The sequence below is a fragment of the Actinomadura spongiicola genome (assembly GCF_003432485.1).
GTDB lineage: Bacteria > Actinomycetota > Actinomycetes > Streptosporangiales > Streptosporangiaceae > Spirillospora > Spirillospora spongiicola.
Genome location: NZ_QVNQ01000004.1, coordinates 114,198 through 573,254, shown reverse-complemented (window position 1 = coordinate 573,254; position 459,057 = coordinate 114,198). Strand labels below are relative to the sequence as shown.

Here is a 459,057-nt window from a genome sequence, read left to right as displayed (position 1 = left end):
GTCGTCAGGCCCGCACATTTCATGGCCAGGGTGTCACGGTGATATTGGAGGAACCCGGCCAGCGTCGCGCGTTCGTCGCCGGTCTGGGGCGGGTCGATTCGTCCTTGATCATCCATCGAACAATCCTGCCACGGCCGCGCGGGGTCGGCGCCGGTCTTCATTCTGACCTGGGGTTATGTCACGATGAGAGGGAGATGCGAAAGCGGTCGGGGCCGCGATGTCGCTTTCCTCGCGGGCCGACCGGCCGAGAAGGGGGAGACGCCATGCGGAAGGTGGCCGACTGTCGGGAGCAGCCCAGCGAGATGAACTGCACGCTCACGATCAGCGGCGAGGAGGACGAGGTCGTCCGCGCCGCCGCCGAGCACGCGGCCTCCGTGCACGGGCACGACGACACCCCGGAGTTCCGGGAAGAGATCCGCGGCATGTTGAAGGACGAAGAACCGGCCATGCACTGACCGGCGATGAGTTCCGGCCAGGTTCGGGGTCTGCAACTCCGAACCATGGCCGTTCTCATGCCGGGAGGATCGATGACAACTGTTTCGTCCACGCTGCGGGTCCCCGACGGACATCTGCACTATGAGGTCCGCGGGCGGGGGCCGCTGGTGGCGCTCGTCGGCTCCCCCATGGGCGCCGCTGCGTTCGAGCCGCTGGCCGACCTGCTCGCCGACGGCTTCACCGTCCTGACGACGGACCCGCGGGGCATCAACCGGAGCCCCCTGGACGATCCCGCGCAGGACTCGACGCCGGAGCTGCGCGCCGACGATCTCGCGCGGCTCATCGAGCACGTGGACGCGGGACCGGCCGTGGCGTTCGGGTCCAGCGGCGGGGCGTGCACCGTCCTGGCGCTGGCGCAGGCCCACGGGGAGCACGTCCGGGCGGTCGTCGCGCACGAGCCGCCGCTGGTGGCGTTGCTGGACGACCGCGACGAGCAGTACAAGAAGACGGACGAGACGATCGCCACGTATCTCGGCGGCGACGTGCTCGGGGCGTGGGGGATGTTCATGGAGCAGGCGAACTTCCAGCTGCCGCCGGGGGCGCTGGAGCACATGTTCGGCGGCGAACGCGATCTCCAGCAGATCGCCGACGAGCGGCGCTGGTTCGAGCACGAATTCCGGGAGACCACGCGGTGGCGGCCCGATCTCGACGCGCTGGGCAAGGCCCGGGTCATCGTCGGCATCGGGGAGGACTCGGCCGGGGAGCTGTGCGACCGGACGTCCAGGCTGCTCGCCGGTGCGCTCGGCACCGACCCCGTGATGTTCCCCGGCGGCCACACCGGCTTCGAGGAGGACCCCGACGCGTTCGCCGTCCGGTTCCGCCCGGTTCTGGACGCGATCGGATAGGGCTCCGGGCCAGCCGGAAGCGGGCGTCTTCGTCGTGGCGCGCGGCTCGGCGGGCGTCCCAGACCCTAGTCTGGGACGCCCGTTTTGGGACCGTTCCTCTGGAGGTGGCCGCACATGGCGTTCCGCACGTTCCTCAGCTCCCTCGGCATCAACGCGCCCGAGGTGACGACGGTCCTCAACTCCCACGAGGTCCGGCCGGGCGGCACCCTGACCGCCGAGGTGACCGTCAGGGGCGGTGCCGCCGACGTTCGGGTCGAGCGGATCGCCGTGCAGCTCGTCACGCGCGTGGAGGCGGCCGAGCCGACCGAGAAGAGCTGGGACAACCCTGGGGTCGTCGCCCTCCAGGCCGTTCCGGCCTTCGACCTCGCCGCCGGTGAGGAGCGCGGGGCTCGGCTCGCGATCGAGGTCCCGTGGGAGATGCCCATCACGCACGCGCTGGGACGGGACCTGCGCGGCACACGGGCCGCCGTCCGGACGATCCTGGAGATCGACAACGCGGTCGACCGGGGCGACTTCGACGAGATCGCCGTCCACGCGCTGCCCGCCCAGGATCTGTTCGTCGACGCCTACCGGACGCTCGGTTTCCGCTTCGACGAGGCGGAGGTCAAGACGGGCAGGGTGAACGGCGGGCACAACCAGCTCTCCAAGTTCTGGCAGGAGTTGGAGTTCTACTTCCCGGCGGATTATGGGCGTGGCCCCAACGCGCAGTTGGAGACGGTGTTCATCGCCCGGCACGACTCACTGGATCTGATCACCGGGCCGCACGGCCCCTATCCGTTCGACTACGCGGGCCTCACCCTCGACCAGTGCGTCGCCTGGCTGGACCGGCACTGCCGATCCCTCTGGGGGTGACGCGGGGGCGGCCGGGTCGCTCACGTACGAAAGGCCATGGCCGCCCTGCGAGCGCAGGGCGGCCATGGGAGCGGGGTGCAAACCTTTAGTAGCAGTTAAGGCTGGACGCCTGGTCGTTGATGTTCCTGGTCAGCCCCATGCTTTCGGTGAAGCTGAACATCTGGAAGAGCCGGGCGCCACCGAGCCCGATGGCCGCCCACACGTCGACGTCGAAGTCGGTGTTGTTGGCCCAGGACGAGGTCACGTCGTTGAAATTGAACGCGGTCAGGTTGACCACGCGGTTGTCGCACAGCCTGTCACGGAAGGAAACGGACCTCCCACCGAAGTTGGCGGCCTCGTACAGGCAGAACCGGCCATCCGGGCAGGGCGCCGGGGCCGCCGTGGCGTTCTTGCCCGTGGGCAGGGTCATGACAACGTCGCCGTTCTGCCAGGCGATGGTGTTCTTGCTGGTCTGAGTACCACCGGGAGCCTGGGCCAGAATCCTGTCGATCTTCTGTTGGGTCGGGTCCGGCGCGGCGGCGGCCACCGTGGCGCCACCGGTGGCCAGCAACGCGACCGCCGCCGCGAACGCGGCGAGAATCGCGGCCAGTCTGTGTTTCATTTCCTGTGCCTCCAGGAATGTGGAAGGTATGACGCCTCCATTAACACCTTGCCGATTCGGCACAGGCAAGCGAACGCGAGGGATTTGCGTTTCTCGATAAAAGCACTTTCGTAGATCAAGAAAGATTCGCTGAAACTGATGAACCACGTCCGTCTGGCCGGACCCGGACAACGGGCGTCCACGGCCACCCTCCGCGCGAATGACGAGAAGCGACGGTTCTCACCGGGGGTGCATGTGGGTGACCTTTTCGGTGTACTGGCGAAGCGGGTGGCGGCCAATGCGCGCAGGGCGGTCGAGGTCTACTCCCGTGAGCTGCCCGAATGGCGCGCGATGGGTGAGCGCGACGTCGCGGCGCCACTGGAGTTCGCGGTGCTGCTGCGGCGCCGCTCGGTGGAGTTGGCCTCGCACGACCAGCCGTTCACCGGCGACGACCTGGCCGTCATCGCCTCCGTCGGGCGGGCGCGTGGTCGGGCGGGCGTGTCGCTCGGCTCCTGTAGGCGCGTCCTGGGCCTGCACACGACCCTCATGATGCAGGAAATGCACGAGGCGGCCGCGGACGCGGAACTGGACGACCTGCTGAGGATGCTCAACTGGCTCGGCGAGCAGGGCTTCGCGGCCCAGGACTCCTACATCCGCGGGTTTCTGGACGGTCAGCGCCACCTTCTCCCGGACGCCGAACGCGTGCAGCGGCTCGCCGCCGCCCTGCTCACCGGCGACCCCGCCGCCGCCGAACTCGCGTCGTCGCTCGACATGCCGGCCGCCTCCCAGTACACGGTCACGGTCGTACGGATCGCCGACCCCGACTTCCGGCCCGCCCCGGCCACCCGCGCCAAGATCCTCGACGCGCTGCTCGCCATGGACCGGGTGCCCATGAGGTGGACCGACCGGCTGGAGTTCGCCGTGCTGCTGCCCGCCACGGACCGGGATCGTGAACGCGCCCTGGCGTTGGCCGCCGCGTTCGCCGAGTCCGTGGGACGTCCCTGCGCCGTCGGCGCCGACACCGCGAGCGTGTCCGACCTGCGCGGCGCGGTCGCCCTCGCGCGGCAGATCAGCCGGACCGCTCCCGGCGAGCGCGTTCCACGCCGGATCAGGACCGTCGCCGACATGTTCGTCGAACTCGGCGCGGCCCGGCTGCCCGAGATCGACCTGTGGCTGCGCGAGGTGGCCCATCGGCTCTCACGAGGGCCGGACCTGGTGGCCACGCTGGACGCCTACTACCGTCACGACAAGAACCGCGGGGCCGCCGCGAGCGATTTGTACGTCCACCCGCGCACCCTCGACTACCGCCTGCGCCGGGCGCGAGAGCTGACCGGCATCGACCCGACCACCACGCACGGCGTGCGCACGCTGTCCGCCACGGTCACCCGCATACTCGCCGACGGCTGACCGCCCGGAGCGGGCGTGGTGCACGGCTCAGGTGACGTCCACGGGGAGGGCGGCCCAGGGCTCTTTGCGGGGGGCCGCCGCCTGGCCTTCGGGGCAGTGGCGGGCGAAGTCGCACCAGGAGCACAGGGTGCCCGTCCGGGGCGGGAACGTGTCGTCGTGAGGGGCGTGGTCGACCTCGGCGTCGGCCGAGGGGCGGGGCCGCGGGACGCGGGCGCGGTACGTCTCGTCGGCCGCGGCGGCCTCGGCGGCGATCTGCTCGGCGCGGCGCAGGTGCCGGGCCAGCGACTCCTCGGTGTGCTCCCACGCCGCGACCTCGCCGGACGGCAGATGGTGCAGCTCGACGCGGCGGCACGGGCGGCGCAGCACCCGGGACGCCGCCACCGCGTAGATCGCGAGGGCGAGGGAGCCGCGGGCGTCGTCGGAGGTCGGGACGTGGCGGCCCGTCTTGTAGTCGACGACGGCGAGTTCGGACCCGCGGGCGTCCAGCCGGTCGATACGGCCCGACACCGCGATGCTGTCGGTGCGGGTCGCTACGGTACGTTCCACGCCAAGCGGCTCGTCGTCCGGGTCGAGGCCCGCGACATAGCGTTCGGTCATCTCGCGGGCCCTGTCACGCCACTGCGCCGACTGGGCCTCGTCGCGGAAACCGTCCGTCAGCCAGCCGCGGGCCAGCAGGCGTCCCGCGGCCTCGGGGGTGCGGTCGGAGAGGGGCAGCCGCCACCAGCCCGCCAGCGCGTTGTGGACGCTGGAGCCGACGCTGTTGTGCGCCCACCGCGGACCCCGCTGCGGCATCGGACGATCCAGATACGTCATCCGGTACCGGCGCGGGCAGTCCAGCCACGTGTTGAGTCGCGACGGCGTGCACGGATACAGCCGCCGGGGCATGCCCTCTAAGCCGAGCTGCTCCACCCTCAGTCGTCTTCTTGCGCCAGCTGGCCCCACGACTCCCAGCGGGAGTCCTCGTCGCCGACCGTGGTCTCCTCGCCCTGCGCGGGCAGGACCTGAAGGTCCTTCGGCAGCGGGGTCAGCAGCGCGCCGATCGAGTTGAGCTGCTTGCGCAGGTCCTCGTAGACGCCGCCGACCGAGCCGGGACGGCCGCGGTGCAGGGTGTCGCCGGAGAACAGCGTGCCGAGCTGCTCACTGATCACGCAGACGCTGCCGGGGGTGTGGCCGGGCGTGTGCACGATCTCCAGCTGGGCGTCGGCGATCTCGAAGACGCCGCCGTCCTCCAGCCAGATGTCGGGTTCGAGGGCCCGCAGCGCCTTGGCGTCGTCCTCGTCCTCCTCCTCTTTGGCGAGGCGGCCGAAGTAGTCGCGCCACAGCAGCCGGTCGGCGCGGTGCAGCGCGATGGGAGCCCAGTTCTCCTCGTCCTCCTCCCCTCCGGCGGCGACCTCGAGCACCACGCTCAGGCGGTGTTCGTTGCCGTCGGTGAGCAGGACGGCCATGACCTCGCGGTCACCGACCTCCTTGAGAACGGCCTCGGCGTCGTTCGCCGGATCGATCACGATGACCTCGTCGTCGTCGCCGACGATGTAGGTGTTGTTCTCGACGTCGTACTCGGTGTCGTCCAGGGTCAGCGTCCCCGACGTCACCACCTGTTCGATGCGCGCGTCCACGCCACGCACCCTACCGTGATTCGCGCCACTCGACGGCATCGGATGATCATCTGGTGGACGCGGCGGCGGTGAGCCGCTCGAACGCGTCCGGCGCGGTGGTCTCGACGCCGAGCCGGTCGCCGGTCAGCGCGCCGTGGTCGTCGCTGGACCCCGTCGCGGCCAGGCCCAGCGCGGCGGCGAGATCACGCAGGTGGGCGCGATCCTCCGCGACGTGGCCCGGATGGTCGACCTCGATCCCGGCGAGCCCGGCGGCGGCGAGGGCCTCGATCACCTCGTCGTCGAACACGTACCCGCGGCCGCGTGCCCGGGGATGGGCGAGGACGCACACTCCCCCGGCCGCGCGGACGAGCCCGACCGCCCGGACCGGGTCCAGCGCGTACCGTTCGACGTAGGCTCGGCCGCCCTGCGCGATCCACTGCGCGGTGAACGCCTCGTCGGGGTCCGTGATCGCGCCCGCGTCGACCATGGCGCGGGCGATGTGGGGGCGTCCCACCGCCTCCCCCTTGGCGAGGGCGCGGACCATGCCCCACGACACGTCGACGCCGAGTTCACGGAGCCGGTCGACCATGCCCCGCGCCCTGATCACCCGGTCGTCGCAGATCCGGGCCAGTTCGGCGGCGAGCGTGGGCTCGTCCGGGTCGAACAGGTAGCCGAGGAGGTGGAGGCTGCGTCCGCCCTGCGCGCAGGACAGTTCGATGCCGGGGACGAGCGTCAGGCCGTCGGGCAGCGCGGCGGCGGCCTCGTCCCATCCGGCGACGGTGTCGTGGTCGGTGAGCGCGAGGACGTCCAGGCCCCGCTCCCGCGCCCGCCGGACGACCTCCGCGGGCGGGCGGGTTCCATCGGACGCGTCGCTGTGGCTGTGCAGGTCGATGCGCATCAGTCGTCGAGCCTAGGGCTGTGCGCGCCGTACGGCAGGTCGATCTCCATTCCCGGTTCGCGCAGGTCGAGAAGGTGCTGGTTCTCCAGCATGAGGACGCCCGCGTCGGCGGGCCACAGCACGGCCCACAGCCACTCCCCCATCGCCTCCCCGACATGGACGGCCCGGTCGGGTTCGGCGCCGACCGCCCACATCGGCACCGACCGGCCGCAGGTCGCCGCCGGGCCGCTGAGGTCGAGTTTCACATGCGGCGGGCTGCTGTCGAACACCTCGGGCCCGGGGTCGGGACCGTCCAGGCCCGCGTAGTGGGCGCCGAGGCCGATACCGGGCTCCTCGGCGATCAGCAGCAGGTCGGCGGGGCCGCTGACCAGCCCCGGCCCGGACAGCGCGACCGCCGACGCCCGACCGCCCGAGCGCTCGTCCCCGACCGTGGTGAAACCCGTGACGAGCCAGCCCAGCGGAAGGGGCCAGGGCGTCCAGACGGGGACCCTCGTGTCGCGCAGCACGGCGGCAAGACCCTCCGGGCCGGGCCGCTTCGACGGCTGCCTCGGCAGAACGGCGCCGTGCACGTCGCACGTCCAGTCACTCGACCAGAGGCTCGGCGTGTGCAGCGGACCCGCGCAGCGCGGGCAACTGGGCTCCGCCCTCATGACTATCCACCCTGCGCGGCGACGTCCCGGCTCGTCAAGCCGGGCGGGTCCCGACCCGGGCAACGCGCGGGAAAGTTGGCGACAATGGGGAGTCATGCGGGTGCGTTGTGTCGGCGGCATCGTCCGGGACGAGGGCGGACGGCTGCTCATGGTGCGGCGGGGACGTCCGCCGAGCGTGGGCCTGTGGTCCGTTCCGGGCGGACGGGTCGAGCCGGGCGAGGACGACGTGTCGGCGGTCGCGCGGGAGCTGCGGGAGGAGACCGGGCTTGAGGTCTCCGTCGCGGACGTCGAGGTGGGAATGGTGGAGCGTCCCGGGCCCGGAGGGGTCATCTACGAGATCCACGACTACGCGGCGACGGTGACGGGCGGGACGCCGCGCGCCGGTGACGACGCGGCGGAGGTCCGCTGGGTGTCCGCGGCGGAGCTGCGGGAACTGCCCGTGACGCCGGGCCTGCTCGACGTGCTCGCCGGGTGGGGGCTGCTATGACACGGGCGCCGGATACGCGGGCGACGCGACCGGCACGCCGCCCTCGTCGTCCGGCCCGGCCGTGACGGTCTCGACGCGCATCCGCCGCGCCAGCCACACCACGGCCGCCGCGTACAGCGCCATCGGGACGATGTCGGCCACGACGACCTGCCACGGCACGCCGCCCTGCTCGATGTCCAGCTCACCGATCGCCGCCGGGATCAGGAACGCCATCAGGTTGTTGAACACGTGCAGCGCGATGCTCGCCTCCAGGCCGCCGGTGCGGACCGCCAGCCACGCCGCGATCGCGCCGAACGCGAAGATGTCGAGGATGCCCCAGCCGGTGTAGCCGTGCCCGGACGTGAACAGGGCCGAGCCGACGACGATGCCGGGCCAGGGCGTGCGGAACACGACGCTGAGGGCCCGTCCGACGCGGCGCCTGGCGTTCTCCAGCGTGCAGGAGGCCACGGCCTGGAGCATCCAGCCGCGGAACACGTACTCCTCCGCCGTCGCCTGGAACGGCACCAGCACGACGATCAGGACGGCGGGGAGCAGGAAGTCCCCCCAGCCGACCCACTGGACGTCCTCGCTGGTCTTGTCGTCCAGGGTGACGCCCGCCACGATCGACGTCGCGTACGACACGACGCAGAACAGGATCGCCAGGCCGGAGCACGCCAGCATCCACCGCCAGCGCAGGCGTCCCGCGACCGACGAGAGGGTGCCGGGCCGGCGCCGCGTGACGCCCCACGCCACGAGCAGCGCCACCGGCAGGAACACCGCGAGCGCCGCGAGGTTGAACGCCAGGTCGGCCGTGTCGTCGCCGAGGAGCGTGTCGGAGTCGGGCCCGGACGACTCGGGCAGGTCGCCCGTCACCACCAGCCGGGCGATCATGCCGATGAGCAGGAGCAGCATGGCGAGGACCATGCCGCCCGCCCCGATCGCCAGCGTTCCGACGAGCGGCCGCCACCAGCGGTGCGCCTCGGTGCGCGCCATCCGGTGGAACGGGGTGCCCTTCGGTGGCGGCGTCGTCCAGGGCGGCTTCACCCGCGGCGGCCCGTAGCCGCCGTACGCGGCCCCGTACGGGCCCTGCGGCCAGGCGTAGCCGGGGGGCCGGCCGTCACCGGGCGGCTGCGGCCAACCGTAGGGCTGCGGCTGCGCGGGCGGGTGCGGGTGCGGCCCGGGACGAGGCGCCGCGTCGTCGGGGAGGCTCGGGTCGAGCGGGGCCCAGCCGTCGGCGTCCCCTCGTTCTGACACGTGCGCCCCTCCCGATTTCCCCCCGCGAGCCTTTCGCGTAGGTGGGACGAATCGTATTAGGCGTCAGTTCCCGGCGGGTCGACACGCGTGGTGCGCTCCAGCCCCGCCGCGCGGCCCTTCACGGCGACCGCCAGCGCCATCTTCCTGGACGCCTCGTCGATCATCTCGTCGCCGAACCGGACGGCGCCGCGCCCCTCGACCCCGGTGGCGTGCTCGTAGGCCTCCAGGATCGACTCCGCGTGGTCGTAGTCGTCCTGGGACGGGGCGAACACCGCGTTCCCCGCCTCGACCTGCGACGGGTGCAGCACCCACTTGCCGTCGAACCCGAGCGCCGCCGAGCGCCGCGCGACCCGGGTGAAGCCGTCCACGTCCTTGATGTTGAAGTACGGGCCGTCGATGGCCTGGAGGCCGTTGGCGCGGGCCGCCATCAGGATGTGCATGAGGATGTAGTGGTAGGCGTCCCCCTCGGTGTAGCCGGGCGGCTGCTCGCCGACGACGAGGGTCTTCATGTTGAGCGACGCCATGAGGTCGCCGGGGCCGAGGACGAGGGACTCCAGCCGCGGCGAGGACGCCGCGATCGCCTCGATGTTGATCATGCTGCGGGCGTCCTCGATCTGCGCCTCGATGCCGATGCGGCCCACCGGAAGGCCCACGGCCCGCTCGATCTGGGTGAGGAGCCGGTCGAGCCACTGGACGTGGGTGGCGTCCTGCGCCTTGGGCAGCATGATCGCGTCGAGGTGGGCGCCCGCGCCCTCCACGACCTCGATCACGTCCCGGTAGGCGAAATGGGTCTCCAGGTCGTTGATGCGGACCACCCGGACCTTGCCGGACCAGTCGCCCTCGTTCAGCGCGGCGACGACGGCCTTGCGGGCGTCCTCCTTCGCGGAGGGCGCGACGGCGTCCTCCAGGTCCAGGAGGACCTCGTCCACAGGGAGACCCTGCGCCTTCTCGATGAATCGGGGGTTGCTGCCGGGCACGGAGAGGGTGGTACGTCGAGCGCGCATGGCCCGGATGCTATCCCGGCGGTGTGAGACCCTCGGAAGATGGGTGAGCTGAACGCGGCGCTGGTGGAGGAGGCGGCCAAGAAGTCCGGGCTGCTGTGGCTGGATCTTCCGGGCCTTCCGCAGCCGAGGGCCGCCTGGCATGTGTGGCACGAGGGCTCGGCGTACGTCCTGACGGGCGGGGAGGGCGAACAGCCGCTGCCAGGGTTGCCGGACGCCGACCGGGTGACGGTGATCCTGCGCAGCAAGGACAAGGGCGGGCGGCTCCTCACGTTCACCGCCGCCGTCGAGATCGTCGAACCGGGCACCGAGCTGTGGGACGCCGTGGCGCCGCTGCTCGCCAAGGACCGCCTGAACGCCGCGTCCCACGAGGGGCAGGTGGAACGGTGGACCACCGAGTCGTGGATCGTCCGGCTCACCCCGGCCGACGAGGTCGTCGAGGCGGCGGACGAGTACGCGACCGTCCGGCCCGTCCCGACGCCCGCGACGACCGCGGGCCCGCCGCCGCGCCTGTTCGGCGGCAAACGCCGCGCCGTCGACCGCTAGTTTTTGCAGTCCCGGCCCACTCCGCTCGCCTAGGCCGTGTCGCGAAGTCTGGTGTGTGACGGTGTGTCGTGAGCGGCTGGGGGTCAGCCCGCTCGGGTCCGGTCTGCCGATGCCGCCGCCGGCGGTGTCCGTGATCGCGGCGTCGGTGCCGGTCCCGCGCTGCTCGAACGGTGGGGCACGCAAGCCCGCGTCCTGCCCGGTGTCGGCTGCACCGCGCTCGCCATGATCACCATCGCGGTGGTCGCGCGGCCGGTCCGGGCGGGCGCGCCCCATGGCCCCGGGTTGACCTGAAGTTCGGTTGATGTTCGAGGGTAGGTGGCATGGCGGAGAACGAGCACGCGCGGAGCCGCGTGGCAGTGGTCGGGACGGGAGCGATCGGGACCGCGGTGGCGCGGCGGTTGCTCGGCGGTGGGCACGAGGTGGCGGTGTGGAACCGGACGGCGAGCCGGACGTCCGGCGCGGTGGACGCGGGCGCGTCGGCGGCCGGGTCGGTCGCGGAGGCGGCGTCGTCCAGCGACCTGATCCTGCTCACCCTCACCGATCACGCGGCGGTGCGGGACTGCCTCGACCGGCTGGACGCGGACGTGTCCGGACGGACGATCGTCGCGCTGGCCACCGGGACCGCCGACGACGCCCGGGAGGCCGCCCGGCGGGTCACCGCGCTCGGCGCGCACTACCTGGACGCGGGCCTGCAGACCTCGCCCGAGATGATCGGCACCGACGCGGCGACGATCCTGTACAGCGGCTCGCGTACCGCGTTCGAGGAGCACCGCGCGACGCTCGGGCTGCTGAGCGAGCCCCGGTTCGTCGGGGACGCGCCGGACGCCGCCGCGATCTGGGACCTCGCCCTCTTCGGCGTCTGGTACGACGCCCAGCTCGGCCTGCTGCGGGCGCTCGACACCGTCCAGGCCGCGGGCGTCGACGTCGCCGGGTTCTCGTCCACGGCGGCGGCCCAGCTCGGTCATGTGGTCTCGGCGGTTCCGGACACGGTGTCGGAGGTGGAGCGGGCCGACTATCCGAGGGGCCCGGCGAACCTCGCCGAGCACCTGGTGGTGCTGCGCCACCTCATCGAACTGCGGGCCGGGAGGCCGCTCGGCGACGGCGGGCTGGGGCCGGTGGCGGACAGGATCCAGCGGCTCATCGCGGACGGGCGAGAGGCCGAGGGCCTGACCGCGACGATCGGCTAGCGCCTGGTTCGCCGGCAAGACGTACTCGTCTCGGGCGGTCCGCGAGCATCTGCGCCGCCGCGGGATCGCCTGCACCATCCCACCCCGGCCGGCCAGGCCGCACACGGCAGCGGCGAGGCGGCGACGGGGCCGTCCACGCGCCTTCGGCCCGGTCGACCACCGCGCCCGCCACGCCGTCGAGTGCGGCACCGACTGCCTCAAGCACCACCGCGCGGTGGCCACCCGGTTCGACAAGCCAGCCGTCCATCACCAATCCACACTGGAGATCACCGCCATCAACGAATGGCTCCACCTACTTCGAGACACGCCCTAGTCGGCCGCCGGTCTCGCCCGGTCACATCGAGAGTGTGCGGCCCTCCGCGACCGCGGTGAGTTTGTCGGGGTTGGCGACGAGGTGCACGGCCCGGACGAGGTTGTCCTCGTCCACGTCCACGGTGATCGTGCCGAGCGGGCCGTCCGGACCCTCCACGAGGAGGGCGGGCTCGCCGTTGACGTCGACGCGGCGGATGCGCATGTCCTCGGGCTCGACGCCCCGGTAGGGCTGGCCGACGACCTTGGACAGCCAGCGGGCGACCTTGGTGACGCCCTCGATGACCCGGCGGGCGGCGCGGACCTTGCCGCCGCCGTCCGTCCACAGCGTCACGTCGGGGGCGAGGACCTCCATGAGGCGGTTGATGTCGCCGCCCACCACGACGTCCAGGAACCGTTCGGTCGCGGCGCGCCGCTCTGTGCCGCCCGCCTCGAACCGCGGTCGCCGCGCCTCCACGTGCTTGCGGGCGCGGGTGCCGAGCTGCCGGACGGACGCCTCCGACCGGTCCAGCGCCGCCGCGATCTCCGCGTACGGGTAGCCGAAGACGTCCTTGAGGACGAACACGGCACGTTCCAGCGGGCTCAACGTCTCCAGGACGACGAGCATCGCCATCGACACCGACTCCGACAGTTCGGCGTTCTCGGCGACGTCCGGGGAGGTCAGCATCGGCTCCGGCAGCCACGGCCCGACGTAGGTCTCCCGCCGGGCCCGCACCGACCGCAGCCGGTCGAGCGCGACGTTCGTGGTGATCCGGACGAGGTAGGCCTTGGGGTCGGCGACTGCGGACCGGTCGGCCGCGGACCAGCGCAGCCACGCGTCCTGGACGACGTCCTCCGCGTCGGCGGCGGTGCCCAGCATCCGGTACGCGACGGCGAACAGCAGACTTCGGTATTCCTCGAACGGCTCGGTCTTGACGTCGCTCACCACGTCAGCCTCTCATGGGGGTGCCCGTGCCCGGTTACCGGCCCTTGCGCCGGATCAGGACGTCGATCATGGGTAGTGTCCGGTTCATGAGCGGAGCGCCGACACGCGTGTTCATCGCCCGGCTCGCGGGCATCGCGGTGTTCGACCCCGCCGGGGACCAGGTCGGCAGGGTCCGGGACGTCGTGGTCGCGATGCGGCTCGCGCCGCGGCCGCCGCGGGTGCTCGGGCTGGTGGTGGAGGTCGCGTCCCGCCGCACCGTGTTCCTGCCGATCACCCGGGTGACGGTGATCGAGGCGGACGCCGTCGTCTTCGACGGGCGCCTGAACATGCGGCGGTTCCAGAAACGCGAGTCGGAGACGCTGGTGATCGCGGAGCTGCTGGACCGGACGGTCCGGTTCGGCGAGGCCGGGGAGCCGGTGTCCGTCGTCGACGTGGCGATGGAACCGACCCGGACCCGCGACTGGCTGGTCAACAAGGTCGCCGTCCGCCGCCGGACCGGGCGTGGATTCCGCAAGCGCGGGGAGAGCCTCGTCGTGGACTGGGACGACGTGGAGGGGTTCTCCGCCGTCGAGCACGGGCAGGGCGCGGCGGGGCTCATCGCCGCGTTCGAACGGATGAAGGCCGCCGACCTGGCGAACATCGTCCACGAGCTGCCGGAGAAGCGGCGCGCGGAGGTCGCGGTCGCGCTCGACGACGAGCGGCTCGCCGACATCCTGGAGGAGCTGCCCGAGGACGACCAGATCGAGATCCTCGGCAAGCTCGGCGTGGACCGGGCCGCCGACGTCCTGGAGGCCATGGGCCCCGACGACGCGGCCGACCTGCTCGGCGACCTGCCCACCGAGCAGCGCGAACAGTTGCTGATGCTGATGGAGCCGCGCGACGCCGCGCCGGTGCGGCGGCTGCTGACCTACCCCGACCAGTCCGCGGGCGGGCTGATGACGACCGCGCCGGTGATCGTCGCGCCGGACGCGACGGTCGCGGAGGCGCTCGCGCTGATCCGCCGCCCCGACCTGAACCCGGCGCTCGCCGCGCAGGTGTACGTGTGCCGGCCGCCGACCGCGACGCCGACCGGCCGGTACCTGGGCACCGTGCACTTCCAGAAGCTGCTGCGCGAGCCGCCGCCGACGCTGGTCAGCGGCATCGTCGACGCCGAACTCGACCCGCTGCGGCCCACCATGTCGCTGGAGGCCGTCGCGATGTTCCTGGCGACGTACAACCTCGTCGCGGGCGCCGTCGTGGACGAGAACGGGCATCTGCTCGGCGCGGTGACCATCGACGACGTCCTCGACCATCTGCTTCCCGAGGACTGGCGGGAGGCCGTCATGGACGCCGGCGCCGCCGAGATCACCGAACGCGATCCCGAGGAAGAGGCTCTCCGGGGGGACATGTGACGACGACACGCCAGATGACCGCACGCCTCGACCAGCCGAGGGAGATCCGGCGGACGTTCGTGCCGCGCGTCCACTACGACCCGGATTCGTTCGGGCGGCTGTCGGAGCGGATCGCGCGGTTCCTCGGGACCGCCCGGTTCCTCGTCTACATGACGGCGTTCGTCACCGTGTGGATCGGGTGGAACATGCTGGCGCCGCCGTTCCTGAAGTTCGACCCGTACCCGTTCATCTTCCTGACGTTGATGCTGTCGCTCCAGGCGTCCTACGCCGCGCCGCTGATCCTGCTCGCCCAGAACCGGCAGGACGACCGTGACCGCGTCCAGTACGAGCAGGACCGGTCGAGGAACGAACGCAACATCGCCGACACCGAGTACCTGACGCGGGAGATCGCCGGGCTGCGGGTGGCGCTGAGCGAGGTCGTCACCCGCGACTTCCTCCGCTCCGAACTCCAGCAGATCATGAAGGAGCTGGACGGCAAGGACGGCCCCCGCTAGGCGGGGACGCGTTCGTCGGCGAGCCTGCCCAGCAGGACGCCGAGGGCGCGCAGGTCCGGTTCGTCCAGCGCGCCGAGCATCGAGTCGCGGACGCCCTCCCGGTAGGTCGGGGTGGCCTCGACGAGACGTTCCCGGCCCGCGGCGGTGAGGACGGCGTACAGGCCCCGCGCGTCGCTCGCGCACGTCTGCCGGTCGACGAGCCCCTCCCGCTGAAGCCGGTCGACCAGCCTGGTCAGGCCGCTGCGCGACAGCAGGACACGGTCGGCGAGGTCGTTCATGCGCAGCCGCCCGCCCGGGGCCTCGCCTAGGTTCATCAGGACGTCGTAGGCGCCGAGCGCCAGGTCGTGGCGGTCCAGCAGGTCGGCCTGGAGCCGCCGGGAGATCCGCGCCTCGGCGCGGAGCAGGGTGCGCCAGACGGTCAGCTCGGTGGCCGAAGGGATGCTGCGAGTCACGAACCGACATCGTACGGCCCCGCCGCCGCCCGTGCGATGAACCCGGGACACCCTGGTTGGCGAGCACCGCCGCGCGGTCCATACCATGGGGACATGGCCTCCCAGTTGACGACCGAGCAGGTGACCGCGGCGCTGGCCACGGTGATCGACCCGGAGATCCGCAAGCCCATCACCGAGCTCGACATGGTCAAGGACATCGACATCGCCGCGGACGGCGCCGTCCGCGTCGGCGTGTACCTGACCGTCGCGGGATGTCCGATGAAGGACACGATCACCCGCAGCGTCAAGGACGCCGTGTCGAGACTGGACGGCGTCACCGGCGTCCAGGTCGAGCTGGACGTGATGAGCGAACAGCAGCGCAAGGACCTCCAGACCAAGCTGCGCGGCGGTGAACCGGCCAAGGAGATCCCGTTCGCCAAGCCGAACTCGCTGACCCGCGTGTACGCGGTCGCCAGCGGCAAGGGCGGTGTCGGCAAGTCGTCGGTGACCGTGAACCTGGCCGCCGCGCTCGCCGCGCAGGGCCGCAAGGTCGGCGTGGTGGACGCCGACATCTACGGCCACTCCGTGCCGCGGATGCTGGGCGTGGACAGCCCGCCCACCAAGGTCCAGGACATGATCATGCCGCCGTCCGCGCATGACGTGAAGGTGATCTCCGTCGGGATGTTCACCGCCGGTAACCAGCCTGTCGTTTGGCGCGGTCCCATGCTGCACCGGGCGCTGCAACAGTTCCTCGCCGACGTCTACTGGGGCGACCTCGACATCCTCCTCATGGACCTGCCGCCCGGCACCGGCGACATCGCGATCTCGGTGGCGCAGTTGCTGCCGTCCGCGGAGATCCTCGTGGTCACCACCCCGCAGCAGGCGGCCGCGGAGGTCGCCGAACGCGCCGGAGCGATCTCCGCGCAGACCCATCAGCAGGTCGTCGGCGTGATCGAGAACATGTCGTATCTGACGTGCCCGCACTGCGGGGAGCGGCAGCACATCTTCGGCGAGGGCGGCGGCACGCGCGTCGCGGACGCCTTGACGAAGACGCTCGGCACCCGCGTCCCGCTGCTCGGCCAGGTGCAGATCGACCCGCGGCTGCGCGAGGGCGGCGACAACGGCGTCCCGCTGGTGCTGTCCGACCCCGACGCGGGCGCCGCCAAGGAGCTGCGCACCATCGCCGACGACCTCGCGAGCCGCAGCCGCGGCCTCGCCGGAATGTCCCTGGGCATAGCCCCCAAGCGCCACTGAAACTATTGAATCGCGGTCGCCGCATCGCTTCGCGATCTGGTCGAGGAGGCTCGCCTTCGGCTTCGCCTCCTCGACCAGGTAACGCGCTCGCGTGGTGGCCGAATCCCGCTACAACGTCTGCACCCAAGCCCCAGGCCGGGGGTGTCAGGTGGCTTCGGGGTCGAAGGGCGGGCGTTCGCCGTTGGCGAGTTGGGGCTTGGCGTTGGACGTCGTCGTGGCGAAGGACGGCTCGTCGTCGAAGAGGCCGCCCTTGCCGTTCAGGATGTCGTCGTCCTCGAACAGGTGCTTGCGGACGAACGTCTTCGGGTTGAGGTCGGCGATGTCGAAGTCCTTGAACTCCGGGCCGAGCCCCTCCTGAAGGTCCGCCTTGGCCGAGTTGGCCATTTCGCGGAACTGCCGCAGCATCCGGCCCGCCTGCCCGGCGACCTGGGGCAACTTGTCCCCGAAGATGACCAGGGCGAGGACGACGAGGATCGCCATCTCACCGAGTCCGACGTCGAACACTCGTCCTCCACAAGCCGCCGCAGGGGACCGGCCCCGCGATCGGGCCGGTCCCCCCAGCGTATCCCCAGCCCGGATTACCCGGACATGAACATCTCTGCCTGATCAGTCGGAGCCCAGCGTCACCTCGACGGTGCTCTCTTGGGAGCCGCGACGGAACGTCACCTTGACCCGGTCGCCGGGGGCCCGGCTGCGGATCTGCGCGATCAGATCGGTGGCGTCCTCGATCGGCCGGTTGTCGATCGCCGTGATCACGTCGCCGGGCTTCAGTCCCGCCTTGTCGGCCGGGCCGCCCTTGGTCACCGGGTCCTGCCCGTTGATGCCTCTCGGCCTGATGCGGGCGCCGCCGTCCTGGAAGTCCGGATCGGGCAGCACACCGAGCTTGGCCTGCCGCACGGTGCCCGTCCTGATGATCTCCTCGGCGACCCGCTTGCCCTGGTTGATCGGGATCGCGAAGCCGAGGCCGATGCTACCGCTCTGCGGCTGGCCGCCGAGCGTGGCGATGGCGGTATTGATGCCGATCACGCGGCCCCTGGCGTCCACCAGCGGCCCGCCCGAGTTGCCGGGGTTGATCGCCGCGTCGGTCTGGATCGCGTTCAGGTAGGACAGGTCGGAGCCGGCCTCGCCGCCCGTGGGCACGGCGCGGTTCAGGGAGCTGACGATGCCGGTGGTGACCGAACCCTGGAGGCCGAGCGGGGAACCGATCGCGATGACCGGGTCGCCGACGGCGATCTTGCTGGAGTCGCCGAGGGCGAGGGCGGGCAGCGAGTGCTGGCCCTCGGGCTTCAGCACGGCGACGTCCGAGCTCTTGTCGACGCCCTTGACCGACGCGGGCAGCGCCTTCTTGTCGTTGAACACGACCTGGATCTGGCCGCCGCCGGCGCCCTCGACGACGTGGTTGTTGGTGATGACGTAGCCGCCGTTGACGATGAAGCCGGTGCCGCCGACCTCGGACTGCGCGGACCGCACCCGGATCGACACGACGCTCGGCAGCACGCGCTGCGCCACGCCCGCGACCGAGTCCGGCGGGCGGGACTGCACCTCGCCGCCGTTTCCGCCGCCACCGCCGAGGCTCACCGAGCCGCCGTCGTCGCCACCGTCGTCGGTCGCGATGACGCCGACCCCGGCGCCGACCGCGCCCGCCACCAGCGCGACGATCAGCGCGATCACCGCGAACAGCCCCAGGCCGGGGCCGCCGCGCGACGACGACGGGAGCGCGGGGACGGGCGCCCAGTTCGGACCGCCGCCGGGCGGCATCCCGAAACCGCCCATCGGGCGGGGGCCGCCGGGCGGCGGCGGGCCCATCGGCGCGGGCGGCGGGCCCATCGGCGGGCCGCCCGGCGCGGGCGGCGGGCCCTGGTGGGACCGGTGGGGCTCGCGCGCCCAGCCGCCGCCGTACGGCTGCGGGTGCGCGGCCCTCGGGTCCTGGTCGTACGGGACGAATCCGGGCCGATGCCGGTCGCCGGGCGCGTCGGCGATGGGCTTGTCGAGCGGCACGGGCGGCGGCTGCGGCATGTCGCGGGGCGACGCGTCCTGCAACGGCACCTCCCGCGGGCCCATGTCGGCGGCGACGTCGCGGCGGAGCACGTCCTCGCTGGTGTCCGGCGGGTCCCCGAAGGAGTCCGGCGGCGCGAACCCGCCCGCGACCAGCCGGTCGCCGTTCTCGGGCGCCGGGTCGCCGGTGTCGGGCGCGGGGTCGTCCTCCGGGTCGGGCTCGGGGGCGTCCGCCGCCTCGTCCAGGGGGATCTCCTGGTCGGTCACCGTCTCGGGAGGAGCCGCCTCCTGCCGCTCGGGGTCGGAGATGAGATCATCGTCCTCCGTACGAGCCCCGACCGGACCGCGGTTGTCTTCCGTCATCCCATCTCTCCTACCGAGCAGGTCCTCGTCATCGTTGCTCATCGTGCCGGGCACGGCATGTGGCGAGCATAAGACCTCCGCACACCGTGATCACTCGTGGATCAGTCGAAGGGGTTCACCGTGGACAGCAGGCGGCGGGCGCCGCGGGACACGCGCGTGCCGAACGAGGTGGTCTCGTGGGGCAGGCTCGCGGCCACCGTGTCGGCCGTGCCCTGCGGCGCGTCCGTCAGGACCGTGTACACGTAGCCGTCGCCCGCCGACACCGCCCAGCGCCGCAGCGACTCGCGGCGGAACACCGTGCGCCCGTGCCGGACGACCCGCTGCCAGCCGGACATGACGCGCTGGTCGAGGGTGCCGCGCTGCACGAAGACGGAGACGGCGGCGAGGCCGTCGGAGTAGCTGAGGTGGACGGTGTCGCCGACGCTGTCGCGGCGCGCGTCGTGGAGGCTGAGGCGGCCCGGCAGGTCCCGCGGAACGGGCCAGCCCTCGTCGCGGAGCCCGGCGAGTTCGGCACGGTCCAGCCGGTCGTCCCACACGGTCGCGGTTCCGGTGGCGCTCGTCGTCTCGGCGAGGCCGGGCAGTCGCGCGGTGCCGCCGGGCGGGACGCCGCGCGGGGCGCCGAGGCCGTAGGACCCGGGTTCCTTCGCCGGGACGGTATAGCTGATCTCACTGAATCCGGCGGCGACCACGCGGCGGCCGGTGGCGTCGATCAGTTCGCGGCGCAGCATCAGCCCGGTCTCGGCGTCGACCCAGAACCGTCCGGCCGGGCTGCCGTCCTCGCGGCGCGCCTCGACGACGCGGGCGCGCCGGCCGCAGACCGCCGTGTCGGCCGCGCGGATCACCGAGTAGTTGCGGGTCAGGAGGTCGAGGGTCGCCCGGGTGACGGCGGCGGTGTCCTGGACGGTGTGGGCGGGCCAGATGCCGCCGCCCGTTCCGGAGCCGTAGCGGACGCCGTCGCCGGGCGTGTGGGACACCGCGGCGCTGAACGTGCTCGACCGGCTGCGGTTCCACGTCGTGAAGAACCGTCTGCCCTCGTACGGGACGCGGCGGGCGGCGTCGGCGGCGGCGCGGAGCAGGCCCACGGCGCCGGGGTCGCTGCGGGCACGGCGGGTCGCCGCCGGGTCGCCGGACAGCGCCGCGGCGAGGGCGAGCAGCCCCGCAAGCCCGCACACCAGGACGGATCTGCGCCGTCCCGGACGGGTCACGGTCCGCGCGATCACGGTCCCGGGGAGACCTGGACCTGGTTCACCGGGTCGGTGAGCGGGTCGGTCACGGGCGCGTCGCCGGAGGTCAGCGCGTGCTCCACGGCGTGCTTGTCGAACGCCGGGCTGATGGTCGGGGCCTCGTCGCCACCGCCGACGGCGTACGAGGCGGCCCCGAGCCCGAGGAACAGGGTCGCGGCTCCCATGACCAGGTAGCGGCGCCGGGGCTGGACCTGCAACGCGACGGCGCGTCCGGCGGGACGGGTGTCGCGCGGGCGGGCGACGGGCGATGTTCTGAGCGGGCGGGCCGGACGGGCGTGCCGGACGGGCGAGCGCGGCGGCCACGGGGAGTCGGGCGTCGGAGCGGTCCCGAGGGGGCCGCCGGTCGGTTCGGTCGCGACGTCGCCGGACCCGGCGTCGCCGGACGCGGCGGAGGCGGCCGCCGGCATGGAGAGCAGTCTGGAGAGGAAGTCGCTGGACGGGAGGTCGCCGGCGCCCTCGTCGCGGGCCGGCTGCTCCGCCAGCTCCCGCAGCCGCCCCTTGAGCATGCGCAGCGAGGCGACCTCGGACCTGCACCGGTCGCAGCGCGCGAGATGGGCGAGTGCGCGGTCGCGCTCCTCGTGGCCCAGCTCACCGTCGACCAGAGCGGTCAGACGCTCCCCCAGACAACTCACGCGGCCTCCGTCTTTCCGTCCTGTTCGTCCGCGCGGTCCCGTACCGCGCGGTGAGCACAGCCTTACACGCCCTCCGGCCGCGGCATGGCGCCGCCCGCCGCGGCGGTCTCCGCGATCTGGAAATCGTTGCGCGTGCCGGGGCGGCGCCGTGTCGGCGCGCGGTGCTCCAGCGCGGCGCGCAGCTGGGCCCGCCCCCGGTGGATGCGGCTGCGCACGGTGCCGAGCTTGACGCCGAGCGTCGCGGAGATCTCCTCGTAGGACAGGCCCTCGATGTCGCACAGCACCACGGCCGCACGGTACTCGGGGGCCAGCGCGTCGAGCGCGGCCTGGACGTCGGCGTCGAAGTTGCTGTCGTCGAACGCCTGCGCCGGGGTCGGTTCACGTCCCTGGAGGCGTTCGGCCGCGTCGTCGGCGAGCCCCTCGAAGCGGATGCGCTGGCGGCGCCGCGCCATGTCGAGGAACAGGTTCGTGGTGATCCGGTGCAGCCAGCCCTCGAACGTCCCCGGCGTGTAGCTCGACAGGGAACGGAAGACGCGGACGAACACCTCCTGGGTGAGGTCCTCGGCGTCGTGCTGGTTGCCGGTCAGGCGGTACGCGAGCCGGTAGACGCGCCCGGAGTGCTCCCGGACGACCTCGTCCCACGACGGCGGAGCCCATTCGGCCTCGGGGGCGTTCTCGCGGGTGCGCGCGGCGCTTCCCAACCCCTGTCTGGGGCCGACCCCCACAGCGCTTCTGAAACTGAGTGCTGCGACTCCCATGGTGCCGGGCTGTTCCTCTCTCCTGGGCCAAGGACTCACCTTGGAACGGCACGGTCTCGCCTGGGCTGGGGCGGTTCTGGACCGACTCGGTTCTCGTTGGTTCAACCCGCGCATGGCGGGTTCCTTCACCGGTTACAACGCGCTGAAACGCCGGTCGGTTCCCCGTCAGCGATATGGTCTTTCCAGCATGAGCCAGGCGGGGGTCCCGCGAGGAGGCAGCCATCGACGCCGATCAGGCCACTCTGGCCTATGTGGAGGAGTTCCTCCCCGAAGACGAGCCGCTCCTGAACGCCAGGCGCCGTGGCGCCGAGGTCGGCGCGACGCCGATCTCACCGGCGGGCGGCGCGGCGCTGCGTTTTCTCGTGACGCTGATCGGCGCGCGGACGGTCGTGGAGGTCGGCTCCGGCTGCGGCGTCTCCGGGATCTGGCTGATGCGCGGCATGCCGAAGGACGCGGTGCTGACGAGCGTGGACATCGAGCCCGAGCACCAGCGGCTGGCGAAGCAGGCCTACCAGGAGGCGGGTCTCGGGTCCTTCCGCACCCGGATGATCGCCGGGCCCGCGCTGGAGGTGCTGCCGCGGCTCACCGACGGCGCGTACGACATGGTGTTCTGCGACGCGCAGAAACGCGAGTACCCCGAATACCTGGCGGACGCGCTGCGGCTGCTGCGGCCGGGCGGCGTCGTCGCGTTCGACAACGCGCTGTGGGGCGGCCAGGTCGCCAAGGCCGACCGGCGCGACCCGGAGACCGAGGCGATCCGGGAGGTGCACCGGATGGTCCGCGACGACGACAGGCTCGTCCCGCTGCTGGTCCCGGTCGGCGACGGGCTGCTGTGCGCGGTGAAGCGCGACGGCTGAGCCCGCCGGCTGAGCCCGCCGCCCACGGTCGTCAGGCGGTCAGCCAGGACAGCAGGAGGCGGGCGCCGAAGCCGGTCGCGCCGCGGGTGAGCTCGGCGTCGTCGGAGGTGGCGCGGCCGGGCCCGGCGATGTCGAGGTGCGCCCAGGGGCGGTCGCCGACGAACTCGCGCAGGAACAGCGCGGCGGTGATGGCGCCGCCGCCGTAGCCGCCGCGCCCGATGTTGTTGATGTCGGCGACGTCGGAGTCGATCGCCTTCCGGTAGTCCTCGACGAGCGGCAGCCGCCACACCGGCTCGCCCGCCGCGGTACCCGCCTCGGTGAGCGCGCCGGCGACCGCGTCGTCGTTGGCGAACAGCGCCGCGTGCCGCAGGCCCAGCGCGACCTTCGCGGCGCCGGTCAGCGTCGCCACGTCCACGACCACGTCGGGGTCGAGTTCGGCGTCGGCGTAGGCGAGCGCGTCGGCGAGGACGAGCCGTCCCTCGGCGTCGGTGTTCAGCACCTCCGAGGTCTTCCCGCCGTGGTGGACGATGACGTCGCCGGGGCGCATGGACGACCCCGACGGCATGTTCTCCGCCGCGGCGACGAGCCCGGTGACGCGGGCGCGGACGCCGAGGTCGCGCAGCGCGCCCATCACGGCGAGCACGACCGCGCCGCCCGCCATGTCGGTCTTCATCGTCTTCATTCCGTCGTTCGGCTTGAGCGACAGTCCGCCGCTGTCGAACGTGATGCCCTTCCCGACGAGGACGACGTGCCGGTCGGCGGGCCCGTCCGGCCGGTAGGACAGCTCGATCAGCCGGGGCGGGCGGGACGAGCCGCCGCCGACCGCGACGATGCCCCCGAAGCCCCCCTCGACCAACTCCTTCTCGCCCCGCACGCGGACGGTGAGGCCGGAGTCGGCGGCGACGCGCTCGGCCTGGGCGGCGAGCCAGGCCGGGTCCTTCTCCCGGGACGGGGTGTTGGCGAGGTCGCGGGCCAGGGCGGCGGCGCGGGCCCGCGCGGTGCCGAGCTCGATGGCGGGCGCGTCCGCGTCCGGACCGGCCTCGGTGAGGACGGCGAGCGTGCCGAGCGCCTTCCTCGCGGGCGGCGCGCCGATCTTGAACTCGTAGGCGGCGAGCAGGGCGCCCTCGACGAACGCCGCGAGGTCGCCGGCGGGCACGCCCGCGACCAGGGCCGTGCGGCCCCGGCCGCGGCGGGCCAGCGCGGCGCCGGCCTTGCGCAGGTCGGCCGGGGCCGCGTCGCCCACCCCGTACAGCAGCAGCTCCCGCATCCGGTCGCCGACCCGGACCTGGGTGGCGGTGATCTCGCCCGGTTCGCCCTTGGCCCGGTGCAGCTCCAGCAGCTCGTCCAGCGTGAACGGCAGCGAGGCGGCCACCTCGGCCGCGGGCGCGACCGGTCCGGACGACACGGGCACGGCGACGACCTCGGCGCCGAGGTCCGCCGCGGTCTGCGACACGGTGCCGCCCGCGCCGTGAACGCGGGTCTCGATGGGCATGGCGGCGGATCCCCCTGTCGGTCGGCCGGGTCGGCCCGGTCGTTCGGTACGGAAATGGCGGCGGGACGGAATTGGGCGGCGAGAATGGCAAGGGCCCCGGCGAAGTCGCCGGGACCGTCACCAACAAGCGGGAGCGGCGGAGCCGGTCAGCCCACGACGCCCTTGAGGGCCTCGCCGAGTTCCTTGGCCTCGTCGGCGGAGAGCTCGACCACGAGACGGCCACCGCCTTCGAGGGGGACCCGCATGACGATTCCGCGTCCCTCCTTGGTCACTTCGAGCGGACCGTCTCCCGTCCGCGGCTTCATCGCCGCCATGCGTTATCCCCTTCCTGCGTTAGGGCCGCGGCCGCCGCACACCGTTGGCCGCGTGGCCGCGTGTCGCATCCGCGTCATCAGTAGTGGTCCATTATCTCGTCTTCCGGGCGCGAAGTGGTAACGATCAGCCTCCAGAACGGAACCCGGGGGCATGAACGGCAGATGGGAAGATCTCCCAGGAGCCGGAGCGGAAGGAACACGATGACCGAGACCGTGCTGTACGACGTGACCGACGGCGTGGGGACGATCACACTCAACCGCCCGGACGGAATGAACGCGCTGACGGTGCGGATGAAGGAGCTGCTGCGCGCGACGGTGGTGCGGGCGGCGGCCGACCCGGCGGCCCGCGCGGTGATCCTCACGGGCGCGGGCCGGGCGTTCTGCGCCGGTCAGGATCTGCGCGAGCACGCCGACAACCTCGCCGCGGGCAAGGGCCTGGACGGCACCGTCCGCGACCACTACAACCCGATCGTGCTGGCGCTCGCGGGGATGCGCAAGCCGGTGGTGGCGGCGGTGAACGGCGTGGCGGCGGGCGCGGGCGCGTCGCTGGCGTTCGCGTGCGACCTGATCGTCGCGTCCGACCGGGCCCGGTTCGCGACGGCGTTCACCGGGATCGGCCTCGCGCCCGACAGCGGCATGTCGTGGACGTTGCAGCGGCTCGTCGGCCGCGCCAGGGCCGCCGAACTGCTGTTGCTGGGCGAGCCGCTCCCGGCGGAGCGGGCGTTGGAGCTGGGCCTGGTGAACCGGGTGGTGGCGGCGGACGAACTGGCCCCGGCGTCGGTGGAGCTGGCCCGCCGGCTCGCCACCGGGCCGACGTTCGCCTACGGCGCGGTCAAGGCGGCGCTCGACTTCGCGGCGACCCACGACCTGGCCGCCGCCCTCGAACGCGAGGCGGAACTCCAGGACGAGTGCGAGCGAACGGCCGACCACCGAGCCGCCACCGAGGCGTTCCTGAACAAACGACAGCCCACCTTCGAGGGCCGCTAGCGCCCGCGCGTCCGCTCTGCTTCGGGGTTCCACCGTGGCTCGGGTGGGGCCTGCCCCACCCCCGACCGGGGAGTGTGCGCCAGTGTGGTCGGAGGGTCACCGGCGGTTTGCTTGAGAGCATGACGTACTCAACCGCCGTGCCCCCTGCCGCGCTCGCCCACGACCATGTGGCCGTGGCCCGGGACGTCGTGAAGTCGTACGGGTCGGGCGACAACGCGGTGACCGCGCTGCGCGGTGTCTCGGCGACGTTCCCCCGTGGGCGGTTCACGGCGATCATGGGGCCGTCCGGTTCAGGGAAGTCGACGTTCCTGCACTGCATGGCGGGTCTGGACGCGGTGTCGTCCGGGTCGATCCTGATCGGCGACGTGGACATCACCAAGCTGTCCCGGACGGCGTTGACGAAGCTGCGCCGCGACCGGCTCGGGTTCGTGTTCCAGTCGTTCAACCTGCTGCCGATGCTGACCGCCGAGGAGAACATCCGGCTCACCGGCCGGCTCGGGAACCGGCGGGCCGACCGGCGGTGGTTCGACACGATCGTGGACGCGCTGGGCCTGCGGGACCGGCTGGGGCACCGGCCGAGCGAGATGTCGGGCGGGCAGCAGCAGCGGGTCGCGGTGGCGCGGGCGCTGCTGACCCGGCCGGAGGTGCTGTTCGCCGACGAGCCGACCGGGAACCTGGACTCGCGGTCTGGCGCCGAGGTGCTCGGGTTCCTGCGCACCGCCGTGGACGCCTACCGGCAGACGGTGATCATGGTGACGCACGACCCGGCGGCCGCCGCGCACGCCGACCGGGTGCTGTTCCTCGCCGACGGGATGATCGTCCAGGAGCTGCACTCCCCCACCATCGACCAGGTCCACGCCGCCATGCGGCGGATGGGGGGCTAGCCGCCATGTGGCTCATCGCGCGCCGCTCGTTCACCGGCGGCTGGAAGCAGCTCACCGCCACGCTGCTGGCGGCGATGTTCGCGATCGGGTTGATCGCCGGGGCATTGCAGTTCACGTTCCGGGCGCAGAACGCGGTGTCGGGCACCGACGCCAGCGAGTACGCCCGCGCGGACGTTCTGGTGCTGGGCGGCACGACCGACCCCGGCGACGTCTACGACGTCCCGAACGGGCGGGTGCCGATGGACCGGGTCGCGGGACGGCCGGGCGTCGCGGCGGTGGCCGGGGACGCGTCGGTCCCGGTGACCGCCACCGGCGCCGACGGCAAGATCATCCTGCCGCCGGCGGGGGCCGGCACCACGCTGCGGCCCTGGACCCCCGAGCCCCGGCTCAACCCGTACCGCCTGGAGGACGGGCGCGCGCCCGCCGCCGACGGCGAGATCGCCGTCACCCGGCACGTCGCCCGCGCCGGGAAACTCGGCGTCGGCGACCGGCTGCGGACGACGCTGCCGCGACAGACCCGCGACCTGAAGATCGTCGGGATCGTCACCGTGCAGGGGCGTAGCGCCGTCGCGAGCGGCGACCTGCTGCTGGCGCCGCCGGAGACGGTCCGCCAGGCGGCGGCGCTGCCGCCCGGCACGTGGCAGGGCGTGTGGGTCAAGGCCGCCCCGGGCGTCACGGTGACGCGACTCCGCGACGGGTTGCAGCGCGACCTGCGCGGCGAGGACGTCACCGTCCGGTCGGCCGCGACGGTGCGGAACGCGCAGTCGGCCACCCTGGACTCCGCGAGCGTCTCGGTCGGCGGCGCGCTGGGCATGGTGTCGTCCATCTCGGTGTTCGTGGGCCTGTTCGTCGTCGCCAACACGTTCGGCACCCTGGTGCGGCAGCGGACCCGGCGGCTCGCGCTGCTCAGCGCGATCGGCGCGACACCGCGCCAGATCAGGCGGCTGATCCGGCTGGAGGCCCTGGCGCTCGGCGTCGTCGCGTCCCTCGGCGGCGTCCTGGTCGGCTACCCGGTGGCGGCCGTGCTCACCGATCTGTTCGCCAAGGACGGCTTCGACATCTCCGGCGCCGACGCCGACTTCGGCTGGCTCGCGCTGTCGCTGCCCGCCGCCGCCGGGATCCTCGTCACCCAGCTCGCCGCGTGGCGCGCGGCCCGCAGGGCGTCCCGAATCGCGCCGTTGCAGGCCCTGCGGGCCGCGAGCAACGAGTCGGCGGGCCGCCGCTGGCCCCGTTTGCTCGGCGCGCTCTCCGTGTTCGCGCTCGCGGGCATGCTCTACGGCACCGTGTTCGCGATCAGGTACGAGGAGCCGCCGGGCATGGAACGCACCATCGGCGTCAGCGTGGTGATCCTCATGGGGTCCATGACGGCGGTGGCGGGCCTCGCCGTCCTCGCCCCGTTCTTCGTCGGCCCGCTCGGCGGCCTGGTCGGACGGATCGGCACGGCCGTGAGCGGTGAGGCGGGACGGCTCGCCCGCGCCACCATCACCCGCAGCCCGCGTCGCGTGTCGTCGGCCGCGTCCTCCCTCATGCTCGGCGTCGCGCTCGCCTCCGCGACGGCGATGCTCGTCCTGTCGGTGAACGCCCGCTTCGACACGACGGGCAAGCAGGTGATGCTGGCCGAGCACGCGATCGCCGCGACGGACAGGACGGCGGCCGGCCAGGCGCCGCTGCCCCGCGACACCGTCGCCAAGGCCGCCGCCGCGCCCGGCGTGACCCGCGCGATGGCGCTGACCGGCACGTCGGCCCGGCTGGTGTCCCCGCCACCGAAGCCGCCGGAGCCCGGGGAGCCGGCCGAGCCGGTGTTCCTCGACGTGGCGGGCGCCGATCCTGCGGCGTTGCCGTCCGTCCTCGACCTCGGCGGGAACCTGCGGCCGCTGCGTCCCGGGGAGGTCGGCGTCACCTCCACGGTGATGGAGGCGAACGAGTTGAAGAAGGGGCAGCGGGTCGTGGTCCGCGGCGGTCGCGGCAAGGTCACGCTGACCGTCGCCGGGGCCTACCACGACCCGTCCCACCTGTTCGCCGACCAGGCACTGGTGTCCGCGGCCACCATGGAGACCCTGGACCCGGGCGCGGGCACGAGGGCCGTCCTCGTCCGCGGCGGGACGAAGGACGCGCTGGCCCGCGCGGTCGCGGACGTGCCGGGCGCGAAGGTGCTCGACGAGTCCGCCTACATCAGGACGGCGGCGAACGCGATGACCAGCGGCGTCCGGGTGATCTACGGGTTCACCGGGATGGCGCTCGTGCTGGCGCTGTTCGGCATGGCGACGACGGTGTCGATGAGCGTCGCGGAACGGACCCGCGAGTTCGGCCTGCTCGGCGCCGTCGGCGCCACCGCCGCGCAGATCCGCTCGATCGTCCGCTGGGAGGCCGCGACCGTCGTGCTGCTCGGGACGCTCCTCGGGCTCGGCACCGCGCTCGGCACCGGTGTCCTGATGCATGTCGCCACCGGCAGCTCGTTCCTGGCGCCGAACCCGCCCTGGTGGCTGTTCCCCGTGGTCATCGCGGGGGCCGCGGTCGTCACGCTCGGAACGTCCGCGTTCCCGGCCCGGCGCGCCGCCGGCGTGCCCGTCCTGGAGGCCGCGAAGGCCGAGTGAGCCCCCGCCGTGTCCGTCGCGGCGCCTACCGGTAGGCGCCGCGGCGGAAGCAGCCCTTGAGGTGGTCGTCGACGAGGCCGCACGCCTGCATCAGGGCGTAGGCGGTGGTGGGGCCGACGAAGCGGAAACCGTGCTTCTTCAGCTCCTTGGCCAGGGCGGTCGAGCCGTCGGTGTAGGCGGGCATCTCGGCCATGGAGGCGTGGACCGGCGCGTCGGGGTCGGCGTAGCGCCAGGCGGTCTCGGCGAGGCCGCCCGGAAGGTCGAGCGCGGCGCGGGCGTTGGCGATCGTCGCCTCGATCTTGGCGCGGTTGCGGACGATCGAGGCGTCGCCCATCAGCCGCTCGACGTCGCCGGGGCCGAACGCGGCGACCTTCTCCGGGTCGAATCCGGCGAACGCGGCGCGGAACGCCTCGCGTTTGCGGAGGATCGTCAGCCACGACAGCCCGGACTGGAACGCCTCCAGGCAGAGCTTCTCGTACAGGCCCAGGTCGTCGCGGACGGGACGTCCCCACTCGTCGTCGTGGTAGGCGACGTAGTCGGGCGCCGACAGGCCCCAGGGACAGCGGGTCAGGCCGTCCTCACCCGGAATCGCGGTGCTCACCCGCCCGTTCTACCTCACGCCTCCGACAGGGCGGCGAGGCGGCGCAGCCCGAGGCGCATGAACGCCTTCACGACCGGGCCGGCGACGAGCCATCCGGCGCGGCCGAGCGGCCCGAACGGAAGGTCGACGCGCTCGGCCCACACGACGCGGCTGCCGGCCCCCTCGGGGACGACCTTGAACCACGCCTCGCCGCGCACCACACGGCCCGTGTGCCGGACGGCGACCCGGCTCCCCGGCCGCCAGTCGGTGATCAGCATGGTGTCGAGGAACCCGACGGGCCCGACGCCCGTCCACGCCCGCAGTTCCTCGCCGACGTCGCGGCCGCCCTCCGCGCTGGTGAACGGCATCCACTCCGCGTGCCTCGGCCAGTCGGTCAGGACGTCGAAGAGCCGGTCGGGCGGCGCGGCGGACACCGCCTCCGCGTGGACGGCGACGCGGCTCACGACCGGTCCTCCTCGTCCTTGCGGAGCGAGGGCCCGGTGCCGTTCCCGGCCGGGTCGTCCAGGCCGTGGAGGGCGCCGACCGAGCCCGCGCCGTGCCGCAGGTCGTAGAGCTGCTGTTCGAGGACGGCCACGCGGGCGTCGCGCTCGGACAGCGCGTCGGCGACGCGGCGCAGGGCCTCGTCCATGGTCTGCGGCTGGTAGCCCCAGAGCGTGCGCGGAAACCGCATGCGCAGGACGTCCGGCGCCGTGATGGGACGTTCGCCGGTCCCGAGCGGGAGGCGCGGGAAGTCGGGATGGGTGTCGAGCAGTTCCCCACCCCTGCCCATGGCGAGGACGACCACGGCGCCCAGCACGGCCACGCCGGCCAGGACGAGCACCACGACGACCACGATCACGCTCCGATCTGCCTTCGTCCGTCCCCTGTGAAGGACGATTCCCGAACCCAGATCGTGCCACGCTTTGCGGTATGGGGTTGCAACAGCGTGGGGTGCTTTCTCTGGACGCGCCCGTGCCGGACGGTGTCGTCGACGCGGGCACGGCGCCGCCGGTGAGCCGGGTGGAGGCGCTCACGACGGAAGGCAGGGCGGTGCTCGTCACGCTGGAGACGGACGCGCGGGAGCCCGATCCGGGGCTGCTCGCCGCCGCGTCCGTCTACGCGTGGCTGGGTGTGACGCTGTTCCGCGTGCCGGAGGCGCAGGCGGACGGGGTGCGCCAGGTGCTGGACATGGTGGCGTCCATCCAGGGTGTCCGTCCGCCGGCGCTGGCCCGCCGCGGCCTCGCCTGACCGCGATCTCGCCTGACCGCGGTCGGGTTCGAACGGCGACTAGCCGCGCAGGCGGTCCCAGGGGCCGGTGATCGCGAACGTCGCGCCCGGGTCGGACTGCCGGTTGGCGAACAGGATCCTGCCGTCCGGTGAGAACGTGACGCCGGTGAACTCGCTGCCGTTGAGGGCGTTGCGGGCCATCGCGAACGGCTTGTTGTCGCGGGTGGTGCCGACGAGGTACTGCTCGCCGTCGCCGTCCTCGGCGAGGATCACGCCGCCGCCGTACGGGGACACGGTGATGTTGTCCGGGCCGTCGAACCGGCCGCCCGGCTTGAAGATCAGCTGGAGTTCGATCTCGTTGCGGCGCGGGTCGTACGTCCAGACCTGTCCGGCGTGGTCCCCGGCGGAGCCGGCCCCCTTCTCGGCGAAGCTGGCCACGAAGTACGCCTTGCCGTGGCCCCACCAGGCGCCTTCGAGCTTCTGACTCCGGGTGATCTTGTCGAACTGCTTGCGGATGGACGTCTGCTTCGCCGTCGGGTCGGGAACGGCCACCCAGCGGGCGTGCAGCCGGGTCCCGGGCTCGGTGACGAGCGACAGGTCGGGGACGTCCCGCACGTTCAGCGCCTCCAGCCGCCCGCCCGCCAGGTACGAGTGGTAGCCGCCGCGGTGCTCGCGGGGACGGAACCGGTAGAACAGGCCGAACGGCTTGGACGCGTCCTCGGTCAGGTAGGCGATGTTGGTGTGCGGGTCGACGGCGACGGCCTCGTGCGAGAACCGGCCGAGGCCGGTCAGCGGAACGGGCTTGGTGTCCCTGCCGTACGGGTCGACCTCGAAGACCCAGCCGTGGCTCTTGGTCTCCCCGCCGATGCCCTCGGTCTCCTCGCAGGTCAGCCAGGTCCCCCACGGGGTGCGGCCGCCCGCGCAGTTCACGGCCGTCCCGGCGAGGCTGACGTACTGCGAGACCAGGTTCCCGTGGCGGTCGACCTCCAGGGTGGTGGTGCCGCCGTAGGCCGCCGGGTCGTAGGTCAGCTCGGGCGGCGCGACGGCGCGCGTGCCGCCGTTGCCCTGCTCGTGGTTGCGCACCAGCAGGGTGTTGCCGCGCCGACCACTGGCCTTGCCGTTGTCCTTTCCGGGACGGTTCGCGGGGAACGTCGCGGTGCCGTCGTGGGCGCCGGGGACGACGACGCCGTCGGTGATGGGGTCGCCCTCCACCGACAGCGTCTTGTACGAGAAGCCCTTGGGCAGGTCCAGGACGCCCTTGGGGTCGGGGATCAGCGGGCCGTAGCCGTACGCCTCACCGGTGTCGGCGCCCGCGGAGGTCTGGAAGATTCCGTCCAGGCTTCCGGCGAGGGCGATGGACAGCGCGCCGGCCGCGCCGCCCTTGACGACTCCGCGACGGGTCACGGTCATGGGCACTCCTTCACGTGAGGGGATCACGCGGGAGCCTGGTCGCCGCCCCTGAACCGGCGGTGAACCGGCACGGGCGGGGTGGCGAACCCCCAGGACAATCTTGTTTCGGACATGTCAGAGATGGTGACGCTGTGTGGTCTTGTCCGCTTCATAGCGGGCACGGGCACGCCAAGTGTCGTCGCGCGCCGACGTCTCGGCGACGGGGACGTCCCACCACGCTTCGCTGTCCGGCGCAGGGGCGTGCGGGTCGGTCTCGACGTGCACGACCGTCGTCCGGGAAGAGGCGATCGCCGTGCGGAGCGCGTCGCGGAAGCCGTCGGCGTCGCCCGCGCGGAGCACGTCGGTGCCGAGGCTGGCGGCGTTCGCGGCGAGGTCGACCGGGAGCGTGTCGCCGTCGAGCCCGGTGGCGGTGCGGGCCCGGTACCGGGTGCCGAACCGGGCCGCGCCGACCGATTCCGACAGGTTCCCGATCGAGGCGAACCCGTGGTTCTGGACGAGGACGACGACCAGCTTGATCCCTTCGGCGACGGCCGTGACCAACTCCTGCGCCATCATCAGGTACGAACCGTCCCCGACCAGGACGAACACCTCGCGGTCGGGCGCGGCCATCTTCACGCCGAGCCCGCCCGCGATCTCGTAGCCCATGCACGAGTAGCCGTACTCGACGTGGTAGCCCTTCGGATCGCGGGTTCGCCACAGTTTGTGCAGGTCGCCGGGCATGGAACCGGCGGCGCAGACCACCACGTCCCGGGCCCCGGACAGCTCGTTGACGATCCCGATGATCTCCGCCTGGGTCGGCGGCCCGCCGCGGAGTCGGCACGCGTCGTCGACGACGGTGTTCCATTCGGTCGTCAGCGCCCTGGTCTCGTCCCGGTAGGCGGGGGCGACGGCGTGGCCGCCGAGGGCCTTGTCGAGCCCGCCGAGGGCCTCCCTGGCGTCGGCGACGACGGCCGTCCCGCCGAGCTTCACCGCGTCGGGACGGGCGACGTTGATGTTCACGAACCGGACGTCCGGGTCGGCGAACAGGCTGCGGGACGCGGTCGTGAAGTCGCTGTACCGGGTCCCGACGCCGACGACGACGTCGGCGCGGCGGGCCAGCGCGTTGGCGGCGGTCGTGCCGGTGGCGCCGACCGCGCCGACCGCGCACTCGTGGTCCCAGGGCAGGGCGCCCTTCCCGGCCTGCGTCTCCGCGACGGGGATGCCGGTGCGCTCGGCGAACGCCCTCAACGCGTCGGTGGCACCGGAGTAGATGACGCCGCCGCCCGCCACGATCAGCGGGCGTCGCGCCGCCAGCAGGACGGCGGACGCCTCCTCCAGCGCGGCGGGTTCCGGCACCGGACGCGGGATCCGCCACACCCGGCGGGCGAACAGCTCCTCCGGCCAGTCGTACGCCTCGGCCTGCACGTCCTGCGGGAGGGCGAGGGTGACCGCGCCGGTCTCGGCCGGGTCGGTCAGCACCCGCATCGCGGCGAGCAGCGCGTCCGGCAGCTGCTCGGGCCGGTTGATGCGGTCCCAGTACTTCGAGACGGGCTTGAAGCAGTCGTTGACCGAAACGTCGTAGGAACGGGCGTCCTCCAACTCCTGCAACACCGGATTGGCGACGCGGGTCGCGAAGATGTCGCCCGGCAGGAGCAGCACGGGCAGCCGGTTGATCGTGGCCAGCGCCGCGCCGGTCACCATGTTGGTCGCGCCCGGCCCGATGGACGAGGTGCAGGCGAACGTGGCGGTCCGGTCGTTCATCCGCGCGTATCCGGCGGCGGTGTGCACCATCGCCTGCTCGTTACGCGCCATGTAGTACGGGACGTCGTCGTCCTCCAGCAGCGCTTGCCCGATTCCGGCGACGTTGCCGTGCCCGAAGATGCCGAAGCAGCCCGCGAAGAAGCGGCGTTCGTGGCCGTCCCGCTCGCTGTGCTGCGCCGCGAGGAAACGGACGACGGCCTGCCCGACCGTGAGCCTCATGTTCGTCCCTCCGACGAGGTCAGCGGCAGCCGCGGATCGACCGCCCGCCCCTCCCAGGTACCGCGGATCCAGGCGTGCGCCGGGTCGTCACAGATCCGCCAGGCCCGCTCCGCGCCCGGTCCCGCCATCACGTTCAGGTAGTACAGGTCATGTCCGGGCACCGCCATCGACGGGCCGTGCCAGCCGCTCGGAACCAACACCACGTCGCCCGTGCGGACCTCCGCCAGCACGTCGGGCCCGCCGTAGACCCGCTGGTAGCCCATCCCGGTCTCGCCCGCCACCTCGAAGTAGTAGATCTCCTCCAGCACCGACTCGCCGGGCCGGTCCTCGTCGTGCTTGTGCGGCGGGAACGACGACCAGCAGCCGCCCGGCGTCAGCACCTCGCACGCGATCAGCTTCTCGGCGAAGGGGAACGCCTCGGGCGTGCCGAAGTTGTTGACCTGGCGGCTCGCCGACCCGGCGCCGCGCAGCTCCACGGGAACGTCCCCGGCCGGGCCGTGGCGCGGTTCCAGGCGCGTCTCGCAGCGGGCCCCGGCCAGCGCGAACCGGCCCGTGCCCCGGACGGTGACCCGCGCGTCACGCGGGACGTACGCGAAGTCGCTGACCCGGCTGAAGACGCCGTCCCGGCCTTCGAGCTCGAAGGTCGTCCCGTCGCATTCGACCGCACACGACCCGGACAGGGGCAGCACGATCGTCTCGAACCCGCCCGTGTCGAACTCGTGCGCGCCGCCGTCCGGCAACTCCAGGACGCGGAGCGCCGCGTACCCCCATCCGGCCGACTCGGGCGTCACGACCAGCTCGTACGGGCCCTCGGCGGCGGTCCCCGCGGGCAGATGCAGTTCCTTGTTCACAGGACCTCCACTGGTCAGGGAGCGGTCTCGCCCATCAGCGCCTCGACCTCGTCGCCGTCCGGCATGGCCGCCGCGCACGCGAGACGGGACGCGACGATCGCGCCCGCCGCGTTCGCGAACCCCATGACACGCGGCAGGTCCCAGCCGGACAGCAGGCCGTGGCACAGGGCCCCGCCGAACGCGTCGCCCGCGCCGAGCCCGTTGACGACCTTCACCGGGACGGGCGGCGACTCCACCGTCTCGCCGCCGGAGTCGACGGCGAGGACCCCGTCCGGGCCGCGTTTGACGACGGCGAGCCGGACGCCCCGGTCGAGGAGCGCCCGCGCGGCCCGCAGCGGGTCGCTCTCACCGACCGCGACCTCGCATTCGGTGGTGTTCCCGACCGCGACCGTGGCGTGTTCGAGCGCCTCGCCCGCCGCGCGCCGCGCCTCCGCCGCCGACTCCCAGAACATGGGCCGGTGGTCGAGGTCGACGACGGTGACGTCGGCGCGGTGCCGCCAGGACAGCGCGGCGAGCGTCGCGCTCCTGGACGGCTCGGCGCACAGCCCGGTCATCGTCGTCCACAGCACGCGGGCCGTCTCGATCGCGGGCCGGTCCAGCTCCTCCGCCCTGATCTCCAGGTCGGGGGCCTTGGGGTGGCGGTAGAAGTACAGCGGGAAGTCGTCCGGCGGGAACAGCTCGCAGAACGTCACCGGGGTCGGGAGGTCGGGGACGTCGGCGACGAACCGGGCGTCCACCTCGTACTCGGCGAGCGCGCGGCGGACGAACCGGCCGAACGGGTCGGCGCCGGTGCGGGTGATCACGGCGGCGCGGCGGCCGTGCCGGGCGGCGGCGACCGCGACGTTGGTGGGGCTGCCGCCGAGGAACTTGCCGAACGTCTCCACCTCGTCCAGCCGGACGCCGGACTGGAGCGGATACAGGTCGACGCCGACACGGCCCATGGTGATGACGTCGAAGGGCTCCGCGCCGCCGGTCATGAGGCGATCCCGGCGAGGTAGTCGACGCAGGAGCGCACGTCCGTCAGCGGGCCTGCTCCAGGGGCGGGTTCGTGGTCGATGACGGTGTCCTGCTCCAGGACGTACCAACCGTCGTAACCGGCGTCCTCCAGGGAGCCGATGATGCCGGGAATGTCGATGTCGCCCGCGCCGAGCGGCCGGTAGACACCGGTGCGGACGGCGTCGGTGTAGGTCGTCCGGCCCGTGTGGACGTCGTCGGCGAGCGCGGCGTCCACGTCCTTGAGGTGGACGTGCGCGATCCGCGCGGAGGCGCGCACGGCCAGCTCGACGGGGTCGACGCCGCCGATGAGCAGGTGGCCGGTGTCCAGGCACAGCGGGATCGCGGAGCCGTCGAGGACGCGCTCCACCTCGGCCGACGTCTCCACCATCGTGCCGACGTGGGGGTGCAGCACCGCCCGGACGCCGGACTCGGCGGCGAGCGCGGCGATCCGGTCGAGGTTGGTGAGCAGCGCCGTCCAGCCCCCGGCGTCGAGGGGTGGGCGCCCGTCGTAGCCGTCGCGGCCGTGCACGGCGGCCAACACCAGCGTCAACGGGCTATTGCCACGTTCCATGGCAAATCCGGACAGAACTCTCCGCGCCTCGGGAAGCGGGTCGCACCCCGGATCGTGCAGCACGAGCGGCGCGAACCCGCCGACCGGACGGAGCCCGTACTCGTCCAGCACGGCTGCGCGCCCGGCGGCGTGCCGGGGCAGGAAGCCGTCCGGGCCGAACTCCGTGGCGGCCAGCCCGAGGTCGCGCATCTCCGCGAGCACCCGCCCGGGGGCCAGCTGATGCCCCCAGCCGGGCACCTCGCACACCCCCCACGAGATCGGCGCGCCCGCCATCCGGTCCTTGATCACCGACTCGCCTCCTCCCTCATCGAAGGGTGGTCGCCCCCGCCTCGTCGCCGCGAAGGTCCGCGACCTCGATCATGACCGAACCGGCCAGGTCGAACCCACCGACGGACGCCAGATAGCCGGGGGCGTCCCAGTCGTCGCCGCCTGGCCGTCCGCCGAGGGGCAGGTACGTTCCGCCCGCCTGCCGGACCAGCAGCAGCGCGGCCGCGACGTCCCAGGCGTTGATGGACGCGTCGTAGGCGACGTCCGTCCAGCCCGCCGCGACGTGCGCGAGGGTGAGCGCGGCGCTGCCCGGCTTGCGGACGTGGGCGAACGCGTCGGTCATCAGGCCGTACCGCCGCAGCACCTCGTCCCGGTCGCCGACGCGCAGGTCACGGGCGCTGGGGTAGGACGTGGCGACCACGGCCGTCGCGTCCCGGGTCGCGCCCCGGCTGTTGAGCGGCTCGCCGTTGCAGGTGGCGCCGTCCAGCGACGCGAGGAACATGTCCTCGCGGACCGGGTCGTACACGGCGCCCGCGACCAGTTCGCCGCCCGCGACGGCGGCGACCGACACGCAGAAGAACGGCAGGCCGACCGCGAAGTTCGCGGTTCCGTCGATGGGGTCCACGTACCAGCGGATCCCGTCGTCGGAGTCGGCCGGGCCGCCGCGCGTCCCGCCCTCCTCACCGACGACGACGCTGCCCGGGGAGTGCTCGGCGAGCACGCTCCGGATCGTCTCCTCCGCCGCGCGGTCGTGCTCGGTGACCGGGTCGTGGCGGTCCTTCTTCTCATCGACCTTGGGGCGGGAGCGGAACGCCGCGCGCAACCGCCCGCCGGGGGCGCGGGCCGCGAGTTCGGCGATCTCGGCGAGCTTCCGGGAGGCGGGCACGTCGACGTTCATTCGTCTCCTTCGAGTGGTGGCGAATCGGGCGCGCTCGTCTCGACGGTATCCGAGCGCCCGCGTTACACGTCTCCCGGCACGGGCAGGGGACGACCTACGACCGAGGAGGCAGCGATGGCACCACAAGTGGCCGACTACGTCCTTCGGCGGCTGACCGAGTGGGGCGTGGAGCGGGTCTTCGGCTATCCCGGGGACGGCATCAACGGGATGCTCGGCGCGTTCGACCGGGCGGAGGGGAAGCCGGAGTTCATCCAGACACGGCACGAGGAGATGGCCGCGTTCATGGCCGTCGGGCACGCCAAGTTCACCGGCGAGGTGGGCTGCTGCGTGGCGACGTCCGGGCCGGGCGCGATCCATCTGCTGAACGGCCTGTACGACGCGAAGCTCGACCACCAGCCCGTGGTCGCGATCATCGGGCAGCAGAAGCGGCTCGCGCAGGGCGCCCACTACCAGCAGGAGGTCGCGCTGGAGAACCTGTTCTCCGACGTGTCCGAGTACTGCCAGATCTGCTTGCACCCCGGTCAGGTCCGGCATGTCATCGACCGGGCGTTCAAGACGGCGCTGACCGCCCGCGGCGTCGCGACCATCATCATTCCGGAGGACGTCCAGGAGGCGGCCGCGGAGCCGTCGCCGCCGAAGGAGCACGGCGCGGTGTACTCCAGCGTGGGCTGGAGCCGCCCGCGCGTCCTGCCGAACCCGGAGGAGCTGCGCAAGGCCGCCGACATCCTCAACGAGGGGCAGCGGGTCGCGATGCTCGTCGGGCAGGGCGCGGCGAACGCGCGGACCGAACTGGTCGAGGCGGCGGACCTGCTCGGCGCGGGCATCGCCAAGGCCCTGCTCGGACGGGAGGTCGTGCCCGACACGCTGCCGTTCGTGACCGGCCCGATCGGGCTGCTCGGTTCGAAGGCCAGCGATGAGATGATCATGAACTGCGACACCCTGTTCATGATCGGCACCAGCTTCCCGTACGCCGAGTGGCTTCCGGACGAGGGCAGCTGCCGCGGCGTCGAGATCGACATCGACGGACGCATGATCGGCATCCGGTATCCGATGGACGCCCATGTCGTCGGCGACGCCAAGGAGACCCTCAGGGAACTGCTCCCGATGTTGCGGCGCAAGGAGGACCGGTCCTGGCGGGAGGAGATCGAGGAGAACGTCCGCGCCTGGAACAGCGTGCTGGAGAAGCGCGCCGGGCAGAGCTTCGACGGAAAGATCAACCCGCAGGCCGTGGCGCACGAGCTGTCGCCGCTGCTTCCGGACGGCGCCATCCTCACCGCCGACTCCGGGTCGGCCACCAACTGGTGGGCCCGCCACCTCAGGCTCCGCGACGGTATGCGGGCGTCGCTGTCCGGGACGCTCGCCACCATGGGACCCGGCGTCCCGTACGCGATCGCCGCGCGGTTCGCCTACCCGGACCGTCCGGTGATCTGCTTCGTCGGCGACGGCGCGTTCCAGATGAACGGCATGAACGAGATGCTCACCGTGAAGCGGTACGCCGAACGCATGGCGGGCGGCCCGCCGCTGATCTTCTGCGTGTTCAACAACCAGGACCTCAACCAGGTCACCTGGGAGCAGCGCGCGATGGGCGGCGACCCGAAGTACGAGGGCTCGCAGTCGATCCCCGACTTCCCGTACGCCGAGTTCGCTGAGATGTGCGGGCTGAGGGGCGTCTACTGCGACGAGCCGGAGCGGGTCACCGCGGCCTGGCAGGAGGCCCTGTCCAGCGACCGTCCGGTCGTGCTGGAGTTCGTGGTGGACAGTGAGATCGCCCCGATCCCGCCGCACATCATGTCGGACCAGGCCAAGAAGTCCCTCAAGGCGACCCTCAGGGACCCGCAGAAGCTCGGCATCGCCGCCCGCGGCTTCCGGCAGAAGCTCACCGAGATGTACGAGAACATGCCCGGCCGCAAGCACTGAACGGGCCGCTCACAGCTCCGCCTCGGCGTAGTCCTCCGGGGAGAAGCCGATGCGGGGCTGGGAGCGTTCCAGCAGGTCGAACGCCTCCGGGACGGACGCCGACCAGCCGATGGCGTCCCAGATCCCCGCCCGGGCGAAGCCCTGGTCGGTGAGGCCCCGCATGAGCTCCCGCAGCGGTTCGTAGACGCCGGTCGGATCGAGGATCACGATGGGTTTGCGGTGCATCGCGAGGACCCGGGCCGTCCACACCTCGAACAGCTCCTCCAGGGTGCCGATGCCGCCGGGCAGGATGAGGAACGCGTCGCTGCGGCGGTCCATCTCGCCCTTGCGTTCCCGCATGTCACCGGTGACGACCAGCTCGTCGCTGTCCTCGTCGGCGATCTCCACGCTGACGAGGGCCTCGGGGATGACGCCGACGGTGCGGGCGCCGCCCGCCCGCGCGGCGCGGGCGACGGCGCCCATGCACGACACCTTGGCGCCGCCGCTGACCAGGCTGTGCCCGCGCCGGGCGAGTTCGGCTCCGGCCTCGGCCGCGAGGTCGACGTACCGGCGGTCGATCGTCCCGCTGGAGGAGCAGAAGACGCAGACGGCCAAGGGCTTGGCGGTGTTCACCGGCCCATCCTACGGACCGGTCAGTGCGCGGACAGGTCTCTGCGCCGGAAGCCCACCATGCCGACGGCCGCGAGCGCGGCGGCGATGGCGGCGAGCCACAGCAGCGGCAGGACGGCGAAGTCCTGCCCGATCTTCGGGACGTGGGTGAACGGCGAGACGTCCAGCGCCCAGGGGGCCAGGTCGAGGCTCGGCCCGAACATCGTGATCAGCGCGAACAGGCCGACCGCCGCCCACGCGCCGCCCGCGGTGAACCGGGGCGTCAGCCCGAACAGCGCGAGCGCGATCGCCCCGACCAGCCACACCGCGGGCAGTTGCGCCATCGCCGCGCCGAACACGCGGGGCAGCTCTCCGCCGACGTCGCCGGTGTTCAGGCCGTGCGTCAGCCCGGCGGCGGCGCCGGTGACGGCCAGCGCGGCCGCGGATCCGAGCGCGGCGAACACCCCGTGGCTGGACGCCCACCGCAGCCGTCCGGTCGCCGTGGCGAGCAGCGGCTCGGCGCGCTGACCGGCCTCCTCGGTGCGCAGCCGTAGCGCCGCCGACACCGCGTAGGCCGCGACGATCAGGCCGACCGTGCTCATCACCGACGCGAAGTAGGCGTCGATGATCGCCGACTGGCCACCGTCCTCCAGCCCCCGCCCACCACCTTCAATCGACGAGCTACGCTCGGCACCCATCTTCGTGAAGATCTCCTTGAGCTCGGGGTTGTCGGCCACCATGTCCTCGACGCCGCCCGCGAGGGCGCCGTAGACGACGCCGAGCGCGGCGAACCCGGCGAGCCACCCGTACAGGGGACGGCTCTGCAACCGCCAGCCGAGGCCGAACGTCCCCGACAGCCATCCCGGGGCCGCGGGCGCCCCGAGCCGTGGCGGCAGGATTCCGGCGCCGACGTCCCGGCGGGCCGACAGGGCCCCGGCGGCGGTCACCAGGACGGCGACGAGCGCCACCACCAGCGCCAACGTCCACCAGCGCTCGTCGCCGAAGGCGCGCACCCGGTTGGTCCAGCCGAACGGCGACAGCCAGCCGAGCCACGACAGCGCGTTGCCCGCCCCGCCGACATCGGCGGCCATCCTGACCGCGAACGCGACGCCGACGGCGGCGATGGCGATCCCCCGGGCGGCGCCCGGGCCCTCGCCGAGCTGGGCGGTGACGCCCGCGACCGCCGCGAAGAGGCATCCGGCGGCGGCCAGTTGCAGGCCGAGGGCCAGCGACCCGGCGAGCGGGAGGCCCTGCGCGGTCAGCCCGGCGGCGAGCAGCGCGGCGAGCACGAGATTCGCGGTCATCGTCACCAGAAGCGCGGCGGCCAGGCCGGCGCCGCGGCCCGTCACCGTGGCGCCGAGCAGCTCGCGGCGGCCCGCCTCCTCCTCGGTCCGGGTGTGCCGGACGACCGTCAGCGCGCTGATGATCGCGACCACGACGGGGATGAAGCCGGAGCGCTGCGCGATGATGGCGCCGAGGCTCGTGTCGTACAGGGGCCCGTACAGTGCGAGGAACGTCGGGTTCGTCCCGGTCGTCCGCGCGTATTCCAGCCGGTCGGCCGCCTCCGGGTAGAGGCCGTCGGTGGCGCCGACGAACCCCATCGGGACGACGGCGAACAGGATCACCCAGAGGGGCAGCAGGTACCGGTCGCGGCGCAGGATCAGCCGGGCCAGCCCCCCGGTCCCGACCAGGCCCCTCATCGGGAGACCTCCTGAAGTTCGTCCTGGTAGTGCCGCAGGAACAGTTCCTCCAGCGTCGGCGGACGGCTCGTCAGGCTTCGCACGCCGACCTCGGTGAGCTGCTTGAGGACCTCGTCGAGCCGGGGGGTGTCCACCTCGAACCTGATGGTGGTGCCGTCGATGTGGACGTCGTGGGCGCCGGGCAGCGGGAGGCCGTCCGGCGGGGCCGCGAGTTCGGCGTGGATGGAGGTCCGGGTCAGGTGTCGCAGCTCGTCCAGGGTGCCGGACTCCACCGCGACGCCGTTCCGGATGATCGTCACCCGGTCGCACAGCGCCTCGACCTCGGACAGGATGTGGCTGGACAGCAGGACCGTCCGCCCGTTCTGCCGTTCCTCGCGGACGCAGTCCTGGAACACCTCCTCCATGAGCGGGTCCAGGCCGGAGGTCGGCTCGTCCAGCAGCAGCAGTTCGGCGTCGGACGCCAGCGCCGCGATGAGCCCGACCTTCTGCCGGTTGCCCTTGGAGTAGGCGCGGCCCTTCTTGCGCGGGTCCAGCTCGAACAGGTCGAGCAGCTCGGCCCTGCGGCGCGGGTTCGTCCCGCCGCGCATCCGGCCGAGCAGGTCGATGACCTCGCCGCCGGTCAGGTTCGGCCACAGCGTGACGTCGCCGGGGACGTAGGCGAGGCGGCGGTGCAGGTCCGTCGCGTCCCGCCAGGGGTCGCCGCCGAGAAGCCGGGCCGTGCCCGCGTCCGCGCGCAGCAGGCCGAGCAGGATTCTGATGGTGGTCGACTTTCCCGCGCCGTTCGGGCCCAGGAAGCCGTGCACCTCTCCACGCCGGACGGTCAGGTCGAGGCCGTCCAGCGCGCGGGTCCGGCCGAAGGTCTTGACCAGGCCGGAGATCTCGATGGGGGGCGTGTTCTCGGTCACCGCTTCTCCTCGTTCGGGGGTTGCCCGCCCGCGGCGAGCATCTGTTTCAGACCGGCCCGCGCCTGGGCGACCAGCTCCGGCGCCATCAGCCGGTCGTCGTAGACGTCGATCATCGCCAGCGCCATCCGGGCGTAGCCCTCGCTGGTCAGGACGTCGACGCCCAGTGCCCTGGACATGTGGTGGTGCAGGACGTACAGGCCGAGACTCATCCCGGTCATGACGGTCGCGTAGGCGTGCACGTCGTCGGTGGTGGGGCGGGACACCCCGGGCCTGCCGGTCTCCAGGACCTCCTCGCTGTAGACGACCATCTCGTCGAACAGCACGGCCGCGGCGTCCGAACCGTCGGTCATCGCGCGGGTGAGGTAGCGCTGGATGGGCAGGGCCGTCCGCACGGCGATCGCCATGAAGCCGGGGCTGGCCATTCCGCCGCGCAGCGCGTCGTCCTTGACCCGGCGGATGGACTCGATGGTGTACCGGTCGCACGCCTCGCGGAGCGCCTCCTTGGTGCCGTAGTGGTGCTGCACCAGCGCGGGAGAGACACCGGCGGCCTTCGCGATGCCCCGGATCGTCGCGCCCTTCACCCCGTGTTCGGCGAACTCCAGAAGCGCGGCGTCCCTGATCCGGGCCTTCGCGGTCAGATCCTCGGCCCGTTCCCCGCCCGACATGCCGTTCACCGCCTGTACATCAGTTCAGCGAGCTGTACAGATGTACACTGTACCCCTGTACAGGCGACCGCGTACAGGTGGGTCAGGGGCCTCCGGGAAGTTCGCTGAGCGTGACCTGGACCCGGCGTTTCGTCCCGTCCGGCTTCTGGATCTCGACCTGCACCGTGTTGCCGGGTCTGAGGGTCGCGAGCACAGACGACAGCGCCGACTGATCAGGCGTGGGCGTTCCGTTCACCGACAGGATCAGGTCGCCCTCCTCGATGCCCGCCTTCGCCGCGCCGCCGCCCCGCTGGACCTCCACGACCGCGACCGCGGACCGCTGACCGCCCTGCGAGTCGACGATCGTGCGGACCACCACGCCCAGCGCCGCCCGCCCCGAGTCCGACACCCGCCCCGACGCGATGAGCTGCGGCACGATCCGCTTGACCGTGTTGCTCGGCGTCGCGAAGCCGATGCCCGCCGCCGGGCCGCCGATCGACGGGTCCGAGGCGGTCGCGGTGGGCACGCCGATGACCTGGCCGTTCAGCGTGACCAGGGCGCCGCCGCTGTTGCCCGGGTTGATCGCCGCGCTCGTCTGGATGGCGTCGGCGATCGTCGACCCCTGGAACTCGCCCTCACCCTGCGACGACACCGTCCGGTGCAGCGCGGAGACGATCCCGTTCGTCACGCTCCCGGCGAGGCCCAGCGGATTGCCCATCGCCAGGACGATCTGCCCCACCTCGGCCTTGCCGGAGTCACCCCACGACGCGGGCTTCAGGGAGGCGCCGTCCACCTTGACCACGGCCAGGTCGTCCGCCGCGAACGCGCCCACCAGGTCGGCGTTCCACGGCGAGCCGCCGCTGGAGGACGCCACCTGGATCCGGTTCGCACCGGCGACCACGTGCGCGTTGGTGACGACATGGCCCTGGGCGTCGTAGACGACCCCCGACCCCTCCCCCTGGTCGGTCTGGATCTTCACGACCGACGGCAACACGACGTCCACGACCCTCTCGTACTGCCGCTGAAGATCCGCCGCCGAACCGCTCACCGGAGCGGACGTCCGCGCCTGCGTCGAACCCCCGGCGTTCTCGTCGCCGCCGCTGCATCCCGCGAGGACCAGCGCCCCCGCCGCGACCACCGCGCACGTACTGAGTTTCCTGTTCACGCTCCCACCTCCCAGGCGGATTCCTTCCCGCCTCCCGGAGATCAGGCCTGGAAATCAGGGCTGGAAGCGGTACCCCATGCCGGGCTCGGTGAGGAGGTGCCGTGGGTGCGCGGGATCGGATTCGAGCTTGCGGCGGAGCTGCGCCATGTACTGCCGCAGATAGTGCGTCTCGCGCCGGTAGGAAGGCCCCCAGACGGTCGTGAGGAGGTGCTGCTGGCTGATGAGCTTGCCGGGGTTGCGGAGCAGCTCCTCCAGCAGGCGCCATTCGGTGGGGGTCAGGTGCACGCCGCCGCCTACCCTCTTGTCGACCAGGTCGACGGTGTGCTCCCCGACGTCCACCCGCCGGACCTCGTCCACCACGGACACGCGGCGGGTCACCGCGCGGATGCGGGCGACGAGTTCCTCGATGTCGAACGGTTTGGTGACGTAGTCGTCGGCGCCCGCCTCCAGCGCCTCCACCTTGTCCTGGCTGCCCGCCCGCCCGGACAGGACGATGATGGGGACCCGTGTCCAGCCGCGCAGGCCGTGGATGACGTCCACGCCGGGGATGTCGGGCAGCCCCAGGTCCAGAACGACCAGGTCGGGCGGTGCGGCCCCGGCCCGGCGCAGCGCCGTGGTCCCGTCGGCGGCGACCTCCACGTCGTAGTCGCGGGCGCGCAGGTTGATGCGCAGGGCGCGCAGAAGCTGCGGTTCGTCGTCGACGACCAGGACCCTCGTCATGGCGCCATCGCCTCCCTTCCGTGGACGGGCAGCGCGACGATCATCGTGAGGCCGCCGCCGGGGGTGTCCTCCGGCACGAGCTCGCCGCCCATCGCCTCGGTGAGCCCGCGGGCGAGCGCCAGGCCGAGCCCGACGCCGCTGTGGTTGTCGCCGTCGCCGAGCCGCTGGAACGGCAAGAAGATCCGCTGCCGGTCGCCGGGCCGGACGCCGGGGCCGCGGTCGGCGATCCGCAGCTCGAGCCGGTCCTGGATGGCGCCCGCGGTGACGAGCACCGGCGTGCCGGGCGGGCTGTGCCGCAGCGCGTTCGCGATCAGGTTGACCAGGACGCGTTCCAACAGGGCCGGGTCGGCCGTCACCTCCGGCAGCGCCGGATCGAGCCGGACGGTCACCTCGCCGCCGGCCGCTCCGGCGTCGTCGAGGGCGCGCGGCATGATCTCGTCCAGGGCGAGCGGCTGCGCGGCGATGCCGAGGACGCCCGCCTGAAGGCGGCTCATGTCGAGCAGGTTGGCGACGAGCCGGTCGAGCCGGTCGAGGGACTGGCGGGCGGTGTCGAGCAGTTCGGCACGCTCGTCCGGCGTCCACGCGACCGACGTGGTGGCAAGGCTGTCCACGGCGGCCTTCGCCGAGGCCAGCGGCGTGCGCAGGTCGTGGCTGACGGCGTTGAGGAGGGCGGTGCGCATCCGGTCGGCCGCCTCCAACGGCCGGGCCCGTTCCGCCTCCGCCTCCAGCCGCTGCTGCCGGAGGGCGCCCGCGGCCTGGACGGCGAACGCCTCAAGCACGCGCCGGTCGCCGGCCCGGAGCGGACGGCCGCGGATCGCGAGGGTCAGGCCGTCCCCGGCCGGGATCTCGCCGTCGCCCTCGCTCGGCGCGGTGCAGGGACGACCGCCGACGGCCGCGACGATCCGCCAGTCGGCGGGCGCTCCGCTCTCCGAACCGGCCCGCTCCAGCAGGGTGACGGACGTCAGGCCGAATGTTTCCCGCATCCGTTCGAGCAGGGTGTCCAGGGCCCGCTCACCGCGTAGGACGTTCCCGGCGAGCGTGGACAGCAGACCGGCCTCGCCGCCGAGCCTGGCGGCCTCCCGCGACCGCCGCGCCGCACCGTCGACGACCGCGCTGACGCCGACGGCGACCAGCACGAACACCGCGAGCGCGATGAGGTTCTCCTGCCCGGCGACGGCGAAGCGGTGCAGCGGCGGCGTGAAGTACCAGTTGAGCAGCAGGAACCCGGCCACCGCCGTGAACAGCGCGGGCCACATCCCGCCGATCAGCGCGACCCCGACGACCGCCGCGAGGTAGAACAGGATGTCGGACGGCAGCGACAGCGTCGGCCGCGCCTGCGTCAGCCCGAACGTCAGCAGCGGCAGCCCGCCCGCGGCGACCGCGAAACCGGCGACACGCCGCCCCGCGGACAGGCCCCGATCGCGCCCCGGCCCGCCGATGCGACCCCGAGCCTGGTCGTGCGTGACCATGTGGACGTCGATCGTCCCCGACAGCGCGGTCGTGGTCACGCCGATCCCGGGCCGCAGGAGCTGCGCGAGCCTGCCCCGCCGGGACACGCCGAGGACGAGCTGGGTCGCGTTGACGCCGCGGGCGAAGTCGAGGAGGGCGCGGGGGATGTCGTCGCCGACGACCTGGTGGAAGGTGCCGCCGAGCCCCTCCACAATCTCCCGCTGCCGGGCCAGGTCGCGGGCCTGTGTCCCGCCGCCGGTGCCGCGCAGCGCGTCGCCACGTGTCACGTGCACGGCGAGCAGGTCGGCGCCTCTGGACCGGGCGGCGATCCGGGTGGCACGACGCAGCAGCGTCTCGCCCTCGGGCCCGCCGGTGAGCGCGACGACGATCCGTTCCCGCGCCTCCCACGTGCCGCCGATGCCATGGTCGGCGCGGTACCGGTCGAGCTGCTCGTCGACCTTGCCCGCGAGCCACAGCAGTGCCAGCTCCCGCAGCGCCGTGAGGTTCCCGACGCGGAAGTAGTTGGAGAGCGCGGCGTCGACCCGCTCGGGCGGGTAGACGTTGCCGTGCGCCATGCGACGGCGCAGCGCTTCCGGCGCCATGTCGACCAGCTCGACCTGCCCGGCGCCGCGGACGACCTCGTCCGGGACGGTCTCGCGCTGCGGCACGCCTGTGATCTTCTCTACGACATCGTTGACGGACTCCAGATGCTGGACGTTCACGGTCGAGATGACGTCGATGCCCGCGTCGAGGATGTCCGCGACGTCCCGCCAGCGCTTGCCGTGCCTGCTGCCGGGGGCGTTGGTGTGCGCGAGCTCGTCCACCAGCACCACGTCGGGGGCGCGGCGCAGCACGGCGGGCACGTCGAGTTCGGTGAACTCGGCGCCGCGGTGCGTCAGCGTCGCGCGGGGCAGGACCTCCATGCCGTCGAGGAGGGCGGCGGTGCGGGGCCTGCCGTGCGTCTCGACGAGACCGACGACCACGTCGGTGCCGCGTTCCGACCGGCGCCGCCCCTCCGCCAGCATGGCGTAGGTCTTCCCCACGCCCGGGGCGGCGCCCAGGTAGATGCGGAGTCGCCCCCTGGCCATGGCGTCCATTCTCTCAGCCCCGCCGGGGAGCGGCCCTGTCCAGGGCGATGTTCAGCCGCAGCACGTTCACCACGGGCTCCCCCATGAAGCCGAGGGCGCGGCCGGTGGTCTCCTCGTCGATGAGCGCCCGGACGGCGCCGACCGGGACGCCGCGCGCCGCCGCGACGCGCCGGGCCTGGAGTTCGGCGTAGGCGACGGAGATGTGCGGGTCGAGGCCGGAGCCGCTCGCGGTGACCGCGTCGGCCGGAACGGCCGGGTCGGCGGGCGCGGCGCCCCGGACCGGCACGATCCGCCCGGCGCGCGGGTCCTGGCCCGGCGTGGCGCACTCAACCTTCACGCCCCTGTACTCGGCGACGAACGGGGCGGCCGGGCAGGGCTCGTTGACGCTGGTCACCCTGTCCGGGCGGACGGACAGGACGGCGCCGACCCCGCTACCGGTGCAGTACGGGCGGGACCCGTCGACGCCCTCCAGTTCCCCGACGGCCCTGCTGCGGGCGCAGACCGTGCTGAGCAGGCTCGGCTCGCCGTCCCGGTCGACGATGTCCTCGGGCCCGAGGTTGCTCGCCGACGTCGCGGTCGGGTCGTAGCCGTCACCGGCGGCGGACGGGCGGCTCTGGAAGTACCTCCGGAGCGGCCTGCCGTCCGCGTCGCTGAACGACTGGCCGATCAGTTCGCTGCCGACCCCTCGGCCGTTGACGCTGACAGGGGAACCGTTCGCGTGGTCTTTCAGGCCGGGCACCTGCGCGACGGCGGTCACGGCCAGCGGGTAGAGGACGCCGCAGACGGCGGTGAGGACGAGCACCGCGCGCAGCGCCGCGAGCAAGGGTTTCATCACTGCATCCCCGGAACGAGCTGGACGACAAGGTCGATGATCTTGATTCCGGCGAACGGGGCGACGACGCCGCCGACCCCGTACACCAGCAGGTTGCGGTTGAGCAGCCGGGACGCCGAGCTCGGCCGGTACCGGACCCCGCGCAGCGCCAGCGGGATCAGCGCCACGATGATCAGCGCGTTGAACACGACGGCCGACAGGATCGCCGACTGCGGGCTGGACAGCCGCATCACGTTCAGCGCGTCCAGGCCCGGGAACAGCGCCACGAACAGGGCCGGGATGATCGCGAAGTACTTGGCGACGTCGTTGGCGATCGAGAACGTCGTCAGCGCGCCGCGGGTGATGAGCAACTGCTTGCCGATCTCCACGATCTCGATGAGCTTGGTCGGGTCGGAGTCCAGGTCGACCATGTTCCCGGCCTCCTTGGCGGCGGACGTGCCGGTGTTCATGGCGACGCCGACGTCGGCCTGCGCGAGGGCGGGCGCGTCGTTGGCGCCGTCCCCCGTCATCGCGACGAGACGGCCGCCGGCCTGCTCGGCCCGGACGAGCGACAGCTTGTCCTCAGGCCTGGCCTCGGCGAGGAAGTCGTCCACCCCGGCCTCGTCCGCGATGGCCTTCGCGGTGAGCCGGTTGTCGCCCGTCACCATGACCGTCCGGATGCCCATGGCGCGCATCCGGTCGAACCGCTCCCGCATGCCCGCCTTGACGGCGTCCTTCAGGTGGACGACGCCCAGCACGCGGACGTCGCCGTTCTCGGCCGCCGCGACGACGAGCGGGGTGCCGCCGGACGCCGAGACGCGGTCGACGACGTCCGCGAGCGCGGACGGCACCTCGCCGCCCTGGCCGCGGACCCAGTCGGTGACCGCGCCCGACGCGCCCTTGCGGAGCCTGCGGCCGTCCACGTCCACGCCCGACATGCGGGTCTGCGCCGTGAACGGCACCCATGCGGCGTGGGTCAACGCTCCCGCGTGCCGTTCCCGCAGCCCGTACGCCTCCTTGGCGTGGACGACGATGGAGCGGCCCTCGGGAGTCTCGTCGGCCAGCGAGGACAACTGTGCCGCGTCCGCCAGCTCCGCGCCGGTCGTCCCGCCGACCGGGATGAACTCCGACGCGCGCCGGTCGCCGAGCGTGATCGTGCCGGTCTTGTCGAGCAGGAGCGTGTCGACGTCCCCAGCGGCCTCGACGGCGCGTCCGGACATCGCGAGCACGTTGCGTTGGACGAGCCGGTCCATGCCCGCGATGCCGATGGCCGACAGCAGCGCCCCGATCGTCGTCGGGATGAGGCATACCACCAGGGAGACCAGCACGAGCCCGGTGACGCCGTGGGACCCGAGCGCGAACCCGCCCTCCACACCCGGGCTGTTCGCCACGGAGTAGATCGCGAGCGGCTGCATGCTCGCGATCGCCACCAGGAAGATGATCGTCAGTGCGGCGAGCAGGATGGTCAGCGCGATCTCGTTCGGGGTCTTCCGCCGGGACGCGCCCTCCACCAACGCGATCATCCGGTCCATGAACGACTCACCGGGACGTTGGGTGATCCTGACGACGATCCGGTCGGACAGCACGCGGGTCCCGCCGGTCACCGCGCTGCGGTCGCCGCCGGACTCGCGGATGACCGGCGCCGACTCGCCGGTGATCGCGGACTCGTCCACGCTGGCGATGCCCTCGATCACGTCCCCGTCGCCGGGGATGACCTGCCCGGCCTCGACGACGACGAGGTCGCCGCGCCGCAGTTCGGCCGCCGCGACGGTCTCCTCTCCCGCGTCCGTCAACCGTCGGGCGGTCGTGGCCTTCCTCGTCCTGCGAAGGGTGTCGGCCTGCGCCTTGCCCCGCCCCTCCGCCACGGCCTCCGCCAGGTTGGCGAAGATCACCGTGAGCCAGAGCCAGGTTGTGATCAGCACCGCGAACGCCGAGGGGTCGAGCACGGCCATGACGGTCGTCCACGCGGCGCCGATCTCGACGACGAACATCACCGGGTTGCGCCACATGAAGCGCGGGTCGAGCTTGCGCAGCGCCGCGGGAGCCGACGCCGGCAGGGTGCTCGTGAGCATCAGTGGATCCCCTCTGCGAGCGGCCCGAGGGCCAGCGCGGGAAAGAACGTCAGGGCGACGAGGATGAGGGTCACGCCCGCGACCATGCCGACGAACTGCGGACGATGCGTCGGCAGCGTGCCCGCCGACGCCGGGACCGGCGTCTGCCGCGCCAGTGACCCGGCGAGCGCCAGCGCCAGCACGATCGGCAGGAACCGGCCGAACGCCATGGCCAGGCCGAGCGCGACGTCGTAGAACGTGGTGGCGACGGTGAGGCCCGCGAACGCGGAGCCGTTGTTGTTGGCCGCCGAGGTGAACGCGTACAGCACCTCCGACAGGCCGTGCGGCCCGGTGTTCAGCATGCTCCCGCGAGGCCCCTCGAACGCCATCGCGATCCCGGTGCCCACCAGGACGATCATGGGGGTGACCAGGAAGTACAGCGACGCCAGCTTGATCTCGCGGGGCCCGATCCGCTTGCCGAGGTACGCGGGCGTCCGGCCGACCATCAGCCCGGCGACGAACACCGTGACGATCGCCAGGATCAACATCCCGTACAGGCCGGATCCGACGCCGCCGGGCGCGACCTCCCCGACCATCATGTTCAGCAGCGTCACCGCGCCGCCGAGGCTGGTGTAGGAGTCGTGGAACGAGTTCACCGCCCCGGTGGACGTCAGCGTGGTCGCCGCCGCGAACGTCGCCGAGTTCGAGACCCCGAACCGCGACTCGGTGCCCTCCGTCGCGGCCGTCACGGACTCGGGGACCGTCCCGTGGTGCGCGAGCTGGGCAGTGTTCAGCAGAGTGACGCTGAGCAGCGCCAGCGTGGCCATCACCGCGACGATCGCGACGCCCTGGCGCCGGTCGCCGACCATCCGCCCGAACGTGCGGGGCAACGAGAACGGGATCAGCAGAATGAGGAGGATCTCGATCCAGTTCGTCCAGCTCGTCGGGTTCTCGAACGGGTGCGCGGAGTTGGCGTTGTAGAAGCCGCCGCCGTTGGTGCCGAGTTCCTTGATGGCCTCCTGCGACGCCACCGGCCCGCCGGTGATCGTCTGCTCGGCTCCGGTCAGCGTGGTGACGGTGTGCGGGTCGGCGAGGTTCTGGATCGCTCCACCGGCTACCAGCGCGACCGCGCCGATCGCCGCGATCGGCAGCAGGACGCGCAGCACGGCACGGGTGAGATCCACCCAGAAGTTGCCGAGCTCGCCGGTCCGGCGCCGGGCGAGGCCCCGGACGAACGCCATCGCGACGGCGATGCCGACGGCGGCGGACACGAAGTTCTGCACCGCGAGCCCGGACATCTGCACCAGGTGGCCCATGGTGCTCTCCCCGGAGTACGCCTGCCAATTCGTGTTCGTGACGAAGCTGATCGCGGTGTTCCACGCGACGTCGGGGTCGACGCCGCCGTATCCGAGGCTGAGCAGCAGACGGCCCTGGAGCCGCTGGAGCCCGTAGAGGGCCAGCACGGACACGACGGAGAACGCCAGCACGCTGCGGGCGTAGCCGCTCCAGACCTGCTCGGCGTCCGGGTCGACGCCGACGATCCGGTAGATCAGCCGCTCCGCCGTCCAGTGGTGGCGGGACGTGAACGTCCGGTGCATGTGGTCGCCCAGCGGAACATGGACGGCGACGAGCACGAGGATGAGGGACCCGACGAAGAGGATCCCGGCCGTCGTCGCCCCCATCAGAACCTCTCCGGGCGGATCAGCACGACGACGAGGAGGACGACCAGTCCGGCCGCGAGCACCAGCCCGACCGCGTTCTCGGCGTTCACAGCCGTCCCGCCCCCTTCACGACGAGGCCGAGCAGCGCGAAGACCGCGAGCGTCAGCACGATGAGCACAAGATCTGCCATGCCCGCAGCGAACACCCGATTTGAACGGATAAGGCCGGTCTTGACGCGTTTCCTACGCTGTTGCCCGCGTTCTTCACGCGTTCCCTACGCATGAGGCTCGGCGCAGGAGTCGAGGTAGGGGGCGAGTTCTCGGGCGACGGTGCGGAGAGGGCGGACGCTCTGTTCCGCCCGCGCCATCAGGATCGCGCCCTCCAGCGAGCTGATCATCAGGGTGGCGAGCGCGTCGGCCTTCCGGGACGGGACGCCCATCGCGGCCAGCTCCCGCGCGACCGGACGGCGCCACGCGGCGAACGCGGCGGCGGACGCGGCGCGCGTCGACTCGACGGTGTCGGCGCAGTCGACCGTCGCCGCCGCGACCGGGCACCCCGTCACGAACCCCTTCGCCTGGAACTCGTCGGTCCACTGGCGCACCATCGCCGCGAACAGCCTGCCCGGCGTCGGCCGGGACATCGCGGACACGAACCGGGCGACGCGTTTGCTCGCGTACCGCCCGGCCCACTCCACAGCCTCGTTGACGAGCTGTTCCTTGCCGCCCGGGAAGTAGTGCTGGAGGGAACCGCGCGGTGCCCCCGCGTGCTCGGCGACGTCCCGCAGCCCGGTCGCGGTGACCCCGTCGCGGCGGATGAGCTGCGCCGCGCTGAACACCATCCGCTCACGCGGCCCCCGCTCGGCCGCCGCCATTACCAAGCTCCGGCTATTGCATCTCTCACCTGGTTCATTATCATGACCGTTGTCATAACTCGCAAGATCGGGCGACGAGTCTGCCGGAGGCGACGATGGGCGCGGACCTCGGATTTCTCGGCCTCGGCGTCATGGGCGGGCCCATGGCGCTCAACCTGGCCCGCGCCGGGGCGGAACTCGTGGTCTGGAACCGCACCGCCGCCAAGAGCGAGGCGCTGCGGGCCGCCGGGGCGGCGGTCGCGGCGAGTCCCGCCGACGTGTGCCGCCGGGCGCGCGTCGTGTTCCTCATGCTGGCCGACGGGCCCGCGATCGACGCGGTGCTGGAGCGCGGCTCACCCCGCTTCGCCGCGAACGTCGCCGGGCGCGTGATCGTCCACATGGGCACGACCTCGCCGGACTACTCCCTGGGCCTCGAAGCCGACGTGCGCGCCGCCGGTGGCCGGTACGTCGAGGCCCCGGTCTCCGGGTCCCGCGGGCCCGCCGAGGAGGGCCGCCTGGTGGGGCTGCTCGCGGGCGACGCGGCGGCCGTGGACGTCGTCCGGCCCCTGCTGGGCCCGATGTGCGCCGAGTCGTTCGAGTGCGGGCCCGTCCCGAACGCGCTGCTGATGAAGCTGGCGGTCAACCTGTACCTGATCACGACGGTGACCGGCCTGGCGGAGGCGTTCCACTTCGCCGCCGGGCACGGCCTCGACGAGCGGCGGCTCCGGGACGTCCTCGACGCGGGCCCGATGGCGAGCACCGTGTCCCGCGCCAAGGGCGCCAAGCTCGTCGCCCGCGACTTCGCCGTCCAGGCGTCGATCACGAACGTTCTCGACAACAACCGCCTGGTCGCCGAGGCCGCCCGTGACCGCGGCGTCGCGTCCCCGCTCCTGGACGTCTGCCACGCCCTCTACCGCGAGACGCTGGCGCTCGGCCACGGCGAGGCGGACATGGCGGCGGTGGTCCACGCGATCGAAGCGCGCACCGCCGCCCCGGCGGTCACTCCCCGGCGGCCTCCCCCGCCTCGGCCGACGCGCGGGCCTCGATGATCTCCTGCTCGGCGCGGGTGTGACCGTCGATGATGATCTGGACGACCTCGTCCGGGTCGTCGGTGAGATGGATCAGGTCGAGGTCGTGCGGCGAGATCTTGGCGCTGGTCAGCATGACCTTCTCGACCCAGTCGAGCAGACCGCCCCAGAACTCGGTGCCGACGAGCACGATCGGAAACCGGGTGATCTTCCTGGTCTGGACGAGGGTGATCGCCTCGAACAGCTCGTCCAGCGTTCCGAACCCGCCGGGCAGCACCACGAACGCCTGGGAGTACTTGACGAACATGGTCTTTCTGACGAAGAAGTAACGGAACTCAAGCCCGATGTCGAGGTAGTCGTTGAGCTTCTGCTCGAACGGCAGCTCGATACCGAGCCCGACGGACAGCCCGCCGTTCTCGTCGCAGCCCTTGTTGGCGGCCTCCATGATCCCGGGACCGCCGCCGGTGATGACGGCGTAACCGGCGTCGTGCAGCCGGGCGCCGATGTCCACGGCGAGTTCGTACTCGTCGGTGCCCGGCTTCGTCCGGGCGCTGCCGAAGACGCTGACGGCCTTCGGCAGCTCGGCCAGCAGGCCGAAGCCCTCGACGAACTCCGCCTGGATGCGCAGCACCCGCCACGGGTCGGCGTGCACCCAGTCGGCGGGGCCGCGGCTGTCGAGAAGCCGCTGGTCGGTGGTGGTCGGCGGGACGGCCCGCCCCCGCAGCACGGCCGGTCCCTGCCGGCGCGAGCGGGAGTTCACTTCCGATGTCATGGGGCCACGGTAGTCGGAGCCTCCAGCCACGCGCGCAGGCGTTGCTCACACTCGGCGATGAGAGGGATCTCGACGTGTTCGTCCTTCGTGTGCGCGAGGGTGGGCTCGCCGGGACCGTAGTTGACGGCGGGGACGCCGATCTCCGCGAAGCGGGCCACGTCCGTCCAGCCGAGTTTCGCGCGGACGTCGGCGCCGCTCGCCGCGACGAACGCGGCCGCCGCCGGGTGCGTCAGCCCGGGTCGGGCCGCGGCGGCGCTGTCGGTGATCGTCACCTGGAAGCCGTCGAAGATTCCCCGAACGTACGCCTCGGCCTCCTCAACGGACTTGTCGGGAGCAAACCGGTAGTTCACGGTCACGACGCATTCGTCGGGGATGACGTTCCCCGCGACGCCGCCGCCGATGAACACGGCGTTCAGGCCCTCGTGGTACTCCAGGCCGTCCACGACCGGACGGGTCGGCTCGTACGCGCGGAGCACGTCCAGGATCCGCCCGGCGGTGTGGATCGCGTTGGAGCCCATCCACGCCCGCGCGCTGTGCGCCCGCTCCCCCGTCGCCGTGACCTCGGCGCGCAGCGTGCCCTGGCAGCCGCCCTCGATCAGCCCGCCGGTCGGCTCCATCAGCACCGCGAAGTCGCCCGCGATCAGCTCGGGACGGTCCGCCGCGAGCCGCCGCAGCCCGTTCCGCTCGGCCTCGATCTCCTCGCAGTCGTAGAACACGTACGTGAGGTCGCGGGTCGGCTCGGGGACGGTCGCGGCGAGGCGCAGCGCGACCGCGACGCCGCTCTTCATGTCCGTCGTCCCGCATCCGTAGAGCCGGTCGCCGACCACCCGCGACGGAAGGTTCCCGTTCAGCGGAACCGTGTCGAGATGCCCGGCGAGCACGACCCGTTCGGGGCGTCCGAGGTCGGTGCGGGCGACGACGCTGTTCCCGGCGCGCTCCACCATGAGGTGCGGCAACGCGCGCAGCGCCTCCTCCACGGCGTCGGCGAGGGCCTCCTCCGCGCCGCTCACCGACTCCATGTCGACGATGGCCGCCGTGAGGTCCACCACGTCCGAGATCAGATCCAGGCCCATGCTCAAGTCCTATCATCGCGAGCGTGGACCTGCCTGTGCTGGAGTGCGCCGTCCACTGGGCGCGCCCCACCGACACCCCCGACATGCGCGCCCTGCTGACCGACGAGGAGCGCGACCGCTACGACCGTTTCCTCCGCCCCGCCGACAAGGCCCGTTTCGTCACCGGACGGTTCCTGGCCCGCACCGCCCTCGCCGAGGCCACCGGACTCGACGCGGCGACCATCCGGTTCACCACCGACTGCCCGCACTGCGGCGGAACGCACGGCAAGCCCCGCGTGCTCGGCTCCGGCGTGGACTTCTCGCTCTCCCACTCCGGCGACCGCGTCGTCGTCGTCCTCGCCGAGGGCGTCGAGGTCGGGGTGGACGTGGAGCAGGAGAACGACCGTGACGTCGACCGGCTCGCCGAGGCGGTCCTCGCCGTCCCGGAACGCGCGGCGCTCGCCGCCATGGACGACCGCCGCCGCGGCTTCCACCGCTACTGGACCCGCAAGGAGGCCCTGCTGAAGGCGACGGGCCACGGCCTGGCCGCGCCCATGACCGCGATCCACGTGTCGGCGCCCGGCGAGCCCGCCGAGGTCGTCGCGTGGGACGGCGAGGCGGCGGTCTCGCCCGTCCGCCTCGCCGACCTGGACCCGGGGCCCGGCTACGCCGCCGCGGTCGCCGCGCTCACCGACCGTCCCCTCAAGATCACCGAACTCAGGTGTTGACGCCGTGGTCCCGCAGGATCTCGTTGAGGGACGCCTTGTCGTGCCGCCGTCCCTCGTCCAGCCGCTTGAGGATCAGCACCGCCGGTAGCCCGAACGTGCCGCCCGCGAACTCCTTCTGCCGGGTGCCGCCGACGGCGACGCACCAGTCGGGAATGCGGCCGCGGCTGATCTCCTCACCCGTCTCCACATCGATGACCGGCATGGACGCCGACAGGTTCGTGCCGGACCCGACCACGGCGCCGCGCCCCACCCGGGCGCCCTCCACGATCATCGACCGGCTGCCGATCATCGCCTCGTCCTCGATGATCACCGGCTTGGCGTTGGGCGGCTCCAGCACGCCGCCGATCCCGACACCCCCGGACAAGTGCACGTTCTTGCCGATCTGCGCGCACGACCCCACGGTCGCCCACGTGTCGACCATCGTCCCCGAGTCGACATGGGCGCCGATGTTGGTGAACGACGGCATCAACACCACGCCCGGCGCGAGATGAGCGCCCCACCGGGCGATCGCGCCGGGGACGACGCGCACGCCGTCCAGCCGCGTCTTCAACGGGATGCGGTCGTGGTACTGGAAGTCGCCGACCTGTGAGCGCACCATGCCGAGCACCTTGAAGCTCAGGAGGATCGCCCGCTTGGCCCGCTCGTCGACGACGACCTCGTCGGTGCCGGGGTCGACATGGGCGACCCGGGCCTCCCCGGAGTCGAGCTGGTCGACGGCGGCGACGATGGCGGTTTTGGCGTCGCCGTCGTCCGGGGTGAGCTCGGCGCGCCGCTCCCACAGCTCGTCGATGACACCGGAGATCGGGCTGGTGAACGTATCGGTCATGGCCACTGAGCTTACTGGTGGCCCGTTCCCGGTACCGTCTTCGCGTGGCTGTTTGGGCGAGGATGAAGACGCCGCCGCACGAGGGGCCGGACGGTGGCGGGCACCGGGGGCGGCGCTGGATCGCGGTCGTGGTCATCGTGGTGGCGCTGATCGGTGTGGGCGTCTACACGCTGTTCCAGAAGGCCCGTCCCTATCTGCACGGCACCGGCTGCGAGGTGACGACCCGCGCCGGCAAGATGCCGCTCGACCTTGAACAGGCCGCCAACGCCGCCACGATCGCCGCGGTCGCGCTCCGCAAACGGCTTCCCGAGCGGGCCGCGGTGATCGCCTACGCGACCGCGATCCAGGAGTCCCACATCCGCAACCTGCCGGGCGGCGACCGCGACTCGGTCGGCATGTTCCAGCAGCGCCCCTCCCAGGGCTGGGGCGAACCGCATGTGCTCCGCGACCCCGTCGCGTCCACCACGAAGTTCTTCAACGCGCTGGTCAAGGTGAAGGGCTACCTCGACCGTGACCTGCACGACGCGGCGCAGCGCGTGCAGCGCAGCGCCGACGGCCGCGCCTACGCCCGCCACGAGGACGACGGCACCGTCCTCGCCGCCGCGTTCACCGGACGCGAGGCCGCCGCCGCGCGCTGCTGGTACCCGCCCGGCAAGCGGACCGAGTCCCGGCGCCCGGAGGCGCTGCGGGAGATGCGCCGCACCTTCGGCGACGACCTCCGAATCGGCGGCCCCGCCCCCTTCAAGGCCGGCGCCGCCCCCCGCCCCGAATCCTGGAACGCGGTGAAGGTCGCCAACCCCCGAGAGGGCTGGACGGTCGCCGCGTGGGCGGTGACGCACGCCCAGGCCTACGGCCTCACCGAGGTCCGCCACGCGGGCCGCCACTGGCACGCCGACGCCGGCCACGACGGCTGGACCGACGACCCCGCCGCCCCCACCCACACCGTCATCATCCAGTGAGAAGCGGCACTTGACGATCAACCGCACGGATCAGCCGATTACTCACGACCAAAAGCAAATTCGTCTTGTCTGTTAAGTTTCGCCATGATTCGTGGGCTCGGTGGACTTCGTCGCCTCAAAAGGTGATCATGTTGGGGACCGTACCGGCGAAAAGGCGGCTCCCATGACGCGGATGTTGAGATTTCTTGTGCTCGTCGCCTCCGTGGCCGCCGCGTCGGCCGCGCTCCCCGTCGCCGGCGCCTCGGCCTCGGCCTCCGGAAACCCGCCGGGCTGCACGCCCCGTTGGCAGTGCGGCTGGAGCGGGCCGAACTTCACCGGTGAGGTGGTGAGGTTCAGCCCGCTCGATATCGATGGATGCTTGAACGCTCCGTTCCCGTTCCTTTCGGTGGGCAACGCCTGGGGTACTGAGGGCCGCGCCGGGATCCCGATCGTCATGTACGTGTACTCGGAGCGGGACTGCCGGGGTGAGACGGTCGCCAAGGTTTCGGCGCGACGGTTCCTGCCTTCGCTTCCGGCCCCTGGCCTCAGTGCTTCCATCGTCGTCTGACGGTCAGGTGGCGGACACCTGCTCGGGGCGGGGCTCCAGCTGGACGTCGGTGGCCTCGCCGTGGGTGTTGGCGGAGCGGAGCGCGACGACGGCGGCGGCCGCGAGGAAGATGCTGCACACCAGCAGGGCCCGCGCGAATCCCGAGGTCATGGCCTCGGCCATGGGCTTGCCGTCGGCGAGCAGCGACTCGGTGTGGGACGTGGCCACCGCCGAGAAGATCGCCAGGCCGAGCGCGCCGCCGATCTGCTGGGACGCGTTGAGCAGCGCGGCGGCGAGACCGGCCTTGTCCGCGGGGACGTTCGCGTTGGCCGCGGTGGTGATGGAGACGAACGCCATCCCGAGGCCGAACGAGGTGACCATGAGGCCCGGCAGCAGGTCGGTCAGGTACGCGCCGTCCACGGGGATGCGGGACAGCCAGTAGATCCCCGCGCCCGTCACCAGCAGGCTCACGACGATCAGCGGGCGGGTGCCGGCGCGGGCGACGAGTCGCGGGGTGATCCCGGCGGCGACGCCGACGCCGACGCACAGCGGCAGGTAGGCCACGCCGGTCTTCATCGGGGAGTAGCCGAGGATGTTCACCATGTAGAGGCTGAGGAAGAAGAACATCGAGATGAGCCCGGCGACCGCGACGAGGCAGGCGACGTTGGTGATGCCGAGCCCACGCACCCGGAAGATCGACAGCGGGAGCAGCGGGTCGCGGTGGCGTTGCTCGTTGACGGTGAACGCGGTCAGCAGCACGACGGTCCCGGCGAGGCCGCCGATGGTGCGGGCCGCGTCCCAACCGACCTCCGGGGCCTTCACCAGGGTGAAGACGAGCAGCAGCATGCCGGAGGTGACGAGGATCGTCCCGCCGATGTCGAAGCGGGACAGGTCCGCGGACCGGCGGTCGTCGTCCACCAGCAGGAACAGCCCGATGATCACTATGACGCAGACGGGCGCGTTGACGAGCATCACCCAGCGCCAGTCGAGCGTTTCGGTGAGCACGCCGCCGAGGAGGACGCCGGCGGCGCTGGCGGCGCCCGCGACACCTCCCCACACGCCGAGGGCCTTGGCGCGGTCGCCGCCCTCCTTGAACGTGGTCGTCAGGATCGACAGCGTTCCGGGCAGCATCAGCGCCGCACCGGCGCCCTGCGCGAGCCGCGCCCCGACCAGCATCCCCGAGTTGACGGCCAGCCCGCCGACCAGGGACGACAGCGAGAACAGGATCGTCCCGGCCAGGACGACGCGGCGGCGGCCGAGCAGGTCGGCGAGGCGTCCGCCGAGGAGCATGAACCCGCCGTAGGTGAGCAGGTACCCGCTCGGGACCCACTGGAGGTCCTGGACGGAGAAGTCCAGGTCCCGCCGGATCGCGGGCAGCGCCACGTTCACGATCGAGGCGTCGATGAAGTCGAGGAACGCGATGGCGCACAGCAGCGTCAGCGTCAGCTTGCCGCGCCCGGTCGCGAGGAAGGACGGGCGAGTGTCCGTCATGGGTACCTCCGTGTTCGTGCTTGTCGCCCTCCTTGAGCGGATTCGGCACCGCGAATGTGACACGACCGGCGGATGATGAGCTTCACATCACATTTCGGCTGGGGATGTCACATTCCGGGTGGCGGGCGGCTCTCGGGGGTGAGCGCACTGGAGGTCAGCCATGCCGGACCGCATCACCGAGGACGTCGCCACACGCGCGTACGCCGATCATCGGGAGCTGCTGTTCTCGGTCGTGTACAACCTGCTCGGCAGCGTCGCCGACACCGAGGACGTCCTGCAGGACACGTGGCTGTCGTGGACGGCCAGGCACGCCGCGGACGGCGCGGACGGCATCGAGAACCCCCGCGCCTACCTGGTGCGGATCGCGGTGAACACCGCCCTCGCCCGGCAGGCCGACATCAGCCGCCGCCGCGAGACGTACCTCGGGCCGTGGCTGCCCGAACCGCTGGTGAGCCAGCCGGACGCGGGCGTGTCCGCCGAGCGGACCGAGGCGGTCTCGATGGCGCTGCTGGTGGTGCTGGAGACGTTGACGCCGCTGGAACGGGCCGTGTTCGTGCTGCGGGAGGTCTTCGGCTACGCGCACACCGAGATCGCGACGATCCTCGACCGGAGCCCGTCCGCGGTGCGGCAGCTCGCGCACCGGGCGCGCGAGCACGTCCACGCGCGGCGCCCCCGCTGCCAGGCGGATCCGAAGGTGCAGCGGCAGGTCACGGAGCGGTTCCTCAAGGCGGCCCTGGGCGGCGACCTCGCCGGGCTGCTGGAGCTGATGGCGCCGGACGTGACGCTGTGGCGGGACGCCGGCGGCGCGCGGGGCCCGCTGCGTCCCGTGCACGGTCGCGACAGGGTGGCGCGCGTCATCAGCGCCACCGCGCGGCGGGAGGACGCCGAGCGGCTCGACGTCCGATACCGCACGGTCAACGGCGACCCGTCCGCGGTGCTGTTCGACGCGGACGCGCCGTTCGCGGTCATGGTCCTGGACCTCGCGCCGGACGATGAGCGCGTCCGCGGCATCTATGCGGTGGCGAACCCCGCCAAGCTCTCCCACATCGAAGAGAAATAAGCTACTTTGTTGGTAGGGATAGTTCCCCGGGTGAGGCGACCGGGTCCGGTGTGGGTGGCATCGGACCCGGTGCCACCCCCGTACGCAGGGGATTTCGTGCATGACGGCCCGCTGCGGGGGAAGACGGGACCCCATGGACATACCCCGGACTCTCGTGATGACCGGGCACTTTCCCCCGGAGCCCGGCGGTGTGCAGACGTTCACGTGGGAGTTGGTGCGGCGGCTGCCCGCCGACCGGCTGCTGGTGGTGGCGCCCGCCTGGCCCGGGGCGGCGCGGTTCGACGCCGGGCTGGAGTTCCCGGTCGTCCGGCGGCACTGCTACCTGCTGTTCCGGGGTCTGCGGCGACTCGCGGCACGGCACGGCGCCGAGGCGTGCTGGATTCCCGCCGTCGCGCCGTTCGCGATGTACGCGCCGCTGGTGCGGGCCGCGGGCGTGCGGCGGCTGATCGGCTCCACCCACGGCCAGGAGATCGGCTGGTTCCGGGCCTGGCCGACCCGGGCCGCGCTGCGCGCCGTCGCCCCGGCCTTCGACGCGCTCACCTTCCTCACCGCCCGCACGCGCGGCGAGATGGCGGCGGTCCTCGGCGACCGGACGCGGCTGGTGCAACTCGCCGGGGCCGTCGACCCGCTGCGGTTCCGTCCTGGCCTGGACGGCGGGGCGGTGCGGCGGCGGCACGGTCTCGGCCCTGGTCCGGTGGTCCTCAGCGTCTCCCGGCTCGTCCGCCGCAAGGGCCATGACCGGCTGCTGGACGCCTGGCCCGACGTCGTCCGGCGCCATCCCGAAGCCCGGCTGATGATCGTCGGGGACGGGCCCACACGCGCCCATCTCACCGACCGTGCGGCGCGGGAGGCGCCCGGCACGGTCACGATCACCGGCGCCGTCTCCGCCGCCGACCTGCCGCGCTACTACGCCGCCGCGGACGTGTTCGTCCTGCCGTGCCGGGACGAGCGGCGCGGCCTCCAGGTCGAGGGCCTCGGCCTGTCGGTGCTGGAGGCGTCGTCGGCGGGGCTGCCGGTCGTGGTCGGACGGTCCGGCGGCAGCCCCGAGTCCGTCCTCGACGGGCGCACCGGCCACCTCGTCGACGCGACACGCGCGGACGGGCTGGCGCGCGTCCTGAACGACCTGCTGGCAGACTCGGCTCGTGCCCGCCGCATGGGGGACGAGGGCCGCCGCTGGGTGCGCGAGACATGGTGCTGGGACCGGGCGGCCGCCCGGCTCGCCGCGCTGCTGCGCGGCGCTCCCGTCGACCCCCCGGACCGGCGGGACACGCGGTCTCAGGACGCGGTACGGGGGGTCGAACCCGCATGGGACTCAAGGAGCAACTGAACCGCCGCGACTTCCGGCGGCTCATGGTGGGCCAGACGGTCTCCTCTTTAGGAGACTGGATGGGGACGCTCGCCCTCATGTACTTCGTGCTGGAGCTGAGCGGATCCACGACGGCGGTGGGCGGCGTGCTGGTGCTGCGCCTGCTCCCGTCGGCGCTCGGCGCGCCGGTCGCCGCGCGGGTCGTCACCCGGTGGCGGCGCCGCACCGTCCTGCTGAACTCCGACCTGATCCGGGTCGGGATGGCGGTGGCCCTGCCCGTCCTGCCGTGGCTGTGGTGGGTGTACTTCTGGGCCTTCGCCATCGAGGTCGTCGGCCTGTGCTTCCTGCCCGCCCGGGACGCCGCCATCCCGTTCCTCATCGAGGACCGGGACGAGCGCAAGCACGGCGAGGAGCACGACACCGGCACGCTGGAGGTCGCCAACGGCATCACGATGGCGACGTCCTACGGCATGATCCCGGTGGGCGCGGGCGCGTTCGGGCTGCTGCTGTGGGCGTCGAACAACGCCGGGTGGGAGGGCCACTGGCGCTATGTCCTGGTGTTCTGGCTGAACGCGCTCACCTATCTCGTGTCGTACTTCGCGATCCGCTCCATTCCCGACCTCGGCCCGGCGCCGGGCGAGCGCTGGACGGCCGACAGCGACACGAAGCGACAGGGCGGATTCCTGGACGCGCTGCGGCTCCGCGTCGTCCGTGGCGTCCTGCCCGGGGTCGCGGTCGTCTCGCTCGGGCTGGGGGCGCTGTTCTCGCTCGGGGTGGTGTTCGTCCGGAACGTCCTGGACGCGAGCCCGGTCGGGTTCGGGGTGCTGGTGGCGCTGTTCGGCGTGGGCGCGCTGACCGGCCTGATCATCGTCCGGCGGGGCCGGTGGCGCCTGATGACGCAGATCAGGACGGCCACCGCGCTCCAGGGCGCGACGATCACCATGATGGGCGCGGTCGCCTCGATCACCTGGTCGTTCGTCGGCGCGGTCGTGTTCGGCGGGGCCGCCACCGCCGCGCTCGTCGGCGGGATCACGTACCTGCAGGAGAGCCTGGAGGGGTATCCCCGCAACCTGGCGCTGACGGCGTTCCACGCCGTCCTGCGGTTCGGTCTGGCGCTCGCCGCGCTGCTGTCGGGCGCCGCGGCCGACCTGCTCGAACGGTGGGACGTGAGCCCGCTCGGGATGGTCCCGGCCCGCCTGGTGCTGGCCCTGTCCGGTCTGGTGGTGATCGCCGGGACGTTCCTGATCCGCGCCCCCGCCCCGGACTCTGATCGCGGTCAGAAGTCGGCCTGACCTGGGAAGAAGTGCAATGTCCGCCCCGTGGGATAGAAGGATCCCATGGACTTCAAACTGGAACTGGTGACCATCCCCGTCTCCGACGTGGACCGCTCGATCGCCTTCTACACCGAGAAGATCGGTTTCAACCTCGACCACGACCACCGGGTCAACGAGAATCTCCGATTCGTCCAGCTGACGCCGCCCGGGTCGGCGTGTTCCGTCGCCTTCGGGACGGGGCTGGAGGACGCCATGGTCCCCGGCTCCCACCAGGGGCTGCAACTCGTCGTCGAGGACGCCGACGCCGCCCGCGCCGAACTCGTCGCCCGCGGCGCCGAGGTCAGCGAGGTGCAGGACTTCCCGTGGGGACGCTTCGTCTTCTTCAAGGACCCGGACGGCAACGGCTGGAACGTCCAGGAACTTTCACACCGCTCCTGAACGACGCGCGCACGCGCCCGCGTCTCACCTGCCGTCAGACCGCGGAACTGAACCTCATGCGGACCGGCGACTCGGCCGCCGTGGCCGGGTCGCCCACGAGCAGATGCACGTGTAGGTGCCGGATCGTGCCGCCGGTGCGTTCGCAGCGGCCGTTGCGGACGCCGATCCCGTAACTGTCGAGGCCGTACTTCTCGCGTGCGAAGAGCAGCGCGTCGAAGAAGCCCGTCCGAGCCTCGTCGGAGAGGTCGGCCATGTCCGTGACGTGCTCGGTGGGGATGAGGAGCAGGTGCAGGCTCGTGCCCTGGTACGGGAAGTCGTTGGGCGCGATCGTCCATGACCCGCCGCGCCAGACGGGCTCCAGCCCGGAATGCTCGTCGAGCCCGTCCGGGCAGAACAGGCAGACTCCTCGCCGCTCCAGGTCCTGCATGCGGAGCAGTTGCTCCTCGGTGCGGTGGTTCTCCAGGCAGTAGAGGCTCACGAGCCGATCCTGCGATAGGTGATGATCGAGAACGGGACCTCGCTCGTCTCGCCGCTCTCGTCGTCGCGTTCGACCTCCGTGAACCCGTCGAGCCAGCCCGCGGGCATGCTGACGTCCCCCTCATAGTCCCGACGCACCCGGGTCAGCACGATGCGCTCCGTGTGGGGAAGCACCGCCTCGAACACGGCCCGGCCGCCGATGGCGAACACCTCCCCGCCCCCGAGCCGCCGCGCCACGTCGAGCGCCTCCTCCATGGACGACGCCCAGTGCGGATTCCCCTCCGGGCCCGCGCCGCTCGCCGCACCGCCCACCGACCGGCTCACGACCACCGACGTCCGCCCCGGAAGCGGCCCGCCCAACCGCCGCACGATCGAGTCGTGGGTGCGCCGCCCCATGAGAACGGTGTGACCCATCGTCAGCCGTTTGAAATGCCGCAGGTCCGCGGGGATGTGCCAGGGAAGTTCTCCCCGCACCCCGATGACGTCGTTCTCCGCCGCCGCGACGACGATCGTGACCGTCATGTCGCCACCGGAATCCGGGAAATCGCCGGATGCGGATCGTAGTCGGCCACCTCGAAATGTTCCGCCCGGAAGTCGTGGATGTCGCCGACTTTCTTCCCCTCGGCGTTCAACGTCACGGTCGGAAGCCGCCGCGGCTCCCGCTCCCTGAGCAGTTCCACGCTCTCCCACTGGTCCTCGTAGATGTGGGCGTCGGAAATCGTGTGGTAGTAGTGCGACGCCTCGACCCCGGTGAGGTGCCCCAGCATCAGCGTCAGCGCCGCGTACTGCACCATGTTCGACGGGACGCCGACAGGGACGTCCCCCGACCGCTGGAACATGTGCAGATGCAGCCCGCCGCCGAGCACGCGCACATGAACCCACCCGTGGCAGGGCGCGATCGTCGAGCCGCTGACCTTCCCTCTCCCCCGCGTCTGATACTGCGGAATCCACGGCGAGACGAAATGCGTCCGAAGGTCCGGCAGATCGCTGATCTGCTCGACCAGATGCTCGAACTGGTCGAACCCGCCCCCCTCCCCCGTCGGGAAGTCATGAAAGGCCCCGCCATAGGACCCCGGCCCGAGATCGCCGGGCGGAAGACCCCGCGAGGACGTCTTCTTCTCGGTCGCCCAGGGCCCCCACCAGTCGCAGCCGAACTCGGCGAGCTCGTCCAGCGTGCGCGCGCCGTTGATGAAAGCACACAGCTCACCGATCGGCTTCCGCCAGAAACTCCCCATATTCCTATCCGGAATGAGCGGGAACCCGTTGGACAGATCATAGGAAAGCGTCTGCTGCATCAACGTGAACGCCTTGGGCCCCTGCCGGGTGGGAACCGGAATACCCTCATTCGAGATACGCCTCAGCAGATCCCGATACTGCGAATCGGGCGTCCGTTGCTCCACGGGCTTGTACGACATGGGGTTCACTTTCGCGCGACTACCAGGGCTCCGGCGAGCCGGACTGCCGAGGCTACCACCGGCGCGACCACCGCCCGGGCGGCACCCACCGGGCCGCGCCGCAGGCCGGACGGCCGCCCCCGCGCACGCCAAGCGCTACGATGACACCGGTAGGCGCGCTACCAAGGTAAGGGACGACATTGTTCTACGAGGGACTGTTCGACGACGCGTCCAGCTTCGATCAGCGCTTCGTCACCGACGAGACGCGGCTGCGCGAGATCGTCTCGGCACTTCGCACCCTCGGGCAGAAGATCGTTCTTACCAGCGGCTCGTTCGACATTCTCCACGAAGGCCATTCCCGCTATCTCGAAGCGGCACGCGGATTCGGCAATTTCCTCATCGTCGGCGTCGACAGCGACGCCAAGGTCCAGGCCAGAAAGGGACGCCACCGTCCGGCCGTGCCGGAGATGGAACGCCTGCGCATGGTCACCCACCAGCGCGGAGTCGGCCTCGTCACCCTGAAAAGGGAGACCGACCCCAAATGGCACCTCATCAAACTCGTCCGCCCCGACATCCTCGTCGCGACCGCCGAGACCTACACCACCGAGGAGATCGCCGAACTGGAGGCGAAGTACTGCGGCCGGGTCGAGGTCCTGGAACGCATGTCGACGGTGAGCACGTCCGCCCGCCTGCGCCGCATCCAGCTGGGCGCCATCGACTCCCCCGCCGCGCGCCCCCACGCCCCCGACAACCGCGACAAGCAGATCCTCCTCTACCTCCCCGTCCTGACGTCGGCCTTCGAGTCTTTCCTCGACCGCCACAACGACGCCTCCGAAATCCTGATCCTGGGCCGCGGTTTCGCGGACGATTTCCCCGTCATCCGCAAGGACATCCGCGCCCTCGACCCGGACCGCGCCGCCGACTATCTCCGCCATTCCCGCCCCTCGACCGTCGTCACCGTCGTCGAGCCCGCGGACCTGCCGAACGCCGTCCACGCCGACGAGCTCACCGTCCCCGACGACGCACTCATGCGCGACGTGGTCGAGGCCCACGACCTCGCGGCCCGCACCAAGGTCACCTTCGACCCGGTGTTCCTCTTCTGGGACCGCGAATGGAGCCGCGCCGCACGCCCCGCCGGCTACGACGGCGCCGTCACCGCCGACGAACTCGCCCGCGAATACACGGCACTGGCCCAGGCCCTGTCGTCCCGCAGCTCCGACTGGTGGCGCCGGGTCGGCGCCGTCATCGTCGGCGAGAACGGCGTGATCGACGAGGCGTGGAACCACCACCTCCCCACCGAGTACGCCCCCTACATCGACGGCGACCCGCGCAACAACTTCCAGCGCGGCGACCGCGCCGACCTCTCCACGGCCATCCACGCCGAGGCGTCCCTCATCGGCCGCGCCGCCCGCAGGGGCGTCTCCCTCGAAGGCACGGACCTCTACGTCACCACGTTCCCGTGCCCGTCCTGCGCCCGCCTCATCGCCGAGTCCGGCATCCGCCGCTGCTTCTTCACCGGCCCCTACTCCGTCCTGGAGGGCGACCAGGTCCTCCGCTCCGCCGGAGTGGAACTCATCTGGGTCGACACCACCACCCCACCCACCCCCTGACCCGCTTTCCTAGGACGCGGGATCACCGAGCAGCCGAACCAACCGGGCAAGGTAGGCGTCCAGTTCAGCGAGCATGGTCTCGGCGTCGTCCGGCCGGTACCGGCGGATGGCCTCTCGCATGCCTGCCGCGGCGTCCATCACCAGGTCCCGCCGCCTGCCCGCCGCGTGGAGGCGCATGAGCGCCGCGAGAGCATCGAGGTGACGCTCGACGGCCTGCTCATCGGATGGGTCGAAGGTCGCCGCCGCCACGTCACGGAACGCCTCGACGGCACCACTGACATCCCCACTCTTGTCCCGACATTGCGCCAGGTAGTAATGGGCAAGGTGCACGTCGGGATCGTCCGGGCCGTACTGTTCGACCAGGTGGGCGCTCACTTCGCCGAACAAGGCGGCGGCCTCGGTGTGCTGTCCGGCGACGAACTTGGCGGTGGCGAGCTTGAACGACAACTCGTTCCGGAGCGCGGGCTCCGCCACGCGCTCTCGCGCCTCCTCCAGGACGTCGAAGGCCTCCACGAAGAGGTTCCGGTGGAGCAACGCCTCCGCCCGTTCGCCGATCTCGTCGATCGCCCGCTCGGACAGATCCTGTGCCGGGGCCGGTGCCGACGGCGGAGCCGGGGTGGCGGCGCGTGGACGGCGTACGCGGCTTCCCAGCGGACGGACGAACGGTAAGCACGGGTCCAGGTCGGCGATGTCGGCGGGCATGCCCGGCCCGACGGGACGCGACGCGAACGGCAACAGCCGTTCGTACACCTCGGCGGCATCGGGCCGGGCGTCGGGTTCCTTGGCCAACATCCCGCGCAGAAGAGATTCGATCTCCTCGGGCACGTCAGGCCGCGCGTCCCGGACGCGGGGCGGCGCGGAGTGCACGTGGTGCCACTGATGCGACCGTGACGCCGACTCGGCGAACGGAGGCCGCCCGGTGAGCACCTCGTACAGGACGCACGCGAGCGCGTACACATCCGACGTCGGCCCGATCGTGTTGCCCAGTGCCTGCTCCGGCGACATGTAGGGCGGTGTGCCGACGGTCGTCCCGACCTGGGTGAGACGTGGGTTGTCACCGGACCCGAGCAGGGACGCGACGCCGAAGTCCAGCACCTTCACGATTCCGCCGGGTGTCAGCATGAGGTTGGACGGCTTGACGTCCCGGTGGACGACGTCGTGCCGGTGCACCTCGTCCAGCACGGACGCGATCTGCGCGCCGATCGCCGCCGCCCTCGCGACGGGCAGCGGGGCGGCCTCGTGGTCCGTCTCGTCGATGAGGGTCTGGAGTTCGCGGCCGTGCAGGAACTGCATGGCGACGAACAGCCGCCCCTCCGGCCGGTCGACTCCCGCGTCGTACACGGCGGGGATCCCGAGATGTTCGATCGCCGCGGTCGTCCGGACCTCGCGCAGGAAGCGTTTCCGGCGGACCTCCAGCGTCTCGGCCCGTGGCCACAGCTGCGACGGACGCTCGTCGAGCATCATCTTGATGACGACGCGGCGCCCGCCGAGACGCTCGTCGTAGGCCTCCCAGACTTCGCCCATGCCACCCGCGCCCAGCGGGCCGCGCAGCCGGTACCGGCCGGCGACGACCCGTCCGACCGGCTCGTCGGCGTCTCCCATGAGAGGCAACGCTACTCGGGACGGGACGGACGAGTCCGGCGAATCTCGGCGGCGCGTTGGACGGCGGCACGCCGCTCCGCCTCCCGCCGTACCGGTCTGCGGATCATGGCGTACGCCTGCTCCTTGGCGACCTGCTTGAACAACCGGTTGACGTTCTCGTCGTCGAAGTAGCGGACGAGCAGCTCATCGTTGGACGCCGCCTGGTCGATCATGATGCGGTCGGCGTCCTTGTCGACCTCCCGCTCGAACACCTCGCGGGAGTTGTTCAGCGCGATGGCGGCGAGCTGCGGGTCCTCCGCGATCGCGAGCGCGAACTGCCCAACAATGATCTTGTCGGCGGAGGAGAGGCTCGCGCCGTACTCGTCGTTGATCCGGTCGATCAGCTCGGCGAGAGACAGCTCGTCCGGGTCGGCGGGCGGCCCCGTCGCGCCGCCGAGGAGCCCGGACACCTCCTGGTCGCCGTCCGTCCTGAGCCGCAGCGCGGCCTGGTCCCTCTTTTCGATCCGTAGGTGGCTCGGTTCGACCTCGCCGACGTCCACGGCCGCCTCCTGCCCGCGCGGCGGCAGCTTGTTCAGCAGGAACCGGCCGTACTGGTACAGAAGTTCGAGGTCGTCGTCGTTGTAGCCGATCACCTGGGACAGCCATGCGTAGGACCGGACGAAGCCAAGCAGCGCGCCCCGGAACGCCTCGGCCTTGTCGGGTTCCTCCGCGGTGAGCGCGACGAAGCGGTCCACGGCCGGTTCCAGCCACCGGTACAGCTTCCCGTGCGCCTTGATCAGCTCACGTTCGTCGACGGCCTTGGCGCGTTCGGCGGTCAGCGCCTCGAAGAACCGTCGCATCTCCGATTCGGCGATCAGCCGGTAGGCGTGCACCTCCCGCTCCATGGTGTACAGCAGGTCGGGGTCGGTCGGCTCGCTGATCGTCGTCTCGTAGAACGGCTGGAACGCCTCCAGGATGTCCTCGGCCCGGTTCGCGAAGTCCATTACGAAGAGGTCTTCCTGGGCCTTGCCGGGGTGCGTGCGGTTGAGCCTCGACAGTGTCTGGACGGCCGCGACGTCCGCGAGCGGCTTCGCGACGTACATCGTCGTGAGGAGCGGCTGGTCGAAGCCCGTCTGGTACTTCTCGGCGGCAACGAGGATGCGGTACTCCTGTTTGGGGACCACACCGGCGCGTTTGTCGTCGGCCTTCGTGTAGGCGAATCGCGCTGGAAGTTCCCTGTCGGGGAACCCGTTCAGTTTTGCCTCCGTGTATTCGGGGCCGTCGTCCTCCAGCCGCAGTGCTCCCGAGAACGCGATGAGGGTGCCGCAGTCGGTGAACCCTCGCTCGTCCACGTACGTCCGGATCGCCTGGTAGAGCTGGAGCGCGTCGGCGCGCAGCGGCGTCACCACCATCGCCTTGGCGCGCCCGCCGATGCGCGGGGCGGTGTGCTCGCGGAAATGATCCACGATGATCTTCGCGCGGAGCGCGCTGCTCGCCTCCGACCAGATCGCCCGCCGGACGACCTGCGCCTTCGCCTTGCGCGGGTCGACCATCCGCTCGGCCTCGTCGGCGGCGGCCTCCGACAGCTTGAAGAACGTGTCGTAGGTGACGTAGTTGGCCAGGACGTCCAGGATGAAGCCCTCGTCGATCGCCTGCCGCATCGAGTAGACGTGAACCGGCTCGTTCTTGCCCTTCTCGGAGTTGTAGCGGCCGAACAGGTCGAGGGTCTTCTTCTTCGGCGTCGCGGTGAACGCGAACACCGACAGGTTCGGCTGACGGCCGCGCGCCAGCGCCGCCGAGGTCAGCGGGTCGCCGTACTCGTCCACCGTCCGTGACCCGAGCGCCCGCTTCAGTGCCGCGTTGTCCTCCCCGCCCTGCGAGGAGTGCGCCTCGTCCACGATGATCGCGTACTTGCGCTTGGCCAGGTCGCGCACCTTGTCCAGCACGAACGGGAACTTCTGCTGGGTGGTGATCACGATGCGGGCACGCGCGCCGGTGAGCGCCTCGGCGAGCTGGGCGGAGTCCTTCTCGATCCGCTCGACCACGCCTTGGACCTGTTCGAACTGGTAGATGGTGTCCTGAAGTTGCTTGTCCAGGACGAGCCGGTCGGTGAGCACGATGACCTTGTCGAAGACCGGTTCGTTCCGGAGGTCGTGCAACGTGGACAGCCGGTGCGCCAGCCACGCGATGGTATTGGACTTCCCCGACCCGGCCGAATGCTCGATCAGGTAGTTCTCCCCGGCGCCTTTCTCCCTGGCGTCGGCGATGAGTTCCTTGACCGCGTGCCATTGGTGGAACCGGGGGAAGATGAGCGGTTGGGTGTGCGCCGCGAACGGTTTGAAGGACGGCGCCTTCCCCGCCTTGGCGTCCGCGTCCTCCACGTGGAGGTACTGCTGGAGAAGTTCCAGGAAGGCGTCACGCTGGAGCACCTGCTCCCACAGGTACGACGTCCGGTAGCCCGTCTCGCCGCCACTCGGGTTGCCCGCCGACCCCGACTTCCCCGGCCCGTTGGACCCCTGGTTGAAGGGAAGGAACCGTGTTCCGCTCCCCGCGAGACGCGTTGTGAGGAACACGAGGTCGGTGTCCACCGCGAAATGGACGAGGGTCCTGCGGGCGAAGAACAGGGCCTTCGGGTCGCGGTCACGGTACTGCTTCTTCGCGTCGGCGACCGTCTGTCCTGTCGCCGGGTTCTTCAGTTCGGCGGACGCCACCGGGATCCCGTTGACGAAGAAGGCCAGGTCCACGGAATTGGCCGGTTCCTCCGCCGAGTAATGCAGCTGCCGCGTCACCGTCAGCCGGTTCGCGTTGTAGTCGTCGAGCGCCCCAGCGGCCAGGGTGTGCGCGGGCCTGAAGGAGGCGAGCCGGAACCGGATGCCCTTGTCCTTCACGCCCGTCCGCAGCACGTCCAGAGCACCCCGGGCGTCGATCTCCTTGGCCACGAGCCGCGCGAACGACCGTGCCGGGTCCTCCCCGTGGGCGTCGCGCAGTCGCTCCCATTCCCGCGCCTGGGTCCGCCCGAGGAACACCGCGAGCTCGGCGGTGTCGAGCGCCAGTTCCCGGTTGTAGTTCGGTGGTTCGCCCGGCGCCCATCCGTGCGCGATCAACGCACTCTCGACGGCGTCCTCGAACGTCCTCTCTCCGTACACCTTCGCGCCCACGACCCCACCTCATCGCCACCGCCCAGGGAACCCGATCCGCCCATGGCACAGCGAGTGTGAGCTCCCCGCCCAGAGCTTTCATATTGTTAGCAACGTAAACACATCCTCTTTGATGCATCGGCCAAGCTGGCCTCAACCGGCCTGATCGGTTCCGCTTCCGGGTAGGTGGGGTGACACGTAGGGTGAAGGGGCCGCAAGCGGAGGGGTGATCGCATGCCTCAAGGCCAGCTCGGTGACGCCGGCGACGGGACGCGTTCCACCATGTCGGGACGTGCCGGGGATGTCGTCCAGGCCCGCGACATCAGTGGCGACATCCACTTCCACTACGGCCGCGGCACGCACGCGCCGCCGTGGCAGTTGCCGCGCGGCGTGCGGGTCTTCGTCAACCGGCTCGCCGACCAGGAACGGCTGGACGAGCTGATCACCGCCCGACGAGACGGCCGGGACACCGGCACCGTCGCCTACCTGATCGCCGGAACGGCCGGGGTGGGGAAGACCTCACTCGCCCTGCACTGGGCGCACCGGATCCGCGACGAGTTCCCGGACGGGCAGCTCTACGTCGACCTCAGGGGATACGACCCGGGCGTTCCGGTGACACCGGGCCAGGCGCTGGAACGGTTCCTCATCGCGCTCGGCGTTCCCGCCTCGGCCGTCCCGAACGACGTGGAGGCCAAGTCCAGCCTGTACCGCTCGATCCTCGCCGACCGGAGAACGCTCGTCATCTTGGACAACGCGGGGACGGCGGCGCAGGTGAGGCCGCTCATCCCCGGCACAGGGCCCAGCCTGGCGATCGTGACGAGCCGGGGCAGGTTGTCGGGGCTGCTCGTCCGTGACGGCGCGCAGCGGACAATTCTCGGCACGCTCACCGAGGACGAGTCCGTGGAACTGCTCACCAAGACGACGGCGGGTTACAGGTCCGGCGACGACCCCGCTGACCTCGCCGAGTTGGCACGGTTGTGCGCCCACCTTCCGCTCGCACTGCGCATCGCCGCGGAACGGGCGGCGGCCCGGCCCGGCATGCCGCTCAGCGAGCTGATCGCTGACTTGCGCGACGAGTCGTCCCTCTGGGACGCGCTGTCCACGGGCGACGAGGACGACGCGGACGCGGTCCGGACGGTCTTTGCCTGGTCGTACCGCGCGTTACCGGACAACGCCGCCCGGCTCTTCTGCCTCCTCGGGCTGCATCCCGGCGGCGAGTTCGGCGAGACGGCCGCGAGGGCGCTGGCGGGCCCCGAGGACGATCGGGTGCGCACCTCCCTCGACGTCCTCGTCGGCGCCTACCTGCTGGAGAACGGGGGATCCGGCCGCTACCGCTTCCATGACCTGCTGCGCGCCTACGCGGTCGACCGAGCCCGGTCCGAGATCACGCAGGAAGAGCAACTGGCGGCCGTGGAACGGGTGTGCTCCTGGTACCTGCACTGCGCCTACCAATGCGTGCTCTCACTCGCCCATGACACGACGCTCCTGTTCACCGTCGAGCCGTCTCCGGACGTTCCCGGGCCGCCATTCGCGGGCCGGGAGCAGGCCGCCCGCTGGTACGAGGAGGAACGGACGAACCTGGCCGGGGCGGTGCGCGCCGCGACCGAGACCGGACGGCTGGAGCTGGCCTGGAAGCTCGCGGTGGTCCTGGAACGGCTCTACGCGACCTACAACCACTGCCAGGACTGGTGGGACACGTCGCTGGTGGGTCTGGACGCCGCGCGGGCGCTCGACCACCGGGAGGCGGAGGCCGCCCTGTGCGATGGGCTCGGGCGGCTCTGCCGCATGACGTTGCAGCTCGACGAGGCGGCCCACTACCACCGCAGGGCGATTGCGATCCACCGCGAGCGGGGCGACCGGCTCAGCACAGTGAAGGTGCTCAACGGCCTCGGCTGGGTCGACCTGTTCGCGCACCGTCCGGATCAGGCGCGCGCTGAACTGGAGGAGGCCCTGTCGATCGTCGAGGGCCTGGACCATCCGCGCTGGTCCGCGATCGTCCGCTACAGCCTCGGCTACGCCTTTCTCCAGTTGGACCGTCCGGACGACGCGCATGACCTTCTGACGAAGTCCCTGGCCACCTTCCGTGAGCTGAACGACCGGTTGTACGAGTCGATGGTCCTCACCGGGCTCAGCCTGTTGCGGCGCCGGCGCGGCGAGCCGTCGGAGGCCCTGTCCGCGGCGGCGGAGGCGGTGACGATCGCCCGGGAGATGGACAATCCGCTGTGGGAGGGAACGGCGCTGCTCTACCTGGGCAAGGCGCAGTCGGCGGCCGGGCTGCCGTCGGAGGCGCTCGTCTCCACCCAACGCGCCGCCGTGATCTTCCGCCGGGACGGGGATCCGAGCCGGGAGGCGATGGCACTGGACGGGACGGGACGGGCCTACCGGGCGCTCGGCAGACCGTCGGAGGCCGCCGACTTCCACCGACGCGCCGCCGCGGTCCACCGGCAGGTCGGCGACCGGTGGAAGCGGGCCAAGAGCCTCGCCCACCTCGCCGACGCGCTGACGGCGGCGCAGCGGGCGGGCGGAGACGGCGGCGACGAGGCGGCACCGCTCCGGCGGGAGGCGCTGGAGCTGCTCGACGGCTTCGACGACGTCAGGTCCGCCGCGCTGAAGGCCGAGATCATCGCCGCCGGGGGGACGGATCAGGGGCCGCGTTCGTCACGCAGCAGCGAGTAGATCACCTGGTCGTGCCTGCGACCTTCCCGCCACTGGGCCGCGCGCAGCACACCCTCCTCGGTGAAACCCACCCGGGTGAGCATCCGCCGGGAGGGGGTGTTGGCGACGTCGGCGATCGCCTGCACCCGCCAGGCGAGGGTGTGGTCGAACAGGTACCGGGTGAGCAGGATCATGCTCCTCGTACCGACGCCGCGCCGCCGTTCCTCCGCCAGGATGTGCAGCGCCACCTCCCAGCACCAGGACGTGTCGGGCGGCCCCCATTCGCGACGGAACCAGAAGACGCTTCCGACGACCCTGCCGTCGGCGGTGACGGTCAGGCGACCGCCGCGCGGTCCAAGCGCCCCCATCTCCGCGAGGCTCCGCCCGGGCGGGCTGAAACCGAACCACTGGTGCTCCCCGGAGGCGTCCGGGGAGCCGTAGGCGTGGTCGAACACGGGCAGGTCGGCCGCTTCGAGTGGACGCAGCGCGACGTTCACCACTGGAATTCGCCGAGCAGTTCGCGGGTCTCGGCGTCACCGGTCCGCGCGAGTTCCGCCGTCAGCGACCGTTCGGCGGGCACCCCGCGCCCGGTGTCGGCCCGCAGCCAGGACGGGACGTAGCCGAGCAGCAGCAGCCGCCGGTATCCGGCGTCCGCGCTGGACGGCACCGTCCGATGCCACAGGCCCGCGTGGATGAGGACGGCGTCACCCGGCTCGAAGAACAGTTCCACCTGGCCCGGCCGGTCGCTCTGGTCGCCGAGCGGAAGCCGCACGTCGCCGCCGCGATGCGAGCCGGGCAGCAGGCACAGGGCGCCCTCCCGCTCGGTGACGTGGTCCAGATAGATCAGGCAGTGGATCTGGTGTGGATGGCTGAACAGGGCGGGCATCGGGTCGGGGATCACCGGCAGATGGGCGTGCCAGGGCACCGCCACATCGGAGCGCCCGGCGAAGTTCAGCCGCGCCTCCAGGTCGATCCAGACCTGTGGCCCGAGGAGCGTCCTCGCGATGGACAGCGCCGGTTCGAGGCGGATCAGGGGGTGGAACACCGCGTCCTTGTCCAGCAACGACCGGATGTAGATGGACTTGCCCGGAAGGCTTTCCGCCTCGGGTCGTTCGGCCTCCGCCTCCGCGAGCTTGAGCACGGCGTCCGCGAGGGTGTCACTCGTCGCCCGGTCCAGGAGGTTCCGGCGGACGAGGTAACCCGTTCGCACGAGAGCGTCCAGTTCGTCGGGCGTGGCCGTGGTCGTGACAGTTCGTCGGGGATAGCCCGCCCCCTGGTCGCTGAGCACGAACTCGGTGCTCACGACATCGTCGTCGACCTTCCGCGCGCCCGCCGCTCCTGTGGCCGCGGACCCGCCGGACGCCGGTAACCGGCGGGGCACCGCGAGTTCCTCGCTACGGATCATGGACAGCAGGTCGGCGAGCGGGAAGGACCGGGCGTGGAACTCGTGCCATGCGGTCCTGGCCTCCCGCAGCCGTTCCGGGTCGTCGTTGCGGTTGAGGTACAGCAGCCGACCTTCCTTGTCGTAGGAGAGGTCGATGACGATCTCGTCGTCGAAAAGCCAGGTATCGGTGTACGTGACGTCGGGAACGTCCTCGCGGAAAATGAACCGGACGTCCTCACCGGCCGCGCCGTTGATCGCGTAATACCAGTCGATCTCGAACTGAAGGTATGGCGTCAGCGTATGGTCGATGATGTGGACCCGGCCCATGTACCCGCCGGCGGCGACGCGTTCCCGGATGTTCCGCGCCCATTCCGCATTGCGATCAGGCGGAAGCGGCTTTCCGGTCAGATAGTCCTCGAAGTGTTCGCGCTCCTCGTCCACGGTGTAGACGTCGAGGGTCTCGATTCGGGTCGCCGACGACGTGAATTCCGTGAAGAGTCGGCCGAACTGCTCTGAGTTGAGAATAATGAGGGCACTCCTGAAATTTCGCCGGGGACGCCCGTTTCCGGACGTCCACCTCGTCGATCACTCCGAGGCGAGGGCCCGTTCCAGGATGTAGCGCGGGATTTCCACGGCGTTCTCACCGGGCGGCAGCGTGAGCTGCGCCTTCTCTCCGTCGACGGCGAAACCCTGAACGACGATCGTTCCGTTCTCGGTTTCGTACACCGCGGGACACGGCCCGTTACCGCAGCCAGACCCACCGATCAACCTGAGTTCCATGACGTGGACCCTTACCTCGTCGATGCCATCGATCTCCGTTCTATATCGACCCCTGTGGAGCGTCAACCGATTGGCGGGGATGGGTCTCTCCGACCCTCTCAAGATTCACACGCTCCAAAGGAGGCAAACAGGAGCTCAGGCAACGAAACCAGGCCACCAAGATGATCATTGCACATGAGGAGCATATGGGCCACAACTCAACTTAATGGCCTCAGGTCCCCCAACTGCCCCCCATCCCGCCTTCCGTACGCGCTCCGGCACGGTTCCGGCAGGCATCGACGGGACTTCACATTTACGCCACCGGTCACTGACGGTCGGTGACGAAGACATCGCCGAGAGACCATGGCCGGAAACGTCGGGAGCCAAGGCATACGATCGAACGCCATGGCGATAACCAATGGATAATTCGGCTTCGCCGCCATCGAGCCGTGTCCCGCCGACGGAACGTCCCGCCCCGGCCTGCGTCGCCCCGCCCGTCACGACTCCGGCGGCCCGCACCGGTCGTGACCGACATCGGCCCAAGTCATGACCGATTTCCGTCCGGCTTCGGTCCGGGAGCGTGGACGGTTGAGAACTCATACGGAATGCTCAACCTTGCGATGCCGCCGTCGTCCTGGAGGCAAGCAGCGTGGGTGGTAAGAGCGACCCCCCAGACTGCGAGCACTGCAACGGAACGGGCAAGTCCACCTATGAGCGACCGCATAAGGAGAAGGACGGTTCGCTCACCTGGCGCAGGAGCGTCGAGAACTGCCACGTGTGCGGCGGAACAGGGAAGTGCCGATGAGGGACAAGCGTGAACGCTGCGGCAACCAGCCCTGCCGTTGGTGCGACCGAGACGATTGGGTATGCCGCTTCTGCCACGGCTCGGGCTGGTGGCGCCCCGAGAAGCCGCACCGGGACGGATCGGGCGAGATGACCTGGGTGCGGGTGGAGGAGCCGTGCCGCATGTGCGGCAACACCGGCAAGGAACACGACCCCCTGTCGGATCCGCTGCCCAATTCCCCCTCGCCCGCTGCGTAGCCGGGACGCGAACGGCCCCACGCCCGCACGGACGGGCATGAGGCCGCTGAAGCAACCGGACGACGCGCCTACCGGTCGAACCGCCCGGCCCGGATACCGTTCACAAGTTCCTCGAAGGCCGCACGCCCGACCGCCAGCACCGGCCCCTCCGGATCCTTCGAATCCCGAAAGGCCACCACCGACACCGCCCGACCAACCTCGACGCAGTTACCGCCCTCTTGGTCGCTGCACGAACTCTTACGCCAGTGGACAGACGACGGCTTGAACGTGCTCATGTGACCTCCCAGGTTGTGGCTACCGGTCGTACCGTCCTGCACGGATGTCCCGCGCCAACGCAGCGAAGGCCGCCCGCCCGAACGCCAGCTTGGGCCCTTCTGGATCCTTCGAGTCCCGGACGGCCACTTCCGAGTTCAACTCTGCCACTTCGATGCAGGTGCCACCGTCAGAACCACTCTTGGTGCTCTTGCGCCAGCGCAGGGGCGCCGAATCAAGCGTGCTCACGTATCCTCCATGATCGTCCGGATCAGGTCTTCGGACGCTTTCACCGGTAGTGCTGTCGACCCGATCAGATCGAAGACTACGGCAAGCCTCTGGACATCGCGCACTTCCGTCAGAATTTGCCCGAAACCACTCGCGCCATCAACGTAAGCGACGTCATGGGCTTGAGCAAAGGAGAGAAGCTGGAATCCACTCTCCTGAAATACCGGCGCGTCCGTTGGCACGATTTGGAGCGTGACGTTCGTGTAGCTCATCACCTCTAGCAATCGCTTGCATTGCCTCAGGCGAAATTCAGCTTGTATATCTCGAATAACCGCCTCGCGCATCATCACAAAGAGCCAAGGCGGGTCAGGCTTGCACAGGATAGCCTGGCGTTCCATCCGGATCGCCACCAACTCCTCCGCCCTATCCGCCTGAAACCCCGAACTGAACACGTAGCGCGCAAAATCCTCCGTTTGCACCAGACCTGTCACGAGCAACGGCTCGTAAACGCTAATCCGGCTAGCTTCTTTCTCTGCCTCGACGAGCGGCCGGACAGCACTAGGTATGAGACCGCTTTTTCGAGCCTCATCGTGCTTCTCCCAAAGACGATGGAATACGCCACCCAACTGGTAGTGGGCGTCAAGATCATTGGCGAGGCCCTCCGACGGAGGCTTCTCGAAGGTCTCGACCTTTGCGAGCCACTGAGGCGTGCAGCCCAGCGTTGCGGCGAGCTTGTTCCGGGAAAGGCCGTCCGCCTGACGCCTCGCGCGGAGTTCGTTGACGAAGGCTTCCTGGAAGGCGGAGGGGTTGGTGTCACGCGAGGGTGTCATCGGGTGTCTCCTGGGTGTCAGCCCGCAGGTTCGGGGGTGTCGCCTCACTTGGTCAGGGTGCTTATTGGGGAGTGATTGGTTCGTAGCTAAGAGTAACTCTTCCCTGCAAGGCTTGCCCGCCGTAAGTCAAACCGATTCGCAGGGGAACCTGACCCGTGAACGATCAAGAACGCATCCGACTTCAGGAGCAGTATCCGGCCTGGCACATTCGCCGACCGCCGTTGATGGACTGCTTCATGGCCACCCGCCTCGGCCGTCCACTGACCGACACAGAGCTGCGTTACGGCCTGTGCGCCACGCTCGTCGAGGACTCGTACGAGCTGCTCAGCGAGGCCCTCGCCGACCAGCGCAAGATGGAGGAGAACCTGTGATCCTCTCCTTGGCGATCGTCGGTCTGGGCATGCTCACCGGCTTCGCGGCCTGGATGCTGATCCTCTTCGTCGGCATGGCCGTCAGCAACGCCGGTTACGTGGGTAGGCACCGCTGATCTCCCGGAGCGGCTGCTGTACTCGGTGCCCATGCCTTTCCCCCTGGCAGCGGTACCGAAGTCCCCCAAAGGTCAGCAGCCGCTCCGGGTTCACAGAAAGCCCGGGAACGATCAATTCTCTTCGTTCCGAGTGAAGATCTCAAGGGCAAGGTCCCAGAGCGATCTTCCATCCAGCCACCATCGCTTCGGTCCCTGCACCGAGACGGGGGCGCGTTCGTAATCCGCCAGCTCCCAGATACGCATGACCAAGCCGGTCGGCGTATAAAGCTCCCCGTCATAGGCCCACAGCAGGCACTTACGGCGATCGTTCACCCACCTGGCCCTCTCCCTGCGTGGATCTGCTTCCAGCCAGGGTCTGACCGCCTGCATTTCGCCGTCGCCCTCCGGCAGGTACACCAGTGGCGTGCCGTCGTCCAACCGTCCGGCGCTGACGAGGGTGGGCACCGTGTTCGGACGGCGCTGCGCACGCACCCGCCGTTGAGGTGGTCGATAGTCGTCCCGAAGGCTCGGAACGGTTCCACCGCGCCGCACGTCTTCGAGGATCAGCTTCGCGAGGTGCTTGCATCTGGTCTCGTCCGTGAACGTCGTGGAGAGGAACGAGTTCTCCCCGTACTGGGCGTCCACATGGTGGATGAGCCACGAGAGCACCTCGTCAGTCATGTCGGGGATGCTCGCCGACATGGCCTCTTCGTCGAAGTCGTGTTCGTCGATCTCCTCCAGGTCGAGGAGCTGGAAGACGAGATGCGTGATGAGAAGGTCGCCGCGGCGCGCCATGTCAGCGGCCCGCCCACGCAATTCCTTGTGCTTGACACCCAGCGACACCCCGACGGCACCCCGGGCCTGAACGAGACGCCAGATCCGGTAGGCCGTCGGCGTCTCACCGAACAGCCGCGGGTACGCCCCGCTGGAACCGCGTTCCCAGAGAGTCCCTGTTCCGTGGCTGGCCCTGACCGCCAACTCAGGGGACCGGTGAGCACAGGCGAGGGCGATCGCCGCGTGCTCGACCGAGCATCCGGCATTGGGCGACGGGTCCGGCTCGCCGCGCTTGAAGACGTAGGTCTTCCCCAGCGACAGCAAGAAGTCCTCGCGAATCACCGCCTGCGTGGCGTCCAGGGCGATGAAGTCACGTTGCGAGACGTCGTTCTGAGTGTTCGTCGTCTCCGTGATCCGCTTCGCATAGTCCGCGCGGTCCTCTCCCAAGGAGAACGCCCGGACCGTGACATCAGCCTCGTCCACCCTTTCGGCGTCCTGCTGCATCGCCTCGTGGATGGCGGAGACGGTCTGCGCCCCGTTGACCACGCTGACGCCCTTCAGCTTCAGCTCGACGGGCTCGTCCGGCCGACGCCGACCAGGCCAATGGGGCTCGATGCTGTCACACAGAATCGTGATGCCGTTGTTGAAATACCAGAAGTTCTCGGGCTCGTTGAGCAAGGTCTCCTTGATACCGCTATTGATGCGGGTCAACCCGAGGGACTTGCGAACGTTCTGCTCGTACAGCCCATCCCCGTGTTCGCTGAACCAGCGCGCCACATCCCGAACCGCGACAGTCCCCTGCCACGCCTCGAAGGGCGTGTCACGCCTGATCCATCCTGACATCGCAACTTCGACATCGATGGGAGAGGGAACCAAGTCCTGCCGCACTTGCTGATGGAATTCGGCCTCCCCGATCACCCGATAGTCGAGGATCGTCCCGCCGTTATTGAACTCTGCCCGAGTACGGTCGAGAACGGCCCTTACCGCGTCCGAGAGAACATCCGGGCCCATGACCGCGATGACGAGAACAATCCGCAACCGCGCGTCCCCCATCGCCGCATCAAGCAGCCCCTTGAAGGGGTCTAACCTGGCGTTGAAGGTGTCCTCGAACTCCCGCCGCTCGATCAGCCGCAGGCCCTCGATGAACTTCAGGGTCTCCCCCAGGTCGATCTTCCCCTTGCCCGCGTCACTCCATTTGGCCTGGACGAGCCAGACCTCACGGGAACTCTCGTCCACCGCAACGGCGTCGATGCCCTGATCGTTCTCCCCGTCGATCACGGCCCGCCCGGCCGCCTCATGGTCACACTTGGTCACCCGGCGAACCGCCGAGGCCGCCAACGCCCGAGACAAAAATCGCTGCTCCCAACCGCTCCCCTGATACCCCTTCAGATCCTCCTCATAAATCAGTCCCGCATAGTCCCGCAGCAAGGCCTTCCGCACATGCTGCACCTGCATCGGAATCCGAAACCCACCCTGCCCCGACCCCATCCCAGCCCCTCCCGGCCCGCATTCACCGCTAGACCCAATTACCAATGTTACGCAGACCCAAAACTTCGCGCCGTGGTCACATCCAACTCCCCCGTGACGGCCGCCGTAACAACCGCCCGCCGCCTCTCCTCCAGCAGCGCCACACGCCGATCAACCTTTTGCCGGAGATCCCAGATCTCTGCCGACCGCCTTCGCAATTCCTCCATACACGCCCTCTGCATGGCCTGCTCAACCAGCGGAACTGGCCACTCCTTGATATCTTCCCCTCGCAATTTCACCATGGATTGAGAAGAACCCCTGGCCGAAGCTTCGATGAGCGAGCGCACTCGATTACTTCGCAGAACCTGGGAAACAAACTCAGACTCAACACCTGACTTCAGGCGGACCCGGTAGATGAGATCTGGGAGGAGCAACTTTTCTGCGGAACCGGTTACGACTGCCACGTCGCCAACCAACTCCGGGGTGTTAGCACGAGTCACCAGAAGATCACCCGCCTTGACTTCATAACGAACTTCAGGAGCGACCTCTACCGGGAGTCGTTTGTTTTCATCAGAAAGAAAGTGTCCTCGCTTTACTGCACTCAATTTTAGTACAGCCCATTCATCTCTTCCCTGTCGGGCAGAGCCTTCACATTGCGGACTCGCCCCTTGTTCGATCTTTTGCACGAGACGACGAAGAGGTATCTCACCAAACTCGCCAGCCATGCCGTCGATCATAAAATCGCGATAGGATTTCTCTCGCTCCTCCAGCCGCGCCTTCAGGGAATAATCAAGCTGAATTAGCTCATCAATACGGGCGGTCTCGATGTCAAGAAAGTCCGCGATGCGCCGCTGCTCCTTCAGCGGAGGCAGCGGTACCGGAAAGCCAAGGATCTTGATCCTGTTTGTTGACGCGAGATTGGTCGTCTTGACACCGGTGCTCTCGAAGTAATGACGAGCATAGGCAGACTGCGTAGCTAGCGCGAGATACCTGGGGTCAAGTTTTCCCGGAAACGGCCGAAGAGCGAAGACATGGTTCTGATGGAGACACCCGTCCAGTTCATTCTGCCACAGCGTACCTCGCCCGAGCTTGTCAAGATCGCCCCCTTCCGTCATCAGTACGTCACCACGTTGAAGCGTGCTACGGGCGGCAACGGCTCGCGGTACCGTTATTTCGTTCACAGATGTCAGATCGATATATCCGGCTTGCACATTCGCGACGCGCAAATACGGTCTGGTGACCACGTCGCCAGTGAGGTCCCGGGAAGAATCGACGGTCAAACCTGACTGGAGGCTACACAAATACCCCAATCGAACCAATGGCCAGCGGTTGGTCACGAGGTCACCTGGTTGAGGAGGGTTTGGATTTGGGTTTCGATGGATTTGAGTTCGGCATCTATCTCTTCTAGGGGGCGGGGTGGGGTGTAGGTGTAGAAGTGGCGGGTGAAGGGGATTTCGTAGCCGATCCTTGCGCGGATCGTTTGCTTGGTCTTGGGGTCCTTGGTTTCGGTGATCCAGGCGTCGGGGACGTGTGGGAGGACCTCGCGGGCGAAGTACTCGTCGATGTCCTCGGTGAGGGGGACGTTCTCGAAGTCGCGGAGGTCGGGGTCGTGGACGACCTTCCCCTTGACCTTCTGCACGTCGCCGTCCGGGTCGGTGATGGCGAACGCGGACATGACGGCCTTCGCGACCTTGTCCGGTGGGACGGTGACGGAGTTCTCGATGTAGGCGGCGAACAGCTTGTTGCGGAACTGCGCGGGGTCCGTCGTCGAGGTGCCGATGAGGGTTTTGAGGCCGTCGAGGAGCTCGTCCCGCAGGTCGTACTTCTGGACGGCCGTCGACTCGGCGAGGGCGGTGAGGGTCTCCTCGCTGACCTCGAAACGTTGGCGTAGGGGGCGGTCGATGGTGATGCGCTGGTAGCCGAAGTCCTCGTTGCGGAACACCTTGACCTTGGCGTGGTCAGGGTGGTCCGGGTCCGCGGCGATGTCGAAGGCGTCCCGGTAGAGAGCGCAGATGTGGTGGCGCTGCCGCGTGCTGATCTCTTTGCGCTTCTCACCGAGGGACTTGCGGATCTTGGACCATTGGTCGCGGGCATCGAGGAGGACGACCTTGCCCTTGTTCCGTGGCGCCTTGTTGTTGGTGACGATCCAAAAGTACGTGGAGATTCCGGTGTTGTAGAAGAGCTGGTCGGGCAGCGCGACGATGGCCTCAAGGTAGTCGTTCTCGATGATCCAGCGGCGGATCTCCGACTCGCCGGAGCCCGCGCCGCCGGTGAAGAGCGGGGAGCCGTTGAAGACGATGGCGATGCGGGACCCCTTCAGCTTGCCCTCGACGTCGGCCGTGACGGGCCACATCTTCGACATCATGTGCTGGAGGAACAGGAACGATCCGTCGTTGATGCGCGGGAGCCCGGCTCCGAAGCGCCCGGCGTGGCCGAGGTCCCTGTGCTCGTCCTTGACGAACTTCTCGACCTTCTTCCATTCCACGCCGAACGGCGGGTTGGCCAGCATGTAGCGGAACCTCTGGCCGTCGTGGCCGTCGTTGCTGAAGGAGTTGCCGAAGGCGATCGAGGAGTTCTTCTCGTCGTAGCCCTTCATCAGCATGTCGGAGCGGCAGATCGCGTACGACTCGGCGTTAAGTTCCTGTCCCGCCAGGTTGATGCGCGCGACCGGGTTCAATCTCCTGATGTGCTCTTCGGCGGCGGCGAGCATCCCGCCCGTCCCGCAGGCGGGGTCGAGGATGTCGATGACCGTGCCCTCGCCGCCTTTCAATGCTTCGTCGTCCGGGGCGAGGAGCAGTTCGACCATCAGCTCGATGACTTCGCGCGGGGTGAAATGCTCACCGGCCGTCTCGTTGGACAGCTCCGAGAACTTCCGGATCAGTTCCTCGAACAGGTAACCCATGTCGTGGTTGCTGACCCGGGACATGCTCAGGTCGAGTTTCGGGTCGGCGAACTTCTGCACCACCTGGTAGAGGAGCCCGGCGTTGTCCAGCCGTTCGACCTGCGTGTGGAACGCGTACCGGTCGATGATCTCGATGACTTCCGCGCTGAACCCGTTGATGTAGTCGCCGAGGTTCTTGCGGACGTTCGCCGGGTCGGCGCCGATCGTCCGAAAGTCCTGCTTGGAGGTGTTGTAGATCGGCAACCCGGCCGCCGCCTTCAGGAGCGCGGGCGCCGTGTCGCCCGGGTAGGCGGCGTCGCGGTCCCAAACGGCCTGCCGGGTCGGCGCCATGACGCAGTCGAAGCGCCGCAGGACGGTGAAGGGCAGGATCACCTTCCCGTATTCCGACTGTTTGTAGTCTCCGCGGAGGAGGTCCGCCACCGACCAGATGAACGCGGACAGGTTCTGGTCAACGCTCACTCGTCGCCCTCGTCTTTCGTTCCGGGTGGTTCAAGTGTCCCGCTCGTCAGACCGTCGTGGGCCAGCCGCACGGCATGGCGTCCCATTTTGGCCGTGTCTTCGAGGTGGCGCACGAAGGTTTCCAGTTCTCTGAACGCGGCTCCGTACGCTCGTTGCCGGTCCGGGTCCATCTGCGGGACGCGGGCTCCGCGTGGGTCGGTGCGGTGGGTGCCGGAGCCGGAGGTGTTGCGGCGCGTGTTGACCGCGCTCGCGAGGAAGCCGAGCAGGAAATGGGTGTCAAGCTGGTCGGTGGTGGAGACCGGGCGGCCGTCCTCGACGCGGACGAGGCCGCCGCGGATCAGCTCGGAGACGTTGACCGTGGCCGCCAGTTCGTGGGCCGCTTCGGGCAGGTGTGGCAGCGCGCCGCGCAACGCGTCGAGCGACTCCTCGAAGCGGGCACGGGCGTTCTCGTACGCGGCGGCGCCGGGCTGTCCGGCGGGGACATGGCGGCCGGGTGTGAGGTCCGCGTCCTCGTGCAACAGCGAGATGATCGGAACGTCGGCGACCCGGTCGGGGTCGGGCTTGATCGGGCCGGTCGGGTCGGCGTCGGCCAGGTCGGTGTCCGTCAGGTCGATCATGCGGACGCGGACGTCCGGACCGGGCGGGGCCGTCGGCCGCCGCAGCACCCACAGGTGTACGGGCGAGGAATGGGCGACGACCAGGCCACCGGGCAGCGCGACCAGGGTCTCCAGCATGCCGCCGCGGACGATCTCGGTGCGGATCCGGCGGCCCGAACGGCGGTAGGCGGCGGACGCCGGCAGGACGATGAGGGCGCGTCCACCGGGCGCGGTGTGGAAGTAGCAGTGTTGAAGCCAGGCCAGGTCGCCCTCCGCCTTCGGCGGCAGCGCGATCTCCCAGCGGGGGTCGAGGAGCAGGTCGTCGCGTCCCCAGTCGGTCTGGCCGGACGGCGGGTCGCACACGACGAGATCGGCCTTGAGCCGGGGGAACCGGTCGTCGCGGAGCGCGTCGCCGTGGGCGACCTCGATCGTTCCGGGTCTGCCCTCCAGGGCGGCGCGCATCCGGGCGAACTCGGGCGGCCCGTCCGCGGCGTCCTGACCGACGCGTCCCTGCACGGCGTTGCCGCCGACCGACAGCAGAAGGTCGCCGATGCCGCAGGCCGGGTCGTACACGACTCCCCTCGTCCGCCCCGCGAAGTGGCGAACGGCTCGTACGAGCGCGGGGGTTGAGACGTGCTCGCCGCCGCCGTGGCCTGCGGACGCCACGAACCGCCGCGCCAGGTCCGCGACGAGCTCGCCGGGACCGCGGTCGCGGACCAGCTCGGCGACCAGTTCGGCGGTGGGCCCCGTGAGCGGCCGTGCCGTGCGCTCGCCACGTAGTTCGGCCGCGACCGCGACCAGGGCGCCGACCATGTCCGCGCCGCGCTCGGCTCGGAGCGCCTGCCAAAGCCTGACCTCGTCGGCGACGTCCCGGCCCTTGCCCTGCCGCGCCAGCCACCGCCGGACGTCCGCCAGCGCGAACAGCGGCGCGTTCGCGGTGCCTCCCGCGGCCTCCGGGAAATCCGGGTGGCGACGGCGCCAGTTCGACACGGCCGCCCTGGTCACCCCCGCCATCCGGGCGATCTCCGCGGGCGGGACCAGCACCGCCTCATCGTCCGTCATGACCCAAACGTACACACTCGCGAGCACGCGGACAATGATAAAGCATGTTGACAGTGCTAACAGATTGACTGATTCTGTTTACATTATGGGCAGGGCGCGGTGATCTTCCGCGAGAGGGCCGCGCCTTCCCATCCGATCCCCCGGCCGCCGGGAGACGTCTTCCTCCGGAGGTCTGCCATGTCCGTTCCGACCCGTTCGATGACCATCTACCGCATCTCCGACGCCATGACGGATGTGGACGCCTGCCTCGAAACGGTGCAAGGCACCTATCTGGACGACGCCGCGTCCACCAGCATGGACCTCCCGGAGTATCCGGACGCCGACGCCGTCGCCTTCCACTGGCGCCATAGTCCCGTTCCCGCGCCCTGGGTGGACGCCGCGTCGCACCTCATCGGACCGCTGCCCGACGACTACCAGTCCATCGACTGCGGAGCCCTGCTGCTGCTCGGGGTGGACGGGGAAAGGTACGCGATCGGTTTCGGCGGCGGCTGGCGGGCCATCCCCGAGCAGTTCAAGGACCACGGTTTCGGGCTGCGGTTCACCATCCGCGCCGTCGACGCCGACCAGGTGCGCTCCGTCGTCCGGCGTTCGATGACCGGTCTGGGACGCCAGGACGCCACGCATGTGTCGTCCGGTATCCCGATCGGGCACATCGGCCTCAGCGAGTACGCCGAGATCGTCGGGCGGCTCGCGGGCATGGTCGACCCCGGGGATCTCGGTCTGGAGAGCACCCGCCCGGTCCGGGTCGAGGGGTCGGCCGGGCTGCGGCTGCGCGTGCCCGTTTCCCGGGAACGGCTCGTCGCGCTGCTCCGCCGGATCTCCGAGATCTGCGCGCGGACGGTACCGGACGACTTCGCCTTCGTGGAGGCCGTCACTCCCGTCCGGGACGAATGGCGGCTCGCCGACCTCGACCGGCGACTGGACGAACGCCTTCGCGCCGAACCCGGTGACGACGCCCCGGTAAGGCTCGCCGCCGCCATCCCGCTGGACCTCGCCGACCGAGCAGGCGACGCCCACAGCCATGTCATCAAGATCGGCTCGGTCGAAGTCCTCCGCCGCGGCGACCTCGACCTCGACGCCATCCTCAGTCGCTCAAGGCTCCAGTGCCGGACCCCGGCCGTGCGGGCGCTCCGGCGCGGCGAGGTGCGGATGTGCGAGGACGACCACGGACAGCGGGTCATCGCCAAGGCGTCGGCGGACAAGTGGCTCGCCGCCGCCGTCCGCGTGAACGAACGCGACTACTTCCTCGTCGAGGGCGCCTGGTACGAGGGCGGTGCCGAGTATTTCGCGTCCGTGCAGCGCAGAATCGGCGGCCTGTTCAAGCCCGTTCCGAGTCTCGGTCTTCCGGCCTGGCCGGACCGTCCGGAACCTCCCGGCTCCGACAAGCGCGGCGAACGGGCCTACAACGAGTGGGTCCAGGACTCGCTCGGCCTCGACCAGTACCTCAACCTCGACCGGACGGGCGCCCGCACCGAGTTCCACGGCTCGCACGGATTCGAGCCGTGCGACCTGCTCGGGCCGGGGAACGAGCTCGTCCATGTGAAGGGCGGTAGCCGCACACAGCCGTTCAGCCACATGTTCAGCCAGGCGCTCGTCTCCGCCGAGTCACTGTGCCTGCGCGAGGACGCCCGCGCGTCCTTCCGCGAACTCGTCAGGAAGACCAGCTGTGGTCGGAGGGAACTGCCGGACGGCTGGCGACCGGCGAAGGTCGTGCTCGCGATGAAGGTCGACCGGCTCACCCCGCTGACACCGGCCACCCTCTTCCCCAACGCGCAGATCGCCCTCGCTCACCTGGCGCAGACCCTCGGCCGCTACGGCATCCAGGTCGAAGTGGTTCCCATCTCGCGCGGGGACGCGCCATCGGCCGCGGCCTGAACGGACGGCCGCCGGTCGCCGTGCGGCCGGCGGCTCCCGTCGGCGGGTCAGATGCCGAGGGAGCGGCCGATGATCTCCTTCATGATTTCGGTGGTGCCGCCGAAGATGGTGTGGGCTCGGACGTCGCGGTAGGTCCTGGCGATGGGGTATTCGGTCATGTAGCCGTAGCCGCCGTGGAGTTGGACGCAGCGGTCCACGGTGGTTTTGAGGAGTTCCGTGGTCCAGTACTTGAGCATGGCGGCCTCTTCGGCCGACAGGTCGCCCTTTCCGTCCTTGACGAGGCACTGGTCGGTGAAGGCGCGGGCGACGGTGAGTTCGGTCTTCATCTCGGCGAGGGTGAAGCGGTTGTGCTGGAACTTGCCGACGGGGCGGCCGAACGCCTCGCGGGTCTTGGCGTAGTCGAGGGTCCGGTCGAAGGCGGCCTCGGCGGCGGCCAGGGCGGAGACGCCGATGGAGAGGCGTTCGCGGGCGAGGTTCTGCATCAGGTAGACGAAGCCCATGCCCTCTTCGCCGAGGAGGTTCGCGGTGGGGACGCGGACGTCGTCGAAGAACAGTTCGGCGGTGTCCTGGGCGTGCATGCCGATCTTGTCGAGGTTGCGGCCGCGGGAGAAGCCGTCCATGCCGCGTTCGACGGCCAGGAGGCTGACACCCTTGGCCCCGGCGGACGGGTCGGTCTTGGCGACGACGATGACCAGGTCGGCGAGGACGCCGTTGGAGATGAACGTCTTCGAGCCGTTGAGGACGTAGTGGTCGTTCTGTTTGACGGCGGTCGTCGTGATGCCCTGGAGGTCGGAGCCCGCGGAGGGTTCGGTCATGGCGATGGCGGTGATGATCTCGCCGGAGCAGTAGCCGGGGAGCCAGCGGGCCTTCTGCTCGGGGGTGCACAGGCGGCGCAGATAGGCGCCGATCATGTCATTGTGGACGGAGAAGCCGGGGCCGTGGATTCCCGCGCGGGCCATTTCCTCGTTGAGGACCGCGGAGAAGCGGTAGTCGGGTTCGCCGCCGCCTCCGTACTCCTCGGGCATGTCGATGCCGAGGAGGCCCGCGCGTCCGGCGGCGAGCCACACCTCGCGGGAGACGACGCCGTCCTTCTCCCATTGCTCGTGGAAGGGCGCGGCCTCCTTGGCGATGAAGGCGCGCACCATTTCGCGGAAGGCCTCGTGTTCCTCGGTGAAGATGTCGCGTCCCATCCGGCGGTCCCCTCGGTGAAAGTTCGGCCCGGTACAGGATCAATGTACGTTCAGGCGTTCTTCCATTCGTCGCGTGCGTACTCGACGAGACGCGGATGGACGAGCGTGTTGATCTCCACGGCGCGGATGCGGCGGTCCTTGGGGAACACCGTCGCCGCTTGGAGGAGCGGGGAGTCCAGGAAGCGGAGGGCGGGGGCGTTGGGGGCGAGGGCCGGTGTCGGTTTGCTGCTCGGCGAGGCCAGCACGTAGCCCCAGTCGCCGAAGCTCGGCACGTCCACGTGGTAGGGGGTCGTCGTGAAACCGGCGGCGGCGATGGTCTTCTCGATGCTCCAGAACGACTTCGGCGCGAAGAACGGCGAGCCCGACTGGACGACCATCCGCCCGCCCGGCGCCAGCGCCCGTTTCACCATCCCGTAGAACTCGACGGAGTACAGCTTCGCGGTGGACACGTCGTCGGGGTCGGGCATGTCCACGATGATCGCGTCGAACTGTTGATTCAGGCCGCGCAGCCACGAGAACGCGTCCGCGGCGACGACGTTGACGCGGGGATCGTCGAACGCGTGACGGTTGAGGGACGCGATCGGCCCATAGGTGCGGGCGAGGCGCAGCATTTCCGGGTCGAGTTCGACGAGCGTCACCGAGTCGACGTCGTTGTAGCGGACGACCTCGCGTAGGGCCAGGCCGTCGCCGCCGCCGAGGATCAGGACCCTGCCGTGCGGGCCCGGCATCACCGGGTGGACGAGCGACTCGTGGTACCGGTACTCGTCCACGGACGAGAACTGGAGGTCGCCGTTCAGGAAGAGGCGGAGGTCGGGACGGCCCGAGAGGGAGACCGCCCGGGTAATGACGATCTCCTGGTAGCGGGTGCGTTTCGTCAGGGCGATCGGGTCTTGGTACAGCGCCTGCCGGGCCGAGACCTCGAAACCGTCCGCGAGCGTGTACGTCCCGCCGAGGACGGCGAGGACCGCGACCATGCCGAGGGCGAGAGCGACCCGCGCCAGGCGGCCGATCTGGTGGCGGAACAGCCAGAGGACGACCGCGATCCCGGCGACGGCGTTGACGACGCCGACGAGCAGCGCGCCCTTGATGTGCCCGAACGCCGGGAGCAGCAGGAACGGGAACGCCAGCCCGCCGATGAGCGCCCCGACGTAGTCGGCGGCGAACAGGTCGGCGACGGCGCTGCCCGCGTCCTGCCTGCGGATCCGCTGGAGCAGCGTCATCAGCAGCGGGATCTCGGCGCCGATCAGCGCGCCGACCGCGAACGCCACCACGACCAGCGCCGGGACGTACAGGTTGAGCCACGCGAACGCCGCGTACAGCGCCAGGACGGACAGGCCCCCGACGAGGGCGAGGGCGCCCTCCACGACGGCGAACGCCACGACCGGACGGCCCTGCAACGGTTTCGCGGCCAGCGACCCGATGCCCATCGCGAAGACCATGACCGACAGCACGATCGACGCCTGGGTGACGGAGTTCCCGACGAGGTAGCTGCCGAGCGCGACGAGCGCCAGCTCGTACACCAGCCCGCAGGCCGCGCAGGTGAACACGGCCGCGAGGACCAGCGCCCGCGCGGCCCGCGCCGGAACGCGCGGCCCCCCGGGCCGGTCGCGTTCAGACGGTGACGGCTCCGCCACCGGCGGAGCCGTCTCGTCCAGGTCGCGGGACGTCAGGAGACCGCCCCGGCGACGATCGCGGCGACGCCCAGGTCGGCGGCGGCGACCACCCACCCGGCGGGGTGGATGCCGGACCCGGCCCGTTCCGTGTCGACGAGCGTGGCGCCGAGCTTGCCCGGCGTGGTCACGTCGAGGAGCACGAACGCGATGATCATGAGAATGATCCCGATGCCGCCGAACACCGCCGTGTCGACCAGGCCGTCGCCCAGGTCGTTGTCACTGGTGATGATCGCGGTGGTGACGATCGCGCCGATGCCGAGGAGTTTCGCCGACAGCAGCAGCGCGGCGCCCCGGTTGCCGTCGGTCCAGATCTGCTTGCCGAGCCGGCCGGGGGTCGTCACCTCCACCACCAGGTAGCCGATCGCCATCAGGGCGATGCCGATCGCGCCGTAGGCGAAGGTGGCGCCGATCTCGTCCAAGAGGTCGTCCATCTGTTGCTCCTTATTTGCCCGACCCGGGGCCGCCGCCGCGGAAGTTCGCGGCGCCGCCGCTGGTCCAGCCGTTGCTGCCGGGCCTGGCCCAGTACCCGCTGACGTGGGAGTAGTAGCGGTCGTAGCCGCGTCTCGGCGTGGAGAGGGTGATCTGGCTGCCCGGACCGTTGGGCAGGACGCCGACGACCAGCTTCGGGTAGCGCAGGAAGATGCCGCCCGCCGCGCCCCTGGTCGCCAGGCTGTCCACCCGGTCGATCGCCCTGAACTTCTTGTTGATCTCCGTGGCGACGGTCTGCGGCGCCTTCGGGGACCGGTAGGTGTCCGTCCCCGCCTTCTTGTACTTGTCGCCGATCCAGGACTCCTGGGAGGTGCCTCCGCAGCCTCCGAGCGCCAGGACCGTCAGGGCGGCGGCGCATCCGGCGCCGATCATCCGGTGTCTGCTGTTCACGTTGGTCTCACCAGTCGGCTCCGCGTCATCACGATCTCCCGGGTCTGTGGATAGGCGTGCCACGTCCGCCAGCCGATCCCGGTCTCCTCCGGTGCGGGGGTCCGTGCTTCGATCTTCCGTCCGGCGGCACGTTCCAGGACGGTCTGTTCCAGCGCCAGGGCGGTCACGGCGTGCGGGGAGCCGGGGAAGTCCCCGGTGAGGGCGTCGCCGCGGTCGGCGAGCCGCTCGCACAGGGCCTCGACGGCGCGGCCGAACGCCGTGTCGTCGCTGAGCGCCGCCGTGGTCGCGGCGAACTCGTACGTCCAGCCGGGCAGATCGGTGCTCGCGTGGCCGGGCAGCGGCTCGGCGTCGCCGGGCAGGCACGCCACCGTCTCGCTGAGCGGACCGGCGATGACCTGGTGGGACGCGCCGAGCAGCCGCAGCTCGACGGTCAGCCCACCGCGTTCGACCGGCAGGACGGCGAGCGCGTCCAGCGGCGGCAGGCCGAGCGCGAACGACAGCGCGTCGGCGCGTGCGTCAGCGTAGGGGGTGTCGAGGGGGGCGTGCACCGTTCAGCCACCGCTGCCCGGATAGATCGTCATCGAACCGGTCGGGACGCGCTCACCGAGACCCGCCTCCCAGCGGCCGCCGCCGTACTGCTCGAACGACAGGTACTTGCCGCGCGGGCCCTCGTAGTCGACGTACTCGACGCGTCCCTGGACGCCGACGCCGGTCGTGCCCTCGCTGGTGTAGTCGGCGGTGCCGTGCTCGTCCCGGCGGTACTCGACGCCGTCGACGACGATGGTCCGCTCGGTGGGGGTCACTTCGCCCGGGTCGTGTTCGGTCCACCAGACCACCTCGAGGTCGGGGTCCTCCTCGACGGAGATCCACACCTTGGTGCCCTCGATGGTGTCGGCGTCCAGGAGGTGCTCGCTCCAGGTGTAGCCGCCCTCCTTCAGCCGCAGCGAGCCGCGCACGAAGTAGCGGGTGCCGAGGTACTCGACCATGTCGCCGGCCTTCAGCGTCCGCGGATCGCCGGCCACCTGGTCCTCGGCGGCGAACGGGTCGCGCGGCGCGGCGGGCGCGGGCGCCGGGGCGGACGGTCCCGTCCCCGAGCGGCGCCGCAACAGGACGACGATCAGCACGATCAAGGCGACCAGGATCAGCGCCAGCAGGATCACTATCACTGGTCCGCTCACGTACACCTCCATCGTTTCGTCTACCGCACGGCCTCAGACCAGCGGGATACTACCGACTGTGGCCTTCCAGGCCCATACCGCGTTCAGACGTATCAAACGAACCAGCGGTTGCACGCGAATACGCCCGAACCGAAACAAAACCGCTTGAAGCGGAGTGACGGGGTCAGAGGCGGCCGACGGCGGCGGCGACGCGGTCGTCGGTGGCGGTGAAGGCGATCCTGATGTGCCGGGCGCCGCCCGGACCGTAGAACTCGCCGGGGCCGACGAGGACGCCGAGGGACGCCAGGTGCGCGACGGTGTCCCAGCACGGCTCGTCCCGGGTGGCCCACAGGTAGAGGGACGCCTCGGAGTGGTCGACGCGGAAGCCGTGTTTCTCGAACGCGGCCCGCAGGTCGGCGCGGCGGCGCGCGTACCGCGCCCGCTGCTCGTCGACGTGGGCGTCGTCGTCGAACGCCACCGTCATCGCCGCCTGCACCGGGGCCGGGACGATCATGCCCGCGTGCTTGCGGACCTCCAGCAGCCGTTTCACGAGCCCGAGGTCACCGGTGATGAACCCGGCGCGGTAGCCCGCCATGTTGGAGCGCTTGGACAGCGAGTTGATCGCGAGGAGCCCCTCGTGGGACCCGTCGCACACGTCCGGATGCAGGATCGAGACCGGCGGGCGCTCCTCGTCCCAGCCGAACTCCAGGTAGCACTCGTCGCTGACGACGATCGCCCCGCGCCCGCGCGCCCACGCCACGACCTTGCGCAGATGCTCGGCGGGCAGCACCTTCCCGGTCGGGTTGGACGGCGAGTTCACCCACACGATCCTGGGCGTGACCGGGCCGAGGGACAGCAGCCCGTCCGTGCGGACGGGCACGGCCCCGGCCAGCCGCGTCCCGACGTCATAGGTCGGGTAGGCCAGCTCGGGAAAGACGATCTTGTCGCCGGGCCCGGCGCCGAGCAGCGTCGGGAGCAGCGCGACCAGCTCCTTCGTGCCGATCACCGGGAGCACCGCGTCGGGATCGGCGCCGGACACGCCGGCGCGGCGGCGCAGCCATCCCGCGACGGACTCGCGCAGCCGCGGCGTCCCGTACGTCGCCGGATATCCGGGCGCGTCGGCCGCTCCGGCGAGGGCGGCCCGGACGGGCTCGGGCGTGGGGTCCACGGGCGTCCCGACCGACAGGTCGACGATGCCGTCCGGGTGGCTCAACGCCCGTTCCTTGTAGGGCGCCAGCCGATCCCATGGGAAGTCCGGCAGCGTGAACACGTCCCCACCCCTCATCCGAAACCGTGGAGCCGTGGCCCCCGCACGGGGAGGCCACGGCCCGGAAACAACGCAGGCGGCCCTTCGGACGCGCCCCGGGGGCCGCGTCCGGATGGCCTCCCGGCTCAGTCCTCCTGGCTCTGCGGAGGCAGCGCGGCGACGATCGGGTGGTCCTTGTCGATCTTCCCGACCTTGGAGGCGCCACCGGGCGAGCCGAGGTCGTCGAAGAACTCCACGTTGGCCTTGTAGAAGTCCTTCCACTGCTCGGGCGTGTCGTCCTCGTAGTAGATCGCTTCCACCGGGCAGACCGGTTCGCACGCACCGCAGTCGACGCACTCGTCCGGGTGGATGTACAGCATGCGCTTGCCCTCGTAGATGCAGTCGACCGGGCACTCCTCGATGCATGCCTTGTCGAGCAGGTCAACGCAGGGCTGCGCAATGACGTAGGTCACGTCAGTGACTCCTCTCGGATTTCCGGCCCCGCCGCACGTCACGGCTCACCGCAAGCTCGCTGTGAATAGTATGGCCACCACGGCGCCGTCGATTCGACACTGGGGGTGCACACGTGTCCGGCCGATTCGCCGCACGGCTGGTGGTGACCATCAGCGACGCCGACGTGGGCCGGCGAATCTCCCTGCGCCGCCGTCTGCCAACGGGAGAGTACAGCGACGTCGTCGGCGTCCTCGAATCCTGGACGGACAAGATCTTGTCAGTGCGCCGTCGGAACGGGGAACTGGTCGAGGTGCCGGAGGACACGATGGTCGCGGCGAAGGTCGTCCCGCCGACCCCACCGCCCCGCCGGCGCCCCCGCGACGCCCGCTGAGGCGGCCCTCGGGCGCGTTCCGGGCGGCCTCGCTCAGCGGAACTCGGTGCGTCCCAGGACGGTGCGAGCGAGCCTCTCGGCGTCGGCGACGGCCTGTTCCTTCGGCCGCCGAGCGGTGTACTCGATGTCGAGCAGCACGTTCCGGTGCCGGACCACCAGCCGGACGTCGGTCACCTCCTCGCCCCGCCGGGCGGCGACGCTCCGCCACGCCTGGTCGCCGAGGCCGGACACGTCACCCGTGGTGACCGACCAGCCCGTGCCGTCCCCGGCCCACCGCCGCGCCTGGGTGATGGCGGAGCGCCGGGAGTCCGCGTAGCCGTCGCGGGCGCCTTCGGTGGCGCCGGTGAACCCGTTCCGGCGCTCCAGCGCCACCCTGATCTTCAGATCACCGTCCTTCCGGTCCGAGTACATGCAGTCGGACGAGGGGGCCAGGCGACCGTCGTTGTGGTTGACACTCGGACCCTTATGGCCGGGGACCAGTCGCGAGGCCAGGGCGGGGTCGGCGACCGCGCAGGCGCGCGGCAGGGACACCGCCTCCTCACGGCCGGGCCACCAGGCGTCGAGCCACGGGCTCCAGACGAGCGTCGCCCCTGTTCCAAGGATCAGGAGCAGCGCCGCGTAGGCGATGCGGAGGGGCGGTGCCGGGGACCTCCTCACGCTCATCCGCTGGGGCGCCAGCGCCGCCAGGGCGTCCACCGTGGCGTCGAAGCGGGGGTCGCGGGCGAGGAGGCCGACGCGCGGAGCGGTCAGTTGGACCGGCTTGGTCTTCCGCCTGTGGACGATCACGATCCGGCCGAACAGGGTCGGCGTCACGGCCACGCCGGTGACGTCCCGCCACGCGATCTCGGTGGTGCCCCGGATGAGGCGGTTCCGGATGCCGTCGGTGTCGACCTCGGTCCATCCGCGCAGCAGCTTGAGGCTCAGCGTGATCAACCACACAGTGATCATGACGAGAACGCTGAAGATCACCGCCATGTGGAAGGGGCCGATGGCGCGCGCCGCGACGCCCGCGGTCACGGCCGCCAGTGGCACCGTCCACAGCAGCGGACGCCGTGACGGGCGGAGCGAGAGTGGCCGCGCGGGCGGGCTCGGCGCGGCCCCGTCGATGTCACCGGCGGTGTCCTCGATCGTCGATGCGACCGGGTCCGTCCTGTCGGGACTCGGCTGTCCGGGTGGCAGGGTCATGCGCGTCTCCGAGAGTCGATCCTTGCTGATCGCGCAAAGTACCGGAACGAGCCGCCACGTGGAAGAAACGCCGCCTGGCGGTGATTGTCCGATAAATTGTGACAGTGAATTGGGCCGTGACGACGTACGACTCCGCCTTCGGGTACGTCTCCGCGCACGGCGCGCCCCTGGTCGACCTGCTCGATCCGCAACCCGGTGAACGGATCATCGACCTCGGGTGCGGTGCCGGGGCGTTCAGCGCGGAGATCGCAGAGCGAGGCGCCGAGGTGCTCGGCATCGACGGGAATCCGGACATGGTCGCGCAGGCGACCGCCACGTACCCGGGGCTGTCCTTCGTCATCGGCGACGCCCACGACTTCACCGTCGGGGAGTCGTTCGACGCGGTCGCCTCGAACGCGGCCCTGCACTGGATGACCCGCGACCCCGACGCCGTGATCGGACGCGTCCACGCCGCGCTGCGTCCGGGCGGCCGGTTCGTCGGCGAGCTCGGCGGCGCGGGGAACTGCGCCGAGCTGATCGTCGCCATGCAGACCGCCTGGCGGGTGTTCGGCCTCGGCGAGCCGGAACTGCCCTGGTACTTCCCGAGCCCCGCCGAGTACGCGACGAAGCTGGAGGAGGCGGGCTTCACGCTGCGGCTACTGGAGCACGCCGACCGTCCGACCCGGATGACGGAGGGCCCGAACGGCGCCGCCGACTGGGTCCGCGCCTACGCGAGCCGCGCGCTCGCCGACGTCCCGCCCGAGCTGGTCGATCCGCTGCTCGACCGGGTGAACGACCTGGCCGCGCCCGCCCTGCGCCGCGAGTCCGGATGGGTCGCCGACTATGTGCGGCTGCGGTTCGCGGCCGTCCGCAAACCGGACGGCGCCGCGCCGCTGCCGGGCGCGATGCCGTTCGGCCCGACACCGTCCGGCCCGCTGATCTGACCCGACGCCCCTTTCCGGGGGCGGCCCGCCCTAGGGTGGGGGCATGCTGCGGGTGTTCGACCATCGCACCGGGCGGCCGGAGCCGCTGCCCGCCGGGCCGGGGCTGCGCGTCCAGGTCGTGGACGCGGCGGGCCGCCGTGTCCCGGTGGTCGCCGACCTGTTGCGCCGCGTCGCGCAACGGGCCGGGCGCCGCGTGCGGGTCGCGTGCGTTCCGCCCTGCGCCGACGAAGGCCGGGCCGAGTACAACGTGGCGCCGTTCGAGGTCCTCGCCGCGCCGATGCCGGACGCCGACCTGTACGTGTCCGAGACGCGCTCGGACGGGTGGTGCCTGACCGTGCCGCGCGAGACGGGCGACTGGACGTCCGTGGACCCGCTCACGGCGCGGCTGGCGATGCTGGAGGTCCCCTACCGGGAGCCGCTGGAGGCGTCCGAGAACCGGCTGTCACGGGCCGCGCGCCGCCTGGACGGGTGGCGCGGCCAGGTCGCGGAATGGGCGACGGCGCCGGGACGCCCCATGAGCCGCGCCCACGCGACGGAGGCGGAGGCCGCCCTGGCGGACGACCTGGACGCACCGGCGGCGCTCGCCGTCCTCGACCGTCTCGCGGGCGACCCGGACGTGCCGCCGGGCGCGAAGCTGGAGACGTTCATCCACCTCGACCTGCTGCTGGCGATCGGTCTCGTCTCGGCGATCGGCAGCGCCTGAGATCACGTGCCTGGTCAGCGCGCCACCTCCACGAGGGTGCCGTCGGCGAGAAGGTCGGCGATCGACCGGCCGAACACGTACGCCCTGCCGCCGCCCGGCTGACCGAACCACGGCACGGCCGTGCCCGCCAGCGCCTCCACCGGCCGCCGCACCCGGTAGACGTGGTACGGACGGTCCTGCCACTCGCGCGGCAACGACCGGTACGGGTACGGGGTGCGGGCCGTGTACACCATGTTGCCGTCGGAGCCGCCGTACCGGTCGACCTCCGTTCCGGCGGCCAGCTCCGTCACGTGCCGGTCGCGCAGGAGGGTGAGCGGCGGTTCGCCCCTGAGCGGCTCGAACCGGTTCTCCCGGACGATGTGTCCCGGGTCGAGGAGGAGTCGTCCGAGCAGCTGAGCGGCGGCCTGGTCGGCGTCGTCGAACGTGGCCTTCTTGTGCCGCTCGCCGTTCCGCATCTGGAACACCGACCAGGTTTCTCCGTCTTGCACAAGGCACCAGACGCCTTCTGCGGTGTCATCGATGCGGTACGCCGTCCGGTCGACGCGAAGTTGGTCGAGACGTTGTCGGAGCGCGTTCTTCCATTCCGGTCGCGGATCGGCCGGGACGACACGTTCGGGGGGCTCGCGACCCGTCACGACCGCGTTCGCCGCGCTCATGGTTTCGTCGTCCACCGTGGGGACCTGGAAACCGCCGGCGCGTATGTGCGCGACCAGGTCTGCCTCTGGGGGGACACCATGTTCGCTCAAGTAGTAGGGCACCGCCCCTGACCAGACCCACGTCCCGTCGGTGTGGAACGTCAGCGGGACGACCGCGCCACGTGACGGGTCGAGCCGGTCGGGGGCGTGCGACCGGGCCGCCATGACGATCGGACACTTCCGCAGGTATTCCGTGACGCGTTCCACCTCGTCCGGTGGGACGGGCGGGCGGGACACGGCGGGACGGGCACCGTCCGGCCCGGCATGGTCGAAGATCCTCGCGCGGCGCAACCCACCGGGCGGCGGGGGCGGCGCGGCGGGCGGCCTCGGCGGCGGGGGCGGGGTGCCGAGGCGCCGCGTCATCCACTCCGGGACGTCGTCGCGGGGAAACCGCTCAAGTTCCCGCCGCACGTCGTCGGTGGACGGCTCCGACTCCCACCGGGGCTCCTCGTCGTAGGTGAAGTTCGCGCGGCAGCGCACGTGCCCGTCCTCGTACACGACCTCGACGTCGATCCGGGACCAGGTGGAGCCTTGGAACGCGTGCGTCCCGGCGCGGAGCCTCTCGAAGAGGGCCACGACCGCGCCGGGCGCCTTCCACGGCGTCACGGCACCGTCCGCCCGGTGGCACGTCATCGCCGGGAACTCCACATGCCCGCCGACCGCCTGGAAGTGCCCGGAGATCGTCCGCCACAGCGGCGGCGCATGGTCGGCGATCACGAGCGTGACCTGGTTCGACAGCAACTCCATCTGCTCGGCCGGGTTCAGCGGGACAAGCTCGGTGGGCGCGGCGCCGGGTTCGCGGTCCCGCATCCGGTCGCTCAGCCAGCTCGGGACGTGCTCGCGGTCACGCGGCATGACGACCTGGTCGCGCCGCCAGTGCTCCGGCGGGATCGGCGGATCCCACAGCGGATCGAAGTCGTGGTTGTACAGCGGTCGCGCCGACTCGGGTTCGATGATGGCGACCATCGAGAACCACGTGCCCTGATCCACCACGTACTGTGTGCGGCGCAGTTCCATCAGCAGACCGGTCAGCTCCTCCGGGACGGTCTGCGCCGTCACCGTCTCACCCTCGCCGGTCAGTACGGACAAGGCGACGTCGTTGACGGCGACGGTCGCTCGGCAGTGCAGGTCGATCCGCCGCCAGCCCGGGGGCGCCGTCCGCCGCGCGCACTCGACGACCCGTGCCTCGGCCTCCGCGACGCGGTCGTTCCGCCCCGTCACGCCCCGCCTCCCTCCCTGTGCCCGATCGATGACACCTTTCCGGCAGGTTAACCGCACTGATCACTGATTGCGGAGTGGCGTGTCCTCCGTGACGCTTGAGGGGGGTTAACTTCTTATGCCGTGTCGACCGCCACACCAGAGTCGCCCACCCCTGCCGCCACCGAGCCCCCGAGCCGGCGTCGGCGGCGGGTCCGCGCCCGTCCGCTGATGGCGGCCGCCGTCGCGATCGTCGTGCTGCTGTGCGCGGTCGTCGGCGGGATCGGCTGGTACTTCGCGGGCGTCGCGATCCAGGTCGACCACTCGTCGGAGTATCCGCACACCATCGTCGCCATCGGGAACGGCACGGTCACGCTGCCGCGTGACGCGGCGACGGAACGGTCCGGAACGTGGGCGCTCGCGTGGGAGAACGGCCGGGCGCTACTGGGCCCCGTCGTCGGCGGAAACGACGAGCAGGTCGTACGCGGGGTCGAGTCGGTCGTCGAGGGCGCGCTGGTGAAGGGCACTCCCGCGACCATCGACCACTGGGTGTACGACGGCGACCCGAAACGGGCCTTGGGGCTCGACTTCCAGAACGTGCGGTATCCGTCCGAGGCCGGGCTGATGCCCGCGTGGCTGATTCCGGGGACGACACCGAAGAGCACCTGGGTCATCGGCGTCCACGGCCGGAACGCGGACAAGGCCGAGACGTTCCGTGCCATGCGCGCCGTCCACGGCACCGGCTTGCCGATGCTGGCCATCGCGTACCGGAACGACGCGGGCGCGCCACCGTCCAGCGACGGGAAGAACCACCTCGGCGACACCGAATGGCACGACGTCGTCTCCGCCGTGGGCTACGCACGCGCGCACGGCGCGACGGGCGTCGTCCTGTACGGCTGGTCCATGGGCGGCGCGATGGCCATGACGACCCTCCGCAAAGACCCGTCGTTCATCCGCGGCGTCGTCCTCGACTCCCCCGCCATGGACTGGAACGCCACCCTCGACAAGCAGGGCGACGCCCGCCACCTGCCGGGCTTCCTCGTCGGAGCCGCCAAGCGCATCCTGGAATGGCGCATCGACATCGACCTGTCCGACTTCGACCAGCGCCCGTACGCGCCGAAACTGCGCACACCGGTGCTCCTTTTCACCGCCGACGACGACGCCACCGTCGCCAACGGCCCCGCCTACACGTTCGCCCGGACGGCCCCACCCGGAATGGTCACCCACATCCGCACGCCGGGCGACCACACCGAGTCGTGGAACGTCGACCCGGCCGCCTACGAGAACGCCCTGGCCGCCTTCCTCAAGAAGGTCGCCTGACCTCCAGCAGCGTCTTCCCGACCGTGGACCGCGACTCGATGGCCCGGTGCGCGTCGGCGGCCCCGTCCAACGGGAACCGCTGCCCGATCACCGACCGCAGCCGTCCCGCCGCCGCCTCACCGAGGGCGCTCCTCGTGAACTCCCGCAGTTCCTCCGGCGCCGCCGAGGGCCGGACGAGCGCCACACCCCGGGCGATCGCCTCCTCCTCGGAGACCGCCGCCCACTCCCCGCTCGCCATGCCGAACCCGACCATCCGACCACCCCGCCGAAGCAACGTGAACGCCTCACGGGCCACGTCACCGCCGACACCGTCGAACACCACGTCGACCTCGCCGACGTCCTTCGCCCACCCGGGCTCGCGGTAGTCGACGGCCTCGTCGGCGCCGAGCCGCGACGGCACCTCCGCCTTCCGCTCTCCCCCGGCCGCCGCGACGACCGTGGCGCCCGCCGCCTTCGCCAACTGGACGAGCAACGTCCCGACCCCACCGGCCGCGGCCTCCACCAGCACCCGCTCCCCCGGACGGACCCGCGCCGCCCGCAGCATCATCGTCGCCGTCCGCCCGTCCGCGAGCAGCGCCACCGCGTCGTCGAGCGCCAGCCCGTCCGGCACCTCGAACAGCCCCGCCGCGTCCACCGCGGCCAACTCCGCGTACCCGCCCGTACCACCGGTGCCGCTTACCACCCGCCGCCCTACCAGCCGCCCGTCGACACCGGGCCCGACCGCCGACACCACACCACCGACCCCGTTGCCCGGGATCACCGGCGGCTCCCACCGCACCGGAAACGGCCCGCCACCCGCCCGCGTCTGCGTCTCCACGAACGTGATGTTCGCGAACTCGACCGCGACCAGCGCCCGCCCCTCACCCGGCACCGGATCCGGCGCCTCCCCCGGCACCAGCACCTCCGGCCCACCGAACCCCGTCAACCACACGGCACGCATGACAACCCCTCCGATCTCGCCTGTCACCCGCAGCGTGCAACCTCAAGCCCGATCGAGGTCAAGCCGTTCCCAACGAATCCCTTTTCTCACCCCACGCACCTCTGTAAGCTTTCGCGCGTATCACGCCCCGCAGCCGCTCAGGGATGACGATGCGCGCCCGGTTGGTCTGTCCCCCCGCACTGGGAGCCGTGCTGACCCTGTGCCTGGTCACCGGCTGCGGTTCGTCCGGCTCTCCTTCCAGCGGCGAACTCGCCCCCAGCGGCACCCTCAACGACGCCCCCGCGGCCGCACCCGCCACCGCCCCGCCGTCCGGAGTCCCGCCGAAGCAGCTCTACCAAACGGTCCTCAAGCGCTACCGCGCCTACCAGGACGCGTACCGCAAGGCGTACGAGCACAACGACCCGACCGAACTCGCCGCCGTCGCCGTGGATCCGCTCCTCGCTGAGATCACCAGGGACATCGAGGCGACCAAGGCCAAGGGTCACGTCTGGCGCTTCACCAACACCTTCAACCCACGCGTCTACGCCCGGTCGACGGACAGCACGAAGGTCTACGTCATCGACTGTGTGCGCACCCTCGCGGGCTACCGCTTCTCCACCACGACCGGCGAGCGCATCGACGGCGGGCCGGGTGGAGCCTTCGTCCACCGGACCACGCTCCAATACGGAGACGGCACATGGAAGGCCGCCGCCACCGTTCGGGACAAGCCATGCTGACGGCCGATCGGGAAGGACATCGGATGTCTCCCACCATCCTCATCAGGCGCCGCGCGGCATCGGGCGCGATCACGGCGTCCGCCCTTGTGACGGGCGCTCTCGTCGTCCCCGTCCTCACCGCGGCACCCGCGTTCGGTTGTCAGAAGCCGGCCGGGAAGATGTTCTGCAACGCAGAATCCACCAAGACCGGCTCGTCCGGCGGAGGCGGTGGCACCGGCGGTGGATCAGGAAGCAGCGGGCCTCTCGCACCGCCCCCGCCTGAGGGACTGACGGACAACCAGGCGATCGGCGCCGTCGCCGTTCCGGGCGGTGCCGCGCCGCCGGTGGCCGCCGCACCCAACACGTTCGAGCTCGTCCAGAGCGCCATGACGGGGAAGAAGTTCCCCGTTCCTACGGTCCACACCGCCCCGGACGGAAAGACCTACGTGCACATGCGGACGTCGCTGTGGGTCGAGGGCTTCGACACCGTGCGGACGGAGCCGATCCGCGCCGGAGACCAGACGGTCCAGGCGACGGCGCAGCCCACGTCCGTCACGTTCGATCTCGGCGAGAAGAAGCTCGTCTGCAGGAACGCCACAAGCAGGGACGGCACGGCCTGCCATTACACCTACAAGCGTTCCTCCGCCGGTCAGCCCGGTGGAAGGTACGAGATCACCGCGACGGTCTCCTGGAACGTCACGTGGACCTGTCAGGGCACCGACTGCGATTCGAGCGGCGGCGACCTCGGTGAGCAGACGATGACGTCACAGCCCACACCGCTCATCGTCGGGGAGATCCAGACCAACAGCCAGTGACGCCACACCGACATCGGTTACCCGGATTCACTCCGGCCCGCGCGAAACCCGGGACGGAGGTTCGCCTCGTCGAGCGGTTCCGGGCGCGGACTCCCGCGGGCGTCTACCACCCACCGGGCGGCGGACGCCGGTGCCTCGGCGAACAGGGGGACCCGGCCAAGACCAACGAGTACAAGTGGGCCATCGATCACGACCTGTTGCCACCCGGCAAGTACCTCGTGACCCCGCGCGTACCCATGAAGATCACGACTGCGTCGCGGGAAGGGACTCCGATCCCGCCGGAGTCGGCGGGTGCCGCCATCGACGAGATCCTGCCCGTGATCGAGGTGCTGGACGGCTGACGACCCACCTTCAAGCGGTTGGTCCTCTCGACCGCTACTCGATGTCGAGTAGGACCTTGCCGACGTGGCCGTCGCGGACGGCGTTGTGCGCCGCCTCCGTCTCGTGGAGGGAGAAACGGGTCGTCGGCAGTGAGGTGAGCGCGCCTTCGGCGAGGGCGGAGCTCACGCCGGTGACGGCTGCGCGTTTGGCGGCGTCGCTGATGGTGTAGACGAGGACGAAGTCGATGCGGGCGTTGGCGGCCATGAGCTCCCACGGCGGCTGGACGGGGCGTTCGGTCCGCGCGTAGACGCCGATGGCGGCTCCCGGGGCGATCACGGCGGTGTCCATGTCGAGGTTGCCCGCCAGGTCCACCTCGACGATCCGGCTGACTCCCTCGGGGGCCCAGTCGCGTACGGCTGTGACCACGTCGTCGGTTCGGTAGTTGAGGACGAGGTCCGCGCCCGCCGATGCCGCCAGTTCCGCTTTGCCGGGTGTGCTGACCGTGGTGGCGACGTGCGCGCCCGCGTGGCGGGCGAGTTGGATCGCGGCGTGGCCGACCGCGCCCGCTCCGCCGTGGACGAGGACGTGCTCGCCGGGACGAAGCGGGCCGGAGGCGAACAGGCAGTGATACGCGTCATCGCCGGGATGCCGAGTCCGGCGCCGAGATCGAAGGTCGCCGTTTCGGGCAGGGCGACGGCCTGCGCGTCCGGGACGGTGACGTACTGCGCCGCCGTCCCGCCGGCTCGGCGCCAGGCCGCCTGCCACACCCAGACCCGCTCGCCGACGCGCCCCGGGTCGGCTCCGGGGCCCACGGCGACGATCCGTCCGGCACCGTCCTGGTTGGGCGTCACCCGGGCGTGCCCGGTGTCCGCCGGGTCGAGCCGCGCCTTCCAGTCCGTCGGGTTAATCCCGGACACCGCGACCGCGACGAGGACCTCACCGGGGCCTGGGTCGGGTCGCGGTATCCGGTCGATGCCGATGGAGCCCGCGTCGGGTCCCGAGGTCGGGTAGCGGGCGGCGAGCATGGTGGTGGGCAGCACTCGTTACCGTCCCGTGGCGTGACCGGCGATCGATCCCTTGGCCGGTTCGCCGCCCGGGATCGCCTCGCAGACGCGGATGTCGGGGCCTTCGACGAAGTACTTGCCGACGTCGGCGAGGGCCTTCTGGATGTGGGGGCTGCGCAGGTGGATGTCCAGGAGTTCGCGGGACGACCACCGCTCGACGAACCAGATCTTCGTCGGGTCCTCGACCTCCCGGTGAAGGGAGTAGAGCAGGCACCCTTCTTCAGCGTGGGTCGGAGCGAGCAGGTCGATGAGGAACTCCTCCGCCTCCTTCTGGGTTTCGGGCTTGGCCACCAGCGACACGACCAGGATCAGTTCGGACATCCTCTTCCTCATTTCCAGCGAGTTTACGTGCCAGGCACGGGCGGCCTCGTACGAAGCAGCGCTCCCGATGCGCCGATCCGGTGTCGAGGAGGCCGCTCACCTCAGCGCCTTTCCTCGGAGGCGGCCGCGGCGAGTTCGAGCAGTTGCCAGATCACGCCACCCGATGTGGGTTCCGGGACGGCGAGTGCGATGTGGTCGAGAGCCGCCGGACGGTCACCGATCCGCGCGGCGGTCAGGGCGGGGTCGGCGAACTCGACGAGTTCGATGAGCGCGGGCCCGCAGTCGAAGAAGGCCATCCGGAGGCCGAGGTCCGCCATGTCGAGACGCCTGGTCGTGGGGAGCCGGAGCGCTTCGTACAGGAACGCCTCGGTGGTCTCCAGGTCGCGGACGGCGATGCCCACGTGGTGCAGGGAGCCGATCGGCGGCGTCCCATGGTCGACGGACAACTGGCACCCCTTCTCGAAGAGCCTCTCATGGCAGGTGAGCTGCACGGACAGTCATTCTGTGCAGCAAGGAGCCATGCCGTCCAATATCTGTATGGCCAGAATCGATAGCCTGGGGCTATAGCTGTGCACGTCGGACGAGCCGGCGGCGTCAACGCGAGGTCAGGGCACGATGTAGGCGTTGGCGGGTCGGCGTGCCGTGCGCGCGTCCCAGAGGTTCTCCAGGAACGCCGACGCCGGCGGGGACCATTCGACGCGCGTGTAGGCGGCGAGCTCGCGGGCCGGGGGGCGGCGCAGACGACGGGTGAGATGGCGCAGGTCTCCCGGCACGACGTTGGCCGGGAGCAGGGTGGGGCCGAGCCCGCAGGCGGCGAACCGCGCGAGCGCCTCGACCTGGGAGCTGTGGACGGCGGGCCGGGGGACGAAGCCCGCGTCGCGACACGCGCCGCTGATGAGGGTCGCCATACCGGCGGTCGGGACCGGCAGGACCCAGCGCCGGTCCGCGAGGGCGGACAGGTCGACGCGTCCGGTCGTCCGCAGCAGGGGATCGTTCTCCGGGAGCAGCAGGATGAACTCCTCCCAGCCAAGGGACGTCATCGGCCCCTCCCACGCGCGAGGTTTCGGGCCGATCGCGATGTCGGAGACGCCGCCGCGCACGCCGTCCTCCAGCTCCTCCCTGTGCACGTACTCGCGGAGGGAGACCAGGATCCCCGGATGCTCGGTGCGCAGGGCGCGGATCGAGTCGGGCAGCAGGCCGATCGCGATGGAGTGGACGGTCGCGATCTCCAGCTCGCCCGCCGTGAGGTCGTGCGTCATCCGCGCGGAGCGCCGCGCCCGTTCCGCGGACAGGATCGTCGCCCGCGCGTCCGGCAGGAACGCGCGACCGGCGGGTGTCAGGCGGACACCGCGCGGCAGCCGCTCCAGCAGCGGCCCGCCGAGCTCGGACTCCAGCGCGGCGATCTGTTTGGACAGCGACGGCTGCGCGACGTAGAGCCGCTGGGCGGCGGCGGTGAAGCTCCCCTCGTCGACGACCGCCACGAAGTACTGGAGCTGGCGCAGGTTCATGGCCTGAGCCTAGCCATAGCTGTCGGCTATCGGTTTCGGCGATACGGATATTGGACGGAATAGTTCGGCGGTGCAGAAGATGGGTGTTCGTGCGGCTCGCCGTCACGTGGGCTCGTAGAGAAGGGGTGGCAGTTGTACATCAACCATGTGGCATTGCCGGTCGACGAGGTCGACCGGGCCAGCGACTTCTACGTCGACTGGTTCGGCGCGCGGGTGATTCCGTCGCCGAGGTTCCCGGTTCCCGTGGCGTGGCTCCTGCTGGGCAAGGTCCAGGTGCATCTCGTGCGGCATCCGGGTCCGACGTCACCGGCCTACCACTTCGCCGTGGCGGTCGAGGACACGGCCGCGTTCGAGGCGCTCTACCGGCGGGCGGACCGGGAGGGCCGGCTCGATCGCGAAACCTTTCCCCATCACATCTACGAGTTGCCCCGCGGCGACGTCCAGATGTGGATGCGCGACTCCGACGACAACATCATCGAGGTCGACCATCCGTCCGCCGCCGTCCTCTCGGCGGGGATCGCCAGCGTGTTGAAGCGGTGGGCGGACGACAAAGAGCAGGGGCCGTGGAACCGGCGCGCGTCGCTGTTCATGCCCGAGCAGGCGGGCCTCGCGCTCGAAGCGTGACGGTGTGGGGAGGCCGCGGACCGCGACGCCCCTTTCCCGGGGGCGCTGGTAAGATCTCGGCCGATGTGTGGGCGGAGGGACGTGTCGAGCCCGAGGTTCCCGCCCCCGGCGTGACGCGGCCGATCCCCGGTCGGCGCAGGATGGAGTCCGCCCGCCCGTCCCACAGTTAGGGTCCCGGTGTTGCTCTCCCCTCTGAAAGACCGCCGTCGCACGGTTGACGCCGTCGTGGGCGCGGTCAAGGGAAACCGGGCGTTCGCGGTGGTGGTCCTCGTGGGCGCGGTGCTCCGGGTGCTCACCATGCTGGGATTCCAGAGCGCGCTGTGGTTCAACGACAGCTACGACTTCCTGCGGGTCGCCAACGATCCGTTCCCGCATCCGCTCCGGCCGTCCGGTTACGGGGTGTTCCTCTGGGGGTTGAAGCCGTTCCACAGCCTGGTCCTGGTGACGGCGTTGCAGCACGTGGCGATCGTCGGGCTGGCGGTGGTCGGGTACCGGATGCTGGTCCGCGACTTCGACGTGCGGCGGGCGTGGGCGACGGTGGCCGTGGCGCCGGTGCTGCTGGACTCCTACCAGATCGAACTGGAACATCTGCTCCTGTCGGACACGCTGTTCACCGTCCTGGCGTTCGGGGCGATGCTGCTGCTCGCGAAGCCGGGGGCGACGGGGTGGCGGCGGGCCGCGCTGGTCGGCGCGATGCTCGGCGTGGCGTCCGTCACGCGGACGGTGGGGATGCCCCTGTTCCTCATCGTGGTGCTGTACCTGCTGGTCCGGCGGACGCGGTGGCCGGTCTACGTGGCGCTGGCGGTGACGTTCGTCGCGCCCGTGGGCGCGTACGCGACGTGGTACCAGCAGGAGCACGGCCGGTTCGCGATGACCGGGGTGGACGGCGTCTTCCTGTGGGGCCGGACGGCCGCGTTCGCCGACTGCGCCGAGTTCACCCCGCCGCCGGACCTCGCCCGGCTGTGCCCGCACGGGCCGAAGGACGACCGGCCCGCCTCGTCCCACCAGATCTGGGCGGAGAACTCGCCGACCGGGTACTCCAACGGGGAGGCGTTCGGCGAGAAGACCAACGCGGACGCGCAGCGGTTCGCGTTCTGGGCGATCGGCAACCAGCCGCTCGACTACGCGCGGGTCGTGGCGTACGACTTCTTCGTCCGGACGTTCTCGTGGCAGCGCAGCCGGTACCCGACGATCGGCACCGAGGCCAGGTACCACTTCCCCACGCGGCCCACCGCGCAGAAACCGGACCTGCCCGTGTACGGGGGCGGTGACCGGCGGACGGTGGTGCGCGAGTACGCGCACGGCACGGGACGCACCCACATCGTGGAGCCGTACGCGGGCGTGATGCGCGGCTACCAGGAGCGTGTGCGCGTGCCCGGCACGGTGCTGGGGCTCGTGCTGCTCGCCGGCGCGGCCGGGATCGTGTGGCGGCGTGCGCGGGCACGGACGGCGCTGTTCTGGGCGTCGAGCGTGACGCTGCTGGCGGTCCCGCCCATCACGGTCGACTTCGACTACCGCTACCTGCTGCCCGCGTTGCCGTTCGCGTGCTTCGCGGCGGCCATGGCGTGGGGACGTCCCCTCCCGTCGGGCGGCGAACCGGCCGGGAAGACACCGGACGCGAAGAAGCCCGCCTCGGCGACGCCCGCCTGAGTACGGCGCGCTCCGCGAACTGAGTACGAACGCGGATACCGCCGCGAGACCGGCGTCTCGATCATGTGCGTATGCGCGGAATCGTGATCCTCTTGGTGGGGCTGCTGGCGACGGGGTGCGGTTCGGCGGTCGCGGGCTCGGGTGAGGCGCGGGCCGTCGAGGACGCGCGGGACAACGCCCGTGACGTCGCCCGGCGGTTCTACATCTACAACGCCCGCGTTTATCCGGCGGAGTTCGTCGCGCACAATGTCGCCGACCTGAACGGTGTGGAGGTCATGCGTTTCACCGGCCGGACGACCGCCGGGGACGGGGTGCGGGTCGTGGTGCGCGTGTCCGGGGTGGCGCTGGAGGGCGGGTGGGTCCCGGGCGAGCAGGTCACGGTGATGCGCTGCTTCGAGCTGCGGTTCGCGACGAGCGCCGATTCGGATGACGACGAACCGCGTGACGTGACGTGCCCTCCTGGGAGCCCGCGGACGTTCAAGCCGTGGCCCAAGACACCGGACATTCCGGTCGAGCGGCTTGAGAAGGCGCTGCCACGCGTACCTGTCGGGGGCCGCGTGGACGAGGCGAAGGTGCGGAAGGCCGTCGCGTCAGTGCGTCTCGACCCGGCCATCCATCGGGAGTTCAAGACCGAGGGCGATGTGGTGGGCGGTCTGCTGTGGATCAAGCCGGAGTACGCGGACGCGCTCGACTGCGTCCTGCTCCGTGTCTCGCCCGGTAGGACGTCCGTGTGGGTGCCGCCGAGGACGCAACGCATGATCGGCGAGGGCGGTTGCGACGTCGACAACGCCATCGACCCGATGCCGCCCCCGCACTAGGAGCCGAGGCGGGCGGCGGCGACCCTCTTCGGGACGACCATGCGCCACGCGTCCATGACCAGTTCGCGCATTTCGGGTTCGTCGAGCGCGGCCGTCCAGGCGTGCACCCAGTTGAAGCGCAGATGAGATTCACGCGGCAGGTGGAATTTCGCGGGTGCCGATTCGATGAGGGCCGCGCGTTCCTCCTTCGGGAAGGCGAAGCCCATCACGGTCTCGTCCTGGGAGAAGGCGACGTAGACGATCGGGCCGACCCGGAACTTCACCCTGTCCCCGATGAGGTGCTCGGATGTGCGCGGCAGCGTCGACGTGAGCGCCCGCACCTGCTCGACGGTGATCATTGTGTCCTCCTGTGGCCGCGTTCGGCACGGCCCCGTCCCTCCAGCAAACCATCACAGAACGCATGATCTTGATAGATTTCCGTGGCGAGGGGGCGGTCGATGAAGGAACTGGTGCGCTGGCAGACCGAGAACGGAACCGTCATCGTCGAGACCGACGACACGGAACCGGGCTTCCGGTCGGTGTCGCGCGGGCCCGGGATCGTCCATGACGCGGCCCGCAGGTTCGAGGACGCGTTCCAGGACGTCAGGGACGCGGCGGAGTCGGCGCTCGCGGCGCTGCGCGGCGGCGACCTGAACCCGGACGCGGTCGAGCTGGAGTTCGGCGTCAAGCTCAACGCGGCGGCCGGGGCAGTGATCGCCAAGACGTCCGTCGAGGGGCACCTCAAGGTCAAGTTGATCTGGGGACGTCCGGGAACCGGAGCGCCCCCGGAGGAGGCGTAGCCGGGGTGGACCGCTGGCAGTGGCGCGCATGGGTCGGCCTCCCGGAGGGCGGCAAGCTCGGCGCGGCGTTCCTGGTCACCGAAACCCGGCTTCTCACCTGCGCGCACACCGTGCAGGGGCTGGACGAGGCGCGCGTCGGGTTCCCCGGGCTCCGCGAGGGCCTGCCCGCCCGGGTGGTGCGGTGCGGCGGCTGGGAACGGGAAGGCGACCCCGGCGATGTCGCCGTCCTGGAGTTGTGCGAGCCGGTGCCGTACGCGCCCGCCCGTCTCGCCGCGCCCGACGACCTGCGGGAACGTTCAACGGACGGCCGGGCGCTCGGCGTGTGCGGCTTCCCCCGGCGGCTCGACCAGAACGAGCGGCACGCGGCGGTGACGACCTCGCCGTACCGCGCCATGCGGCAGGAGTGGTGGGAGCTCAGGACCGCGCCGGGCGAGTGGCTGGAAGAGGGCTACAGCGGCTCCGCCGTGTACGACACGTCGACGGGCGAGGTCGTCGGCATGGTGACGAACGCCGAACTCCGAGATGACGGCCGCGCCGACCGCGCAGGCGCGCCGCGAGCTACGCGGCCTGCTCGACGGCGTCCGTTTCACCGACCCGCTCGGCTCCGACCTGGAGCGGGCGGTCGGCCGTCCGGTGTCGGAGGAATTCCGGTCCGCGTGGGCGTCGGTGCGGTACGTCGCCGAGGGGTGGCCGCGGGAGCGGCTCGTCCGATACCTGGCGGCGCTCGGGCGGCGCCTGCCCGAGGCGGGACGGTCGCGGCTCGCGGGCTGGTCGGCGCGGCACCTGCCGGGCGCCGTGCCCGCCGACCCGGCGCGCGCCACGCCCGCGTCGGCGATCGTCCGGTTGGAGCGGGCGGTGTTCGACAAGGCCGTCGACGTCACCGTCCACACGTGGATCGACGGCGCCGAGGGCCCGTCGCGGCCGACCGTGCGGGTCCCGGAGGGACGGGTGCAGCGGGTGGTCGAGGAGGGCGTCGCCGCGATGGTGCCCACGCTGTACGGGCATGACTGGATGATCGAGTTCGCGGTGCCGGAGAGCTGGCTCGGCAAGCCGTTCGAGCAGTGGTATCTCGACGCCCGCAACAGGATCCGGATGCGGCAGCGCCCGGTGGTCGTGCGGGACGTGGACCGGCTGCGCCCCGACTCGATCCGCCGCGACCAGGCCCACCACCGTTGGAGGCTGCTGAACGCGCGGGGCCGCAGCGACCCGCACCCGATCCGCTGCGACGAACCCCGCCGGGGCCCCGACTTCCAGGACTGGCTGGAGGCCAACGTCGACTTCTGCGTGCTCGTGTACGGGTCGCGTCCGGTGAGGAGCCGGTTGACGGCGGCGCTCAACAACGGCATCCCGGTCATGCTGTGGACGCGGACGCCGTGCGACGCGACGACCCACGGCGACTGCCGCGGGCACCGCGTCCTCGACGCGCTCACCGCCGCCGTGGGCGACAAGCACCCCGGCGACCTGCCCCGGGTCGCGCTCGCTCTTCGCAAGGACGCGCTGATCGCGCCCCGGGACACCCCGCACTGCGGACGCGACCTGACCCTGCTCTGGGACGACCCGTCCCGACTCCCCGACCCGCCGCTCGCCATGGAGGTCTAGATGCCCGACTGGCTGCTCTACACAGGGAGCCGTCACCCGCATGACGGCATCACGCGGCTTCCCCCGCCGCCGCCCTGGCGCGCGTTCCACGGCGGGCCGCTCCTGCCGTCCCCCTCCGGCGGCTCGGGCAACGCGCACCAGGCGACGACGTACCGGCCCTCGGACGACGCCGTCCAGCAGGTCAACGCCGCGTTATACCTGCGGCGTCCCCTACTGGTGACCGGGCCGCCCGGCACCGGGAAATCGACGCTCGCGTACGCGGTGGCCCACGAACTCCGGCTTGGGCCCGTCCTGCACTGGCCCATCACCAGCCGCACGACCCTGCGCGACGGCCTGTACCAGTACGACCCGTTGACCCGCCTGTACGCGGCGGGACGCGACCAGGCACCCGCCGACGAGGACGTCGGCCGCTACATCCGGCTAGGCCCCCTGGGCACCGCGCTGCTCCCCTACGGGCGGCCGCGCGTCCTGCTCGTCGACGAGATCGACAAGAGCGACATCGACCTGCCCAACGACCTGCTCACCATCTTCGAGAAGGGCGAGTACGAGATACCGGAACTGGCCCGGCGCGCCGACCCGACCGCCGACGTGATGACCGCCGACGGTCCCGGCGCCGCCCGCGTCACGGTCACCGCGGGGACGGTCCGTTGCCACGCGTTCCCGCTGGTGGTGATGACCAGCAACGGCGAACGCGAGTTCCCGCCCGCGTTCCTGCGGCGCTGCGTCACCGTGGAGTTGCGGCAGCCGTCGGACGAGGAGGAGCTCGCGGCGATCGTCCGGGAGCATCTGGGGCCGTTCGCCGACCAGAGCGACGATCTCGTCCGCCGGTTCTTCGAGCGCGCCTCGTCCGGCACACTCGCGACCGACCAGCTCCTCAACGCCGTCTACCTGTGCCGCCACGCCGACACCGAGGACCGCCGGGCCCTGGCCGACCGCATCATGCCGTACCTGTCGGAGCCCATCGATGACGATTGACCGCCTCCGGAAGGCCCTGTCGGCCATCGGCCCGCCCCCGGACGCCCGCGAACTCAGCGAAATGCTGTGGCTCGCCTGTCACATCTCCCCGCCGGAGGAGAAAGCGCCTTCCTCCCCACCGGTCGTGCCGGACGTCTCCAAGGAGCCCGTCGAGCCCGCCGCCCCCGGCGCTCCCGCCACGCCGGGTCTCGCGCCCCCGCCCACGCCGCTCGCCCCGCTTCATCCGCGTCCCGCGGCCGGCGCCGAACCCGCCGGTGAGGCCACCGAGGTGCTCGTGCCGACCGCGCCGATGCTGGCGAACCCGCTCGGCGTGCAACGGGCGCTGCGTCCGCTCAAGCGGCGCGTCCCGTCCAGGCACCGTTTCGAGCTGGACGAGGACGCGACCGCCGCCCGCGTCGCCGACACCCGCCTGTGGACGCCCGTCCTCGTCCCGTCGCCCGAACGCTGGCTGACCTTGAGTCTCGTCGTCGACACCGGCCCGACGATGCGGCTCTGGCGTCCCCTCGCCCGCGAACTGACCGAGGTCCTGCTCCGCCAGGGCGCCTTCCAGGACGTTCACCTCAGCCACCTCGACACCACGGGCCGCATCACCTCGGCCCCCGGCTCCCCGCCCCGGGACCCCGCGACGCTCCTCGGCGGCTCCGGGCGCCACGCCGTCCTCGTCCTGTCCGACTGCTCGGGCCCGCACTGGTGGGACGGACGCGCCGCCCGCGCCGTCCGCCGCTGGGCGCGGACCGGGCCGACCGCGATCCTCCAGCCCCTCGCCGAACGTCTCTGGCGACGCACCGCCGCGCCCGCCGTCCCCGGCCTCGCCACGCTCCCGCGCCCGGCCGCGCCGAACACCGACCTTCGCTTCGCCCCGTACGACGGCCCGTCCGGGACCGGCGTCCCCGTGCCCGTCCTGGAGGTCGCGCCCCGCTGGTTCGGCGCGTGGGCCCGGCTCATCTCCGGCTCCGGCCCGCAGCCCGCCGCCGTCGCGTCGTTCCCGTCCCGTCCGTCCGGGGCCGCTCCGCTGCGCCGCGAACGCGAACTGCCGATCGCCGAACGCGTCCGCCGTTTCCTCACCACGGCCTCCCCGGAGGCCGCCGAACTCGCGGCCCACGTCGCCGTCTCCGTCCCGTCCCTGCCGGTGATGCGTCTCATCCAGCATCGCGTCCTCGGCGGCTCGGGCCCCGGCCAGCTCGCCGAGGTCCTCCTGAGCGGACTTCTGCGCCCCGTCGGCGGCGTCCGGTACGAGTTCGTCCCGGGCGCCCGCGAAGCCCTCCTGGACACCCTCCCGCGCCCCGAGGCCCTGCACACCCGCCGAGTCCTCGAAGCCGTGTCCGCCGAGGTCGAACGCCGCGCGGGAACGTCCACCGACCTGTTCCGCGCCCTCATTTCCACCGACGGCGGCCCTGTCACCCTCACCGCCGACACCGACCATTTCGCCCTCGTCACCCCCGAAACCCGCGCCCATCTCACCCGTGCTCCTCGTTCCGCCTCGCCGGAGCAGCCGCCGGCTGCGAACGTGGACGTGCTCGGGATGAACGGCGTCGATCCCCGCCGGAGCTTCGAGGCGACGTGGGCGCTGGAGCCTTTCACGCCCCGTAACCCCGCAATCGGCCAGGACCCGGACGGGATCGGCGTCTCCCTTTACCCGCTCAACCTGTCGTCGGGCATTCCCCATGGCCTGATCGCGGGCGAGACCGAGGCTCGGCAACGTGTCGTGCGGGCCATCGTCCTCGCGCTCGCCGCGGGCCATTCCCCGGCGGGCCTCACCTTCGCCTTCGCGGGCCTGGGAGAACATCCGCTCGGCGAACCCCTCGATCTGCCGCACGTCCGGTACTCCGAAGATGAGCTGCTCGGACATCCAGCCAAACTCCGGCACTTCATGGACTACCTCTCAAGAGTGGGCGACACCACCCGCTTGAGTTCGGAGACACGGCCACGCCTCCTTCTGGTGGCCGACCTTTCGCTCACCTTCCCCTCCAGCCGACGAGAGGTCGGTGAAGCGCTCCTCACACTCGCCCAGCGAGGAAGGCCACTCGGCGTCCAGCTCCTCCTCAGCTCGACGACCGTCGAGGACACCACGATGTGGAACCGCTTCCTGCCGCTGCTCGGCTGGCGCATCGCGGCGAGCCGCATCCCTCCCGCCGAACTGCGACGCGTCCTCGGACAGGCGGCCCTGCCGTTCCCCGACGAGCGAACGGCCTACCTGCTGGCAGGCGGCGGCGCCCCACGCCGCTTCCATGTCGCGCCCGAGCCGCCAAGAATGATCGTCGACGACTTCGTCGCCCGGACTCGGACGGTCGGCTTTCGCGGACAGCCTCCGTCGCTTCTCGGCGTGCATGTCGACGAACTGCCCGCCGTCAGGGGCGGACGCATACCGATCGGAGTGGACGTCGACACACTGGAGCCGGTGTTCGTGGATTTCGACGCGGATCCGCATCTTCTGGTCGCGGGGCCGAACAGATCTGGTCGCGCGAACCTGCTGCGGCTTCTGATCGACGCGATCGCAGCGAGATCCGACCGTGCGGTCTACGTCCTCGACTCTTTCGAGATCCTTCTGAATCTCGCCGAAGAGTTCGGTCTCACCGAGCCGGTAGGGCCCCAGGTCTTCTATACGGAGTCGCCTTCGGAGTTCATCGAGGTGCTTGGGAGCACGCCGTCCGCAAACGACCCGCCCCCCACCGATATGTATTTGTTCGTAATCGACCGCGACGTCGAGTTGGAGACGCTGTCGTTCTTCCTGCAGGCCGTGGCCCGCAACCTGACGGGCACGCGGGTGCACCTGGTTTTGGCGGGGCTTCTCAGCTTCCCCGATCAGCGCATGGATCCGCTGGTCACCGTACTGCACGAGGGCGGAGCTCCGGCGGTGCTGCTGGGATCCAGCGTGGGCGAGGAGACACGGCTGTACCAGACTGCGCCTGCTCCTTCGCCCGCGCGAATCGGCCGGGGCGTTCTGGTCCGGGGAGGGCGGCGGCGGGTCATTCAGGTCGCGCACACGGCGCCGAGGGCGTGAACATCGTATTGGATCGTACTGTCCATAACGTGTACGGTGGGCGCATGGCGCGGCCGAGGAAGTTCGAGGAGGGGCGGGCGGTGGAGGCCGCCATGCGCGCGTTCTGGGCGGACGGCTACGAGGCGACCTCGACACAGACCTTGTGCGAGGTGACGGGGCTCGGGCGCAGCAGCATCTACAACACGTTCCGGAGCAAGCACGACCTGTTCGAGAAGGCACTGACCCGCTACATGGACAGCAGGACGGCCAACATCATCGAGGTCCTGGAAGACGGCACCCGGCCGGTGCGGGAGAGGCTGCGGACGATCCTGGAGTGGGCCGTCCGTCCCGACGCCGACGATCCGGCCGGATGCCTGGTCGTCAACACGATGGTGGAGATGGCGCCGCGTGACGAGGCGACGGCCGAGCGGCTGGAGCGGGATCTGCGGCGGCGGCTGGCCGCGCTGACGGCCGCCATCGAGGAAGGGATGCGGGCCGGGGAGATCGACGCGGGCAAGGACGCGCGGACGCTCGCGCACTTCGTCGTCACGACGGTCAGCGGGATGCGGGTCGCGGCGCGCGGCGGCGCCGACGAGCGGACCCTGGCCGCGATCGCCGACACCGCCATGGACGCCATCTGAGACACATCACGGGCCTGCCCTTCCTTCCCCATGACCTGTTTTTGTACTGATCGATCTAAAAGAGAGGCGACATCGATGCCACGTGCCGTCTATGTGCTCGGGTTGGCGATCTTCGCGCAGGGGACATCAGAGCTGATGCTGGCGGGGCTGCTGCCCGGCATGGCGGACGACCTGGGCGTGTCCGTCCCGGACGTGGGCCTGTTGATCTCGGCGTTCGCGATCGGGATGCTCGTGGGGGCGCCGGTGCTCGCCGTCCTCACGCTGCGCTGGGCGCACCGGCGGGCCCTCCTGGCGTTCCTCGCCGTGTTCACCGCGACCCATGTGATCGGCGCGGTGACCCCTGACTACTGGGTGCTGTTCGGGACGCGGGTCGTGGGCGCGTTCGTCTACGCGGGTTTCTGGGCGGTGGCCGCGGCGACGGCGGTGAGCCTGGTCCCGCCCACGGCGCGCGGGAAGGCGATGGGGACCCTCGTCGGCGGGCTCACGGTCGCCGCGATCGTGGGACTCCCGGCCGGGACGGTCGTCGGGCAGCATCTCGGCTGGCGGGCGGCGTTCTGGGCGGTCGCGGCGATGTCGGTGGTCGCCATGGTGGGAGTGGCCGCGACCGTCCCCGCCGGGCGCCGGTCGTCCGAGGACGTTCCCCGGACGCGGGACGAGTTGCGCGCGGTGGCGCTCCCCCGGCTGTGGCTGCTGTACGGGACGACGGCGCTGTCCACGAGCGGCCTACTGGTGATCTTCAGCTACCTGGGCGCGCTGCTGACGGAGACGACCGGCGTCGCGGAGTCATGGGTGCCCGCCGTGCTCGTCCTCTACGGGGTGGGGGCGCTCCTCGGCATCGTCGTCGGCGGGCGGACGGCCGACGCGCACGCCGTCCCGACCCTGTACGTCGGGTTCGCGGGGCTCGTCGTGGTGTCGGCGGCGCTGGCGCTGACCGCCGCGTGGGCCGCGCCCACGGTGGCGCTGGTGTTCCTCCTGGGTCTCGTCGGGTTCGGGACGAACCCGACGCTCAACTCGCGGGCGTTCGGAATGGTGGACGGTTCGGCGACGCTCGTCGCGGCGGGGAACGTCGTCGCGTTCAACATCGGGATCACCGTGGGCCCGTGGCTCGGCGGTCTCGCCATCGACGCGGGGGCGGGTCTCGCGTCCACGGCCTGGATCGGAGCGGTCCTCGGCGTGCTGGCCCTGGGCGCGGTTGCCCTCGGTCAGGGTCGTCCGCGAACGACCGCCCGCGAGCGTCCCCGGACGAAGGTGAACGCGTGACGTCAGGCGCAGGAGTCGTCGTGGAAGGACCATATGGCGCGTTTGCGGGCGTATTCGGCGGCCGTCCAGATGAGGTGTTGGCCGCGTTGGCAGGACAGGTCCTCGGGGCCGTGGGAGATGGTGCGGTGGGTGACGCGGCCCCAGTCGCGCCGGTCGCGGATGGTGCTGAGGAGCCTGCCGCGCTTGGTGCCGTGGCCCTGGGTGAACCACCAATGGCCGCGCGTCCTGAGACCGCCCTGAACTCTGTCGCCGGGGAGGGTGTCGGACCAGTCGGCGTGGACGACACCGGGCCCCGACAGCGCCCCGAGCGGCCAGGTGACGACGCGTCCGCGCGCATCCTTCGGAAGGCACCACTCACCCGCGATGAGCGTGTGACGCAGAACGGTGCGGTCGACGCCGAGCCAGGACATGCGCAGCGGGCCGGAGCCCTCGCATCTGGGGCCCGGCCAGCCGCGGGTGAAGTTCCAGCCGCCCGTCTGCGGCATGACGAAGCGGTGGCCGTGGCCGTAGTACTTGTCGCCGTGGAGACCGACCCGGTCGGGATGGCCGGTCGAACCCGCCTTGCTTCTGTCCAGGTCGTAGATCTGCCGCATGTCGAACTCGCGGATGCCGTCGTGGGTGTCGGCCACGTACAGCTTGTCGCCGTACCAGGCGATGCCCCCGGCGTGGATGTCGATGTCGGAGTAGGTCGGCCGTCCGCGCCTCATCGTCGGGTGGACGAGCAGGACATGCCGGTACGTGCCCCGGTCGGGGTCGACGAACGTCACCTTGATGCGGCCGCTGTCGTGCCAGGACACCAGGAGGGGTCGGCCGCCACCGGTCAGCCGTTCGCCCGCAGTCGCGTCCGAGACGCTCGTGACGCCCTGCGGCAGCCAGGTCCTGGTCTCGGAGTCGGCCTTGTCGAAGCAGAGCACGCGTGCGCCCGGGGGCACGGCGGCCGCTTCGCCGCAGCCGCGACCGAGCCTCCGTTGCCCGGACGAGCCGAGCAGCGCGTCGACGCCGATCCGGAGGAGCCTGCCGTCGAGGGCGCGCAGCGGCACGCTCCGATCGGGGCCGCGGTGCAGGTCGAAGTGGCGGAGGGTCGGTGCCGGCGGGGGCGCGGGCGTCGCGTGGGCGACGCCCGGAGTGAGCACTGCCAGCTGGACGGCGACCGCGAGCGCCGCGACGTCCCTGCGGCGAGCCCCCGTCGCCGTACGCTGCGAGATGATCACATTCGGCAACGTAACCCGGCCGGCCGTCGCCGTCGGCAACGACATGACCTCGGAAAAGGCAACTTAGTTTTCGGTGATCATGAGGTCGCGACGGGGAACCGCCGTTCCGGTGCGCGGGTCATGGGCGGGGCGGCCCTGGGATGCCCGCCCCGCCCATGAGTCTCTGGATCAGCGCAACTCGCACGAACCGGTGTCGGACTTCGACCGGTCGCTCTCCGAGGTGCCCGTCAGTTGGAGGGTCGCGAGGCGGTTGGCGCCCGGCTCGGGCTTCACCCACACCTCGACCTTGGTTCCGGCCCCCGCCTGGGCGGTGGCCAGTTCGTTCGGCAGCCAGGTCTTCCAGCCGCCGCCCGGCACGGTGGCCTTGAGCCGGAACACGTCGGAGCCGTAGTGGCCGGTGCCGCCCTTGCCCGTGTTCTGGAGCGTCAGCGTGCACTTCTTCCAACCCGCGGGGGTCGGCTCGGCCTTGCCGTCGTCGAGCCGCACGCCGCGCTGCTGCGACCCGGCGCCGTCCAGCGACCGGACGCCGACCGTGTAGGACAGGATGCCCTTCGCGTCACGCTGGACGTCGAGGACGTAGAAGTGCAGCCGGTTGGCCTGGTCGACGTACTCGTACTCGCTGCCCGAGCCGGTTCCCGCGTGGTAGAGGGAGTCCGACAGTTGGCGGTAGTCGCCGATCGTCATCTTCACCGGGGTGCCGTCCGGCAGGACGAAGTCGACCTTGTCGATGTCCTGCGGGTTGGCGTCCTTGACCCAGATGAACGGGGCGTCGTCCTGGTCCTTGGTCTTGGCGAGCAGGACGCCGGAGTCCGGGGTGAAGGAGTCGGTGCCCATCCGGTCGACGACTTCGAGGGTGTAGTTGTTGTAGCCGCCACCGTCGCACAGCGGGTCGGTGCGGGCGTCGCACCTGGGGCTCTTGTCGCCGCCGGAGCCGAGCTTGAGGTTGATGCCCGCGAGGCCGCCCTGTCCGGGCTGGACGGCGCGGGCCGTCACCTTCGCGACCGCCATACCGGACGAGGCGAGCCCGTCGCGGGTGAGCTGGAGCACGTGGTTCGGGTCGACGATGTTCAGCTTCAGCTTGTTGCGCAGCATGTGCTGGGCGCCCATGGACGCGCCGCCGGTCGCCGGGATCGTCCAGCGGCTGTGCGGGCCGCCGGGCCCGTTGAAGGTGCCGCGGCTCAGCATCTCCCACGGCCCGCTGAAGGCGCGGCGCGGCGGGTCGCCGTACGGGTTGTTGTAGTTGTCGCCGATGCCGAGGATGTGGCTGAACTCATGGGCGAACACCGACATGCCGGAACTCTCGGCCTGGGTGGACGACTCGCCGGGGACGGCGTTCGGCCAGATCGTGGAACCGGCCTGCCAGGACGTCCAGGGGACGTACCGGGTCCGCACCCAGTTGGTCAGCCCGGAGTCGCCGGGCCCCCACTCCCTCGGCACCTTCTCCTTCGTGCCGAACTTCATCTCGCCGAACTCCTGCCAGGTGGACGACTCGTCCTGCCCGGCGCTGAGGTAGAAGACGAAGTCGAACTTGTTCGCCGTCTCCGAGCCGACGTCGGCGATCCACGCCGCCCGGGCGTCCTTGCGCAGGTCACGGTTGCACGTGTCGCCCGCGGGACAGCCCGTCCCGCCCTGCATGCCGTCCACGCCGTACTCGTGGTCCTTGGCGGGCATCTTGTACGCGCCGAACGCGGTGAGGTTCACGCCGTACCGGCCGCCCGAGTCCTCCATCCAGTACTCGTGGAGGGTGTGGCCGTGGTTGAGGGCCTGCGGCTTGTTGAGGAAGTCCTGGTAGAACTTCGCGACCTGGGCGCGTGGCACGTCCCCGACCTGCACGGGGTTGCCGAAGATCGTGGAGTTCTTCGGCTGGGTCACGGCGAACGGCTGGTTGGAGTAGTCGACGAGCACGACCGCGCCGTTGAAGTTCCGCACCGACCCCTTCCGGGCCGGGTCCGCCCAGGTCGTGCCCGGGATCTGCTTGTAGTCGTCCCACGTCATCGTGTCGGGGAGCTCGTAGTTCTGCGGGTCGATGGGCTTCGGCTCACCCGGCGCGAAGCGGCGGGGGGACGCCTGGGCCTCCTGCCACGGCTGCGTCTGCGGCCAGTGCCGCATCTGCCACGGGTTGGCGGTCGGTTTCGGGATCGGGGGCGTCGGCTGCGCGACGGCCGGGAGGGCCGCGAGTCCCACGACCAGCGCCATCGCCGCCGCGGGCACCAACAGCATCTTCTTGGCGGGCATGTCTCCCCTACCTCTGGTGGGTTGCGGGAGAAAAGTAGAGAAAGGGGGATACGCCCCGCTACGGCCGACTTAGCCGATCTATCACCGTTTGCCCTGGCATGTCGGACACTGAACCCAGGTCAGGCCGGTCGGCGGACGGGGCGTCGAGCGGCCGACCGATCAGACGGGACAGCACGATCGCCGTCTTCGTCGCCGTGATGTTGTCCTCGCGGCGCAACCGTTCGAGGGTCTGCTCCAGATGCTGGATGTCGCGGGCCCGCACGTGCACCAGGGCGCTGGCGTCCCCGCTGATCGTGTACGCCGCGACGACCTCCGGATGGCCCCGGACGCTTGAGTGGATCTCCTCGGGGGACGTCGCACCCGTGCAGAAGATCTCGATGAAGGCCTCGGTCGTCCAGCCGAGCGCGGCCGGGTCGACGACGGCCGCGAAGCCGGTGATCACGCCGTCCGCGCGGAGCCGGTCGACGCGCCGTTTCACCGCCGGGGCCGACAACCCGACCGCGTCCCCGATCTGCGCATACGAGGCGCGACCGTCTTCCAGGAGGCATGCAACGATTCGACGGTCCAGCTCATCAAGACGCAACGAACAGCACCCCCTAAGTCGGTTTTCGTCATTGGTCGACGATCGCTCCCGAACATACGCTGGATATGGACCGGCGGCCACCTGCCCCGCCCCGGCCCCTTCCCTCCGACACCGGATCACCGTCCGGTGTCCCCGCCATGCCCGGACCCGTCCGTCCGGGCCGAGCCGTGAAGGAGCGTCGTGACGCCGACCCAGGAACTCCGTGCGCTGTCCGACGCGCACAGCGCGCACAACTACCACCCGCTCCCGATCGTCGTCGCCGAGGCGGAGGGCGTGTGGATCACCGACGTCGAGGGACACCGCTACCTCGACATGCTCGCCGCCTACTCGGCCGTCAACTTCGGGCACCGCAACCCGCGCCTCACCGCCGCCGCCAAACGCCAGATGGACCGCGTCACGCTGGTGAGCCGCGCGTTCGACCACGACAACTTCGGGCCGTTCGTCACCGAGCTGGCCGAGCTGTGCGGCAAGGACATGGTGCTGCCGATGAACAGCGGCGCCGAGGGCGTCGAGACCGCCCTCAAGACGGCGCGCAAATGGGGATACGAGGTCAAGGGCGTCCCGCCGGGGCAGGCGAACATCGTCACCTTCGAGGGCAACTTCCACGGCCGCACGACCACGATCGTCAGCTTCTCCACCGACGCCGACGCCAAGGACGACTACGGCCCCTACACGCCGGGGTTCCGCACCGTCCCGTACGGGGACGTCGAGGCGCTGAAGAGTGCGATGGACGGCTCGACGGTCGGCGTGCTGATCGAACCGATCCAGGGCGAGGCCGGGGTGAACGTTCCGCCGCGCGGGTTCCTGCGCGCGGTGCGGGACCTGTGCGCCGCCAACGGCACCCTGATGATCGCCGACGAGATCCAGTCGGGCCTCGGCCGCACCGGCGCCACCTTCGCCTGCGAGCACGAGGACGTCGTCCCCGACGTCTACATCCTCGGCAAGGCGCTCGGCGGCGGGATCGTCCCGGTGTCCGCCGTCGTCGCGGACGTGGACGTCCTCGGCGTCTTCCGGCCGGGCCAGCACGGCTCCACGTTCGGCGGCAACCCGCTCGCCTGCGCCATCGGCCGCGAGGTCGTGGCCATGCTGAAGACCGGGGAGTATCAGGAACGCTCCAGGACGCTCGGCGCGCACATGCACGAACGGCTCGCCCGGCTCCCCGCCGGCACGGCGCGCGAGATCCGCGGCCGTGGCCTGTGGGCGGGTGTCGAACTCCACGGGAAGGCGCGTCCGGTCAGCGAACGCCTGATGGACCTCGGCGTCCTCGTCAAGGAGACCCACGAGACCACCCTCCGGCTCGCGCCGCCCCTGGTCATCGAGCGCGACGACCTCGACTGGGCCCTCGACCAGCTCGAAACGGCCCTCAAGGGCTGAACCCTCGCCACGGCGTTCTGGTCAGGGGCGATTTGGTCAGGGCAAACCCGAGGCTCGCCCAAGGAGTGGTCTGCGGCCCGCGCGGCGCGGCCCACGGGTCCCGCGGCGGCGGCACGGTGGGCGCATGCTGCGGATCAGGAATAAGCGCCGGGTGTTCGTCGGGTGCGGAGCGCTGGCGCTGGGCGTCCTGCTGCTGGTCGGGGGCGGCCTGTACCTGTTGCAGCGCGCGTACGACGGGGACGTGAAGCGCCTCGCGGGAGCGCTGCCGACCGGGGCCGGACGGCCCTCGTCCAGCGGACGCGGCGAGAACTGGCTGCTGATCGGGTCGGACCGGCGGAAGGACCAGCCGTCGATGGGCGCCCGCGCCGACGCGATCATGCTGGTGCACCTGTCCGGACGCGGCGACCGCGTCTCGGTCATCGGCATCCCCCGCGACGGCTGGGTGCCCGTTCCCGGCCACGGCACCACGAAGATCAACGCCGCGTTCGCCTACGGCGGGCCGCCGCTGCTGATCCGGACGGTGGAGCAGCTCACGCGGGTCCGCGTCGACCACTACGCCGCGCTCGACTTCAACGGGTTCGTGGAGATGACGGACGCGCTCGGCGGGGTGGACGTCACGATCCTCGAGAAGACCCACGACCCGAAGCACGACCGCACCTGGCAGCCGGGACGCCAGCATCTGGACGGCGTCGAGGCGCTGGACTTCGTCCGGCAGCGCTGGAACCTCCCGAACGGCGACCTCGACCGGATCAAGCGGCAGCAGGCGTTCCTGCACGCCCTCGCCGACAAGGCGCTCGACACCCGCAACCCCATCAAGATCGACCGGTTCGTGCGGGCGGCGTCGCGTTCGGTGACCGTGGACGAGACGGTGTCGTCCGGCACGCTGCGCGGGCTGGCGCACCGGCTGCTGCGGACGTCGCTGATGGAGTACCTCACCGCCCCCGTCGCGGGCATGGCCAAGCGGGGTGACCAGAGCGTCGTGCTGCTGGACGACAGCGGTGTGAGAGAGCTGTTCACGGCCGTGCGCGACGACCGGGTCGGCGAGTACATGACGCGGCGGGGCAAGGCCAACACGGTCGACGCCGTCCACTGACCCGGAATATCCAGGGCGAACTGGGTGACATGTCCAACAACGAAATGAAGTGACGGATCCGTCCGGACGGATTAGTCTAAGTGGACTAATCGCTCCCGAGCCGGAAGCCGCCCCGATGTCCCGACCGCTCACCCCGCTCGCGCTGACCGTGCTGCGCATGCTGTGCGACGGGCCCATGCATCCGTACGAGATGCGCCAGCGCATCCGCGACCACGCCTACGACCACGCCGTGAAGATCACGCACGGCGCGCTCTACCACTCGGTGGAGCGGCTCGCCGCGACGGGTCTGATCGAGACGCTGGAGACCAGCCGCGAGGGACGGCGGCCCGAGCGCACCGTCTACACGATCACCGCCGCCGGACGGGACGCCGCGAACTTCCGGCTCGGTGAGCTGCTGGCCCGTCCCACCGCGGAGTTCCCGCTGTTCGGCACGGCCCTGGCGTTCATCAACCTGTTGCCGGAGAAGGAGGTGGCGCGGCAGCTCCGGCACCGCGCCGTCCTCCTGGAGGCGAAGCTCGCCGGGCATCAGACGGCACACGAGTCGCTGCTGAAGTCCGGCTTGGAACGCTACAAGCTACTCGACCACGAATGGTCGATCGCCCGGGTGCGCGCCGAACTCGACTTCGCCCGCGCGCTGGCCGACGACCTGGAGTCCGGACACGTGACCTGGAACGACGACGGGGAATCGGCCCGGCGTCCCGCCATGCCCGCCCCTCACCGCACCGGCCCCGACACCACCGAAGACGACACCACCGAGACGGCCCGGGAGGCCACATGAGCAGATGGCGCGGCAACCCCTGGGCGATCCTGCTGACGCTGTCGCTCGGCTTCTTCATGACGCTGCTCGACCTGACGATCGTGAACATCGCCATCCCGAGCATGATCGACAAGTTGGACGCGTCGCTGGACCAGGCGCTGTGGGTCGTCAACTCCTATGTCCTGGTCCTGGCCGTCCTGCTGATCACCTCGGGCCGGCTCGGTGACCTGTGGGGCAAGAAGAACCTGTTCATCGCCGGTGTCGTGGTGTTCACTCTGTCCAGCCTGGCGTGCGGCCTCGCCCAGGACCCGACCCAGCTGATCGCCGCCCGCGCCGTGCAGGGGTTCGGCGCCGCGCTGCTGATGCCGCAGACCATGTCGATCATCATCGGGGTGTTCCCGCCGGAGCGGCGCGGCACCGCCCTCGGCGTCTGGGGCGCGGTCGCCGGGGTGTCCACCATCACCGGGCCCACGCTCGGCGGGCTGCTGGTCACCCATCTCGACTGGCGGTGGATCTTCTTCGTGAACCTGCCGATCGGCCTGCTCGTGCTGGTCATGGCGGTGCCGATCCTGCCGGGCGACAGGCCGGGCGTCCGGCACCGGTTCGACCTGCTCGGCGTGCTGCTGGCCTCCGCCGCCCTGTTCTGTCTGACGTTCGCGCTCACCGAGGGCCAGAAACACCAGTGGAACGCGACGATCTGGGGGCTGATCGCCGCGGGCGTCGTCCTGCTCCTGGTGTTCGTCGCGTACCAGCGCACCCGGCAGGACGCGGAGCCGCTCGTGCCGTTCTCGCTGTTCCGGGACCGCAACTTCACGATCCTCAGCCTCGTCGGCGCGGCCGTGTCGGTCGGCATGATCGGCATGATCCTGCCGCTGACCATCTACCTTCAGTCGGTGTTGGGGTTCAGCGCGCTCAAGGCGGGACTCGTCCTCGCGCCGTCCTCGATCATGTCGATGTTCCTCGCGCCCGTCGCCGGACGGCTGTCCGACCGCTTCGGCGGCAAGTACATCCTGATGACGGGCCTCACCCTCTACGCCGCCGGAATGCTGTGGGTCGCGACCGTCGCCGAGGTCGGCACCGACTGGACCGCGTTCGTCGCCCCGCTCGCCATCGCGGGCGTCGGCATCGGATGCGTGTTCGCCCCGATGGCGACCGAGGCCACCCGGCACGTCCCGCCCCGGCTCGCGGGCGCCGCGTCCGGCGTCAACAACACCGTCCGGCAGGTCGGCTCCGTGCTCGGCGCCGCCGCGGTCGGCGCCGTCCTCCAGAACCGGCTCGCGTCGTCGCTGCGGGACGAGGCGACCACCCGCTCCTCGGCCCTTCCGGAGGACGTGCGCACCGGCTTCGTCCAGGGCTTCGCGGACGCGGCCAAGGGCGGTCTGGAGGTCGGCGCCGGGCAGACCGGCGCGAAGGAACAGCTCCCTCCCGGCATCCCGCCGGACGTGGCGCAACGCGTCCACGAGCTGGCCGCCCAGGTGTTCTCGCACGGCTTCGTGCACGCCATGAAGCCGACGATGCTCCTCCCGATCGGCGTCATGTTCCTCAGCGCCCTGGCCTGCCTGACCCTGAGAGGCCGCCGGTCGGGGGCGCCCGCGGGCGTCGACGCGGAACCGGAGCACATCACGACCTGAGACCGGACGCGCCGCCGTTCGCGCGGGCCGTTACCGTTCGGTGCGGCCCGCGCGGCCGAGGAGCCACTGCCCCGAAGGCCCGGACGGGCGGACGCACAGCACTCCGAGCACGGCCGCGGACAGGCCGCCGATGATGTAGACGTACCCGGCGTAGTTGGTCCTGTCGCTGAGTTCCGCGGGCATGGCCAGGTCGCCGCCGGGCCCACCGCTCGACAGGACGAAGACGACGATCACCCACGCGACCGTGATGATGACGGGTCCCGTGCGGCCGCCCATCCCCCAGCCGGCCAGCCACACGGCCGCGAACAGCAGCAGGACGAGCACGATCGACGCGACCGGGACCCGGTCGACGCTCCACATCTGGACGAACGAGCCGACCACGCCGAACAGGGCGCCGAACACCCCGAGGACGGCGTAGGCGGCCCCGGTCACCATCGCGTCCGACGCGACGGAACTCCCCGAACCGCCCGGCGGTCCGCCCGGCGAGGGCTCGCCGTCCACGGAAAGCCTCTGTTTGGCGAGGCTCACCCGGGTTTCGTCGTTGTCGTCCACAAACCTCAGGCTACCGGGCTCCGTCCCCGGTACCGGCCGGTCGGCCGAGCGCCACCGGCAGGCCCGCGAACAGGTCCGGTTCACGGCGACCGGGCCCGACCGGCCCGCGCTCGCCCGCCTGGAGGATGTAGTACTCGGTGCCGAACGCCTGCTGGCCCAGATTGTTCGACAGCGCGAAGAACGGCCCGACCTGCTCGGGCGCCACGACGATCTGGGTGCGGTGGGCGCGCAGCGCGGCGAGCTTGGCGGGCAGGTGGGCGCGGGCGTCCACGACCGTGGTGACCTGACCGTCCGGAACACCGGAGCCGAGCTCGTCGAGCCCGGCGACGCGTGCGAACGGCAGCTTCGCCTCCCGCATCACCGCGATGGCGCGGGCGAGGACGGTCCGGGGCGTGGCGTAGGCGTAGAACTTGGCGACCCGCCACGGTTCGGCGCCGTCCTCGTGGGACGGGTCGGCCGCCAGCTCGAACGCCCGCCGGGTCACGCGGTGCGCCTGGATGTGGTCGGGGTGACCGTAGTTGCCACGCTCGTCGTAGGTGACGATCACCTGCGGCCGGACCTCCCGGATGACGGCGGCGAGGTCCGGCGCCGCCGCGCCGACGTCCGCGCGCCAGAAGCAGCGCGGGTCGTCGTTCGTGGGCGCGCCCATCATCCCCGAGTCGCGCCAGCGTCCGGGGCCGCCGAGGAAGCGGTGGTCGCTGACGCCGAGCGCGTCGCACGCCGCGGCGAGTTCGCCGATGCGGTGCTCGCCGAGGCGGTCCTCCTTGTCCGAGGCCAGGTGGCGCAGGTCCTCGGGGATGACCTCGCCCTCCTCGCCCAGCGTGCAGGTGACAAGACAGACGTGGGCTCCCTCGGCGGCGTACTTGGCCATGGTCGCCCCGGTCCCGATTGACTCGTCGTCCGGATGGGCGTGGACGAACAGGATCCGCGGCTCCTTCATAGGAAACGAGCCTACTCAGGGCGCGGGGCGGCGTGGATGACCGCCCTGCCCGGCGGGGAACTCCCCGGTCAGGGAACGCCGCCGGGAGGCGGGTCATCGCCGCCGCCCCCGTCGCCGCCGCCACCGCCGTCGCCTCCGCCACCGCCGTCACCGCCGCCTCCACCGCCGTCGGGCGGCGACGAGGTCGGCGGGGTCGGCGTGTCGGTGTCCGGCGGCGGTGTCTCGGTCCGGGTCGGCGGGGTCGGGGTGTCGGTGTCCGGCGGCGGTGTGTTCTGCCGCGTCCGGGTGCGGGTCGGCGTCGGCTCCTCTTCCTCCTCGGTCGTCGGCGACTCGGAGACCGTTCCAGAGTCGGTGACCGACGGCGAGACGGGCGAGGTCGGCGAGTTGTCGCCCTGCTTGGCCATGAACACCCCCACGACCACCGCCAGGACGGCGATGGCCGCGACGGCCACGATGATCGGCAGCTTGGACTTGCGCTCGGGCTCCCAGTCGTCGTAGGGGGCGCGCCCCGCGCCGTACGGGGGCCCCGCGGGAGGCACCTGTCCGGTGTACTCGGCGGGCGACACGCGGCGGGTCGCGCCTCCGGGCGGCGACGCGGCCGCCATCATCCCGGCGGCGGCGACACCGCCCGCCGCGATCGTGGAACCCTCGGCGAGCATCGTGGTGGCCTGCGCGGGGTCGTCCATGCGGGTCTGCCCGGCGCCGCCGGGACCGCTCCCGATCAGCGCCATCATGATCTGCTGCGCGGTCGGCCGCCGCTCCGGCTCCTTGGCCAGGCACGCCGCGATCAGCCGGTGCAGATCGCCCGGAACGCCGTCCAGCATCGGCGGCTCGTGCATCACCCTGTTGATCACCGCGACGACGGTGTCGTCACCGAAGGGCGGGCGTCCGGTGGCGGCGAACACCATCGTGGTGGCCCACGCCCACACGTCCACGGCCTCGGTGAGCGTGGCGCCGGCCACCTGCTCGGGCGCCATGTAGGACGGCGTGCCGATCGCCTTGGTCGCGTTGGTCTGGCCCGCGTCGAAGGCCCGCGCGATGCCGAAGTCGATGACCCGCGGGCCGTCCGGCGCCATGATCACGTTGTGCGGTTTGAAGTCGCGGTGCACGATGCCGGCCTGGTGGATCGCCACCAGCGCCGTCGCGGTGCCGATCGCGAGCCGCTCCAGCGCCGCGCCCGAGATCGGCCCGCCGTCGGTGACCTGCTTGAACAGCGAGGGCCCGGGCACGTACTCGCTGGCGATGTAGGGCTGGTCGCCCGCGACGTCGGCCTCCAGGACCTGCGCGGTGCAGAACCGCGCCACCTGCTTGGCGGCCTGCGCCTCCCGGACGAACCGGTTGCGCGCCATCGCGTCGGCGGCCAGGTCGGCGCGCAGCAGCTTGATGGCGGCCTTGTTCCCGGAGGCGTCGATTCCGGCGTAGACGACGCCCTGGCCGCCCTCGCCGAGCCGTTCGACGATCTCGTACGAGCCAAGCCGCCGGGGATCTCCCGGCTGCAGCTCCGGCATTGACCACTCCTCAGCCCGCGATGACAGATGTGCTTGGGGAAGCTTTGAGCTTACGCGAGCCCGGACTCGGGCACGTGACATTCCCGGCCCGCCCGGGCGACGACCCGTGATCATAGAGGGCCCTTGATCATAGAGGGGAGGTGGCGTCCGTGCGTCGCGGCCGCGCACCGTCCTGCCGCCGGGGGAACCGCTGCTGGCAGACTCGGATGCCATGAGCATCAGCTATCCGCGGCGGAGCGCCCGCACGCGAAGGTTCAGCCTCGGTGTCCCGCGCGCCTTCCAGATCGCGCCGGACGAGTCCCGTGTCGCGTTCCTGCGCACCAGGGCGGGCGACGACCCGGTCACCTGCCTGTGGACGCTGGACACCGCCACCGGGGAGGAGCGGTGCGTCGCCGACCCGGCGGCGCTGGACGTCCCCGGCGAGGAGAACCTGCCCGCGGAGGAGCGGGCCCGCCGCGAACGGGCCCGGGAGCAGGCGGGCGGCATCGTCGGCTACGCCACCGACCGGGCCATGCGGCAGGCGGCGTTCACCCTCGGCGGGCGCCTCTACGTCGCCGACCTCGACACCGGGCTGGTCCGCGAGCTGCCCGCGCGGGCGCCCGTGTTCGACGCGCGCCCCGACCCGGCGGGCCGCCGTATCGCCTACGTGTCGGGCCGGACGCTGCGGCTCATCGAGATGGACGGCACCGGCGACCGGGCCCTCGTCCAGCCGGAGTCCGAGCAGGTCTCCTACGGTCTCGCCGAGTTCGTCGCGGCGGAGGAGATGAACCGCATGCGCGGCTACTGGTGGTCGCCGGACGGGGGCACGCTGCTGGCCGCCCGCGTCGACGAGACGCCCGTGCAGCGCTGGCACGTCGCCGACCCCGCGAACCCGCAGGCGCCGCCCAGCGAGATCGCCTACCCGGCGGCGGGCACCCCGAACGCGCTGGTGTCCCTGGTGCTGTTCAAGGTCGACGACGAGCGGCCGGACGCCCGCAAGGCCGTGGCGTGGGACCGCGGCGAGTTCCCCTACGTCGTCACGGCGGGCTGGGACCGGCACGGGCTGCTGATCGTCGTCCAGCCGCGCGACCAGCGGTCCCAGCGGGTGCTGAGCGTCGATCCGGCGGGCGGCGAGACGACCCTCCTGTACACCGACCACGACCCGGTGTGGACCGACATCGTGCCCGGACTGCCCGCCAGGACGAACGCCGGCGACCTCGTCTGGGTCACCGAGGACCGGGAGACCGGTACGCGGCGGCTCACCGTCGCCGGGGCGCCCGTCACGCCCGGCGGCCTCCAGGTCAGGTCGGTCCTCGGCGTGAACGGCGCGTCGATCCTGTTCACCGCGTCCGAGGAGCCCACCGAGATCCACCTCTACTCCTGGGCCGGCGGGGAGGTCGCCCGGCACACCGAGGGGCAGGGCGTCTTCGGCGGCACCGCCTGCGGCGAGACCACCGTGGTGACGGGCGCGCGGCTGGACCGTCCCGGCACGGAGGTCGAGGTGCGGACGCCGTCCGGCACCCATCCGATCGTGTCGCTCGCCGAGACGCCGGCGATCACCCCCCGGGTGGAGCTGCTGCGGTGCGGCGACCGGGAGATCCGCACGGCGGTGCTGCTGCCCACGGGGTGGCGGAGCGGCGACGGGCGCCTGCCCGTCCTCATGGACCCCTACGGCGGGCCGCACGCGCAGCGGGTCCTCGCCGTGCGGCGCGCCTACTACGAGGCGCAGTGGCTCGCCGACCAGGGCTTCGCCGTCGTGATCGCCGACGGTCGCGGCACCCCCGGGCGCGGCCCGGACTGGGACCGCGCCGTCCGCGGCGACTTCGTCGAACCGGTCCTGGAGGACCAGATCACCGCGCTGATCGAGGCGGCGCGGCGGCATCCCGACGCGTTCGACCTCGACCGTGTCGGCATCCGCGGCTGGTCGTTCGGCGGCTGGCTCGCGGCCCTCGCGGTGCTGCGCCGCCCGGACGTGTTCCACGCGGGCGTCGCCGGCGCCCCGGTCACGGACTGGCGCCTGTACGACACCCACTACACCGAGCGGTATCTGGGGCATCCGGACGAGGAGCCGGAGAACTACGCGGCCAACTCCCTCATCGAGATGGCGGGCGAGCTGAAACGCCCGCTGATGCTCATTCACGGGCTGGCCGACGACAACGTGGTGGCGGCGCACACCCTCCGCCTGTCGTCGGCGCTGCTGGCGGCGGGACGTCCCCACACCGTTCTGCCCCTGTCGGGCGTCACCCACATGACGCCGCAGGAGATCGTCGCCGAGAACCTGATGCACCTCCAGGTCGACTTCCTCAAGACGTCCCTGGCCCGCTGAGCGGAGACGGGCCGCCGCCGCGGCGGCCCGTCAGTTCTCCCGTCCCGGCGTCTCCGGGGCGACGGCCGCGAGGAAGGCGTCGGCGAACATGTCGACGGTCGCGTCGACGGAGGGCATCTCCGACCCGAACAGGGGCTCCAGCGTCGGGCGGAGCAGCAGGTGCGTCATGAGCGGTCCGACGAGCAGTTGCGCGAGGATCGGCACGGGAAGCGGCTTGAACCGCCCGGTCCGGGCCTGCTCGGAGAGCCAGACGCCGACGCTGCCGAGCACTCTCGGCAGTACCGCGCGGCTCCACACGTGACGTCCGGGCCCGGAGGGGCGGGCCAGGACGTCCGCCATCACGGCGGGGAACACGCTCCGCTCCCGGACGAACCCGCCCGCGAAGGTACGCAGGAGCGCCCGTACCGTTTCCTCGGCGGTGGCCGGAGGGTCGGCCATCAAGGCCTCCACCTCGTTCAGCGGCAGGTACCGCTCGAACACCGCGGTCAGCAGGCCGTCCCTGCCCTGGAAGACGGCGTGCAGGCTGGGCAGCGAGCACCCGGCCTCGGCGGCGACCGCCTCCAGCGTCACGGCGGCCAGCCCGTGCTCGCCGATGATCGACGCGGCGGCGGCGACGGCGCGGTCGCGGACCGGCAGACCGCCGGGATCCACCCCCGCGGCGCGGACCGCCTCGTCCAGGGTGCGCCTGGTGCCCCCGAGCCGCCGGACGAGGGTGCTCCGTGACACGCCCGCGGCCTCGGCGAGCACGGACAGCGGCACGTCGGCGACGTCCACGCCACGCTCCCCCGCCACCCGGATCGCGGTCTCCACCAGGTCCTCCGAAACGTCCCTGTCCTTCTGCATGTCCCTCTGCATGTCCCCCTCCACCAGCGCTGCTGTACTCCACTATAGGTTTGGTTTATCGTGATTCCATCACGTGGCCAATTCTCGGGGAACGCCTCCGGCCGGCTCCCTTCGAGCCGCCCGGGCGCGCCACCGCGGAACGGAGGCTCACCCATGTGGGCGATGATCGTCAAGGAGTTCCTGGAACTGCGCAGGGACCGGCGCACGATGGCAATGATCATCGTGTTGCCGCTGGTACTGCTGGTGGTGTTCGGATACGCGGCCAGCTTCAACGTGAACGACATATCCACCCGGGTCGTCGGGCCGCGGGCCGACCAGGTCGCAGCGGAGCTGCGCGGGCCCTTCGACGTCGAGGGGGTGGACCCCGCGGCGGACGAGGCCGCGGCCCGCGACATGCTCAGAGACGGCGACGCCGACGTCGTCGTGGTGACCGGGACGGGGCCCAGCACCGCCCTGGTGGACGGATCCCAACTGTTCTCCGCCCAGACCGCGGTGGCCGCCGCGGCGAAGAGCGACGGGCGGCTCCGACCGGACGTCCTCTACAACCCCGACCTGAAGACGTCCTGGGTGATGGTCCCGGCCCTGATCGGCATGATCCTCACCTTCATCGGCACGATCATCACCAGCATCGGGCTGGTGCGCGAGCGGCAGGCCGGGACGCTGGAGCAGCTCGCGGTCATGCCGTTCCGCCCGTCCGACGTGATCGTCGGGAAGATCGCGCCGTACTTCGTGCTGGCGGCCGTGGACATGGTCATCGTCGCCGTGGTCGGCTCCCTGCTGTTCGACGTGCCCTTCATCGGGTCGCCGCTCATCTTCGTCGTGGGCGGCGCGCTGTTCCTGTTCACCGTCCTCGGCATCGGGGTGCTGATCTCCACGGTGTCGCAGAACCAGGGGCAGGCCACCCAGCTCGCCCTGATGACGATGCTCCCGCAGATCCTCCTCTCCGGAATGATCTTCCCGTTGGAGTCGATGGCCGCGGGCGTGCGCTGGATCGGCTACCTGCTCCCGCTGACCTACTTCATCCAGATCGCCAACGGCACCATGCTGCGCGCCGCGCCGATCTCCGCGCAGTGGATACCGCTGGTCGTGCTGGCGGGCATGGCGACGCTCGTGTTCACCGCCGCCGTCCTGCGCTTCCGCCGCGACCTGGCGCCACGGCGGCGGGCGACGCCGCCGTCCGGGCCGGAGCGCACCGCGCCGCTGGCGGGTGCGCGATGAGCCGCGGCGAGGAGTGGGGAGCGTGGGGCGTGACCGTCGCCCACGGCCGCCACCTCGCGCTGGACGAGGTGACCCTGGAGGTCCCGGCGGGGCAGGTCGCCGCCGTCGTCGGCGGTGACGGCGCGGGCAAGACCACGCTGCTGCGCTGCCTCACCGGCGCGGCCCGGCCGCGGTCGGGCCGGGTCGCCGCGCCGTCCCGGCGCGAGATCGGGTACATGCCGGCCGCGACCGGCGTGTGGCGCGACCTGACCGTCGCGGAGAACATGGAGTTCGTGGGCTCCGCCCACGGCATCCGCGGCAAGGAGTTCCAGCGGCGCCGCGACGCGCTCCTGGAGCCCGCCGGGCTCGCGCACGTCCTGGGCAGGCGCGCGGGGAACCTGTCCGGCGGGATGCTGCACAAGCTGGCGTTCTCGGCGGCGATGCTGCACCGGCCGCGGCTGCTCCTGCTGGACGAGCCGAGCACCGGGATCGACCCGGTCAGCCGCATCGACCTGTGGCGGCTGATCAGCCAGACCGCCGTCGACGGCACCGCGGTCGCGCTCGCCACCACCTACCTGGACGAGGCCGAGCGCTGCGCCACCGTGCTGGTGCTGGACGCCGGGCGCACCCTGCGGTCCGGCACGCCCGACGAGGTCATCGCCGGCGTCCCCGGCACGATCACCGCCGTCCGCACGCCGCCCGACCCGGATCTGGCCTGGCGGCGCGGACGGATCTTCCACGCCTGGCATCCCGGACCGCCACGACCGGACGAACAGCCGATCTCCCCGGACATGGAGGACGCCGTGGTCGCCGCCGCGATCCACGCCCGACACACGGCCGATGGCAACGAGAGGGGGTCCCGGTGAGCGAACCGCTGGCCCACGCCGACGGGGTCACCCGCCGCTTCGGCGACTTCACCGCCGTCGACGACGTGACGATGACCGTCGAGGCCGGGGAGATCGTCGGGCTGCTGGGCGCCAACGGCGCCGGCAAGACCACCCTGATCAGGATGCTGCTGGGTCTCGTGCTCCCATCCGAGGGGACGATCCGGCTGTTCGGGCGCCCGCCGTCCCGGGAGACCCGCGTCCGGCTCGGCTACGTCCCGCAGGGCCTCGGCCTGTACACCGACCTGACCGCCGTGGAGAACCTCGACTTCGTCGCGCACGCCTTCGCGCACAACGGCCTGCCGGAGACGTCGAAGGTGGCGCCGGAGGCGGGCGGACGGCTCGTCGGCGACATCGGGCTCGGTCTCCAGCGCCGGTTGGCGTTCGAGGCGGCCCTCGGTCACGAGCCCGGCCTGCTCATCCTCGACGAGCCGACGTCCGGTGTGGACCCGCTGTCGCGGACCCGGCTGTGGGACACCATCCACGTCCAGGCCGAGCGGGGCGTCGGCGTGCTCGTCACCACGCACTACATGCAGGAGGCGCAGCAGTGCGACCGGCTGGTGCTGATGTCGCGCGGGCGGCGGGTCGCGGCCGGAAGCGACGCCGACATCATCGGCTCCACCACCGCCGCCGAGGTCGACCCGGCCGCCGACTGGTCGCGCGCCTTCGCCGTGCTCGACGCGGCGGGGCTGCCCGTCACCCTCGCCGGTCGGCGCGTCCGCGTCGCGGACACACCGCCGGAGCGGGTACGCGACGTGCTGGCCGCCGGGGGCGTCGAGGCCGGAGTCCGCTCGGTGCCCGCCACCCTGGAGGAGAAGATGATCATCATCGAGCGGGCGGCCACGTCCGGGCCGTCCGCGCCCGTCGCCTCCACGCGCACCGCCTCCACGTGACGCGGTGACGCGCCCCTGACCGGAACCGCGTGGCACGGCGGACGTGTTCAGCCGCCGTGCCACGACCTCCAGAGCGCCGCGTACGAGCCGTTCGCGGCGATGAGCTCGTCGTGGGTGCCGAGTTCGGTGACGCGGCCGTCCTCCACCACGGCGACGCGGTCGGCGTCGTGCGCGGTGTGGAGGCGGTGGGCGATCGCGACGACGGTCCGGCCGTCGAGGACGGCGGCGAGCGACCGTTCCAGACGCCGGGCCGCACGCGGGTCGAGCAGCGACGTCGCCTCGTCCAGGACCAGCGTGTGCGGGTCGGCGAGGACGAGCCGGGCCAGCGCGAGCTGCTGCGCCTGCGCGGGCGACAGCGTCTCGCCGCCGGAGCCGACGACCGTGGACAGCCCCGGGCCGTCCCAGCCGACCGCCGCGAGGACCCGCTCGATGTCGGCGTCGGACGCTCCCGGCCGCGCCATCACGAGGTTCTCGCGGAGCGTGCCGCGGAACACGTGATGTTCCTGCGTGACCAGGGCGACATGGCCGCGCAGCTCGTCCAGCGGCAGTTCGACCAGCGGCACCCCGCCGTCGTCACCCAGATTCACGGTTCCGGAGCGCGGGCCGTCCACGCCCGCGAGCAGGCGGCCGAGCGTCGACTTGCCCGCGCCGCTCGGCCCCACCATCGCGAGCCGTTCACCCGGGCGCAGGTCGAGGTCGACACCGTGCAGGACGTCCCGGCCGGGACGGTACGCGTAGCGGACGTCCCGCGCCGCCAGCCGCTCCCCCTCCGGCCGCCGCCCGTTCGGCGTACGGTCGGGCGGAACGTTGCCGACCCCGAGGAGACGGGCGAGGGACGCGCCGCCGAGCTGGAGTTCGTCCAGCCAGGACAGCAGCGTGTCCATCGGCCCGACGAGCAGCTGCGCGTACAGGGTCGCGGCGGTCACCTGCGCGAGCGACGCCATCCCGTTGATGTAGAGGAGGCCGCCGACCACCAGGGTCGCCACGACCGGCAGCACGAACCCCAGTTCGGCGATGGGGAACAGCACCGTGCGCAGCCGCAGCGTGTACCGCTCCGCCCTGTAGGAGTTCGCGATGTCGGCGTCGCCGCGGGCGTGGCGCCGTTCGGCGAGGCCGAGCGCCTCGACGGTCCTGGCGCCCTGGACGGTCTCGGTCAGCCCGTCCGCGATCTGCGACCACGACTCGTTCTCCCGCAGATAGCCGCCGTGCGCGCGGGGCAGGTACCAGCGCGTCACCGCCCACAGGATCGGGACCGAGATCAGCGCGGGCAGCGCGACGAGCGGGCCGGTCAGCAGCAGCGCGCCGATGGTGCACCCGGCGACGACGATCGCGACGAGCGTCTCCGGCATGGCGTACCGGACGGACGTGCCGAGCGTGTCCACGTCCCGGGACGCGCGGGTCACCAGGTCACCGGTGCCCGCCCGCTCGACCCTCGACAGCGGCAGCGCCAGGACGCGGTCGACGAACTCCTCCCGCAACTCCGCGAGGACCTTCTCGCCCAGCCGCGCCGAAGCGAAATAGGCGTACCTGGTCAGCACCCCCTGAACGATAACGAACGCGGCGATGGCGAGGCCGGTGGTGTCGACGTCGGCGCGGCCGTCACGGACGTCCTCGACGAGCGCGCCGAGCAGCCGCGGCGTCACCAGGCCCGTCACGGCGGCCAGGGCGTGCAGGGCCAGCACCCCGGCGAGGTCGCGCGGATGCCGGACGACGAGGCGCCGCGCGTACGCGCGCACCTGCGCGGTCGTCGCGACCGGAAGTGCCTCGGCGCTCACGTTTCCGTCCTCTCCGCGGCTTCCGCCGCCTCTCCCCGGGTCACGGTGGCCGCGTAGCGCGGCTCGGTCTTCACCAGGTCGCGGTGCGCGCCCTCCGCCACGACCCGGCCGTCCTGGACGAAGGCGACGTGGTCGGCGCGGTCCAGCATCAGCGGGCTCGTCGTGCACACCACGGTGGCGCGTCCCGCGCGAGCCGGGCCGAGCCGGTCGGCGATGCGCGCCTCGGTGTGCGCGTCCACGGCGCTGGTCGGCTCCACGAGGACGAGGACGTCCGGGTCGGCGGCGAGGGCGCGGGCGAGGCGGAGCCGCTGTTGCTGCCCGCCGGAGAACTCCCGCCCGGCCTCCGCGACATGCGCGTCCAGCCCGGAGGACGCGACGACGTCCTCGGCGCACGCGGCGTGGATCGCCGACTCCAGCACGGCCCGGTCCGCCTCCGGGTCACCGTCCGGCGCCAGGCACGCGGCCAGGGTTCCGGAGAACAGCCGGTCCTCGTTCACGGCCACGAGAATCCGCTTCCGGACGTCCGCGACGTCGTGCAGCGCGGCGCCGCCGAAGTCGACCTCGCCGGGCGTCCACCGGCCGAGCCGGTCGGCGAGCGCCTGCGCGTCGCGCGGCTCGGCCGCCGCGACCGCCGTGAACCGTCCGGGCCGCACGACCAGCCCGGACTCCAGGTCGATCAGGTCGGCGTCGGCGTCCGGACGGGCCGTCCCGGTGTCCGGCAGTTCGGGGTCGAGGTTCAGCAGCGTGGTGACCCGGCCCGCCGCCACCAACCCCTTGGTGATCTTGCCCGCGGCCTCGCCGAGGGTCTTCAGCGGGACGATCAGGAACACCGCGTAGCCGTAGAAGGCGACCAGCTCGCCCACGCCGATCGTGCCGTTCACGGCGAACCGGGCGCCGCCCCAGGTCACCAGGGCGATGAGCAGCCCGGGGAGCAGCACCTCGGCGCCGCTCAGCCGCGTCTCGGCCCGCGCCGCCGCCACGCCCGCCGCGCGCACCCGTTGCGACTCGGCGCGGTACCGGCCGGAGAACAGCGCCTCGCCGCCGATGCCGCGCAGCACCCGCAGGCCCGCGACCACGTCGGTGGCGTGCGTGCTCAGCTCGCCGACGAGCTCGCGGTGTTCGAGTTCCCGGTCCCGGTAGGGGCGCAGCAGCGGCGCCGCGAGGGCGAGGATCAGCGGAACGCCCACCAGCACGATCAGGCCGAGCGGCGGTGAGGTCGACAGCAGGATGCCCGCGACGACGACGATCGCGACGATGGCGCCCGACCCCCGGGCGACGATGTCGAGGGTGTCGCCGATGTGGGAGACGTCCGACAGGCCGACGCTGACCACCTCACCCGCGCTCAGCCGTTTCGGCAGCGTCCCGCCGAGCCGGGTGGCCTGCCGGGTGACGAGCTGGAGCGTCCGGTACGCGGCCGCCAGCCAGTTGTACACGGCGGACCGGTGCCGGAGGACGCCCGTCACGGCCTGCACGACGCCGAGGGCGAGCAGCACACCGCCCCAGGCCAGCAGGGCGCGCTCGTCCTTCGCCACGATGCCGTCGCCGATGGCGCGGCCGATCGCGGCGGGCATCAACGCCTGACTGAGCATCCAGATCACGCCGAGCAGCGCGCCCGCGGCGCTGCTGCGCCACTGGACGCGCAGCAGCCACAGCAGGTAGCGCGCTGGGGATCGATGGTCGGCGCCGTCAGGATCTTTCACCGGCAACGACTTCACGGGCGAAGGTTATGCGGCTGATCGTCCGGACTTCGACTGGTTTTTCGGTGCGAAGTCTCGGTTACGGACAGTCCGCAACCACTACTCTGGATGCGCGCTGGGGGTGCGCGGTGCGGTGGGGACACGCTAAGGTCGGATCGACGGAGCGCCGCTCCACCGCTCCATGAGCCGGGACCTCGGCGGCTAGGCCGAACGCCGCTTCCCCGGCGCGGCCCACCGCTCCCTGCGGCCGCAGGAACACGGCGGAACATCCAGGCCGTTGCCAAAGTGAATGTTCTCGGTTGCGGGAGGTAAAAACGCCCAGGTCCTGGAACGGGTTGGTCGAACCGGACGAGAGCCTTCAGCCGTCGCAAGCCCGACTTCGGAAGCCGTTGTGAGCACCATCAGTCATCAGACGCACCCGTACACGCCCGGGGCCGAGGACAGGATCGACCTGCTCCTCATCGACGACGACCCCTCCGACGTCCTCAAGGTCGAGAAGATGCTCGCCGAGAGCGGCATGGACGTCGGTATCACGGTCGCCGGTGACCTCGCCGCCGCCAGGCGCGCGGCGACGCGACGCACCCAGTGCATCCTCGTCGACCTGTCCACCCCCGGCATCGACCGCCTCGACGGGCTGCGGCAGGTGCTGGCCCTGTCCGGGTCGGCCGCGGTCGTCGTCCTCACCGGGCTGGACGACGCGCATCTCGGCGTCCGGGCCGTCGCCGCGGGCGCCGAGGACTACCTGGTGAAACAGGAGGTCGACGCGCCGCTTCTGGCACGCGCCATCCGCTACGCGATCGAGCGCAAACGTTCGGAGGAGACCGAGCGGCGGCTCGTCGAGGCCCGCATCCTCGGCCGCGAGAACGCCCGGCTGGAACGCGGCCTGCTGCCCGTCCCGCTGATCGACGACCCGTCGCTGCGCCACCACACCCGCTACCGGCCGGGACGCCGCCGGGCGCTGCTCGGCGGCGACTTCTACGACACGGTGCAGACCGAGGGCGGCGCCGTCCACCTGATGATCGGGGACGTCGCCGGGCACGGCCCGGACGAGGCGGCGCTCGGCGTCCAGCTCCGGATGGCGTGGCGGACGCTCGTGCTGGCCGGACACACCGGCGAGCAACTCCTCGGCACCCTCGACACCGTCCTCGGTCACGAGCGGCGCAGCGAGGAGATCTTCACCACACTCTGCATGATCACCATCGCGCCGTCGCGGCGGACCGCGCGGATGCACCTGGCGGGCCATCCCGCGCCGCTGCTCTTCCGCGAGACGCCGGGCGACGGCCTGTCGGCGAGGGACGCGTTCGAGGTGACGGCGCTGCCCGAGTACGCGCACGGCCCCGCGCTCGGCCTGGTGCCCGGCGCGGAATGGCCGACCACCGAGATCGACCTCGGCGAGTCATGGAGCCTGATGCTCTACACCGACGGCCTGATCGAAGGGCGGGTCGGCGAGGGCGCGGACCGGCTCGGCACCGACGGCCTCGTCGAACTGGCCCGCGCCGCACGCGGCAAGGGCACCACCGGCCGGTCCCTCATCGACGAGCTCGTCGGCGACGTCGAACGCCTCAACGGCGACGCGCTGACCGACGACCTGGCGATCCTGCTGCTGTCCCGGACGGCGGGCGCGCGCCCCAGCCCGCCCCCGCCCGGACGCCCCTGACCTGGCACGACCTCGGTCCGTCCGGGATGGTTCCGCGCCGTCAACGTCGTTCGGATCACTCTCCGGGTGAGTTCCCGGACGTTCTGTGACGTCACTCACCTACCCGTTCGTCCGGGAACGCCCACAACGCCCGTTCTCCTTGCTTCATAGCCTGCGGCTATCGAATCGAGTTCTCTGATGACTTGGAACTCTTTCCCCAGGCAGACGTAGCGTTCGCGATGTGGCTGTAGCGATACCCGCGATCTACCGATCGACCGTCGGCAAGAAGGCCGTCATGGCCGTGACCGGCGGCATCCTCGTGCTGTACCTGATCGCGCACATGGTCGGGAATCTGAAGATCTTCCTCGGGGCGGAGGACTTCAACCACTACGCGCACTGGCTGCGCACGATCGGCGAGCCCGCGGTGCCGCGCCGCACCGTCCTCACGCTCATCGAGGTCGTGCTCGGGGTCTCGGTCGTCCTGCACATGTGGTCGGCGGTGTCGCTCGCCCGGCGCGCGTCCGCCGCGCGGCCCGTCAAGTACCAGTCGAAGAAGAAGTCGCACGCGCAGGGCTACGCGGTCCGCACCATGCGGTACGGCGGCGTCATCATCGCCGTGTACGTCGTCTGGCATCTGCTGGACCTGACGTTCTTCGTCGTGAACCCCAAGGGCTCCGACGCCACCCCGTACGAGCGGATGGTCGCCGACTTCGACCCGTCCCGCTGGTACATCACCGTCTGGTACGTCCTCGCGGTCGCGCTCGTCGGCCTGCACCTCCACCACGGCATCTGGAGCGCGTTCCAGACCCTCGGCCTGCGCAACCCCCGTCGCGACCGGGCCCTGCGGGGCCTCGCCGCCACCGTCGCCGCGCTCGTGACGCTCGGCTTCGTCTCCGTCCCCCTGTCCATCACATTCGGGTGGGTGAGCTGACCATGGACGACTTCTACACGACCGGCGAACCGATCGCCGACACCAAGGCGCCGGCCGGCCCCATCGAGGACCGCTGGACGACCCGCAAGTTCGAGGCCAAGCAGGTCAACCCGGCCAACAAGCGCAAGAAGAAGATCATCATCATCGGCACGGGTCTGGCCGGCGGGTCCGCCGGCGCGACGCTCGCCGAGGCCGGCTACCAGGTCGTCCAGTTCTGCTTCCAGGACTCCCCGCGCCGCGCCCACTCGATCGCCGCGCAGGGCGGCATCAACGCCGCCAAGAACTACCGCAACGACGGCGACAGCGTGTACCGGCTGTTCTACGAGACGGTCAAGGGCGGCGACTTCCGGTCCCGCGAGTCGAACGTGTACCGGCTCGCCGACATCTCCCGGAACATCATCGACCAGTGCGTCGCGCAGGGCGTCCCGTTCGCCCGCGAGTACGGCGGCCTGCTCGACAACCGCTCGTTCGGCGGGACGCAGGTCTCCCGCACCTTCTACGCCCGCGGGCAGACCGGCCAGCAGCTCCTCCTCGGCGCCTACCAGGCCCTGATGCGGCAGGTCGAGGCCGGGAACGTGGAGCTGTACCCGCGGCACGAGATGCTCGACCTCATCATGGAGGACGGGCGGGCCCGCGGCGTCGTCGTCCGGAACCTCATCACCGGGGAGATCAGGCACCACACCGCCGACGCGGTGGTGCTGGCGTCCGGCGGCTACGGCAACGTGTACTTCCTGTCCACGAACGCGATGGGCTCGAACGTCACCGCGTCCTGGCGCGCCCACCGGCACGGCGCCCTGTTCGCCAACCCGTGCTACACGCAGATCCACCCGACGTGCATCCCGGTCAGCGGCGACCACCAGTCCAAGCTGACCCTCATGTCGGAGTCGCTGCGCAACGACGGCCGCGTGTGGGTGCCGAAGGAGCGCGGCGACACCCGCGCTCCCGGCGACATCCCCGAGGGCGATCGCGACTACTACCTGGAGCGCATCTACCCGTCGTTCGGCAACCTCGTCCCGCGTGACATCGCGTCCCGCGCGGCGAAGAACGTGTGCGACGAGGGACGCGGCGTCGGCCCCGGCGGTCTCGGCGTCTACCTCGACTTCGCCGACGCGATCGAACGGCTCGGCCGCGACAAGGTCGAGGCCAAGTACGGCAACCTCTTCGAGATGTACGAGCGCATCACCGGCGAGAACCCGTACGAGACGCCGATGCGCATCTACCCGGCCGTCCACTACACGATGGGCGGGCTGTGGGTGGACTACGACCTGGAGTCCACCATCCCGGGGCTGTTCGTCATCGGCGAGGCGAACTTCTCCGACCACGGCGCGAACCGGCTCGGCGCGTCCGCGCTGATGCAGGGCCTCGCGGACGGCTACTTCGTCCTGCCGAACACCATCAACGACTACATCGCCCGCAACAACCTCGGCCCGGTCGCCGACACGGCCGTCACCGAGGCGGAGGAGAGGGTGCGGACGCGCATCGACAAGCTCCTGGCGGTGGACGGCGACCGTTCCGTCGACTCGTTCCACCGCGAACTCGGCCACATCATGTGGGAGTACTGCGGCATGGAGCGCACCGAGGAGGGGCTGCGCAAGGCGCTCGACCTTATCCCGGCCCTGCGCGCCGAGTTCTGGGAACGCGTCAAGGTCACCGGCAAGGGCGAGGAGCTCAACCAGCAACTGGAGAAGGCCGGCCGCGTCGCCGACTTCTTCGAGCTGGCCGAGCTGATGGTCGTCGACGCGCTGCACCGCACCGAGTCCTGCGGCGGCCACTTCCGCGCCGAGAGCCAGGACGAGGACGGCGAGGCCAAGCGCGACGACGACGCCTTCTCCTACGTCGCCGCCTGGGAGTGGGCCGGGGAAGGCGCGCCGCCCGTCCTCCACAGGGAGGCCCTCAACTTCGAATACGTCAAGCCGACTCAGAGGTCGTACAAGTGAAGCTCACCCTGCGCGTCTGGCGTCAGAGCAACCCTGAGGACAAGGGCCGGATGGTCGAGTACGAACTCGACGACGTCTCCCCCGACGCCTCGTTCCTGGAGATGCTGGACGTCCTCAACGAGAAGCTCATCGCGTCCGGCGAGGAGCCGGTGGCGTTCGACCACGACTGCCGCGAGGGCATCTGCGGCATGTGCTCCCTCGTCATCAACGGCACCCCGCACGGCCCCGAACGCAACACCACCACGTGCCAGCTCCACATGCGCAAGTTCAAGGACGGCGAGGTCATCGACGTCGAACCGTGGCGCGCTTCGGCTTTCCCGGTGGTGAAGGACCTCGTCGTCGACCGTTCGGCGTTCGACCGGATCATCCAGTCGGGCGGCTTCATCACCGCACCGACCGGCACGGCGCCCGAGGCGCACGCGACGCCCGTCCCGAAGCCGGACGCCGACCAGGCGTTCGAGGCCGCCGAGTGCATCGGCTGCGGCGCCTGCGTCGCGGCCTGCCCGAACGGCTCCGCCGCCCTGTTCCTCGGCGCCAAGATCACCCACCTCGGGCTGATGCCGCAGGGTCAGCCGGAACGCTGGGACCGCGTCGTGTCCATGCTGGACACCCACGACGAGGAGGGCTTCGGCGGCTGCACCAACACCGGCGAGTGCACCGTCGCCTGCCCGAAGGGCATCCCCCTCGACGTCATCGGGCGCCTCAACCACGACTATTTGAAGGCCACCGCGGGCGGCCGCAACCGCTGAACGCGATCTTCTACTGTGGTCGTATGACGATCACGTTGGTTCCCTACCACCAGGACGAGAGGCTGCCCGGCTCGTCCTTCCCCCTGCCCGGCGACGACATCGTCACGATCACCCGGGACCTGCCGGACGGCGACGTGTGGACGCGTCTCGCCGCGCTGTACGAGCCGGTCGCCACCGAAATCGCCGACCAGATAGGCGGCGGGACCACGCCGTCGGTCGTGTCCGGGGACTGCCTCATCGCCGAGGCGGTCCTCGCGGGGACGCAGCGGGCCGGGCTCGACCCGTCCGTCGTCTGGTTCGACGCCCACGGCGACGTCCACTCCATGGCGAGCTCCACGTCCGGCTACATCGGCGGGATGTCGCTCCGGCAGGTCCTCGGCACCGACACCGAACTGCTCGCGGACCGCCTGGGACTCCGCCCGGTTCCCGAGGAGCGCGCCGTCCTCGTCGACGCCCGCGACCTCGACCCCGGCGAGGCCGAGTACCTCGCGACGGCGAAGGTCAGGCGCTGCGGCGTGGACGACGTCGTCCTGCCCGAAGGGCCGCTCCTCCTGCACATCGACCTGGACATCATCGACAAGGACGACCTGCCCGGCCTGAGGTTCCCCGTCGGCGACGGACCCTCCGCGGGGTCGGTGCTCGCGTCCGCGCGCCGCATCATGGACACCGGACGCGTCGCGGCGCTGCACCTCGCCTGTCCCTGGCACCTGCCGGAAGGCGGCGACGACGCCGTCCGGGGCCGCATCCTCAAGGATCTTCTACCCGCCTGACCAGCGGGCCGCGCCCGCTAGCCGTGGACGAGGGTCTCGACGCCGGCGGGGAGGCCGCCCGCCAGACCGGCCTCCACGAGGAACGTCTGCAGGGTGTCCTGGAAGGCGCGGGCCGCGTGGGTGAGCTCGACGTCCTTGCGGTGGGCGAGCGCGACCGTCCGGAGCAGCCCCGGGCCGTGGCGGCCGCGCCGCGCCTCCTCGTCCGGCAGGGCGAGCGGCGTGCCGCGCAGCCCGGGCCGGCCGGCGAGGACCATGCTCGGCACGACCGCGACACCGAGCCCGACCTCGACGAACCGCAGCACGGCGTCCATCTCGCCGCCCTCCACCGCGAACCTGGGTTCGAACCCGGCCGCCCGGCACGCGCCGATCGTCGCCTCACGCAGGTCGTATCCGGGACGGAACATCACCAGCGGACGGTTCCGCAGGTCCTCGATGCGCAGGTACGCGCGTCGCGGAAGCTGCGCGGCCTTCGCGGCCGGGAGGGACCGCTCCGGCGCGCCCTGCTCCGGGCCCGCCGGGGAGGCCACCACCAGGTTCTCGCGGAGTATCGGGATCGTGTCCAGGGGCGGGTCGCCGTGCAGCGGAAGGATGACCAGCGCCATGTCGAGCGATCCGCGCGTCAGCTCACGGACGAGGTCGCGTGAGCCGCCCTCCTCGACGATGAGCTGGATCCCCGGGTAGGCGTCGTGGAAGCGGCGCAACACGTCCGCCAGGAGGCCCGCGCACAGGGACGGCGTGGCGCCGAGCCGCACCCGCCCCCGCTTCAACCCGGCCAGCTCCTGCACCTCCAGGCGCGCGGTGTCGACATCGGCCAGGATGCGTTTCGCCAGCGGCAGCAGCGCCTCACCGGCGGGCGTCAGCGTGATGTTGCCGCGGGCGCGGCTGAACAGCGAGACGTTCAGCTCGGACTCCAGCGCGCGGATCTGCTTGGACAGCGACGGCTGCGCCACCCGCAGGAGCTCGGCGGCCTGGGTGAAGTGACGCACCTCCGCGACCGCGACGAAGTAGGCGAGCTGCTGCAACTGCATCCTGCACAGGTTACGGGGCGTCCACGCCGGGCCTAGCACGCGCCTTACCGTTTGAGCAGGGCTGTTCGTGAAGGGCCGTTCAGCGGGCGTGGCGGCGGAGGGCCTGGAGGTCGTGGACGATCAGCCGCCGCCGTCCCGTCTCGATCCAGCCGTGCGCCCGCAGCGTGCGCAGCGCCTTGCTGACCGCCTCCCGGGACGCCCCGACCCAGCCCGCCAGCTCGTCCTGCGACAGGTTCAACGTGATGCGGACGCTCTGGCCGCCCGCCCCCGGGCCCGACCGCCGCTCGTACGGAACGCCGAACCGTTCCGCCAACTCGACGAGGCGCTGCGCGACGCGTCCGGTCGCGTCGAACATGCCGAACTCGGCGCGTTTGCGGTCGGCGTCGCGCCAGCGCTGGCACAGCATCCGCATGATGACGATGGAGACGCGGCCATGCGTCTGGAGGAACGCCATGAACTCGTCGGCGGTCACGGCGAGTGCCCGCACCGGTTCCAGCGCGGCCACCGACGCCGACCGCGGCAACCCGTCTATCGCGGCGACCTCCCCGAGCAGCGCGCCCGGTCCGCGAACCGCGAGCAGCGCCTCCCCGCCCTGCTCACGATAGGAGAACGCCTTCACCCTGCCCTTCAGCAGGACGGCGACCCAGCCCGGGTCCTCCCCCTCGACGAAGAGCGTGGCGCCCCGGTCGAAGGCGCGGACGCGGCCGCGTGACTCCAGGTCCTCGCGTTCCGCCCGCGTGAGATCGGCGAGGAACGAGCCCGGTTCGAGGGCGCTCATGCCCACCACGCTAAAGGGACCTGCCCGTCCCGTGGTCCCGGAAAACAATCACGGTTGAGTCACGCGTTGTGTGCACTAATCCCTAGTCGGGCGGGCGGGGGTGCGCGAGAGTAACTCTCGGCGTGCACGGCCGGGAGGCCACCCGGCGTCCCGTCCGGCGTCAAGGCGTTCCTGCGGCGTTCATGGGGAACGGCGGATCGGTGGGCGGCGGCCCGGGGGCGCGCCGCCCGCCGACATACGGGAACGTCGCAAGCCAGAGCGTTCGTTCCCGGGCGGAAACGCGGTCGTCCCCCGCCGTGCGGGGCGGTGGGGGACGTTCGCGAAAAGCACCGGCCGGGAACGAGCACCGGTCCGACCCCGGTCACGCGGACGGGGTGTCCTGGCCCTTCTTGACGATGCCGAGCTTGCTGCCGAGCCACACCACCGGGTCGTACTTGCGGCCGACGACCCGCTCCTTCATCGGAATCAGCGCATTGTCGGTGATCTTGATGTGCTCGGGGCAGACCTCGGTGCAGCACTTGGTGATGTTGCAGAACCCGAGCCCGTGGTCCTTCGCGGCGATCTCGCGCCGGTCCGCCACGTCCGCCGGGTGCATCTCCAGCTCACCGATCCGCATCAGAAAACGCGGGCCCGAGAACTCCGGCTTGTTCTCCTCGTGGTCGCGGATGACATGGCAGACGTTCTGGCACAGGAAGCACTCGATGCACTTGCGGAACTCCTGCGAGCGCTCCACGTCCACCTGCTGCATGCGCAGCTCGCCGGGCTTGGCGTCACCCGGATCGAACGACGGGATCTGCCGCGCCTTCTCGTAGTTGTACGACACGTCCGTGACGAGGTCGCGGATGACCGGGAACGTGCGGACCGGCGTGACCGTGACCGTCTCGTCCGGCGCGAACGTCGACATCCGGGTCATGCACAGCAGCCGCGGCATGCCGTTGATCTCCGCGGAACACGAGCCGCACTTGCCCGCCTTACAGTTCCACCGCACGGCGAGGTCGGGCGCCTGCGTCGCCTGGAGCCGGTGGATGATGTCGAGGACGACCTCGCCCTCGTTCACCTCGACGGTGTAGTCGGTGAGCTCGCCGTCGCCGTCGTCGCCGCGCCAGACCTTGAACTTGGCCTCGTAGCTCATCGGCCGTCCTCCTCGCTCTCGTCGGCGGCGTCCCCGGCCTTGCCATCGTCGGCCTCGCCGTCTTCGGCCTTGACCTCCTCGGCGAGCCCGGCGGGCAGTTCCTCGGCGGTCAGGTACTTCTTCAGCTCGTCGTTGTCGAACAGTTCGAGCAGGTCGTCCCGCATCGGCGTCATCGGCTGCCGCTTCAGCTCGACGTGCGGGGACGACGGATCGCCCGCCAGCGAGCACACCAGGTTGACCTTCCGCCACTCCGCGGACATCTGCGGGTAGTCGTCGCGGGTGTGGCCGCCGCGGCTCTCCTGGCGCTCCAGCGCCGCCTTCGCGACCGCCTCCGACACCAGCAGCATGTTGCGCAGGTCGAGCGCGAGGTGCCAGCCCGGGTGGTAGCCGCGGCCGTCGCCGACCGCGACCGGCTCGACGCTCACCTTCGCGACCCGTTCGCGGAGCCTGCCGAGCGCCACCAGCGCCCGCTCCAGCTCCTCTTCCTTGCGGATGATGCCGACCAGGTCGTTCATCGTCTGCTGGAGTTCGGCGTGGACGGTGTAGGGGTTCTCGCCGTCCTTGCGCTCGAACGGCGCCATCGCCTCGGCCGTCGCCGCCTCGATCTCCGCGTCCGGGACGGTGGGGCGCGCGGTCAGGCCTTCCACGTACTGCGACGCGCCGAGCCCGGCCCGCCGTCCGAACACCAGCAGGTCCGACAGCGAGTTGCCGCCGAGCCGGTTCGACCCGTGCATGCCGCCGGACACCTCACCCGCCGCGAACAGGCCGGGCACGCGGGCCGCGGCGGTGTCGGGGTCGACCTCCACGCCGCCCATGACGTAGTGGCAGGTCGGGCCGACCTCCATCGCCTCCTTGGTGATGTCGACGTCCGCCAGCTCCTTGAACTGGTGGTACATCGACGGCAGCCGCCGGACGATCTCGGCGGCGCCGCCCGGCATCCGGTCGACGACGGTGAGGAACACCCCGCCGTGCGGCGATCCGCGTCCCGCCTTCACCTCGGAGTTGATCGCCCGCGCCACCTCGTCGCGGGGCAGCAGTTCGGGGGGACGCCTGTTGTTGTCGGGGTCGTCGTACCAGCGGTCGCCCTCCGCCTCGGAGGTCGCGTACTGGTCCTTGAAGACCTCCGGGATGTAGTCGAACATGAACCGCTTGCCCTCGGAGTTCCGCAGGACGCCGCGGTCACCGCGCACCGACTCGGTCACGAGGATGCCCTTGACGGACGGCGGCCAGACCATGCCCGTCGGGTGGAACTGCACGAACTCCATGTTCAGCAGCGTCCCGCCCGCCAGCAGCGCCAGCGCGTGCCCGTCCCCGGTGTACTCCCAGGAGTTGGACGTGACCTTGAACGCCTTGCCGATGCCGCCGGTGGCGAGCACGACGGCGGGCGCCTCGAACACGACGAACTTCCCGGTCTCCCGGACGTAGCCGAACGCGCCGCAGATCTTTCCGTCGGCGTCCTTCAGCAGCCGCGTCACCGTCGTCTCGGCCCACACCTTCAGCCGGGCCTCGTAGTCGCCGTGCTTCGCGTGGTCCTCCTGCTGGAGCGCCACGACCTTCTGCTGCGCGGTGCGGATCAGCTCCAGGCCCGTGCGGTCGCCGACGTGGGCGAGCCGCGGGTACTCGTGCCCGCCGAAGTTGCGCTGGCTGATCTTGCCGTCCTTGGTGCGGTCGAACAGCGCGCCCCAGTGCTCCAGCTCCCAGATCCGCTCCGGGGACTCCTTGGCGTGCAGCTCCGCCATGCGCCAGCTGTTCATGAACTTGCCGCCGCGCATGGTGTCGCGGAAGTGCACTTTCCAGTTGTCGTTGGCGTTGACGTTGCCCATCGCGGCGGCGGCGCCGCCCTCGGCCATCACCGTGTGGGCCTTGCCGAACAGCGACTTGGAGATGATCGCGGTCTTCTTGCCCTGGAGGCGAGCCTCGATCGCCGCGCGCAGCCCGGCGCCACCGGCGCCGATCACCACGACGTCGTACGAGTGCCTCTCGATCTCAGTCATGATTCCTTGGCCTCAGTTGAAGATACGCAGGTCGGAGATGGTCTCGCTGGCGACGAGCGCGACGTACAGGTCGGCGACCACCAGCGAGCCGAGGGTGATCAGGGCATAGGTGCCGTGCCGCTCGTTGATTTTGGAGACCCAGCCCCACATCCGGTACCGCAGCGGGTGCTTGGAGAAGTTCTTCAACCGTCCGCCGACGATGTGCCGGCACGAGTGGCACGACAGGGTGTACAGCCAGAGCAGCACCACGTTCGCGACCAGGATGAGCGTGCCGAGCCCGATGCCGAACCCGCCGTCCTTCCCGTGGAAGGCGAGGATCGCGTCGTAGGTGTTGACGAGGGAGATCAGAACCGCCGCCAGCCAGAAGTAGCGGTGCAGGTTCTGCGCGATCAGCGGGAAGCGCCGCTCGCCGGTGTACTTGCCGTGCGGCTCCCGGACGGCGCACGCGGACGGCGACGCCCAGAACGACCTGTAGTACGCCTTCCGGTAGTAGTAGCAGGTCAGCCGGAACAGCAGCAGGAACGGCAGCGAGAGCGCCGCGAAGGGGATCCACCCCCGGGTGCTCTCCGGCAGGAACGTCCCGAACTCGGCGGCGTCACCGGTGTGCCCGTTGACCGTCACGTCGTTACAGATCTCGTTCAGACACGGCGAGTAGAACGGCGTCAGGTAGTGGAACTCCGGGACGTAGAAGGCCGAGCCCCAGAAGGCCCGGACGGTCGCGTACACCACCCATGCCGTGAAGATCACGAAGGTCGTGATCGGATACAGGCGCCAGTTGTCCTTCCGGAGCGTGCGTTCCTTGATCTGGGCGCGCGACCTGGCCGGCGCCTCCACAGTGCTCATCGATCGCTCTCCTGAGCTCGGGTCGTCGTGTCCCCGTACCACGGTGTGCGCACCTGCGACGCCGTGTCCCCCCGCGCGCCTGAGCCGTTGCCCCCGGGCCCCCGGCCGGGTTCGCACACGGCGGCCGGAGACCGTGCCGCATGCGGGCGGTGACGCCTCGTGTGCGCTTCTAGCGAAGCGACCTTACGCCACCCGAAGGCGGCTGTGACATACATAACAGCGAGACCCGCATGTGAGTCTGACCACAGACTTTAGCCGCCGAACAGGCCGTCGGCACCGACCGCCATCCATAACCAGTTGTTATTGCCCAGCGGAATGGAGACGAGCGCGCAACGGCATGGCCGCCCCTCCCGACCGGCCCCGGACGGGAACGCTCCTGCCGAGGTGGACGCCGGTCGCGGCCCGCCCCGCTCTCCACTCCCCGCCGGGGGTGGCACCCGATCGCGCATCACCGTCAACAAAACGGGCGGCTCGCGCATCCAACAACTGAGCTTCTTTCCTTCCACCGTCCGCGGCACGAGGCCGTGCGACCGCTCCAGGACGGAAGGCGTTCGGGTGAGGTACCGCTCCCCCGGAAATCCCGCCGCCTCCCTAGACTCACGACACGCAGAACCACGCGCCCTGATCAGGGCCCGCGCCGAGACGGGACCGATGAGCGACAAAGACGCCGGCCGCGACGATCTCGCGGCGGACGACGACCTCGCGGCTGACAAGGCCGCCCCGAGCACCCCTTCCACCCCTCCGGGACACGCCGCGGAACACACCTCCGCACCCCGGCAGGACATCCCTGATTCCTCACCGGGAACTTCCAACCATCCCGACGAGGAAGGGGCCGAAAGGAAGACGGACCCGCACCCCACGAAATCGCAGCCGTCCGACGCCGAAAACGGTGACGACGCTGCCGCTGCCGTCCAGGAAGACGATGCGGACGCCCCACCGGAAGACCGGGCGGAACGTTCCGAGAGCGATGAGGCCGAGAGCGGTGAGGCCACGAGCGATGAGGCCGCGAGCGGTGAGGCGGCGAGCGGCCACGACGCGCCCCGGCCAGAAGGCGAGGCGCCCCGAGACGGGACCGGCGGCCGGAACAAGCGACGGCGGAAGGTGTTGCGGCGCGTCGGGTTCGGCATGGTCGTGGTGATGCTGCTCGGGGGCGCCGGAGCGGCGTGGCTGTACCACGACCTGGTCGGCGGCATCGAGCAGAAGCACGTCTCGGACCAGCTCGGCGCCGACCGGCCGAGGAAGCTGAACAAATCGCTGAACATCCTGCTGATCGGGTCCGACACCCGTGCGGGCGCCAACGCGAAGTACGGCGGGACCGAGATCTCGGGGGCACGGTCGGACACCGCGATCCTGCTGCACCTGTCGCCCAACAGGGACCAGGCGGTCGGCATCAGTTTCCCGCGCGACTCGATGGTGAGGATTCCCGCGTGCAAGAAGGAGAAGGGCGGGACCGTTCCAGCGCAGTTCGGGATGCTGAACGCGGCGTTCGCCTACGCGGGCCCGACCTGCACGTGGAAGACACTGGAGTCGCTCACCGGCATCCACATCGACCATTTCGTGCAGGTGGACTTCTCGGGATTCAAGCGGATGGTGGACGCCCTCGGCGGGGTCGAGATCTGCGTCGACAAACCCGTGAACGACCCGCGGGCGGAGCTGTATCTGAAGGCCGGAAAGCAGACCGTCAAGGGCGACCAGGCCCTCGGTTACGTACGGGCCCGCTATTCGCTCGGAAACGGGTCCGACCTGGAGCGGATCGAGCGCCAGCAGAAGTTCATGGCCGCCGTCGTCGACAAGGCGACCAGCGGGAGGGTCCTCACCGACCCGGCGAAGACGTACAAGTTCCTCAAGGCCGCGACCAAGTCGGTGACGACCGACGACGACCTCGACCTGTCGGCGATGCGGAGGCTGGCCGAGGGGCTCAAGGGCATGAGCGCGGGCCAGGTGCGGTTCGTGACGGTCCCCGTCGAGCGGTACGCGCCGGACCCGAACCGCGTCCAGTGGAACCAGGAGGCGGCCAGGCCGCTGTTCGACGCGATCCGCAACGATGACGAGCTGCCCGCGGAACCCGTCGCCCCCGTCCAGGCCAAGCAGGCGCCGCCGCCTCCCGCCGAGGTGAACGTCACCGTCGTCGCGGCGGGCGGACGGGACGCGCTGGTGAAACGCGTCGTCCGGCAGCTCCGCCGGCGCGGTTACGAGGTCGCGAAGAAGGTCGAGACGAGCGCCGCGGTGCCCGAGAGCCGCATCGTCTTCGCGCCGTCCACGGAGGCGCAGGCGTCGGCGCTCGCCCGGGACGTCCCCGACGCGCTGCTGACCGCAAGGCCCGACGCCCCGGCGGGCGGGGTGCGGCTCGTCATCGGCCGCAACGGCCTCCGGCTCGCCCCACCGGCCATCAACAGGATCAACGGGGGTGTGAAGGCCGGCCGGAACCCCTGCGAGGACTGAGGTCAGCCGGCGGCGAAGGCGAGGACTCCGATGAGCGTCCCCGCGAGCATGCAGGGGCCGAAGGGGAACTCGGCCTTCCTGTCCCGCCGGACGATCAGGACGGCGACCGCCGCCAGGCCGCCCAGGAGGTAGGTGGCGAGCAGTCCCAGCACCCAGGCGTCCCGTCCGAACCAGCCGAGGTAGAGGCCGAGCACTCCGGACAGCTTCACGTCGCCCATGCCGATCCCGGACGGCATGAGCAACGCCTGCGCGAAGTACAGGACGAGCAGCGCCACCATGCCGAGGAGCGCGTGCTGGAGCCGGTCGAAACCGCCGTCCTCGAACGGCGCCGCGGCGGCCAGCGACCCCGCCGCGACGCCGTAGGACGGCAGCGTGAACCGGTCGGGCAGCCGCTTGACCTCGACGTCGATGAACCCGAGGAGGGTGCCGACGGCGGCGAGATAGAGGAGCGCGGGCAGCACGGGCTCGGGCCCGACCCGCCACCCGAGCACCATGCAGACACCGGCGGTGACCAGCCCCATCGCGACACGGCGCTGCCGCGGAACCTCGTCCACGAACGGCCCCGCCAGAGGCGCCGACAGCAGACCGACGACGAAGCCCACGGGCACCAGCAGCAGCGCGACCATCGACCCCGACGATAACCGGACGGACGCCTCCTCCGCCTGAGGAATCCCGGGCGTTCGGTGACCACCGTGATACCGCGCGACCGAGCGGCCTCTCCTTCCGGCGCGGGGCCGGGCGCAGGCCTTAGAGTCTCTCTGTAGGCGGCCCCACACTGGAGACGGACGGCGATGACGCATCCATCGGACCCCGGTCACCCACCGCGCCCGCAGGCTCCTGCTCAGCCGGAGGCCGGTCGGCCGGAGCCCGGCAGGACGGGCTCCTACGGGCCACCACCGCCACCACAGCAACCGTCACATCAGCCGCCCCAGCAGCCGCCCCAGCAGCCGCCTCAGCAGCCGCCTCAGCAGCAGGGCCCGGTTCCGGGGCCTCGCCCGCCGGACCCGGCGTACGGCCCGCCGGAGCAACAGCGGGGTTGGGCGCCTCCGCCACCTCGCCCGGCGACGAAGGGCCTGCTCGGCACGCTCTTCGACATGAACTTCGACTACATGATCACCGCCAAGCTGGTGAAGATCGTTTACCTGCTGGCGCTGGTTCCAATCACGCTGGTCGCCCTGGTCATGGCGTGGTACGGGCTGGCCTATCTCGAAGAGGGCTCGTCGGTCGGCCTCATCACTCTGCTCGCCACCCCCTTCGTGTGGCTCCTCCAGGTGCTCTTCACGCGGCTGGTCCTGGAATTCGTGATCAACCAGTTCAAGATCAGCGAGTATCTGCGGGTCATCAAGGACAAGGACTAGGCGGGCATCCGGTGGGTGAGCTCGACGGGACCGGCGGCGGGGTCCCGCCGCGGGACACGCGACGGGACGCGCGACAGGACGCGCGACAGGACGGGGGCATGACCCGGCGCGACACGCGGGTGCCCGAGCAGCTTTCGGCGGCGCGGACGCGGCGGGACGGGCCGCCGTCCGGCGATCCGCTGGTACGGCTGCCGGGAGTGCTCGCCGAGCGGTACCGGGCCGTCGCGGAGCTGCCGGTGCAGGGCGCCGAGTCCGATCTGCTGCTCGTCCGGGACGAGCACGGCGACGAGTACGTCGCGAAGATCTTCCGCCGCGGGTACAGCGCGGACCGGGACGTCTGGGCGAAGCTGCCCGCGCTGGACTCGCCGCATGTGCTGCGGATCCTGGAGACCGGCCACGCGGACGGGCGCGACTACGAGATCGCCGCGTACGCGCCCGACGGCAACCTGCGGGCGCTGCTGCGGGAGGGGCCGCTGCCCGCGGAGACCGCCGGTGAGATCGCGGCGCAGCTCGCGGACGGGCTGATCGCCCTGCACGGCGCGGGCATCGTCCACCGCGACCTCAAACCGGAGAACGTCCTGGTGGTGGGCACCGACCCGGTACGGCTGGTGATCGCCGACTTCGGGTTGAGCCGGGTGCTCGACCAGAGCGTCGTGTTCGCGTCGTCGTCGCGGACGCTGGCGTACGCGGCGCCGGAGTCGCTGTCGGGCCAGGTGTCGCCCGCCCGTGACTGGTGGTCGCTCGGCATGATCGTCCGGGAGATGGCGACGGGCCGCGCCCCGTTCCAGGGGCTGAGCGAGACGGTGGTGGTCGACCATCTGGCGACGCGTCCGGTGAGCGCGGACGACGTCCCCGATCCGCGGCTGCGGCTGCTGTGCCAGGGGCTGCTGACCCGTGACCCGCGCAGGAGGTGGACGGGCCGGGAGGTCCGGGAGTGGCTGGACGGCGGTTCGCCGCCGGTGGCCCAGGAGTCCGCCGCGCCGGAGACGGGCACCGGGCTCCTGTTCCAGGGACGACGGTTCACCCGCCGCGACGAACTGGCGCGCGCCCTCGTGGACGACTGGGATCACGCCGCCCAGTACTTCTTCGAGCGCGGCGAGTCGGGGCAGGCCTGGCGGAGCCTGCGCGACTGGCTCGCGGAGGTGCCGGGCGAGGGCCGCGACGACCTGGTGGACGGCAGGCTCGCCACCCGCCTCCCGCCGGATGTGAAGCTGCTGCATCTGGTGCGGTGGCTCGACCCGGAGCTTCCCCCGCACTATCTGGGCCGCCGGATGACGGCCGATGACCTGCCGAACCTCGCCGTCCTCGCCGGGGACCGCCGCCATCCCGACCACCCTCTCGCCTGCCGGATCGGCCGCGACCTCTGGGAACGCGACCTGCTGCGCGTGCTGGCCGGGTTCGACGGCGGCCGTGAGCTCGCCCGCGTCGACGACCAGTGGCGGGCCTACGCGGCGGCGTGGAACGACCTGGCCCGCTGGCTGCGGGCGCAGGAGGCGACGCCGCCCGCGCTGGACGCGCGGCTGTCCGACGCCGAGACCGGTGATCCGCCCGTCGTCCTGCTGACGCTGCTGGCGCTCGCGGCGCGTCCCGCGGAAACCGGACGGCTGGTAGCCGAAGGCGCGGCGCGGGCACGAGAGTCGGTCGCCGAGCCCGCGCCGTGGTTCACCTGGATGGCGGACGGCGCGGGCGACGATCCGCTGCGGCTGCTCGCGGTGTCGCTGGCGGCGCCCGAGGCCGTCCTGGAGGCGGAGGCGCGGGCGCGGGACCGGTTGACCGCCGAGCGGCAGAGCGAGGCGCTGCGCGCCCGGTGGGCCGACCGCGAACGGCAACGCCTCGCGGGACGGAGCGCCGCCACGACCCGCGCCGTGCTGTGGACGCTGCCACTGCTCGGGTTCTGGCTGCTCGGCAGTTGGATCGTGGACGGCCTGTTCGGTGTCGACGACACGGGCGCCAGCTCGGTCGGCGGGTTCCAACGATCGTCCGGCGCGTCCCTCGGGTTGTTGGTCGCGGCGTCGGTGTTCGCGTGGGCCGTGCAGATCGGCAGCGAGGTCATGCTGGCGCGCACGCAGGGCGGCGACTACCTGCCGGGCGGGCCCTGGTCGTTGTTCTCGAAGGCGCTCGCGACGGGCGGCCGGGTGCTGTCCGGGGCGTCGGGGGCGATGACGGGCGCCGCGCGGCGCACCGGACGCGGCGGATGCGGGCTGCTGTTCCTCGCCGGAACGCTTCCGCTGCTGATCGTCCTGTTCTTGCTCGGCGCGGTGATGCCGCTCGGGACGCTGCTGTGGATGCTGGTGATGGCCGTGTGCGCGTTCGCGCACGCCGTCATGGCGGGCATGCGGCTGCACCGGTGGCGGGAGTCTCGAAGCGGCGGAGGAAAAGCGTGAGCAGTGGTGTCGAGGCCGAGATCGTCCTGGACATGGCGGTGGTCCTCACCCTGGGCATGAACCGCGTCCTCGGACACGGCGCAGGGGTGGCGGGCCGGGGCGCGGAGGCGCTGGCCGCGCTCGCCGAGGGACGCGCCGAGGCGCGGGCGGCGGCGCTCGCGGAGGTGGAGACGCAGGAGCGGGCGCTGCGCGAGGTGGTGCGCCGCAACGCCCGCATCGCGGCGCTCGCCGAGACCCGGGACGGGCTCGGAGCCGACGTGGCCCTCCCCGCGGCGCTGGAGCCGGACGAACGTCCCGCCGCGGAGTTGACCGCGTGGTGCGAGACGACGGACCGGCTTCTGGACGAGGCGGAACAGCGGCTCTCGGAACATCTCGCCGCCCAGGTCACCGCGCAGGTCTTCGCCCTCCCCGCCGAGGCGCTCCAGACCGACACGGCGCAGACCCCGCCGACCCCCGAGAACGACGAGAACGACGAGAGCGCCGCGGAGGACGCCCGGCGCACCCTGGCCCGCATCATGGCGCGGCTGCTGCCGGACGCGTCCGACGAGGAACGGCGCGCGGTCGTGGACGCGGCACGGCTGCTCGCGGGCGTCGGCACGGCGGAGGAGGCCGAGGGCGTCCTGCAGGAGGTGCGGTTGCGGATCGGGGACGCGAACCGCCGCACCGCCGAGCGCCGGGAGGAGGAGCGGCGCCGGGCGGCGGAACGGGACGCCGCCGAGCAGGCCGAGGCCGAGCGCCGCTACGTCCTCGACTCGATCACCGCCGCGTTCGAGGACCTGGGCTACGAGGTCCAGACGGGTTTCGAGACGCTGACGGCCGGCGACGGGACCGTGACGTTGACGAAGGGCGCCTGGCCCGACCACAGCGTGCGGATGCGGGTGGACGACGCGGCCCACGTGCGGGCGTCGATGGTGCGGGAGCGGCCCGCGGAGAGCGAGGACGACCGGCGCGTCGACGTCGAACGGGAACGCGAGTGGTGCGAGGCGTTCGAGGCCGCGCGGACCCGGCTGGAGCGCGCCGGGATCCGCTCGGACGTCTCGTGGCGGCTGGACCCGGGAGTCCGTGAGCTGCCGGTCTCCACCGAGTCACGGCAGACTAGGGCACGTGCGGGGCAACGCGAGCGCCGCCGTGAGCGTCACAAGTGACGTGCCTGGTGGACGGGCGACCGATCGGACGGATGGAGCGGAGTGGAGCCGGCGGATGAACGGGAACGAACCGGGGAGTGCGGGGAACCGTCCCCGCGCCGCCGGTCGCCTTCCCACCCTCGGCCCCTCCGCGAGGAGCAGGTATGAGCATTGAATCGCCGACTCTCGGCGGACGGCTGCCGGGCTGGCCTCCGTTCATCCGTGAGCTGGACGCCACCCTCTCGGTGCACTCCCAGTACGTCCTGTCGGGCAACCTGTACGACAGTTTCCTCGCGCCCGCGTCCGACGCGACCGGCCCCGCGCGGCTGCTGCCGCTGCGCGAGCTGCTGTGGGAGACGCTGCGGTCCAGCGGCGCCTCCTTCATGATCGTGTACGACCCGGTGGACGGCCTCCAGGTGTACCCGGAGGCCGGGGGCGAGTCCGGAGACGAGTCCGGGGACGAGGCGGCCCGGTCGGCGGAGCGGCTGCTCGGCAAGATCAAGGCGGACGAGAAGCCGTCGCTGGAGGCGCTGGCCCGGCATCTGTCGGCGGTGGCGCGCCCGGAGGAGAACATCCGCGCCGCGTTCGTGATCGACTCGGCGTCGCGGATCGCCCGCACCCCCACCGACCTGGAGCCCGCCGAACGCGACTTCTTCCGGTTCTGCGCGAAGCTGTCGCGCAGCGCCCGTCCCGTCCGGGTGACCGGTCCGCGGCCGAAGCCGCTGTACAACCCGGTGGTGTGGCTGGTGGAACGGCCGGGTGACCTGCCGCCGTGGCTGACGGCCGACAACGAGAACGTCCGGGAGATCACGATCCCGCGCCCGCATCTCGGCGACCGGCAGGAGACGGCGCGGCTGCTGGCCCGCGCGTTCGGCGTCACCGACGTGGGATCGGACGAGGCCGCCGCGGCGGCGTGCGACGCGTTCGCCGAGCAGGCCGACGGGCTGACCCTCCAGTCGATGATCGAGGTGACGCGGCTGGCGAAGGAGCGCAGCGTCGACCTGGCGGACCTGCCGGACGCGGTCCGCACCTACAAGCTCGGCGTGCTCGACAACCCGTGGAGCCGCGGCCATCTGCGGCGGCGGGTGCTGGAGGGCGAGAAACGCGTCCCGGAACGGGTGATCGGGCAGCCGCAGGCCGTGACGAAGACGCTCGACATCCTCAAGCGGGCGGTGCTCGGACTGTCGGGGGCGCAGGCGACCCGGTCGGGGAGCCGGCCGCGCGGCGTGCTGTTCTTCGCCGGGCCGACCGGCACCGGCAAGACGGAGCTGGCGAAGGCGATCACCGAGCTGGTGTTCGGCGACGAGTCGGCCTACCTGCGGTTCGACATGAGCGAGTTCTCCGGGGAGGGCTCCGGCGACCGGCTGATCGGGTCGCCGCCCGGGTACGTGGGGCACGAGGCGGGCGGGGAGCTGACCAACGCCGTCCGGGAGGACCCGTTCCGGGTGATGCTGTTCGACGAGATCGAGAAGGCGCACCCGCGGATTTTGGACAAGTTCCTCCAGATCCTGGAGGACGGGCGCCTCACCGACGGGCGCGGCAACACGGTCCACTTCTCCGAGTCGATCCTGATCTTCACCTCGAATCTCGGGATGTACGTCCCGGGCCGCGACCTCACGACCCGGGAGGCGCACGTGGGCGGGTCGCCGTTCGCGTCGCCGGACCGTGTGCAGAACATCACACCCGGGATGCCGTACGACGAGGTGGAGCAGCGCATCAAGAGCGCCGTCGCCGACCACTTCACGGAGGTCCTGAACCGGCCCGAGCTGCTCAACCGGTTCGGCGACAACATCGTCGTGTTCGACTTCATCTCCGCCGACGCCGCCCAGAAGATCTTCGACCTGCAGCTCGCGAACATCTGCCGGCGCGTCACCGAGGAGCACCGGCTCGTCCTCGCCGTGAAGAGCGAGGCGCTGGCGACGCTGCGCGGATGGTGCACGGAGGAGCTGGACAAGGGCGGACGCGGCATCGGCATGGCGCTGGAGTCCTACTTCGTGAACCCGCTGGCGCGTGCGCTGTTCGACCGTGATCTCGTGCCCAACGAGAAGATCACTGTCTCGGGTCTGAGACGCGAGGGCAGCATCGTCCATCTGGACCTTCAGTGACGTCCGCGACACTGCTGCTCGCCAAGGCGCACTATCCGGTGACCACACTCGGCCCCGGAACCCGCGCGGGAATCTGGACGCAGGGCTGCACGCTGCACTGCCCCGGCTGCCTGTCCCGGGACACCTGGGAGGCCGATCCGGGCAAGGCCGTCCCGGTCGAAACGGTCCTCGGCTGGCTGGCGTCCCTGCCTGGGCCGGTCGACGGCGTCACGATCTCCGGCGGCGAACCGTTCCAGCAGCCGGCCGCGCTGGCGGCGCTGCTGCGCGGGATCCGCGCGTGGCAGGACGACCGCGCCCGTGAGACGATTACATTGGACATATTGGTCTACAGCGGATATGTCTACTCTCGGCTCGTCCGCACCGGTGAGGCACGCGAGATCCTGGACATGTGCGACGCCGTGATAGCGGGCCCGTACGTTGATCGGCTCAACCCGGAGGGGCGACACTCCACGAGTGGATCTCTACTCTGGAGGGGGTCGGCCAACCAGCGTGTCGTGCCGCTGTCCCCGCTCGGGGCCGAGCGGTACGGGGCACTGGCCGATATCGGGGAGACTGGAGAAGGAACAGGGCCCCGAGTACAGGTGTCCGTGGACGAAGGGCCGGAGGGAAGGCGGGTGTACTACATCGGGATCCCGCGAAGGGGTGACATGGAGCACCTGACGTCGAGGCTCGACCGCGCCGGGGTGCGCTCGGGGGATGTGTCATGGCGACCTTGAACTGTCCTGTCTGTGACGAACCGTTCCAGCAGGGCGACCTGCTCTGCATGAGCTGCGGGGCGAACCTGGCCCGCGCGGGCGGCGCCCAGCGGCCGGGCCCGGGCGGGTACGACGACCAGCACCGGGGCTTTCCGCCGCCGGGCCAGCCGCAGGGCGGCCAGCCGCAGTACGGAGCCCCGCCGGGGCAGCCGGGCGGCCAGCCGTACCAGCAGGCGCCCGACCCGTACCAGCAGCAGGGTCCGCAGCACCAGGGTCCGCCTCAGCCGCAGGGCCCGCCTGGTCAGGCGCCCGACCCGTGGGGCCAGCCGCCGCAGCAACAGCAGCAGGACGGCTGGGGCTCCCCCATGCCCCAGCAGCAGGCCCCCGACCAGTACGGCCAGGGCCAGCCCCAGCATGGGCAAGGCCAGCACGGCCAAGGTCAGCACGGACAGGGGCAGCACGGGCAGCCGTACGGTCAGCCGCAGCAGCAAGGCGGCCAGGGGCCGATGCAGCAGCCGGATCCCTGGGGCATGCCGCAGCAGCAGGACCAGTGGGGCGCGCCGCAGCAGCAACAGCAGTACTCGCCGCCCGACCAGCAGTTCCCCCCACAGGACCAGCAGTTCCCGCAGCAGGACCAGTACTCCCCGCAGCAGGACCAGCAGTACTCGCCGCAGCAGGATCAGTGGGGCGCGCCACAGCCGCAGCCGCAGGACCAGTGGGGTTCACCGCAGCAGGGCCCGCCCGGCGGTGACCAGTTCGGCCAGCCGCCGCAGCACGGCGGCCCGCCCCAGCCGCTCGGTGGTCAGCAACTCGGTGGTCAGCAGCTCGGTGGTCAGCAGCTCGGTGGTCCACAGCACGGGGGTCAACCGCCCGTGCCGCCGCACGGCCGGGAGGCGACGCTGCTGCCGCCCGACCACAACCAGGGCCGTCAGCCCGACAGCACGGCGTTCATGTGCCCGTACTGCGAGGCGGTGCTGTCCAACCCGGGCGCCGCGCAGTGCGACTCGTGCCTGCGTCCGCTGCCGCAGAAGGGCACGCCCGTCCTGCGCGTGATGTTCCCCACGGGCGAGCTGAAGGTCTCCGTCGGGCAGCATCTGGTGATCGGACGGGACGCGGGCCAGTCCCCGGTCGCGTCGACGTTCACGCAGTACGACAACGTGTCGCGACGCCACTCGACGGTGTGGCTCGACCCGTCCGGGACGGCGTGGGTGCGTGACGAGGGTTCCACGAATGGAACGTTCGTCAACGGCGAGCGCCTCCCCCGCGGGGTCGAGGCACCGCTCCGTGACGGCGACCAGCTCCGTCTGGCCGCCGACGTGACGGGCACGGTCCAACTGACCTGACATCCGAGTCGACGTGACGGCGGCCCCGAGGGATCTCCCCTCGGGGCCGCCGTCGTTTCGTGCTCCGGACAAGCGGACGGGGGCCGCCTGGTACCCGGCGGCCCCCGTCCCTACAGCGCTCGGTCGGCCGGAAGGTTCGGTCCGCCGCGGTCGGCCGTAACGTCGGTCCGCCGTAACGCCTGGTCTTGGTAGGTCAGCCCGCTCGCTTGGAGCGGGCGCGCATGCGTTCGCGTTCCTTGGCGTCCAGGACGACCTTGCGGATGCGGACGGCGCTCGGCGTGACCTCGACGCACTCGTCCTCACGGCAGAACTCCAACGCCTCCTCCAGCGACAGCTGTCTGGGCGGGGTGAGCCGCTCCAGCTCATCACCGGTGGACGAACGCATGTTCGTAAGCTTCTTCTCCTTGGTGATGTTGACGTCCATGTCGTCGGAACGGGAGTTCTCCCCGACGATCATGCCCTCGTACACCTCGGTGGTCGGCCCGACGAAGAACGTGCCACGCTCCTGCAGGTTCATGATCGCGTACGCGGTGGCGGCGCCCTGCCGGTCGGCCACCAGCGACCCGGTCGGACGTGTCCGCAGGTCACCGAACCAGGGCTCGTAACCCTCGAATACGTGGTGCGCCATGCCGGTGCCGCGGGTCTCCGTCATGAACTCGGTGCGGAACCCGATGAGGCCGCGCGCCGGGACCAGGAACTCCATCCGGACCCAGCCCGTCCCATGGTTGATCATCTGCTCCATCCGGCCCTTGCGGACCGCCATCAGCTGCGTGACGGCACCGAGATGCTCCTCGGGGATGTCGACGGTGAGCCGCTCGACCGGCTCGTGCTTCTTCCCGTCGACGGTCCTGACGACGACCTGCGGCTTCCCGACGGTCAGCTCGTAACCCTCGCGGCGCATGTTCTCCACCAGGATCGCCAGGGCCAGCTCGCCGCGGCCCTGCACCTCCCACGCGTCCGGCCGCTCCGTCGGCAGCACCTTGATCGACACGTTGCCGACCAGTTCCCGGTCGAGTCGGTCCTTCACCATCCGGGCCGTGACCTTCGTGCCCTTCTCGCGCCCCGCCATCGGCCCGGTGTTGGTGCCGACCGTCATCGAGATCGCGGGCTCGTCCACGGTGATCAACGGCAGCGGGCGCGGATCCTCCGGATCGGCGATCGTGTCGCCGATCATGATGTCGGGGATGCCGGCGATCGCGATGATGTCGCCCGGCCCCGCCGCCTCCGCCGGCCTGCGGGTCAGCGCCTCCGTCATCAGCAGCTCGGTGATCTTCACCCGTTCGACGCTGCCGTCATGACGGCACCAGGCGACCTGCTGCCCCTTCTTGATCGTTCCGGCGTGGACGCGGCACAGCGCGATCCGGCCGAGATAGCTGGAGGCGTCCAGGTTCGTCACATGCGCCTGCAACGGCGCGTCCGGATCGTAGGACGGCGCCGGAATCGTCTCGGTGATCACCGTGAACAGCGGCTCCAGATCGGGGCTGCCCGGCATCTCGCCGTCCGCGGGCTTGTCGAGCGAGGCACGCCCCGCCCGGCCCGACGCGTAGACGATCGGGAAGTCGATCTGGTCCTCGTCGGCGTCCAGGTCCATGAACAGCTCGTACGTCTCGTCCACGACCTCGTCGATACGGGCGTCGGGACGGTCGGTCTTGTTCACCACCAGGATGACCGGCAACCGCGCGGCGAGCGCCTTACGCAGCACGAACCGGGTCTGCGGAAGCGGGCCCTCGCTCGCGTCGACCAGCAACACGACGCCGTCCACCATGGACAGCCCGCGCTCGACCTCACCGCCGAAGTCCGCGTGCCCCGGCGTGTCGATGATGTTGATCGTCATCCCGCCGTGCCGGACCGCGGTGTTCTTCGCGAGAATGGTGATCCCCTTCTCGCGTTCCAGATCGTTGGAGTCGAGCACCCGGTCGTCGACGTCCTGGTTCTCGCGGAAGGCCCCGGACTGCCAGAGCATGGCGTCGACCAACGTCGTCTTCCCGTGATCGACGTGAGCGACGATCGCGACGTTCCGGAGGTCGTCGCGCGTGGAGATGGGCATGCGGGTTCGCCTTGCGTGAGAGTTCAGGAATCTAGCTCAGTTTATTTGTATTTCTCTCCTCCTTCGGCCCTGGCCGGCCTCCATCGTCGAGAAACACGTGCGATCGCTGCTGTGTTCATGGCAGTGCACTCCTCCTTCGGGCCTGGCGGCCCTCCATCGTCGTGCACCGCGTGCGATCGCTGGCATCGCTTCGTCTCGCCTGGTGGCTCGCTGCGCGATCAGGTTCTCGCAGGCTCGAACCTGCCTTCGGACGCGATCGCGAACCTTGGGTTGTCGTGGGGTGGCGGTGGCGGGCTGAGGTGGTCTCGTCGATGGTGGCGGAGTTTCGAGGCTTGTGAGAGGTTCGTCACTCTGTAAGAAGATTTTGGGTGGTGATGGCGTCGATCACGGGGCGGTCGCCGGGGAGCCAGTCGACGTCGTAGAGGTTTTCCCTGGTCAGCCAGCGGAGGGCCAGGTGTTCCAGGGCCTGGGGTTCGCCTTCGATGATGTGGGCCGTCCATACCCGGAGGAGGGCCCGTTCACTGAGTTGCCAGTCGCCGCCGATCCTGGGGCCCAGGCCTATCTTGATGGCGAGTTCCTCGTGGCATTCGCGTACCAGGGCGTCCTCGTCGGACTCGCCCGGGTCGACCTTGCCGCCTGGTAGTTCCCAGCCGCCGGCCATGTGCGGGGGCTCGGCGCGTTGGGCGCTCAGCAGTCGTCCGTCCGAGAAGATCGCTGCGGCGACGACTGTGATCAAGGGTTTCAGCTCCTGGCGTTGCCGTGGGCTCGGGCTTCCTGGACGATCCGTTCCAGGTGGTCGCTGTGGGCGCCACGCCAGTAAATCCTTCCACAGTCCGCGCAGCGGCCGTAGACGTCGTAGCTGCGGCGTGTTCCCGCTTCGAGGTCGCGTTCGATGTCCTCTTTGTCGACCGGGGCGAGTTCGCCGTTGCAGGCGGTGCAGCGCGTCCACGGGCTCAGGGCGGGCGCGAAACGGTCGAGGACGTCGCGGAGCTGGTCGTCCGGGCGGGAACCGCGAACATAGGCGCCGAACCACAGCGCGCGGCGGCGGAGCAGGCCGCGGTCCTGGGTGAGCAGGACGCGGCGTTCCCGGTTGGCCTGGACGACCAGCTCCGGATCGTCCATGTCGTTGTGGTAGGCGGTGTCGAGGCCGAGGAGGCGCATCCGGCGGGCGAGGGTGCCGAGGTGCACGTCGAGGAGGAACCGGGGCGCGACCTGGTCCGGCTCCAGCGGGACCCGCTGCGGGCGGAGCACCGCCGACACGTCCACCTCGTCGCCCGCGTCCGGCCGGGTCGACGGGCCGACCGGCGTCCCGTGGACCGTCATCGCCCCCACCTCGGGCAGCGGGACGCCCAGCGACTCCACCAGATGCCCGAGCGTCGAGGTGCCGTCCCAGGGAACGCTGCTCACCGGCTCCCGCCGCGACGCGGGCAGGAACATCATCAGCTCGTCGGCGACCCGGATGGCTATCTCATGCTCCACGCGATCAGCATGCCATGCCGTCGCCCCGGTTCTCCCGAGGTTTTCGGTCGTCACCCGGCGGCCAGCTCACCGGCCTTCTTGCGCAGGTCGGGACGCGCGAGCGGACGCGTCACCCCCACCCAGTCGGACCGCTTGTACGGCTTCACGCCGATCGCGGGAACGCAGGACGAGCAGCTCGCCACGATCATCTTTCCGTCGGAGATCACCATCCCGACATGCCCGGGATTGTTCGCCGAGGTTCCCGGGCCCGAGTCGAAGAACACCAGGTCACCAGGTTGTTCCTCACCCTTTTTGATCTTCTTGCCGAACGGCCACTGCTGGAAGGTCGTGCGCGGGATGTTCAGGCCGACCGTCCGGTACGCGGCCTGGATGAGGCTGGAGCAGTCCCACGCGTCCGGGCCGTTGGCGCCGAACACGTACGGCTTGCCGCGCTGCGCCATCGCGAACGCGATGATCCGCTTGACGAGGTCGGAGGCGTTCACCGGCAGGTCGTTGTCCTCGCACTCGACCCCGTTCGTCTGGACGACCTCGAAGTCACCGCCGACATAGCGCTTCGCCCAGTCCAGGACGAGGTTCACGTAGTCCCACGAGTGGTTGTACTGGAAGATCGCGGTGCGCATGCGGCGGGGTGCGCCGTTGTGCTTGAGGTACGCGGCGGCGGACGGGATCGCGTCCGCCGGGTCGTAGCGGTTCTTGCGGCCGTCCTTGTTCCCGTCGACCGCGAACGCCTTCCACGTCGCGGCCAGGAACTGCATCGGGCCGCCCGCGCCCGCGTAGTTCTCCCCGCTCCTGACGCCGGGCAGGGTCGACGTGCCGTGGTTCGTCTCCACCTTGCCGATCCCTGCCAGGACGTTCCACGGGATGCCGAACTTCTCGCCCGCGTCCTTGTACAGCTCCAGGTAGTTCGCGGGAATGGCCCTCGCGCCCGTCGCCGCCGCGGGCTGAGCGCCCGCCTGGGCGACGTTCACGCAGTTGCCGCCCGCGACACCGCCACCGAACATGAACCGGCTCGCCCCGAACATGACCGGGACGATCAGCAGCCCGGCGAACAGCACCGCGCCGGCGCCGAGCGCCCCGAAGAGCAGCACACGACGGCTCATCCCGTGTCACCCACCTGACCCGCGTCCGCCGGTTGGAACGAGTAGATCCGCAGGGAACCGCCCTCCCTCACCACGGTCACCGCGTACCGCTGCCGGTCGCTGCTGTCGGTGTCACCCGACGAGACCTGCTGGATCCCGGTCACCAGGAAGATGATCGAGTTGTTCTCGATGGTGCGGACCTGGTCGAGCGTCGCCGAGCCCCGCGCGACGACCTGGCCCCGGCGCCGCTCCTCCAGCAGGCCCGGGGTGGTCGCGGCCCGCGCCAGCTCCGTCCGCAGTTCGTCGGTGACGAGGCCCGACAGGCGCTGCGCGTACACCTCCGGCGGCTCGTCGAAACGGTACGTCCCGTACGCGGCGACGAACCGCTGCGCCAGATCGGCCGCGGTGGCGAACTCCGCCCGCGTGAACGGCAACAGCCGGTAGATGTCGAAGCCGTTCGGGTTCACCGGGGTCTGGATTCCCGGCGGCGGGGACGCGGGGCCGGTCGGGCCCGGCGCGGCCGTCCTGCTCGGACGGGCCGCCGGACGTTCCGGTTCGTCGCCGCCGGGCGAGGCCAGCGTTAGGTACAGGCCCGCGGCGGCGAGGAGCACCACGAGGCCCGCGAACAGGAGCCTGCGCTGCCGGTCGTTCAGGTTCATCGCCGGCTCAGTCGTCTCGTCCCGGCTCACCCGACGGGCGGTCACGCTCGACGGGACGCAGCCAGAACGGAAGCGGCGGGCTCTCCTGCGAACCGGACCTGCCCCACAGCGGCGGTGGCTTCTGCCCGCTTCCCGGCTGGGACCGCGACGGCCCCCCGCCCGAGGTGTTGCGCGGCCTGGGCACGTCCGACCTGGGTTCGCTGGACCGGCCGCCGCCCGAGACCCCGCCCGAACGCCCACCGGACCCGCCGGAACCACCGGAACCGCCGCCGGGCCTGCCGCCGTTTCCGCCTCCCGAGCCGGCGCCGCGACCACGGCCGCGATCCGCCGAGCCCGGCGGACGACCGCCGCCGAACCAGCCGCCGCCACCGCGGACGTTCCCGCCGGACACGCCACCGTTGCCGCCGCCCGAGCCTCCGCCCGAGCCACCCGAGGCGCCGTTTCCGCCGCCGCCCGCCCGGCCGCCGCCCCCGGAGCCGCCGTTGCCTCCTCCACCGACGCCGCCGCGTCCCGTCCAGGACGGCGGGCGGGTGCTTCCCTTGCCCGCACCGGCGCCGGAGGACTTGCCCCCGGCGACCACGACGCCGCCGACGGGTTCGGCGGGTTCGCCGTCGGGGCGGCGGTCGCCGAGCGCGCCCGCGCGGGACGGCAGGTTCAGCGGTGGAGCGCTACGCCGGGAACGCGACTGCTGCGCGGCGCCGGCCGCGCGGGGCCTCGCCGCCAGCACCGGGGCGTCCTCCGGCGACGGGCCCTCGCCCACCCCGGCGCCACGACGGTCGCCCGCCGCGGCGGCGGCCGAGGTGTCGCGCTGCGCGCCCGTGGCGACGGCCTCGGACGTCGCCTCCCGCTTGGCCAGGCGCGCGAGCCCCGCGCCCGCCCCGAACGGCGCGACGGCCGCGATCGTGCTCCGGCGCGCCTCCGAAACGGACCGGTTGAGCTGCGCCTCGCTCTTCTCCTTCGCCCCGACCACGCCGTAGCCGACCGCGGAGAACAGGTGTTGGAACGGCCTGCGGTACACGAACGCCGCGCCCGTCACCAGCGCGATGAGCAGGATCTGCAGGCCCCACGGCAGCGTCTCGCCGAGGATCAGCCCGTACGCCCACAGCAGCAGCGACAGCACACCGATCAGCGCGGCCTGTTTGAGCAGCATGGACAGCAGCAGTTCCAGCCAGCGGATGGCGATCACCCGTCCGATGCCCGGATGGATGCCGATGCCCAGGAAGATCGGCCCCGCCACCAGCAGCAACAGGAACGCGATCTTCACCACGATCAGCGCGATCGCGATCACCATGATCAGCACGCCCGCGACGACCGCCGCGAGCAGGCCGCCGAACGCGACCCCGAGGCGATTCTCCCAGTTCTTGCCCTGGAAGAGCGGATACGTCCCGGGATGCTGGTCCTGGATGTTCTTGGCGACGTCCTTGTAGGCGTCGGCCTTCTTCCCGAGATCGGCCCTGTTGTCGTCACCGTACGTCTCGGGCAGGTCGACCGCCTGCGCCCAGAGCAGCTTGTCGGCGTTGTCCTTGACGATCTTGGCGTTGGGGTCGGTGGTGCCGAACACCCCCTGCAACCACGGTTTGCAGACCAGCGCCACCCACAGCCGGTTCGCGTTACGGGTCGTCTCGTCCAGGTTCCGCGCCGACGCCGGATCGGCCCTGCCGCCGGGCGCCGGAATGCACACCCCGCCCCTGGTGTCGCTCTGCGGCAACGCCGCGTTGAACGCCGCGCTCGTCGCCTCCGACGTCTTCGTCCCGAGCGCCGTGAAGTCGGAGGGCCGCGCGATCAGCCAGACCAGCGCGACCATCGCGACGACCATCCACAGCACGCCCTCGGTGACCTTGCTGGCCCGTTTGCGGACGAGCCCCCACCAGGCCAGCCACATCGCGCCGAGAATGACCACCCACGACCAGTAGCGCGCGTTGAACGTCTTGCCGATGTCGGTGATGACGCCGTCGACGGTGTCCTTCAACCAGCCGAGCAGCGACTCCGACGCGGCCGCCTGGTAGACGCTGATCGTGGTGCGGTCGATGGCCCGGACGAACGTGAACACCGTGTTGGCGAGCCCGTTGCCCATCAGCGCCATCGCGTCCGAGCAGCCCATGTCGACCGCGTACCAGTACTGCCCGGCCGTGCCGAACCGGTCGTAGTAGGTCAGGTTCTCGACCGGCGTGTCCTTCAGCTTCTCACTGGGATAGTCCGGCGGCTTGATCATGCCGTCCGTCCCGGACCCGTACTGCTCCGGCGCCGGATTCTCCGCCGGGGAGCACGCGTCGTTCGGGGTCGGCGGCTTCGGAATCGCCGCGGACGCGGGCGCCAGCGGGCCGACCATGAACAGGGCCAGGACGACCAGGAGCAGCACCGAGCGGCGGGCGCGCGGATGCCTGCGGCGCCGGCCGCGGCGCGGTCGCCGGAGCGCGGCGCGGTCGATGCCTTCGCCGGGTGCGCGCTGCAGGCGCGCCATCGGGTCGCGGGGACCCCTCATCGATGGACCTCCTCGACCTCGGCCCCCGCGACGGTGAGTTCGGATGCGCCCGGACGGGACCGGGTCGGGTTGGTGTCCAGCCAACGCTGCAGTTCCTCGGAGATCAGGTCGACGCCGATGCGTCCAGCACGGCCGTCGAGGTCACGGAAGATGCATTCGCCGTTGCCGAGGTTGCGGAGCACGGCCTTGTGCTCCTCGGACGCCTCCACCCCGAGAAGCGCCATGACGTTGACGACCTCGTTCCGTTCGGTGGAACGGAACGAGAACACCGACGACAGGCAGTTGGTGACCTGCTCGTTCAGCAGGTCACCGGCGTTCTGCGACACCAGGATCAACGCGGTGTTGCGCGAACGGCCCATCCTTGACACCTCCGGCACGAGCTTCGCGCCCTCGGGCGTCGACGTGATGGCCCACGCCTCGTCCAGGAAGATGGCCTTCGGCAACCGCCGGTCGAGGCCGTGCATCAGCCGCCGCGCGAACTGCGACACCAGATACATCAGCGCCACCGACAGCCGCTGCTCGTAGGAGTAGTCGTCCCGCGGGATCGCGACGTCCGGCAGGGTGAGGCCGCCGAGCGTGAACACCGTCGTCCAGCCCGCGGTGTCGATGCGGTCGCCGCCGGACGGGTCGAAGCACAGCCGCGCGAGCCGCATCTCCGACATCGACCGCAGCACCGCGCCGAGGTTCTTGGACGCCGGGTCCTCCGCGGCCTCGAGGTAGTCGACGACCCGGCCGAGCGAGGGCCGTTCCGCGTTGGCGACCGCGCCGACCGCCTGGATCATCGCGGACTCGCGTTCCTCCGACATCCTCGGCAGCAGCAGCCGCAGCGTCTCCGTCGCCATCGTCTTCATCGTGGCGAGGTCGTCGCCGAACGAGAACGGGTCGAGCAGCCCCGGCGCCGCCGACCCGAGCGGCAGGATCCGCGCCTTCCTGCCCCGCGCCTTCAGCAGCTCCACCAGCGACTCGGCGTCGCCCTTCGGGTCGATCGCGGCGACGGTGACGCCGCGCAACGCCATCTGGTAGATCAGCAGCAGCGCCAGGGTCGTCTTCCCGCCGCCGGGCTCACCGGTGATCGCCACGGCGGTCGGACGGTTCCGCGCCGCCGCGACCAGCGGGTCGAAGTGCACGATCGACCGGGCCCGGCCCAGGGTCTCCCCGATGTAGGGGCCGATCCAGCCCTCGTCGTGCTCGTCGGTCCGGTCGCCGAGGTCGACGGTCGCGACCGGCATACCGCCCGCGATGGTCCGCAGCGGCTGGCGCTGCGCGTACGCGTTCAACCTGATCTGGTCGCCGGGCAGCGACTCCAGGAACAGCGAGAACTGGTCGCCGGTCGAGTTGACGACGTCGATGCCGATGTCGCGGTAGTGCTCGACGACCGCGTCCACCCGCTGCGCGAGCAGCTCCTCCGTCGTCGCGGACACGATCAGCCGGTGCCACCCGTACACGAACGGGAGCCGCTCCTTGGTGATGCCGTGCTCCAGCATCCGCGCCGCGTCGATCTGCTCCGCGAGCGCGATCGGCGCCTCCGCCCCCGCCTCCCGGATGTGCTGGTCCATGTCACGGGCGTGCGCGAGTTTGCGGGAGACGTCCTTGGACGCCTTCGCGGGCGGGATCAGCTTCATCCGCGCGCTGATCTCCACCGGGAACGGGAGCGCGTCGGCGTAGTGGAACCACGGTTCGCCGTCCGGGAACGGCATCAGGTCGGGGAACCGCGCGAACGACAGGTAAGCGACATAGGACTCGGCCGTCGCGCCGCCGCCCGCGCCCGTGAAGTTCGGCTGCTCGACGCGCAGATACGACCGGCCGTTGTGGATGGCGCCCTCGACGAGCGACTCGATCTCGCCCTTGCCCCACGTCCTGCGGGACACCGCGGACGGCGGCGGGTCGGCCAGCGCCCCCGACACCGCGTGCTGGAACAGCCACGCGACCTCCGTCGACGTGGCGTGCCTGGCGTACAGGGCCGAGCCGCCGAGGGCGCGGCCGATGCGTTCGGCCTGCTCCGTCCAGCGCGCGATCTCCTTCTTGTCGATCGCGTCGTCATGCACACCGAGAACTTTCTCGCTGCGCTTGTACAACCCCAGGAGCTGCGACAACACACCGCCGGACAGGTGCGCGCCCATCCCGCGCGGGCCGAGCCGGACGCCGAGGTAGACCTCTTTCGTCCAGAAGTCCTTGGCCCACACGTGCGCGTAGGTCTCCTCCAGGTACTGCCGCCACCCGGCCCCGTCGTCGGACGTGCGGTCGAGCGCCAGCGCCCACTCCGCCGCCGGATACGTCCGGTGCGCGATCCGCAGATGCACCTCGGCGTCCTGCATGCGGATGCCCGCGAGCGCGATGGTGATGTTGGTGGCGAGCGCCTCGCGCTCCTCGTCGGTCGTGAACTCGTACGAGACCGTGGGCAGCCGGAAGTACGCCCATGCGGCGCCGTCGGTGAGGAGCACGCGGTCGTCGAAGTACCGCACGGCCAGCCGGCTCGACTTGGTCATGCGCGCCTCCCTGCCCCGGTCCATTGTCCCGGTGCGGCGGCGTCCGCCAAGCGCCGTGCGGGCAAGTGTTCTCCGTCCGGACGGTCATCAACGTCAGGCGTTCCCGCAAGGCTGATGACGGTGTCCGCTCGATGCCCGCGAGGGGCGCTCATCGGGTGGCCTCCTGCTCGTGCTGGAACTCCTGGTAACGCTCGGGCATGACGGTGAAGCCGCCGGCGACCACACCGGCGAGGGCAAGATAGGCACGCCGCGTCGGCGTGCGCAACGACTTCAGCTCGTTGCGCGGCGCGCGGTCCATGCTCAGGTGATCATCCCACGGAATGCGCACCAGGGCCCGGCAACGCCCCCGCGCCACGGCCTCGGCCTGTTCGACGTCGTCCATGCTGCGGCGACTCACCCCGTTGATGACCGTGACGGCACGGGACCGCAGCTCCTCGTACCCGTGGCCGTCGAGCCACTCGAACGTCATCGCCACCGCACGCGGCGCGTCGGCACTCGCCGGCGCGACGAGCACGAGCTGGTCGGCGTACGGCAGCACCCGCGCCACGACCGCCGCCGCGGCGTCCAGCAGCGTCACCGAGTAGAACCGGTCGATGGTGCGGATCGCCAGCGCGTAGTCACGGTCGTCCAACGCCTGCAACGGGTTCTTCCCCGCCGCGATCACGTCGAGCCCGGACTTGGCCTGCGAGGTGTACCGGCGCATCGCGGTGAGGCTGTTCACCTGGTCGGCCCGCGTGATGAGCCCGGTCAACGTCTCGTTGGTGTCACTACGCGTCCGCCGCGCCAGCGCCCCCGGCCCCGGGTTCACGTCGACGGCGACGACCGGCTCCCCGTTGTGCTGCGCGAACGTGTGCCCCAGCATCAACGCGGTCACCGTCTGCCCAGCCCCACCGGTGCACCCGAGCACCACCACATGACGCGTCCCGTGGAACGGCTGCTGGAGCCGCATCTCGTACTCGGCGTCGACATCGCCGTGCCCACCCCCCACGGCATGGAACAGGCGCCGCAACCCGCCACCGGTGACCTCGTGCTCGGGATCGGGCGGCGTGATCGCGGGCCCGGAAGGCGGCGGCGCCGGGGGCGGCGGCAACGGCCGCGGCCGCACGGGCGACGTCGGCTGCGACCGAACCTCACGCGGCGGAGCCTGCTGCTCCACCGGCGCCGTCGGCTGAGGCGGAGCCGCCGTCTCCGACACGGGCGGCGCCGCCGGACGCGGCGGCTGCGACAGCCCCTCCGTCCAGGGCCGCGGCGGCTCCATCCGCGGCGGCACGTCCGCCTCGGCCCCTTCCGCCCGCACCCCGAACGCCCCAGGCACAACCGGCCGCGCCCCCTGCCCACCCGCAGAACGAGCCTCAGCGGACGCACCCTGCGCATCCGCAGAATCAGGTGAAGCGCCCTGCGCACCCGCAGGAGGAGCATCAGCGGGCCGACCCCCCGCGTTCATGGAACGGGCCCACGCGGCTGAACCTTGCGCATCTGCGGGTCGGGCCCCCGCAGTGGGGCCCTGCGCGCCCGCAGCACGAGCCTCGGCGGAGGAACTTCGCGTATCCGTGGAACGAGCCTGCGCGGGCAGACCCTTCACAGGGGACGTCTGCGCGTCCGAACCCTGCGCGTCCGCAGAATCAGCCCGCGGAGAAGCGCCCTGCGCATCCGCAGGGCCAGTCTCACCGGACGGACCTTGCGAGCCCATGGAACGAGCCCACGCGGACGCACCCCGTTCCTCCGCAGAACGAGCCTCGACGGTACGCCCCTCCTCGACCGTGGAACGAGCCTGCGGGCCAACTCCCTGCACATCCGCAGAGCGCGCCTCAACGGACCGACCCTGCCCGTCCGCAGCACGGGCCTCGGCGGAGGGACCTTGCGCGTTCGTGGAACGAGACTGCTCGGATGCGCCCTGGGCACCTGCGGGAGCAGCCGGCGCGGGCAGATCCCGCCCAGCAGCGCGAGCCCGCGTCGCCGGGCTCTGCCCGGCTGCGGGGTGGGACTCGGGGGGCTGGGGGGGCGCAGGGCGAGTCTCGGGGGGCCGAGGCTGTGCGCCCGTGGAACGAGTCGCCGCGGAGGGGGCTTGTGGGTCCGTGGCGCGCGCCCGCGCGGTGGGGGGGTGGGGTCGGATGGGGGTGGGCGGAGGGGTTCGTTGTCCGGCGACCTTCTTGTCGCCGGCCTCTCCGTTGAAGTGGTGCGGCCCTCGGCGTTCCTCCTGCGGGGAGGGTGGGGTGCCCCGTGCGGGGAGGGCGTGCCGGGTCTCCGGCGCGGCGGGGGGTTCCTGGCGAATGTCGCGGCGGGTCTGGCCGGGCGACCAGAGCTGCTCGTCCCGGTCGGTGGCGGGCGGGGCGCCGTTGTGGACGGTGGGTTGAGGTCGGGCTGTGGGGGGTTGCTGGGGGATGTCGGGACGGGTGGTCGGGGCGGCCTCCCAGACCTCGGGCTGGGAACCGGGGCGGCGGACGCCGGACGCGAGGGCGCGCTTGCCGGAGGGCGGGGCGGGCGCGGGGGCGTCCAGGTGGGGGGTCGCCGGGGGTGGTCCGAGCCCGGCGGCGGGCTGGACGTCGTCCTCGTGGGAGATGTCGCGGTGGGTGCGGCGCCATGGTTTGCGGGGGGCCGCGGGGGCCTCGTGCTGGGCGGCGTACTCGGGGAGGGGCGGTGGGGCGGTGGCCGCCGCCGGGCGGGGCAGCGGGACGGCGGGGACCTGCGGTTCCTGCTGGGCGGGGGCCTGACCGCGCCTGCGGCGGGACTTGATCGCGGCGCGTTCGGGTGCCGCGACGGGGGCCGGTGCCCCGGCGCGGCGCCAGACGCGGGCCACGATGACGACCTCGCGGGGTTCGCGGATCGGGGTGAGGCGGCACCACGTGCGGGGCTCGGCCAGGTAGCGGCTCTGCGAGATCAGCAGTTCGGTGAGGCGTTTGCCCTCGATGACCGGACGGGTCGCCAGCCAGGTCAGGACGCCGGGCGGGACGATGTACAGCACGTGCCACGGCGACTCGAAGGGGACGCCGACGAACTGGAGCATGACGATCCAGGGCACGAACACGCCGAGGAACACACCGATCTGCACCAGCGGCAGCGGCATGGGCAGCCGCAGGTCGTACAGCTTGTACAGCCGTTTCTCGATGCGCCAGATATTCGTGTACGTGGGTAGATCCACGCCCCTACTCCCCTAACTGCGCGAGCACGGGTCCGCCTGCCGATCCTCCGTCCGGGTCAGGAGACGTCCACGCCGAGGGCTTTGGCTATCGCCTTGGCCGTGGTCTCGATGATGTTGGGCACGTAGAAGACCACCCCGATTCCGATCGCCAGCACGATGAACTGGACGAATCGCGTGATCTCGCGGGTGAACAGGAAGAAGATCGCCACAATGGAGACGATGACGAGGAAGAGCGGTCCGAAAATCTGCCGCAACCAGTCGGCGAGCTGGTCGGTCTTGAGTTCGTCATCGGGCGCCGCCAGGAGTTCGTGCGGAATCGACGCCATGATGTGGTGCAGCATCGACTGACTACCTTCCTTGGTCGGCTGATCGGCTGGGGACTGGTTTCGTCAAATCGCGGCCTCTCATGATGCGCCCGGTCTCGTGGTGCCGCGGATGTCGCGCACCAGCCATGTCGCGCCCTTCTTGACCATGGCGAGCTGGTAGGTCTGCTCCAGTTCGGCGGCGCCGCCCTGCGGAACCTGCCACACGACGGTGGCGGTGACGGTGCGTTCGCCGGGAGATCCCTTCGGTGCGACGACCTCCTTGACCTGGACGAAGGTCACGGTGTTGGCGAGGCCGGTGATGGTCGTCCCGCTGGAGAACCGGGACAGGGCCGCCTGGTTTCCGGTGGCGTACTCCTGGAAGAAGGTGCCGAGGAACGGGTGCAGTTCGCTTTCGAGCCCGCCGTCGCGGGCCTCCAGGCCGCCCTGGGGAAGCTGGGCCTTGGTCGGCGGGGGAAGCAGGGCCGGCCTGGCGGACACGACCAGTGAGCCGTTCCTGTCGGCGTAGACGGGGACGGCGAGGCGGAGCCAACGGTCGGTGGTGCGGGCGAGCAGTGTCACGGTCGCGTTGTTGGCGTCGCGGGCGTCCACTCCGGCGACCTGGACGGACTGCACCTGCATCTGTCCCGCACCGTTCCAGCCGAACTGGGCGTCGGCGCCGTCGGGCAGGAAGGTCCGCAACTGGGTCTCGCGGGCCGGGGCGTTCTTCTGGTCGTAGTTGAGGTAGACGTTGGCGAACTGGAGCGCGAAGGCGCCCGCGGCGCTGCTGGGGAAGCCGGTGCTCCTCGCGGGCTTGGCGCCGGTGCCCGGGGCGGCCGGGTCGTCCTCGGCGGTGAAGCGTTCGAACGGGGCCCGGACGCCGTTGACGAGGATGACGAGGATCAGCGCCCAGAGCACGGCGCGGCCGGCCCAGACCCACCAGCGCCCGCCGGAGCCGCCCCAGCGGCCGCCGCGCGGGCCGTCGCCGCCGCCCGCGCGTCCGCCGCCGCGCCGCCCCCGCGCGCCGCCCGCGGGCAGCCCCCACGGATCGGCGGCCGGCGCGAACGCCCGGCCGGGCTGTGTCGTCTCCTCGACGACGGCGGTGTCACGGCCGCGTCCCACGGCCGACCTGCGAGCCATCCTGCCTCCGCTCGCGCCTCGCCCCCGGTCGGCGCGGTCCTGTGTGCCTGGTCCTGTGTGGCTGGTCTTGTGGGCTGGTCCTGTGTGGCTGGTCGTGTTGCCCGAGTGGCCCTTTCTGAACCCATCCCGGGCCCAGGGTAACCACGGGCGTCAATTGTTCCAGCGCATCCCGGCGAAGCACAGCCCCGGCACGCGGTTGTGGATAATGCAATCCACCTCAGCAGGAACAGGGAAGATTGCCAAACGGTGACGTTCCCCTATCTAAGGCTCCGAACAGTGCGCGGGGCCCGGTTCCGGACAAGCGCCGCGACCCGGGAGGTGCTTGGTGACGAAGTGACGTCACCGGCCGCAATCTGTTCCCGAAAGAATCCGGCAAACTATCGGATTTGGGACATCCATCGACAGAACTCCCAGCTCAGCGGCACCGTGAGCCCCGACGACCCCGCTGTTGCCAATCTCACACGGGTCACGTCCCTGTTCACAAGCGGCCCGTCCGGGCGACCGCCGGGGACGGTCACACGTTGAAGCGGAACTCCACGACGTCGCCGTCCTGCATGACGTAGTCCTTGCCCTCCATGCGGACCTTGCCCGCGGTGCGCGCGGCGGCCATGGAACCGGCGGCGGTGAGGTCGTCGAACGAGACGGTCTCGGCCTTGATGAAGCCGCGCTGGAAGTCGGTGTGGATGACCCCGGCGGCTTCGGGCGCGGTGGCGCCCTTGCGGATCGTCCAGGCCCGCGCCTCCTTGGGGCCCGCCGTCAGGTACGTCTGGAGGCCGAGGGTCGCGAACCCGACCCGGACGAGCTGCGACAGGCCGGACTCCTCCTGTCCCATGCCCTGCAACAGTTCGAGCGCCTCGTCGTCCGGCAGCTCGATCAGCTCCGCCTCGATCTTGGCGTCCAGGAAGATCGCCTCCGCGGGGGCCACCAGGTCGCGCAGCCGCGCCCGCAGGTCCTCGTCGGTCAGCTCGCTCTCGTCCAGGTTGAAGACGTAGAGGAACGGCTTGGCGGTGAGCAGGTGCAGCTCGCGCAGCAGGGTCAGGTCGATCCCGGCGGCGGACGCGCCCGCGAACAGCGTGACGCCGTCGTCCAGGAGCTTCTGCGCGGCGTTGACCGCGTCGACGACCGCGAGCTTGTCCTTGTCCTTCTTGGTCCGCGCCTCCTTGTCGAGCCGCGGCAGCGCCTTCTCGATCGTCTGGAGGTCGGCCAGGATCAGCTCGGTGTTGATCGTCTCGATGTCACGGGACGGCACGACGTCACCGTCCACATGGGTGACGTCCGGGTCATCGAACACGCGGATGACCTGGCAGATCGCGTTGGTCTCCCGGATGTTGGCGAGGAACTTGTTGCCGAGGCCCTGCCCCTCGGACGCGCCCTTGACGATGCCCGCGATGTCCACGAACTCCATCGTCGCCGGGATGATCTTCTGCGAGCCGAAGAGCTCCGCGAGCACGCCCAGGCGCGGATCGGGCACGCCGACCACGCCGACGTTGGGCTCGATGGTCGCGAACGGGTAGTTGGCGGCCAGCGCCTCGTTCTTGGTCAGCGCGTTGAACAGGGTGGACTTGCCGACGTTGGGCAGCCCGACGATTCCGATGGAGAGGCTCACGGCCGTCAAGTTTATGGGCGGAGCCGGACCCGTTGGGCTGTCCGGATCTCCCGGTGAGTCATGGGTGGACGCCGAATGTCCGGGGACGCGGGGCCTCCCGGCGCGTCGCGGTCGTCGTTCGCGGCGGCGCTGTCACGATGAGGGAATGGACCTCGCGCTGTTCACCGGCCTCGTCGTCGGCGCCGTGTTCGGCGTCGTCGCCGGGTACGCGCTCGCGACCGGTCGGCAGGGCGGCCTGATCGCGCGGGCCAGGGCGGCCGAGGAGAAGCTCGCCTACGCCGAGGAGCGGATGGCCGGGCATTTCGAGAACCTGTCGGCGAAGGCGCTGGACGCCAGCAACCAGCGGTTCCTGGAACTGGCGGACGCGCGGCTCAAGGCCGCGGGCGTCGAGGCGGCCGGTGAGCTGCGGCGGCGGGAGCAGGCCGTCGAGCATCTCGTAGCGCCGTTGAAGGAGACCCTCGCCAAGGTGGAGGAGCAGCTCCGCGAGGTCGAGACGGGGCGCCGCGAATCGCACGCGATGCTGGCCAAGCAGGTCGACTTCGTCCGGCAGAGCTCCGACCAGCTGCGCCGCGAGACGCGGTCGCTCGTCCGGGCGCTGCAACGGCCGGAGGCACGCGGACGGTGGGGCGAGCTACAACTGCGCCGCGTCGTGGAACTCGCCGGGATGACGCACCACTGCGACTTCGACGAGCAGGCCGATGCCGTCACCGTCGACGGGAGGGTGCGCCCCGACATGGTGGTCCGGCTGGTGGGTGGCAAGAGCATCGTCGTCGACTCCAAGGTGTCGCTGGCCGCGTACCTTCAGGCCGCCGAGAGCGGCGATCCGGTGCGGCTGGACGCCCACGCCCGGCATCTGCGCGACCATGTCGACCGGCTGGCGGCGAAGTCGTACTGGCAGGCGTTCAGCCCCGCACCGGAGTTCGTCGTCCTGTTCATTCCGGGTGAGGCGTTCCTCGCGCCCGCGCTCGACCGCGACCCGGGCCTGCTGGAGTACGCGATGCGCCGCCGCGTGCACATCGCCACACCCACGACCCTCATCTCGATGCTGCGGACGGCGTCCTACGCCTGGCAACAGGCCGCCCTGTCACGGAACGCACGCGCGGTGTTCGATCTCGGCAAGGAACTGTACGAGCGCCTGGGAACGATGGGCCGGCATGTGGACGACCTGGGCCGCGCGCTGACCGGCGCCATCAAGTCCTACAACCGGACGGTCGGCACTCTCGAAACCCGCGTGCTGGTCAGCGCGCGCAGGCTCAACGAACTGGGCGTGGTCGACGAGGGCCTGGACGGGCCGGATCCCGTGGAGGAGAGCCCCCGCGCGCTCTCCGCCGCCGAACTGACCGCCCACGACGAACCGTTCTCCGCCCCTCCGGACGACCGACTCCACGACGACATCTCCAGCGACGACTCCGACGACATCACCGGCGGCGAGGATCATCCCCGGCCGCGCTCGGGAGCCGAGGCGATAGGTTTCGGCGGACGGCCCATCCCTGAGCAGAACGACCGGCGGAAGGGGTGGCGATGAGTTCCACGACGAGTTCTTCGAAGAGTCCTTCGACGGTACGCGACACGCCGGGCGGCGCGTCGTCGGCGCCAGGGGGTCAGGTGGCACGTGAACGCGGCGCCTCCGCGCGGACGCGGGCGGCGGCCTCCACGAGCGGCGCGACCAGTCTCACCGGACGCGGCGGCATCGTCGTCATGTTCGGCACCGGGGTGGTGTGCGGGCTGCTGTCGCGCTGGTTCGGGGTGCCGCTGCTCGCCGGCGCGGGCTTCGCGATCGGCTGCGCGCTCGCCGCGTTCGCGACCCGTCCCGCCGACCTGCTCACGCTCGTCGTCAGCCCGCCGGTGGTGTTCTTCGGCGCCACGTTCACGGTCGTCCTCGTCACCACGCTCGGCCACGGGTCGCTGCTGCGCGGCCTCACCGTGGGCGTGTTCACCGCGCTGGCGTCCACCGCGCCGTGGCTGTTCTTCGGTACGGCGCTGGTCGTGGTCATCTGCCTGGCCCGCGGGGTGAGGACGAACGTCAGGGAACTACGGGACAAGCTCGCCGGGGTTCGCCTCTTCGAGAAGGAGGAGAACGAGAACCCCGTCCGGTGGGACGAGTCGCCCGCCAAGTCGACCACCCGTTCCCACGCCCGGGAACGGCGCCGCCTCCACCAGAACGACTGACAGATCAGACCGGCGTGATGCGCAGGTCCTTGCGGAGTTCCTTCGGGAGCGAGAAGCGCATGTGCTCCGAAACGGACTCGATCTCCTCCGCCTCGCCGAACCCGCGCTCGTAAAGCCACGCCAGCACTTCCTGAACCAGCTCGTCCGGGACGGACGCGCCGCTGGTGACGCCGACGGTGGTGACACCCTCCAGCCAGGCGGGATCGATGTGCTCGGCGTAGTCGACCAGTCGAGCGTCGTCCGCGCCGTGCTCCTTGGCGACCTCGACGAGCCGCACGGAGTTGGACGAGTTCGTCGAGCCGACCACGATGACGAGGTCGGACCGGGCCGCCATCTCCTTCACCGCGACCTGCCGGTTCTGCGTGGCGTAGCAGATGTCGTCGGACGGCGGATCCGTCAGCTTGGGGAACCGTTCGCGCAGCTTCTCGACGGTGGCGACGGTCTCGTCGACCGACAGCGTGGTCTGCGACAGCCACGCGACCTTCTCCGGGTCGCGGACGGTGACGTTGACGACGTCGTCCGGGCCGTCCACCAGATGGATGTGGTCGGGCGCCTCGCCGGTGGTGCCGATGACCTCCTCGTGGCCCTCGTGCCCGATCAGCAGGATGTCGTAGCCCTGCGCGGCGAACCGCACGGCCTCCTTGTGGACCTTGGTGACCAGCGGGCACGTCGCGTCGATCGTGCGCAGGCCGAGGTTCTGGGCCTCCTCGTGCACGACGGGCGCGACACCGTGGGCGGAGAACACCACGATGGCGCCCTCGGGGACCTCCTCGGTCTCGTCCACGAAGATCGCGCCGCGTTCCTCCAGCGTCTTGACGACGTGGACGTTGTGGACGATCTGTTTCCGGACATAGATCGGCGCCCCGTACTTCTCCAGGGCGATCTCGACCGTCTGCACCGCACGGTCGACCCCCGCGCAGTAACCACGCGGCTTGGCGAGCAGGACACGGCGCTCGGTGTTGGCGGTCATGCGTCTATCGTACGAGTTGGCGGCGCGGGGGCCGCACGGCGGCGGTAGGGGCCCGCCGGACGGGGTGAGAGCCCGTCCCCGGTGGGGACGATCCCCTGGTGGGACGCGGTGTGATCCTTCGCACGCCGATTTTGGACAGATTTCCATTAACTCGGGGTGACCGTGATCGCACCCGTGGGGCAGAGTGACCAACGACGAGCGATGCCGCGTGACCGATCCGGTGTTCGATGCGGCAAGGAAGAGGAAAGACGATGACGAAATCGCCGCGCCGCCTCAAACAGCAGGTTCAGGACACGGTGGGCGAACAGGTCCGCGAGCTTCCGTTGCACGCCGTCCGGCTGGCCATGTTCGGTGTCGGCCGGGCGCTGCTGCTCGGCGACCGGGTGACCCGCGACTTCAAGGAGATCACCGAGGGCGGCGGTGTGAAGCCGGTGCTCGGACGGCTGCGCGACGACGTCCAGGGCACGGCCGAGAAGGTCGTGGGACGGGTGCTGGAACGCGTCCACGGCGAGGAGCCGGAGCCCGACACCGAGCCGAAGCCCGCGCCCGAGCCGGGGCCCGCGCGGCCGAAGCACGCGGGACCGTCGGCCGGTGAGGAGATCTCCATCGGCAAACCGGGCGGCGGGACACGGCACACGCCGAAGCACGCCCGTCCAGGGCCGCCGCCGAAGCCCGCGAAGCCCGGCGCTCTCGGTAGGCGCCACGCCGAGTCAAAGGGCAAGACCGAGGACCAGCCGAAGGACGAAGCCGCCCGGTCGAACGGCAAGGCGGAGTTCGAGCCGAGGCCGGAGAGCAAGCCCGCCGCGCCCGCCGAGGCGGAGCGCCTCGCGGAGAGCCTTCCGGTGCCCGACTACGACAACGCCACGCTGCCGCAGCTGCGCGCCCGCCTGCGCGGCCTGTCCGTCGACCAGGTGAAGCTGCTGCGCGAGTACGAGCGCAAGCACGCCGCCCGCGAGGACGTCATCCGCATGTACGAGCGCCGCATCGCAAAACTAAACGGCACGAGCTAATCACTCCGACCCGAACGGGAGCGAACCGGACGGGACGCAGCCGAGGGCCTGTTACGACGTGGCCTCAGCCCGCGCGAACGCGTGACCCGCTCGGTGCAGCGACGCCGAAGGCGAGCGAAGTGGGCCGAGCCTGCGATAATTAAGCTTCCTGTATGGCGATGGAGACCTCGGCGGAGTCACCCGTTCCGGTTCGGACGGTTCTGCAGGCGGTGAGCGGTTGGATCGGTCGGCTCGGGCGTATCTGGGTTGAGGGGCAGATCACCGACCTGAACGCCCGGGGCGGGACGGTCTACATGACGCTCCGCGATCCGGTGGCGAACATGTCGGTTCGGGTCGTCGGGCCCCGCGCCGTGTTCGAGGCGGCCGGACCGGCGGTGACGGACGGCGCCCGCGTCGTCGTCCACGCCAAGCCCGACTTCTGGATCAACCGCGGGACGTTCTCGCTCAGCGTCCTGGAGGTCCGGCCGGTCGGCGTCGGGGAGCTGCTGGCCCGGTTGGAGCGGCTCAAGCGGGTGCTGGCCGCCGAGGGGCTGTTCCGGCCCGAGCGCAAGCGGCCGCTTCCGTTCCTGCCCGGCAGGATCGGGCTGATCTGCGGCCGCGACTCCGACGCCGAGCACGACGTCCTGCAGAACGCGCGGCGGCGATGGCCCGCGGTGGCGTTCCGGGTCGAGAACACCGCGGTGCAGGGCCCGTACGCGGTCGGTGAGGTGATGGAGGCGCTCCGCGCGCTGGACGCCGACCCGGACATCGACGTGATCGTCATCGCGCGGGGCGGGGGCGCGATGGAGGATCTGCTGCCGTTCTCGGACGAGGCGCTCGTCCGCGCGGTGTCCGCGGCCCGCACCCCCGTCGTCAGCGCCATCGGGCACGAGCAGGACTCCCCCATCCTGGACCTGGTCGCGGACGTGCGGGCCTCCACCCCGACCGACGCGGCGAAGAAGACGGTCCCGGACGTGCGGGAGCAGCTCCAGCTCGTCCGGCAGCTGCGCGACCGGGGACGGCGCTGCCTGGCGGGCGGTCTGGAGCGGGAGGAGGCGTGGCTGCGCTCGATCCGGTCACGGCCGGCGCTGGCGGACCCGGTGCGGGAGATCGAACGGCAGTCCGAGCAGGTCATGGCGCTGCGCGACCGGTCGAGGCGCTGCCTGTCCGGCGCGCTGGACCGGGCCGGGGACCAGCTGGCCCACACCCGCGCCCGGCTGTTGACCCTCTCCCCCGCCGCGACGCTCGAACGCGGGTACGCGATCGTCCAGCGGGAGGACGCGTCGGTCGTGCGGGAGTCGTCGGCGGTGCGGGACGGCGAGCGGCTCCAGGTGCGGCTGGCGTCGGGCCGTCTCGGCGTGACGGTCGCGGAACGCGCGGACTCGTGACGGGAGAACCGTAGGGTGGGGCAGGTGGCGGACGAGAAGGGGACGGCGGACAAGCCGTCGTACGAGCAGGCACGCGACGAACTGGCGGACGTCGTCAAGCGGCTGGAGGCGGGCGGGCTGACGCTGGAGGAGTCGCTCGGCCTGTGGGAGCGGGGCGAGAGGCTCGCCGCGATCTGCGAGGAGTGGCTGGAGGGCGCGCGGGCCCGGCTGGCCGCCGCGCTCGAACGGCCGGGGAACGGCGACACGGCCGCGCCCTTCTGATCACACCGTTCTTCGGTCGGGTCGCGCGCCCGCCGCTCAGGACCCCGGGGCGGGGGTCGCCGTGGGCGTCAGCCCGGCGCCGTTCTTGCTCTGCGGCTTCAGGGACGCGGCCAGGATCGCCAGCTCCTCGTAGGACGCCGTGCCGGTCACCACGATGCTCACGCCGTCCGGCAAGGTCCGGGCGAGGGAGTTCGCCTTCTTGTCCTTGCGGTGGTACTTCGCCCAGGCGACGCCGTTGACCTGGTGCGTTCCGGTCGGCTTGCTGCTGTTGGCCATGCGCGGGATGTACTCGGACGCCTTCTCGTCGCTCTGCTCCAGGGCCGCGTACTCGTCGTTCGGCGTCACGAAGCCCAGATGCCAGGCGATGGGCTTCTTCTTGTCCGCGTCGTCCAGGCCGTGGACGCGGGAGCTGGTGGGGCGCCACCGGGCGGGGAGCCCCTCGGGCGCGTGCACGGTGAAGGGCGCGTCGTTGCGCATCACCCACAGCTGCGAGCCGTAGTCGACGGTCGGCAGGACCTCCTCGTCACTGCGCGGCGTGATGGCGTAGATCACCAGCACGAGCAGCAGGCAGGCGCCCATCGCCATGGCGAAGCCGCCGAGCCCGGTGGTCAGCCGCTTGTGCGTGCCCGGACTCACCTGGATCACGGGCCGCCCGCCGGGAGCACCCTCGGGGACGTCCCCGGGGGCGTCCTCACGAGCGGCCTCGGTGGCGTCCTCGGGGGCGTCCGCGTGCTGTGCCTCCGTCTCCGGGACGGAGGACTGCCTCTTGTCGGTCACCTCTCCAGGATCCCGTACGGTCAGCCGTGCCCCGTACGGGGGTTCCTGATCGTGCCGAGAATGGCCACGATCTCGTCGGCGAGCCTGCGGGCGGCGTCCTCGTCGTCCATCAGCGAGACCTCCGACACCGCCCCCGCCATCGCGCCGGTCAGCACCATGACCAGGGCCTCGTCGACGCCGCCGTCGGCGGTGTTGAACAGCGCGGCGTTGCGGCGCGCCCAGGTGCCGAGCCGCTGCCGCATCACGCGGTCGAAGCCGGGCGGGCCGTCGCCGGAGATGAACAGCCGGGCGACGTCGCGCTCCTTGATGCAGCCGTCGAAGTAGGCGGTGGCACCGGCGAGGAACTGCTGCATCGGGTCGGTCACGCCCGCCTCCCGCACGGCGTTGATCGCCTGGCGGGTCCGCACCTGCTGACCGTTCTGGAAGTTCTCGTACAGCGTCAGGTACAGGTCGGCCTTACCGCTGAAGTGGTGGTACAGGCTGCCGACGCTCGCGCCCGCCTTCGCGACGATGTCGGTCACCGCCGCCTGGGCGAAACCCGACTCGCAGAAGACGTCCCTCGCCGCGGCGAGCAGGGCGCCGCGGGTGGCCGCCCCGCGGTCGGAACTGCGCGCGGGAACGTCGGCGGGCCCCGCGCCGTCGGAGCGGGTCACCCCACCGGGCGGGACGTCGATATGGCTGCTCATGGTGCCTGAGATTACGCCCTCTCCCAGGGGGAAACATCCCTTCCCCGTGCGGCCGTCACTTCCGGCTTCACCGTCGCGGCTACCTGAACGCTCCATCCGTGCCGGTACGACCAGTGACCCGCTGGTCTGGTCCAATTTGTTGCAGGGCGTCCGGTCCACGGAGAATCCGAGTTCACAACAGAACGTGTTCACCACCCACAAGGGGGCCGCGCCGTCATGACCGATGAGAGCACCGTTACCTCCCCGCTCACCACCGAGCCCGCGGCCCCGGACCGCAACCTGGCGATGGAGCTGGTACGGGTGACCGAGGCCGCCGCCATGGCCGCGGCCCGCTGGGTCGGCCGCGGGGACAAGAACGGCGCCGACGGTGCCGCGGTCAACGCGATGCGCCAGCTGATCAACACCGTGTCCATGCGGGGCGTCGTCGTGATCGGCGAGGGCGAGAAGGACAACGCGCCGATGCTCTACAACGGCGAGGAGGTCGGGGACGGCTCCGGCGCCGAGTGCGACGTCGCCGTCGACCCGGTGGACGGGACGCGGCTGACCGCGCTCGGCATGAACAACGCGATCGCGGTGCTGTCGGTGGCGCCGCGCGGGTCGATGTTCGACCCGTCCGCCGTGTTCTACATGGAGAAGCTCGTGACGGGCCCGGAGGCCGCCGACGCCGTCGACATCGAACGTCCGATCGCCGACAACATCCGCGCGATCGCCCGCGCCAAGGGCTCCTCGCCCCACGACGTGACCGTCTGCATCCTGGACCGTCCCCGGCACGAGGGCATCGTCAAGGAGGTCCGCGAGGCGGGCGCGCGGATCAAGTTCATCATGGACGGCGACGTGGCCGGAGCGATCATGGCGTGCCGTCCGCACACGGGCGTCGACCTGCTGCTCGGCATAGGCGGCACGCCCGAGGGCATCATCGCGGCGTGCGCGATCAAGGCGCTGGGCGGGGTGGTCCAGGGCCGGCTGTGGCCACGGGACGAGGAGGAGCGGCGCAAGGCGATCGACGCGGGTCACGATCTCGGCCGGGTGCTGACCACCGACGACCTGGTGACCTCGGACGACGTGTTCTTCGCCGCGACCGGCATCACCGACGGCGAGCTGGTCGACGGCGTCCGCTACCGCAAGGGCACGGCCGTCACGAACTCGCTCGTCATGCGCTCCCGCAGCGGGACCATCCGGATGATCTCCAGCGAGCACCAGCTCGGCAAGCTGCGCGCCTACAGCTCCATCAACTTCGACACCGCGGTGTAGCGGACGGCCGCGGACGCACCCCGTCCGCGGCCCCACCTCTGTCGGTCCTATCTCTTCCGGCCCAGGCGGCCACGGACGCGGGCGCGCAGCGTGCGCCGCGGCGCCTGGGCCCGGATCGAGCCGAAGATCATGGTGCCGCCGACCTCGATGGTCGGGCCGTCGGTGACGGGCCGGTCACGCAGATCGCGGGCGGTGAGGATGGTGCGCCCGGTGACGTCGACGCGGACGCCCTCGGGCACGAGCAGCCGGATCCGGCCGCCGAGGACCATCGACTCGACCACGATGTGGCGGCGCTGGAGGACGGCCTCGCGCAGGTCCAGTTCGACCGTCCCGAACAGGGCGAGCAGGGGAAGCCTCACGGGGACGACCCAGCGCCCGTCCCGCCGGGTGCGGCCGAAGAGGACCGACACGGGACGGTCGTCCACGAGGATCGGCTGGGACTCCTCCGGGCCGAGATCGCCGGTGAGGCCGGTGAGCTCGCCCAGGGTGCGGGCGGCGTAGGCGCGGGAGACCCGGTCGGCGTGCTCGTCGGGGGTGAGCCGCCCGTCCGCGACCGCCTCGCCGAGGACGGCGACGACGCGCTCCCGGTCGGCGTCGGACGCGCGCAGGTCGCGCACGCTCGTCACCTTCCCGGGCTTACGGGCGGCCGGGCGCGGTTCGCGATCTCGCGGGGGGACGTCCACAGCACGAGGTTAACCGGCCCGGCCCGGCACACCGCGAGAAAACGAGTGGGGCTTCGCCGACCAGACTCCCTAATGTGAGGGGATGACCGTGCAACGTGCACAAACCACGGCTGATCAGGAGGATTCCTCCGGGTCGCCCGAGGAGATGGCCATCAGGCTGCGCGGCGTGGTGAAGCGCTTCGGGGACTTCACCGCTGTGAACGGGCTGAATCTGGACGTCCCCCCGGGGATCTGCCTGGGGCTGCTCGGGCCGAACGGCGCCGGTAAGTCGACCACGATGAAGATGCTGACCGCACAGGCGATCGCCACCGCGGGCAGCATCCACGTGCTCGGCTTCCGCGTCCCGGAGGAGTCCAAGCGCGCACGGGCCGCGATGGGGGTCGTCCCGCAGCAGGACAACCTGGACGAGGAGCTGACCGCCCGCGAGAACCTGGAGGTGTTCGCGCACCTGTACCGGGTGCCGCGCCGGGCCCGGCGGCAGGCCGTGGACGACGCGCTGGCCCTCGCGCACCTGACCGAGCGGCAGCTGACCAAGGTGGACGACCTGTCCGGCGGCATGCGGCGGCGGCTGCTGATCGCCCGCGGCCTGGTGCACCGTCCCGCGCTGGTGCTGCTGGACGAGCCGACCGTCGGCCTCGACCCGCAGGTCCGCGCCGAGCTGTGGGGGCTGATCGACGGGCTGCGCGCGGGCGGCACGACCGTGCTGATGTCCACGCACTACATCGAGGAGGCCGAACGGCTCGCGGACGAGTGCGCGCTGATGTCGCACGGCCGCGTCATCGCCCGCGGCTCACCGTCGAGCCTGGTGGCCGAGTACGCGGGCGACCAGGTCGTCGAGCACTACGGACCGCCCGACCGGCTGACGGAGGTGGAGCGGCTCGCTCAGGCGGCGGGGCTGCCCACGCGCCGCACCGGCCCGTCGGTGTCGGTGCTGAGGGCCGAGACCATTCCGCCTTCGCTGGCGGACGACCTGGGCCCGGACGGCGTCCGCCGCGCCGCCAGCCTGGAGGACGTGTTCGTGGTACTCACCGGGGAGCTTGTGGAATGAGCACGACTGGAGAGTCGGCGGTACGGCCCGAGCGGGCGCCTCGGCTTCGGCGGTTCGAGTTCGCGCCCGTGCGGGGCATCTGGCGGCACGAGCTGGCCCTCTACAAGCGCTACTACAGGTCGCAGTCGTTCGCCTCGATGGTGGAGCCGACGTTCTTCCTGCTGGCGTTCGGCTACGGGTTCGGCTCGATGGTCGCGGTGGTCGGCGACTACCGGTACCTCGACTTCGTCGCGACGGGCGTCGTCGGCACGGCCGCGCTGTTCACGTCCGTGTTCCCGGGGATGTTCAACGGCTACATCCGGCGGGTGTTCCAGCACACCTACGACGCGATGCTCGCGGCACCCGTGGACGTCCACGAACTGGTGACGGCCGAGGCCCTGTGGATCGCGGCGAAGTCGGCGGTGTACTCGTGCACACCGATCGTGGTGGGGATGTTCTTCGGTCTCGATCCGGCGTTCGGGATGCTGCTGGTGCCGTTCGTGACGTTCTTCACCGCGCTCGGCTTCGGCCTGTTCGGGATGTGGACGTCCTCGGTGGTGCCGTCGATCAACTCGTTCGACTATGTGATCACCGGGGTGGTGACGCCGCTGTTCCTCATCGCCGGGACGTTCTTCCCCATCGACTCGCTGCCCGGGTGGGCACAGAACGTCGCCTACCTCAACCCGCTGTACCACTGCGTGGAACTGGTCCGCGACGCGGTCTTCGGCCTGGATCCGCTGGCGGATCTCGGGCACCTGGCCGGACTCGTGGTGTTCGCGGCGCTGATGTGGCTCATCGCCGTCCGGGGAATGCGTAAGCGTCTCATCGGCTGAGGGTACGGGCTCATGGGGCGCGCCGGCCGGTTCAGCTGATCTCCAGCGCCCGGACGGCGCGGTCGCCCTCCGCCAGGGCCTGTTCGGGCGTCAGGTCCCGCAGGGCGCGGCTCAGCGCCACCTCGGCGGCGTCGGCGGCGGCCCGGAGGGTCACGGCGTGTTCCTGTGCCCTTTCGAGGTCGCCCAGGCCGACGCAGTCGAAGGCGACCTGCGCGTCGTGGCCCGCCATTCTCAGTTGCCTCGCGGCCTCTTCCAAACTCATGGATCACTCCTACCTCGGGGATGTCGTTCTACCCCTCAGCACCGGGAGTAACCGCCTGACCGAGCAGTCGCGCGGCGTTGACCAGCCGCTGCTCGGACAGACTCGCGTAGCCGAGGACGAGTGCGGGCGGGGCGGCGGCGGCGCGTCCGAGCGACCACATGGGACGGGCGGCGGCGACGGACACCCCGGCGCGGGCGGCGCGGTCCACCACCTCGTCCTCGTCGCAGCCCTCGGGAAGCTCCACGTACAGGTGGATGCCCGCTGAGACGCCGTGAACCACCGCGCCGGGCAGGTGGACGCGCAGCGCCTCGGCCAGCGCGTCCCGCCGGGCCCGGTACCGCCGCCGCATCGTGCGCAGATGCCGGTCGTACCCGCCGCTCCGGAGGAACTCGGCGAGCGCGTACTGCTCCAGGACGGGCGCGCCGAGGTCGGTGGTGCCGCGATGCTCGCGCAGCCGTTCGGCGACGGCCGGGGGCGCGACCGCCCAGCCGAGGCGGAGGGCGGGCGCGAGGGACTTGCTCACCGAGCCGAGCAGGACGACGCGGGCCGGGTCGACGCCCTGGAGGCAGCCGACGGGCTCGCGGTCGTAGCGGAACTCGGCGTCGTAGTCGTCCTCCAGGATCAGGCCGTCGACGTCCCGGGCCCAGGCGATCAGCTGGGCGCGGCGGCGCGCGGACAGCACGACACCGGTCGGGTACTGGTGCGCGGGGGTGACGAGGACGGCCCGCGCCCCGGTGCGGGCGAGGGCGGCGACGTCCAGGCCGTCCGCGTCGACGGGCACGCGGACGACGCGCAGGCCGGAGGCGTCCAGCATCGGCAGCTGCCGGTCGCTGGTCGGGTCCTCGACGGCGAGGACGGGATGGCCGTCGGCGCGCAGCGTGCGCAGCAGCGCGGACAGCGCGTGCGCCACCCCGTTCATGATCACGACGCGGTCGGCGTCGGCGTGGGCGGCGCGGACCCGGCCGAGGTAGCCGGCGAGTTCGGCGCGCAGGGCGGGGATGCCGGCGGGGTCGGGGTAGGTCAGCGCGTCGTGCGGGAGCGTGCGCAGCGCGGCGCGGGCGGCGGCGATCCAGCGTTCGCGCGGGAAGGCCGACAGGTCCGGTCTGCTCGGCCACAGGTCGTACGGGAGCGAGGCGTCCGGCCGGGGGTCGCGGGCCGGGCGCGACCCGCCGCCCGCCGTACCGCCCGCCGCACCGCGCGGGGTGTCGGGGGGCGCGCCGGCGGGACGGCGGTCGGGGCGGGCCAGCGGGGCTATGCGGGTGCCGTCGCCGCGCCGCGCGACCAGGAATCCCTCGGCGGTCAGCTGCTCGTAGGCGGCGACGACGACGCCGCGGGAGACGTCCAGATCGCGGGCGAGGTCGCGGCTCGACGGCAGTCGCGTGCCGGCGGTCAGCCGTCCGGCGCGCACGGCCGCGCGGAAGCCCGCCGCGATCTGCGCCGCGAGGCGACCGGCGGACCGGTCGAGCGGGAGATGAAGGTCGGTCACATGACTCTCAGCGTCAAGAGGGAGTGCGAACGTCACGCAGCGTCCATTGGCCCATTCTCATTGGCCTTGATTGGCACTGTCAGGTGGGCCAAGCGGACTTCTAGCGTTCCGTTCATGAACTCCTCCCCTCAGCGCGGCATGATCGGTGCCGGGTCCGCGATGTTCCTGGTCGGGTCGCTGACCGCCGTGTCGGCGACCATCGCCGACTATCCGGTCTTCGGCGGCCAGGCGGCGCGGTACACGGTCGCGGCCCTGGTGCTGCTGGCCGTGGTCCGGTTCACCGGTCGCCCGGCCGGTCGCTCGGCGCGACGTGCGGGCACGTCCCACCCGGCCCCGACGCGTCCCTCCCTTCGGGACTGGCTGCTGCTCGCGGCCCTGGCGAGCACGGGCCTGGTCGCGTTCAACGTCTGCATCGTCGCCGCCACGCGGGACACGAGCCCGGCCACGATCGGCACGGTGATCGCGACGGTCCCGATCGTGCTGGCGTTGATCGGCCCGCTGATGGACGGACGGCGCCCCGCCCCGATGCTCGTGCTGGCGGCGTGCGTGGTGGCGTCCGGGGCCGCGCTCGCCAACGGGCTCGGCAGCGGCAGCGTCCGCGGCCTGCTGCTCTCGCTGGGCGCGCTGGCCGGGGAGGTGTGCTTCTCGCTGCTGGCGGTGCCGCTGCTGCCGCGCCTCGGCCCGCTGCGCGTCTCGGCCTACTCGACCGCCCTCGCCGCGCCGATGCTGCTGCTCGTGGGCCTCGCCGTGGACGGGACGGGCGTCCTGCGCACCCCCACGGCCGGTGAGCTGGCTGGCTTCACGTACCTGTCGGTGTTCGTCACCACCATCGCGTTCCTGCTCTGGTACGGCTCGATCGGACGCCTCGGCGCCGACCGCGCCGGACTGTTCGCCGGCCTGATCCCGGTCAGCGCGGTGATCACGACGGTGGTGCTCGGCATCGACCGGCCGAGCCTCGCCGACCTGACCGGCGCCGCGCTGGTCGCGGCGGGCGTCGTCGTCGGTCTGCGCGCCCGGACCGCCCCCCGCGATCCCGCCCCCACCGAACCCGGTTCTGTTGGCCCCGCCCCTGCCGAACCCGTCCCGGCCGAACCCGTAACCTGTGAGACGACCCCCATCGGAATCGCGCGAGGATCTTCCTGAGATGCCTGAGTTCTCCTACACCGACCTGCTGCCGCTCGGCCCGGACGACACCGACTACCGGCTGCTCACCGCGGACGGCGTCTCCACCTTCGAGGCGAACGGGCGGACGTTCCTCCAGGTCGACCCGGAGGCTCTGCGGTTGCTGACCGAGACCGCGATGCGCGACATCTCGCACCTGCTGCGTCCGGCGCACCTGGCGCAGCTCCGCCGGATCCTGGACGACCCGGAGGCGTCCCCCAACGACCGGTTCGTGGCGCTGGACCTGCTGAAGAACGCGGGGATCTCCTCCGGCGGCGTCCTGCCGATGTGCCAGGACACCGGCACCGCGATCGTGATGGGGAAGCGCGGCCAGCATGTCCTGACCGACGGGAACGACGAGGAGCACATCTCCCGCGGCGTGTACGACGCGTACACGAAGCTGAACCTGCGCTACTCGCAGATGGCGCCGGTGACGATGTGGGACGAGAAGAACACCGGCACGAACCTGCCCGCGCAGATCGAGCTGTACGCGGCGCCCGGGGAGGCGTACAAGTTCCTGTTCATGGCCAAGGGCGGCGGCAGCGCGAACAAGTCGTTCCTGTACCAGGAGACCAAGGCCGTCCTGAACCCGAAGCGGATGATGTCCTTCCTGGAGGAGAAGATCCGTTCGCTCGGCACGGCCGCGTGCCCGCCCTACCACCTGGCGATCGTCGTCGGCGGCACGTCCGCCGAGTACGCGCTGAAGACCGCCAAGTACGCCTCCGCCCACTACCTGGACGCGCTGCCGAGCGAGGGCTCGCCGCTCGGGCACGGCTTCCGCGACCTGGAACTGGAGCTCCAGGTGTTCGAGCTGACGCGCAGGCTCGGCATCGGCGCGCAGTTCGGCGGCAAGTACTTCTGCCACGACGTCCGGGTGATCCGGCTGCCCCGGCACGGCGCGTCCTGCCCGGTGGCGATCGCGGTGTCGTGCAGCGCCGACCGGCAGGCCCTCGCCAAGATCACCGCGGAGGGCGTGTTCCTGGAGCGGCTGGAGACCGACCCGGCGCAGTACCTCCCCGACACGACCGACGAGCACCTGGACGACGAGGTCGTCCGGATCGACCTGAACCGTCCGATGGACGAGATCCGCGCCGAGCTGACCCGGTACCCGGTGAAGACGCGGCTGTCGCTGACCGGGCCGCTCGTCGTGGCCCGCGACATCGCGCACGCCAAGATCAAGGAACGGCTGGACGCGGGCGAGCCGATGCCGCAGTACCTGCGCGACCACGCCGTCTACTACGCGGGTCCGGCCAAGACCCCGGAGGGTTACGCGTCCGGGTCGTTCGGCCCGACCACGGCCGGTCGGATGGACTCCTACGTCGAGCAGTTCCAGGCCGCCGGGGGCTCGCTGGTCATGCTGGCCAAGGGCAACCGGTCCAAGCAGGTCACCGACGCGTGCAAGGAGCACGGCGGCTTCTACCTCGGCTCGATCGGCGGGCCCGCCGCCCGGCTCGCCCAGGACTGCATCAAGAAGGTGGAGGTCCTGGAGTACCCGGAGCTCGGCATGGAGGCGGTCTGGAAGATCGAGGTCGAGGACTTCCCCGCGTTCATCGTGGTGGACGACAAGGGCGAGGACTTCTTCGCCGACACCACCGGACCCGTGCTCACCATCGGCCGCCGCTGATGCCCGTTCCGGAGGTTTCTTGCCGGAAGGCCACATTACTGGCCCGAAATCCACATTGGTCATGCGTTCTCCCGGATGTCCACCGGGCCACTCCGGTATCTTTTCCGCCATGTCACAGTCAGAGCGCCTCGTTCTAGCGACGCGCTACCGGCTGGTCTCGGAAATAGGCAAGGGTGCCAACGGCATCGTGTGGAGAGGGCACGACGAGCTTCTGGATCGCTCCGTCGCGATCAAGGAGCTGCGGGTCCCCGAGAACCTCTCCGAGGACGACCGGGTGGTCTTCTACCGCCGCACCCTCCGGGAGGCGCGTGCGCCGGCGCAGTTGCGCACGCACTCCATCGTCGAGGTGTACGACGTCGTCATCGAGCAGGGCCGTCCCTGGATCGTGATGGAGATGATCGAGGCGCCGAGCCTCGAACAGCTCATCGAGCGATCAGGGCCGATGTCGCCCGAACGCGTCGCGCACATCGGCCGCGCGCTGCTGGACGCGCTCAGCACCGCGCACAAGGCCGGGATCGTGCACCGCGACCTCAAACCGAGCAACGTGATCCTGGACGGCGACCGCGTCGTCCTCACCGACTTCGGCCTGGCCTACTCCTCCGGCTCGGCCAGCCTGACGAAGACGGGTCACTTCATGGGCTCGCCCGCGTACGTGGCGCCCGAGGTGGCCGCCGGTGAGCGGGCGACGCCGCGGTCCGACCTGTGGTCGCTCGGCGCGACGCTGTTCGCCGCGCTGGAGGGCCATCCGCCGTTCGAACGCGAGAACGTCATGGCGACGCTCAGCGCGCTCGCCAACGAGTCGCCTCCCGCCCCGCAGAACGCGGGCGAGCTCACCCCCGTGATCGTCGGGTTGCTGGAGAAGAACCCGACCCGCCGGCTCAGCCACGCCCGCGCGGTCGACCGGCTCGACCGGGTGCTCACCGGTCCCCGGTCCGCGCGCCGCGCGCAGACGCCCCGGTACCGGGTGATGGTCGTGATCGGGCTGCTCGGCGCGACCGTCGCGTCCTGCGGGATCGGCGCCGCCGCCCTCATCATGGGCATGACGCGGCAGAGTTCGGGACCGACCCCGACCGAGGCGTCGTCCAGCCCGGCGGGCGACGCGCAGGAGATTCCGCCGGGGGTCGCGGACAGCACGCTGACCATCCGCGCCCGCAACTCCGTCTGCAAGGTCTTCGTGTCGGTCCCGGACGGCGCCGTGCTCAGCGACGAGACCCTGCGGGAGGGCGAGGCCCGCCGGTACGACCAGCCGCGCCTCAACGCGGTCATCTACGACGCGTCCGCCTGCGACATCTGGGTCAACGGGCGCCGCAAACCCCTCGGCACCCCCGGCGAACGCAAGAACTACACGCTCACGAAGGAGTGACGCACCCCACCTCGGGGAATGCGGGAGCCACCCACCTGGCTGCCATGTATGGCGGTCGAGGACGCGAAGGGGAGGCTTGCATGGACGAGCGGGAGTTCCGCGTCGAGCACGACTCGATGGGCGAGGTCCGGGTTCCGGCGGCCGCGAAATGGCGGGCGCAGACGCAACGCGCGGTGGAGAACTTCCCGATCTCGGGACGGACGCTGGAGCCCGCGCACATCGCCGCGCTCGGCCACATCAAGGCCGCCGCGGCGACGGTGAACGCGGAACTGGGGGTTCTGGACGCCGACCTCGCCGCCGCCATCGCCGAGGCCGCCCGCGAGGTCGCGGACGGCGGATGGAACGACCAGTTCCCGATCGACGTGTTCCAGACCGGGTCCGGGACGTCGTCCAACATGAACGCGAACGAGGTGGTCGCGACGCTGGCGGAGGAACGGCTGGGACGTCCCGTCCACCCGAACGACCACGTGAACGCCTCTCAGTCGTCGAACGACGTGTTCCCTTCGTCCATCCACATCGCGGCCACCGGCGCCGTCCTCGGCGATCTGATCCCCGCGCTGCGGCATCTGAGGGACGCGCTGGACCGCAAGGCCGCAGAGTTCGCGACGGTCGTGAAGGCGGGCCGCACCCACCTGATGGACGCGACGCCCGTGACGCTCGGCCAGGAGTTCGGCGGATACGCGGCGCAGGTCGGGCACGGCGTGGAACGGCTGGAGGCCGTCCTGCCGCGGCTGGCGGAGCTGCCGCTCGGCGGCACCGCGGTCGGCACCGGCATCAACACCCCGGACGGCTTCGGCGGCCTGGTCATCGCGGAGATCGCGCGGGCCACCGGGCTGCCGCTGACCGAGGCCCGCGACCACTTCGAGGCGCAGGGCGCCCGGGACGGCCTGGTGGAGGCGAGCGGCGCGCTCCGCACCATCGCGGTGAGCCTCACCAAGATCGTCAATGATCTGCGCTGGATGGGCTCCGGCCCGCGCGCCGGGCTCGCCGAGATCCGGCTGCCGGACCTGCAACCCGGCTCGTCCATCATGCCGGGCAAGGTGAACCCGGTGATCCCGGAGGCGGTCGCGCAGGTCGCCGCGCAGGTCATCGGGAACGACGCGGCGGTCGCGTTCGGCGGCGCGTCCGGCGCCTTCGAGCTGAACGTGACGCTGCCGATGCTGGCCCGCAACGTCCTGGAGTCGATCACCCTGCTGGCGAACGCGTCGCGGCTGCTCGCCGACCGCTGCGTCGACGGCATCGAGGCGGACGTGGACCGGCTCCGCGAGTACGCCGAGTCGTCACCGTCCATCGTGACGCCGCTGAACCGCTACATCGGGTACGAGGAGGCCGCGAAGGTCGCCAAGCAGGCGTTGAGCGAGCGCAGGACCATCCGCGAGGTGGTGTTGGAGCGCGGCTACGTCGACGAGGGGAAGCTGACCGTCGAGCAGCTCGACGCGGCGCTCGACGTACTGAAGATGACGGGCACGTCCCAGAAGCCCCGGTGAGCGCCCGGAGACGTGGGTCGGATCAGTACCAGCCGACCGCCTTGGAGTGCGACCACGCGCCGCAGGGGGTCTTGTAGCGGCCCTTGATGTAGCCGAGGCCCCACTTGATCTGCGTGGTGGCGTTGTTCTGCCAGTCGGGCCCGGCGCTGGCCATCTTGGAACCTGGGTTGGCCTGCGGAATGCCGTACGCCTCCGACGACGGGTTGTCGGCGTGGACGTTCCAGTGGCTCTCCTTGTTCCACAACTGCACCAGGCAACCGAACTGGCCGGAACCGGAGAACCCGTACCTCGGCATCAGCTTCTTGGCGATCTCCTGTGCCTCGCCCGCCGGAACCGGGTCACCGGTCGGGCCGCCGCCGCCGTTGCCACCGCCGCCGCCGTTTCCGGGCTTCTTGGTGGGGAGCGGCCTGCCCTTCGGGAGCAGGGACGGGCCCTTGCCCTCGTCCTCGCGCGCCTCGCGGGAGGCTCGGTCGAGCGCCAGCTTGCGCCGCTGCTCTTCCAGCACCTTCGGGTCGACCGTCGGCGGAGGAGCGGCGACGTTCCGCCTGTCGGGCTTGAGGGTCGCGCTGTCGCCGCCGGAGTCGCCGGTCAGCGCGAACGCGGCGACGGCGCCGCCGCCGAGCACCACCACGGCGCCCGCCGCGATGGCCACGACCCGCATGCCGCGTCTGCCGGAACCGTGCCCGCCGGAACCGTGCCCGCCGGAACCGTGCCCGCCGGAGCCGTCACGGCCCGAACGGCCGGAGGAGCGTGGACGGTCGGGGCCGCCGGGTGCGAGCTCGTCACGCGGCTCCCCGCCGGGGGCGCCGCCGCGGAACGGGTCGGCGGAGAACGCCTGGAAACCGAGGGTGTCGCCCGCGGGCACGCCGGCCTGACGCGGCACGCTGCCCGCGACCTTCACATCGTCCTCATGGGGCGAGGACGGCGAGGTGGGCGCGGACGGCGGTGCCTGCGGCATCGGGGGCGCCGCGAAGGGGTCGGCGGTCTGTACGGGCGTCCGCGAAGCCTGGGGGTCGAAGTCCTGTCGATCGTCTCGCCTAGGGGAGCCGGGATGCTCTCCGTACAAGGCGGTCCTTCCGGCGGTCGCACGCGCATGGACACGCGCACGAACTGGTTCCACCCCCTGCCCGTGGCGCGCGTTGATGGGGGGACGCGCTCCGACCCGGCACCGCTGGGGGGTGCTTACGGGGAGACACAATGCCCGAGGCCGAGGGTTGCTCCGCAACCGAATCGAGACGAAAGCTGCGGCTGTGACCGTTGTCAACTCGCCGGACGAACCGCCGAAACCACAACGAGAGCAGGGGTTCCGCGCCCCGGCCGCGGCACTTGTGACCTTCATCACAGATCACGCTAAGAGATCGGATGATCACATCGCGTGGCGCGATCGACGGGCGTTTCGAGATCACGAACCCCGGCGGTCGGCGCACGCCGGACCGCCGGGACCCGTCCCGTCTCCCTCCCCCGTCAGCCGATGACGTCGCCGAGCATGTCGGTGACCAGGGCGGCGATCGGCGACCGCTCCGACCGCGTCAGCGTCACATGCGCGAACAGCGGATGCCCCTTGAGCTTCTCCACCACCGCGGCGACGCCGTCGTGCCGCCCGACGCGCAGGTTGTCGCGCTGCGCCACGTCATGGGTCAGGACGACCCGGGAGCCCGCGCCGATCCGCGACAGCACGGTCAGCAGCACGCCGCGTTCCAGCGACTGCGCCTCGTCCACGATGACGAACGCGTCGTGCAGCGAGCGGCCCCGGATGTGGGTGAGCGGCAGGACCTCCAACATGTCACGGTCCACGACCTCGTCGATGACCTCCGGGGTCGTCACCGCCGAGAGGGTGTCGAAGACGGCCTGCGCCCACGGCGACATCTTCTCGTTCTCCGTGCCGGGCAGGTAGCCGAGCTCCTGGCCGCCGACCGCGTACAGGGGGCGGAACACCACCACCTTCCGGTGCCGCCCGCGCTCCATCACGGCCTCCAGGCCCGCGCACAACGCGAGGGCGGACTTGCCGGTGCCGGCCCGCCCGCCGAGCGAGACGATGCCGACGTCCTCGTCCATCAGCAGGTCGAGGGCGATCCGCTGCTCCGCGGACCGGCCGCGCAGCCCGAACACCTCCCGGTCGCCGCGCACCAGCTTCACGGACTTGTCCGGCTGCGTCCGGCCGAGCGCCGAACCGCGCTCCGACAGCAGCCGCAGGCCCGTGTGGCAGGGCAGGTCCCGCGCCTCCTCCAGGTCGGCGGTTCCCGACTCGTACAGCTCCTCGATGGTCGCGCCCGACACCTCCAGTTCCCGCATGCCGGTCCAGCCGGACTCGACGACGGCGAGTTCCGCGCGGTACTCCTCGGCGGTGAGGCCGACCGCGGACGCCTTCACCCGCATCGGCAGGTCCTTGGACACCAGGACGACGTCGCGTCCTTCCTGGGCGAGCCACGCGGCGACCGAGAGGATGCGGGTGTCGTTGTCGCCGAGCCGGAACCCGTCCGGAAGGACGGACGGGTCGGAGTGGTTCAGCTCGACCCGGAGCGTTCCGCCCTGGTCGCCGAGCGGCTCCCCGCCCGACACCGGCGTGACCGAGACCGGCTCGTCCAGCCGCCCGTGGCGCAGGCGCAGGTCGTCCAGCATGCGCAGGGCCTGCCGGGCGAAGTATCCGAGCTCGGGGTGGTGGCGCTTGGCCTCCAGCTCGGAGATGACGACGATGGGGAGTACGACCTCGTGTTCGGCGAACCGGGTCGGCGCCCCCGGGTCGGCGAGCAGGACGCTGGTGTCGAGGACGTACGTGCGCCGACCCGGGACGGTCGTTCCCGTCCCGCCGGACGGGTTCCCGGAGGTACCGGGACGGCGCGCGGAGGTAGTGGCCACTCGATCTCCCTGATCATGGGGGACGTTCGCGCGCCGGTCCGCCGCACGGGCGGTGGGGCCGGGAAAGGGCCGTCAGGAACCGTAGCGCCGGTGCCGCGCGGCGTAGGAGCGCATGGCCCGGAGGAAGTCGACCTTGCGGAAGTCCGGCCAGTGGACCTCGCAGAAGTGGAACTCCGAGTGGGCGCTCTGCCAGAGCATGAAGCCGGAGAGACGCTGCTCCCCCGACGTTCGGATGACCAGGTCCGGATCCGGCTGGCCGCGCGTGTAGAGATGCTCCGCGATGTGCTCCACGTCGAGGACCTCGGCGAGTTCCTCGATGCTGGTGCCCCGGCTCGCCTGCTCGATGAGCAGTGAGCGCACCGCATCAGCGATCTCACGCCTACCTCCATACCCAACCGCGACGTTCACAATCAGGCCGGGTGCGTCGGATGTGGCCTCACCCGCGTCTTTCAGGACACGTGCGGTCTTGTCGGGCAGCAGGTCGAGGGCGCCGACGGGCTTGACGTGCCAGCCGTCGGCGGCGAGCTTGCGGACGGTGTTCTCGATGATCTCCAGCAGCGGGTCGAGTTCCACGGCCGGACGGTTCAGGTTGTCGGTGGACAGCAGCCACAGCGTGACGTGCTCCACCCCGGCCTCCGCGCTCCACTGGAGCAGCTCGGAGATCTTCTGGGCGCCGCGCTGGTGGCCGGAGCTCACGTCGGTGAGGCCCATCGACCTGGCCCAGCGCCGGTTCCCGTCCAGGATCACGCCGACGTGCCGGGGGGTGACGTCCCTGGGCAGCGACGCCTCGACCCGGTGCTCGTACATCCGGTAGACGACGTCGCGGACGGCGGCGTACGGGCCGCTGCGGCGCAGGGAGGAGGCGAGCCGCCCGCCTGCCTGCCGCATGCCGCGGCCCATTCCGTCCCGTACGCCGGCGCGCGGCTTCCCCGCGCGCCGATCCGTGCGCCGAACCCCCATGTGGGCTTCCCTTCGAGCGGCCGTCCCTGGCGGGAGGACGCTCAATTATGGCCCGACGGCGCGACAAGTCTCACCGGCTTCTCCCCGTCATTTCCGTCAAATCAGGCTAACGGGTGGAGCGTTCCGATCCGGAGCGATGGCCTGCTCCGGCCCGGTCCCCGGCGAGCGCTGGTCGAGACCGGAACGGGAGCCGGGTCTCAGGCCTGGGGGCCCGCGGCGCGGGCGCGCTCCACGTGCTGCAACGCGCTGCGCAGCTCGGCCAGCCACGCGTCGGTGTTCTTGCCGACGAGCCGCACGCACCAGGCGAGCGCGTCGCTGCGGCTGCGGGCGACGCCGGCCTCGACGAGCGTGTCGAGGACGCGGCGCTCGGGCTGCCGGAGCCGGGTCATGACCGGCACCGACAGGGTGGTGAACATCTCCCGCTCCCCGCCGCACTCGACGCCCCAGGACACCTTGTGCCCGAAGCGGCTCTCGGCCTCGCGGGCGATGCCGATGCGCCGCTCGCGGGTCTCCTCGCGGAAGCGCTGGACATGCCCGGCGATCACGCCGGCGCGTTCGGCCTCGGACGCCTCGGCGGCGGCGGTCGGTTCGGGGAGGCGGCCGACGACGCTGACCTCCTCGCGGTCGAGGACGACCTCGGGCGGGCCCTCGAACCAGTCGTCCGGAAGCCGTCCGGAGAACCACCCGCGCAGCCGTTCCGCCGATTCGCTAGTAGCCATGTAATCAAAATTACAGCGCATGGTCCCGTCGGCGCCAGTGCGACGACCAGCGGTTCGTCGACTGTCGGTCCGTGACTGTGGGCCGCGTGGACCTCGACGCGAAGGGCTCTGTGCCGCAGGGGTCAGCGCAGGAGGCCGTTGGCCCGCTTCGGGCTCACCCGGACGGCGCCGCGCATGTTGCGGGTGTAGACGTTCTGCACCTGCACCACGGTGCCCCGGCGCGGGGCCGCGATCATCTTGCCGTTGCCCAGGTACAGCGCGATGTGGGAGATGTAGCCGGGCGCGGTCGGGTCGTTGGCCCAGATGAGCATGTCGCCCGGCTTCGCCTTCGCGTAGGGGATGACCCATCCGACGCGCGCCTGGTCGGCGGCGACGCGCGGGAGCCGGATACCGGCCTTCGCGAACGCGAACTGCATGAGGCCCGAACAGTCGTAGCCGCCCTCCGCCTCGGACTCCCCGCCCCAGACGTACGGCCAGCCGAGCCGCGTGTACGCGGCCTTGATCACCGTGCGCACCTGCTCGGCGGTCATCACGTCACCGCTCGGGACCTCACCGCCCGGGACCTCACCGCCCGCCGGATGGTCGATCCGCGGGTTGACCGCGACGGCCTTGGCCTGCTCCGGCAGCAACTTGCGGATCTTCTTGATGAACGTCTTCGGCTCGGTCTTCGGCACACTGACCAGCATCGCGTTGCCGCTCGGCATGCCGAGGTTCCGCGCGGTGGTCCGCGACACCACCGCGTCGATGTCGCCGATGCCCATCGTCGCGTACGCGCCGACCCGCAGCGGGGTCTGGCTCCACCGGCCGCCGACGGGCACCTGGCTGCCGAGCTCGACACCGCCGTCGCTGCCCATCGTGAAGGAGATCGCGACGTCGCCGGACGCCACGTTCCGCCACAGCGCGTCCGACTGGGCGGTGGGCTTCGGCGTGTAGTTGCGGAACGTGGACGGGTCGACGCCCAGCAGCCCGACCCGCTTGCCCGCGACCATGCCCTGCACCGCGTCCACGACCTCGACGCCCTGCACGCCCTTGATCCCGCGGATCTTCGCGACGACGTCGGCGGGAAGGGCGGACGGCGCGGCCACCAGCACGTGCGGCGTCAGCCGCCGGCCCAGCGGAGCGACCGCACCCGGCGAGAGCCCGGTGCTGTCGGACGCGGCCACGAACCGGGCGCGCCCGGTTCCGGACGTGGTGGCGTCACCGTCCCGCGCCGCCAGGACCACGACATCGGCGCCGAGAGTCGTCAGCACGGAGACACCGATGATCGTCGGTAGGACCCGCCGGGTCGACTTCCCCACTGCCACTCCCTGAAGTGCGCTCGGTACCCGTCTCCTTGACCCTGATCACCGACCCGCTCCGGACACGACTATGACGGAGTGGCGGGTCACCGTCCAGATACCCGGCGGGCGCACCGGCCACCCTCGTCCACGGATCCACGTCGGGTCAGCGTCACCCCAGCTACCTCGTAGCAACCGTAGGCGTAAACGAGATCAAGTTCACGCTGCCATAAAATGGAGGATCAATCCAATTGCCGACGTAGTTCCCGGTTCAGCTCCGCCGGGGACGTGACGGGCCGGCGGCAGACGAACCCGCGGCACACGTACGCGGCCGGGACCTGGTCCACCAGCCCGCGCCCCTCCAGCAGCGGGACGCCCACCGCGTCCGGCGGGCCCACGCTGACCACCGCGCCCGGCGCCACCGCCATCAGCGCGGTCCGGTGCAGCGCCTCGGTGCGCGCGTCGTCCGGGTCGCCGACCACCGCTATCTCCACCGGTCCCGCGGCGCGTGCCTCCGCGACTGCCAGCCCCCAGCCCGCGAACCGCGCGTGCTTGCCGGCGAGCGTTCCGGCCGGGGAGAGCGCCGCCTCCGCGGCCTGCCGGTGCCGGTCAGACGCGGTGAGCGCGGCGAACGACAGCAGCGCGCCCGCGGCGGCGAACTGCCCGGACGGTACCGCGTTGTCCGTCGGGTCCTGCGGACGGCGGAACAGCCGCTCGGCGTCGTCGGCGGTGTCGTAGAACCCGCCGGACCCGTCCCCGAACCGTTCGAGGACGGTGTTCAGCAGCTCCCCCGCCAACCGCACATGGCGCGGCTCGCCCGTGACCGCGTGCAGGGCGAGCAGGCCCTCGGCCACGTCCGCGTAGTCCTCCAGCACACCGGCGTTCGCGCCCGGCGTCCCGCCCAGCGACGTCCGCGTCAGGCGCCCCTCACGCAGGTGCACCTCGACCAGCAGCCGCGCCGCCTCCTCGGCCGCGCGGACGAGGTCGGGCCGGTCGAACAGGGCACCGCACTCGGCCAGCGCCGCGATCGCCAGCCCGTTCCATGCCGCCACGACCTTGTCGTCCCGCGCGGGAGGAACCCTGTGTGCGCGCGCCGCCAGTAGGGCCGTCCGGACGCGTTCGTAGCGTTCGACGTCTTCGGGGTCGTGCAGGAGCTGGAGAACCGACGTTCCGTGCTCGAACGTCCCCGTCACCTCGAACAGGCTCTCCGCGAAGGCCCCGTCCTCGTCCCCGAGCACCTCACGCAGTTGCGCGGGCGTCCACACGTAGTACTTGCCCTCGACGCCCTCGCTGTCGGCGTCCAGCGCCGAGGCGAGACCACCCTCGTCGGTCCGCAGGTCCCGGAGCATCCAGTCGCACGTCTCCAGCGCGATCCGCCGCGCGAACGGGGTTCCGGTCAGCCGCCACCAGTGCGCGTACACCCGCGCCAGCAACGCGTTGTCGTACAGCATCTTCTCGAAGTGCGGGACGACCCAGCCGGCGTCCACCGAGTACCGGGCGAAGCCACCGCCGAGCTGGTCGTACAGGCCGCCCCGGGCCATCGCCTCCAGCGTGTGCCCGGCCATGGTGAGCGCCTCGTCGTCACCGGTCCGCGCGTGGTGGCGCAGCAGGAACTCCAGCGCCATCGACGGCGGGAACTTCGGAGCGCCGCCGAACCCGCCGCGCGCCGCGTCGTACGACGCGGCCAGCGCCGTCACCGCGGTCGCGAGCATCTCCTCGCCGGGCGCCTCCGCCCCGCCGAGCCCGCCTTCCCGCGCGCCGAGCGCCTCGACGACCTGCTGCCCCTGTTCGGCGACCGCGTCCCGCTTCTCCGTCCACGCCTTGTGGACGGCCTGCAACAGCGCCCGGAACTGCGCCCGCGGAAAGTACGTGCCGCAGTAGAACGGATGCCCCTCCGGGGTCGCGAACACCGTCATCGGCCACCCGCCCTGGCCCGTCATGGCCTGGGTCGCCTCCATGTACACGGCGTCGATGTCCGGCCGTTCCTCCCGGTCGACCTTGACGTTCACGAACAGCTCGTTCATGAGCCGCGCGGTCTCGACGTCCTCGAACGACTCGTGAGCCATCACGTGGCACCAGTGGCAGGCCGCGTATCCGACGGAGAGCAGGACCGGAACGTCACGCCGGCGCGCGTCGGCGAACGCCGCGTCGCCCCACTCCCACCAGTCGACCGGGTTGTCCGCGTGTTGCAGCAGGTACGGGCTGGTCGCGTCCTTGAGCCGGTTCATGCCATCGATCCTGCCCGATCCGGACGCCGCTGCACGCCCGGACCGGACGGTCCCTATCCGCCGTTTCCGGATCCGCCGGTTCCGGCGAGGTCGGCGAGGGCGGCCTCGATGGCGCGGTGGAAGGTGGGATAGGCGTAGATCATCTCGCGGAGGGCGGCGGTCGGGGTCTCGGTGTGGACGGCGACGGACAGGAACCCGAGGATCTCGCCCCCGGACGGGCCGACCGCGGTGGCGCCGACCAGGGTGCCCCACTCGGTGTTCTCCACGAGCTTGATGAAGCCGTCGTTGCCGACCTTGTGGATGAAGCCCCGCGACGACTCGGGGAGCCGGGCCGTGCCGACGCGGACGGGCAGGTTCTGGTCGCGGGCCTGTGCCTCGGTGAGGCCGACGGAGGCGATCTCGGGGTCGGTGAAGGTGACGCGGGGCACCGCGCGGTAGGAGGCGGGCGCGCCCTCCTCGCCGAGGATGTCGCGGACGGCGATGGCCGCCTGGTACATCGACACGTGCGTGAACTGGCCCATGCCGGTGATGTCCCCGATCGCCCAGACTCCTTCGGCCGCGCGCATATGGCCGTCCACGGAGATCTGGCGGGCGTTCTCGTCCAGGCCGACGTGCGCCAGACCGAGGCCCCGGAGGTTGGGGCGGCGGCCCGTCGCGACGAGGAGCCGGTCGGCGCTGAGGTCCTGGTCCGCGTCGCCGTTCAGGCGCAGGGTGAACTCGCCGTTCTCGTACGTCACGGCGGTGACGTTCACGCCGGTGCGGACGCCGATGCCCTCGCGTTCGAAGACCTCGCGCAGGAGGGCGCCGGACTCCGGTTCCTCGTTGAGCAGCAGCCGGTCGGCGGCCTCGACGACGGTGACCCGGCCGTCGAAGCGGGAGAACACCTGCGCCATCTCGGCGCCGACCACGCCGCCGCCGAGCACGATCAGCGACTCGGGGGTCTCGGTGGCCTGGACGGCCTCACGGTTCGTCCAGTAGGGGGTGTCCGCCAGGCCGTCGATGGGCGGGGCCGTGGGGGAGGTCCCGGTGTTGAGGACGATGCCGCGGTGGGCGCGGAGCACCTGGCCGTTCACGGTGACCTCGGACGGTCCGGTGATACGGCCCTCTCCCCGGAGCAGCCGCACGCCCTTGCCGGTGAGGCGGTCGGCGGCGACCTTGTCGTCCCACGAGTCGGTCGCCTCGTCCCGGATCCGGGTCGCGACCGGCGCCCAGTCGGGACGGACGGTCGCGTCCCCGGCCATCCCCGGCACGCGGCCGCCCTCCGTCAGGAGCCCGGCGGCACGAACCATGATCTTGGTGGGCACGCAGGCGTAGTACGGGCACTCGCCGCCGACCAGGCGAGACTCCACGGCGGCGACGGACAGGCCCGCCTCCGCCAGCCTCCCCGCCGCGTCCTCGCCACCGGGTCCGAGTCCGATCACCACGACATCGACTTCGTCAGCCATGACCAAGATCCTGCCCAGCTTCCGGCCCGGTTAGGCGGCGCGGCGGCATCGCGATCCGGTCGAGATCGTGGACGAGGGTGATCTCACCGCCGAACACGGCGGCGGCCTCGTCCGCGAAACGCGGCTCGTCCTCGACGCGGTACCGCTCCGAGAAATGCGTGAGGACCAGGTGCCGGACGCCCGCCTCCGCGGCGGTCTTCGCGGCCTGCGCCGCGGTGAGGTGCCCGTACTCGACGGCGAGATCGGCGTCCTCGTCCAGGTAGGTGGACTCGATGACCAGCATGTCCACGCCGTCGGCCAGTTCACGCACGCCGTCGCAGAGCCGGGTGTCCATGACGAACGCGACCTTCTGCCCGGGTCGGCGGACGCTGCACTCCTCCAGCGTGACGGTCCTTCCGTCCGGCGCGGTGACACGGCCGTCCTCCTGGAGCCGCCGCACGAGCGGGCCCCGGACGCCCCGTGCGGCGAGCTCGGCGGGCAGCATCGTCACGCCGTCCGGTTCCTCCAACCGGTACCCGTACGCCTCGACCGGGTGGGACAGGCGCCGCGCGACCAGGCTGAACGGGGCGTCCCCGGTGTCGAGCGGCATCCGCTCCCCCGCGACGGGCCGTTCGCGGATCACGCCGGTGTCCCGGAAGGCGGTCGCGTGCCGCAGCCGCGCCCAGAAGTCGGCGCCGCTCGCGGGGAACGCCGCGTCCACCGGGTGCGCGACGCCGTCGCGGGCGATGCGCTGGACGACGCCGGGCACGCCGAGGCAGTGGTCGCCGTGGAAGTGGGTCACGCAGATCCAGGTGACGTCGCTCGCCGAGACCCCGGCGTGGGTCATCTGACGCTGGGTGCCCTCACCCGGGTCGAACAGGAGTCCGTGGCCGTCCCAGCGCAGCAGGTAGCCGTTGTGGTTACGGGCCTTGGTCGGCACCGCGCTTGCGGAGCCGAGAACGATCAATTCGCGAACCGACATTCCCCTATGGTGCCGACATCCGGGTCGAGGTGGGTGGCGCGGTCCAGGGCGGCGCCCTCCGCCGCGGAGTCGCCGCGCAGGCGGGCGGCGTCGGCGAGGTGGACGAACAGGCGGGCCTGCTCCTCGACGGCGCCCCGCCTCCGCATGATCTCCAGGGCCTGGCCGAAGAAGTTGATGGCGGCCATGGGACGGCGGGCGCGCAGATACGCCTCGCCCAGCGCGGTCAGGGCGCGGGCGCGGCCGTCGTCGTCGGGTTCGGGAAGGGCGGCGAACCCGTCCGGCAGCGGTCCGAGCAGGGCGATGGCGCGGTCGAGATCACCGGTCATGATCAGCGCGCGGGCGAGATCGCCGCGCGCCGACAGGATCGCGTGCGGGTCGCCGTCGTGTTCGGCGCGGCGCAGGGCGTCCTCCAGGGCGTCCCGCGCCTCCGCCCAGCGTTCCCGGTCCAGCAGCGCCAGGCCCTCGGCGTCCGGTTCACCGTCGCCGCCGGCCGTGGCGGCGAGATGGCGGTCGAGGTCGCGGCGGAGCGCGGCGTCCCGGTCGGCCTCGGACTCCTCATGGTTCGCGGGCACGTCCAAGGTCCTCCCCGGCCGTGCTCGGGAATACTCGCCGGAGCACTCGCCTCGCTCAGGAATCCTCGCCGTCCGCGGACGCCGCGCCGGACTTTTCGCTCCCGGCGGCCTTCGAAGCCTGGGCGCGTTCCCATTCCTGCTGCTTGAGGTCCGCCTCCCGGGGCGCCTGGATCTTCTTCATCTGGTTGGTCATCGACCGGACGAGGAAGACCGTCGCCGCCACCAGGGCGAGGAATACGACGAAGCCCAGGATTCCCGGGCTGACCGTGTCGTCGTTCAGCGGAATGGCGGTGAGGGCAGGCACTACGTACACACCTTTTCCCGGACTCCGGCGAACAGGTCGTTCTCCGGCAGTTCGGTGTCGACGAGGGATCTGGCCAAATGGTAGTCCTCGGTCGGCCATGCCTCGCGCTGGACGTCCATCGGGACGACGAACCAGAACCCGTTGGGGTCGATCTGGGTGGCGTGGGCGAGCAGGGCGCGGTCCCTGGTCTCGAAGTGCTCGGCGCAGGGGACGCGTGTCGTCACGTCCCAGTTCGCGCGGTGCTCCTGCTTCTCCTCGAACTCGTCGAGCCACTCCCCGTACGGCGACTCCATCCCGGCGTCCAGCATGCCGTGGTGCAGGGCGAGGATCCGCTCCCGGTTGAAGGTCATGTGGTAGTAGAGCTTCAGCGGCTGCCACGGTTCGCCGGTGCCGGGGTAGCGCTCCGGGTCGCCCGCCGCCTCGAACGCCTCCACCGACACCTCGTGGCACTTCACGTGGTCGGGATGCGGGTAGCCGCCCTTCTCGTCGTAGGTGAGCATCACGTGCGGGCGGAACTCGCGGACGGCGCGCACCAGCGGCTCGGACGCGGTCTCCAGCGGCTCCAACGCGAAGCAGCCGTCCGGCAGCGGCGGCAGCGGGTCGCCCTCGGGGAAACCGGAGTCGACGAAGCCGAGCCAGCGCTGCTGGACGCCGAGGATCTCCCTGGCCCGCGCCATCTCCTCCTCGCGGACCTTGCCGATGTCGGCCTTGATCTCGGGACGGTCCATCGCCGGGTTCAAGATGTCGCCGCGTTCGCCGCCGGTGCAGGTGACGACGAGGACCTCCACGCCGTCGGCGACGTACTTCGCCATCGTGGCCGCGCCCTTGCTGGACTCGTCGTCGGGGTGCGCGTGCACCGCCATGAGGCGCAGCGGCTCGTCCGCCCCGCCCAAGACGCTCTTTCCGGCCGTGCTGTCGGCCGTGTTCTCGACCGAGTTGTCGTCGATGACCTCGGACACTGAGGGATCTCCTGTTCGGACCGTGTTAGCGGACCCCGGTTCGAGGCACACGCCATGACAGACGAGAATTGTCCCTGACAACGTCGGCCCACCGCACGGAGATTCCCCGCCATGACGACAAGCGCGCCGGAGACACCGGCGTCCCCCCAGTCCCGGCGCGGGCGTCTCGGGCTGGTGGTCATCGGCGTCGTGACGGCGCTCGCCGCGGGCGGATTCGGGATCATCGCGGCGTACGCGGGGCAGACGCCCGGCATCGTCGCGCAGACGGTCACCTACGACATCGAGGACGCGTCGGTCGTGGTCAACTACTCGGTGGCCAAGGGGAAGGGCGACGAGGTGCGGTGCACCGTCGACGCCTTCGACAAGAACTTCGCCGTGCTGGACGCGCGGGAGGTGGCCGCGCCGGCGGGCAGGTCGAGCGTGGACGGGACGGTGACGCTCCGGACGACCCGACGGGCCACCGGGGCGAGAATTCACGCCTGCCGCACCGTCTGACGCACCCGCCGGACACCGAAGGGAAACCGGGGAAGAACACCGGAACGAACCCGGTTTCGACACCGATACGCCCAGTGAGGGCCGAGACACGATTGGCGGGTTGCAGACGCCGAGTTCAGGGAATCTTTACCCGCACACACCGGATAGGCTAGAGGTTTCACCTGGCCGCACTTCATGTCGATGTGACACCCGTTCCACACGGGCGGGCGAGATCGCAACATGTGGATGAGGAGTACCCGTGACCGAGACCCGCGCTGACAACGTCACCTGGCTCACCCAGGAGGCGTACGACCGGCTCAAGGCGGAGCTTGAGCACCTGTCGGGCCCGGGCCGCATCGAGATCGCTCAGAAGATCGAGGCGGCGCGGGAGGAAGGCGACCTGCGCGAGAACGGCGGCTACCACGCGGCCAAGGAGGAACAGGGCAAGATCGAGGGCCGCATCCTCCAGCTCCAGGGCATCCTGGAGAACGCCCGCGTCGGCGAGGCCCCCCGGACCGAGGGCGTCGTCGGCCCCGGTATGACGGTCACGATCTCCTTCGAGGGCGACGACGAGGAGGTCACCTTCCTGCTCGCGTCCCGTGAGGAGGTCGGCGCCCCCATCGACGTGTACTCCCCCAAGTCGCCGCTCGGCGCCGCGATCAACGGCAAGAAGGTGGGCGACAAGGCCACCTACTCCCTTCCCAACGGCCGCAGCATGACCGTCGAGATCCTCGACGCCACCCCCTACGGAGCCGACTAGCCTCCGCCCGGTCCGCGGGAGTCCCTTGGACCGCTCCGGATGTCGCCGCGCCGGTGCCGGCGGCCGAGGCTCGCCCGAGCCCGCCGCCGGTCAGGACCGGTTCGACGCCGCACGGACCAGCGGAAGCGTGCGGTAGGGAATCTGGGTGGCCAGGGAGATCACCGAGGACGCGCGCTCCACGCCCGCCACGTCCACGATCACGTCGATGACGCGTTGCAGGTCGGTGTTGCTGCGCGCCACGATCCGGCACAGCATGTCGCCCGGCCCGGTGATCGTGTGCGCCTCGATCACCTCGGGCACCTGCGCGAGCCGCGCCGCCACCGGGTCGTGCCCGCCCGCCTGGCGCAGTTGCAGGGTCACGAACGCCGTGACCGCGTAGCCGAGCGCCGCCGCGTCGATCTCCGGGCCGAAGCCCGCGATGACACCGTCCCGGGCCAGCCGGTCCAGCCGCGCCTGGACGGTCCCGCGCGCCACCTTGAGCCGCCTGGACGCCTCCAGGACGCCGATGCGCGGCTCGGCGGTGAAGAGCTCGATCAGCCGCCCGTCCAGTTCGTCGATCATCGCGCCGTCCCTCTCCGCCCTGGTCATGATGTACAGAGCGACCGGTCGACACCATGGCCCACTGTACAAATTGTCCAGCTTTTCAACTCACTCTTGCACACCTTGTAGGCGCATGCCGAGATTGGGTGACATGGATGAGTTTCCGGTCAAGGGCATGGACGCCGTCGTCTTCGCCGTGGGCAACGCAAAGCAGGCGGCGCACTACTACTCGACCGCGTTCGGGATGCGCAGGGTCGCCTACCGCGGCCCCGAGAACGGCAGCCCGGACGAGGCGGTGCATGTACTGGAGTCCGGCGGAGCCCGGTTCGTGTTCCGCGGCCCGGTGAAGGCGGGCACCGATCTCGGACGGCACATCGCCGCGCACGGCGACGGCGTCGTCGACCTCGCGATCGAGGTTCCCGACGTCGACGCCGCCTACCGTCACGCCCTGGCGCGGGGCGCCACCGGGCTGGAGGAGCCGCACGTCCTGGAGGACGAGCACGGCAAGGTGACGATCGCGGCGATCGCCACCTACGGGGAGACCCGCCACTCGCTGGTCGACCGGTCCAACTACACCGGTCCGTACCTGCCGGGGTTCGAACCCGCCGACCCCGTCGTGGCGCCGCCGGAGAAGCGGTTCTTCCAGGCGATCGACCACTGTGTCGGCAACGTCGAGCGCATGAACGAGTGGGCCGACTTCTACCACCGGGTCATGGGGTTCACCGACATGGCCGAGTTCGTCGGCGACGACATCGCGACCGAGTACTCGGCGCTGATGTCCAAGGTCGTTGCGGACGGCACCCGCAAGGTGAAGTTCCCGCTGAACGAACCGGCGGAGAGCAAGCGCAAGTCGCAGATCGACGAGTACCTGGAGTTCTACGGCGGGCCCGGCGTCCAGCACATCGCGCTCGCCACGAACGACATCCTCTCGACCGTCGACCGGATGCGGGCGGCGGGCGTGGACTTCCTGGAAAGCCCCGACTCCTACTACGAGGACCCTGAGCTGCGTGCGCGCATCGGCGAGGTGCGGGCGCCGATCGAGGAACTTCAGAAGCGCCGGATCCTCGTCGACCGGGACGAGGACGGCTACCTGTTGCAGATCTTCACCAAGCCCGTCCAGGACCGGCCGACGGTCTTCTTCGAGCTGATCGAACGGCACGGTTCGCTGGGCTTCGGCAAGGGCAACTTCAAGGCGCTGTTCGAGGCGATCGAACGGGAACAGGAGCGCCGCGGCAACCTCTGAGACCCTCCGCCGAGCCCCTTCACCGAGACCTTCCACCGCTCGGGGGAAGACCGGCCCCGGACGTCCTCCGTCCGGGGCCGGTGTTCGTCGGCCCGCACCGTTCGCCCCGTTTACCGGCACACTTGGGGCCCATGAACGAACCGCCTGAGAACCCCCGGCCCGCGGGCGGCGATCCGGAGACCCCGGACCCGCAGGCCCCGGGCACCCCCACCACGGACGGCGCGTCGGACCGTCCACCGCCGTACCAGGGCACGTACGGCGACCAGCCCGGCCAAGCGCGACCGGGAGTCGCGCCCGGTCAGCAGGTACCACCGGGTCAACCGCTGCCCGCCGCGCCACCGCTGCCCGGATACGGCGGCCCCCACCCCGGCCACGGCGGCCCGCAGGACCATCTGGCGGGACGCGGCGCGCGGCTCGGCGCCGGAATCCTGGACGGTCTGCTCCTCAGCCTCGTGGCGGTGCCCGCCGTCCTGTTCTCCATCCGCTGGGACAAGCTGAAGGAGTCCGTGGACTCCGGTGAGCCGATCAGCGACCCGATGGATCTCTACAACATCCCGAGGCTGCTGATCGGGTACGCGGTCGCGTTCCTGCTGGGCTTCGCGTACTACACCGTGCTGCACGCGAAGTGGGGTCAGACGCTCGGCAAGAAGGCCGCCGGCATCCGGCTGGTGAAGGCGTCCGACTACTCCGCGGTGACCTGGGGACAGGCGCTCGGCAGGCAGGCGTTCGTGTACGTCATCACGATCGTGTCCTCGGTGCTCAACCTCCTGGTGCCCGCCGCGGCGATCCTCGGGCTGGTCGGCCTGCTCGACCTCGCCTGGATCCTGTGGGACAAGCGGCGGCAGGCCCTGCACGACAAGGTGGCCGGGACGGTGCTCGTCAAGGCGGCGCCCTGGATGCCGAACCCCTACGCACCGGTTTCGGATTCCCACGCACAGAACCCTCACGCGCAGGACGCCGGACGTCCTCCCGCTTGATCACCCTTTCGCAACATTTCTCCTGCTCCGGACGCGGCGAGGTTTGGACGGCGGTGGCGTGGCCACGCTGACGACATGACGCAACCGCCGAACGACCCCGCGTCCGGGGGAGGGCCGGAGGATCGGCCGTACGGCCGGCAGCGGCCCGAGCGACCAGGACCCCAGGGCGGGCCGCCCTACGGGTCCGAGCAGGGACCTTACGGGGGCCAACAGCCCTACGGGAGCCAGCAACCGTACGGTGAGCAGCAGCCTTACGGAGGCCAGCAGCCCTACGGGAGCCAGCAGCCGTACGGAGAGCAGCCTGGGCACGGGCAGCCGGGTTACGGTCCCCTGCCCGCATACGGCGGCGGCGTGGGCGACTATGTCGATCCGGCCCAGGGGATGGCGTCCCGCTGGGCCCGGCTGGGCGCGGGCCTCGTCGACCTCGTCCTACTCGGGATCGTGTCCGTTCTGATCTCGATCCCGTTCGTCGACTGGAACCGGGTGTTCGACCCGGAACCCGGCGAGTCGATGTACAACGGCGCCCAGGTGGGGACGAACGCGATCAGCGTGGTCCTGGCGTTCCTCTACTTCTGGCTGATGCACGCGAAGCGGGGGCAGACGCTCGGCAAGATGCTGCTGCGGATCCGCGTCGTCCGGGCGGAGGACCGGGGGGCCATCACCACCGGACAGGCCGCGGGACGGTCCGCGTTCTACGGCGTGCTCGGCGGCGTCTGCGGTTGCATCGGCCTGATCGACGTCCTGTGGATCCTCTGGGATCCGCGCAGGCAGGCCCTGCACGACAAGGTGGCGAGCACCGTCGTCGTCAAGGCCGAATCGCACGATCCCGACCCCTACGCCGGCCGCTGAGGTCGTGCCGCGCGGTGCCCGCCGCGTGCCCGCCGAGTCGCCCGCCGAGTTGCCGGTGTGGGCTCGGCACGGGCAGGCTTGCCCCGTGCATATGGCCGGAAACTCCCCCAGTCCACGCCGTCACGGCTCGCGAGTCGCGTTCCGCGGTGCCGCGGGCGTGGCCGCTCTCGCCGTCGCGGGTTCATTGAGCACGGCCTGCCAGATCGTGTCGTTCGACGACGGTGGGGGGACGTCCGACCCGTCCTCGGGGCCGGCCGTGACCGGTCCGGCGGGCCCGGCGACGGCGGGCGACGCCTACGTGCCGGGCAACGGCAACGGCGGCTACGACGTCCAGCACTACGCGCTGAAACTGACGATCACCCCGGACGGCGCCAAGCAACTGGACGGCACGGCGACGATCACGGCGGTCGCGACCGAGCGCCTCGCCCGGTTCAACCTGGACCTGACCGGCCTGGACGTGTCGTCGATCACGGTGGACGGCGCCCCGGCGCGGCAGCAGCGCGGCGGCGACGAACTGGAGGTCACGCCCGCGAAGCCGCTGGAGAAGGGCGCGAAGTTCACGACCGTCGTCGCGTACTCGGGGACGCCGGAGCCGGCGTCGGACCCGGTGCTCGGCAGGTACGGCTGGATCCGCACCCCGGACGGCGTGTTCGTGGCGTGCCAGCCGAGCGGGGCGCACACCTGGTTCCCCAGCAACGACCACCCGAGCGACAAGGCGACGTTCGACTTCGAGCTCACGGTGCCGTCCGGCCTGACGGCGATCGCGAACGGCACCCCGGAGACGCCGCCGGCCAGTTCCGGCGGGACGCCCGACCTCCCCGGAGCCCCGCCGAGCCTGCCCACCGGTCCCCCGCTCCCGCCGGACACGCCGCCCACCGGAATTCCGACCCGGCCCGGCCCGGAGATCAGCCCCATCGCGCACCACGCCGGCGGGACGGGGCACACGACGGCGAACACCGGGGTCAACACCAGGGCGACCACCACGTCCAAGTGGCGTGTCGAGGCGCCGATGGCGACCTACCTCGCGACGATCGACGTCGGACGGTTCGGCGTGCGGACGGGACGCACGGCCGGCGGCATCCCCGTCATCACCGCAGTCGACCCGACCGTCAGCGCTAACCTCGACACCTTCCACCGGCTGAACTCCGAGATCACCGACGAGTGGGTGAAGGTGTTCGGCCCCTACCCCTTCTCCTCCACGGGCGGTCTGATCGACAACGCGGACGTCGGTTTCGCGCTGGAGACGCAGACGCGCCCGGTGTACGGGTCGTTCGGCCTGCAACCGACGATCGTCGCGCACGAGCTGGCGCACCAGTGGTTCGGTGACAGCGTCAGCGTCACCAAGTGGCAGGACATCTGGCTGAACGAGGGCTTCGCGACCTACGCCGAATGGCTGTGGGAGGAGCGGAGCGGCGGGCAGACCGTCCAAGAGCAGTTCGACCTGCGCTACGGGAGTCCGCGGGCGGGCGAGCTGTGGGACGTGCCGCCCGGCAATCCGGGCCGCAAGCAGATGTTCGGCCGGTCGGTGTACGACCGTGGCGGGATGACGCTGGTCGCGCTGCGCGGCAGGGTCGGCGAGGACGTCTTCTACAAGATCCTCCAGGCGTGGACGAAGGAGCGCAGGCACTCCAGCGGGACGACGGCCCAGTTCATCGCGACGGCGAAGCGGATCTCGGGGAAGAACCTCGACGCGTTCTTCGACGACTGGCTCTACCAGGAGGGCCGCCCCGCCAAGTGACGGGGTGAACGTCCGGAGCGGCGTCCCGTTTGTCCCTGAAAGGGCACAAACCGATGATCCGATGCCGGAACCGGCCACGGAAACCGCCCTCCCACGGGGGTTTTGGGACCGGTTCACGCTTGCCTCAGCCGTGTCGCACAAGAAAGTCTTGATCACGGTATGGCGCCTGACGGGGGCCGCCAGCCATGGACACGGAGGAAGGTTCGATGAACACCACCCCCAGAGTCCTGGCGACCGTGGCGCTGGGCGCCGCCACGGTCCTCGCCGTGTCGGCGGTGCCCGCGGTCGCCGCCGCGGATCGGGAACGCGCCCGGTTCTCCCCGGGGGCGCCCGGCGCGGGCGACCCCTACTTTCCCGACATGGGCAACGGCGGCTACGACGTCGCCCACTATGACATCGGTCTGAAGTACGACCCGGCGACGAAGGGCATCCAGGCCGTCACCCACCTCAAGGCGCGGGCGACGGCGAACCTGTCCCGGTTCAACCTGGACTTCCTCGGACCGCTCACGATCTCGTCGCTGCGGGTGGACGGCCGGACGGCGACCTACCAGCGGACCGGCGCGCAGGAACTGGTGATCACGCCGCGGAAGGGGCTGCGGAAGAACCGCCACTTCACGGTGACCGTCGCCTACTCCGGCGTACCGCAGACGATCAAGGACCCGACGCTCGGCACGTCCGGCTGGATTCCGACGTCCGACGGCGCGGTGATGCTGAACCAGCCGTTCGGCGCGGCGACGGTGTTCCCGGTGAACGACCACCCGACCGACAAGGCGACGTACACGTTCGTCCTGTCCACGCCCAAGGACCTCACGGCGCTGGCCAACGGCGACCTTCGCGGGAAGTGGACGCGGAACGGCTGGACGACCACGCGGTGGGTCATGGGCCGTCCCATGGCCAGCGAGCTGTCGATGCTGGCCATCGGCAAGTACGACGTCCTCGCCGGAAAGACGGACACCGGCGTGCCGAACCTCACGGCCGTCGACCACTCCCTGAGCGTCAAGCCGGACGACGCCGAGAAGTTCCACGACCAGACGGCCACGGTCACCGACTATCTGGCGTCCCTCTACGGCCGCTACCCGTTCACCTCGACGGGCGGGATCGCGGTGAAGGCCGGGGTCGGCTACGCGCTGGAGACGCAGGGTCGTCCCGTGTACGACCTGGGCCGGACGCCGGGCGGCATTCCACGGGGCACGCTCCTCGCCCACGAGATCGGCCACCAGTGGTTCGGGGACGCGGTGTCCCCGGTGCGGTGGGCGGACATCTGGCTGAACGAGGGGTTCGCCAGGTACTCCGAGTGGCTGTACTCCGAGAAGTTCGAGGGCACACCCGTGCAGGAGAGCTTCGACGCCGTCTACGAGACGCCTTCGGATGACCGCCTGTGGAGGGGCAGGGTCGCCGACCCGGGCCGCGACAACATCTTCGGCAGCCTCGTCTACGACCGCGGTGCGATGGCGCTGCACGTCCTGCGGACGACTGTCGGTGACAGGACGTTCTTCCGGCTGCTCAAGGCGTGGCCCGCAGAGTACATGCACGGCAACGCCTCGACGGCGGACTTCGTCCGCTTCGCCGAGCGGCTGTCGCGCAAGGACCTGGACGGCTGGGCGCGGACCTGGCTCTACTCCGAGGGCAAGCCGACCCTGTAGCGAAAGCCCGGGTGGCCGCACCCATGTGGGAGCGCCCCGGGAACGGGGTCAGCTCAGCGTGAGGGTGTAGCCCTTCTCGCGGAGCCGGGCGATGACGTCCTCGGAATGGTCGGCGCCACGCGTCTCCAGGTGCATGAGGACCTCCGCCTCCTCGACGTGCAGCCGGGCCGCGACCCGCTCGTGCATCACGTCCAGGACGTTCACGCCCAGCTCCGCGAGCTCGCCCAGCAACGTCACGAGCGCGCCGGGACGGTCCTTCAACCGGCAGCGGACGACCAGGTAGCGGCCCGCCCCGGCGAGGCCGTGCCGCAGCACCTTCGACAGCAGCAGCGGGTCGATGTTGCCGCCCGACAGCAGCACCACCACGGGCGGCTCCACCGCGTACGCGTGTTCCAGCAGCGCCGCGACACCGGCGGCGCCCGCCGGCTCGACGACCTGCTTGGCGCGTTCGAGGGAGAGCAGCAGCGCCTGCGAGATCGACTCCTCGGTGACGGTGACGACCGCGTCGACGAGTTCGGTGAACATGGCGAAGGTGAGGTCGCCGGGCCGGCCGACCGCGATGCCGTCCGCCATCGTCGGCTCGACCTCGACCTGCGTGGGCCGGCCGGCGGCGAGCGACGGCGGGAACGCGGCGGCCCGCTTCGCCTGCGCTCCGATGATCTTGATGTCGCGGCCGCCGGTCTCCTTCACCGCGCCCTTGGCGGCGGCCGCGATCCCGGCCAGCAGCCCGCCGCCGCCCACCGGGGCCACGATCGTCCGGGCGTCCGGGTACTGCTCCAGCATCTCCAGGCCGATGGTGGCCTGCCCGGCGACGACGTCGGGATGGTCGAACGGGTGGATGAACACGGCGCCGCACTCGTCGGCGTACCTGCGCGCGGCGATGAGACAGTCGTCCACGGACGGGCCGGGGAACACGATCTCGGCGCCGTAGCCGCGGGTCGCGGCGATCTTGGGGAGCGGGGCTCCGACGGGCATGAAGACGGTGGCCTTGCAGCCGAGCATGGACGCGGCGAGCGCGACGCCCTGCGCGTGGTTGCCCGCGCTGGCCGCGACGACGCCGCGGGCGCGTTCGCGCTCGCCGAGCCCGGCGATCCGCACATACGCGCCGCGGATCTTGAAGGAGCCGGTGCGTTGCAGGTTCTCGCACTTCAGCAGGACGGGCCCGCCGAGCTGCTCCGACAGCACCCGGGACGGGATCAGCGGGGTGGGGACGGCCACCGCGCGGAGCAGCTCCTGGGCGGCGCGCACATCGTCGACGGTGACCGTGCTCATAGGTGTCTCCTGTGGAGGGCGGGCCCCCGCGTCCCCGGGTTCGCTTCGCTCATGACCTGATCTTCGCACCGGCCCCGCTCAACCCGCACTCCAGTAATGATCTTGCGCGAGGACGAGGGCCGCGGCGCCGACGAGTCCGGCGGTCTGGCCGAGCTCCGCCGCGACGATGTCGACGCCACGCGCGAACTCCAGCCCGGCGTGCGCCCGGAACGCCTCCGCGAGCGGGTCGAACAGCAGCGGCCCCGTCTGGGACAGGCCCCCGCCGACCGCCACCACGTCCAGGTCGCACAGGTGCGTCGCGGACGCGATCGCGACGCCGAGGGCGCGGCCCGCGCGCCGCATCGCCGCGACCGCCACCGGCTGCGCCGCCCGCGCGTCGGCGGCCAGGTCGACCCCGGTGGCGTGCGGGTTCTCGCGGCGCCAGCCCCGCTCCCGCGCCCAGGCGACGAGCGCGGGTCCGCGGGCGACGGCCTCCAGGCAGCCGCGGCCCCCGCACGCGCAGGGCGGTCCGTCCGGGTCGACGACGACGTGGCCGATGTGTCCGGCGTTGCCGCTGGCGCCGTTGACGAGTCGTCCGCCGAGGACGAGTCCGCCGCCGACGCCCGTGGACACCACCATGCCGAGGACGTTGTCGCGTCCGCGTCCCGCGCCGCGCCAGTGCTCGCCGATCGCGACGCAGACGGCGTCGTTGTGGATGCGGACGGGCAGGCCCGGGTACAGCGCGCGGAGCCTCTCCCGCAGCGGAAAGGCCCGCCAGGCGGGGATGTTGAGCGGTGATACGTTCGCGGCGGGCCAGGTCATCGGCCCGCCGCAGCCGACGCCGACGCCCGCGAGCGGCGGGTCGCCGGCGTCGGCGACGAGCTTGCCGAGCAGCGCCCGCACCGTCCGCCACAGCCGCTCGGCGTCGCGGCCCCCGGCGTCCGGGACGGCCGGGTTCGGTGTCGCGACCCGGTCGTAGTGGACGATGCGTCCGCCGGGGTCGACGAGCGCGGCGGCCAGCTTGGTCCCGCCGACGTCCACCGCCAGGACGAACCTCTCCGGCGGGGCGGCGTCGCTCAAGCGGGATCTCCGGCCCGGCCGAACGCGAGGATCGACGCGGTGAACCCGTGGACGTGGTTGCGTCCCGCGACGGGGCCGATCTCACCGGCGGCGAAGAAGCCGCCGACCCCGGCGGGCCCGAACGCGCGGTCGAGCACCTTCGCGTCATGGTCGGAGTCGGGGAACATGGCCTGTCCGCGCCCGTTGCAGGAGAACAGCAGCGCGCCCTCGACCGGGGCCATGTCGAACCGTTCGAGCAGCTCGGCCAGGTCCTTCTCGGCGGCGCCGGCGTCACGGACCTGGAACCGGACGGTGCGCCCGACGTCCACCACGTCGCCGATCGCGATGGCGCCGCTGTCGGTGTCGGCGCCGACGACGCCGCGAACGAGGAAGTCGCCGTGCTCGTGCTCGTCGGCGTACTCGTCCATGGCGACGCCGATCAGCAGGCCGCGGCCGGCGAGTTCCTGCTCGTCCTCCGGCAGCCCGAGGACGATCTGCTCCAGCTTCTCCAGCGCAGGCACCCCGGCCAGCTCGTACAGGACGTTCTCCTCCGCCCTGGTCACCACCATGTCGGGGCCGATCGGGCGGGCGCCCTGGCTGACCACGGTCGCGGCGGCGACGTTCCCGCCGATCACGACGCCGACGGCGCCGTCGGAGTACGCCTCGCCGCCGACGAACAGCCGCACGTCGCCCCGCTCCCTGCCCTCGGCGAGCCCGCCGACCAGGGGCAGGCCGGGCAACGCGTCGTCCGAGCGCTCCACGAACGCGTCCACGGGGAAGCTGTAGGGGTCGGTCAGCAGCACGCCGACCACGTCGTCGTCCTGCCCTTCGGGCATGCCGACGACGACGAGGCGGTCGTCGGCCTTGAGCGTCTCCAGCCGGAACGGGTCGAGCCGCGCGCCGGGCAGCACCGCCGCCCACGCGCTCACCGCGCCCGCCTCCTCCACGCCGCGTCCCGCGCCGATCACGCCGGACGCGCTGCACCCGAGCAGCACCGTGGGCCCGGCCGCCCGCGCCGCCGCGGCGGCCGCCTCCTCGATCTCGCCGGGGTCCTCTCCCCTGATGAAGACGCAGACCAGGTCGGGCGCCGCGCTGAGCGGCGCGAGCGCCTGTTCCACCGCGGACGCGGCGGCCTTGGACAGGTCGGGTCCGAGGGCCAGGCCATCACCGAATCGCGCCATCGGCGCCGCCTCCCTCACTCGATTTCGCCGGCATCGTTCACCCTTCCAGTCTCCCCCGCCGGGGCGTTTCCACCCAAACACCCGATCCGACCGAACACGCTGGGTAAAGACCGGCAAAGCGGACGAAACCCTAATCGGAGGGTGCGACGGCGCGCACCCGCGACGTAGTGTCGATCGCGTGCGTTCATCCACACCCCGCGAATCCCCGTCCAGCGCGGCAACTCTGGGCGAGTTGCGCACCACCGGCCACGTCCGGCTCTCGGTCAAGGCCGAGATCCGCCGGAACCTGCTCACCCGGCTGAGATCCGGCGAGCCGCGCTTCCCCGGCATCCTCGGGTTCGACGACACCGTCCTGCCGCACCTGGAACGGGCCCTGCTCGCCGGGCACGACCTGGTGCTGCTGGGCGAGCGCGGGCAGGGCAAGACACGACTGATCCGCACCCTGGCCGGGCTCCTGGACGAGTGGACCCCGGTCGTCGCCGGGTGCGAGATCAACGACCACCCGTACGCGCCGGTGTGCGTGCGCTGCCGCCGGCTCGCCGCCGAGGCGGGTGACGACCTCCCCGTCGAGTGGCGCCACCGCGACGACCGGTACGGGGAGAAGCTCGCCACCCCCGACACCAGCGTCGGCGACCTCATCGGCGACGTCGACCCGATCAAGGTGGCGGAGGGCCGGACGCTCGGCGACCCGGAGACCGTCCACTTCGGGCTCGTGCCGCGCACCAACCGCGGCGTCTTCTCCATCAACGAGCTTCCCGACCTGGCCGAGCGGATCCAGGTGGCGCTGCTGAACGTCCTGGAGGAACGCGACGTGCAGGTCCGCGGTTACGCGCTGCGGCTGCCGCTGGACGTGCTGCTCGTCGCGTCCGCCAACCCCGAGGACTACACCAACCGCGGCCGCATCATCACCCCGCTGAAGGACCGCTTCGGCGCCGAGATCCGCACCCACTACCCCCTCGAACTGGACGCCGAACTCGCGCTGATCCGGCAGGAGTCCGACTTCGCCGACCTGGCGGGCCTGCCCGCCGAGGTGCCGGACCACCTCATCGAGGTCATCGGCCGGTTCACCCGGCTCGTCCGCGAGTCCACGGCGGTGGACTCCCGCTCCGGCGTGTCGGCGCGGTTCGCGCTCGCGGGCGCGGAGACCGTCGCGGCGGGCGCGGTGCGGCGCGCGGCCCTCACCGGCGAGGACCACCCCGTCGCCCGCGTCTGCGACCTGCTCGCCGTCGTCCCGTCCCTGATGGGCAAGGTGGAGTTCGAGGTCAGCGAGGAGGGCCGCGAGCAGGAGGTGCTGGAGCACCTGCTGCGCCGGGCCGTCGCCGAGACCTACCGGCGGACGCTCGGCCCCGCCGACCTGAACGGGCTGCTCGACAAGTTCGACGCCGGGGAGTCCGTCGAGTCGGGCGAGCTGGTCCCGGCGACGGAGTTGCTGCGCCGTATCGGCCACGTCCCCGGCCTGGCCAAGATCGTGGATCGGCTGGGCATGAGCGGGGAGTCCCCCGGGCAGGCCGCGGCCGCGCTGGAGTTCGCGCTGGAGGGGCTGTTCCTCACCCGGCGCCTGTCCAAGGACGTCACCGCGGGTCGAGGCGACGGGACCGCCGTCTACCGCACCTGAAAGAAGTCGCACCCGAGTCGCGCGTGCAGAGGTCTCCACGCGGAAGGAGCTTCGATGAGCCGCTACCGCTACGGAGCGTACGAGGACGGGCCCGACCCGCTCGCCCCGCCCTACGACGTCCGCGACGCCCTCGACGCGATGGGCGACTCGGTGCTGGACGGCACGCGCCCCGACGACGCGCTGCGTGACCTGCTGCGCCGCGGCCTGCCCGGCGCGCGGGGCCGCCGGGGCCTCGACGACATGCTCCGCCAGGTGCGGGAACGGCGCCGCGCCCTGCGCGACCGGGGCCGCCTCGACGGCACGCTGGAGCAGGCCCGCGCCCTCCTCGACACCGCGATCGGGCAGGAACGCGCCGAGCTGTTCCCCGACCCGAGCGACGAGGCGCGGCTGCGGGAGGCGGAGCTGGACACGCTGCCGTCCGACACGTCCCAGGCGATCCGGCGGCTGTCGGGGTACGAGTGGCGCTCGGACGCCGCCCGGCGGACGTTCGAGCAGCTGAAGGACCTGCTGCGCCGCGAGGTCCTGGACGCGCAGTTCCAGGGCATGAAGCAGGCCCTGGAGAACCAGGACCCGGCCGCCATGGAACGCGTCAAGGACATGATGGCCGCGCTGAACGCCATGCTGGAACGCGACGCCCGCGGCGAGCACACCCAGGACGACTTCGACCGCTTCATGAGCGAGTACGGGGACATGTTCCCCGACGACCCGCGGACCCTCGACGAGCTCGTCGACTCCCTCGCCCGCCGCGCCGCCGCCATGGACCGGCTGCTCGCCTCGCTCAACCCGGAGCAGCGCGCGGAGCTGGCCGGGCTGATGGACCAGGCCATGCGGGACGCCGGCCTCGCCATGGAGATGGCGCGTCTCGGCGACGCGCTGCGGGCCCGCCGCCCCGACCTCGGCTGGGGCCGTCCGGAGGAGATGACCGGCGACGACCCGCTCGGCATGGGCGACGCCACGACCGCGCTCGCGGAACTGGCCGACCTCAGCGAGCTGGAGGCCGCCCTCGGACAGGACTACCCCGGCGCGCGGCTCGACGACATCGACGAGGACGCCGTCCGGCGCGCCCTCGGCAGGCAGGCCGTCGACGACCTCGCCGAGCTGCGCCGCATCGAGGCGGAGCTGGAACGGCAGGGCTATCTGCGGCGCACGCGCGGCAAGCTGGAGCTGACGCCGAAGGCGGTGCGGCGTCTCGGGGAGACGGCGCTGCGCCGCGTGTTCTCCCGGCTGACGTCCGGGCGGCAGGGCGACCACGAGCAGCGGGACGCGGGCCAGGCGGGCGAGCTGACCGGCGCCAGCCGCGAGTGGAGGTTCGGCGACGAGCAGCCGCTCGACGTGGTCCGGACGGTGAGCAACGCCATCCGCCGCAGCGCCATGGACGCCGGTGCCGGGCTGGTGACCCGTCCGTCCGCGAACCTCCGGAAACCCGGCGTCCCGGAGCCCGTTCTGCACGAACCCGGGCGCGCCGAGATCGCGAAGGTGAGGGGCAACGGGTCGAGACGTCCGGGCGGGGTGCGGCTGAGCGTGGACGACTTCGAGGTTCAGGAGACCGAGCGGCGCACGGGCGCGGCCGTGTGCCTGCTGGTCGACCTGTCGTACTCGATGGTGCTGCGCGGCGCCTGGGCCGTCGCCAAACAGACCACCCTCGCACTGCACACCCTCGTGACCAGCAAGTTCCCGCAGGACGCCATCCAGATCATCGGGTTCTCCAACTACGCGCGGGTGCTGCATCCGACGGAGATGGCGGGCCTCGACTGGGACATGGTGCAGGGCACCAACCTGCACCACGCGTTGATGATCGCGGGGCGGCATCTGGACCGGCATCCCGACTTCGAACCGATCGTCCTCGTCGTCACCGACGGCGAGCCGACCGCGCATCTGCGCCCGGACGGCCGTTCGCTGTTCGACTACCCGCCGTCCACGGACACGCTCGTCCTGACCCTCGCCGAGGTCGACAGGATGACGCGGCGCGGCGCCTGTATGAACTTCTTCATGCTCGCCGAGGACCGGCGGCTCGTGTCGTTCGTGGAGGAGGTCGCGCGGCGCAACGGCGGCCGCGTGTTCGCCCCCGACGCCGAACGCCTCGGCGAGTACGTCGTCAGCGACTACCTCCGGGTGCGCCGCAGCCGCCGCTAGAACAGCGGCGGCCGGCCGACGCCGACCCAGCGCGTCGGAACAACCGACCCGCCGTCTATTCGGCGGGCGCGTCCAAGTGCTTCCTGAGCCAGCTCACGATCGTCGGGAAGGTCTGCTGGTCGTCCAGCATCTGCGTGGCGTGCAGGTCGCCCTCGACGGACTTCACGGTCGCCTGGACGCCCGCCTCGCGCAGCGCCCGCGCCAGCTCGGTGCTCTGCGCGACCGGGACGAAGTCGCCGGTGCCGTGCATCAGCAGCATCGGCGCGTCCCCCGCGGACACGTGCGTGGTGGTGCCGGCGTCGTCCAGGCGCGTCCAGCAGTCGTCGCGCTCGCCGCTGTTGTCCCCTTCGATGTCGGGCACGCAGCCGAGGAGGTCCGTCACGGCCTGCCGCAGCTTCACCTGCCGGGCCGTGGCGCCCGGCTTCACGCCGTCCCGGAAGGCCATCAGCGGGTTGTTCGGCGGCGACAGCGCGACCACGGCGCGGACCTGCCCGGTGCCCGTCCCGAACGTGCCGAGCTGCGTGGCGAGGTGCCCTCCGGCCGACGAGCCGACCACGGCGACGCGCGTCGGGTCGGCGTTCCACAGCCGCGCGTGCGTCTTGACGAAGTCGAGCGCGGACAGCGAGTCGTCCCGCTGCGCGGGCCACTGCGCCTTCGGCGCGAGCCGGTAGTTCGCCGACAGGACGACGAAACCCTGTTCGGTCAGCCGCCGCGCGAAGTACTTCCAGCCGCCGCCCTTGTCCCCGGACTGCCAGTAGCCGCCGTGCAGGATCAGCACGGTCGGGCGCGGCTTCGCCCGGGGCCCCTCGTCGCGCCAGTACGCGTCGACGCGTTGCGCCGCGGACTTGCCGTACGAGTAGGTGCGGAACTTCGGCAGCTCGGGCGTGACCATGACCGCGTGCGCGGTGACGGTGCCGTCGGGCTCCCCGTCCGGCACGGGCTCCCCACCCGGCGTTCCACCCGGCGTCCCGCCCGGTGTTCCGCCCTGAGGATCGCCCTCGGGCCCGCCCGGAGGCAGCGTCGTGGACGACGTCGACGGCGACTCCGTGCCGGACCCGCCGAGATCTCCCGGCGGTGTCGCCGACGGTACGGGCGGGGTCGGCGCCGGCGTGGTGGCATGGGCCCCCACGGGAACGGCCACGGCGGACACACACGCCGCGGCGAACACCGCCCCACAGACCAATGTTTTGCGCACCCGTGGACCTTTCCGTACGAACCTGGCGCGCCGAGTATAGAACCTTGATCAAGTATAAGGGGCGGGTACCGGGCGAAAACCGTCAGGCCCGCGCCTTGTTCAGGGCCCTGTCCAGGTCCCGGAGAAGGTCGTCGGCGTCCTCGATGCCGACCGACAGCCGGACCAGGTCGGCGGGCACTTCCAGCGGAGATCCGGCCGCCGACGCGTGCGTCATCCGCGCCGGATGCTCGATCAGCGACTCGACGCCGCCGAGGGACTCGCCGAGCGTGAAAAGCTTCGTCCGCTCGCACACGCGGACGGCGGCCTCCTCCGTTTCCATCCGGAACGAGACCATGCCGCCGAACGCCTTCATCTGCTTGGCCGCGACATCATGCCCCGGGTGGTCGGGCAGGCCCGGATACAGCACCTGCCGGATGTTCGGGTGCCGGACGAGCATCTCCACGATCTTTTCGGCGTTCGCGCAGTGCCGATCCATCCGCACGCCCAGCGTCTTGATCCCGCGGAGGGTGAGCCAGGCGTCGAACGGCCCCGCGACGGCGCCCATCGCGTTCTGGTGGAACGCGAGCCGCTCCCCCAGCGCCGGGTCCGACACGATCAACGCGCCGCCGACGACGTCGGAGTGCCCGCCGATGTACTTGGTGGTCGAGTGGACGACCACGTCCGCCCCCAGGTCCAACGGTCGTTGCAGGTACGGCGAGGCGAACGTGTTGTCGACGACCAGCAGCGCCCCCGCGTCGTGCGCGACCGCCGCGAGCGCCGCGATGTCGGCGATGCCGAGTAGCGGGTTCGTCGGCGTCTCCACCCACACGACTTTCGTTTCGTCCCGCACCGCGGCCCGGACGGCGCCGACGTCCCCCAGCGGCACCGCGTCGAACGTGACGCCCCACGGCTCGGCGACCTTCGCGAACAGCCGGTAGGTGCCGCCGTAGGCGTCGTTGGGGATGACGACGTGATCACCGGGCCGGCAGACCGCGCGCAGCAGCGCGTCCTCGGCGGCGAGGCCCGACGCGAACGCCAGCCCACGCGTGCCGCCCTCGGTTTCGGCCAGGCAGGTTTCGAGTGCGGTTCGTGTCGGGTTGGCCGACCGAGAGTACTCGTAGCCGCCGCGCAGCCCGCCGACGCCGTCCTGCTTGTACGTCGAGACCTGGTAGATCGGCGGGACGACCGCCCCCGTGCTCGGGTCCGGCTCCTGCCCGGCGTGGACGGCCAGTGTGTCGAACCCCTGCTGAACGTCGTTGTCCATGGGTACGAGGCTATCCGCCGCACTCCCCTCCTAGAGGATGAGGAGATCCCCCGCAGGTATCAGCCCTTATTTCGGCACGCGGGTTGACCACAGCGCCCCTGACGTTCTCTACCGTTTTACGGGTATCCCCGCTCGAAACCCCGAGCTTGCAGACCGAGCTAAGGAAACCTCATGTTCGCTGGACTAGCGCGCTTCGTCGTGAGACATCCATGGTGGACGATCGCGGCGTGGCTGGCGGCCGCGGTCCTCATCATCGCCTTGTCACCGAAGCTCGCCACCGAATCCGACCAGGGCGAGTTCCTGCCGTCCAAGTACGAGTCCGTCAAGGCCGCCGAGGTGGCCGAGGACGCGTTCCCGGACCAGGCCGAGATGTCCGCGCTGATCGTGGTGCAACGTTCCGACGGCGGGAAGATCACCCCCGCGGACAGCACCAAGATCGCGGCGGCGGCCAAGAACCTGTCGGCCAAGAAGTACCCGACGGTGAACGGTTTCCAGACCGGCCCCGAGGCGGTCGCCCCCAACAAGTCCATCCAGTTGATCAGCGTGCCGATGGAGATGGCGTCGGGGGACGCCGCCAAGGACCAGAGTCAGGCGATCAAGGACATCCGCACACAGTTGCCCAAGGAGCTGGGCAGCGGGCTTGAGGCCAAGGTCGGTGGTGAACCCGCCGCGTGGGTGGACAACGAGGACTCCTTCACCCAGTCCTTCATGCTCATCACCATCGCCACCTTCGCGTTGATCATCGGACTGATCCTGCTGATCTTCCGGGCGCCGCTGGCGGCGATCCTGCCGATCATCGTGATCATCGCCACCGAACAGGTCTCGATGGGCCTGATCGGGGCCGCGTCCAAGGTGCTGGACTTCAGCGGTGACGACAGCCTCCAGATCATCCTGACCATCGTCCTGTTCGGCGTCGGCGCCGACTACTACCTGTTCCTGCTGTTCCGCTACCGGGAACGGCTCCGCGCGGGCGAGGACCGCAAGACCGCGCTGGTCTCGGCGGTGGAGCGGGTCGGCGAGGTCATCACCTCCGCGGCGGCGGCGATCGCGGCCACGTTCATGGTGCTGATGCTGGCGTCCTTCGGGATCTTCGCGGCCTGGGGCCCGTCGCTCGCCATCGGCGTCATCGTGATGGGCATCACGTCGCTGACGCTGTTCCCCGCGATCCTGTCGCTGGTCGGCACCGCGGTGTTCTGGCCGTCCAAGTCCTGGAAGCGGCAGCCGAAGGCCGCCACCGCCGCCCGGCTCGGCCGGATGGTCGGCAAGCGTCCGGCCATGGTCGCGCTGGTCGCCGGCGGCCTGCTGATCGCGCTCGCGACCGGGGCGGTCGGGTTCAAGTCCGACTACGACTTCCAGTCCAGCTTCCCGCAGGACACCGAGTCCGCGCAGGCCAACAAGGACCTGCAGAAGGGCTTCCCCGCCGGCCAGAACACGCCGGTCGAGGTCATGGTCCGCTCCACCGACGGCCAGCCGCTGACGAAGGCCGAACTGGACGCCTTCGGCCAGAAGGCGAAGTCCCTGCCCGGTGTCGGCGGCGTCCAGCCCGCCGTGCTCGGCCAGAACCCGAAGATCGGCCAGGTCAACCTGGTCCTCAACGGCAACCCCGTCGACAACAAGGCGATCACCCTGGTCAAGGAGGACCTCGGTCCGGCCGTCCATGACATCGCACCCGAGGGCACCGAGGTGTTCGTCGGTGGTGAGACCGCCATCTACAGCGACATCAACAAGGTGGTCAACCGCGACCTGTCGGTCATCCTGCCGGTGGCCGGTGTGCTCATCGCACTGATCCTCCTGTTGCTGCTCCGCTCGGTGGTCGCCCCGCTGTACCTGGTCCCGGCGGTCCTCCTGGGCTTCGCCGCGACCCTGGGCTCCGCGGTGTACGTCTTCCAGGGCCTGCTGGGCGAACCCGGGGAGATCTTCCACCTGCCGATCATGCTGTACCTGTTCGTGCTGGCCATCGGAACCGACTACAACATCCTGATGACCGCACGGCTCCGCGAGGAGGCCAAGGAGGGCCACGAGCCGCGCAAGGCCGCCGCCCTGGCGGTCGAGCACGGCGGCCCGACGGTCGCCGCGGCCGGTCTGATCCTCGCCGGAACCTTCTCGGTGATGCTGCTGGCCAAGGTGTCGATGCTCCAGCAGATGGGCTTCTCCATCGCCCTGGGCATCGCCCTCTCGGCCTTCGTGATGGCGCTGTTCCTGGTCCCCGGCCTCACGGCCATGCTGGGCCACCGCGCCTGGTGGCCGGGCCACGGCGATGCACCAAAGAAGCAGCTCAGGCCATCCGACACCCGAGAGGACTACATCCCGACCGGGCGCCGCTGACACGGCACCCCACAGACGTCGGGTTGCGTGGGCCGGCCCGCAACGCCGCCCACCGGCCGGCCCACGCAACCCGACACCCTAGAAGCGCCGAAGGTCGAAGACCTTCGGCGCTTCTCCTTACCCGGACCCAAGCGCTACGAAGAAATAAAGAGCGAGCCCTCCGGCGCACGCACGACAGGCAGCCTGACCGCCAGGTTGAGAGTCAGCCTCTCCATCTCCCCCACACTCACCCGACGTAGCCCCCGCAGACCACCAAAGCAAACGAACACGCCCCAAGCCGCGCCGATCATTCATCATCGACGTCCAACCGCTCCGCCGCATCAAGCAACCATCGCGGCAGCTTACATCTGGCCGCCAATACTTCGATGCCAATGAGGCGACCGGCCTCATCGAAGTCGAGATTGATCATCCCATCAACCTTGACCGGGTCACAGGGATACACATGCGCGACCTTAATTGGTGCCGTCTGCCATCAGCACGGCGGTGCCGGGAACGAAGCTGCTGCGGCGGCATGACTTGAAGGGTTTGGACAGCAAGCGCATGGCGCGGGGCGATTTGGCGGCCAGGGCGCCTGGGATGGGGAGACCGACGATGTAGCCGATCTCATGGCCGACCCGGTAGGCCACGCTCTCGCGGTTGACTGGGATGCCGGAGATCTTCACGTCCGGCGGTTTGAGGTCCTTCGGCCGGTCGCCTTCGGGGTTATCGCCAGGTCAGAAGTGATGAGCGTGATGCGGTGAGGGGGGGTCGTGGTTGGCTCTGCGCCGGCGCGCAGGTATTAGTGGTTCGAAGAGGCGAGGAAAGCCAGAAGGTCTTGGCGGGTCACCAGGCCCTTGGGTTTGCCGTCTACGAGGACCACGGCGGCGCCCGCCTTTTCCAGGACGTCGACGGCCTTGCTGACCGGTTCACCGGAACCGATGGTCGGAAGGGGCGCCGACATGTGCCGTTCGACCGGCTCGGAAAGCCTGGCGTGCTCCTTGACGAGGATATCGAGCAGGTCGCTTTCCACCACGGACCCGACGACCTCGGCGGCCATGACCGGCGGTTCTTCCTTCATGACGGGGAGCTGGGACACCTCGTACTCCCGCATGATGGAGATGGCGGTCTGCACGCTTTCGTGCGGATGGACGTGGACGAACTCCGGCAACGTCCGCCCTTTCCGGGTGAGGACCTCGCCGACCCTGGCCTCCTCCGTGGTGGGAATGAGGAAGCCGTAGTCCGCCATCCATTCGTCGTTGAAGATTTTCGAAAGGTAGCCGCGGCCGCCGTCCGGGAGAAGGACCACGATCACGGCGTCCGGGCCGGCCTCGGCGGCGACGCGCAGCGCGGCCACGACCGCCATCCCGCAGGAGCCGCCGACCAGGAGCGCCTCCTCGCGGGCCAGCCGCCGGGTCATGTTGAAGGAGTCCTTGTCGGACACCGCGACGACGTCGTCGCAGATGTCCCGGTCGTAGGTCTCCGGCCAGATGTCCTCGCCCACGCCCTCGGTGAGGTAGGGACGTCCGCTGCCGCCGGAGTAGACCGACCCCTCCGGATCCGCGCCGATGATCTTCACTCGGCCGTCGGAGATCTCCTTGAGGTAGCGGCCCGCGCCGCTGATCGTCCCGCCGGTGCCGATGCCCGCGACGAAGTGGGTGACGCGCCCCTCCGTCTGCTCCCAGATCTCCGGGCCCGTCGTCTCGTAGTGCGACACCGGATTCTGGGGGTTCGTGTACTGGTTCGGCTTCCACGCGCCGGGGATCTCGGCGGCCAGCCGGTCCGACACCGAGTAGTAGGAGTCGGGATGCTCGGGCGACACCGCCGTCGGGCACACCACGACCTCCGCGCCGTACGCGCGCAGCACGTCGATCTTGTCCTTGGCGACCTTGTCGGGGCAGACGAAGACGCACCGGTAGCCCCGGTCCTGCGCCACGATGGCGAGGCCGACCCCGGTGTTGCCGGACGTCGGCTCGACGATCGTCCCGCCCGGCCGCAGTTCGCCGGACCGCTCCGCCGCCTCGATCATGCGGAGCGCGATCCGGTCCTTCACCGAGCCGCCCGGGTTGAGGTACTCGACCTTGGCGAGCACCTGCGCCCCCTGGCGTCCGCCGGTGACCTTGCGCAGCCGGACGAGCGGGGTGTTGCCCATCAGCTCGACGAGCGAATCATGTACCTGCACCGCGACATCCTTGTCGTTCCATTGTGCTGCTCCGGGCGTTGCGGCCCTGCTCAGCGGGTCCGGAAGGATTCCCTGCTCTCGACGGTAGCCGAGAGGGCCGTCCGCGAGCATCGGTGGGCCGAAGTGAACAGACTCTCGCTCATTGCGGGAACTTCGGGTTCGTCCGGTGGGTGTCACATGCGGGGCTTCGGCGGTGCTCTACAGGTATGGACGTCGTGGGGCAGGGTGGGAGCGCACCGGCCGCCGCGCTGCCCGTGGCCCCGTCCGGTGACGGGCACGGCGCGGTGGTCGGACGGTCCGAGCGGAAGGACGGCGGGACGGTGACGAGGCGTCCGGGGCGCGCGGCGAGGGTCGTCCGGCCCGACCTCGAAGAGGTCTTCCGCGCCGCGTATCCGCGGGTCGTCGCCGTCGCCGCGCGGGTGCTCGGCTCCCGTGACGAGGCCGAGGACGTGGCGCAGGAGGTGTTCCTGGCGTTCGCGCGTTCCTCGGTTCCGGCCGGTGAGGCGGCCGGATGGCTGTCGGTCGCCGCGGCGCACACCGCGCTGAACCATCTGCGCACCGGCCGCCGCCGCGCCTCCCGCGAGGAGGCCGCGGAGGGCGCCGCGGAAGTCTGCCCGGACATCGCCGACACCGTGGTGGCCCGGGACGAGCGGCGCCGCGTGCGGGCGGCGTTGGCGCGGCTCTCACGCCGGCAGGCGGTCGCCCTCGTGCTGCGGCACAGCGGCCTCAGCTACGCGGAGGTCGCCGCCGCCCTCGATCTTTCCCCCGGCAGCGTGGGCACCGTCGTGCGGCGCGCCGAGTCCGCTCTTCGCAAGGAGTTGAACCGTCATGCGTCATCCGAGTGACGGGACGTTGCGCCGGCTCGTCGACGAGCCGTCCGGTGTCGCCGGCGCCGACCGCGAGCACGTCGCCGGATGCGCGGTGTGCCTGTCCGGGCTGGCGGCCGCCCAGGACGACGCGACGGCCGCCGGCGCGGCGCTGGCCGCGCTGGAGACCGGGCCCCCGGTGGACGTGGACGCGGGCTGGGACCGGCTGGCCGCCGCGGTCGCCGCCGAAGGGCCGCGGCGCCCGGCCAGGACCGGTGGGAGCGGTTGGCGGACGAAGCTGCGCAACCCCGTGGTGGCGATCTTCGGGGTGGCCGCGATCATGAGCGGGGCCGGCGTGGCGGCGGCCGCGGACTGGCTGCGGGTCTTCCGCACCGAGCGGGTCGCGCCGATCATCGCGCCGCGGGCCGACCTGGTCCGGATGCCCGAGCTGTCGGCCTTCGGCGACCTGAGGGTGACCGCGGAGGCCGACCTGCGCCCGGCGACGGACGCGTCCGCCGCGCGGCGGGCCACGGGACTCCCCGTCCCGCGGGTGGACAGGTTGCCCCGCGGCGTGACGGGAGAGCCGTCCCACCGGATCGGCGGGCAGGTGAGCGCGATCTTCACGTTCTCGGTCGAGAAGACCGCGCGGACCGTCAGGGCCGCGGGCGGGACACCGCCGCCACCGCCTCCCGGCCTGGACGGCAGCAGGTTCCAACTGCGCGCCGGTCCGGGGGTCGTCGCGGTCTGGTCGCGGGGCCGCGCCATGCCGGCGCTGATCGTGGCCCGCGCGGTGGCGCCCTCCGTGTACTCCTCGGGCGTCCCGTTCGCGACGGCCCGCGACTACCTGCTGTCACTGCCCACGCTCCCGGAGAACGTCAGGTCACAGCTACGCGGTTTCGCCGGGGCCGGGACGACGCTGCCGCTGTTCGTGTCGACGGAGAAGACGAAGACGTCCACCGCCCAGGTCGGCGGGCTGCCCGCCACGGTGCTCAGAACGCGGGACGGCACGGCGGCGGGCGTGGTCTGGGTGGACGACGGCGTCGTCACCGCCGTGGCGGGCTCGCTGAGCGCGGACGAGGTGCTGTCGGTGGCGAGGGGGCTGCGATGACCCGCGACACCGGGGCGGCGGAGCGGCTGCTCGCCGACCTGCCCCCGGCACCGGCGGTGTGGTGCTCGGGGCTCCGCAAGCGGTACCGGCGGCAGGTCGCGGTCGACGACGTGTCCTTCACCGTCGGCCGCGGTGAGATCGTCGGCCTGCTCGGGCCGAACGGCGCCGGAAAGACCACCGTCATCAAGATCCTGCTCGGCCTGATCCACCCGAACGCGGGGGACGTGCTGCTGCTCGGCCGGCCCGCACGGGATCCGCGCGCCCGAGCCCGCGTCGGCTACCTGCCGGAACTGTTCCGGTACCAGCCGTGGCTCACCGCGGCCGAGGTGCTGGCCCTGCACGTCCGGCTCGCGGGCGTCACGGTGCCGGTCGCGGAGCGGCGCGAGTGCCTGGACATGGTCGGGCTCGCCGACCGCGCCGACGACCGGGTGGGCGGCTTCTCCAAGGGGATGCAGCAGCGGCTCGGGCTGGCCGTCGCGCTCGTGGCGCGCCCGGAGCTCGTCGTCCTGGACGAGCCCACCAGCGCCCTGGACCCGATCGGCCGGGCCGACGTGCGGGACCTGCTGCTGTCCCTCCGGTCCCGGCGGGTCGCCGTCCTGCTCAACTCGCATCTGATCGGCGAGGTGGAGCGGGTCTGCGACCGGGTCGTCATCCTGGACAGGGGCCGGGTCGCCGCGTCCGGCACCCTCGCCGAGCTCCTCGGCCAGCGCGAGCTGCGGCTCCGGCTGGACGGCGTGGGCGCGGACGCGGAGGCACGGCTCGCCGCCACCGGTCGCCTCACCCGCGCCGGGGACGAGTTCATCGTCGAACTGCCCGCCGACCAGGACGCCGCGCCGGGTGACGGGGCCGTCCCGAAGCTGGTGGCGGACCTGGTCGCCCTGGGTGTGCGGGTGCACGCCGTCGAGCCCGGACGGATCAGCCTCGAACGGCGGCTCCTGAACATCCTGCGCGCCGACTCCGGGGAGGACCGCCGATGACCGCCCGCACCGCGCCCACCGCGCCCACCGCGCTCACCGCGCTCACCGCGCTCACCGCGCTCACCGTTGCCGCCCTCACCCTCCGGGAGGCCGGTCGCCGGCGGGTGCTGCGCGCGCTCGCGGTGATGACGCTCATTCTGCTCGCGCTCAGCGCCTGGGGCTTCTCCCGGCTGGACGCGAACTTCGGCACGCTCACCAGCGGGGAGGCCAGGCTCGCGGCGTCCCAGGTGCTCAACCTGGTGATGTTCGGGCTGAGCCTGATCGCCGCCCTCGGCACCGCCTTCCTCGCCGGGCCCACCCTGGCCGGGGAGATCGAGTCGGGAACGGCGCTGACGATGCTGGCGCGGCCCGTCCACCGGTCGGCGGTGCTGCTCGGCAAGTGGCTGGGACTGGTGGCGTTCGGCGGCGGCTACATCACGATGACCGGGCTCACCCAGCTCCTCATCGTGTGGGTCACCACGGGCTACTGGCCGCCGCAGCCGGTGAACGGCCTGGCGCTTCTCGCCGCGCAGGCGGCCGTCCTGCTCACCCTCGCGCTGATGCTGTCCACCGTCGTCTCGCCGATGGCGTCGGGAATCGTGGCGGTCGGCCTGTTCGGCGCCACCTGGATCGCGGGCGTCGTCGGCGGGGTCGGGCACGCCCTCGGCAACGAGGGCATGGAGCGGGTCGGGACGGTGTCGCGGGTCCTGCTGCCGACGGACGGCCTCTGGCGCGGGGCCATGCGCGGGTTCCAGGATCCGGCCGTGCTGGCGCAGTTCCCGGCGTTCGACGACTTCCCGTTCCTGAGCCGGACCCCGCTCACCGCCGCCTACGTCGGCTGGACCTGCGTCTGGATCGTCCTCGTCCTCGGGCTCGCGGGGATCTCCTTCCGCCGCCGCGATCTGTGACGGGGCCGGGGGACGAAGCCGCCCGGAAAGGAGTCCGGGAAAGGCTCGGCAAAGGACCCGGAAACGGACAAGGCCGGGGCTCGTCCGGTCACCTGTGACGAGCCCCGGCCAGTCATCCGACTGACTCCCCGTACGGCCGCCGCCCGCGCTTGCGGCGGCCGTACGGTTCCGCCGTGCATCAGCGTCCGGGGTCCGCCGTCCCGGCCGCATGGGGCGAATGTCATCACCGGCTCGGGAACTCGCGGAACCGCCGCTATCAAACGTTACGTGTAATAAAACTGAAACCCGCGATATACGGGTATGTGAGGTAGCGGCTAGATTGCTGGGTGAACCACCGAGTAACATTCGAGGAGACTCGCATGCCCGAGGCAGTCATCGTCGCCACCGCGCGCTCACCGATCGGCCGCGCCTTCAAGGGATCGCTCAAGGACGTCCGGCCCGACGACCTCACCGCCCAGATCGTCACCGCCGCGATGGCCAAGGTGCCGGAGCTGGAGCCGGGCCAGATCGACGACCTGCTGCTCGGCTGCGGGCTGCCCGGCGGCGAGCAGGGCTACAACATGGCACGGGTCGTGTCCGTGCTGCTCGGTTGGGACGACGTGCCCGGCGCCACGGTCACCCGGTACTGCTCCTCCTCGTTGCAGACCACCCGGATGGCGCTGCACGCGATCAAGGCCGGTGAGGCGGACGTCATCGTCTCGGCGGGCGTCGAGACCGTCAGCCGGTTCTCCAAGGGCAGCAGCGACGGCCTGCCCGACACGCAGAACCCGCTGTTCGCCGACGCGCAGGCGCGCACGGCCAGGGCGGGCGAAGGCGGATCGCCCGTGTGGCACGATCCACGCGAGGACGGCGCCCTCCCCGACATCTACATCGCGATGGGTCAGACCGCGGAGAACGTGGCGGGCGCACGCGGCGTCTCCCGGCAGGCGCAGGACGAGTTCGGCGTGCGGTCGCAGAACCTCGCGGAGAAGGCGCTCGCCAACGGGTTCTGGGAGACGGACATCACGCCGGTGACGCTGCCGGACGGCACCGTCCTCGCCAAGGACGACGGGCCGCGTCCCGGGACGACCTACGAGAAGGTCGCGCAGCTCCAGCCGGTCTTCCGCCCGGACGGGACGGTCACCGCGGGCAACTGTTGCCCGCTGAACGACGGCGCCGCCGCGGTCATCGTCATGAGCGACACGAAGGCCGCCGAACTCGGCATCACCCCGCTGGCCCGGATCGTGTCGACGGGCGTCACCGGCCTGTCCCCCGAGATCATGGGGCTCGGCCCGGTCGAGGCGTCCCGCCGGGCGCTCGCGAAGGCCGGCATGACGATCGACGACATCGATCTCGTCGAGATCAATGAGGCGTTCGCGGCGCAGGTGCTGCCGTCCGCCGAGGACCTCGGTGTCGACATCGACAGGCTGAACGTGAACGGCGGCGCGATCGCGGTCGGCCACCCGTTCGGCATGACCGGCGCCCGCATCACCTCCACGCTCCTCAACGGCCTGAAGTTCCACGACAAGCAGTTCGGGCTGGAGACGATGTGCGTCGGCGGCGGCCAGGGCATGGCGATGGTGGTGGAGCGCCTCTCCTAGACGGTGCGCCGGCATCGGGGGGCGTCGGAAGACGCGGGAGACGGCGGGAGGCGTTGGGAAGGCCTCTGTGGCGGGCCGTCCACTTGACAGGGCGGCGACCTGCGCGTTTCCGGAGGACATCCCCGTTATAAATGATCTACGTTGCGTAAAAGATAGGTCCCCGTTAGGGGGTTGTCACATCCGGACTCGTGTTGCAGAGTCAGCAGGAAGAGCCCCGCGACCTGGAGGTGCCAATTGTCACTGAACCACTCGCCGGAGACGCACAGCAAGCTGATCGCCCGCATTCCGCAAGTCACAGGACGTGACATCCCCGAGTGGTTCACCGCCATCGAGAACGGCCCGTCGTTCACCCGCTGCGAGGAGCGCAGCTCCTGGCTGGCCGAAGAGCACAACCTCTCCCACGGATACGCGGCGGCGCTGGTACGCGAGCACGAGCGCACCCGCCGCGCGAGGCACTACTGAGCTTTCGCTCCACGCGTCCCGCCTGACGGCGGGACCATCATGGCCTTCATAGCGAACTTCACATGGACCCGGTGGGATCCCGCCAACGGATGCCCCCGCCGTCGTGCCGCCACGCCGCGCCACGACTCTGGCGCAGAGATCCCACAGTGATCAGCCCCACGCCACCGGCGCGGGGCTGATCATTGACGTCGGGGTCATCGACGTCGGGGTCGTCGCTGTAGGGATCATCGCGGTCGGGGACACGCCGCCCTCACCGGGCCGGGCACACCACGGAACGCGACTCGTTCATTCCGTCGCTCCTGTAACACGAGCCCGAACTCAACAACATTTCACCACAATGCCGGTTTTTTTGTGACTTCCCGGTTTCGTCTTCCCGAGCATCCGGCACGGGAGCGAGAAATCGGTGTTCCGGCGCCCCTGACAGAAGCGCCGGCCGACCGTTGGGTGCCCCTGGTCGGACTCGAACCGACACGTTGGCTCTTTTAGGGAGCCCGCCTCTGCCATTGGGCTACAGGGGCGGCGCAATCATATCGAGTGAACTGCCCGCCCCGGTGGGCCCTTACGTGGTGATCGTGGGGGTGTGGGCGTGGCGGTTCCGGCGAATGGCGGGCGTCCCACGTCCGTCGATCTGTACGATTTCGCAGGCCAGAGCCGTTGCGGCGACGGAGAACGGCCGGACGCGCACCCGGCCGGGTCCGGCCAGCTCCGGGCATTCGACGCCCAAGTATGCGGGGTGCCTTCGTCATATGTTCGCGCGGTGACTCCGTGCCGCATTCGCGGTGTGCGCGCCGTCGGGCAGGGGTGGTCGGACGGGCCGGACGGCGCCCACCTCCGCCCCGCGGGGGCGTCCCCTCGGCGCATCCACGGAAAGCAGGTCGGCGATGCGGTTCGGCTCAGTCCCCTACGGCTCGGGCGCCTTCATCTCACGCCGGCGTCTCCATCGCGCGGTACGGGGGCCTGCGGTCACGTGTCGTGCTGGCGTCCGGCCGCGAGTTCGAACTCCTGGCGCGGCCATTCCAGCTCACCCAGGGAGACGATCTCGCGCCGGAAGAACATCGCCAGCGTCCAGTCCATGGTGATCCGGAACTTCCGATTTATCGTCGGCATCCGCGACAAATGGTAGGTCCGGTGCATGAACCAGGCGGGAAGGCCGCGCAACTTCACCCCGTAGACGTTCGCCACGCCTTTGTGCAGGCCGAGGCCTGCCACCGAGCCGACATAACCATGCACATACGGTTTTCGCGGCTTTCCGCGCAGATCCGCCACGATGTTGTCGCCCAAACGTTTGGCCTGCCGGACCGCGTGTTGCGCGTTGGGCGCGGTGAAGTCACCGGTATCGGTGAGATCGGGAACGGCGGCGTTGTCGCCCGCCGTGTAGACGCCGTCCAGCCCCTCGACGGTCAATTCCGCGGTCGCTTTGACGCGTCCCCTCTCGTCCAGGGGAAGGTCGCTGTCCTTGACGACGGGGTGCGGTTTCACCCCGGCGGTCCACACGAGCGTCCCGGCGTCGAACTCCTCCCCGTCGCTCAGCACGATGCGCCGGTTCTCGGCGGACTTCAGCAACGTCTCCAGCTTGACCTCGATGCCCCGGCGGCGCAGCGCCTCGGCGGTCCAGCGCCCCATCTCCGGCCCCACCTCGGGCAGGATCCGGTCGGTCGCCTCGACCATCAGCCAGCGCATCTCCCGTTCGTCGAGCGTCGGGTACGCCTTGAGGGCGTCCCGCGCCATGTCCTCGAGCTCCGCCATCGCCTCGACGCCCGCGAACCCGGCGCCGACGAACACGAACGTCAGCGCACGCCTCCTGACCTGCTCGTCGTCCAGGTTGGACGCCGCGATGTCGAGCTGATGCAGGACGTGGTTGCGCAGGAAGATCGCTTCCTCGATGGTCTTGAAGCCGATCCCGCAGTCGGCGAGGCCCGGGATCGGCAGCGTCCGCGAGACGGACCCGAGGGCGACGACGAGCATGTCGTAGCCGACCATCCGTTCGGGGACGCCCGCGGTCTGCGAGCCCGCGGGTCGGACCGTGAGGCTCCTGGACGCGTGGTCGATGCGCGTCACGAAGCCGTTCAGGATCCGGCACCGGCCGAGCACCTGCCGCAACGGCGCCACGACATGGCGCGGCTCAAGGTTCCCCGCCGCGGCCTCGGGGAGGAACGGCTGGTAGGTCATGTACGACTGGGGGTCGATGACGGTGATGACGACCTCACCACCGCGCAACTCGCGGCGCAGCCTCTTCTGCAGGCGCAACGCCGTGTACATGCCGACGTACCCGCCGCCGACGATCACGATGTGCTTCGCGGATCCGCGCTCAGAGGCCATGTGCGAAGCGGTACCCGCCTAGGACATACTCACGCACTTGCCCCATACCGCGAACTTCTTCGTCCAGCACTGCATCTCACCCGACGAAGCACCAGAAAGACGCGGGACAGGGCCGAACGGGGGCGCCAAGCGGCCGTGGACGGCGAGCCGGGCGGGGTCGGCCCGACCGCCCCGGCCGCTTGGCCAAGGCCCTGCCCCACGCCCGCCCATGCTGGAGAGCATTCCCGACATTCCGGGTCGGCCCGGCACAGCGGGCCTGATTGCCGGCTAGCGGTGGTCGCGGGCGCGGGTGAGGACGGCGTCCAGCATGTCCTCGGTGACACGACCGGTGAAGGTGTTCTGCTGGCTCGGGTGGTAGCAGCCCAGCATCAGCACGGGCCCCGACGCGCCGTCCCGCGCGGACGGCGGTGGCGCCAGCTCGACCTCGGCGCCGTGGCCGAACTTCGGCCGGGGACGCGGCAGCCCGTACCCGGCGTGTTTCAGCGCGGGCCACACGCCCTGCCAGGCGAACCCGCCGAGACACACGACGCAGCGCACGCTCGCCGCGACCAGTTCGACCTCGCGGGCCAGCCACGGCAGGCACGTCGTGCGTTCGAGCGGCGTCGGCTTGTTGTCGGGGGGCGCGCACCGGACGGTCGCCGCCATCCGCGCGCCGATCAGCCGTTGCCCGTCGCCCGCGTGGACGCTGGTCGGCAGCGCGGCGAGCCCCACCCGGTGCAGGGACGCGAACAGCCAGTCGCCGGACCGGTCCCCGGTGAAGATCCGCCCGGTGCGGTTGCCGCCGTGCGCGGCGGGCGCGAGCCCGACGATCAGGATCCGCGGCTCCGGGTCGCCCCATCCGGCGACGGGCCGGCCCCAGTAGTCCTCGTCGGCGAACGCCCTGCGCCGCTGGACGGCGACCTTCTCCCGCCATTCGACGAGCCGGTCGCACGCCCGGCACACCGACTGCCGGGCGCACAGCCCGTCGAGATCGGGAGCCTTGGCGGCCAGCTCGACGACGTCGCCGGTGCCGTGCGCGACGGGCGTTCCGGGGGTCGCGGGGTCTTCCGGCCATCCGGATCCGGGCGGTACGAACGGGGCGTTGCCGGGCGTCATACCATCGATCGTCGCACGCCACAGGCGGTGGCCGGGTTCCGCCCATCTCTCTGCACAGCCGCTCCCGGTCGGTACGATGCGTTCGCCGGTCGGGCAGACGGGGTGCCCGGCGCAGGGTGAAGCGGAGGCAGGAAGTGTCGCAACCGGGCTGGTATCCAGACCCCTACGGCACGGGGAGCCTGCGCTGGTGGGACGGAGAGAACTGGACGGAACGCCTCAACCCTGAGCCGTCCCGTCCACCGCGGCTGCGCCTTCCCGCGCGGGAGCAGCGACCGCGGGAGGAGTACGAGGAGCCCCGGCGCGAAACGCAGCGGGACACCCGGTACGGGACGCCCTACGCGGCGCCGCACCCCCGGCAGACGTGGGAGGCCGGTCCGGCCGTCCAACCGTTGGACGTGAACGTCCGCGACCTGCACCTGTACGCCGACGAGCGGTTCGTGGCGTACGGGAACGCGTCGCTCGCGTGGCCGCATGTGGAGTGGGTGGCGTACTGGGCGGCGGAGCGACCGGCCGGTTCCGGCCGCGCCCCGGCCCACCAATGGATCTTCCAGGCGGGACGGTTCCCGTTCCGGGGCGGTCCGCGCGTCGAGGTGGTCATCGAACGGGACGGGCTCGGCGCGAAGGACGAGCCGGAGCAGGTGTGGGGGCGCCTGATCCAACTGTGCCAGGAGTTCGCGGAGCGGCGGCTGGTGGAGGAACTGGCGAGACGGGTCCGCGCCGGTGAGTCGGTGGACGTCGCGCAGGGCCTGACCGTGCACCCGGGCGGCGTCCGCGGCAACCGCGTGTCGCTGAGCTGGTCGGCCATCTCCGGCGCGACGGTCGACGGCGGACGCGTCTGGATCCAGCAGACCAACAGCGCCGCGCCGGTGCTCTACGTCCCGCAGCAGAACCCGAACGCGGTGCTGATCCCCGCCCTGGTGTCCCAGCTCAGACGGTGAGGAACGAGCCCCGGTTCAGACGAGGGACCAGGCGAGACCGTCCAGGATGTCGTGCTCGCTGACCACGACCGCGCCGAACCCGTACTCCCGCATGATCCGGTCCAGGATCAGCGCGCCCGCGCCGATCACGTCGACCCGTCCCGGGTGCATGACGCCGATCTCGGCGCGCTCGGCGCGGGTCGCGTGCAGCAGCCGCCGCGTCACCTCGTGGACCTGGGCGGCGGTGATGCGGGACAGGTGGATGCGGGACGAGTCGTACTCCGGCAGGTCCAGCGCGATGCCTGCGACCGTGGTGACGGACCCGGCGAGCCCGACGAGCGTGCGCGCCTCGTGGACCGGCACGGTCTCGCGGACGGTGGCGAGGGCCGCGTCGATGTCGGCGGCGGCGCCGGAGATCTGGGACGGCGACGGCGGGTCACCGTCCTTCAGGTGCCGTTCGGTCATCCGCACGCAGCCGATGTCGATGGAGCGGGCGGCGTCGGCGGTGGAACTGCCGACGACGAACTCGGTGGAACCGCCGCCGATGTCGACGACCAGGTAGGGGCGGGCGGGCCGCAGCGCCGCCAGTTCCCGGGTCGCGCCGAGGAACGACAGCTCGGCCTCCTCGTCCCCGCTGATCACCTCGGGCACGACACCGAAGATGTCGACGACGCCGCTGACGAAGTCGGCCCGGTTCTCGGCGTCGCGGGTGGCGCTGGTCGCCACGACCCGGGTCTTGATCGGGCCGTGGCCGGTCCCGTGCCGGTCGATCAGCCCGGCGTAGCCGCGCATGGCGGTGAACGTCCGTTCCAGCGCGGCGGGCGACAGCCGTCCGGTCTCGTCGACGCCCTCCCCCAGCCGGACAATCTCCATCCGGCGTTCGACGTCGGTCAGCGTCCCGCCGCCCTCACCCGGCGCGATGTCGGCGATCAGCAGCCGGACGGAGTTCGTCCCGCAGTCGACGGCGGCGACACGCGTCACCGTTCCTCCCCTGGTTCCGCCTCGCTGGTTTCTCGATCACTTGTTTCCGGGTCGACGTGGACGCAGGGCCCGGAACGCCACCATTCGGGCAAGGCGTCCAGCCCCTCCCGGCCGAACGGGTTGGCGCCGGGCACGGCGAGTTCGTGGGCGATGAGGGCGTGCAGGCATTTGACGCGCTCCGGCATGCCGCCCGCGCTCTGCATGCCCTCGGGCAGCGGCTCGATCCCCTCGTCGCGGGCCGCCTCGTCGCGCCGCCGCAGGTAGTCCTCGTGGGCGGCGGTGTAGCGGGCCGCCAGCGCCGGGTCGTCCGCGAGCCTGGCCTGCATCTCCCGCATGATCCCGCTGCCTTCGACCGTTCCGATGGCGGACGCGGCCTTCGGGCACGTCAGGTAGAACAGCGTGGGGAACGGCGTCCCGTCCGGCAGCCGCGGCGCCGTCTCGACGACGGCGGGCAGCCCGCACGGGCAGCGGCTCGCCACCCGGCGCAGGCCGCGCGGTGGCCGCCCGAGCTGGGCCGCGACCGCGGCCGTGTCATGTGCTCCGATCATGACGTCCCCACCCGGACACTCCCGAAAATCCGCCCTCGAACGACGCGTTCCCGCACCGCCCCTCCGACATCCCCTCCGGCGGACGCGTCAGCGCGGTCGGTCGGCCGCCTCCACCGACCGCCACAGCGTCTCGTACCAGGGCGGCCTGCTGGTCGGTCCGCCCCTGCGGGCCTGGCGCCCGTCGTCCGGACCGTCGTCCATGACGATGTAGCACTTGACGTCAGGACGGCAGTAATGGAGCCTTCGCGTCGCCTCACGCTCAATGTACGACTTTTCACCGAGTTGTTGCTTGCGTTGGGCAAGGATCTCGACCTGCCGCCGGGCGGCGGCCTCCTGCCGGCGAAGGTCGGCGATCTCCTTGCGCTGGGCGATGTACTCCCGGACGGGGTAGGCGAGGCTCAGCGCGATGGCGCACACCACCACGGCGAGGATGGCGGCACGGCTGGTCAGCGCCGGATTGCCCCGCTGCGCGCCCTCCCCGCGACCGGACCCGCCCCCGGCCCTGTCCCCGGTTCTGGCCGCGGCCCTGCCCTCGGAGCCGTCCTTGGCGCCCTTCTTTGCCCTGTCCTCAGCCATGTGTCCCCTGCCTGGTCGAACGGAGTCGCGGGAGCCCGGGTCGCGGACGAGGTCGTCCGTCCGCGACCCGACGACCCGAGGCCCGGCTCACGGATCCGGTCGGTCAGCCCTGGGCGTTGAAGCGCGGGAACGCCGCGGCGCCGGCGTAGCGTGCGGCGTCGTCGAGCAGTTCCTCGATGCGCAGGAGCTGGTTGTACTTGGCGACGCGGTCGCTGCGGGCGGGCGCGCCGGTCTTGATCTGGCCGCAGTTGGTGGCGACGGCCAGGTCGGCGATCGTGGTGTCCTCCGTCTCGCCGGACCGGTGGCTCATCATGCAGCGGTACCCGCTGGTCTGCGCGAGCGAGACGGCGTCGAGGGTCTCGCTGAGCGTGCCGATCTGGTTGACCTTGACCAGCAGCGCGTTCGCGGCGCGGGCCCCGATGCCGCGGGCCAGCCGCTCGGGGTTGGTGACGAACAGGTCGTCGCCGACGATCTGCACGCGGTCGCCTACGGCGGCGGTGAGGCCCTCCCAGCCCGGCCAGTCCTCCTCGTCGAGGGGGTCCTCGATGGAGACCAGCGGGTACTCGGTGATCAGCGCGCCGTAGTAGGCGGCCATGTCGTCGCTGGAGCGCTTGACGCCCTCGAAGGTGTACTGGCCGTCGGAGTGGAACTCGGTGGCGGCGACGTCGAGGGCGAGCGCGATGTCGCGTCCGGGGACGAAGCCCGCCTTGCCGATCGCCTCCATGATCAGGTCGAGGGCCTCGCGGTTGCTCGGCAGGTCCGGCGCGAAGCCGCCCTCGTCGCCGAGCCCGGTGGCCAGGCCCTTGGACTTCAGCACCGACTTCAGGGCGTGGTAGGTCTCGGCGCCCCAGCGCAGCGCCTCCGCGAAGGTGGCCGCGCCGATCGGCGCGATCATGAACTCCTGGACGTCGACGTTGGTGTCGGCGTGCGCGCCGCCGTTCAGTATGTTCATCATCGGGACGGGCAGCAGATGCGCGTTGGGGCCGCCGACATAGCGGAACAGCGGCAGGCCCGCGGAGTCGGCGGCGGCCTTGGCGACGGCCAGGCTGACGCCGAGGATCGCGTTGGCGCCGAGCGCCGACTTGGCCGGGGTGCCGTCCAGGTCGATCAGGAGCTGGTCGATCAGCCGCTGGTCGGACGCCGGGTAGCCGACGAGCTTCTCGTCGATGGTCTCGTTGACGGCCTTGACGGCGTTCCGGACGCCCTTGCCGCCGTAGCGCTCTCCGCCGTCCCGCAGTTCGACGGCCTCGAACTGGCCGGTGGAGGCCCCGCTCGGCACGGCGGCGTGCGCCTCGGTCCCATCGGCGAGCAGGACCTCGACCTCGACGGTCGGATTGCCGCGAGAGTCCAGGATCTCCCTGGCGAGTACGGCCTCGATCGACGACACGGGGAACCCCCTGAAGAGCGATATGACCGGATGCGGATCTGTCACATCCGTGCGGTTCTGTGCAGCCACCGAGCCTATCGGCGCGGCCCCCGCGCCGCCCAACTGGCTCGCCGCTCCCGGCCCGCGGGCCCGCCGGCCGACGCGTCGCGGGCCACGCGACCGGACCCGGGTGAACGATCTTTTACCTGTCCAGCACGGTCGTGTTTGCCCTGTTCCGGCAAGAAAAACCGGGTACTGCCAGGAACAGTTCCGGGAGGTCGCCATACGTGTCCGACCCACCCAGTCCAGTGGTCGCGATGACGGTTCTCGTGGGCCGAGCCCCCGCCTGACCCGATGGCTCTGGCGGACCGCGCTGCGCCACCCGGAACTGCGTGTACGGGTCACGCTCGTGGCCGTGCTGGTCGCCCTCGTCCTGTTCACGGCGATGTCACTGCTGGTACTGGCGGGCGGCCGGGAGCAGGCCAACACCGAGGCCGTCCAGGACATCTCCCAGGAAGGCCGCCGGGTGGCGGTCGCGATCAACAACGGCACCCTGGGACCCGAGATCGGCGGCTCGGGCGGCGAGTTGCTCCAGGTCGTGGACGAGCAGGGACGGGTGGTCGCGGCCTCTCCCCGGATGCGCGGGCGCGCGCCGGTGCGGTTCCCGCCGCCCGTGCCGACGGACGATCGCCGGGAGGGCAGCAGCTGCGACGTCGACGCGCCCGGCGGGTCCTGCTTCCTGATCGTCGAGTACCGCGTGGACACCGGGACGTCCACCCGGTACGTCTTCGCTCTGACACCCGAACCGGGGCTGCTGCCGCAGCCGAAGCTCGCCCTGCTGCTGTTGTTGGGCACCCTGGCGGGCACCCTGCTCGTCGGCTACGGAACCTGGCGGTCGGTGGGCCGCACGCTGCGTCCGGTCGACGAGATCCGCCGCGAACTGGACGAGATCACCGCGACGGACCTGGAGCGCCGGGTGCCCGAGCCGTCCCGGCTCGACGAGGTGGGAAGGCTCGCGCGGAGCATCAACGCGACGCTCGACCGGCTGGAACGCGCGGTCGCCCGGCAGCGCGCCTTCGTGGTCGACGTGTCCCACGAGCTGCGCAGCCCGCTCGCCGCGCTGCGGATGGAGCTGGAGCTGGCGCTGTCGGACCCCGACGACACCGACCTGCCGGAGGCGCTCCGGGCCATCCTCGCCAACACCGACCGGCTGACGGCGGTGGTGGACGACATGCGGGCGCTGACCCGCCTCACCGCCGACCGGAACTTCCCGCGCGAGGAGGTGGACCTGACCGAGCTCGCCGACGAGGAGGTGCTGCGCCGCCCGCTCCGCACCCAGGTGACGGTCCTGGCCGAGGGGGCGGTGACGGTGAACGGCGGCCGCCGCGAACTGGCCCGGCTGCTGACGAACCTGATCGACAACGCCGACCGGCACGCGGCCTCGGAGGTGACGGTGATCCTGGGCACGGAGGAGAACCCGCCGACCGCCGTGGTGGAGGTGATCGACGACGGGACCGGTGTCGCGCCCGAGGACCGGGAGCGGGTGTTCGAACGGTTCGCGCGGCTCGCGGAGGGCCGTCACCGCGACGCCGGAGGCACCGGGCTCGGTCTCGCCATCTCCCGGGACATCGCCGAGGCGCACGACGGCTCGCTCGTCCTCACCGACCGTCTCGACGGCTCTCCCGGCGCCCGTTTCGTCCTACGCCTGCCCCGCTGACCCGCAGGTCAACGGGGCCCGCCGGTGACGGGGCCCGTGATGGTGGACGGACCGCTCAGTCCTCCCCGAGTTCGACGCGAAGGCGTTCGCGCTCGTACTCCAGCAGTTCGATCTGGCCCTCCAGCTCCTCCCGGGCGGCGAGGTACTGGCCGGAGTCGACGTTGTCACCGGCGTCGCCGGACGGCGGGGTGAGGTCGGCGCGCAACCGGTCGAGGGACTCGTCGATGTCACGGAGCCGGGTGCGGCGGTCGTCCTCGTCCCGCCCGCCCATACTGCTCTGATTCATGTGAATTCCTCCCGTGGGGCTGCATGCCCGTAACGGGACGAAATAGTGCTCGCCGGACGCGGATCGAAACCGATATCAGAGGCGGATCACGGTCCTGCCGCGTGCGCCGCCCACCCGGTTGACGGCGAGGGCGTCCGGCGTGTCCTCCAGCGGGACCTCGCGTTCGACGCGGACGCGCAGGTCGCCCGCGTCGATGAGATCGGACAGCCGCTCCAGCGCGGCGGCGGAGGGCCGGTCGTCCAGGTTGACGGCGCGCAGCCCCTTGGCCTCCATGGAGTCGGGGTGCACGGCCCAGACCGCGCTGAGGTACGTCCCGCCGGGCCGCAGAAGCCGCGCGAGGTTCTCGGTGGTGGAGGTGTCGCCGACCAGGTCGAGGACGGCGTCGATCCCGTCGTCGTGGACGGCCAGCACCTTGGCGTTGAGTTCGCTCAGGGAGCGGTCGCCGTGCGAGTACTCGACGGTCTCGTCCGCGCCGAGGCGCCGCATCGTGCCGGCCATGTCGGCGCGGGCGGTGGCGATGACCTTGACGCCCGCGAGGGACGCGAGCCGCACCAGGCACTGCCCGACGCCGCCGGTCGCGCCCACGACGAGCACGGTCTGCCCGGCGTCGACCCGCGCCTGCTCCAGCATCGCGAGCGCCGCCGAACCCGCGGTCGGCACCGCGGCGGCCTCGGTGTAGATCATCCCGTCGGGGATTCTGGCGACCGGGCCGTCCTCCCGGACGATCGCGTACTCGGCGAACGCGCCGAGGCCCCGCTCCGGCGCGGCGAGGATCCCGTAGACCTGTTCGCCGTGCCGCAGCCGGGTCACGCCCTCGCCGACCTCGTCCACGACGCCCGCGCCGTCCTGGCCGAGGATCAGCGGGAACGACGCGTCGACGGAGTCCTTCAGCATGCCGTCGGCGAGTTTCCAGTCGAGCGGGCTGAGCCCCGCCGCGATGACCTTCACCAGGATCTCTCCGGGCCCCGGCACCGGACGCGGTAGGTACATCGGCGCCGGTGTGGCACCGTACTCGGACACGGCGATGGCTCGCATGACGATCGTCCCCCCGATCGGATTTCCGCAAGATCTGCGCAGGTCAACACCCGATCGTTGATCTACCCGCCGTCCGGATGATCACACGGCGAGGTTCCGTGGCGCGGGTCGCACGGGCGGGAGAAGGCGGGCTGAACCGGGTCAGCCCGGGGCCTGTTGCCCGCCCTCGCCGGGCAGGGCCGGGAAGGTCGGCGGCGGGGTGATCGGCGGGATCGGCGGGATCGGCGGCAGCGGATCGCCGTCGCGCGGGCCCGGCCCCGTGCTGACGCGCAGCGTCACGGTCTCGCCCGGTTCCACGGAGCCGGGGCCGGGTGTCATCTCCGCGACGCTGCCCCTGGCGAACTCGCGGGACTTGACGGGCCTGCCCACGCGGACCTTGAACTCGGCGGCGCGGAGCCGCTTGACGGCCTCGTCCAGCTTCAGGCCGCGCACGTCGAGCAGCTTGACCTTCTCCTCGCCCGACCCCTCGCTGAAGAAGTGGGACGGCGGACGGCGGAACGAGGACGCGGGCGTGTCCGACAGCGCGCCGAGCATGCTCTGCCTCCAGATCGGCGCGGGGATCGTCGCGCCGAACACGGCGCCGTAGCAGCGGCCGTCCATGCACAGGCTGTCCATCGGGTACTTGTAGCCGCCGCGGGGGTCGCCGACCCACACGGCCGCGGCGAGCTCCGGCGTGTACCCGGCGAACCAGGCGGCGGAGTAGTCGTCGACCGTGCCGGTCTTGCCCGCGGCGTCACGGCCGAGGCCCATGCCGCGCGCCGTGCCCTTGGTGAGGACGCCGGTCAGCACGTGGTTGACGGCGTCGGCGACGCCCTTGTCCATGGCCTGCCGGCACTCGCGCGGCGGGACCTCCAACTCCTCGCCGGCCGCGTTGGTGATCTTCTTGATGGCGATCGGCGCGCAGTACTTGCCGCGGGCGCCGAACGCCGCGTACGCCGCCGCGAGCCGCAGCGGGGAGACGGGGTTGGACCCGAGCGTGAACGACGGGACCTCCTCCAGCGGCTTGCCGCTGGCCTGCCGCATCCCGAGCTTCTCCGCCATCTTGACCGAGTCGCAGAGGCCGACCTCCTTCTCCAGGGCGAGGAAAAAGGTGTTGACGGAGTGTTGGGTGCCGGTGACGAGGCTGAACTTCTTGCCGCCCTCACCGTCGGCGGCGTTGCCCAGCGCCTTGGACGGGTCGCCGACGCGCTCGCCGTCGCAGTTGCGGTAACCGACGGGCGTGTACTTGCGCGGCGCGAACAGGCGGGTGCCGAACGGCATGCCCTCGTCCAGGGCGGCGGCCAGCGTGAACGCCTTGAACGTGGACCCGGCCTGCATGCCGATGCTGGAGCCGTGGCTGGCGTCGGCGGCGAAGTTGATCCAGGTCTTGCCACGCTCCTTGTCGGGGCCGAGCCTACGGTCGACGACCATCGCCTTGATCTCGCCCGTGCCCGGCTCCACCATCACCTCCGCCGCGGCCTTGCCCGCGGAGTTCTTGGGTGGGACGTGCGCGTCCACCGCGCGCTGCGCGGCCTTCTGCGCGCGCCGGTCCATGGTGGTGCGGATGGTGAGCCCGCCGCGTTTGAGCAGCTTCTCCCGGACGTCCGGCGTCTGGCCGAACACCGGGTTCGTCAGGATCTCCCGCTGCACGTAGTCGCAGAAGAACGGCGCCTCGCTCGACACGCAGCCGCTCTTGACGTCGTCGACCTTCAGCCTGATCGGCAGGTTCGCGGTGGCGTCCGCCGTGGCGCGGTCGATCCAGCCGAGGTCGGCCATCCGTTTCAGGACGACGTTGCGGCGGTCGCGGGCTGCGGTCGGATGCTGGGTCGGGTCGTAGGCGTACGGGTAGCGGATGATGCCGGCGAGCAGCGCCGCCTCGGCGAGGTTCAGCTCGGACGCGTGCTTGGAGAAGTAGTGCCGGGAGGCCGCCTCGACGCCGTAGGCGCCGTCGCCGTAGTAGGCGATGTTGAGGTAGCGGCGCAGGATCTCGTCCTTGGTGAACCGCTTCTCCAGCGCGACCGCGTACCGCAGTTCCCGGATCTTGCGCGCCGCGGAGACCTCCTGGGCCTCCCTCCGCTCGGCGTCCGACTCGGCCTGGGTGATCAGCAGGTTCTTGACGTACTGCTGGGTCAGGCCGGAGCCGCCCTGCGTGACCTGACCGCTGCCGAGGTTGCTCAGGAACGCCCGGAGCGTGCCCTGGGCGTCGATGGCGCCGTGGTCGTAGAAACGGCTGTCCTCGATGGCCAGCACCGCGATACGGAGAACGGGAGCGATCTGCGACAGGGGGACGTCCACCCGGTTCTGGTAGAAGAACGTGGCGATGGTGCGCCCGCCCGCGTCGAGGATCCTGGACCGCTGCGGGACGCCGGAGGTGGTTAAGCCCTCGGGCTCGGACCGGAACCAGCGCGCCGCGTCGCGTGCGCCGATGCCCGCCGCGCACGTGGTGGGGAGCAGGACGAGCGCGACGAGGAGCCCCGACAGGCCGCTGAGCGTGCTCAGGCCCCGGAACGCCCGCGCCCGCTCGCGGCGGGAGGTGGAGGGAGCGAAGAAACGACGGCGGGAGCGGCGGGAGGAGCGAGGGCGCGCCGAGAACGGGACGCCCGGTCCTACTTCGGGGTCCCCGGAATCATCATCAACCCCAGCTGACACGCGCTCAGAGTAGACGTGCCACCGCGGCCGTACCACCCCATCGGCGTTTTTTCGGACGATACCTCGCGAATCAGACTCGCCGGGGTTCCCGTTTCCGCTGGTCTCACGGGTTTCGCCGTTGCCGTTGCTCCCACGCCCGGACACGATCGCGGAATACCCGGGAGACCGCCCGCAACTCCGCCTCGGCGTCCACGCCCCGCTCCGCCGCCTCGCCGACGAGAGCGAAGAGCCGCGCGCCCACCTCGCTCCCGGAGCCCCGCTCACCGTCCGCGCCCGGCTCGCGCGCCGCGGGCTCGTCCGCGAGATCGTCCGCGGGCTCGTCCCCGCGCTCGGCCGTGAGGTTCTCCGCGAGGTCGGCGGGGGCGTTCAGGCGCGCGGCGCGGCGCCGGAGCTGCGCGGCGAGCGACAGCGCGGGCTGCCCCATCGGAACGCCGTCCAGCGCCGACGCGTCCTCGCCGCTCTTCTCCGCCCGCTCGGCCGCCTTGATCTGCTCCCAGTTGGCGTTGACCTCGTCGGCGCCGGAGACGGTCACGTCCCCGAACACGTGCGGATGGCGCCGGACGAGCTTGTCGACGATCGCGCCCGCCACATCGTCGATCGTGAACGCGGTCTCGTCGTCGCGCTCGGCCGCGACCACCGAGTGGAACGCCACCTGCATCAGCACGTCGCCGAGTTCCTCGCGCAGCGCGCCGTGGTCGCCCGACTCGATCGTGTCGAGGACCTCGTACGCCTCCTCCAGCAGGTACGGGACGAGGGTCGCGTGGGTCTGCTTACGGTCCCACGGGCATTCGCGGCGCAGCGTGTCCATCACCGAGACGAGATCGAGGAGCCGCGCGCCGGGCAGGTCGTACGAGCCGTGCAGCACCTCCACGTCCGGCGACCCGCCGCCCGTGTCGGTGACGGTGGCCTCGACCACGAGGCGGCCGATCTCGCGCATCAACGCCTCGTCGCCGTCCGGCGCGGCGACCCACAGGACGTCCGCGCGGCGCGCGTCCGCGACCAGCCGGGCCGGGTCGGGCTCGTCCACGACCTCGGGGACGATCCCGGCGTCGCGCAGGGACGGCAGCAGCGGATGCCCCGCCCGGATCCCGACCGTGGACGCCGACCGGAGCGCGTCCCAGGCGCGCCAGGTCAGCAGGCCCGGCGCCACCCGGTGCGTGGTCGCGAGCAGTGTCAGGCTCATGCGCCTCAGATACCCGAATCGGGGCTGGACAGCCGGTACCGGACGGGCCCGACCCCGACCTCGCGCGGGTCGTAGCCCCCGTACCGGGGGTTGACCTCGATGTCCATGGCGCCCGCGGTCCCGCGGAACAGCTGCGCCCACCGCATCCCCGCCTGCCGCACCGCCATCTGCGTGGCGACGAGCCGGGCCAGGTCACGGGTGTGCCGGCGGGGCAGCCCGCTGGCGAGCGTGATCGACTCGGCGCCGCCCCGCACCGTCGGCGGACGGCCCATGATCCGGTTGGCGTCCCGGTCGAGCAGGGCGACCGCCTGGTCGACCTGTGTTCCGGTGACCTTCACCCCGGCCCGCTCGGCCGCCTCCTCCGCGACCCGGAAGTTGATCAGCAGGGTGAGCGCGCCCCGCAGGTCGGAGTCGGACTCGCCGGCGAGCTGCGGCGCCGGATCGCCGGGGTTGGCGCGCAGCTGGTTGGCCACCGGGTCCGCGCGGAACTGCTCGCGCCAGTCGCGGACGGTCTGGCTGAGCGTGGTGACGGTGATGCGGTCGTCGTCCACGAGCGCGGCGGCTCCGACCTTGGGGGAGCTCCCGCAACCGGTCAGCGCGACCGTGGCGACCAGGGCGGCCGCCACGATTTTCGCCGACTTGCCGGGCACGGACTTACCGGGCACGGAATCCTCGTCTCATCGTGATCAACTGGAATTTCGCGCCAGACTACCGGCTGGCGGGGGCGGGTGCCGCCGCCGGGAACAGCGCCTCGACGAGGTCCGTCGCCCAGCGCAGCAGCTCCTGGTCGCGCAGCGGACGGCCGCCGATCGCCTCGGTCTTCGGCGCCGGGACGAGCAGCGTGTCGGTCGCCGGCTTCAGGATGCTCTTCGGGTACAGCCGTTGCAGCCTGACCTGCTTCGAGTCGGGCAGGCGCACCGGCGTGAACTTGATGAAGTTGCCCTGGACGGTGATGTCGCTGAGCCCGGCCCGGCGCGCCTTCGCCCGGAACCGCGCCACGTCGAGGAGGTTCAGCACCGGAACGGGCAGCGGCCCGAACCGGTCCTTCAGCTCGTCGTGGACGGCGCCGATCTCGTCCTCGGACGTGATCGCGGCGATGCGGCGGTAGGCGTCCAGCCGGAGCCGTTCGCCCGGCACGTACTCGTGCGGCAGGTGCGCGTCGACCGGCAGTTCGACCTTCGTCTCGACGGCCTCCGGCTCCCGGCCGCCCTCCTTCAGATCCCGGACCGCCTCCCCGACCATCCGGACGTACAGGTCGAATCCGACGCCCGCGACATGCCCGGACTGTTCGGCGCCGAGGATGTTGCCCGCGCCGCGGATCTCCAGGTCCTTCATCGCGACGTACATTCCCGCGCCGACCTCGGTGTGCTGCGCGAGGGTCGAGAGCCGCTCGTGCGCGGTCTCGGTCAGCGTCTGCTCAGGCTGGTAGAGGAAGTAGGCGTAGGCGCGTTCCCGGCCGCGTCCGACACGGCCGCGGAGCTGGTGCAGCTGCGACAACCCGTACATGTCGGCGCGGTCCACGATGAGCGTGTTCGCGTTCGGGACGTCCAGCCCCGACTCCACGATCGTCGTCGCGACCAGGACGTCGTAGTTCTTCTCCCAGAAGTCGACCATGACGCGTTCGAGCTCGTGCTCGTTCATCTGCCCGTGCGCGATGCCGATCCGCGCCTCCGGGACGAGCTTCGCCAGGGTCGCCGCCACCTTGTTGATCGACCGGACCCGGTTGTGGACGAAGAACACCTGACCCTCGCGCAGCAGCTCGCGCCGGATCGCCGCCGCGATCTGCTTCTCCTCGTACGGGCCGACGAACGTCAGGACGGGATGGCGTTCCTCCGGCGGCGTCAGGATCGTCGACATCTCCCGGATGCCGGTCAGGCCCATCTCCAACGTCCGCGGGATCGGCGTCGCGGACATGGCGAGCACGTCCACCTGCGTCCGGAGCCGCTTCAGCTCCTCCTTGTGCTCGACTCCGAACCGCTGCTCCTCGTCGATGACGACCAGCCCGAGGTTCTTGAACCTCGTCTGCGACGACAGGATCCGGTGCGTGCCGACGACCACGTCGACGGTGCCTTCGGCCATGCCGCGCAGCGTCTCGTTGATCTCCCTGTCGGACTGGAACCGGCTGATCGGCTTCACCACCACCGGGAACGCCGCGAACCGCTCGGTGAACGTCGACATGTGCTGCTGCACCAGCAGCGTCGTCGGCACGAGCACCGCGACCTGCCTGCCGTCCTGGACGGCCTTGAACGCCGCCCGCACCGCGATCTCCGTCTTGCCGTAGCCGACGTCGCCGCAGATCAGCCGGTCCATCGGGACGGGCCGTTCCATGTCGGCCTTCACCTCGTCGATCGCGGCGAGCTGGTCGGGCGTCTCCACGTAGGGGAACGCGTCCTCCAACTCCCGCTGCCACGGGGTGTCGGGGCCGAACGGGTGGCCGGGGCTCGCCATCCGCGCCGAGTACAGCCGGATCAGCTCCCCGGCGATCTGCCGGACGGCCTTGCGGGCCCGGGACTTGGCCTTCTGCCAGTCGGCGCCGCCGAGCCGGTGCAGGCTCGGCGCCTCGCCGCCGACGTAGCGGGTCAGTTCCTCCAGCTGGTCGGTCGGGACGAACAGCCGGTCGCCCCTGGCGTACTCCAGGGTCAGGTACTCGCGGGTGGCGCCCTGCACCGTCCGGCTGACCATCTCCACGTACCGTCCGACGCCGTGCTGCTCGTGCACCACGTAGTCGCCGGGCTTGAGCTGCAACGGGTCGATGCCGCCGCGGCGCCGCGACGGCATCCGCCGCGCGTCCTTCGTGGACGACTTCTGCCCGGACAGGTCGGTCTCGGTCAGCACCGCCAACTTCAGCGGCTCCCAGACGAACCCCTTCTCCAGCAGGCCCGTCGAGACGGTGACCAGCCCCGGCTCGGGCGGCTCGGCGAGGTCGGCGAGCCGGGCGCCGACCCCCTCCTCCCCCACCAGCTGGACGAGCCGTTCCGCGGGCCCGTGCCCGGCGGTGACCATCACCACGCGCCAGCCGTCGTCGGCCCAGCCCTTGAGGTCGCCGACGACCCGCATGGTGTCGCCCCGGTACGCCTCCGCGGGCCGCACCCCGAGACCGACCACCTCGGCCGTCTCGACCGGACCCGCCTCGCCCGCCTCGCCCGCCTCCAGGGGGTTCAGCGCTGTCACGCTCCAGCGGGGCAGCCCCAGCTCGGCACTGTGCTCGCGGACCTCCTCCAGCGACCGGAACGCGGCGGCGCCGAGGTCGATCGGCGCCTCTCCACCGGCGGCGGCGTTGACCCAGCTCGCCTCCAGGAACTCCTGGCTCGTCCGGACCAGTTCCTCCGCCCGGGTGCGGATCCGCTCCGGCTCGCACACCAGCAGCACCGAACCGTCCGGGAGCAGGTCCGTCAGCAGCTCCATGCTCTCGGCGAGGACGGGCGAGAACGCCTCCATGCCCTCCACGGTGTCCCCGTCGGCGATCCGGCCGAGGATCTCCTCAAGCGCCGGATGCTCCTCGGCCAGCAGCCTCGCGCGCTCCCGTACCCGCTGCGTCAGCGGCAGCTCGCGGCAGGGCGGCGCCCACAGCCCGGCCGGCGCGACGTCGAGGGAACGCTGGTCGGCGGCCTTGAAGTAGCGGATCTCCTCGACGGTGTCGCCCCAGAACTCCACCCGGAGCGGATGCTCCTCCGTCGGCGGGAACACGTCGAGGATCCCGCCGCGCACCGCGATCTCGCCGCGCTTCTCGACCAGGTCGACACGGTGGTACCCGGCGTCCACCAACCTGCGGACGGCGTCGTCCATGTCGGCGTCCTCGCCGGAGGTCAGCCGCAACGGCTCCAGATCGGCGAGACCCGACACGATCGGCTGGAGCACCGCGCGGATCGGCGTCACCACCACGTCCAGCGCGCCGCCCCTGCCCACCGCGCCGTTCGCCGCGCCGTTCGCCGCGCCGTCCGGCAGGGCGGCGTCGGGGTGGACGAGGCGGCGCAGCACGGCGATGCGCTGCCCGACCGTGTCGGAACGCGGCGACAGCTTCTCGTGCGGCAGCGTCTCCCACGCGGGGAAGTGCGCGACACGGCCCGGGTCCAGCAGGCTCGTCAGGGCGGCGGTCAGGTCCTCGGCCTCACGACCGGTCGCGGTCACCGCGAGGACGGCCCCGCCCCCGGCACCGCCGACACGGCGGCTCAACGCCGCGGCGAGGACCGGCCACACCGAGGCGGGGGCGACGATCTGGCGGTCCGCTCGCGCCGCTTCGAGGGCGCGTTCCAGCCCGGGGCCGGAGCACGCCAGATCAACAAGTCCAGAAAGCGTCATCTTCGTCCGCTCATCAAACCGAGGGAGCCTCATAGAACCGGGAGCAGGGCAGCCCGGAAACCCGGAAACCCACCTGGATCCCGGTATCGCGTACCAGGGTACGCGCCACGACCGACTCTCGTTCCGTCGTCCCGCGCCCGCACCGGAGGCGCGCGGGGGCCGGACGGGGCCGCGGCGGCCCCGGCGGCGACGCAACGCGACACGGCGGAGGCCAAGAATAGGCAAATAGCGGACGGACCGCAGTCGGACGGTTACGCTGCGATACTGTGACCGATCTGCGTACGCCGCCGGTCAACGACGGCGATCTCTTCTCAGAACGCGCCCGCCAGTACGCCCTAGAGAAGCCCCTGCAGCGGATCCACATCCTGGAAGCGGGCTGCGGCTGGGGTACGGGCCTGGACCTGGGCGACCGCGAGCACCACGTCACGGGCGTCGACATGGAGTCTCCGGAGCTGCGCGCCTACACCTGCGAGCGACCCGACCTCGACACCTGGCATCTGGGCGACCTGCGGACCGTCCCGCTGCCGCCGCGCGCCTTCGACGTCGTGCACGCCTCCTACCTGATCGAGCGGGTGCCGCACGCCGAACTCGTCCTCGACCGGTTCGTCGCCGCGCTCAAGCCCGGCGGGCTGCTGCTGATCCATCTGCGCGACCGCAGCACCGCGTTCGGTTTCCTGGACCGGACGCTCCCGCGCTGGATGCACGCCTCCGGCCGCCGCCGCCGACGCCGCACGCGCCCGGGACGCGGCCCGCGCGGCGCGCACGCCCGCGTTCCGCACCAGCCCGGCAGCGAGCCCGGCGCGGCGGCGGGCGAGGGGAACGGCATGGGGACGGGCGCGGCGGAGCGGGCGCAGCCGGCGCCGCGGCCGGTGGTCCGCACCGGCCCGCCCCCGGCGATCTACGACCGGGTGGCGTCCCGGGCGGGCATGCAGTGGTACTGCGTGATGCGCGGGCTCGTGATCTCAGAGGAGTACACCTCGCGGCAGGCCATCGACGCCCTCGGCGCCGGTACCGGCCTGGTCGCGCTGGTGTGCCGGCTGGTGTCGGCGGTCAGCCGGGGCCGCCTGCCCGCGGACCACAGCGACGTCACGTTCGTGATCCGTAAACCGGAGAACCGGTTCGCCCGGGTCATCTGAGACCGACCTGGCGGGGTGGTGGTGCGGGAGTCCGGCCGGCGCAGTATTTTTCCTGCGGAAACTCCATGCACACGGTTCAGCCCGGCGTACCGCCGGGCAAGATCGGAGATCGCGGTGACCGCCGAAGCCGGCCTTCCCGACACGCTGCGCGACCTGCCCGCCTGGACCCCCGGCCCGGTGGAGCTCGCCGACCTGGAGCTGATCCTGGCGGGCGTGTACCGGCCGCTGACCGGATTCCTCGGCTCGTTCGACACCGCCATGGTGATCGCCGGTGGACGGCTCGCGGACGGCACCCCCTGGCCGGTCCCGGTCACCCTGTCGGTGCCGAAGGAGCTGACCGATCACGAACGACTCGTCCTCCAGGACCCGGAGGGCGTGCCGCTCGCGGTGCTGCGGGTCACGGAGGCGTGGCAGGACCCGACGAGCCACGGCTGGCGACTCGCCGGACCGCTGGAGGCCCTCCGCGCCCCCGCCCACGGACCGTTCCACGGCCTGCGCCGCCGCCCCGACGAACTCTCGATCCCCCAGGAACCCCCCGCTGGCAAACTGGCGCAGCCTCCCGAGGGGGGACGGCCCCCCACACCCCCCGTGAACAAGCTCGTGGTGGCGACCCGCGAACCCCTGCACCGCAAGCAGCTCGGCCAGATCAGGCAGGTCTCCGAGCGGCTCGGCGCCACCGTCCTCGTGCTGCCGCTGCTCGGCGGCGAGCATGACGAGTCGCTGGTCCGGGCCCTGCTGGGCGTCCGCCGGGAACTGCCGGACGGCGCCCAGATCGTTCCCGTCCCGCTGCCCGTCCGCGGCGCCGAGCAGGCGGACCCTGAACGAGACGTCCAGCTCCAGGCGCACGTCGCCGCCGCGTACGGCGCCACGCACCTCCTCGCCGACCAGGACGTGGAGGGCACCGCCGTCCCGACCGTCGTGCCGGAGCCGTGGGCCTACGACGCCGACGTCGAGGTGTGGCGGCCGGTGGCGCGCATCGAGCCCGACCACGTCCAGGCGGAACTGACCCGGGAGCGGCTGGACGAGCTGCTGGACGCCGGCGAGCCGATCCCCGACTGGTTCACCCCGCCCGCCGTCGCCCGTGAACTGGCGCTGGCCCGGCCGCCGAAGCTCTCCCGCGGCATCACCGTGTTCTTCACCGGCCTGTCGGGCTCCGGGAAGTCCACGGTCGCCCGCGGCCTCGCGGACGCGCTGATCGAGCGCGGCGGCCGGACGGTCACGCTGCTGGACGGCGACGTCGTCCGGCGGATGCTGTCGTCGGGTCTGACGTTCTCGCGCGCCGACCGTGACCTCAACATCCGGCGCATCGGGTTCGTCGCCGCCGAGATCACCCGGCACGGCGGCACCGCCATCTGCGCGCCGATCGCGCCGTACGCGGCGACCCGCGCGGAGGTCCGGCGGATGGTGTCCGCCGTCGGCGACTTCATCCTCGTGCACGTGTCGACGCCGCTGGAGGAGTGCGAGCGGCGCGACCGCAAGGGCCTGTACGCCAAGGCCCGCGCGGGTGTGATCCCCGAGTTCACCGGCATCTCCGACCCCTACGAGAAGCCGGACGACGCCGACCTGACGCTCGACACCTCGCGGATGAGCCCGCGGGAGGCGGTCGACAAGGTCCTCGACCTGCTGGTGGACGGCGGCTGGGTCCGCCCCGCCTGACGCCCCGCCCTTCCCTGGCCCGCGCGCCTTGGCTGCCTTGCCTGGAGGATTCGGTGCCGACACCCCGGTTATCACAGCTGAGAGCATCCCTTAGGGTGATACGGGAATTTTTCCTACATAGCAGGTAGGTCATGCCGATGGACTTCGATTGGACGATGGCGCTGGGCTCGTTCCTGGTCGCCATCATCGTCGGGCTGACCGGCATGGGCGGCGGTGCCCTGATGACACCGATGCTCGTGACGTTCTTCAACGTCAGCCCGCTCGCCGCCGTGTCCAGTGACCTGGTGGCCGCCGCCGTGATGAAGCCCGTCGGCAGCGCCGTCCACTACCGGCAGGGCACGATCGACATGCGGCTCGTCGGCTGGCTCTGCGTGGGCTCGGTGCCCGCCGCCTTCTCCGGTGTGCTGCTGGCACGGGCCCTCGGCCACGGCGGCTCCGTCGAGGAACTCATCAGCAAGGCGATGGGCGTCGCCCTGATGATCGCGGCCGCGGGTCTCGTGCTGCGCGGTCACCTCGCCCGCCGGGCCCGCCTGGCCCGCGCCGCCGCGTCGGGCGGGGAGCCCGGCGAGGACGGCGAAGCCGCGCCCAGGGTCAAGATCCGGCCCCTGCCGACCGTCCTGGTCGGGCTGGTCGGCGGTCTCGTCGTCGGCATCACCTCGGTCGGCTCGGGCTCCCTCATCATCGTCGCGCTGCTGGCCCTCTACCCGGCGCTGAAGCCGGGCCAGCTCGTCGGCACCGACCTGCTCCAGGCCGTTCCGCTGGTGTTCGCGGCCGCCATCGGCCACCTCCTGTTCGGGGACTTCCGCATGGAGGTCACCGCCGCGCTGCTCGTCGGGTCCATCCCCGGCGTCTACCTCGGCTCGAAGATCTCCTCCCGGGCGCCCGGCGGCCTGATCAGGCCCTTCCTGGTCGTGGTGCTGGTCGCCTCGTCCCTGAAGATGTTCGGGCTCAGCGCCGTCCCCATGGCCTGGACGCTGGCCGTCCTCGCCCCCGTGACCGCCGCCGTGGCGCTCTACCTGCGCCACGTCGACCGCAACTCCGGGCCGTCCTTGGAACGGGTGCCGGTGTCATCCGACGAGCTCGTCCGCTGACACCGGAACCTCGGGGGTCCGCCGCGGCGGGTCGTCCCTGCGCAGCATCCGCCACAGCAGCACCGCCGAGACCAGGCCGCCCGCGCCGAGGCAGTACGGGGCCAGGGCGGCATGACCCGGGTCGATGATCATCAGTGCGAGCAGGACGACCAGGCCGCCCGCGCTCTCCACCCCCCGGACGAGGAACACCGACCGCGACAGCTTCCGCGCGGTCGCCAGGCTGGCGAACGGCAGCGTGCACGCGAAGCACACCGCGTAGACGCCCCAGCCGACCACCGCGACCCGGTCGATCCGGAACTCACCACCCGTCACCACGGGACCGAGCCAGTCGACCAGCAGGATTCCGGCCACGCTCATCAGCAGCGCGACCAGCGCCATCGGCGCGCACACCCGAACCGCCCGGCGGGCGCGCATGGGCCGTCCGGCGCGCTCGGCCTCCGCGAACTTCGGCAGCAGGAACCCGCCGACGCCGTTGACGACCGTCAGCGCGGGCGCCAGCAGCAGCCGCGCGGCCTCGATCCCGGCGAGGACGGCCGTGGACGCGAACGCGGCGATCAGGACCCGGGCCAGCAGCAGCGAACCCGGCCGCAGGCCCGCCTGCACCGAACGCCACACCGCGAACTCGGTGACCTCCCGCAGGGCCGTGCCGCGCAGCGGCGCGAGCCTGTACTCCCGGCGCGGCAGGCAGAGCCGGGAGAGGACGATCGACGCCACGCACCCCGCGCACATCGCCGCGAGCAGCAGCTCCACCGTGGCGGCCGAGCCGAGGCCCAGCACGGCGCCGAGCGTCGCCAGCGTCACGACGAGGTAGCAGGTGTCGTTGACGGCCAGCCGCCAGAACTCCATCCGCGCGGTGAAGATCCGCCGTCCCGTCTCGTTCAGCAGCCAGAGCGCCACCAGCAGCGTGAACAGTCCAATGGTGCGGAGCCCTGCCAGGCGCATCGACGCGGCGACGACCGCGCCCGCGGCCGCGCCCGCGCCGACCGTGCCCGCCACCGAGAGCAGCAGCGCGCCGCGGACACGGGGGTCGAATCTGTCGAAGACGGTGAGGGTGTCGCCGACCCAGCTGGTCTGCACCGCTGTGATCATGACGAGGACGGCGAAGAACAGCGCGTAGACGCCGTAGCCGGACGCGCCGAGCGTCCGCGCGCACAGCGCCTGGACCAGCAGGCTTCCGCCCGCCGTGACGAACTGGACGGTGACGGCGCCGCCCGCCGACGCCAGCAGCCGACCCGCCCTGCCCCGGAGCCCCCCGGCTCCCTTGCTGAGATTCCGTCCCGACGCCCCCGGGGTTACCGCTCCAGGTCGTACCGCATCAGGGACGTGTCGTCTTTTCCCTCGGCCGTTCCACCGTCCGCCCCTGGCCGGGGCTTGGACTCGCCCGAACGCGATTTGCCGGACGCGCGCTTGCCCGGCGGCGGACTCTTCACGTCGTCCGTCAGGGCCCGGAGGTCCTCGACGGTGCGCGTGGGGTCGGCTTCCTCGGGCGGCGGGTCGCTCTTCGCGTCGGTGGGCACACGCTTGTCGCCCTCGATCGGCGGCTCACCGGCGCGGTCCTTCGAACGCGAGCCCTTGCGGGACGGTTTGACGGGCTTCGCGCTCGAAGTGAGGCCGTTGCCCTCCACGTGCGCCGCCCACCTGCCGGACGACCTCGACGCCGACCCGGACCCACCGGACCTGCCGCCCGAGCCGGACCGGGTGGAGGGGCCGAGGCCGTTGCGGCGCGACGACCCGCCGGAGTCGCGGTCCCGGGGCGGCAGCGGCGGCGCCGAGGCGGGCAGCATGTGCGTGGCCGACGCGGACGGCGCGCTCGGGGTGCCGCCGGAGCCCGGCACGTTCGGCGGGTTCGGCGCGTTCGACGGGGGGGGCAGGGGGATCTCGTCCGACGCCCGCGGACGGCCGTTCTGCTCCGAGCCGGCGCGGCGCGGCGGGGCCGCCGTCCTGCCCCGGCCACGTCCCCCGCGGTCGCGGCCGGCCGGCGGCTCACCGCCGTAACCGTCCCTGTCGCGCCCGTCAGCGTCGACGGCGTCCCAGTCACGGCCGTCCGTGTAGTCACCCTGGCGCCGGTAGGAGGGGCCGGGCGGCAGCTCGGGCAGGGGCCCGGTACTGCCGAGGGCACGGCCCGAGGAACCACCGCCCGCAGGGAGGGAACGGACGCGCCCGCCCCGTTGCGGCGCGGACGCGCGCAGGAACGACACGATGCACGCCAGGAGCGCGCCGAGCGCGAAGCCGATCCCGATGTTGCGGGGCAGCTTGCTCGGTGTGGAAGCGGTCGGGTCGGCGGTGTCGAGGAACTGGACGCCGTCGTTGCTCTTGGACCGCGCCGACAGCAGCCCGCTCTCCTCCGACTGGTACTTGGCGAGCTGGGCGGCCAGCAACCGGTAGGCACGGGTCCCGGGCTGCGCGAGCTCCATGTCCTGCGTGACCTTCTGCTCCAGCTCCTTGAGGTCCTGGATCTGCTCGTCGAGCTTCTTGACGTTGGTCGAGATCGTGACTTCCTGGTACGCCTGGAGGACCGCGTTGGCGATCACCGCGGCCTCCGGCATGCTGGCGCCCTTCGCCGTCACCACGACGACGCCGCCGTCCGGCTTGCTGGAGGTGTCCACCCGGCCGCGGAGCTGCTCGCCGGTGAGGCGCGGCCCCTTCTTCTCCTTGACGATCTCCGCGGCCCGCGCCATCACGGGCGTCGAGCCCGCGAACGCCGCGCGCTGCGCGGTGTAGGTGGCGTACCCCTGGCCGGAGACCACCCCGACCCGCAACGCGTTGTTGTTGTTCGTCGGGTCGGTGACCGCGAACCTCGCCGTGGCCGTCGCGCCGTTGAACATGATCTGGGTGGTCGCCACCGACGCCAGCACGCAGGCCAGCACGATGACGAGCGACATCAGGCGGAAGCGCCAGACCGCCTCGACGAGGCTGATCTCCGGGGTGGCAGGGGACTGTGCTGTCATCGGGCGCTCTCTGTCATCAGGTGCTCAGAGTCCTCGGGAGACGGTCAGGGGCGGGACCGCCCGGGTCGGGCGGGCGCCCGTCCGGTCAGGTCCTGGACGGCGTCCCGCAACTCGCGGTGGTAGCGGTCCTTGCCGAACCGCCGGGCGGCGTCGTCGCGGGCCCGCTTGGCCATGGCGAGCGCGCCGTCCCAGTCGTCCAGCAGTCGGGCGATGCCGTCCGCCAGTGCCGCCGGGTCGTCGGGCCGGACGACGACGCCGTTGTCGCCGTCGGTGACGATCTCGACCAGCCCCTGGGTGTCGGCGACCACCAGGGGACGCCCGGCCAGCATCGCCTCGACGGCAACGTTCCCGAAAGGTTCGACGCGCGAGGGCACGATCGCGATGTCCGACTCGGCGAACGAATCCCAGACCGAGGTCCGGAAACCCGAGAACGTCACCGCGCCCTCGTCGTCGCCGACCTCGGCCCGCAACTCCTTCTCGAACCACTCGTAGCCGGGGAAGACGTCGCCGACCAACGTCAGGGTGACGTCGCGTCCGCGTTCGCGCAGCAGCCGGACGGCCTTGACCGCGATGTCGGAGCCCTTGCGCTGCGAGAGCCGTCCCACCAGGACGACCCGGGCGGGCGGGCCGGGTTCCGCACGCGGCGCCGCGACGGGCTCGGGCGGTTCCTCGACACCGTTGTAGATGAGCCGGGCGTTCTCGCCGGGCCGGCCGACGGCGGCGGCCGTCGCCCGGCTGTTGACGATCACGCCGCGGGCGAGCCGGAGCGGCAGGTGCAGCGCGGCCCGCACGGGACGCGGCACACCGTCCTCGGCCTCGTGGACGTGGCACACCGTGGGCACGCGGGCGAGCCGCCCGGCGAGCATCCACAGCGGGAGCGTCACGGTGTTCACGTAGAGGGCGGCGGGACGTTCCCGGCGGAGCAGGCGCACGGCGCGCGGCAGGCTCCGGAGCCCGGCGAACGCCAGCCGCACGATCCCCACGGGGGACAGGTACGCCTTGCGGAGCACGGGCACGGGCTGGACGACGATCTCGGCACCGGCGTCGCGGAGCGCGGCCGACAGCGGGCCGTCGGCAGGGAGCGACACCACCACCCGGCCGTGCGGTGCCAGCGCCCGCACCGACTCGATGAACATACGGTCGGACCCGTAGAGATCAGGCGACGGATGCGCCATCACCACCGTGGACCTCGCGTACCGTTCGGCCACATGCCCTCCTTCTGGTCCACCAGGCCCCCCTGGAACCAGTCTCGCGCAACCTTCAGATTAACTGTCTTTTACCCCCGAGACGCCCAACGCCTCTTGCGCATAATCTGTGCGGATCGTATGGCAAAGGGCTCGCATGGTGGGCTCGAACAGAGGTGGGGGTCGAAGGTGCGCATCGCCATGGTAGGCACACGGGGGGTGCCGGCGCGGTACGGCGGATTCGAGACCGCGGTCGAGGAGATCGGCAAACGGCTCGCCGCCGACGGCCACGAGGTGATGGTGTACTGCCGTGGCGAACGTCACCCGGAACCCGAGTATCTGGGGATGCGGCTCATCCACCTGCCCGCCATCGAGAAGAAGGTCGCCGAGACCCTCAGCCACACCGGCCTGTCGGTGGCGCACGCGTTCCGCCGCAAGATGGCGCGGGAGGGCGCGGACGTCGCGCTGCTGTTCAACGCCGCGAACGCGCCGCTGCTGCCGGTGCTGCGGACGCTGCGCGTCCCGGTCGCCACGCACGTCGACGGGCTGGAATGGAAGCGCACCAAGTGGAGCGGGACCGGGCAGCGGTACTACCGCGCCGCCGAGGCGATGGCGGTCCGCTGGTCGGACGCGCTGATCGCCGACGCCGTCGGCATCCAGGACTACTACCGCGAGAAGTTCGGCGCGGAGTCGGTGTTCATCCCGTACGGCGCGCCGATCCTGACCTCCACCGACACCGCGAAACTGGCCGAGGCGGGCTACGAGCCGGGCGGATACCACCTGGTCGTGGCGCGGTTCGAGCCGGAGAACCACGTTCACCTCGCGGTGGAGGGGTACCGGCGGAGCCGGGCGGAGAAGCCGCTGGTCGTGGTCGGTTCGGCGCCGTACGCGGACGCCTACACCGAACGCGTCAAGGAACTGGCCGGTGACGACCCCCGCATCACGTTCCTCGGCGGCGTCTGGGACCAGGACCTTCTGGACGCCCTGTACGCGGGCGCGTTGACGTACGTGCACGGCCACTCCGTCGGCGGGACGAACCCGTCGCTGCTGCGCGCGATGGGCGCGGGCGCGTCCGTCCTCGCCTTCGACGTCAACTTCAACCGCGAGGTCCTCGGCGACGAGGCGGGACGCTACTTCGCGGACGCGGCGACGCTGGCGGAGCGGATCGAGGCGGCGGAGGCCGACCCGGGCGCCGCCGCCGACCGGGGCGACGCGGCGCGCAAGCGGGCCGCCGAACGGTACGTCTGGGACGACGTCGCGGCCGCGTACGAGAAGCTCTGCGCGGACCTGGTCGAGCGCAGGCTCACCCGCAAGACGGTCCGCCCGAAGTGACCCCGCACGAAACGACCAGGAACGAAACGACCAGGAACGAGATGACCCCGCACGAGACGGTCCGCACGAGACGGCCCGGAACGACATGACCGGAACCGGACACCCGGGATCGGGTTACGCGTTCGTCCGCCCGCGGATGGGCACCGGGAACGTTCTCATCCCGGCGCGGTCGCGGCGCGGCGCGCTCGCGGGCGTGTCGCTGTTCACGCGGTCCAAGCCCGCCGCCCTGGCCGCGCAGTGGGCCCTGTACGGCGCGGTCGCCGTGTGCGGGCCGCGGATCGTGCCGGGCCCCCGGGTCCGGTGGGAGCCGCCGGGCGGGGCGGAGCGGTGGCGAGCGCTCGCCGAACACGTCGGGTCGTGCGGCGGCGTGGGACCGTTCGACGGCCTGGCCCTCTACGAGCGTCCACAGGCGTCCAGGACGGGCCTCGCCGCGGTTCTGCTGCGCGGGGGCAGGCCGGTCGGGTTCCTCAAGCTCCGCGACGATCCGGGCGAGCTGGACCGCGAGGAGCGGGCGCTGTCGGCGTTTCCGGACGGCCGGGCCGACGGGTTCCGGGTGCCGCGTGTCCTGGGCCGCGGCGACACGGCTGGCTGGCACTGGATGGTCATCGAGGCGATGCCGCCCCGGCCGGCGAGGCCCGTGCGCGGGATCGCGCTGGAGCCGCTGCTCGCGGACCTTCAGCGACGGCTGGGGGCGGCGCTGCCGCGCCCGACGGAGGTCCCGGACCACTGGGTCGCGATGCACGGCGACCTCACGGCGTGGAACCTGCGCCGTTGCGGTCGCGGGCTGCCGTGGCTGATCGACTGGGAGGACGCGTCGTGGGCGCCGCCGGGCGCGGACCTCGTCTACTACGAGGCGACCAACACCGTCGTGTTCGGCGGGCCGTCCGACCCGGCTGCCGTACGTGGCCACGAGGAGGCCGCCGAGTTCTGGCTGAAGCGGGTGGCGCTGCGGTCGGACGGCGACCACGACGCCCCGTTCACCGTGAAGCTCGGCGAGGTCCTGCGCTCGATGGGCGCACCGGCCGTCTGACGGCCGCGCACACCCGCGCACGCACACCCCCGAACATGAGCAAGAGCAACGCGCCCCGGCGAGGCCGGGGCGCGTTGCGCGGAGGACGAGTCGCGGTGAACGGTCAGCCGACCGCCGGTGACGCGGGGCTGGAGATCCTGTTGCCCGACGGGTCGGACACCCGGATCCGGTACGTGTGCTTGCCCGCGGGCGGGTTCTCGTCGATGAAGCTCATCGACGGCAGCACCCAGAACGAGGAGTTCTTCTTCAGCGTGGTGAGCGGCGTGGTCTCGTTGTCACGCAGGACCTCGTAGGTCAGGGACTCGTTGTCCATGTCCCAGGTGGCCTTCCAGCTGATCTGGATCCTCCTGGAGGCGAGCTGCTTGGCCGCGGTCGGCGCCTTGAGGTCGGGCGCCGAGGGACCGGTCTTGTTCGGCGCCTTGGCCTTGAGGGCGAACCGGACGAGGCCCTGCTGCGCCTTCCCGTTCACCTTGGGGAACTCGCCGCCCATGGCGACGTAGTCGCCGTTGCCGGTGACGGTCCACGCGGCCTGGTACTGCTTGGTGTACGTCCCCTGCGCCAACCTCGGGAACCAGTGCAGCAGGGTCGGGACCGGCTGGTTGCGGTAGTTGCTGTTGGCTCCCGGGGGCGCCTTGTCGGTGCCGGTCGGGTACGTCGTCTCGGCGAGCGCCCGCTGCCAGATCCTCGGCTTCTGTTCGGGGAACGCGCCGAGCGAGGAGCAGTCGTGCGCGTGGGACACGCTGTAGAGGGCCTTGTCCTTGGCGTACACGCCGTAGGTGGCGCCGTAGCAGTTGTCCAGCCACACCAGGTCGCCGTTGGCGGCCTTGGCGGCGAACCGGCCGTCGAACCAGTGGCCGCCCTCGCCGTCCGCCGCCCCGTACACGGTGTCGCCGTCGACGAACAGGTCGGTCACGTACGAGTAGCGGGTGCCGGACTTGGTCGGGATGGGCCTGCTGTTCCAGGTGACGGACGCGCCGTTGGTCGCGTTGACCGCGCCGACACCGACGCGCTGGGCGCCGTTGATCTTCTGGAACCGGCCGCCGATGATGACCCGCTGCTCACCGGGCGCGATCGCGAGCGCGTGGACCTCGTTGTCGTCCGCGGTCGGCCGCCACGTGTCGATGTTGGCGCCGTTGGTCGCCTTCACCGCCGCGAGCCGCGTCCGCGACTTGCCGTTGACGTTGAAGAAGTTGCCGCCGAAGTACACCGTCGAGTTCGTCGCGGCGATGCCCCGCACCACGTTGGAGACGCGGGGGGCGAAGGCGTCGACGAGCTTGCCGGTCGCGGTGTCGAACGCGGCGAGACGGCTGTGCGCCTTGCCGTCGACGGTGGTGAACTCGCCGCCGACGTACACGCGCTTGCCGTCCGGGGACGCCGCGACCCGCAGGCCCTGCCCGTTCAGCGAGTGGTTGAACGAGGTGACGAGGTTCCCGGTCGTGAGGTCGAACGCCAGGATGTTGTTGCGGGTGACCTCCTTGGCGTTGCCGGGGGCGGTGCCGGGCGGGCGCGCCTTGGTGAAGCTGCCGGTCGCGTAGACCGTGTTCCCGACCGTGACCATGCTCCAGACGACGCCGTTCACCTGCCACGTCGGCAGCGGGTCGGCGCTCACGGTCGGAGGCGTTCCGGTCGGCGGCGCCGTGTCACCCGCCGCCGGGCCCGCCGATACGAAGGACGCGCCCGCGAGCCCGAGGGTGACGGCGGCGGCCATGCCCGCGCGCACACTCGTCCGGCGCTGTCGCAAAAGAGCTCTCACGAGTTCGGATCCCCTGACGCTTCTGCCACTCGTGGCCCCACGGCCACTCCAGATCGAAGGATCCTAGTCGCCTCCGCGTTCCGGCATCGACGCCCTTACTGAAATCGTGATACAAACCATTCTTTTTGCCGGCCGATCAGAAAAGGGCGCCCCGAGGAGTAAACCTCGGGGCGCCCCCACGCGTCTATCGCCTTATTCGACCGAATCAGGCGATGACGCTCAGCCGACGCGGGTGGCCTTCAGATCGTCCACCGACACCACGATCGGAGCGTTGGTGGCGTTGCCGGCCAGGTAGGTCCGCAGCCCCACGGCCCCGGCCGCCTGAAGCCCGGCGGTGGCGTCGGTCGCGGTGGCGTGCCACTCCGCCGGCTCGGTCGCCCCACCGGCCCACACCTTCGCCTTCAGCGTGGTCGGCGCGGTGCCCGTCACCTCCAGACGCAGCCGCAGCGGCGTGCCCGGCTCCCAGGTCAGGCCGGGAACGGCCTGCTCGGAGCCGATGGCCGTCTCGGCGTTGCCCGCGGTCGCGCGGCTGAGCTGGAGCCCCACCGCGCCGGACGGCAGCAGCCTGATCCTGGCGCGGTAGTCGCCCTGGCCGTCCACCCGTCGTCCGACGGCCCAGACGTAGACGCCGTTGCCGGTCGTGACCTTGTCGGCGGCGACGCCGAAGGTCAGGTTCGTGTCCGTGGCGGACGTGCCGTTGAGGTGGCCGCCGCCGCTCTCGGTGGGCGCCATCATCGCCACCTTTCCGGAGCCGTCCACGGACATGACGCCGCCGGTGCCGACCCTGCTCCAGGCGCCGCCGGTGTCGGCCGTTCCCCACCCGCCGGTGACGGTGCGCCCGAAGGAGTCGGACGCCAGGACGGAGGACGTGACGGCGACGTTGCGCAGAACCTCGTTCGTCGCGCCCTGATCGTCGGTGACCTTCAGCCTGACGGTGTAGTCGCCCGCCTCCGCGTACGTGTGCGCGGGGGTGGCGCCCGTACCGCTCTGGCCGTCGCCGAAGTCCCAGGCGTAGCTCGCGATCGTCCCGTCGGGGTCGGTGGAGCCGGACCCGTCGAACGTGCACGCGAGCTGGTCGCAGGACGAGGTGAACGCCGCGGACGGCGGCTGGTTCGGCTGGACGCTGCCGGTGCCGACGCCGTGGTGACGCGTCACCTCGGCCGCCGTCAGCGCCCGCGGGTAGACCGCGACCTCGTCCAGCGTGCCGTTCAGGAAGTTGCTGGTCGGCCGGTTGGGCCAGCCGCTGAGGTTGTCGCCGCCGAGGCGCCAGCGTCCGGAGTACACCTGCGCCGTCTTCACCGACGGGTCGGCGGCGACCTGCGCGCCGTCCACGAACAGCTTCATCCCGCCCTCGGGGTCGAGGGTGCCGACCACGTGGTGCCACTGGTTGTTGTTCACCTTGGCGGAACTCTGCACGGTCTTCGTGACGCCGGGGTAGACGCCGAAGACGACCCGCCCGTCGTTGGTCAGGTACAGGTGGCGGTCGTAGTTCGTGCTGGTGCCGCTCGCCGCGTTCCCGTAACCGATGATCTTCCCGCCGGTGGTGGAGGTGGTCTTCACCCACGCCTCGACGCTGAAGCCCTGGCGTGTCGGGGCGGGTCCGCTCGACGCGGTGCCGGTCGAGGTGCCGCCGAACCGCACCGCCCGGTCGGCGTCGCCGGCGATCGCGCCCGCCTGCCCGCGGGTCGTGCCCGAACCGAACGTCAGGTCGTTCGCGCCCGCGTAGTCGTAGCCGGTGCCGCTGCTCTCACCGAGACGCCAGTAGGCCGACGCCCCGTCGGAGCGGACCTCGTTGGTGTACGGCCCGGGAGTGCCGTTGGCGGGGGTCGCCGCGTTCGACGCGTCGCTGGTGACGGCGTTCCCGGCAGGATCCACGGCACGGACCCGGTAGGTGTGCGAGCCCGGCGGGGCGGTCGTGTCGAAGAACGCCGCGTTCGGCATCTCCCAGAACGTCGACGTCTTCTCGACGACGCCGACCGGCGTGGACCCGCCGTCGCGCAGAATCTCGTACCGCAGCTTCTCGTTGTCCATGTCCCACGTGGTCTTCCAACCCACGCGGACGCTGCCGTCCGGCATGGCCCTGGCGGTGGGGGTGCCGAGCTCCGCCGCCTCGGGTCCTTCCTTGTTGGGCGCGTCGGCCTTCAACGCGAACCGGACGATGCCCTCCTGCGCCTTCCCGTTCACCTTCGGGAACTCGCCGCCCATGGCGACGTACTCGGAGTTGCCGGTGACCGTCCACGCGGCCTGGTACTGCTTCGTGAACGTCCCCATCGCCAGCCTGGGGAACCAGTGCAGGAGGGTCGGGACGGGCTGTCCGCTGTAGTTGCTGTTCGCTCCCGGCGGCGCCTGGTCGGTGCCGGTCGGGAAGGTGGTCTCGGCCAGCGCACGCTGCCAGATCCTCGGGTTCTGCTCGGGGAACGCGCCGAGGGAGGCGCAGTCGTGCGCGTGGGACACGCTGTAGACCGACTGGCCCTGCACGAACATGCCGTAGGTGGCGCCGTAGCAGTTGTCCAGCCACACCAGGTCGCCGTTGGCGGCCTTGGCGGCGAACCGGCCGTCGAACCAGCGGCCGCCCTCGCCGTCCGCCGAGCCGTACACGGTGTCGCCCGCGACGAACAGGTCGGTGACGTAGGAGTAGCTGCTGCCGGACTTGGTCGGGATGGGCTTGCTGGTCCAGGTGTCGGACGCGCCGTTGGTCGTGTTCACCGCGCCGATGCCGACCTGTTGCACGCCGTTGAGCTGCTGGAACCGGCCGCCGATGATGACCCGCTGCTCACCGGGCGCGATCGCGAGGGCGTGGACCTCGTTGTCGTCCGCGGTCGGCCGCCACGTGTTGTCGTTGGCGCCGTTGGCGGCGTCGACCGCCGCCAGGCGGGTCCGCGCGTTGCCGTTGACGTTGAAGAAGTTGCCGCCGAAGTACACCTTCGAGTTCGTCGCGGCGATGCCCCGCACGACCGCCGACACCTGCGGCTTGAAGTTCGGGTCGAGCGCGCCGGTTGCGGTGTCGAACGCCGCGAGGCGCTGCCGCGGCTGGCCGTCGACGGTGGTGAACTCGCCGCCGACGTACACGCGCTTGCCGTCCGGGGACGCCGCGACCCGCAGCCCCTGCCCGTTCAGCGAGTGGTCGAAGGAGGTGACGAGGTTCCCGCTGGTGAGGTCGAACGCCAGGATGTTGTTGCGCGTCACCTCGGAGGCGTGCCCCGGCGCGGTGCCCGGCGGACGCGCCTTGGTGAAGTTACCGGTCGCGTAGACGGTGTTCCCGACCGTGACCATGCTCCAGACGACGCCGTTCACCTGCCACGTCGGCAGCGGGTCGGCGCTCACGGTCGGCGGCAGGCCGGACGGCGGATCGGTGTCGGCCGCGGCCTCGCCGGTCGGCACGGAAGCGCCGAGCAGGGCGGTGGAGAAAGCGGCGACCGCGGCTATCGCCATTCTGCGGGCGCGCGCCCCGCGCCCATGCGAACGTTCAGATGTCACTTGGAGGTTCCCTCGGCCATCAACTTCGCGGCCCTCGGCGGCCATCGGAGTAAAGGCAGAGTAACGGACGTTTCGCGTCTACACTGGTCGACTCCGGTCGACTCCGGCTGAAGCGCGTCCCCCCGCACTCGACTTTCCCCGGTCCGACCACCCTTTCGAACGCACACTCGTGAGGAGTCCCGTATGTCCGACAGCGGATCCCTTCCGCCGACGGGTCGTCCGCCTGAGGGCCCCCCGCCGGCAGGCAGTCCACAGCCCGGCGATCCGCGGCAGGGCCGCCCGCCCCAAGGTGGACCGACACAGGGCGGACCGGCGCAGGGCGGATCCGCGCAGGGTGGGGCGCCGAAGAAGGGCGGCCCGCGCAAGGGCCTCCTCGTCGCGGGCGGGGCGCTGGCCCTTGCCGCGGTGGTGGCGATCGCGGCGGTGGTGGTCCGGGGAGGCGGGGACGAGGAGAAGCCCGCCGCCAAGCCGCCCCCGCCGCCGAGCGCGCAGCCCGAGGCCGCGGCCAACGCCGCGCCGGGGTCGCAGAACCTCTCCGCGTCCGACGGCCTGCGCAAGCCCGTCACCTACGACGACAAGATCAGCGTCCGCGTGAGTGACATCCGCTACGTCCGGAACAAGGTGGACGGCCCCGGCCAGATCCAGGGCCGTGTCCTCACGATCTTCACGTTGGCCTTCACCAACGGCTCGGCCAAGCCCCTCGACCTCAACCAGGTGAGGGTCGTGGCCAGATACGGCCCCAAGAAGACCGAGGCGAGGCCGACCTCGTACGCCGACCTCAACGACTTCTACGGCACCGTGCCGCCGGGCAAGGATAGGAAGGCGTCCTACGCCTTCGACATCCCCCCGAACGGCTACAAGTCGGTGGCCATCGGCGTCAAGTTCGACGCCCAGCACAAGGTCGCCCTCTTCGCGGGCGCGCTCCGTCCCTGACGCCGCGGGCCCCGGCGCGCCCCGACGCGCGCCGTGGGCCCTGACGCGGAGGGCCCTGAGGCGGGGCCCGCCGCTCGGAGGGCCCATGGCCGAGGCGTTCATGGTGCAGTACTTTCGTTGGGCAGTGTCTCTTGTCGGTACGGCCTCGTGTGAGGCCCGGGGGTGAGGGGGCAGGGCATGTCAGGCGGCAGGTCGGACACCACCGCGGGCGTCACGCCGGGCGACGGTCCCGGCGCCGGTCCGGGTGACGGCGGTTCGGGCGGCTCGCGCCGGGCGACGATCGTCCGGTTCCTCGCGCTGCCGGTGATCGTCGGTGTCGGGCTGCTCGGCTGGCAGATCCCCCGGGACGACGGCCGCGCGGTGGAGCCGCCCGGACCGCCCGGCGCGGCCGCCGTGGGCAGCACGGCCTACAAGGTCCCGGACGGTGCGCTGTTCGTCGCGCCGTCCGGACGCGACCGCGCGGACGGCACGAAGAAGAAGCCGCTCCGCACCCTCGGCAGGGCGATCGAGAAGGCGCGCAGCGGCGGCACGATCGTGCTGCGCGGCGGCGACTACCACGAGACCGTGACCGTCCCGGCGGGCAAGCGCCTGACGATCCAGGCGTATCCGCGGGAGAGCGTGTGGTTCGACGGCAGTTCGCCCGTCACCGGCTGGAGGGCCGGGAACGCCGCCTGGGTCCGTGAGGGCTGGACGGCCAGATTCGACTCCAGCCCCACGTACACGGCGGGCGCGGCGCCGAGCGAGGACTCCGACTTCCGGTTCGTCTCCCCCGAGCATCCGATGGCCGCGCACCCCGACCAGGTCTGGATCGACGGGGCCCCGCAGCGGCAGGTCAAGACGCGGAACGAGGTGAAGCCCGGCACGTTCTACGTCGACGAGGGCGCCTCCCGCCTCTACGTGGGCTCCGATCCGCGGGGGCACCGCGTCCGGGCGAGCACGCTCGGCGAGGCCATCACCATCCGCGGCAAGGGCAGCAGGCTCCGCGGGATCGGCGTGCGCCGGTACGCGACGGCGCTGCCGAGGATCGCCGCGGTGAAGGTCGCCGCCCCCCGCGTCACCGTGGAGAACGTGGTCGTCCGGGAGTCGGCGACGACGGGTCTCAGCGTCTCCGCGGCGCACGCCCGCGTCCGGCGGGTGACGGCCTCCCGCAACGGGATGCTCGGCGTCCACGCGGACCAGGCCGACGATCTGCGGCTGGAGTCGGTGCGGGCGGACCACAACAACCGGGAGCGGTTCAAGTTCTCGCCCGTCTCGGGCGGGATCAAGGTCACCCGGACCCGCGCGGTCGCGGTCGTCGACGGCGACATCGTCGACAACCTCGGCAAGGGCGTGTGGATGGACGAGTCCGTCCACGGCATCAGCCTCGCGGGCAACCGGATCCTCCGCAACGCCCACCACGGCGTCTCGCTGGAGCTGAGCGCCAAGGCGGTGGTGGCGGGCAACGTCATCAGCGGCAACGCCGGCAACGGGGTGAAGGTGAACAACACGTCCGGCGTCCGGATCTGGAACAACTCCATGGCCGGCAACGACCGCGCGATCGAGGTCGTCCAGGACGACCGGCGGCGCGGCGACCGGTCGGTGCCGGGCCGGGACCCGCGGCGCCCGGACGACCCGACGATGACCTGGCGCATCGGGAACACCACCGTCGCCAACAACGTCATCGCCGGCGCCCGTCCCGGAACGGACTGCCTCCTGTGCGTCACCGACCACACCGGGGAGCGGTCGGCCGGGCAGATGAACCTGACCGTCAACGGCAACGTCTACGTCCGGCCGGACGGGTCCGCCCCGTCCACGCTCGTCCTGTGGACGAAGAACTCGTTCGCCGACCTCGGCCGGTTCCGGTCGGTGACCGGGCAGGAGCGGCGCGGCGCGTACCACGGCACCGCGGGCGCCGCGCAGCCGGACGGGTTCCTCGCCCCGTCCGCCGCCGGGCCCGCCGACCAGAACGTGGCTCTGCCCCTCCCGGCCGACATCGCGCGCCTGCTCGACAAGCGGACGGGCGTCCGCCACGTCGGCGCCTGGCGGGACTGACCGGCCGGGAACGGGTCAGGGACGGGTCCAGGGGAACGTACGTCCGAGCAGTTTCTCCAGGTCCTCGTTGAACGGCGCGTAGTGCTCGGCGAGGCTCTGCCGCGTGTGGGGGCTGAGTTCCTGGCTCGGCGCCGCGTTCCACACCTTGACGGCGGACGGCGGCAGCGGCGCCGGGGGCAGCCCGAGGAACTCCGCGACCCCGTCGACCGCCTTCTGCGGGTCGGCGTAGAACTCCTCCGCCGCGAGGACGTGGAACCGTTCGGCGGGGAAGTGCTCCATCCAGCGACGCAGATGCGGGGCGTACTCCCCCTGCGCCCGGTACGACTGCTGCTCGTGGGCGTAGCTGCGGTATCCCGGTTCGGAGACGATGCGTTCCCGTTCGCCGGCGAGCCGGTCGTTCTCGGCGAGGAGCGCCTCCTCGAACGTGGCGAGTTCCTCGGCGCTCTGCCGCCGCCGCTCCCGGTAGTGCGAGAACGCGCGCTCGATCGGGTCGCGCAGGATCAGCAGGATCTTCGCGTCGGGGACGTCGCGTCCGGCGCGCTCCGCGGCGAGCGGGTGGAACAGGTAGTACGGCGAGCCCTCCCCCACGACCTTGCCCGACCTGCGCGCGGACGCCGGGAAGTGCGACCGGTACCAGGTCGCGCCCCGGTCGTAGTGGGAGTCGAAGTAGTGGACGCCCTTGGTGTGGTTGGCCTTGGGCAGCAGCCGCGCGTTCGGGAACAGCGGCATGATCCGGGGGTGCTCCAGCAGCGTGTAGTACAGGGAGGTGGATCCCCCTCGCTTCGCCCCGATGAGGAGGAAGTCGGGGCCGGGGCGCAGGGCGGCCGTGCTCATCCCGTACCCGCGGATCACGCCGCGGCCCGCCGAGACGACCGGGCCGGGTAGCATCGCTCGATTCACAGCGCACAGATTACCGCCATGACCGGCTTATTCTTGGTGGGGTCTCAGCGAACCGGTGGGAGTCACATGACCGTGCAGTGGCAGGGTCCCGTGCGTGTAAAGGGGCTGCTCCCGCGGCGCACACCGCCCGCGGCGTCCGCCGGGTGGTGGGCGTACACGCTTCCGCTCGCCTTGATGCTCGCCAGCGACTACAAGCTGCGCAGCCGCGCCGTCGACCAGTCGGTCGGCGGCAGCGCCGACATGACCGTCCTGATGGAGGTCGGCGTCTACGGCCTGGCCGCGCTGTACCTGGTGAACGGTTTCGGGCTGGGTCCGCCGAGGCGCCGCGTCTCCGGTCTGCTGCTCGCGGCGTGGGTGTTCTGCGGGTACGCCGCGTTCTCGGCGCTGTGGTCGCCGTACAAGGCGCTCGGTGTCGTCCGCGGCGCGCAACTGCTGGTCGCGATGCTGCTGTGCCATGTCATGGCGACCCGCGCGACGCGCGGTGACCTGCGCCGGCTCGCCCACGCGTTCATCGTGATCGTGGTGGTGTCGGTCGGGATCGGTGTCGCGCACCCGTTCCCGCGCACCCCGCAGACGGTGGACCGGTTCAACTGGCTGTACGTCCATCCCGTGCAGGCCGGGGTCTATCTCGGGGTGGCGGTGCTGCTGACGGTCGGCTACCTGATCCGCTGGACGACGCCCCGTGACCGGATGTGGCATCCGCTCGTGTACGGGGGCGCCCTGCTGGTGCTGACGGGCGCGCTGGTCGCCACGGGGACCCGGGGCGCGACGCTGGGCTGCGCCGCCGGCCTGGCCGTGCTGCTGGCGACGGCGCGGGGCCCCAAGGGCCGCGTGGACGTGGTCGTGATGGGCAGCGCCGTGGCGGTCCTCGCGGTGCTGGCGTTCTCCGAGACCATCCTGGCGTTCGTGGCGCGCGGCGAGTCCGCCGAGAAGCTCGCCTCGCTGAACTCCCGCACCGAACTGTGGGACCTGGCGATGGACGCGTTCGCCCGGGAGCCGATCTTCGGTCACGGGCTGGGGGCGTCGCGGGGCCTGTTCCTCGACGACATCGGACTCGGCGGCGGCCACAACGCGTTCGTGAACGCGCTCGTGGACGAGGGGGTGCTCGGCGCGACGGCGTTCGCGGTGCTGCTGCTGACGCTCGCGTTCGTGCTGCTGCTCCTCACCCGGCACCGGACGTTGCGCGCCGACGCGGGGATGATGCTCGGCCTCCTCGGCTTCTTCCTGGTCGACAGCATGACCACCGAGGGTCTGGCCGCTCCGGCGAACGCGTCCAGCGCCTGGCTGCTCATCGCCGTCTCGTGGGCCGAGACGCTGCGGCGGGAGGGCGGCGACCCGCTCCCGTCACCCGGAGCGGCGACCGCGCAGGTAGAACACCACGCCGAACGCGCCTAGCAGCACCAGCCCGGCGAGCGCGCCGGTGCCGAGCGGGCCGCCCGGAAGGCCCGACTCCGACGGGTACGCGACCGGGGTGGTCCGTTCGCTCACCTCTTCCGTGGCGGCGGTCGTCGGCTTGGTGGCCTCGTTCGGCGCGGGCAGCGCCACCGACTGGAACGTGGGCCTCACCCCGGGCGAGACCACCAGCGCGCGCCGCCCGGTGGACGTCACGCCGAACGCGTCGCCCGCCAGGCCGGTGGCGGTCCGGACGACCTGACCGGCCATCTCCTGGATGCCGCCGAGGATCCGCACGTCCTCGGTCGTCTTCAGGACGACGCGTCCGTCCGGGGTGAACTGGCCGCCGCGGACGGGGAACGGCAGGGTCCGCAACCGCGTCAACGCGTTCCACCCGGGACCGAGGACGCCGGGCAGCGCGAACACGGCCGCGGCCTTCTTGTTCCGGGTGATGACGTACAGGCGGCTCTCGGCGGGGTCGGCGAGCAGCGCGCTCGCCTCGTTGCCGCCGCCGTTGGGGTACCGCACCTTGAACGGCTTCACCGCGAGCGGGGCGTCGCTCAACGTCTTCGGCTCGGCGACCCGGTACAGGTAGAAGGCGCCGGTGCGGCCACGGCTCAGGTCACCGAGGAACAGCCCGGACTCGCCGGCCCCGTTCTTCACGATCGTGATGGCGTCCACGCGGGCACCGGCGACACCGGTCAGCGAGTACGCGGCGCGGGTGCGGCCCTTCGGGTCGACCGCGAACAGCATGGGCCGCCCGCCCGGGGACGCGATCGTCCACCAGATGTTCGGGTGGACGATGCCCGCGACGAGCCCGGCGGGGGCGGCCAGCCGGGGGTCGGAGGGCCGGAAGGCGGGTTTCACGGGCACCGTGCTCGTCACGGCCGGTGACGGCGTCGGCGTCGGTGCCGCCAGCGCGAACGGGCCTGTCAGAACCACGAGCGCTGCCGCCGCGACCGCGGCGGGAGAAAGCGCACGGGAGGAGTGTGCTCTCACAGTGTGACGTCCATCTCTGGGAGGAACCGTATGGCATTCTTGCTCATGTGGATCCGCTCGGCATCAAAGGTACGTTTTTGTTCACCCCCGTCGTGCACGGCGATCAGCGGGGATCTTTTCATGAGTGGTTCCGCGGCGACAGCCTCCGGTCCCTGACCGGACACGGATTGAACCTCGCCCAGGCGAACTGTTCCGTCTCGTCCCGGGGAGTCCTGCGCGGGCTCCACTTCGCCGACGTCCCGCCAGGCCAGGCCAAGTATGTCACGTGCCTGCGCGGCGCCATCGTCGACGTGGTCGTGGACGTGCGGGTGGGCTCTCCCACCTTCGGGCAGTGGGAGGCGAAGCGGCTCGACGAGGAGAACCGCCGCTGCCTCTACATCGCCGAGGGCATCGCCCACGGGTTCATGGCCCTGACCGACGACGCCACCGTCGTGTACCTGTGCTCCGAGCCGTACGCGCCGGGCCGCGAACACGGCGTGCACCCGCTGGACCCGGCGATCGGCGTCGCCTGGCCGTCGGACATCGAGCCGCTCCTGTCCGACAAGGACGCCGACGCGCCGACCCTGGACGAGGCGCGCCGGTCCGGCCTGCTGCCCGACTACCAGGAGTGCCTCGACTACTACGCCAAACTGGGCCTACCCACCTGAGCCCACCACCCGGCACCCTCTTACCCGCGCACACCATCACCCATGGCGCCGTCGTCATTCAAGGGCGTCGTCACCCAACGCGTAGTTCAGCCCGGCGCGTCGTCAAGCATGGGTGTTGTCGTGCAGGAGGGGCCAGGCGGCTCGCAGTGCGTCTCGCCAGTCCCGCATGGGTGGGAGCCCGGCCGCGGCCCAGCGGTCGTGCCCGAGGACGCTGAACGCGGGCCGGGGTGCGGGCCTCGGGAACCGGTCCGTGGTCGTGGCCCGCACCCGGGCCGGGTCGAGCCCGAGCAGGGTGAAGATCTCGCGGGCCAGCCCGCACCAGGTCGTGCGGCCCGCGTTCGTGCCGTGGTACACGCCGGGCGGGGCGCCGGAGCCGACCAGCTCGACGATCCGTTCGGCGAGGTCACCGGACCAGGTCGGCTGCCCGGTCTGGTCGTCGACGACGTCCAGGTGGTCGCGTTCCCCGGCGAGCCGCATCATCGTCCTGACGAAATTGGGCCCGTGCGCCCCGTACAGCCACGCGGTGCGGACGACGTACCCGCGCTCGTAGGCGAGCGCGGCCCGCTCCCCCGCGAGTTTCGTCCGGCCGTAGGCGTTCGCCGGCGCCGTCCGGTCGTCCTCCCGGTACGGCGCGTCGCCGGTCCCGTCGAACACGTAGTCGGTGGAGATCTGCACGAGCGACGCGCCGATCTCCGCGCATCCGGCGGCAAGAGCCTCCACGGCCGTGCCGTTCACGGCGAGCGCGGCGTCCTCGTGCGCCTCGGCGTCGTCGACGGCGGTCCAGGCGGCGCAGTTCACCACGGTCGCGGGCCGGTGCGCGCGCAGGACGTCGCGGACGGCGGCCGCGTCGGTGACGTCGAGGTCACCGCGCCGCAACCCGACGGTCTTCTCCCCGGCGGCGCCGTTCAGGCGGGCGACGAGATCGGTGCCGAGCATGCCGCCCGCACCGGTGACCAGCCACGTCACCGGGCGTCCTCGGCGCGCTTCTTCAGCGGCTCCCACCAGGCGCGGTTCTCCGCGTACCAGCGGACGGTCTCCGCCAGCCCCTCCTCGAACGGCACCCGCGGCGCGTACCCGAGGGCCCGGAGTTTCGCGTCCGACAGCGAGTAGCGGCGGTCGTGACCCTTGCGGTCCTCGACGCGTTCGACCCGGTCCCAGTCCGCGCCGACGGCGTCCAGGAGACGTCCCGTGAGCTCAAGGTTCGTCAGCTCCGCCGTCCCGGCGATGTGGTAGACCTCACCCGGCAGACCCTGTTCCGCCACGAGCTGGATGCCGCGGCAGTGGTCGGCGACGTGGATCCAGTCGCGGACGTTCCCGCCGTCCCCGTAGAGGGGGACGGTGCGCCCGTCGATGAGGTTGGTCACGAACAGCGGAATGACCTTCTCGGGGTACTGGTACGGCCCGTAGTTGTTGCCGCAGCGCGTGATGCTGACCGGGACGCCGTGGGTGCGCGCGTAGGCGCGGGCCATCATGTCCCCGCCCGCCTTCGCCGCCGAGTACGGCGAGTTCGGCGCGAGCGGCGCGGACTCGTCCCAGGAGCCCTCGCCGATGCTCCCGTACACCTCGTCGGTGGACACCTGCACGACGCGGGGCGTTCCGGCGTCCAGGCACGCCTGCATCAGCGCCTGCACGCCGAGGACGTTCGTGCGCGCGAACTCGGCGCCGCTGTCGATCGAACGGTCCACGTGCGACTCGGCCGCAAAGTTGATGACGACGTCGTGGCCGGGCACCAGGTCGGCGAGCAGCGCCGCGTCGCACACGTCGCCCCGCACCAGCGTGTACCGGCCCTCGACCGGTTCCAGGTTCCGGAGGTTGCCGGCGTAGGTCAGTTTGTCGAGGACGGTGATCTCGGCGTCGGCCCACGCCGGGTACGCGCCGCCCGCCAGTTCCCGCACGTAGTGCGAGCCGATGAAACCGGCGCCGCCGGTGACGAGGACCCGCGGCCCCCCGGCGGCGCTCATTTGCTGATCTGCACTTTGCTGTGGTCTCCCAGGACGAGCCGGTGCGCCCGCGGCACCGGCGGGGCCGGCGTGACCTCCGCCTCGCGCCCGATCAGCGAGCACTCGATGCGGCCGACGCCGTCGATGGACGCGCCCCGCAGCACGATCGAGTACTCGATCTCGCTGCCGAGCACCGCGCAGTCGCGGTCGATGGACGTGAAGGGCCCGACGTAGGAGTCGCGGACGGTGGAGCCCGCGCCGACGATGACGGGGCCGACGATCCGCGAGCGGGACACCCGCGCCCCCGCCTCGACGACGACCCGGCCGATCAGCTCGCTGTCGCCGTCCACCTCGCCCTCCACACAGGGTTCGACGTCCTCCAGCACCAACCGGTTGACCTCCAGCATGTCGGTGACGTTGCCGGTGTCCTTCCAGTAGCCGCTGATCAACGTGGACTCGACCCGGTGCCCGCCGTCGATCAGCCACTGGATCGCGTCGGTGATCTCCAGTTCGCCGCGGCGGGACGGCTTCAGCTCCGCGACGGCCTCGTGCACGGCCGGGCTGAACAGGTAGACGCCCACCAGCGCCAGGTCGCTCTTCGGATGGTCGGGCTTCTCCTCCAGCGCCACGACCCGGCCCGCGGCGTCGAGCTCGGCGACGCCGAACGCGCGGGGCTCCGACACCCGCGTCAACATGATCTGCGCCTGGGGCCGGTCGGTGCGGAACCGCCGCACCAGGTCGCCGATGCCGCCGACGATGAAGTTGTCGCCGAGGTACATGACGAAGTCGTCCTCGCCCAGGAACTCGCGGGCGATGAGGACCGCGTGCGCGAGCCCGCGCGGCGCGTCCTGCTCCAGGTAGGTGACGTCCAGGCCGAACGCGGAACCGTCACCGACCGCCGCGCGGATCTCCGCCGCGGTGTCGCCCACGACGATGCCGACCTCGCGGATCCCGGCGTCCCTGATCGCCTCCAGCCCGTAGAACAGCACCGGCTTGTTCGCGACCGGGACGAGCTGCTTGGCGGACGTGTGCGTGATCGGACGCAGGCGGGACCCCGCCCCGCCCGCCAGTACCAGCGCCTTCACACCGACTACCGCGCGCCGGTGATCATACCGGCGCCCACGGTGTTGTTGGTGGCCTCGTCGATGAGGATGAACCCGCCGGTGAGCCGGTTACGGCCGTAGTCGTCGACGAACAGCGGCTGCGTGACCCGCAGGGACACCCGGCCGATCTCGTTCAGTTCGAGGGACGGGGCCTGCTCGTCGCGGTGCAGCGTGTTGACGTCCAGGCGGTAGTGCAGCTGTTTCACCATCGCCTTCGCCGTCCGCGTCGTGTGCTTGATGATCAGCTTCGTCCGGGGGGTGAGGGTCCGGTCGGGCGTCATCCAGCAGACCATCGCGTCGATGTCCTGCGCGACCTCCGGCCGGTTGTTGGGCCGCGCGATCATGTCGCCGCGGGAGATGTCGATGTCGTCGGCGAGCCGCAGCGTCACCGACATCGGCGCGTACGCCTCGTCGACCGGGCCGCGCGGCCCGTCGATGTGCGTGATCGTCGTGGACAGCCCGGACGGCAGGTGCAGCACCTCGTCACCGGGCTTGAGGACGCCGCCCGCGACCTGACCGGCGTAGCCGCGGTAGTCGTGCAGGTCGGGGTCGGTGGACGCGTGCGGGCGGATCACGTACTGCACCGGGAACCGCACGTCGATCAGGTTCCGGTCGGACGCGATGTGCACGTGCTCCAGATGGTGCAGCAGCGACGACCCCTCGTACCACGGCATGTTCACGCTGCGCGACACGACGTTGTCGCCGTGCAGCGCGGAGATCGGCACGAACGTCAGGTCCGTCACCTCCAGCTTGGAGGCGAACGCGGTGAACTCGTCGACGATCCGCTCGTAGACGTCCCGGTCGTAGTCGACCAGGTCCATCTTGTTGACCGCCACGACCAGGTGCGGAACCTGGAGCAGCGTGGTGAGGAACGCGTGCCGCCGCGACTGCTCCAGGATGCCCTTGCGGGCGTCCACCAGAATGATCGCCAGGTCGGCGGTGGACGCGCCCGTCACCATGTTGCGGGTGTACTGGATGTGCCCCGGGGTGTCGGCGATGATGAACTTGCGGCGCGGCGTCGCGAAGTAGCGGTACGCCACGTCGATCGTGATGCCCTGCTCCCGCTCGGCGCGCAGGCCGTCGGTCAGCAGCGCGAGGTTCGTGTACTCCTCACCGCGGTCGGCGCTGGTCCGCTCCACCGACTCCAACTGATCCTCGAAGATCGACTTGGAGTCGAACAGCAGCCGACCGATCAGCGTGGACTTGCCGTCGTCGACACTGCCCGCCGTCGCGAACCGCAACAGATCCATGCCCTTGGGGGACGAGCCCCCGGCGGGCTCGTTCGCGCCGGCCATCAGAAGTAGCCCTCCTTCTTGCGGTCCTCCATCGCGGCCTCACTGGTGCGGTCGTCCGCGCGGGTCTGCCCGCGCTCGGTGATCCGCGTCGCCGCGATCTCCTCGACGACCTCGTCCAGCGTCGTCGCGGACGACTTCACCGCGCCCGTGCAGGACGCGTCCCCGACCGTCCGGTACCGGACGGTCGCCTCGAACGCCGGCTCGTCGTCGCCGCGGTTGGCGAACCCGGTCTCGGCGTCCAGCAGCAGCCCGTCCCGTTCGAACACCTGGCGGGTGTGCGCGAAGTAGATCGACGGGAGCTCCAGCTCCTCCCGGCGGACATAGTCCCAGATGTCGAGCTCGGTCCAGTTCGACAGGGGGAACACCCGGACATGCTCACCCTGCACGATCTTGGTGTTGAACAGGTTCCAGAGCTCCGGGCGCTGGTTCTTCGGATCCCACTGCCCGAACTCGTCCCGGAACGACACGACCCGCTCCTTCGCGCGGGCCTTCTCCTCGTCGCGGCGCGCACCGCCGAACGCCGCGTCGAACTGGTGCTCCTCGATCGCGTCCAGCAGCGTCGTCGTCTGGAGCCGGTTCCGGGACGCGCGGCGCCCCTTCTGCTCCACGACCCGGCCGCTGTCGATCGAGTCCTGCACGGACGCGATCACCAGCCGGACCCCGGTCTGCGCGACCCGACGGTCACGGAACTCGATCACCTCGGGGAAGTTGTGGCCGGTGTCGACGTGCATCACCGGGAACGGGATCGGCGCGGGCCAGAAGGCCTTCTGCGCCAGCCGCAGCATCACGATGCTGTCCTTGCCGCCGGAGAACAGCAGCACCGGCCGCTCGAACTCGGCCGCCACCTCCCGGAAGATATGGATGGACTCGGCCTCGAGGACGTCGAGCTGCGACAGCAGATAGTCGCAACGCTGCACGGTCTGGGACATCGCTGGGCTTCTCCGCCTTTCTGGCAAGGGGCGACCGGCGGGACGCGGCCGCCACAGGACGCGTTCCCCACCGGGAACGAACACCGGCCCGGTCCGACACCATCCCGTTCGGCGGTCGGACGGTGAAAAGGACTGGTCAGGACAGGGCGTCGTGCACATCCCGGATGCCGGTCAGCAGCGTCGACGCCGACGTGGGGTGGCACACCAGGATATCCGGCAGCCGGGGGTCCTTCCGGTTGTAGTTCAGTGCCGACCCGTCGACCCGGGACGCGTGGGCCCCGGCGGCGACCGCGACGGCCACCGGCGCGGCCGAATCCCACTCGTACTGGCCGCCCGCGTGGACGTAGGCGTCGACCTCACCGAGCAGCACCGCGGAGATCTTCGCCCCCGCCGACCCGATCGGCACCAACTCGACGTCAAGGTCGAGCCGCTCCGCCAACCGCCGGACGAACTCGGGCGGACGGGTACGGCTGACCGCGATGCGGAGCTTGCCCGCGTCCGGGGACGGAACGCGCAACGCGGCCTCGGCGGGCTGCCCCGCGTCGGCTCGGACCAGACACGCGCCGCCGGTCGCGTCCGTCCGCAACGTCAACCCCTGCGCCGGAAGCGCCACCGCCCCCGCCACGAGCCGACCGCCGTCGGAACCGTCCCGCCGCCACAGGGCCACATGGACCGCCCAGTCACGGCGCCCCTCCTCGGAGAACTCGCGGGTGCCGTCCAACGGGTCGACGATCCACACCCGGTCGGCCGTGAGCCGCTCCGCGTCGGCCGTGTTCCGCGTCGGCGCGCGGTCGGCACCGCCCCCCGCGACGGCACGTTTCCCCGCCACGGCGGACCGGCCCTCCTCCGACAGCACCGCGTCGCCGGGACAGCGCTCCGCCAGCGCCGCCATGAGGTACTCGTGGGCCCGGACGTCACCCGTGTCCTTCAGAGCCCGCGCGTCGGCGAACCCCACCTCGTCCCGCACGTTCAGCAGCAGCCGTCCCGCCTCGGCGGCCAACTCCGCCGCCACGGCATGGTCGTCCGCCACCGCTTGCACCGTCATCTCGTCCGCTCACCATCCGACTCGGCTGTCCGCTCGGCCCACCCTCTCATGCGCACCGCCGGCCCCACCGGGCGAGGGGTGCGCCGGAACCGGTCAGTACGCGCCGGACCCACGGAAGACCGCCGACCAGGTCTTCCACATGATCTGAAGGTCGAGCGCCAGCGTCCAGTTGTCCACATACCGCAGATCGAGCCGCACCGACTCCTCCCACGTCAGGTCGGAACGGCCGCTCACCTGCCACAGCCCCGTCAACCCCGGCTTCACCACCAACCGCCGGTACACGTCGCCGCCGTACTGGGCGACCTCCTCCGGCAGCGGCGGACGCGGCCCCACCAGCGACATGTCACCGCGCACCACATTGATCAACTGCGGCAGCTCGTCCAGCGAGTACCGGCGCAGCCACCGCCCCACCCGCGTGATCCGCGGATCCTCACGGATCTTGAACAGGACGCCGTCGCCCTCGTTCTCCCGCATCAGCTCCAACTTGCGGGCCTCCGCGTCCTGCACCATCGTGCGGAACTTCAACACCGTGAACTCACGGCCGCCACGACCCACCCGCACCTGCCGGAACATCACCGGACCCGCGCTCGTCACCTTGATCAGGAACGCGACGACCAGCATCAGCGGACTCAACAGCACCAGCCCCGCCAGCGCCGCCGTCCGGTCGAACACACCCTTGAACACCTTCCGGGTGCCGTCCAGCTCTGGATGCTCCACATGCAGCAACGGCAGACCCGACACCGGCCTGATCGAGATCCGCGGGCCGGTCACGTCCATCAACGCGGGCGCGACCACGAGCTCCACATCGTCCCGCTCGATCTGCCACGCCAACCGCCGCAACGCCACACCGTCCATCTCGGGACAGGCCAGCACCGCCACCGAATCCGCCCCGATCCGGTCCGCCACCGCCGCGGCCTGACTGAAATCGCCCAACACCGGCACGCCCTCGACCTCGCTCACGGCGTCGTCGCCCGCGGCCAGCGCGGGCGGCAGACACACCGCCGCGATGTCCATCCCGTGGTAACGCTTCTGCCGCAACAGCTTGATGAGATCGGCGACCGACGTCCGATGCCCCACCGCGACCACACGCCGCATGCACTCGCCGTTCCAGCGCTTGCGATGCAGCCACTTGCGCAGCCGGTACCGGGCCACCAGGTTCAGGAACGTTCCGAGCGGCATCGCCATCACCACGTAGCCGCGCGCCACCTCCGTCTTCGTCGCGTACGCGATGATCGCCAACGCGGCCATGAAGATGAAACCCGCGCGGATCACCCGGTGGAACTCCTCGTAGCCCACGCCGATGTACCGCGGCTGGTACGCCCGGCACACCATCAACGTCGGCAACCACAGCACCGGCAACGCCACCGTCAACACCACGTACGGAACGGTCGGATCGGTCGGCACACCCGGAAACCTGAGCACGAACGCGATCACACCGGCGAGCAACATGCTGAGGAAGTCGAGGCACCCCGCGACACCGCGGTATAGACCGCTCCAGCTCTGAAACGACGCGCGACTGTGCTCATAGCTGATCGGTGACTCGGCCTGGACCTTGTCAACGACGGCCATAAACCCCTCACCAATCCCCTGCAACACGCGCGCCCCGGTAGCGCGATTCACACCGAAGACGGCTGAACGTCGCCCTAGGTTCACAAACATCATGAACCTCATCAGAGGGGCATCCTACGACCTCTTTACCGTGGTCAGAGCCCCCGGCACGCCCACCACCCCACCACGAGCGGCAAACCCCGCCGGACGTGCGGGAAAACCCCACCCCACACCCGCCGTCAACGACCGACCGGAGCGTACACCCCAACCGCTGACCGTATCCGGCCACCCCCTGACCTGCCCCTTTGACCACCGGTCAGCCCGCGTGGAAGACGTTCTGAGCCGCCACCAGCCCCTCCGTCACAAGCGCCTCCACCGCGTCCGCCGCCCGACCCACCTCAAGATCGAGATACTTGCGCTCCGCCGCCGAGAAATCCCTCAACACGAACGCCGCCGCGTCCATCCGCCCCGGCGGACGCCCCACCCCGAACCGCACCCGCGGATACTCCCTCGACCCCAACGACCTCGTCACCGACCGCAGACCGTTGTGGCCATTGTCACCACCACCCGCCTTCAACCGCACCGCACCGAACGGAATGTCCAACTCGTCATGAACCACCACAAGCCGCTCCACCGGCACCTTGAAGAAATCACACAACCCCCTCACCGGACCACCCGACTCGTTCATGAACGAACGCGGCTTCGCCAACACCACCCGCACCCCCGACAACCGCCCCTCCACAACCTCCGCCCGCGACCGATGCGACCTGAACCGCCCACCCATCCGCTCCGCCAACACGTCCACCACCATGAACCCGGCGTTATGCCTGTTCCCCGCATACGACGGCCCAGGATTACCCAGACCCACCACCAGCCAAAGACCCACCCGAGACACCTCCACACCCGACGACCACGGCCCCCGCCGGTGCGCACACCGTCGGGGGCCGTGAAAAGAACACGCGACCGGCTACTCGGCGGACTCGCCCTCCGCCTCGGCGCCCTCCGCCGCCTCACCCTCCGCGGCCTCCGCCTCGGCCTCCGGCTCCGCCGACGCGCTCGCGTCCAGAATCTGGACCACCAGAACGTCCTCGTCCGCCGCCAGCGTCGTCCCCGACGGAAGCTTCAGATCCTTCGCCAGCACCTGGCTGTCGATCTGCAGCTCACTGATATCGAACTCGACCGACTCCGGAATCCGCGTCGCCTCCGTCTCCACCGAGATCTCCACGGCCGTCTGCGCCACCTGGCCACCCGGCACCACATCACCGACCAGCTGGATCGGCAGATCGACGACGACCTTCTCACCGCGCTTCACCAGCAGCAGGTCCACGTGCTCCAGGAACCCCTTGACCGGGTCGCGCTGCACGTCCTTCGGCAACGCCAGCTCCGCGCCGTCACCGAGCCCCTCGATCGTCAACAGCACGTTCGGCGTCTTGAGCGCCAGCATCAGGTCATGGCCCGGCAGCGAGATGTGCTGCGGGTCGGTGCCGTGACCGTAGAGCACGGCGGGCACCCTGCCGGCCCGGCGGGTGCGCCGCGCGGCACCCTTACCGAACTCGGTGCGCGGCTCGGCGGCAATACGTACCTCGGACACGGCGGAAACTCCTCAATGTTGCGATCCACGGCCGTCCACCCTCGGACGTCCGCTACGGACAGTGGCGATCCTCGCACGCCGACCAGGGACGAGCGATTCAAAGACTCTTTGCGTCCCCCAGGGAGCGCGGAACCGACACGACTCGCACTGAACAACCTGGAGCAGACGCGGGTTGCCCAAGTCTAGCGCGTGTTTATTGCCTTTCACTCCTCCTTCGGGCGCGGGGCGCCCTCCATCGTCGTGAACTGCGGTGCGATCGCTGGCATCGCTCCGACTCGCCTGACGGCTCCCTGCTGTGTTCATGGCAGTGCACTCCTCCGTCGGGCGCGGGGCGCCCTCCATCGTCGTGAACTGCGGTGCGATCGCTGGCATCGCTCCGACTCGCCTGACGGCTCGCTGCGCGATCAGGTTCTCGCTTCGCTCGAACCTGCCTTCGGACGCGATCGCGGTGGTCAAGGCCGCTGTGTGGTTGCGGAGGCGGGCTGAGGTCACGCCAAGTCCGGACAACAACCCCAGGGTTTGCGATCACACCCGAACACAACTTCAACCGACCCCGGAACCAGCCGCGAAGCGAGCGGAAGTGATGCCGGCGATCGCACTGCGGTTCACGCTGCTGGAAATCCTCCTTGTCCCGGAGTCCTTCTAGCCTGGGACCCATAGTTAAGGTGCGCGGCACCCTCAGTCCGCCTCAGCACCCCCGCAAGAACCCAGGGTTCGCGACCGCGTCCAAAGGCGGGTTCGAACCTGATCGCGCAGCGAGCGGGAGCGCTGCCAGCGTTCGTCCCGTAGGTCCGCTGCCAGCGGCCTCCAGACCCGAAGTACCTTCGGGGCGCCGCTCGCTCGGCTGCCTCCTGTAGTCCAGGTGGCCGGATGAGGCGGGTGCTCACTCGGCTTGCACAGGGCGCCTCCGACGACGGGGTACTTGCTCCTCGTGATCGTCGCGTTCGGCCTGACCGGCACGGCAAACGGGATGTGGCCCTCCTTTGAGCCTGAAGTCCCGTCGTTTGACGTGCGCTCAGACCTCAGCCCGCTTCCGCAACCACGCGACAACCTCGGCCACTGCGATCGCGTCCGAAGGCAGGTTCGAGCGAAGCGAGAACCTGATCGCGCAGCGAGCCGCAAGGCGAGTCGGAGCGATGCAGCGATCGCACCGCGTTTCTCGACGATGGAGGGCCGCCAGGCCCGAAGGAGGAGAGAAATGCAATTAAGAGTGCCCGCCGAAGAGGCTGGTCACGGAGCCGTCGGAGAAGACCTCGTTGATGGCGCGGGCGATCAAGGGGGCGATCGACAGGACCGTCAGCTTGTCGAACTGCTTCTCCATGGGGATGGGCAGCGTGTTCGTCAGCACGACGTCGGAGATGCGGGAGTTCTTCAGGCGGTCCACGGCGGGGCCGGACAGGACGCCGTGGGTGGCGGCGACGACGACCCTGGTGGCGCCGTGGTCGAACAGGGCGTCGGCGGCCTTCACGATCGTGCCGCCGGTGTCGATCATGTCGTCGACGACGACGCAGGTGCGGCCCTCGACCTCGCCGACGACGTCGAAGACCTTCACCTCGTTCGCCACGTCCGGGTCGCGCTTCTTGTGGATGATCGCCATGGGGACGCCGCCGAGGCGGTCCGACCAGCGCTCGGTCACCCGGACCCGGCCCGCGTCCGGGGCCACGACCGTCACCTGCGAGGTGTCCAGGCGGCTCTCGAAGTGCCGTGCCAACAGGTCCAACGCGAACAGGTGGTCGACCGGGCCGTCGAAGAAACCCTGGATCTGCGCCGTGTGCAGGTCGACGGTGATCAACCGGTCGGCGCCCGCGGTTTTGAACAGGTCCGCCATCAGCCGGGCCGAGATCGGCTCCCGGCCGCGGTGCTTCTTGTCCTGACGCGCGTAACCGAAGAACGGCGCCACCACCGTGATCCGCTTGGCCGACGCGCGCTTCAACGCGTCCACCATGATCAACTGCTCCATGATCCACTGGTTGATGGGGGCGGTGTGGCTCTGGATCACGAAGGCGTCCGAGCCGCGAACCGACTCCAGGAACCGAACGAACGTCTCACCGTTCGCGAAATCGTACGCGGACGTCGGGGTCAGTTCGACATGGAGGTTGTCGGCTACTTCCCTGGCCAGGTCCGGGTCAGCTCGGCCGGTGAAGAGCATCAGCTTCTTCTGGCCACTCGCCTTGATCCCACTCACCTCTGACAACTCCCCCTCAACGGAAACATGCTTCATGTGGGTTGTTGTCCCCACTTCCCGCGCACCACACGAGTCGAGGGCACGGGTTGCCTAGTTGTTCTCGGAAGACGCCGCTGTCCCCCGCCACCCCCGCCGACCGGCGGGGCAGTCCTCACCGAACCCACCGCCGCTACGGCGCGTCCTCCACCGGCGTCTCCGCCGTCTCCCGAGCCCGCCGGGCGGCCTCCGCCGCGGGCGTGCCCGCACGCTTGCGCTCGACCCAGCCCTCGACGTTGCGCTGCCGCGCCCGCGCGACCGCCATCGCCCCCGGCGGGACGTCCTGGACGATCACCGAACCGGCCGCGGTGTAGGCGCCGTCGCCCACATTCACCGGCGCGACGAACATGTTGTCGCTGCCCGTCCGCACATGCGACCCGATGACACTGCGGTGCTTACGCACCCCGTCATAGTTCACGAAGACCGAACTCGCCCCGATATTGGAATGCTCGCCGATCTCCGCGTCGCCCACATACGTCAGATGCGGCACCTTCGAGCCCTCGCCGATATCGGCGTTCTTCGTCTCCACATAAGTGCCGATCTTGCCCTGGCGTCCCAGGCGGGTTCCCGGCCGCAGGTAAGCGTACGGCCCGACCGACGCCTCGGGGCCGATCTCCGCCTCGACGCACACGGCCCTGTCCACGCGGGCGCCCTCGCCGACCCGGGTGTCGGTCAGCGTGCAGTCCGGCCCGACCCGGGAGCCCTCACCGAGATGCGTTCGGCCGTGCAGTTGGGTCCCGGGATGGATCTCCACGTCCTGGTCGGCGGTCACCTGCACGTCGATCCACGTCGACGCCGGGTCGATGATCGTGACCCCGGCCCGCATATGGGCTTCGAGGATCCGGTCGTTCAACTGCCTGCGGGCCTGCGCGAGCTGAACCCTGTCGTTCACGCCCTGCGTCTCGATCCAGTCGGCGACCAGGTACGCCCCGGCCCGGTGCCCGTCCTCGCGGGCGATCGCCACGACGTCGGTGAGATACTCCTCACCGTTGGCGTTGTCGGTCGTCACGCGCTTGAGGGCGGCGGCCAGGATCGCGCCGTCGAACGCGTACATGCCGACGTTGATCTCGCGGATGGCGCGCTGCTCCTCGGTCGCGTCCTTGTGCTCGACGATCGCCTCGACACTGCCGTCCGCGGCCCGGACCATTCGGCCATAACCGGTCGCGTCGGGCATCTCGGTCGTCAGGACGGTGACCGCGTTCCTCTGTTCCTCGTGCGTCCGGACGAGCGCCTTGAGCGTCTCCCCCCGCAGCAGCGGATGATCGCCGTTGGTGACCACCACGGTCCCCTCCAGGGCGCCGGTCTGCTCCAGCGCCATCCGGACGGCATGGCCCGTGCCGTTCTGCCGCTCCTGCACGGCCGTGTCGGCGTCCGGCTCCACCCGCGCGAGATGGTCGACGACCTGTTCGCGACGGTGCCCGACGACCACGACTAGCCGCTCGGGTTCCAGCTCTCGGGCGGCGGCCAGCACATGGCCGACCATGCTTCGCCCGCACAGCTCATGCAGCACCTTCGAGGTGCGGGACTTCATCCGGGTGCCCTCGCCCGCGGCGAGAACGATGACGGCGGCCGGGCGGCTCGCAGCACTCACAAGGAGGCTCCTCGGCATCACGGTCGGGAACGGTCACGAGCGCGCCCACCTGCGACATCACGACCGGACGCACCCGACACGGGCAGGATACCGCCCACTCCCCACATGTCACCCCGCCGCCCACCACGGCCGCCGCGCGTCAATGAAGTGGGCCTGGCGGCTCCGACTCGGTATCGTTGACCCCGGCATGATGAGCACCGACGGACCCGAAGCGTCCTGTTTCGCCCGATCCCGGGTGGTCTAGGGGCAAGACTACTGATTTTGGTTCAGTCAACGGAGGTTCGAATCCTCCCCCGGGAGCACGTTTGTCCGATTTGTCGGACGAGAGATCACTTCGTTTTGTCATCATCGCGCCGATGGTCTCGTCGGAGCGCGCTGCAAGACGGGCTTCGGCGGCCCTCGGACCGAGCATGGCGCCGTATGCCCAACCCTCGATCTTCCGGTAGAGGCCGGCACTTTGCGTCACGGAGATCTGTAGGCACCCTCGATACGTGTCGAGAAGGTTCTTCCTGACGCTCTTGGGGTTGTGCTTCTTGATCACCGGCTTCTGAAACCGGTCGGCCGGAAACTCCGTCAGCTCCGACCACCATGTCGTGGCGGCATCTAGATCAGCCGTCTCGTGGATGTGCAACCGGAACCGCAGCCGATCACGAGGCACTCCTGCCACGCGCAGGAAGCGTTGGAACATGAGGATCAGAGAGGGGTCGCTGTTGATGAACGAGACCCGCTCGTTGCGCCGGTAGATCTTGTCCTTCTCTCCTTCACACCAGTAGGCGAGCGCGCCGAGCATCAGGACGTCGCGGTCGTCCAGTTCGCCGATCTCCTTGGACGCCGCGAGCTTGGTTTCCAGGCGTTGCCGCTCGCGGGCGATGTGGACGGGTTCCCAGCGGGACCTCCACATCGCCGCGACCCGTTCTTGGGAGTAACCCTTTCGCGGCGGGGCGGGCACGTCTCTCAGCCAGAGGGAGCAGGTGCTGATGGAGATGTCGAGCGAGCCCGCGATCTCGCGGTAGGTCCAGCCCTTGCGGCGGAGTTCGATGGCTTTGGGCTTGAGCTTGTCTCGGACCTCGTCCGGCATTGGTCCACTCATGGGGGAACCGTACCATCGATTTTAACTGTTCGTGTTCGATTCGTTACTGATCGCGAATGATCGGGACTGAGGCGATGAGGCCGGATTGGTTTAGGACGTCCATGACGGAGCAGGCCATCTCCGTGCCGCCCGACCAGGGCCACGGTGCGGGCGGCACGTTGGTCTCCGCGGAGACGTGCCGGTTGACAAGGAGGAAGAACTGGTCGCCGAAGACGTCGCCGACCGAGGGGGCGGCGAGCGAACCTTCGGCGGGTGTGGAGCGTTCGTCCTGGAGAGGGGCCTTGGTCACCCTTCCGTGGGCGCCGACGCTCGTCGGTTCGGTACACGCCTCGTGGCCTGTCAGGCGTTCCTTCTGAATTTACCGTCCGACCCTGTCAACTTACGGTTCCGTAGGTTACGTTGGCGTAGGTAAGGCTAACCAAAGTCGCAGAGAGAGGGGTGACGGATGACAACGGCCCCAGCCCAGGACCCACCTCGTCCACAGAAGCGTCCGGAGATCGAGCCCGAGCCGCAGGGCAATGCCGAGCGGGCGCTCGTCGCGGTGTTCACCGGGGTGCCGTTCCTGGCCCTCTTCGCTGCGGTTCCGTTGGCCTGGGGCAGGTTCCTCGGCTGGACGGACGTCATCCTCATGGCGGTGTTCTATGTCCTCACCGCGGGGGGCATCACGGTCGGGTACCACCGGCACTTCACGCACGGCTCGTTCAAGGCCAAACGCCCGCTGAAGATCTTTTTGGCGCTGGCGGGGAGCCTGGCCATGGAGGGTCCCGTCATCATGTGGGTCGCCGATCATCGGCGCCATCACAAGCATTCGGACAAGGAGATGGATCCGCATTCGCCGTGGCGGTTCGGCAGTGACTGGAAGGCGCTGACGAAGGGGCTGGTGTGGGCGCACTACGGGTGGTTGTTCGACGGTGCCCGGACGTCGAAGCGGCGGTTCGCCAAGGATCTGCTGGACGACCCCGACATCCGGCGTATCCATCTCGCGTTCCCGGGTCTGGTGGCGGTGTCGTTCCTGTTGCCCGCGCTCATCGGGGGCATGATCTCGATGTCGTGGGCCGGGTTCCTGACGGCGCTGTTCTGGGCGGGGTTCGTGCGGATCACGCTCGTGCACCATGTCACGTGGTCGATCAACTCGATCTGTCACACGTTCGGCAAGGAGGACTTCGAGGTTCGTGACAAGTCCCGGAACGTGTGGTGGTTGGCGATCCCGTCGTTGGGCGAGTCGTGGCACAACCTGCATCATTCGGATCCGACGTGCGCGCGGCACGGGGTGTTGAAGGGGCAGATCGACATCAGCGCGCGGATCATCTGGTTGCTGGAGAGGGCGGGCTGGGCGTACGACGTCCGGTGGCCGAGCGCCGACAGGCTGGCGGCGAAACGCACCAAGCGGGCGGCTTGACCGCCACAATTGGTGACGTGACAGAACCCGTTCCCAGGACCCGCAGAAAGCGGATGACCGGTAAGGAACGACGTGAGCAGCTGCTCAACATCGGTCGGACGCTGTTCGCCGAGCGTGGGCTGGACGGCACGTCGGTGGAGGAGATCGCGTCCGCGGCGGGCGTGTCGAAGCCCGTGGTGTACGAGCATTTCGGCGGCAAGGAAGGGTTGTACGCGGTTGTCGTCGACCGGGAGTTCGAGCGTCTGCTGAGGCTGGTGACCGAGGGGTTGAACTCGGTGACCAACTATCGGAGCAAGTTGGAGAAGGCGGCGCTGGCGCTGTTGGAGTACATCGAGGAGCATCCGGATGGTTTCCGGATTCTCGTGCGGGACTCGCATGGCGGTACGGGCACCGGTAGTTACGCGAGTCTGTTGAGTGAGATCGCGGGTGAGGTGGAGTACATCCTCGCGCAGGAGTTCGACCGGCACGGTTATGACGTCAAGTTCGCGCCGTTGTACGCGCAGAGTCTGGTCGGCATGGTGGCGTTGACGGGCCAGTGGTGGTTGGACGTTCGTAAGCCGCGCCGGGAGGATGTGGCCGCGCATGTGGTGAATCTCGCGTGGAACGGCCTGTCGGGTTTGGAGCCGAGGCCGTCGTTGGATCCGCGTCGCCGTCGTAAGGAGTTGGAGCGCGCGGAGAAGCGTGCGGAGAAGGCGGCGGCGAAGGCGGAGAAGGCCGAGGGTCGGGCGGCTGCGAAGGCTCAGCGGCGGGGTCGGCGTGATGGGGATTTCACGGATCCGTCAGCGTAAGGGTGCCGGTTCCAGGAATTCGAGGCGGTTGCCGACGGGGTCGTCGGCGTAGAACCGGCGGTGTCCGGGGAGCAGCGCGTCCGGTGTGATGTCGTGGCCCGCGGCGCGGAGGCGTGCGGCGAGCGCGTCGAGGTCGTGGACGAGGAGTGCGGGGTGCGCCTTGCGGGCGGGCCGGAAGGCGTCCTCGATGCCGAGGTGAAGTTCGATGCCGGGGCCGGGCCGGTGGGGGGTGCGGAACCAGGCGCCGCCTCGGGTGGCGAGTTCGGGGGGTTTGGTGATCTCTTCGAGTCCGAGGACGTGGACGTAGAAGGCGCGGAGGGTGTTCTCGCTGCCCGGTGGCGCGGCGAGGAGGATGTGGTGGACGCCGGTGATCATGTGGCTCCGGGTGTGCGACCGGTGGCCGTCCGGAGTTCTTCTGGTGCGGCCACCGGTCAGGGGTCGCCGGTTCCGGGTCACGGAACCGGATCTCTTCGGATACCGCCCGGTCCGTCCGAGATGGCACCGCAGGGGAACGAGTCGCTTCCTCGGTGGGAGCGGGCGGCATCCCGTTCGTGGGGATGTCGGCCGCGTACGGCATCTCTCGACATCAAGACATATGATGTCTCGTCCCGTATCTTGATGTCAAGAATCCGGTCGGGTGGCGATCACGTAGATCCGCCGGAAGGGGAACACGGTGCCGTAGGGCGCGGCCGGGTAGGCGCGCCTGAGCCGTTCCCGGTAGGCGGCGAGGAACTCCTCGGTCTCGTCCGGGTCGAGCACGGACAGCACGGGACGCAGCGTGCTTCCCTTCACCCATTCGAGGACGGGGTCCTCGCCGTGCAGGACCTGGGCGTGGGTGGTCTCCCAGGCGTCGACGGCGCATCCGTGGCGGGCCAGGAGGTCGAGGTAGCCCGCCGGGTCGAGGACGGGCTTGTCCCGCTGGAGCGCGCCGAGTTTGTCGCGCCAGCGGTCGGAGCGGCCCAGTTCGCGGAGCAGGACGTGGCTGGGCGCGCCGAAGTTGCCGGGGACCTGGAAGGCGAGCCGTCCGCCCGGGGTGAGCGCGTCGACCCATCGGGGCAGCAGGTCGGGATGTTCGGGGATCCAGTGCAGGACGGCGTTGCTCACGATGAGGTCGACGGGGTGTTCGGGCGTCCACGCGGCGACGTCGCCGACGCGGAAGCTCAGCCGTCCCGGGATCTCCCGCCCGTGCGCCTCGGCGATCATGTCGGCGGAGCCGTCCAGGCCCTCGATGACGGCGTTCGGCCATCGGGCGGCGAGGGTCGCGGTCAGTTCCCCGGTACCGCAGCCGAGATCGACGATCCGGGCGGGGGCGCCGTCACCGAGGCGGGCGACGAGTTCGCCGAAGGGCCGGGCACGCTCTCCGGCGAACGCCTCATATTGCGCGGGATCCCACACCGTGCTCGTGACCTCCGAGTTCATGGACCCTGCCCCCTATTTGTCTCGACATCAAGAGACAGCGTGCTCGCCGGGCCATCCCCGTGTCAAGAACCGGGATTTCCGAGGCGGTCAGGTGCGAGGGCGGGTGATGACGACGGCGCGGGTGCCCGGCGCTCCACCGGGCCACCTTCACGGAGGGGTTCCTCATACCGAGAATGCCGGCCGCGGGCACCCTTTCCGCATGAGGCTGGACCGGTTGAAGCTCGTGGCCACCGATCGGTGGACCCCGGCCGACGCGACCCCCGTCGGCCGATGCCCGGACGAGTAGGGTGTCCGCATGCAGGATGAGGTGGACAGGCTCGTCGAGGCGTGGAACAACGAACGACCGGACCTGGACGTCCAGCCATTGCAGGTCCTCAGCCGCGTCTCCCGCCTCGCCCGGCATCTCGACCGCGCCCGGCGCGCCATGTTCGTCGAGCACGACATGGAGTCGTGGGAGTTCGACGTCCTCACCGCGCTGCGCCGCGCCGGAAGCCCCTACCAGCTCAGCCCCGGGCGGCTGCTGCGGGCCACGCTCGTCACGTCCGGCACGATGACGAACCGCATCGACCGGCTCGCCGCGGCCGGGCTCGTCGAACGGCATCCCGACCCGCAGGACAAGCGCGGCGTCCTGGTGCGTCTCACCGACGCGGGCCGGACCCGGGTGGACGCCGCGTTCGCGGACCTGCTCGAACGGGAGCAGGTCATCCTCGACGCCCTCAGCCCCGACCAACGGGACGCCCTCGCGGACCTCCTCCGCACGCTGCTGATCCCCTTCGACAAGTAGCGCCGTGCGGCGGGCGCGTTCTTGTCAGCCGATGTCCTCGGCGAGCATCAGCCATTCCTCTTCGACACCGGCGGCCTCGGCCTGGATCTCCTTCAGCCGTCCGTCGAGTTCCTGGAGTTTGGCGTAGTCGGTCGCGTGCGCGGCGAGCTGCTCGTGCAGGGCGGCCTCCTGCCCGGCGAGCCTCTCCAGGCGGCGTTCGAGCCGGTCGAGTTCCTTGCGGGCCTTCCAGTCCTGTCCGGCCTTCGGCTTCGTCGCGGGAGCGGTCTTCGCGGCCCCGGTTCTGGCGGGCGCGGCCTTCTCGGTGGCCGTGTTGTCCGGACGGGACGGTTTGGGAGCGGTCCCGGCGGCACGGCGGTCGAGGTACTCGTCGACGCCGCCCGGCAGCATCGACACGCGGCCGTCGCCGAGCAGCGCCACGACATGGTCGGTGACGCGTTCCAGGAAGTACCGGTCGTGGCTGACGACGACCAGCGTTCCGGGCCAGCCGTCCAGGATGTCCTCGACCTCGGTGAGGGTCTCGATGTCGAGGTCGTTGGTGGGCTCGTCGAGGAGGAGGACGTTGGGTTCGCCCATGAGGAGCCGGAGCAACTGGAGGCGGCGCCGTTCACCGCCGGACAGGTCACCGACGGGCGTCCACTGCCGGTCGCGGTGGAAGCCGAGGCGTTCCAGGAGTTGGCTCGCCGTCCATTCGCGTTTCCCGACGGTGATGCGGCGGCGGATCTCCTCCACCGACTCCAGGACGCGCCGGGACGGTTCCAGGTCTTCCAGGTTCTGGGTCAGGTGCGCGAGCTGGACGGTCTTGCCCTGCACCACCTTCCCCGACGCGGGCCGGACGGTGCCGTCCAGCAGGCGCAGCAGGGTGCTCTTGCCGCTGCCGTTGACGCCGACCAGGCCCACCCGGTCACCGGGGCCGAGACGCCACGTCATGCGCTCGAAGATCGTCCGAGGCGCGGTACCGTCCCCGCCGTCACCGCCGTCCCCGACCTGGACGGTCACGTCCTCCAGGTCGTGGACGGTCTTGCCGAGCCGCGCGGTCGCGAACCTCGTCAGCTCCACCGAGTCGCGCGCCGGGGGCTCGTCGGCGATCAGCGCCTGCGCGGCGTCCACCCGGAACTTCGGCTTGGACGTGCGGGCCTGCGGACCGCGCCGCAGCCACGCCAGCTCCTTGCGCAGCAGGTTCTGCCGCTTCGCCTCGGTCGCGGCGGCGATCCTGGCGCGTTCGGCCTTCGCCAGGACGTACGCGGAGTAGCCGCCCTCGTAGCGTTCGACGCGGCCGTCGACGACCTCCCACGTCCGGTCGGTGACCTCGTCCAGGAACCAGCGGTCGTGCGTCACGACGAGCAGCGCGACCCCGCTCCCCTTCGCCGCGCCGCCCGGGGCGCGGCTCTTCAGGTGCCGGGCGAGCCAGTCGATCGCCTCGATGTCGAGGTGGTTGGTCGGCTCGTCGAGGAGCAGCAGATCGGTCTCGGGGACGAGGAGCCGGGCCAGCGCGACCCGGCGGCGCTCCCCGCCGGCCATCCCCGCGAGCGGCGCGTCCAGGTCGAGGTCGGCGATCAGGCCGCCGAGGACGTCGCGGACGCGGACGTCGCCCGCCCACTCGTGTTCCGCGCGGTCGCCCAGCACCACGGACCGGACCGTGGCCCCGTCCGGGAACTCGTCCCGCTGGGTGAGGTGCCCGAGGCGCAGCCCGCGCGTGTGGGTGACGCGACCGTCGTCGGGTTCGGTCTCCCGTGCCAGCACGGACACGAGGGTGCTCTTGCCGCCGCCGTTGCGGCCGACGACACCGACGCGGTCGCCCTCGTCGAGCCCGAGGGACACGGCGTCGAGCAGTGGTTTCGGCCCGTAGGCCTTCGCGACATTCTCAAGATTGATCAGATTCACGACACCACCCAGCCTATTGGGCCCCGGCGGGTCGGCGGCCCACTCCCCCGCACCGGCCCTCCGGACCCGCCTCGCGGAGCCGGCCGCGCGGAGTTCAGCCGCGCGGAGCCGATTCCGTCAGGACCCTGGCGGCGGCGCCTGCCGCGGATTGGGCTCGGGCACGCCGGTGCCCGACGGGCCGTACCCGGGTGGTGGCCCGTATCCCTGGCTGTAGCCGGGCGGAATCGTGCTGTTCTCGCGCCGTTTCCGGCTGGACGCCACCGCGATGACGATCACCACGATCGCGGCCACGAGTCCCATGATGAGGACCAGCAGGACGACGAGCCCGAGAAGCATTCCCATGGTTCTCCTCGCCGGTTCGGGGGGTCACCGCATGGGCGGCGGCTGGGTCGTGCCACCTTCGGCGGACGTACCCAGGCTAGCGGCCTGTGCCCGTCCCGCGACGACCAACGCGGGCGCGTTGCGGCGCATGTCCCGGTCGCGGCGGACGGCCAGCAGCACGAGCGTCGTCAGCATCGCGATCGCCAGGAGTCCCAGCAGCGCGGACAGGTAGGTCATCGCTCCACCTCGCCAGCGGTTTCGGCGCCTGAGGATTCGGTGTCACAGATACAAGACGTCCACCGTGAGCAAGAAGTTCGCTTGTGTGACGAGCGCATCTTCCCTTTTTTATTAGGAAAGCTTCTTGTTGGGAAGCGGTTTGCCGAAGAGGGTCGGCTCCCAGGGAGCCGAGTTCACGGAACCCGGTTCTCACCGGGTCGCCGCGCCGGGGACCGGGCCGTCCGCGCGCAGGACCTGTTCGGCGAACCCGGTGCCGTCCAGCGCCTCCGCGAGGTCGGCGGCGTCCTCCCCGGTCTCGGCGAGGAACGCGCAGGTCGGGCCGGACCCCGAGACGAGGGCCCCGGCGGCGCCGAATTCCAGACCCGCGTCGAGGACGCGGCGCAGCGACGGCCGCAGCGCCAGCGCGGCGGGCTGGAGGTCGTTGGTGAGCGCCGCCCCGAGCGCCTTCGCGTCCCCGGTCGCGAGCGCCGTCATCAGCTCCTCCGACACCCGCGGCGGCGCCGCGGCCTCGCCCCGCTCCGCGCGGATCCGGTCGCATTCGGCGTAGACGGCGGGGGTGGACAGGCCGCCGTCGGCGGTCGCGAACACCCAGTGGAAGGTGCCGCGGGTGAGGGCGGGCGTGAGCCGTTCGCCGCGGCCGAGGCCGACGGCGGTGCCGCCGAGGACCGCGAACGGGACGTCGCTGCCGAGTTCCGCGCCGAGGTCCATGAGGTCGTCGCGGGTGAGGACGGGCTGCTCCCGGTCGTCCCACAGCCGGGCGCAGGCGACGAGCGCGGCGGCAGCGTCGGCGCTGCCGCCCGCCATGCCGCCCGCGACGGGGATGGCCTTGCGGATCCGGATCGCGACGTCGGGTTCGACGCCGAGCCGAGCCGCGACGAGCAGGGCGGCCCTGACCGCGAGGTTGTCCTCGTCGACGGGGACGCCGTCGACGCGGACCCGCGAGTACGGGGAGGCCTGGACGCGGACCTCCAGCCCGGGTGCCCGTTCGACCGTCACCTCGTCGAACAGGGAGACGGCGTGGAACACGTTGACGAGATCGTGGTAGCCGTCGTCGCGGATCGGTCCGACGCCGAGCTGGAGGTTGACCTTGGCCGGTACGCGTACGCTCACTGCGGTCACGTTCGAACCCTAAGGCCATTCGCGGGGGCCGAGTGACCCGCGGGTCACCCGCCGCTGGTCACGGGCAGGTTCCGCGGGTTGAAGTAGGGGGTCGTGGCGAGTTCGCGGAGCGCGGAGACGGTCGGCTTGTCGCCGTTGACGGAGTAGGCGCGCCGCCGGTCGCGGACGCCCGCGGCCTGCTCGTCGGAGTTGAAGTAGACGACGGCCTTGACCTGCGGGTCCTGGAGGGTCTTGGACGCCTCCCGCAGCCATTCGGCGCGGCGTTCCCCGTAGGACTTGGGGACGCCGAACTCGGCGACCATGATGGGCTTCTCGCGGTCCCGTGCCCACTGCAGGAACATCTTCATGGCCTCGGACAGGTCGCGGTACTCGTAGTCGGTGCCGGGCTGCGCGTTGGCGCAGATCCAGTCGACCTGGTCGTCGCCGGGGTAGAACGCGCCCGCGTCGCCGCCGCCGAAGCCGCGGGCGGAGGGACACCAGACCCAGGCGACGTTGTCGACGCGCTCCCGCGTGAAGATGGCCCGCAGGTGTTTCCAGGCCGCGACGAAGTCCTCCGGCGAATGGACGCGCTTCTTGTGGGCGGCCTTGTCCATGTCCGGCGCCCAGCGCAGGAAGATCGGCTTGCCGAGGGCCTTGACGGCGCGGGCGCGGCGCTGGATCAGCTCGTCGTACTCACCCTGGACGATCTTCCTGGTGTCTGCTTCGGCCCAGGTCAGCAGCAGGTAGCGGTTGCCGTCGGTGACGGACTTGTCGAGTCCGGCGGGGAACTCCGACGTCCAGCTCCGATAGCTCTGCACGATGTCGAGCTGCCGTCCGAGATCCCGCTCGAAACCGACGACGGGTGCCATGCCCGGCTTCTCCGCGTCCTTGCCGGTGGGCTTCGCCGCGGGTGAACCGCCCGCGACCGGAGACCCGGACGGCGTCTCAGGAGAAGGCGTGGACGAGGACGACCCGTCGGCGTCGTCCGGCGGCACCCACGCCCCGAAGTAGGCGCCCTCCTTCGGCGGCACCGGCGCCACGCCCGCCCGCGCCGTCGTGGTGATCTTCGGTGCGGCGCCCGCCCCGCCCCCGCAGCCCGCCGCCACCGTCGCGACCACCGCCGCGGTGGCGAGCAGGGCCGTCCCCACGATCGGCAACCTCGCCCGCGCCGTCCGCGAACGCGCCTTCACATCGACCTCCGGCTCATCTCGATTCTTCGTGCCTTCGTGCCCCCGTGGGCGGCGTCCGCCCGGCGCGCTCACACCCGGCGCGCTCACACCCGGCACACTCGGCACCCGGCACGCTAAGGAGTCGGGAGATGATCCCCCCGGCGTGAAGGACCATACTCGGCAATCCTGGCGAAGGCGGCCACGTCCAAACCTTCTCCCCGAAGCCGCGGGTCGACGCCCGCCGCGCGCAGCGCGTCCTCGGCGGCGGTCGCCGACCCCGCCCAGCCCGCCAGGGCCGCCCGTAGCGTCTTGCGGCGCTGCGCGAACGCGGCGTCCACGACGGCGAACACCTCCGCGCGGGTCGCCGTGGTCGGCGGCGGGTCCCGACGCGTGAACGCGACGAGGCCCGAGTCGACGTTCGGCGCGGGCCAGAACACCGCGCGCCCGACCGCGCCCGCCCGGCGGGCCTCCCCGAACCAGGCGAGCTTCACCGACGGAACGCCGTAGATCTTGCCGCCGGGCGCGGCGACCATCCGGTCGGCGACCTCGGCCTGCACCATGACCAGCGCGGTCCGCAGCGACGGCAGCGTCGCCAGCAGATGCAGGACGACCGGCACCGCCACGTTGTAGGGGAGGTTCGCGACGAGCGCGGTCGGCTCGGGCCCCGGCACCCGGGTGAGCGTCATCGCGTCGGCGTGGACGACCTCCAGCCGCCCCGCGAGATCCGGCGCCCGCGCCTCGACCGTGGCGGGCAGCGCCGCGGCCAGTGCCGCGTCGACCTCCACGGCCACGACACGCCGCGCCTCAGGCAGCAGCGCCAACGTCAACGACCCCAGCCCGGGACCCACCTCGATCACGACGTCGTCGGGGGTCAGGGCGGCGGTACGGACGATCCGCCGGACGGTGTTGGCGTCGATCACGAAGTTCTGCCCGAGCGTCTTCGTCGGCCGGACCCCGAGCCGCCGCGCCAGCTCCCGCACGTCCGCCGGGCCGAGCAGCGCCGCCCGTGTCTCCCCCACGCCTGATCTCCCCACGCCCCGAATTGTCGCAGCCGCCCCGCAGCCGTCACCGGCCGCCCGTCGGCCGCCGGTCGGCCGTGCGCCCGCCGCCTACCAGGGGCCGAACGCCCGTTCGCCGTTGGCCGCGATGGCCGCGCACATTTCCGCCACGTCCACGCCCTTCACCTCCGCCATGGCGCGGACGGTGTACGGGATCAGATACGAGGCGTTCGGCTTGCCCCGGTGCGGGATCGGCGTCAGGAACGGCGCGTCGGTCTCCACGAGCACCAGGTCCAGCGGCGCCGCCCGCAACGCCTCACGCAGCGGCTCCGCGTTCTTGAACGTGACGTTCCCGGCGAAGCTCATCAGGTAGCCGCGGTCGGCGCAGATCTCCGCCATGGCGGCGTCACCGGAGTAGCAGTGGAACACGACCGTTCCGGGCGCGCCCTCCTCCTCCAGGATCCGCAGGACGTCGTCGTGCGCGTCCCGGTCGTGGACGACCAGCGCCCTGCCGGTGCGTTTCGCGATCGCGATGTGCGCGCGGAAGGCGCGGTGCTGGTCGTCCTTCGGCGCCCAGTCGCGGTAGTAGTCCAGGCCGGTCTCGCCGATCGCGCGGACCTTCGGGTGCGCGGCGAGCCGCGCCACGTCCTCCAGGACGGCGTCGGAGATCCCGGTCGTCTCGTTCGGGTGGATCGCCACCGCCGCGTACACGTCGTCGAACTCGGCGGCGGTGTCCACGGCGAACCGCGACGACGGCAGGTCACAGCCGATCGTGACGATCCGGGTGACGCCCGCGGCCTTCGCCGACCTCAACTGCTCCTGGACGGGAGTGTCGACGATGTCGAGGTGGCAGTGGCTGTCGAACACGTCCACCGGGAGACGCTCGGGAAGCGGCGGGAACGAGCGTGAGCTCTGCCCGTTCCCGTCGGGGCTCACCGGTTCTCCAGCCTGGCGAGCTCCTCGTCGACCACGGACGTGTCCAGCTTCGTGAACAGCGGGGTCGGCTTGCTCAGCGGCACCCCAGGCTTGATCGGCGTGGACTCCCAGCGCGCCTCCGTCGCGTAGTCGCCGGTCAGGACGCGGTAGTCGGGGCCGCCCTCCTCGGACACGGTCTCCAGCCTCGGCATGCCGCTCCACTCGCCCTGCCCGCCGAGCATCTCGTACACCTTCTGCGACGAGCGCGGCAGGAACGGCGTCAGCAGCGTCTTGGCGTCGTCGACGACCTGGAGCGCCGTGTGCAGGATCGACTTGACGCGCGCCGGGTCGTCCTTCAGCTTCCACGGCGCCTGGTCCGACAGGTACTTGTTGGCGTCGCGGACGACGTCGAGCGCCTCGGTGATGGAGTTCTTGAACCGGGACCGGTCGAGTTCCGCGCCCACCGTCGCGAACGCGCGGCGGCTGCGTTCCAGCAGCGCCCGGTCGGTGTCGTTGAGGTCGCCCGCCTCGGGGATCGCGCCGAAGTTCTTCGCCGCCATCGTCACCGAACGGTTCACGAGGTTGCCCCACGCGGCGACCAGCTCGTCGTTGTTGCGGCGGACGAACTCCGCCCACGTGAAGTCGGTGTCCTGGTTCTCCGGCCCGGCGATCGCGACGTAGTAGCGCAGCGCGTCCACGTCGTAGCGGGCGAGGAAGTCCTGCACGTAGATGACGACCTGGCGGGACGAGGAGAACTTCTTGCCCTCCATCGTCAGGAACTCCGACGACACGACCTCCGTCGGCACGTTCAGCGCCCCCAGCGAACCGGGCGTGCCGCCCTTGTCGCCCTGCCCGCTGTAGCCGAGGAGCATCGCGGGCCAGATCTCGGCGTGGAAGACGATGTTGTCCTTGCCCATGAAGTAGTAGGACAGGGCCTCCGGGTCCTGCCACCAGGCGCGCCACGCCTCCGGGTCACCGGACCGCCGCGCCCACTCCACGGACGCCGAGAAGTAGCCGGTGACCGCGTCGAACCACACGTACAGCTTCTTCGCCGGGTTGTCGCGCCAGCCGTCCAGGGGGATCGGAATGCCCCAGTCGAGGTCGCGGCTGATCGCCCGGGGCTGCATGTCGTCCAGCAGGTTCAGCGCGAACTTCAGCACGTTCGGCCGCCACGCCCGCGCCCCCTGCTGCTTGCCGCGCAGGTACCGGCCGAGGACCTCGGTGAACGCGGGCAGGTCGAGCATGAAGTGCTCGGTCTCCACGAACTTCGGCTTCTCGCCGTTGATCCGCGACACCGGGTTGATCAGATCGATGGGGTCGAGCTGGTTGCCGCAGTTGTCGCACTGGTCGCCGCGTGCGCCGTCGTACCCGCAGATCGGGCAGGTGCCCTCGATGTAGCGGTCCGGGAGCGTCCGGCCGGTGGACGGCGAGATCGCGCCCATCGTCTTCTGCGGGAAGATGTAGCCGTTGTCGTACAGGCCCTTGAAGATCTCCTGGACGACCGCGTAGTGGTTCAGCGTCGTCGTCCGGGTGAACAGGTCGTAGGTCATGCCGAGGCCGAGCAGGTCCTCGGAGATCACGGCGTTGTAGCGGTCGGCGAGCTGCCGCGCGGTGACGCCCTCCTTGTCGGCCTGCACCTGCACCGGGGTGCCGTGCTCGTCGGTGCCGCTGACCATCAGGACCTTGTTGCCCGCCATCCGCTGGTAGCGGCTGAACATGTCGGCGGGCAGCGCGAATCCGGAGACGTGCCCGATGTGACGGGGCCCGTTGGCGTACGGCCAGGCGGGCGCGGTCAAGATGTGACGGCTTGACGAGGACATGGAGTCAAGGGTAGTCGCGTCACGGGCGCCCCGGCACGCGAGTAACCTGGTCCGGCGTCGCGGGGCACGTCAGCAGTAGTGATCACTGGAGCGGGAGCCGGGGATGGCACAGACCACGTCCGACCGCCCGACCGCCGACCGGGCGGCGACCGGCGCCGGACGGACGCCACGGCTCCGACGATCATGGCGGGCGGCGCGGGCGTGGCGGATGTGGCGCACGCGGCGCGTGGTGTGGCTGTCCCTGCTGGTCGCGGCGGCCACGATCGGCGCGCAGTGGCTGCTCATGACCCCGCCGCTGTACTTCGACCCGTACTACGTGTGGCTCGCCGCCCGCGAATGGCCCGACATCCCGCTCGACCGGTGGCCTTACTCCGAAGTCCCCCACCAGGTCACCCGGATCGGGCTGGTGCTGCCCGCGCGGGTCGTCCAGGAGATCCTCGGGGACGGTCAGGCCGCGTACTTCGTCGTCGCCGCGCTCGGCGGCTGCGCGTTCTTCGTTGGAACGTATCTGGTCGTCCGGTCGCTGTTCGGGGACGTGGCGGGCGTCGCGTCCGCGGCGATCCTGCTCGTCCACCCGTTCTTCACGATGACCAACCCGTACGGCCACGAGATCACCTGGTCGACGGGCGTGATGCTGCCGGACATGCCCGGCGCCGGGTTGTTCACCATCGGGATGGCGGGCCTGGTCGTCGCGGCCCGCAGGACGGGACGGGCGCAGACCCGGATGCTGCTGGCCGCCGGGGTGTGCTTCGGCTCGGCGTTCCTCGTCCGGGAGTTCCTGGCGTTCCTGTTCCTCGCCGTTCCCGTGTACCTGGCGCTGCTGCGGATCCCGTGGCGCCGCAACGTCACGGTCGGCGCGCCGATGGCCGCGATCCTCGCCGTGAACCTCGTCCACAACCAGCTCGTGTGGGGCACGCCGCTCGCCGGGCTGATCTCCGCCGCCGAACACGGCGGCCGGTCCCGCGACCACGTGACCCGCGAACTCGCCGCCCGCTCGTTCCTGCGCGCGATGCACGACTGGAACCCGCTCGGGCTCGTGTTCACCGCCGCGCTCGCGCTCACGGTCGTCGGGTGGGCCGTCACCCGTGACCGGCGGTTGGCGCTGGTCCTGGTGTGGTTCTTCACCCTCGCCGTGCCGCTGACGTTGTTCTCCGGCGTCCTCGACCCGAACGACATCTCCCTGCGGGCCTGGCTTCAGCGGTACTGGTTCGCGGTGCTGCCCGCTCTCCTCGCCGGTGGCTTCGGGTCCCTGATCCTGATGTTCCGGATGCTGCCGTCCGGGCCGGTGTCACGGTTCCGGCTGCGGACGGTCGTGGTGCCGGTGCTCGCGGTCGCGCTCGGCGGGACGTACGCGACGGCCACGGTCCGCACCGTCCCCGACCTGCCGCGTGACCTGCCACGCGACACGGCGTGGAGCGAGCTGCGCGGCTACCTCGCCGGGCACCGCGACATCACCCTCATCTGCGCCGACCGGCGGCTCGCGCAGACCCTCACCTTCTACACGCGGGACGTGTGGGGCGACCCGGTCTGGCGCGGCGAGATCCGCGACTTCCCGCACTACCTGGGGCAGGTTCCAAGGAACGCGACCGAGGGCCCCATGCTGTACACGCGCTGGCGGGGCATGGAGTCACAGATCGGCGGCGGCTGGCGTCCGTCCACCGGGCAGGGGTGGCGGCTGATGTGGCGGTCGTCGGACGGCGTCCTCCAGCTCTGGCACCCGCCCGGCGGTTGACGCGCCCCGTCGATCGGGCGTCGACGCGCCCGGTCGATCAGCGGGCCCAGGCGACCCAGTCGCCGTCGACGGTGCGGCGGCTGTCGACGACCCGCCAGCCGGGCGGCGCGCCCCGCGGCCAGGACGCCGCCGCGGGCACGTTCTTCGGCCACGCCAGGACGACCATGTCCGCGTCCCGTGGCGGCGGAACCCACCGGGCGTCGAAGACGGTGCCCTCGCCCCACCACGCCCAGTAGTAGTGCGACAGCCGGATCGTCCACGGTACGTTCCAGTCCACCGCGATGGTCCGCCGCGCCCGCAGGTCGACGCTCCCCCGGAGATCGGTGTGCGCGAGCTCGTCCCGTACCAGCGGCCGGGCGATGCGGTCGGTGGCGGTGACGCACATGGCGACCGCGACGACGGCCGACACGCCCGCGAACAACGCGAGACCACCACGTCGCAGCCGAGCGACGGCCACGGACGCGCCGAGCAGCGCGAGCGCGGTGATCGTGGCGTCCCACAGCCGGAACGACGCCCAGTCCCACGTCAGGAAAGACGTCTCGGGGAAGTCGAAGACCGTGTAGGTGTACTGGGTGAGCAGGTCGCCCGCGTACCACTGGACGACGGACGCGGCGACGACCGTCATCGCCGCCGCCGAGGCCACCGCCCACAACAGCGCCCGGTGCGACGCGCGGAGCACGACCGCGACACCGACGGCGAACAGCACCGGCGTGACGGTGGCGAGGTAACGGCCGTACGCGTAGTTGCCGATGCGGTACTCGACGGGCAGCGCCGCCGAGGTCGCGAACGCGATGCCCCCGACGACGGCGAGGAGGCCGAGGGCCAGCGCCCGCGTCCGCCCCGCCGCGCCCGCGAGCGCCCCGGCGGGACGGACGGCGGCGAACGCGACGGCGACGAGCCCGATCGCCGCGACACCGCCGGTCGCGACCGCCTGGTACCAGACCTGGCCGGTGCCGATCGACAGCATCCAGCCCCACCCGTCGCCGGTGGTGAGCCGCCGGACCACGTTGTCGCCCAGGTCGTTGTCGCCGTGCGGGTACATGTGCGGCAGCAGCGACCGGTTCAGCAGCGTCCCGGTGGCCGTCCCGGCGGCGGCGACGGCCCCGACGAGGAACGTGGCGCGCCAGGACCGCCACCGGCACACCACGGCGGTCGCGAGCAGCGCCCCGTGCACGGCCAGCAGGATCGCGCCGCGCGAATGGCTGGCGTAGGTGTACGCGACCAGCGCGGACGCACCCGCCCCGGCGAGCGCCGCCCGCACGGACGAGCCGCGCGGTGAGCCCCCGGAGGAGCCGGACCCGGACGGCGGCGGGCCGTTCAACCAGGTATGGACGAGCAACAGCCAGCCCATCACGATCACCGGCAGGACCGCGTCGGTCAGCACGAACTCGGAGTAGAACACGACGCACGGCAGCGCCGTCGTCACGTGCGCGAAGACGTACGCCCACGGCCCGCGCACCCCGAGGCGGCGCAGCAGCAGGAACGCCAGCGGCAGCATGGCGGCGCTGACCAGCGCGTTGATGACCAGAGCACCCCGGTACACGGTCACCGGGTCGTCCCCGAACCAGAACGCGGGCGTCAGCAGCAGCGGATATCCGCCGCGGTACACCGTCCCGGACGACATGTCGGCGTCGGGCCCGCCCGTGAGGACTCGGGCGGCGAACAGGTACCCGGACTCGTCCGGTGTCGCGACCGGCACCGTCTGCCCGGAGCCGAGCCACAACCGGACGCCGACCTGCGCGAGCCAGCCGACCGCGAACAGCCACGCCCAACGGCGGCGGCTCAATCCGGTCGGGACGTCGCGTCGGTCCGGTGGCGCGACCGGCGGCCGTGCGACGGCCGGAGTTCGCGTGCTCATCGACGTACTGCCCCCCGATGCCGGGCGATCAGATCGGTGGTCCATCGCCGGTCAAGCCTGGCACAGCACGACCGCGGCTCCGGCGCGACGCCGAGAACACTCAGCAGGTTCTCGGCAGTTCGCTGTGATCTGTCCGCTTGGTTCTTCGGGTGGCTTCACATGATGATAAATCAACGTCCGGGAGTCGCGTCCCTACCCGTCCTTGTGCCGGGCCGCGTTCTCGCGGGCCTCCACCTTCTCCGCCTTCTCCGCCTTGCCCGCCTGCTCCGCCTTCTCGTCGGCCTCGGCCCGGGCGACCCGCCGGGCGGCGGCGTCCACCACGCCCGCGGCCTCCTCGGCGGGGTCGATGACGGGCGGGTGCTGGCGGCGGCGGATGCCGAGGATGCTGACGAACAGCGAGGCGAAGACCGCCTGGAGGCTCATCACCAGCGCGGTCGCGGCGGGTACGACGATGCGCAGCGACTCGCGCGGGTCCAGCTCACCGAAGCTGTTGACCCGCCAGTGCAGCAGCGACGCGACGAGACCGGCGAGACCGGCGACGGCGAGCACCCCGCCGAGCAGCAGACCGCGCTCCAGACTCCACCAGTCGATGATCTTCTGGACCCTGCGGTCGTGCGGCAGGAATCCCTCCTGCATCGCGTACACCTTGGTGAGCAGCGCGAACAGGACCGCCTGGAAGCCGATGACCAGCGCGGCGCCCGCGCCGACGAGCGTGTCGACGTCGAACGCGATCTCCCCGACCGTGACCGGGCCGGTGGACAGCGCGATCCCGGCGAGCAGCCCGACCGTCATGAAGACCAGGCCGGGGATGAGGAACAGCCAGCGGGGGCTGTAGAGCATGAGGAAGCGGAGGTGCCGCCACCCGTCGCGCCAGGTGTTCAGGTGCGGGGCGCGGCTGCGGCCGTCCGGCGACAGCGTCGTCGGGACCTCCCGGATGTCGTACCCCTGGAGGGTCGCCTTGACGACCATCTCGCTGGCGAACTCCATGCCGCCGGTCTGGAGGCCGAGCCGCATGATGGCCTCCTTGTCGAAGGCCCGCAGCCCGCAGTGGAAGTCGCCGATCTTGCTGCGGAAGAACAGCCGTCCGACGAAGCTGAGCACCGGGTTGCCGAGGTAGCGGTGCAGCGGCGGCATGGCGCCGTCGGCGATGCCGCCCTTGAACCGGTTGCCCATGACGAGGTCGGCGCCGTCACGCAACTCGTCCAGGAACGGGCCGAGCGTCGTGAAGTCGTAGGAGTCGTCGGCGTCGCCCATCGCGACGTACCGGCCGCGAGCGGCGCTGATCCCGCCCATCAGGGCGTTGCCGTACCCCTTGTCGATGACCGGCACGACACGGGCGCCCGCGTCCCGGGCGAGCTGCTGGCTGCCGTCCGTGCTGCCGTTGTCGGCGATGACGACCTCGCCGTCGATGCCCTTCTCCTCGAAGAAGCCGATCGTCTTGCGGACACAGGTCTCGACCGTCTCGGCCTCGTTCAGGCAAGGCATCACTACGGAGAGTTCCACGCGATCTCCTTCATTACCCCTGGTGACCGTTCGCGATGTGATCCACTAATCTCAGTTGTTCCGCGAGGCGGCCCGTCGCTTCATGCTCGTGTTCCCGAGCTGGTCGTTCACATGCTCGTCGTTCATGATGCCTGCCGAGGACGGGTATTGATGGCCGCTCCGGTCAAGAGCACCCGTATCGTGTTGCCCACTTGCAACCCAAAAAACAGACACCGCCACGGTCTCGGGCGGCAGGCTAGGACGTCAAGCATACGGGCACACCGGCCCGGAAGGGGTGGGTCGGCTGTGACGCGCACCGGTGAACAACCCAGTGCCGCCGGACAGGGGGCCCGACACCGAAGGGGAGGTGCGGCAGTGGCGGGGGAATCGCCGCTGAGTACCGCGGTCGACACGGGGCTCGGCACCGCACTGGACGACGCCACGCCGAAGGAGGCCGTGCTGGACGAGACGGCACCGACCGAGGCAGCGCTCGGCAAAGCAGCGCTCAAGAAATCGATGCTCGACGAAACGCCGCCCGGCGAGAAGGCGTCCGGGGGGACGGCGCCCGGAGGGAAGACGTCGGCTGGAACGACGACAGCCCCCGATCCCGACGAGGCCCTGCGGGAACGTCCGGAGTCGGACGGCTCGCCGGACGGCCTGGGGGAGCCGGAGTCGCCCGAGTCCGAATCCGAGTCCGCGGACTCGCGGCGCAGGGGGCGCCGCCGCGGACCGTGGGAACTGGTCCGCCGCCACCCCGCCTTCAGTGTGATCATCGCCACAGCGGCGCTGATCCGGGTGCTCGCGATGCTCGGCTACCAGCCGGTGATGTTCTTCAACGACAGCTTCGACTATCTGCACGTCGCCATGGAGCCGTATCCGCATCCGCTGCGGCCCGACGGCTACGCCTTCCTCCTGTGGATCCTCAAGCCGTTCCACAGCTTCGCGCTCGTCGCCGCCCTCCAGCACCTCATGGGCCTCGCCATGGGCGTCATGATCTACGCGCTGCTGCGGCGCAAGTTCCGGCTGCCCGGCTGGGGCGCCGCGCTCGCCGCCGCGCCCGTGCTGCTGGACGCCTACCAGCTCCAGCTCGAACACCTCGTCCTGTCGGACACGATGTTCACGTTCCTGGTGATGAGCGCGGTCACGCTGCTGCTGTGGCACGACCGTCCGTCCTGGCGGATCGCCGTGGCGGTGGGCCTGATCATCGGGATGGCGTGGCTGACCCGCTCGGTCGGGATGCCGGTGCTGCTCGGCGTGCTGGTGTACATGTTCATCCGGCGCACCGGCTGGAAGGTCATGGCGGCCACGCTCGCGGCGTGCATGCTGCCGGTGCTGGCCTACATGGGCTGGTACAAGGCCGACAGCGACAAGTTCGCGATCACCGAGAGCAACGGGATCTTCCTGTACGCGCGGGTCTACAAGTTCGCCGACTGCCACCAGATGAAGAACCTGCCGGTCAGCGAGTACCCGCTGTGCGTCGAGTCCGCGAACCGGCTGCCGAACTCCCAGGACGGCATCTGGAACCCGGGGTCCCCGCTCAACCGCTACCCCGGCGCCCGGTTCAGCCCGGACAACAACGCGCTCAGCAACGATTTCGCCAAGCGCGCGATCCTCGCGCAGCCCCTCGACTACATGAAGGTCGTCGCGCACGACTTCTTCCGGGTCTTCCGCTGGGAACGGACGGTGTTCCCCGACAAGGACACCTACTCCCAGTACGAGTTCCGCCGGACGAGCAAGCCGCTGCCGAAGTGGCACATGGACCCCAACTCGATCGCGGCGGCCGAGGCCCGCGCCTACGAGCGCGGCAACGCCCAACCCCGGGTCGTGGAGCCGTTCGCCGGGGTCGCCCGCGGCTACCAGGACGTCTTCTACCTGCGCGGGACGATGGTCGGTGTGATCCTGCTCGTCGGGCTGGCGGGCCTCGTGCCGCTGTGGCGCCGGTTCGGCGGTGAGGCGCTGCTGCCGTGGACGCTCGCGACCGGGCTGCTGCTGGCGCCCGCCGCGACCGCCGAGTTCGACTACCGGTACGTGCTGCCCGCCGTCCCGCTCGCGGCGCTCGCCGCCGGGATGGCGTTCAGGCCGGAGTCCCGCGCGACGGTGGCGGGCTGGACACGGGCCGTCCACCGGCGCCTCCAGCGGCACGGCTCGGCGAAGGCGGCGCCGGAGAACGTCCCGGTGACCTGACCCTCACCCGGTTCACCAAGTCGTGTCACCAGGCGTGCATGCGGCGGAGGTGGTACACCATCGCCACATCCGCGCCGCCGCGCGCCTTCACCACCTCTGCGTGCCCGGCCCGCACCGCGGACAGGGCCTTGACGTTCTGGCTCTGGCATTTCGGGCAGAACCGGTCCACCCACGGCGTCGTGCAGGGTAGGCCTCCGCGCGTGTACACGACGGCCTGGTTGCCGTGCCCGTCGCCGTAGTGGCGGGCCTCCAGGTCCTCGTCCCAGGTCGCGGAGCAGTTCAGGCACTCGAACACCCAGGCCTCGTGGCTCGACCACGCGTCCCGCATGGCTCTCACCTCCGCTTCGTGGTGACGCCACCACTTAGTTCCTGGCCCGGACGACGGCGTCGTAAACGGTGCGTTTCGGGGCACCGTTCTCCTTGGCGACCTCCGCGATCGCCTGCTTGCGGGGCGTCCCCGCGTCCTCCCGCGCGGCGACGGCGGCGGCCAGGTCCGCCGGGTCCGTCAGGCCCTCGGGTTCGGGGGCGCCGCCGACCACGAGCGTGATCTCGCCGAGCACGCCGCCGTCCGTCCACGCGGCCAGCTCGCCGAGCGTCCCCCGGCGGATCTCCTCGTAGGTCTTGGTCAGCTCCCGGCAGACGGCGGCGGGACGGTCCGCGCCGAACGCGTCCGCCATGGCGGTGAGCGTGGCGGGCAGCCTGCGCGGCGACTCGAAGAACACGAGGGTGCGGCGCTCGTCCGCCAGCGCCGCCAGCCACCGGGCCCGCTCCCCCGGTTTGCGCGGCGGGAACCCCTCGAAGCAGAACCGGTCGGTGGGCAGCCCCGACACCACCAGCGCCGTCGTCACGGCGGACGGTCCGGGCAGCGCCGAGACGGGCACCTCCGCGGCGACGGCGGCGCGGACGATCCGGTACCCGGGGTCGGACACACCGGGCATGCCCGCGTCGGTGATGACGAGGACGTCCCGTCCGGCCAGCAGGTCCTCCAGCAGCTCCGCCGCCCGCGCCTTCTCGTTCTGGTCGTAGAAGGACACGACGCGCCCGCCGAGCGTCACACCGAGATCACCCGCCAGCCGACGCAACCGCCGGGTGTCCTCGGCCGCGATCACCGGCGTTCCGGCGAGCGCCTCCCGAAGCCGGACGGAGGCGTCCTCCGGCCGTCCGATCGGGGCCGCCGCGAGCACCAATGTCCCTTTCACATGGCCATTCTTCCACCCGAAACCGCCGCCTTCCGTACACCCGTACGATGACAGGATGGCGACGACGGATCTGGCTCCCGCGCAAGCCCACGGATCCCGGCGCAGGCCTCCGCTGAGGGAGTGGCTCGCCCCCGCGATCCCGGGCAGCGCGGCGCTGTCCTGGCTGGGGCCGCTCCTGGTCACGTTGCTCGCGGGCTACCTGCGGTTCGACCGGCTCGGGTCGCCGAAGGCGGTGGTCTTCGACGAGACCTACTACGCCAAGGACGCGTTGTCCCTGCTGAAATTCGGGTGGGAGCACAACACCGTCGAGAACGCCGACAAGATGCTCATCGCCGACAAGAACGCGGACATCTGGGGCAACGGACCGTCGTTCATCGCCCACCCGCCCGGCGGCAAATGGATGATCGCGCTCGGCGAGTGGATGTTCGGCGCGACGCCGTTCGGCTGGCGGTTCATGCCCGCGCTCGCCGGGACGCTGTCGGTGCTGATCCTGTGCCGGGTCGCGCGGCGGATGACCGGCTCGACGCTGCTCGGCTGCGCCGCGGGACTGCTGCTGGCCGTGGACGGTCTGGCGTTCGTGACGAGCCGGGCCGCGCTGCTGGACGTCTTCGTGATGTTCTGGGTCCTCGCCGGGTTCGCGTGCCTGGTCAACGACAGGGACCGCTCGCGCCGCGTCCTCGCCGAAAGGCTCGAACGCTCCCCGGCCGGTGCGGAGGGCTCTCTCTACGGGCCTTTCCTCGCGCACGGTTGGAGGTGGGGCGCGGGCGTCTGCCTCGGGTTGGCCTGCGCCACGAAATGGACGGGTGTCTTCTACGTCGCCGCGTTCGGGATCATGGTCGTGCTGTGGGACTACGGCGCCCGCCGCGCGGCCGGGGTCCGCTCACCGGTCACCGGGATGCTGCTGCTGGAGGCCGTCCCGGCGTTCGTCCAGCTCGTCGTGGTGGGGCTGCTGGCGTACCTGGCGACATGGTGGGGCTGGATCTTCAAGCCGGGCGGGTGGGGACGCGGCGACGTGTCCGATCATCTGCTGTTGCGGCCGTTCGAGGCCCTGCCCAGCCTGTGGAGCTATCACAGGCAGATCTTCAACTTCCATTCCGGGCTGGACGACAAGCATCCGTACCAGTCGTGGCCCTGGGACTGGCCGATCCTGAAACGGCCGGTCGCGTTCTTCTACACCGAGCCGAAGAACGCCTGCGACGGCGCGACGCGCTGCTCCCGCGAGATCCTCGGCATCGGGACGCCCGCGCTGTGGTGGGGCGCGCTGTTCGCGTTGATCGCGGTCGCGTTCATCTGGCTGATGCTGCGGGACTGGCGGGCCGGGGCGATCGTGTGGGCCTTCGTCGTCGGCTGGATCCCCTGGTTCGTGCCGGCGTTCTCCGAGCGGACGATGTTCCTGTTCTACGCGACGCCGCTGATTCCGTTCATGGTGCTGGCGATCGTCCTGGTCCTCGGGTACGTGATGGGGCCCGCGCCGTCCTGGTACGGGGGCGCGCACGTCGCACGCCCCGGTGACCGCGGCTTCGGCGGTGACGGTCGCGACGGGGAGGACGTCAAAGGTCTCGACGGCTTTGGTGCGACGCGTCCGGTCCGTCCGACTTCGCCACCGCCCGGGGCGGGGACGAGGCGGTGGGTCGGCGCCGTCGCCGCGGGCGCGTACCTGCTGGTGGTCCTGGTGAACTTCGCGTACTTCCACCCCATCCTGTCGGCCGAGACCATCCCGTACGACGAATGGCACGACCGGATCTGGTTCGGCTCCTGGGTCTGACCCGCGCGAACCACGCGGGCGGGCGGCGTCCTCACGCGGGGGCTTCGGCGGCGCGTGCCGGTGCGGTGCGCGGGCGCAGTGTCCTGGCGCCGAGCAGGCACAGGACCAGGGCGAGGACGCCCCCTGCCCCGGCCCCGGCGAACGCGCCGTGGACGCCCGCGAGGTCCTGCGCGACCCCGGCGGCGAGCGAGCCGAGGGAGGTGCCCGCGCCGACCGCCGCGACGACCCACGCGAACGCCTCGGTGACGGTCCCGCTCGGCGCGAGCCGGTCGACGAGGGTGAAGCTGCACGCCAGCACGGGCGCGAGGAACACCCCGGACAGGAACGCGAGCACCGACATGCCCGCCAGGCCGGGCGCGAGGACGAGCGGGACGTACCCGGCGGCGAGCGCGGCCAGCAGCCACGGCAGCCTCCGGTGCGGCGCGCTCGCCCACCTCCGGGCGCCGTAGACGATGCCGCCGGTGAGCGCGCCGCCCGCCATGCACGCCAGCAGCAGCCCGGACGCCGCGTCCGTGCCCTCCCGTTCGGCGTAGGCGACGACGGCGACCGCGTACACGCCGAGCGCGATCCCGGCGCAGGCCAGCGACAGCAGCAGGACCCGCAGGCCCGGGGACCGCAACGGGCCCGCCCAGTCGGAGGCGCGCGGCTCGCCCCGCCAGCGGCGGGACGGCCCGGACAGCGCGACGATCAACGTCCCGGCGACGCCGAGCGCGCCGGTCAGCAGCAGCGCGGTCTCGGTGTTCACCACGGCCGCGGCGACGACGAGCAGCGGGCCGAGGGTGAAGAGCAGTTCCTGGGCGGCGGCGTCCAGCGCGTACGCGGCGTCGACCTGCTCGGGGCCGTCGAGGACGTCCGGCCACAGGGCGCGCAGCCCCGCCTCCAGCGGCGGTGTCGCGAACCCCGCGACGATCACCGCGGCGATGGCGACCGGCAGGGGCCCGGCGCCGACGGCGGCGAGCAGCGCGAAGCCCGCCGCGGACGCCGACGCGGCCGGGAGCAGGACGCGCGGCTGCCCGAACCGGTCCATGGCGCGACCGAGGACGGGCTGTCCCGCGGCGGTGGCCAGCCCGAGGATCGCGGCGAGCGTCCCGGCGAGCGGGTAGCCGCCGTCGTCCTCCCGGATGTGCAGGACGACGGCGAGCATCCCCATGCCGTTCGGGAGCCGGCCGAGGAGGGTGGCGCCGAGCAGCCGCCCCGCGTACGGCCTTTTCAGGAAGGCGACGTATCCCCGTACGACTCCCCGCACAAACCCGCGCATGCTCGGCCCCCGAAGCAGTCGTACGTGCCCGTCACCGGGCTGGTCATACGTATTACTCGCCGTGGGTCATACGTACCACTCCGCGGGGGCGCGGCGCTAGTCTGAGTTCGTCCCATGATCCCTCCAGGGAGGCGCAAGGTGCCGGCAATCAGCCGCCCCACCAGCAAGGACGTGGCTCAGGAGGCGGGAGTCTCGCAGTCCACGGTCTCGCTCGTGCTGGGCGGCAAGTGGACGGGGCGGGTCTCCCCCGCCACCGCGCGGAGCGTGCGGATCGCGGCCGAACGCCTCGGCTACCGCCCCAACAAGGCGGCGCGGAACCTGCGGCTCGGCACCACCCGGACCGTCCTGCTGATGGTCCCGACGCTCACCGCGCCCTTCTTCGGCCCGGTGTACACGGGCGCGGCACGGGTCGCGGCCCGGCACGGCTTCGGCGTCGTCGTCTCCACCTGGCCGGAGGACGACCCGGCCGGCACCGGCGAGACGGTCGACCGCACCCCCCGGAACGGTCCCTGGGCTTCGCCGCACGAGGCGATCGACGGGATCCTCGCGTCCTCGATGGCGGCGTCGACGACGGCGACGACGGTCGGCGGCGCGCTCCGCGAGTACCGCCTGACACCGGCGGTGATGCTGGACAGCGGCCCGGCCGGTGACCGCGTCCCCACGGTCGACTTCGGTGTCGCCGACGGGATGCGGGCGATCGTCGAACACCTCGCCGCGCTCGGCCACCGCCGCATCGGCCACGTCGCCGCGGCCGTGGACCAGTGGACGTTCCGTACCCGCGCCGACGCCCTCACCGCCGCCGTCACGGCCCTGCCCGGCGGGACCGTCACCCGCGCCTCCTGCATGATCGACGTGACGTCCGCCAAGGACGCCGCCGGACGGCTTCTGGACCGGTCCGATCGTCCGACCGCGCTGGTCTGCGACGACGATCTGATCGCGGCGGGCGCCTACAAGGCGGCGCGGGCCCGTGGCCTGGACGTCCCGGCCGACCTGTCGGTCACCGGGTTCGACGACGTGCTTCTCGCCACCGCGCTGGAGCCCGAACTGACGACCGTCCGGCTGCCCGCCGAGGAACTGGGCACCCAGGGCATGACGGCGCTGCTGGACCTGCTCGCGGGCCGCCGACCCCCGCCCCGGACGCTGCCCGGCGAACTGATCGTCCGAGGTTCCACCGCACCCCCCGCCCCCGGCGACAAGGACCCGCGCACCCCATGACGACCCCCACCCCCCGGTTCCGGACATCGCTCGGCGCCGCGCTCCTCGTCCTCTGCGTCCTCGGCGGGCTCGCGGGCTGCGACTCCGACGCGAACCCGTCCGCGAAGACCACGGAGAACACCGCGTCGAAGCCGACCGTCCCGAAGACCTCCGCGCCGCGGGCGCACCCGTCCCAGGCCGATGTCACGCGGCGACTTCTCCGGTTGGAGAAGGCCCGGGACGCACGCGTCGGCGCGTACGCGATCGACACGGGAACGGGCCAGGTCCTGGCCCACCGGGCGGACGAGCGTTTCCCGTTCGCGTCCTCGTTCAAAGTGATGGCGTGCGCCGCCGTCCTTCAGAAGGCGCGCCGCACCGACCCGGGTCTCATGGACCGCGTCATCCGCTACGACCGGCGCGACCTGGCCGCGTTCTCCCCCGAAACCGAGAAGCACGTGGGCACCGGGATGACCGTCGCCGAACTGTGCGGGGCCACGATCACCAAGAGCGACAACACGGCCGGGAACCTGCTCCTGAAGGAGATCGGCGGGCCGCGGGGCCTGACCGCCTTCTTCCGTTCGCTCGGCGACACGGTCAGCCGGAGCGACCGCGTCGAACCCGGGCTCAACAGGTGGCGGCCCGGCGAACTCCGCGACACGACCGCGCCGGGCCCGTGGGCCCGCGATCTGCGGGCGCTCACCGTGGGCGACGCGCTCGTGCCCGCCGACCGTGAACGGCTCGTCGCCTGGTTGAAGGCCTCGGTGACCGGGGGCGAACGGATCCGCGCGGGCCTGCCCGGCGGCTGGACGGTCGGCGACAAGACCGGCACCGCGGGCGTGCACGGCAACGCGAACGACATCGCCGTCGTCTGGCCGCCGTCCGGCGCCCCGCTGATCTTCGCGATCCTGGTCACCCGACCGGACGCGGACGCCGAACCCGACGACGAGACCGTGGCCGCCGCCGCGCGCATCCTCGCCCGCGGCCTCCGCCCGTCCTGACACCTGCCGCGTCACCGGCCGCGGCCGGGCCGATTCCAAGATGACATGCCCGATATCAGCCATTGGGGTGACCGCTAACCCGGCAGCGTCTTGGGAAACGTAGGCTGTACCTCTGTTTGAACTGCCTTGGGGAGACTTCTTTGCGGCTGCCGGAGCATCTGGAGCTACTGCTCACCGACGAGCCGGTGCTCGACGTCTACTCGTACGGTCCGTGGCGCGTCCCCGACGGCCTGTTCGAGGAGATCTCGGCGCGGATCGACGGGCTCGCGGCCGACCCGCGGGCCGCGGAGCTGACCACCGACGAGCACAAGCTCCTGACGTTGCCGGCGTCGCTGGTCACCGCGGAGATCTTCGGCATTCTGGCGTTCCTGCCCGGCGGCGGGGCGATCAAGGCGGGTTCGTGGTCGCAGCTGCCCGAGCGGCTGCTGTACCGGCACCTGGTTAACCCGGGCCCGCTCAGCACCCGCATGACCCGCTGGGACGCGCCGGGCGGCCGGTGGCGGCCACCGGTCGACTGGCTGATCGAGGCCCCGGACCGGGAGCTGGCGATCGACCTCGCCCGCGACTGCCTGTCCGTCCTGGAGGGCGTGGAGCCGCTGGAGGAACGCCGCAAGGCGCTGCTGCGGCTGTACGACGACCCGCCCACCTGCGACGTGAACCTGCCCAAGATGGAGTTGCGCGAGCACTGGCACACCCACGCCGGAGACGACATCGTCACGGCGGTGCCGGAGCTGCTCGGCCCGGTCGGCTACCTGGAGTGGGTGTGCGCGGGGCTGCTCGCCGCGTACGAGCACCTGACGGAGGTGGCGCCGCGCGACGAGACCGTCGAGGTCCACCTGATCCAACTGCTGCTCCAGGGCAGCATGGAGGGTGTCCCGGCGGAACTGGCCGCCGCCCTGGGCGAGGACCGGTACGGCGAGCTGCAACAGCGTTTCCCCGGTGAGCGTCGCGGGTTCAAGCCGGGCGCGTGGCAGGAGCGGACGCGGGCCTGGCTCGTCCGGGCGCTGGTCGCCGGGGCCGCCGACGCGTGCCGGGGCTGGCTCGACATGGCGATGCGGTTCATCGCGATCGTCCAGGGCCTGCCGGGCGACCCCTGGTTCCCGAAGGCCGAGTGGATCCCGGTCGGCCAGTTCCAGACGGACCTGCGGCGCCTGTACGCGCCGCGCCGCCGCGTCGTCAACCCGCTCACCGAGACGCTGCGCGCCGTCCCGGCGGAGACCGGGCACGCCCGGTCGCGGACGAGCGGACGTCCGGAGATCGCCACGTCCCTGGTCGGTCAGCCGGAGGTGGTGCGGGCGCTGGAGGAGCTGACCCGCGGCGACGAACCCGTCCGGCTGCTGATCGCCGGACCGGACGGAACCGGGAAGCGCGACGCCGCGCAGGAGCTCGCCAAGGCGCTCGCGTTCGGCCGCGACCCGCACTGGATCACCGACAACCTGTTCACCGGGCAGCGGCTGTCGGACGCCGTCGCCAAGCTGCACGCCGACGCCCGCGACTGCGCCGGTGACCGGCTCCTCATCATCGAGGGCCTGGACGGCATCGTCACCGACCCCGGCAACGGCGAGGCCCTCGCCGTCGAACTGCACCGCCTGCTGGCCGTCCACCCCGACCTCCACCTGGTGGCGCTGTGCGACGCGGGCGGCGAGGAGCGGATCCGGGAGATCAACCCCGTGCTGCCGCAGCGGTTCCGGATCGCGCGGACCCAGCCGTTCACCGCCGAGGGCCACGCCGAACTGTTCCGCCGCGCGCTCGACGCGCGTGGCGCCCGCGGCACCCGGCAGGCGATCGAGGCGGCGGGCGCGCTGCTGGCCCTGACGCCGCCGATGCAGACGCTCCGCAACGCCCGTCTCGCCCCGCACCTCGCCGACCAGGTCGTCGCCACCGCCCGAGCGCGCGCCGCCCGCGACTCGGCGGCCAGGGACTCCGCCGTCAAGGACCCCGCCGTCAAGAGGCTCGCCGCCAACGGCGTGAGCGCCAACGGCACCGGTCCCGGAGACCTCGCCACCTCGGCGGACCGGGGCGCCCACGACGGGGACCCGGACACCAAGGTGATCATCCGGAAGCAGGACATCCCGGAAACGCTGGACACCTCGTACGCGGCCGGGAACCCGCTCGCCGAACTGAACGCGCTCACCGGCCTCGAATCCGTCAAGCACGAGATCTCGCTCATCGTCGCCGGAACGCACGCCGCGCGGCTGCGCAGCGAGTCCGGGTTGCAGATCACCCCGCCCACCAGGCACATGGTGTTCACGGGCAACCCCGGGACCGGCAAGACGATGGTGGCGCGGCTGCTCGGCCGCATCTACAAGCGGCTCGGGGTGCTGTCGTCCGGGCATCTCATCGAGGCGTCCCGCGCCCACCTCGTCGGCGAGTACATCGGCCAGACCGCGCCCCGCACCCGCAGGCTGGTGGAACGCGCGCTCGGCGGCGTCCTGTTCATCGACGAGGCGTACACGCTCACGCAGTCCCCGCTGAAGGGCGACTACGGGCACGAGGCGATCGCCGAGCTGGTCAAGCTGATGGAGGACCACCGCGACGACCTCATCGTCATCGTCGCCGGATACCAGCAGGAGATGGCGGAGTTCCTCGCCGCGAACCCGGGCCTCGACTCGCGCTTCCCCAAGCAGATCCACTTCCCCGACTACACCGACGACGAGCTGATCACCGTGTTCGGGCAGCTCGCCGCCGCCGACGGGTTCCGGCTCGCGCCCGGCACCGAGGACGCCCTGCACGCGATGCTGCGCCGCGCGCCCCGCGGCCCGTCGTTCGGCAACGGCCGCCTCATGCGCAACATGCTGGACGTCGCCGTCGCCAACCAGGCCGACCGGGTCGCGTCCGCCGCGTTCGCCGCGAAGAAGAACGGCCGCGACGGCCGCGACGGCAGGAAGGCGTCCCGGAAGCCGACGAAGAAGGAACTGATCACGCTCAGCGCCGACGACCTGCCGCCGCTCCTGGACCACCCGGAGGAATTCTTCGGCCTGTACCTGTAGGCGGGCTCGTATCTAGCGGGTATGACGTAGGTGGCTTCCCCGCCGTCCGAGAGGCGAGGAGGCTTCCATGCGACCGGACGACCGGCGTCTCCTGCGCGGCATCGCCGACCAGGAGACGGCCCGCCTGCGGGACGGGACACGCCCATGGTCGTGGTGGCTGGAACGCGCCGTCCTGCACGGACGCCGCCACGGGTACATCGGCGTCCTGCTGATCAGCGCGCAGTGGCGCGGCGCCACCGACGTCCGCTCCTATGACGCGTGGCGTTCCGCGGGTCGTCAGGTCAGGAAGGGTGAGACCGGCATCCGCGTCCTCGGCCGGACGGGTGCGCCGCGCGCCGTGTTCGACGTGTCCCAGACGGAGGGCCTGCCCCTCCCCGACGACCGGGACCCGCCCCCGCCGGACGCCGAACATCGCCTCGCGTCCCTCACCGCGCGGGCCCCCGACCGTGGCGTGCGGCGCGTCGAGGCCGACTCGGTCGCGTTCCTCGTCGCGTCCTGGCTCGGGTCGGAGCCGTCCATGCCCACGTTCCCGGCGCGGGCGTTCTGGGCGGGCCCCGGAATCGGCGACCGCATCCTCCGGACGGCCCGGCGCGTGCACGGACGCGTGTCGGGCGCGTCCCAGCACGGGATCACGGCGGACGCGGAACGCTTCTTCCACGCCCGGCTCACCGACAGTTGGGTGCCCGGCTACCTGGCCGGACGCGGGTTCCCGGCAGCCGTGCAGCGACGATGGCGGATCGGATACGCGCCGAACGGGCCCCGCGCACTCACCGACCACCTGCGGAAGCTCGGACACGCCGACGATGACATCACCGCTGCGGGACTGGCCCGCCCTGATGACGGCCCCGGCGGCGGCAAGCGCGCGGGCAACGGCAATGGCGAGCGGCTTCGCGACACGTTCAGGGACCGGGCGATGTTCGCGATCCGGACCCAGGACGGCGCGGTCGCGGGCTTCATCGGACGCCGTCGCGACGACGCCCCGGGTCCGAAGTACCTGAACGGACCCGCGACGTCCCTGTTCCACAAGGGCGAGCTGCTGTACGGCCTGCACGAGGCGCGCGACCGGCTCGCCGCCGGTGCGCGTCCCGTGATCGTCGAGGGGCCGTTGGACGCGATCGCGGTCACCATGGCGGCGCCCGCCGAGTACGCGGCCGTCGCGACCTGCGGTCTCACGCTCACCGCCGAGCAGTTCGACGCCCTCGCGGGCATCGCCGACCTGGACGGCCTGGGCGTCCTCCTCGCCCTGGACGGCGACCCCGCCGGGCGGGCCGGAGCCGTCCGGGTCTGGGAGCGGCTCGCCGGAGTCGGCGGACCGGTCGAGACCACGGCCCTGCCTCCGGGCCATGACCCGGCGGGCGTCCTGGCGTCCGGTGGCCGCGCGGCGGTCCGCAACGCCCTCCGTACCCGGACACCGCTGATGGACGCGGTCATCGACAGCGCCTTCGACAGGGCTGTCGCCGAGGTCTGCAACGGGCCCGTCAGCGCGGCCGTGGGCGGGACGTTCGGTTCGCCGGAGGGGCGGCTCGCCGCGATCCGCGCGGCGGCGAAGATCATCGCCACGCGCCCGCCGGAGGCGGCACGCCAGGTCGTCCGGGTCGCCGCCCGCGCCGACGTGCCGCCCGCGCTCGTCACCGAGATCCTGTGCGAGACCGTCAGCCCGGTCGACCGTCCGTAAGCCGCGCGGCCGCCTCGAACAGGATGTTCTCCGCGCCGCGCCGGGTGACGAGCTGCGCCCCGACCGGCATGCCGTGGACCGTTCCGACGGGCACCGAAAGCGCGGGAAGGCCGACCAGGTTGAACGGGCAGGTGAGGCTCACCAGCATCGGAATGTGCGGTCCGAACGGCCCCTCCGTCTCACCGATCCTCGGTGCGGTGATCGGGAGGGTGGGCAGGGCCAGGAGGTCGTAGCGCTCCAGCAGCTCCGCGACCTCCCGCGCGATCCGCTCCCGTGCCCGGACGGCCCGGACGAACCGCCAGCCGGGTGTCCGCGCCGACTGCTCCAGGCGTTCCAGGGTGACCCGCTGGTACAGCTCCGGTGCCTTCTCGACCCGTTCGGCGTGGACGTCGTACGCCTCGCTCTCCTGGATCGCCCGGAACACCCGCCGAATCTCGTCCAGGTCGAGCCGCTCGGACGGCGCGTCCGGGAACGCCGCCCGGACGACCCGCACCACCTCAGGGTCGGCCACAAGCGGCTCGATCCATCCGACACTTGGCGCACCGCCGGGTCCCGCGCCGCCGTCCACCGGCGACGGAGCGGCCTCCGCCAGGCCGGTCAACGCCTGGTAGGCGATGCGGCAGTCGTCGGCGGATCCGGCGAGGAGGCCCACATGGTCGAAGGACGCCGCCAGCGGGAACACCCCGCCGGTCGGGAGGACGTCGAAGGCCGGTTTGAACCCGGCGATCCCGCAGAACGCCGCCGGGATCCGCACCGACCCGCCGGTGTCCGTGCCGAGGGCGAGCGGGACCATCCCGGCCGCGACGGCGGCGGCGCTGCCCGCGCTGGATCCGCCCGACATCCGCTCCCGGTCGTGCGGGTTGCGGACCGGCCCGTTCACCGACACGTCGCCCGTCCCGCCGTAGGCGAACTCGTGCGTGCCGGTCTTGCCGACGATCACGGCTCCGGCGTCGCGCAGCATCGTCACGCACGCCGCGTCCGTCTCCGCCACATGTCCCGTGAAGTGCGCCGATCCCATGCCGGTCGGGAGTCCCGCGACGTCGATGATGTCCTTCACGGCGACCGGCACACCGTGCAGCGGGCCCCGGTCGACACCGGACGCGAGTTCCGCGTCGGCCCGGCGGGCGGCCGCTTCGGCGCCCTCACGGTCGACGGTCACGAAGGCGTTCAGCGTCGGGTCCGCGTTCCGGTCCGCGTCGATCGACTCCAGCGCGCGACGCACCAGCCCGGTCGCCGACTCGTCCCCGTTGCGTAGGGCGTGCCCGAGGTCCACCAATGTCCGTCCGGCAAAGAATCCACCCATCCGGCCTCCCATCAGCCCATTCCTCCCCGGCGGCGGACCGCCGCCGCATGTCGCGCTCCGTCGTCCATTCGTCGCCGACCGTCAACCTCTCGTCGCAGATCGGCGACCGTCCGTCGAGCGCGGCCCTGAACCTGCAAACCTACGCGCGAGTACACGGCAGGCTGCAACGCACCTGATGAGACGGCCCACCGGTTCGCTGGGGGGCGAGGCGGAACCGCGCGGCTTCTGGGGGCGCGGCGACCGCCTCTGTAACCGGTGACGTCGACAGGCTGGGGGACAAAGCCACGGCGGCACGACGATACTTGCGCATCCCGCCGCCGTGGCTCTGTCACCACAGTCCTGTAACCAGCGAGGGCTCGCCGGGTAGGTGGGCGGGGACGGTTGAGGGCCCGGAGAGCGGGGACGTGAACCTTCGGCGAGGAGCGACACCGAGGGGGTCCGGCGTCTTGAGCGACGACGAAACACGGGAAATCGACGCGTACTGGAGAGCAGCGAACTATCTGTCGGTGGGGCAGATCTATCTGCTGGACAACCCGCTGCTGCGCGAGCCACTTCAGCCGCACCACATCAAACCGCGGTTGCTCGGCCATTGGGGCACCACGCCCGGCCTGAACTTCTGCTACGCGCACCTCAACCGGGTCATCAAGGCACGCGACCTGGACATGATCTACGTGATGGGCCCGGGGCACGGTGGTCCGGCGGCCGTCGCGAACGCCTGGCTTGAGGGCACCTACAGCGAGGTGTACCCGGACGTTTCGCTGGACGCGGCGGGGATGCGGCGGCTGTTCCGGCAGTTCTCCTTCCCCGGCGGCGTGCCCAGTCATGTGGCGCCGGAGACGCCCGGGTCGATCCATGAGGGCGGTGAGCTGGGCTATTCGCTGGCGCACGCGTACGGGGCGGCGTTCGACAATCCGGACCTGGTGGTGGCGTGCATCGTCGGTGACGGCGAGGCGGAGACGGGCCCGCTGGCGGCGAGCTGGCACTCCAACAAATTTCTGGACCCGGTGAAGGACGGCGCCGTGCTGCCGATCCTGCACCTCAACGGCTACAAGATCGCGAACCCGACCGTGCTGGCCCGGATCCCCGAGGAGGAGCTGGCCCAACTCCTCGACGGCTACGGGTACCGGCCCTACCTCGTGGGCGGGGACGACCCGGCGTCCATGCACCGCAAGATGGCCGCCGCGCTCGACCAGGCCCTCGACGAGATCGCCGACATTCAGCGCGGTGCCCGGGAGGAGGGGCTGACCGAGCGGCGACGCTGGCCGATGATCGTCCTGCGGACGCCGAAGGGCTGGACGGGCCCGAAGGAGGTCGACGGGCTCCCGGTGGAGGGCACCTGGCGATCCCACCAGGTACCGCTCGCGGGCGTGCGCGACGACGCCGAGCACCTCGCTCTCCTGGAGCAGTGGTTGCGTTCGTACCGTCCGGACGAGCTGTTCACCGACGACGGGCGTCCCGTCGAGGCGTTGCGGGCCATGGCCCCCGAGGGTGAGAGGCGGATGAGCGCCAACCCGCACGCCAACGGCGGGTCGCTGCTGAAGCCGCTGGCGCTGCCCGATTTCCGCGACCACGCGGTCCCGGTCGACAAGCCCGGCACGACGACGTCCGCGCCGACCCGGGTGCTCGGGACGTTCCTGCGCGACGTCGTGAAGGCGAACCCGTCGACGTTCCGCATCATGGGCGCGGACGAGACCGCGTCCAACCGGCTCGGTGACGTGTTCGACGTGACCGACCGCGTGTTCCAGGGCGAACGGCTCGCGACCGACGAGCACCAGGGGCCGTCCGGCCAGGTGATAGAGGTGCTGAGCGAACATCTGTGCCAGGGCTGGCTGGAGGGCTACCTCCTCACCGGACGGCACGGGCTGTTCAACAGCTACGAGGCGTTCATCCACATCGTGGACGCGATGTTCAACCAGCACGCCAAATGGTTGAAGGTCACCCGGGACCTGCCGTGGCGGCGCCCGATCGCGTCCCTGAACTACCTGCTCTCCTCGCACGTGTGGCGCCAGGACCACAACGGCTTCACCCACCAGGACCCCGGCTTCCTCGACGTCGTCCTGAACAAGAAACCCGAGATCGTCCGCGTTTACCTGCCACCGGACGCCAACACCCTCCTGTCGGTCGGCGACCACTGCCTACGTTCCCAGGACTACGTGAACGTGATCGTCGCCGGGAAGCAGCCCGCGCTCGACTGGCTGCCGATGGACGCCGCGATCGCCCACGCCACGCGCGGCATCGGCATCTGGGAATGGGCGTCCACAGACGGCGGCGCCGACCCCGACGTCGTCCTCGCCTGCGCGGGCGACATCCCCACCCTGGAGACACTCGCCGCCACCGACCTGCTCAGGCAACTCTTCCCTGAACTGCGCGTCAGGGTCGTCAACGTGGTCGACCTCATGCGGCTGCAACCGTCCAGCGAACACCCCCACGGCATGCCGGACCGCGACTACGACGCGCTGTTCACCACCGACAAGCCCGTCATCTTCGCCTTCCACGGCTACCCGTACCTGATCCACCGGCTCACCTACCGCCGCGCGGGACACCCCAACCTGCACGTCCGCGGCTACAAAGAGGAAGGCACGACCACCACCCCGTTCGACATGGTCATGCTCAACGACCTGGACCGCTTCCACCTGGTCATGGACGTCATCGACCGCGTCCCCTCCCTCGGCGGACGCGTCGCCCACATCCGCCAACGCATGGCCGACGAACGCCTACGCCTACGCGCCCACACCCGCGAACACGGCGAAGACGCACCCGAAGTCAGCGGTTGGACCTGGCCACACTGACGCTATGCGGATCCTCACGGTCAACCCCGGATCGAGCAGCCTGAAAGTGAGCCTGCTGGACGCCGACGGCACGCTCCTCGCCGAAGACTCGGGCGCCGGGCACGAGATCGCCGACGTCGTCGCGGGAATGCCGGCCCCCGACGCGATCGGCATACGTTTCGTGCACGGCGGACCCGCCTACACGAAACCCACCCGGATCGACGCAAAGGTCACCGAGCAGCTTCACCGCCTCTCCGACCTGGCCCCCCTTCACCAGCCCGCGTCCCTCCGGGCCCTGGCGGAGATCGCCGGTGTGCTGCCCGACGTCCCCGCCGTCGCGTGCTTCGACACCGCGTTCCACGCCACCCTCCCGGACGCCGCCGCCACCTACGCCCTGCCCGCCGCCTGGCGCGAGCGTTTCGGTTTGCGCCGCTACGGGTTCCACGGCCTGTCGTTCTCGTACGCCGTCCGCCGGGCGGGCGAACTGCTCGGCGGCGTCCCGGGTCGGATGGTCGTCTGCCACCTCGGCTCGGGCGCGTCCCTGTGCGCCGTCGCCGAGGGTCTGTCCGTCGACACCACGATGGGCTTCACGCCGCTCGAAGGGCTGATCATGGGGTCTCGGGCGGGCAGCATCGACCCCGGCATCCCGCTGTGGCTGATCAAACACGGTCTCTCCCCGGACGACGTCAACACCGCACTGGAGAACGAGTCGGGTCTCCGCGGCCTCACCGGCACCGGCGACATGCGCCGCATCCGCGAACTCGCCGAGGAACGCGACGTCAACGCCCTCGCCGCCCTGGACGCCTACCACCATCGCCTCCGCGCCTGCGCCGCCGCCATGACCGCCTCACTCGGCGGCCTGGACGCCCTGGTGTTCACCGGCGGCGTCGGCGAGCACGACCCGTCCGTCCGCATGCGCCTCGCCGAGGACCTCGCCTACCTCGGCGCCTCCATCGACCCGGACCGCAACGCCACCGCCGACGGCGACACCGACATCACGTCCGCCGACACGCGCGTCCGCACCCTGGTCGTGACCGCCCGCGAAGACCTGGAGATAGCGGCCGGAGTAAGGCGGGCCCTCATGACACCATGACCGTATGTCCGAAACGGCGTGCCTAGTCTGCGGAAAACCTATGCCCACCTCGGGCGGACGGCCGGGGCGCGCATCGCTGTACTGCTCACCCGCATGCCGCCAGAAGGCGTACCGAACACGTCAGACCCGTGACAGCGGAACCGTCCACGACCTGATCTCCGACATCGAGCGCCAGGTGAAGGCCCTCACACCGGAGCACCCCGAACCGTTCTACTCCGGCGTGAAGACCCTCTCCTCCTCCGTCGGCCGCCTCCACCACCTGGCCCGGGAAGCGATCCGTTTCGTAACGCGGGCCCCCGTGACGAACCCGGACGAGGCCGAGGCCGCCCGCACAAGCGACGAGTGGTCGTTCGCCGCGCTGGTCGAGCCGTACCGGCGCGAACTTCAGGTGCACTGCTACCGGATGGTCGGCTCCTACGACGACTCGGAAGACCTCGTCCAGGACACGCTCCTCAAAGCGTGGCGGAACCGGACGACCTTCGAGGGACGCTCCACCCTCCGCGCCTGGCTGTACAAGATCGCCACCAACACGGCCCTGGACTTCCTGCGCCGCAACGACCGGCGCCCCCAGCAGTACGGCCCGTCGCCCATCCCCCCGACCAACGACGTGACGCCGTCGCCGTTCCTGCCCTGGCTACAGCCCTTCCCCGACGAGGACCCCGAGACGGCAGCGGAAACGTCCGAGACCCTGGAACTCATCGTCCTGGCCGCGATCCAGCACCTTCCCCCAAGGCAACGCGCCACCCTGATCCTCCGCGACGTCCTGGGCTGGCCCGCCGCTGACACCGCGACGGCCCTGGACATGACCGTCGCGTCGGTCAACAGCGCCCTCCAACGGGCCCGTCCCACTCTCCGCGCCCACCTCCCCGCCAGTCGGCAGGAATGGTCGCGTGACACGAACCCGTCCGAGACCGAACGCGCCCTCCTCGACCGCTACATGAAGGCCGCCACCGACGGCGACACGACCGCCATGGCCGCGATGCTCCGCGAGGACGTCCGGATCACCATGCCCCCGAACCCCCTCTGGTTCGGGGGCCGGGACGCGATAGTCACCATGCTCAAGCAGACCTTCGACCCTTCGTCTCCCCACTACTTCGGACGCTGGAAGCACCTACCCACCCGCGCCAACGGCCAGCCCGCGGTAGGGGGCTACGTCCAACGCCCAGGTACCCGCGTCTACCGCGCCCAGGTCATGGATGTCCTCCGCGTCGAGGACGGTCTGATCGCCGAGATCACGTCGTTCGAGCCGCACCTGTTCCCGGCCTTCGGCCTCCCACTGACCGTCACCGATTAGTTTTCCGCCCCCATACGTCTCAACAACCGTTCATTCACACCGAACGGAGCGAGACCATGCTGAAGAACAAGAACGCGATCATCTACGGCGGCGGCGGTTCGATCGGCGGCGCGGTGGCCCGCACCTTCGCCCGCCACGGCGCGACCGTCCACCTGGCGGGCCGCACCCGCGAAACCCTGGAGGCCGTCGCCGCCGACATCACCGCGTCCGGCGGCCACGCCGAGGTCGCCGTCGTGGACGCCCTCGACGAGAAGGCCGTCGAGGACCACGCCCGCCACGTCGTCGACAGCTCCGGCAGCCTGGACGTCTCCCTCAACCTCGCCTCCCGTGGCGACCTCCACGGCACTCCGCTGACGGAAATGACCGCCGAGGACTTCCTCCGCCCCGTCACGACCGGAATCACCACGAACTTCATCACCGCCCGCACCGCCGCCCGCCACATGTCGAAGCAGGGCTCCGGCGTGATCCTCACCTTGAACAGCGGCTCCGCCAAGGGCAGCCCCATGATGGGCGGCACCGGCCCGGCGGACGCGGCGATCGACACCCTCGTCCGGAACCTGGCCCAGGAAGTAGGCCCGAGCGGCGTCCGCGTCATCGGCATCTGGACCGCCGGGCTCCCCGAGACGATGACCCGCAGGAACCTCGCCGAACACGGACTCGACATGGACGACGCGGCCTTCGAGGCCCTCCTGAACCAGCTCGCCGAAATGAGAATGCTCCGCCGCTCCCCCACCTTGGCCCAGATCGCCGACACCGCCGCCTTCCTGGCCTCCGACGGCGCCGCCGCCATCACGGCGACGTTCGTCAACGCCACCTCAGGCATCTTCGCCGACTGACCGAGCACGGGCGCCGGTCCCCAAGACCGGCGCCCTCACCTGATCCCGCAGAACGTCATCAAGGAGGTCCGCCACCTTGGTAACCGAGGAGCACAGGTACTGGACGCAAGGCCACACCTGGTAAACCCACCGTCCACGAACCCTTTTCGCACAGACGCTTACTGCCTCATGCTCAATACCCTTAGAAAAGACCCACAACGTCGGTGGCGACTCTACGTAGACCTTCAGAAGTGACCAGCCGCGCTCAGACATAGCAGACGCCAGTACGTCCAAGTGCCGTTCCGCGGTGGCGTGCCCGTACCGGACACGCCACCACCACATCACACCCGGCAGATTCGCCACTCTCACTCGCCGAGCCGCGCCCACGTCACTTTCCCGCCGCCGGGCAATACTCGGACGCCCCAGTCCTGGACGAGCATCGACAGCATGAGCAGTCCCCGTCCAGACTCCACGGTGCCGTCCCCGCCACCAACGACCGGAACCACGTCGGACCCGTCCTCCACCTCTACTACGGGTCGACCGTCCTCGATCAGAAGACGTACCAGGACGACTTCCGTGTCAGTGTGCTTATACACGTTCGTCACCAACTCAGTGACGACAGTACGAGCGGTGTAGTCATCACCGAGTTTCTGCTCGCTGAACACACCACCGACCCACGAACGCGCTATCCCCGGCGCACGCGCACAACACCGCATGGAGATTGCCCCGGCCTCGACGCCCATATCGATCATGGTCGGCCGTCCTTTCACAACGAGTTTGGAGATTGCCGACCCCATTCAGCCATGACAAGGCTACGCTGTGTGACAAATCGCAGGCCGCAGTCGACAAGTCACCCAAATGCAGACCATCCAGTTGATAGTCAGTTGGGCTGCACTTGAGAGAGGATGGAGTCATGGCTCCGCAGAGGAAGCGGGGAACGGTCTCGCCGACCCTGCTCGCGTTTGGTCGGCGGCTCCGCCGGTTCCGGAAGGCCAAGGGCTGGACGCAAGAGAATCTCGCATGTCGCGCACACAACGGCATGGGTGTCACCCCCCAGTACATCGGCGCAGTCGAAAACGGCCGCGCCCGTTGCACCCGGGAGTTCGCCGCGTCCCTGGACAGCGAACTCGGCGCCAACAACGAGCTGCTCGATCTCTACGACGACCTGGTCAAGGACGCCGCCTTCCCGCTCTGGTTCGACTGGTACCTCGTCGAGCCGGAGGCCGACGAGATCGAGTCTTACAGCCTCTCGGTCGTCGACGGCCTGTTCCAGACCCCCGCGTATGCCGCCGTCCTACTCCGAGATGAGGAGGCTGTCGAAGCGCGCATGAAGCGCCAGGAGGTCTTCGCCAGGAAGAATCCGCCGAAGTACTCGCTTCTCCTGGACGAGGGCGTTCTCTACCGTCCCGCCGGCAACGCCGAGATCATGCGGGAGCAACTGAAGCACCTGGCTACGATCCCTCTGGAGAGGGCTTCGATCCAGATCGTTCCGGCCAGCGCCGAACACGACGGCAACAGCGGCTCCTTCTACATCGCGACTATGGAGGACCGCACTCAGGTCGCATACGTCGAGTCCGGCGCCCGTGGGCTCACCATGAGTGAGCCGGAAGACCTGGCGACCCTCTCCCGAACGATGAAAGATCTACGCTCATTGGCACTACCAGTGAGCCAGTCCAAGGACCTCATACTAAGGACGGTGAAAGAAAGATGGTCGACCTGACCACCGCCACATGGCGCAAGGCATCCCGGAGCACGTCCAACGGAGGCGCCTGCATCGAACTAGCGCGCGTCAACGACACCATTGCCATCCGCGACAGCAAAAACCCAACTGGCCCCAAACTTCTCCTCACCCCCCAAAACCTCCAACACCTCACCCAAACCATCAAAAACAGCTAACAACCACAAGAGGTGCCCTCCGCACAAGCGGAGGGCACCCGCCCCAACACGCCCACAGGTGACTGAAATGGACCTGACCACCGCCACATGGCACAAGGCATCCCGCAGCACCTCTAACGGAGGCCAGTGCGTCGAACTCGCACGCATCGACGACACCATCGCCATCCGTGACAGCAAAGACCCCCACGGCCCCAAACTCCTCCTCACCCCCCAAACCCTCCACCACCTCACACAAACCATCAAAAACAGCTGACAACCACAAGAGGTGCCCTCCGCTCAAGCGGAGGGCACTCGTCCCCCACCAACACGGCCGCGACCGCTTTGTTACTGGGCGGAGGGTGGGAGGTCCAGGGCTTGGGCGGCTGTGACGGCGATGTGGGACAGGGTGGGGGCGTCCGGCAGCGTTGGCGATCGCGAGGGAAGTCCCGGGGCGTAGTGGAGGACGGGGACGAACTCCCTGGTGTGGAAGGGATGGCCGATCGCCGGGTCGTTGCCGTGGTCACCGGTGACGATCAGATGGTCGCCGGGGCCCAGCAGGTCAAGGACGGATTCCAGCCCGGCGTCGACCTCCTGGAGAAGCGATGCGTACCGCCGCGCGTCCTGCTGGTGTCCGGCCAGGTCGGTCTCCTGGACGTTCGCCACGACGAGCGCGTCGGCCGTGCGGGTGAGGGCCGTGACGGTCTCCTTGAGCACCTCGGCGGTCTCGACGGCGGGGCGGCGCAGGGCCTCCGGGGAGACGAGGATGTCGGCGGCCTTGCCGACGAAGGTCACCGGGAAGCCTGCGGCGGCGGCGCGCGAGGGGAGTTGGCGGGTGTGGTCGATATCGACGCCCAGGTGGGCGACGCGCAGGCCGTCGTGGACGTAGAAGCCCGAGGCGGGCGTGTCCAGGCCCGCCGTGCCTTCGGCGCCGGATCGGACGGAGCGCAGCAGCGGCTCCGGGCCGTGGCCGCCGACCGCGATCACCCGGGTCGTCGGGGCGACGCCGCGCACCGTCCGGGCGATGCCGAGGATCGCCTCGAACGGCAGGTCGTCGAGGCGGGCGCTGACGTTCCAGCTGAGCCCCGGGTCGGCTTCGAGGTTGTCGCCGACGACGGCCCGACCGTCCACGAGGAGGACGGGCGGGTCGTCCAGATCGCGTGTCTCGTGACCGGCCGACCGCAGGGCGGACGCGACGGTTCCGATGTGGTCGGCGAACAGGGCGGGGGCCGTGCCGCTCATGTCGGTGCCCATCATCGTCTGGTGGCCGGCGAACGTGTCCGCGCCGGTGTAGCCCAGGGCGGAACGCCCGGCGGCCACTCCGGGAAGGGCGGGGAAGTCGAGGCTCGGGTGCGCGTGCAGTAGTCCGAGGCCGACGGCGGCGAGGGCCGGAAACCGCGCGGTGCCGCTCGCGGCGTCCAGGACGCGGCCGAGGGTGTGGGCGGCGGAGTCGCCGGGACGCGGTTTCGCGGCGTCGGGCATGGCGCCGATGCCGAGGCCGTCGATGACGAGGACGGCGACGCGGCTCACCAGGGGTTCCCGTGGGTGTCCGACAGGCCGAGGAGCCTGGGCCTGCCCGACGCGACGCCCCGGAGCGCGCCGACCGCGCTGCGGGTCACGAACAGTTGAGTGCGAAAGGCGAGGACGACGGTGTCGCCCACCCGCGGCGGCGGCGTCGAGGACGGCGCGCCCAGCAGGCGGTAGTAGTCGATGTTCTCGGGCGGCGCGGGCTCCACCGGCAGGGTGAACGGCTCGCCGACCGCGGGGAACACCAGCGCCCCGACCGGACGTCCCCGGGGATAGAAGCCGCCGCCGAAGATCGCGGGACGGCCGTCCGGAAGGATGTGCGCGATCTCGGAGACGTACACCATGGCGGGGATCTCGGGCTGGGTGAGGTCGGCGGCGTGCAGAGGGGTCGTCCCGGTGAGGGCGTGACCCGGCTCGCCGTGCGTGACGCCGTGTGCCGCCAGCAGCGGAATGCTCGCGGCGGCCGTCACGCTGGGCGCGCTGATGGCACGGACCGGTGACCCCGCCGCCTCCAGCCGGGACCGGGCGGTCAGCAACGTCCGCAGGTTCGGGGTCGGGGCGATGGTGCCCGCCGACCCGCTGTACAGCAGGCAGGGGAACGAGGTGACGCCCTCCAGGCGCACGGCGTCCAGGTCATCGATCTCGGCGGCGAACTTCTCGATGTCGGGCAGGGGGACGCCGCCTTCCTGCCCGGGATAGAGCTTGTCGGCCGCGGCCACGACGCGGGCCAGCAGCGGCTGGGTGATGCCGAGGCGTGCCGCCGCGGCCGACACCGCTCGGGCCTGCTCGGCGCCGAAGACGGTGACGTGCTCGGGCCGCCACGCCAGCACCTCGTCCATGGCGTGGACGGGAATCTGAACCAGGTGACCCACGTTGCCGAGCCTCGCCCCGGCCCGCCGGACGGCGCGGGCGCCGCGCAGGTCGATGGCGGCCGCGGCGGGCAGGTGCTCCGCCACCGTCCTGACCACGTGCGGGTTGCGGCCCACGTGCTTGAACACCGGCCACAGCCGGACGCCGTTCGCGTCGGCCACGGCGGCGAGCGCGGCGGTGTTGGCCGCGACGGCGTCCAGGTCGATGAGATAGGTGTCGGGCGGGACGCGCCCGGCGCGGTGGAGCCCGACCGCGGCGTCCACGAGCCCGGGGTTACGCGCCGTCGTCGCGGTCAGGAACACCGGACCTCCCCCAGCGCGCTGTTCAGGATCTTGATGACGAGGTCGGGCCCCGACCGCATCGGGTTGATCCGGATCGTCCAGTCGGCCAGTTCCGGGTTCCCGGCCAGGAAGGTCTCGGAGAGGCGGTAGAAGAGCGGGGTGATCTCGTACCGGGAGTTGGCCCCTACCGGGTAGGGCGCCGCGCCGTACCGGGCGGCGGCCTCGATGACCCGCCGGGCGCACGGGGCGTCCAGCCGGACGAGTACGCACCGGTCCTGGGCGTTCGCGATGCGCACCTGCGCCACGCCGGGGACCTCACCGGCGGCGAGCCGTTCCGCGACCTCGGTGACGGCGGCGGACTGCACAGCCCACAGGACGGGGACGTGGGTGAGCGCGCGGAGGGCGTCGAGCGCCTGCGGTCCCTGCACCTGGCCGCCGCCCGAGTAGTTGTCGGCGTGGACGCGGTCGACGAGCTCGTCCGAGCCGACGACCAGTCCCACACCCTCGGGACCGAGCAGCTTGAACATCGACAGCGCCGACGCCTCCGCCCCCATCTCGACACCGGTGCGGGGCGTGCGGAAAGCGGCGTAGTTGTCGTCGACCAACGCCCGCACGCCCAGCTCCGCGTACTGGGCGATCACTTCGGCCGGGTCGTAGGAGTCGCCCGGAAGCTGCCGCGAGTGCTGGACGTAGACATGGGACGCCGCCGCCTCGGCGGGGGACGAGTGGAAGTCCGTCTCGATCAGTTCGAGGCCCATCGCCCGGAAGGCCGTCGCGGTGGTCGCGTACGCGGGCGCGGAATGCACGATCAGGGTTCGGCCGGGAGCGAGGGCGGCGGTGAGCATCGCCCTGATCGCGCCGCTGCCGGCGCCCTGGACTAGGGCGGCGGCCGGGGCGCCGAAGAAGTCGGCCAGCGCCGCCTCCGCCCGGCGCGTCGCGTCCGGCCGACCCCACCGCGGGGTGACGCCGACGTCGGGCGAGAACAGCTGCCATCCGTCGAAATGGTCCGCCACGCATTCCAGCAGCCGGAACTGCCGGGCCGTCGCCTCGTCGAGCGAGACGGCCGGCAGCGGATGGGTCTCGCGCAGGTCCGGCGCGGTCATCGAGCCTCCCCCGAGGTCAGGAACCGGATGGGATTGTCGTGCAGGATCATGCGCAGGGTCCCGTCGTCGACCCCCGCCGCGGCCAGCCGCGGCACGAACGAATCGAAGACGGCGCCGTAGCCGGAGCCGCCGTTCGCCCTGAGATAACCGGCCCTGGACACGTCGTTACTGAGCAGCAGGCGTGCCGCGTGCCCGGCCTCGATCAGATCCAGGGCCCGCCGGAGCCGCACCTCGTCGCTCTGGTAGGACGCCTTGCCGATCGTGTCGAACGCGACGTACGCGCCGGCGTCGGCGAGCCTGCGGTGGGTCGGCGCGTCGTCCAGCAGGTCCTGATGCCCGATGCTGATCCGGCCGGGCGCCAGACCCTCGGAGGTCAGGATGTCGAGCTGGACGAGCCCGCCCCGGCCCAGGTGCGCGTGGGTGGCGAGCGGCAGCCCCGTCCGGACGGCGGCCGCGGCCGACGCGCGAAGGCAGCGCTCCTCGTCCGCCGACGGCCGCTCGCCGCCCGTGCCGATCTCGCCGATCACTCCCGGCCGGATGCCGGTGCCGTCCAGGCCGTCCTCGATCTCCGTGACCAGCCGCCGCGTCAGGTCCGCGGTGCTCGCCCCCGCGACGTAGGGCGGGTGGAACCGTCCGTGGTAGAACCCGGTCGCCGCCACCACCGCGACTCCGGACCGCTCGCTGATGCGGGCGAGCGCGGCGGCGTCCCGTCCCATGCCGAGGCCGGTCAGTTCCACCACGGCCGCCAGGCCGTGCGAGCCTCGCAGCGCGGCCAGCTCGCCGCCGACCGTCTCCTCGTCGTCGAGGAGGGCGGCGGGATCCGGTGCCCGCCCGGACCCGCGCAGGTCGACGCGCAGGTGTTCGTGGACGAGCACCGGTCCCCGCGGTGCCGGGACCTCCCCGAGCACGGTCATCAGCCTCATGTCATCCCTTCAGCGGAGTGAACAGGTCGAGCCAGTGCAGGGCGTTCAGGACGATGCCCGCGACGACGACGGCCGCTGGGCCCGCGGCGAGCCGGACGACCGGCCGCCCGATCGCCTCGTTCAGCAGGTAGAGCCCGCCGACGAGGGTGATCCCGAGGCCGCCGCCCATCGTGGCGGCGGCGGCGATCGCGCCGAACAGGATGGCGATCTCCAGGGTCTTGCCGATCGCGTTGCGCAGGTGGTCGGAGGCGTCCCGGATCGAGGGGAGCAGCGCCAGCCCCCTGCCGATGTAGGAGAGCGCCAGGATCTCCACCGTGAACAGCACGGCGCCGCCGACCGCGGCCACCGCCACGTTGGGCGCCAGGTAGGCCAGCGGGTAGACGAAGGTGAATCCGACGATCTGGAACGCGCCGCTGGCCAGTGCGGTCGTGGCGATCAGCGGAAGGAAGCCGAACGCGCGGTAGAAGTCGACCTGGGCGGCCTCCCCGTAGTCGCCCTTGGCAACCAGGAAGCTGGTCGCCTCACCACCGCCGAAGACGTGCAGGTTGACCATCGCGGCGAGGGCGGCGCCGAGCACCGCGAACCAGGGCAGATGCCGCCGCAGCCGCTCGGCGTTGGCGCCGAATAGCGACGCCACCGGGTCCGCGGGGGGCTTGCCGTCCGGTCTGTCCTCCACCGGGTTCGCGGGGGGCCCGCCGTCCGGTCCGTCCTCCACCGGGATCCGCGCGGCACCGGGCGCGTCCGCCGGGCTCGCCGGGGGCGGGACGTTGGCGGCACGCCGGTCCCGGAGGTCCTTGACCAGGGCGAAGCCGAGCAGCATCAGCACGCCCGCGGCCATGGCCAGCGCGCCGGGGAACTGCTCCGGCCAGACCTTCATGGAGAGCACCACGAACGCGATCTCCACGACGAAGGTGATCGCCCCTCGGACCCGTCCGAACTGGCTCGCGATCGCTATCACCGGGAACAGCAGGAACAGGAACAGGATCGGCGTCGCCATCTCCTGCATCGCCGTGAGGAAGTCCACCGGCAGGTCGTGCGCCGCGTTGTTGGCGCCCGACAGCCCGAACACGACGATCGCGCCCCAGGCGCCGCCCAGGATCGGCGCCAGCCACCGGCGCGGCGCGAAGATCCCGAGGATGTCGGTCGGTAGGAACAGCAGCCAGGGGTTCAGCACCCCGGTCGACAGAGCCATCGGGGCCCCGAGCCCGAAGACGAACCCGGCCGACAGGCCGAACGACACCGCGGTCATCTCGCCGCGCCGGGTGTTGCCCCGGACGAAGTCCAGCAGGAAGGGACGGACGCCGTCGTTGAAGACGGCGAGCGCCATGTTCGAGATCAGCGCGGTGAGCGCGCAGACGCCGATGACGGTGAGGCTCTCCGGCAGGGAGAAGTCGAGTTTGTCCACCGCCGCGGCGGTGGAGAGGGCAAAGGGCATGGCTGCCTCCGAGGGGGAACAGGTCAGGACGGGCCGATCACCCGTCGCGCCGGTCGTGGATGGCCCCGGCCAGGATCGGGACGACCTGGTCGATCTGGTCGATCGAGAAGCCGAAGGCGACCCTGCCCTCGGCGAGTGCGGCCTCGGCCTCGGCCGCGGTGGCCTGGCCTCGGCCGAAGGTGAAGCACCGGGCCCCGCCCAGCAGCCCGACGAGCACGCCCAGGGAGCCCCCGGCCCCGGTGTGGCACGTTCCGATGTAGTAGTCGGCCTGACCGGCCATCAACCGCGTGGCCGCGTCCATGTCGTTGGTGACGACGACCTCGAAGCCCCCGATCTCCTCCAGCCGCCCTGCCACGTCGGCCTTGCCGACGCCGCCCACCAGGATCTTCGTCATCGTTTCGCCTCTCGTTGTCGCAGCTCTCGTTGTCGCAGCTCTCGTTGTCGCAGCAGGGCCAGATGCAGTGCCAGGAACCGGACCTCCTGGCCGGGCAGGCCGACGCCCAGCACGGACCGGGCCCGTTCCGCCAGCGCCGCCGCGCGTTCCATCGCGTCCGGGTGGGCGGCCAGTTCCGCCCGGACGGTGTCGTCCGCCGCGAACCCGGTCAGCGCCGCGCCGTCGCGGGCGCGCTGTAGGGCCATGAGCAGATGGCTCGTCAGCGTCCCGGCGCTCTCCTCGGTGACCTGGCCGCCCGCCGCGTCGAGCGCGTCCAGTTCGGCCCGTACGAAACGGCAGATCTCGGGTGCGACCTGGCCGGTCTTCTCGAAGGTCTCCAGCCGCTCGTTCAACAGCCGGTCCATGGGACGGCCTCCTCTCAGCGCGAAATCTCAGTACGAAGGCAGTCGGTCGCCGGTCAGGACGGCCTGCTGCGTGCGGGTCACGAGCTCGGCCGAGAGGCGGTCGCGCATCGCGTCCAGGGCGGGCGAGTCATCCGCGCGGACGGCGAGGACCGCGCTGGAGTTGCGGCCCGCGAGATCGGTGGAGGTCACCTCGTCGAACGGGATCGTCGTGACCTCCCCGTCGATGTGCTGGTGGACCTCATCGAGGTTCCACACCGTCGCGTCCACCTCCCCGCGCCGGAACAACTCCCCGAGCTGCATGTACGACGTCTCGACATACCGGACGGGCCGTCCGGCGAAGACGAGCCGGGTGAGCCGCTGCTGGTCGGCGGAACTGGTGTCGACGGCCACCGCCAGCCCCGGGTCGTCCAGCGACGCCCCCGCCCGCAGCAGCACACCGTGCGCACCGACGAACGTGCGTACCCCCAGGTCGGCGAGCTGGGCGATCGGGCGGTCCGCGCCGAACTCCTCGAACGCCAGCCGGGACACCACGATCAGGTCGGCCCGTCCGGCCAGCAGCGCGTCGAGCCGGACCTGCGCGCCCCGCATGAACGTCAGCGCGAACGGGATCTCGGCGTCCTCGAACGCCTCCCGCAGCCCGGTCGCCAGGCCCTCGTACCGGCGCGAGTACGGCAGCGGCATCGCGGCGAGCATCGTCCCGAGCCCGGCCAACTGCCACAGTCCGGCCCGGTCGACGGCCCGCAGGTACGTCCCGAGATGCCCACGGGCCTCGGTCTGCACCGCACCGGTGCTCTCCAGCAATTGCAGAGCCGCCTGCACCGTGCCGTTGCCGACACCGAGCCGTTCGGCGTAGTCCCGGATCCTCGGCAACCGCGAATCCGTGCGCTGATTGAGCAGTTCGGCCGCCAATTGCCGGGCGGTCATGCCGTTCCGCGTCAGAAACCGTGCGTCCAACATGCCCGAACAATAACCAGGATCCTGTACAAGGTCAATGGGCTACGCTCGAAGTCACGGTCGTACCGGCCGAAGGCCGCCGAGCCGGGGAGCTGGCAAGGTGAGCAGGGTGGGAGACTCGTGCCTGGGAGGTTTCATGCGTGCAGGTGTCGTGGTCACCGCACAGCCCGTTGTGGAGGACCTCGCCGTGCAGGCCGAGACGTGGGAGCTGCACGGTTTCCGGGTCCACGACACCCCGGTGGTCCACGGCGGCTCCTTCGTCGCCCTGAGTCTGTGCGCGAAGGCCACCAGCCGCATCGGAATCGGCATCGGCGCGACCTCACCGGCGCTGCGCTCGGCCCCGGCAGCCGCGCGTGGACTCGCCAGCCTCAACGCGCTGGCACCTGGCCGGATCATCTGCGGGTTCGGGACCGGAGACACCGCCCGGCGCGCGCCGGGCCTGCGGCCGACCACGGCGGCCATGAAGGAGACCTTCACCGCCTCATCGCAGGACCTCTGCGACGAACGCCGCGGCACCGGCCTGATCCCCTTCGGCCTGCTTGACCCCATCGCCTGGCACGCGCTCCACGACGCCCGCCATAACGCCGCCCGCACGACGCCGCACGCCCCCGACTTCCGCACGGAACCTCGGGCGGACCCCTATGTGATCACCGTGCTGCACGTCGTCGACGAGGACGAGGCCCCGGACGGCGACGCGGCCCGGGCGTCCCCGTTCCAGGTCATGCCGGAGGTCTTCGCGACGGGGTTTCCGGTCGGCCTTGTCGAGTGGGCCTGCATCGAGGCCGTCCGGCGCTACCTCGGCCGGCCGAGCGAACAGGCGGCCGGCGGATGAGCCCGCCGTTCGAGCCGGGCATGGTGTCGGCGCTGGCGGTCGACGTTTTCGGTACCACTGTGGACTGGCGCACCGGCGTCGCCGACCAGGTCACCGACATCGCCGCCCGGTACGGGGTGGAACTGGACGGAGGCGCCTTCGCCGACGCCTGGCGCGATCGCTATCTCCCGGCGATGGCGCGGGTGAACCGCGGTGAACGCGACTGGGTCTACCTCGACACGCTGCACCGCGAGTCGCTGGAGGAACTGCTCCACATCCATGGAGTCGCCGATGCGTTCGACGAGGAGGCGCGGCACCGCCTCGTCCGTGCGTGGCACCATCTGCCCGCCTGGGACGACGCCGTCGAGGGCCTGGCGCGACTGCGTCGCCACTACATCGTGGCCGCGGTGTCCAACGGTGGATTCGCGCTGCTCACCCGTTTGGTCAAGGCCGCTGGTCTGCCATTCGACTGCATCATCTCGGCCGAGCTCGCACGCGCCTACAAACCTCACCCGCGCGCCTACCAGACCGTCGCGGCGCTGCTCGACACCCCACCCCCGCGCGTTCTGATGGTCGCCTGCCACACCTGGGATATCGACGGAGCACGCCAGGCAGGCTTCGGCACGGCCTTCCTGCACCGCCCCCGCGAGAAGGGCCCACACCGCCCTGCCGACCAGGCGTCCGACACCTCCAGCGATCTCACCGTCACCGGCTTCGACGAACTCGCCGATCTCCTCCACCCCTGACCCCTGACGACTTTCCAAGCCGGGTGGCCAAGAGGTCTCCGGACGTCGCCCGGATCAACGTCCGGTTCGACTCAGGCACTGGACGCCTCACGGGACACGTCAAAACCTACGCGCCGCACTTGAGGTGGCGATACGACGTTGTTCGTCGTAAGGGGCGCGTGGGCGTTGCGGCAGTGCTCGGCCCGCTTGGGTCGACGGGCTTATGGTGGCCGCAATGTCGTGGCACGGCCACTGGTCGTCGGCTTCGTAGCGTCGTGCCCAGAGGGCAGCGCGGCGCAGGTACTTCCGCATCAGCATCGCCCAGGAGTTCGTTCGTTCGCTCGTACGAGTCGATCCGGCACCGCGACGGCCGTCTTGGTCATTGCCATGGCAGGACTCATTCCCACAGATGGCGCAGCGTGTGTTCCACGGTGTCGCCAGGTACGACAGAAATCTGGGCGCACCCCGCGGGCGCTGCCCAACCACCTTTGGGCATGCTGAGGCCATCATAAGCGCGGTGATTGAGCCTGCTTTTCAGGTCGGGGAGCATGCAGACGATTTTGACAACTTGAGATGCGAATGCGAACGAGGCGGGAGCGCGTCGCAAGTTGCGCCTCTTCTTCAGGCGACTTACTGCCGTGCGACTTCGGCTTCTCGTGTTCTCGGGCGGATTCACCGCTGACGACCTTTGAAGGTGCGAGGTCCCGGCACGACCGCCCATAATGCTACCTCGTGCACTCCCAGAGCACTTTCGCGGTGTACGCCCCCTCCTTCTTCCAGAGTTCTACGCAGTCGGTGAACCCGGCCTGCTCCGCCTGGCGCTTGGCATGGGCGCGAGCGTAGATGAGCTCGAGACCGAAGTCACTGCTGCCCTCTCCGAGGAACCGCCGGGTCTCCAGCGCGTTGGCGACGCCGCTACCGAGAGCGACGACAGCGATTACTGTAATCAGAGCAACACGTATCATGACCATGGGCCGACCGTAGACCGGTTTGTCCGGTTCGGCCAGGGCGACGGAGTGTTGCCGGGCTGTCGCGGGGCGTCCCCCTCTTCCGGTGAGGCAGGTCGTCGGGCTGTTGGCACCGTAAACCCCTAACTCCGAGGTAAGGCAAACCTGGCGGTTTTCTGCGCCGCTGAGACCGGCCCCGCGGCGGGGACGGCGTCACTCGTCGCGTCCGAGACCGCGATCGGGTGCGCTCATGTCCCCTGTCCTCGGCGTGCCGTCGGCGAGTCCGTAGCGCAGGTAGACCGTCCCCGTCGGGCTGGACACCGGAGGTTCGAGGAGCGTCAAGTTCGTGGGTACCGCGCCAGCGTCGAACACCTTTTTCCCGACACCGAGGACGATCGGGTGAACCCACAGGTCGAGGCGGTCGAAGAGCTTCTCGCGTAGAAGGGTCTGCACCAGGTCCAGGCTTCCGACGACCTTCACGTTCTCGTGCCGGTCACGGATCTCGCGCACCGCACCGGCCAGGTCCGGGCCGAGCTGCGTGGACCCCGCCCACGACAAGTCGGGTGTGCCCCGGGAGGCCACGTACTTCGGGACGCTGTTGAACAGCGTGGCGATCTCGTTGTCCTCACCGCCCTCCTGGTGCGGCCAGTAGGCGGCGAAGATGTCGTACGTCCGGCGGCCGAGTAGTAGGGCGTCGGTGCCCTCGTACGCGGCGCCGATCTGTGCCCCGGCGACCTCGTCCAGCAGGGGCGCCTGCCAGCCGCCGAACGGGAAGCCGTCCGGGTCCTCGTCGGGGCCTCCGGGGGCCTGTCCGACCAGGTCTAGGGTCGCGAACATCTCGATGTGGATGAGTCCCATGCCTTACTCCAGATGGCTACTTCGTTGAGTTGGTCGTCCTGTCAGGGAGGTAGACCTGAGAGCACTCGCGAACTCACCGCTGCGACGCCCCTGGGTGGCGCTTCCCCGATCGCCTTGCCGCGGTGTGCGCATCTGACGCCCCCGTTTCATGGCCGGCGAGCGCCCCTCAGCTTGATGCGCGTCGCGGTGAGCCGCTGATGTGAGCACCCGGAACGGCCATCTCTTCTCGGTGCGTCCGTGTTGGGTTGGCGTGCGTCAACGTTCCCACGAATCGGGAGTTCACTCTGCGTATGCGATCGATCGTGCAGTGGTGCGGTGGGTGACTGCCAGGCGGCTGGTCCGGCGAAGGACGGGCGACACTGTCTCTGGCCGCTACTGGGTGCCAGGTTCACGCAGGCCGACCGCGTCGTGTCGCCAGAATGGCTCCGCATAGACCAGCGTCCCTGTCATCCATGGCTCGTACTGCGGCAGTGCGACGACCTGGAATGCGGCATCGGAGATGCGCAAGGACGGGTTTCCAGAACCCCTGTCTCGACCAGGCGTGAATCCGAAGCGTGAGTAGTAGGCCGGATCGCCTTCCAGGAAGACGAGGGGGACGGCGCGCTCCGCGCAGATCTCCAAGCCGTGCCGGACCAGCGCCGAGCCGATGCCACGCCGGCTGTACTCCGGCCGGACGGCCAAGGGGCTGAGCACCCGACAATCTGCCCGTCGTGCTCGGCTACCAGTGAGAGCCGTTTCCGGGCGTGATGGTGTCTCGGAGAGTGTCGACTAGGTCCGCCACGACCTGGCCATGGTCGCCGAATGCTTGTAGGTGGACGTTTCGAACGGAGTCCGCGTCGCTCGACCGTTCCTCGCGAAGGTTCAACCCCGGAGGGTAGGGCGTCAGTCGTGAGCGTGTGATGAGTCGATGGAGCTACTCGGGCTTGTCCCGTTGAAGGTGGGAGGCCACCGCGCCGACGATGCAGACCGCAAGTAGTGCGGTCAACACCAGCAGCAGGGGATTGACGAAGCCGGGCACCGAGTCGGCGCCGCAGGTCGTGTCCGACAGGGGCTGCAGGCTCGTCGAGACGTCCGGCCGGTATCCCGTTCCCGAGAACCGGCAGGCGTCCCCGGGGTCTTTCGCCTCTGCGGTCGTGGTGCTCATCACGCCGTAGCTGTACAGGGCCACAAGCGCGAGCAACCATGTCCACACCAGTCGCACCCATGTCGTGCGCGCCGCCGCCTGCCCCGGACGGAGACCGGAGCGCACGGCCCACACCCCCGTCGCCACGGCGGCCAGCGCCACCACGGGCCAGGCCACGATCATCAGGAGTGCCGTCAGCAACAACGCTCCCAGCACCCCGATCGGATCGACGACGAGTGTGGTCACCAGGCCACCGCCTACGATGCCGAGCACCCACCACCGCAGCCGTCCGAACGCGGTCGGCCGCCAGGCGCGCAACGGCAACAGCACGGCCAGCGCCACCACGAGCAACAACAGCGTCACGGCGATCGTGCCGCCCGCGGCGTCCTCCGAGGCCGTGCTCCCGCCATTTGCCACCGCCACGAAAGTCATTGAGCCAAGTTAACCGGTCGGCGCCGGTGCCATCGCCCTTCGCTCAGAGCACCATTTCGTGCGGCTCCGTCTGCGTCCGGGCCACGTGTCGATTTGGTGCAACGTCTAATTGCTGGCCTCACCTTGTACGGCGCAGCCTCATGGCCAAGTCGCGCGCCCAGGTCACCTCGCAGTGGAGTAGCCGCCTGTGTCGTGAAGCGGTCTTCATGGTTCGGGCGATGGTGGCGGTGGGGGCGGCGCAGCGTACGGGGCCGCCCCTCCAAACTCAAGGGCGCCTTCGGCGTCGCTTCGCGATGGGACTCCGTCCCACCCTTGACTTCGGAGCCTCTGCGGCCCCTTGTGCAGGTTTCGTCGGGCAGGCTCCGCCTGCCCCGCCCGACGCGCCGCCCCCACCGCCCAGCCACGGACAGGAGTTGAGACGGCAGCCACGCTCAGTGATCTCAGATGTGCTGCTCTCGCCGGTAGGGCCCCTGGCGGGCGCGGAGTTGGTGGCGCGTCTCCAAACTGAACCTGGACCAGCGTTCACGATGATCAAGGATACGGCTGCACGGTCGGCTGGCTGGGGTGTAGGCGGCGGAGTCTGGTGACCGGGAGAGTGATTGATTGCTTGTTGTGAGCAGTGCCTGTGGTGGGTTTTTGGTGGTGGCCCGTCGCCGGTTCGTTGTCCACGGGGTGTGGTTCCTGTCTGGCGGACTTCCCGGCAGATCATTATGGCCGCGGTGGGTTCGGGTGGCGGTTCGGCTCTCCCAGGCTTTGGAGCAGCCAGGTGAGTCCGAGTTCACGGGCTGTATGCGCGGCGAGGCTGTTCAGCTGTTCGGCCTCGGCGCCCGGTGGGAGCGCGGCGGCGTAGGTAGCCGCTGCGGCAGCGGTCTGCGGGCGAGCGCCGAGCGTGGCGCGCAGGTGGTATGACAGGGTCTGCTCAGGCTCACCGTCGCGCTCCCCTGCGCCGATGACCGAGAGGACACGCTGCGCGACGACCTGAACTAGCCCGGTTGGCAGAACCACGAGAACTGATGGCCGCACGGTGACCACAACAGATTCCACAGGATTCCCCTCGATCTGGGCGGCGGCCGCATTCTGCATATGAGCATCCAGGACGGCCAGGTCACCGACCTCTACCTGATTTTCGCGGCGTTCTGGCCACCGTTCGGCCGAGAACAGCCCCAGCCCGTGCCGGTCGAGGGAGCCCAGACCCCACGACGACTACTTTGGCCCGCCTTTATGCACTACCTCGGGGGCTCGGCGGGCGGAGTTCAACAAGGCCTTCGAGCAATTCTCCCAACTAATCACCATGGAAATCAGCGCACCTCCGGTCAACAGGAACTCCCTCTGCGACTGGCGGAGGCTGGCATAGACGCAACATTCCTGTCTCATCAGCCTGATCCAGTGCAACGACATTGTGTGAGTGTTGGGCGGTAACAACAGTCTGGCTTGGTGGGACGGTGTTGGCGGGGCGTAGTGGGGGTGGGGGTGATAGAATTGGAACATGTGTTCGATCAGGGGAGGTTGGGAAGGGGCGTCCACTGCTGAGTTAGTGGGCGTTTTTTCTGCGATCGCAGCGGAACTCGCGCAGCGTGCCGTTCCCGACTCGGCGGCCGCATGTATGGAGCTTTCCGAGGCAATTGCGGCAGCCACCGACCAGGTTGAAGCTGCCCTTGCCGGGTTGGTGTCCGTGGTGGACCGCGCCGGAGAAGTGCGGCGGTGGGGTTACCCGTCCACCCAGGCTTGGCTCCGTCACCGGATGGGCATGCGCGACAATCGGGCCCGGGAGCGTCTCACCCTGGCCCGGCAACGTGATCGCCTCGATCGGGTGACCGAGCGTTGGGCCACGGGCGACCTCTCCCTCGGATACGCCGCCACCATCGCGGGTGCGGTCGCTCGCCTCGATGACGAGGACTGCCGAGCGGCCGAAGACATCTTGCTCGGTTTGGCCGACCAGGACTGTTCAGCCGGGAAGGTCGCCTCGTTCGGGAAGCGCATTCGTGACGTGATCGCCGAGCGGGACGGCAACGAGAGCCCAGACGGCGACATCAAGCGCGGATACGAGCGGTCCTGGATCGACTCCACCCGATCCTTGGACGGAGGCCGCTACATCAAGGGGTGGCTCAACGCGGAAGACGCCGCCATCTGGGACGGCACGCTCTCACCGCTCGCCAAACCGGCCGGAATCGACGACCACCGAGATCTCTCCGAGCGTATGGCGGCCGCGCTCACCTCCGTCCTGGCCGGTGGGCACAAGGCCACCCGGGTCACCGTCATCTGCGACCTGGACACCCTCACCGGCGGAACGACTCCCGCACGCCTCACCGACGGCAGCCCGATCCCGGCCGAACAGGCCCGCCGGATCGCCCTCAACGCCGGACTGTCCCCGCTGCTACTGGGCTCCGGCCAGCACCCTCTCTATCTGGGGTACACCGTCCGGATCGCCACCTCCGCACAACGCCGCGTCCTGCAGACCATGTATCCCACATGCGCCGTGCAGGGCTGCGAGGTCCCAGGATCGCTGTGCGAAGTCGACCACGTTCACGGCTGGGCCTTGGGCAGGAGTCCCACCGACATCGACAAGCTCACCCTTTGCTGCGGCTGGCACAACCGCTTCAAACACACCCGTCCGGATCAAATCGAGATCACCCGAGATCCACAAAACGGGTGCTACAGCTATCGGCTTCGTCCACCACCCGACCACCGCGCAATCCCGATTACCGGCCGCCCTCCCCCTTCTCGCCTCCAGGCCGCCTGACCAAACGAAAGCTGCGGATCCCACGGATCGCCGCAGGCTCGCTGCCCGGTCAGGAAAGAGCGATAGCCACTTGAGCCGGGAACTAGGTCAAACAGTAGGAATATCCGGTGGGCTCGAGAACACCCCTACTTGGAGCCTGGCGCACGTGAAGGCTTTGGCGAGTTTCTTGTAGCGAGTAATAGCGGCTGCGAGGAAGAGGAAGACGCCGCCCATCAGCGCCGCCGTGTCCCGGCACGGCCCGCAGCGTCGCCGGGTCCGACAGCGGCGGCGGTCTCGCAACTGGCGGCACGGCTCGGCATCGAGCCGCCGACCGGTCGCGGCTCGGCGCGATCCTGCTCGGCGGCGCGGCTGCCGTACCCGCCCTGCTCAGACATTGAACAGGGGGTCGTGGCGTTCATAGCGGACGGTCGGGCGCCGGTAGCCGAACAGCCGGGCCAAGGTTCGTTCGATCTTCCAGCGATGGCGGCCGAGCCGCTCGCTGGACTCCACGCTGGCTCGGGTAATGCGTGGCACGATCCCCGTGTTGGCGCGGCCAGGTCAAATGGTCAGCGCGGTCATAGGCCCTGTCGGCACGGACCTTGACCGGCCCCGCGCCGTGACCGGATCGCCGGTAACACCATCAGCAGCGGCTTGAACCCTGGCCGTCGAGCACGTTGGCAGCCGAGACCGCGACCAACGAACGCGGCCCGGCGGCATCGGGCAGCGCGTGAAGATCGCCGTCCATCCTGCCCCGATCGACCGGATCGGGGCCGGTCAGCGCGCCCCCTCTTCGCCCGGACAGCGGCGGCGTCCACGATCGCCGCCGCCCAGTCCACCTGCCCACGCGCCCCGAATCACGCACGACCCGGACGTCGCCGCCGGGGCGCCGCGCCGGGTCCGCGTCCTCGACGGCCGGATCCAGTGGCGGGCGCCGAGGTCGCGCAGGGCCGCCCCGACGGCCGAGGCGGACGCCTCCGTGCTGGAAGACGAACCCGATGTGGCGGGCGCGCAGCGCCGTACTTCGAGTTCGCGGGCGCGGACTTCGAGCTGGAGGACGAGTACGTCAACACGATCGCGGTGAACACCGCCCGATCCACCCACCGGCGCCAGCCCGTCACCCTGCCGACGCGGCGGTCGCGGCGCCGCAACTTGCCCGGTCCTACGGCGCGGGGCTGGACTACCGCGGCTCGATCGCGCTGGGCGCCGTTCACTGCACCGGCGGACGATCCCTACTCGGAGTCGTTTGCGCTGATGTTGGTGGCGGGAGGGAAGGCCTTGTACTCGGGATTCCGGTACGAGGACTTGTTCGGCCCGCGTGCGCGGGCGTTGATGCCGCTCGTGGAGGCCGGATACCTGGACTAGATTTTCGCGCGGACGGGTCAGGCCAGGCTGCCGGGTGCGGAGTACGCCACGCAGTGGGAGAGGGAGACGCTGGCCCCCTGGCGGCGTTCGGACGGGCCGGTGCAAATGCTTCGGGGACGCTATGACGAGGTCTTCTCGCAGGCCGAGGCCACCAGGGCCCTTCATGCGAGGCTTCGGGGCTGGGTTGCGATGCGCGCCTCGAATGGTTCTGACCGACCATGACATGGTGATGCCGGTCGCACAGCGGACCGTTCTTGACTGGCTCGCCACCCCTTGAAGGCCATAGTGGCTCGTCCCGGGGCGGAGGCCTGGTGGTCGATGGGGCGCTTGGTGGTCAGCGGGCTGTGACGAGTCGTCCAGTGGCTGATTGCTGTCTGGTGGCGTAGTCAACGAAATCAAGTAGGGTCACGAAAGTGAACACCGGACCGGCGCTACGCCACGCACAGACGGGTCTTCCGGTGGAGGGCTGATCGCACGGCGGGCGCGGAGAACGCGCCCCTTCAGTTCGGCACGCGGACCTCCTGGTGCTCGCGCACCGCGAGCCCGTTCTTCTTGTCGAACAACAGTGAGGCCAGCCGAGTGACAGTCACGTTCAACCACACCATCATCGCCGCGAAGGACCGCAACGAGTCGGCTCGGTTCTTCCGGGAGTTGCTGGAACTGCCGGAAGCACCATCCTGGGGCTTGTTCACCAACATTCAGCTCAACGACGGTGTACTGCTTCAGTTCGCCGAGCCGCCGGTGGAGATCCAGATGCAGCATTACGCGTTCCTGGTCGACGACGAGCTGTTCGATCGGGCGTATCGGCGGCTGTGCGATCGCGGCATCCAGCACTGGGCCGATCCGCAGATGCGGCGACCGAACGAGATCAACGACGAGCACGGGGGTCGCGGGGTGTACTTCAAAGACCCCGCCGGTCACGCGATCGAGCTGATCACCCGTCCGTACCTGTAGCCGGGACGATGCCTGGTCGGGCCCTTGGAATCCGGCGTCCGACCAGGCGGCCCCCGCGTCCGTGCCGGCGACGCGAGACGGCATGTCGATTACTCGGTCGACGTTGGCGTCGAACCACTCGCGGTTCACCTGGGCGGTCAGGAAAGGGTGCTGGACAGGGCGCCTACCAGGGCTATCAGGATGGTTTGGGCCACGAGGGCCTTGGCCAGGGCGCGGGGGGCAAGACGGCGCTCGTAGCAGCGTTCGGCGAAGGTCTTGAGGTGGTCGGTGAGGTTGACGCGGGGGGCGGAGTGTCGCGCGGGGACGCCGCGGACGGTGACCGGTGGTGGGGCGGGTTGTTCCTCGATGGGGCGCAGCAGGACGCTCGTGACCGCGCGGGTCGGGACGATCATCTGGTCCCAGTGGAGGGCGTCCAGCGGCAGCGGTTTCCCGTGGCCGTCCAGTTGGAAGATCGGGCCGTAGAGGACGATGAAGGGGGCGTCGGTGTCGCGGGCGGCGCACTCCTCGCCCAGCATTCCGCGGTACGTCTGGCCGCTGTTCAGCGTGACCTCCAGCTCGATGTCACGTTCCGAGTAGTCGGCGCGGGCGGGTGTGCGGACGACCGCGGGAAAGGGGACGGGACGGTTTTCCAACCTTGCCAAGAGAATTGCAGCAAATGCGGACAAAGTTAGGGAGAACGCGAGAAAGCTGGCCACCGACCAGGCGGCCACCAGGGGTGAGTGCAGCGTCGCGGCGTTCTCGTCGAGGAGGCGGCGCAGGCTGAGTTGCGAGTCGCGTCCGAGCAGGCCGAGGACCATCAGCGTGACGGTGGTGATCAGTGTTCCGGCGATGGCCACGCGGGCGAACTGCGGCCGCGCGATTCCCGTTCGGCTTCGGGGGCCGCTGCGGAGCAGATCGAAATGCAGACCCGGAACCGTTGCCAGAGCCAGGAGAGCAATAGGCACGACTATGGAACTTTCAGTCATCGTCACCCCTAGCCCGCATTGGGGGTCCATGAGCCCCCAAATCCTCCCAGTAACCCCCTGGAATCTCAACATCACGACGCGCTGACATACCGGGCCGTCGAACCCCGTCCGTGGGGCGGTGCGTATCAGCGGGCGCACCGGGCGTTACCGCCGCCTGTGACAAGGGTGGTTCGCGTGAAATCGGGCTTGCGGTTGACGGAGCGCTACCTGCTGGTGGAGCGTCTCAATGCCCGTCCGGGCGGCGGGGGGCTGGAGGTCTGGCGGGGGTCCTCGGCGGCCACCGTCCAGAGAACGGAGTCTCGGCCGGACGGGGTGGCCGAGGCGCTCGGGCGGCGGCGGCCGATCGTGCGCCGAGGTCCTGTCGTGGGTGAGATCCGGTCGGACGTCGCCATCGACCTCAACGATGTGATCACGAGGCTTGAGGGCGACCTGACCGGCAGGGTGAGCCGCCGTGTCGTGTACCGGCACATCGCCCAACTGAAGAACAAGATCGTGAGCGTTGGGGCGCCGGGGAATGGTGGCTGTAGGGGGCGTGGGGCCGCTGGTACCGGTGCGGATTGGACGGCAGTTGGAATCCAACCGATCGACCGTATGGAGGCCAAGGCGAGTGAGGGGTCGGCCTCCCCGGGGATCGTGGCCGGAGTTTCGGGAGCGTGCGCTTTCGCGTGGGGTCGCCGAGTGGCTGGACCGTGTTCTGGCCACGATCCAGATGTGAACGGCGGGCGGGGTGGTTGTTCGCCGTTGCCGGTCGCGGGGGCGGGTTCGGTGTCAGTCGCAGCCCTCGAACTGGGGGATCTCGATGATCGACAGGTCGAGGCCGGTGCCGTCGAACCATTTGCGCATCAGCTTGGCCGCCGTTCCGTCCTGGTACATCTGTGTGATGGCGCGGTTGAGTGCCTCGCATCCGTCGGGGTCGCCCCGCTGGAGCCCGATGCCGGTGTTCTGTTCGCTGATCCGGGCGTTGATCAAGCGGAAGCCGTGGCCCTCGCGCCGGACGAGTCCCGCCAGGATCACGTCGTTCGTCGTGATGGCGTCCACCCGGCGGTCTTTGATCATGGCCATGCACTGGTCGTAGTCCTTGGCGGGGACGATCCGGGCGGTCATTCCGTGGATCGCCAGGAGCCGTTTCGTGGGGTCTGCTCCCTCGACGGCGCAGAACCGGCGACTCTTGAGATTTCGCACGCCGTTGATTCCGCGTTCGTCCGACCGCACGAGGACGTCCTGGTACGAAATGTAGTACGGGCCCGCGTACGCGATTCTCGTCTTGCGCTCGGGGGTGACCGACAGTGTCGCGAGGACCATGTCGGCGCGGCCCGAGGTCAGGAGCGGTATCCGCTCGGACGCCAGCGCCTCGACGAACCGGACCTTCTTTCCGAGCCTGTCCGCCACGTATCGGGCCACGTCGATGTCGAAACCCTCGAAACGTCCGTCCGGGGTTCGCGACCCGAGGCCGGGCAGGTCCGGGCGCACGCCGACGACCAGGGTGGACTTGTCGAGGAGGGACTCGTTCCCGCCCTGTCCGCACGCGGTCAGCAGCCCGCCCGCCAGGACGGCGACCAGCGCGGTCCGCACAGCCGTCACCCGCATGGCGGCATCCAGGAGAAATTCCGCCATTCCACCGCATTCACCATGCCGTCACGATAGAGCGTCGGGGGCTCGGCGGGACAGGTGCGGCGGATTCGGGCTGCCGCGCGAAGCCACTGGTGGTCGTGCCATTTCTCCGTTCGGTTCGGTGACGCTCCTCTGACGACTGTGTGCGATCTGTGCCGCACCTACCGTTGCGCTTTCGCGGTGGCCGACTCGGCGTGCACAACAGGCACCTCCTCCGGATGAGGTGCCTGTTGTCGTGCGGGGCGTCCGGGCGAACCGGGCCGTCGGGCCCGGGTCAAGGTCTCGTCCGGCGCCCCGAGTCGTGGGGGTCAGGAGGTACCTGCGATCACTTCCGTTTCTGTGTCGGGGACGTTCGGGGACGGCCGGGGACGGCGCGGGTTCATGCCAAGGGCGGCGATCGCGGCGACCGCCATGAACCCGGCGACCATCAGCCAGGCGTTCAGGTAACCGTTGTGCGCGTCCGGGTAGCCGTGCGGGGAGCCGAGGATCGCGACGGCGAGGCTGACGCCGAGGACGGTGCCGATCTGGCGGCTCATGGTGACGACCGCGCTGCCGGTCGCGTACCGGTGGGACGGCAGGTCGACGGCGGCGGCGGACAGGATGGTGGGCAGGGCGAGGCCGACGCCCGCCCCGCCGATGAGCCAGCCCGGCAGGAGCCCGGAGAGATAGGCCGGTGCCGGGCCGAGGCTCATCGCGATCATGACGACGCCGAGCGCGCAGAGCATGCATCCGACGGCGGTGATCAGGCCGGCGGGCATCCGGCGGGCGGCGAGCCGACCGGCGACGATCGCCATGATCGGCACCATCAGCGGGCCCGGTGCCACGGCGAGCCCGGTCCGGATGGGCGAGTAGTGCCAGATCTGCTGCATCCAGAGGACGCCGAGCAGGAGGTTCGCGGCGAACGCGACGCTGAACAGCAGGATCGTCGCGTTCGACCAGGAGAAGGTGCGGACGGCGAGCAGGGACGGCTCGATCACGGGCGCGGGGTGACGCCGGGAGCGGAACCAGAACCAGGTCACGCCGAGCAGGGCCGCGGCGATGGTGAGCGCCGTCCGCTGGCCCGGCCAGTCGTTGATCTTCACGAGGCCCAGGGCGAGGAGCGCGACGGCGGCGGTGAGCGCCACGGTGCCGGGCAGGTCGGGGACGCGGGCGGTGGCGCCCTCGCGGGAGTCGGGGACGAGCCGCAGGGCGAGCAGCGTCACGGCGATCCCGATGGGGAGGTTGATCTCGAAGACCCAGCGCCAGGAGAGGTCGACGAGCACGCCGCCGACCGCGGGGCCCGCCGCGGCGGCGACGGCGGCGGAGGCGGACCAGATCCGTACCGCGCCCGCGCGACGCGCCGCCGGGTAGGCGGCCAGCAGCAGCCCGAGGCTGGTGGGGATGAGCGCGGCGGCGCCGGCGGCCTGGACGACGCGGAAGGCGACGAGCCACCACAGCGACGGCGCGGACGCGCACGCCTGGGACGCGACGGTGAAGACGACGAGCCCGGCGACGAGCCCGCGCCTGCGGCCGTAGCGGTCGGCGAGGCGGCCGAGCGGGACGAGCAGCGCGGCGAACACGATCGCGTAGCCGTTCAGCACCCAGGACAGGTCGGCCATCGATTGCCCGGCGAAGTCGCGGCCGATGTCGGTGAACGCGACGTTGACGATGAACAGGTCGAGGCCCGCCAGGAACGAGGCGGCGGAGAGGACCGCGAGCACCCGTCCGGGACGCACCTGACTTTGTTCCACCATAGTCAGGGAGGCTAGCGAGCCCGCTGACTTTGGTCAAGCAAAGTCAGCAGGTTTATAGTGGTCGGGTGACCATCGCACTTGAGGGGCATTTCGCCGACCGTGACAGCTGGTCGATGCAGAACTGCCCGGTCGCGAGGACGCTGGCCGCGCTCGGCCCGCCGTCGGCGGTGCTCGTGCTCAGCGAGGCCTACTTCGGGACGAACCGCTTCGGCGACTTCGTCCGCAACCTCGAAATGACCGAATCGGCCGTCACCGCGCGCCTGCGTCACCTCGTCAAGGCGGGCCTGCTCAGCCGGGAGCCGTACCAGGAGCCGGGGCAGCGCACGCGGTACGAGTACCACCTGACGAAGATGGGTCGCGATCTCGCCCCGACCCTCGTCGGGCTCATGGAGTGGGGCGAGACGTACCTGCCCGGCGAGGAGGGACGGCAGGTCGTGTTGACGCACGCCGGGTGCGGCGAGGCCGTGACCGCGCAGGTCCGCTGCGCGGACGGCCATGACGTCGGCGTGGACGAGATCGTCATGGGCCCCCCGCAGCCGCCCGACGACGAGCAGCCGGAGAGCCGGGCCTGACCGTCAGGGGTGCGCACCTTGAACTCGGGAGCCGCCGACGAGGCGCAGGGCGTGTTCGACCAGCGACACCAGCACCTCCTTCGCCGACGTGGCGTGGCGCGCGTCGCACAGCAGGACGGGCACGTGCGGGTCGAGGGCCAGCGCCGTCCGGATCTCGTGCGGCTCGTACCGGTCGGCCTCGTCGAAGCAGTTGACCGCGACGACGAACGGGGTGCCCTTCCGTTCGAAGTAGTCGATCGACGCGAAGCTGGCCGTCAGCCGCCGCGTGTCCGCGAGGACGACCGCGCCGAGCGCCCCGAGGGACAGCTCGTTCCACATGAACCAGAACCGTTCCTGGCCCGGCGTGCCGAACAGGTAGATGGCGACGCCGTCGCGGAGCGTGATGCGGCCGAAGTCCATCGCCACGGTCGTGGTCGTCTTGGCGGCCACCCCGTCGAGGTCGTCCACGCCGACGCTCACATCGGTCAGCGCCTCCTCGGTGCGCAGCGGACGGATCTCGCTGACCGCGCCGACCAGTGTCGTCTTCCCGACGCCGAACCCACCGGCGACGAGGATCTTCAGCGCGACGCGCGGGCCGTCCGCCGAGCCGTCCGCCGGGCCGTCGCTCGCGCCGTCGGTCGGGGCGTCCGGTTCCGGCGGGTGGGGTTCAGAGCGCGCGGAGCTCATCGAGCACCTTTCTGAGCAGGTTCGGGTCCGTGTGCGGTGCGCCCGCGTGCGGGCGTCCCGTGGGGTTCGCGTTCAGCGGGTCGGGCGCCGGGGACCACCGCTGGACGTCCACGAGCCCCGAGTCGAGCAGGTCACCGGCCAGGACGCGGATCACGCCGAGCGGCAGGTCCAGGTCCGAGGCGAGGTCGGCGAGCGCGGACGGCCGCCTGCACAGCGCCAGCATCCGGCGCTGCTGACGGGACAGCCGTCCGGGCTCGGCGGGCCGTCTGCCGGTCGCGACGAGGATCGTCACGATGTCGAGGGGCTCACCGTTCGGGCGGGTGCGGCCGCGGGTCACCGCGTAGGGGCGGACGACGGGTCCGGCGGCGGCGTCCAGCCACCGTTCCCTGCCCGTGCCTCCGCGGTCGGGGGCTCCGGCGGCGTCGCGGTCCATCGCGGTCACCCGGCTCCCGGGCCGGGCCCGTTCCGCCTGAGACCCGTGGACAACTGCCGACCGACACGCTTGACCAGCATCGTCATCTCGTACGCGACGAGGCCCGCGTTCGCCCCGGCCTCGCTCAGCAGCGCCAGACAGCTGTTCGTTCCGGCGGGGACGACGAAGAACAGGCCGCGGTCCATCTCGATGAGGGTCTGCCGGATCTCACCGGAGTCCAGTTGCGGTTTCGCCCCGAACGCGAGGCTGTGGAACCCGGCGGCGAGGGCCGCGAGGTATTCGGCGTCGTCGCGGGCGACGCCCCGGGACCGGCCCATGACGAGACCGTCCCTGGACAGGACGACCACCTTGCGGATCTGCGGCACCCGGTCGATCAGGTCGTCGAGGAGGAAGTTCAGCTCCGCCGCGGCTCCGTGCTGGGTCATGATCGTTCCTCCCTGTCGTCGGCGAGGCCCTCGTCGTCGTCCCTGCCGCGCAGCCACCCTGCCTGGAGCGAGGCGAACAGGTCGCGGGACGCCTCCGCCGACCGCGCCTCCCACGCGGCGACCGCGTCGTCCGCCTCCGGTGGGGATCCGGGTTGCGGCGGGACGGCTCCGGCGGGTTCGTCGCGGAGTTGCGGCGCCAGGTTGCCGCCGCGCACACGCCGGGGAAGCGGTGCCCGCCCGCCGCCCGGCCGCGCGGGGGAAGGCTGGGCGCCGAAGGACGCGGGCGGTGCCTCGTATGACGGCGACGGCGGGGTCTCGTACGACGGCGGGGTCTCGAACCGTTCGTACGAGGGCCGGTCCTCGGTGGACGACGGCGCGCTGAACCCCGCCGTCGCGTCATACTCCGGCGGGCCCTCGGAGGGCGCCGAAGCCGCCGTGTCAGGGATCGGCGCGTTGAGCATGGCCCCGTAGATCGGTGGGGGTATCGGTGGTGACGTCGGTGCCTGCGGCCATGGGTGCATCGTGCCGTTCGTCGCGGCCGTGCCGTTGCGGACGGATTCGGGGCGGACGGCGGGGACGTCGTCGGCCGTGGCCCGTGGGTCGTCCTCGTCGTCGGGCTGGTCGGCGTCCACGATGAGTTCGCGCGGGATCAGCACGACCGCGCTGACACCCCCGTACAGCGACGGCTGCAACGCGACCTTGATGCCGTGCCGTCCGGCGAGGCGGGCGACGACGAACAGGCCGAGGCGGTCGGTGACGGCGAGGTCGAACTCGGGCGGACGCGACAGCCGCAGGTTAAGCGCGTCGAGTTCGGCCTGGTCGAGGCCGATGCCGCGGTCGATGACGTCGACGGCGAACCCGTTGGCGCCCATCTCGCCGCGGACGAGGACCTCGGTCGGCGCGGGCGAGAACACCGTGGCGTTCTCGATCAGCTCGGCGAGCAGGTGGACGATGTCGGCGACGGCCTCGCCGATCACCGCGGCCCGCCCGGACATGACGACGACCTCGACGCGCGTGTAGTCCTCCACCTCGGAGACGGCGCCGCGCAGCACGTCCTCGACGTGCACGGGCCTGCTCCAGCCGCGGCCGGGGGACGTCCCGGACAGGATGACCAGGCCCTCGGCGTGGCGCCGCATACGGGTGGTGAGATGGTCGAGGCGGAACAGGTCTTCGAGCGCCTTCGGGTCGGTCGCGGCGCGCTCCATCTCGTCCAGCATGCGGAGCTGGCGGTGCAGCAGCGACTGGCTGCGCCACGCGACGTTGAGGAACACGCGGCTGATGCCCTCCCGCAGGTACGACTCGCGGACGGCGGTGTCGATGGCGGTGCGCTGCACCTTGGTGAACGCGTCGCCGACACGGGCGACCTCCTTCGTCCGGCCCCATCCCATGACTCCGACGAGCGGCGGGACCTCGGCGTCCACGTCGACCTCCTCGCCGCGGCGGAGCCGGGCGACCACGCTCGGCAGGCGGTCCTCGGCGAGGTGCAGCGCGGCGCGTTGCAGGCCGCGCAGCTCGCGGGACAGGCTGCGGGCCGCCAGCAGCGACAGCACGATCGACGCGACGACTGCGAGCAGGCCGAACCCGCCGGCGACGACGAGCCGCATGATGATCCGCTGCCCGATCGGCTCGGCCATCTCGTTGAGCGCCAGGCTCGCCTGGGTGATCTTCTGTGCCCAGGCCTGCGAGAGCAACTGGGTGGTGGCCTGCCAGTCCGCCGCCTCGGGCGGCAGCCGCCCGTCGCGGGCGTTGACGATCGCGGCCTCGGCGGCGCGGTAGCGCGCGAACCGGTCGGACGCGGCGAGCTGCTCCAGCGGTCCGCGGATCTCGGCGTTCAGGTCGGCGAGCCCGGCCTCGAACTCGTGGCGCCCCTCGGCGGCCCACTGGACGAACGCGGTGTGCTCGGCGGGGGTGAGCCGCCCGTTCCGCGCCATCGCCACAGTGACCAGCGAGTCCTCGCGGAGCATGTAGGCGCGGGCGTTGCCGACGCCGATCAGCGCGCGGCCCTGCGTCAGGATCGCGGCGTCGTTCACCGAAACCAGCCCGTCGAAGACCCGGATGACCTCGTCCAGGACGGTGCTGTAGGAGTTGATGACCTGGAGCGGCTCGACGGTTCCCGCGTCGACCCGGGCGCGTAGCCGCGGCAGCGTGTCGAGCGCGCCGATCGCGGCGGACAGGCGCCTTCGCGTCTCGGGTTCGGCGGCGTCCCTCGCCTCGGCCGACAGCGCGGTCCTGCGGAAGGACGCCTCCAAGGCGTTCACCCGCGCCCGCTGACCGTCGAGTCTCCGATCGCCCGCGGGGTCGCGGCCGGTGAGCGCGACGACGCTGAGGGAGCGTTCGGCCTGGAGCTGGTTCACCAGGTGGAGACCGGGGAGGCCGACGTTCTCGTATGTCGTCGAGAAGTCGTACTTGTCGGACGCGTCGCCGAGCGTGATGCTCGCGGCGAACGTCCACAGGGCGATGAGGGAGACCAACGGGACCAGCAGCAGGGCCGTGATCCGCAGGCGGATCGGGCGTTTGCGCCGACCCGCCGTTCGGGCGGACGCGTGGTGCGGGGTCTCGCCGGTGGGGGCGGGCGCGTAGGGGTCCGCCGGTTGTCCTTCGCCAACCATCAGATCACAACCTTGTGGGGGGAGCTGCCGGTCTCGGACGGTCCGTTCGTGGGTTCGTGGGGGTAGGTGCGGTCAGGGCCGTGCTTCGTCCAGGGCGGCGCGGGCGACCAGGCCGCGCAGCCGATCGGTGATCATGGTGACGGCGCGGGCGTGCCCGCGGGCGGCGTTCTCCCGCGTGGTGTACCGGCCGACATCGGCGTGCATCGACAGGTCGGACACGATCGTCTGCCACAGCAGGGGCGTTCCGTTCGCCGCGACGCCGAGGTCGATCACGGTGAACCAGGTGGACACGACGACGACCACGCCGCCGACGCGGACGACGTCCTGCGCGAGCAGGCGCCCTCGTACGTCCAGGAGGAGCCGTTGGGCCTCCTCGGCCGTGGCGGGTCTCCCGTCCGAGCGGTAGTAGTCAACGGGCATGGGTGCCTCCCAACGCCGTGCGGGGGGTGGGTGGGGGCGGGCGGGGCGAGGGGTGGGACGAGACTGGGGCGGCGCGGGACGGCTCAGCGCCCGGAACTCGCGTCCGGTGGCCAGGCGTGCAGTTCGCACCAGACCGCCTTGCCGGACGGAGTGTGGTCGGTGCCGTGCCGGTCGGCCATGATCGCGACGAGGAACCAGCCCCGTCCGGTCTCGTCCATGAGGTCGAGCGGCCGTGCCCGGGGGACGGCGGCGCTCTGGTCGTGGACCTCGACTCGGAGCCGGGTTCCGGCGCGCAGCAGCCTGAGCAGCAGCACCGAGCCGGGGATCGTCACATGCCGGACGGCGTTGGTGACCAGTTCGGACACCAGGATCTCGGTGTCGTCACCGACATGTCCGATGTCGGAGCCGACGGTGACCGAGCGGCTGAAGCGCCGCGCCCGCGGTACGGACTCCAGTTCGGCGGGGAGCGTCATCTCGCCGAGCAGGTTCGCGGCGGGCTTGTCACCCGGGGGCGGCCCGTGCGGTCGGGTCACGCCGTTCGACCGGGCCTCGCCGTTCGGGTGGAGCGTGCCGGTCGGTTGGACGGGGGGTGGGGTGGCCAGGGGTGTGGGCAGTTCGATGGTGCGGTGTTCGATGGTGCGGTGTTCGACGGTGCGGTGTTCGCCCGACATGGTGAACGCCTCCTTGACTAAGGCGTGTCGCCCGGACCCGGCGCCGCATGGACGCGGCACCGGGGAGGGGCGCGGGGGGTGGTGCCGGTGCGCCGTGCACGCGGTCATGGCGGTTCACCTTCCTCGGCATGGGCGCCCGCCCGGGCGCGGAGCAACCGGGCGGTGCTGGTGAACCACTCGTGATTCTCCTGCTCGAAGCGCAGGCCGCGGAGGCACGTCAGGTACGGGCCGATCGGGGAGCCGCTCCGCAGATACGTCTCCTCGTCCAGGTCGCCGCGCAGATGCTTCAGGGTGCGCTCGAAGACCTCGATCTTGGCGGCGGACGCCACCGCCCGCTCTTCGAGCTGCGCGATGACGGGGCCCGCGGAGAGGTGGTCCACGGCCTGGACCATGACGAGCAGGTTCTCTCGGATGATGCCCGGTCTGGCGGGGGTCGCCGCGAACCGTTCGAGCTCGTCCACACCGGCCTGCGTGACGGTGTACACGCGCTTGTTGGGACGGTCGTGCTGGATGACCTGCCGACCGCTGATCAGTCCTTCGGTCTCCAACCTCGCCAGCTCCGTGTAGAGCTGTTGCGGTACGGCGTGCCAGAAGTTGGAGACCGACAAATCAAAGATCTTGGCCAGCTGGTAGCCGCTGTACTCGCCGTCCAGCAGCGCCGCCAGCACCGCGTGACGTAGCGCCATCGGCCTTCTCCCCGCCTTGACTCAGGGTGAACCCGACGGTAGCAGACAACGACCTGACTAGTCATGCTTTTGACTAGGTTTGGTTAGGGGGATTTTTCCTATTTCACTGGGAGTTTCTCGCGCGGCGACCCGCCCGGTTCGATCACAGGGCTCTCTGCGCAGGCCGTCCTCGACTTCAGCGGCGAGGGGGACGATCTCGCCGCGCAGGAACGCCTCCCGGGTGTGGTGACGCCGCGTCTTTCCGCTGGTCGTCCGGCGGACCGTGCCGCGCCCGCACAGGACGACGCTCAGCGCGGGCAGCGCGAACGCTCGGGCGACACTCGTCCTGAAGACGGCCGCCAGTTCGTCGAGCGGTGTCCCGGCGGCGGCCCTCGTACTGATCTCCTGGACGAGGACGACGTGCTCACGCCCCACGCCGTCATCCACGGTGAATGCGGCGCCGAGCAGGGCCGCCGGATGGGCCCGCCCGGCCGCCTCCTCGATGTCGTGGGCGTGGATGTTGCGGCCGTTGACGATGACGAGGTCCTTGATCCGGCCGGTGACGTAGAGGTCTCCGCCGGAGCGGAACCCGAGGTCGCCCGTTCGGAGGTAGGGGCCTTCCCCGGCGGACGTGTGCCCGTCGAACGTCTCGCGGCTCGCCCCGGCGTTCTTCCAGTAGCCCAGGGCGACGCTTCCGCCCCTGACCCAGATTTCGCCCACGCGTCCGTCCGGCAGCGGCGCGCGGGTGTCGGGGTCGACGACGCGGACGTCCAACGTGACGGGTCGCCCGCAGCTCACCAGCCGACGCGACGCGCCCTCCGCGCTCGCCGGGACGGCCGTGCCGCCGGTGAGGGCGTCGGCGTCGAAGTCACGGACGACGGCGCCGCCGCCGAGCGGCGCCGCGGAGATGAGCAGCGTGGTCTCGGCCATCCCGTAGCAGGGCATCCACATGCCCGGCCGGAAACCGATCGGCGCGAAACGCTCGGACATCCGCTCCAGCGTCGCGGCCCGGACGGGTTCGGCGCCGTTCTTCACGACACGCAGCGAGGACACGTCCAGGCCGTCCAACTGGCGGTCGGTGACTCGGCGCAGCGCGAGTTCGTAACCGAAGTTCGGCGCCACGGTGACCGTGCCCCGGTACCGGGTGATCAGCTCCAGCCACACCACCGGACGTTTGACGAACGTGATCGGTGACGTGAACACGTAGCGGCAGCCGAGGTAGAGCGGTTGTACGAACTGCCCGACGAGTCCCATGTCGTGGTGGTGCGGCACCCAGCCGACACCGACGGTCTCGGACGTCCCGTCGATCCGACGTTTGATCTCCTCGCCGTTGCACAGCAGGTTGCCGTGGGTGACCATCACGCCCCTGGGCTCGCTGGTCGAACCGGACGTGTACTGGAGGAACGCGAGGGTGTCCGCGGTGAGGCGCGGTGGCGTCCACGCGTCCGGGTCGACGGTTTCGGTGTCGTTGGGCGAGTCGGTGTCGAGGCAGTGGACGCGGCCCGAGAGACCGACGTCGACCAGCCAGGCGCCCAGGACGTCGCGGTGTGCGGTGTCGGTGAGGATCAGCGCGATGTCGGCGTCCTCGATGATCCTTCGGGTGCGTCCGAACCGTTCGGCGTCCAGGTCGGGAAGGGGCGCCGGGACGGCGACGACCCGCGCGTACAGGCAGCCGAGGAACGCCGCCACGAACTCCAGCCCTTCCGGATACAGCAGCAGGACGGCCCTGTCCCGCAGACCGCGCGCCTCCAAGCGGCACGCCAGCCCGCGGGCCCTGCGGTCGAGTTCGGCGAACCCGAGCACGCTCTCCCTGTATTTCCTGGCCGCTCGCGCAGGTTCTTCGCTGATGAAGGTGAACGACCGGTCGTCACCGTGCGCCTGGACGTTCTCCCGGACGAGCGACACGAAGTCCCGATGGCGCATCGTCCACCGTCACTCGTCCCCCGCCGCCGTGGGCGACAGGTCGGCCAGGGACAGCAGCGAGAACCAGCGGCCCTCGTCGGCGTCGCGGAACATCGCGTCCTCAAGCGGCGGAAGGAAGTCCTCGGACAGGAGAGTGTCGGGCTGGACGCGCTGGAGCAGCCGTTGCAGGCACAGCACGAGCCACTGCCCGTCGGCGAACGGCCCGCCGAACCGTTGCCGATTGTGCAGCCACGTCAGGACGCACGAGAGCATCGCGTGCAGTTCGCAGTACCGCTTGGCACGTGCCAGCGCCGCCACCGAGGTGGTGTCGCCCGCGCCCGCCCGGACACCCTGTTCCAGCGTTGCGCGCATACCGCCGACGCCGGACATCAGGTCCTTCAGCTCGGCGGCCACGCCCGGCGCGGCGTGCGCGTCGGCGGTGGTCAGCAACTCCTCGCAGATCACCTCGAACCGCTGGCCGACCTCGTCACGGCCCTCGTTGGTGAGCTGGAGCACGCGGCCGTCGGGAACCCAGGCGGGCGGTGTCCGCGTCCAGCGGAACAGGTCGGCGAGCAGGTCGTCCTCGCGGCCCGTCTCCTCCGGCGGGTCGACCAGATACGGGAGCTGCCCGGCGACGTTGGCGAGGTTGACGTGCGTCGTGCCCTCGAAGATGCTCGCGATCGCGTGGTCGCGTTGCAGTTTCTGGAACACGCCGTGGGCCACGCCCTCACGCAGGTAGCCGCGCGCCGCGAGGACGGTCCCGATGCTGCCCACGACCTCCTCGCCGAGCACCGGCACGAAGTACTTCACGATCGACGACCACAGGCTCAGCCGCTCCGGCGCGACCGTCAGGCAACGCGCCACCGGGATCGCGACGCACTCGGCGATCAGCAGATCCAGATGAGCCTTGAGGAGATGGTCGCGGATGACGGGGATCTGGTAGATGTCCGAGCCGTAGAGGGTGCGGTGCCGCGCGTAGTCCATCCCGATGCGCACCACGGCGTCCATGGTCCCGACCGACAGCGCCGCGATCGCCGTCCGGGTGATCTGGAGCGTCTTCAACGTCTGGACGAGCCCGGAACCGCGCCGTCCGATCACCCGGTCGGCCGGGACGCGCGCCCCCGAGAACGCGACGCCGCTCAGGTCGTGACCGCGCAGCCCGACCGTCCGCACCGGCGGCAGCGTCGACCACGTGTCGGGGTCGAGTTCTTCCTTGTCGACCAGGATGAGCGAGAAGTCCCTCGGGCCGGTTCTGGCGTAGGTGGTCACGAAGCGTCCGCGGGTGGCGTTGCCGACCGGCCATTTCGTGCCGGTCAGCACGAGCTCGTCCCCCTGGAGCTCGGCCTCCGACTCCGAGGCCGTCACATCACTTCCGTGGTCGGCCTCGGAAACACCGAAACAGGCCAGGTCACCGCCCAGCACTCCCTCCGCGACCGTCCTGCGCTGCCGGGCGTCCCCCCACAGCCACACCGGGTTCACCGCCAGCAGCCCCGACCCGTACATCACCGCGACGGTGACGCTGCGGCGCGAGAGCGCGCGTGTGACGAGGAACAGCTCCTCCAACGTCGTCAGCCGCCCCCCGAGGCCGCTCGGCACCAGGTACTCCGGAAAACCCCAGGCCCGAACGGCATCGACCGCACCCGGCGGAAGCGCATCATGTTCCTCCGCCTCAACGATCGCCCGATAGGAGAACGGCCCGGCGTCGTCCTCCATCGGATCACCGAGATACCGATCCAAATCAGCGGCGACCCGATACGCCGCCGACGGCCCCGCGGACCACCGACGTCGCCCGGCGTTCGTGACGGGCATGGTGTCATCAACGGGCGTGGTGTTCGTGAGGGGCGGTGCGGGGGTGACGGGGGGTGCGGGGTTGGTGGGGGCCTTACTGTCCATCGTGTTCTTCGACTCCTGGGGGTGGGCCGGTTCTCTGGTGTGGAGCGGGGGTGGACGGGGCCCCGGGGCCCTCCGCTCCTTCCATCCGCCTTCCGACGACCCGGGCGAGCGTCATCGCCGCGGGGAGGGGGCGGACCATGACGGTCAGGTCGGTGACGAGGCCGGTGTCGCCGAAGCCGAGCAGGTCGAGTCCCTGGACGTCCTTGCCCGCCACCCGGGCGTTGAAGATCAGGGCTCGGGCGGTGGACGCCGTGCTCACCAGCTCGTCGGTGTAGCGGAAGTCCTCGAAGACCTCCAGCAGCACGCCGAGCAGCGCGATGACCGCGTCACGGCCGAGGTAGGGCTTCACCATGATCGGGCTGTGGAACTCGACGGCGGGGTCGAGGGCACCGCGGATCGCGACGAGGTCCTTGGCCTCCACCGCTTCGCGGAACGTTCCGGGAACCGTCACTGATCCGCCTCTTCACTCGCCCTGGGACGCCGTGAGTTCGCCGCCGGGCGCCGGGGCGGCCGGGGCGGCGGCGTCGGCGAGTCCCTCCGCCCAGGCGCGGTAACCGTCGGGCGAGGGGTGGAAGCCGTCGGAGGCGAACAGGCGGCGGTCACGGGCCATCACCTCGTCCACGGGGACGTGGAGCGCACCGCCGGTCCGGGCCGTGTCCGCCATGATGCGGTCCATGGTCCGTGCCCGCGCGCCGAGGACGTGGCGCAGCGGTCGCGGGAGCGTCGGGAAGCGGTGCACGGGCGGCATTCCCGCGAGGACGAGGGTCGCGTCCGTGAACCTGGTTTGTAGGACGTCGACGAGGTCGGTGATGTCGGCCGTCCAGGACCGCAGCGAACGCCGCCTGATCAGGTCGTTGATCCCGACGGTGACGACCACGAGATCGGCGGACGCCCGGTCGACGGGCTCGGTGCCCGGGACGGCCGGGACGACGGCGGCCGGGACGAGGGCGGTCGCGACCCGGCGGGCGGTGGCGCCGCTCTCGCCTGTGACCGACCATGCCACGCTCCGTCGCAGGCGTTTTCGCAGCGTCTCGGCGAGGAAGCCCGGTAGGGCCCGCGCGTGCAGGGAGGCGCCGACTCCGGCGGCGGTCGACTCACCGATCACCACGACGCGGAACACGGGACCGGCCGCCCCGGGGAGGAAGCCGTGCTCGTCGCCCGCCGCGGGGGCGAGCCGGGGTGTGCGCCGCACCGTCCGCCATGCCTGGAAGGCCAGGACCGGCGCGAGCGGAACGAGCATCAAAGCCCCGGGCACGCGGGTTTCGAAGAATGGTTTCTTCATCTGTGTCCCAGAGTTGGAAAATTGGCGGCCGACGCGTCAGCGAATCCGCTCGCCGAGCATGCTTCCCGCGATATGGCTGATCACCTCCGCGACATAGGCGTGTCCCCTCGGGTTGAGGTGGATTCCGTCGGCGTTCCACAGCGCGGGGTCAGCGACTTTCGCCACCGTCTCCCGTTCGGGAAAGGTCGTTCCGAAGTCGCGTGCGGCGCGTCCGAGCTCCTCGTTGAGGTCGGAAATCCGCTGGACGGTCCGCTTCTTTCGGAACTCCGAGATCGGGGACAGGTCGAGCAGCGGCGGCCTGGGCACCGGGATCGCGACGGCGACCGCGCCGACGTCCCGGGCCCAGCCGAACAGTTCGTCGAGCCGGGCGGCGACCTCCGCCCGGTCGAAGCCGCGCAGCGCGTCGTTCATGCCGCAGCCGAGCACCATCAGGCCCGGCCGGAGCCGCCGGACGGCGGGGAGCTGGTCGCGGACGACGTCCTCGATCGTGGCGCCGGGGTCGGCGACGTTGAGCAGGTTCGCGGGGGAAACGCCCAGGTGGCGGGCCAGTCGCCCGGCCCAGCCGAGCCATCCGCCGCCGGGGTCGGGGTCGGCCTGGCCCTCGGCCACGCTGTCGCCGAACACCACCATGACGGGCCCGGAACCCGGCTCGGCGGACCCCGCCCGCACGCCTCCGACCCGCGCGCCTCCGACCCGCACGGCCCCCGCCTCGGTGGAGCCGGGGCCCTTCACGCGACGAGTTCGAGCAGGTAGTCGGCGAGGTCGTTGACCGTCTCGCGCCGCCGGGCCTCGGCCACGTCGACCTCGACCTGGAGATGGTCCTCGATGTCGCTGATGATGCTGATGGCGTAGACGGAGTCCACCCCGTAGCGGGCGAGTTCGACCGTGGGGTCGATGTTTTCGGCGGGCTTGTCGAGGTAGAAGGCGATCCTGTCAAGAAGCCACGATTCCAGCTCGCCGCGGGAAATTGTTTCCGATCTGGTCACCGCACTCCTCCTTATGTCAGAGGATCATCGAATTTCAGGCGATAGCTATCGGAAGACGAGCAACACGCAACATACATGGAATTGGAGGATATGTCTCAGATCCCGATGTGAACGATCGGACACAACCATGTCTCTGTTGCGTAAATTATGTCAGCGCGACGGTAAATCGGCGCAAAGTTACTGCCAGGTAAGGTGTTCCGTTATGGGACCCAGCGCCGCGGAACCGGCGTCCCACCGTCCCCGCGCGTCTCACCGAACCGTTCGTCCTCGCGGGCGGCATGACGGCACGCCACCTGCGTCGTTCCCCGGCGGCCTCGCTTCGGGACGGCCACTGCGGCCCGGCACGTTCCAGGAGGGTTTCGGACAGCATCCGACCTCAGCGCCTGTCCGGCCGTCCGGCCACCGGCACCGGGCCCCTCAGCCGGGAGACGACGGGGTTCGGCTCCCGGGCTTGCGCGAGCCGGTCCATGACGGCCTGCGCGTGCCGTGACCGCCAGCGGTGCGCCGCCATGCGGTGGAACCGGGCGAGGTGCGCGGCGGCGGGACGCGGCGTTCCGGTCAGCGTGTAACCCCGCTCGACCAGTCGCGAGGCGAGGACGTGCTCGACCAGATCCGCCTCCCACACCCGCAGGCGGTCCCGCCACGCCCCCACCGCACGGGTGTTCGGGGCCTCGTGCGTGCGTAGATGCCATTTGCGCGTGGACGGCACCGTCCGGCGGGCGTGCTCGTGCGCCCTGGTCATCTCGGGGTCGTAGTCCTCGCCGAGGAACGCGCACAGCTTCGCCAGCTCCTCCTCCGGGTCGGCGACGAGGTCCTCGTACCGGAGCTCGTAGAACGTGCGGGGACCGAGCCGGGAGGAGAGCGCCTTCCCCGTGTCGATCGCCTCCCGCCAGGTCAGCGCGGCGGCGTAGATGTCGCCCTGGAACCACGGCATCCGCACCAGCGAACTCACCGCGTCTCGGCCGTCCCGGACGAGATGGACGAACTGGGCGTCCGGAAACATCCGCCGGAGCATCGCGACCCGGCGGAAGTAGCTCGGACGCTTGTCGCCCCAGCGCGGCTTGCCGTGCCGCCGCGCGTAGGCGCGGAAGATGATCGCCAGCGCGGACCCGAGCGTCGGGGGCCCGTGCACGATCTCCTCGATCGTCGCGTCGGCGTCCAGTCCGAGGACCCTGAACTTGGTGTCCTCGCCGTGGACGATCCACTCCGCCAGCGCCCGCCGGTTCGCCTCGCGCTCCAGATCGCCGAACGTGTGCCGCACCTCGTACGCGGTGTGCACGAACCGGGTCTCGGACGGGAACGCGACACGCCGATGCGAGTGCAGCATCTGCTGCAGCAACGTCGTGCCCGACCGAGGACACCCGAGAACGAAGATCGGGTGGCTGAGCTGCGGTTTCATGGGCCGCGAACGTACCCGCGACTCCTGGACCCAACCGCGGGGCGACATCAACGAAACCTGAAAGTTCGCGTCGATCGAAACGATGGAGACTTCCCTCAACGCGAGAAGTAAGCTACGCTAATTACTGGTGTGCCGGGAAGTCTGGTCGGCGGGACAGGATACGTCTCTGACCAGAAGGGGTCTGATGACTCACCGGCACTTTTTGTTTGCGCCGCGTCCGCCCCTGCATGTCGCGCCTCCGTACGGTCTGACCGTCGTGGCACTGGCGCACGCCTTCCCAGATAGCTAGCCGCATCGGCTGCCGCCCCGACGGGGCCACTACTTCACGTTCACTCCCCTGACCAGGGCGCTCCCTCACGCCCTGGCACGGTCAATGACGTCTCGATGCGGAAGCGTGCATTTCACATGGGCGAATTCTTCGACGCCGCACTCGGTTTCCCGACGGCGCTCTTCACTTTCTCTCTACTGGTCGTCACCGTGTACTGGACGGTCGCCCTCCTCGGCGGCCTGGGCACCGAACTCCCCGGCGCCGGAGGTGATGTCGGGGACGATTTCGGCGACGCCGAAGACGGGTTCTTCGCCGAGCGTCTCGCCATTCTGGGCCTCGGCGGAGTCCCGGTCACGGTCGTGTTGTCACTGCTGATCGCGCTCGCGTGGTTCGTCAGCCTCGCCGGTACGGCGTCGCTCGACGGCACCGTCGCGCGGACGCTCGTCCTGCCCGTGGCGCTGGTCGCGGCATGGCTCGGGACGCGCCTCACCGTCCTGCCGTTGCGCCGGGTCTTCCAGGGGGCGGTCGAGGCCTCGCTGCGCGACTTCGTGGGTCTCCCCTGCGTCATCCGCACCGGACGGGTCGGCCCGGACTTCGGGCAGGCGGAGGTCACCGCGGCCGACGGCTCGTCCGCCATCGTCCAGGTGCGGCGGCCCGCCACGGACATTCCCGTCGCGGGCCTCGCCAAGGACCTCGCCGAGGGCACCGCGCTCACCACCGGCAGCAGAGCCCTGATCTTCGACTTCGATCCGGAGGGCCGGTTCTTCTGGGTCATGCCGCACGAAGCGGCGTACGGCTGGCCGGAGGACCTCGCCCGCTGACCGCACCCGCGGGCCCGTCCCGCCGACCGCGCTCCGCGGCCCGCGCCACCGGCCTGCCCCCTGACCCGCCCACCGAACGCCGAACTCCCCCGCGCCCCGCGTCCTCATCCCCCAAACAGACGGGAATGTCGATGGACACCATCACGATAGGAGCCGGTGTGCTCCTCGCGCTCGCCCTGCTCATCGCCCTCGGCCTGATGCTGATGGTGACCCGGTTGTTCCGCAAGGTCGACCAGGGCCGCGCGCTGATCATCTCCAAGTTGAAGAAGGTCGACGTCACGTTCACCGGCGCGATCGTGCTGCCGGTGCTGCACCGCGCCGAACTGATGGACATCTCGGTCAAGACCATCGAGATCGAACGCACCGGACGGGACGGTCTGATCTGCAAGGACAACATCCGGGCCGACATCCGCATCACGTTCTTCGTCCGCGTGAACAAGACCGTCGAGGACGTGGTGAAGGTCGCGCAGGCCATCGGGACCGCGCGTGCCAGCAGCCAGGAGACGTTGCAGGAGCTGTTCGCGGCCAAGTTCTCCGAGGCGCTGAAGACCGTCGGCAAGCACCTGGACTTCACCGACCTCTACACCCGCCGCGACGAGTTCCGCGACCACATCATCCGGGTCATCGGCACGGACCTGAACGGCTACAGCCTTGAGGACGCGGCGATCGACTACCTGGAGCAGACGCCGCTGCTGTCCCTCGACAAGTCGAACATCCTGGACGCCCAGGGCATCCGGAAGATCACCGAGCTGACCGCGCTGGAGCACATCCGCACCAACGAGCACGCCCGTAACGAGGAGAAGGAGATCACCCGCCAGAACGTGGAGGCGCGGGAGGCGATCCTGGAGCTCGAACGCCGTCAGGCGGACGCGGAGCTGCGGCAGGAACGCGAGGTCGAGACCGTCCGGGCCCGTGAGCAGGCGGAGATCGAGCGGGTCAAGGCGGAGGAGCGGCTGCGGGCGCAGACCGCGCACATCCGCACCGACGAGCAGCTCGGCGTCCAGCACGAGAACAAGGAGCGCGAGGTCTCGGTCGCGGCGAAGAACAAGGAGCGCGTCCTCGCGATCGAGAGCGAGCGCATCGAGAAGGACCGGGTCCTTGAGGTCATCGCCCGCGAGCGGGAGACGGAGCTGACCCGGATCGCCGCCGACAAGGAGGTCGAGGCGGAGAAGCGGGAGATCGCGAACGTCGTCCGGGAGCGGATCGCGGTGGAGCGGACGGTCGCCGAGCAGGAGGAGGGCATCAAGCGGCTCCGCACGGTCGAGGAGGCCGAGCGCGCCCGCCAGTCGGTGATCATTCACGCGGAGGCGGAGGCGCAGGAGAACCTCGTCAAGGACATCAAGGCCGCCGAGGCCGCGGAGGCCGCCGCCGCGCACCGGGCCCGCGAGGAGCTGACGATGGCGAAGGCCCGGCAGGAGGCCGCCGAGCTGGACGCGCAGGCGAAGATCCGCCTGGCCGAGGGGCTGCGGGCCGAGGCCGCCGCGTCCGGGCTCGCCGAGGTGCAGGTCCGCGAGCGGGACGCCGACGCGATCGAGAAGGTCGGCCGCGCCGAGGCCGCCGTGGCGCAGGAGAAGGCGCTGGTCGAGGCCGCGCGGATCCGGGAGAGCCTCAAGGCGGAGGCGGAGGGCCTCACGGAGAAGGCCGGGGCGATGGCCGCGCTCGACGACGCCACCCGCCAGCACGAGGAGTACCGGCTGCGGCTGGAGGCGGAGAAGGACGTGCGCCTCGCCGGGATCGAGACGCAGCGCCGGGTCGCGGAGGCGCAGGCCAGCGTTCTCGCGGCCGGGTTGGAGAAGGCCGACATCGACATCGTCGGCGGCGACACCGTGTTCTTCGACCGGCTCGTCGGCTCGATCGCCCTCGGCAAGGGCGTGGACGGCTTCGTCCAGAACTCGGAGGTCGCGCAGGCGGTCGCGGGTCCGTGGCTGGACGGCTCGGGAAGCTTCACCGACGACGCGGCCAGGCTCCTCGGCGCGCTCTCCACGAGCGGCGTCCGCGACCTGACCCTTTCCGCGGTTCTGCTGCGAATGCTGAAGTCCGGCGGTCCGGACGGCGCGGCCGTCCAGCAACTCCTGGACACCGCCCACCGCCTCGGCATCGCCGACACGCCCCTGTCGGACCTCAACGGAACCGACCTGACCACCGCGTCCAGGTAGCGGACGGCACGACGGACGGAGGGGAGACGAACACGTGATCGAGGACGTCAGGGACGTACCCGCCACGCCCGACGCGGGGCTGGACCACGGCACGTACGAGGTGCTGCGCGGGCGGCTCGCGGAGCGGGCCGGGGAGCTGGCGCGGCGGGCCGAGGCGCTGAACGCCCGGCGCCTGGAGGTGTTCGGCGGCGCGGAGCTGACGCTGGCGGGCACCGAACGGGTCCGGACGGCGAGTCCCGGCGTGCCCCGCGACGTGGTGGCGCTCGGCGACGTGCTGCTGTTCGGCACCAACGCGTCCCTCGGGTCGACGTCGGAGACGACGGTCGACGACGTGTTCTCCCTGCACAGGTTCTCGCGTACCGAGGACGGGCACGGCGGCGGCGACGGCATCGCGTTGGTTCCGGTGGGCGCCGACGCGGTGCCGGGTCTGCTGGACGATCCACGGTTCCGGCGCGACTTCGCCGACATGTACCGGTACTACCGGCAGGCCCGGCTGCTCCAGTTGCGGCTCGTCGAGGGGCGGCTGCTCGCGGCGTTCCAGACCGGGCCGCGCCTGTCCGACGTGCGGGTGCTGCGGTGGCGGACGTCCGCGTCCGGGGACGGCGCCGTCACCTACGAGGACAACCAGGGCGACCGCGACCACCGGTTCCCGTCGCCGCACGACGTCGACTGGACCGCCGCGACGCGGGACGACCACGTCCTGGGGCGGCACCCGCACATCTCGATCGGCGGTGAGGTGTTCGTCTCGGCGGTCGGCGGCGCCCTCACCGTCAAGGTCGAGGACGACACGGACACGCCGCAGGGCGTCCACTCCGAGCCCGTGGACGAGCCGCTCCAGTCGCTCGCCGACGCGGACGTCCTGTACGCGCGGGTCGGGGCGCTGATCCTGCTGCGGATCCGCCCGTACAACGAGACGGCGTGGCGGCACCTGGTGTTCAACGTCCGGACGAAGGACGTCGTGCGGCTCGACGGCATCGCGGGGGCGTGTCGTCGGCTGCCCGACGACCACGGGATCGTCTTCCCCGGCGGCTACTGCCTGGACACGGGCGTGGTGAAGACGTTCGACACCGACGTCACCGGGTTGGAGTACGAGCGCGTCGTCCGATCTCCCAACGGCGAGGACGTCCTGTACGTGTTCCATTCGCGTGCGGACGGCAGGTCGCTGCTCCTGCCGTACAACGTGATCCGCAAGCAGGTCAGGACGCCGATCACCTGCCACGGCCACGCGCTGTTCGAGGACGGGACGCTCCTCGTCATGCGGACGCTCACGGACGAGGCGGCCCGCGTCCACCCGGTGCGGTTGTGGTCGACGCCGTTCGTGTCCGACGCGCACGCCGCCGCACAGCCCGTGGGCACGGGTCCGCTGGAGCGGATCGGGAACGCGGACCTGGTCCGGGGGATCTCCGAGTGCCTCTCCGTCGCCCGCATGGTGGAGGAGATGTCGCCGTCGACCCGTGTCTTCGAGGCGCTGATCGCGGCCTGCACGCGGGCGTCCGACCTGTACCACTGGCTCGCCGGGGACGAGATCGGGGACCTGGCGGCGCCGCTGGCCGACGTCCGCGCCACGGCGGGTCAGGTGCTGGAGGAGTACGAGAAGGTCCGCGCGCTCACCGAGCAGGCCGCCGCGTCCGTCGCCGAGACCGCCGACGCCGTCGCCGCCCTGGCCCGGCGGGCGCGGGCCGAGCCGCCGGAGAGCGCGGACGGGTGGATGACGCGGCTCGCCGAGTTCCGCCGGGCCCAGGGCCATATCGAGACGCTCCGCGACCTGCGCCATGTGGACACGGCCCGGCTCGACGAGCTGACCGCGACCGTCGAGACCGAGCTGCGCGACGCCGGTCAGGGCGCCGTCGAGTTCCTTCGCCGCGAGGACGCCTTCACCGGCTACCACGTCGAGGTCGACCGGATCGCGGAGGCGGCGCACGCCATCGAGACGTCCGCCGACGCCGCGCCGCTCGCCGACCTCCTCGACGCGCAGAACGAGGGCCTCGGAATCGTCACCGAGGTCGTCGGGGAACTCGACCTCACCGACGCCACCGCCCGCACCGCGATCCTCGAACGGGTCGCCGAGGTCCTCGGCGGGCTGAACCGGGCCCGCGCCGTCCTGGACAACCGGCGCCGCGAGCTTCTCGAACGTGAGGAGCGCGCCGCGTTCGCCGCCGAACTGGCCCTGCTCGACCGGGCCGTCGCGGGCGCGCTCGCCACGGCCGCCACCCCCGAGAGCTGTGACGAGCAGCTCGGTCAACTGCTCCTCCGCCTGGAGACCATGCAGGCCCGGTTCGCCGACCTCGACGAGTTCCTCGCCGAATTGGAGACCAAGCGGACCGAGGTTTACGAGGCGTTCTCGTCCCGTAAGCAGGCGCTTCTGGACGAGCGTGCCCGCCGCACCGACCGCCTCATCGAGTCCGCCGACCGGATCCTGTCCGGCGTCCGCCGCCGCGCCGCCGCGCTCACGTCACCGGACGAGGTCAACACCTACTTCGCCACCGACCCGATGGTGGCCCGCCTCCACGCCATCGCCGGCGAGTTGCGGGCCCTGGACGACGGTGTCCGCGCCGAGGAGCTGGACGGCCGTGTGAAGGCCGCCCGCCAGGAGGCCGGACGCGCGCTGCGCGACCGTCTCGACCTCTACGACGACGACGGCGGGACGATCCGGCTCGGACGGCACCGTTTCGCCGTGAACACCCGCCCGATCGAACTGACCCTCGTCCCGCACGGAAACGCGTCGCTCGACTTCGTGATCACCGGCACCGACTACCGGGCCCCGGTCCGCGACGACGCCCTCACCGCGACCCGCCACCTGTGGAACCAGAGCCTTGTTTCGGAAACCCCGGAAACATACCGTGCCGAGTACCTGGCGACGTCGATCCTTACAGGGACGGCCCCCGACGTGCTGCGTCAGGCCGTGACCGGGGACCGTCTGCTGTCCCTCGTCCGGGAAGCGGCGGCCGACCGCTACGACGAGGGCTACGAACGTGGCGTCCACGACCACGACGCGGCCCGCATCCTGGAAACACTGGTACGCCTCCACACGGACGCGGGGTTGCTCCGCTACCCGTCCGCCGCCCGCGCCGCCGCGCAGCTCTTCTGGGCACACGGAACCGTCGACGACGACCGCGCCGCCTGGACGACCCGCGCCCGTTCCCTGATCCGCGTCCGTGACGCGTGGGGCGGCCCCGACGCCCTGACCGCGCTGGCGTCCGAGCTGACCTCGTCCATCGGCGAGTTCACCGAGCGCACCGGCCTGCCCGGCAAGGCGGACGCGGCGCTCGCGGCCGAGTACCTGATCGAGGAACTCGCCGCCGCCCCGGAGGGGTTCGTCACCGCCCAGGGAGCCCGCGACCTGCTGGACGGCCTCGGCCGCGACCACGCCCTCCTGAACAGCGACCTGCGCGCCCTCGACGGCGACCTCGCCGCCCGCCACCAGCTCGCCACGGCCTGGCTCGCCCCCATCGCGGACGACCCCGCCGACCTCCCCGAGGCCGTGGCCGCCCTGCTGTGCGACGGACCCCGCTACGACTCCGCCGCCGCCCTCACCGCGACCGTCAACGACCTGCTCGGCGACCATCCGCGCGTCACCGGCGGCCGTCTCGCCGTCCGCCTGGACGAACTCCTCACCCGCACCCGGCGTTTCCGCTCCGACCGGGTCCCCGAGTTCCGCGCCTACCAGAAGCGACGCAACGCCGCCATCGCCGCGGAGGGGAAACGCCTCAAAATCCCCGAGCTCAAACCACGCACGATGAGCACCTTCGTGCGCAACCGCCTGGTGGACGAGGTGTTCCTTCCCCTGATCGGCGACAACCTCGCCAAACAACTCGGCGCCACGGGCGAAGGCAGACGCACCGACCACATGGGTCTCCTACTGCTCGTCTCCCCGCCCGGCTACGGCAAGACGACCCTCATGGAATACGTCGCCGACCGTTTGGGGCTCGCCCTCGTCAAGGTGGACGGCCCGGCCCTCGGCCACGAGACCACGTCTCTCGACCCGGCGAAAGCCCCGAACGCCACCGCCGCCCGGGAGGTCGAGCGGATCAATTTCGCGCTCGACATGGGCAACAACGTCCTGCTCTACGTGGACGACATCCAGCACACGTCACCGGAATTCCTCCAGAAGTTCATTCCGCTGTGCGACGCCCAACGCCGGATCGACGGCGCGGCCCGCGCCTACGACCTGCGCGGCAAGCGTTTCGCCGTGTGCATGGCCGGAAACCCGTACACCGAGTCCGGACGGCGTTTCCGCGTTCCCGACATGCTCGCCAACCGCGCCGACGTCTGGAACCTCGGCGACGTCCTGTCCGGCAAGGAGGACCTGTTCGCGCTCAGTTTCATCGAGAACGCCCTCACCTCGAACCCGGTCCTGGCCCCGCTGACGACCCGCGACCGCGGGGACGTGGAACTCCTCGTCCGCCTGGCGTCCGGCGACGACACCGCACGTCCGGACCGCCTGTCCCACCCGTACTCCCAGGCCGAACTGGACGAGATCCTGTCCGTTGTGGAGAAGCTGCTGCACGTCCAGCGGGTCGTCCTGACGGTCAACCGCGCCTACATGGCCTCCGCCGCCCAGGACGACTCGGCCCGCACCGAGCCCCCGTTCCGGCTCCAGGGTTCCTACCGCGACATGAACAAACTCGCCGAACGCGTCCTGCCCGTGATGAACACCGCCGAACTCGAAGCCGTCATAGACGACCACTACAAGGCCGAGTCCCAAACCCTGACCTCGGACGCCGAAGCGAACCTGCTGAAACTGTCCGAACTCCGCGGCACCCTGACTCCCGAGCGGCAAGCCCGCTGGACGGAGATCAAGACCGCCTACCGACGAACCCAACCCGTCCCCGGAACCGAAGACCCGACAGTGGGTGCCCTCCTCCACCTCGCCGACAAACTCACAGCCATCGAAAAAGCACTGAACGCCCATCGCCCCATCTGACCAGCCGACCCCTCATTTCCCGGATCCGGGCGGCGGCGGGACGTCCCTGACGCCGTGCTGCCTGAGCGACATGTCCACGGCCAGATCCCACCGGTCGGACAGGCCACGCGACATCATGGACGCGTCGTCGCACATCGCCGCCGCGACCTCCGCCGTCTCGGGATCTCCGGCGCGCTCGGCGACGCGCCGGAGCATCTCACCTGCGGCGATCTGCAGGTGGACGGCGACGTAGGCATCCCGCATGTGCCTGCCCACGGGGTCGCGGCGGCTGCGGCCGAGCCCGCCCTCGACCACCGCCGCGAACAGCATCCCCGCGTCCCGCACGAGGGACGGCGCCGACCCGTGCGCCCTCAACCGGGCCTCGACCGCCCGCGTGTGCGCCCGGGACCGCTCGGCGTACCGGCCGAGCGGTCCGCACATCTCCGGCTCGTCCGCCGCCGCGGTCAGCAACTCGCTGAGCGCGGCCTGCACATGCTGCTGTAGCGCGTGCGCGTCCTTCAGATAGCCGATCAACTGCCTGTCGATCGTCGTCATGCGGACTTTCTCGCGCGCCGTCGGCGCGGCGTCGGCATCGCCTTGACGACCACGGCGAGCACGCCCAGCGCCAGCAACGCAGCCGTCAGCCGGAGCAGACCGGGGCCCAGACGGTTTCCCTTGCTCATCTCTCACTCCCTCCCCTGTCGTGTTCACGGGCGACCGGACGGTTACGTCCGGCCACGTTCAAACGGTCGGTTCGCAAGCAGGTCGCGCCAGATCGAAACGGGCAACAGGGCCGTCGTCTCATGCCGCCAGGGGGCCTGCCCGGTGTGCCGACTCCCGTCCTCGGCCGGGTAGAAGACCGTGCCGTCGAAGGCCAGCCTGAGCGGCACACCGCCGTCATCACCAGGACGCCCCTCATCCCTGACGTCATGGCCGCACGTCAACCCAAACGTCGCCTCCGTGCCCCCACGGAAGGTGGGCACGGTAGCGCCGCCGCGCGCCCACGCCCGACCGGACGGTGCCAGGGTCACGGTCGTGGTGAGCAGGACGCACTGGACGGGCCCGCCGTCCAGCCGCCGCAGCCCGACCCGCAGGTTCAGGGTGGGCGCCACCGCGGACGTTCCGGCCTCGAACCCGACCAGCTCCACACCGAGTTCCGGCGGACCGTTCATGATCAACACTTTTCGGACCTGCCCCACCCGCCCGGCACGAAACACCGCCACGAACCCCTTCAATCACGGATTGGAGAGTTTTTCCGGTGCCATGCCGGACGTGCACGGACCTGAGGCTGGACGCCTCAACTCAGTGGCCGCCGCCCGAGGAGGGCGACCAGCCGATCCCCCGACCCCGCGTCCACACCCGGCTCGACCGGATCGGCGAACAACGGCCACCGCTCCTGCGGCCCGGGCGCCAACAGCGGCGCGAGCGCCAGCAACTCGTCCGCCAGCGCGGGCGGAATGGGCGACCGCGACCCCGACGCCTGCGCGATGTCCCAGCCGTGCACGGCCACCTCGATCGCTCCCGCCGCGGCCATCACCCCCCGGTCCATGCCACGGTCACCGATCTCGACCCGCCCCGGCGACAGGGACTTGCGCAGCAACCGAACGGCACGCACCCGCACCGCGGACACCGGATCCTCCTCCGGGACGAGCGGCTCCGGATTCATCGCGACACGTCCAAGGCAGACGCCGTCGTACAGCGCCGCGAGCGAGTCACGAAGATGCAGCAACAACATCTCGAGGTTCCATGACTCGCACGGCGTCCCACGCCCCAGCATGTCGGGCGTAACCCCCTGGACGGCGGTCAGCGCGAAGTAGATCGCCCGCTCCAGCAGCCTGCCGTCCAGGGGAACCGGGCAATCCCCCGAGGGGGGACCACCCCCCGGCACGGACTGGTGGGCATTCGTCCCGGCATGCATCTGTCCTCCAGTCATCGTGACGGCCTCCAAGGGGTAGACCACCCGCCCGACGGGAAGTCATCGCGGAACCCATTTCAGTCGGCGACGCCATCCCCCGAAGAGCAAAACGTCGCACACCCCACAAAAATCCAACGTTCACGTCAACCACCCCCCGTTTCACCGGCCCCTGTCCCCCGTTGACCACAACCAGCGCGAGGCACCCCGGGGCCACCGGCCTGCCAGACGCCCCGTGACGCGACCCCAGCAGGAGACCCCCGCGAGCACAGCCCGCCTTGACCGCGCGGAACACCACCCGTCCAGGAAGATCGCGCCCCGTGTCCGAAAAACTAATTCTCCACACCAAATGCCCGATTAGCTGAAACGATCATCCGCGTCACTACCCAAACGGGCGTGTCAGGCATAGCCGCAATAACATCCGATCGTGCGACATAAGCGTTTGGAACGGGCTAGGCTGGCTCGCACGCCCCGGTGAGGAGCTCGGGGCGATGACCCGTCAAAGCGTCGCGCGCACCAGCGCGCGACGCTTCTCCATAGATCGGATCACCATGCGCTGGCGCATCTTCATGTGGTGATGGCGACCGGGGCGGACCTGAGCACTCCACCCCGGTCCCTCCCACCCAAAGATCACCCGGCCCCGATCCCACCGCGAACGGCGAACCCCAGACGCCGGCACCGTCACGGCCGTCCACCTCCCCCAAATCACCAAAAACCACATGAGGACGCCGACCTTCTCAGAATGGCCGCACTCCAAGCCCGGCCGAACAAGGAAGTGTCTGTTCAGAGACGTCCCTGACGTGATGAACTGAACGAATGACAGAGCCGATGACCGTGGCGATCGCCACCACCCTGGCGGGCAAGGCCGTCGAGGTCGCGGGCGAACCGGTACGCGCCGCCGTCATGGAGATCACCCGCCGCGTCCGTGAACGGTTCTACGGTCGTCCGTCCGAGGAGAGGGCCCTCGCCCGTGGCGCGGAGGAGCCCGAAGTCCTCCAGGGCGCCGTCCGACGCCTCCTGGACGAGGACCCCGATTTCCGCAGCGAACTCGAGGGCCTCTGGAACCAGGCCCACACCGAGGCGTCCGCGACCGACGACGGCGTCGTCAACGTCTTCAGCGGCCAGGCCCAGAGCGTCGTCCAACTCCGCGACGTCAAAGGCACCCTGAACATCGGATAACCCCCACCTCCACCCGCCAAGGCCACCTCACACCCCAAGGGACGAGGGCCGCACCGCTCCTAACCAACCATGCGCTGACGCACACACGCGGAAGCCGCCGTTGCAGTACTCCACTGCTCCACACAACCTTGCTGTTTGCCCAAGTACCTGCCTCGACGACCAAAGACCCACCAAGAACCGGATCACCAATACCGCTTGACGGTCCCCTCGGTGGCGACACGCGCCTCAGTAAGAGTGCGAAGCTTCACCCGACGGCTGCGCCGCCGCTCAACTCGAACGAGGCGCCGCCGCCCCACCCGCTCCCCAAGCCTCTCGGCCCTGTCGGCGTCAAGCCTCCCGGTAGCATCCCGAAGAACCCGCTGAAGACGATGACGGTTGACACGATGAGGAATCCGCTTGTTCAGCCGCACCGCCTTCCGGGACGTCTTGTCGTTCTCCCCGTAGGCGTTACGACGGTCTTTCGCATAGCTGAGCCGCTTCTTCTCTTGAGGCGTCCTATCTCTCACGGCCCCAGGAAGGGCGGGCCAGATTGGAGCGGGCTGAACTCTTCGCCCGCTCCAATCTTCAGTGTTCCGCCCTTGATCAGATCAGGGCACGATTATGTGGAAGCCGATGTCCCGCCCTCCAGCGGCGACGCCGGTGCCGACGAAGACTTCCCGGTCGGCGCAGCCCGCGTTGTCGTGCCGCAGGAAGACGTTTCCGTCCCATGGGGTGCTGCTCCACTGGACTGAAGCGACCGGAACGACGCGGCTGGCGTCGATGTCATCGTCCATCCGCACGCAGTACTGACCGGTGGCGATCTTCCGGACGCCGGTGACCCCCCTTGAGCGGACGACCGAGCCGTCGGCGTTGACGATGGCGGCGGCGCGAACTTCGGGGGCGGAGGCACCGCCAAGATCGGCCAACGCGGGCAGAGCGAGTCCGCCGACGATTCCGGCGGCGGCCAAGGCGGCCGTGGTCAAGGCGACGGTTTTCCTGGTGATGGAGGACACGGAGCCTCTCTTCCTGGTGAAGGGATAAGACAGGTGTTGCCGCGGGAGGAGTCCGGTGCGACCGGGGCCTCCTCCAGCGATTACTCAATGTATGGATGCAAGTACTCTTAGTGATATAGCGCAACGGTAACCCCTGCTTGATTTCTGGCGCCCCTATCAAGACCTGGAAGGACGTAACACCAGAGGAACGTGAGGTTTGCTGATCGGGGGTCCGGGGTCACCCCCCGGGAAAACATGACGAAGGACCAGCAGAAAAGCGACAAAGTCGCTGACCATGCTGGCCCTAGATCCGAAGTGGGGCTGAGGGGATTCGAACCCCTGACCCCCTCGATGCGAACGAGGTAAGACCCGCCTTCTCACGTGCGGCGGTCAGGAAACGCCAGGTTAGGGCCCCGGGATCCCCCAGTCTGACGTTCATGATCGGCCCACGGATTTCCCACAGGTCCTCCCCATGCGGAAACGGACCCGGCGCGGCGGTGTAGTCGCCGGGCCGGGCCCTGGAAGGCGGGTCGCCAGTGCGTCCGAGACATCGCGCCTACGGCATGTCGACGCCGTCCAGCGGCAGGTCGACGATCATCACATCGAAGTGCGGGGAGTCGGGGAACGGCTGCGCCTTCCCGGCCTTGCGCCATCCCCACCGCGCGTACGCCCGTTGCGCCGACTCGTTGTCCTCACGGACCAGCAGCGTGGCCCGCTCCTCGGCCCGGCCGCCCAGCAACGCGTCGTGCAAGGCGTGCGCCACGCCCTTGCCCTGCCATTCCGGGACGACCATCAGCTCGTTGAACCCGAACGTCCGTGACCCGGTCTCGGTGGTGAACCCGTCCGGGACCGGTGTGGTCAGGGAGTTCCACCAACGAGTCTTTACCGGCAGAGTGCACCCGAACGCCTGTCCCACAGGCTCACCGCTCTTGTGAGCGACGACGGCCTGGAATCCAGGCACCTTGGTGTAGCTGAGGAAACGTTCGGAGAAGCGCTCCGCCGAATAGAACGGCTGAGCGACCACGTCCTGATGCGATGCGATGTAGACCGGCACGATCACGCTGTCGAGGATCTTCTCCGCGTCGGCGGAGTCATGGCGGGTGATGGTGAGGTCCGAGATCATTAATCTCCTATGGATGCGAGTAGTTCACGCGCCTGCCGGATCGAAGGTCGCCCACCGTGTACGGGGGCCGCGAGCTTTAGCGACGCTATCGCGCTGCCTTGCAGCAACCCATCGCCACGCTGCTCGGGTGGCAGCGTTTCCAGGATCCGCGTCATGTGACGAGCACCCTCGTCGACCTCTCCGGCGCGGATCAGTACACCGGCCCGATGCATCTCGATTTGTCCACGGAATTTCCAGCTCCGGTCCGAGCAGATGGCTAACGCTGCCTCCTGTGCGTCCATTGCGGGTTTGATGTCTCCAGCACAGGTGTGAACGAGGCTTGTGACGAAGTGCAGACGGCCGTCCGACCACCCCCAATTGCCTCGCTCTGTCCGCGTTGTCTCGGGCAGTGACTCGAACACGCCGTACAGGTCTTCGAGGGCATCCGCGGACTCATCATGCCTACCGAGTTCGGCGAGAGCCTGCGCCTTGGCAGCGTGCGCGCTGACGATGCCCTCAGGGGCTCCCCGCCCAATCTCGATCGCCTCCTCCGCAGCCTTAACAACCGACAGGCGTGGCGTCTCGGTGTAGAGAGAAATTAGGGCGGCCCGGCCGCGGATGCGGGCGGCGACGATGTGGTCGCCGGTCTGGTCGGCGGCGCGGGCTGCGGTGCGCCACCAGCGCCTTGCTGACCGTCCCTCTCCCAGGTTCGTCAAGTTGATGGCTATGAGGGCGGCCATCTGGGCGGCCACGTGGATCAGTCGGGACCGGGCCGTTCCCCCAGCGGACTGGACCAGTCGCGTCAGCTCAACGAAATCCGCCGCCAGTTCCGGCTGGAGGAGGACAGCGGGCGAAAAGCCAACTTCGTGGGCGTAGTCATAGGCGACACGCTCCCAGGTGTCGGCGTCGCGGTCGTCGGCGTCCGCAGCGACCGCGGCCTCGATCGCATCGCGTAGCGGCTCAGCGTCACGAGCCAGAGAACTCGCGAGTCCGGCGGTAGCCATAAGGCCAAGCAGAGTTCGGCGCTTCACGTCCTCATTGTCGCCAATGTCGCCGACGGCTCGCCTGGGACCCGTGACCTCCGCCGTGGTCTGAACGAGGGCGACGAGGCGGCCACCGCCACCGAGGATCTCGTCGAGTCGCGCGGCCGTCGCCACAGACGTGCCCTTATGGCCGAGGCGGAGCTTGGAGATGTGTGACGGGTCGATCGGCACCTGCCTAGCCAGGGCGCGAACACCGATCTCGCGCTCATCCATGAGCTGCCGGAGCACTTCCCCGAACGACTCATCGGACATCGCCACCCACCGTTTCGTCTCGGTGTGGACCGCATCAGGGTGTGGTCCAAGCCTGGCGGCCTACAAACCACACCTTCCAAGCTAGCGCCGGACGCGGTCGAGTAGAGGCCGAACGGGTGTCCCAGGACACATAGAGCGACCCCGGGCGGTGTGTCGGCACCGTGCCCCCGGGGCCTGACCGGAAATGAGGTCCGGCTGTGAGAAAGGTAGCGAATCCGACGCCGCCCGGGGACGGTGAGGTCGAGGCGACCCTGGAGCGGCTGTGCGACGCGCACCCCGACTGGACGTTCCAGCACCTGCCGATGATCGAGCTGTCGTGGGAGGCGTTCCGTAAGAGCAGGCGTTTCCGCGTCGCTGGGGGCGTGGGGTGGCTGCGCGCCGAGTCGGTAGAGCGGCTCACCAGGCAGATCGGCACGGTCGAGCGGGCGGAGGCCGCGCTCGACGCCGAGGACGCCCACTCCGCTGTTGCGGGCACGCCGACGGGCACCAGGGACCCGCGCGTGCTGGAGGAGCTTGACCGGCTCCGCGCCCAGCATCCCGACTGGCGGATCGAGTTCGCCGAGGGCCGGGATGTCGCGTGGGTGGCGTTGCGTGACCGCAGCGCCGACTGGGTGGGTGGGCATCCGGTGGCCGAGGCCACGGGCCCGGCCGAGCTGGAGGCGCTCATCAGGCAGGCCGTCCGGGTGGAAGACAAGGGCGGGGCACGCGCCGAGCGGTATGTCCGGTGAACGTGCCCAGGTGCGCCCAGGGACCTTTGGCCGCTGCGGCCCCTGGATCCTGGGACTACGCGACGGTTGTCCGAGCGCTGGAGTACCGCTACGGCGTCTGCGCCTGGCACGGCCCGTACACCGGCCGCTGGTGGGCGATGGTGGACGGCCGGTGCCTGGTCGAGGCCGACACCCCCGGGCAGCTCGGCGAGCGGATCGTGTCCGCGCGGAGCTGGTGGCGGTGATGACACGGGAGGAGTGCCGGCAGCTGGAGGTCCTGCGCAGGCGGTTCCCAAACTGGTGGTTCGCGTGGCAGGCGGTCCAGCCGCGCTGGCACGCGCAGCGCAGGGGCGACTATGCGGCGCGGCCCGCCGTGATCACCGACCTCCGCGGGAGCGACCCCATCGAGTTGGGCTTGTTGCTCCTGCGCATCCCGGGCGTCGAACCGGTCGAGGAACCCGGAACGGTCGGAATGGAGGGTGAGGAATGAACGGCCATCAGCAGGCGCAGGCGCGTTCGCGCCTTGAAGTGCTGAAGGAGCACCTCACCACGTGCGGTTCGGACCTGAAGTTCGCAGGGACCGGTCTGCTGGTGACCACTCCCTCGAACCAGACGGGTCGCCGTCGCTCCGTGCTGGTCATGTGCCACCCCCGGCCGGACGACGCCGGGAAGCTGTGGTTCTGGCTGCACGGCCCAACGCCACACCCGATCGCCCCGGCCGACCGCATCATCGACGCGGCGGTCGAGATCTGCGGCGCTCTGAGGTCGACCGGCGCCACCGACGGCTACGTGATCGACGGCACAGCCGGAACCTACATCATCACCGATTCCGGCATCGTGCCGCTCGACGTCGCCACGCGGATGTTGCGACGCCAGATCTAAACCCGGGGCGGCGCCGCCGAGGCTCCCCGTCCATGCCGCGCCGCCCTTCCACGCCACACCCTGGTCACGGGCCGCCCGGTGTGGCGTGCTGACCTTCAACAGCTTCGGCCCCGCCGAGCGGCTGCACACCGCGATCCGGCGGCGCGCCCCCCAGGTGGCCGCGGCCGTCGTCCGCGACGACGAGACCGGCCTGTCACACGTGCGGATCACCTACCGGCAGGCCGGGCCGTTGACCGCCGACTGGGACGGCACCGCCTACCGGTGGCGGCACGGCGACGGCCCCTATGAGTCGCTGCCCGCCGACCCAGAGCAGGCAGCCGACGCCATCGCCGCCGAACTCGGCGTCAGGATCGAGCACCCGTGATCCGCCTCGACCTCGCCTACGCACGGACGGCCCATGCAGCGGCGGCCGTCTGGCCCCTCCCATGGCGTCTGCTCATCACCGCATCCGTGACACAGCGAACCGGGACCTTCAACCCCGTCGAACGTCTGCGGGCGGCGCTCTGCCGAGCCGCCCCGCAGGCGGCGGTGCGCATCGACCGCGACACCGGCACTGGCAGGCCGGTCGTGCGCGCCGTCTACGGTGACGCCAGTCCTCTGGTGGCGGGATGGGACGGCGCCGCCTACCGGGTGCGGCTGGCGACGCTCAGCCCCTGGCGACCGCTCCCCGTCGACCCCGACGCCGCCGCCGAGGAAATCGCCAAGGACCTGCGAGAGGGATCGACCTACCGGCAGCGGAATGGAGCGACGTAGCACTGAACGGTGACGCCCACACCGCAAGGTCGGACGCACCTGTACATCCACCAGAGCGGCGCCGAGGACGGCGTCCTGATCGGCATGGTCAACGCGCCGGAACTGGCGCGCCGGTTCTGCGACGCCATGAACGCCCGCTTGGCCGACAGCGAAGATCCTGCCGTCATCGAGCGGCCTTGAGACCCCGCGGCCCGGGTCAGCCGGCGCGCATCCAGGCCGCGGCTCCATCTCCCCCAGCGCGCCGAAGGATCACATGAACGAAATCATGCTTACCGACTTACCGACGGGATGCGGGCCGAACTGCTCGACGCGCTGACGGCGCGGTGGGAAGCCGTGCTCGACGCCCGGCTGGAACTGTCGGACGGGTCGCCGGTCGCCGTCTTGGACGAACGGATGAAGGCCCGGCGAGAAAAGAAGAACGGCGGCGCGAACGCCGCCGATTCCATCAGCGTCCCACAGAATTCCCACAACGGGACGGTTGTGGGACTGGGGGCCAGGCCCAGAAAGAAGGCCTGGCCTTGGGTGGAGCTGAGGGGATTTGAACCCCTGACCCCCTCGATGCGAACGAGGTGCGCTACCGGACTGCGCTACAGCCCCGAGGACTCCGTAAGGTTAGCAAACTTGGGAGGGTGGTTGTGCACGGGTTATTCGCCGACGGCGCGGCGGTCGTCGGCGTACTGGTCGAAGACGTCGTCGGCGGGGACGAGTTCGATGACCTCGGCGGGCTCGGTGGTGTCGGTGGGTTGGGGGGTTTCGGCGGCGCGGCGGGCTTCTAGGGCGCGGGCTCGGGCGGCCGCGGCGGCGGCTTGGCGGCGGGCGGTGTCCATGCCTACGGCGACGCGGAGCAGGGCCAGGTGGCCGGCCAGGAGGACGACCGGGGGCACGGTGATCCACCAGGGGGCGAGGCCGGACGCGGTGATGGCCATGGCGGTGATGGTGAGGGCCGTGAGGCCGGTGGTGCGGCGGCGGCGCCGGGCGATGACGGTGGCGCGGGTGGTGCGGCGGCGGGGACGCGGCTCCGGGATCGCCTCGGGGATCTCGTCGGGGATCTCTTCGGGTTCGTCGTCCTCGACGAGGGGCTCCTCGGAGCGCTTGTGGAGGAGCCGGGTGATTCCGGTGGTTTCGGTGTCTCGGCGGAGCCACATGGGTACGAGGACGATGGCCCAGACGGCGACGATGGCGAGGTACAGGACCGCGCTGCTCATCGGCTCCACCGTCCCGGGGCACGCTCCGCCGGCGGGCCGACTTTCGGCGCGCGAACGTGCAATGGGAGCAGGGCCACGTCCCGCACGGTACGAGGGGCTGTCAGAGGTTGACGAGCATAAGGGGCGGTGTGTCGCGAGATCGATCTCGCCGTTACTCTCCGTTTGCTCGGGCTTCTCGGACGCAGGAATCTTACGGAGGGAAAGTCACGGCGGACTCAAGTGCGCCGGGGAAATGCCTGTCTGCGCTCGGCGAGCCAGCGTGCGCGCAGGCCGCCGGGGACGTCCTCGACGGTGAGGGCGTAGCAGATGTGGTCGCGCCAGGCGCCGTCGATGTGCAGGTGGCGGCGGCGAATTCCCTCTTCCCGGAATCCGAGTTTTTCGACGACCCGGCGGCTCGCGGTGTTCTCGGGGCGGATATTCGCCTCCAGGCGGTGGAGCCCGACGGTGAAGAAACAGTGGTCGACGGCGAGCGCGACCGCGGTGGGAATGACGCCGCGGCCGGCGACCTGCCTGTCGATCCAGTAGCCGATCTGGGCGGAGCGGGCCGAGCCCCAGACGATCGCGCCGATCGTGAGCTGCCCGGCGAACCGGTCGTCGTAGGTGACGACCCAGGGGAGGGCGAGGCCTTGGCGGGCTTCGCGGCGCATGGTGTGGACCATGCTCAGGTACGGGCCGAGGCCGCTGCGGAAGAGCGGCGTCTCTGGGTTGGTGGGCTCCCAGGGGCGGAGCCAGTCGGCGTTGCGTACGCGCAGTTCACGCCAGGTGGCGGCGTCGCGGTGCCGCAGCGGGCGTAGCCCGACGGAGCCCTCGGTCAGGGTGACAGGCCATCCCCGCAAGCGTTCCACGGTTCCATGATTCCCTGGTCGGACGTCCGAACGCCATCAATTGTTCCCGAGAAATCGGGCACGCGGGACGTTCGTCACACGCGACGTCCGCGTTTCATGACCCAGTCGACGCGGAAGTCGTCGTCGAGGACGACGAGGTCGGCGTCCTTCCCGGGTTCCAGCGATCCGATCCGCGTGTCCAGGCCGAGCGCCCGGGCGGGGGTGCGGGACGTGGCCTCGGCGGCCTCGTGGACGGGCACGCCGAGGTGGACGACCGTCTGGCGGAACGCGTCCGCCATGGTGATGACGCTGCCCGCGAGGGACGTTCCGCCGGCGAGGACGGCGCTGCCGCCGCGGACCTCCACGTCCATCACGCCGAGGCGGTAATCGCCGTCGGGCATTCCGGTCGCCGCCATCGCGTCGGTGATCAGCGCGACGCGGGACGGTCCGGCGGTCGTGAACGCCAGGCGGGCCACGGCGGGCTCCACATGGACGCCGTCGTTGATCAGTTCGATGGTGACGCGCGGGTCGTTCAGGGCGGCGGCGATCGGGCCGCCCTCCCGGTGGTGCAGCGGCCGCATCGCGTTGAACAGGTGCGTCGCGACGCGCGCTCCCGCGTCGAACGCGGCCCGGGCCACGGCGCCGGGGGCGTCGGTGTGGCCGACGGCGGCGATCACGCCGGTGTCGGCGGCCTCCTTGACGAGGTCGAGCGCGCCGGGGAGTTCCGGCGCCAGGGTGATCATGCGGAGGTGGCCGCGGCCGAGGCGGTGGAGGCGGCGGAACTCGGCGAGGTCGGGGGCCCGTAGCAGGGCGGGGTCGTGCGCGCCGCGGCGGTCGGGGGCGAGGTAGGGGCCTTCCAGGTGAACGCCCGCGATGACGCCGTCGTCGGCGAGGTCCGCGAGACCGGTGACGGCGTCGCGGAGTTCGTCGGGCCCGCCGCTGACGAGGCTCGCGATCGTGGTCGTGGTGCCGTGGGCGAGGTGGAACGCCGCCGCGCGACGCGCCTCGTCGGGGCGTCCGAGCTGGTAGGAGGCGCCTCCGCCGCCGTGGACGTGCATGTCGACGAACCCGGGGACGACGTGCCGCCCGCCGAGGTCGATCGTCTCGTCGGAGACCGCCGCCGCTGTGGTGATCTTGCCGTCCGCGATGTGCAGGTCGCCGTGGTGGACGCCGTCCGGCAGGACGATCCTGGCGTCGGTCAGGACGGTCATCGATGATCTCCTTCGGCGGTGGGGACTCCTAGGCGCGGGGGTGGTCGCCGCCGTTGATCTGGTCGACGGCGTGGGCGAGGACGCGGCCGAGGACCGCCATGCCGTCGCGGACGCCGCCGGTCGAGCCGGGGAGGTTGACGATCAGCGTGCGGCCCGCGACGCCCGCGACGCCACGGGAGAGGATCGCGGTGGGCACCGTGGTGTGTCCCTCCAGCCGGACCGCCTCGGCAATGCCCGGTATCTCCCATTCGATCACTTGGCGTGTCATTTCGGGGGTCTGGTCGGTGGGGGTGAGGCCGGTTCCGCCGGTCGTGACGACCACGTCGTAGCCGGAGGCGACCGCGTCCCGCAGGACGTCGGCGACCGGTTCCCCGTCGGGGACGACGACCGGGCCGTCCACCTGGCAGCCGAGGTCCTCCAGCAGGGCGACGAGGACCGGCCCCGACCTGTCCGCGTAGACGCCCGCCGCGGCCCGGTTCGACACGGTCACCGCCATGGCTCTGATCATCGTCGCCACGTTCCGGTCTTGCCGCCGGTCTTCTCCTCGACCCGCACGTCGGTGATCACGGCGGCGGGGTCGATGGCCTTGACCATGTCGACCAGCGCGAGCGCCGTGACGGAGACGGACGTCAGCGCCTCCATCTCCACGCCCGTCCGGTCGGCGGTGCGGGTGACGGCCGTGATCGCGACGCCGTCGTCCCGGACCTCCAGGTCGACGGTGACGCCGTGCAGCGCGATCGGGTGGCACAGCGGAACCAGGTCGGGGACGCGTTTCGCCCCCATGATCCCGGCGATGCGGGCGACGGACAGGGCGTCCCCCTTGGGAATGTCCCCGGCGCGCAGGAGGGCGACGCAGGCGCTCGACAGACGGACGAACCCCGTCGCCGTCGCCGTACGGGACGAGACGTCCTTCGCCGACACGTCGACCATGCGGGCCGCGCCCGTCTCGTCCAGGTGAGTGAATTCGGAGCCCATGGCACTCATGACGGCAACCTCATGACCTCCACGTGGGAACCGGCGGGGACGGCTTCGACGTCCTCCGGCAACTCGATGAGCGCGTTCGCCGAAGCGAGCGAGCCGAGTTGGTGAGAACCCTGCGATTCTGCCGCGGTGACCGTGTGGGAACCGTTGCTGAATGACAGTTCGGCGCGCAGGTAGTGGCGGAGCCCCGGCGGTGACTTCACGTCCTCGGCGAGGACGGCGCTCACTTTCGGCAGTGGTTCGGGCTCCAGCCCCTGCATGGCGCGTAGCGCGGGACGGACGAAGACCTGGAACGAGACGTAGGCACTGACCGGGTTCCCCGGGAGGGTGAACACGGGTGTGCCTTGCAGGAGACCGAACCCTTGGGGCTTGCCGGGACGCATGCGCACCTTGTGGAAACCCACCGTCCCCGTTCCGGACAGCACTTCCTTGACCACGTCCCTGGTGCCCATGGAAACGCCACCGGTGGTGACGATGGCGTCGGCGCGGGCGAGCTGGTCTTCGAGCATCTCCAGTACCCTGCCGGGCTCGTCCTCCACGGTGGCCTGCCGGTAGCCCACTCCCCCGGCCTCGACGACGGCGGCGGTGAGCATGTAGGCGTTGGACTCCCAGATCTGGCCGGGGGCGAGCGGATCGCCCGGCTCGCGCAGTTCGTCCCCCGTGGCGACGACCACGACGCGTGGACGCGGGCGGACCGTGACCCTCGACCGTCCCACCGCGGCGATCATGCCGAGCTGCGGGGCGGCGAGCCGCGTGCCCGCGGCCACAACGACCTGACCAGCGGAGACGTCCTCGCCCGCCCGCCGGATGTAGTGGCCGGGCGGCGCGGCCCGCGAGATCAGGACGGTGGCGTTGCCGCCGTCCGTCCACTCCACCGGGATGACCGCGTCGGCGCCCGCCGGGAGCGGCGCGCCGGTCATGATCCGGGCGGTCAGACCGGGCCGGATCGCCGAGACGCCGGTGTCGCCAGCGGCGATGTCCCCGACGACGGGCAGCGCGACCGGATCCGTCTCGGTGGCCGCCGCGATGTCGGCCGCGACGACGGCGTAGCCGTCCATGGCGGAGTTGTCGAACGGCGGCAGCGGAACCGGCGCGGACACCGGCTCCGCCAGGACCGCGCCCTGTGCCTCCAGCAGCGCCAGGTCGAGCGGCGGCAGGACCGCGACGCTGCCGAGGATGTCCGCCAGGTGCTCGTCAACCGTTCTCATGCCGTCTCACGCCGTCGCGAGCCGTCGAGCCGTCTCATGCCGTCCCATCCCCCCGATGTCGCCGTGTGACGTGCCGTCAAAGGATCAGGCGTCGCCCGCCGCCTTGTCGTGTTCGTTGACGAACTCGCGCAGCCACGGCAGGAACTCCGGCGCCAGGTCGGGACGTTCCGCGGCGAACTGGACGACCGTGCACAGGTACTCCAGCTTGTTGCCGGTGTCGTAGCGGCGCCCGCGGAACTTGACGCCGTAGACGCCGCCGCCCTGCTCGGCGGGCATGTCGGCGAGGGTCCGCAACGCGTCGGTCAACTGGATCTCGCCGCCGCGTCCCGGCGGGGTCCTCTCCAGGACGTCGAACACCGCCGGGTCGCAGACGTACCGGCCGATGATGATCCAGTTGCTCGGCGCCTCCTCCACCGAGGGCTTCTCGACGAGGTCGGAGATCCGGACGACGTCGTCCTCGTCGGTCGCCTCGATGGCCGCGCACCCGTACGCCGAGACGTGGTCGGGCTCGACCTCCATCAGCGCGACCACGCTGCCGCCGAGCCGCTGCCGCACCTCGATCATGCGATGCAGCAGCTTGTCACGGGAGTCGATCATGTCGTCGCCGAGCAGCACCGCGAACGGCTCGTCCCCGACGTGCTGGCGGGCGCAGTGCACCGCGTGCCCGAGCCCGCGCGGCTCCCCCTGCCGCACATAGTGCATGATCGCCAGGTCGCTGGACTCGTGGACCGCCTCAAGCCGCTCCTGGTCGCCCTTGGCGCGCAGGGCCTCCTCCAGCTCGTAGGCCCGGTCGAAGTGGTCCTCGATGGACCGCTTGCTCCGTCCGGTGACCATCAGGACGTCGCTGAGCCCGGCGTCGACCGCCTCCTCGACGACGTACTGGATCGCCGGTTTGTCGACGATGGGCAGCATTTCCTTGGGCGTCGCCTTGGTGGCGGGCAAGAATCGGGTACCGAGACCGGCCGCCGGGACGACGGCCTTGAGCACAGGTGCAGAGTGGGCCATAGACAGACCCTAGCCATCCGTGAGGACAGCACGTGCACGACATCGCTTCGAAGGCCCGACTGCGGGCCGACCTGCTCGCACGACGCGCGGCCATGCCGCCCGAGGACCGCGCCGCGGCCGGACGATCGATCCGGGACGCGTTGCTGACCGTCCCGGAGGTGGAGATGGCCGGAACCCTCGCGGCCTACGTCTCGATCGGGACGGAACCGGACACGCGCGGGCTGCTGTTCGCGCTGTGGAAACGGGGCACGTACGTGCTGCTCCCCAGGCTGCTCCCGGACGGTGACCTGGATTGGGCGTCCTATGAGGGGCCCGACTCGCTTGTTCCGGGGCCGCGCGGGTGTCTGGAGCCGTCCGAGCCGCCGCGCGGGCCGGACGCGGTGGCCAGCGCGGACGTCGTCCTCACCCCGGCGGTCGCGGTCGACCGGACGGGCATGCGGCTCGGACGCGGCGGCGGGTCGTTCGACCGCGCGCTCGCACGTGTCGGACCGGCGATCCTGACGGTGGCGCCGTTGTACGAGACGGAACTGCTCCCGACACTGCCCTCCGAACCCCATGACCAGCGGGTCCGCGCCGTGGTGACGCCGTCCGAGGGGTTTGTACGGCTCGGGTGAACGGTCAGGAGCCCCGGTGAGGGTGGGGCACGGTGTGGCCGGTGTGTGCCACCGATTGAGGAGGGTGTTGTCCGGGGGCCGTTCGGTCTGGCCGGTGAAGCCGTGGAGGTGACTTCCCGGAGGGGCTCGGGGCCTCGCCGCGGTTCCGCCCGAACGTTGTGGCGTCCACGCGCGTCCGCGGGGCCGGACGTCCGTCCCGTCACTGCTGCAACTCGCGGCAAGGGTGAGTGACCGCCCACCCCCGACGTTATGGGACATGACGTGCAAAACATCGCCAACGGGGTAAATGCGCAGGTCAGACGACGTTGGGGAGCACACACGGCGGCTGTCCCTGAACCACAGGTATGCGATCGGCCACCGAATCTGTAGGATTCCTAAACGATCAACTTCGTCGACCCGAAGGGCGGGATGTGCATCTCGACATCTGGCTACTCCTCGGGTCCGCGCTCGTACTCTGCGCCATCGTTGCGGTCCGACTGTCGCACAAGGCCGGGCTCCCCACCCTCCTGGCGTACATGGGCCTCGGCCTGTTCATCGGCGAGTCCGGCCCCCTCCACATCAACTTCGACAACGTCGAACTCGCCGAGACGCTCGGCCTGGCCGCACTCGTCCTGATCCTGGCCGAAGGTGGCGTCACCACCAGTTGGCGGCACGTCCGCCCGGCGGTGCCCGCCGCGCTCAGCGTGTCCACGATCGGCACGCTGATCAGCATCGTCGTTGTCGCGCTCGCCGCCATGTGGCTGGTCGGCCTGGACTGGCAGCCCGCGTTCCTCCTCGCCGCCGTCCTCGCCCCGACCGACGCCGCCGCCGTGTTCTCCGTGCTGCGGCGGCTGCCGCTGCCGTCCCGGCTGAGCGGGCTGCTGGAGGCCGAGTCCGGCTTCAACGACGCCCCCGTCGTGATCATCGTGGTGACGCTCAGCGCGCACGCCGGCGCGCCCAACATCGCCGAACTCCTCGGCGTGATGGTGTACGAACTGGTCGCGGGCGGCATCCTCGGCATCGCCATCGGCTGGCTCGGCGCGCAGGGCCTGCGCCGCATCGCGCTGCCCGCGTCCGGCCTCTACCCGATCGCGGTGCTGTCGCTGGCGATCGGGTCCTACGGCGCGGCGACCCTCCTGCACGCCAGCGGATTCCTCGCCGTGTACGTCAGCGCCGTCGTCCTCGGCAACGCGCGGCTCCCGCACCGTCCCGCCACCCGCGGCTTCGCCGAAGGCGTCGGCTGGCTCGCCCAGATCGGCCTCTTCGTGATGCTGGGCCTGCTGGCCTCCCCCAGCGAACTGCCCGGCCAGATCGTGCCCGCACTCGTGATCGGGTTCGTGCTGCTGCTGATCGCCCGTCCCCTGTCGGTGTGGCTGTCGACGATCGGATTCAAGTTCTCATGGGGCGAGAAGATGTTCGCGTCGTGGGCGGGGCTGCGCGGCGCCGTCCCGATCGTCCTCGCCACCATCCCGATGGTGGAACACGTCGAAGGCGCCGACCGGCTGTTCTCGATCGTCTTCAACATCGTCGTGTTGTTCACCCTCCTCCAGGGGCCCACCCTGCCCCTGGCGGCCCGTCTGTGCCGGTTGAAGGGCGACGAGCAGGCCCGGGAACTGGACGTGGAAGCCGCCCCCTTGGAGGAACTGCACGCGGACCTGCTGGAAGTTCGGATACCTGCCGACTCCATGCTGAGCGGCGTCGAGATATTCGAACTGCGGTTGCCGCCCGGCGCGTCCGTCACCCTCGTCGTACGGAACGGGTCGAGTTTCGTCCCGGAACCCACCACCCCCTTGCAGGCGGGCGACACCCTCCTGGTCGTGACGACCACCGCCGTGCGCGACGCCACCGAGCGCCGTCTACGCGCCGTCAGCCGGAAGGGACGGCTGGCGGGTTGGTTCGGCGAGACGGGCACCTGAACCATGTTCTCGACGGCATCTCCCACCAGGCTGATCCCTGGCCGACATGACGGCGACCGGCCAGGGAAGAGACCGGGGGGCGAATACTGTTCCAAGCATCGGTACCATTAGCAGTCGTCAAGAGTGAGTGCCAGCCCGGGCGGCCGGGCTGAGTCAGCGAGGAGGAACCGTGCCGACGTATCAGTACGTTTGCACCGAGTGCGGCGAGCCTCTTGAGGTCGTGCAGAAGTTCAGCGACGACGCGCTGACCGAATGCCCGGCGTGCGACGGCAAGCTCCGCAAGGTCTTCTCGGCGGCCGGGATCATTTTCAAGGGTTCCGGGTTCTACCGCACGGACAGCCGCGGCTCCGGCAAGTCCTCGACGGCGGGGACCTCGTCCAACGGTTCGTCCTCGACGAACGGGTCGTCCAAGTCGGACGCCTCCTCGTCGTCTTCGTCCTCCTCGTCCTCTTCCTCGTCTGGTGGCGACTCGTCGTCCTCCAGCACGTCCTCCTCGTCTTCCTCCGAAAAGGTCGCCTGACCTCCGAGGAACCTCTCCGCGAACCGGAGGCGGCCCACCGGACCAGAGTCCGACCGGGCGGCCTCCGGCTTCCGCCCTTGCCTCCACCACGTCCTCGCGAGGTTCCTACGACCAGCCGACGGGGGTCCCGTCAGGACGCCGCGTGAAGTCGCGTCGGTCTCGGAATCGCTCGCACCTCGCCGACGATGCGTTCGCCCCTGCGACCGCGCGCATCCCCTTGACGGCACGCGGAGGCACGACTGCGTCCTTGCCTCGTTCGAGTGCACGGCGTGGGGCGCTACGCCATTCGCCGACCAGCCCGTGGAGGCCCGTCTCCGCGTCCGCGCGTACCTGGCGGACCGCCTCGTCGATGCTGTCGGGCTCGGTGACGTTGGGAGGCGACTCGCACGTCGGGATGTCCGAGAGTTGCCCGGCGCGGCTGTAGACGCCCTGGTTCGTTGTCTGCGTCTTCCTACCCGCGAAGGAAGTGAGCCCCAGCCGCCCGTTTCGACTGCCGTGAAGCGGGTCACAACGCCCTGAACAGATGCGATTGGACGGATGTGTCGCAGATCACAGCGACTGCTACATCTCAAGGGGTATAGGCGCGGACGCCCCTTGCCCCCAAGGGAGTAGCCCAGATCCGGTCTCTCGCCGGAGGCAGAGTGTCAGACCCATTGGAGACGATGGGAGAGACGGGGACGACTGGATCACACCGTTCCAGTTGACAACACTCTCGCTAGTAGAGAAACTCTTATCTAGAGATTTGTTGCCACGTCGGCGTGGGAAAAATCGCGATACTACTTGACATGTCTCGGCGATCGAGACACTCTAAGCGAACGCGACATATCTCGATCGCCAGGATGCACAGGAGAGGAACATGAGCGAACAGAGCCCGGCTCCACCCAGATCGCGGGGCTACCGCATGGCCGCGGTGATCGCTGGTCGGCGCACCAAGTGGGCGGTCCTGGCCCTGTGGGTCATCCTGCTGGTCGCCCTCGGCCCGCTGGCCGGCAAGCTCGGTGACGTCGAGAAGAACGACGCCGCGTCCTGGCTCCCCGGCGGAGCCGAGTCGACGCAGGTCGTCGAGCTTGAGAAGCAGTTCCGCAAGGACGAGACCATGGTCGCGGTCGTCGTCTACGAGCGGTCCGGCGGCATCACCCCCCAAGACCGCGCGAAGGCCACCTCGGACGTCGCCACGTTCGAGAAGCTGCCCGGCGCGCAGAAGGCGCAGGGACCGTTCCCGTCCAAGGACGGCAAGGCCCTTCAGACGCTGGTCCCCCTCACCGACGATGATCCGATCAAGGCGGTCGAGGACGCGCGTGAACACGCCAAGCGCGGCCCACCCGGACTGACCACGCACGTCACCGGTCCTGGAGGCATGGCAGCCGACCAGTTCAAGGTGTTCGAGACCATCGACGGCTTCCTGCTCATGGCTGCGGGCAGTGTCGTCATCGTCCTGCTGCTGCTCATCTACCGCAGTCCCGTCCTGTGGATCGTGCCCGTCCTGAGTGCCCTGTTCGCCCTGGGGCTCGCCCAGTCGCTTGTGTACCTGCTCGCCAAGTACGGGGACCTCACCGTCAACGGACAGAGCGCCGGTATCTTGACGGTCCTTGTGTTCGGTGTGGCCACCGACTACGCGTTGCTGCTCGTCGCCCGCTACCGGGAAGAACTGCACCGGCATGAGGACAGGCACGAGGCGATGGCGTTCGCGTTGCACCGCGCCGCACCCGCGCTCATCGCGTCGGCCGCCACCGTCGCCATCGGTCTGCTGTGCCTGATGCTCGCCGAACTGAACTCCACCGCGGGCATGGGTCCCGTCGCCGCGGCGGGCATCGTCACCGCACTCGCCGCGATGACCACGCTGCTGCCCGCGCTGCTCGTCATCTTCGGCCGCTGGCTGTTCTGGCCGCTGATCCCCCGGTACGACGCCAAGTACCTGGAGCCGGAGGCGTACGAGGCCGAACACGGCGTCTGGAGCCGCATCGCCGGTCTGGTCGGCAGGCGCCCGCGCATGCTCTGGGCCGTCACCATGCTCGGCCTGATCGTCCTCACCTTCGGTCTGGGCTCGCTCAAGGCCGACGTGCTGTCCGACTCCGGGCAGTTCACCGGACGCCCCGACTCGATCAAGGGCTCGGAGGTCGTCTCCCGGCACTTCGCCGCCGGATCGGGCGCACCGGCCGTCGTCATCGGCCAGGCATCGGCGTCCGGCCAGATCGCCGAGGCCGTCCGCGGCACGCCCGGTGTCGCCGAGGTCGGCCCGCCCGCCACCGCGAACGGGCTGGTCAAGTACGAGGCGGTGCTGAAGAGCTCGGCCGACAGCGAGGCCGCGCGCACCACCATCGACGCGCTGCGCGGCAACGTGCACAAGGTGCCGTCCGCGGACGCCAAGGTCGGCGGCATGACCGCCACGGCCCTCGACATCAAGCGGGCGGCCACCCGCGACAACAAGGTGATCATCCCGATCGTGCTGGGCGTGGTGTTCCTGATCCTCATCGCGCTGCTGCGCGCCGTCGTCGCGCCGCTGCTGATGATGGGCACCGTCGTGCTGTCGTTCCTCGCCTCGCTCGGCGCCTGCGCGTTGATCTTCGACTACGGCTTCGGGTTCGAGGGCACCGACTCCGGATTCCCGCTGCTGGCGTTCATCTTCCTGGTCGCGCTCGGGGTCGACTACAACATCTTCCTGATGCATCGCGTCCGGGAGGAGTCGCAGACCCTCGGCACGCGCCGCGGCATCCAGCGCGGCCTCACCGTCACCGGCGGTGTGATCACCTCGGCGGGTCTGGTCCTGGCGGCGACGTTCGCCTCCATGGTCACGCTGCCGCTGGTGTTCATGGTCGAGATGGGCTTCGCGGTCGCGTTCGGTGTCCTGCTCGACACCTTCATCGTCCGGTCCCTCCTGCTACCGGCCCTGTCGTACGACATCGGTCGGCGGATCTGGGCACCGGGCCGCCTCGCCAAGGAGGAACCGTCCGCCGACCAGTCCAAGGTGCTCGACCCGGTCGGCTGACGCCACACGGTCCCCCGGCTTCGGCCGGGACGGGGAAGGGAGGGGGCCCGGCCATGCCGGGCCCCTTCTCGGTGAGTTATCCACAATCGGCGGACGGCTGACGGACGCCGACGCGGGGTGGCTAGTGTCGGCGCCATGTCCACTCAGCCTTCCGGTTCCCAGCCCGCCGCCGAGATCGCCGTCATCGGCGGCTCCGGCTTCTACTCGTTCCTCGACGACATCGAGGAGGTGCGGGTCGAGACCCCGTACGGTCCGCCGAGCGACACGATCGCGGTCGGCGAACTGGCGGGCCGCCGCGTCGCGTTCGTCCCCCGGCACGGCCGCGACCACCGGTTCCCGCCCCACAAGATCCCGTACCGGGCCAATCTGTGGGCGCTGCGTTCCCTCGGCGTCCGGCAGGTGCTGGCCCCCAGCGCCGTCGGCTCCCTGACCCGCGACCACGGCCCCGGCACGCTCGCCGTCCCCGACCAGCTCGCCGACCGCACGTCCGGACGGGCACAGACCTTCTACGACGACGGCGCCGCGGTCCACGTCTCGTTCTCCGACCCGTACTGCCCGACGGGCCGCCGAACCGCCGTGACGTCCGCCCGCGCCTCCGGCTGGGACCCCGTCGACCGCGGCACCCTCGTCGTCATCGAAGGGCCTCGTTTCTCCACCCGCGCCGAATCCCAGTGGTTCGCCTCCCAGGGCTGGACGCTGATCGGGATGACCGGCCACCCGGAGGCCGTCCTCGCCCGCGAACTGGCGCTCTGCTACACCCCGCTGTGCCTCGTCACCGACCTCGACGCGGGCATCGAGGAGGGCGACGGCGTCACGATGGAGGAGGTGCTCCGCGTCTTCGGCGAGAACATCGGCCGCCTCCGCTCCCTCGTCGCCGACATCGTCCAGACCCTGCCCGCCGACCGCCAGTGCCCGTGCCCGAACGTCCTGGACGGGATGAAGCTGCCCCTGGAGCTTCCGTGACCGCCCGGTCGACCCGCCTGCGGCGTCCACTGGCGGCCCTGTTCGCCGCGGTCGCCACCGGCCTCGCCCTGGTGGCGCTGCGCCCCGCGCCACCGCCGTCCGTCCACGTCCTCGCCGCCGCCCGCGACCTCCCCGCCGGGAAGACCCTCGCCCCTTCCGACCTGCGCCCGGTGCGACTCCCTCCCCCATCGGTCCCCTCCGGCGCCTTACGCTCCGGCGGGACGGGCCGTGTCCTCGCGGGCCCCATGCGCGAAGGCGAGCCCCTCACCGACGCCCGCGTCGTCGGCGCCGCCCTCCTCCGCGGCCACGGCCCCGGCACGGTCGCCACCCCCGTCCGCATGGCTGACGCCGACGCCGTCCGCCTCGTCCGCCCGGGCGATCACATCGACGTCCTGACCGCCCCACGGGAAACGGCACCCCAGCCAGGCCAGGCCCGCATCGTGGTCACCGCGGTCCCGGTCCTCGCCGTTCCACCCCCGAACGAGGACGGCGCCCACGAGGGAGCACTGGTGGTCCTGGCCACCGACCGCGCACAGTCCGCGGCTCTGGCGGGAACCACCGCCCCCCTCTCCTTAACGATCACCGCCCGCCCACACTGACCGAGACAGCCGACCACCCGGCCCGATCGACAACAGCCCCGACATGTCCGTCACGACCAACGACACACGGGTCTTCGTACGAACTCTTCCTGCCCTCGACCACAAGTCCCCACGTCATCACCCCTCTCCCACCCGCACACGACTTGGCGAACCCCCTGGGGCTTCATTACGATCCGTAGCCGTTCTTGCGCTCTCGACCCCCGACCCCCCTGGAGCCCCCGGCATGAGCGGATTCAAGAAGTTCCTCTTCCGCGGAAACCTCGTCGACCTCGCGGTCGCGTTCGTCATCGGAGCCGCGTTCGCGGGCCTCGTGAAGGACTTCGCGAACTCCTTCATCACACCGCTGATCGCGCTGATCGGCGGTAAACCCGACTACACCCGCCTGTCCGTAACGATCAGCGGCACGCAGTTTCCCTACGGGGTCTTCCTGACCTCGGCCTTCGCCTTCACCATCACGGCCGTGATCGTGTACTTCCTGGTGGTGCTGCCGACGGCCAAACTCATCGAGCGCATGGACCGCGGCAGGGAGGCCACCGAACGCGAATGCCCGCACTGCCTCAGCGAGATTCCGATCAAGGCCACCCGCTGCCGCTACTGCACCGCCGATGTAACCCCCACCGCCGAACCCACCTACTAGTCTCCAACCGCATTTTGTGATCGATGAGGCGTCGTTGTCGTTGGTAGTGGCAGCGGCGGGCGCGGGCTTGGTGGTGGCGTCGCCGGCGTGACCAGTGGATTCGGTGTCTGGGTGGTGCCGGTAGTGGTGGAGATGGGCGTGCAGGCGGCGGATCTCGTTGACGGTGAGTGGGACCAACTCGTCGGGTTCGTTCCTGTCTGAGCCGTCGGGACGTGAACGTCCTTGCTGGTCGGGCCCCCTGTGTGGCGAGGTCGTCGGCTTCGCCTTCGCCGTCGCCGTCATTGCTCGGGTCTGGAGGTGGACTGGCGGCCAGGAAGGCAAGGTGGGCGTGGACGATCATGGCCAAGGTGCCGTGCCGGTACCAAGCGGTGTGCGTGCGGACCTGGTAGTGGTCCAGGCCGACCTCGTTCTTGGTGGCGCCGACCTCGATCTTGGGCACCTGGAAGCATTCCTCGACGCTCCAGGGAGCCGGCTACCCGTACCAGTTGGGAGAGGCTGACCGGCCGGTCGGCCCGGCACCGGTAGAAGGCCGGGTCGGTGGGGTCGCTGATTGATCGGCGGGCCAGCATCCATTCGTGTTCGCCCTCGTGCTGGTCCAGGCCGATCCACGCCCAGTCGTACCAGCGGCGGCACCTGGCCCCGTCCCCGCACGAGCGCCGCTGCCACGCCGCCTCACCCACTGCGGCGAAGGCGGAATCAGCCCTGGAGCGGCGCCGCCGAGCACAACAGGGTGGTCGCAGGAGACCGCGAACACCGAGTTCGCGCCGCGGCTGGCGCAGCGGCGCAACTGCGGGTGGTCGCCGTAGGCTTCGTCGCCGGTCACCCACCCGAACAGCAGCAGCGGATCATCAGCGGCGCGTTCGATCACCCGCCAGGCCATCTCCGGCCTGGTCTCAAACCGTGCGCGCTCGGGGACGCCCGCACCGGCGAGCCTGCCGGGGTCGGGCAACCAAGGCTCGGGCAGATACAGCTCCCGGTCGATGAGGACCCGCTGCCGGTCGGGGCTCACATAGGAACAGAACACCCCGATCTGGCGGTTGGTGATCTTGCCTGCCCTGCAGGTCTACTGGCGCTGCGTCCCCGCGCTGAGGCGGCCCTTCTTCTCCAACCCGGTGTCGTCGACCACCAGCACCCCACCGGCGTCGCCGAGCCGCTCGGCCACCTGCGCCCGCAGCGCATCCCGCACCAGATCGGCGTCCCAGCGGGCATGGTTGAGCAGCCGCTGCGTCTCCTTCTCGCCAAGCGACCGGTCCACGACCTTCCACTTCAACAATCGCTGCAACCACAAGAGCTACATCAAGGTCCGCATCTACCTCACTGGATGGGGCTACAGAACCAAATGCATTCGTGTCAACGGCAAGACCAAGGGAAAGAAGAAGATCTGGCACCTCGGCGGGAACTGGAACCGCACTAGGCTCGCCCGCTGCCAACCCCTCTTCTCTTTCCTCCCAGGCCGCCGAGTCGGCCCAAGGCCGGCTCGGCGATTCACTCTGGCCATCGTGTGGGCCGTCAGCGGCGGCGCAGAGTCTTGTCGAGCAGGGCGGGTGGGGTGTCGTGCTTCTCGTGGGCGGCGAGGTCGACGCCCGGGGCGACGATCGCGTCAACGGCGTCCAGCACGTCGTCGGACAGGACCGTGTCCGCGGCGGCGAGCGCGGAATGGAGGTGCTCCACGGTACGGGGGCCGACGATCGCGCTGGTCACGGCCGGGTGTGCGGTGACGAAACCGAGCGCGAGCTGGACCATTGAGAGACCGGCCTCGTCGGCGACCTCGGCCAGCTGCTCGACGGCGTCGAACCTGGCCCGGTTATGAGGCAGGGCGGGGTCGAAACGTTCCGGCATCATCGTCGAGCGGTGTGTGGTGACCTGCTTGCCCGCGCGGACGGCGCCGGACAGCCAACCGGAGGCGAGCGGGCTCCACACCAGCACGCCGAGCCCGTACTCCTCGGTGACGGGAAGCACGTCGGTCTCGATGCCGCGCTGCAGGATCGAGTAGCTGGGCTGTTCGGTGACGTAGCGCCTCAGGTGGTGCTCCCGGGCGGCCCACTGGGCCTGCACGATGCGATAGGCCGGGAAGGTCGAGGAGCCGAAGTAGCGGATCTTGCCCGCGCGTTGGAGATCGGTCAAGGCCGACAGCGTCTCCTCGTCGCTGGTCGTCGGGTCCCACCGGTGGATCTGGTAGAGGTCGACGTGGTCGACGCCGAGACGGCGCAGGCTGTTGTCGAGTTCGGTGATGAGCCAGCGACGCGAACTGCCCCGGTGGTTGCGCTCGTCGCCCATGGGCGAGTTCGCCTTGGTGGCCAGGACGATGTCGTCACGGCGGCCGGCGATGGCCTTGCCGACCATCTCTTCCGACACGCCCTGGCTGTACATGTCGGCGGTGTCGATGAGGTTGATACCCCCTTCCAGAGCGGCGTCGACCATGGCGGTGGCCTCGTCCTGGGTGGTACGTCCCACGGCGCCGAAGTTCATCGCGCCGAGGACAAGTGTGCTGACCTGCACTCCGGTGCGGCCCAAGGTCCGGTACCTCATGACGGTTCTCCCTGATGTGATGCGCGGCTTGGTCCGGCCCGCTCGTTCTGACATCCTGAACAAGCGGAACCGCGTTCCGGAAACAGAATACGGAACCGTGTTCCGTTTATCAACCCTCGGGTGAGAGAGGTGGGACCATGGCCGACACCGCCAAGGAGTCACAGGCCCCGCGGCAGCGGGCCGACGCCCGGCGCAACAAGGAGGCTCTGCTCGATGCGGCCGCCGTGACCTTCGCCCGCGCAGGCGTCGATGTGCCCGTGCGCGAGATCGCCGCCGAGGCCGGGGTCGGCGTCGGCACCATCTACCGGCATTTCCCGACGCGAGCCGACCTCATCGTCGCCGTGTACCGCCACCAGGTCGAGGCATGCGCGGAGGCGGGTCCGACCCTCCTGGCGAGCAGCCCGACCCCGCACGCGGCTCTGGCGGGGTGGATCGACCTCTTCGTCGACTTCCTGGTCACCAAGCATGGCCTCGCCGAGGCACTACGGTCCGACAATGCCGCCTTCGAGACTCTGCACGCCTACTTTCTCGACCGGCTCGTCCCCGTCTGCGCCCAACTGCTCGACGCGGCAGCCGATGCGGGCGAGATCCGCCCCGGCATGGACGCCTACGAACTGATGCGCGGCATCGGCAACCTCTGCATCGGCGCGAACACCGACCCCCGCTACGACGCACGCCACTTGGTCGAACTCGTCATCGCGGGCCTGCGCCGCGTCTGAAGACACAGCCCGCGCTCTGCCCCAGGGTTCAGGGGCATCAGCAGGCGAGGTGGCCGGTCACGGCGGGGACGCGGTCCCGGGCAACTCCCGACGCCGACGATGGTCCGGATCGGGACGGAGTCGTCGCCGTTGTCTTGCCTTCGTTGACGCCAGCCGTCCCGGCCGAATGTTCCGGTGAGGACTTCGATCGGGTCGGTGCGCGGGGTGTCCGGTTCGGTGTTGTCGCTGGTCGCACGCCGGCCAGGGCCCGAGGTCCGGACGCCTCCGCACCGGCCAGCGCGAACACACGTACATCTCCGTTAGGGCCGCCCGCGCCTGGCAAACGATGCGAGGCGGTCACCAACCGGTGTCCTGGCCAACACAAATGACCGCTTGGTGGCGGTGGTCGTCATCCCGCCTGCGGGGTGGTCACGTGGTCGGTACCGGCGGTGGCGTCACTGGTCGTGCCGCTGGTGTCGGTGATCGTCATCCCGATCGTGGAGGCGCTCCGCTGAGCATCGCGGCGACGTCGGTGCGCAGGGCGTTCAGGTCGGTGGCGGCGTGTGCGCGGGTGGTGGTGACGTCGTCGTGGACGGGTGTGATGGTCTCCAGGTAGCACTTGAGTTTGGGTTCGGTTCCGGACGGTCGGATGATGACGCGTGCCCGTCTGGACAGGCGGAACCGTAGCCCGTCGGTCGGGGGCAGGCCGTTGATGCCGTCGGCCAGGTCGTCGAACTCCTCGACCGTGCGTCCGCCGAGTCGGGTCGGCGGTTTGGTGCGTAGCCGGGACATGGTGGTGGTGATCTGAGCCGGGTCGGTGGCTCGGATGGACAGTTGTGTGGTGGTGTGCAGGCCGTATTTGTGGGCTTGGTCGTCGAGGAGGTCGAGCAGGGTGTGGCCGTTGCGGCGGGCGTGGGCGGCCAGCGTGGCGACCGTGAGTGCGGCGGTGATGCCGTCTTTGTCGTTGACCAGCACGCCGCGGTCGTCGCCGACGCTGTAACCCAGGGCTTCTTCGTAGCCGAAGACCAGGCGGTCAGAAGGCCGGGCGGCTTTCATGATCCATTTGAAGCCGGTGAGGGTTTCGGTGTGGCGGACGCCGTGCGCGGCGGCGATCGAGCGCAGCAGCGAGGAGGACACGATGGTGGTGGCCACCAACCGGTCAGAACCGGTGGTGTGGTCCAGGATGTGTTCGGCCAGCAGCCCGCCGACCTCGTCCCCGGTCAACACCCGCCAACCCCCGGCGTGGGGGACGGCGACGGCGCAGCGGTCGGCGTCGGGATCGTTGGCGATCACCAGATCCGCCCCCCGAGCCTCGGCCAACCCAAGAGCCAAATCCAACGCGCCGGGTTCTTCGGGGTTGGGGAACGCCACGGTCGGGAAGTCCGGATCCGGATCGGCCTGCTCGGGCACGACGATCGGAGCACCGAACCCGGCGCGTTCGAACACCGAGATCAGGGTGTCGCGTCCGACTCCGTGCAGGGGCGTGTAGACGATCGACAGGTCCGGGTCGGGTGGACCGAGGTCGAGGGAGGCGACCGCGTCCAGGTAAAGGTCGGTGGTGTCGAGGGTCGGCCAGCCACTGCCGAGGGGGAGGGTGTCCACGCGGTCGATGGTGTCGATCGCGGCGGAGATCTCCGCATCGGTGGGTGGGATGATCTGTGCGCCGTCGGACCAGTACACCTTGTAGCCGTTGTCGCGGGGCGGGTTGTGGCTGGCGGTCACCATCACCCCCGCCACCACATCGTCGAACACCCGCGTGAAGTGCGCCAACACTGGCGTGGGAATCGGGTGGGTGAACACCTGGGGGCGTAGTCCCGCTCCGGCCAGGACGGCGGCGGTGTCGTGCGCGAACCGTTGGGAGCCGTGCCGGGCGTCGAACCCCACCACCACCCGCCCACCGCGCGGCAGACATTTCGCCAGGCCTGCGGCGGCGCGCATCACCGTCACCCGGTTCATCCGGTTCGGGCCCGCACCCAACTCGCCCCGCAACCCCGCCGTCCCGAACTCCAACCGGCCCCCGAACCGCGCCGACAACCCCTCCCGGTCGTCGTTGTCCAGGATCGCGCGAAGCTCGGCGCGGGTGTCGGGGTCGGGATCTTGGGCCAGCCACTCCAACGCGGCCGCGCGCAGGTCGCTCACAGCTTCGCCATCAGCGCGGCGAGCAGCGAACCCATCCGGCCCGCCGACTCGCGGCCCGCGGCCAGAACCTCCTCATGGTCGAGAGGCTCGGCCGCCAACCCGGCCGCGATATTGGTGACCAAAGAGATCCCCAACACCTCCGCGCCGCCGCGCCGGGCCTCGATCGTCTCCAACACGGTGGACATACCGACCAGGTCCGCGCCCGACGTCCGCAACATCCGCACCTCGGCGGGCGTCTCATACGACGGCCCCCGCAACCCCGCATACACCCCCTCCACCAGCCCCGGGTCCGCCTCCCTGGCCAACCCCCGCAACCGCGTCGAGTACGCCTCGGTCAAATCAAGGAACCTCGCACCGGTCAACGGGGTCGCACCCGACAGGTTGAGGTGGTCGGCGATCAGGACCGGGTCACCGACCCGCTGATGCTCGGGCCGCAACCCGCCCGCCGCATTGGTCAACACCACCACCCCCGCCCCGGCGGCCAACGCCGTCCGAACAGGGTGCACCACCGCCTCCACACCACGCCCCTCGTACAGGTGCGTACGCCCCAGGAACACCAACACCCGACGCCCGGCCACCTCCACCACCCGGACACGTCCCGCATGGCCTTCGACGGCAGGGGGCGCGAAACCCGGGAGGTCGGTGACCGGGAACTCCGCGGCGGGCTCACCCAACGCGTCCGCCGCCGGAACCCACCCCGAACCCATCACCAACACCACATCGAAACAGTCCAAGGACGACCGGGACCGCAACTCGTCCGCGGCCTCGGCCGCCACCGTGAGAGCGTTCATGGGCGCACCAGGGCGCCGGAGCGGGCGACGATCTTTCCGCGCTTCATGACGAGGGTCCGTTGCGGCGGTGCCACGACGAGTTCGCCGAGGGCTTCGCCAGGGAGGACCACCAGGTCGGCGACGTCCCCGACCTTGAGGTCGCAGGGTTGGGCGTTGACGACCTGGCGGCCCAGGGTGGTGCCGAGGGTCAGCGCGAACTCCAGGTCGTCGTCCCTGCGCCAGTAGCGTTTGTAGGCGAGGAACATCGCTCGGGTGAGGATGTCGCCTTCGCCCCACGGCGACCAGCGGCTGCGGGCGGAGTCGGAGCCGAGGCACATTCGTACGCCCATCGCGTGCAAGGCCTTGACGTCGGGGACCGGCAGGAGGCCGTGGACGCCGACGGCGACGGCGATGTCGGCCTCGGCGAGCACCGACGCCAGGCGCGTGAACTGCGCCGGGGTCGGGTCGGCCAGGCTGAACACGTCGCACAGGCTGACCTTGCCCTGCATGCCGAGCGCCTTGACCCGCTCGGCGATCCGCTCGATGAGCCAGATGCCGAGTTCGCCGGACTCGTGGGCGTGGAAGTCGACCGGGACCTGGTACTTCTCGGCGAGGCCGAAGACGATGTCGAGTTGGCGTTCCGCGTCGCCGTCGACTCCGGCGGGGTCCAGTCCTCCGACCATGTCGGCTCCGGCCCGTAGCGCCTGTTCGAGCAGTTCGGCGGTGCCCGGCCTTCGCAGGATGCCGAGCTGGGGGAACGCCACGATCTGCAGGTCCGCGAGGTCGGCCATCTCCTCGCGCACCTGGAGAAGGCCGTGCACGCCGTCGAGGCCGATCTCGGGGGCCACGTCGGTGAAGGTACGGATGGTCGTCGAGCCGTAGGCGACGCACCTGTCGAGGAAGCGGCGTGCCCGGGTGGCGACCGGGGTCGTGGTCTCCGACCACTGTTGGAGCTGGTCCTCGAACATCTGGTTCATCGTGATCGGCTCTGACGTCCGCCGCACCCACGGCTCACCCCACAGGCTCTTGTCGGCGTGGGCGTGGCCGTCGACGAAGCCGGGCAGGACGATCTGTCCGGCGAGGTCCTCGACGTGGTCGTCGGGGCCGAGATCGGCCGGGATCGCCGTCCCGACGGAATGGATCGTTCCATCGACGATGGTGATGACCTGTGGGTCGTCCGCGCCATGGGGGCGGACGTTGGACAGGATGATTCTTGGCATGATCCGCTTTCTCGTGTGTGTGGTCTTTCCTCGATCACTCGAGGCGGCTGAGCGCGGTGTCCTCCAGCGCGCCGGCCAGGCGGTAGGCCATGAGTGAGGCCAGGAGGACGACGGCGACGCCGCCCCAGACGAAGTCGTAGTCCGAGAGGGTCGCGGCGACGGTCATCGAGGCGCCGAGGCCGTGGCCGGTGGCGAGCCATTCCGCGACCATGGCCGCGCCGATGGACAGCGGTAGCGCGATCTTGACCGAGGCCAGCAGGGCCGGCAGCGCGTACGGGATGAGCAGTTTCGTCAGGTGGTGCCTGCGCCGGGCGCCGACCGCGGTGAGGAGGTCCACGGCGCTGCGCGGGACGGCTCTCATCGCGAGCAGCACGTTGACGAGGATCGGGAAGAACGTCATCACCGCGATCAGGATCGTCACGGCGACGATCCCCCGCCCGAACATGAGCGCGAGGAGCGGCATCGCGGCGACGATCGGGATGGAGCGGAGGGCGATCGAGATGGGCATCAGCACCCGCTCGATCACCGGGAACTCGTGTGCGACCACGGCCATCGCCACCGCGAGGACCAGTCCGACCAGGAACCCCACACCGGCGTCGGCGATGGTGCGCAGCAGGGACGACAGCAGGTAGGGCAGCGGCGCCTCCGCCTCGCCGGACGCGGTGACGAGTTGGGTGTCGCCGGTGGCGAAGTACGGCACGACCTCCCGCGGGCCCCGCGCCACCTCGGCGCCGCCCGGCACGATCAGCACGAGCAGCCACCAGCCGAGCACCACGCCGGCAAGCGTCCCGACCGCGGCGATGGCGGTGCGCAGCGCACGGGTTCCCGGGCGCGTGGTGCGCCGTCCGGGGCGGGTGGCCCGGGCGCCGAGGACGGTGTCCGTCACCCGGGTCCACGGCAGGAGCAGCCGGACGAGCAGCGGCAGCGCCAGGAACGCGACGGCGGCGAGGAGCGAGGTCACGATCGCCAGGCCCCAGGCGCGGGGGACGTCGAAGGCGCCCTGGGCCTGGATCATCGCGACTCCCAGGCCCTCGGAGCCGCCCATGTACTCCCCGATGATCGCGCCGAGGATGGCGGCGGGCGCCGCGATCTGGAGGCCGCCGACGAGGCTCGGGATCGCGGCGGGCAGCCGCACCTTGCGGATGACCGTCCACTCCGAGCCGCCGGCGGCGCGCACCACGTCGACCGAGGTGCGGTCCACGCCGCCCAGGCCGAGGACGGCGGCGACCAGGGTGGTGAAGACGACGGCCTGCGCGGCGAGGATGACGCTCGGCAGGTCGCCGCGGAAGGCGATGGCGAGCAGCGGGGCGACGGCGATGAGCGGCAGCGCGATCGCCCCGACCGCGATCCGTTCGAACAGTGCCTGGACGCGGGGAAACGGCAGCGTGCACAGGGCGAGGGCGATCGCCACGCCGTTGCCCCACAGGTAGCCCCGCAGCGCCGACGACATGGTGACGGTCGCGTTCGGCACGTAGTAGTCGGCGTCGTCGCGCATCTGCGCGAGCACGTCGGCGGGCGGCGGAACCAGCGACCCGAACCCGCCGAGCGACATCACCTGCCATGCGGCGAGCAGGGCCGCCACCGTCAGGAGCGGCGGGGCGACGCGTCGCAGGCGCGCGACGGCGTTCATGGCGCGGCCCCGTTCTCGCGGCCGGTGAACAGCTTCTCCGAGAGTTCGTCGCAGAGCGCGTGGAAGGCGCCGTCCTGGAGGATCTCGGGTGTGCGGGGCCTGGGCAGGTCGACGCGGACGATGTCGTGGATCGTTCCAGGACGCGGTGACATGAGGACCACGGTGTCCGAGAGCAGCACGGCCTCGGCGATTCCATGGGTGACCAGGACCGTGGTCGTGCCACGCTCGGACCAGATCCGCTGCAACTCGAAGTTGAGCCGCTGCCGGGTCAGGTCGTCCAGTGCGCCGAACGGCTCGTCCAGGAGCAGCAGTTCGGGATCGGTGACCAGGGACCGGGCCAGGGAGACGCGCTGGCGCATGCCTCCGGACAGTTGCGACGGCCGGGCCTTCTCGAACCCGTCGAGCCCGACGAGCCGGATCAGGTCCGCGACGGCGTCGCGGTCGCGGCGACCGGCGACCTCCAACGGGAGGCGCAGGTTGGCCTCCACGCTCCGCCAGGGCAGCAGGCCGGCGTCCTGGAACGCGACACCGACGTCGTGTCCTTCACGCAGTTCGCGCGGCGTGCGGCCGTGGACGGTGACCGTGCCGGCGGTGGGCGTCTCCAGGTCGGCCAGCATCCGCAGGACCGTCGACTTGCCGCACCCGGACGGGCCGAGCAGTCCGACGAACTCGCCGCGCCGGGATTCGAAGGTGAAGTCGCGCAGCGCTTCGACCGACGTTCCCTTGCCGGGGAACGTCTTCCGCAGGCCGTTGGCGCGGATCCCCTCGGCGGGCGTCGCGTGGACGGCGGGTGCCCCGGCGCCCGGCAGTGTTCTCTCCTCCGGCATGGCGCGCCTCATCCCTCGAGCAGCTCGTTGGTGAACAGCGATTCGTCGAGCTTGATGCCGATGCTGGTCAGGCTCGTGATCGTTTCCTTGATGAGCGCGTCCGACATCCAGAACAGCCGCGCGGACCCGGCGCCGCCGCTGACGTACGGCGCGATGGCGGCGAGCGACCTGGCCTGCTCGTCGAGTTTCAGGCCGAGCTTGGCGCCGTACCCCTTGACGATCACGTCGGCGGCGTGCCGCTGGTCGCGCAGCGCCGCCTCCCAGCCCAGCCTGCTGGCCGTCATGAACGTGCGGGCCCGCTCGCGGGCGGCGGGATCGTCGAGCGTCTTCTGGGACGCGAAGAAGACGCTCTGCATCCGGTTGAACCCGAAGTCGGCCAGCGGCATCACGTGGGTCTGGACACCGCGCAGCGCCAGCGACACGGGCTGGTTCGACGCGAATCCCCAGATCGCGTCCACCTCGCGGGCGGCGAGGGGCGCGGGATCGAACTGGATCGGAACCAGTCGCACCTTGCCGACGTCGACGCCGTTGCGCTTCATGAACACCAGGGCGGTGTTCTTTCCGGCGAGGGTGATGCCGAGCTTCTTCCCCTCGATCTCCTTGGGGTTCCTGACCGGACGGTCGGCGAGCGAGATCCAGGACTCGGGGCTCTTCAGCAGCCCCGCGCCGACGATCTTCAGCTTGGCGCCGCGGGCGACGGCGGTGGCGACGTTCTCCGGGATCGCCTCGACGCCGAGGTCGACGCGGTTCGTCGTGACCATGGGGACGACCGCGGAGTTCGGTCCGCCGGGAAGGACGTCGACGTTCAGGCCGCGTTTCTTGTAGAGGCCGTCCTCGTCCGCGACGAAGATGCCCGCGTACTCGGCGTTCGGAATCCAGGCGAGCTTCACCGCGAACCGGCCCTTCGCGCCGCCGTCGCCTCCGGCGGCGTTCGTGCCGCACGCGGTCAGCCACGGGACGGTGGCGCCGGCCGCCACCACGGCCGAGCTCCGGCCGGCGACCCGCAGGAAGGACCGGCGGCCCATGCCGGGCGGGGTGCAGAAGTGAGTCATTTCGTGCTCCCGAAAGAGTTCGTTCGTCGTGATCGCCGTGAGGAAAGGGGATGAGCGCTCTACGCGAGGTCGTTCTCCGCGAGCAGCGTGTGGATGACGTGAGCGTTTCCGCTGTTGGCGAAGTGCTCCGTCTCTCGGATCATTCCGTCGAGATGCACGACCATGAGCCGCTCGGCGCCGTCCGCGTCCCGGTCCGAGATGCTCGCGACGATGTCGCGGTGCTCCTGGTCCCACCGCAGCAGTGCATCCTGCTTGATTCCGATCATGATGAGCAGTCGTTCGAGCATGTCGAGGCGCTCGTCGAAGAGGGTGGTGCTGATCGCCTGGATCTGCTTGTTGTGCGAGGCCTGGCCGACCAGCTTGTGAAAGGCGAGCCGCTCCCGCCAGCGCGCCTCACCGGTCGTCTCGACCATCGCCCGGAGGCGGGTGAGCTCCTCCGGGCGCGCCCGGAGCGCGGCGGCCCGCGCGGCCTCCCGTTCGATGCCCCGCCGGCCGACCAGATGGTCGATCAGGTCGTGGACGTCCCGCAGCGCGAGGGCCTCGGCGAAGGACGACGCGCGGCGGCTGTCGAGCTGCTGGTTGGCCGCGACACGGCTCCCCTCCTCGGTGAGGATCCGGCCCTTCCGTCCCAGCGACTGGGTGAGGGCTCGCTCGTCGAGGTCGTTGAGCAACCGGCTCACGGTCGACTCGCTGAGGTCGAAGCCGCACTCGCGCAGGTGCCGGGTGGCGGCCCGCGCGCCCACGGGGCCCTCCTGGACGCTCATGAACGCCAGAAGCGCGGACTCCATCGCCGGCGTGTGCCGCACGGTCTCCTCCTCGTCTCGGGGGGTGTTGCCGGAACCGTAGGGCGCCTTGTCCAGATATGTCAATAGTGACGAACGTAGATGGGATGTGACACTGTATGCCCGCAACTGACGGATGAAAGGGATCCGGATGAACAACCAGACATCGGCCCACCACCTGCACCTTCGCGCCGACGACGTGGGCCGGTACGCTCTCCTGCCCGGCAACCCCGACCAGGTGGCCTCGATCGCGGCGCTCCTCGACGACCCGGAGTTCGTCGTCCGCAACCGCGAGTTCGAGACCTGGCGCGGCACGCTGGACGGCGAGACGGTCATCGTCACCTCCACCGGCGTCGGCGGCCCGTCCACGGCCCTGGCCGTGGAGGAGCTGGCCGCGCTCGGCGTCGACACGATGATCCGGGTCGGGGTGTCGGGATCGATGCGACCGGACATCGTCAACGGCGAGTTGGCCGTCCTCACCGCGGCGATCCGCGACGAGGGCACCACCAGGCAGTACCTGCCGGTCGAGTTCCCGGCGATCGCGGACATCGACGTGGTGCTCGCCCTGCGGGACGCCGCGGACCGCGCGGGCGTGCCGTACAGGTGCGGACCCGCGCACACCAAGGACTCGTACTACGGCGAGACCGAACCGGAGCGGATGCCGCTGGCGGCGACGCTGACCGAGCGTTTCGAGGCCTGGCGCCGCGGCGGAGCCGTCTGCTCCGAGATGGAGACCGCCGCCGTGTTCATCGTCGGCTCCGTGCTGAAGGTGCGCACGGGCGCCGTCGTGCTGATGTGGAGTCAGGACGCCATCGACGACGGCACGGCACCGTCCGGCGACCCCCTGTTCGCCACCGCCGTCGACGCGGTGCGCACGCTCATCGGGGCGAACACGCGGCCCGCCGTCGGGGCGCGATGAGGCCCAACGACGCATCCGTCAGCGGCCCCCGCGCCGCGCCGACGCGGACGGCGCCGAGCGACCTCGACGGACGGGGCGCGACGTGACCACGAACCACCCTCACCTGGAGGCGGACGGGGGCCCGTCCGACCCGTACGACCCGTCGGGCACGGACGGCCACGCCACCGGGGCGGCACGACCGCGCGGCGCGCTCGGGCGTCCGCTGATGGTGCTGGTCGCCGTCGTCCTCGTCGCCGTGAACCTTCGTGTCGCGGTGACGAGCCTCGGCGCCGTCCTGGACCAGGCGCGCGCCGACCTCGCGATGTCCACGCTCGCCGCGTCGACCGCGGCGACGCTGCCGGTCGTGTGCTTCGGCGCCGTGGCGCTCGCGACGCCCGGGCTCGTCCGGCGCGTCGGGGCGAACGCGGGACTCGGCCTCGCCCTCGCGCTGCTGCTGGCCGGGTTGCTGGTCCGGGTCGCCGGCGGCGAGGCCGCCCTGCTCGCCGGCACCTTCGTCGCCTGCGCCGGCATCGCGGTGGGGAACGTGCTGATCCCGGCGATCGTCAAGATCGAGTTCCCGGGCCGGGTCGGCGAGGTCACCGGCGCCTACAGCGCCGCCATGTCGGCCGGCGCGGCGATCGGCGCCGCCGCGACCGTGCCGCTCGGCGCCACCCTCGGCGGCTGGCGGGGCGGCCTCGCGTCGTGGGCCGTCCTCGCCGCCGCGACCCTGGCGCTCTGGCTGCCGCGGACGCGACGGACCGCCGCCCCGGCCGAATCCCGCGCGCCGGTGACGGCCATGCTCCGCAGCCCGGTCGCCTGGGCGGTCACCCTGCTGTTCGGCACCCAGTCCGTGCTCGCGTTCGTCGTCATGGCCTGGCTGCCGACCATCTACACCGACGCGGGCTTCGCGCCGGACGAGGCGGGCACGCTGCTGGCCGTCGCGCTCCTCGTCGGCGTCCCGGTGTACTTCGTCGTCCCGGTTCTGGCGGCACGGCTGCGGCGGCAGGGAGCCCTCGGCGCGGGGATGACCGTCGTCCAGATCGTCGGCCTCGTCGGCCTCCTGCTCTCCCCCGGGACGCTCCCCTGGCTCTGGGCGGTGCTCGTCGGCATCGGCGGCGGCGTGTTCCCGCTGACATTGGCGCTGTTCAGCATGCGAACCCGATCCGCCGCGGACACGGCCACCCTGTCGGCGATGGCGCAGAGCGTCGGCTACCTCCTCGCCGCGCTCGGCCCGTTCACCGTCGGCGTCCTCCGAGACGTCACAGGTTCCTGGTCCACGCCGATCCTGCTCCTGGTGGCGATCTGCGTCGTCCAGTCGGCCCTGTCGTACTGCGCCGGCCGACCGCGCTTCGCAACGGAACCAGCCCGAAGATGATCACCCGCAGGCGCCCACGGCGGGCTCCTTGGCCACTTACGCGGCGGTCAATCGAACCAGAGGCCGTGGGCCGCGCCGACCTCCTCGGGCGTCCCCGTCGCGACGACGCGGCCCCCATCGAGGAAAACGACGATGTCAGCGGCGCGAATCGTCGACGGGCGATGGGCGATCACCAGCAGCGTGCACTCACGGGAGATCTGGGCGATCGTCCGCGCGAGGGCTTCCTCGTTCGCGGTGTCCAGTTGCGACGTCGGCTCGTCCAGCAACAGCAGACGCGGCTCCGGCAACAGCGCGCGGGCGATCGCGACACGCTGCCGCTCCCCACCCGACAGCATGTCGCCGTGTTCACCGACCGGGGTGTCCAGCCCCTTCGGCAGCCGGCGCACGAGGTCGCCGAGGCTCGCCATTCTCACCACCCGCTCAACTTCGGCGTCGGTGGCGTTCGGCTTGGCGTAGACGATGTTGTCCCGGAGCGTGCCGTGCATCACTGGAGCGGCCTGTTCGACCAGCCCCAGCCTGGAGCGGCATTCGTCAAGGCTCAATTCGGTGACATCCCTGCCTTCGACGAAGATGTGCCCGCCATCAATTTCGTAGAACCTGGCGAGCAACGCGAACAACGTCGTCTTTCCGGCACCCGACGGGCCCACCAGGGCAACGTGAGCATTGCGCGGGACCGAGAACGACACGCCACGCAGGACTGGCCGCCCTTTGTCGTAACTGAATGTCACGTCCCGGAACTCCACTCCCGAAGAAGGATTCGCGGGCTCCGCCGATACGGTGGCGGTGGAGGCTCGGTCGGTTTCGGACGGCAGGCGCGTGACGTCCTCGATACGCTGCAATGCCGCCAGACCCCGCTGCAACGTCGCCACCACGTCGAACATGTTGGCAATCGGCTCGGCGATGTAAGTGATGTACAGCAGGAAGCCGACGAGGTTCGCCAGCGACGCGTCCCCGTTGGCGACACGGATACCACCGACGACCAGAACGGCCATCATCGATCCGTGCATTGCCAACGTCATCATCGGATTGATGAGGGCGTCGCGTTTGGCGGCCTGGAGATTCTGCTCGTAGGCACTCCGCGCGAGTCGGCCGATCCGCTCTTTCTCGCGGACCTCGGCGCGCATCACTCGGACGGTCCGAATGGCCGACAACGCCCGTTCCAGCTCGGCCGACACCCCGCCCAGGCTGTCCTGGGCGTCCTCGACGGCCTTGCGGATTCCGGCCAGCAACAGCAACGTCAGCCCGCCGATCCCGCCGACGATGCCCAGCACGATCAGGAACAGTCCGGCGTCCAACCACAGCATCATGGCGACACCGCCGGCCAGGACGAACGCGCCGACGACGACCTCGGACAGGTCGTAGGCGAGCGAGTCACGCAGCATCGTGGTGTCGGCGGTGGTGCGCGACAGCAGGTCACCGAGCCGCTGTGTCTCGTAACGCCGCATGGGAAGCCGCAGCAGCTTGTCGACGACGCGCAGCCGCACCCCCAGCACCAGCCCCTCACTGGTGCGTTCGAGCGAGTACGCCGCGACGCCGGAGACGACGGCTTCGACGACGAACACCACGCCCAGCAGCACCGCGAACATGACATACGGGCGGCCGTCGGAGAACTGCTGGATCGTTCGGGTCGCCAACAGCGGCTGCGCCAGCCCCATGCCGGACGCCATCAGCGAGAGCACAAGGGCGACGGCAATGGCCCTCCGGTGCCCACGCGTAACTCCGACCAGGTCACGTAATCCGACCCGCAACGGCACGTCCGGCCCGTCATCGTGCCCCACCTTGTGGTCATCCTCGAAATCTGAATCGTCGGTCTTGCGTACCGTCCGCAGGCTCGTGAACACAGAAATCCGCCTCCTCGCACGTCTCGTTCGTAATTGGTGGCACGCGTAGCCGGTGATGTGCCGTCCTCCCCGACGTTTACCGAATGGCGACCTGCCACCCTCGCTGCCACCGGCGGTGCCGCGTCCGCCGCCTTATGTCAGACGCCCCTGCACGCTGAATCGCGTGAATCCCCTCACCGGCGGGGATGGGCCGGTTCCGGTCACGATCTTGTCAGCTGCGCGATCCGCGCTGACGATCGTATCGATGATCGTCTTCGAGGAAAGGAAGTCGTCATGCGCCCGAGAAGGATTGTGTCCGCGGCTTTAGCCACCGGCTTGGTCCTAGCGCCCGCGGCCGTCGCCGAGGCGTCCCCCGGTGCCGCCGGCCGCGTCACTTCGACGCAAGGGCCTCAGATGAAACCCGCAGGGGACGCCGTGAACGAACCCCCCGCTTTCATCGTCGATGTCCTCCTGGGCAGGGGATACATCAAGGTGGAGAACGGCCGGAAGCGCATGGGCTTCGATATGACCGTCATGTGCCGCGCCCTCATCGACATGAAAATCGTGGTGACGGTGAAGCAGCCGGTCAACGGCATCGACATTTCCGAGAGCCGCGCCCTGAGCTGTGTCGAGCTGCACAGGCAAGAGCTGCTGACCTTCCGCTTCAAGGACGAGCGGTGGACGGTGGGGCAGGCGGCCATGGAGGCCAGGTTGCTCGACTTGGAGGGTGCGACCATTCACGAGTTCTCTCGCACGATCAGCGTGACGAACTGGTGAGACCACAACGTGATCCCCACGCGTTGCGAGATCGTTAGCTCGATGCACGGGTGATCGGTGGATCGTGCTGGTCGGGGGCTTGGTGTAAGGAGGGCGCCTCCGGCAGGATTCGAACCTGCGGCACCCGCTTTAGGAGAGCGGTGCTCTATCCCCTGAGCTACGGAGGCATGTCGTCGCTGCGGTATGAGCGTAGCGGACGCATCACCAGCGTAGGGGATGGGGAGTGCTGAGCGCTTCTCCTTATGCCTCTAGGCCGGGCGGGGGCGGTGTCGGTACGCTTCGGTGCCGTGACGGGTCGGCATCGTGGGCAGCCGAAGGAACGGCCTGATGGCCAGGTGGACGAAAGTTCGTCCACGAGACGGATCGGCGTGATCGTCGTTGCGTTCGTGGTGCCCGTCGTGCTGGCGTCGGTGGTCGCGTTCGGGCTGCGGGACGACCCGCCGCGGAAGCGGCCGGAGACGGTGGGGCAGAAGGTGACGCCCGCCGTGACGCCGGAGGAGGCGCCGACGTTCGGGGAGTACGTGCCGCCCGAGCCGGGGCCGCAGGTGGTGACGAAGGCGCCCAGGCGGGTGCCCGCCCCGAGGGTGACTCCGACGCGGAAGAGGGCGAAGCCGTCGCCGTCCGTGACGCGGACGCGGCGGGCGTGCCCGCCGGGATGGGTGGAAGTCCGGTGGCGGCACGCGCGGTGGTGCGTGCGACAGTATGGTCACGGTGGTCGCTGAACCGGTTACGGACAGGTCACCGTAGAACCTGTAGTAGCGTTCTGCCGCTGTTCGCATTTGGGCATCAGGAGGAATACCACCGTGCCGAATCCCCGGTCGGCGGCGCTGACCGCGGTCTTCCTGGTGATGACGCTGATCTCACCGCAGGGCGCCGCCGCGGCGGCCGAGGGCCGGGTCGACAACCTGGAGGCGCTGCGCCGTGAGGCGTCCAAGGCACGCTCCCAACTGGAGCAGGCCACGAAGCGCATGGAGGACCGGAAGAAGGATTTGGCCGCCTCGCAGATCAAGCTGCGGGACACCCTCAGGGATCTCGCGGAGGCCGAGGCCGAGCTGAACCGGATCCGGGAGCCGATCGCCCGGCTGGCGAACACCTCCTACCAGCAGCGGGGCGCCGCCGGGTCGATGGCGATCTTCGGTGGGGGCGATCCCGGTCAGACGTTGCGGACGACCGCGGACGTGACGTTGCTCGCCACGTCGCAGCAGGCGCTCGTCGACCGGGCGGACGAGCTTCAGGAACGGCGTAAGCGGCTCGCGACGACGGCGCAGGATCTGCAGTCGCGCAACGCGGTCGAGCAGACCCGTCTCCAGCAGGAGGTGGACGGGTTGAAGAACAAGTCGGAGGAGCTGACCGAGCGGCTCAACGCGATGCTCGACAAACTCGCGACGAGTCGGCTGAAGCGGTTTCAGCTCGGGTGCGACGAGGGGTTGTCGGGGGACGCCAAGAAGTATCCGAACGGGCTGATTCCCGCGAAGTATCTGTGCGCGTTGCCGCAGAAGGGGCACAAGCTGCGGGCGGACGCGGCGCAGGGTTTCTACAAGTTGAACGAGGCGTACAAGCGCCGGTTCGGCCGTGACATCTGCGTCACCGACGCGTACCGGAACCTTTCGGACCAGCACCGGATCTACGCGCAGCGGCCGGGGTTCGCCGCCGTTCCCGGGACGAGCAACCACGGCAAGGGGCAGGCCGTCGACCTGTGCGGTGGGATTCAGAACTCGGGTTCCGTCCAGTTCAACTGGATGGAGGCGCACGCCGAGAAGTACGGCTGGATTCATCCGGCGTGGGCGTACAGCAGCCCGTTCGAGCCGTGGCACTGGGAGTTCGGGACCGAGGAGTAGGCGTAGGGGTCAGGGGCTCGTGCCGCCGGGTTCAGGTGAGGGCGCCGGGCCTGTCCATCGTTGCCGCCATCGTCCGCGCGCACGGCGGCACCGTGACCGCCGGCGCCGACCCGGACGGCGGGCTCCGCGCGCAGGTGGCCCTCCCCGTCCTCGAAACTCAGGTTCCCTTCAGTTCGCGAAGGACGTCGTCGAGGCGGTCGTAGCCTTCGGCGACCCCACGATCCATGGGGGACTCGATGACGCGGTCACGAGTCTCACGAGAGTCGAACAGGAAGGTCGTGTCGAGAATGGTCGTGCCGTCCCGCTCGGTGAAGTCGTGGGTCACGACGGCCTCGCCCGAGTACCAGGCCTCGTCGAAGGACTCCGTGTAGACGAGCCGTTCGGGCGGTGTGATCTCGCGGTAGACGCCACCGGCCGCCATGCTCTCCCCTTCCGGCCCCCGCCAGACGAAACGCCAGGAACCGCCGACGCGCAGGTCGATCGCCGCCGACACGATGTCCCAGCCGCGCGCCCCGTACCAGCGGCTCACCAGGTCGGGCTTCGTCCAGGCGGCGAAGACGAGCGCGCGGGGCGCGGCGAAGGTCCGGGTCATGACGATCGCCCGGTCGGAGGGGGTCGCGACCGTCACGGGCGCCATCGGGGGTCCCTGCCGATGAAGCCGAGGAGACGGTCCTGCGTCGGCGCGTCCTCGTCCACCTCGACCCGCGCGCCGAAGACCTCGACGCCCGGACCGAACGCGCCCGGCGTCCGGAGCCGCTCCATCACTTCGTCGGGGATGCCCTGCATGTCGGACCAGAAGGCCGCGACGTCGACCGGGTCGATCGTGTCGTCCTGGCCGGTGGCCCTGGCAAGGTCCCAGCCGTGCAACGGCAGGTCCCGGCTGACGACCTGGTCGATGTGGTCCAGCGTGGACAGCCGACCGGACGGCGTGTCGCTCTCCTGTCCGGCGAGTGCCGGGTCGTCGAGGACGGCCTCGATGTCGGCGCGGGCGGCGCGGAACGCGGCGAGCGGGTCGGCGTCGACGGACGGCGCGGCGCTGAGCGCGCGTCCCAACGGGCGCAGCATCACCTCGTGCATGTCGACGATGTGCCGGACGACGTCCCGCGCGGTCCACTTCTCGCACGGGGACGGGTCGGCCCACTGGTCCGGGCGGACGGCGGCGACCTTCGCGTCGAAGGCGTCGGCCCGGCGCCGGTACGACTCCGCTTTCTCGTTCATCGCGTTCTCACTCATCGCCGTCTCGTTCATCGCTGATTCCTTTGAGTTCCTCAAGCAGGGCGTCGAGGTTCTGGTAGCGGTCTTCCCAGAAGGCGCGGTAGGTCGCCAACCAGTCGACGGCCTCCCTGAGCGGACCGGGTTCGAGGCGGCACGGACGGCGCTGCGCGTCACGGCCACGGGAGATCAGCCCCGCCCGCTCCAGGACCTTCAGATGCTTGGAGACGGCGGGCTGGCTCATCGCGAACGGCGCGGCGAGCTCCGACACGGTCGCCTCACCGCCGCGCAACCGGGCCAGGATGGCTCGGCGCGTAGGATCGGCCAACGCCGCGAACGTGGCGTCCAGTCCGTTCATGACCACTCCTCCCCATTTCGGAGAGTTCGTAACCTACTGGTTCTATAACCATGTGGTCAAATAAGCGGGGTTCGGCTCAGCCGAGGGTCATGAGGCGGCGCAGCGCTTCGGCGTGCAGGCTCCGCGCGCCGCACACCGCGAAGATCTCGGCGGCGTGCGCCAGTTCCTCGCGCGCTCGGGCCCGCTCGCCCGCGTCGAGGTGCCCGGCCGCCGCGCGCAGCCGGGCGCGGCCGATCTCGACGCGCTGACCGGTACCGGTGAAGATCTCCGCGGCGGTCCGGGCGCGCAGGGCGGACGCGACCGGGGCCGTGCCCCGCAGGGCGTGCGCGCAGGCGAGGTGAACGAAGCCGGCATTGGTCCGAAGCTCAGGGTGGGCGAACCGGGCCGCGCGTCTCGCCCACCGCCGGGAGGCCGCCCACCGGCCGCGTTCCGCCTCGGCGTGCGCGGCCAGTTCGCAGCAGGACAGCAGGCTCGTCTGGTCCAGCGGGAGCTCGTCACCGCCGTGGACCCGCGTGACGGCGTCGACTCCCGGTTCCAGCAGGCCCGCGTGGATCAGCGCCGTCGCGCGGGCGAAGTACGCCTGGACCGCCCACCATTCCCCGCCGTCCTCGGCGTCCGCCACCGCCTGGTCCGCCAGGCGCAGCGCCGTCCGGTCGTCTCCGGCGGACGCGGCGACCAGGCACCGCTGCGCCAGCGCGATGACCCGTAACTGGCGGGACTCGGCGGCGTCGGCCTGCCGCGTCGCCTCCTCGGCGACGGCCGCTCCCTCGGGCAGGCGGCCGAGCATCGCGTACGCGCGGGTCATCGCGGTGAGCATCACGGTGTGAGCCAGGGTCTGGCCGGTGGCGCGGGCCATCGTGAGGGACTGGTCCAGGTGCCGCAGCGCGCCGCCGAAGCGGCCCATGAACAGTTCCGTCCAGACGAGCCAGCTGAGGGACTTCAGCGGCAGGCGCTCGGGCGGATGGTCGGCGCACGCGGCGGCGAGGACGCGTTCGGCGGCGGCGATGTGGCGTGCCGCGTCGGCGACGCGGCGGGCGGCGAACGCGGCCATCGGGCGTATCGCCGCGACCTCCAGCCGGAGGGCCGTGTCCCAGGACGGGGCGTCCTCCGGCAGGGTGCGCAGGATCGTCTCCGCCGCCTCGGGCTCGCCGCGGTACAGGTCGTCCGCCACGAGCCGGAGCCGGAGCCGGACGTTCGCGTCCGCCTGCCGGTCCGTGCCGTGGCGAAGGCCGTCGAGCAGCAGCCGCCGGCTCTCCTGCGGCCTGCCGAGCAGGCGTTCGATCATGGTGAGGACGAACAGGGCCCGGGTGCGCCGAACGTGGTCGTCGTCCGGCAGCGACTCCAGGACTCGGCGGGCGGCGTCTCCGCCCTCGGCGAGGTGGCCCGCCGACATCTGGAGTTCGGCCAGCCGCAGCAGCAGGTCCGGGCGGCGGCCGGTGGCGTCGTCCCGGGGGCCCGTCAACTCCAGTGCCCTGGTCAGCAGGTGCGCGGCGCTCGCGGGCGCGTTCGCGGCGATGACGGCGCTCGCCTCGGTCAGCGTCGCGACGGCCGCCTCGTCGCCGAACCGGCCCGAGTGCGCGACATGGTGGGCGCGGACCGTGACGGGCGCGCCGACCCGTTCCAGATGGGCGGCGATCCGGGCATGCGCCGACAGCCGCCAGGCGGGGGCCGCGCGGTGATGGACGACGCTGCGGACGAGCGGGTGACGAAACCGGAACCGGCCCCCGGCGCCCACGGGACGGACGATGTCACGTGCCGCCATCTCGTCCAGAGCGGCGACGACGGCGCGCTCGTCCATGCCGGCCGCGACGGCCACCAGGGGCACGTCGAACTCGTCTGAGACGATCGCGGCCGCCCGCGCGACGAGCGACGCGTCCGGTGAGACGCCGTCCAGTTCCCGTTCCAGCGCGGTCGTCGCGGCGGGCGGAACGCCGGGCGGCTCCGGCGCCGTCTCGCCGTGGGCCGGGACGGGCTCGGTCACACCCATGCGGGCGAGGGCCTCCAGGTAGAGGGGGACGCCGCCGCTGGCCTCGTGCAGTCGCCGGAAGTCGTCACCGCCGACCCGCGAGCCGAGGAACTCCCGTGACTCCGCCGGGGTGAACGGACGCACGGTCACCACGCGGTCGGGACCGAGCTGCGCGCCGACGAGGCGGGCGAGCGCCGGGGACACCTGGGCCGGACGGTAGGCGATCGCGATCAGCACCGGGCCGCGCGGTGGACGGCGCAGCAGGTGGGCGAGGAGTTCGGCGGAATCGTTGTCGGTCCAGTGGACGTCGTCCAGGAGCAGCGCGAGACCCGACGGCCGCGCCAGTTCCTCCAGCAGCCGGCGAATCGCCCGGTACAGGCGGTACCGCACGGACGCCCCGAAATCGACATCGGTGAGCGCGTCGTCCTCGATGGCGTCCGACAGCGACGGGAACAGGGTCGCGAGGAGACGGAGAGAGGCCGCGCCGAGGCGGTCGCGCACCCACGCCTGCCGCCCTTCGAGGCGGCCGTCGAGCGCGTCGACCATCGCGGCCAGCGGTAACTCCTGCTCGAACTCGCCGACGCGTCCCCGTAGCACCATCGCGTGCCGGCGGGCGGCCATCGCGGCGAGTTCGTCCAGCAGCCGGGTCTTGCCCACGCCCGGGTCGCCGACGATCGCCAGGCACTGGTACGTCCGGGTGACGGTCAGCGCGTCGAGGACCTCGGCGAAGCCGCGTAGGGCCTCGCGTCGGCCGACCAGCGAGCGGCCCGCGTTCTCCGGACCGCCTTCGGTGCCGGTCGGGGCGTCGCGCGTTTCGACGGGTGGCCCGTCAGAGGTCGGCCCCGGCCCCGCCGACGTCTCAAGGCGCCACCATTCCGTGAGCCATCGCGCGACCACGTCGTCGATGACGTCCTGCCGGACGTTCCGCGCCCGCAGGCAGGCGGCGACGAAAGCCTCGACGAATTCCATCCTGGGCAACTGTGGAAGCCGCTTGCCATTCAGTACCTCCGACAGGGTGCTGCGCGGCAATTGGTCGACCACATGCCCACCGGGCGCGACGGCGCTCCTCGACAGCGCCGCCAGCCGCCGAAGCGACGGTCGACCTGCCCAGACGCGTAGCCGGACAAGTCGTTCGATGTACGCCGCGGCATCCTCCGCGCCCGCGGCGGACGGCATATCGGCTAAGTCCACTGACTGACCCACTCACGTTTTCGGGGAGGTCATCGCTCTTTTCTCGCCGGGCTCTTTCTGGCCGCAGACGCCCTGTCGGAATCACGATCGTAAGGCGTTGACCAGGTCGCAACAACCAGTTTGACGGGTATCGACGAAATCGCTGCTCAGGCCCTTTTCCCGGACGGCTAGGCGGGCCGCTCACCGGAGGCCCGCCGCGTCCGGACATGTCCGGTCTTGTCTGGATCTGTCCAGACTCTTGTCGTCGGGGCGGCGGCTGCCCTATTCGTGGGAGCCATCGGTCAGATCATGGACGGCCGCGCCAGGACGCGGTCGCTGCCCGATGCACCGGTCGGATCATCGCGGCCGGGCGCGTCCCCGGGGATTGGCGCATCCCCGGGGACGCGAACTCCTCACGTCCCCGGAGACGTGGATCACGTGTTCACCAGGCCGTTGGGGAACGGCACGGGCCGCTCCCGCCTTGTGCGGGCGGCCGTCGGGGGCCGGCCGGGACGAGACGCTGGTCTCGTCCCGGCCGACCAAGGTTCATCCCGGGCGAGGGTGCCAGCCGTCGCGGTAGCGAACGCCGTCGCGTCCGAGCCTGACCTCGTCGTGCCGGGTTCCGGGCACCGCCTCGGCGTGGACGGACTCGGGCCGTTCGACCACGACGCACACCTCGTCGCCGGGCCACCACCATCCGCACGAGCGTGCCAGCGCGGCCCAGTGTCCGAGGTGGTCGAGATCGTCCGGCCTGTAGCGCGCCAGCCCGAGCCGGTGCAGGACGTCGTAGTAGGCGATCCACGCCGCGTCCTGCTGCCCGTACCAGCACACCGGACCGGGGCTGCCCCCGGTCAGGGCGCGGTGGACCGGGCCACGGAACCCGGCGCCGAGCGTGCGGTGCATCGCGTCGTGGATTCCCCGGTGCAGGACGACGCCCAGCGGAACGCCGGCGCGCAGGGCCTCCGGCGGCGGCAGGTCGGGCCAGGGCTCGCGGCGCCTGCCCTTCAGCACCGGGGACACTTCGGGGTCGGCGTGGACCACGCCCGCGCCGAGCGAGCCGCGCAGCCGGTGGGCGACCATCGCCAGATCACTCGCCAGTGGCGGCGGCCCCGGCGGGCGAGGGTCACGGAGCCAGGCGTACAGATCCTGGACGGTGGGCCAACCGCCGACGAGCGGCATCGCCTGCTTCGGGGAGTCGACCCAGACGAACCGTGGCCGGGGTCGGGGTCGGGAGAGCCTCGCGTAGATCGCGGTCAGACTTCTCTCGGTGGCGCGCCGGTCGGCCGGTCGGGTGGACAGCGCGTGGTCGAGCCATTCCCGGCGGAACTCGGCTGCTTCCCGCCACCGGTCACGCGAACTCAGGTATCGGACATCGGTGTGCGGGTGGAAGGCGGCGTCCTCGCGCCGCGCGAGCGCGGTCACCGCGCGTGGGCGTCGCCGCCCTTTCTGTTGAAGATCATGCGTCGATGATGACCCACGACCGGTCGGTCGCGCAACCGGCTCGCGGGCCGAGGCGGCTCCGCCGTCCGTAGCCCGGTCGGCACATCGCGTGATCTTGTTCGACCGTTCCAACGGGCCCGGCTACGCTGATCCCCTCGACAAACGTTGAAACGGACATTCCTCAGAAATCACGGGGTGACCACGATCATGAGCGAGCAGGAATTCGTTCCCCCCGGCGTGGATCCCACACAGATGAGCCACGCCCGCGCCTATGACTATGTGCTGGGCGGCAAGGACAATTACGCGGTCGATCGCGAGGCCGCCGCGCAGGTCATCGCGCTCGCCCCGGACCTGCCCGTGCTGGGCAAGGCACAGCGCCGCTTCCTGCTCCGGGTCACCCGGATGTGCGCCGAGCAGGGCATCGACCAGTTCCTCGACATCGGCACCGGAATCCCGACCGCGCCGAACGTGCACGAGACCGCCCGCGCCGTCAATCCCGACGCCCGCGTGGTCTATGTCGACTACGACCCGCTCGTGACGGTGCACAACACCGCGCTGCTGGCGGGCAGCGAGGGCATCGCCTCCATCCAGGCCGACGCCCGCGACCCGAAGGGGCTCATGGGCCACCCGGAGGTCACCGAACTGATCGACTTCGATCGTCCGATGCTGCTCCTGTTCGTCGGACTGTTCCATCTGATCTCCGACGACCACGATCCGGCGGGCTTGATCGCGCAGTACCGGGACCGGTTGGCCCCGGGCAGCCACATGATGCTCTCGCAGTTCTGCGCCGATGACAGTGACCCGGCCGCACGGGCCAAGCTCGAAGAGATCTCGGCGAACTCGCCGTCCCCGATGTGCTTCCGGCACCGCGAGGAGATCGTCCGGTTCTTCGACGGCTTCGAGCTGATGGATCCCGGTGTGGTGGACGTCCAGGACTGGTGGCCCGACGAGACGGCCCCGCGGACGAGCCTGAAGGTCGCCGCGGGGGTCGGCAAGAAGCTCTGACCGGTCGTGGCCGTGCCGCCGCCCGTGGACCGGCGGCGGCACGGTCCCGCGCGACGCGGACGGGCCGCGCCGTCTGGGTGACGGCGCGGCCCGAACGTGGATCAGGTCAGCACTTCTTCCACTGGAACCGGTAGATCGTCTTCACGTCGCCGTCGGCGGAGTCGAAGGCGATGAAGTTGGTCTCGTCCTTGTCGTTGCCCTCGTAGACGCGCAGCTCGGTGTTGATGTTGAGGTTGCGTTCCTCACCGCAGGGCTTCCACACCAGTTCCGCGACCGGCGTGCGGTCGGTGAACTGCCAGTTGCCGTCGTACGAACCACGCAGATTGTGCGTGACGGGCGTGGTGCTGGACATGCCCTGGAAGTAGTAGTTCGCACGCTCGACGGCGGACGCCCCCTTGCCGAGGTAGGCGTAGCCGCGGTAGTCGGCGCTGGCGATCGCGTACGTGAATCCCTGCGGGATGTGGATGTTGAGGTTGAGCTGGCAGTTCTTCCGCATGTCGGTCGGGTTGGAGTCCCCGCCGGCCTGCGCCATGTAGTCACTGTAGGTGACGGTGAACGCGGTGCGGTCCGGCGACGGGGCGACGGCCGTGGTGCCCCTCGGGCATCCGGAGCCGTTGACCGTCTGCACCTCGATGGTGATGCGGTCGGGGGCCGCCGTCGCGTCCGCCGACGCCGCCGGCGCCATAGCCGCGCCCATCGTCAGAGCGGCGACGCATGCTGCCGAAGCAGTCACTCCTTTGCGCATTTGTTCTTTCTCCTTTGGAGGGGGTTACGCGGGGACTACGGGGAGGGGGACTACGGGCAGGTCCTCCACTTGAAGTGGTAGACCGTCTTGATGCTGCCGTCCGTCGAGTCCATGGTGATGAAGCTGGTCTGCGTCTTGTCCGTGGGCGCGGTCACACGCAGCTCGGTGTTGATGTTGAAGTTGCGCAGCTCACCACAGGGCTTCCAGATGAGCTCCTCGATCGGCACGAGGTCGGTCTCTTGCCAGTTGTCGTCCTTGGGCCCCTTCAGGCCACTTTCGACCGAACCGCCCTTGGTCATGCCCTGGAAGTAGTAGCTCGCCTTCATGGTGGCGTTCGAGCCCTTTTCCAGGAAGGCGTAGCCGCGGTAGTCCACCTTCGCGATCGCGTAGGTGAAGCCCTGGGGGACGTGCACCTTCATGTTGATCTGGCAGTTCTTCCGCATGTCCCGCGGGTTGGACTGAGCACCGGCCTGCGCCATGTAGTCGCTGTAGGTGACGGTGAACGCTTCCTTGTCCGGGGACAGGGCAACGGCGGCGGTGCCGATGGGGCAGCCGGATCCGTTGACCGTCGCGATCTCGATCGTGACGCCCGAGGGGCCACGTTCGAGCAGACGGCCGCCGGACGCCGCGGCGGGGGAGACGGACGCCGCGGTCAGGGCCATGGCGGCGGCTGCCGCGGCGGAAATTGCGATCCCTTTACGCATGTGATTCCTCTTCGCTGGGAGTTGACGCTTCTTCTTCGGCGACCGAAGAGGCGAGTACCTGCAATCCGGATTAAATCGGTACTCGTCGATGGATGTTGATCCAGGATCTGAATGGAGCGTAACTTTCGCCCCAGGGGCTGTCAATCTCCGGTTTTTAACTTTTCTTGACCTGGCGTTCAATGGTCCGGCGGCGCGGCATCATCAAACTTGATCATCGATTATCGAACGTCAATACCGTCCTTTTCACAAGGACCGTTCCAAGAAGACGTCCGGTAATGGAAAACGCCCCCGGCCGCTGGATACGGAGGCGACCCCCGGCACGGACGCTCGATCTGCCCTCCCATGTTGTGGACGCGGACAAAGGTCGGTCGGAAATATGAACGGACCGCAGCCGCTCCGCTCCGGGGCGTACTTCCGGCAGGTGGCGCTGGGCGGCGGCGGTCGAGGTCGCGGTGTCGCACGTCAGGCCGTACGCGGTGATCCAGACCTCCCGGTCGGCGCCGAGCTCCGAATGTTCGACGTCGCCACCGCGGCCGTCAGGTCGGCCGCGCGGAAGGCTCGGTACGCCGCACGCTCAGTCGACTGAAACCCTTCGCTCCCCGTGGTCTATCGACATCGAGATCGACGCCCGAAACGGCCATTCCGGGAGCGTTGGACGATCAATTGGCCGATGATCAATCTTATTGTTGGGGCAAGCCCGCAACAAAACAAGACCGAAGTACTCGGAATCGTTGATGCTGGCAGTAAGTGACAAGATCAGCTTCGGTGACGTAATGGAAGAGGGCCACAATATGCCCGGGGGCACGCGGTGTCCGTGGATCAGCACGGTCGGTGGACGGCGAAACCCGTGGAATGAGGGTCAGGCGGGGGCTTCCGTCGTCAAGCCGTCTTCTAGGCTGAGGACGCGGTCGGCCTCGGCGAGTAGGGCCTCGTCGTGGGTGGCGACAAGGACGGTGACGCCCTCACTGGAGACGACGGCGCGGAGCAGCGGCATGATCGCGGCCGCGGTCTCCGAGTCGAGCTGGCCGGTGGGTTCGTCGGCGAGCAGGAGGCGGGGACGGTTGGCGAGGGCGCGGGCGATGGCCACGCGCTGGCGTTGCCCGCCGGAGAGTTCGTAGGGGCGCTGCGCGGCGTGGTCGGCGAGACCGACCAGGGCCAGGAGGAGGCGGACGCGTTCGTCGCGCTCGGCGGGAGGTGTGCGGACGAGGCGGAGCGGCACCTCGACGTTCTCGGCGGCGGACAGGACGGGGATCAGGCCGTGCGACTGGAAGACGAACCCGATGTGGTCTCGGCGGAGGGCGAGCAGGTCGTTCTCGCCGAGGGCGCCGATGTCGCGGCCGTCGACGCGGACGGTGCCGCCGTCCGGGGAGTCGAGGCCGCCGATCAGGTTGAGCAGGGTGGTCTTTCCTGACCCGGACCGGCCCTTGATCGCGACGAGTTCACCGGGGGCGACGGTGAAGGACGCGCCGCGCAGGGCCGGGACCTCGATCCTGCCGGTGCGGTAGGTGCGGGTCAGCGCCTCGACGGCGACCATGGGCCGGGCCGTGGGATCGGTCGTGGATTCGGTCGTGGGTTCCGTCATGGGGCGTCCTCGCGGTCGGGCCGGACGGCGACGTGGTCGGACTCCAGGTCGAGGCGGACGCGGTCGCGCATGTCGAGGGCCTCGGTGAACGCCCTCGGAAGCTGGACGCGGCCGGTGCGGTCGAGGACGGCGTACTCCTCGGCGGTGCGGGTGCCGTCGCCCGCGGCGCGGCGTCGGACCTCGCTGCTGGTCCGGCCGTCGCGGATCCCGACGGTGCGGTCGACGCGCTCGGACACCTGCGCGTCGTGGGTGACGACGACGGTGGTGGTGCCGAGTTCCTCGTTGACGCGGCGGAGCGCCGCGAAGACGTCGGCGGCGGTGGCGGTGTCGAGTTCGCCGGTGGGTTCGTCGGCGAGGACCACGTGGGGTTCGTTGGCGACGGCCACGGCGATGGCGATGCGCTGCTGCTGCCCGCCGGACAGCTCCGCCGGGCGGCGTCCGGCGCAGTCGCCGACGCCGAGCATGCCGAGGAGCTCGGCGGCGCGGGTGGCGCGGGCACGGCGGGACCGTCCCGCGAACCGCATGGGCAGCTCGACGTTCTGCGCGGCGGTCAGGTACGGGAGCAGGTTGCGGGACGTCTGCTGCCAGATGAACCCGACCTGTTCGCGGCGGAACCGGAGCCGTTCCCTGGACGTCATCGTGAGCAGGTCGGATCCGGCGACGCGGGCGACGCCAGCGGTCGGGACGTCCAGGCCGGACAGGATGTTCAGCAGCGTGGACTTGCCGGAGCCGGACGCGCCGACGATCGCGACCAGCTCGCCCGGGTCGACGAGGAGGTCCAGTCCCTGGAGCGCGACGACCTCGATGCCGTCGGTCTTGTAGATGCGGACCAGGTTGTCGCAGACGATGTGCGCGCCCTCCCCGTACACGGGGCCGCGTTCGGCGGCGCGGCGTTCGAGTTCGGCCAGGTCGGGTGTGCGGTTCATTTCACTCCCCCGTTCTGATGACGGTGCCGGGGCGGGCGTCGTGGACGCGGTCGACGGCGACGGCCGCCGCGGCGGCGAGCAGCAGCGCGCCGAGCAGCCCGAGCAGCGCGGCCATGCCGGGCAGGTGGGCGGTGACGGCGTGGCCGCCGGTGTAGGGGCGCAGATCGACGACCGGGCCGGTGATCTCCGGCAGCAGCAGGCCCAGCGCCCACCCGGCGCCGACGGCGCAGAGCAGCACGGGCGCGATCTCCACGAGGGCGAGGCCGCGGCTCTGGCGGCGGCTGAGGCCGAGGGCGCGCAGGTGCGCGACGGTGCGGCCCCGGGCGCGGGCCCCGACGAGCAGGACGAGCAGCACGGCGAGCAACCCGAACACGCCGCTGATGAGCGCGCCGTTCCGGAACGTCTCCCGGACGACGGACACCAGCGGCATGCCGGTCATGTCGCGCAGGACGTCCCGCCGTATCCGGATGTCGCGGCCCGGCGCGGCGGCGCTCAGGGCACGGACGTCCAGGTCGTGCCCGGCGACGAAGATCTGCGACGGGAATCCCGTCGCGCCCGCGACCGCCTCGAACGGGACGACGACGAACGCGCTGCCCGGGGACCGTCCCGGGAAGTGGTCGACGACGCGGGGCGCCTCGACCTGGACGGGGTCCATGCCGGAACGGCTGAGCGTCACCGTGCCGGAGCCGATGCCCCGGGCGGCGAGCGGGGACGCCAGCGCGCCCGTCGTCGGGACGCCGGGGACGTCCGGTGCCAGCGCGCGGTAGGCGCCGAGGTCCACGCCGACGACGGTCATCGGCGCCGTGTTCGAGGGGGTCGTCACGCCCTCGATGACGCGGACGCGGACGGCGCCGGTCACGCCCGGCACGGCGCGGACGCGGCGCAGGCCCGCCTCGTCCAGCGGACCGGCCTCGACGCGGGCGTCGGCGCCGACCTCGGCCCAGGACGCGCGTTCCTGCCCGTTCCGCAGCGCGGTGTCGACGGTGGCGGTGAACCCGGCGACGGTCGCGGCGAGCAGCAGCACGACCAGCGGAAGGACGCCGACGAGGCTCTGCCGGGAGGCGCGGGCGAGGCCGAGGAAGGCGACCGCGCCGCGGCGGCGCCGCAGGACCGGGCCCGCGGCGCGCAGCAGGTAAGGGTAGGCGCGCAGGACGAGCACCGCGAGCGCCGCGCCGAGCAGCACCGGCACGGCGGTGATCAGCGGGTCGGTTCCGGCGTCCCCGCCGCGCCGCCGCAGCAGCACGGCGGAGCCGGCGGCGAGCGCGACGAGCATGGCCTCCAGGACGAGCCGCCGCCGTGTCGGCCGCGCCGCGACGAGATCGTCGCGGTGGCCGGACGACGATTCCAGCCCGCCGCCCCGTTCCCGCAGCACCATCGCCCCGGACAGGACGAGGACGGCCGCGACGAGCAGCCCGGCCGCCAGAGCGGAGCCGAGTTGCGGCGGCCCGGCGTTCAACCAGCGTCCGGCCGCGTACCCGAGGGCACCGGCGGGGACGACGGCGAGCGCCGTCAACCCGCAGGTGGGCACGGCGAGTTGCCGCAGCGACGCGCCGCGCGCCCGCATCGTCCCGAGAACGGGGCGGAGCCGCTCGCCGAGGAGCCCGGCGGCCAGCAGCAGCACCCCGGCCGCGACGGCGGCGAGCCCGCCGAACGCCAGGCCGAGCACGGACCGGGCCGCGTGGACGCGACCCTTGTACTCCTCCAGCCGCTCGTCCAGAACGGTCACCACCGTGGCGGGGAACACGCCGGGCAGGCCCTGGACCGTGGACCGGTAGGCGTCCACGTCTCCGGCCATCACCGTCGCGTCGTCCCTGGTGACGGCGTTGGGGCGGATCGGGAACCGCCAGGCGAAGGTGAGTTGCCTGCGCGGGTTCCGCACGAGGTCGGTGTACCCGCGCGGGTCGATCAGCGCGGCGCCGAAGTCGGCCTCCGTCCCCTCCCTGTCGAGGGTGACGCGCTGGGGTCGCAGCAGGCTGGGACGCGACGTCCAGTACGGGTCGGCGGCGTTCTCCGGCTCGTACAGGCCGACGATCCGGACGCGCAGGGGTTCGGGAAGGTCCCGCTCGACGAGGACGAGCGGGTCGCCCGGCTCGCGGCGCGTCCGTTCGGCGTAGCCCTTGGAGATCACGACGCCGATCTCGCCGGCGCGGGGCAGGTCGGCGTCCCGGGCCGTGCGCACGATCCGGATCCGCTCGGACGCGCCCGCGTCCCAGTTCACCGTCAGCATCTGCGGCGAGGGCGCCCGCGTCACGAGCATCCGGGCCGTGCTGATCGACGGCTCGGGTTCGCCGGTGGCGCGGCGCAGGGAGGGCGGCAGGTACGTCCGCCACGTCGTCGCGTGCGTGCGCATTTCCACGGCCGAGGCGATCAGGCTCGTCGCGATCGGGCCCGCCGCCCTGCCCTCCACGCGCAGGTCGGCGCCCTCGACCGCGCCCGCCGCGGCGCGGTCGTACCCGGCCGCCGTCCGGGACGGGACGGCGACGGCGAGCAGCGCGGCCACCAGCGTCAGCACGGCCAGGGCGACGAGCGGCGCCAGGTGCGCGCGGGCCAGCCGCGGGGCGGGCCCCCTCACCGGTCCTCCCCCACGCGGATTCCCGCGCCGACGTCGCGGCGGCGCAGCGCCGCGAACAGGGGCAGCAGCACCAGGCCGAGCACCAAAGTCACCCCGGCGGCCATCGCGAGCAGGACGGGCCACTGGACGACGGCCTCGGCGGGCGGGTAGGGCCGGGCGGCGCGCACCCCGACCACGATGTGCGGGACGGCGAGACGCGCCACGACCAGGCCGAGGACCGTTCCGCCGAGCAGGCCGAGCGCGACCAGGTAGGCCTGTTCGATCGCGAGCATCCCGGCGATCTGCCGGGGCCGGACCCCGAGGATCCGCAGCACGGCGAACTCGCGGGCGCGTTCCCCGGCCGTCACCGCCGCGTTCACCACGAACGCGATGACGGCGAAGACCAGCCCGGTGCCGAACCCGAGGACGAGGGCGCTCTGGAGGCCCGCGCCGAGCGGGGCGTCGCGGAGCCGGGTGCGCAGCGCGGCCCGGTCGGCCTCGACCCTCCCCCGGTCGGGGTGGGCGGCGAGGACGCGTGCGGCGGCGCCGGTGCGACCGCCCCGGACGGACGCCCACCATTCGCCGGGCGTGAGGTCCGCCGGGTCCGCGCCGCTCACGGCGAGCCGCCGCTCGGTCACGGTCGGCAGATCGACCAGGGCGCCCGGCTCGTCGACGGGGACGCTCGGCAGCGCCGGGACGATCCCCACGACCTTGATCGGCTGGCCGCCGCCGGTGGCGCCGACGGTGACGGTGCCGCCGACGTCGGCCTTCGCGCGCTCGGCCATCGCCCGGGTGATGACGCCGGGCACGGCCGGCCGCCGGTCCGCGCTCGCCGGGTCATGGGACGGCGCCGCGGACGTGGCGAGCAGCGCGTGGGCCTCCTGCCCCAGGACGGGAACGTACTCGTGCGACGTCCAGAAGCGGTCCCGTTCGTACGGGGTCGCCGGGAGGGACAGCCGCAGCAGCCCGCTCGGGAGTTCGGAGGCGGTGGGGACGGCCTTCGGCGCCTCGGCGCTCGCCGTCCAGCCGAAGGCGTCCCAGCGGCCGCCCGCCGGAGGCGTCGCGTTCCCGCCCTCGCCGTGGACGCGCAGAAGGTCGAGTTCGAGTGGACCGGCGACGGGGTTGAGGTCGTAGGAGTAGTGCAGACCGCGGATCGACAGCGGGTGGGCGAGGGCGCCGCCCGGCCCGGCGAGGTCGGCGGCGTCCAGCGTGACGGTGTGCGCGCGGGCGTCGGCTGGGACGGCGGGCAACGCCACGCGTTGGGCGAGACCGTGGGCGTCCACGACGGTCATCGCGAGACGGAAGGGGGTGTCGGCCGGTGGCGCCTGGTCCCTGAGCTGACCGGGGACCGGCCCCGCGCGGCGCACGCGCAGGTCGAGGCTCAGCCGCCGCGGTCTTCCCGGGACGGTCAGCGCCGGAACGGCGGGACGGGCCTTCGCCAGCTCGTCGAGCCGCATCCCGCGCCGCAGGTCGGGTCGGACGCGCAGCACCGGACCGAGCGCCCGCGCGTCCACGCCGAGGACGGACGCCGGGGCGTCGCCGACCTCGGCGTCCATGCGCAGGACCGCGGACGCGGACGTGACGCCGGGCAGCGCCGCGAACCGGCCGCCCACGCCGAGCGGCACGGCGCTCGCGGTGGCGTCCGCGCCGACCAGCCGCAGGTCGGCGCCGCTCTGGAAGTCGGCCTGGTCGATCTGCGACCGGCGCCAGGTCGCCATCGTCGTCACCGACAGCACCCCGACGGCCATCGCCATGGCGAGCAGCAGCACCGGCCCCGCGTACCGGAGGCGGCGCCGTCCGACCTGCCGGGTGCCGAGGACGGCGACGAGCCCCGGACGCAGCCGCGTCGCGGCCCGTTCGGCGACGCGGCAGACCGGCGGGAGCAGCCGGAGCGTGAGGAGGCTCCCGGCGAGCAGCGCCAGCGCGGGGGCGGACACGATGACGGGGTCCACCCCGGCGGTGGTGTTCGTCCCCGCGGCCCCGTACCGGCTGAGCTGCCACACCGCGAGGCCGGCGACGAGGAGCAGGGCGAGGTCGATCCCCGACCCGAGCAGGCCGCGCGGGGGCCGTCCGATCCCTGCCTGCACCTCGACGAACGTGCGGTCGGCGCCCCGCAGCGCCGGGATCGTCAGTGTGATCGCGCACGCCAGCGCGACCGTCGCCGACACGCCCCACAGCGGCATCAGCGGCCCCGCGTCCAGGCGCAGCCCGGCGCCCCGGACGGCCGGGGCGTGCCCGGCGAGGCGCAGCAGCGGCCCGGCGAGCAGCGGGCCGAGCACCGCGGCGGGCAGCGCGATCAGCAGGCCCTCGGTGAGTCCGAGGGCGGCGAGCTGGCGCGTCCCGATGCCGCGGGTGCGCAGCAGCGCGACCTCCCCGCGCCTGCGGTCGCCGACCAGCCGGGCGACGAGCAGCCACGCGCATCCGGCGAGCAGGACGAGCTGGATGATTGGTATGAGCATGGTGGAGCGGGCGACGAGCACCGCGTCGTTCAGTTGCCGGGCCAGTTCCGACAGCCGCGTGACGATGACGAACTGCGATCCTCCGCGGGTTCCTTCACCGGTCGCCTCGTCGTCCGCCGCGAAGGCGGCGTCGGCGGCGGCCATGCGGTCGCGGAGCGGTTCGAGGTCGTCGACGTCGAGGCGGCTCAGGTCGGGCAGGACCGTGAAGCGGGCGTCCACGCCGGTTCCGTTGAATCGCTGCGCGAACACGCCCGGGGGGACCACGAACGGCCCGTAGGTCGTGTATGCGAGTTTCTCTACACCGTTCGTGAGGAGTCGGTCGTCCTGCCAGAAGTAGGCGTCCGGGTCGGGCACGTCGAACACCCCGACGACACGGACCTTCACCACCGCTTCCCTGTCGACGCGTCCCCGCAGCGTGAGGACGTCGTTCACTCGGGTGCGGATGGAGCGCGCCGCCGCGGCCGACAGCACCGCCTCGATCTCGCGCCCGCCCGAGCCGCTCCCCGAGCCGCCGCTCTCCCGGAACCAGCGTCCACCGGCGAGTCGCGCGTGCCTCTCGATCCCGGTGTGGGTCGCGAACGCCGTCAGCTCGGGATGGTCGCTGTTCTCCTGGCCCGGGAGCGTGTAGGTGTCGCTGCGGACGCTCATCGACACCGACAGCGGGACGTCTCCGTGGATGCGCCCGAGCGTCCGGTCGACCTGGGCGCGCACCCGGTCGAGGCGGCGGGCGGGCACGTGCGTCCCGATCGTCGACCCCGCCGTCTCGAACGTGGCGTCGGCGAGGGTGCGCCGCAGACCGTCACGGGTGATCGATCCGGTGTAGCCGACGAGGGCGGTGAGGACGGTGGTGGCGAACAGCGCGGTCGCGCACGCGGCGAGGACGAGCGACCGGTCACCGGCCATCCGGCTGAGCACCAACCCCCGACGCCTCACGGCCGTTCATGATCATTCACCGTCGGGGGCGTTACAAGGGGTCGTGCCGATTCTGTGCCGTTTCGCAACACACCCGCAATGCGGACAAATTACTCTTTACGCGCCCAAATCGAGGTGCCCTCCGGCGGCACGGCCTCGGCGCGCCGCAGGAACTCCTCCGGTTCCAGCGCCTTCCCGGCCGCGGCCGCCGCCGCGAACGCGTCCTCGCCCATCTCGCCGCGCGCCCGGCCGGCCGCGCGGTCGATGTCGTCGCGCTCGATCGGGCCTGGAAGCACTCCCGTGTCGGCCCTGATCGCCGCCGCCTTTCCCAGCGCCTCGGCCGCCTCGCGGTGCCGCCCGGACAGGTTCAGCGCACCGGCCAGGCCCTCCAGGGAACCGGCCAGGTCACGCGGCGACTCCAACCTGATCGCGACGGCGAGCGCGTCCCGCTGGTAGGTCACGGCCGTGGCCACGTCACCGCGCGCCTCCGCGACCTGCCCGAGCGCGATCTGGATCAGCGGCAGGTACAGCGGCGGGAAGTCCTCGGGCGACACGGCGCGGAGCATTCCCTCGAAGCGGTCCTGCGCGTCGTCCAGCCGCCCGTCGGCGAGCGCCACCAGACCGAGCCCGAGATCGGCGAACGTGACGGCCGAGGCGTGCCCCTGCTCCACGGCCACCCGCATCGCGCGGCCGAAGAGCCGCCGCGCGGACGGTTGGTCGCCGCGCAGGTGGGCGATCCAGCCGCGCCACGCCATCCGGGACGCGACGTCCGGCCACATGTGCAGCTCCTCGGCCATCCGCTGGCCGTCCCGCTGGAGCCGTTCCGCCCGGTCGTAGTCGCCGGTCAGCTCCGCCAGCGCGCCGAGCCCCTCGATCGCCTGGAGCCGTCCCCACCGGTCGCCGGTCTCGCCGAACAACCGGTCCGCCCGCTCGGCGTCGCGGCGCATCGCGGCCGGGTCGCCGTGGGCGTGGCCGTGCATCGCCCGCAGCGCCAGGGCCGCCGCCTCGCCCCAGCGGTCGCCGCACGCGCGGAACCCGGTGAGCGCCTCCTCCAGCGTCACCGCGGCCTCCGCGACGTCGTCCGTCTGGAAGTAGGCCAACGTCAAGAACCAGCGCGCCCAGGCCCGCGTACCGGCGGCGCCGGTCGCGTCGACGCGCCGCAGCGCCTCGTCGCGGGCGGCCGCCGCCCGGTCCCCGTCGACGCCCTTCAGGGCGGCCAGCCCCGCCCGCCATGTCAACGCCTCCGCCAGGACGCCGGGCGACGCGCCGTCGAGCGCCAGCGCCATGTCCAGCGAACGCAGCGCCTCGGTCAGCCTGCCGCGCAGGAACCAGTACCAGGCCAGCGCGTCGACCAGCCGCAACGCGTCGTCCGCCGCACCGTCGGAGACGGCCGCGTCCAGCGCGGCGCGCAGGTTGGCGGTCTCGGTGTCGAGGATGCGCAGCCAGCGGGTCTGGTCGTGACCGCGCAGCCGGCGCGCGGCGCGTTCGGCCAGGTCGATGTAGTGGCTGCTGTGCGCCCGCCGGACGCGCGCCTCCTCCCCCGCCTCGGCGAGCCGCTCGGCGGCGTACGCGGCCACCGACTCCAGCAGCCGGTACCGCGGGCCCTCGCCCGGACGCTCCGTCATGACGACCAGGGAACGGTCGACCAGTTGGACCAGCAGGTCCAGGACCTCCGTCTCGGGGACGGACCCGCCACCGCACACCGCCTCGGCGGACTCCAGCGCGCAGCCGTCGGCGTGGACCGACAGCCGCCGCAGGACGGCCCGTTCCGGCCCGCTCAGCAGATCCCAGCTCCAGTCGATCACCGCGGTGAGGGTCCGTTGCCGGGCGGGCGCGCCGCGGTTCCCAGACGACAGCACCCGGAACCGGTCGTCCAGCCGGGAGACGAGGCCCTCGACGCCGAGCGCCCGCACCTTGGTCGCGGCCAGTTCCAGGGCGAGCGGGAGCCCGTCCAGCCGCCGGCACAGCTCCGCGACCGGCCCGGACGTCGTGTCGTCGAGCCGGAACCCGCGCGAGGCCGCCTCCGCCCGCGCCGCGAACAGCCGGACCGCGCTCGACGCCGCCGGGTCGTCGCCGTCGCCGGGCACCTCCAGCGGCGGGACTGCCCACACGACCTCCCCGGGCAGCCCGAGCGGCTCCCGGCTCGTCGCGAGGATCCGCACGCCCGGCACCCGGTGCAACAGCCTGTCCACCAGTTCGGCGGCCTGGTCGATCACGTGCTCGCAGTTGTCCAGGACGAGCAGCAACCGGCGGGCGCCGAGCGCCGCCGCGAGCCGGTCCAGCGCGGCCTCGGGCGCGCCCGGCGCGTCCCGGATGTCGAGGATCGCCGTGACGGCCTCGGCCAGATCGGGGAGCGTCGAGCGTTCGAACCCGGCCAGCTCCGCCATCCGGACGCCGTCGCCGAAGGCGTCCACCAACCCTGCGGCCACCTCCACCGCCAGCCTGGTCTTGCCGACCCCGCCCGGCCCGGTCAGCGTGACGAGCCGGTCGGTGCCGATCCTCGCCCGGACCCGCCGGACGGCCTGGTCGCGTCCGATCAGCTCGGTCGCCGGGACGGGAAGGTTCGACCGCGGCCCCGGTTCGCGCCGGGTCGGCGCGTCCAGCGCGGGATCCTGCCGGAGGATGGCGCGTTGCAGATCGGACAGCGCGGCGCCGGGGTCGAGGCCCAGCTCGTCGGCGAGCGACGTCCGGTAGCGCTCGAATCCCTCCAGCGCCTCGTTCTGCCGTCCCGCCCGGTACAGCGCCAGCATGTGCGCGGCCCGTAGCCGCTCGCGCAGCGGATGCTCGCCGACCACGTCACCGAGTTCTCCGGCCAGCGCCCCGTGCTCGCCCAGCAGCAGCCGCGTCTCGGCGTGCTCCTCCAGTGCGGTGAGCCGCAGCTCTTCGAGCCGCGCGGCGGCCGCACGCGTGAACGGCTCGTCCGCGAGGTCGGCGAACGCGGGACCGCGCCACAGCCCGAGCGCCTCGGCCAGCAGCGCCGCGCGCTCCTTCGGCTCGCCCGCCTCGCGCGCCCCCTCCACCAGGAGCTGGAACCGCCGGGCGTCGACGCGGGCGTCGCCCGCGCCCAGCAGGTACCCGGCGGGACGCGACTCCACCAGCGCCCGCGCGCCCGGTTCCGCGTCCTCCAGCACCCGGCGGAGCTGCGACACCTTCGCCGACAGCGAGCCCATCGGGTTCCCCGGCAGCGCCTCGCCCCACAGGTCGTCGATCAGGCGGTCGGCGGGAACCGGACGTCCCTCGTGCACGAGGAGGTCGGCGAGCAGCGCGCGGACCTTCAGTCCGGGCACCGGAACGAGCCCGCCGTCATCGGTCCACACGGCGAGCGGTCCGAGCACTCCGAAACGCACAGCACGACCCTAGCCGCGCCCGCCACGGGAAAGGACCGTAAGGATCCCGTAAACGGTCTGGCGCATCGTGGTTCCACGACGCCGGAAGGCGGACGATACGAAAGTTCGATGGGAGAGACCATGCGTAAGATCATCAGCTCGACGTACATCTCGCTGGACGGCGTCATCGAGGAGCCGCAGAACTGGACGTCGGCGTACTTCCAGGACGAGGCCGCCGCCTACGCCAAGGACCTGCTGTTCTCCTGCGACGCGATCCTCATGGGACGCCGGACGTTCGACGGCTTCTCGCAGGCGTGGCCCGCGATGGAGGAGGCGACCGGCGACTTCGGCGTCCGCATGAACACCCTCCCCCACTACGTGGTGTCCGACACGCTCAACAAGCCCGGCTGGGGCGACACCACGGTGATCCGCCGGGCCGACGCCGTCGCCGAGATCTCCAAGCTGAAGGAGCGGGACGGCCAGGACATCCTCCAGTACGGCTTCGGCCCGGTGTCGCGGACGCTCGTCGACAACGGCCTGCTGGACGAGCTGCGCCTGTGGATCCACCCGGTCATCGTCGGCACCGGCGACCCGCAGGAACTGCTCAACCGCGAAGACTTCTCCGCGTCGTTCGAGTTGGCCGGCACCGAGGTCTTCAAGACCGGCGTCATCGTCGCGACCTACCGTCCCGTCGCCGAGTAGGGGGACTCGCGATCAGCGCGGTGGGCGGTTCGGGAAGCTCAGCCCGCGGCACTCGCGAGCTGGTCGATGGCGCCCCGCAGGAGGTCGGGCGTGCGGGCGGGCGGTTCCGCCTGCACGCCGAGCCTGTTGAGGACGTCCCGGTACCGGGCGATGTCGGCGGGCCGGTCCGGGTAGAGGGCGCCGGCGAGCTGCTCCAGGTACACGACGTCGGGCAACTCCGGCTCGGCGAACCGCAGCAGCGTCACCGGGCCGCACTCGGCGGCGTGCCCGCCGGACGCGAACGGCAGGACCTGCACGGTGACGCTCGGCAGCCGTGCCATGTCGATCAGGAAGCGGATCTGCTCGGCCATCGTCTCGGCGCCGCCGACCACGCGGCGCAGCGCGGCCTCGTCGACGACCGCCCACAGCTTCAGCGGGTCGGGGCGGTCGAACACCCGGCGGCGGCGCATCCGCAGCTCGACCCGCCGCTCGATCTCGTCCGCGGACGCCTCCGGATGCCGCGCCGCGATGAGCGCGCGGGCGTAGTCGGGCGTCTGGAGCAGTTCGGGGACGTCCTGGACCTCGTACACGCGGGCGACCACGGCGCCCTGCTCCAGCCCGAGGTAGGGCTCGAACCAGCCGGGCACCAGGTCGCCGTACTCCTGCCACCAGCCGGGACGGTTGGCGAGGTCGACGAGCTCCAGCACCGGATCGCGGCGGCACGGGTCGGTGACGCCGTAGAGGGTCAGCAGGTCGGCGACGTCGCGTTCCTTGAAGCCGACACGGCCCAGCTCCATCCTGCTGATCTTCGAGTGGGAGCCGCGGATCTCGTAACCGGCGTCCTCGACGGAGATCTTCGCCAGCTCCCGGAAACGGCGCAGTTGCGTTCCGACCAGCATGCGCAGCACCGTCGGGCCCGCGGACCGGTATCCCTCCGCGGGGACGACGCGTTCCAGCGGGGAGCCCTCCGGGCCGTCGAGGAGGTCACTCGCGCCCGGTTCGCTCACGCCCGGTTCGCTCAGGCCCGGCTCACTCACGCCCAGCTCGCCTTCGTTCATCTCGTCACCGTTCGTCTCGCCCGCGCTCATGACGGTTTGCGTCCCACGGCGCAGAACTCGTCCACCTCGTCCGGCTCCTCGGACGTGGTGGGCGCGGCCCGCCAGCGCGTCACCGGGACGACGCCCGGCTCCAGCACCTCCAGGCCCTCGAAGAACCCGGCGATCATCTCCGGGGTGCGCAGGTAGTACGGGGTGTCGCTCGCCTGGTTCCACATCTTGATCGCCGCGTGGAACCGCTCTCCGGTGAGGACGTCGGTACTGTCGGCGACCGCCAGGTGACTGCCGGGCGCCAGCGCGCCGACCAAGCGGGCGACGATCGAGCGGGCCTCATCGTAGCGGGGAACGTGCCCGAGGATGTTCAGGAGCATGAGCGCGACGGGACGGTCCAGGTCGAGCGTCCGCGCGGCCCCGTCGAGGATGCGGTCCGGGTCGCGCAGGTCGGCCTCGATGTAGCTGGTGGCCCCCTCGGGGGTGCTGGTGAGCAACGCGCGTGCCTGGGTCAGGACGAGCGGGTCGTTGTCGACGTACACGACGTGGGCGTCCGGCGCGGCGCGCTGCGCGACCTCGTGGGTGTTGTCGACGGTCGGCAGCCCCGTCCCGATGTCGAGGAACTGCCGGATCCCCGCCTCGGCGGCGAGGTACCGGACGGCACGGGAGAGGAACGCCCGGGACTGCCGGGCGATGTCCACGATCTGCGGGTAGACGGCGACGAACCGGTCACCCGCGGCCCGGTCGGCCGGGTAGTTGTCCTTGCCTCCCAGCCAGTAGTTCCAGATGCGCGCGGACTGCGGCACCGTGCCGGGGTCCTGGGACGCCGGCGGCCCCTCGCCGCCCGCTGCGGGGTCTCCCATGGGACGCCTCCTCGGGAGCGCAACTACCTTTCTCGACGGAGAAGCTACTCGTAAATCACTGACTTGCCCACTGGCACGTTTGTCCTAGTTCGTACGGATCTACCGAGATGTACGCTGAACAACCGGCCCATACCCGTCGTGACCTGCCACGATACGGGTTCTCCAAAAAATCTTTGAAGAACTCGGGCCGCGATGTCGAATCCACCGACCCTTCTTCGACGCGTTCGATGAGAGGCCGGAGGGACCGGCCCACGACATACGAGGGAGCCCGCGATGCGGTTCATGCTGATGACGACGGACAACGGCTCGGCCGACCAGAAGCAGGACGAGTCCATGTTCGTGGAGATGGGCAAGTTCATCGAGGAGATGTCCAAGGCGGGGGTGCTGCTCGCGACCGGAGGGCTGGAGCCGGGCGGCACCCGCATCGTCTCGTCCGGCGGCAAGGTCACCGTCACCGACGGGCCGTTCGCCGAGGCCAAGGAGACGGTCGTCGGGTTCGCGCTGATCGAGGTCCGGAGCAGGGAAGAGGCCATCGAGCTGTCCAAGCGGTTCTGGGCGATCGTCGGCGATGGCGAGGGCGTGATCCAGCAGGTGTTCGGCCCGGGCGACCCCGTCCCCGGCAATTGAGCGCTTCTCGCGGGTGAAGCGGGCGCCGCACACCCGATGAGCTTGCGCGACGGCCGGTGCGGGTGCTCTCATCGGCGGCGTGGGGACATCGGACAGGTCCGGCGTGCACGCGAGCATCGACGCGGTGTGGCGGTTGGAGGCCGCCCGCATCATCGCGGGGCTCGCCCGGATGGTGCACGACATCGGGCTGGCCGAGGAACTCGCGCAGGACGCGCTGGTCGCCGCGCTCGAACAGTGGCCCGAGTCAGGCGTCCCGGACAACCCGGGCGCCTGGCTCATGGCCGTCGGCAAGCGCCGCGCCATCGACCGGCTGCGCCGCCGTCAACGCCTTGAGCACAGGCTGGAGGAGATCGGCCGCGACCTGGAGACCCGGCCCGCGCCGGAACCCGACGTCCCCGACGACGACCACATCGAGGACGACGTGCTCCGGCTCGTCTTCACCGCCTGCCATCCCGTCCTGTCGACCCAGGCCCGGGTGGCGCTGACGCTGCGCATGCTCGGCGGGCTCACCACCGGGGAGATCGCGCGGGCGTTCCTCACCTCGGAGTCGACCGTCGCGCAGCGGATCGTCCGGGCCAAGCGCACGCTGACGGACGCGGGCGTGCCGTTCGAGGTGCCCGAGGGGCCGGACCGCGCGGCCCGGCTGTCGTCCGTCCTGGAGGTCATCTACCTGATCTTCAACGAGGGCTACACCGCCACGGCCGGGAGCGACTGGGTGCGCACCGACCTGTGCCAGGACGCCCTGCGCCTCGGCCGGATCCTCGCCGAACTGGCGCCCGGCGAACCCGAGGTGCACGGGCTCGTGGCGTTGATGGAGATCCAGGCGTCCCGGACGCGGGCGCGCATCGGACCGTCCGGCGAGCCCGTCCCGCTGCCGGAGCAGGACCGCGGCCTCTGGGACCGCCTCCTCATCCACCGCGGGTTCGCGGCGCTGCTGCGCGCCAAGGCGCTCGGTGAACCGCTCGGTCCCTACGTGTTGCAGGCGGCGATCGCCGCGTCCCACGCGCAGGCCCGCACCGCCGAGGACACCGACTGGACGCAGATCGCGTCGCTCTACGAGGTTCTCGCGAGCGTCGCCCCGTCCCCCGTCGTGGATCTGAACCGTGCGGTCGCGGTCGGCAGGGCGCACGGCCCGGCCCGGGGTCTCGAACTCGTCGACACGCTGGTGGACGAGCCGTCCCTGCGCGGCTACCACCTGCTGCCGAGCGTCCGCGGCGACCTGCTCGCCCGCCTCGGACGCACCGCCGAGGCCAGGGCGGAGTTCGAACGCGCCGCGGAACTGACCCACAACGAGCCCGAACGCCGGGCCCTCCTCGACCGCGCCGCCGCCCTGGGCTGATCTCCCGCGGGTTGCCCCGGATACCGGGCATGACAGGGCCCAACTTAGGGTTCGGTACTGATGCGGGCCGTAGACGGAGGGAAATGCCAGTGATCGAACTTTCGGACGTCCAGGCGGCCGCCGCACGCGTCGCGGACCGGATCCGCCGCACGCCGGTGGTCGCGGTGGACCCCGCGCCCCTCGCGCCCGCCGCGCGCATGTGGCTGAAGCTGGAGCTGACCCAGCACACCGGGTCCTTCAAGGCGCGCGGCGCGTTCAACCACGTCCTCGCCGCGCGGGCCGAGGGGCGCCTGCCGGACACCGGTATCGTCGCCGCCTCCGGAGGGAACGCGGGCCTCGCGTTCGCGTACGCGGCGGCGCAGGTGGGCGTTCCCGCGGAGGTGTACGTGCCGGAGACCGCGCCCGCCGTGAAGGTCGCCCGGCTGCGCGCGCTCGGCGCCACGGTCGTGCAGGTCGGTACCCGGTACGCCGAGGCGCAGGACGCCGCCACCAAGCGCGCCGCCGACACCGGTGCGCTGTTCTGCCACGCCTACGACCTCCCCGCGGTCTGCGCCGGTCAGGGAACGCTGGGCCTGGAACTCCTGGAACAGACCGGTGGGGAGATCGACACCGTCCTGGTGGCGGTCGGCGGCGGTGGGCTGATGGCGGGGATCGCCACCGCGCTCGCCGGCGCCGGTGACCGCGCTGGTGAGGGGCGGGCGCCGCGCGTCGTCGGGGTCGAGCCCGAACGCGTTCCGACCCTCGAACGCGCGCTGCACGCGGGACGCCCGGTCGACGTGGACGTCTCCGGCGTCGCCGCCGACTCGCTCGGCGCCACCCGCCTCGGCGACATCGCGTTCTCGGTCGCCTCCCGCACCGGGGTCCTCCCGGTCCTCGTCTCCGAGGAGGCGATCATCGAGGCGCGCCGGTTCGTGTGGGCCGAGTACCGCCTGGTCATCGAGCACGGCGCCGCCACCGCCGTCGCCGCGCTCCGCTCCGGCGCGTACCGGCCGGCCCCCGACGAACGGGTCGTGGTCCTGCTGTGCGGCGCCAACACCGACCCGTCCGACCTGGGCTGAAGGGCACCTCAACCGAGAAGGCGCAGCACCTGCAACGGCAGCACCCGGACCGGACGCTCCCGCCCCGGGGACTCGGTGACGGGCCTGCTGCCGCAGAGCGCCTCCACCACGTGCGCGCCCAGCGCGCTGTCGATCGGATGCGGGACGGGCACGCCGTTGGAGTCGAGCTTCGAATACCTCGCGAGGTTGGTGGTCAGGGAGATCTGCCGCGCCCCGCCCGCGGACGACAGCGACTGAGTTCCGGACCCGAAGACGGTGCCGTCGTGGCCCCAGAACGTCCCGCACGGCAGTTCGGTCGAGTAGAGCCCGAGACCGTAGTTCTTCAGCACGTTGCCGTCCGCGTCCTTGACGGGGACGGTGCGTCGCATCTGCGCCAGCGCGTCCTCGCCGATGAGTTCGCCGGTGAGGAGCCTGCGGTAGAAGCGGTTGAGGTCGTCCATCGTGGAGACCAGCGCGCCCGCCGTCCACGCCCAGCTCACGTCGTACGTGCTGTAGTCGCGGGGCGGTTCCACGTGCTGGTAGAGCGACTCGTACAACCGCGAGTGCGGGCCGGAGACGCGTGCGCGAGACGGGAAGTAGGTGTGCTTCAGCCCCGCCTTGCCGATGACGTTCCGGTCGATGTACCGCTCCGCGGTCGTGCCGGTCACCTTCTCCAGGAGCCGTCCAGCGATGACGTAGTTGGTGTTGGAGTAGGAGTAGCGCTCGCCCGGTTCACCGGTGCGCGGTGCCTGCATTCCCCAGGTGATGAGCTGCTCCGGGGTGAGGCGCCGGAACCGGTTCTCGTCCAGGCTCTCGGGCGAGAGGTCCGACAACGAGGGGAACGCCAGGAGCAGGTAGTCGCCGAGGCCGCTGGTGTGGTTGAGGAGCATCCGCACGGTGACCTGCTTGCCGTGCCGTCCGGGAAAGACGTCGGGCAGGTACCGGCCGACCGGTGCGTCGAGTTCGAGGCGGCCCTTCTCGACCTGTTGGAGGATCGCCGTCGCGACGAACGTCTTGGTGATGCTGCCGACACGCTGTCGCATGTCCGGCTTGACGGGTCGCCGTGTCTGGACGTCGGCGACACCGGACGCTCCGTTCCACGCGGTGCGCCCGTCCTGAGCGGCCGACCATGTCCCGTACATGCCCGCGTCGTGCGCGGCGTCCAAGGTGGCGCGCAGCTTCGCCGGGTCGAACGGCCCCGTCGGCGGACGCGCGAGCGCCACACCGGCGGGGGCCGCCGGTCCGGCATTGCCCTGTCCTACATTGCCCTGTCCTGCGTAGCCCTGTGCAGGATTGCCCTGTGCGGTGGCCGCCGCATGGGCGGGCGTCACCGTCAGCGCCAGTGTGACGACGACCGCGGCACCCCAAGCCGCGGCGATGTCGGCGAGCCGTCCCCGTAGGTCGAACCGCTTCGCCATGGTCCTCTTCTCCAGTTATGTGCACACCCACAGTGAGTTTCTCGGGGAGTCTCCTCGCTGTCATCCGACCCCGGAAGGAGATTTCTCACTCCTTCCGGACACGGCGCGGCCTTCGGGGGGCGGGCGGGTCAGCCGAGCAGGTCGGCCAGGGTCTCGCGGCGGGACGGATGCCGCAGCTTGTGCATGCCCTTGGACTCGATCTGCCGGATCCGTTCGCGGGTCACTCCGTAGACCTTGCCGACCTCTTCGAGCGTCTTCGGCTCGCCGCCCGCCAACCCGAACCGCATCGAGATGACGCCCGCCTCGCGTTCGGTGAGCGTCTCCAGCACGGCGTCGAGCCGTCCGCGCAGCATCGAGGACGCGACGACGTCGGCGGGGTCGCCGCCGTCCGGGTCCTCGATGACGTCGCCGAGCTCGCCGTCGCCGTCCTCGCCGAGCGGGGTGTGCAGGGACAGCGGCTCACGGGCCTGCCTGCGCAACCACTCGACCTTCTCCGGCGTGACGTCGAGCTCGACGGCCAGTTCCTGCGACGTCGGCTCCCGGCCGAGGTCCTGCATCATGCGCCGCCGGACACGCGTCATCCGGTTCAGGACCTCGACGACGTGCACGGGGATGCGGATCGTGCGACTCTGGTCGGCCAGCGCGCGGCTGATCGCCTGCTTGATCCACCAGACGGCGTAGGTGGAGAACTTCAGACCGCGCCGGTACTCGAACTTCTCCACGGCGCGGATCAGCCCGAGGTTGCCCTCCTGGACGAGGTCGCCCAGCGGCAGTCCGTGGCCCATGTAGCGCTTGGCGAGCGAGACGACGAGGCGGAGGTTCGCCTCGACCATGTGCTCCTTGGCGCGCTGGCCGTCGGCGGCGATCCATTCCAGGTCCGCGCGGTCCTGGAGGCTGAGGTCGTCACCGAGGGTCTCCAGGCGCTCGCGGGCGAACAGCCCGGCCTCGATGCGTTTGGCGAGGTCGACCTCCTGCTCGGCGGTGAGCAGCGCGGTGCGACCGATGCGGGAGAGATAGTCCTTCATCGGGTCGACGACGTTCACGGTCGTGCGCTCGACGCGCGCACGAGCGGGCGCGCCGCCCGCGGGCGCGCGGTTCACGGTCGCACGGGGGGGCACGCTGGGCGCGTCGCTGGCGTTCAGGGCGGTGTCCTTTGTTCGTCCGGCCGGGAGGGAACGGGTCACCCGTTCTCAGTACCCGATCGTGGAACATCCTGAACCAGGCGACGCATTTCAGCTTTGGACGACGAGAAGAAGATCCCCCGCCTGAACCGGGGTCGTCCCGGGTACGGCGAGGCGGACGACGACGCCGGACACGGGCGCGGTGATGGCGGCCTCCATCTTCATCGCCTCGATGGTGGCGACCACGTCCCCGGCGGCGACCTCGTCGCCCTTGGACACGCGGAGCGTCACGGAACCGTCGAACGGCGCGGCGACATGGCCGGGCTCGTCCGGGTCGGCCCGCTCGACCGGCGGCACGTCCGACACCACGGACTTGTCGCGGACGGAGAGCGTGCGGAGCTGGCCGTTCACCGTGCAGATGACCTGCCGCACCCCCGCCTCGTCGATGTCGCCGACCGCTTCCAGCCCGGCCAGCACGCGTACACCGGGTTCGAGGTCGAACACGACCTCGTGCCCCGCGCGGAGCCCGTAGAGGAACGGGCCCGTGGGAAGGACGGACAGGTCTCCGTAGGCGGCTCGGGCCTCGCGGTAGTCCTTCGCGGGACCGGGGAACAGAAGGCGGTCGAGGGTGTCGCGGACCTCGGGGCCGTGCAGGGCCTTCTCTTCCGCGCCGTCCAGTTCGGCGCGGGCCGGCGTGTACTGGCGTCCGGCGAGGGCCTTGGTGCGGAACGGCTCGGGCCATCCGCCCGGAGGGTCGCCGAGTTCGCCGTTCAGGAAACCGATGACGCTGTCGGGAATGTCGTAGCGCTCCGGGTTCTCGGCGAAGTCGGCGGGGTCGGCGCCCGCGGCGACCAGGTGCAGCGCCAGGTCACCGACGACCTTGCTGGACGGGGTGACCTTCACGAGCCGTCCGAGGATCGCGTCGGCCGCCGCGTACAGACGCTCGATCTCCTCGAAACGGTCGCCGAGCCCGAGCGCCACGGCCTGCTGCCGAAGGTTCGACAACTGCCCGCCCGGGATCTCGTGCTGGTAGACGCGGCCGGTCGGCGACGGGAGCCCCATCTCGAACGGCGCGTACAGCTTCCGGACGGCCTCCCAGTACGGCTCCATGACGGTCAGCGCGTCCAGGTCGATCCCGGTGGCGTGGTCGGTGGAGTCGGTCGCGGCGACGATCGCCTGGAGTGGCGGCTGGCTGGTGGTGCCGGAGAGCGGCGCGGCGGCTCCGTCCACCGCGTCGACACCGGCTTCGATGGCGGCGATGTAGGTGCCGATCTGGCCACCGGCCGTGTCGTGGGTGTGCAGATGGACGGGCAGGTCGAAACGCTCACGGAGGGCCTTGACGAGCGTGCGGGCGGCCGGTGCGCGGAGCAGTCCCGCCATGTCCTTGACGCACAGGATGTGGACGCCCGACTCGACGAGTTCCTCCGCGAGGCGCAGGTAGTAGTCGAGCGTGTAGAGCCGCTCGTTCGGTGACGACAGGTCGCCTGTGTAGCAGAGGGTTCCTTCGACGAGCGCGTGTGTTTGCAGTGCGGCGTCGATGGCCGGACGCATCCGTTCGACGTCGTTCAGCGCGTCGAACACACGGAAGATGTCGACACCGGTAGTGGCCGCCTCCTTGACGAAGGCACGCGCCACCGAGTCGGGGTACGGGGTGTACCCGACGGTGTTACGGCCGCGCAGGAGCATCTGGATGCACAGGTTAGGAGCGGCGTCACGGATCGCGGCCAGTCTGTCCCAGGGCGACTCGCCGAGGAAGCGAAGCGCGACGTCGTACGTCGCGCCGCCCCACGCCTCGATGGAGAGAAGCTGCGGGGTCATGCGCGCGAGGTAGGGCGCGGCGGCGAGCAGGTCGTAGGTGCGTACCCGGGTGGCGAGGAGCGACTGGTGCGCGTCCCGGAAGGTGGTGTCGGTGACGGCCAGGGCGCTCTGGGACCGGAGCCGCTCGGCGAACGCGCGGGGGCCGAGCGTCAACAGCCGGTCTCGTGAACCTGTGGGGAACGGGCCGTCGAGGGAGAGGGGCGGCAGCTTCGTCGCCGGGTCCAGATGGGTGGGCGCGTCGCCGTGCGGCTTGTTGACCGTCACGTCCGCCAGGTACCGGACGAGTCGTGTCGCGCGGTCACCGCTCGACCGTGCCGTGAGCAGCTCGGGATGGTCGGCGATGTAGGACGTCGTGACGCCGCCCGCGCGGAAGTCCGGCTCGTCGAGCAGGGCACGCAGGAACGGGATGTTCGACGCGACGCCCCGGATGCGGAACTCCGCGGCGGCCCGCCGCGCCCTGCCGACGGCCTCCTCGAACGTCCGTCCGCGGCAGGTCAGCTTGACCAGCAGCGAGTCGAAGTGCGGGGAGATGATCGCGCCGCCGTACGCGGTGCCCGTGTCCAGGCGCACGCCCGCGCCGCCGGGCGACCGGTACGCCGAGATCTTGCCCGTGTCGGGACGGAAGCCGTTCGCCGGGTCCTCGGTGGTGATGCGGCACTGGACGGCGAACCCGCTGACCGTGACCTCGTCCTGCGCGATGCTTAGGTCGGCGAGCGTCTCACCGCCCGCGATGCGCAACTGGCTCTGCACGAGATCGACCCCGGTGACCTCCTCGGTCACGGTGTGCTCGACCTGGATGCGCGGGTTCATCTCGATGAAGACGTGCTCGCCTTGTTCGTCCACGAGGAACTCGACGGTGCCGGCGTTCACGTATCCGATCTCGCGGGCGAACTTCACCGCGTCCTCGCAGAGCCGCCGCGCCACGTGCGGGTCCAGCCTCGGCGCCGGGGCGATCTCCACCACCTTCTGGTGGCGGCGCTGCACCGAGCAGTCCCGTTCGCGCAGGTGGACGATGTGCCCGGCGCCGTCGGCGAGGATCTGCACCTCGATGTGGCGCGGGCGGTCCACCGCCTGTTCCAGGAACACCGTCGGGTCGCCGAACGCGCTCTGCGCCTCGCGCCGCGCGGTGTCGACGGCCGCCTCAAGGTCCGCGCGGTGGTCGACGCGGCGCAGCCCGCGCCCGCCGCCGCCCGCCGCGGCCTTCACGAACAGCGGGAACCCGACCTCGTCGGCCGCCGCGAGTTCCCCGCCCGGCTCGGGCGTCGCCGACCGCAGCACCGGCAGGCCCGCGCGCCGCGCCGCCGCGACCGCCTCGATCTTGTTGCCCGCGAGGCTGAGCACCGACGACGGCGGGCCCACGAACGTGATCCCGTTGCGCTCGCACGCCTCCGCCAGCTCCGGGCTCTCCGACAGGAACCCGTATCCGGGGTACACGGCGTCGGCGCCGACCCGCAGCGCGGTCTCCACGATGCCGTCGACGTCCAGGTAGGCGCGGACGGGATGGCCGTGCTCACCGATCTCGTACGCCTCGTCCGCCTTCTGCCGGTGCAGGGACAGCCGGTCCTCGTGCGCGTAGACGGCGACGCTGGCGATGCCGAGTTCGTAGGCCGCGCGGAAGGCGCGGACGGCGATCTCGCCACGGTTGGCGACGAGCAGCTTCGTGATCACGTGACTCTCCAGGAGACGGCGACGCGGAGGTCCGTCCGCGCCCGCCGGAGTTCGCGGGAGCGCGCCGCACCGCGGCGGAACGGACCGTGGGGACGGTCCCGGTGTACGTACCCAGTTGAGCGGTCGCGGCAGCCTGGAACCCGCACGAGATCGTCAGCATTGCTTCGGAATTCCGCTAAGAAGGAAGATCTTGCGATTTTTCGTTGACGTCGGCGGCCGTCCGTTCTCGTCGATAAGGTGTCCGGCCAGGCTCGCTGTGATCAGGGGGGGACGGCCGTGCGGCTGCCGGAACAGCTGGAACTTCTCGTGTCCGACGAACCCGTCATCGACCTGTACGCCGCCGGGCCGTGGCGCGTACCGGACGGCCTGTACGAGGAGATCCGGGACCGTGTCGACGCCCTCGTCAAGGACCCCCGCTGCGTTGCGCTGACGACGGACCGGCACGCGATGATGACCAACCCCGCGCCACTGGTCGCCGCCGAGATGATCAGCACCCTCGCCTACCTGCCCGGTGCCGCCGCCGTCTACTCCGGAACCTTCAGTCACCTGTACAGCGAGCTATTCAGGCGCTACCTGGACGGACCGGCGGACACCGATCACAGCAGGGACGGTTGGAGCGCTCTATCGGGCGAGTTCCGCGCGTTCGAGTGGCTGGAGGACTGCGGCGACCAGGACTTGGCGCTGACCCTGGCGCGCGAGTCGCTCGGCGTCTTCGAGGGCCTGGAACCCTTCGAGTCCCGCCGCCGGGCTCTGGTGGAGCTGTACGAGAACCCCCCGCCCGGCGACTGGCTCAAGCTTCCGCTGGACCAGCGACGGGACCTGTGGGCGGCGCGGGCGAGCGACGACGTCGTCGCCGCGCTGCCCGAACTGGCCGGGCCCATCGGCCACCTGGAATGGGTGTGCTCGGGTCTGCTGCCCGTCCACGAACACCTGCGCCAGGTCGCCCCCCACCGCGAGACCGCCGACGACCTGCTCGTGCGCCTGCTGCTCCAGGCCGGTCTGGAGCAGGTGCCCGCCGAACTGTCCGTCGTCCTCACCGAGGACCGGTACGGCGAACTGCTCGGACGGTTCGAGGACGCACGCGACTCCTTCGACCGGGAAGCGTGGTCGCTGGACGAGTGGGCCTGGCTCGCCCGTGCCGTCGGCGCCGGTGCCGTCGACGCCTGCCGCGGCTGGCTCGACATGGCGATGCGCTTCACCGGCGCCGTCCAGGGACTTCCCGGTCCGCCGGTCGGCCCCGACCGGGTATGGATCCCGATCCAGGGGTTCCAGGAGGACGTCCGGCGGCTGTTCGCCCCGCGCCGCCGGATCGTCAACCCGCTCGCCGCGAACCTCGGCGCGTCCCGGTCCCGCCCGCGCGGCGCCCGCGGCCGGACGAAGGTGGAGACCGGGCTGATCGGCCAGCCGGAGGTCGTCGCCGCGCTGGAGGACATCGCCAACGGGCCGGGACCGGTCCGGCTGATGATCGTCGGTCCGGACGGCACCGGCAAGCGCGACGCGGCCCAGGAGATCGTCCAGCTCGTCCAGCGGCACGGCATCACCGACCCGCCCCTGTGGCTGTCCGACGACTTCTTCGCCGGCAAGGAGATCTCGGCCGCCACGTCGCAGCTGTACAGCGAGGCCCGCGACAGCGACGGGGTCCGGCTCATGGTCATCGACGGTCTCGACGACATCTCCAGGGACGAGCGCAGCGGCGAGGCCAGCCTCGAACAGCTGCACCGGGCGATCGACGTCCATGACGACCTGCACGTCGTGGTGTTGTGCGAGCCCGGCGGCGACGACCTGATCCGCGACCTCAACCCCGGGCTCGCGTTGCGGTTCCAGGTGGTCCGCACGCACCCGTTCACCGCCGAAGGGCACGCGGAACTGTTCAACCGGGCCGTCCAGCAGCGCGGGGCGCGTGCGCACAAGCGCGCCCTGACGGCCGCCGGGCGGGTGCTCGCCGACGCGACGCCCGTCCGGAACCTGCGCAACGCCCGGCTCGCGCAGCGCCTCGCCGACATCGTCGTGGACTCGGTGCGCGAGCGGACCGAACCCGGCCAGGAACTGGTCGTCAGGCATTCCGACATCCCCGCGTCGTTCGACTCGCCCGGCGCCGACCCGATGGCCGAGCTGGAAGCCCTCACCGGCCTCGGCGCCGTCAAGCACGAGATCGAGCTGATCGTCGCCGGCGCGAAGGCCGCGAAGCTGCGCCGGGACGCGGGGCTGCCCGCCGCCGACGCGCCCGCCAGGCACACCGTGTTCACCGGCAGCCCCGGCACCGGCAAGACCGTCGTCGCCCGGCTGCTCGCCCGCGTCCTCAAGGACCTCGGCGTGCTCTCGTCCGGGCATCTGGTCGAGGCGTCCCGGTCCTCGCTCGTCGGCACCTACATCGGCGAGACCGCCGTGAAGACGCGGAGCGTGGCGCGGCGCGCCGTCGGCGGCGTCCTGTTCATCGACGAGGCGTACTCGCTGGTCCAGGAGGGCGTGGACGAGGACTACGGTCCCGAGGCCATCGCCGAGCTGCTGAAGTTCATGGAGGGCCACCGCGACGACTTCGTCGTCGTCATCGCGGGCTACGAGCGCGAGATGCAGCGGTTCATGGCGTCCAACCCCGGTCTCGCGTCGCGGTTCCCCAGCACGGTCCGCTTCCCCGACTTCACCGACGCCGAGCTCATCGAGATCTTCGAGGCGCGGGCCGCGGCCACCGGGCTGCGCCCGGAGGCGGGCGTGCGGGACCGGGTCGCCGAACTCCTGCGCCGCGCGCCCCGCGGTCGCTCCTTCGGCAACGCCCGCGCCATGCGCAACCTGTGCGAGCGCGCGACGGCCCTCCAGGCCCGCCGCGTGACCGCGCTGACCGACCCCACCCCGGAGGACCTTTCGGCGCTGCTTCCCGAGGACGTCCCGGACACGCTCTCCGGCGCCGCCCGCGTCCGGCCCGTCACCGACCCGCTCGCCGAACTGGACGCCCTCGTCGGCCTCACGGACGTCAAGCAGGAGGTGCGACGGCTCGCGGCCGAGGTCCGCGCCGCCGACCTGCGCCGCTCGGCCGGGCAGCCGGTCGGCGCGCCGACCCGGCACATGGTGTTCACCGGCAACCCGGGGACGGCCAAGACGACCGTCGCCCGTCTCGTCGCCGCCGTGTACGCCGACCTCGGCCTGCTCTCGTCCGGGCACCTTGTCGAGGTCTCCCGCGCGGATCTCGTCGGGTCCTACACCGGTCAGACGGCCCCGCGCGTGCGGGCCGCGGTCGAGCAGGCCCTTGGGGGTGTCCTGTTCATCGACGAGGCGTACTCCCTGACCGGCGACGCCTACACGCAGGAGGCCGTGGCCACGCTCGTCCAGCTCATGGAGGAGTACCGCGGTGACCTGGTCGTCATCGCGGCGGGCTACGAGCGGGAGATGAACGCCTTCCTCGCCGCCAACTCCGGACTCGAATCCCGGTTCCCGAAGCGCATCGCCTTCCCCGACTACTCCGACGACGAGTTGGTCGAGATCTTCAGCCGCCTAGCCGGCGCGGAGGGCCTCACCCTCGCCGCGGACGTGCCGGCGCGGCTGCGCGGCCTGCTCCGGGACGTGCCGCGCGGGCCGTCCTTCGGCAACGGGCGACTCATCCGCAACCTCCTCGACCGCGCCGTCGCCGCGCAGTCCGAACGCCTCGCCACGTCGTCGGACGCGGACGAACTCCGCACCCTGAAGGCCGAGGACCTGCACATGACCGGGCCGGAGTCCCCGAAGGCACCGGGCATGTACCTCTGACCGGCACCGCCGTTCGCGCCGGTCGCCGCCACGGCGGCGGCCGGTTCCACACGGCGCCCAATTGGAACGATCACTCGGAATAGCCCAAAAGACCTTGCGGTTGCAACCAACGTGCGAGATCCGGTCGGCCGGGTAGCACTCAGGTCCAGCCCCCATGGAGGTCAACCGTGCCGAGCAGCATTCCGAGGACCCGCCCCCACTCCCCCCGCGACCGGATGAAGACCACCTCGCTCCGTGCCCTGGTGGTCGCCGCGCGCCTGGAACAGAACCATGCACAGGAGGGTCCGCCGGGCAAAGCAGACGGCCGGGCGGAACGCGGCACCCGACGCCCCAGCCCCGACCCGGCCTGACCCACCACCACGACCCCACCGCCACCGCGGGCACCGCAATCCCGTCCGGTGGCGTCGGTACGCCCGGCAGGCGTCAACGAGGTTCGGAGTTCGGCGTGTCGAAGGCGGCGTGGACGGCGGCGCGTGTGCGTACCGGTCCCACGTTCTCGACCATCGCGGTGAGATGCTCCGCGCCGAGGGCGGCCAGTAGGGCGTGTGCCAGCGCCTCCGCGTCGGGCACGGTCTCGTCCAGCAGAATCGTCAGGTGCCGGTGCCAGAAGCCGTAGGCGCCGATGCGGTAGCGCGCGCCCGGCGAGGCCGTCTCCGACATGCGGACCAGGGACAGGTGGTCCAGCACGTAGTCCAGGTAGGCGTCGACGAAGGCGTGCAGGCGTTCGGACGGCCGGACGGCCGTGTCCGCGCCGCCGGGGCCGAGGGGGGCCGGGCCGGACAGGATCGCGTTCTGCAGGTCGCGTTCGCGCTCGTTCAGGAGGGCCGCGGCCAGGCCCGCCTTGTCGCCGAACCGGCGGAAGAGGGTTCCCTTGCCGACGCCCGCGGCCGCGGCGATCGCGTCCATCGAGACCGACTCGACGCCATGGCGGGCGAAGAGCGCGGCGGCGGCTTCGAGGACCTTGACCCGGTTGCGCGCGGCGTCCGCCCGCTCCCGGGGCGGCGGCGTCCGCATCAGTTCCAGGTCGACGCGTCTCCCACCGGCCGGACCACGGTCCATGGACATCCCCTCCCCCATATACGGACTGTAGTCCTTTTAGCGTCGCGGTACCACCCTGGTGATCAACCGCCGTGCAAAGCACATATCATCATCTGGCCTAGGCTGGTGCACTGCCGATCAGCCGAAGGCGACGGGAAGCGAGTGGTGTGACGGACAGGACGATGCCGGACGCCCTGCCGCTGCGGTCGGGCGATCCGACCCGGTTGGGCGGGTACGAGATCCTGGGCCGCCTCGGCGAGGGCGGGCAGGGATCGGTGTTCCTGGGCCGTCCGGCCAGTGAGACCGAATTCCGTCCGGCCGATGACCCCGCCGGGGACTATGTCGCCATCAAGTTGTTGCACGGCGGTCTCGCCGGTGAGGACGCCGCCCGGGCACGCTTCGTCCGGGAACTCGAAGTCGCCAAGCGCGTGGCGCGGTTCTGCACGGCCCAGGTCATCGACGCCGACGTCGCCGGTGACCGGCCCTACATCGTCAGCGAGTACGTCCGCGGCCTGTCCCTTCACCAGGTGGTGCGCACGGACGGCCCCCGCACGGGCGGCGCTCTCGAACGGCTCGCCATCAGCACCCTGACCGCGCTCACGGCGATCCACCAGGCCGGGATCGTCCACCGCGACTTCAAACCCCACAACGTGGTGATGGGCCCGGACGGGCCCCGCGTCATCGACTTCGGTGTGGCGCGCGCCCTGGACGCC

General features: G+C 71.0%; 407 protein-coding genes, 5 tRNA genes and 4 pseudogenes (2 of these 416 running past the window's edge). 161 read left to right on the top strand and 255 right to left on the bottom strand.

Annotation, left to right across the window (positions count from 1 at the left end):
- Positions 1-116, bottom strand: the 5' end (the start) of a protein-coding gene (locus D0T12_RS15360; RefSeq protein WP_117400227.1) for a DinB family protein. The gene continues 388 nt to the left of window position 1, outside the view; 116 of the gene's 504 nt are visible here — the first part of the coding sequence; its start codon is at positions 114-116; its stop codon lies beyond the left edge, outside the window.
- A gap of 147 nt (positions 117-263) precedes the next feature.
- Here D0T12_RS15360 and D0T12_RS15355 point away from each other — a divergent pair, with 147 nt between their 5' ends.
- The 3 genes from D0T12_RS15355 to D0T12_RS15345 all read left to right on the top strand — a co-directional run bounded on the left by D0T12_RS15355 (position 264) and on the right by D0T12_RS15345 (position 2,192).
- Positions 264-455 (top strand): DUF1059 domain-containing protein, encoded by a 192-nt coding sequence (locus tag D0T12_RS15355; RefSeq protein WP_117400226.1) that lies wholly within the window; start codon positions 264-266, stop codon positions 453-455.
- 72 nt (positions 456-527) lie between these two features.
- Positions 528-1,340, top strand: coding sequence for an alpha/beta fold hydrolase (locus tag D0T12_RS15350; RefSeq protein WP_117400225.1), 813 nt, complete (start codon positions 528-530; stop codon positions 1,338-1,340).
- Between the two features lie 114 nt (positions 1,341-1,454).
- Complete coding sequence (locus D0T12_RS15345) at positions 1,455-2,192, top strand: sporulation protein (RefSeq protein WP_117400224.1); 738 nt, start codon at positions 1,455-1,457, stop codon at positions 2,190-2,192.
- Between the two features lie 85 nt (positions 2,193-2,277).
- Here the strand turns inward: D0T12_RS15345 and D0T12_RS15340 are convergent, their stop codons facing one another.
- The gene (locus tag D0T12_RS15340; protein ID WP_117400223.1) at positions 2,278-2,793 is read right to left on the bottom strand and encodes a peptidase inhibitor family I36 protein; all 516 of its coding nucleotides are present in this window, start codon (positions 2,791-2,793) and stop codon (positions 2,278-2,280) included.
- Between the two features lie 138 nt (positions 2,794-2,931).
- Here D0T12_RS15340 and D0T12_RS15335 point away from each other — a divergent pair, with 138 nt between their 5' ends.
- Complete coding sequence (locus tag D0T12_RS15335) at positions 2,932-4,179, top strand: PucR family transcriptional regulator (RefSeq protein WP_199487466.1); 1,248 nt, start codon at positions 2,932-2,934, stop codon at positions 4,177-4,179.
- A 27-nt stretch (positions 4,180-4,206) separates the two neighbouring features.
- Here the strand turns inward: D0T12_RS15335 and D0T12_RS15330 are convergent, their stop codons facing one another.
- From D0T12_RS15330 to D0T12_RS15315, 4 genes are read right to left on the bottom strand one after another with little or no spacing between them, the layout of a single operon-like run.
- Complete coding sequence (locus D0T12_RS15330) at positions 4,207-5,088, bottom strand: RecB family exonuclease (RefSeq protein ID WP_117400222.1); 882 nt, start codon at positions 5,086-5,088, stop codon at positions 4,207-4,209.
- 2 nt (positions 5,089-5,090) lie between these two features.
- Positions 5,091-5,795, bottom strand: coding sequence for an MBL fold metallo-hydrolase (locus D0T12_RS15325; RefSeq protein ID WP_117400221.1), 705 nt, complete (start codon positions 5,793-5,795; stop codon positions 5,091-5,093).
- Between the two features lie 46 nt (positions 5,796-5,841).
- Positions 5,842-6,672 (bottom strand): PHP domain-containing protein, encoded by an 831-nt coding sequence (locus tag D0T12_RS15320; protein WP_117400220.1) that lies wholly within the window; start codon positions 6,670-6,672, stop codon positions 5,842-5,844.
- Positions 6,672-7,322 (bottom strand): DUF6758 family protein, encoded by a 651-nt coding sequence (locus D0T12_RS15315; RefSeq protein ID WP_117400219.1) that lies wholly within the window; start codon positions 7,320-7,322, stop codon positions 6,672-6,674. The genes D0T12_RS15320 and D0T12_RS15315 overlap by 1 nt, the downstream gene beginning before the upstream one ends.
- A gap of 94 nt (positions 7,323-7,416) precedes the next feature.
- Here D0T12_RS15315 and D0T12_RS15310 point away from each other — a divergent pair, with 94 nt between their 5' ends.
- Entirely contained in the window at positions 7,417-7,809 is a 393-nt protein-coding gene (locus D0T12_RS15310; protein ID WP_117400218.1) for an NUDIX hydrolase, read from the top strand.
- On the opposite strand, the gene D0T12_RS15305 is transcribed toward D0T12_RS15310, so the two are convergent.
- Together D0T12_RS15305 and D0T12_RS15300 are read right to left on the bottom strand one after the other, a co-directional pair.
- Positions 7,804-9,042, bottom strand: a complete 1,239-nt coding sequence (locus tag D0T12_RS15305; RefSeq protein ID WP_117400217.1) for a CPBP family intramembrane glutamic endopeptidase — start codon at positions 9,040-9,042, stop codon at positions 7,804-7,806. The two genes, D0T12_RS15310 and D0T12_RS15305, sit on opposite strands and share 6 nt — an antisense overlap.
- 56 nt (positions 9,043-9,098) lie before the next feature.
- Positions 9,099-10,046, bottom strand: a complete 948-nt coding sequence (locus D0T12_RS15300) for an HpcH/HpaI aldolase/citrate lyase family protein (RefSeq protein ID WP_199487465.1) — start codon at positions 10,044-10,046, stop codon at positions 9,099-9,101.
- Between the two features lie 39 nt (positions 10,047-10,085).
- Here D0T12_RS15300 and D0T12_RS15295 point away from each other — a divergent pair, with 39 nt between their 5' ends.
- Both D0T12_RS15295 and D0T12_RS15290 read left to right on the top strand, forming a co-directional pair.
- Positions 10,086-10,589 (top strand): hypothetical protein, encoded by a 504-nt coding sequence (locus D0T12_RS15295; protein WP_117400455.1) that lies wholly within the window; start codon positions 10,086-10,088, stop codon positions 10,587-10,589.
- A gap of 320 nt (positions 10,590-10,909) precedes the next feature.
- Positions 10,910-11,776 (top strand): NAD(P)-binding domain-containing protein, encoded by an 867-nt coding sequence (locus D0T12_RS15290; protein WP_117400216.1) that lies wholly within the window; start codon positions 10,910-10,912, stop codon positions 11,774-11,776.
- Positions 11,777-12,110: 334 nt separating this feature from the next.
- Here D0T12_RS15290 and D0T12_RS15280 read toward each other — a convergent pair whose 3' ends face one another.
- Complete coding sequence (locus D0T12_RS15280; protein WP_199487464.1) at positions 12,111-13,010, bottom strand: RNA polymerase sigma-70 factor; 900 nt, start codon at positions 13,008-13,010, stop codon at positions 12,111-12,113.
- Positions 13,011-13,096: 86 nt separating this feature from the next.
- Between D0T12_RS15280 and D0T12_RS15275 the strand changes: the two genes are divergently transcribed.
- The gene (locus D0T12_RS15275; protein ID WP_117400213.1) at positions 13,097-14,401 is read left to right on the top strand and encodes a magnesium transporter MgtE N-terminal domain-containing protein; all 1,305 of its coding nucleotides are present in this window, start codon (positions 13,097-13,099) and stop codon (positions 14,399-14,401) included.
- Positions 14,402-14,415: 14 nt separating this feature from the next.
- Positions 14,416-14,895: a DUF1003 domain-containing protein gene (locus D0T12_RS15270; RefSeq protein ID WP_117400454.1), complete on the top strand. Its 480-nt coding sequence runs from the start codon at positions 14,416-14,418 to the stop codon at positions 14,893-14,895.
- Here the strand turns inward: D0T12_RS15270 and D0T12_RS15265 are convergent.
- Complete coding sequence (locus D0T12_RS15265; protein ID WP_233526074.1) at positions 14,892-15,347, bottom strand: MarR family winged helix-turn-helix transcriptional regulator; 456 nt, start codon at positions 15,345-15,347, stop codon at positions 14,892-14,894. The genes D0T12_RS15270 and D0T12_RS15265 overlap by 4 nt on opposite strands.
- Before the next feature lie 93 nt (positions 15,348-15,440).
- Here D0T12_RS15265 and D0T12_RS15260 point away from each other — a divergent pair, with 93 nt between their 5' ends.
- On the top strand, positions 15,441-16,580 hold the full coding sequence (locus D0T12_RS15260) for an Mrp/NBP35 family ATP-binding protein (protein WP_117400211.1): 1,140 nt from the start codon (positions 15,441-15,443) through the stop codon (positions 16,578-16,580).
- Positions 16,581-16,724: 144 nt separating this feature from the next.
- Here the strand turns inward: D0T12_RS15260 and D0T12_RS15255 are convergent, their stop codons facing one another.
- The 5 genes from D0T12_RS15255 to sigE all read right to left on the bottom strand — a co-directional run bounded on the left by D0T12_RS15255 (position 16,725) and on the right by sigE (position 21,572).
- Positions 16,725-17,084 carry a sec-independent translocase gene (locus tag D0T12_RS15255; protein WP_117400210.1) on the bottom strand — a complete coding sequence of 120 codons (360 nt, stop codon included), beginning with the start codon at positions 17,082-17,084 and terminating at the stop codon, positions 16,725-16,727.
- A gap of 102 nt (positions 17,085-17,186) precedes the next feature.
- The gene (locus tag D0T12_RS15250) at positions 17,187-18,938 is read right to left on the bottom strand and encodes a S1C family serine protease (RefSeq protein ID WP_117400209.1); all 1,752 of its coding nucleotides are present in this window, start codon (positions 18,936-18,938) and stop codon (positions 17,187-17,189) included.
- Between the two features lie 101 nt (positions 18,939-19,039).
- Entirely contained in the window at positions 19,040-20,158 is a 1,119-nt protein-coding gene (locus D0T12_RS34875) for a sigma-E factor regulatory protein RseB domain-containing protein (RefSeq protein WP_147339521.1), read from the bottom strand.
- Positions 20,155-20,814: an anti-sigma factor family protein gene (locus tag D0T12_RS15245; RefSeq protein WP_117400208.1), complete on the bottom strand. Its 660-nt coding sequence runs from the start codon at positions 20,812-20,814 to the stop codon at positions 20,155-20,157. Before D0T12_RS15245 ends, D0T12_RS34875 begins: the two co-directional genes overlap by 4 nt.
- 62 nt (positions 20,815-20,876) lie before the next feature.
- Positions 20,877-21,572 carry an RNA polymerase sigma factor SigE gene (gene sigE / locus D0T12_RS15240; protein ID WP_233526073.1) on the bottom strand — a complete coding sequence of 232 codons (696 nt, stop codon included), beginning with the start codon at positions 21,570-21,572 and terminating at the stop codon, positions 20,877-20,879.
- A 251-nt stretch (positions 21,573-21,823) separates the two neighbouring features.
- On the opposite strand from sigE, the gene D0T12_RS15235 reads away from it, so the two are divergent.
- Positions 21,824-22,429 (top strand): O-methyltransferase, encoded by a 606-nt coding sequence (locus D0T12_RS15235; protein WP_117400207.1) that lies wholly within the window; start codon positions 21,824-21,826, stop codon positions 22,427-22,429.
- A 31-nt stretch (positions 22,430-22,460) separates the two neighbouring features.
- On the opposite strand, the gene D0T12_RS15230 is transcribed toward D0T12_RS15235, so the two are convergent.
- Entirely contained in the window at positions 22,461-23,921 is a 1,461-nt protein-coding gene (locus D0T12_RS15230) for a leucyl aminopeptidase (protein WP_117400206.1), read from the bottom strand.
- Positions 23,922-24,067: 146 nt separating this feature from the next.
- Positions 24,068-24,235 carry a DUF3117 domain-containing protein gene (locus D0T12_RS15225; protein WP_083946426.1) on the bottom strand — a complete coding sequence of 56 codons (168 nt, stop codon included), beginning with the start codon at positions 24,233-24,235 and terminating at the stop codon, positions 24,068-24,070.
- Between the two features lie 201 nt (positions 24,236-24,436).
- Between D0T12_RS15225 and D0T12_RS15220 the strand changes: the two genes are divergently transcribed.
- The 3 genes from D0T12_RS15220 to D0T12_RS15210 all read left to right on the top strand — a co-directional run bounded on the left by D0T12_RS15220 (position 24,437) and on the right by D0T12_RS15210 (position 28,700).
- The gene (locus D0T12_RS15220) at positions 24,437-25,222 is read left to right on the top strand and encodes an enoyl-CoA hydratase-related protein (protein ID WP_117400205.1); all 786 of its coding nucleotides are present in this window, start codon (positions 24,437-24,439) and stop codon (positions 25,220-25,222) included.
- A gap of 119 nt (positions 25,223-25,341) precedes the next feature.
- The gene (locus tag D0T12_RS15215) at positions 25,342-26,106 is read left to right on the top strand and encodes an ABC transporter ATP-binding protein (protein WP_117400204.1); all 765 of its coding nucleotides are present in this window, start codon (positions 25,342-25,344) and stop codon (positions 26,104-26,106) included.
- A 5-nt stretch (positions 26,107-26,111) separates the two neighbouring features.
- Positions 26,112-28,700, top strand: a complete 2,589-nt coding sequence (locus D0T12_RS15210) for an FtsX-like permease family protein (protein ID WP_117400203.1) — start codon at positions 26,112-26,114, stop codon at positions 28,698-28,700.
- 25 nt (positions 28,701-28,725) lie between these two features.
- Here the strand turns inward: D0T12_RS15210 and D0T12_RS15205 are convergent, their stop codons facing one another.
- Genes D0T12_RS15205 through D0T12_RS15195 form a run of 3 tightly spaced genes read right to left on the bottom strand, consistent with a single transcriptional unit; the run spans position 28,726 to position 30,139 of the window.
- The gene (locus D0T12_RS15205; RefSeq protein ID WP_117400202.1) at positions 28,726-29,301 is read right to left on the bottom strand and encodes a DNA-3-methyladenine glycosylase I; all 576 of its coding nucleotides are present in this window, start codon (positions 29,299-29,301) and stop codon (positions 28,726-28,728) included.
- A gap of 14 nt (positions 29,302-29,315) precedes the next feature.
- A complete protein-coding gene (locus D0T12_RS15200; protein ID WP_117400201.1) occupies positions 29,316-29,744 on the bottom strand; it encodes an SRPBCC family protein in 429 nt (142 codons plus the stop codon).
- Positions 29,741-30,139: a hypothetical protein gene (locus tag D0T12_RS15195; RefSeq protein WP_117400200.1), complete on the bottom strand. Its 399-nt coding sequence runs from the start codon at positions 30,137-30,139 to the stop codon at positions 29,741-29,743. The genes D0T12_RS15200 and D0T12_RS15195 overlap by 4 nt, the downstream gene beginning before the upstream one ends.
- A 71-nt stretch (positions 30,140-30,210) precedes the next feature.
- Here D0T12_RS15195 and D0T12_RS15190 point away from each other — a divergent pair, with 71 nt between their 5' ends.
- Complete coding sequence (locus D0T12_RS15190) at positions 30,211-30,528, top strand: hypothetical protein (RefSeq protein WP_117400199.1); 318 nt, start codon at positions 30,211-30,213, stop codon at positions 30,526-30,528.
- 39 nt (positions 30,529-30,567) lie between these two features.
- On the opposite strand, the gene D0T12_RS15185 is transcribed toward D0T12_RS15190, so the two are convergent.
- From D0T12_RS15185 to D0T12_RS15160, 6 genes are all read right to left on the bottom strand, one after another.
- On the bottom strand, positions 30,568-31,917 hold the full coding sequence (locus D0T12_RS15185) for an alkaline phosphatase PhoX (RefSeq protein ID WP_117400198.1): 1,350 nt from the start codon (positions 31,915-31,917) through the stop codon (positions 30,568-30,570).
- Positions 31,918-32,031: 114 nt separating this feature from the next.
- Positions 32,032-33,876, bottom strand: coding sequence for a 3D-(3,5/4)-trihydroxycyclohexane-1,2-dione acylhydrolase (decyclizing) (gene iolD / locus D0T12_RS15180; RefSeq protein WP_117400197.1), 1,845 nt, complete (start codon positions 33,874-33,876; stop codon positions 32,032-32,034).
- Complete coding sequence (gene iolB, locus D0T12_RS15175; RefSeq protein WP_117400196.1) at positions 33,873-34,727, bottom strand: 5-deoxy-glucuronate isomerase; 855 nt, start codon at positions 34,725-34,727, stop codon at positions 33,873-33,875. Before iolB ends, iolD begins: the two co-directional genes overlap by 4 nt.
- 14 nt (positions 34,728-34,741) lie before the next feature.
- A complete protein-coding gene (gene iolC, locus D0T12_RS15170) occupies positions 34,742-35,704 on the bottom strand; it encodes a 5-dehydro-2-deoxygluconokinase (RefSeq protein ID WP_117400195.1) in 963 nt (320 codons plus the stop codon).
- A complete protein-coding gene (locus tag D0T12_RS15165) occupies positions 35,701-36,582 on the bottom strand; it encodes a TIM barrel protein (protein ID WP_233526072.1) in 882 nt (293 codons plus the stop codon). Before D0T12_RS15165 ends, iolC begins: the two co-directional genes overlap by 4 nt.
- Before the next feature lie 16 nt (positions 36,583-36,598).
- Positions 36,599-37,459: an inositol monophosphatase family protein gene (locus D0T12_RS15160; protein ID WP_117400194.1), complete on the bottom strand. Its 861-nt coding sequence runs from the start codon at positions 37,457-37,459 to the stop codon at positions 36,599-36,601.
- 114 nt (positions 37,460-37,573) lie between these two features.
- Here D0T12_RS15160 and D0T12_RS15155 point away from each other — a divergent pair, with 114 nt between their 5' ends.
- Complete coding sequence (locus D0T12_RS15155; protein WP_117400193.1) at positions 37,574-39,376, top strand: thiamine pyrophosphate-requiring protein; 1,803 nt, start codon at positions 37,574-37,576, stop codon at positions 39,374-39,376.
- Between the two features lie 9 nt (positions 39,377-39,385).
- Here the strand turns inward: D0T12_RS15155 and D0T12_RS15150 are convergent, their stop codons facing one another.
- The 12 genes from D0T12_RS15150 to D0T12_RS15095 all read right to left on the bottom strand — a co-directional run bounded on the left by D0T12_RS15150 (position 39,386) and on the right by D0T12_RS15095 (position 53,029).
- The gene (locus tag D0T12_RS15150; RefSeq protein ID WP_233526071.1) at positions 39,386-39,988 is read right to left on the bottom strand and encodes an LOG family protein; all 603 of its coding nucleotides are present in this window, start codon (positions 39,986-39,988) and stop codon (positions 39,386-39,388) included.
- Between the two features lie 20 nt (positions 39,989-40,008).
- On the bottom strand, positions 40,009-41,664 hold the full coding sequence (locus tag D0T12_RS15145) for an ABC transporter permease (protein ID WP_117400192.1): 1,656 nt from the start codon (positions 41,662-41,664) through the stop codon (positions 40,009-40,011).
- Positions 41,661-42,569 carry an ABC transporter ATP-binding protein gene (locus tag D0T12_RS15140; protein ID WP_117400191.1) on the bottom strand — a complete coding sequence of 303 codons (909 nt, stop codon included), beginning with the start codon at positions 42,567-42,569 and terminating at the stop codon, positions 41,661-41,663. Before D0T12_RS15140 ends, D0T12_RS15145 begins: the two co-directional genes overlap by 4 nt.
- Positions 42,566-43,234 (bottom strand): TetR/AcrR family transcriptional regulator, encoded by a 669-nt coding sequence (locus D0T12_RS15135; protein WP_117400451.1) that lies wholly within the window; start codon positions 43,232-43,234, stop codon positions 42,566-42,568. The genes D0T12_RS15140 and D0T12_RS15135 overlap by 4 nt, the downstream gene beginning before the upstream one ends.
- 82 nt (positions 43,235-43,316) lie before the next feature.
- Complete coding sequence (locus tag D0T12_RS15130; RefSeq protein WP_233526070.1) at positions 43,317-44,378, bottom strand: S1C family serine protease; 1,062 nt, start codon at positions 44,376-44,378, stop codon at positions 43,317-43,319.
- Between the two features lie 54 nt (positions 44,379-44,432).
- Complete coding sequence (locus D0T12_RS15125; protein ID WP_117400189.1) at positions 44,433-45,098, bottom strand: response regulator; 666 nt, start codon at positions 45,096-45,098, stop codon at positions 44,433-44,435.
- Positions 45,095-47,635, bottom strand: coding sequence for a sensor histidine kinase (locus D0T12_RS15120; protein ID WP_117400450.1), 2,541 nt, complete (start codon positions 47,633-47,635; stop codon positions 45,095-45,097). Before D0T12_RS15120 ends, D0T12_RS15125 begins: the two co-directional genes overlap by 4 nt.
- 13 nt (positions 47,636-47,648) lie before the next feature.
- A complete protein-coding gene (locus tag D0T12_RS15115) occupies positions 47,649-48,467 on the bottom strand; it encodes a potassium-transporting ATPase subunit C (protein ID WP_117400188.1) in 819 nt (272 codons plus the stop codon).
- Entirely contained in the window at positions 48,467-50,518 is a 2,052-nt protein-coding gene (gene kdpB / locus D0T12_RS15110; RefSeq protein ID WP_117400187.1) for a potassium-transporting ATPase subunit KdpB, read from the bottom strand. Before kdpB ends, D0T12_RS15115 begins: the two co-directional genes overlap by 1 nt.
- On the bottom strand, positions 50,518-52,179 hold the full coding sequence (gene kdpA, locus D0T12_RS15105) for a potassium-transporting ATPase subunit KdpA (RefSeq protein ID WP_117400186.1): 1,662 nt from the start codon (positions 52,177-52,179) through the stop codon (positions 50,518-50,520). Before kdpA ends, kdpB begins: the two co-directional genes overlap by 1 nt.
- Positions 52,179-52,268, bottom strand: a complete 90-nt coding sequence (gene kdpF / locus D0T12_RS15100) for a K(+)-transporting ATPase subunit F (RefSeq protein ID WP_117400185.1) — start codon at positions 52,266-52,268, stop codon at positions 52,179-52,181. Before kdpF ends, kdpA begins: the two co-directional genes overlap by 1 nt.
- A gap of 164 nt (positions 52,269-52,432) precedes the next feature.
- Positions 52,433-53,029 (bottom strand): TetR/AcrR family transcriptional regulator, encoded by a 597-nt coding sequence (locus D0T12_RS15095; RefSeq protein ID WP_117400184.1) that lies wholly within the window; start codon positions 53,027-53,029, stop codon positions 52,433-52,435.
- A gap of 20 nt (positions 53,030-53,049) precedes the next feature.
- Here D0T12_RS15095 and D0T12_RS15090 point away from each other — a divergent pair, with 20 nt between their 5' ends.
- Positions 53,050-54,057 (top strand): NAD(P)-dependent oxidoreductase, encoded by a 1,008-nt coding sequence (locus D0T12_RS15090; protein ID WP_407642088.1) that lies wholly within the window; start codon positions 53,050-53,052, stop codon positions 54,055-54,057.
- On the opposite strand, the gene D0T12_RS15085 is transcribed toward D0T12_RS15090, so the two are convergent.
- Positions 54,008-54,808 carry an LOG family protein gene (locus D0T12_RS15085; RefSeq protein ID WP_117400182.1) on the bottom strand — a complete coding sequence of 267 codons (801 nt, stop codon included), beginning with the start codon at positions 54,806-54,808 and terminating at the stop codon, positions 54,008-54,010. The two genes, D0T12_RS15090 and D0T12_RS15085, sit on opposite strands and share 50 nt — an antisense overlap.
- The gene (gene dapE, locus D0T12_RS15080) at positions 54,805-55,881 is read right to left on the bottom strand and encodes a succinyl-diaminopimelate desuccinylase (RefSeq protein WP_117400181.1); all 1,077 of its coding nucleotides are present in this window, start codon (positions 55,879-55,881) and stop codon (positions 54,805-54,807) included. The genes D0T12_RS15085 and dapE overlap by 4 nt, the downstream gene beginning before the upstream one ends.
- A gap of 23 nt (positions 55,882-55,904) precedes the next feature.
- On the opposite strand from dapE, the gene D0T12_RS15075 reads away from it, so the two are divergent.
- A complete protein-coding gene (locus D0T12_RS15075; protein WP_147339520.1) occupies positions 55,905-56,588 on the top strand; it encodes a 4'-phosphopantetheinyl transferase family protein in 684 nt (227 codons plus the stop codon).
- On the opposite strand, the gene D0T12_RS15070 is transcribed toward D0T12_RS15075, so the two are convergent.
- A complete protein-coding gene (locus D0T12_RS15070; protein WP_117400179.1) occupies positions 56,578-57,414 on the bottom strand; it encodes a 2,3,4,5-tetrahydropyridine-2,6-dicarboxylate N-succinyltransferase in 837 nt (278 codons plus the stop codon). The genes D0T12_RS15075 and D0T12_RS15070 overlap by 11 nt on opposite strands.
- 44 nt (positions 57,415-57,458) lie before the next feature.
- Between D0T12_RS15070 and D0T12_RS15065 the strand changes: the two genes are divergently transcribed.
- Both D0T12_RS15065 and D0T12_RS15060 read left to right on the top strand, forming a co-directional pair.
- Positions 57,459-58,373 carry a hypothetical protein gene (locus D0T12_RS15065; protein ID WP_233526069.1) on the top strand — a complete coding sequence of 305 codons (915 nt, stop codon included), beginning with the start codon at positions 57,459-57,461 and terminating at the stop codon, positions 58,371-58,373.
- 100 nt (positions 58,374-58,473) lie between these two features.
- Positions 58,474-58,920 carry a hypothetical protein gene (locus D0T12_RS15060; RefSeq protein ID WP_147339519.1) on the top strand — a complete coding sequence of 149 codons (447 nt, stop codon included), beginning with the start codon at positions 58,474-58,476 and terminating at the stop codon, positions 58,918-58,920.
- 3 nt (positions 58,921-58,923) lie between these two features.
- Here the strand turns inward: D0T12_RS15060 and D0T12_RS15055 are convergent, their stop codons facing one another.
- Entirely contained in the window at positions 58,924-60,453 is a 1,530-nt protein-coding gene (locus D0T12_RS15055) for an MFS transporter (RefSeq protein WP_267900403.1), read from the bottom strand.
- Between the two features lie 97 nt (positions 60,454-60,550).
- Between D0T12_RS15055 and sigJ the strand changes: the two genes are divergently transcribed.
- The 4 genes from sigJ (at position 60,551) to D0T12_RS15035 (ending at position 64,468) form a co-directional block, all read left to right on the top strand.
- Positions 60,551-61,450 (top strand): RNA polymerase sigma factor SigJ, encoded by a 900-nt coding sequence (sigJ, locus tag D0T12_RS15050; RefSeq protein ID WP_117400176.1) that lies wholly within the window; start codon positions 60,551-60,553, stop codon positions 61,448-61,450.
- A 190-nt stretch (positions 61,451-61,640) separates the two neighbouring features.
- Positions 61,641-62,777 (top strand): glycosyltransferase family 4 protein, encoded by a 1,137-nt coding sequence (locus D0T12_RS15045; RefSeq protein ID WP_199487463.1) that lies wholly within the window; start codon positions 61,641-61,643, stop codon positions 62,775-62,777.
- Positions 62,756-64,048, top strand: coding sequence for an MFS transporter (locus D0T12_RS15040; RefSeq protein WP_158581506.1), 1,293 nt, complete (start codon positions 62,756-62,758; stop codon positions 64,046-64,048). The genes D0T12_RS15045 and D0T12_RS15040 overlap by 22 nt, the downstream gene beginning before the upstream one ends.
- A 45-nt stretch (positions 64,049-64,093) precedes the next feature.
- On the top strand, positions 64,094-64,468 hold the full coding sequence (locus tag D0T12_RS15035) for a VOC family protein (RefSeq protein ID WP_117400174.1): 375 nt from the start codon (positions 64,094-64,096) through the stop codon (positions 64,466-64,468).
- A gap of 34 nt (positions 64,469-64,502) precedes the next feature.
- Here the strand turns inward: D0T12_RS15035 and D0T12_RS15030 are convergent, their stop codons facing one another.
- Genes D0T12_RS15030 through thyA form a run of 3 tightly spaced genes read right to left on the bottom strand, consistent with a single transcriptional unit; the run spans position 64,503 to position 66,360 of the window.
- A complete protein-coding gene (locus D0T12_RS15030) occupies positions 64,503-64,946 on the bottom strand; it encodes an HIT family protein (RefSeq protein ID WP_117400173.1) in 444 nt (147 codons plus the stop codon).
- A complete protein-coding gene (locus D0T12_RS15025) occupies positions 64,943-65,467 on the bottom strand; it encodes a dihydrofolate reductase (protein ID WP_117400172.1) in 525 nt (174 codons plus the stop codon). The genes D0T12_RS15030 and D0T12_RS15025 overlap by 4 nt, the downstream gene beginning before the upstream one ends.
- Positions 65,464-66,360 (bottom strand): thymidylate synthase, encoded by an 897-nt coding sequence (gene thyA / locus D0T12_RS15020; protein ID WP_117400171.1) that lies wholly within the window; start codon positions 66,358-66,360, stop codon positions 65,464-65,466. The genes D0T12_RS15025 and thyA overlap by 4 nt, the downstream gene beginning before the upstream one ends.
- 179 nt (positions 66,361-66,539) lie before the next feature.
- Here thyA and D0T12_RS15015 point away from each other — a divergent pair, with 179 nt between their 5' ends.
- Entirely contained in the window at positions 66,540-67,949 is a 1,410-nt protein-coding gene (locus D0T12_RS15015) for an adenylyltransferase/cytidyltransferase family protein (protein ID WP_117400170.1), read from the top strand.
- Positions 67,950-67,958: 9 nt separating this feature from the next.
- Here D0T12_RS15015 and D0T12_RS15010 read toward each other — a convergent pair whose 3' ends face one another.
- Both D0T12_RS15010 and D0T12_RS15005 read right to left on the bottom strand, forming a co-directional pair.
- On the bottom strand, positions 67,959-69,551 hold the full coding sequence (locus tag D0T12_RS15010; RefSeq protein ID WP_117400169.1) for a serine/threonine-protein kinase: 1,593 nt from the start codon (positions 69,549-69,551) through the stop codon (positions 67,959-67,961).
- An 11-nt stretch (positions 69,552-69,562) separates the two neighbouring features.
- A complete protein-coding gene (locus D0T12_RS15005; protein ID WP_117400168.1) occupies positions 69,563-72,688 on the bottom strand; it encodes a type I restriction endonuclease subunit R in 3,126 nt (1,041 codons plus the stop codon).
- A gap of 213 nt (positions 72,689-72,901) precedes the next feature.
- Between D0T12_RS15005 and D0T12_RS15000 the strand changes: the two genes are divergently transcribed.
- Positions 72,902-75,343, top strand: a complete 2,442-nt coding sequence (locus tag D0T12_RS15000; protein WP_117400167.1) for an ATP-binding protein — start codon at positions 72,902-72,904, stop codon at positions 75,341-75,343.
- On the opposite strand, the gene D0T12_RS14995 is transcribed toward D0T12_RS15000, so the two are convergent.
- Genes D0T12_RS14995 through D0T12_RS14985 form a run of 3 tightly spaced genes read right to left on the bottom strand, consistent with a single transcriptional unit; the run spans position 75,310 to position 77,432 of the window.
- Entirely contained in the window at positions 75,310-75,819 is a 510-nt protein-coding gene (locus tag D0T12_RS14995) for a GNAT family N-acetyltransferase (RefSeq protein WP_199487462.1), read from the bottom strand. The genes D0T12_RS15000 and D0T12_RS14995 overlap by 34 nt on opposite strands.
- Complete coding sequence (locus D0T12_RS14990) at positions 75,816-77,231, bottom strand: phytanoyl-CoA dioxygenase family protein (protein ID WP_325050811.1); 1,416 nt, start codon at positions 77,229-77,231, stop codon at positions 75,816-75,818. Before D0T12_RS14990 ends, D0T12_RS14995 begins: the two co-directional genes overlap by 4 nt.
- Before the next feature lie 60 nt (positions 77,232-77,291).
- Entirely contained in the window at positions 77,292-77,432 is a 141-nt protein-coding gene (locus D0T12_RS14985) for a hypothetical protein (protein WP_233526068.1), read from the bottom strand.
- Positions 77,433-78,266: 834 nt separating this feature from the next.
- On the opposite strand from D0T12_RS14985, the gene D0T12_RS14980 reads away from it, so the two are divergent.
- The gene (locus tag D0T12_RS14980) at positions 78,267-78,506 is read left to right on the top strand and encodes a hypothetical protein (RefSeq protein ID WP_117400163.1); all 240 of its coding nucleotides are present in this window, start codon (positions 78,267-78,269) and stop codon (positions 78,504-78,506) included.
- A gap of 68 nt (positions 78,507-78,574) precedes the next feature.
- On the opposite strand, the gene D0T12_RS14975 is transcribed toward D0T12_RS14980, so the two are convergent.
- The 3 genes from D0T12_RS14975 to D0T12_RS14965 are packed head-to-tail and all read right to left on the bottom strand — an operon-like array spanning position 78,575 to position 79,816.
- A complete protein-coding gene (locus D0T12_RS14975) occupies positions 78,575-78,781 on the bottom strand; it encodes a DUF397 domain-containing protein (RefSeq protein WP_117400162.1) in 207 nt (68 codons plus the stop codon).
- A gap of 19 nt (positions 78,782-78,800) precedes the next feature.
- Positions 78,801-79,007, bottom strand: a complete 207-nt coding sequence (locus D0T12_RS14970; protein WP_117400161.1) for a DUF397 domain-containing protein — start codon at positions 79,005-79,007, stop codon at positions 78,801-78,803.
- Positions 79,004-79,816 (bottom strand): helix-turn-helix domain-containing protein, encoded by an 813-nt coding sequence (locus tag D0T12_RS14965; RefSeq protein ID WP_117400160.1) that lies wholly within the window; start codon positions 79,814-79,816, stop codon positions 79,004-79,006. The genes D0T12_RS14970 and D0T12_RS14965 overlap by 4 nt, the downstream gene beginning before the upstream one ends.
- Positions 79,817-79,971: 155 nt before the next feature.
- On the opposite strand from D0T12_RS14965, the gene D0T12_RS34870 reads away from it, so the two are divergent.
- Positions 79,972-80,187, top strand: a complete 216-nt coding sequence (locus D0T12_RS34870) for a hypothetical protein (protein WP_147339518.1) — start codon at positions 79,972-79,974, stop codon at positions 80,185-80,187.
- A 227-nt stretch (positions 80,188-80,414) separates the two neighbouring features.
- Here D0T12_RS34870 and D0T12_RS14960 read toward each other — a convergent pair whose 3' ends face one another.
- The 4 genes from D0T12_RS14960 to D0T12_RS14945 form a co-directional block, all read right to left on the bottom strand.
- Positions 80,415-82,511 (bottom strand): AIPR family protein, encoded by a 2,097-nt coding sequence (locus D0T12_RS14960; protein ID WP_199487461.1) that lies wholly within the window; start codon positions 82,509-82,511, stop codon positions 80,415-80,417.
- Positions 82,512-82,591: 80 nt separating this feature from the next.
- Positions 82,592-83,860 (bottom strand): restriction endonuclease subunit S, encoded by a 1,269-nt coding sequence (locus tag D0T12_RS14955; protein ID WP_147339517.1) that lies wholly within the window; start codon positions 83,858-83,860, stop codon positions 82,592-82,594.
- On the bottom strand, positions 83,857-85,884 hold the full coding sequence (locus D0T12_RS14950) for a type I restriction-modification system subunit M (RefSeq protein WP_117400157.1): 2,028 nt from the start codon (positions 85,882-85,884) through the stop codon (positions 83,857-83,859). The genes D0T12_RS14955 and D0T12_RS14950 overlap by 4 nt, the downstream gene beginning before the upstream one ends.
- Entirely contained in the window at positions 85,881-87,542 is a 1,662-nt protein-coding gene (locus tag D0T12_RS14945) for an N-6 DNA methylase (RefSeq protein WP_117400156.1), read from the bottom strand. Before D0T12_RS14945 ends, D0T12_RS14950 begins: the two co-directional genes overlap by 4 nt.
- Before the next feature lie 177 nt (positions 87,543-87,719).
- On the opposite strand from D0T12_RS14945, the gene D0T12_RS14940 reads away from it, so the two are divergent.
- Positions 87,720-89,417 carry a DUF6119 family protein gene (locus D0T12_RS14940; protein WP_117400155.1) on the top strand — a complete coding sequence of 566 codons (1,698 nt, stop codon included), beginning with the start codon at positions 87,720-87,722 and terminating at the stop codon, positions 89,415-89,417.
- Positions 89,418-89,464: 47 nt separating this feature from the next.
- On the opposite strand, the gene D0T12_RS14935 is transcribed toward D0T12_RS14940, so the two are convergent.
- From D0T12_RS14935 to fdxA, 8 genes are all read right to left on the bottom strand, one after another.
- A complete protein-coding gene (locus D0T12_RS14935) occupies positions 89,465-90,607 on the bottom strand; it encodes an acyl-CoA dehydrogenase family protein (RefSeq protein WP_117400154.1) in 1,143 nt (380 codons plus the stop codon).
- A gap of 50 nt (positions 90,608-90,657) precedes the next feature.
- Entirely contained in the window at positions 90,658-92,241 is a 1,584-nt protein-coding gene (locus D0T12_RS14930; RefSeq protein ID WP_117400153.1) for a polyamine aminopropyltransferase, read from the bottom strand.
- A 32-nt stretch (positions 92,242-92,273) separates the two neighbouring features.
- Positions 92,274-92,711, bottom strand: a complete 438-nt coding sequence (locus tag D0T12_RS14925) for a DUF350 domain-containing protein (protein ID WP_117400152.1) — start codon at positions 92,709-92,711, stop codon at positions 92,274-92,276.
- 10 nt (positions 92,712-92,721) lie between these two features.
- Positions 92,722-93,159 (bottom strand): DUF4247 domain-containing protein, encoded by a 438-nt coding sequence (locus tag D0T12_RS14920; RefSeq protein WP_233526067.1) that lies wholly within the window; start codon positions 93,157-93,159, stop codon positions 92,722-92,724.
- Positions 93,156-93,707, bottom strand: a complete 552-nt coding sequence (locus tag D0T12_RS14915) for a DUF2617 family protein (protein ID WP_117400150.1) — start codon at positions 93,705-93,707, stop codon at positions 93,156-93,158. Before D0T12_RS14915 ends, D0T12_RS14920 begins: the two co-directional genes overlap by 4 nt.
- Before the next feature lie 3 nt (positions 93,708-93,710).
- The gene (locus tag D0T12_RS14910; RefSeq protein WP_233526066.1) at positions 93,711-94,337 is read right to left on the bottom strand and encodes a DUF4178 domain-containing protein; all 627 of its coding nucleotides are present in this window, start codon (positions 94,335-94,337) and stop codon (positions 93,711-93,713) included.
- Positions 94,338-94,500: 163 nt separating this feature from the next.
- Positions 94,501-95,586 carry a succinyldiaminopimelate transaminase gene (gene dapC / locus D0T12_RS14905; protein WP_199487460.1) on the bottom strand — a complete coding sequence of 362 codons (1,086 nt, stop codon included), beginning with the start codon at positions 95,584-95,586 and terminating at the stop codon, positions 94,501-94,503.
- Between the two features lie 122 nt (positions 95,587-95,708).
- Complete coding sequence (gene fdxA / locus D0T12_RS14900) at positions 95,709-96,035, bottom strand: ferredoxin (RefSeq protein WP_117400147.1); 327 nt, start codon at positions 96,033-96,035, stop codon at positions 95,709-95,711.
- A 113-nt stretch (positions 96,036-96,148) separates the two neighbouring features.
- Here fdxA and D0T12_RS14895 point away from each other — a divergent pair, with 113 nt between their 5' ends.
- Positions 96,149-96,406 (top strand): putative acetyltransferase, encoded by a 258-nt coding sequence (locus tag D0T12_RS14895; protein WP_117400146.1) that lies wholly within the window; start codon positions 96,149-96,151, stop codon positions 96,404-96,406.
- A 33-nt stretch (positions 96,407-96,439) separates the two neighbouring features.
- Here D0T12_RS14895 and D0T12_RS14890 read toward each other — a convergent pair whose 3' ends face one another.
- The gene (locus D0T12_RS14890) at positions 96,440-97,591 is read right to left on the bottom strand and encodes a hypothetical protein (protein WP_117400145.1); all 1,152 of its coding nucleotides are present in this window, start codon (positions 97,589-97,591) and stop codon (positions 96,440-96,442) included.
- A gap of 116 nt (positions 97,592-97,707) precedes the next feature.
- On the opposite strand from D0T12_RS14890, the gene D0T12_RS14885 reads away from it, so the two are divergent.
- Complete coding sequence (locus D0T12_RS14885; RefSeq protein WP_233526065.1) at positions 97,708-98,514, top strand: class I SAM-dependent methyltransferase; 807 nt, start codon at positions 97,708-97,710, stop codon at positions 98,512-98,514.
- A gap of 43 nt (positions 98,515-98,557) precedes the next feature.
- On the top strand, positions 98,558-99,217 hold the full coding sequence (locus D0T12_RS14880; protein WP_117400143.1) for a cysteine--tRNA ligase: 660 nt from the start codon (positions 98,558-98,560) through the stop codon (positions 99,215-99,217).
- A 14-nt stretch (positions 99,218-99,231) separates the two neighbouring features.
- Here the strand turns inward: D0T12_RS14880 and D0T12_RS14875 are convergent, their stop codons facing one another.
- Positions 99,232-101,133 (bottom strand): TNT domain-containing protein, encoded by a 1,902-nt coding sequence (locus D0T12_RS14875; protein WP_233526064.1) that lies wholly within the window; start codon positions 101,131-101,133, stop codon positions 99,232-99,234.
- Between the two features lie 120 nt (positions 101,134-101,253).
- Here D0T12_RS14875 and D0T12_RS14870 point away from each other — a divergent pair, with 120 nt between their 5' ends.
- Positions 101,254-102,429: an alpha/beta hydrolase family protein gene (locus D0T12_RS14870; RefSeq protein WP_147339516.1), complete on the top strand. Its 1,176-nt coding sequence runs from the start codon at positions 101,254-101,256 to the stop codon at positions 102,427-102,429.
- Here the strand turns inward: D0T12_RS14870 and D0T12_RS14865 are convergent.
- Positions 102,413-103,369, bottom strand: coding sequence for a zinc-binding dehydrogenase (locus D0T12_RS14865; protein ID WP_117400141.1), 957 nt, complete (start codon positions 103,367-103,369; stop codon positions 102,413-102,415). The genes D0T12_RS14870 and D0T12_RS14865 overlap by 17 nt on opposite strands.
- A gap of 149 nt (positions 103,370-103,518) precedes the next feature.
- Here D0T12_RS14865 and D0T12_RS14860 point away from each other — a divergent pair, with 149 nt between their 5' ends.
- The 3 genes from D0T12_RS14860 to D0T12_RS14850 are packed head-to-tail and all read left to right on the top strand — an operon-like array spanning position 103,519 to position 105,220.
- A complete protein-coding gene (locus tag D0T12_RS14860; RefSeq protein WP_117400140.1) occupies positions 103,519-104,085 on the top strand; it encodes a hypothetical protein in 567 nt (188 codons plus the stop codon).
- 23 nt (positions 104,086-104,108) lie between these two features.
- Complete coding sequence (locus D0T12_RS14855; RefSeq protein WP_117400139.1) at positions 104,109-104,879, top strand: hypothetical protein; 771 nt, start codon at positions 104,109-104,111, stop codon at positions 104,877-104,879.
- Positions 104,876-105,220: a hypothetical protein gene (locus D0T12_RS14850; protein ID WP_117400138.1), complete on the top strand. Its 345-nt coding sequence runs from the start codon at positions 104,876-104,878 to the stop codon at positions 105,218-105,220. Before D0T12_RS14855 ends, D0T12_RS14850 begins: the two co-directional genes overlap by 4 nt.
- 34 nt (positions 105,221-105,254) lie before the next feature.
- Here the strand turns inward: D0T12_RS14850 and D0T12_RS14845 are convergent, their stop codons facing one another.
- The 5 genes and pseudogenes from D0T12_RS14845 to D0T12_RS14830 form a co-directional block, all read right to left on the bottom strand.
- Positions 105,255-105,965 carry a zinc-binding dehydrogenase gene (locus D0T12_RS14845; RefSeq protein ID WP_199487459.1) on the bottom strand — a complete coding sequence of 237 codons (711 nt, stop codon included), beginning with the start codon at positions 105,963-105,965 and terminating at the stop codon, positions 105,255-105,257.
- A pseudogene (locus tag D0T12_RS37380) lies at positions 105,941-106,225 on the bottom strand (alcohol dehydrogenase catalytic domain-containing protein); the annotation flags it as partial. The pseudogene D0T12_RS37380 and the gene D0T12_RS14845, both read right to left, overlap by 25 nt.
- An 18-nt stretch (positions 106,226-106,243) precedes the next feature.
- Complete coding sequence (locus tag D0T12_RS14840) at positions 106,244-106,585, bottom strand: putative quinol monooxygenase (RefSeq protein WP_158581505.1); 342 nt, start codon at positions 106,583-106,585, stop codon at positions 106,244-106,246.
- Positions 106,586-106,686: 101 nt separating this feature from the next.
- Positions 106,687-107,031 carry a VOC family protein gene (locus tag D0T12_RS14835; RefSeq protein WP_158581504.1) on the bottom strand — a complete coding sequence of 115 codons (345 nt, stop codon included), beginning with the start codon at positions 107,029-107,031 and terminating at the stop codon, positions 106,687-106,689.
- A gap of 159 nt (positions 107,032-107,190) precedes the next feature.
- On the bottom strand, positions 107,191-108,093 hold the full coding sequence (locus D0T12_RS14830) for a LysR family transcriptional regulator (protein ID WP_117400135.1): 903 nt from the start codon (positions 108,091-108,093) through the stop codon (positions 107,191-107,193).
- Between the two features lie 132 nt (positions 108,094-108,225).
- On the opposite strand from D0T12_RS14830, the gene D0T12_RS14825 reads away from it, so the two are divergent.
- The 3 genes from D0T12_RS14825 (at position 108,226) to D0T12_RS14815 (ending at position 111,185) form a co-directional block, all read left to right on the top strand.
- Entirely contained in the window at positions 108,226-108,717 is a 492-nt protein-coding gene (locus D0T12_RS14825; protein ID WP_117400134.1) for a VOC family protein, read from the top strand.
- 225 nt (positions 108,718-108,942) lie between these two features.
- Positions 108,943-110,367, top strand: a complete 1,425-nt coding sequence (locus tag D0T12_RS14820) for a hypothetical protein (protein WP_117400133.1) — start codon at positions 108,943-108,945, stop codon at positions 110,365-110,367.
- 71 nt (positions 110,368-110,438) lie between these two features.
- On the top strand, positions 110,439-111,185 hold the full coding sequence (locus D0T12_RS14815) for a translation initiation factor IF-2 (RefSeq protein WP_117400132.1): 747 nt from the start codon (positions 110,439-110,441) through the stop codon (positions 111,183-111,185).
- On the opposite strand, the gene D0T12_RS14810 is transcribed toward D0T12_RS14815, so the two are convergent.
- Complete coding sequence (locus tag D0T12_RS14810; RefSeq protein WP_117400131.1) at positions 111,182-111,523, bottom strand: MmcQ/YjbR family DNA-binding protein; 342 nt, start codon at positions 111,521-111,523, stop codon at positions 111,182-111,184. The genes D0T12_RS14815 and D0T12_RS14810 overlap by 4 nt on opposite strands.
- 99 nt (positions 111,524-111,622) lie before the next feature.
- On the opposite strand from D0T12_RS14810, the gene D0T12_RS14805 reads away from it, so the two are divergent.
- The 6 genes from D0T12_RS14805 to D0T12_RS14775 all read left to right on the top strand — a co-directional run bounded on the left by D0T12_RS14805 (position 111,623) and on the right by D0T12_RS14775 (position 119,419).
- Positions 111,623-111,964 (top strand): CU044_2847 family protein, encoded by a 342-nt coding sequence (locus tag D0T12_RS14805; RefSeq protein WP_117400130.1) that lies wholly within the window; start codon positions 111,623-111,625, stop codon positions 111,962-111,964.
- Between the two features lie 522 nt (positions 111,965-112,486).
- On the top strand, positions 112,487-113,563 hold the full coding sequence (locus D0T12_RS14800; RefSeq protein WP_117400129.1) for a VMAP-C domain-containing protein: 1,077 nt from the start codon (positions 112,487-112,489) through the stop codon (positions 113,561-113,563).
- On the top strand, positions 113,564-114,538 hold the full coding sequence (locus tag D0T12_RS14795; protein WP_117400128.1) for an AAA family ATPase: 975 nt from the start codon (positions 113,564-113,566) through the stop codon (positions 114,536-114,538).
- Positions 114,528-117,539, top strand: coding sequence for an SAV_2336 N-terminal domain-related protein (locus D0T12_RS14785; RefSeq protein ID WP_158581503.1), 3,012 nt, complete (start codon positions 114,528-114,530; stop codon positions 117,537-117,539). The genes D0T12_RS14795 and D0T12_RS14785 overlap by 11 nt, the downstream gene beginning before the upstream one ends.
- Positions 117,540-117,583: 44 nt before the next feature.
- Complete coding sequence (locus D0T12_RS14780; protein WP_117400126.1) at positions 117,584-118,159, top strand: TetR/AcrR family transcriptional regulator; 576 nt, start codon at positions 117,584-117,586, stop codon at positions 118,157-118,159.
- 75 nt (positions 118,160-118,234) lie between these two features.
- A complete protein-coding gene (locus D0T12_RS14775; protein ID WP_117400125.1) occupies positions 118,235-119,419 on the top strand; it encodes a Cmx/CmrA family chloramphenicol efflux MFS transporter in 1,185 nt (394 codons plus the stop codon).
- A 2-nt stretch (positions 119,420-119,421) separates the two neighbouring features.
- Here D0T12_RS14775 and D0T12_RS14770 read toward each other — a convergent pair whose 3' ends face one another.
- From D0T12_RS14770 to D0T12_RS14760, 3 genes are all read right to left on the bottom strand, one after another.
- Positions 119,422-120,630 (bottom strand): hypothetical protein, encoded by a 1,209-nt coding sequence (locus D0T12_RS14770; RefSeq protein ID WP_147339514.1) that lies wholly within the window; start codon positions 120,628-120,630, stop codon positions 119,422-119,424.
- Positions 120,631-120,798: 168 nt separating this feature from the next.
- A complete protein-coding gene (locus tag D0T12_RS14765) occupies positions 120,799-122,865 on the bottom strand; it encodes a M6 family metalloprotease domain-containing protein (RefSeq protein ID WP_233526063.1) in 2,067 nt (688 codons plus the stop codon).
- A 58-nt stretch (positions 122,866-122,923) separates the two neighbouring features.
- Positions 122,924-123,448 (bottom strand): Lrp/AsnC family transcriptional regulator, encoded by a 525-nt coding sequence (locus D0T12_RS14760; protein WP_117400123.1) that lies wholly within the window; start codon positions 123,446-123,448, stop codon positions 122,924-122,926.
- 180 nt (positions 123,449-123,628) lie between these two features.
- Between D0T12_RS14760 and rocD the strand changes: the two genes are divergently transcribed.
- The 4 genes from rocD (at position 123,629) to D0T12_RS14740 (ending at position 128,303) form a co-directional block, all read left to right on the top strand.
- A complete protein-coding gene (gene rocD / locus D0T12_RS14755; RefSeq protein ID WP_117400122.1) occupies positions 123,629-124,822 on the top strand; it encodes an ornithine--oxo-acid transaminase in 1,194 nt (397 codons plus the stop codon).
- A gap of 124 nt (positions 124,823-124,946) precedes the next feature.
- On the top strand, positions 124,947-125,915 hold the full coding sequence (locus D0T12_RS14750) for an LCP family protein (RefSeq protein ID WP_117400121.1): 969 nt from the start codon (positions 124,947-124,949) through the stop codon (positions 125,913-125,915).
- A 115-nt stretch (positions 125,916-126,030) separates the two neighbouring features.
- Positions 126,031-126,693 (top strand): PadR family transcriptional regulator, encoded by a 663-nt coding sequence (locus D0T12_RS14745; RefSeq protein WP_117400120.1) that lies wholly within the window; start codon positions 126,031-126,033, stop codon positions 126,691-126,693.
- Positions 126,690-128,303 (top strand): DHA2 family efflux MFS transporter permease subunit, encoded by a 1,614-nt coding sequence (locus D0T12_RS14740; protein WP_117400119.1) that lies wholly within the window; start codon positions 126,690-126,692, stop codon positions 128,301-128,303. The genes D0T12_RS14745 and D0T12_RS14740 overlap by 4 nt, the downstream gene beginning before the upstream one ends.
- Before the next feature lie 30 nt (positions 128,304-128,333).
- On the opposite strand, the gene D0T12_RS14735 is transcribed toward D0T12_RS14740, so the two are convergent.
- The 3 genes from D0T12_RS14735 to D0T12_RS14725 form a co-directional block, all read right to left on the bottom strand.
- Complete coding sequence (locus D0T12_RS14735; RefSeq protein ID WP_117400118.1) at positions 128,334-128,855, bottom strand: DUF6113 family protein; 522 nt, start codon at positions 128,853-128,855, stop codon at positions 128,334-128,336.
- Between the two features lie 10 nt (positions 128,856-128,865).
- Positions 128,866-129,795 (bottom strand): N-acetyl-1-D-myo-inositol-2-amino-2-deoxy-alpha-D-glucopyranoside deacetylase, encoded by a 930-nt coding sequence (gene mshB / locus D0T12_RS14730; RefSeq protein ID WP_117400117.1) that lies wholly within the window; start codon positions 129,793-129,795, stop codon positions 128,866-128,868.
- Positions 129,796-129,863: 68 nt separating this feature from the next.
- Positions 129,864-131,303 carry a serine/threonine-protein kinase gene (locus D0T12_RS14725; protein ID WP_117400116.1) on the bottom strand — a complete coding sequence of 480 codons (1,440 nt, stop codon included), beginning with the start codon at positions 131,301-131,303 and terminating at the stop codon, positions 129,864-129,866.
- Positions 131,304-131,514: 211 nt separating this feature from the next.
- Here D0T12_RS14725 and D0T12_RS14720 point away from each other — a divergent pair, with 211 nt between their 5' ends.
- A complete protein-coding gene (locus D0T12_RS14720) occupies positions 131,515-133,608 on the top strand; it encodes a S9 family peptidase (RefSeq protein WP_117400115.1) in 2,094 nt (697 codons plus the stop codon).
- Positions 133,609-133,638: 30 nt separating this feature from the next.
- Here D0T12_RS14720 and D0T12_RS14715 read toward each other — a convergent pair whose 3' ends face one another.
- On the bottom strand, positions 133,639-134,463 hold the full coding sequence (locus tag D0T12_RS14715) for a TetR/AcrR family transcriptional regulator (protein ID WP_233526062.1): 825 nt from the start codon (positions 134,461-134,463) through the stop codon (positions 133,639-133,641).
- A 141-nt stretch (positions 134,464-134,604) separates the two neighbouring features.
- Here D0T12_RS14715 and D0T12_RS14710 point away from each other — a divergent pair, with 141 nt between their 5' ends.
- Genes D0T12_RS14710 through D0T12_RS14700 form a run of 3 tightly spaced genes read left to right on the top strand, consistent with a single transcriptional unit; the run spans position 134,605 to position 137,425 of the window.
- Complete coding sequence (locus D0T12_RS14710) at positions 134,605-135,669, top strand: ABC transporter permease (RefSeq protein ID WP_117400114.1); 1,065 nt, start codon at positions 134,605-134,607, stop codon at positions 135,667-135,669.
- Positions 135,666-136,514: an ABC transporter ATP-binding protein gene (locus D0T12_RS14705; RefSeq protein WP_117400113.1), complete on the top strand. Its 849-nt coding sequence runs from the start codon at positions 135,666-135,668 to the stop codon at positions 136,512-136,514. Before D0T12_RS14710 ends, D0T12_RS14705 begins: the two co-directional genes overlap by 4 nt.
- Positions 136,511-137,425 (top strand): ABC transporter ATP-binding protein, encoded by a 915-nt coding sequence (locus D0T12_RS14700; RefSeq protein ID WP_199487458.1) that lies wholly within the window; start codon positions 136,511-136,513, stop codon positions 137,423-137,425. The genes D0T12_RS14705 and D0T12_RS14700 overlap by 4 nt, the downstream gene beginning before the upstream one ends.
- A gap of 47 nt (positions 137,426-137,472) precedes the next feature.
- On the opposite strand, the gene D0T12_RS14695 is transcribed toward D0T12_RS14700, so the two are convergent.
- On the bottom strand, positions 137,473-139,200 hold the full coding sequence (locus tag D0T12_RS14695) for an ABC transporter ATP-binding protein (protein WP_117400112.1): 1,728 nt from the start codon (positions 139,198-139,200) through the stop codon (positions 137,473-137,475).
- Entirely contained in the window at positions 139,197-140,915 is a 1,719-nt protein-coding gene (locus tag D0T12_RS14690; RefSeq protein ID WP_117400111.1) for an ABC transporter transmembrane domain-containing protein, read from the bottom strand. Before D0T12_RS14690 ends, D0T12_RS14695 begins: the two co-directional genes overlap by 4 nt.
- A 373-nt stretch (positions 140,916-141,288) precedes the next feature.
- Between D0T12_RS14690 and D0T12_RS14685 the strand changes: the two genes are divergently transcribed.
- The 5 genes from D0T12_RS14685 (at position 141,289) to D0T12_RS14665 (ending at position 146,920) form a co-directional block, all read left to right on the top strand.
- Positions 141,289-142,554 carry a PP2C family protein-serine/threonine phosphatase gene (locus D0T12_RS14685; RefSeq protein ID WP_233526061.1) on the top strand — a complete coding sequence of 422 codons (1,266 nt, stop codon included), beginning with the start codon at positions 141,289-141,291 and terminating at the stop codon, positions 142,552-142,554.
- A 220-nt stretch (positions 142,555-142,774) separates the two neighbouring features.
- Positions 142,775-143,464, top strand: a complete 690-nt coding sequence (locus D0T12_RS14680; protein WP_117400109.1) for a succinate dehydrogenase cytochrome b subunit — start codon at positions 142,775-142,777, stop codon at positions 143,462-143,464.
- Between the two features lie 2 nt (positions 143,465-143,466).
- A complete protein-coding gene (locus tag D0T12_RS14675) occupies positions 143,467-145,401 on the top strand; it encodes a fumarate reductase/succinate dehydrogenase flavoprotein subunit (protein ID WP_117400108.1) in 1,935 nt (644 codons plus the stop codon).
- Positions 145,398-146,150: a succinate dehydrogenase/fumarate reductase iron-sulfur subunit gene (locus D0T12_RS14670; RefSeq protein WP_117400107.1), complete on the top strand. Its 753-nt coding sequence runs from the start codon at positions 145,398-145,400 to the stop codon at positions 146,148-146,150. The genes D0T12_RS14675 and D0T12_RS14670 overlap by 4 nt, the downstream gene beginning before the upstream one ends.
- A 23-nt stretch (positions 146,151-146,173) precedes the next feature.
- Positions 146,174-146,920, top strand: a complete 747-nt coding sequence (locus D0T12_RS14665; RefSeq protein ID WP_117400106.1) for an arginase family protein — start codon at positions 146,174-146,176, stop codon at positions 146,918-146,920.
- 17 nt (positions 146,921-146,937) lie between these two features.
- On the opposite strand, the gene D0T12_RS14660 is transcribed toward D0T12_RS14665, so the two are convergent.
- The 5 genes from D0T12_RS14660 to D0T12_RS14640 form a co-directional block, all read right to left on the bottom strand.
- Positions 146,938-147,948, bottom strand: a complete 1,011-nt coding sequence (locus D0T12_RS14660) for a LysR family transcriptional regulator (RefSeq protein WP_117400105.1) — start codon at positions 147,946-147,948, stop codon at positions 146,938-146,940.
- 79 nt (positions 147,949-148,027) lie between these two features.
- The gene (locus D0T12_RS14655) at positions 148,028-148,726 is read right to left on the bottom strand and encodes a Crp/Fnr family transcriptional regulator (RefSeq protein ID WP_117400104.1); all 699 of its coding nucleotides are present in this window, start codon (positions 148,724-148,726) and stop codon (positions 148,028-148,030) included.
- A gap of 361 nt (positions 148,727-149,087) precedes the next feature.
- Complete coding sequence (locus tag D0T12_RS14650) at positions 149,088-149,858, bottom strand: succinate dehydrogenase/fumarate reductase iron-sulfur subunit (protein ID WP_117400103.1); 771 nt, start codon at positions 149,856-149,858, stop codon at positions 149,088-149,090.
- A complete protein-coding gene (locus D0T12_RS14645) occupies positions 149,855-151,852 on the bottom strand; it encodes a fumarate reductase/succinate dehydrogenase flavoprotein subunit (RefSeq protein ID WP_117400102.1) in 1,998 nt (665 codons plus the stop codon). The genes D0T12_RS14650 and D0T12_RS14645 overlap by 4 nt, the downstream gene beginning before the upstream one ends.
- Positions 151,853-151,864: 12 nt before the next feature.
- Positions 151,865-152,695, bottom strand: coding sequence for a hypothetical protein (locus tag D0T12_RS14640; RefSeq protein ID WP_117400101.1), 831 nt, complete (start codon positions 152,693-152,695; stop codon positions 151,865-151,867).
- A 651-nt stretch (positions 152,696-153,346) separates the two neighbouring features.
- On the opposite strand from D0T12_RS14640, the gene D0T12_RS14635 reads away from it, so the two are divergent.
- Entirely contained in the window at positions 153,347-155,137 is a 1,791-nt protein-coding gene (locus D0T12_RS14635) for an LCP family glycopolymer transferase (RefSeq protein WP_117400100.1), read from the top strand.
- Between the two features lie 2 nt (positions 155,138-155,139).
- Here D0T12_RS14635 and D0T12_RS14630 read toward each other — a convergent pair whose 3' ends face one another.
- Entirely contained in the window at positions 155,140-155,763 is a 624-nt protein-coding gene (locus D0T12_RS14630; protein WP_117400099.1) for a prepilin peptidase, read from the bottom strand.
- Positions 155,764-156,231: 468 nt separating this feature from the next.
- Here D0T12_RS14630 and D0T12_RS14625 point away from each other — a divergent pair, with 468 nt between their 5' ends.
- The 5 genes from D0T12_RS14625 to D0T12_RS14605 all read left to right on the top strand — a co-directional run bounded on the left by D0T12_RS14625 (position 156,232) and on the right by D0T12_RS14605 (position 162,824).
- Entirely contained in the window at positions 156,232-156,495 is a 264-nt protein-coding gene (locus tag D0T12_RS14625) for a DUF4282 domain-containing protein (RefSeq protein ID WP_117400098.1), read from the top strand.
- Between the two features lie 98 nt (positions 156,496-156,593).
- Positions 156,594-158,879, top strand: coding sequence for a serine/threonine-protein kinase (locus D0T12_RS14620; RefSeq protein ID WP_117400443.1), 2,286 nt, complete (start codon positions 156,594-156,596; stop codon positions 158,877-158,879).
- On the top strand, positions 158,876-160,024 hold the full coding sequence (locus tag D0T12_RS14615) for a response regulator receiver protein (protein ID WP_117400097.1): 1,149 nt from the start codon (positions 158,876-158,878) through the stop codon (positions 160,022-160,024). Before D0T12_RS14620 ends, D0T12_RS14615 begins: the two co-directional genes overlap by 4 nt.
- A 143-nt stretch (positions 160,025-160,167) precedes the next feature.
- Positions 160,168-162,108 carry an AAA family ATPase gene (locus D0T12_RS14610; RefSeq protein ID WP_117400096.1) on the top strand — a complete coding sequence of 647 codons (1,941 nt, stop codon included), beginning with the start codon at positions 160,168-160,170 and terminating at the stop codon, positions 162,106-162,108.
- Positions 162,105-162,824 (top strand): 4Fe-4S single cluster domain-containing protein, encoded by a 720-nt coding sequence (locus tag D0T12_RS14605; RefSeq protein ID WP_117400095.1) that lies wholly within the window; start codon positions 162,105-162,107, stop codon positions 162,822-162,824. Before D0T12_RS14610 ends, D0T12_RS14605 begins: the two co-directional genes overlap by 4 nt.
- On the opposite strand, the gene D0T12_RS35345 is transcribed toward D0T12_RS14605, so the two are convergent.
- A complete protein-coding gene (locus D0T12_RS35345; RefSeq protein ID WP_158581502.1) occupies positions 162,728-163,375 on the bottom strand; it encodes a hypothetical protein in 648 nt (215 codons plus the stop codon). The two genes, D0T12_RS14605 and D0T12_RS35345, sit on opposite strands and share 97 nt — an antisense overlap.
- Here D0T12_RS35345 and D0T12_RS35340 point away from each other — a divergent pair.
- Positions 163,334-164,146 carry an FHA domain-containing protein gene (locus D0T12_RS35340; protein ID WP_158581501.1) on the top strand — a complete coding sequence of 271 codons (813 nt, stop codon included), beginning with the start codon at positions 163,334-163,336 and terminating at the stop codon, positions 164,144-164,146. The two genes, D0T12_RS35345 and D0T12_RS35340, sit on opposite strands and share 42 nt — an antisense overlap.
- A 193-nt stretch (positions 164,147-164,339) precedes the next feature.
- Here the strand turns inward: D0T12_RS35340 and typA are convergent, their stop codons facing one another.
- From typA to ychF, 11 genes are all read right to left on the bottom strand, one after another.
- Positions 164,340-166,193, bottom strand: a complete 1,854-nt coding sequence (typA, locus tag D0T12_RS14595; protein ID WP_117400093.1) for a translational GTPase TypA — start codon at positions 166,191-166,193, stop codon at positions 164,340-164,342.
- A 346-nt stretch (positions 166,194-166,539) separates the two neighbouring features.
- The gene (locus tag D0T12_RS14590) at positions 166,540-166,929 is read right to left on the bottom strand and encodes a (deoxy)nucleoside triphosphate pyrophosphohydrolase (protein ID WP_233526060.1); all 390 of its coding nucleotides are present in this window, start codon (positions 166,927-166,929) and stop codon (positions 166,540-166,542) included.
- Between the two features lie 5 nt (positions 166,930-166,934).
- Entirely contained in the window at positions 166,935-167,672 is a 738-nt protein-coding gene (locus D0T12_RS14585) for a Mut7-C RNAse domain-containing protein (protein ID WP_267900402.1), read from the bottom strand.
- Between the two features lie 50 nt (positions 167,673-167,722).
- Positions 167,723-168,772: a C40 family peptidase gene (locus tag D0T12_RS14580; RefSeq protein ID WP_117400092.1), complete on the bottom strand. Its 1,050-nt coding sequence runs from the start codon at positions 168,770-168,772 to the stop codon at positions 167,723-167,725.
- Positions 168,769-169,410: a hypothetical protein gene (locus D0T12_RS14575; protein WP_117400091.1), complete on the bottom strand. Its 642-nt coding sequence runs from the start codon at positions 169,408-169,410 to the stop codon at positions 168,769-168,771. The genes D0T12_RS14580 and D0T12_RS14575 overlap by 4 nt, the downstream gene beginning before the upstream one ends.
- 7 nt (positions 169,411-169,417) lie before the next feature.
- Positions 169,418-171,892, bottom strand: a complete 2,475-nt coding sequence (locus D0T12_RS14570) for a type IV secretion system protein (RefSeq protein WP_117400090.1) — start codon at positions 171,890-171,892, stop codon at positions 169,418-169,420.
- Positions 171,889-174,378 carry an ATP-binding protein gene (locus tag D0T12_RS14565; protein ID WP_117400089.1) on the bottom strand — a complete coding sequence of 830 codons (2,490 nt, stop codon included), beginning with the start codon at positions 174,376-174,378 and terminating at the stop codon, positions 171,889-171,891. Before D0T12_RS14565 ends, D0T12_RS14570 begins: the two co-directional genes overlap by 4 nt.
- A gap of 148 nt (positions 174,379-174,526) precedes the next feature.
- A complete protein-coding gene (locus D0T12_RS14560) occupies positions 174,527-177,517 on the bottom strand; it encodes a conjugal transfer protein (protein WP_117400088.1) in 2,991 nt (996 codons plus the stop codon).
- Positions 177,518-177,573: 56 nt separating this feature from the next.
- Positions 177,574-177,858 carry a hypothetical protein gene (locus D0T12_RS14555; RefSeq protein ID WP_021600158.1) on the bottom strand — a complete coding sequence of 95 codons (285 nt, stop codon included), beginning with the start codon at positions 177,856-177,858 and terminating at the stop codon, positions 177,574-177,576.
- Between the two features lie 63 nt (positions 177,859-177,921).
- Positions 177,922-178,959, bottom strand: a complete 1,038-nt coding sequence (locus D0T12_RS14550; RefSeq protein WP_117400087.1) for a conjugal transfer protein — start codon at positions 178,957-178,959, stop codon at positions 177,922-177,924.
- Between the two features lie 514 nt (positions 178,960-179,473).
- The gene (gene ychF / locus D0T12_RS14545; RefSeq protein WP_117400086.1) at positions 179,474-180,565 is read right to left on the bottom strand and encodes a redox-regulated ATPase YchF; all 1,092 of its coding nucleotides are present in this window, start codon (positions 180,563-180,565) and stop codon (positions 179,474-179,476) included.
- Positions 180,566-180,710: 145 nt separating this feature from the next.
- Between ychF and D0T12_RS14540 the strand changes: the two genes are divergently transcribed.
- The gene (locus D0T12_RS14540; RefSeq protein ID WP_117400085.1) at positions 180,711-182,090 is read left to right on the top strand and encodes a DNA recombination protein RmuC; all 1,380 of its coding nucleotides are present in this window, start codon (positions 180,711-180,713) and stop codon (positions 182,088-182,090) included.
- An 80-nt stretch (positions 182,091-182,170) separates the two neighbouring features.
- On the top strand, positions 182,171-182,734 hold the full coding sequence (locus tag D0T12_RS14535) for a DUF6542 domain-containing protein (protein ID WP_117400084.1): 564 nt from the start codon (positions 182,171-182,173) through the stop codon (positions 182,732-182,734).
- A gap of 4 nt (positions 182,735-182,738) precedes the next feature.
- Here the strand turns inward: D0T12_RS14535 and D0T12_RS14530 are convergent, their stop codons facing one another.
- Positions 182,739-183,704 carry a 4-hydroxy-3-methylbut-2-enyl diphosphate reductase gene (locus D0T12_RS14530; RefSeq protein WP_117400083.1) on the bottom strand — a complete coding sequence of 322 codons (966 nt, stop codon included), beginning with the start codon at positions 183,702-183,704 and terminating at the stop codon, positions 182,739-182,741.
- A gap of 251 nt (positions 183,705-183,955) precedes the next feature.
- Here D0T12_RS14530 and D0T12_RS14525 point away from each other — a divergent pair, with 251 nt between their 5' ends.
- The 3 genes from D0T12_RS14525 to D0T12_RS14515 all read left to right on the top strand — a co-directional run bounded on the left by D0T12_RS14525 (position 183,956) and on the right by D0T12_RS14515 (position 186,342).
- Positions 183,956-184,714 carry a hypothetical protein gene (locus tag D0T12_RS14525; protein WP_117400082.1) on the top strand — a complete coding sequence of 253 codons (759 nt, stop codon included), beginning with the start codon at positions 183,956-183,958 and terminating at the stop codon, positions 184,712-184,714.
- A 152-nt stretch (positions 184,715-184,866) separates the two neighbouring features.
- Positions 184,867-186,081 (top strand): exodeoxyribonuclease VII large subunit, encoded by a 1,215-nt coding sequence (xseA, locus tag D0T12_RS14520; RefSeq protein WP_117400081.1) that lies wholly within the window; start codon positions 184,867-184,869, stop codon positions 186,079-186,081.
- A 24-nt stretch (positions 186,082-186,105) separates the two neighbouring features.
- The gene (locus tag D0T12_RS14515) at positions 186,106-186,342 is read left to right on the top strand and encodes an exodeoxyribonuclease VII small subunit (protein WP_117400440.1); all 237 of its coding nucleotides are present in this window, start codon (positions 186,106-186,108) and stop codon (positions 186,340-186,342) included.
- A gap of 36 nt (positions 186,343-186,378) precedes the next feature.
- Here the strand turns inward: D0T12_RS14515 and D0T12_RS14510 are convergent, their stop codons facing one another.
- The gene (locus tag D0T12_RS14510) at positions 186,379-187,119 is read right to left on the bottom strand and encodes a DUF4245 domain-containing protein (protein WP_117400080.1); all 741 of its coding nucleotides are present in this window, start codon (positions 187,117-187,119) and stop codon (positions 186,379-186,381) included.
- A 20-nt stretch (positions 187,120-187,139) separates the two neighbouring features.
- Positions 187,140-187,805: a TetR/AcrR family transcriptional regulator gene (locus tag D0T12_RS14505; RefSeq protein WP_117400079.1), complete on the bottom strand. Its 666-nt coding sequence runs from the start codon at positions 187,803-187,805 to the stop codon at positions 187,140-187,142.
- Positions 187,806-188,021: 216 nt separating this feature from the next.
- Between D0T12_RS14505 and glpX the strand changes: the two genes are divergently transcribed.
- On the top strand, positions 188,022-189,056 hold the full coding sequence (gene glpX / locus D0T12_RS14500; RefSeq protein WP_117400078.1) for a class II fructose-bisphosphatase: 1,035 nt from the start codon (positions 188,022-188,024) through the stop codon (positions 189,054-189,056).
- 47 nt (positions 189,057-189,103) lie between these two features.
- On the opposite strand, the gene D0T12_RS14495 is transcribed toward glpX, so the two are convergent.
- Positions 189,104-189,673 carry a DUF1707 SHOCT-like domain-containing protein gene (locus tag D0T12_RS14495; RefSeq protein ID WP_233526059.1) on the bottom strand — a complete coding sequence of 190 codons (570 nt, stop codon included), beginning with the start codon at positions 189,671-189,673 and terminating at the stop codon, positions 189,104-189,106.
- A gap of 211 nt (positions 189,674-189,884) precedes the next feature.
- Between D0T12_RS14495 and D0T12_RS14490 the strand changes: the two genes are divergently transcribed.
- Together D0T12_RS14490 and D0T12_RS14485 are read left to right on the top strand one after the other, a co-directional pair.
- On the top strand, positions 189,885-190,787 hold the full coding sequence (locus D0T12_RS14490; protein WP_199487485.1) for an ABC transporter ATP-binding protein: 903 nt from the start codon (positions 189,885-189,887) through the stop codon (positions 190,785-190,787).
- The gene (locus D0T12_RS14485) at positions 190,784-191,599 is read left to right on the top strand and encodes an ABC transporter permease (RefSeq protein WP_117400076.1); all 816 of its coding nucleotides are present in this window, start codon (positions 190,784-190,786) and stop codon (positions 191,597-191,599) included. Before D0T12_RS14490 ends, D0T12_RS14485 begins: the two co-directional genes overlap by 4 nt.
- A gap of 31 nt (positions 191,600-191,630) precedes the next feature.
- Here D0T12_RS14485 and D0T12_RS14480 read toward each other — a convergent pair whose 3' ends face one another.
- Both D0T12_RS14480 and pdxR read right to left on the bottom strand, forming a co-directional pair.
- Positions 191,631-191,861, bottom strand: coding sequence for a hypothetical protein (locus D0T12_RS14480; protein WP_117400075.1), 231 nt, complete (start codon positions 191,859-191,861; stop codon positions 191,631-191,633).
- A 28-nt stretch (positions 191,862-191,889) separates the two neighbouring features.
- Positions 191,890-193,347: a MocR-like pyridoxine biosynthesis transcription factor PdxR gene (pdxR, locus tag D0T12_RS14475; RefSeq protein WP_117400074.1), complete on the bottom strand. Its 1,458-nt coding sequence runs from the start codon at positions 193,345-193,347 to the stop codon at positions 191,890-191,892.
- 114 nt (positions 193,348-193,461) lie between these two features.
- On the opposite strand from pdxR, the gene D0T12_RS14470 reads away from it, so the two are divergent.
- From D0T12_RS14470 to D0T12_RS14455, 4 genes are all read left to right on the top strand, one after another.
- On the top strand, positions 193,462-194,490 hold the full coding sequence (locus D0T12_RS14470; protein WP_117400073.1) for a DMT family transporter: 1,029 nt from the start codon (positions 193,462-193,464) through the stop codon (positions 194,488-194,490).
- Between the two features lies 1 nt (position 194,491).
- Positions 194,492-196,132, top strand: coding sequence for a fumarate hydratase (locus tag D0T12_RS14465; RefSeq protein WP_117400072.1), 1,641 nt, complete (start codon positions 194,492-194,494; stop codon positions 196,130-196,132).
- Positions 196,133-196,241: 109 nt separating this feature from the next.
- On the top strand, positions 196,242-197,495 hold the full coding sequence (locus D0T12_RS14460) for a serine/threonine-protein kinase (RefSeq protein ID WP_158581500.1): 1,254 nt from the start codon (positions 196,242-196,244) through the stop codon (positions 197,493-197,495).
- An 80-nt stretch (positions 197,496-197,575) separates the two neighbouring features.
- Positions 197,576-198,982 carry a class II fumarate hydratase gene (locus D0T12_RS14455; RefSeq protein WP_117400070.1) on the top strand — a complete coding sequence of 469 codons (1,407 nt, stop codon included), beginning with the start codon at positions 197,576-197,578 and terminating at the stop codon, positions 198,980-198,982.
- Positions 198,983-199,004: 22 nt separating this feature from the next.
- Here the strand turns inward: D0T12_RS14455 and D0T12_RS35910 are convergent, their stop codons facing one another.
- From D0T12_RS35910 to mca, 11 genes are all read right to left on the bottom strand, one after another.
- Positions 199,005-199,940 carry an aggregation-promoting factor C-terminal-like domain-containing protein gene (locus tag D0T12_RS35910; RefSeq protein ID WP_199487456.1) on the bottom strand — a complete coding sequence of 312 codons (936 nt, stop codon included), beginning with the start codon at positions 199,938-199,940 and terminating at the stop codon, positions 199,005-199,007.
- 506 nt (positions 199,941-200,446) lie between these two features.
- The gene (locus D0T12_RS14445; RefSeq protein WP_117400069.1) at positions 200,447-201,838 is read right to left on the bottom strand and encodes a PhoH family protein; all 1,392 of its coding nucleotides are present in this window, start codon (positions 201,836-201,838) and stop codon (positions 200,447-200,449) included.
- Between the two features lie 72 nt (positions 201,839-201,910).
- A complete protein-coding gene (locus D0T12_RS14440) occupies positions 201,911-202,726 on the bottom strand; it encodes an isoprenyl transferase (protein ID WP_117400438.1) in 816 nt (271 codons plus the stop codon).
- Positions 202,727-202,995: 269 nt separating this feature from the next.
- Entirely contained in the window at positions 202,996-203,517 is a 522-nt protein-coding gene (locus D0T12_RS14435) for a hypothetical protein (protein WP_117400068.1), read from the bottom strand.
- A gap of 122 nt (positions 203,518-203,639) precedes the next feature.
- The gene (locus tag D0T12_RS14430; protein WP_117400067.1) at positions 203,640-204,815 is read right to left on the bottom strand and encodes a C40 family peptidase; all 1,176 of its coding nucleotides are present in this window, start codon (positions 204,813-204,815) and stop codon (positions 203,640-203,642) included.
- A 221-nt stretch (positions 204,816-205,036) separates the two neighbouring features.
- Positions 205,037-207,022, bottom strand: coding sequence for a thioredoxin domain-containing protein (locus D0T12_RS14425; RefSeq protein ID WP_117400066.1), 1,986 nt, complete (start codon positions 207,020-207,022; stop codon positions 205,037-205,039).
- Positions 207,023-207,075: 53 nt separating this feature from the next.
- Entirely contained in the window at positions 207,076-208,467 is a 1,392-nt protein-coding gene (locus D0T12_RS14420; RefSeq protein ID WP_117400065.1) for a dihydrolipoyl dehydrogenase family protein, read from the bottom strand.
- The gene (locus D0T12_RS14415) at positions 208,460-209,428 is read right to left on the bottom strand and encodes a ribonuclease Z (protein ID WP_117400064.1); all 969 of its coding nucleotides are present in this window, start codon (positions 209,426-209,428) and stop codon (positions 208,460-208,462) included. The genes D0T12_RS14420 and D0T12_RS14415 overlap by 8 nt, the downstream gene beginning before the upstream one ends.
- Complete coding sequence (locus D0T12_RS14410) at positions 209,410-210,000, bottom strand: tetratricopeptide repeat protein (protein WP_158581499.1); 591 nt, start codon at positions 209,998-210,000, stop codon at positions 209,410-209,412. Before D0T12_RS14410 ends, D0T12_RS14415 begins: the two co-directional genes overlap by 19 nt.
- A 55-nt stretch (positions 210,001-210,055) precedes the next feature.
- Entirely contained in the window at positions 210,056-210,304 is a 249-nt protein-coding gene (locus D0T12_RS14405; protein WP_233526058.1) for a hypothetical protein, read from the bottom strand.
- Entirely contained in the window at positions 210,304-211,167 is an 864-nt protein-coding gene (gene mca / locus D0T12_RS14400; RefSeq protein WP_117400437.1) for a mycothiol conjugate amidase Mca, read from the bottom strand. Before mca ends, D0T12_RS14405 begins: the two co-directional genes overlap by 1 nt.
- 207 nt (positions 211,168-211,374) lie before the next feature.
- Here mca and D0T12_RS14395 point away from each other — a divergent pair, with 207 nt between their 5' ends.
- Positions 211,375-211,758, top strand: a complete 384-nt coding sequence (locus tag D0T12_RS14395) for a DUF4307 domain-containing protein (protein ID WP_117400061.1) — start codon at positions 211,375-211,377, stop codon at positions 211,756-211,758.
- Between the two features lie 238 nt (positions 211,759-211,996).
- The gene (gene greA, locus D0T12_RS14390; protein WP_117400060.1) at positions 211,997-212,497 is read left to right on the top strand and encodes a transcription elongation factor GreA; all 501 of its coding nucleotides are present in this window, start codon (positions 211,997-211,999) and stop codon (positions 212,495-212,497) included.
- Between the two features lie 90 nt (positions 212,498-212,587).
- On the opposite strand, the gene D0T12_RS14385 is transcribed toward greA, so the two are convergent.
- The gene (locus D0T12_RS14385) at positions 212,588-213,085 is read right to left on the bottom strand and encodes an Lrp/AsnC family transcriptional regulator (RefSeq protein ID WP_233526057.1); all 498 of its coding nucleotides are present in this window, start codon (positions 213,083-213,085) and stop codon (positions 212,588-212,590) included.
- Positions 213,086-213,188: 103 nt separating this feature from the next.
- Here D0T12_RS14385 and hppD point away from each other — a divergent pair, with 103 nt between their 5' ends.
- From hppD to D0T12_RS14360, 5 genes are all read left to right on the top strand, one after another.
- Positions 213,189-214,280 (top strand): 4-hydroxyphenylpyruvate dioxygenase, encoded by a 1,092-nt coding sequence (gene hppD / locus D0T12_RS14380; protein WP_199487455.1) that lies wholly within the window; start codon positions 213,189-213,191, stop codon positions 214,278-214,280.
- Positions 214,281-214,411: 131 nt separating this feature from the next.
- Positions 214,412-215,257, top strand: coding sequence for an RDD family protein (locus tag D0T12_RS37020; protein WP_117400057.1), 846 nt, complete (start codon positions 214,412-214,414; stop codon positions 215,255-215,257).
- Positions 215,258-215,608: 351 nt separating this feature from the next.
- Positions 215,609-216,106, top strand: coding sequence for an RDD family protein (locus tag D0T12_RS35335; RefSeq protein WP_158581498.1), 498 nt, complete (start codon positions 215,609-215,611; stop codon positions 216,104-216,106).
- Positions 216,107-216,263: 157 nt separating this feature from the next.
- Positions 216,264-217,844 carry a M1 family metallopeptidase gene (locus D0T12_RS14365; protein ID WP_233526055.1) on the top strand — a complete coding sequence of 527 codons (1,581 nt, stop codon included), beginning with the start codon at positions 216,264-216,266 and terminating at the stop codon, positions 217,842-217,844.
- A gap of 206 nt (positions 217,845-218,050) precedes the next feature.
- Entirely contained in the window at positions 218,051-219,487 is a 1,437-nt protein-coding gene (locus D0T12_RS14360; RefSeq protein WP_117400436.1) for a M1 family metallopeptidase, read from the top strand.
- A 48-nt stretch (positions 219,488-219,535) separates the two neighbouring features.
- On the opposite strand, the gene ilvA is transcribed toward D0T12_RS14360, so the two are convergent.
- The 3 genes from ilvA to D0T12_RS14345 form a co-directional block, all read right to left on the bottom strand.
- Positions 219,536-220,759, bottom strand: a complete 1,224-nt coding sequence (gene ilvA, locus D0T12_RS14355) for a threonine ammonia-lyase (RefSeq protein ID WP_117400054.1) — start codon at positions 220,757-220,759, stop codon at positions 219,536-219,538.
- 78 nt (positions 220,760-220,837) lie between these two features.
- Complete coding sequence (locus tag D0T12_RS14350) at positions 220,838-221,818, bottom strand: ROK family protein (RefSeq protein ID WP_117400053.1); 981 nt, start codon at positions 221,816-221,818, stop codon at positions 220,838-220,840.
- Positions 221,815-222,978, bottom strand: a complete 1,164-nt coding sequence (locus D0T12_RS14345; protein ID WP_117400052.1) for an FIST signal transduction protein — start codon at positions 222,976-222,978, stop codon at positions 221,815-221,817. The genes D0T12_RS14350 and D0T12_RS14345 overlap by 4 nt, the downstream gene beginning before the upstream one ends.
- Positions 222,979-223,156: 178 nt before the next feature.
- Between D0T12_RS14345 and D0T12_RS14340 the strand changes: the two genes are divergently transcribed.
- Together D0T12_RS14340 and D0T12_RS14335 are read left to right on the top strand one after the other, a co-directional pair.
- Positions 223,157-224,593, top strand: a complete 1,437-nt coding sequence (locus D0T12_RS14340) for a sigma 54-interacting transcriptional regulator (protein ID WP_117400051.1) — start codon at positions 223,157-223,159, stop codon at positions 224,591-224,593.
- A 54-nt stretch (positions 224,594-224,647) separates the two neighbouring features.
- Positions 224,648-226,726 carry a vWA domain-containing protein gene (locus D0T12_RS14335; RefSeq protein ID WP_117400050.1) on the top strand — a complete coding sequence of 693 codons (2,079 nt, stop codon included), beginning with the start codon at positions 224,648-224,650 and terminating at the stop codon, positions 226,724-226,726.
- A gap of 55 nt (positions 226,727-226,781) precedes the next feature.
- On the opposite strand, the gene D0T12_RS14330 is transcribed toward D0T12_RS14335, so the two are convergent.
- Both D0T12_RS14330 and D0T12_RS14325 read right to left on the bottom strand, forming a co-directional pair.
- Positions 226,782-227,921, bottom strand: coding sequence for an alpha/beta hydrolase (locus D0T12_RS14330; RefSeq protein WP_233526054.1), 1,140 nt, complete (start codon positions 227,919-227,921; stop codon positions 226,782-226,784).
- Between the two features lie 82 nt (positions 227,922-228,003).
- Complete coding sequence (locus tag D0T12_RS14325) at positions 228,004-229,164, bottom strand: cystathionine gamma-synthase (RefSeq protein ID WP_117400049.1); 1,161 nt, start codon at positions 229,162-229,164, stop codon at positions 228,004-228,006.
- 171 nt (positions 229,165-229,335) lie between these two features.
- Between D0T12_RS14325 and D0T12_RS14320 the strand changes: the two genes are divergently transcribed.
- Positions 229,336-231,489 carry an MMPL family transporter gene (locus D0T12_RS14320; protein WP_117400048.1) on the top strand — a complete coding sequence of 718 codons (2,154 nt, stop codon included), beginning with the start codon at positions 229,336-229,338 and terminating at the stop codon, positions 231,487-231,489.
- 286 nt (positions 231,490-231,775) lie between these two features.
- Here D0T12_RS14320 and D0T12_RS14315 read toward each other — a convergent pair whose 3' ends face one another.
- The 3 genes from D0T12_RS14315 to D0T12_RS14305 form a co-directional block, all read right to left on the bottom strand.
- Positions 231,776-231,931, bottom strand: a complete 156-nt coding sequence (locus D0T12_RS14315; RefSeq protein WP_267900401.1) for a DUF2283 domain-containing protein — start codon at positions 231,929-231,931, stop codon at positions 231,776-231,778.
- Between the two features lie 10 nt (positions 231,932-231,941).
- Positions 231,942-232,151, bottom strand: coding sequence for a hypothetical protein (locus D0T12_RS14310; RefSeq protein ID WP_117400046.1), 210 nt, complete (start codon positions 232,149-232,151; stop codon positions 231,942-231,944).
- Positions 232,152-232,267: 116 nt separating this feature from the next.
- Positions 232,268-233,647, bottom strand: coding sequence for a cystathionine beta-synthase (locus tag D0T12_RS14305; RefSeq protein WP_117400045.1), 1,380 nt, complete (start codon positions 233,645-233,647; stop codon positions 232,268-232,270).
- Positions 233,648-233,853: 206 nt separating this feature from the next.
- On the opposite strand from D0T12_RS14305, the gene D0T12_RS14300 reads away from it, so the two are divergent.
- The 6 genes from D0T12_RS14300 to D0T12_RS14275 all read left to right on the top strand — a co-directional run bounded on the left by D0T12_RS14300 (position 233,854) and on the right by D0T12_RS14275 (position 239,467).
- Complete coding sequence (locus D0T12_RS14300; RefSeq protein ID WP_117400044.1) at positions 233,854-234,492, top strand: sigma-70 family RNA polymerase sigma factor; 639 nt, start codon at positions 233,854-233,856, stop codon at positions 234,490-234,492.
- Positions 234,476-235,561, top strand: a complete 1,086-nt coding sequence (locus D0T12_RS14295) for a DUF4367 domain-containing protein (RefSeq protein WP_117400043.1) — start codon at positions 234,476-234,478, stop codon at positions 235,559-235,561. The genes D0T12_RS14300 and D0T12_RS14295 overlap by 17 nt, the downstream gene beginning before the upstream one ends.
- The gene (locus D0T12_RS14290) at positions 235,558-236,538 is read left to right on the top strand and encodes an ABC transporter ATP-binding protein (RefSeq protein ID WP_117400042.1); all 981 of its coding nucleotides are present in this window, start codon (positions 235,558-235,560) and stop codon (positions 236,536-236,538) included. Before D0T12_RS14295 ends, D0T12_RS14290 begins: the two co-directional genes overlap by 4 nt.
- Entirely contained in the window at positions 236,535-237,425 is an 891-nt protein-coding gene (locus D0T12_RS14285) for an ABC transporter permease subunit (protein ID WP_117400041.1), read from the top strand. Before D0T12_RS14290 ends, D0T12_RS14285 begins: the two co-directional genes overlap by 4 nt.
- 359 nt (positions 237,426-237,784) lie before the next feature.
- Positions 237,785-239,005, top strand: a complete 1,221-nt coding sequence (locus D0T12_RS14280; protein WP_117400040.1) for an acetyl-CoA C-acetyltransferase — start codon at positions 237,785-237,787, stop codon at positions 239,003-239,005.
- A gap of 234 nt (positions 239,006-239,239) precedes the next feature.
- Positions 239,240-239,467 carry a DUF4287 domain-containing protein gene (locus tag D0T12_RS14275; protein ID WP_067799929.1) on the top strand — a complete coding sequence of 76 codons (228 nt, stop codon included), beginning with the start codon at positions 239,240-239,242 and terminating at the stop codon, positions 239,465-239,467.
- A gap of 445 nt (positions 239,468-239,912) precedes the next feature.
- Here D0T12_RS14275 and D0T12_RS14270 read toward each other — a convergent pair.
- From D0T12_RS14270 to D0T12_RS14260, 3 genes are all read right to left on the bottom strand, one after another.
- Positions 239,913-239,985, bottom strand: a tRNA-Leu gene (locus tag D0T12_RS14270).
- Between the two features lie 445 nt (positions 239,986-240,430).
- The gene (locus D0T12_RS14265) at positions 240,431-241,786 is read right to left on the bottom strand and encodes an NAD(P)/FAD-dependent oxidoreductase (RefSeq protein ID WP_117400039.1); all 1,356 of its coding nucleotides are present in this window, start codon (positions 241,784-241,786) and stop codon (positions 240,431-240,433) included.
- A gap of 267 nt (positions 241,787-242,053) precedes the next feature.
- Entirely contained in the window at positions 242,054-242,881 is an 828-nt protein-coding gene (locus D0T12_RS14260) for a uracil-DNA glycosylase (RefSeq protein WP_117400038.1), read from the bottom strand.
- A gap of 134 nt (positions 242,882-243,015) precedes the next feature.
- On the opposite strand from D0T12_RS14260, the gene D0T12_RS14255 reads away from it, so the two are divergent.
- On the top strand, positions 243,016-243,819 hold the full coding sequence (locus D0T12_RS14255) for a DUF2510 domain-containing protein (protein WP_158581497.1): 804 nt from the start codon (positions 243,016-243,018) through the stop codon (positions 243,817-243,819).
- 15 nt (positions 243,820-243,834) lie between these two features.
- Here the strand turns inward: D0T12_RS14255 and D0T12_RS14250 are convergent, their stop codons facing one another.
- The 4 genes from D0T12_RS14250 to eno form a co-directional block, all read right to left on the bottom strand.
- Positions 243,835-244,779 (bottom strand): Ppx/GppA phosphatase family protein, encoded by a 945-nt coding sequence (locus tag D0T12_RS14250; RefSeq protein ID WP_117400036.1) that lies wholly within the window; start codon positions 244,777-244,779, stop codon positions 243,835-243,837.
- Positions 244,776-245,327, bottom strand: a complete 552-nt coding sequence (locus D0T12_RS14245) for a DUF501 domain-containing protein (protein WP_117400035.1) — start codon at positions 245,325-245,327, stop codon at positions 244,776-244,778. Before D0T12_RS14245 ends, D0T12_RS14250 begins: the two co-directional genes overlap by 4 nt.
- An 87-nt stretch (positions 245,328-245,414) precedes the next feature.
- Positions 245,415-245,903: an FtsB family cell division protein gene (locus D0T12_RS14240; RefSeq protein WP_117400034.1), complete on the bottom strand. Its 489-nt coding sequence runs from the start codon at positions 245,901-245,903 to the stop codon at positions 245,415-245,417.
- Positions 245,904-246,006: 103 nt separating this feature from the next.
- Positions 246,007-247,290, bottom strand: a complete 1,284-nt coding sequence (eno, locus tag D0T12_RS14235; RefSeq protein ID WP_117400434.1) for a phosphopyruvate hydratase — start codon at positions 247,288-247,290, stop codon at positions 246,007-246,009.
- 388 nt (positions 247,291-247,678) lie between these two features.
- Between eno and D0T12_RS14230 the strand changes: the two genes are divergently transcribed.
- Positions 247,679-248,986, top strand: a complete 1,308-nt coding sequence (locus D0T12_RS14230) for a sensor histidine kinase (RefSeq protein ID WP_233526053.1) — start codon at positions 247,679-247,681, stop codon at positions 248,984-248,986.
- 55 nt (positions 248,987-249,041) lie between these two features.
- On the opposite strand, the gene D0T12_RS14225 is transcribed toward D0T12_RS14230, so the two are convergent.
- The 6 genes from D0T12_RS14225 to mfd form a co-directional block, all read right to left on the bottom strand.
- Positions 249,042-249,272: a hypothetical protein gene (locus D0T12_RS14225; RefSeq protein WP_147339513.1), complete on the bottom strand. Its 231-nt coding sequence runs from the start codon at positions 249,270-249,272 to the stop codon at positions 249,042-249,044.
- A 75-nt stretch (positions 249,273-249,347) separates the two neighbouring features.
- Positions 249,348-250,307: an NADP-dependent oxidoreductase gene (locus D0T12_RS14220; RefSeq protein WP_117400032.1), complete on the bottom strand. Its 960-nt coding sequence runs from the start codon at positions 250,305-250,307 to the stop codon at positions 249,348-249,350.
- 141 nt (positions 250,308-250,448) lie between these two features.
- Positions 250,449-252,935: a penicillin-binding protein gene (locus tag D0T12_RS14215; RefSeq protein ID WP_158581496.1), complete on the bottom strand. Its 2,487-nt coding sequence runs from the start codon at positions 252,933-252,935 to the stop codon at positions 250,449-250,451.
- Positions 252,936-253,038: 103 nt separating this feature from the next.
- Positions 253,039-254,118, bottom strand: coding sequence for a MazG family protein (locus tag D0T12_RS14210; protein ID WP_117400031.1), 1,080 nt, complete (start codon positions 254,116-254,118; stop codon positions 253,039-253,041).
- 5 nt (positions 254,119-254,123) lie between these two features.
- Positions 254,124-254,783 carry a SurA N-terminal domain-containing protein gene (locus D0T12_RS14205; RefSeq protein WP_117400030.1) on the bottom strand — a complete coding sequence of 220 codons (660 nt, stop codon included), beginning with the start codon at positions 254,781-254,783 and terminating at the stop codon, positions 254,124-254,126.
- Between the two features lie 43 nt (positions 254,784-254,826).
- Positions 254,827-258,417 carry a transcription-repair coupling factor gene (gene mfd, locus D0T12_RS14200; protein ID WP_117400029.1) on the bottom strand — a complete coding sequence of 1,197 codons (3,591 nt, stop codon included), beginning with the start codon at positions 258,415-258,417 and terminating at the stop codon, positions 254,827-254,829.
- Positions 258,418-258,683: 266 nt separating this feature from the next.
- On the opposite strand from mfd, the gene D0T12_RS36540 reads away from it, so the two are divergent.
- The 3 genes from D0T12_RS36540 (at position 258,684) to D0T12_RS14180 (ending at position 262,300) form a co-directional block, all read left to right on the top strand.
- Positions 258,684-259,553 carry a class I SAM-dependent methyltransferase gene (locus D0T12_RS36540; RefSeq protein WP_233526052.1) on the top strand — a complete coding sequence of 290 codons (870 nt, stop codon included), beginning with the start codon at positions 258,684-258,686 and terminating at the stop codon, positions 259,551-259,553.
- A 114-nt stretch (positions 259,554-259,667) separates the two neighbouring features.
- Entirely contained in the window at positions 259,668-261,209 is a 1,542-nt protein-coding gene (gene cysC, locus D0T12_RS14185; RefSeq protein WP_117400028.1) for an adenylyl-sulfate kinase, read from the top strand.
- A 131-nt stretch (positions 261,210-261,340) separates the two neighbouring features.
- Positions 261,341-262,300, top strand: a complete 960-nt coding sequence (locus D0T12_RS14180; RefSeq protein ID WP_233526051.1) for a sulfite exporter TauE/SafE family protein — start codon at positions 261,341-261,343, stop codon at positions 262,298-262,300.
- Here D0T12_RS14180 and D0T12_RS14175 read toward each other — a convergent pair.
- The 3 genes from D0T12_RS14175 to D0T12_RS14165 all read right to left on the bottom strand — a co-directional run bounded on the left by D0T12_RS14175 (position 262,277) and on the right by D0T12_RS14165 (position 266,456).
- Positions 262,277-263,377, bottom strand: coding sequence for a polysaccharide biosynthesis protein (locus D0T12_RS14175; RefSeq protein WP_117400027.1), 1,101 nt, complete (start codon positions 263,375-263,377; stop codon positions 262,277-262,279). The two genes, D0T12_RS14180 and D0T12_RS14175, sit on opposite strands and share 24 nt — an antisense overlap.
- A gap of 215 nt (positions 263,378-263,592) precedes the next feature.
- On the bottom strand, positions 263,593-265,248 hold the full coding sequence (locus D0T12_RS14170; RefSeq protein ID WP_117400026.1) for a YveK family protein: 1,656 nt from the start codon (positions 265,246-265,248) through the stop codon (positions 263,593-263,595).
- 44 nt (positions 265,249-265,292) lie between these two features.
- On the bottom strand, positions 265,293-266,456 hold the full coding sequence (locus tag D0T12_RS14165) for a glycosyltransferase family 4 protein (protein WP_233526050.1): 1,164 nt from the start codon (positions 266,454-266,456) through the stop codon (positions 265,293-265,295).
- A gap of 177 nt (positions 266,457-266,633) precedes the next feature.
- On the opposite strand from D0T12_RS14165, the gene D0T12_RS14160 reads away from it, so the two are divergent.
- A complete protein-coding gene (locus tag D0T12_RS14160) occupies positions 266,634-267,764 on the top strand; it encodes a DUF1972 domain-containing protein (RefSeq protein WP_199487454.1) in 1,131 nt (376 codons plus the stop codon).
- An 85-nt stretch (positions 267,765-267,849) separates the two neighbouring features.
- Entirely contained in the window at positions 267,850-268,794 is a 945-nt protein-coding gene (locus D0T12_RS14155) for a phosphotransferase (protein ID WP_117400024.1), read from the top strand.
- 103 nt (positions 268,795-268,897) lie between these two features.
- Here the strand turns inward: D0T12_RS14155 and D0T12_RS14150 are convergent, their stop codons facing one another.
- Positions 268,898-270,547 carry a PQQ-binding-like beta-propeller repeat protein gene (locus D0T12_RS14150; protein WP_147339512.1) on the bottom strand — a complete coding sequence of 550 codons (1,650 nt, stop codon included), beginning with the start codon at positions 270,545-270,547 and terminating at the stop codon, positions 268,898-268,900.
- Between the two features lie 219 nt (positions 270,548-270,766).
- Positions 270,767-274,024 (bottom strand): LamG-like jellyroll fold domain-containing protein, encoded by a 3,258-nt coding sequence (locus tag D0T12_RS36535; RefSeq protein WP_233526049.1) that lies wholly within the window; start codon positions 274,022-274,024, stop codon positions 270,767-270,769.
- Between the two features lie 183 nt (positions 274,025-274,207).
- On the opposite strand from D0T12_RS36535, the gene D0T12_RS14140 reads away from it, so the two are divergent.
- Together D0T12_RS14140 and D0T12_RS14135 are read left to right on the top strand one after the other, a co-directional pair.
- Positions 274,208-274,957: a hypothetical protein gene (locus D0T12_RS14140; RefSeq protein WP_147339511.1), complete on the top strand. Its 750-nt coding sequence runs from the start codon at positions 274,208-274,210 to the stop codon at positions 274,955-274,957.
- 177 nt (positions 274,958-275,134) lie between these two features.
- Positions 275,135-276,988 (top strand): right-handed parallel beta-helix repeat-containing protein, encoded by a 1,854-nt coding sequence (locus D0T12_RS14135; RefSeq protein WP_117400020.1) that lies wholly within the window; start codon positions 275,135-275,137, stop codon positions 276,986-276,988.
- Positions 276,989-277,003: 15 nt separating this feature from the next.
- Here D0T12_RS14135 and D0T12_RS14130 read toward each other — a convergent pair whose 3' ends face one another.
- Positions 277,004-277,888 (bottom strand): sulfotransferase, encoded by an 885-nt coding sequence (locus D0T12_RS14130; protein WP_147339510.1) that lies wholly within the window; start codon positions 277,886-277,888, stop codon positions 277,004-277,006.
- A gap of 66 nt (positions 277,889-277,954) precedes the next feature.
- On the opposite strand from D0T12_RS14130, the gene D0T12_RS14125 reads away from it, so the two are divergent.
- On the top strand, positions 277,955-279,283 hold the full coding sequence (locus tag D0T12_RS14125; RefSeq protein WP_158581495.1) for an O-antigen ligase family protein: 1,329 nt from the start codon (positions 277,955-277,957) through the stop codon (positions 279,281-279,283).
- Here the strand turns inward: D0T12_RS14125 and D0T12_RS14120 are convergent.
- Positions 279,233-280,222: a hypothetical protein gene (locus D0T12_RS14120; protein WP_147339509.1), complete on the bottom strand. Its 990-nt coding sequence runs from the start codon at positions 280,220-280,222 to the stop codon at positions 279,233-279,235. The genes D0T12_RS14125 and D0T12_RS14120 overlap by 51 nt on opposite strands.
- 104 nt (positions 280,223-280,326) lie before the next feature.
- Here D0T12_RS14120 and rfbC point away from each other — a divergent pair, with 104 nt between their 5' ends.
- On the top strand, positions 280,327-280,926 hold the full coding sequence (rfbC, locus tag D0T12_RS14115) for a dTDP-4-dehydrorhamnose 3,5-epimerase (protein WP_117400016.1): 600 nt from the start codon (positions 280,327-280,329) through the stop codon (positions 280,924-280,926).
- A 102-nt stretch (positions 280,927-281,028) separates the two neighbouring features.
- Here rfbC and rfbD read toward each other — a convergent pair whose 3' ends face one another.
- The 11 genes from rfbD to glmU all read right to left on the bottom strand — a co-directional run bounded on the left by rfbD (position 281,029) and on the right by glmU (position 294,129).
- Positions 281,029-281,892 (bottom strand): dTDP-4-dehydrorhamnose reductase, encoded by an 864-nt coding sequence (gene rfbD, locus D0T12_RS14110; RefSeq protein ID WP_117400015.1) that lies wholly within the window; start codon positions 281,890-281,892, stop codon positions 281,029-281,031.
- Positions 281,889-282,887, bottom strand: a complete 999-nt coding sequence (gene rfbB / locus D0T12_RS14105; protein WP_117400014.1) for a dTDP-glucose 4,6-dehydratase — start codon at positions 282,885-282,887, stop codon at positions 281,889-281,891. The genes rfbD and rfbB overlap by 4 nt, the downstream gene beginning before the upstream one ends.
- Positions 282,884-283,951 (bottom strand): glucose-1-phosphate thymidylyltransferase, encoded by a 1,068-nt coding sequence (locus D0T12_RS14100; protein WP_117400013.1) that lies wholly within the window; start codon positions 283,949-283,951, stop codon positions 282,884-282,886. Before D0T12_RS14100 ends, rfbB begins: the two co-directional genes overlap by 4 nt.
- 5 nt (positions 283,952-283,956) lie before the next feature.
- Complete coding sequence (locus D0T12_RS14095) at positions 283,957-285,219, bottom strand: sulfate adenylyltransferase subunit 1 (RefSeq protein WP_117400429.1); 1,263 nt, start codon at positions 285,217-285,219, stop codon at positions 283,957-283,959.
- Between the two features lie 44 nt (positions 285,220-285,263).
- Entirely contained in the window at positions 285,264-286,193 is a 930-nt protein-coding gene (gene cysD / locus D0T12_RS14090; protein WP_117400012.1) for a sulfate adenylyltransferase subunit CysD, read from the bottom strand.
- 136 nt (positions 286,194-286,329) lie between these two features.
- On the bottom strand, positions 286,330-287,238 hold the full coding sequence (locus D0T12_RS14085) for a 3'(2'),5'-bisphosphate nucleotidase CysQ (RefSeq protein WP_117400011.1): 909 nt from the start codon (positions 287,236-287,238) through the stop codon (positions 286,330-286,332).
- Between the two features lie 93 nt (positions 287,239-287,331).
- Positions 287,332-288,807: a sugar transferase gene (locus D0T12_RS14080; protein WP_117400010.1), complete on the bottom strand. Its 1,476-nt coding sequence runs from the start codon at positions 288,805-288,807 to the stop codon at positions 287,332-287,334.
- A 295-nt stretch (positions 288,808-289,102) separates the two neighbouring features.
- Complete coding sequence (pth, locus tag D0T12_RS14075; RefSeq protein WP_117400428.1) at positions 289,103-289,654, bottom strand: aminoacyl-tRNA hydrolase; 552 nt, start codon at positions 289,652-289,654, stop codon at positions 289,103-289,105.
- 99 nt (positions 289,655-289,753) lie between these two features.
- Positions 289,754-290,377, bottom strand: a complete 624-nt coding sequence (locus tag D0T12_RS14070) for a 50S ribosomal protein L25/general stress protein Ctc (protein ID WP_117400009.1) — start codon at positions 290,375-290,377, stop codon at positions 289,754-289,756.
- A 1,204-nt stretch (positions 290,378-291,581) separates the two neighbouring features.
- Positions 291,582-292,562 carry a ribose-phosphate diphosphokinase gene (locus D0T12_RS14065; protein ID WP_199487452.1) on the bottom strand — a complete coding sequence of 327 codons (981 nt, stop codon included), beginning with the start codon at positions 292,560-292,562 and terminating at the stop codon, positions 291,582-291,584.
- Positions 292,563-292,731: 169 nt separating this feature from the next.
- A complete protein-coding gene (gene glmU / locus D0T12_RS14060; RefSeq protein WP_233526101.1) occupies positions 292,732-294,129 on the bottom strand; it encodes a bifunctional UDP-N-acetylglucosamine diphosphorylase/glucosamine-1-phosphate N-acetyltransferase GlmU in 1,398 nt (465 codons plus the stop codon).
- A gap of 289 nt (positions 294,130-294,418) precedes the next feature.
- Between glmU and D0T12_RS14055 the strand changes: the two genes are divergently transcribed.
- Positions 294,419-294,489: transfer RNA gene (locus tag D0T12_RS14055), tRNA-Gln, on the top strand.
- An 833-nt stretch (positions 294,490-295,322) separates the two neighbouring features.
- Here D0T12_RS14055 and D0T12_RS14050 read toward each other — a convergent pair.
- Positions 295,323-295,568, bottom strand: a complete 246-nt coding sequence (locus tag D0T12_RS14050) for a hypothetical protein (protein ID WP_117400006.1) — start codon at positions 295,566-295,568, stop codon at positions 295,323-295,325.
- A gap of 156 nt (positions 295,569-295,724) precedes the next feature.
- On the opposite strand from D0T12_RS14050, the gene D0T12_RS14045 reads away from it, so the two are divergent.
- Positions 295,725-296,678 (top strand): acyl-CoA desaturase, encoded by a 954-nt coding sequence (locus D0T12_RS14045; protein WP_117400005.1) that lies wholly within the window; start codon positions 295,725-295,727, stop codon positions 296,676-296,678.
- Positions 296,627-297,466, top strand: coding sequence for a TetR/AcrR family transcriptional regulator (locus D0T12_RS14040; RefSeq protein WP_233526048.1), 840 nt, complete (start codon positions 296,627-296,629; stop codon positions 297,464-297,466). The genes D0T12_RS14045 and D0T12_RS14040 overlap by 52 nt, the downstream gene beginning before the upstream one ends.
- On the opposite strand, the gene D0T12_RS14035 is transcribed toward D0T12_RS14040, so the two are convergent.
- Together D0T12_RS14035 and D0T12_RS14030 are read right to left on the bottom strand one after the other, a co-directional pair.
- Positions 297,458-297,841: a VOC family protein gene (locus tag D0T12_RS14035; protein ID WP_117400003.1), complete on the bottom strand. Its 384-nt coding sequence runs from the start codon at positions 297,839-297,841 to the stop codon at positions 297,458-297,460. The two genes, D0T12_RS14040 and D0T12_RS14035, sit on opposite strands and share 9 nt — an antisense overlap.
- A 246-nt stretch (positions 297,842-298,087) precedes the next feature.
- On the bottom strand, positions 298,088-298,885 hold the full coding sequence (locus D0T12_RS14030) for a trans-aconitate 2-methyltransferase (RefSeq protein ID WP_117400002.1): 798 nt from the start codon (positions 298,883-298,885) through the stop codon (positions 298,088-298,090).
- A 295-nt stretch (positions 298,886-299,180) separates the two neighbouring features.
- Between D0T12_RS14030 and D0T12_RS14025 the strand changes: the two genes are divergently transcribed.
- A complete protein-coding gene (locus D0T12_RS14025; protein ID WP_117400001.1) occupies positions 299,181-299,669 on the top strand; it encodes a MarR family winged helix-turn-helix transcriptional regulator in 489 nt (162 codons plus the stop codon).
- A 24-nt stretch (positions 299,670-299,693) separates the two neighbouring features.
- Here D0T12_RS14025 and D0T12_RS14020 read toward each other — a convergent pair whose 3' ends face one another.
- The 8 genes from D0T12_RS14020 to metG all read right to left on the bottom strand — a co-directional run bounded on the left by D0T12_RS14020 (position 299,694) and on the right by metG (position 308,108).
- A complete protein-coding gene (locus D0T12_RS14020; RefSeq protein ID WP_117400000.1) occupies positions 299,694-301,550 on the bottom strand; it encodes an ABC-F family ATP-binding cassette domain-containing protein in 1,857 nt (618 codons plus the stop codon).
- A 117-nt stretch (positions 301,551-301,667) separates the two neighbouring features.
- On the bottom strand, positions 301,668-301,892 hold the full coding sequence (locus tag D0T12_RS14015; RefSeq protein WP_147339508.1) for a hypothetical protein: 225 nt from the start codon (positions 301,890-301,892) through the stop codon (positions 301,668-301,670).
- A gap of 24 nt (positions 301,893-301,916) precedes the next feature.
- Positions 301,917-302,108: a hypothetical protein gene (locus tag D0T12_RS14010; RefSeq protein ID WP_117399998.1), complete on the bottom strand. Its 192-nt coding sequence runs from the start codon at positions 302,106-302,108 to the stop codon at positions 301,917-301,919.
- Positions 302,109-302,297: 189 nt separating this feature from the next.
- Positions 302,298-303,218, bottom strand: a complete 921-nt coding sequence (locus D0T12_RS14005) for a 4-(cytidine 5'-diphospho)-2-C-methyl-D-erythritol kinase (RefSeq protein ID WP_117399997.1) — start codon at positions 303,216-303,218, stop codon at positions 302,298-302,300.
- A 53-nt stretch (positions 303,219-303,271) separates the two neighbouring features.
- Positions 303,272-304,396, bottom strand: a complete 1,125-nt coding sequence (locus D0T12_RS14000; RefSeq protein WP_233526047.1) for a glycoside hydrolase family 26 protein — start codon at positions 304,394-304,396, stop codon at positions 303,272-303,274.
- 113 nt (positions 304,397-304,509) lie between these two features.
- Positions 304,510-305,394, bottom strand: coding sequence for a 16S rRNA (adenine(1518)-N(6)/adenine(1519)-N(6))-dimethyltransferase RsmA (rsmA, locus tag D0T12_RS13995; protein ID WP_117399996.1), 885 nt, complete (start codon positions 305,392-305,394; stop codon positions 304,510-304,512).
- A gap of 90 nt (positions 305,395-305,484) precedes the next feature.
- Positions 305,485-306,309 (bottom strand): TatD family hydrolase, encoded by an 825-nt coding sequence (locus D0T12_RS13990; protein ID WP_117399995.1) that lies wholly within the window; start codon positions 306,307-306,309, stop codon positions 305,485-305,487.
- Entirely contained in the window at positions 306,306-308,108 is a 1,803-nt protein-coding gene (gene metG / locus D0T12_RS13985; RefSeq protein ID WP_117399994.1) for a methionine--tRNA ligase, read from the bottom strand. The genes D0T12_RS13990 and metG overlap by 4 nt, the downstream gene beginning before the upstream one ends.
- Positions 308,109-308,211: 103 nt before the next feature.
- Between metG and D0T12_RS13980 the strand changes: the two genes are divergently transcribed.
- Positions 308,212-309,840 (top strand): ArnT family glycosyltransferase, encoded by a 1,629-nt coding sequence (locus D0T12_RS13980; RefSeq protein ID WP_233526046.1) that lies wholly within the window; start codon positions 308,212-308,214, stop codon positions 309,838-309,840.
- Positions 309,841-309,877: 37 nt separating this feature from the next.
- On the opposite strand, the gene D0T12_RS13975 is transcribed toward D0T12_RS13980, so the two are convergent.
- Positions 309,878-311,698 (bottom strand): hypothetical protein, encoded by a 1,821-nt coding sequence (locus D0T12_RS13975; protein ID WP_117399993.1) that lies wholly within the window; start codon positions 311,696-311,698, stop codon positions 309,878-309,880.
- Between the two features lie 192 nt (positions 311,699-311,890).
- Complete coding sequence (locus D0T12_RS13970) at positions 311,891-313,201, bottom strand: glycosyltransferase family 2 protein (protein ID WP_233526045.1); 1,311 nt, start codon at positions 313,199-313,201, stop codon at positions 311,891-311,893.
- 354 nt (positions 313,202-313,555) lie between these two features.
- On the opposite strand from D0T12_RS13970, the gene D0T12_RS13965 reads away from it, so the two are divergent.
- Positions 313,556-315,364, top strand: coding sequence for a phospholipid carrier-dependent glycosyltransferase (locus D0T12_RS13965; RefSeq protein ID WP_199487451.1), 1,809 nt, complete (start codon positions 313,556-313,558; stop codon positions 315,362-315,364).
- Between the two features lie 25 nt (positions 315,365-315,389).
- Here the strand turns inward: D0T12_RS13965 and D0T12_RS13960 are convergent, their stop codons facing one another.
- Both D0T12_RS13960 and rsmI read right to left on the bottom strand, forming a co-directional pair.
- A complete protein-coding gene (locus D0T12_RS13960; protein WP_117399991.1) occupies positions 315,390-315,692 on the bottom strand; it encodes a hypothetical protein in 303 nt (100 codons plus the stop codon).
- A gap of 34 nt (positions 315,693-315,726) precedes the next feature.
- Entirely contained in the window at positions 315,727-316,563 is an 837-nt protein-coding gene (gene rsmI / locus D0T12_RS13955) for a 16S rRNA (cytidine(1402)-2'-O)-methyltransferase (protein ID WP_233526044.1), read from the bottom strand.
- 55 nt (positions 316,564-316,618) lie between these two features.
- Between rsmI and D0T12_RS13950 the strand changes: the two genes are divergently transcribed.
- The gene (locus tag D0T12_RS13950) at positions 316,619-318,328 is read left to right on the top strand and encodes a dolichyl-phosphate-mannose--protein mannosyltransferase (RefSeq protein ID WP_117399989.1); all 1,710 of its coding nucleotides are present in this window, start codon (positions 316,619-316,621) and stop codon (positions 318,326-318,328) included.
- Positions 318,329-318,359: 31 nt separating this feature from the next.
- On the opposite strand, the gene D0T12_RS13945 is transcribed toward D0T12_RS13950, so the two are convergent.
- On the bottom strand, positions 318,360-319,586 hold the full coding sequence (locus tag D0T12_RS13945) for an MFS transporter (protein WP_117399988.1): 1,227 nt from the start codon (positions 319,584-319,586) through the stop codon (positions 318,360-318,362).
- A gap of 138 nt (positions 319,587-319,724) precedes the next feature.
- Between D0T12_RS13945 and D0T12_RS13940 the strand changes: the two genes are divergently transcribed.
- The 4 genes from D0T12_RS13940 to D0T12_RS13925 all read left to right on the top strand — a co-directional run bounded on the left by D0T12_RS13940 (position 319,725) and on the right by D0T12_RS13925 (position 326,443).
- A complete protein-coding gene (locus tag D0T12_RS13940) occupies positions 319,725-320,801 on the top strand; it encodes a LacI family DNA-binding transcriptional regulator (RefSeq protein ID WP_199487450.1) in 1,077 nt (358 codons plus the stop codon).
- Positions 320,798-321,778: a class A beta-lactamase gene (gene bla / locus D0T12_RS13935; RefSeq protein WP_117399986.1), complete on the top strand. Its 981-nt coding sequence runs from the start codon at positions 320,798-320,800 to the stop codon at positions 321,776-321,778. Before D0T12_RS13940 ends, bla begins: the two co-directional genes overlap by 4 nt.
- A gap of 140 nt (positions 321,779-321,918) precedes the next feature.
- Complete coding sequence (locus D0T12_RS13930; RefSeq protein WP_117399985.1) at positions 321,919-324,768, top strand: AAA family ATPase; 2,850 nt, start codon at positions 321,919-321,921, stop codon at positions 324,766-324,768.
- Between the two features lie 67 nt (positions 324,769-324,835).
- Entirely contained in the window at positions 324,836-326,443 is a 1,608-nt protein-coding gene (locus tag D0T12_RS13925; RefSeq protein ID WP_117399984.1) for a toprim domain-containing protein, read from the top strand.
- On the opposite strand, the gene D0T12_RS13920 is transcribed toward D0T12_RS13925, so the two are convergent.
- Positions 326,421-327,746, bottom strand: a complete 1,326-nt coding sequence (locus D0T12_RS13920) for an amidase (RefSeq protein ID WP_233526043.1) — start codon at positions 327,744-327,746, stop codon at positions 326,421-326,423. The two genes, D0T12_RS13925 and D0T12_RS13920, sit on opposite strands and share 23 nt — an antisense overlap.
- A 47-nt stretch (positions 327,747-327,793) precedes the next feature.
- On the opposite strand from D0T12_RS13920, the gene D0T12_RS37015 reads away from it, so the two are divergent.
- The 5 genes from D0T12_RS37015 (at position 327,794) to D0T12_RS13900 (ending at position 333,737) form a co-directional block, all read left to right on the top strand.
- A complete protein-coding gene (locus D0T12_RS37015) occupies positions 327,794-327,922 on the top strand; it encodes a hypothetical protein (protein WP_267900399.1) in 129 nt (42 codons plus the stop codon).
- A 270-nt stretch (positions 327,923-328,192) separates the two neighbouring features.
- Positions 328,193-330,535, top strand: a complete 2,343-nt coding sequence (locus D0T12_RS13915) for a phosphoketolase family protein (RefSeq protein WP_199487449.1) — start codon at positions 328,193-328,195, stop codon at positions 330,533-330,535.
- 4 nt (positions 330,536-330,539) lie between these two features.
- A complete protein-coding gene (locus D0T12_RS13910; RefSeq protein ID WP_117399981.1) occupies positions 330,540-331,607 on the top strand; it encodes an acetate/propionate family kinase in 1,068 nt (355 codons plus the stop codon).
- Positions 331,608-331,647: 40 nt separating this feature from the next.
- Positions 331,648-332,901 carry a sigma-70 family RNA polymerase sigma factor gene (locus D0T12_RS13905; RefSeq protein WP_199487448.1) on the top strand — a complete coding sequence of 418 codons (1,254 nt, stop codon included), beginning with the start codon at positions 331,648-331,650 and terminating at the stop codon, positions 332,899-332,901.
- Positions 332,902-332,957: 56 nt separating this feature from the next.
- Positions 332,958-333,737, top strand: coding sequence for an SDR family NAD(P)-dependent oxidoreductase (locus D0T12_RS13900; protein ID WP_117399979.1), 780 nt, complete (start codon positions 332,958-332,960; stop codon positions 333,735-333,737).
- Between the two features lie 344 nt (positions 333,738-334,081).
- Here the strand turns inward: D0T12_RS13900 and D0T12_RS13895 are convergent, their stop codons facing one another.
- A complete protein-coding gene (locus D0T12_RS13895; protein ID WP_117399978.1) occupies positions 334,082-334,468 on the bottom strand; it encodes an ATP-binding protein in 387 nt (128 codons plus the stop codon).
- 161 nt (positions 334,469-334,629) lie between these two features.
- Here D0T12_RS13895 and D0T12_RS13890 point away from each other — a divergent pair, with 161 nt between their 5' ends.
- The 3 genes from D0T12_RS13890 to D0T12_RS13880 all read left to right on the top strand — a co-directional run bounded on the left by D0T12_RS13890 (position 334,630) and on the right by D0T12_RS13880 (position 335,865).
- Positions 334,630-335,436, top strand: coding sequence for a helix-turn-helix domain-containing protein (locus D0T12_RS13890; protein WP_117399977.1), 807 nt, complete (start codon positions 334,630-334,632; stop codon positions 335,434-335,436).
- Positions 335,424-335,612, top strand: a complete 189-nt coding sequence (locus D0T12_RS13885; RefSeq protein WP_117399976.1) for a DUF397 domain-containing protein — start codon at positions 335,424-335,426, stop codon at positions 335,610-335,612. The genes D0T12_RS13890 and D0T12_RS13885 overlap by 13 nt, the downstream gene beginning before the upstream one ends.
- 67 nt (positions 335,613-335,679) lie before the next feature.
- Positions 335,680-335,865, top strand: coding sequence for a DUF397 domain-containing protein (locus tag D0T12_RS13880; protein WP_117399975.1), 186 nt, complete (start codon positions 335,680-335,682; stop codon positions 335,863-335,865).
- Positions 335,866-335,936: 71 nt separating this feature from the next.
- Here D0T12_RS13880 and D0T12_RS13875 read toward each other — a convergent pair whose 3' ends face one another.
- Genes D0T12_RS13875 through yhfZ form a run of 8 tightly spaced genes read right to left on the bottom strand, consistent with a single transcriptional unit; the run spans position 335,937 to position 343,482 of the window.
- Positions 335,937-337,118 carry a phosphopentomutase gene (locus tag D0T12_RS13875; RefSeq protein WP_117399974.1) on the bottom strand — a complete coding sequence of 394 codons (1,182 nt, stop codon included), beginning with the start codon at positions 337,116-337,118 and terminating at the stop codon, positions 335,937-335,939.
- Positions 337,115-338,287, bottom strand: a complete 1,173-nt coding sequence (locus D0T12_RS13870; protein WP_117399973.1) for an alanine racemase — start codon at positions 338,285-338,287, stop codon at positions 337,115-337,117. Before D0T12_RS13870 ends, D0T12_RS13875 begins: the two co-directional genes overlap by 4 nt.
- The gene (locus tag D0T12_RS13865; protein WP_117399972.1) at positions 338,278-339,369 is read right to left on the bottom strand and encodes an aminotransferase class I/II-fold pyridoxal phosphate-dependent enzyme; all 1,092 of its coding nucleotides are present in this window, start codon (positions 339,367-339,369) and stop codon (positions 338,278-338,280) included. The genes D0T12_RS13870 and D0T12_RS13865 overlap by 10 nt, the downstream gene beginning before the upstream one ends.
- Complete coding sequence (locus D0T12_RS13860) at positions 339,366-340,292, bottom strand: phosphotriesterase family protein (RefSeq protein ID WP_117399971.1); 927 nt, start codon at positions 340,290-340,292, stop codon at positions 339,366-339,368. Before D0T12_RS13860 ends, D0T12_RS13865 begins: the two co-directional genes overlap by 4 nt.
- 1 nt (position 340,293) lies before the next feature.
- Entirely contained in the window at positions 340,294-341,727 is a 1,434-nt protein-coding gene (locus D0T12_RS13855) for a YhfT family protein (RefSeq protein WP_117399970.1), read from the bottom strand.
- A gap of 37 nt (positions 341,728-341,764) precedes the next feature.
- Positions 341,765-342,121, bottom strand: a complete 357-nt coding sequence (locus tag D0T12_RS13850) for a DUF2620 family protein (RefSeq protein ID WP_117399969.1) — start codon at positions 342,119-342,121, stop codon at positions 341,765-341,767.
- Positions 342,118-342,525 carry a transcriptional antiterminator gene (locus D0T12_RS13845; protein WP_117399968.1) on the bottom strand — a complete coding sequence of 136 codons (408 nt, stop codon included), beginning with the start codon at positions 342,523-342,525 and terminating at the stop codon, positions 342,118-342,120. Before D0T12_RS13845 ends, D0T12_RS13850 begins: the two co-directional genes overlap by 4 nt.
- Before the next feature lie 27 nt (positions 342,526-342,552).
- A complete protein-coding gene (gene yhfZ / locus D0T12_RS13840; protein WP_117399967.1) occupies positions 342,553-343,482 on the bottom strand; it encodes a GntR family transcriptional regulator YhfZ in 930 nt (309 codons plus the stop codon).
- 133 nt (positions 343,483-343,615) lie between these two features.
- Here yhfZ and D0T12_RS13835 point away from each other — a divergent pair, with 133 nt between their 5' ends.
- Positions 343,616-344,311: an LLM class flavin-dependent oxidoreductase gene (locus D0T12_RS13835; protein WP_199487447.1), complete on the top strand. Its 696-nt coding sequence runs from the start codon at positions 343,616-343,618 to the stop codon at positions 344,309-344,311.
- On the top strand, positions 344,308-345,036 hold the full coding sequence (locus D0T12_RS13825) for a haloacid dehalogenase type II (protein WP_117399966.1): 729 nt from the start codon (positions 344,308-344,310) through the stop codon (positions 345,034-345,036). Before D0T12_RS13835 ends, D0T12_RS13825 begins: the two co-directional genes overlap by 4 nt.
- A 704-nt stretch (positions 345,037-345,740) precedes the next feature.
- Here D0T12_RS13825 and D0T12_RS13820 read toward each other — a convergent pair.
- The 5 genes from D0T12_RS13820 to D0T12_RS34865 form a co-directional block, all read right to left on the bottom strand.
- Positions 345,741-345,986 carry a hypothetical protein gene (locus tag D0T12_RS13820; protein ID WP_199487446.1) on the bottom strand — a complete coding sequence of 82 codons (246 nt, stop codon included), beginning with the start codon at positions 345,984-345,986 and terminating at the stop codon, positions 345,741-345,743.
- A 189-nt stretch (positions 345,987-346,175) separates the two neighbouring features.
- Positions 346,176-346,820, bottom strand: a complete 645-nt coding sequence (locus D0T12_RS13815) for a dihydrofolate reductase family protein (protein ID WP_117399965.1) — start codon at positions 346,818-346,820, stop codon at positions 346,176-346,178.
- A gap of 372 nt (positions 346,821-347,192) precedes the next feature.
- Positions 347,193-347,513 (bottom strand): GNAT family N-acetyltransferase, encoded by a 321-nt coding sequence (locus tag D0T12_RS13810; RefSeq protein ID WP_199487445.1) that lies wholly within the window; start codon positions 347,511-347,513, stop codon positions 347,193-347,195.
- A gap of 220 nt (positions 347,514-347,733) precedes the next feature.
- Entirely contained in the window at positions 347,734-348,375 is a 642-nt protein-coding gene (locus D0T12_RS13805) for a hypothetical protein (RefSeq protein ID WP_147339507.1), read from the bottom strand.
- Between the two features lie 708 nt (positions 348,376-349,083).
- Complete coding sequence (locus D0T12_RS34865) at positions 349,084-349,458, bottom strand: hypothetical protein (RefSeq protein ID WP_147339506.1); 375 nt, start codon at positions 349,456-349,458, stop codon at positions 349,084-349,086.
- A gap of 403 nt (positions 349,459-349,861) precedes the next feature.
- On the opposite strand from D0T12_RS34865, the gene D0T12_RS13800 reads away from it, so the two are divergent.
- The gene (locus tag D0T12_RS13800; RefSeq protein ID WP_117399963.1) at positions 349,862-351,115 is read left to right on the top strand and encodes an HNH endonuclease signature motif containing protein; all 1,254 of its coding nucleotides are present in this window, start codon (positions 349,862-349,864) and stop codon (positions 351,113-351,115) included.
- A gap of 212 nt (positions 351,116-351,327) precedes the next feature.
- Here D0T12_RS13800 and D0T12_RS35330 read toward each other — a convergent pair whose 3' ends face one another.
- Both D0T12_RS35330 and D0T12_RS36530 read right to left on the bottom strand, forming a co-directional pair.
- On the bottom strand, positions 351,328-351,489 hold the full coding sequence (locus D0T12_RS35330) for a hypothetical protein (protein WP_158581494.1): 162 nt from the start codon (positions 351,487-351,489) through the stop codon (positions 351,328-351,330).
- Positions 351,482-351,604 carry a hypothetical protein gene (locus tag D0T12_RS36530; RefSeq protein ID WP_407642084.1) on the bottom strand — a complete coding sequence of 41 codons (123 nt, stop codon included), beginning with the start codon at positions 351,602-351,604 and terminating at the stop codon, positions 351,482-351,484. The genes D0T12_RS35330 and D0T12_RS36530 overlap by 8 nt, the downstream gene beginning before the upstream one ends.
- 411 nt (positions 351,605-352,015) lie before the next feature.
- Here D0T12_RS36530 and D0T12_RS13795 point away from each other — a divergent pair, with 411 nt between their 5' ends.
- Complete coding sequence (locus D0T12_RS13795) at positions 352,016-352,456, top strand: hypothetical protein (protein WP_117399962.1); 441 nt, start codon at positions 352,016-352,018, stop codon at positions 352,454-352,456.
- Between the two features lie 579 nt (positions 352,457-353,035).
- On the top strand, positions 353,036-353,410 hold the full coding sequence (locus D0T12_RS13790) for a VOC family protein (protein WP_117399961.1): 375 nt from the start codon (positions 353,036-353,038) through the stop codon (positions 353,408-353,410).
- Between the two features lie 137 nt (positions 353,411-353,547).
- On the opposite strand, the gene D0T12_RS13785 is transcribed toward D0T12_RS13790, so the two are convergent.
- The 3 genes from D0T12_RS13785 to D0T12_RS13775 form a co-directional block, all read right to left on the bottom strand.
- Positions 353,548-354,375 carry a DUF6338 family protein gene (locus D0T12_RS13785; RefSeq protein WP_233526042.1) on the bottom strand — a complete coding sequence of 276 codons (828 nt, stop codon included), beginning with the start codon at positions 354,373-354,375 and terminating at the stop codon, positions 353,548-353,550.
- Between the two features lie 768 nt (positions 354,376-355,143).
- Positions 355,144-355,989, bottom strand: a complete 846-nt coding sequence (locus D0T12_RS13780; RefSeq protein WP_233526041.1) for a transporter substrate-binding domain-containing protein — start codon at positions 355,987-355,989, stop codon at positions 355,144-355,146.
- 305 nt (positions 355,990-356,294) lie between these two features.
- Positions 356,295-357,719 carry an MFS transporter gene (locus D0T12_RS13775; RefSeq protein ID WP_117399958.1) on the bottom strand — a complete coding sequence of 475 codons (1,425 nt, stop codon included), beginning with the start codon at positions 357,717-357,719 and terminating at the stop codon, positions 356,295-356,297.
- A 65-nt stretch (positions 357,720-357,784) separates the two neighbouring features.
- Between D0T12_RS13775 and D0T12_RS13770 the strand changes: the two genes are divergently transcribed.
- Positions 357,785-358,291 (top strand): winged helix-turn-helix transcriptional regulator, encoded by a 507-nt coding sequence (locus tag D0T12_RS13770; protein WP_199487444.1) that lies wholly within the window; start codon positions 357,785-357,787, stop codon positions 358,289-358,291.
- Positions 358,292-358,294: 3 nt separating this feature from the next.
- On the opposite strand, the gene D0T12_RS13765 is transcribed toward D0T12_RS13770, so the two are convergent.
- The 14 genes from D0T12_RS13765 to D0T12_RS13700 form a co-directional block, all read right to left on the bottom strand.
- Positions 358,295-358,957, bottom strand: a complete 663-nt coding sequence (locus D0T12_RS13765) for a GTP-binding protein (RefSeq protein WP_117399957.1) — start codon at positions 358,955-358,957, stop codon at positions 358,295-358,297.
- Positions 358,938-359,390: a DUF742 domain-containing protein gene (locus D0T12_RS13760; RefSeq protein WP_117400422.1), complete on the bottom strand. Its 453-nt coding sequence runs from the start codon at positions 359,388-359,390 to the stop codon at positions 358,938-358,940. Before D0T12_RS13760 ends, D0T12_RS13765 begins: the two co-directional genes overlap by 20 nt.
- A 5-nt stretch (positions 359,391-359,395) precedes the next feature.
- Positions 359,396-359,815, bottom strand: a complete 420-nt coding sequence (locus tag D0T12_RS13755) for a roadblock/LC7 domain-containing protein (protein WP_117399956.1) — start codon at positions 359,813-359,815, stop codon at positions 359,396-359,398.
- Positions 359,812-362,424 carry a nitrate- and nitrite sensing domain-containing protein gene (locus D0T12_RS13750; RefSeq protein WP_117399955.1) on the bottom strand — a complete coding sequence of 871 codons (2,613 nt, stop codon included), beginning with the start codon at positions 362,422-362,424 and terminating at the stop codon, positions 359,812-359,814. The genes D0T12_RS13755 and D0T12_RS13750 overlap by 4 nt, the downstream gene beginning before the upstream one ends.
- Before the next feature lie 72 nt (positions 362,425-362,496).
- Positions 362,497-362,844, bottom strand: a complete 348-nt coding sequence (locus tag D0T12_RS13745) for a hypothetical protein (RefSeq protein WP_117399954.1) — start codon at positions 362,842-362,844, stop codon at positions 362,497-362,499.
- 83 nt (positions 362,845-362,927) lie between these two features.
- The gene (locus D0T12_RS13740) at positions 362,928-363,515 is read right to left on the bottom strand and encodes an ATP-binding protein (protein ID WP_158581493.1); all 588 of its coding nucleotides are present in this window, start codon (positions 363,513-363,515) and stop codon (positions 362,928-362,930) included.
- 104 nt (positions 363,516-363,619) lie between these two features.
- Positions 363,620-364,201, bottom strand: a complete 582-nt coding sequence (locus D0T12_RS13735) for a PadR family transcriptional regulator (RefSeq protein ID WP_117399952.1) — start codon at positions 364,199-364,201, stop codon at positions 363,620-363,622.
- Positions 364,202-364,258: 57 nt separating this feature from the next.
- Positions 364,259-366,103 carry a fatty acyl-AMP ligase gene (locus D0T12_RS13730; protein ID WP_117399951.1) on the bottom strand — a complete coding sequence of 615 codons (1,845 nt, stop codon included), beginning with the start codon at positions 366,101-366,103 and terminating at the stop codon, positions 364,259-364,261.
- A gap of 9 nt (positions 366,104-366,112) precedes the next feature.
- Entirely contained in the window at positions 366,113-367,795 is a 1,683-nt protein-coding gene (locus D0T12_RS13725) for an acyl-CoA dehydrogenase family protein (protein ID WP_199487443.1), read from the bottom strand.
- Between the two features lie 169 nt (positions 367,796-367,964).
- Positions 367,965-368,426, bottom strand: coding sequence for a nuclear transport factor 2-like protein (locus D0T12_RS13720; protein ID WP_117399949.1), 462 nt, complete (start codon positions 368,424-368,426; stop codon positions 367,965-367,967).
- Positions 368,427-368,438: 12 nt separating this feature from the next.
- Positions 368,439-369,257 (bottom strand): SGNH/GDSL hydrolase family protein, encoded by an 819-nt coding sequence (locus D0T12_RS13715; RefSeq protein ID WP_117399948.1) that lies wholly within the window; start codon positions 369,255-369,257, stop codon positions 368,439-368,441.
- Positions 369,258-369,293: 36 nt separating this feature from the next.
- On the bottom strand, positions 369,294-369,989 hold the full coding sequence (locus D0T12_RS13710; protein WP_117399947.1) for an SGNH/GDSL hydrolase family protein: 696 nt from the start codon (positions 369,987-369,989) through the stop codon (positions 369,294-369,296).
- Positions 369,986-370,243 carry an acyl carrier protein gene (locus tag D0T12_RS13705; RefSeq protein ID WP_117399946.1) on the bottom strand — a complete coding sequence of 86 codons (258 nt, stop codon included), beginning with the start codon at positions 370,241-370,243 and terminating at the stop codon, positions 369,986-369,988. Before D0T12_RS13705 ends, D0T12_RS13710 begins: the two co-directional genes overlap by 4 nt.
- A gap of 376 nt (positions 370,244-370,619) precedes the next feature.
- Positions 370,620-371,642: a sulfotransferase family protein gene (locus D0T12_RS13700; RefSeq protein ID WP_117399945.1), complete on the bottom strand. Its 1,023-nt coding sequence runs from the start codon at positions 371,640-371,642 to the stop codon at positions 370,620-370,622.
- A 405-nt stretch (positions 371,643-372,047) separates the two neighbouring features.
- Here D0T12_RS13700 and D0T12_RS13695 point away from each other — a divergent pair, with 405 nt between their 5' ends.
- From D0T12_RS13695 to D0T12_RS13685, 3 genes are all read left to right on the top strand, one after another.
- Complete coding sequence (locus D0T12_RS13695; RefSeq protein ID WP_117399944.1) at positions 372,048-372,731, top strand: hypothetical protein; 684 nt, start codon at positions 372,048-372,050, stop codon at positions 372,729-372,731.
- Between the two features lie 131 nt (positions 372,732-372,862).
- A complete protein-coding gene (locus tag D0T12_RS13690) occupies positions 372,863-374,887 on the top strand; it encodes a flotillin family protein (RefSeq protein ID WP_117399943.1) in 2,025 nt (674 codons plus the stop codon).
- 34 nt (positions 374,888-374,921) lie between these two features.
- The gene (locus D0T12_RS13685; protein ID WP_233526040.1) at positions 374,922-379,811 is read left to right on the top strand and encodes a DNA repair ATPase; all 4,890 of its coding nucleotides are present in this window, start codon (positions 374,922-374,924) and stop codon (positions 379,809-379,811) included.
- A gap of 12 nt (positions 379,812-379,823) precedes the next feature.
- Here D0T12_RS13685 and D0T12_RS13680 read toward each other — a convergent pair whose 3' ends face one another.
- From D0T12_RS13680 to D0T12_RS13670, 4 genes are all read right to left on the bottom strand, one after another.
- Positions 379,824-380,345, bottom strand: coding sequence for a DUF892 family protein (locus D0T12_RS13680; RefSeq protein ID WP_117399942.1), 522 nt, complete (start codon positions 380,343-380,345; stop codon positions 379,824-379,826).
- A complete protein-coding gene (locus D0T12_RS37010) occupies positions 380,342-380,473 on the bottom strand; it encodes a hypothetical protein (RefSeq protein ID WP_267900398.1) in 132 nt (43 codons plus the stop codon). Before D0T12_RS37010 ends, D0T12_RS13680 begins: the two co-directional genes overlap by 4 nt.
- A 42-nt stretch (positions 380,474-380,515) precedes the next feature.
- The gene (locus tag D0T12_RS13675) at positions 380,516-380,962 is read right to left on the bottom strand and encodes a DUF6084 family protein (RefSeq protein WP_147339505.1); all 447 of its coding nucleotides are present in this window, start codon (positions 380,960-380,962) and stop codon (positions 380,516-380,518) included.
- 125 nt (positions 380,963-381,087) lie between these two features.
- Positions 381,088-381,708: a TIGR03086 family metal-binding protein gene (locus tag D0T12_RS13670; RefSeq protein ID WP_158581492.1), complete on the bottom strand. Its 621-nt coding sequence runs from the start codon at positions 381,706-381,708 to the stop codon at positions 381,088-381,090.
- An 810-nt stretch (positions 381,709-382,518) separates the two neighbouring features.
- Between D0T12_RS13670 and D0T12_RS13665 the strand changes: the two genes are divergently transcribed.
- Entirely contained in the window at positions 382,519-382,881 is a 363-nt protein-coding gene (locus D0T12_RS13665) for a hypothetical protein (RefSeq protein WP_147339503.1), read from the top strand.
- Between the two features lie 587 nt (positions 382,882-383,468).
- On the opposite strand, the gene D0T12_RS13660 is transcribed toward D0T12_RS13665, so the two are convergent.
- The 4 genes from D0T12_RS13660 to D0T12_RS13645 form a co-directional block, all read right to left on the bottom strand.
- Positions 383,469-383,843, bottom strand: a complete 375-nt coding sequence (locus D0T12_RS13660; RefSeq protein WP_147339502.1) for a hypothetical protein — start codon at positions 383,841-383,843, stop codon at positions 383,469-383,471.
- Between the two features lie 325 nt (positions 383,844-384,168).
- Positions 384,169-384,233 (bottom strand) — tRNA-Ala (locus tag D0T12_RS13655).
- A gap of 175 nt (positions 384,234-384,408) precedes the next feature.
- On the bottom strand, positions 384,409-384,975 hold the full coding sequence (locus tag D0T12_RS13650) for a GNAT family N-acetyltransferase (protein ID WP_117399937.1): 567 nt from the start codon (positions 384,973-384,975) through the stop codon (positions 384,409-384,411).
- A complete protein-coding gene (locus tag D0T12_RS13645; RefSeq protein ID WP_147339501.1) occupies positions 384,975-386,249 on the bottom strand; it encodes a helix-turn-helix domain-containing protein in 1,275 nt (424 codons plus the stop codon). The genes D0T12_RS13650 and D0T12_RS13645 overlap by 1 nt, the downstream gene beginning before the upstream one ends.
- Before the next feature lie 197 nt (positions 386,250-386,446).
- On the opposite strand from D0T12_RS13645, the gene D0T12_RS13640 reads away from it, so the two are divergent.
- The 7 genes from D0T12_RS13640 (at position 386,447) to D0T12_RS35325 (ending at position 388,771) form a co-directional block, all read left to right on the top strand.
- Positions 386,447-386,977, top strand: a complete 531-nt coding sequence (locus tag D0T12_RS13640; RefSeq protein ID WP_117399935.1) for a hypothetical protein — start codon at positions 386,447-386,449, stop codon at positions 386,975-386,977.
- A gap of 26 nt (positions 386,978-387,003) precedes the next feature.
- Entirely contained in the window at positions 387,004-387,201 is a 198-nt protein-coding gene (locus tag D0T12_RS13635; protein WP_147339500.1) for a hypothetical protein, read from the top strand.
- On the top strand, positions 387,201-387,446 hold the full coding sequence (locus D0T12_RS13630; RefSeq protein ID WP_147339499.1) for a hypothetical protein: 246 nt from the start codon (positions 387,201-387,203) through the stop codon (positions 387,444-387,446). The genes D0T12_RS13635 and D0T12_RS13630 overlap by 1 nt, the downstream gene beginning before the upstream one ends.
- On the top strand, positions 387,443-387,838 hold the full coding sequence (locus D0T12_RS13625; protein WP_117399932.1) for a hypothetical protein: 396 nt from the start codon (positions 387,443-387,445) through the stop codon (positions 387,836-387,838). The genes D0T12_RS13630 and D0T12_RS13625 overlap by 4 nt, the downstream gene beginning before the upstream one ends.
- 85 nt (positions 387,839-387,923) lie before the next feature.
- Positions 387,924-388,202 carry a hypothetical protein gene (locus D0T12_RS13620; protein WP_117399931.1) on the top strand — a complete coding sequence of 93 codons (279 nt, stop codon included), beginning with the start codon at positions 387,924-387,926 and terminating at the stop codon, positions 388,200-388,202.
- Between the two features lie 86 nt (positions 388,203-388,288).
- A complete protein-coding gene (locus tag D0T12_RS13615) occupies positions 388,289-388,591 on the top strand; it encodes a hypothetical protein (RefSeq protein ID WP_147339498.1) in 303 nt (100 codons plus the stop codon).
- Between the two features lie 9 nt (positions 388,592-388,600).
- Complete coding sequence (locus D0T12_RS35325; RefSeq protein WP_158581491.1) at positions 388,601-388,771, top strand: hypothetical protein; 171 nt, start codon at positions 388,601-388,603, stop codon at positions 388,769-388,771.
- A 69-nt stretch (positions 388,772-388,840) separates the two neighbouring features.
- Here D0T12_RS35325 and D0T12_RS34860 read toward each other — a convergent pair whose 3' ends face one another.
- The 9 genes from D0T12_RS34860 to galU all read right to left on the bottom strand — a co-directional run bounded on the left by D0T12_RS34860 (position 388,841) and on the right by galU (position 395,025).
- Complete coding sequence (locus D0T12_RS34860) at positions 388,841-389,059, bottom strand: hypothetical protein (RefSeq protein ID WP_147339497.1); 219 nt, start codon at positions 389,057-389,059, stop codon at positions 388,841-388,843.
- A gap of 55 nt (positions 389,060-389,114) precedes the next feature.
- Positions 389,115-389,188: transfer RNA gene (locus D0T12_RS13610), tRNA-Ala, on the bottom strand.
- A gap of 47 nt (positions 389,189-389,235) precedes the next feature.
- Positions 389,236-389,796 carry a divisome protein SepX/GlpR gene (sepX, locus tag D0T12_RS13605; protein WP_117399929.1) on the bottom strand — a complete coding sequence of 187 codons (561 nt, stop codon included), beginning with the start codon at positions 389,794-389,796 and terminating at the stop codon, positions 389,236-389,238.
- Between the two features lie 215 nt (positions 389,797-390,011).
- Complete coding sequence (locus D0T12_RS13600) at positions 390,012-390,632, bottom strand: GNAT family N-acetyltransferase (protein ID WP_117400420.1); 621 nt, start codon at positions 390,630-390,632, stop codon at positions 390,012-390,014.
- 83 nt (positions 390,633-390,715) lie between these two features.
- Positions 390,716-391,831 (bottom strand): N-acetylglucosamine-6-phosphate deacetylase, encoded by a 1,116-nt coding sequence (nagA, locus tag D0T12_RS13595; RefSeq protein WP_117399928.1) that lies wholly within the window; start codon positions 391,829-391,831, stop codon positions 390,716-390,718.
- Between the two features lie 28 nt (positions 391,832-391,859).
- A complete protein-coding gene (locus D0T12_RS13590; RefSeq protein WP_117400419.1) occupies positions 391,860-392,339 on the bottom strand; it encodes a MogA/MoaB family molybdenum cofactor biosynthesis protein in 480 nt (159 codons plus the stop codon).
- The gene (gene moaC, locus D0T12_RS13585; RefSeq protein ID WP_199487480.1) at positions 392,336-392,806 is read right to left on the bottom strand and encodes a cyclic pyranopterin monophosphate synthase MoaC; all 471 of its coding nucleotides are present in this window, start codon (positions 392,804-392,806) and stop codon (positions 392,336-392,338) included. The genes D0T12_RS13590 and moaC overlap by 4 nt, the downstream gene beginning before the upstream one ends.
- A 5-nt stretch (positions 392,807-392,811) precedes the next feature.
- Positions 392,812-394,020, bottom strand: a complete 1,209-nt coding sequence (gene glp, locus D0T12_RS13580; protein WP_117399926.1) for a molybdotransferase-like divisome protein Glp — start codon at positions 394,018-394,020, stop codon at positions 392,812-392,814.
- Positions 394,021-394,104: 84 nt separating this feature from the next.
- Positions 394,105-395,025, bottom strand: a complete 921-nt coding sequence (galU, locus tag D0T12_RS13575) for a UTP--glucose-1-phosphate uridylyltransferase GalU (RefSeq protein ID WP_117399925.1) — start codon at positions 395,023-395,025, stop codon at positions 394,105-394,107.
- A 32-nt stretch (positions 395,026-395,057) separates the two neighbouring features.
- On the opposite strand from galU, the gene D0T12_RS13570 reads away from it, so the two are divergent.
- From D0T12_RS13570 to D0T12_RS37165, 3 genes and pseudogenes are all read left to right on the top strand, one after another.
- The gene (locus D0T12_RS13570) at positions 395,058-395,639 is read left to right on the top strand and encodes a 5-formyltetrahydrofolate cyclo-ligase (RefSeq protein ID WP_117399924.1); all 582 of its coding nucleotides are present in this window, start codon (positions 395,058-395,060) and stop codon (positions 395,637-395,639) included.
- Between the two features lie 410 nt (positions 395,640-396,049).
- Entirely contained in the window at positions 396,050-397,534 is a 1,485-nt protein-coding gene (locus tag D0T12_RS13565) for a potassium/proton antiporter (RefSeq protein WP_117399923.1), read from the top strand.
- Positions 397,535-397,661: 127 nt separating this feature from the next.
- Positions 397,662-397,844: pseudogene (locus D0T12_RS37165) on the top strand (FmdB family zinc ribbon protein); the annotation flags it as partial.
- A 14-nt stretch (positions 397,845-397,858) separates the two neighbouring features.
- On the opposite strand, the gene D0T12_RS37160 reads toward D0T12_RS37165, so the two are convergent.
- Positions 397,859-398,092 carry a hypothetical protein gene (locus tag D0T12_RS37160; protein ID WP_325050814.1) on the bottom strand — a complete coding sequence of 78 codons (234 nt, stop codon included), beginning with the start codon at positions 398,090-398,092 and terminating at the stop codon, positions 397,859-397,861.
- An 818-nt stretch (positions 398,093-398,910) separates the two neighbouring features.
- On the opposite strand from D0T12_RS37160, the gene D0T12_RS13555 reads away from it, so the two are divergent.
- The 4 genes from D0T12_RS13555 to D0T12_RS13540 all read left to right on the top strand — a co-directional run bounded on the left by D0T12_RS13555 (position 398,911) and on the right by D0T12_RS13540 (position 403,239).
- Positions 398,911-401,040, top strand: a complete 2,130-nt coding sequence (locus tag D0T12_RS13555; RefSeq protein ID WP_199487441.1) for an MMPL family transporter — start codon at positions 398,911-398,913, stop codon at positions 401,038-401,040.
- A gap of 135 nt (positions 401,041-401,175) precedes the next feature.
- On the top strand, positions 401,176-402,003 hold the full coding sequence (locus tag D0T12_RS13550; RefSeq protein ID WP_117399920.1) for an S-methyl-5'-thioadenosine phosphorylase: 828 nt from the start codon (positions 401,176-401,178) through the stop codon (positions 402,001-402,003).
- Positions 402,000-402,602, top strand: a complete 603-nt coding sequence (locus D0T12_RS13545) for an RcpC/CpaB family pilus assembly protein (RefSeq protein WP_117399919.1) — start codon at positions 402,000-402,002, stop codon at positions 402,600-402,602. Before D0T12_RS13550 ends, D0T12_RS13545 begins: the two co-directional genes overlap by 4 nt.
- Before the next feature lie 223 nt (positions 402,603-402,825).
- A complete protein-coding gene (locus D0T12_RS13540; RefSeq protein ID WP_117399918.1) occupies positions 402,826-403,239 on the top strand; it encodes an MscL family protein in 414 nt (137 codons plus the stop codon).
- 472 nt (positions 403,240-403,711) lie between these two features.
- Here D0T12_RS13540 and D0T12_RS13535 read toward each other — a convergent pair.
- Both D0T12_RS13535 and D0T12_RS13525 read right to left on the bottom strand, forming a co-directional pair.
- Positions 403,712-404,494: pseudogene (locus D0T12_RS13535) on the bottom strand (IS701 family transposase).
- Positions 404,495-404,748: 254 nt separating this feature from the next.
- Positions 404,749-405,768 (bottom strand): aldo/keto reductase, encoded by a 1,020-nt coding sequence (locus tag D0T12_RS13525; protein ID WP_117399915.1) that lies wholly within the window; start codon positions 405,766-405,768, stop codon positions 404,749-404,751.
- Between the two features lie 137 nt (positions 405,769-405,905).
- Here D0T12_RS13525 and D0T12_RS13520 point away from each other — a divergent pair, with 137 nt between their 5' ends.
- The gene (locus tag D0T12_RS13520; RefSeq protein WP_117399914.1) at positions 405,906-406,487 is read left to right on the top strand and encodes a TetR/AcrR family transcriptional regulator; all 582 of its coding nucleotides are present in this window, start codon (positions 405,906-405,908) and stop codon (positions 406,485-406,487) included.
- A 465-nt stretch (positions 406,488-406,952) separates the two neighbouring features.
- Here D0T12_RS13520 and D0T12_RS13515 read toward each other — a convergent pair whose 3' ends face one another.
- The 7 genes from D0T12_RS13515 to D0T12_RS13485 are packed head-to-tail and all read right to left on the bottom strand — an operon-like array spanning position 406,953 to position 414,973.
- Positions 406,953-408,605, bottom strand: coding sequence for a phospho-sugar mutase (locus D0T12_RS13515; protein ID WP_117399913.1), 1,653 nt, complete (start codon positions 408,603-408,605; stop codon positions 406,953-406,955).
- On the bottom strand, positions 408,602-409,396 hold the full coding sequence (locus D0T12_RS13510) for a purine-nucleoside phosphorylase (protein WP_117399912.1): 795 nt from the start codon (positions 409,394-409,396) through the stop codon (positions 408,602-408,604). Before D0T12_RS13510 ends, D0T12_RS13515 begins: the two co-directional genes overlap by 4 nt.
- Positions 409,393-410,595 carry an amidohydrolase gene (locus D0T12_RS13505; RefSeq protein ID WP_117399911.1) on the bottom strand — a complete coding sequence of 401 codons (1,203 nt, stop codon included), beginning with the start codon at positions 410,593-410,595 and terminating at the stop codon, positions 409,393-409,395. The genes D0T12_RS13510 and D0T12_RS13505 overlap by 4 nt, the downstream gene beginning before the upstream one ends.
- 34 nt (positions 410,596-410,629) lie before the next feature.
- Positions 410,630-412,225, bottom strand: coding sequence for an ABC transporter permease (locus tag D0T12_RS13500; RefSeq protein WP_117399910.1), 1,596 nt, complete (start codon positions 412,223-412,225; stop codon positions 410,630-410,632).
- Positions 412,222-413,052, bottom strand: a complete 831-nt coding sequence (locus D0T12_RS13495; RefSeq protein ID WP_117399909.1) for an ABC transporter ATP-binding protein — start codon at positions 413,050-413,052, stop codon at positions 412,222-412,224. Before D0T12_RS13495 ends, D0T12_RS13500 begins: the two co-directional genes overlap by 4 nt.
- Positions 413,053-413,060: 8 nt before the next feature.
- Positions 413,061-414,104 (bottom strand): ABC transporter substrate-binding protein, encoded by a 1,044-nt coding sequence (locus D0T12_RS13490; RefSeq protein WP_117399908.1) that lies wholly within the window; start codon positions 414,102-414,104, stop codon positions 413,061-413,063.
- A gap of 59 nt (positions 414,105-414,163) precedes the next feature.
- Positions 414,164-414,973: an FCD domain-containing protein gene (locus tag D0T12_RS13485; protein WP_117399907.1), complete on the bottom strand. Its 810-nt coding sequence runs from the start codon at positions 414,971-414,973 to the stop codon at positions 414,164-414,166.
- Positions 414,974-415,037: 64 nt separating this feature from the next.
- Between D0T12_RS13485 and D0T12_RS13480 the strand changes: the two genes are divergently transcribed.
- Together D0T12_RS13480 and D0T12_RS13475 are read left to right on the top strand one after the other, a co-directional pair.
- Complete coding sequence (locus tag D0T12_RS13480; RefSeq protein WP_158581488.1) at positions 415,038-415,805, top strand: nucleoside phosphorylase; 768 nt, start codon at positions 415,038-415,040, stop codon at positions 415,803-415,805.
- 82 nt (positions 415,806-415,887) lie between these two features.
- On the top strand, positions 415,888-417,159 hold the full coding sequence (locus D0T12_RS13475) for an MFS transporter (protein WP_117399905.1): 1,272 nt from the start codon (positions 415,888-415,890) through the stop codon (positions 417,157-417,159).
- A 47-nt stretch (positions 417,160-417,206) separates the two neighbouring features.
- On the opposite strand, the gene D0T12_RS13470 is transcribed toward D0T12_RS13475, so the two are convergent.
- Positions 417,207-419,000: an ABC transporter ATP-binding protein gene (locus D0T12_RS13470; RefSeq protein ID WP_117399904.1), complete on the bottom strand. Its 1,794-nt coding sequence runs from the start codon at positions 418,998-419,000 to the stop codon at positions 417,207-417,209.
- A gap of 414 nt (positions 419,001-419,414) precedes the next feature.
- Between D0T12_RS13470 and D0T12_RS13465 the strand changes: the two genes are divergently transcribed.
- Positions 419,415-419,756, top strand: a complete 342-nt coding sequence (locus tag D0T12_RS13465; protein WP_147339496.1) for a hypothetical protein — start codon at positions 419,415-419,417, stop codon at positions 419,754-419,756.
- Positions 419,757-419,850: 94 nt separating this feature from the next.
- Here D0T12_RS13465 and D0T12_RS13460 read toward each other — a convergent pair.
- A tRNA-Arg gene (locus D0T12_RS13460) sits at positions 419,851-419,923 on the bottom strand.
- Between the two features lie 120 nt (positions 419,924-420,043).
- Between D0T12_RS13460 and D0T12_RS13455 the strand changes: the two genes are divergently transcribed.
- Entirely contained in the window at positions 420,044-420,478 is a 435-nt protein-coding gene (locus tag D0T12_RS13455; protein ID WP_158581487.1) for a hypothetical protein, read from the top strand.
- Positions 420,479-420,559: 81 nt separating this feature from the next.
- Complete coding sequence (locus tag D0T12_RS13450) at positions 420,560-421,594, top strand: M15 family metallopeptidase (protein WP_117399901.1); 1,035 nt, start codon at positions 420,560-420,562, stop codon at positions 421,592-421,594.
- Between the two features lie 157 nt (positions 421,595-421,751).
- Here the strand turns inward: D0T12_RS13450 and D0T12_RS13445 are convergent, their stop codons facing one another.
- The 5 genes from D0T12_RS13445 to D0T12_RS13425 form a co-directional block, all read right to left on the bottom strand.
- Positions 421,752-422,231: an SRPBCC family protein gene (locus D0T12_RS13445; RefSeq protein ID WP_117399900.1), complete on the bottom strand. Its 480-nt coding sequence runs from the start codon at positions 422,229-422,231 to the stop codon at positions 421,752-421,754.
- Entirely contained in the window at positions 422,219-422,842 is a 624-nt protein-coding gene (locus tag D0T12_RS13440) for a TIGR03086 family metal-binding protein (protein ID WP_233526039.1), read from the bottom strand. The genes D0T12_RS13445 and D0T12_RS13440 overlap by 13 nt, the downstream gene beginning before the upstream one ends.
- Positions 422,820-423,170, bottom strand: a complete 351-nt coding sequence (locus tag D0T12_RS13435) for an ArsR/SmtB family transcription factor (RefSeq protein WP_456318666.1) — start codon at positions 423,168-423,170, stop codon at positions 422,820-422,822. The genes D0T12_RS13440 and D0T12_RS13435 overlap by 23 nt, the downstream gene beginning before the upstream one ends.
- A gap of 70 nt (positions 423,171-423,240) precedes the next feature.
- Complete coding sequence (locus D0T12_RS13430) at positions 423,241-426,099, bottom strand: ATP-binding protein (protein ID WP_158581486.1); 2,859 nt, start codon at positions 426,097-426,099, stop codon at positions 423,241-423,243.
- 747 nt (positions 426,100-426,846) lie between these two features.
- Complete coding sequence (locus D0T12_RS13425; protein WP_117399897.1) at positions 426,847-427,722, bottom strand: DUF6745 domain-containing protein; 876 nt, start codon at positions 427,720-427,722, stop codon at positions 426,847-426,849.
- 225 nt (positions 427,723-427,947) lie between these two features.
- Between D0T12_RS13425 and D0T12_RS13420 the strand changes: the two genes are divergently transcribed.
- Positions 427,948-428,745, top strand: a complete 798-nt coding sequence (locus D0T12_RS13420; protein ID WP_117400417.1) for an SAM-dependent methyltransferase — start codon at positions 427,948-427,950, stop codon at positions 428,743-428,745.
- Between the two features lie 106 nt (positions 428,746-428,851).
- On the opposite strand, the gene D0T12_RS13415 is transcribed toward D0T12_RS13420, so the two are convergent.
- From D0T12_RS13415 to D0T12_RS13380, 7 genes are all read right to left on the bottom strand, one after another.
- Positions 428,852-429,490, bottom strand: coding sequence for a DUF4360 domain-containing protein (locus tag D0T12_RS13415; protein WP_117399896.1), 639 nt, complete (start codon positions 429,488-429,490; stop codon positions 428,852-428,854).
- Positions 429,491-429,540: 50 nt separating this feature from the next.
- The gene (locus D0T12_RS13410) at positions 429,541-430,194 is read right to left on the bottom strand and encodes a DUF4360 domain-containing protein (RefSeq protein ID WP_117399895.1); all 654 of its coding nucleotides are present in this window, start codon (positions 430,192-430,194) and stop codon (positions 429,541-429,543) included.
- 859 nt (positions 430,195-431,053) lie between these two features.
- Positions 431,054-431,776, bottom strand: a complete 723-nt coding sequence (locus D0T12_RS13400) for an ABC transporter ATP-binding protein (protein WP_117399893.1) — start codon at positions 431,774-431,776, stop codon at positions 431,054-431,056.
- On the bottom strand, positions 431,773-432,702 hold the full coding sequence (locus tag D0T12_RS13395) for an ABC transporter ATP-binding protein (RefSeq protein ID WP_117399892.1): 930 nt from the start codon (positions 432,700-432,702) through the stop codon (positions 431,773-431,775). Before D0T12_RS13395 ends, D0T12_RS13400 begins: the two co-directional genes overlap by 4 nt.
- A 1-nt stretch (position 432,703) precedes the next feature.
- Complete coding sequence (gene cas5 / locus D0T12_RS13390; RefSeq protein WP_117399891.1) at positions 432,704-435,274, bottom strand: CRISPR-associated protein Cas5; 2,571 nt, start codon at positions 435,272-435,274, stop codon at positions 432,704-432,706.
- Positions 435,271-438,645: an FtsX-like permease family protein gene (locus D0T12_RS13385; protein WP_147339493.1), complete on the bottom strand. Its 3,375-nt coding sequence runs from the start codon at positions 438,643-438,645 to the stop codon at positions 435,271-435,273. The genes cas5 and D0T12_RS13385 overlap by 4 nt, the downstream gene beginning before the upstream one ends.
- A gap of 89 nt (positions 438,646-438,734) precedes the next feature.
- The gene (locus D0T12_RS13380) at positions 438,735-441,971 is read right to left on the bottom strand and encodes a BTAD domain-containing putative transcriptional regulator (protein ID WP_117399889.1); all 3,237 of its coding nucleotides are present in this window, start codon (positions 441,969-441,971) and stop codon (positions 438,735-438,737) included.
- Between the two features lie 120 nt (positions 441,972-442,091).
- On the opposite strand from D0T12_RS13380, the gene D0T12_RS13375 reads away from it, so the two are divergent.
- On the top strand, positions 442,092-442,652 hold the full coding sequence (locus D0T12_RS13375) for a dihydrofolate reductase family protein (protein ID WP_117400416.1): 561 nt from the start codon (positions 442,092-442,094) through the stop codon (positions 442,650-442,652).
- Positions 442,653-442,690: 38 nt separating this feature from the next.
- Here D0T12_RS13375 and D0T12_RS13370 read toward each other — a convergent pair whose 3' ends face one another.
- Together D0T12_RS13370 and D0T12_RS13365 are read right to left on the bottom strand one after the other, a co-directional pair.
- Positions 442,691-443,719, bottom strand: coding sequence for a helix-turn-helix domain-containing protein (locus D0T12_RS13370; protein WP_325050788.1), 1,029 nt, complete (start codon positions 443,717-443,719; stop codon positions 442,691-442,693).
- Entirely contained in the window at positions 443,716-444,540 is an 825-nt protein-coding gene (locus D0T12_RS13365; RefSeq protein ID WP_117399888.1) for an SAM-dependent methyltransferase, read from the bottom strand. The genes D0T12_RS13370 and D0T12_RS13365 overlap by 4 nt, the downstream gene beginning before the upstream one ends.
- A gap of 273 nt (positions 444,541-444,813) precedes the next feature.
- On the opposite strand from D0T12_RS13365, the gene D0T12_RS13360 reads away from it, so the two are divergent.
- The 3 genes from D0T12_RS13360 (at position 444,814) to D0T12_RS13350 (ending at position 447,564) form a co-directional block, all read left to right on the top strand.
- Positions 444,814-445,167, top strand: coding sequence for a YciI family protein (locus tag D0T12_RS13360; protein ID WP_117399887.1), 354 nt, complete (start codon positions 444,814-444,816; stop codon positions 445,165-445,167).
- Between the two features lie 70 nt (positions 445,168-445,237).
- Positions 445,238-446,506 carry an RNA polymerase sigma factor gene (locus D0T12_RS13355; RefSeq protein ID WP_407642087.1) on the top strand — a complete coding sequence of 423 codons (1,269 nt, stop codon included), beginning with the start codon at positions 445,238-445,240 and terminating at the stop codon, positions 446,504-446,506.
- An 89-nt stretch (positions 446,507-446,595) separates the two neighbouring features.
- Positions 446,596-447,564: a threonine/serine dehydratase gene (locus D0T12_RS13350; protein ID WP_117399886.1), complete on the top strand. Its 969-nt coding sequence runs from the start codon at positions 446,596-446,598 to the stop codon at positions 447,562-447,564.
- A gap of 8 nt (positions 447,565-447,572) precedes the next feature.
- Here D0T12_RS13350 and D0T12_RS13345 read toward each other — a convergent pair whose 3' ends face one another.
- The 3 genes and pseudogenes from D0T12_RS13345 to D0T12_RS13335 form a co-directional block, all read right to left on the bottom strand.
- Positions 447,573-448,961, bottom strand: a complete 1,389-nt coding sequence (locus tag D0T12_RS13345; RefSeq protein WP_117399885.1) for a serine hydrolase domain-containing protein — start codon at positions 448,959-448,961, stop codon at positions 447,573-447,575.
- A 128-nt stretch (positions 448,962-449,089) separates the two neighbouring features.
- Positions 449,090-449,992, bottom strand: a pseudogene (locus D0T12_RS13340) (RNA polymerase sigma factor); the annotation flags it as partial.
- Positions 449,993-450,193: 201 nt separating this feature from the next.
- Complete coding sequence (locus D0T12_RS13335; RefSeq protein WP_117399884.1) at positions 450,194-453,568, bottom strand: pyruvate carboxylase; 3,375 nt, start codon at positions 453,566-453,568, stop codon at positions 450,194-450,196.
- A 276-nt stretch (positions 453,569-453,844) separates the two neighbouring features.
- On the opposite strand from D0T12_RS13335, the gene D0T12_RS13330 reads away from it, so the two are divergent.
- Positions 453,845-457,306: an AAA family ATPase gene (locus D0T12_RS13330; protein ID WP_117399883.1), complete on the top strand. Its 3,462-nt coding sequence runs from the start codon at positions 453,845-453,847 to the stop codon at positions 457,304-457,306.
- Positions 457,307-457,473: 167 nt separating this feature from the next.
- Complete coding sequence (locus D0T12_RS34855; protein WP_147339492.1) at positions 457,474-457,656, top strand: hypothetical protein; 183 nt, start codon at positions 457,474-457,476, stop codon at positions 457,654-457,656.
- A 73-nt stretch (positions 457,657-457,729) separates the two neighbouring features.
- Here the strand turns inward: D0T12_RS34855 and D0T12_RS13325 are convergent, their stop codons facing one another.
- On the bottom strand, positions 457,730-458,383 hold the full coding sequence (locus D0T12_RS13325) for a TetR/AcrR family transcriptional regulator (RefSeq protein WP_233526038.1): 654 nt from the start codon (positions 458,381-458,383) through the stop codon (positions 457,730-457,732).
- A gap of 128 nt (positions 458,384-458,511) precedes the next feature.
- Here D0T12_RS13325 and D0T12_RS13320 point away from each other — a divergent pair, with 128 nt between their 5' ends.
- On the top strand, positions 458,512-459,057 hold the 5' end (the start) of the coding sequence (locus D0T12_RS13320; RefSeq protein ID WP_233526037.1) for a serine/threonine protein kinase. Its footprint extends 1,233 nt past the window's final position; 546 of the gene's 1,779 nt are visible here — the first part of the coding sequence; the start codon lies at positions 458,512-458,514; its stop codon lies beyond the right edge, outside the window.

Bases quoted from the DNA above. Each gene is read 5' to 3' on its own strand.
- D0T12_RS15355 (WP_117400226.1), top strand. From the start codon at position 264: ATGCGGAAGGTGGCCGACTGTCGGGAGCAGCCCAGCGAGATGAACTGC.
- D0T12_RS15350 (WP_117400225.1), top strand. From the start codon at position 528: ATGACAACTGTTTCGTCCACGCTGCGGGTCCCCGACGGACATCTGCAC.
- D0T12_RS15345 (WP_117400224.1), top strand. From the start codon at position 1,455: ATGGCGTTCCGCACGTTCCTCAGCTCCCTCGGCATCAACGCGCCCGAG.
- D0T12_RS15340 (WP_117400223.1), bottom strand. From the start codon at position 2,793: ATGAAACACAGACTGGCCGCGATTCTCGCCGCGTTCGCGGCGGCGGTC.
- D0T12_RS15335 (WP_199487466.1), top strand. From the start codon at position 2,932: ATGAACCACGTCCGTCTGGCCGGACCCGGACAACGGGCGTCCACGGCC.
- D0T12_RS15320 (WP_117400220.1), bottom strand. From the start codon at position 6,672: ATGCGCATCGACCTGCACAGCCACAGCGACGCGTCCGATGGAACCCGC.
- D0T12_RS15315 (WP_117400219.1), bottom strand. From the start codon at position 7,322: ATGAGGGCGGAGCCCAGTTGCCCGCGCTGCGCGGGTCCGCTGCACACG.
- D0T12_RS15310 (WP_117400218.1), top strand. From the start codon at position 7,417: ATGCGGGTGCGTTGTGTCGGCGGCATCGTCCGGGACGAGGGCGGACGG.
- D0T12_RS15300 (WP_199487465.1), bottom strand. From the start codon at position 10,046: ATGCGCGCTCGACGTACCACCCTCTCCGTGCCCGGCAGCAACCCCCGA.
- D0T12_RS15295 (WP_117400455.1), top strand. From the start codon at position 10,086: ATGGGTGAGCTGAACGCGGCGCTGGTGGAGGAGGCGGCCAAGAAGTCC.
- D0T12_RS15290 (WP_117400216.1), top strand. From the start codon at position 10,910: ATGGCGGAGAACGAGCACGCGCGGAGCCGCGTGGCAGTGGTCGGGACG.
- D0T12_RS15275 (WP_117400213.1), top strand. From the start codon at position 13,097: ATGAGCGGAGCGCCGACACGCGTGTTCATCGCCCGGCTCGCGGGCATC.
- D0T12_RS15270 (WP_117400454.1), top strand. From the start codon at position 14,416: ATGACCGCACGCCTCGACCAGCCGAGGGAGATCCGGCGGACGTTCGTG.
- D0T12_RS15260 (WP_117400211.1), top strand. From the start codon at position 15,441: ATGGCCTCCCAGTTGACGACCGAGCAGGTGACCGCGGCGCTGGCCACG.
- D0T12_RS15250 (WP_117400209.1), bottom strand. From the start codon at position 18,938: ATGACGGAAGACAACCGCGGTCCGGTCGGGGCTCGTACGGAGGACGAT.
- sigE (WP_233526073.1), bottom strand. From the start codon at position 21,572: ATGGGAGTCGCAGCACTCAGTTTCAGAAGCGCTGTGGGGGTCGGCCCC.
- D0T12_RS15230 (WP_117400206.1), bottom strand. From the start codon at position 23,921: ATGCCCATCGAGACCCGCGTTCACGGCGCGGGCGGCACCGTGTCGCAG.
- D0T12_RS15225 (WP_083946426.1), bottom strand. From the start codon at position 24,235: ATGGCGGCGATGAAGCCGCGGACGGGAGACGGTCCGCTCGAAGTGACC.
- D0T12_RS15220 (WP_117400205.1), top strand. From the start codon at position 24,437: ATGACCGAGACCGTGCTGTACGACGTGACCGACGGCGTGGGGACGATC.
- D0T12_RS15215 (WP_117400204.1), top strand. From the start codon at position 25,342: ATGACGTACTCAACCGCCGTGCCCCCTGCCGCGCTCGCCCACGACCAT.
- D0T12_RS15210 (WP_117400203.1), top strand. From the start codon at position 26,112: ATGTGGCTCATCGCGCGCCGCTCGTTCACCGGCGGCTGGAAGCAGCTC.
- D0T12_RS15190 (WP_117400199.1), top strand. From the start codon at position 30,211: ATGGGGTTGCAACAGCGTGGGGTGCTTTCTCTGGACGCGCCCGTGCCG.
- D0T12_RS15185 (WP_117400198.1), bottom strand. From the start codon at position 31,917: ATGACCGTGACCCGTCGCGGAGTCGTCAAGGGCGGCGCGGCCGGCGCG.
- iolD (WP_117400197.1), bottom strand. From the start codon at position 33,876: ATGAGGCTCACGGTCGGGCAGGCCGTCGTCCGTTTCCTCGCGGCGCAG.
- iolC (WP_117400195.1), bottom strand. From the start codon at position 35,704: ATGACCGGCGGCGCGGAGCCCTTCGACGTCATCACCATGGGCCGTGTC.
- D0T12_RS15160 (WP_117400194.1), bottom strand. From the start codon at position 37,459: ATGAACGTCGACGTGCCCGCCTCCCGGAAGCTCGCCGAGATCGCCGAA.
- D0T12_RS15155 (WP_117400193.1), top strand. From the start codon at position 37,574: ATGGCACCACAAGTGGCCGACTACGTCCTTCGGCGGCTGACCGAGTGG.
- D0T12_RS15145 (WP_117400192.1), bottom strand. From the start codon at position 41,664: ATGAGGGGCCTGGTCGGGACCGGGGGGCTGGCCCGGCTGATCCTGCGC.
- D0T12_RS15135 (WP_117400451.1), bottom strand. From the start codon at position 43,234: ATGTCGGGCGGGGAACGGGCCGAGGATCTGACCGCGAAGGCCCGGATC.
- D0T12_RS15125 (WP_117400189.1), bottom strand. From the start codon at position 45,098: ATGACGAGGGTCCTGGTCGTCGACGACGAACCGCAGCTTCTGCGCGCC.
- D0T12_RS15120 (WP_117400450.1), bottom strand. From the start codon at position 47,635: ATGGCCAGGGGGCGACTCCGCATCTACCTGGGCGCCGCCCCGGGCGTG.
- D0T12_RS15115 (WP_117400188.1), bottom strand. From the start codon at position 48,467: ATGAAACCCTTGCTCGCGGCGCTGCGCGCGGTGCTCGTCCTCACCGCC.
- kdpB (WP_117400187.1), bottom strand. From the start codon at position 50,518: ATGCTCACGAGCACCCTGCCGGCGTCGGCTCCCGCGGCGCTGCGCAAG.
- kdpA (WP_117400186.1), bottom strand. From the start codon at position 52,179: ATGGGGGCGACGACGGCCGGGATCCTCTTCGTCGGGTCCCTCATCCTC.
- D0T12_RS15095 (WP_117400184.1), bottom strand. From the start codon at position 53,029: ATGGCGGCGGCCGAGCGGGGGCCGCGTGAGCGGATGGTGTTCAGCGCG.
- D0T12_RS15085 (WP_117400182.1), bottom strand. From the start codon at position 54,808: ATGACATCGGAAGTGAACTCCCGCTCGCGCCGGCAGGGACCGGCCGTG.
- dapE (WP_117400181.1), bottom strand. From the start codon at position 55,881: ATGGGCCTGGATCTGATCTCGGACGTGGTGGACCTCACGGCGGCCATC.
- D0T12_RS15070 (WP_117400179.1), bottom strand. From the start codon at position 57,414: ATGACCGATACGTTCACCAGCCCGATCTCCGGTGTCATCGACGAGCTG.
- sigJ (WP_117400176.1), top strand. From the start codon at position 60,551: ATGCCGGACCGCATCACCGAGGACGTCGCCACACGCGCGTACGCCGAT.
- D0T12_RS15040 (WP_158581506.1), top strand. From the start codon at position 62,756: ATGGGACTCAAGGAGCAACTGAACCGCCGCGACTTCCGGCGGCTCATG.
- D0T12_RS15035 (WP_117400174.1), top strand. From the start codon at position 64,094: ATGGACTTCAAACTGGAACTGGTGACCATCCCCGTCTCCGACGTGGAC.
- D0T12_RS15025 (WP_117400172.1), bottom strand. From the start codon at position 65,467: ATGACGGTCACGATCGTCGTCGCGGCGGCGGAGAACGACGTCATCGGG.
- thyA (WP_117400171.1), bottom strand. From the start codon at position 66,360: ATGTCGTACAAGCCCGTGGAGCAACGGACGCCCGATTCGCAGTATCGG.
- D0T12_RS15010 (WP_117400169.1), bottom strand. From the start codon at position 69,551: ATGGGAGACGCCGACGAGCCGGTCGGACGGGTCGTCGCCGGCCGGTAC.
- D0T12_RS15000 (WP_117400167.1), top strand. From the start codon at position 72,902: ATGCCTCAAGGCCAGCTCGGTGACGCCGGCGACGGGACGCGTTCCACC.
- D0T12_RS14980 (WP_117400163.1), top strand. From the start codon at position 78,267: ATGAGGGACAAGCGTGAACGCTGCGGCAACCAGCCCTGCCGTTGGTGC.
- D0T12_RS14975 (WP_117400162.1), bottom strand. From the start codon at position 78,781: ATGAGCACGTTCAAGCCGTCGTCTGTCCACTGGCGTAAGAGTTCGTGC.
- D0T12_RS14965 (WP_117400160.1), bottom strand. From the start codon at position 79,816: ATGACACCCTCGCGTGACACCAACCCCTCCGCCTTCCAGGAAGCCTTC.
- D0T12_RS14960 (WP_199487461.1), bottom strand. From the start codon at position 82,511: ATGCAGGTGCAGCATGTGCGGAAGGCCTTGCTGCGGGACTATGCGGGA.
- D0T12_RS14945 (WP_117400156.1), bottom strand. From the start codon at position 87,542: ATGACGGACGATGAGGCGGTGCTGGTCCCGCCCGCGGAGATCGCCCGG.
- D0T12_RS14940 (WP_117400155.1), top strand. From the start codon at position 87,720: ATGTCCGTTCCGACCCGTTCGATGACCATCTACCGCATCTCCGACGCC.
- D0T12_RS14935 (WP_117400154.1), bottom strand. From the start codon at position 90,607: ATGGGACGCGACATCTTCACCGAGGAACACGAGGCCTTCCGCGAAATG.
- D0T12_RS14925 (WP_117400152.1), bottom strand. From the start codon at position 92,711: ATGGACGACCTCTTGGACGAGATCGGCGCCACCTTCGCCTACGGCGCG.
- D0T12_RS14890 (WP_117400145.1), bottom strand. From the start codon at position 97,591: ATGACCCTGCCACCCGGACAGCCGAGTCCCGACAGGACGGACCCGGTC.
- D0T12_RS14880 (WP_117400143.1), top strand. From the start codon at position 98,558: ATGCTGCGGGTGTTCGACCATCGCACCGGGCGGCCGGAGCCGCTGCCC.
- D0T12_RS14865 (WP_117400141.1), bottom strand. From the start codon at position 103,369: ATGCGTGCCGTGTGGTTGACGGGGTTCGGTGGGCCGGAGGTGCTGGTG.
- D0T12_RS14860 (WP_117400140.1), top strand. From the start codon at position 103,519: ATGCGCGCCCGGTTGGTCTGTCCCCCCGCACTGGGAGCCGTGCTGACC.
- D0T12_RS14855 (WP_117400139.1), top strand. From the start codon at position 104,109: ATGTCTCCCACCATCCTCATCAGGCGCCGCGCGGCATCGGGCGCGATC.
- D0T12_RS14840 (WP_158581505.1), bottom strand. From the start codon at position 106,585: ATGTCCGAACTGATCCTGGTCGTGTCGCTGGTGGCCAAGCCCGAAACC.
- D0T12_RS14830 (WP_117400135.1), bottom strand. From the start codon at position 108,093: ATGAACCTGCGCCAGCTCCAGTACTTCGTGGCGGTCGTCGACGAGGGG.
- D0T12_RS14815 (WP_117400132.1), top strand. From the start codon at position 110,439: ATGCGCGGAATCGTGATCCTCTTGGTGGGGCTGCTGGCGACGGGGTGC.
- D0T12_RS14810 (WP_117400131.1), bottom strand. From the start codon at position 111,523: ATGATCACCGTCGAGCAGGTGCGGGCGCTCACGTCGACGCTGCCGCGC.
- D0T12_RS14805 (WP_117400130.1), top strand. From the start codon at position 111,623: ATGAAGGAACTGGTGCGCTGGCAGACCGAGAACGGAACCGTCATCGTC.
- D0T12_RS14800 (WP_117400129.1), top strand. From the start codon at position 112,487: ATGACGGCCGCGCCGACCGCGCAGGCGCGCCGCGAGCTACGCGGCCTG.
- D0T12_RS14795 (WP_117400128.1), top strand. From the start codon at position 113,564: ATGCCCGACTGGCTGCTCTACACAGGGAGCCGTCACCCGCATGACGGC.
- D0T12_RS14785 (WP_158581503.1), top strand. From the start codon at position 114,528: ATGACGATTGACCGCCTCCGGAAGGCCCTGTCGGCCATCGGCCCGCCC.
- D0T12_RS14780 (WP_117400126.1), top strand. From the start codon at position 117,584: ATGGCGCGGCCGAGGAAGTTCGAGGAGGGGCGGGCGGTGGAGGCCGCC.
- D0T12_RS14775 (WP_117400125.1), top strand. From the start codon at position 118,235: ATGCCACGTGCCGTCTATGTGCTCGGGTTGGCGATCTTCGCGCAGGGG.
- D0T12_RS14765 (WP_233526063.1), bottom strand. From the start codon at position 122,865: ATGCCCGCCAAGAAGATGCTGTTGGTGCCCGCGGCGGCGATGGCGCTG.
- D0T12_RS14750 (WP_117400121.1), top strand. From the start codon at position 124,947: ATGCTGCGGATCAGGAATAAGCGCCGGGTGTTCGTCGGGTGCGGAGCG.
- D0T12_RS14745 (WP_117400120.1), top strand. From the start codon at position 126,031: ATGTCCCGACCGCTCACCCCGCTCGCGCTGACCGTGCTGCGCATGCTG.
- D0T12_RS14740 (WP_117400119.1), top strand. From the start codon at position 126,690: ATGAGCAGATGGCGCGGCAACCCCTGGGCGATCCTGCTGACGCTGTCG.
- mshB (WP_117400117.1), bottom strand. From the start codon at position 129,795: ATGAAGGAGCCGCGGATCCTGTTCGTCCACGCCCATCCGGACGACGAG.
- D0T12_RS14725 (WP_117400116.1), bottom strand. From the start codon at position 131,303: ATGCCGGAGCTGCAGCCGGGAGATCCCCGGCGGCTTGGCTCGTACGAG.
- D0T12_RS14720 (WP_117400115.1), top strand. From the start codon at position 131,515: ATGAGCATCAGCTATCCGCGGCGGAGCGCCCGCACGCGAAGGTTCAGC.
- D0T12_RS14715 (WP_233526062.1), bottom strand. From the start codon at position 134,463: ATGCAGAGGGACATGCAGAAGGACAGGGACGTTTCGGAGGACCTGGTG.
- D0T12_RS14710 (WP_117400114.1), top strand. From the start codon at position 134,605: ATGTGGGCGATGATCGTCAAGGAGTTCCTGGAACTGCGCAGGGACCGG.
- D0T12_RS14705 (WP_117400113.1), top strand. From the start codon at position 135,666: ATGAGCCGCGGCGAGGAGTGGGGAGCGTGGGGCGTGACCGTCGCCCAC.
- D0T12_RS14675 (WP_117400108.1), top strand. From the start codon at position 143,467: ATGGACGACTTCTACACGACCGGCGAACCGATCGCCGACACCAAGGCG.
- D0T12_RS14665 (WP_117400106.1), top strand. From the start codon at position 146,174: ATGACGATCACGTTGGTTCCCTACCACCAGGACGAGAGGCTGCCCGGC.
- D0T12_RS14660 (WP_117400105.1), bottom strand. From the start codon at position 147,948: ATGCAGTTGCAGCAGCTCGCCTACTTCGTCGCGGTCGCGGAGGTGCGT.
- D0T12_RS14655 (WP_117400104.1), bottom strand. From the start codon at position 148,726: ATGAGCGCCCTCGAACCGGGCTCGTTCCTCGCCGATCTCACGCGGGCG.
- D0T12_RS14650 (WP_117400103.1), bottom strand. From the start codon at position 149,858: ATGAGCTACGAGGCCAAGTTCAAGGTCTGGCGCGGCGACGACGGCGAC.
- D0T12_RS14645 (WP_117400102.1), bottom strand. From the start codon at position 151,852: ATGACTGAGATCGAGAGGCACTCGTACGACGTCGTGGTGATCGGCGCC.
- D0T12_RS14640 (WP_117400101.1), bottom strand. From the start codon at position 152,695: ATGAGCACTGTGGAGGCGCCGGCCAGGTCGCGCGCCCAGATCAAGGAA.
- D0T12_RS14635 (WP_117400100.1), top strand. From the start codon at position 153,347: ATGAGCGACAAAGACGCCGGCCGCGACGATCTCGCGGCGGACGACGAC.
- D0T12_RS14630 (WP_117400099.1), bottom strand. From the start codon at position 155,763: ATGGTCGCGCTGCTGCTGGTGCCCGTGGGCTTCGTCGTCGGTCTGCTG.
- D0T12_RS14625 (WP_117400098.1), top strand. From the start codon at position 156,232: ATGAACTTCGACTACATGATCACCGCCAAGCTGGTGAAGATCGTTTAC.
- D0T12_RS14620 (WP_117400443.1), top strand. From the start codon at position 156,594: ATGACCCGGCGCGACACGCGGGTGCCCGAGCAGCTTTCGGCGGCGCGG.
- D0T12_RS14610 (WP_117400096.1), top strand. From the start codon at position 160,168: ATGAGCATTGAATCGCCGACTCTCGGCGGACGGCTGCCGGGCTGGCCT.
- D0T12_RS35340 (WP_158581501.1), top strand. From the start codon at position 163,334: ATGCCGCAGCAGCAGGACCAGTGGGGCGCGCCGCAGCAGCAACAGCAG.
- typA (WP_117400093.1), bottom strand. From the start codon at position 166,193: ATGCCCATCTCCACGCGCGACGACCTCCGGAACGTCGCGATCGTCGCT.
- D0T12_RS14580 (WP_117400092.1), bottom strand. From the start codon at position 168,772: ATGAGCCGTCGTGTGCTGCTCTTCGGGGCGCTCGGCGCCGGCGCGGTG.
- D0T12_RS14575 (WP_117400091.1), bottom strand. From the start codon at position 169,410: ATGAACCTGAACGACCGGCAGCGCAGGCTCCTGTTCGCGGGCCTCGTG.
- D0T12_RS14570 (WP_117400090.1), bottom strand. From the start codon at position 171,892: ATGAGGGGTCCCCGCGACCCGATGGCGCGCCTGCAGCGCGCACCCGGC.
- D0T12_RS14565 (WP_117400089.1), bottom strand. From the start codon at position 174,378: ATGACCAAGTCGAGCCGGCTGGCCGTGCGGTACTTCGACGACCGCGTG.
- D0T12_RS14555 (WP_021600158.1), bottom strand. From the start codon at position 177,858: ATGCTGCACCACATCATGGCGTCGATTCCGCACGAACTCCTGGCGGCG.
- D0T12_RS14550 (WP_117400087.1), bottom strand. From the start codon at position 178,959: ATGGCTCGCAGGTCGGCCGTGGGACGCGGCCGTGACACCGCCGTCGTC.
- D0T12_RS14540 (WP_117400085.1), top strand. From the start codon at position 180,711: ATGGACCTCGCGCTGTTCACCGGCCTCGTCGTCGGCGCCGTGTTCGGC.
- D0T12_RS14530 (WP_117400083.1), bottom strand. From the start codon at position 183,704: ATGACCGCCAACACCGAGCGCCGTGTCCTGCTCGCCAAGCCGCGTGGT.
- D0T12_RS14525 (WP_117400082.1), top strand. From the start codon at position 183,956: ATGACGAAATCGCCGCGCCGCCTCAAACAGCAGGTTCAGGACACGGTG.
- xseA (WP_117400081.1), top strand. From the start codon at position 184,867: ATGGCGATGGAGACCTCGGCGGAGTCACCCGTTCCGGTTCGGACGGTT.
- D0T12_RS14505 (WP_117400079.1), bottom strand. From the start codon at position 187,805: ATGAGCAGCCATATCGACGTCCCGCCCGGTGGGGTGACCCGCTCCGAC.
- glpX (WP_117400078.1), top strand. From the start codon at position 188,022: ATGACCGATGAGAGCACCGTTACCTCCCCGCTCACCACCGAGCCCGCG.
- D0T12_RS14490 (WP_199487485.1), top strand. From the start codon at position 189,885: ATGGCCATCAGGCTGCGCGGCGTGGTGAAGCGCTTCGGGGACTTCACC.
- D0T12_RS14485 (WP_117400076.1), top strand. From the start codon at position 190,784: ATGAGCACGACTGGAGAGTCGGCGGTACGGCCCGAGCGGGCGCCTCGG.
- D0T12_RS14480 (WP_117400075.1), bottom strand. From the start codon at position 191,861: ATGAGTTTGGAAGAGGCCGCGAGGCAACTGAGAATGGCGGGCCACGAC.
- D0T12_RS14470 (WP_117400073.1), top strand. From the start codon at position 193,462: ATGAACTCCTCCCCTCAGCGCGGCATGATCGGTGCCGGGTCCGCGATG.
- D0T12_RS14465 (WP_117400072.1), top strand. From the start codon at position 194,492: ATGCCTGAGTTCTCCTACACCGACCTGCTGCCGCTCGGCCCGGACGAC.
- D0T12_RS14460 (WP_158581500.1), top strand. From the start codon at position 196,242: ATGTCACAGTCAGAGCGCCTCGTTCTAGCGACGCGCTACCGGCTGGTC.
- D0T12_RS14455 (WP_117400070.1), top strand. From the start codon at position 197,576: ATGGACGAGCGGGAGTTCCGCGTCGAGCACGACTCGATGGGCGAGGTC.
- D0T12_RS35910 (WP_199487456.1), bottom strand. From the start codon at position 199,940: ATGCCGCAGGCACCGCCGTCCGCGCCCACCTCGCCGTCCTCGCCCCAT.
- D0T12_RS14440 (WP_117400438.1), bottom strand. From the start codon at position 202,726: ATGCGGCAGGCAGGCGGGCGGCTCGCCTCCTCCCTGCGCCGCAGCGGC.
- D0T12_RS14435 (WP_117400068.1), bottom strand. From the start codon at position 203,517: ATGGCTACTAGCGAATCGGCGGAACGGCTGCGCGGGTGGTTCTCCGGA.
- D0T12_RS14425 (WP_117400066.1), bottom strand. From the start codon at position 207,022: ATGAACCGGCTCAAGGACGCGACCAGCCCGTACCTGCTGCAACACGCG.
- D0T12_RS14420 (WP_117400065.1), bottom strand. From the start codon at position 208,467: ATGGCTGACGAAGTCGATGTCGTGGTGATCGGACTCGGACCCGGTGGC.
- D0T12_RS14415 (WP_117400064.1), bottom strand. From the start codon at position 209,428: ATGTCGGTTCGCGAATTGATCGTTCTCGGCTCCGCAAGCGCGGTGCCG.
- mca (WP_117400437.1), bottom strand. From the start codon at position 211,167: ATGGCGGTGCACGCGCACCCCGACGACGAGTCCAGCAAGGGCGCGGCC.
- D0T12_RS14395 (WP_117400061.1), top strand. From the start codon at position 211,375: ATGACGACAAGCGCGCCGGAGACACCGGCGTCCCCCCAGTCCCGGCGC.
- D0T12_RS14385 (WP_233526057.1), bottom strand. From the start codon at position 213,085: ATGACCAGGGCGGAGAGGGACGGCGCGATGATCGACGAACTGGACGGG.
- hppD (WP_199487455.1), top strand. From the start codon at position 213,189: ATGGATGAGTTTCCGGTCAAGGGCATGGACGCCGTCGTCTTCGCCGTG.
- D0T12_RS37020 (WP_117400057.1), top strand. From the start codon at position 214,412: ATGAACGAACCGCCTGAGAACCCCCGGCCCGCGGGCGGCGATCCGGAG.
- D0T12_RS14360 (WP_117400436.1), top strand. From the start codon at position 218,051: ATGAACACCACCCCCAGAGTCCTGGCGACCGTGGCGCTGGGCGCCGCC.
- ilvA (WP_117400054.1), bottom strand. From the start codon at position 220,759: ATGAGCACGGTCACCGTCGACGATGTGCGCGCCGCCCAGGAGCTGCTC.
- D0T12_RS14345 (WP_117400052.1), bottom strand. From the start codon at position 222,978: ATGGCGCGATTCGGTGATGGCCTGGCCCTCGGACCCGACCTGTCCAAG.
- D0T12_RS14335 (WP_117400050.1), top strand. From the start codon at position 224,648: ATGAGCCGCTACCGCTACGGAGCGTACGAGGACGGGCCCGACCCGCTC.
- D0T12_RS14325 (WP_117400049.1), bottom strand. From the start codon at position 229,164: ATGGACAACGACGTTCAGCAGGGGTTCGACACACTGGCCGTCCACGCC.
- D0T12_RS14320 (WP_117400048.1), top strand. From the start codon at position 229,336: ATGTTCGCTGGACTAGCGCGCTTCGTCGTGAGACATCCATGGTGGACG.
- D0T12_RS14300 (WP_117400044.1), top strand. From the start codon at position 233,854: ATGGACGTCGTGGGGCAGGGTGGGAGCGCACCGGCCGCCGCGCTGCCC.
- D0T12_RS14295 (WP_117400043.1), top strand. From the start codon at position 234,476: ATGCGTCATCCGAGTGACGGGACGTTGCGCCGGCTCGTCGACGAGCCG.
- D0T12_RS14290 (WP_117400042.1), top strand. From the start codon at position 235,558: ATGACCCGCGACACCGGGGCGGCGGAGCGGCTGCTCGCCGACCTGCCC.
- D0T12_RS14285 (WP_117400041.1), top strand. From the start codon at position 236,535: ATGACCGCCCGCACCGCGCCCACCGCGCCCACCGCGCTCACCGCGCTC.
- D0T12_RS14280 (WP_117400040.1), top strand. From the start codon at position 237,785: ATGCCCGAGGCAGTCATCGTCGCCACCGCGCGCTCACCGATCGGCCGC.
- D0T12_RS14265 (WP_117400039.1), bottom strand. From the start codon at position 241,786: ATGGCCTCTGAGCGCGGATCCGCGAAGCACATCGTGATCGTCGGCGGC.
- D0T12_RS14260 (WP_117400038.1), bottom strand. From the start codon at position 242,881: ATGACGCCCGGCAACGCCCCGTTCGTACCGCCCGGATCCGGATGGCCG.
- D0T12_RS14245 (WP_117400035.1), bottom strand. From the start codon at position 245,327: ATGATCGGAGCACATGACACGGCCGCGGTCGCGGCCCAGCTCGGGCGG.
- D0T12_RS14240 (WP_117400034.1), bottom strand. From the start codon at position 245,903: ATGGCTGAGGACAGGGCAAAGAAGGGCGCCAAGGACGGCTCCGAGGGC.
- D0T12_RS14225 (WP_147339513.1), bottom strand. From the start codon at position 249,272: ATGAATCAGAGCAGTATGGGCGGGCGGGACGAGGACGACCGCCGCACC.
- D0T12_RS14220 (WP_117400032.1), bottom strand. From the start codon at position 250,307: ATGCGAGCCATCGCCGTGTCCGAGTACGGTGCCACACCGGCGCCGATG.
- D0T12_RS14210 (WP_117400031.1), bottom strand. From the start codon at position 254,118: ATGAGCCTGACACTGCTCGCGACCACGCACCGGGTGGCGCCGGGCCTG.
- mfd (WP_117400029.1), bottom strand. From the start codon at position 258,417: ATGACGCTTTCTGGACTTGTTGATCTGGCGTGCTCCGGCCCCGGGCTG.
- D0T12_RS14180 (WP_233526051.1), top strand. From the start codon at position 261,341: ATGCCGATGGACTTCGATTGGACGATGGCGCTGGGCTCGTTCCTGGTC.
- D0T12_RS14170 (WP_117400026.1), bottom strand. From the start codon at position 265,248: ATGACAGCACAGTCCCCTGCCACCCCGGAGATCAGCCTCGTCGAGGCG.
- D0T12_RS14160 (WP_199487454.1), top strand. From the start codon at position 266,634: ATGGTAGGCACACGGGGGGTGCCGGCGCGGTACGGCGGATTCGAGACC.
- D0T12_RS14155 (WP_117400024.1), top strand. From the start codon at position 267,850: ATGACCGGAACCGGACACCCGGGATCGGGTTACGCGTTCGTCCGCCCG.
- D0T12_RS14140 (WP_147339511.1), top strand. From the start codon at position 274,208: ATGTCCGACAGCGGATCCCTTCCGCCGACGGGTCGTCCGCCTGAGGGC.
- D0T12_RS14135 (WP_117400020.1), top strand. From the start codon at position 275,135: ATGTCAGGCGGCAGGTCGGACACCACCGCGGGCGTCACGCCGGGCGAC.
- D0T12_RS14125 (WP_158581495.1), top strand. From the start codon at position 277,955: ATGACCGTGCAGTGGCAGGGTCCCGTGCGTGTAAAGGGGCTGCTCCCG.
- rfbB (WP_117400014.1), bottom strand. From the start codon at position 282,887: ATGAGCGCCGCCGGGGGGCCGCGGGTCCTCGTCACCGGCGGCGCCGGT.
- D0T12_RS14095 (WP_117400429.1), bottom strand. From the start codon at position 285,219: ATGGATCTGTTGCGGTTCGCGACGGCGGGCAGTGTCGACGACGGCAAG.
- cysD (WP_117400012.1), bottom strand. From the start codon at position 286,193: ATGTCCCAGACCGTGCAGCGTTGCGACTATCTGCTGTCGCAGCTCGAC.
- D0T12_RS14085 (WP_117400011.1), bottom strand. From the start codon at position 287,238: ATGACGGTGCAAGCGGTGGCGGACGACCATGCCGTGGCGGCGGAGTTG.
- D0T12_RS14080 (WP_117400010.1), bottom strand. From the start codon at position 288,807: ATGGCCGTCGTTGACAAGGTCCAGGCCGAGTCACCGATCAGCTATGAG.
- glmU (WP_233526101.1), bottom strand. From the start codon at position 294,129: ATGAAGTCCCGCACCTCGAAGGTGCTGCATGAGCTGTGCGGGCGAAGC.
- D0T12_RS14045 (WP_117400005.1), top strand. From the start codon at position 295,725: ATGACAACGGCCCCAGCCCAGGACCCACCTCGTCCACAGAAGCGTCCG.
- D0T12_RS14035 (WP_117400003.1), bottom strand. From the start codon at position 297,841: ATGATCACCGGCGTCCACCACATCCTCCTCGCCGCGCCACCGGGCAGC.
- D0T12_RS14030 (WP_117400002.1), bottom strand. From the start codon at position 298,885: ATGAACTCGGAGGTCACGAGCACGGTGTGGGATCCCGCGCAATATGAG.
- D0T12_RS14025 (WP_117400001.1), top strand. From the start codon at position 299,181: ATGCAGGATGAGGTGGACAGGCTCGTCGAGGCGTGGAACAACGAACGA.
- D0T12_RS14015 (WP_147339508.1), bottom strand. From the start codon at position 301,892: ATGGGAATGCTTCTCGGGCTCGTCGTCCTGCTGGTCCTCATCATGGGA.
- D0T12_RS14010 (WP_117399998.1), bottom strand. From the start codon at position 302,108: ATGACCTACCTGTCCGCGCTGCTGGGACTCCTGGCGATCGCGATGCTG.
- metG (WP_117399994.1), bottom strand. From the start codon at position 308,108: ATGTCCTCGTCAAGCCGTCACATCTTGACCGCGCCCGCCTGGCCGTAC.
- D0T12_RS13980 (WP_233526046.1), top strand. From the start codon at position 308,212: ATGGCACAGACCACGTCCGACCGCCCGACCGCCGACCGGGCGGCGACC.
- D0T12_RS13975 (WP_117399993.1), bottom strand. From the start codon at position 311,698: ATGAGCACGCGAACTCCGGCCGTCGCACGGCCGCCGGTCGCGCCACCG.
- D0T12_RS13960 (WP_117399991.1), bottom strand. From the start codon at position 315,692: ATGCGGGACGCGTGGTCGAGCCACGAGGCCTGGGTGTTCGAGTGCCTG.
- D0T12_RS13950 (WP_117399989.1), top strand. From the start codon at position 316,619: ATGGCGACGACGGATCTGGCTCCCGCGCAAGCCCACGGATCCCGGCGC.
- D0T12_RS13945 (WP_117399988.1), bottom strand. From the start codon at position 319,586: ATGCGCGGGTTTGTGCGGGGAGTCGTACGGGGATACGTCGCCTTCCTG.
- bla (WP_117399986.1), top strand. From the start codon at position 320,798: ATGACGACCCCCACCCCCCGGTTCCGGACATCGCTCGGCGCCGCGCTC.
- D0T12_RS13925 (WP_117399984.1), top strand. From the start codon at position 324,836: ATGCGACCGGACGACCGGCGTCTCCTGCGCGGCATCGCCGACCAGGAG.
- D0T12_RS13920 (WP_233526043.1), bottom strand. From the start codon at position 327,746: ATGGGTGGATTCTTTGCCGGACGGACATTGGTGGACCTCGGGCACGCC.
- D0T12_RS37015 (WP_267900399.1), top strand. From the start codon at position 327,794: ATGTCGCGCTCCGTCGTCCATTCGTCGCCGACCGTCAACCTCTCGTCG.
- D0T12_RS13910 (WP_117399981.1), top strand. From the start codon at position 330,540: ATGCGGATCCTCACGGTCAACCCCGGATCGAGCAGCCTGAAAGTGAGC.
- D0T12_RS13905 (WP_199487448.1), top strand. From the start codon at position 331,648: ATGCCCACCTCGGGCGGACGGCCGGGGCGCGCATCGCTGTACTGCTCA.
- D0T12_RS13900 (WP_117399979.1), top strand. From the start codon at position 332,958: ATGCTGAAGAACAAGAACGCGATCATCTACGGCGGCGGCGGTTCGATC.
- D0T12_RS13895 (WP_117399978.1), bottom strand. From the start codon at position 334,468: ATGATCGATATGGGCGTCGAGGCCGGGGCAATCTCCATGCGGTGTTGT.
- D0T12_RS13890 (WP_117399977.1), top strand. From the start codon at position 334,630: ATGGCTCCGCAGAGGAAGCGGGGAACGGTCTCGCCGACCCTGCTCGCG.
- D0T12_RS13885 (WP_117399976.1), top strand. From the start codon at position 335,424: ATGGTCGACCTGACCACCGCCACATGGCGCAAGGCATCCCGGAGCACG.
- D0T12_RS13880 (WP_117399975.1), top strand. From the start codon at position 335,680: ATGGACCTGACCACCGCCACATGGCACAAGGCATCCCGCAGCACCTCT.
- D0T12_RS13865 (WP_117399972.1), bottom strand. From the start codon at position 339,369: ATGACCGCGCCGGACCTGCGCGAGACCCATCCGCTGCCGGCCGTCTCG.
- D0T12_RS13860 (WP_117399971.1), bottom strand. From the start codon at position 340,292: ATGAGGCTGATGACCGTGCTCGGGGAGGTCCCGGCACCGCGGGGACCG.
- D0T12_RS13855 (WP_117399970.1), bottom strand. From the start codon at position 341,727: ATGCCCTTTGCCCTCTCCACCGCCGCGGCGGTGGACAAACTCGACTTC.
- D0T12_RS13850 (WP_117399969.1), bottom strand. From the start codon at position 342,121: ATGACGAAGATCCTGGTGGGCGGCGTCGGCAAGGCCGACGTGGCAGGG.
- D0T12_RS13845 (WP_117399968.1), bottom strand. From the start codon at position 342,525: ATGGACCGGCTGTTGAACGAGCGGCTGGAGACCTTCGAGAAGACCGGC.
- yhfZ (WP_117399967.1), bottom strand. From the start codon at position 343,482: ATGTTGGACGCACGGTTTCTGACGCGGAACGGCATGACCGCCCGGCAA.
- D0T12_RS13835 (WP_199487447.1), top strand. From the start codon at position 343,616: ATGCGTGCAGGTGTCGTGGTCACCGCACAGCCCGTTGTGGAGGACCTC.
- D0T12_RS13825 (WP_117399966.1), top strand. From the start codon at position 344,308: ATGAGCCCGCCGTTCGAGCCGGGCATGGTGTCGGCGCTGGCGGTCGAC.
- D0T12_RS13820 (WP_199487446.1), bottom strand. From the start codon at position 345,986: ATGGTCATGATACGTGTTGCTCTGATTACAGTAATCGCTGTCGTCGCT.
- D0T12_RS13815 (WP_117399965.1), bottom strand. From the start codon at position 346,820: ATGGGACTCATCCACATCGAGATGTTCGCGACCCTAGACCTGGTCGGA.
- D0T12_RS13805 (WP_147339507.1), bottom strand. From the start codon at position 348,375: ATGACTTTCGTGGCGGTGGCAAATGGCGGGAGCACGGCCTCGGAGGAC.
- D0T12_RS34865 (WP_147339506.1), bottom strand. From the start codon at position 349,458: ATGCAGAATGCGGCCGCCGCCCAGATCGAGGGGAATCCTGTGGAATCT.
- D0T12_RS13800 (WP_117399963.1), top strand. From the start codon at position 349,862: ATGTGTTCGATCAGGGGAGGTTGGGAAGGGGCGTCCACTGCTGAGTTA.
- D0T12_RS35330 (WP_158581494.1), bottom strand. From the start codon at position 351,489: ATGTCTGAGCAGGGCGGGTACGGCAGCCGCGCCGCCGAGCAGGATCGC.
- D0T12_RS13785 (WP_233526042.1), bottom strand. From the start codon at position 354,375: ATGACTGAAAGTTCCATAGTCGTGCCTATTGCTCTCCTGGCTCTGGCA.
- D0T12_RS13780 (WP_233526041.1), bottom strand. From the start codon at position 355,989: ATGGCGGAATTTCTCCTGGATGCCGCCATGCGGGTGACGGCTGTGCGG.
- D0T12_RS13775 (WP_117399958.1), bottom strand. From the start codon at position 357,719: ATGGTGGAACAAAGTCAGGTGCGTCCCGGACGGGTGCTCGCGGTCCTC.
- D0T12_RS13765 (WP_117399957.1), bottom strand. From the start codon at position 358,957: ATGAGCTCCGCGCGCTCTGAACCCCACCCGCCGGAACCGGACGCCCCG.
- D0T12_RS13760 (WP_117400422.1), bottom strand. From the start codon at position 359,390: ATGGACCGCGACGCCGCCGGAGCCCCCGACCGCGGAGGCACGGGCAGG.
- D0T12_RS13755 (WP_117399956.1), bottom strand. From the start codon at position 359,815: ATGACCCAGCACGGAGCCGCGGCGGAGCTGAACTTCCTCCTCGACGAC.
- D0T12_RS13750 (WP_117399955.1), bottom strand. From the start codon at position 362,424: ATGGTTGGCGAAGGACAACCGGCGGACCCCTACGCGCCCGCCCCCACC.
- D0T12_RS13745 (WP_117399954.1), bottom strand. From the start codon at position 362,844: ATGCCCGTTGACTACTACCGCTCGGACGGGAGACCCGCCACGGCCGAG.
- D0T12_RS13740 (WP_158581493.1), bottom strand. From the start codon at position 363,515: ATGTCGGGCGAACACCGCACCGTCGAACACCGCACCATCGAACACCGC.
- D0T12_RS13735 (WP_117399952.1), bottom strand. From the start codon at position 364,201: ATGGCGCTACGTCACGCGGTGCTGGCGGCGCTGCTGGACGGCGAGTAC.
- D0T12_RS13730 (WP_117399951.1), bottom strand. From the start codon at position 366,103: ATGCGCCATCGGGACTTCGTGTCGCTCGTCCGGGAGAACGTCCAGGCG.
- D0T12_RS13725 (WP_199487443.1), bottom strand. From the start codon at position 367,795: ATGGAGGACGACGCCGGGCCGTTCTCCTATCGGGCGATCGTTGAGGCG.
- D0T12_RS13715 (WP_117399948.1), bottom strand. From the start codon at position 369,257: ATGAAGAAACCATTCTTCGAAACCCGCGTGCCCGGGGCTTTGATGCTC.
- D0T12_RS13700 (WP_117399945.1), bottom strand. From the start codon at position 371,642: ATGAAACCGCAGCTCAGCCACCCGATCTTCGTTCTCGGGTGTCCTCGG.
- D0T12_RS13695 (WP_117399944.1), top strand. From the start codon at position 372,048: ATGGGCGAATTCTTCGACGCCGCACTCGGTTTCCCGACGGCGCTCTTC.
- D0T12_RS13690 (WP_117399943.1), top strand. From the start codon at position 372,863: ATGGACACCATCACGATAGGAGCCGGTGTGCTCCTCGCGCTCGCCCTG.
- D0T12_RS13680 (WP_117399942.1), bottom strand. From the start codon at position 380,345: ATGACGACGATCGACAGGCAGTTGATCGGCTATCTGAAGGACGCGCAC.
- D0T12_RS37010 (WP_267900398.1), bottom strand. From the start codon at position 380,473: ATGAGCAAGGGAAACCGTCTGGGCCCCGGTCTGCTCCGGCTGACGGCT.
- D0T12_RS13675 (WP_147339505.1), bottom strand. From the start codon at position 380,962: ATGAACGGTCCGCCGGAACTCGGTGTGGAGCTGGTCGGGTTCGAGGCC.
- D0T12_RS13670 (WP_158581492.1), bottom strand. From the start codon at position 381,708: ATGCATGCCGGGACGAATGCCCACCAGTCCGTGCCGGGGGGTGGTCCC.
- D0T12_RS13665 (WP_147339503.1), top strand. From the start codon at position 382,519: ATGACAGAGCCGATGACCGTGGCGATCGCCACCACCCTGGCGGGCAAG.
- D0T12_RS13650 (WP_117399937.1), bottom strand. From the start codon at position 384,975: ATGATCTCGGACCTCACCATCACCCGCCATGACTCCGCCGACGCGGAG.
- D0T12_RS13645 (WP_147339501.1), bottom strand. From the start codon at position 386,249: ATGTCCGATGAGTCGTTCGGGGAAGTGCTCCGGCAGCTCATGGATGAG.
- D0T12_RS13630 (WP_147339499.1), top strand. From the start codon at position 387,201: ATGACACGGGAGGAGTGCCGGCAGCTGGAGGTCCTGCGCAGGCGGTTC.
- D0T12_RS13625 (WP_117399932.1), top strand. From the start codon at position 387,443: ATGAACGGCCATCAGCAGGCGCAGGCGCGTTCGCGCCTTGAAGTGCTG.
- sepX (WP_117399929.1), bottom strand. From the start codon at position 389,796: ATGAGCAGCGCGGTCCTGTACCTCGCCATCGTCGCCGTCTGGGCCATC.
- nagA (WP_117399928.1), bottom strand. From the start codon at position 391,831: ATGACCGTCCTGACCGACGCCAGGATCGTCCTGCCGGACGGCGTCCAC.
- D0T12_RS13590 (WP_117400419.1), bottom strand. From the start codon at position 392,339: ATGATCAGAGCCATGGCGGTGACCGTGTCGAACCGGGCCGCGGCGGGC.
- moaC (WP_199487480.1), bottom strand. From the start codon at position 392,806: ATGGGCTCCGAATTCACTCACCTGGACGAGACGGGCGCGGCCCGCATG.
- glp (WP_117399926.1), bottom strand. From the start codon at position 394,020: ATGAGAACGGTTGACGAGCACCTGGCGGACATCCTCGGCAGCGTCGCG.
- galU (WP_117399925.1), bottom strand. From the start codon at position 395,025: ATGGCCCACTCTGCACCTGTGCTCAAGGCCGTCGTCCCGGCGGCCGGT.
- D0T12_RS13555 (WP_199487441.1), top strand. From the start codon at position 398,911: ATGAGCGAACAGAGCCCGGCTCCACCCAGATCGCGGGGCTACCGCATG.
- D0T12_RS13550 (WP_117399920.1), top strand. From the start codon at position 401,176: ATGTCCACTCAGCCTTCCGGTTCCCAGCCCGCCGCCGAGATCGCCGTC.
- D0T12_RS13540 (WP_117399918.1), top strand. From the start codon at position 402,826: ATGAGCGGATTCAAGAAGTTCCTCTTCCGCGGAAACCTCGTCGACCTC.
- D0T12_RS13525 (WP_117399915.1), bottom strand. From the start codon at position 405,768: ATGAGGTACCGGACCTTGGGCCGCACCGGAGTGCAGGTCAGCACACTT.
- D0T12_RS13520 (WP_117399914.1), top strand. From the start codon at position 405,906: ATGGCCGACACCGCCAAGGAGTCACAGGCCCCGCGGCAGCGGGCCGAC.
- D0T12_RS13510 (WP_117399912.1), bottom strand. From the start codon at position 409,396: ATGAACGCTCTCACGGTGGCGGCCGAGGCCGCGGACGAGTTGCGGTCC.
- D0T12_RS13505 (WP_117399911.1), bottom strand. From the start codon at position 410,595: ATGCCAAGAATCATCCTGTCCAACGTCCGCCCCCATGGCGCGGACGAC.
- D0T12_RS13500 (WP_117399910.1), bottom strand. From the start codon at position 412,225: ATGAACGCCGTCGCGCGCCTGCGACGCGTCGCCCCGCCGCTCCTGACG.
- D0T12_RS13495 (WP_117399909.1), bottom strand. From the start codon at position 413,052: ATGCCGGAGGAGAGAACACTGCCGGGCGCCGGGGCACCCGCCGTCCAC.
- D0T12_RS13490 (WP_117399908.1), bottom strand. From the start codon at position 414,104: ATGACTCACTTCTGCACCCCGCCCGGCATGGGCCGCCGGTCCTTCCTG.
- D0T12_RS13480 (WP_158581488.1), top strand. From the start codon at position 415,038: ATGAACAACCAGACATCGGCCCACCACCTGCACCTTCGCGCCGACGAC.
- D0T12_RS13445 (WP_117399900.1), bottom strand. From the start codon at position 422,231: ATGGCGCCCGTGACGGTCGCGACCCCCTCCGACCGGGCGATCGTCATG.
- D0T12_RS13440 (WP_233526039.1), bottom strand. From the start codon at position 422,842: ATGAACGAGACGGCGATGAGTGAGAACGCGATGAACGAGAAAGCGGAG.
- D0T12_RS13430 (WP_158581486.1), bottom strand. From the start codon at position 426,099: ATGGAATTCGTCGAGGCTTTCGTCGCCGCCTGCCTGCGGGCGCGGAAC.
- D0T12_RS13420 (WP_117400417.1), top strand. From the start codon at position 427,948: ATGAGCGAGCAGGAATTCGTTCCCCCCGGCGTGGATCCCACACAGATG.
- D0T12_RS13415 (WP_117399896.1), bottom strand. From the start codon at position 429,490: ATGCGCAAAGGAGTGACTGCTTCGGCAGCATGCGTCGCCGCTCTGACG.
- D0T12_RS13410 (WP_117399895.1), bottom strand. From the start codon at position 430,194: ATGCGTAAAGGGATCGCAATTTCCGCCGCGGCAGCCGCCGCCATGGCC.
- D0T12_RS13400 (WP_117399893.1), bottom strand. From the start codon at position 431,776: ATGACGGAACCCACGACCGAATCCACGACCGATCCCACGGCCCGGCCC.
- D0T12_RS13395 (WP_117399892.1), bottom strand. From the start codon at position 432,702: ATGAACCGCACACCCGACCTGGCCGAACTCGAACGCCGCGCCGCCGAA.
- D0T12_RS13375 (WP_117400416.1), top strand. From the start codon at position 442,092: ATGCGTAAGATCATCAGCTCGACGTACATCTCGCTGGACGGCGTCATC.
- D0T12_RS13370 (WP_325050788.1), bottom strand. From the start codon at position 443,719: ATGAGCGCGGGCGAGACGAACGGTGACGAGATGAACGAAGGCGAGCTG.
- D0T12_RS13365 (WP_117399888.1), bottom strand. From the start codon at position 444,540: ATGGGAGACCCCGCAGCGGGCGGCGAGGGGCCGCCGGCGTCCCAGGAC.
- D0T12_RS13360 (WP_117399887.1), top strand. From the start codon at position 444,814: ATGCGGTTCATGCTGATGACGACGGACAACGGCTCGGCCGACCAGAAG.
- D0T12_RS13345 (WP_117399885.1), bottom strand. From the start codon at position 448,961: ATGGCGAAGCGGTTCGACCTACGGGGACGGCTCGCCGACATCGCCGCG.
- D0T12_RS13325 (WP_233526038.1), bottom strand. From the start codon at position 458,383: ATGGGGGAGGGGATGTCCATGGACCGTGGTCCGGCCGGTGGGAGACGC.